This is a genomic window from Polynucleobacter sp. HIN8 (assembly GCF_030297615.1).
GTDB lineage: Bacteria > Pseudomonadota > Gammaproteobacteria > Burkholderiales > Burkholderiaceae > Polynucleobacter.
The window spans coordinates 1,029,263-1,490,635 of record NZ_AP028139.1; the positions used below are offsets into that span (position 1 = coordinate 1,029,263).

General features: G+C 47.7%; 445 protein-coding genes, 12 tRNA genes, 1 other RNA gene, 1 pseudogene and 3 riboswitches (2 of these 462 only partly in view). Of the genes and pseudogenes, 162 read left to right on the forward strand and 297 right to left on the reverse strand.

The window, feature by feature from the left end:
• Positions 1-361 carry the 3' portion of a hypothetical protein gene (locus QUE65_RS05500; protein WP_286279913.1) on the forward strand. Its footprint begins 20 nt before the window's first position, so only the last 361 of its 381 coding nucleotides appear in the window; its start codon lies off the left edge, out of view; its stop codon occupies positions 359-361.
• A 15-nt stretch (positions 362-376) separates the two neighbouring features.
• On the opposite strand, the gene QUE65_RS05505 is transcribed toward QUE65_RS05500, so the two are convergent.
• The 3 genes from QUE65_RS05505 to QUE65_RS05515 are packed head-to-tail and all read right to left on the reverse strand — an operon-like array spanning position 377 to position 3,734.
• Positions 377-1,588: a DUF2863 family protein gene (locus QUE65_RS05505; protein WP_215368519.1), complete on the reverse strand. Its 1,212-nt coding sequence runs from the start codon at positions 1,586-1,588 to the stop codon at positions 377-379.
• 40 nt (positions 1,589-1,628) lie between these two features.
• Positions 1,629-2,408: a peroxide stress protein YaaA gene (gene yaaA, locus QUE65_RS05510; RefSeq protein ID WP_286282450.1), complete on the reverse strand. Its 780-nt coding sequence runs from the start codon at positions 2,406-2,408 to the stop codon at positions 1,629-1,631.
• Positions 2,409-2,459: 51 nt separating this feature from the next.
• Positions 2,460-3,734 carry a SulP family inorganic anion transporter gene (locus QUE65_RS05515; RefSeq protein ID WP_286279915.1) on the reverse strand — a complete coding sequence of 425 codons (1,275 nt, stop codon included), beginning with the start codon at positions 3,732-3,734 and terminating at the stop codon, positions 2,460-2,462.
• A 48-nt stretch (positions 3,735-3,782) separates the two neighbouring features.
• On the opposite strand from QUE65_RS05515, the gene QUE65_RS05520 reads away from it, so the two are divergent.
• From QUE65_RS05520 to QUE65_RS05535, 4 genes are read left to right on the forward strand one after another with little or no spacing between them, the layout of a single operon-like run.
• Positions 3,783-5,021: a methionine aminotransferase gene (locus tag QUE65_RS05520; RefSeq protein WP_286279916.1), complete on the forward strand. Its 1,239-nt coding sequence runs from the start codon at positions 3,783-3,785 to the stop codon at positions 5,019-5,021.
• A gap of 35 nt (positions 5,022-5,056) precedes the next feature.
• Entirely contained in the window at positions 5,057-5,773 is a 717-nt protein-coding gene (locus tag QUE65_RS05525) for a glutathione binding-like protein (RefSeq protein WP_286282452.1), read from the forward strand.
• Positions 5,770-6,627: a 3-hydroxybutyryl-CoA dehydrogenase gene (locus QUE65_RS05530; RefSeq protein ID WP_286279918.1), complete on the forward strand. Its 858-nt coding sequence runs from the start codon at positions 5,770-5,772 to the stop codon at positions 6,625-6,627. Before QUE65_RS05525 ends, QUE65_RS05530 begins: the two co-directional genes overlap by 4 nt.
• Positions 6,608-7,102 carry a DUF3429 domain-containing protein gene (locus tag QUE65_RS05535; protein ID WP_286279920.1) on the forward strand — a complete coding sequence of 165 codons (495 nt, stop codon included), beginning with the start codon at positions 6,608-6,610 and terminating at the stop codon, positions 7,100-7,102. Before QUE65_RS05530 ends, QUE65_RS05535 begins: the two co-directional genes overlap by 20 nt.
• On the opposite strand, the gene QUE65_RS05540 is transcribed toward QUE65_RS05535, so the two are convergent.
• Positions 7,103-7,651: a TIGR00645 family protein gene (locus QUE65_RS05540; protein ID WP_286279922.1), complete on the reverse strand. Its 549-nt coding sequence runs from the start codon at positions 7,649-7,651 to the stop codon at positions 7,103-7,105.
• A 75-nt stretch (positions 7,652-7,726) separates the two neighbouring features.
• On the opposite strand from QUE65_RS05540, the gene QUE65_RS05545 reads away from it, so the two are divergent.
• The 10 genes from QUE65_RS05545 to QUE65_RS05590 all read left to right on the forward strand — a co-directional run bounded on the left by QUE65_RS05545 (position 7,727) and on the right by QUE65_RS05590 (position 17,259).
• Positions 7,727-9,034: a replication-associated recombination protein A gene (locus tag QUE65_RS05545; RefSeq protein ID WP_286282454.1), complete on the forward strand. Its 1,308-nt coding sequence runs from the start codon at positions 7,727-7,729 to the stop codon at positions 9,032-9,034.
• Positions 9,035-9,091: 57 nt separating this feature from the next.
• Entirely contained in the window at positions 9,092-9,538 is a 447-nt protein-coding gene (locus QUE65_RS05550; RefSeq protein ID WP_286279924.1) for a LexA family protein, read from the forward strand.
• A gap of 7 nt (positions 9,539-9,545) precedes the next feature.
• Positions 9,546-10,841 (forward strand): Y-family DNA polymerase, encoded by a 1,296-nt coding sequence (locus QUE65_RS05555; protein ID WP_286279926.1) that lies wholly within the window; start codon positions 9,546-9,548, stop codon positions 10,839-10,841.
• A gap of 42 nt (positions 10,842-10,883) precedes the next feature.
• Positions 10,884-11,459, forward strand: a complete 576-nt coding sequence (locus QUE65_RS05560; protein ID WP_286279927.1) for a peptidylprolyl isomerase — start codon at positions 10,884-10,886, stop codon at positions 11,457-11,459.
• Positions 11,460-11,463: 4 nt separating this feature from the next.
• Positions 11,464-13,278: a bifunctional chorismate-binding protein/class IV aminotransferase gene (locus QUE65_RS05565; protein WP_286279928.1), complete on the forward strand. Its 1,815-nt coding sequence runs from the start codon at positions 11,464-11,466 to the stop codon at positions 13,276-13,278.
• On the forward strand, positions 13,275-13,829 hold the full coding sequence (locus QUE65_RS05570; RefSeq protein ID WP_286279929.1) for an NUDIX hydrolase: 555 nt from the start codon (positions 13,275-13,277) through the stop codon (positions 13,827-13,829). Before QUE65_RS05565 ends, QUE65_RS05570 begins: the two co-directional genes overlap by 4 nt.
• A 15-nt stretch (positions 13,830-13,844) precedes the next feature.
• The gene (aat, locus tag QUE65_RS05575) at positions 13,845-14,582 is read left to right on the forward strand and encodes a leucyl/phenylalanyl-tRNA--protein transferase (RefSeq protein ID WP_286279931.1); all 738 of its coding nucleotides are present in this window, start codon (positions 13,845-13,847) and stop codon (positions 14,580-14,582) included.
• Positions 14,579-15,340: an arginyltransferase gene (locus QUE65_RS05580; protein WP_286279932.1), complete on the forward strand. Its 762-nt coding sequence runs from the start codon at positions 14,579-14,581 to the stop codon at positions 15,338-15,340. Before aat ends, QUE65_RS05580 begins: the two co-directional genes overlap by 4 nt.
• Positions 15,333-16,361, forward strand: a complete 1,029-nt coding sequence (locus QUE65_RS05585; protein ID WP_286279935.1) for a quinone-dependent dihydroorotate dehydrogenase — start codon at positions 15,333-15,335, stop codon at positions 16,359-16,361. The genes QUE65_RS05580 and QUE65_RS05585 overlap by 8 nt, the downstream gene beginning before the upstream one ends.
• A gap of 97 nt (positions 16,362-16,458) precedes the next feature.
• A complete protein-coding gene (locus QUE65_RS05590; RefSeq protein WP_286279937.1) occupies positions 16,459-17,259 on the forward strand; it encodes an IclR family transcriptional regulator in 801 nt (266 codons plus the stop codon).
• A 2-nt stretch (positions 17,260-17,261) separates the two neighbouring features.
• On the opposite strand, the gene QUE65_RS05595 is transcribed toward QUE65_RS05590, so the two are convergent.
• Genes QUE65_RS05595 through QUE65_RS05605 form a run of 3 tightly spaced genes read right to left on the reverse strand, consistent with a single transcriptional unit; the run spans position 17,262 to position 20,207 of the window.
• On the reverse strand, positions 17,262-18,359 hold the full coding sequence (locus QUE65_RS05595) for a serine hydrolase (RefSeq protein ID WP_286279950.1): 1,098 nt from the start codon (positions 18,357-18,359) through the stop codon (positions 17,262-17,264).
• 43 nt (positions 18,360-18,402) lie between these two features.
• Complete coding sequence (locus QUE65_RS05600) at positions 18,403-19,287, reverse strand: DMT family transporter (RefSeq protein WP_286279951.1); 885 nt, start codon at positions 19,285-19,287, stop codon at positions 18,403-18,405.
• Complete coding sequence (locus QUE65_RS05605) at positions 19,284-20,207, reverse strand: histone deacetylase family protein (protein WP_286279952.1); 924 nt, start codon at positions 20,205-20,207, stop codon at positions 19,284-19,286. Before QUE65_RS05605 ends, QUE65_RS05600 begins: the two co-directional genes overlap by 4 nt.
• A gap of 157 nt (positions 20,208-20,364) precedes the next feature.
• Between QUE65_RS05605 and QUE65_RS05610 the strand changes: the two genes are divergently transcribed.
• The gene (locus QUE65_RS05610) at positions 20,365-20,925 is read left to right on the forward strand and encodes a phasin family protein (RefSeq protein WP_286279953.1); all 561 of its coding nucleotides are present in this window, start codon (positions 20,365-20,367) and stop codon (positions 20,923-20,925) included.
• Positions 20,926-21,000: 75 nt separating this feature from the next.
• On the opposite strand, the gene lpdA is transcribed toward QUE65_RS05610, so the two are convergent.
• The 3 genes from lpdA to aceE are packed head-to-tail and all read right to left on the reverse strand — an operon-like array spanning position 21,001 to position 26,851.
• Positions 21,001-22,794: a dihydrolipoyl dehydrogenase gene (lpdA, locus tag QUE65_RS05615; RefSeq protein WP_286279954.1), complete on the reverse strand. Its 1,794-nt coding sequence runs from the start codon at positions 22,792-22,794 to the stop codon at positions 21,001-21,003.
• A gap of 9 nt (positions 22,795-22,803) precedes the next feature.
• Positions 22,804-24,147, reverse strand: coding sequence for a dihydrolipoyllysine-residue acetyltransferase (aceF, locus tag QUE65_RS05620; protein ID WP_286279957.1), 1,344 nt, complete (start codon positions 24,145-24,147; stop codon positions 22,804-22,806).
• Positions 24,148-24,154: 7 nt separating this feature from the next.
• Positions 24,155-26,851, reverse strand: coding sequence for a pyruvate dehydrogenase (acetyl-transferring), homodimeric type (gene aceE, locus QUE65_RS05625; RefSeq protein WP_286279958.1), 2,697 nt, complete (start codon positions 26,849-26,851; stop codon positions 24,155-24,157).
• A 234-nt stretch (positions 26,852-27,085) separates the two neighbouring features.
• Between aceE and QUE65_RS05630 the strand changes: the two genes are divergently transcribed.
• Genes QUE65_RS05630 through QUE65_RS05645 form a run of 4 tightly spaced genes read left to right on the forward strand, consistent with a single transcriptional unit; the run spans position 27,086 to position 33,271 of the window.
• Positions 27,086-29,611, forward strand: a complete 2,526-nt coding sequence (locus tag QUE65_RS05630) for a PAS domain-containing sensor histidine kinase (protein ID WP_286279959.1) — start codon at positions 27,086-27,088, stop codon at positions 29,609-29,611.
• Entirely contained in the window at positions 29,574-30,206 is a 633-nt protein-coding gene (locus QUE65_RS05635) for a response regulator transcription factor (protein ID WP_215368546.1), read from the forward strand. Before QUE65_RS05630 ends, QUE65_RS05635 begins: the two co-directional genes overlap by 38 nt.
• Positions 30,207-30,224: 18 nt before the next feature.
• Positions 30,225-31,094 (forward strand): bifunctional methylenetetrahydrofolate dehydrogenase/methenyltetrahydrofolate cyclohydrolase FolD, encoded by an 870-nt coding sequence (folD, locus tag QUE65_RS05640; protein ID WP_215368547.1) that lies wholly within the window; start codon positions 30,225-30,227, stop codon positions 31,092-31,094.
• A gap of 50 nt (positions 31,095-31,144) precedes the next feature.
• Positions 31,145-33,271, forward strand: coding sequence for a M3 family metallopeptidase (locus QUE65_RS05645; protein ID WP_286279961.1), 2,127 nt, complete (start codon positions 31,145-31,147; stop codon positions 33,269-33,271).
• Here QUE65_RS05645 and QUE65_RS05650 read toward each other — a convergent pair whose 3' ends face one another.
• The 11 genes from QUE65_RS05650 to hrpA form a co-directional block, all read right to left on the reverse strand.
• A complete protein-coding gene (locus QUE65_RS05650) occupies positions 33,272-33,982 on the reverse strand; it encodes a hypothetical protein (protein ID WP_286279962.1) in 711 nt (236 codons plus the stop codon). It lies immediately after the preceding gene.
• Between the two features lie 11 nt (positions 33,983-33,993).
• Complete coding sequence (gene xth, locus QUE65_RS05655; RefSeq protein ID WP_286279963.1) at positions 33,994-34,845, reverse strand: exodeoxyribonuclease III; 852 nt, start codon at positions 34,843-34,845, stop codon at positions 33,994-33,996.
• A 30-nt stretch (positions 34,846-34,875) separates the two neighbouring features.
• Positions 34,876-36,339, reverse strand: coding sequence for a nitrogen regulation protein NR(I) (gene ntrC / locus QUE65_RS05660; RefSeq protein WP_286279964.1), 1,464 nt, complete (start codon positions 36,337-36,339; stop codon positions 34,876-34,878).
• Complete coding sequence (gene glnL / locus QUE65_RS05665; RefSeq protein ID WP_286279966.1) at positions 36,336-37,472, reverse strand: nitrogen regulation protein NR(II); 1,137 nt, start codon at positions 37,470-37,472, stop codon at positions 36,336-36,338. The genes ntrC and glnL overlap by 4 nt, the downstream gene beginning before the upstream one ends.
• A gap of 23 nt (positions 37,473-37,495) precedes the next feature.
• Positions 37,496-38,911 (reverse strand): type I glutamate--ammonia ligase, encoded by a 1,416-nt coding sequence (glnA, locus tag QUE65_RS05670; RefSeq protein WP_215368559.1) that lies wholly within the window; start codon positions 38,909-38,911, stop codon positions 37,496-37,498.
• A 187-nt stretch (positions 38,912-39,098) separates the two neighbouring features.
• Positions 39,099-39,920, reverse strand: a complete 822-nt coding sequence (locus QUE65_RS05675; RefSeq protein ID WP_286279969.1) for a competence/damage-inducible protein A — start codon at positions 39,918-39,920, stop codon at positions 39,099-39,101.
• A complete protein-coding gene (locus tag QUE65_RS05680; protein ID WP_286279971.1) occupies positions 39,913-40,782 on the reverse strand; it encodes an EI24 domain-containing protein in 870 nt (289 codons plus the stop codon). Before QUE65_RS05680 ends, QUE65_RS05675 begins: the two co-directional genes overlap by 8 nt.
• Before the next feature lie 18 nt (positions 40,783-40,800).
• A complete protein-coding gene (locus QUE65_RS05685; protein WP_286279972.1) occupies positions 40,801-41,799 on the reverse strand; it encodes a sterol desaturase family protein in 999 nt (332 codons plus the stop codon).
• 13 nt (positions 41,800-41,812) lie between these two features.
• Positions 41,813-42,562, reverse strand: coding sequence for a polysaccharide deacetylase family protein (locus tag QUE65_RS05690; protein ID WP_286279974.1), 750 nt, complete (start codon positions 42,560-42,562; stop codon positions 41,813-41,815).
• A 10-nt stretch (positions 42,563-42,572) separates the two neighbouring features.
• Positions 42,573-43,559, reverse strand: coding sequence for a YVTN family beta-propeller repeat protein (locus QUE65_RS05695; RefSeq protein WP_286279976.1), 987 nt, complete (start codon positions 43,557-43,559; stop codon positions 42,573-42,575).
• Between the two features lie 54 nt (positions 43,560-43,613).
• The gene (gene hrpA / locus QUE65_RS05700; RefSeq protein ID WP_286279978.1) at positions 43,614-47,564 is read right to left on the reverse strand and encodes an ATP-dependent RNA helicase HrpA; all 3,951 of its coding nucleotides are present in this window, start codon (positions 47,562-47,564) and stop codon (positions 43,614-43,616) included.
• Positions 47,565-47,649: 85 nt separating this feature from the next.
• On the opposite strand from hrpA, the gene argA reads away from it, so the two are divergent.
• Both argA and QUE65_RS05710 read left to right on the forward strand, forming a co-directional pair.
• The gene (gene argA, locus QUE65_RS05705; RefSeq protein ID WP_286279980.1) at positions 47,650-48,999 is read left to right on the forward strand and encodes an amino-acid N-acetyltransferase; all 1,350 of its coding nucleotides are present in this window, start codon (positions 47,650-47,652) and stop codon (positions 48,997-48,999) included.
• Positions 49,000-49,076: 77 nt separating this feature from the next.
• A complete protein-coding gene (locus QUE65_RS05710; protein WP_108508503.1) occupies positions 49,077-49,349 on the forward strand; it encodes an oxidative damage protection protein in 273 nt (90 codons plus the stop codon).
• Positions 49,350-49,355: 6 nt separating this feature from the next.
• On the opposite strand, the gene rpiA is transcribed toward QUE65_RS05710, so the two are convergent.
• Positions 49,356-50,081, reverse strand: a complete 726-nt coding sequence (gene rpiA / locus QUE65_RS05715; RefSeq protein ID WP_286279983.1) for a ribose-5-phosphate isomerase RpiA — start codon at positions 50,079-50,081, stop codon at positions 49,356-49,358.
• Positions 50,082-50,128: 47 nt separating this feature from the next.
• Between rpiA and tal the strand changes: the two genes are divergently transcribed.
• Positions 50,129-51,073 (forward strand): transaldolase, encoded by a 945-nt coding sequence (tal, locus tag QUE65_RS05720; protein ID WP_286279984.1) that lies wholly within the window; start codon positions 50,129-50,131, stop codon positions 51,071-51,073.
• Here the strand turns inward: tal and rlmB are convergent, their stop codons facing one another.
• Together rlmB and rnr are read right to left on the reverse strand one after the other, a co-directional pair.
• Entirely contained in the window at positions 51,074-51,835 is a 762-nt protein-coding gene (gene rlmB, locus QUE65_RS05725; RefSeq protein WP_286279985.1) for a 23S rRNA (guanosine(2251)-2'-O)-methyltransferase RlmB, read from the reverse strand.
• Entirely contained in the window at positions 51,832-54,159 is a 2,328-nt protein-coding gene (gene rnr / locus QUE65_RS05730) for a ribonuclease R (protein WP_286279987.1), read from the reverse strand. The genes rlmB and rnr overlap by 4 nt, the downstream gene beginning before the upstream one ends.
• Positions 54,160-54,233: 74 nt before the next feature.
• On the opposite strand from rnr, the gene QUE65_RS05735 reads away from it, so the two are divergent.
• Positions 54,234-54,320, forward strand: a tRNA-Leu gene (locus QUE65_RS05735).
• Positions 54,321-54,351: 31 nt separating this feature from the next.
• Here the strand turns inward: QUE65_RS05735 and QUE65_RS05740 are convergent.
• From QUE65_RS05740 to ndk, 13 genes are all read right to left on the reverse strand, one after another.
• On the reverse strand, positions 54,352-55,683 hold the full coding sequence (locus QUE65_RS05740) for an adenylosuccinate synthase (RefSeq protein WP_286279989.1): 1,332 nt from the start codon (positions 55,681-55,683) through the stop codon (positions 54,352-54,354).
• 53 nt (positions 55,684-55,736) lie between these two features.
• Complete coding sequence (locus QUE65_RS05745; RefSeq protein WP_286279991.1) at positions 55,737-56,912, reverse strand: ATP phosphoribosyltransferase regulatory subunit; 1,176 nt, start codon at positions 56,910-56,912, stop codon at positions 55,737-55,739.
• Between the two features lie 11 nt (positions 56,913-56,923).
• Positions 56,924-57,793 carry a protease modulator HflC gene (hflC, locus tag QUE65_RS05750; protein WP_286279992.1) on the reverse strand — a complete coding sequence of 290 codons (870 nt, stop codon included), beginning with the start codon at positions 57,791-57,793 and terminating at the stop codon, positions 56,924-56,926.
• 20 nt (positions 57,794-57,813) lie between these two features.
• A complete protein-coding gene (hflK, locus tag QUE65_RS05755) occupies positions 57,814-59,220 on the reverse strand; it encodes an FtsH protease activity modulator HflK (protein WP_458574743.1) in 1,407 nt (468 codons plus the stop codon).
• A complete protein-coding gene (gene hflX / locus QUE65_RS05760; protein ID WP_286279993.1) occupies positions 59,177-60,433 on the reverse strand; it encodes a GTPase HflX in 1,257 nt (418 codons plus the stop codon). Before hflX ends, hflK begins: the two co-directional genes overlap by 44 nt.
• Positions 60,411-60,659: an RNA chaperone Hfq gene (gene hfq, locus QUE65_RS05765; protein ID WP_286279994.1), complete on the reverse strand. Its 249-nt coding sequence runs from the start codon at positions 60,657-60,659 to the stop codon at positions 60,411-60,413. The genes hflX and hfq overlap by 23 nt, the downstream gene beginning before the upstream one ends.
• Before the next feature lie 114 nt (positions 60,660-60,773).
• The gene (der, locus tag QUE65_RS05770; RefSeq protein ID WP_215368595.1) at positions 60,774-62,132 is read right to left on the reverse strand and encodes a ribosome biogenesis GTPase Der; all 1,359 of its coding nucleotides are present in this window, start codon (positions 62,130-62,132) and stop codon (positions 60,774-60,776) included.
• Between the two features lie 11 nt (positions 62,133-62,143).
• Positions 62,144-63,274, reverse strand: a complete 1,131-nt coding sequence (bamB, locus tag QUE65_RS05775; protein WP_286279996.1) for an outer membrane protein assembly factor BamB — start codon at positions 63,272-63,274, stop codon at positions 62,144-62,146.
• Complete coding sequence (locus tag QUE65_RS05780) at positions 63,274-63,927, reverse strand: YfgM family protein (protein WP_286279997.1); 654 nt, start codon at positions 63,925-63,927, stop codon at positions 63,274-63,276. Before QUE65_RS05780 ends, bamB begins: the two co-directional genes overlap by 1 nt.
• 51 nt (positions 63,928-63,978) lie before the next feature.
• Positions 63,979-65,265, reverse strand: coding sequence for a histidine--tRNA ligase (gene hisS / locus QUE65_RS05785; RefSeq protein ID WP_286279999.1), 1,287 nt, complete (start codon positions 65,263-65,265; stop codon positions 63,979-63,981).
• Entirely contained in the window at positions 65,252-66,529 is a 1,278-nt protein-coding gene (gene ispG / locus QUE65_RS05790; protein WP_458574744.1) for a flavodoxin-dependent (E)-4-hydroxy-3-methylbut-2-enyl-diphosphate synthase, read from the reverse strand. The genes hisS and ispG overlap by 14 nt, the downstream gene beginning before the upstream one ends.
• A gap of 18 nt (positions 66,530-66,547) precedes the next feature.
• Positions 66,548-67,702: a 23S rRNA (adenine(2503)-C(2))-methyltransferase RlmN gene (gene rlmN, locus QUE65_RS05795; protein ID WP_286280000.1), complete on the reverse strand. Its 1,155-nt coding sequence runs from the start codon at positions 67,700-67,702 to the stop codon at positions 66,548-66,550.
• A gap of 7 nt (positions 67,703-67,709) precedes the next feature.
• The gene (gene ndk, locus QUE65_RS05800; RefSeq protein ID WP_286280001.1) at positions 67,710-68,135 is read right to left on the reverse strand and encodes a nucleoside-diphosphate kinase; all 426 of its coding nucleotides are present in this window, start codon (positions 68,133-68,135) and stop codon (positions 67,710-67,712) included.
• A gap of 268 nt (positions 68,136-68,403) precedes the next feature.
• Between ndk and QUE65_RS05805 the strand changes: the two genes are divergently transcribed.
• On the forward strand, positions 68,404-69,105 hold the full coding sequence (locus QUE65_RS05805; protein WP_286280002.1) for a Bax inhibitor-1/YccA family protein: 702 nt from the start codon (positions 68,404-68,406) through the stop codon (positions 69,103-69,105).
• Between the two features lie 93 nt (positions 69,106-69,198).
• Here QUE65_RS05805 and QUE65_RS05810 read toward each other — a convergent pair whose 3' ends face one another.
• From QUE65_RS05810 to dnaX, 11 genes are read right to left on the reverse strand one after another with little or no spacing between them, the layout of a single operon-like run.
• Positions 69,199-69,528: a BrnA antitoxin family protein gene (locus QUE65_RS05810; RefSeq protein WP_286280003.1), complete on the reverse strand. Its 330-nt coding sequence runs from the start codon at positions 69,526-69,528 to the stop codon at positions 69,199-69,201.
• Positions 69,509-69,802 carry a BrnT family toxin gene (locus tag QUE65_RS05815; RefSeq protein ID WP_353506680.1) on the reverse strand — a complete coding sequence of 98 codons (294 nt, stop codon included), beginning with the start codon at positions 69,800-69,802 and terminating at the stop codon, positions 69,509-69,511. Before QUE65_RS05815 ends, QUE65_RS05810 begins: the two co-directional genes overlap by 20 nt.
• A gap of 33 nt (positions 69,803-69,835) precedes the next feature.
• The gene (locus QUE65_RS05820) at positions 69,836-70,396 is read right to left on the reverse strand and encodes a peroxiredoxin (RefSeq protein ID WP_286280004.1); all 561 of its coding nucleotides are present in this window, start codon (positions 70,394-70,396) and stop codon (positions 69,836-69,838) included.
• A gap of 39 nt (positions 70,397-70,435) precedes the next feature.
• Positions 70,436-71,812 (reverse strand): 23S rRNA (uracil(1939)-C(5))-methyltransferase RlmD, encoded by a 1,377-nt coding sequence (gene rlmD, locus QUE65_RS05825; protein WP_286280006.1) that lies wholly within the window; start codon positions 71,810-71,812, stop codon positions 70,436-70,438.
• Positions 71,813-71,829: 17 nt separating this feature from the next.
• A complete protein-coding gene (locus QUE65_RS05830; protein WP_286282462.1) occupies positions 71,830-72,642 on the reverse strand; it encodes a 3'-5' exonuclease in 813 nt (270 codons plus the stop codon).
• 17 nt (positions 72,643-72,659) lie between these two features.
• Positions 72,660-73,493: a peptidoglycan DD-metalloendopeptidase family protein gene (locus QUE65_RS05835; protein ID WP_286280007.1), complete on the reverse strand. Its 834-nt coding sequence runs from the start codon at positions 73,491-73,493 to the stop codon at positions 72,660-72,662.
• The gene (locus tag QUE65_RS05840; protein ID WP_458574745.1) at positions 73,490-74,143 is read right to left on the reverse strand and encodes a protein-L-isoaspartate(D-aspartate) O-methyltransferase; all 654 of its coding nucleotides are present in this window, start codon (positions 74,141-74,143) and stop codon (positions 73,490-73,492) included. Before QUE65_RS05840 ends, QUE65_RS05835 begins: the two co-directional genes overlap by 4 nt.
• Positions 74,140-74,925, reverse strand: coding sequence for a 5'/3'-nucleotidase SurE (surE, locus tag QUE65_RS05845; RefSeq protein ID WP_286280009.1), 786 nt, complete (start codon positions 74,923-74,925; stop codon positions 74,140-74,142). The genes QUE65_RS05840 and surE overlap by 4 nt, the downstream gene beginning before the upstream one ends.
• A 20-nt stretch (positions 74,926-74,945) precedes the next feature.
• Positions 74,946-75,578 carry a recombination mediator RecR gene (recR, locus tag QUE65_RS05850; RefSeq protein WP_286280011.1) on the reverse strand — a complete coding sequence of 211 codons (633 nt, stop codon included), beginning with the start codon at positions 75,576-75,578 and terminating at the stop codon, positions 74,946-74,948.
• A gap of 6 nt (positions 75,579-75,584) precedes the next feature.
• The gene (locus QUE65_RS05855) at positions 75,585-75,908 is read right to left on the reverse strand and encodes a YbaB/EbfC family nucleoid-associated protein (protein ID WP_215368625.1); all 324 of its coding nucleotides are present in this window, start codon (positions 75,906-75,908) and stop codon (positions 75,585-75,587) included.
• Between the two features lie 23 nt (positions 75,909-75,931).
• Entirely contained in the window at positions 75,932-77,572 is a 1,641-nt protein-coding gene (gene dnaX / locus QUE65_RS05860; RefSeq protein ID WP_286280013.1) for a DNA polymerase III subunit gamma/tau, read from the reverse strand.
• 33 nt (positions 77,573-77,605) lie between these two features.
• Here dnaX and ffs point away from each other — a divergent pair.
• Positions 77,606-77,703, forward strand: an RNA gene (gene ffs, locus QUE65_RS05865) — signal recognition particle sRNA small type.
• Between the two features lie 316 nt (positions 77,704-78,019).
• Here ffs and QUE65_RS05870 read toward each other — a convergent pair.
• Entirely contained in the window at positions 78,020-78,502 is a 483-nt protein-coding gene (locus QUE65_RS05870) for a TlpA family protein disulfide reductase (RefSeq protein ID WP_286280014.1), read from the reverse strand.
• 125 nt (positions 78,503-78,627) lie between these two features.
• Between QUE65_RS05870 and QUE65_RS05875 the strand changes: the two genes are divergently transcribed.
• From QUE65_RS05875 to QUE65_RS05895, 5 genes are read left to right on the forward strand one after another with little or no spacing between them, the layout of a single operon-like run.
• Positions 78,628-79,599 (forward strand): helix-turn-helix transcriptional regulator, encoded by a 972-nt coding sequence (locus tag QUE65_RS05875; protein ID WP_286280016.1) that lies wholly within the window; start codon positions 78,628-78,630, stop codon positions 79,597-79,599.
• Between the two features lie 32 nt (positions 79,600-79,631).
• The gene (locus tag QUE65_RS05880) at positions 79,632-79,982 is read left to right on the forward strand and encodes a hypothetical protein (protein WP_286280017.1); all 351 of its coding nucleotides are present in this window, start codon (positions 79,632-79,634) and stop codon (positions 79,980-79,982) included.
• Between the two features lie 20 nt (positions 79,983-80,002).
• Positions 80,003-80,356, forward strand: a complete 354-nt coding sequence (locus QUE65_RS05885; protein WP_286280018.1) for a DUF6152 family protein — start codon at positions 80,003-80,005, stop codon at positions 80,354-80,356.
• Entirely contained in the window at positions 80,356-80,802 is a 447-nt protein-coding gene (locus tag QUE65_RS05890) for a hypothetical protein (RefSeq protein ID WP_286280020.1), read from the forward strand. Before QUE65_RS05885 ends, QUE65_RS05890 begins: the two co-directional genes overlap by 1 nt.
• A 55-nt stretch (positions 80,803-80,857) precedes the next feature.
• Entirely contained in the window at positions 80,858-81,454 is a 597-nt protein-coding gene (locus QUE65_RS05895; protein ID WP_286280021.1) for a 3-keto-disaccharide hydrolase, read from the forward strand.
• Here the strand turns inward: QUE65_RS05895 and QUE65_RS05900 are convergent.
• From QUE65_RS05900 to QUE65_RS05915, 4 genes are all read right to left on the reverse strand, one after another.
• Positions 81,451-82,359, reverse strand: coding sequence for a DMT family transporter (locus QUE65_RS05900; protein WP_286280022.1), 909 nt, complete (start codon positions 82,357-82,359; stop codon positions 81,451-81,453). The two genes, QUE65_RS05895 and QUE65_RS05900, sit on opposite strands and share 4 nt — an antisense overlap.
• A gap of 42 nt (positions 82,360-82,401) precedes the next feature.
• Positions 82,402-83,364, reverse strand: a complete 963-nt coding sequence (locus tag QUE65_RS05905; RefSeq protein ID WP_286280023.1) for a Bug family tripartite tricarboxylate transporter substrate binding protein — start codon at positions 83,362-83,364, stop codon at positions 82,402-82,404.
• Between the two features lie 72 nt (positions 83,365-83,436).
• On the reverse strand, positions 83,437-84,858 hold the full coding sequence (locus QUE65_RS05910; RefSeq protein ID WP_286280024.1) for an amidase: 1,422 nt from the start codon (positions 84,856-84,858) through the stop codon (positions 83,437-83,439).
• A 20-nt stretch (positions 84,859-84,878) separates the two neighbouring features.
• The gene (locus tag QUE65_RS05915; RefSeq protein ID WP_286280025.1) at positions 84,879-85,928 is read right to left on the reverse strand and encodes a malate/lactate/ureidoglycolate dehydrogenase; all 1,050 of its coding nucleotides are present in this window, start codon (positions 85,926-85,928) and stop codon (positions 84,879-84,881) included.
• 84 nt (positions 85,929-86,012) lie between these two features.
• Between QUE65_RS05915 and araD the strand changes: the two genes are divergently transcribed.
• Complete coding sequence (gene araD / locus QUE65_RS05920) at positions 86,013-87,755, forward strand: L-arabinonate dehydratase (RefSeq protein WP_286280027.1); 1,743 nt, start codon at positions 86,013-86,015, stop codon at positions 87,753-87,755.
• 12 nt (positions 87,756-87,767) lie between these two features.
• Here the strand turns inward: araD and QUE65_RS05925 are convergent, their stop codons facing one another.
• From QUE65_RS05925 to QUE65_RS05935, 3 genes are read right to left on the reverse strand one after another with little or no spacing between them, the layout of a single operon-like run.
• On the reverse strand, positions 87,768-88,835 hold the full coding sequence (locus tag QUE65_RS05925) for a Rossmann-fold NAD(P)-binding domain-containing protein (RefSeq protein ID WP_286280029.1): 1,068 nt from the start codon (positions 88,833-88,835) through the stop codon (positions 87,768-87,770).
• A gap of 2 nt (positions 88,836-88,837) precedes the next feature.
• On the reverse strand, positions 88,838-91,219 hold the full coding sequence (gene parC / locus QUE65_RS05930) for a DNA topoisomerase IV subunit A (protein ID WP_286280031.1): 2,382 nt from the start codon (positions 91,217-91,219) through the stop codon (positions 88,838-88,840).
• 8 nt (positions 91,220-91,227) lie between these two features.
• Positions 91,228-93,216, reverse strand: a complete 1,989-nt coding sequence (locus QUE65_RS05935) for a DNA topoisomerase IV subunit B (RefSeq protein ID WP_286280032.1) — start codon at positions 93,214-93,216, stop codon at positions 91,228-91,230.
• Between the two features lie 59 nt (positions 93,217-93,275).
• Between QUE65_RS05935 and QUE65_RS05940 the strand changes: the two genes are divergently transcribed.
• From QUE65_RS05940 to QUE65_RS05985, 10 genes are all read left to right on the forward strand, one after another.
• Positions 93,276-94,496 carry a CaiB/BaiF CoA transferase family protein gene (locus QUE65_RS05940; protein ID WP_286282463.1) on the forward strand — a complete coding sequence of 407 codons (1,221 nt, stop codon included), beginning with the start codon at positions 93,276-93,278 and terminating at the stop codon, positions 94,494-94,496.
• Positions 94,493-95,716 (forward strand): MFS transporter, encoded by a 1,224-nt coding sequence (locus tag QUE65_RS05945; protein ID WP_286280033.1) that lies wholly within the window; start codon positions 94,493-94,495, stop codon positions 95,714-95,716. Before QUE65_RS05940 ends, QUE65_RS05945 begins: the two co-directional genes overlap by 4 nt.
• 51 nt (positions 95,717-95,767) lie before the next feature.
• Positions 95,768-95,926: a hypothetical protein gene (locus tag QUE65_RS05950; protein ID WP_286280034.1), complete on the forward strand. Its 159-nt coding sequence runs from the start codon at positions 95,768-95,770 to the stop codon at positions 95,924-95,926.
• A 6-nt stretch (positions 95,927-95,932) separates the two neighbouring features.
• Positions 95,933-96,007: transfer RNA gene (locus QUE65_RS05955), tRNA-Arg, on the forward strand.
• A gap of 253 nt (positions 96,008-96,260) precedes the next feature.
• Entirely contained in the window at positions 96,261-97,085 is an 825-nt protein-coding gene (locus QUE65_RS05960; RefSeq protein WP_286280035.1) for an NUDIX hydrolase, read from the forward strand.
• Positions 97,086-97,133: 48 nt separating this feature from the next.
• Positions 97,134-97,230, forward strand: a riboswitch (TPP riboswitch).
• 41 nt (positions 97,231-97,271) lie between these two features.
• Positions 97,272-99,173, forward strand: coding sequence for a phosphomethylpyrimidine synthase ThiC (gene thiC / locus QUE65_RS05965; protein ID WP_286280036.1), 1,902 nt, complete (start codon positions 97,272-97,274; stop codon positions 99,171-99,173).
• A gap of 8 nt (positions 99,174-99,181) precedes the next feature.
• On the forward strand, positions 99,182-100,297 hold the full coding sequence (locus tag QUE65_RS05970; RefSeq protein ID WP_286280037.1) for an FAD-dependent oxidoreductase: 1,116 nt from the start codon (positions 99,182-99,184) through the stop codon (positions 100,295-100,297).
• Positions 100,294-100,494: a sulfur carrier protein ThiS gene (gene thiS / locus QUE65_RS05975; RefSeq protein WP_353506658.1), complete on the forward strand. Its 201-nt coding sequence runs from the start codon at positions 100,294-100,296 to the stop codon at positions 100,492-100,494. Before QUE65_RS05970 ends, thiS begins: the two co-directional genes overlap by 4 nt.
• Before the next feature lie 18 nt (positions 100,495-100,512).
• Positions 100,513-101,325, forward strand: coding sequence for a thiazole synthase (locus QUE65_RS05980; protein ID WP_458574746.1), 813 nt, complete (start codon positions 100,513-100,515; stop codon positions 101,323-101,325).
• A gap of 9 nt (positions 101,326-101,334) precedes the next feature.
• Positions 101,335-102,264, forward strand: coding sequence for a thiamine phosphate synthase (locus tag QUE65_RS05985; protein WP_286280038.1), 930 nt, complete (start codon positions 101,335-101,337; stop codon positions 102,262-102,264).
• Positions 102,265-102,286: 22 nt separating this feature from the next.
• Here the strand turns inward: QUE65_RS05985 and thiD are convergent, their stop codons facing one another.
• Positions 102,287-103,156 carry a bifunctional hydroxymethylpyrimidine kinase/phosphomethylpyrimidine kinase gene (thiD, locus tag QUE65_RS05990; RefSeq protein ID WP_286280040.1) on the reverse strand — a complete coding sequence of 290 codons (870 nt, stop codon included), beginning with the start codon at positions 103,154-103,156 and terminating at the stop codon, positions 102,287-102,289.
• Positions 103,157-103,364: 208 nt separating this feature from the next.
• Between thiD and ltnD the strand changes: the two genes are divergently transcribed.
• From ltnD to QUE65_RS06020, 6 genes are all read left to right on the forward strand, one after another.
• Positions 103,365-104,273, forward strand: coding sequence for an L-threonate dehydrogenase (ltnD, locus tag QUE65_RS05995; RefSeq protein WP_286280041.1), 909 nt, complete (start codon positions 103,365-103,367; stop codon positions 104,271-104,273).
• 10 nt (positions 104,274-104,283) lie between these two features.
• The gene (locus tag QUE65_RS06000) at positions 104,284-105,297 is read left to right on the forward strand and encodes an NAD-dependent epimerase/dehydratase family protein (protein WP_286280042.1); all 1,014 of its coding nucleotides are present in this window, start codon (positions 104,284-104,286) and stop codon (positions 105,295-105,297) included.
• A gap of 2 nt (positions 105,298-105,299) precedes the next feature.
• Positions 105,300-106,619: a 3-oxo-tetronate kinase gene (gene otnK / locus QUE65_RS06005; RefSeq protein ID WP_286280044.1), complete on the forward strand. Its 1,320-nt coding sequence runs from the start codon at positions 105,300-105,302 to the stop codon at positions 106,617-106,619.
• Entirely contained in the window at positions 106,612-107,271 is a 660-nt protein-coding gene (locus tag QUE65_RS06010; RefSeq protein ID WP_286280046.1) for a class II aldolase/adducin family protein, read from the forward strand. Before otnK ends, QUE65_RS06010 begins: the two co-directional genes overlap by 8 nt.
• Positions 107,272-107,361: 90 nt before the next feature.
• Complete coding sequence (locus tag QUE65_RS06015; RefSeq protein WP_286280047.1) at positions 107,362-108,327, forward strand: Bug family tripartite tricarboxylate transporter substrate binding protein; 966 nt, start codon at positions 107,362-107,364, stop codon at positions 108,325-108,327.
• Between the two features lie 168 nt (positions 108,328-108,495).
• A tRNA-Asn gene (locus QUE65_RS06020) sits at positions 108,496-108,571 on the forward strand.
• A 238-nt stretch (positions 108,572-108,809) separates the two neighbouring features.
• Here the strand turns inward: QUE65_RS06020 and QUE65_RS06025 are convergent.
• The 7 genes from QUE65_RS06025 to QUE65_RS06055 form a co-directional block, all read right to left on the reverse strand.
• Entirely contained in the window at positions 108,810-109,658 is an 849-nt protein-coding gene (locus QUE65_RS06025; protein ID WP_286280048.1) for a class I SAM-dependent methyltransferase, read from the reverse strand.
• 160 nt (positions 109,659-109,818) lie between these two features.
• A complete protein-coding gene (locus QUE65_RS06030) occupies positions 109,819-110,220 on the reverse strand; it encodes a hypothetical protein (protein ID WP_286280049.1) in 402 nt (133 codons plus the stop codon).
• Positions 110,221-110,459: 239 nt separating this feature from the next.
• Positions 110,460-111,662 (reverse strand): hypothetical protein, encoded by a 1,203-nt coding sequence (locus QUE65_RS06035; protein WP_286280050.1) that lies wholly within the window; start codon positions 111,660-111,662, stop codon positions 110,460-110,462.
• 587 nt (positions 111,663-112,249) lie between these two features.
• Entirely contained in the window at positions 112,250-112,453 is a 204-nt protein-coding gene (locus QUE65_RS06040; RefSeq protein ID WP_286280051.1) for a hypothetical protein, read from the reverse strand.
• Positions 112,454-112,467: 14 nt separating this feature from the next.
• On the reverse strand, positions 112,468-113,715 hold the full coding sequence (locus QUE65_RS06045; protein WP_286280052.1) for a tyrosine-type recombinase/integrase: 1,248 nt from the start codon (positions 113,713-113,715) through the stop codon (positions 112,468-112,470).
• Positions 113,716-113,960: 245 nt separating this feature from the next.
• Positions 113,961-114,692: an SDR family NAD(P)-dependent oxidoreductase gene (locus tag QUE65_RS06050; RefSeq protein WP_286280054.1), complete on the reverse strand. Its 732-nt coding sequence runs from the start codon at positions 114,690-114,692 to the stop codon at positions 113,961-113,963.
• A 16-nt stretch (positions 114,693-114,708) separates the two neighbouring features.
• On the reverse strand, positions 114,709-114,984 hold the full coding sequence (locus QUE65_RS06055; protein ID WP_286280055.1) for a hypothetical protein: 276 nt from the start codon (positions 114,982-114,984) through the stop codon (positions 114,709-114,711).
• Positions 114,985-115,063: 79 nt separating this feature from the next.
• Between QUE65_RS06055 and QUE65_RS06060 the strand changes: the two genes are divergently transcribed.
• Entirely contained in the window at positions 115,064-115,336 is a 273-nt protein-coding gene (locus QUE65_RS06060) for a hypothetical protein (protein WP_286280056.1), read from the forward strand.
• Here QUE65_RS06060 and QUE65_RS06065 read toward each other — a convergent pair.
• Together QUE65_RS06065 and QUE65_RS06070 are read right to left on the reverse strand one after the other, a co-directional pair.
• Positions 115,333-117,027 carry a GMC family oxidoreductase gene (locus tag QUE65_RS06065; RefSeq protein WP_286280058.1) on the reverse strand — a complete coding sequence of 565 codons (1,695 nt, stop codon included), beginning with the start codon at positions 117,025-117,027 and terminating at the stop codon, positions 115,333-115,335. The two genes, QUE65_RS06060 and QUE65_RS06065, sit on opposite strands and share 4 nt — an antisense overlap.
• A gap of 14 nt (positions 117,028-117,041) precedes the next feature.
• Positions 117,042-117,686, reverse strand: a complete 645-nt coding sequence (locus QUE65_RS06070) for a lipid-binding SYLF domain-containing protein (RefSeq protein WP_286280060.1) — start codon at positions 117,684-117,686, stop codon at positions 117,042-117,044.
• Between the two features lie 121 nt (positions 117,687-117,807).
• On the opposite strand from QUE65_RS06070, the gene QUE65_RS06075 reads away from it, so the two are divergent.
• Genes QUE65_RS06075 through QUE65_RS06090 form a run of 4 tightly spaced genes read left to right on the forward strand, consistent with a single transcriptional unit; the run spans position 117,808 to position 120,784 of the window.
• A complete protein-coding gene (locus QUE65_RS06075; RefSeq protein WP_286280061.1) occupies positions 117,808-118,314 on the forward strand; it encodes a ZrgA family zinc uptake protein in 507 nt (168 codons plus the stop codon).
• Positions 118,315-119,016, forward strand: coding sequence for an ABC transporter ATP-binding protein (locus tag QUE65_RS06080; RefSeq protein WP_286280063.1), 702 nt, complete (start codon positions 118,315-118,317; stop codon positions 119,014-119,016). It begins immediately after the preceding gene.
• Positions 119,016-120,248: an ABC transporter permease gene (locus tag QUE65_RS06085; RefSeq protein ID WP_286280065.1), complete on the forward strand. Its 1,233-nt coding sequence runs from the start codon at positions 119,016-119,018 to the stop codon at positions 120,246-120,248. The genes QUE65_RS06080 and QUE65_RS06085 overlap by 1 nt, the downstream gene beginning before the upstream one ends.
• Complete coding sequence (locus QUE65_RS06090; protein ID WP_286280066.1) at positions 120,245-120,784, forward strand: DUF3299 domain-containing protein; 540 nt, start codon at positions 120,245-120,247, stop codon at positions 120,782-120,784. The genes QUE65_RS06085 and QUE65_RS06090 overlap by 4 nt, the downstream gene beginning before the upstream one ends.
• Here the strand turns inward: QUE65_RS06090 and QUE65_RS06095 are convergent.
• The 3 genes from QUE65_RS06095 to QUE65_RS06105 are packed head-to-tail and all read right to left on the reverse strand — an operon-like array spanning position 120,775 to position 122,236.
• Positions 120,775-121,431 carry an aquaporin gene (locus tag QUE65_RS06095; RefSeq protein WP_286280067.1) on the reverse strand — a complete coding sequence of 219 codons (657 nt, stop codon included), beginning with the start codon at positions 121,429-121,431 and terminating at the stop codon, positions 120,775-120,777. The genes QUE65_RS06090 and QUE65_RS06095 overlap by 10 nt on opposite strands.
• Positions 121,428-121,916 carry an arsenate reductase ArsC gene (locus tag QUE65_RS06100; RefSeq protein ID WP_286280069.1) on the reverse strand — a complete coding sequence of 163 codons (489 nt, stop codon included), beginning with the start codon at positions 121,914-121,916 and terminating at the stop codon, positions 121,428-121,430. The genes QUE65_RS06095 and QUE65_RS06100 overlap by 4 nt, the downstream gene beginning before the upstream one ends.
• Positions 121,907-122,236: an ArsR/SmtB family transcription factor gene (locus QUE65_RS06105; RefSeq protein WP_286280071.1), complete on the reverse strand. Its 330-nt coding sequence runs from the start codon at positions 122,234-122,236 to the stop codon at positions 121,907-121,909. The genes QUE65_RS06100 and QUE65_RS06105 overlap by 10 nt, the downstream gene beginning before the upstream one ends.
• A gap of 102 nt (positions 122,237-122,338) precedes the next feature.
• Here QUE65_RS06105 and QUE65_RS06110 point away from each other — a divergent pair, with 102 nt between their 5' ends.
• A complete protein-coding gene (locus tag QUE65_RS06110) occupies positions 122,339-122,500 on the forward strand; it encodes a hypothetical protein (protein ID WP_286280073.1) in 162 nt (53 codons plus the stop codon).
• Between the two features lie 49 nt (positions 122,501-122,549).
• On the opposite strand, the gene QUE65_RS06115 is transcribed toward QUE65_RS06110, so the two are convergent.
• The 8 genes from QUE65_RS06115 to QUE65_RS06150 all read right to left on the reverse strand — a co-directional run bounded on the left by QUE65_RS06115 (position 122,550) and on the right by QUE65_RS06150 (position 128,658).
• Entirely contained in the window at positions 122,550-123,206 is a 657-nt protein-coding gene (locus QUE65_RS06115; RefSeq protein ID WP_286280075.1) for a DUF502 domain-containing protein, read from the reverse strand.
• A gap of 40 nt (positions 123,207-123,246) precedes the next feature.
• Positions 123,247-123,699, reverse strand: a complete 453-nt coding sequence (locus QUE65_RS06120) for a hypothetical protein (RefSeq protein WP_286280076.1) — start codon at positions 123,697-123,699, stop codon at positions 123,247-123,249.
• Positions 123,700-123,702: 3 nt separating this feature from the next.
• Complete coding sequence (locus QUE65_RS06125) at positions 123,703-125,538, reverse strand: nitrilase-related carbon-nitrogen hydrolase (protein ID WP_286280078.1); 1,836 nt, start codon at positions 125,536-125,538, stop codon at positions 123,703-123,705.
• A 13-nt stretch (positions 125,539-125,551) separates the two neighbouring features.
• Positions 125,552-126,190: a TRIC cation channel family protein gene (locus QUE65_RS06130; protein WP_286280080.1), complete on the reverse strand. Its 639-nt coding sequence runs from the start codon at positions 126,188-126,190 to the stop codon at positions 125,552-125,554.
• A gap of 90 nt (positions 126,191-126,280) precedes the next feature.
• Positions 126,281-126,982 (reverse strand): pirin family protein, encoded by a 702-nt coding sequence (locus tag QUE65_RS06135; RefSeq protein ID WP_286280081.1) that lies wholly within the window; start codon positions 126,980-126,982, stop codon positions 126,281-126,283.
• 51 nt (positions 126,983-127,033) lie between these two features.
• Positions 127,034-127,921 (reverse strand): protease HtpX, encoded by an 888-nt coding sequence (gene htpX / locus QUE65_RS06140; RefSeq protein WP_286280082.1) that lies wholly within the window; start codon positions 127,919-127,921, stop codon positions 127,034-127,036.
• 100 nt (positions 127,922-128,021) lie between these two features.
• The gene (locus tag QUE65_RS06145) at positions 128,022-128,399 is read right to left on the reverse strand and encodes a DUF4149 domain-containing protein (protein WP_286280083.1); all 378 of its coding nucleotides are present in this window, start codon (positions 128,397-128,399) and stop codon (positions 128,022-128,024) included.
• A 4-nt stretch (positions 128,400-128,403) separates the two neighbouring features.
• A complete protein-coding gene (locus QUE65_RS06150) occupies positions 128,404-128,658 on the reverse strand; it encodes a TIGR03643 family protein (RefSeq protein WP_286280085.1) in 255 nt (84 codons plus the stop codon).
• Between the two features lie 47 nt (positions 128,659-128,705).
• On the opposite strand from QUE65_RS06150, the gene QUE65_RS06155 reads away from it, so the two are divergent.
• Positions 128,706-129,401: an SDR family NAD(P)-dependent oxidoreductase gene (locus tag QUE65_RS06155; protein ID WP_286280086.1), complete on the forward strand. Its 696-nt coding sequence runs from the start codon at positions 128,706-128,708 to the stop codon at positions 129,399-129,401.
• Here QUE65_RS06155 and QUE65_RS06160 read toward each other — a convergent pair whose 3' ends face one another.
• From QUE65_RS06160 to QUE65_RS06200, 9 genes are all read right to left on the reverse strand, one after another.
• A complete protein-coding gene (locus tag QUE65_RS06160; protein WP_286280087.1) occupies positions 129,402-130,388 on the reverse strand; it encodes an NAD(P)/FAD-dependent oxidoreductase in 987 nt (328 codons plus the stop codon). It abuts the gene before it with no gap.
• Entirely contained in the window at positions 130,389-131,627 is a 1,239-nt protein-coding gene (locus tag QUE65_RS06165) for a DASH family cryptochrome (protein WP_286280089.1), read from the reverse strand. It abuts the gene before it with no gap.
• A 9-nt stretch (positions 131,628-131,636) separates the two neighbouring features.
• Complete coding sequence (locus tag QUE65_RS06170) at positions 131,637-131,978, reverse strand: hypothetical protein (RefSeq protein ID WP_286280090.1); 342 nt, start codon at positions 131,976-131,978, stop codon at positions 131,637-131,639.
• Between the two features lie 100 nt (positions 131,979-132,078).
• On the reverse strand, positions 132,079-133,593 hold the full coding sequence (locus QUE65_RS06175) for a cryptochrome/deoxyribodipyrimidine photo-lyase family protein (RefSeq protein WP_286280092.1): 1,515 nt from the start codon (positions 133,591-133,593) through the stop codon (positions 132,079-132,081).
• A gap of 98 nt (positions 133,594-133,691) precedes the next feature.
• Positions 133,692-135,398 (reverse strand): amidohydrolase, encoded by a 1,707-nt coding sequence (locus tag QUE65_RS06180; protein ID WP_286280093.1) that lies wholly within the window; start codon positions 135,396-135,398, stop codon positions 133,692-133,694.
• A gap of 87 nt (positions 135,399-135,485) precedes the next feature.
• The gene (locus tag QUE65_RS06185; RefSeq protein ID WP_286280094.1) at positions 135,486-136,559 is read right to left on the reverse strand and encodes a patatin-like phospholipase family protein; all 1,074 of its coding nucleotides are present in this window, start codon (positions 136,557-136,559) and stop codon (positions 135,486-135,488) included.
• A gap of 83 nt (positions 136,560-136,642) precedes the next feature.
• On the reverse strand, positions 136,643-137,941 hold the full coding sequence (locus QUE65_RS06190; RefSeq protein WP_286280095.1) for a lipase family protein: 1,299 nt from the start codon (positions 137,939-137,941) through the stop codon (positions 136,643-136,645).
• Between the two features lie 43 nt (positions 137,942-137,984).
• Complete coding sequence (locus tag QUE65_RS06195) at positions 137,985-138,830, reverse strand: hypothetical protein (RefSeq protein WP_286280097.1); 846 nt, start codon at positions 138,828-138,830, stop codon at positions 137,985-137,987.
• Positions 138,831-138,846: 16 nt separating this feature from the next.
• The gene (locus QUE65_RS06200; protein ID WP_286280098.1) at positions 138,847-139,656 is read right to left on the reverse strand and encodes a hypothetical protein; all 810 of its coding nucleotides are present in this window, start codon (positions 139,654-139,656) and stop codon (positions 138,847-138,849) included.
• Positions 139,657-139,812: 156 nt separating this feature from the next.
• Here QUE65_RS06200 and QUE65_RS06205 point away from each other — a divergent pair, with 156 nt between their 5' ends.
• Positions 139,813-140,928: a DSD1 family PLP-dependent enzyme gene (locus QUE65_RS06205; RefSeq protein WP_286280099.1), complete on the forward strand. Its 1,116-nt coding sequence runs from the start codon at positions 139,813-139,815 to the stop codon at positions 140,926-140,928.
• 48 nt (positions 140,929-140,976) lie between these two features.
• On the opposite strand, the gene QUE65_RS06210 is transcribed toward QUE65_RS06205, so the two are convergent.
• The 3 genes from QUE65_RS06210 to QUE65_RS06220 all read right to left on the reverse strand — a co-directional run bounded on the left by QUE65_RS06210 (position 140,977) and on the right by QUE65_RS06220 (position 144,296).
• Positions 140,977-142,665 (reverse strand): amidohydrolase, encoded by a 1,689-nt coding sequence (locus QUE65_RS06210; RefSeq protein ID WP_286280100.1) that lies wholly within the window; start codon positions 142,663-142,665, stop codon positions 140,977-140,979.
• A 68-nt stretch (positions 142,666-142,733) separates the two neighbouring features.
• Positions 142,734-143,543, reverse strand: a complete 810-nt coding sequence (locus QUE65_RS06215; RefSeq protein ID WP_458574747.1) for a fumarylacetoacetate hydrolase family protein — start codon at positions 143,541-143,543, stop codon at positions 142,734-142,736.
• Positions 143,544-143,927: 384 nt separating this feature from the next.
• The gene (locus QUE65_RS06220; RefSeq protein WP_286280101.1) at positions 143,928-144,296 is read right to left on the reverse strand and encodes a helix-turn-helix domain-containing protein; all 369 of its coding nucleotides are present in this window, start codon (positions 144,294-144,296) and stop codon (positions 143,928-143,930) included.
• 75 nt (positions 144,297-144,371) lie between these two features.
• Between QUE65_RS06220 and QUE65_RS06225 the strand changes: the two genes are divergently transcribed.
• The 3 genes from QUE65_RS06225 (at position 144,372) to QUE65_RS06235 (ending at position 148,948) form a co-directional block, all read left to right on the forward strand.
• Positions 144,372-144,932 (forward strand): hypothetical protein, encoded by a 561-nt coding sequence (locus tag QUE65_RS06225; RefSeq protein ID WP_286280102.1) that lies wholly within the window; start codon positions 144,372-144,374, stop codon positions 144,930-144,932.
• Positions 144,933-145,163: 231 nt separating this feature from the next.
• On the forward strand, positions 145,164-146,882 hold the full coding sequence (locus tag QUE65_RS06230; protein ID WP_286280103.1) for an MFS transporter: 1,719 nt from the start codon (positions 145,164-145,166) through the stop codon (positions 146,880-146,882).
• Between the two features lie 398 nt (positions 146,883-147,280).
• Positions 147,281-148,948, forward strand: a complete 1,668-nt coding sequence (locus QUE65_RS06235; RefSeq protein WP_286280104.1) for a thiamine pyrophosphate-binding protein — start codon at positions 147,281-147,283, stop codon at positions 148,946-148,948.
• Here the strand turns inward: QUE65_RS06235 and QUE65_RS06240 are convergent.
• From QUE65_RS06240 to QUE65_RS06265, 6 genes are all read right to left on the reverse strand, one after another.
• Complete coding sequence (locus tag QUE65_RS06240) at positions 148,945-149,982, reverse strand: tripartite tricarboxylate transporter substrate binding protein (RefSeq protein WP_286280106.1); 1,038 nt, start codon at positions 149,980-149,982, stop codon at positions 148,945-148,947. The two genes, QUE65_RS06235 and QUE65_RS06240, sit on opposite strands and share 4 nt — an antisense overlap.
• Before the next feature lie 350 nt (positions 149,983-150,332).
• On the reverse strand, positions 150,333-151,208 hold the full coding sequence (locus QUE65_RS06245; RefSeq protein WP_286280108.1) for a fumarylacetoacetate hydrolase family protein: 876 nt from the start codon (positions 151,206-151,208) through the stop codon (positions 150,333-150,335).
• Positions 151,209-151,311: 103 nt separating this feature from the next.
• Positions 151,312-152,292: a Bug family tripartite tricarboxylate transporter substrate binding protein gene (locus QUE65_RS06250; RefSeq protein ID WP_286280110.1), complete on the reverse strand. Its 981-nt coding sequence runs from the start codon at positions 152,290-152,292 to the stop codon at positions 151,312-151,314.
• Positions 152,293-152,316: 24 nt separating this feature from the next.
• Complete coding sequence (locus tag QUE65_RS06255) at positions 152,317-153,453, reverse strand: Ldh family oxidoreductase (protein WP_286280111.1); 1,137 nt, start codon at positions 153,451-153,453, stop codon at positions 152,317-152,319.
• Positions 153,377-154,111, reverse strand: coding sequence for a GntR family transcriptional regulator (locus tag QUE65_RS06260; protein WP_286280112.1), 735 nt, complete (start codon positions 154,109-154,111; stop codon positions 153,377-153,379). The genes QUE65_RS06255 and QUE65_RS06260 overlap by 77 nt, the downstream gene beginning before the upstream one ends.
• Before the next feature lies 1 nt (position 154,112).
• A complete protein-coding gene (locus tag QUE65_RS06265) occupies positions 154,113-155,045 on the reverse strand; it encodes an SMP-30/gluconolactonase/LRE family protein (RefSeq protein ID WP_286280113.1) in 933 nt (310 codons plus the stop codon).
• 152 nt (positions 155,046-155,197) lie between these two features.
• Between QUE65_RS06265 and QUE65_RS06270 the strand changes: the two genes are divergently transcribed.
• Entirely contained in the window at positions 155,198-156,133 is a 936-nt protein-coding gene (locus QUE65_RS06270; RefSeq protein ID WP_286280114.1) for a 3-hydroxyacyl-CoA dehydrogenase NAD-binding domain-containing protein, read from the forward strand.
• On the opposite strand, the gene QUE65_RS06275 is transcribed toward QUE65_RS06270, so the two are convergent.
• Positions 156,120-157,265, reverse strand: coding sequence for a mandelate racemase/muconate lactonizing enzyme family protein (locus QUE65_RS06275; RefSeq protein ID WP_286280115.1), 1,146 nt, complete (start codon positions 157,263-157,265; stop codon positions 156,120-156,122). The two genes, QUE65_RS06270 and QUE65_RS06275, sit on opposite strands and share 14 nt — an antisense overlap.
• Before the next feature lie 61 nt (positions 157,266-157,326).
• Here QUE65_RS06275 and QUE65_RS06280 point away from each other — a divergent pair, with 61 nt between their 5' ends.
• Together QUE65_RS06280 and QUE65_RS06285 are read left to right on the forward strand one after the other, a co-directional pair.
• On the forward strand, positions 157,327-158,289 hold the full coding sequence (locus QUE65_RS06280) for a Bug family tripartite tricarboxylate transporter substrate binding protein (RefSeq protein WP_286280116.1): 963 nt from the start codon (positions 157,327-157,329) through the stop codon (positions 158,287-158,289).
• Between the two features lie 24 nt (positions 158,290-158,313).
• Positions 158,314-159,861, forward strand: coding sequence for a UxaA family hydrolase (locus QUE65_RS06285; protein ID WP_286280117.1), 1,548 nt, complete (start codon positions 158,314-158,316; stop codon positions 159,859-159,861).
• 113 nt (positions 159,862-159,974) lie between these two features.
• Here QUE65_RS06285 and QUE65_RS06290 read toward each other — a convergent pair whose 3' ends face one another.
• The 3 genes from QUE65_RS06290 to QUE65_RS06300 all read right to left on the reverse strand — a co-directional run bounded on the left by QUE65_RS06290 (position 159,975) and on the right by QUE65_RS06300 (position 163,570).
• Positions 159,975-160,961 (reverse strand): Bug family tripartite tricarboxylate transporter substrate binding protein, encoded by a 987-nt coding sequence (locus tag QUE65_RS06290; protein ID WP_286280118.1) that lies wholly within the window; start codon positions 160,959-160,961, stop codon positions 159,975-159,977.
• Positions 160,962-160,969: 8 nt separating this feature from the next.
• Positions 160,970-161,935 carry a Bug family tripartite tricarboxylate transporter substrate binding protein gene (locus tag QUE65_RS06295; RefSeq protein ID WP_286280119.1) on the reverse strand — a complete coding sequence of 322 codons (966 nt, stop codon included), beginning with the start codon at positions 161,933-161,935 and terminating at the stop codon, positions 160,970-160,972.
• A gap of 132 nt (positions 161,936-162,067) precedes the next feature.
• The gene (locus QUE65_RS06300) at positions 162,068-163,570 is read right to left on the reverse strand and encodes an amidohydrolase family protein (protein WP_286280120.1); all 1,503 of its coding nucleotides are present in this window, start codon (positions 163,568-163,570) and stop codon (positions 162,068-162,070) included.
• Positions 163,571-163,817: 247 nt separating this feature from the next.
• Between QUE65_RS06300 and QUE65_RS06305 the strand changes: the two genes are divergently transcribed.
• Positions 163,818-164,831 carry a catalase family peroxidase gene (locus QUE65_RS06305; protein ID WP_286280121.1) on the forward strand — a complete coding sequence of 338 codons (1,014 nt, stop codon included), beginning with the start codon at positions 163,818-163,820 and terminating at the stop codon, positions 164,829-164,831.
• Between the two features lie 91 nt (positions 164,832-164,922).
• Here QUE65_RS06305 and QUE65_RS06310 read toward each other — a convergent pair whose 3' ends face one another.
• Positions 164,923-166,548 carry an ion transporter gene (locus QUE65_RS06310; protein WP_286280122.1) on the reverse strand — a complete coding sequence of 542 codons (1,626 nt, stop codon included), beginning with the start codon at positions 166,546-166,548 and terminating at the stop codon, positions 164,923-164,925.
• Positions 166,545-167,108, reverse strand: coding sequence for a hypothetical protein (locus QUE65_RS06315; RefSeq protein WP_286280123.1), 564 nt, complete (start codon positions 167,106-167,108; stop codon positions 166,545-166,547). Before QUE65_RS06315 ends, QUE65_RS06310 begins: the two co-directional genes overlap by 4 nt.
• 75 nt (positions 167,109-167,183) lie before the next feature.
• Between QUE65_RS06315 and QUE65_RS06320 the strand changes: the two genes are divergently transcribed.
• From QUE65_RS06320 to QUE65_RS06330, 3 genes are all read left to right on the forward strand, one after another.
• Positions 167,184-167,375, forward strand: coding sequence for a hypothetical protein (locus tag QUE65_RS06320; protein ID WP_286280124.1), 192 nt, complete (start codon positions 167,184-167,186; stop codon positions 167,373-167,375).
• Between the two features lie 709 nt (positions 167,376-168,084).
• Complete coding sequence (locus QUE65_RS06325) at positions 168,085-168,825, forward strand: sulfite exporter TauE/SafE family protein (protein WP_286280125.1); 741 nt, start codon at positions 168,085-168,087, stop codon at positions 168,823-168,825.
• On the forward strand, positions 168,822-169,679 hold the full coding sequence (locus QUE65_RS06330; protein WP_286280126.1) for an EamA family transporter: 858 nt from the start codon (positions 168,822-168,824) through the stop codon (positions 169,677-169,679). Before QUE65_RS06325 ends, QUE65_RS06330 begins: the two co-directional genes overlap by 4 nt.
• 284 nt (positions 169,680-169,963) lie before the next feature.
• Here the strand turns inward: QUE65_RS06330 and panB are convergent, their stop codons facing one another.
• The 8 genes from panB to QUE65_RS06370 form a co-directional block, all read right to left on the reverse strand.
• The gene (gene panB / locus QUE65_RS06335; protein ID WP_286280127.1) at positions 169,964-170,851 is read right to left on the reverse strand and encodes a 3-methyl-2-oxobutanoate hydroxymethyltransferase; all 888 of its coding nucleotides are present in this window, start codon (positions 170,849-170,851) and stop codon (positions 169,964-169,966) included.
• Between the two features lie 20 nt (positions 170,852-170,871).
• Positions 170,872-171,777, reverse strand: a complete 906-nt coding sequence (locus QUE65_RS06340) for a phytanoyl-CoA dioxygenase family protein (protein ID WP_286280128.1) — start codon at positions 171,775-171,777, stop codon at positions 170,872-170,874.
• Positions 171,778-171,788: 11 nt separating this feature from the next.
• Positions 171,789-173,111 carry a TRAP transporter large permease gene (locus QUE65_RS06345; RefSeq protein WP_286280130.1) on the reverse strand — a complete coding sequence of 441 codons (1,323 nt, stop codon included), beginning with the start codon at positions 173,109-173,111 and terminating at the stop codon, positions 171,789-171,791.
• Positions 173,108-173,608 (reverse strand): TRAP transporter small permease subunit, encoded by a 501-nt coding sequence (locus QUE65_RS06350; RefSeq protein WP_286280131.1) that lies wholly within the window; start codon positions 173,606-173,608, stop codon positions 173,108-173,110. The genes QUE65_RS06345 and QUE65_RS06350 overlap by 4 nt, the downstream gene beginning before the upstream one ends.
• Before the next feature lie 62 nt (positions 173,609-173,670).
• Positions 173,671-174,768 carry a TRAP transporter substrate-binding protein DctP gene (dctP, locus tag QUE65_RS06355; RefSeq protein ID WP_286280132.1) on the reverse strand — a complete coding sequence of 366 codons (1,098 nt, stop codon included), beginning with the start codon at positions 174,766-174,768 and terminating at the stop codon, positions 173,671-173,673.
• Positions 174,769-174,841: 73 nt separating this feature from the next.
• A complete protein-coding gene (locus QUE65_RS06360; RefSeq protein ID WP_286280133.1) occupies positions 174,842-175,531 on the reverse strand; it encodes a GntR family transcriptional regulator in 690 nt (229 codons plus the stop codon).
• Positions 175,531-176,112: an antibiotic biosynthesis monooxygenase family protein gene (locus QUE65_RS06365; protein WP_286280134.1), complete on the reverse strand. Its 582-nt coding sequence runs from the start codon at positions 176,110-176,112 to the stop codon at positions 175,531-175,533. Before QUE65_RS06365 ends, QUE65_RS06360 begins: the two co-directional genes overlap by 1 nt.
• Positions 176,113-176,121: 9 nt before the next feature.
• Positions 176,122-176,937, reverse strand: a complete 816-nt coding sequence (locus QUE65_RS06370; RefSeq protein ID WP_286282468.1) for a sterol desaturase family protein — start codon at positions 176,935-176,937, stop codon at positions 176,122-176,124.
• A gap of 138 nt (positions 176,938-177,075) precedes the next feature.
• Here QUE65_RS06370 and QUE65_RS06375 point away from each other — a divergent pair, with 138 nt between their 5' ends.
• The gene (locus QUE65_RS06375) at positions 177,076-178,746 is read left to right on the forward strand and encodes a formate--tetrahydrofolate ligase (protein ID WP_286280135.1); all 1,671 of its coding nucleotides are present in this window, start codon (positions 177,076-177,078) and stop codon (positions 178,744-178,746) included.
• 28 nt (positions 178,747-178,774) lie between these two features.
• Entirely contained in the window at positions 178,775-179,374 is a 600-nt protein-coding gene (locus QUE65_RS06380; protein WP_286280136.1) for a GNAT family N-acetyltransferase, read from the forward strand.
• Between the two features lie 109 nt (positions 179,375-179,483).
• Here the strand turns inward: QUE65_RS06380 and QUE65_RS06385 are convergent, their stop codons facing one another.
• From QUE65_RS06385 to QUE65_RS06405, 5 genes are read right to left on the reverse strand one after another with little or no spacing between them, the layout of a single operon-like run.
• Complete coding sequence (locus QUE65_RS06385) at positions 179,484-179,876, reverse strand: hypothetical protein (RefSeq protein ID WP_286280137.1); 393 nt, start codon at positions 179,874-179,876, stop codon at positions 179,484-179,486.
• Entirely contained in the window at positions 179,873-180,199 is a 327-nt protein-coding gene (locus QUE65_RS06390) for a heavy-metal-associated domain-containing protein (protein ID WP_215368914.1), read from the reverse strand. The genes QUE65_RS06385 and QUE65_RS06390 overlap by 4 nt, the downstream gene beginning before the upstream one ends.
• A 10-nt stretch (positions 180,200-180,209) precedes the next feature.
• Positions 180,210-180,860, reverse strand: a complete 651-nt coding sequence (locus QUE65_RS06395) for a hypothetical protein (protein WP_286280138.1) — start codon at positions 180,858-180,860, stop codon at positions 180,210-180,212.
• A complete protein-coding gene (locus QUE65_RS06400) occupies positions 180,857-181,138 on the reverse strand; it encodes a copper-binding protein (protein ID WP_286280139.1) in 282 nt (93 codons plus the stop codon). The genes QUE65_RS06395 and QUE65_RS06400 overlap by 4 nt, the downstream gene beginning before the upstream one ends.
• A gap of 55 nt (positions 181,139-181,193) precedes the next feature.
• On the reverse strand, positions 181,194-181,520 hold the full coding sequence (locus QUE65_RS06405; protein ID WP_286280140.1) for a hypothetical protein: 327 nt from the start codon (positions 181,518-181,520) through the stop codon (positions 181,194-181,196).
• 546 nt (positions 181,521-182,066) lie between these two features.
• Here QUE65_RS06405 and QUE65_RS06410 point away from each other — a divergent pair.
• Positions 182,067-183,476 carry a TAXI family TRAP transporter solute-binding subunit gene (locus QUE65_RS06410; RefSeq protein ID WP_286280141.1) on the forward strand — a complete coding sequence of 470 codons (1,410 nt, stop codon included), beginning with the start codon at positions 182,067-182,069 and terminating at the stop codon, positions 183,474-183,476.
• Here the strand turns inward: QUE65_RS06410 and QUE65_RS06415 are convergent.
• The 3 genes from QUE65_RS06415 to QUE65_RS06425 all read right to left on the reverse strand — a co-directional run bounded on the left by QUE65_RS06415 (position 183,450) and on the right by QUE65_RS06425 (position 186,179).
• Entirely contained in the window at positions 183,450-184,349 is a 900-nt protein-coding gene (locus QUE65_RS06415; RefSeq protein ID WP_286280142.1) for a hypothetical protein, read from the reverse strand. The two genes, QUE65_RS06410 and QUE65_RS06415, sit on opposite strands and share 27 nt — an antisense overlap.
• Before the next feature lie 12 nt (positions 184,350-184,361).
• Positions 184,362-185,564, reverse strand: coding sequence for an outer membrane beta-barrel protein (locus tag QUE65_RS06420; protein WP_286280143.1), 1,203 nt, complete (start codon positions 185,562-185,564; stop codon positions 184,362-184,364).
• 456 nt (positions 185,565-186,020) lie between these two features.
• On the reverse strand, positions 186,021-186,179 hold the full coding sequence (locus tag QUE65_RS06425; protein WP_286280144.1) for a hypothetical protein: 159 nt from the start codon (positions 186,177-186,179) through the stop codon (positions 186,021-186,023).
• A gap of 193 nt (positions 186,180-186,372) precedes the next feature.
• Between QUE65_RS06425 and QUE65_RS06430 the strand changes: the two genes are divergently transcribed.
• Positions 186,373-186,837 carry an Hsp20 family protein gene (locus QUE65_RS06430; RefSeq protein ID WP_286280145.1) on the forward strand — a complete coding sequence of 155 codons (465 nt, stop codon included), beginning with the start codon at positions 186,373-186,375 and terminating at the stop codon, positions 186,835-186,837.
• A gap of 140 nt (positions 186,838-186,977) precedes the next feature.
• Here the strand turns inward: QUE65_RS06430 and QUE65_RS06435 are convergent, their stop codons facing one another.
• On the reverse strand, positions 186,978-187,811 hold the full coding sequence (locus QUE65_RS06435) for a class II aldolase/adducin family protein (protein WP_286280146.1): 834 nt from the start codon (positions 187,809-187,811) through the stop codon (positions 186,978-186,980).
• A gap of 78 nt (positions 187,812-187,889) precedes the next feature.
• On the opposite strand from QUE65_RS06435, the gene QUE65_RS06440 reads away from it, so the two are divergent.
• The gene (locus QUE65_RS06440) at positions 187,890-188,837 is read left to right on the forward strand and encodes a LysR substrate-binding domain-containing protein (protein ID WP_286280147.1); all 948 of its coding nucleotides are present in this window, start codon (positions 187,890-187,892) and stop codon (positions 188,835-188,837) included.
• Between the two features lie 10 nt (positions 188,838-188,847).
• Here the strand turns inward: QUE65_RS06440 and QUE65_RS06445 are convergent, their stop codons facing one another.
• Positions 188,848-189,051 (reverse strand): hypothetical protein, encoded by a 204-nt coding sequence (locus QUE65_RS06445; RefSeq protein WP_286280148.1) that lies wholly within the window; start codon positions 189,049-189,051, stop codon positions 188,848-188,850.
• Positions 189,052-189,383: 332 nt separating this feature from the next.
• On the opposite strand from QUE65_RS06445, the gene QUE65_RS06450 reads away from it, so the two are divergent.
• The gene (locus QUE65_RS06450; protein ID WP_286280149.1) at positions 189,384-190,787 is read left to right on the forward strand and encodes an MltF family protein; all 1,404 of its coding nucleotides are present in this window, start codon (positions 189,384-189,386) and stop codon (positions 190,785-190,787) included.
• An 18-nt stretch (positions 190,788-190,805) separates the two neighbouring features.
• Here QUE65_RS06450 and QUE65_RS06455 read toward each other — a convergent pair whose 3' ends face one another.
• From QUE65_RS06455 to QUE65_RS06465, 3 genes are all read right to left on the reverse strand, one after another.
• Positions 190,806-190,973, reverse strand: a complete 168-nt coding sequence (locus QUE65_RS06455; protein WP_286280150.1) for a hypothetical protein — start codon at positions 190,971-190,973, stop codon at positions 190,806-190,808.
• A gap of 276 nt (positions 190,974-191,249) precedes the next feature.
• Complete coding sequence (locus QUE65_RS06460) at positions 191,250-191,555, reverse strand: hypothetical protein (protein WP_286280151.1); 306 nt, start codon at positions 191,553-191,555, stop codon at positions 191,250-191,252.
• Between the two features lie 23 nt (positions 191,556-191,578).
• A complete protein-coding gene (locus tag QUE65_RS06465) occupies positions 191,579-191,866 on the reverse strand; it encodes a hypothetical protein (protein ID WP_286280152.1) in 288 nt (95 codons plus the stop codon).
• A gap of 515 nt (positions 191,867-192,381) precedes the next feature.
• Between QUE65_RS06465 and QUE65_RS06470 the strand changes: the two genes are divergently transcribed.
• The 5 genes from QUE65_RS06470 (at position 192,382) to QUE65_RS06490 (ending at position 197,402) form a co-directional block, all read left to right on the forward strand.
• Positions 192,382-193,794: a circularly permuted type 2 ATP-grasp protein gene (locus QUE65_RS06470; RefSeq protein WP_286280153.1), complete on the forward strand. Its 1,413-nt coding sequence runs from the start codon at positions 192,382-192,384 to the stop codon at positions 193,792-193,794.
• 12 nt (positions 193,795-193,806) lie between these two features.
• Positions 193,807-194,784 carry an alpha-E domain-containing protein gene (locus QUE65_RS06475; RefSeq protein WP_286280154.1) on the forward strand — a complete coding sequence of 326 codons (978 nt, stop codon included), beginning with the start codon at positions 193,807-193,809 and terminating at the stop codon, positions 194,782-194,784.
• Positions 194,753-195,598, forward strand: coding sequence for a transglutaminase family protein (locus QUE65_RS06480; protein WP_286280155.1), 846 nt, complete (start codon positions 194,753-194,755; stop codon positions 195,596-195,598). Before QUE65_RS06475 ends, QUE65_RS06480 begins: the two co-directional genes overlap by 32 nt.
• Position 195,599: 1 nt before the next feature.
• Positions 195,600-196,436: a peptidase gene (locus QUE65_RS06485; protein WP_286280156.1), complete on the forward strand. Its 837-nt coding sequence runs from the start codon at positions 195,600-195,602 to the stop codon at positions 196,434-196,436.
• Positions 196,437-196,769: 333 nt separating this feature from the next.
• Positions 196,770-197,402, forward strand: coding sequence for a response regulator transcription factor (locus QUE65_RS06490; protein ID WP_286280158.1), 633 nt, complete (start codon positions 196,770-196,772; stop codon positions 197,400-197,402).
• A gap of 396 nt (positions 197,403-197,798) precedes the next feature.
• On the opposite strand, the gene QUE65_RS06495 is transcribed toward QUE65_RS06490, so the two are convergent.
• On the reverse strand, positions 197,799-199,067 hold the full coding sequence (locus QUE65_RS06495) for a D-amino acid dehydrogenase (RefSeq protein WP_286280160.1): 1,269 nt from the start codon (positions 199,065-199,067) through the stop codon (positions 197,799-197,801).
• A 62-nt stretch (positions 199,068-199,129) separates the two neighbouring features.
• Positions 199,130-199,216, reverse strand: a riboswitch (glycine riboswitch).
• A gap of 3 nt (positions 199,217-199,219) precedes the next feature.
• A riboswitch (glycine riboswitch) is annotated at positions 199,220-199,305 on the reverse strand.
• Positions 199,306-199,395: 90 nt separating this feature from the next.
• Positions 199,396-200,229, reverse strand: a complete 834-nt coding sequence (locus tag QUE65_RS06500) for a DODA-type extradiol aromatic ring-opening family dioxygenase (RefSeq protein WP_286280162.1) — start codon at positions 200,227-200,229, stop codon at positions 199,396-199,398.
• A gap of 66 nt (positions 200,230-200,295) precedes the next feature.
• On the opposite strand from QUE65_RS06500, the gene QUE65_RS06505 reads away from it, so the two are divergent.
• A complete protein-coding gene (locus tag QUE65_RS06505; protein ID WP_286280163.1) occupies positions 200,296-200,724 on the forward strand; it encodes a MarR family winged helix-turn-helix transcriptional regulator in 429 nt (142 codons plus the stop codon).
• Entirely contained in the window at positions 200,721-200,957 is a 237-nt protein-coding gene (locus QUE65_RS06510) for a CDGSH iron-sulfur domain-containing protein (RefSeq protein WP_286280165.1), read from the forward strand. Before QUE65_RS06505 ends, QUE65_RS06510 begins: the two co-directional genes overlap by 4 nt.
• 301 nt (positions 200,958-201,258) lie before the next feature.
• Here the strand turns inward: QUE65_RS06510 and QUE65_RS06515 are convergent, their stop codons facing one another.
• Entirely contained in the window at positions 201,259-202,926 is a 1,668-nt protein-coding gene (locus QUE65_RS06515) for an alkaline phosphatase family protein (protein WP_286280166.1), read from the reverse strand.
• Positions 202,927-203,202: 276 nt separating this feature from the next.
• Here QUE65_RS06515 and QUE65_RS06520 point away from each other — a divergent pair, with 276 nt between their 5' ends.
• The 3 genes from QUE65_RS06520 (at position 203,203) to QUE65_RS06530 (ending at position 207,376) form a co-directional block, all read left to right on the forward strand.
• On the forward strand, positions 203,203-204,642 hold the full coding sequence (locus tag QUE65_RS06520) for a sensor histidine kinase (protein ID WP_286280168.1): 1,440 nt from the start codon (positions 203,203-203,205) through the stop codon (positions 204,640-204,642).
• On the forward strand, positions 204,639-205,292 hold the full coding sequence (locus QUE65_RS06525; protein ID WP_286280169.1) for a response regulator transcription factor: 654 nt from the start codon (positions 204,639-204,641) through the stop codon (positions 205,290-205,292). The genes QUE65_RS06520 and QUE65_RS06525 overlap by 4 nt, the downstream gene beginning before the upstream one ends.
• A 797-nt stretch (positions 205,293-206,089) precedes the next feature.
• On the forward strand, positions 206,090-207,376 hold the full coding sequence (locus QUE65_RS06530; protein WP_286280171.1) for a lipase family protein: 1,287 nt from the start codon (positions 206,090-206,092) through the stop codon (positions 207,374-207,376).
• A 155-nt stretch (positions 207,377-207,531) separates the two neighbouring features.
• Here QUE65_RS06530 and QUE65_RS06535 read toward each other — a convergent pair whose 3' ends face one another.
• The 4 genes from QUE65_RS06535 to QUE65_RS06550 all read right to left on the reverse strand — a co-directional run bounded on the left by QUE65_RS06535 (position 207,532) and on the right by QUE65_RS06550 (position 211,497).
• Positions 207,532-207,804: a hypothetical protein gene (locus QUE65_RS06535; RefSeq protein WP_286280173.1), complete on the reverse strand. Its 273-nt coding sequence runs from the start codon at positions 207,802-207,804 to the stop codon at positions 207,532-207,534.
• Between the two features lie 111 nt (positions 207,805-207,915).
• Positions 207,916-209,760 (reverse strand): AIPR family protein, encoded by a 1,845-nt coding sequence (locus QUE65_RS06540; RefSeq protein ID WP_286280175.1) that lies wholly within the window; start codon positions 209,758-209,760, stop codon positions 207,916-207,918.
• A 204-nt stretch (positions 209,761-209,964) separates the two neighbouring features.
• A complete protein-coding gene (locus tag QUE65_RS06545) occupies positions 209,965-211,209 on the reverse strand; it encodes a hypothetical protein (RefSeq protein ID WP_286280177.1) in 1,245 nt (414 codons plus the stop codon).
• 211 nt (positions 211,210-211,420) lie between these two features.
• Positions 211,421-211,497: transfer RNA gene (locus QUE65_RS06550), tRNA-Arg, on the reverse strand.
• Positions 211,498-211,577: 80 nt separating this feature from the next.
• Here QUE65_RS06550 and QUE65_RS06555 point away from each other — a divergent pair.
• The 5 genes from QUE65_RS06555 to QUE65_RS06575 all read left to right on the forward strand — a co-directional run bounded on the left by QUE65_RS06555 (position 211,578) and on the right by QUE65_RS06575 (position 215,135).
• Positions 211,578-212,606, forward strand: coding sequence for a tyrosine-type recombinase/integrase (locus QUE65_RS06555; RefSeq protein ID WP_286280179.1), 1,029 nt, complete (start codon positions 211,578-211,580; stop codon positions 212,604-212,606).
• Between the two features lie 135 nt (positions 212,607-212,741).
• On the forward strand, positions 212,742-212,987 hold the full coding sequence (locus tag QUE65_RS06560; protein ID WP_286280180.1) for a MerR family transcriptional regulator: 246 nt from the start codon (positions 212,742-212,744) through the stop codon (positions 212,985-212,987).
• Positions 212,988-212,995: 8 nt separating this feature from the next.
• Entirely contained in the window at positions 212,996-213,565 is a 570-nt protein-coding gene (locus tag QUE65_RS06565; RefSeq protein ID WP_286280181.1) for a helix-turn-helix domain-containing protein, read from the forward strand.
• A 26-nt stretch (positions 213,566-213,591) separates the two neighbouring features.
• Entirely contained in the window at positions 213,592-213,831 is a 240-nt protein-coding gene (locus QUE65_RS06570) for a hypothetical protein (protein WP_286280182.1), read from the forward strand.
• 380 nt (positions 213,832-214,211) lie between these two features.
• A complete protein-coding gene (locus QUE65_RS06575; RefSeq protein WP_286280183.1) occupies positions 214,212-215,135 on the forward strand; it encodes an FkbM family methyltransferase in 924 nt (307 codons plus the stop codon).
• Positions 215,136-215,469: 334 nt separating this feature from the next.
• Here the strand turns inward: QUE65_RS06575 and QUE65_RS06580 are convergent.
• Positions 215,470-215,546 (reverse strand) — tRNA-Arg (locus QUE65_RS06580).
• 111 nt (positions 215,547-215,657) lie between these two features.
• On the opposite strand from QUE65_RS06580, the gene QUE65_RS06585 reads away from it, so the two are divergent.
• From QUE65_RS06585 to QUE65_RS06595, 3 genes are read left to right on the forward strand one after another with little or no spacing between them, the layout of a single operon-like run.
• Positions 215,658-216,500 carry a methyltransferase domain-containing protein gene (locus tag QUE65_RS06585; protein WP_286280185.1) on the forward strand — a complete coding sequence of 281 codons (843 nt, stop codon included), beginning with the start codon at positions 215,658-215,660 and terminating at the stop codon, positions 216,498-216,500.
• 8 nt (positions 216,501-216,508) lie between these two features.
• Positions 216,509-217,864: an APC family permease gene (locus QUE65_RS06590; protein WP_286280187.1), complete on the forward strand. Its 1,356-nt coding sequence runs from the start codon at positions 216,509-216,511 to the stop codon at positions 217,862-217,864.
• A gap of 55 nt (positions 217,865-217,919) precedes the next feature.
• On the forward strand, positions 217,920-218,774 hold the full coding sequence (locus QUE65_RS06595; protein ID WP_286280188.1) for a hypothetical protein: 855 nt from the start codon (positions 217,920-217,922) through the stop codon (positions 218,772-218,774).
• 29 nt (positions 218,775-218,803) lie between these two features.
• Here the strand turns inward: QUE65_RS06595 and QUE65_RS06600 are convergent.
• A tRNA-Pro gene (locus QUE65_RS06600) sits at positions 218,804-218,880 on the reverse strand.
• A gap of 82 nt (positions 218,881-218,962) precedes the next feature.
• Between QUE65_RS06600 and QUE65_RS06605 the strand changes: the two genes are divergently transcribed.
• Together QUE65_RS06605 and QUE65_RS06610 are read left to right on the forward strand one after the other, a co-directional pair.
• Positions 218,963-219,376 (forward strand): hypothetical protein, encoded by a 414-nt coding sequence (locus tag QUE65_RS06605; protein WP_286280189.1) that lies wholly within the window; start codon positions 218,963-218,965, stop codon positions 219,374-219,376.
• 99 nt (positions 219,377-219,475) lie between these two features.
• On the forward strand, positions 219,476-221,575 hold the full coding sequence (locus QUE65_RS06610; protein ID WP_286280190.1) for a TonB-dependent receptor: 2,100 nt from the start codon (positions 219,476-219,478) through the stop codon (positions 221,573-221,575).
• Here QUE65_RS06610 and QUE65_RS06615 read toward each other — a convergent pair.
• On the reverse strand, positions 221,565-222,311 hold the full coding sequence (locus tag QUE65_RS06615) for a lysophospholipid acyltransferase family protein (RefSeq protein WP_286280191.1): 747 nt from the start codon (positions 222,309-222,311) through the stop codon (positions 221,565-221,567). The two genes, QUE65_RS06610 and QUE65_RS06615, sit on opposite strands and share 11 nt — an antisense overlap.
• A 95-nt stretch (positions 222,312-222,406) precedes the next feature.
• On the opposite strand from QUE65_RS06615, the gene QUE65_RS06620 reads away from it, so the two are divergent.
• The 4 genes from QUE65_RS06620 (at position 222,407) to QUE65_RS06635 (ending at position 225,732) form a co-directional block, all read left to right on the forward strand.
• Positions 222,407-223,273, forward strand: coding sequence for a UDP-2,3-diacylglucosamine diphosphatase (locus tag QUE65_RS06620; protein ID WP_215368957.1), 867 nt, complete (start codon positions 222,407-222,409; stop codon positions 223,271-223,273).
• Positions 223,270-224,301 (forward strand): glycosyltransferase family 4 protein, encoded by a 1,032-nt coding sequence (locus QUE65_RS06625; RefSeq protein ID WP_286280195.1) that lies wholly within the window; start codon positions 223,270-223,272, stop codon positions 224,299-224,301. Before QUE65_RS06620 ends, QUE65_RS06625 begins: the two co-directional genes overlap by 4 nt.
• The gene (locus QUE65_RS06630; protein WP_286280196.1) at positions 224,298-224,699 is read left to right on the forward strand and encodes a diacylglycerol kinase; all 402 of its coding nucleotides are present in this window, start codon (positions 224,298-224,300) and stop codon (positions 224,697-224,699) included. Before QUE65_RS06625 ends, QUE65_RS06630 begins: the two co-directional genes overlap by 4 nt.
• 85 nt (positions 224,700-224,784) lie before the next feature.
• Positions 224,785-225,732: a GNAT family N-acetyltransferase gene (locus QUE65_RS06635; RefSeq protein ID WP_286280197.1), complete on the forward strand. Its 948-nt coding sequence runs from the start codon at positions 224,785-224,787 to the stop codon at positions 225,730-225,732.
• Here QUE65_RS06635 and QUE65_RS06640 read toward each other — a convergent pair.
• Positions 225,729-227,297 carry a Ppx/GppA phosphatase family protein gene (locus QUE65_RS06640; protein WP_286280198.1) on the reverse strand — a complete coding sequence of 523 codons (1,569 nt, stop codon included), beginning with the start codon at positions 227,295-227,297 and terminating at the stop codon, positions 225,729-225,731. The two genes, QUE65_RS06635 and QUE65_RS06640, sit on opposite strands and share 4 nt — an antisense overlap.
• A gap of 77 nt (positions 227,298-227,374) precedes the next feature.
• On the opposite strand from QUE65_RS06640, the gene ppk1 reads away from it, so the two are divergent.
• A complete protein-coding gene (gene ppk1 / locus QUE65_RS06645; RefSeq protein WP_286280200.1) occupies positions 227,375-229,468 on the forward strand; it encodes a polyphosphate kinase 1 in 2,094 nt (697 codons plus the stop codon).
• Here ppk1 and phoR read toward each other — a convergent pair.
• The 12 genes from phoR to QUE65_RS06705 form a co-directional block, all read right to left on the reverse strand.
• Complete coding sequence (gene phoR, locus QUE65_RS06650; RefSeq protein WP_286280202.1) at positions 229,434-230,726, reverse strand: phosphate regulon sensor histidine kinase PhoR; 1,293 nt, start codon at positions 230,724-230,726, stop codon at positions 229,434-229,436. The two genes, ppk1 and phoR, sit on opposite strands and share 35 nt — an antisense overlap.
• A 51-nt stretch (positions 230,727-230,777) precedes the next feature.
• Positions 230,778-231,488 carry a phosphate regulon transcriptional regulator PhoB gene (gene phoB / locus QUE65_RS06655; protein ID WP_286280204.1) on the reverse strand — a complete coding sequence of 237 codons (711 nt, stop codon included), beginning with the start codon at positions 231,486-231,488 and terminating at the stop codon, positions 230,778-230,780.
• Positions 231,489-231,491: 3 nt separating this feature from the next.
• The gene (gene phoU / locus QUE65_RS06660) at positions 231,492-232,196 is read right to left on the reverse strand and encodes a phosphate signaling complex protein PhoU (protein ID WP_286280205.1); all 705 of its coding nucleotides are present in this window, start codon (positions 232,194-232,196) and stop codon (positions 231,492-231,494) included.
• Positions 232,197-232,208: 12 nt separating this feature from the next.
• A complete protein-coding gene (gene pstB, locus QUE65_RS06665) occupies positions 232,209-233,054 on the reverse strand; it encodes a phosphate ABC transporter ATP-binding protein PstB (protein WP_286280207.1) in 846 nt (281 codons plus the stop codon).
• Entirely contained in the window at positions 233,051-233,905 is an 855-nt protein-coding gene (gene pstA / locus QUE65_RS06670) for a phosphate ABC transporter permease PstA (protein WP_286280209.1), read from the reverse strand. Before pstA ends, pstB begins: the two co-directional genes overlap by 4 nt.
• Positions 233,905-234,891 carry a phosphate ABC transporter permease subunit PstC gene (gene pstC, locus QUE65_RS06675; RefSeq protein ID WP_286280211.1) on the reverse strand — a complete coding sequence of 329 codons (987 nt, stop codon included), beginning with the start codon at positions 234,889-234,891 and terminating at the stop codon, positions 233,905-233,907. Before pstC ends, pstA begins: the two co-directional genes overlap by 1 nt.
• A gap of 72 nt (positions 234,892-234,963) precedes the next feature.
• Positions 234,964-236,001, reverse strand: coding sequence for a phosphate ABC transporter substrate-binding protein PstS (gene pstS / locus QUE65_RS06680; RefSeq protein WP_286280213.1), 1,038 nt, complete (start codon positions 235,999-236,001; stop codon positions 234,964-234,966).
• Between the two features lie 153 nt (positions 236,002-236,154).
• A complete protein-coding gene (locus tag QUE65_RS06685; RefSeq protein WP_286280215.1) occupies positions 236,155-236,790 on the reverse strand; it encodes a hypothetical protein in 636 nt (211 codons plus the stop codon).
• 96 nt (positions 236,791-236,886) lie between these two features.
• Positions 236,887-238,230 carry a phosphoglucosamine mutase gene (gene glmM / locus QUE65_RS06690; protein WP_286280216.1) on the reverse strand — a complete coding sequence of 448 codons (1,344 nt, stop codon included), beginning with the start codon at positions 238,228-238,230 and terminating at the stop codon, positions 236,887-236,889.
• Between the two features lie 15 nt (positions 238,231-238,245).
• Positions 238,246-239,112 carry a dihydropteroate synthase gene (gene folP / locus QUE65_RS06695; RefSeq protein ID WP_286280218.1) on the reverse strand — a complete coding sequence of 289 codons (867 nt, stop codon included), beginning with the start codon at positions 239,110-239,112 and terminating at the stop codon, positions 238,246-238,248.
• Positions 239,113-239,114: 2 nt separating this feature from the next.
• On the reverse strand, positions 239,115-240,998 hold the full coding sequence (gene ftsH, locus QUE65_RS06700; protein WP_215369083.1) for an ATP-dependent zinc metalloprotease FtsH: 1,884 nt from the start codon (positions 240,996-240,998) through the stop codon (positions 239,115-239,117).
• 162 nt (positions 240,999-241,160) lie between these two features.
• Complete coding sequence (locus QUE65_RS06705) at positions 241,161-241,826, reverse strand: RlmE family RNA methyltransferase (RefSeq protein ID WP_286280221.1); 666 nt, start codon at positions 241,824-241,826, stop codon at positions 241,161-241,163.
• A gap of 55 nt (positions 241,827-241,881) precedes the next feature.
• Between QUE65_RS06705 and QUE65_RS06710 the strand changes: the two genes are divergently transcribed.
• The gene (locus tag QUE65_RS06710) at positions 241,882-242,337 is read left to right on the forward strand and encodes a YhbY family RNA-binding protein (protein WP_286280223.1); all 456 of its coding nucleotides are present in this window, start codon (positions 241,882-241,884) and stop codon (positions 242,335-242,337) included.
• Here QUE65_RS06710 and QUE65_RS06715 read toward each other — a convergent pair.
• From QUE65_RS06715 to gloB, 9 genes are all read right to left on the reverse strand, one after another.
• The gene (locus QUE65_RS06715) at positions 242,305-242,805 is read right to left on the reverse strand and encodes a DUF4149 domain-containing protein (RefSeq protein WP_286280225.1); all 501 of its coding nucleotides are present in this window, start codon (positions 242,803-242,805) and stop codon (positions 242,305-242,307) included. The genes QUE65_RS06710 and QUE65_RS06715 overlap by 33 nt on opposite strands.
• 8 nt (positions 242,806-242,813) lie before the next feature.
• Complete coding sequence (locus QUE65_RS06720) at positions 242,814-243,140, reverse strand: type II toxin-antitoxin system PemK/MazF family toxin (RefSeq protein ID WP_286280229.1); 327 nt, start codon at positions 243,138-243,140, stop codon at positions 242,814-242,816.
• Entirely contained in the window at positions 243,140-243,358 is a 219-nt protein-coding gene (locus QUE65_RS06725) for an AbrB/MazE/SpoVT family DNA-binding domain-containing protein (protein ID WP_286280230.1), read from the reverse strand. Before QUE65_RS06725 ends, QUE65_RS06720 begins: the two co-directional genes overlap by 1 nt.
• Positions 243,359-243,458: 100 nt before the next feature.
• The gene (gene greA / locus QUE65_RS06730; RefSeq protein WP_215369105.1) at positions 243,459-243,941 is read right to left on the reverse strand and encodes a transcription elongation factor GreA; all 483 of its coding nucleotides are present in this window, start codon (positions 243,939-243,941) and stop codon (positions 243,459-243,461) included.
• Between the two features lie 38 nt (positions 243,942-243,979).
• On the reverse strand, positions 243,980-247,228 hold the full coding sequence (carB, locus tag QUE65_RS06735) for a carbamoyl-phosphate synthase large subunit (RefSeq protein WP_286280233.1): 3,249 nt from the start codon (positions 247,226-247,228) through the stop codon (positions 243,980-243,982).
• Positions 247,228-248,406 carry a glutamine-hydrolyzing carbamoyl-phosphate synthase small subunit gene (gene carA / locus QUE65_RS06740; protein ID WP_286282470.1) on the reverse strand — a complete coding sequence of 393 codons (1,179 nt, stop codon included), beginning with the start codon at positions 248,404-248,406 and terminating at the stop codon, positions 247,228-247,230. The genes carB and carA overlap by 1 nt, the downstream gene beginning before the upstream one ends.
• A gap of 191 nt (positions 248,407-248,597) precedes the next feature.
• The gene (locus QUE65_RS06745) at positions 248,598-250,475 is read right to left on the reverse strand and encodes a propionate--CoA ligase (RefSeq protein WP_286280234.1); all 1,878 of its coding nucleotides are present in this window, start codon (positions 250,473-250,475) and stop codon (positions 248,598-248,600) included.
• Between the two features lie 40 nt (positions 250,476-250,515).
• Positions 250,516-251,913 carry a transglycosylase SLT domain-containing protein gene (locus QUE65_RS06750; protein WP_353506660.1) on the reverse strand — a complete coding sequence of 466 codons (1,398 nt, stop codon included), beginning with the start codon at positions 251,911-251,913 and terminating at the stop codon, positions 250,516-250,518.
• 1 nt (position 251,914) lies between these two features.
• A complete protein-coding gene (gene gloB / locus QUE65_RS06755; protein WP_286280235.1) occupies positions 251,915-252,733 on the reverse strand; it encodes a hydroxyacylglutathione hydrolase in 819 nt (272 codons plus the stop codon).
• Between the two features lie 32 nt (positions 252,734-252,765).
• Here gloB and QUE65_RS06760 point away from each other — a divergent pair, with 32 nt between their 5' ends.
• From QUE65_RS06760 to dnaQ, 5 genes are all read left to right on the forward strand, one after another.
• The gene (locus QUE65_RS06760; protein WP_286280237.1) at positions 252,766-253,566 is read left to right on the forward strand and encodes a class I SAM-dependent methyltransferase; all 801 of its coding nucleotides are present in this window, start codon (positions 252,766-252,768) and stop codon (positions 253,564-253,566) included.
• A 7-nt stretch (positions 253,567-253,573) separates the two neighbouring features.
• Positions 253,574-254,023, forward strand: a complete 450-nt coding sequence (rnhA, locus tag QUE65_RS06765) for a ribonuclease HI (RefSeq protein ID WP_215369163.1) — start codon at positions 253,574-253,576, stop codon at positions 254,021-254,023.
• Positions 254,024-254,094: 71 nt separating this feature from the next.
• Positions 254,095-255,363 carry an efflux RND transporter periplasmic adaptor subunit gene (locus QUE65_RS06770; RefSeq protein WP_286280242.1) on the forward strand — a complete coding sequence of 423 codons (1,269 nt, stop codon included), beginning with the start codon at positions 254,095-254,097 and terminating at the stop codon, positions 255,361-255,363.
• Positions 255,360-258,458, forward strand: a complete 3,099-nt coding sequence (locus QUE65_RS06775; RefSeq protein WP_286280243.1) for an efflux RND transporter permease subunit — start codon at positions 255,360-255,362, stop codon at positions 258,456-258,458. The genes QUE65_RS06770 and QUE65_RS06775 overlap by 4 nt, the downstream gene beginning before the upstream one ends.
• A gap of 17 nt (positions 258,459-258,475) precedes the next feature.
• Positions 258,476-259,171, forward strand: a complete 696-nt coding sequence (dnaQ, locus tag QUE65_RS06780) for a DNA polymerase III subunit epsilon (protein WP_286280244.1) — start codon at positions 258,476-258,478, stop codon at positions 259,169-259,171.
• A gap of 6 nt (positions 259,172-259,177) precedes the next feature.
• Here dnaQ and QUE65_RS06785 read toward each other — a convergent pair whose 3' ends face one another.
• Both QUE65_RS06785 and QUE65_RS06790 read right to left on the reverse strand, forming a co-directional pair.
• On the reverse strand, positions 259,178-260,251 hold the full coding sequence (locus QUE65_RS06785) for a tartrate dehydrogenase (RefSeq protein ID WP_286282474.1): 1,074 nt from the start codon (positions 260,249-260,251) through the stop codon (positions 259,178-259,180).
• 52 nt (positions 260,252-260,303) lie between these two features.
• Positions 260,304-260,969: a SprT-like domain-containing protein gene (locus QUE65_RS06790; RefSeq protein ID WP_286280245.1), complete on the reverse strand. Its 666-nt coding sequence runs from the start codon at positions 260,967-260,969 to the stop codon at positions 260,304-260,306.
• A gap of 89 nt (positions 260,970-261,058) precedes the next feature.
• On the opposite strand from QUE65_RS06790, the gene QUE65_RS06795 reads away from it, so the two are divergent.
• A complete protein-coding gene (locus tag QUE65_RS06795; protein ID WP_286280246.1) occupies positions 261,059-262,378 on the forward strand; it encodes an amidase in 1,320 nt (439 codons plus the stop codon).
• On the opposite strand, the gene QUE65_RS06800 is transcribed toward QUE65_RS06795, so the two are convergent.
• Positions 262,365-263,351, reverse strand: a complete 987-nt coding sequence (locus tag QUE65_RS06800; protein WP_286280247.1) for a Bug family tripartite tricarboxylate transporter substrate binding protein — start codon at positions 263,349-263,351, stop codon at positions 262,365-262,367. The two genes, QUE65_RS06795 and QUE65_RS06800, sit on opposite strands and share 14 nt — an antisense overlap.
• Before the next feature lie 34 nt (positions 263,352-263,385).
• Positions 263,386-264,507, reverse strand: coding sequence for an NADH:flavin oxidoreductase/NADH oxidase (locus QUE65_RS06805; RefSeq protein ID WP_286280248.1), 1,122 nt, complete (start codon positions 264,505-264,507; stop codon positions 263,386-263,388).
• 144 nt (positions 264,508-264,651) lie between these two features.
• Between QUE65_RS06805 and QUE65_RS06810 the strand changes: the two genes are divergently transcribed.
• Entirely contained in the window at positions 264,652-266,172 is a 1,521-nt protein-coding gene (locus QUE65_RS06810) for a CoA-acylating methylmalonate-semialdehyde dehydrogenase (protein ID WP_286280249.1), read from the forward strand.
• A 10-nt stretch (positions 266,173-266,182) separates the two neighbouring features.
• Here QUE65_RS06810 and QUE65_RS06815 read toward each other — a convergent pair whose 3' ends face one another.
• The 29 genes from QUE65_RS06815 to QUE65_RS06955 all read right to left on the reverse strand — a co-directional run bounded on the left by QUE65_RS06815 (position 266,183) and on the right by QUE65_RS06955 (position 294,335).
• A complete protein-coding gene (locus QUE65_RS06815; RefSeq protein WP_215369209.1) occupies positions 266,183-266,812 on the reverse strand; it encodes a trimeric intracellular cation channel family protein in 630 nt (209 codons plus the stop codon).
• A 36-nt stretch (positions 266,813-266,848) separates the two neighbouring features.
• Positions 266,849-267,319: a DUF1178 family protein gene (locus tag QUE65_RS06820; protein WP_286280250.1), complete on the reverse strand. Its 471-nt coding sequence runs from the start codon at positions 267,317-267,319 to the stop codon at positions 266,849-266,851.
• Between the two features lie 75 nt (positions 267,320-267,394).
• Positions 267,395-267,973 (reverse strand): NUDIX domain-containing protein, encoded by a 579-nt coding sequence (locus tag QUE65_RS06825; protein ID WP_286280251.1) that lies wholly within the window; start codon positions 267,971-267,973, stop codon positions 267,395-267,397.
• Positions 267,974-267,983: 10 nt separating this feature from the next.
• On the reverse strand, positions 267,984-269,474 hold the full coding sequence (gene nuoN, locus QUE65_RS06830; protein ID WP_286280252.1) for an NADH-quinone oxidoreductase subunit NuoN: 1,491 nt from the start codon (positions 269,472-269,474) through the stop codon (positions 267,984-267,986).
• Positions 269,475-269,487: 13 nt separating this feature from the next.
• Positions 269,488-270,954 carry an NADH-quinone oxidoreductase subunit M gene (locus tag QUE65_RS06835; RefSeq protein ID WP_215369227.1) on the reverse strand — a complete coding sequence of 489 codons (1,467 nt, stop codon included), beginning with the start codon at positions 270,952-270,954 and terminating at the stop codon, positions 269,488-269,490.
• A 12-nt stretch (positions 270,955-270,966) separates the two neighbouring features.
• Positions 270,967-273,009 (reverse strand): NADH-quinone oxidoreductase subunit L, encoded by a 2,043-nt coding sequence (nuoL, locus tag QUE65_RS06840; RefSeq protein ID WP_286280254.1) that lies wholly within the window; start codon positions 273,007-273,009, stop codon positions 270,967-270,969.
• 5 nt (positions 273,010-273,014) lie between these two features.
• Positions 273,015-273,323 (reverse strand): NADH-quinone oxidoreductase subunit NuoK, encoded by a 309-nt coding sequence (gene nuoK / locus QUE65_RS06845; RefSeq protein ID WP_108508726.1) that lies wholly within the window; start codon positions 273,321-273,323, stop codon positions 273,015-273,017.
• Positions 273,320-273,982 carry an NADH-quinone oxidoreductase subunit J gene (locus QUE65_RS06850; protein ID WP_215369232.1) on the reverse strand — a complete coding sequence of 221 codons (663 nt, stop codon included), beginning with the start codon at positions 273,980-273,982 and terminating at the stop codon, positions 273,320-273,322. The genes nuoK and QUE65_RS06850 overlap by 4 nt, the downstream gene beginning before the upstream one ends.
• Before the next feature lie 7 nt (positions 273,983-273,989).
• Entirely contained in the window at positions 273,990-274,481 is a 492-nt protein-coding gene (gene nuoI, locus QUE65_RS06855; protein WP_108508728.1) for an NADH-quinone oxidoreductase subunit NuoI, read from the reverse strand.
• 5 nt (positions 274,482-274,486) lie between these two features.
• Positions 274,487-275,560, reverse strand: a complete 1,074-nt coding sequence (gene nuoH, locus QUE65_RS06860; protein ID WP_286280256.1) for an NADH-quinone oxidoreductase subunit NuoH — start codon at positions 275,558-275,560, stop codon at positions 274,487-274,489.
• Between the two features lie 7 nt (positions 275,561-275,567).
• Entirely contained in the window at positions 275,568-277,925 is a 2,358-nt protein-coding gene (gene nuoG / locus QUE65_RS06865; RefSeq protein ID WP_286282477.1) for an NADH-quinone oxidoreductase subunit NuoG, read from the reverse strand.
• 17 nt (positions 277,926-277,942) lie between these two features.
• A complete protein-coding gene (nuoF, locus tag QUE65_RS06870; protein WP_286280257.1) occupies positions 277,943-279,247 on the reverse strand; it encodes an NADH-quinone oxidoreductase subunit NuoF in 1,305 nt (434 codons plus the stop codon).
• A complete protein-coding gene (nuoE, locus tag QUE65_RS06875; RefSeq protein WP_286282479.1) occupies positions 279,244-279,756 on the reverse strand; it encodes an NADH-quinone oxidoreductase subunit NuoE in 513 nt (170 codons plus the stop codon). The genes nuoF and nuoE overlap by 4 nt, the downstream gene beginning before the upstream one ends.
• A gap of 6 nt (positions 279,757-279,762) precedes the next feature.
• Positions 279,763-281,016 carry an NADH-quinone oxidoreductase subunit D gene (locus QUE65_RS06880; RefSeq protein WP_286282481.1) on the reverse strand — a complete coding sequence of 418 codons (1,254 nt, stop codon included), beginning with the start codon at positions 281,014-281,016 and terminating at the stop codon, positions 279,763-279,765.
• Positions 281,009-281,614, reverse strand: a complete 606-nt coding sequence (locus QUE65_RS06885) for an NADH-quinone oxidoreductase subunit C (RefSeq protein ID WP_215369255.1) — start codon at positions 281,612-281,614, stop codon at positions 281,009-281,011. Before QUE65_RS06885 ends, QUE65_RS06880 begins: the two co-directional genes overlap by 8 nt.
• 1 nt (position 281,615) lies before the next feature.
• Positions 281,616-282,098, reverse strand: coding sequence for a NuoB/complex I 20 kDa subunit family protein (locus QUE65_RS06890; RefSeq protein WP_108508733.1), 483 nt, complete (start codon positions 282,096-282,098; stop codon positions 281,616-281,618).
• Between the two features lie 6 nt (positions 282,099-282,104).
• Entirely contained in the window at positions 282,105-282,464 is a 360-nt protein-coding gene (locus QUE65_RS06895) for an NADH-quinone oxidoreductase subunit A (protein WP_215369258.1), read from the reverse strand.
• 112 nt (positions 282,465-282,576) lie between these two features.
• Positions 282,577-282,661: transfer RNA gene (locus tag QUE65_RS06900), tRNA-Leu, on the reverse strand.
• Positions 282,662-282,725: 64 nt separating this feature from the next.
• Complete coding sequence (secG, locus tag QUE65_RS06905) at positions 282,726-283,088, reverse strand: preprotein translocase subunit SecG (protein ID WP_286280259.1); 363 nt, start codon at positions 283,086-283,088, stop codon at positions 282,726-282,728.
• Between the two features lie 36 nt (positions 283,089-283,124).
• On the reverse strand, positions 283,125-283,874 hold the full coding sequence (gene tpiA / locus QUE65_RS06910) for a triose-phosphate isomerase (protein WP_286280260.1): 750 nt from the start codon (positions 283,872-283,874) through the stop codon (positions 283,125-283,127).
• Between the two features lie 10 nt (positions 283,875-283,884).
• Positions 283,885-284,883, reverse strand: coding sequence for an NAD(P)H-quinone oxidoreductase (locus QUE65_RS06915; RefSeq protein WP_286280262.1), 999 nt, complete (start codon positions 284,881-284,883; stop codon positions 283,885-283,887).
• Positions 284,884-284,897: 14 nt separating this feature from the next.
• The gene (gene pnp, locus QUE65_RS06920; RefSeq protein WP_286280263.1) at positions 284,898-287,039 is read right to left on the reverse strand and encodes a polyribonucleotide nucleotidyltransferase; all 2,142 of its coding nucleotides are present in this window, start codon (positions 287,037-287,039) and stop codon (positions 284,898-284,900) included.
• A gap of 224 nt (positions 287,040-287,263) precedes the next feature.
• The gene (gene rpsO / locus QUE65_RS06925) at positions 287,264-287,533 is read right to left on the reverse strand and encodes a 30S ribosomal protein S15 (RefSeq protein ID WP_108508739.1); all 270 of its coding nucleotides are present in this window, start codon (positions 287,531-287,533) and stop codon (positions 287,264-287,266) included.
• Between the two features lie 164 nt (positions 287,534-287,697).
• Positions 287,698-289,245 (reverse strand): 2-isopropylmalate synthase, encoded by a 1,548-nt coding sequence (locus tag QUE65_RS06930; protein WP_286282483.1) that lies wholly within the window; start codon positions 289,243-289,245, stop codon positions 287,698-287,700.
• 193 nt (positions 289,246-289,438) lie between these two features.
• On the reverse strand, positions 289,439-290,314 hold the full coding sequence (gene pssA, locus QUE65_RS06935; RefSeq protein WP_458574748.1) for a CDP-diacylglycerol--serine O-phosphatidyltransferase: 876 nt from the start codon (positions 290,312-290,314) through the stop codon (positions 289,439-289,441).
• 4 nt (positions 290,315-290,318) lie between these two features.
• Positions 290,319-290,966 (reverse strand): phosphatidylserine decarboxylase, encoded by a 648-nt coding sequence (locus QUE65_RS06940; RefSeq protein WP_286280264.1) that lies wholly within the window; start codon positions 290,964-290,966, stop codon positions 290,319-290,321.
• A gap of 20 nt (positions 290,967-290,986) precedes the next feature.
• Positions 290,987-292,003: a ketol-acid reductoisomerase gene (gene ilvC, locus QUE65_RS06945; RefSeq protein WP_215369283.1), complete on the reverse strand. Its 1,017-nt coding sequence runs from the start codon at positions 292,001-292,003 to the stop codon at positions 290,987-290,989.
• A 35-nt stretch (positions 292,004-292,038) separates the two neighbouring features.
• On the reverse strand, positions 292,039-292,530 hold the full coding sequence (gene ilvN / locus QUE65_RS06950; protein WP_108508744.1) for an acetolactate synthase small subunit: 492 nt from the start codon (positions 292,528-292,530) through the stop codon (positions 292,039-292,041).
• Entirely contained in the window at positions 292,530-294,335 is a 1,806-nt protein-coding gene (locus tag QUE65_RS06955) for an acetolactate synthase 3 catalytic subunit (protein ID WP_286280267.1), read from the reverse strand. Before QUE65_RS06955 ends, ilvN begins: the two co-directional genes overlap by 1 nt.
• A 242-nt stretch (positions 294,336-294,577) precedes the next feature.
• On the opposite strand from QUE65_RS06955, the gene QUE65_RS06960 reads away from it, so the two are divergent.
• From QUE65_RS06960 to QUE65_RS06975, 4 genes are read left to right on the forward strand one after another with little or no spacing between them, the layout of a single operon-like run.
• Positions 294,578-295,147, forward strand: a complete 570-nt coding sequence (locus QUE65_RS06960; protein WP_286280268.1) for an RNA polymerase sigma factor — start codon at positions 294,578-294,580, stop codon at positions 295,145-295,147.
• Positions 295,147-295,611: a DUF3619 family protein gene (locus QUE65_RS06965; protein ID WP_286280269.1), complete on the forward strand. Its 465-nt coding sequence runs from the start codon at positions 295,147-295,149 to the stop codon at positions 295,609-295,611. Before QUE65_RS06960 ends, QUE65_RS06965 begins: the two co-directional genes overlap by 1 nt.
• A complete protein-coding gene (locus QUE65_RS06970) occupies positions 295,611-296,162 on the forward strand; it encodes a DUF3106 domain-containing protein (RefSeq protein WP_286280270.1) in 552 nt (183 codons plus the stop codon). The genes QUE65_RS06965 and QUE65_RS06970 overlap by 1 nt, the downstream gene beginning before the upstream one ends.
• A 9-nt stretch (positions 296,163-296,171) precedes the next feature.
• The gene (locus tag QUE65_RS06975) at positions 296,172-296,720 is read left to right on the forward strand and encodes an RDD family protein (protein ID WP_286280271.1); all 549 of its coding nucleotides are present in this window, start codon (positions 296,172-296,174) and stop codon (positions 296,718-296,720) included.
• Here the strand turns inward: QUE65_RS06975 and QUE65_RS06980 are convergent.
• The 8 genes from QUE65_RS06980 to QUE65_RS07015 form a co-directional block, all read right to left on the reverse strand.
• The gene (locus QUE65_RS06980; RefSeq protein ID WP_286280273.1) at positions 296,717-299,224 is read right to left on the reverse strand and encodes an ABC transporter permease; all 2,508 of its coding nucleotides are present in this window, start codon (positions 299,222-299,224) and stop codon (positions 296,717-296,719) included. The genes QUE65_RS06975 and QUE65_RS06980 overlap by 4 nt on opposite strands.
• A gap of 5 nt (positions 299,225-299,229) precedes the next feature.
• A complete protein-coding gene (locus QUE65_RS06985) occupies positions 299,230-300,015 on the reverse strand; it encodes an SDR family oxidoreductase (protein WP_286280275.1) in 786 nt (261 codons plus the stop codon).
• Positions 300,016-300,038: 23 nt separating this feature from the next.
• On the reverse strand, positions 300,039-300,701 hold the full coding sequence (locus QUE65_RS06990) for an ABC-type transport auxiliary lipoprotein family protein (RefSeq protein WP_286280277.1): 663 nt from the start codon (positions 300,699-300,701) through the stop codon (positions 300,039-300,041).
• Entirely contained in the window at positions 300,698-301,609 is a 912-nt protein-coding gene (locus QUE65_RS06995; RefSeq protein WP_286280279.1) for an MlaD family protein, read from the reverse strand. Before QUE65_RS06995 ends, QUE65_RS06990 begins: the two co-directional genes overlap by 4 nt.
• Positions 301,606-302,361 (reverse strand): ABC transporter ATP-binding protein, encoded by a 756-nt coding sequence (locus QUE65_RS07000; RefSeq protein WP_286280281.1) that lies wholly within the window; start codon positions 302,359-302,361, stop codon positions 301,606-301,608. The genes QUE65_RS06995 and QUE65_RS07000 overlap by 4 nt, the downstream gene beginning before the upstream one ends.
• On the reverse strand, positions 302,361-303,521 hold the full coding sequence (locus QUE65_RS07005; RefSeq protein WP_286280283.1) for an ABC transporter permease: 1,161 nt from the start codon (positions 303,519-303,521) through the stop codon (positions 302,361-302,363). Before QUE65_RS07005 ends, QUE65_RS07000 begins: the two co-directional genes overlap by 1 nt.
• A 314-nt stretch (positions 303,522-303,835) precedes the next feature.
• Positions 303,836-304,744 (reverse strand): DMT family transporter, encoded by a 909-nt coding sequence (locus QUE65_RS07010; protein WP_286280284.1) that lies wholly within the window; start codon positions 304,742-304,744, stop codon positions 303,836-303,838.
• A gap of 335 nt (positions 304,745-305,079) precedes the next feature.
• A tRNA-Arg gene (locus tag QUE65_RS07015) sits at positions 305,080-305,156 on the reverse strand.
• Positions 305,157-305,174: 18 nt separating this feature from the next.
• Here QUE65_RS07015 and greB point away from each other — a divergent pair.
• Positions 305,175-305,669 (forward strand): transcription elongation factor GreB, encoded by a 495-nt coding sequence (gene greB / locus QUE65_RS07020; RefSeq protein WP_286280285.1) that lies wholly within the window; start codon positions 305,175-305,177, stop codon positions 305,667-305,669.
• Between the two features lie 3 nt (positions 305,670-305,672).
• Here the strand turns inward: greB and QUE65_RS07025 are convergent, their stop codons facing one another.
• The 4 genes from QUE65_RS07025 to QUE65_RS07040 form a co-directional block, all read right to left on the reverse strand.
• Positions 305,673-307,961 carry a RelA/SpoT family protein gene (locus QUE65_RS07025; RefSeq protein ID WP_286282487.1) on the reverse strand — a complete coding sequence of 763 codons (2,289 nt, stop codon included), beginning with the start codon at positions 307,959-307,961 and terminating at the stop codon, positions 305,673-305,675.
• Between the two features lie 69 nt (positions 307,962-308,030).
• Positions 308,031-308,234, reverse strand: a complete 204-nt coding sequence (rpoZ, locus tag QUE65_RS07030; protein WP_108508758.1) for a DNA-directed RNA polymerase subunit omega — start codon at positions 308,232-308,234, stop codon at positions 308,031-308,033.
• Positions 308,235-308,286: 52 nt separating this feature from the next.
• On the reverse strand, positions 308,287-308,916 hold the full coding sequence (gmk, locus tag QUE65_RS07035) for a guanylate kinase (RefSeq protein ID WP_353506661.1): 630 nt from the start codon (positions 308,914-308,916) through the stop codon (positions 308,287-308,289).
• 5 nt (positions 308,917-308,921) lie between these two features.
• Complete coding sequence (locus QUE65_RS07040; protein WP_286280287.1) at positions 308,922-309,848, reverse strand: YicC/YloC family endoribonuclease; 927 nt, start codon at positions 309,846-309,848, stop codon at positions 308,922-308,924.
• 35 nt (positions 309,849-309,883) lie between these two features.
• On the opposite strand from QUE65_RS07040, the gene rph reads away from it, so the two are divergent.
• The 3 genes from rph to hemW are packed head-to-tail and all read left to right on the forward strand — an operon-like array spanning position 309,884 to position 312,373.
• The gene (gene rph, locus QUE65_RS07045) at positions 309,884-310,603 is read left to right on the forward strand and encodes a ribonuclease PH (RefSeq protein ID WP_286280289.1); all 720 of its coding nucleotides are present in this window, start codon (positions 309,884-309,886) and stop codon (positions 310,601-310,603) included.
• Positions 310,600-311,214, forward strand: a complete 615-nt coding sequence (gene rdgB / locus QUE65_RS07050; RefSeq protein WP_286280290.1) for an RdgB/HAM1 family non-canonical purine NTP pyrophosphatase — start codon at positions 310,600-310,602, stop codon at positions 311,212-311,214. Before rph ends, rdgB begins: the two co-directional genes overlap by 4 nt.
• Positions 311,207-312,373: a radical SAM family heme chaperone HemW gene (gene hemW / locus QUE65_RS07055; protein ID WP_286280291.1), complete on the forward strand. Its 1,167-nt coding sequence runs from the start codon at positions 311,207-311,209 to the stop codon at positions 312,371-312,373. Before rdgB ends, hemW begins: the two co-directional genes overlap by 8 nt.
• 4 nt (positions 312,374-312,377) lie before the next feature.
• On the opposite strand, the gene QUE65_RS07060 is transcribed toward hemW, so the two are convergent.
• Positions 312,378-312,467 (reverse strand) — tRNA-Ser (locus QUE65_RS07060).
• Between the two features lie 158 nt (positions 312,468-312,625).
• Between QUE65_RS07060 and QUE65_RS07065 the strand changes: the two genes are divergently transcribed.
• Positions 312,626-312,880, forward strand: coding sequence for a type II toxin-antitoxin system Phd/YefM family antitoxin (locus tag QUE65_RS07065; protein WP_286280292.1), 255 nt, complete (start codon positions 312,626-312,628; stop codon positions 312,878-312,880).
• 5 nt (positions 312,881-312,885) lie between these two features.
• Positions 312,886-313,290, forward strand: a complete 405-nt coding sequence (locus QUE65_RS07070) for a type II toxin-antitoxin system VapC family toxin (protein ID WP_286280294.1) — start codon at positions 312,886-312,888, stop codon at positions 313,288-313,290.
• Positions 313,291-313,295: 5 nt separating this feature from the next.
• On the opposite strand, the gene QUE65_RS07075 is transcribed toward QUE65_RS07070, so the two are convergent.
• On the reverse strand, positions 313,296-314,411 hold the full coding sequence (locus QUE65_RS07075) for an NAD(P)/FAD-dependent oxidoreductase (RefSeq protein ID WP_286280295.1): 1,116 nt from the start codon (positions 314,409-314,411) through the stop codon (positions 313,296-313,298).
• A gap of 90 nt (positions 314,412-314,501) precedes the next feature.
• Between QUE65_RS07075 and pgi the strand changes: the two genes are divergently transcribed.
• Both pgi and QUE65_RS07085 read left to right on the forward strand, forming a co-directional pair.
• Positions 314,502-316,007 carry a glucose-6-phosphate isomerase gene (gene pgi / locus QUE65_RS07080; RefSeq protein WP_286280297.1) on the forward strand — a complete coding sequence of 502 codons (1,506 nt, stop codon included), beginning with the start codon at positions 314,502-314,504 and terminating at the stop codon, positions 316,005-316,007.
• Between the two features lie 4 nt (positions 316,008-316,011).
• Positions 316,012-317,397 (forward strand): phosphomannomutase/phosphoglucomutase, encoded by a 1,386-nt coding sequence (locus tag QUE65_RS07085; RefSeq protein WP_286280299.1) that lies wholly within the window; start codon positions 316,012-316,014, stop codon positions 317,395-317,397.
• An 11-nt stretch (positions 317,398-317,408) separates the two neighbouring features.
• Here QUE65_RS07085 and panD read toward each other — a convergent pair whose 3' ends face one another.
• On the reverse strand, positions 317,409-317,771 hold the full coding sequence (gene panD, locus QUE65_RS07090) for an aspartate 1-decarboxylase (protein WP_286280300.1): 363 nt from the start codon (positions 317,769-317,771) through the stop codon (positions 317,409-317,411).
• A gap of 69 nt (positions 317,772-317,840) precedes the next feature.
• On the opposite strand from panD, the gene nadA reads away from it, so the two are divergent.
• Both nadA and nadC read left to right on the forward strand, forming a co-directional pair.
• Positions 317,841-318,968: a quinolinate synthase NadA gene (gene nadA, locus QUE65_RS07095; protein WP_286280301.1), complete on the forward strand. Its 1,128-nt coding sequence runs from the start codon at positions 317,841-317,843 to the stop codon at positions 318,966-318,968.
• 11 nt (positions 318,969-318,979) lie between these two features.
• Positions 318,980-319,846, forward strand: coding sequence for a carboxylating nicotinate-nucleotide diphosphorylase (gene nadC, locus QUE65_RS07100; RefSeq protein WP_286280302.1), 867 nt, complete (start codon positions 318,980-318,982; stop codon positions 319,844-319,846).
• Here nadC and nadB read toward each other — a convergent pair.
• From nadB to QUE65_RS07160, 12 genes are all read right to left on the reverse strand, one after another.
• Entirely contained in the window at positions 319,839-321,455 is a 1,617-nt protein-coding gene (gene nadB, locus QUE65_RS07105) for an L-aspartate oxidase (protein WP_286280303.1), read from the reverse strand. The two genes, nadC and nadB, sit on opposite strands and share 8 nt — an antisense overlap.
• Complete coding sequence (gene fdhF, locus QUE65_RS07110; RefSeq protein WP_286280305.1) at positions 321,452-324,349, reverse strand: formate dehydrogenase subunit alpha; 2,898 nt, start codon at positions 324,347-324,349, stop codon at positions 321,452-321,454. Before fdhF ends, nadB begins: the two co-directional genes overlap by 4 nt.
• Positions 324,350-324,373: 24 nt before the next feature.
• Positions 324,374-326,176 carry an NAD(P)H-dependent oxidoreductase subunit E gene (locus QUE65_RS07115; protein ID WP_286280307.1) on the reverse strand — a complete coding sequence of 601 codons (1,803 nt, stop codon included), beginning with the start codon at positions 326,174-326,176 and terminating at the stop codon, positions 324,374-324,376.
• 181 nt (positions 326,177-326,357) lie between these two features.
• Positions 326,358-326,564, reverse strand: coding sequence for a hypothetical protein (locus QUE65_RS07120; protein WP_286280308.1), 207 nt, complete (start codon positions 326,562-326,564; stop codon positions 326,358-326,360).
• Positions 326,565-326,580: 16 nt separating this feature from the next.
• Positions 326,581-327,279, reverse strand: a complete 699-nt coding sequence (locus QUE65_RS07125; RefSeq protein WP_286280309.1) for a sulfite exporter TauE/SafE family protein — start codon at positions 327,277-327,279, stop codon at positions 326,581-326,583.
• A gap of 72 nt (positions 327,280-327,351) precedes the next feature.
• Positions 327,352-329,739: a DUF748 domain-containing protein gene (locus tag QUE65_RS07130; RefSeq protein ID WP_286280310.1), complete on the reverse strand. Its 2,388-nt coding sequence runs from the start codon at positions 329,737-329,739 to the stop codon at positions 327,352-327,354.
• A 16-nt stretch (positions 329,740-329,755) separates the two neighbouring features.
• Positions 329,756-330,250 carry a hypothetical protein gene (locus QUE65_RS07135; protein WP_286280311.1) on the reverse strand — a complete coding sequence of 165 codons (495 nt, stop codon included), beginning with the start codon at positions 330,248-330,250 and terminating at the stop codon, positions 329,756-329,758.
• Positions 330,251-330,298: 48 nt separating this feature from the next.
• Positions 330,299-331,237, reverse strand: coding sequence for a branched-chain amino acid ABC transporter permease (locus tag QUE65_RS07140; RefSeq protein ID WP_215369415.1), 939 nt, complete (start codon positions 331,235-331,237; stop codon positions 330,299-330,301).
• Positions 331,238-331,239: 2 nt separating this feature from the next.
• Complete coding sequence (locus tag QUE65_RS07145; RefSeq protein ID WP_215369418.1) at positions 331,240-332,154, reverse strand: branched-chain amino acid ABC transporter permease; 915 nt, start codon at positions 332,152-332,154, stop codon at positions 331,240-331,242.
• A gap of 18 nt (positions 332,155-332,172) precedes the next feature.
• Complete coding sequence (locus QUE65_RS07150) at positions 332,173-333,387, reverse strand: ABC transporter substrate-binding protein (RefSeq protein WP_215369420.1); 1,215 nt, start codon at positions 333,385-333,387, stop codon at positions 332,173-332,175.
• A gap of 39 nt (positions 333,388-333,426) precedes the next feature.
• Positions 333,427-334,131 carry an ABC transporter ATP-binding protein gene (locus QUE65_RS07155; RefSeq protein WP_286280313.1) on the reverse strand — a complete coding sequence of 235 codons (705 nt, stop codon included), beginning with the start codon at positions 334,129-334,131 and terminating at the stop codon, positions 333,427-333,429.
• A gap of 5 nt (positions 334,132-334,136) precedes the next feature.
• Positions 334,137-334,913 carry an ABC transporter ATP-binding protein gene (locus QUE65_RS07160; protein WP_215369430.1) on the reverse strand — a complete coding sequence of 259 codons (777 nt, stop codon included), beginning with the start codon at positions 334,911-334,913 and terminating at the stop codon, positions 334,137-334,139.
• 136 nt (positions 334,914-335,049) lie between these two features.
• On the opposite strand from QUE65_RS07160, the gene QUE65_RS07165 reads away from it, so the two are divergent.
• From QUE65_RS07165 to QUE65_RS07175, 3 genes are read left to right on the forward strand one after another with little or no spacing between them, the layout of a single operon-like run.
• Positions 335,050-336,213 carry an acyl-CoA dehydrogenase family protein gene (locus QUE65_RS07165; RefSeq protein ID WP_286280314.1) on the forward strand — a complete coding sequence of 388 codons (1,164 nt, stop codon included), beginning with the start codon at positions 335,050-335,052 and terminating at the stop codon, positions 336,211-336,213.
• Positions 336,210-336,986, forward strand: a complete 777-nt coding sequence (locus QUE65_RS07170) for an SDR family NAD(P)-dependent oxidoreductase (protein WP_286280315.1) — start codon at positions 336,210-336,212, stop codon at positions 336,984-336,986. Before QUE65_RS07165 ends, QUE65_RS07170 begins: the two co-directional genes overlap by 4 nt.
• A gap of 35 nt (positions 336,987-337,021) precedes the next feature.
• Positions 337,022-338,005 (forward strand): phosphotransferase family protein, encoded by a 984-nt coding sequence (locus QUE65_RS07175; protein WP_286280317.1) that lies wholly within the window; start codon positions 337,022-337,024, stop codon positions 338,003-338,005.
• Here QUE65_RS07175 and QUE65_RS07180 read toward each other — a convergent pair.
• The 4 genes from QUE65_RS07180 to acs form a co-directional block, all read right to left on the reverse strand.
• Positions 337,991-339,790: an acyl-CoA dehydrogenase gene (locus QUE65_RS07180; protein WP_286280319.1), complete on the reverse strand. Its 1,800-nt coding sequence runs from the start codon at positions 339,788-339,790 to the stop codon at positions 337,991-337,993. The genes QUE65_RS07175 and QUE65_RS07180 overlap by 15 nt on opposite strands.
• Before the next feature lie 2 nt (positions 339,791-339,792).
• Positions 339,793-341,448, reverse strand: a complete 1,656-nt coding sequence (locus QUE65_RS07185; RefSeq protein ID WP_286280322.1) for an acyl-CoA synthetase — start codon at positions 341,446-341,448, stop codon at positions 339,793-339,795.
• 47 nt (positions 341,449-341,495) lie between these two features.
• Positions 341,496-341,586, reverse strand: a tRNA-Ser gene (locus QUE65_RS07190).
• 58 nt (positions 341,587-341,644) lie between these two features.
• The gene (acs, locus tag QUE65_RS07195; RefSeq protein ID WP_286280323.1) at positions 341,645-343,618 is read right to left on the reverse strand and encodes an acetate--CoA ligase; all 1,974 of its coding nucleotides are present in this window, start codon (positions 343,616-343,618) and stop codon (positions 341,645-341,647) included.
• 149 nt (positions 343,619-343,767) lie between these two features.
• On the opposite strand from acs, the gene QUE65_RS07200 reads away from it, so the two are divergent.
• The 5 genes from QUE65_RS07200 to QUE65_RS07220 are packed head-to-tail and all read left to right on the forward strand — an operon-like array spanning position 343,768 to position 347,943.
• The gene (locus QUE65_RS07200) at positions 343,768-345,291 is read left to right on the forward strand and encodes a fumarate hydratase (RefSeq protein WP_286280324.1); all 1,524 of its coding nucleotides are present in this window, start codon (positions 343,768-343,770) and stop codon (positions 345,289-345,291) included.
• A 22-nt stretch (positions 345,292-345,313) separates the two neighbouring features.
• Positions 345,314-346,111: a glutamate racemase gene (gene murI, locus QUE65_RS07205; protein ID WP_286280326.1), complete on the forward strand. Its 798-nt coding sequence runs from the start codon at positions 345,314-345,316 to the stop codon at positions 346,109-346,111.
• Positions 346,112-346,113: 2 nt separating this feature from the next.
• Entirely contained in the window at positions 346,114-346,830 is a 717-nt protein-coding gene (locus QUE65_RS07210; RefSeq protein ID WP_286280328.1) for an energy transducer TonB, read from the forward strand.
• Between the two features lies 1 nt (position 346,831).
• Positions 346,832-347,524: a MotA/TolQ/ExbB proton channel family protein gene (locus QUE65_RS07215; protein ID WP_286280330.1), complete on the forward strand. Its 693-nt coding sequence runs from the start codon at positions 346,832-346,834 to the stop codon at positions 347,522-347,524.
• 2 nt (positions 347,525-347,526) lie between these two features.
• Positions 347,527-347,943: an ExbD/TolR family protein gene (locus QUE65_RS07220; RefSeq protein ID WP_286280331.1), complete on the forward strand. Its 417-nt coding sequence runs from the start codon at positions 347,527-347,529 to the stop codon at positions 347,941-347,943.
• Here the strand turns inward: QUE65_RS07220 and QUE65_RS07225 are convergent.
• Positions 347,940-348,536 carry a phospholipase D family nuclease gene (locus QUE65_RS07225; protein ID WP_286280332.1) on the reverse strand — a complete coding sequence of 199 codons (597 nt, stop codon included), beginning with the start codon at positions 348,534-348,536 and terminating at the stop codon, positions 347,940-347,942. The genes QUE65_RS07220 and QUE65_RS07225 overlap by 4 nt on opposite strands.
• 89 nt (positions 348,537-348,625) lie before the next feature.
• Here QUE65_RS07225 and QUE65_RS07230 point away from each other — a divergent pair, with 89 nt between their 5' ends.
• Positions 348,626-349,384 (forward strand): formylglycine-generating enzyme family protein, encoded by a 759-nt coding sequence (locus tag QUE65_RS07230; RefSeq protein ID WP_286280333.1) that lies wholly within the window; start codon positions 348,626-348,628, stop codon positions 349,382-349,384.
• Position 349,385: 1 nt separating this feature from the next.
• Here QUE65_RS07230 and QUE65_RS07235 read toward each other — a convergent pair.
• Positions 349,386-349,475 (reverse strand) — tRNA-Leu (locus QUE65_RS07235).
• Positions 349,476-349,709: 234 nt separating this feature from the next.
• Here QUE65_RS07235 and QUE65_RS07240 point away from each other — a divergent pair.
• The 6 genes from QUE65_RS07240 (at position 349,710) to QUE65_RS07265 (ending at position 356,857) form a co-directional block, all read left to right on the forward strand.
• The gene (locus QUE65_RS07240; RefSeq protein ID WP_286280334.1) at positions 349,710-350,855 is read left to right on the forward strand and encodes a TRAP transporter substrate-binding protein; all 1,146 of its coding nucleotides are present in this window, start codon (positions 349,710-349,712) and stop codon (positions 350,853-350,855) included.
• 109 nt (positions 350,856-350,964) lie between these two features.
• Positions 350,965-351,540, forward strand: coding sequence for a TRAP transporter small permease subunit (locus QUE65_RS07245; protein ID WP_215369470.1), 576 nt, complete (start codon positions 350,965-350,967; stop codon positions 351,538-351,540).
• A gap of 5 nt (positions 351,541-351,545) precedes the next feature.
• Positions 351,546-353,471, forward strand: a complete 1,926-nt coding sequence (locus QUE65_RS07250; protein ID WP_286280335.1) for a TRAP transporter large permease — start codon at positions 351,546-351,548, stop codon at positions 353,469-353,471.
• Positions 353,472-353,530: 59 nt separating this feature from the next.
• Complete coding sequence (locus QUE65_RS07255) at positions 353,531-356,005, forward strand: penicillin acylase family protein (protein ID WP_286280336.1); 2,475 nt, start codon at positions 353,531-353,533, stop codon at positions 356,003-356,005.
• Between the two features lie 44 nt (positions 356,006-356,049).
• The gene (locus tag QUE65_RS07260) at positions 356,050-356,457 is read left to right on the forward strand and encodes a surface-adhesin E family protein (RefSeq protein ID WP_286280338.1); all 408 of its coding nucleotides are present in this window, start codon (positions 356,050-356,052) and stop codon (positions 356,455-356,457) included.
• The gene (locus QUE65_RS07265; RefSeq protein ID WP_286280339.1) at positions 356,438-356,857 is read left to right on the forward strand and encodes a hypothetical protein; all 420 of its coding nucleotides are present in this window, start codon (positions 356,438-356,440) and stop codon (positions 356,855-356,857) included. Before QUE65_RS07260 ends, QUE65_RS07265 begins: the two co-directional genes overlap by 20 nt.
• A 5-nt stretch (positions 356,858-356,862) precedes the next feature.
• Here QUE65_RS07265 and QUE65_RS07270 read toward each other — a convergent pair.
• The 10 genes from QUE65_RS07270 to scpB all read right to left on the reverse strand — a co-directional run bounded on the left by QUE65_RS07270 (position 356,863) and on the right by scpB (position 368,320).
• Positions 356,863-356,938 (reverse strand) — tRNA-His (locus tag QUE65_RS07270).
• Positions 356,939-356,963: 25 nt separating this feature from the next.
• Positions 356,964-358,049, reverse strand: coding sequence for a tRNA dihydrouridine(20/20a) synthase DusA (gene dusA, locus QUE65_RS07275; protein WP_286280341.1), 1,086 nt, complete (start codon positions 358,047-358,049; stop codon positions 356,964-356,966).
• A 12-nt stretch (positions 358,050-358,061) separates the two neighbouring features.
• The gene (gene typA, locus QUE65_RS07280; protein WP_286280342.1) at positions 358,062-359,885 is read right to left on the reverse strand and encodes a translational GTPase TypA; all 1,824 of its coding nucleotides are present in this window, start codon (positions 359,883-359,885) and stop codon (positions 358,062-358,064) included.
• A 23-nt stretch (positions 359,886-359,908) separates the two neighbouring features.
• Positions 359,909-360,832, reverse strand: a complete 924-nt coding sequence (gene truB, locus QUE65_RS07285) for a tRNA pseudouridine(55) synthase TruB (protein WP_286280343.1) — start codon at positions 360,830-360,832, stop codon at positions 359,909-359,911.
• Positions 360,833-360,837: 5 nt separating this feature from the next.
• A complete protein-coding gene (gene rbfA / locus QUE65_RS07290; protein WP_108508795.1) occupies positions 360,838-361,194 on the reverse strand; it encodes a 30S ribosome-binding factor RbfA in 357 nt (118 codons plus the stop codon).
• 5 nt (positions 361,195-361,199) lie between these two features.
• The gene (gene infB / locus QUE65_RS07295; protein ID WP_286280345.1) at positions 361,200-363,896 is read right to left on the reverse strand and encodes a translation initiation factor IF-2; all 2,697 of its coding nucleotides are present in this window, start codon (positions 363,894-363,896) and stop codon (positions 361,200-361,202) included.
• A gap of 10 nt (positions 363,897-363,906) precedes the next feature.
• The gene (nusA, locus tag QUE65_RS07300; protein ID WP_286280346.1) at positions 363,907-365,385 is read right to left on the reverse strand and encodes a transcription termination factor NusA; all 1,479 of its coding nucleotides are present in this window, start codon (positions 365,383-365,385) and stop codon (positions 363,907-363,909) included.
• On the reverse strand, positions 365,382-365,873 hold the full coding sequence (gene rimP, locus QUE65_RS07305; protein ID WP_215369493.1) for a ribosome maturation factor RimP: 492 nt from the start codon (positions 365,871-365,873) through the stop codon (positions 365,382-365,384). The genes nusA and rimP overlap by 4 nt, the downstream gene beginning before the upstream one ends.
• A gap of 175 nt (positions 365,874-366,048) precedes the next feature.
• Positions 366,049-367,704, reverse strand: coding sequence for a pseudouridine synthase (locus QUE65_RS07310; protein WP_286280347.1), 1,656 nt, complete (start codon positions 367,702-367,704; stop codon positions 366,049-366,051).
• The gene (gene scpB / locus QUE65_RS07315) at positions 367,691-368,320 is read right to left on the reverse strand and encodes an SMC-Scp complex subunit ScpB (RefSeq protein ID WP_458574749.1); all 630 of its coding nucleotides are present in this window, start codon (positions 368,318-368,320) and stop codon (positions 367,691-367,693) included. Before scpB ends, QUE65_RS07310 begins: the two co-directional genes overlap by 14 nt.
• Positions 368,321-368,518: 198 nt before the next feature.
• Between scpB and QUE65_RS07320 the strand changes: the two genes are divergently transcribed.
• On the forward strand, positions 368,519-369,400 hold the full coding sequence (locus QUE65_RS07320) for a patatin-like phospholipase family protein (RefSeq protein ID WP_215369499.1): 882 nt from the start codon (positions 368,519-368,521) through the stop codon (positions 369,398-369,400).
• 5 nt (positions 369,401-369,405) lie between these two features.
• Here QUE65_RS07320 and QUE65_RS07325 read toward each other — a convergent pair whose 3' ends face one another.
• The 5 genes from QUE65_RS07325 to QUE65_RS07345 all read right to left on the reverse strand — a co-directional run bounded on the left by QUE65_RS07325 (position 369,406) and on the right by QUE65_RS07345 (position 375,786).
• Positions 369,406-370,059, reverse strand: a complete 654-nt coding sequence (locus QUE65_RS07325; RefSeq protein ID WP_286280349.1) for a C40 family peptidase — start codon at positions 370,057-370,059, stop codon at positions 369,406-369,408.
• 93 nt (positions 370,060-370,152) lie between these two features.
• Positions 370,153-371,808 carry an ABC transporter ATP-binding protein gene (locus QUE65_RS07330; RefSeq protein WP_286280350.1) on the reverse strand — a complete coding sequence of 552 codons (1,656 nt, stop codon included), beginning with the start codon at positions 371,806-371,808 and terminating at the stop codon, positions 370,153-370,155.
• A complete protein-coding gene (locus QUE65_RS07335) occupies positions 371,805-372,830 on the reverse strand; it encodes an ABC transporter permease (protein ID WP_215369502.1) in 1,026 nt (341 codons plus the stop codon). Before QUE65_RS07335 ends, QUE65_RS07330 begins: the two co-directional genes overlap by 4 nt.
• Positions 372,827-373,888 carry a microcin C ABC transporter permease YejB gene (locus QUE65_RS07340; protein WP_286282488.1) on the reverse strand — a complete coding sequence of 354 codons (1,062 nt, stop codon included), beginning with the start codon at positions 373,886-373,888 and terminating at the stop codon, positions 372,827-372,829. Before QUE65_RS07340 ends, QUE65_RS07335 begins: the two co-directional genes overlap by 4 nt.
• Before the next feature lie 8 nt (positions 373,889-373,896).
• On the reverse strand, positions 373,897-375,786 hold the full coding sequence (locus QUE65_RS07345; protein ID WP_286280351.1) for an extracellular solute-binding protein: 1,890 nt from the start codon (positions 375,784-375,786) through the stop codon (positions 373,897-373,899).
• Between the two features lie 48 nt (positions 375,787-375,834).
• Here QUE65_RS07345 and fabI point away from each other — a divergent pair, with 48 nt between their 5' ends.
• The 6 genes from fabI to QUE65_RS07375 all read left to right on the forward strand — a co-directional run bounded on the left by fabI (position 375,835) and on the right by QUE65_RS07375 (position 382,176).
• Positions 375,835-376,620 carry an enoyl-ACP reductase FabI gene (gene fabI / locus QUE65_RS07350; RefSeq protein WP_215369506.1) on the forward strand — a complete coding sequence of 262 codons (786 nt, stop codon included), beginning with the start codon at positions 375,835-375,837 and terminating at the stop codon, positions 376,618-376,620.
• A gap of 2 nt (positions 376,621-376,622) precedes the next feature.
• A complete protein-coding gene (gene chrA / locus QUE65_RS07355; RefSeq protein WP_286282491.1) occupies positions 376,623-377,975 on the forward strand; it encodes a chromate efflux transporter in 1,353 nt (450 codons plus the stop codon).
• A gap of 44 nt (positions 377,976-378,019) precedes the next feature.
• Positions 378,020-378,895, forward strand: coding sequence for an HTD2 family dehydratase (locus QUE65_RS07360; protein WP_286280353.1), 876 nt, complete (start codon positions 378,020-378,022; stop codon positions 378,893-378,895).
• Positions 378,892-380,271 (forward strand): MmgE/PrpD family protein, encoded by a 1,380-nt coding sequence (locus QUE65_RS07365; RefSeq protein ID WP_286280354.1) that lies wholly within the window; start codon positions 378,892-378,894, stop codon positions 380,269-380,271. The genes QUE65_RS07360 and QUE65_RS07365 overlap by 4 nt, the downstream gene beginning before the upstream one ends.
• 11 nt (positions 380,272-380,282) lie before the next feature.
• A complete protein-coding gene (locus QUE65_RS07370; protein WP_215369511.1) occupies positions 380,283-381,128 on the forward strand; it encodes an HpcH/HpaI aldolase/citrate lyase family protein in 846 nt (281 codons plus the stop codon).
• Between the two features lie 61 nt (positions 381,129-381,189).
• The gene (locus QUE65_RS07375; protein ID WP_458574750.1) at positions 381,190-382,176 is read left to right on the forward strand and encodes a Bug family tripartite tricarboxylate transporter substrate binding protein; all 987 of its coding nucleotides are present in this window, start codon (positions 381,190-381,192) and stop codon (positions 382,174-382,176) included.
• 57 nt (positions 382,177-382,233) lie between these two features.
• Here QUE65_RS07375 and QUE65_RS07380 read toward each other — a convergent pair whose 3' ends face one another.
• From QUE65_RS07380 to QUE65_RS07390, 3 genes are read right to left on the reverse strand one after another with little or no spacing between them, the layout of a single operon-like run.
• A complete protein-coding gene (locus tag QUE65_RS07380; RefSeq protein ID WP_286280358.1) occupies positions 382,234-382,911 on the reverse strand; it encodes a hypothetical protein in 678 nt (225 codons plus the stop codon).
• On the reverse strand, positions 382,908-384,182 hold the full coding sequence (locus tag QUE65_RS07385) for an exo-alpha-sialidase (protein ID WP_286280359.1): 1,275 nt from the start codon (positions 384,180-384,182) through the stop codon (positions 382,908-382,910). Before QUE65_RS07385 ends, QUE65_RS07380 begins: the two co-directional genes overlap by 4 nt.
• Positions 384,173-385,870, reverse strand: coding sequence for an ArnT family glycosyltransferase (locus QUE65_RS07390; RefSeq protein WP_286280361.1), 1,698 nt, complete (start codon positions 385,868-385,870; stop codon positions 384,173-384,175). Before QUE65_RS07390 ends, QUE65_RS07385 begins: the two co-directional genes overlap by 10 nt.
• 219 nt (positions 385,871-386,089) lie before the next feature.
• Here QUE65_RS07390 and QUE65_RS07395 point away from each other — a divergent pair, with 219 nt between their 5' ends.
• Both QUE65_RS07395 and QUE65_RS07400 read left to right on the forward strand, forming a co-directional pair.
• Positions 386,090-386,428 (forward strand): c-type cytochrome, encoded by a 339-nt coding sequence (locus tag QUE65_RS07395; RefSeq protein ID WP_251371827.1) that lies wholly within the window; start codon positions 386,090-386,092, stop codon positions 386,426-386,428.
• A gap of 15 nt (positions 386,429-386,443) precedes the next feature.
• Positions 386,444-387,718 carry an NAD(P)/FAD-dependent oxidoreductase gene (locus QUE65_RS07400; RefSeq protein ID WP_286280364.1) on the forward strand — a complete coding sequence of 425 codons (1,275 nt, stop codon included), beginning with the start codon at positions 386,444-386,446 and terminating at the stop codon, positions 387,716-387,718.
• A gap of 48 nt (positions 387,719-387,766) precedes the next feature.
• Here QUE65_RS07400 and QUE65_RS07405 read toward each other — a convergent pair whose 3' ends face one another.
• From QUE65_RS07405 to bchF, 15 genes are read right to left on the reverse strand one after another with little or no spacing between them, the layout of a single operon-like run.
• Positions 387,767-388,264, reverse strand: a complete 498-nt coding sequence (locus tag QUE65_RS07405) for a TspO/MBR family protein (RefSeq protein WP_286280366.1) — start codon at positions 388,262-388,264, stop codon at positions 387,767-387,769.
• The gene (locus QUE65_RS07410; RefSeq protein WP_215369521.1) at positions 388,261-389,466 is read right to left on the reverse strand and encodes a geranylgeranyl diphosphate reductase; all 1,206 of its coding nucleotides are present in this window, start codon (positions 389,464-389,466) and stop codon (positions 388,261-388,263) included. Before QUE65_RS07410 ends, QUE65_RS07405 begins: the two co-directional genes overlap by 4 nt.
• Positions 389,463-390,821 (reverse strand): BCD family MFS transporter, encoded by a 1,359-nt coding sequence (locus tag QUE65_RS07415; RefSeq protein WP_286280369.1) that lies wholly within the window; start codon positions 390,819-390,821, stop codon positions 389,463-389,465. Before QUE65_RS07415 ends, QUE65_RS07410 begins: the two co-directional genes overlap by 4 nt.
• A complete protein-coding gene (gene chlG / locus QUE65_RS07420; RefSeq protein ID WP_286280371.1) occupies positions 390,818-391,732 on the reverse strand; it encodes a chlorophyll synthase ChlG in 915 nt (304 codons plus the stop codon). The genes QUE65_RS07415 and chlG overlap by 4 nt, the downstream gene beginning before the upstream one ends.
• Complete coding sequence (gene puhE / locus QUE65_RS07425) at positions 391,708-392,469, reverse strand: putative photosynthetic complex assembly protein PuhE (RefSeq protein WP_286280372.1); 762 nt, start codon at positions 392,467-392,469, stop codon at positions 391,708-391,710. The genes chlG and puhE overlap by 25 nt, the downstream gene beginning before the upstream one ends.
• Before the next feature lie 6 nt (positions 392,470-392,475).
• Positions 392,476-393,564 (reverse strand): magnesium-protoporphyrin IX monomethyl ester (oxidative) cyclase, encoded by a 1,089-nt coding sequence (gene acsF, locus QUE65_RS07430; RefSeq protein WP_286280375.1) that lies wholly within the window; start codon positions 393,562-393,564, stop codon positions 392,476-392,478.
• Between the two features lie 14 nt (positions 393,565-393,578).
• Positions 393,579-394,034, reverse strand: a complete 456-nt coding sequence (puhC, locus tag QUE65_RS07435) for a photosynthetic complex assembly protein PuhC (protein ID WP_286280377.1) — start codon at positions 394,032-394,034, stop codon at positions 393,579-393,581.
• Positions 394,031-394,726 carry a photosynthetic complex putative assembly protein PuhB gene (gene puhB, locus QUE65_RS07440; RefSeq protein ID WP_286280378.1) on the reverse strand — a complete coding sequence of 232 codons (696 nt, stop codon included), beginning with the start codon at positions 394,724-394,726 and terminating at the stop codon, positions 394,031-394,033. The genes puhC and puhB overlap by 4 nt, the downstream gene beginning before the upstream one ends.
• Before the next feature lie 5 nt (positions 394,727-394,731).
• A complete protein-coding gene (gene puhA / locus QUE65_RS07445) occupies positions 394,732-395,502 on the reverse strand; it encodes a photosynthetic reaction center subunit H (RefSeq protein WP_215369529.1) in 771 nt (256 codons plus the stop codon).
• Positions 395,503-395,528: 26 nt separating this feature from the next.
• Positions 395,529-396,959 (reverse strand): BCD family MFS transporter, encoded by a 1,431-nt coding sequence (locus QUE65_RS07450; protein WP_286280380.1) that lies wholly within the window; start codon positions 396,957-396,959, stop codon positions 395,529-395,531.
• Positions 396,960-396,967: 8 nt separating this feature from the next.
• The gene (bchM, locus tag QUE65_RS07455) at positions 396,968-397,666 is read right to left on the reverse strand and encodes a magnesium protoporphyrin IX methyltransferase (RefSeq protein WP_286280381.1); all 699 of its coding nucleotides are present in this window, start codon (positions 397,664-397,666) and stop codon (positions 396,968-396,970) included.
• Positions 397,667-397,679: 13 nt separating this feature from the next.
• Complete coding sequence (gene bchL, locus QUE65_RS07460) at positions 397,680-398,585, reverse strand: ferredoxin:protochlorophyllide reductase (ATP-dependent) iron-sulfur ATP-binding protein (RefSeq protein ID WP_215369532.1); 906 nt, start codon at positions 398,583-398,585, stop codon at positions 397,680-397,682.
• An 18-nt stretch (positions 398,586-398,603) separates the two neighbouring features.
• Positions 398,604-400,202, reverse strand: a complete 1,599-nt coding sequence (gene bchB / locus QUE65_RS07465; protein WP_286280383.1) for a ferredoxin:protochlorophyllide reductase (ATP-dependent) subunit B — start codon at positions 400,200-400,202, stop codon at positions 398,604-398,606.
• 8 nt (positions 400,203-400,210) lie between these two features.
• Entirely contained in the window at positions 400,211-401,515 is a 1,305-nt protein-coding gene (locus tag QUE65_RS07470) for a ferredoxin:protochlorophyllide reductase (ATP-dependent) subunit N (protein ID WP_286280384.1), read from the reverse strand.
• The gene (bchF, locus tag QUE65_RS07475; RefSeq protein ID WP_286280385.1) at positions 401,512-402,000 is read right to left on the reverse strand and encodes a 2-vinyl bacteriochlorophyllide hydratase; all 489 of its coding nucleotides are present in this window, start codon (positions 401,998-402,000) and stop codon (positions 401,512-401,514) included. Before bchF ends, QUE65_RS07470 begins: the two co-directional genes overlap by 4 nt.
• Positions 402,001-402,284: 284 nt before the next feature.
• On the opposite strand from bchF, the gene QUE65_RS07480 reads away from it, so the two are divergent.
• From QUE65_RS07480 to QUE65_RS07500, 5 genes are read left to right on the forward strand one after another with little or no spacing between them, the layout of a single operon-like run.
• Positions 402,285-403,181, forward strand: a complete 897-nt coding sequence (locus QUE65_RS07480; RefSeq protein WP_286280386.1) for a cobalamin B12-binding domain-containing protein — start codon at positions 402,285-402,287, stop codon at positions 403,179-403,181.
• Positions 403,182-403,206: 25 nt separating this feature from the next.
• Positions 403,207-404,622, forward strand: coding sequence for a transcriptional regulator PpsR (gene ppsR, locus QUE65_RS07485; protein ID WP_286280388.1), 1,416 nt, complete (start codon positions 403,207-403,209; stop codon positions 404,620-404,622).
• A gap of 22 nt (positions 404,623-404,644) precedes the next feature.
• Positions 404,645-405,310 carry a spheroidene monooxygenase gene (locus tag QUE65_RS07490; protein ID WP_286280389.1) on the forward strand — a complete coding sequence of 222 codons (666 nt, stop codon included), beginning with the start codon at positions 404,645-404,647 and terminating at the stop codon, positions 405,308-405,310.
• A complete protein-coding gene (gene crtD / locus QUE65_RS07495) occupies positions 405,303-406,850 on the forward strand; it encodes a 1-hydroxycarotenoid 3,4-desaturase CrtD (RefSeq protein WP_286280392.1) in 1,548 nt (515 codons plus the stop codon). Before QUE65_RS07490 ends, crtD begins: the two co-directional genes overlap by 8 nt.
• A 26-nt stretch (positions 406,851-406,876) precedes the next feature.
• Complete coding sequence (locus QUE65_RS07500; RefSeq protein WP_286280394.1) at positions 406,877-407,719, forward strand: carotenoid 1,2-hydratase; 843 nt, start codon at positions 406,877-406,879, stop codon at positions 407,717-407,719.
• Positions 407,720-407,739: 20 nt separating this feature from the next.
• Here the strand turns inward: QUE65_RS07500 and QUE65_RS07505 are convergent, their stop codons facing one another.
• From QUE65_RS07505 to QUE65_RS07575, 15 genes are all read right to left on the reverse strand, one after another.
• Positions 407,740-407,967 (reverse strand): ribbon-helix-helix domain-containing protein, encoded by a 228-nt coding sequence (locus QUE65_RS07505; protein WP_286280396.1) that lies wholly within the window; start codon positions 407,965-407,967, stop codon positions 407,740-407,742.
• Positions 407,968-408,016: 49 nt separating this feature from the next.
• Positions 408,017-409,078 carry a phytoene/squalene synthase family protein gene (locus QUE65_RS07510; protein ID WP_286280397.1) on the reverse strand — a complete coding sequence of 354 codons (1,062 nt, stop codon included), beginning with the start codon at positions 409,076-409,078 and terminating at the stop codon, positions 408,017-408,019.
• Positions 409,075-410,604: a phytoene desaturase gene (locus QUE65_RS07515; protein WP_286280398.1), complete on the reverse strand. Its 1,530-nt coding sequence runs from the start codon at positions 410,602-410,604 to the stop codon at positions 409,075-409,077. The genes QUE65_RS07510 and QUE65_RS07515 overlap by 4 nt, the downstream gene beginning before the upstream one ends.
• A gap of 64 nt (positions 410,605-410,668) precedes the next feature.
• Entirely contained in the window at positions 410,669-411,730 is a 1,062-nt protein-coding gene (gene pufC / locus QUE65_RS07520) for a photosynthetic reaction center cytochrome PufC (protein ID WP_286280400.1), read from the reverse strand.
• 9 nt (positions 411,731-411,739) lie between these two features.
• Complete coding sequence (pufM, locus tag QUE65_RS07525) at positions 411,740-412,738, reverse strand: photosynthetic reaction center subunit M (RefSeq protein ID WP_215369550.1); 999 nt, start codon at positions 412,736-412,738, stop codon at positions 411,740-411,742.
• Between the two features lie 21 nt (positions 412,739-412,759).
• Entirely contained in the window at positions 412,760-413,584 is an 825-nt protein-coding gene (pufL, locus tag QUE65_RS07530) for a photosynthetic reaction center subunit L (RefSeq protein WP_215369552.1), read from the reverse strand.
• Between the two features lie 79 nt (positions 413,585-413,663).
• The gene (gene pufA, locus QUE65_RS07535; RefSeq protein ID WP_215369554.1) at positions 413,664-413,867 is read right to left on the reverse strand and encodes a light-harvesting antenna LH1, alpha subunit; all 204 of its coding nucleotides are present in this window, start codon (positions 413,865-413,867) and stop codon (positions 413,664-413,666) included.
• A gap of 10 nt (positions 413,868-413,877) precedes the next feature.
• The gene (locus tag QUE65_RS07540) at positions 413,878-414,102 is read right to left on the reverse strand and encodes a hypothetical protein (RefSeq protein ID WP_286280403.1); all 225 of its coding nucleotides are present in this window, start codon (positions 414,100-414,102) and stop codon (positions 413,878-413,880) included.
• A 30-nt stretch (positions 414,103-414,132) separates the two neighbouring features.
• A complete protein-coding gene (gene pufB / locus QUE65_RS07545) occupies positions 414,133-414,282 on the reverse strand; it encodes a light-harvesting antenna LH1, beta subunit (RefSeq protein ID WP_108508840.1) in 150 nt (49 codons plus the stop codon).
• A gap of 111 nt (positions 414,283-414,393) precedes the next feature.
• Positions 414,394-415,872, reverse strand: coding sequence for a chlorophyllide a reductase subunit Z (gene bchZ / locus QUE65_RS07550; protein WP_286280404.1), 1,479 nt, complete (start codon positions 415,870-415,872; stop codon positions 414,394-414,396).
• The gene (gene bchY / locus QUE65_RS07555) at positions 415,872-417,407 is read right to left on the reverse strand and encodes a chlorophyllide a reductase subunit Y (RefSeq protein ID WP_286280406.1); all 1,536 of its coding nucleotides are present in this window, start codon (positions 417,405-417,407) and stop codon (positions 415,872-415,874) included. The genes bchZ and bchY overlap by 1 nt, the downstream gene beginning before the upstream one ends.
• A 4-nt stretch (positions 417,408-417,411) precedes the next feature.
• On the reverse strand, positions 417,412-418,434 hold the full coding sequence (locus QUE65_RS07560) for a chlorophyllide a reductase iron protein subunit X (RefSeq protein ID WP_215369561.1): 1,023 nt from the start codon (positions 418,432-418,434) through the stop codon (positions 417,412-417,414).
• Positions 418,431-419,381, reverse strand: coding sequence for a chlorophyll synthesis pathway protein BchC (bchC, locus tag QUE65_RS07565; RefSeq protein WP_215369563.1), 951 nt, complete (start codon positions 419,379-419,381; stop codon positions 418,431-418,433). The genes QUE65_RS07560 and bchC overlap by 4 nt, the downstream gene beginning before the upstream one ends.
• A gap of 148 nt (positions 419,382-419,529) precedes the next feature.
• Positions 419,530-420,714, reverse strand: a complete 1,185-nt coding sequence (locus tag QUE65_RS07570) for a methyltransferase (protein ID WP_286280407.1) — start codon at positions 420,712-420,714, stop codon at positions 419,530-419,532.
• Positions 420,701-421,621, reverse strand: coding sequence for a polyprenyl synthetase family protein (locus QUE65_RS07575; protein ID WP_286280409.1), 921 nt, complete (start codon positions 421,619-421,621; stop codon positions 420,701-420,703). The genes QUE65_RS07570 and QUE65_RS07575 overlap by 14 nt, the downstream gene beginning before the upstream one ends.
• Before the next feature lie 132 nt (positions 421,622-421,753).
• Between QUE65_RS07575 and bchO the strand changes: the two genes are divergently transcribed.
• Positions 421,754-422,626 carry an alpha/beta fold hydrolase BchO gene (bchO, locus tag QUE65_RS07580; RefSeq protein ID WP_286280410.1) on the forward strand — a complete coding sequence of 291 codons (873 nt, stop codon included), beginning with the start codon at positions 421,754-421,756 and terminating at the stop codon, positions 422,624-422,626.
• Positions 422,627-422,631: 5 nt separating this feature from the next.
• On the opposite strand, the gene QUE65_RS07585 is transcribed toward bchO, so the two are convergent.
• Both QUE65_RS07585 and bchI read right to left on the reverse strand, forming a co-directional pair.
• Positions 422,632-424,419: a magnesium chelatase subunit D gene (locus tag QUE65_RS07585; protein WP_286280411.1), complete on the reverse strand. Its 1,788-nt coding sequence runs from the start codon at positions 424,417-424,419 to the stop codon at positions 422,632-422,634.
• A gap of 3 nt (positions 424,420-424,422) precedes the next feature.
• A complete protein-coding gene (gene bchI, locus QUE65_RS07590; RefSeq protein WP_286280413.1) occupies positions 424,423-425,442 on the reverse strand; it encodes a magnesium chelatase ATPase subunit I in 1,020 nt (339 codons plus the stop codon).
• Between the two features lie 95 nt (positions 425,443-425,537).
• On the opposite strand from bchI, the gene QUE65_RS07595 reads away from it, so the two are divergent.
• Genes QUE65_RS07595 through QUE65_RS07605 form a run of 3 tightly spaced genes read left to right on the forward strand, consistent with a single transcriptional unit; the run spans position 425,538 to position 426,944 of the window.
• A complete protein-coding gene (locus QUE65_RS07595; protein WP_286280415.1) occupies positions 425,538-425,996 on the forward strand; it encodes a phosphate-starvation-inducible protein PsiE in 459 nt (152 codons plus the stop codon).
• Positions 425,993-426,727: a class II aldolase/adducin family protein gene (locus QUE65_RS07600; protein ID WP_286282494.1), complete on the forward strand. Its 735-nt coding sequence runs from the start codon at positions 425,993-425,995 to the stop codon at positions 426,725-426,727. The genes QUE65_RS07595 and QUE65_RS07600 overlap by 4 nt, the downstream gene beginning before the upstream one ends.
• Positions 426,728-426,755: 28 nt before the next feature.
• The gene (locus tag QUE65_RS07605; RefSeq protein ID WP_215369588.1) at positions 426,756-426,944 is read left to right on the forward strand and encodes a 4-oxalocrotonate tautomerase; all 189 of its coding nucleotides are present in this window, start codon (positions 426,756-426,758) and stop codon (positions 426,942-426,944) included.
• A gap of 58 nt (positions 426,945-427,002) precedes the next feature.
• On the opposite strand, the gene QUE65_RS07610 is transcribed toward QUE65_RS07605, so the two are convergent.
• Both QUE65_RS07610 and QUE65_RS07615 read right to left on the reverse strand, forming a co-directional pair.
• Positions 427,003-427,179 (reverse strand): helix-turn-helix domain-containing protein, encoded by a 177-nt coding sequence (locus QUE65_RS07610; protein ID WP_286280419.1) that lies wholly within the window; start codon positions 427,177-427,179, stop codon positions 427,003-427,005.
• Positions 427,180-427,265: 86 nt separating this feature from the next.
• A complete protein-coding gene (locus tag QUE65_RS07615; protein ID WP_286280421.1) occupies positions 427,266-428,237 on the reverse strand; it encodes a cobalamin B12-binding domain-containing protein in 972 nt (323 codons plus the stop codon).
• A 243-nt stretch (positions 428,238-428,480) separates the two neighbouring features.
• On the opposite strand from QUE65_RS07615, the gene QUE65_RS07620 reads away from it, so the two are divergent.
• Complete coding sequence (locus tag QUE65_RS07620; protein WP_286280423.1) at positions 428,481-432,299, forward strand: magnesium chelatase subunit H; 3,819 nt, start codon at positions 428,481-428,483, stop codon at positions 432,297-432,299.
• Positions 432,300-432,321: 22 nt separating this feature from the next.
• Here QUE65_RS07620 and QUE65_RS10375 read toward each other — a convergent pair.
• From QUE65_RS10375 to QUE65_RS07630, 3 genes and pseudogenes are all read right to left on the reverse strand, one after another.
• Positions 432,322-432,444 (reverse strand): annotated as a pseudogene (locus tag QUE65_RS10375) (type II toxin-antitoxin system PemK/MazF family toxin); the annotation flags it as partial.
• 13 nt (positions 432,445-432,457) lie between these two features.
• Positions 432,458-433,300 carry an aldo/keto reductase gene (locus QUE65_RS07625; RefSeq protein WP_286280424.1) on the reverse strand — a complete coding sequence of 281 codons (843 nt, stop codon included), beginning with the start codon at positions 433,298-433,300 and terminating at the stop codon, positions 432,458-432,460.
• Positions 433,301-433,311: 11 nt separating this feature from the next.
• Complete coding sequence (locus QUE65_RS07630) at positions 433,312-435,210, reverse strand: ATP-binding cassette domain-containing protein (protein WP_286280426.1); 1,899 nt, start codon at positions 435,208-435,210, stop codon at positions 433,312-433,314.
• Between the two features lie 68 nt (positions 435,211-435,278).
• Between QUE65_RS07630 and QUE65_RS07635 the strand changes: the two genes are divergently transcribed.
• From QUE65_RS07635 to QUE65_RS07650, 4 genes are all read left to right on the forward strand, one after another.
• Positions 435,279-436,910, forward strand: coding sequence for a peptide chain release factor 3 (locus QUE65_RS07635; RefSeq protein ID WP_286282495.1), 1,632 nt, complete (start codon positions 435,279-435,281; stop codon positions 436,908-436,910).
• Positions 436,911-437,049: 139 nt separating this feature from the next.
• Positions 437,050-437,457, forward strand: a complete 408-nt coding sequence (locus QUE65_RS07640) for a mobile mystery protein A (protein WP_458574751.1) — start codon at positions 437,050-437,052, stop codon at positions 437,455-437,457.
• Between the two features lie 32 nt (positions 437,458-437,489).
• A complete protein-coding gene (locus QUE65_RS07645; protein WP_286280430.1) occupies positions 437,490-438,053 on the forward strand; it encodes a mobile mystery protein B in 564 nt (187 codons plus the stop codon).
• A gap of 1 nt (position 438,054) precedes the next feature.
• The gene (locus tag QUE65_RS07650; RefSeq protein WP_286280431.1) at positions 438,055-438,708 is read left to right on the forward strand and encodes a histidine phosphatase family protein; all 654 of its coding nucleotides are present in this window, start codon (positions 438,055-438,057) and stop codon (positions 438,706-438,708) included.
• On the opposite strand, the gene QUE65_RS07655 is transcribed toward QUE65_RS07650, so the two are convergent.
• Entirely contained in the window at positions 438,709-440,322 is a 1,614-nt protein-coding gene (locus tag QUE65_RS07655) for an NAD(P)/FAD-dependent oxidoreductase (protein WP_286280433.1), read from the reverse strand. It lies immediately after the preceding gene.
• A 32-nt stretch (positions 440,323-440,354) separates the two neighbouring features.
• On the opposite strand from QUE65_RS07655, the gene QUE65_RS07660 reads away from it, so the two are divergent.
• Entirely contained in the window at positions 440,355-440,774 is a 420-nt protein-coding gene (locus QUE65_RS07660; RefSeq protein ID WP_286280435.1) for a GNAT family N-acetyltransferase, read from the forward strand.
• Here QUE65_RS07660 and QUE65_RS07665 read toward each other — a convergent pair.
• Positions 440,771-440,935, reverse strand: a complete 165-nt coding sequence (locus QUE65_RS07665; protein WP_286280436.1) for a hypothetical protein — start codon at positions 440,933-440,935, stop codon at positions 440,771-440,773. The genes QUE65_RS07660 and QUE65_RS07665 overlap by 4 nt on opposite strands.
• A gap of 67 nt (positions 440,936-441,002) precedes the next feature.
• Here QUE65_RS07665 and QUE65_RS07670 point away from each other — a divergent pair, with 67 nt between their 5' ends.
• On the forward strand, positions 441,003-441,413 hold the full coding sequence (locus tag QUE65_RS07670) for a surface-adhesin E family protein (RefSeq protein ID WP_286280437.1): 411 nt from the start codon (positions 441,003-441,005) through the stop codon (positions 441,411-441,413).
• Here QUE65_RS07670 and QUE65_RS07675 read toward each other — a convergent pair.
• Positions 441,410-442,126 carry a helix-turn-helix domain-containing protein gene (locus QUE65_RS07675; protein ID WP_286280438.1) on the reverse strand — a complete coding sequence of 239 codons (717 nt, stop codon included), beginning with the start codon at positions 442,124-442,126 and terminating at the stop codon, positions 441,410-441,412. The genes QUE65_RS07670 and QUE65_RS07675 overlap by 4 nt on opposite strands.
• Positions 442,127-442,298: 172 nt before the next feature.
• On the opposite strand from QUE65_RS07675, the gene QUE65_RS07680 reads away from it, so the two are divergent.
• A complete protein-coding gene (locus QUE65_RS07680; RefSeq protein ID WP_286280440.1) occupies positions 442,299-443,279 on the forward strand; it encodes a M23 family metallopeptidase in 981 nt (326 codons plus the stop codon).
• Positions 443,280-443,303: 24 nt separating this feature from the next.
• On the opposite strand, the gene QUE65_RS07685 is transcribed toward QUE65_RS07680, so the two are convergent.
• The 3 genes from QUE65_RS07685 to QUE65_RS07695 are packed head-to-tail and all read right to left on the reverse strand — an operon-like array spanning position 443,304 to position 445,892.
• Complete coding sequence (locus tag QUE65_RS07685; RefSeq protein ID WP_215369613.1) at positions 443,304-443,756, reverse strand: bactofilin family protein; 453 nt, start codon at positions 443,754-443,756, stop codon at positions 443,304-443,306.
• Between the two features lie 44 nt (positions 443,757-443,800).
• Positions 443,801-445,414, reverse strand: coding sequence for an FMN-binding glutamate synthase family protein (locus QUE65_RS07690; protein WP_286280443.1), 1,614 nt, complete (start codon positions 445,412-445,414; stop codon positions 443,801-443,803).
• 43 nt (positions 445,415-445,457) lie between these two features.
• On the reverse strand, positions 445,458-445,892 hold the full coding sequence (locus QUE65_RS07695) for a bactofilin family protein (RefSeq protein WP_286280445.1): 435 nt from the start codon (positions 445,890-445,892) through the stop codon (positions 445,458-445,460).
• Positions 445,893-446,046: 154 nt separating this feature from the next.
• Here QUE65_RS07695 and QUE65_RS07700 point away from each other — a divergent pair, with 154 nt between their 5' ends.
• On the forward strand, positions 446,047-446,625 hold the full coding sequence (locus QUE65_RS07700) for a hypothetical protein (protein WP_286280446.1): 579 nt from the start codon (positions 446,047-446,049) through the stop codon (positions 446,623-446,625).
• On the opposite strand, the gene QUE65_RS07705 is transcribed toward QUE65_RS07700, so the two are convergent.
• Positions 446,622-447,752 (reverse strand): EscU/YscU/HrcU family type III secretion system export apparatus switch protein, encoded by a 1,131-nt coding sequence (locus QUE65_RS07705; RefSeq protein WP_215369618.1) that lies wholly within the window; start codon positions 447,750-447,752, stop codon positions 446,622-446,624. The two genes, QUE65_RS07700 and QUE65_RS07705, sit on opposite strands and share 4 nt — an antisense overlap.
• Positions 447,753-447,947: 195 nt before the next feature.
• Between QUE65_RS07705 and QUE65_RS07710 the strand changes: the two genes are divergently transcribed.
• Positions 447,948-448,829, forward strand: coding sequence for a ParA family protein (locus tag QUE65_RS07710; protein WP_286280448.1), 882 nt, complete (start codon positions 447,948-447,950; stop codon positions 448,827-448,829).
• 10 nt (positions 448,830-448,839) lie between these two features.
• On the opposite strand, the gene QUE65_RS07715 is transcribed toward QUE65_RS07710, so the two are convergent.
• The 15 genes from QUE65_RS07715 to QUE65_RS07785 form a co-directional block, all read right to left on the reverse strand.
• Entirely contained in the window at positions 448,840-449,733 is an 894-nt protein-coding gene (locus QUE65_RS07715) for a hypothetical protein (protein ID WP_286280450.1), read from the reverse strand.
• 35 nt (positions 449,734-449,768) lie between these two features.
• A complete protein-coding gene (locus tag QUE65_RS07720) occupies positions 449,769-450,068 on the reverse strand; it encodes a hypothetical protein (RefSeq protein ID WP_286280452.1) in 300 nt (99 codons plus the stop codon).
• 135 nt (positions 450,069-450,203) lie between these two features.
• Positions 450,204-450,776: a tetratricopeptide repeat protein gene (locus tag QUE65_RS07725; protein WP_286280454.1), complete on the reverse strand. Its 573-nt coding sequence runs from the start codon at positions 450,774-450,776 to the stop codon at positions 450,204-450,206.
• Positions 450,777-450,800: 24 nt separating this feature from the next.
• Positions 450,801-451,214: a hypothetical protein gene (locus QUE65_RS07730; protein ID WP_286280456.1), complete on the reverse strand. Its 414-nt coding sequence runs from the start codon at positions 451,212-451,214 to the stop codon at positions 450,801-450,803.
• Positions 451,215-451,228: 14 nt separating this feature from the next.
• Positions 451,229-452,017 (reverse strand): hypothetical protein, encoded by a 789-nt coding sequence (locus tag QUE65_RS07735; RefSeq protein WP_286280458.1) that lies wholly within the window; start codon positions 452,015-452,017, stop codon positions 451,229-451,231.
• Between the two features lie 5 nt (positions 452,018-452,022).
• Positions 452,023-453,063: a flagellar motor protein MotB gene (gene motB, locus QUE65_RS07740; RefSeq protein ID WP_215369629.1), complete on the reverse strand. Its 1,041-nt coding sequence runs from the start codon at positions 453,061-453,063 to the stop codon at positions 452,023-452,025.
• 2 nt (positions 453,064-453,065) lie between these two features.
• Complete coding sequence (gene motA, locus QUE65_RS07745) at positions 453,066-453,926, reverse strand: flagellar motor stator protein MotA (RefSeq protein ID WP_286280462.1); 861 nt, start codon at positions 453,924-453,926, stop codon at positions 453,066-453,068.
• Positions 453,927-453,944: 18 nt separating this feature from the next.
• On the reverse strand, positions 453,945-455,150 hold the full coding sequence (locus tag QUE65_RS07750; RefSeq protein WP_286280464.1) for a flagellin N-terminal helical domain-containing protein: 1,206 nt from the start codon (positions 455,148-455,150) through the stop codon (positions 453,945-453,947).
• A 13-nt stretch (positions 455,151-455,163) separates the two neighbouring features.
• The gene (locus tag QUE65_RS07755) at positions 455,164-457,020 is read right to left on the reverse strand and encodes a flagellar hook-associated protein FlgK (protein ID WP_286280465.1); all 1,857 of its coding nucleotides are present in this window, start codon (positions 457,018-457,020) and stop codon (positions 455,164-455,166) included.
• Positions 457,021-457,037: 17 nt separating this feature from the next.
• Positions 457,038-457,469 (reverse strand): hypothetical protein, encoded by a 432-nt coding sequence (locus QUE65_RS07760; RefSeq protein WP_215369636.1) that lies wholly within the window; start codon positions 457,467-457,469, stop codon positions 457,038-457,040.
• Positions 457,469-458,590, reverse strand: a complete 1,122-nt coding sequence (locus tag QUE65_RS07765) for a flagellar basal body P-ring protein FlgI (protein ID WP_286280468.1) — start codon at positions 458,588-458,590, stop codon at positions 457,469-457,471. Before QUE65_RS07765 ends, QUE65_RS07760 begins: the two co-directional genes overlap by 1 nt.
• A gap of 5 nt (positions 458,591-458,595) precedes the next feature.
• On the reverse strand, positions 458,596-459,321 hold the full coding sequence (locus QUE65_RS07770) for a flagellar basal body L-ring protein FlgH (protein ID WP_286280469.1): 726 nt from the start codon (positions 459,319-459,321) through the stop codon (positions 458,596-458,598).
• Between the two features lie 2 nt (positions 459,322-459,323).
• Entirely contained in the window at positions 459,324-460,112 is a 789-nt protein-coding gene (gene flgG / locus QUE65_RS07775; protein ID WP_286280471.1) for a flagellar basal-body rod protein FlgG, read from the reverse strand.
• Between the two features lie 19 nt (positions 460,113-460,131).
• Positions 460,132-460,893 carry a flagellar basal body rod protein FlgF gene (gene flgF, locus QUE65_RS07780; protein WP_286280473.1) on the reverse strand — a complete coding sequence of 254 codons (762 nt, stop codon included), beginning with the start codon at positions 460,891-460,893 and terminating at the stop codon, positions 460,132-460,134.
• Positions 460,894-460,920: 27 nt separating this feature from the next.
• Positions 460,921-461,373, reverse strand: the end of a protein-coding gene (locus tag QUE65_RS07785) for a flagellar hook-basal body complex protein (RefSeq protein WP_215369643.1). The gene runs 1,476 nt beyond the window's last position; the window shows 453 of its 1,929 coding nt (coding positions 1,477-1,929); its start codon lies off the right edge, out of view; its stop codon occupies positions 460,921-460,923.

Here is a 461,373-nt window from a genome sequence, read left to right on the forward strand (position 1 = left end):
ATTACTTCCAGCATTGCTCGTTGGTATGACGCTTGGTGTTGCGCATGATGTTAAGGCACAAGAGAGTGCCTTGACCATCCCCCATGTCTGGACTTGCAGTAACAATGAGCGTTTTGTTACGAGTGGCCCTGCTGAAAAACTGATCGTGCAGTGGCGTTCGAAATCTTACGCAATGCTAAAAGAGCAATCCCTACCCGGCAGTATGCGGTTTAAGAACTACGACAGCGGCCTCGATTTAGTGGTGATTGGACCCAAGGCAATGCTCTTTAATATCAAAACGGGTATTCGTTTAGCCGACGAATGCAAAACCGTAGCAATGAAAGAAGGCAACGAAGCCCATCTTCTCGCTTTCGAGAAATAATCAATCCAATACGAGTTAATGAAATAAAGGTTGTTGCGAAGGACTATCTTCGGGCATTTCGGCATGAACCACTTCACCCTGTCGATCCGGAAAGAGTGGCACGCCACAATCGTCGCATAGTTCTGGAGTAAACAAGACAGCGTGCCGGAACACATCGTCCACGCCTGCATCATGCAGCGCATCGCAAATCCGTTTAATCGGACTTTCTTCATCGGATACATCATTGAGCGCATCACTGGCCACGCTCTCCCGATCATAAAGAGGCCAGATCACACCGTAGATAATCTCCGACGAGCCTTTAAGGCTAAATGCGATGCGGTACTCATCGGCCTGTTCCTCACCAAACGCACCCACCACACAGGCCAAGCCGGCTGGCAATACGCCGAGAGTCGATTCTAAAAAGTTCACGGCTGCACGAATGCTCAAAGGCCGCACATGTTTATCGGCTAAGCGGCAGTTCGTGAAATACGCCTCTGGCAATAGGAGCTCAAACTCACAACCGGGTAACAGTTGGCACAGTGGTTCGTACATTGCACTTTGCCACTCTGCTAAAGCCACACCGCGTTCTTGCCGCTGAGGGCCATCCATTTGCCACCGAAAGATCGGTTGCTGGTGCGGCGCAATGATTACTGCCAGAATGAATCGCGGATCTGCGAGGACGGCAATCGTCTCCGACATATCACGCAACTCGAGTTTCATCTCACCACCAGATACTGCGGCATTTGCTAAGGTCTCAAGCAAGGTGCGGGTTTGGGTGTGTGAATGAGGCATTTGGTCAATGCTGTAGAGCCATGGCACGATCGCAAATTGCGTACCCTCCGCAGCAACAGCGCGTTGTAATGCGCTAGCCGATGCTTCAATTAAGGAAACGGGTAACGGCCCCGAAGGAATTTGATAACGGGTATGGGCCACAATGGGCATCGCAATCAGTAATGCATCCCAATGCGTACCCTCGCTCTCAAAACTCATGGACTCGGCCAAGGTCTCAGCAGTATCGGCCAATACTTCAAAAGCAACCGTATTAATCCGAAAGGTTTGATCAAGAGCTGCATCAATCACCGATTGATGATGACTCTTCAACAGTTTAAGGAGGCGCGTTTGCAAACGCTCTTCCCAAAACCGATCTTCCACCTGACTGCCAGATGCGGCCAGAGAAATGGAATCCGCCACTAAACGCTCGGTCTCAGGCGAGGTGCGTTGGGATGTTTTGGAACGATGAACCGCCATAATGGAATAGCACTCCTACTCAATCAATTTACTTCAGAACTTACTTCGTTTGCTCGGCACGACGAAATACAGGTTTATCCGGCTTCGATTCTGCGGCGCTATACCGATAGCCCTCCGATTTAAAGTTCTTAAGATCTGCAACATCGGTGATGCGATTGTCCACCACAAAGCGCGCCATGAGACCGCGTGCTCGCTTGGCATAAAAAGAAATAATTTTGTACTTGCCGTCTTTCTGATCCTGAAAAACCGGTGAGATAACCGGATATCCCAATGCATCAGCTTGCAATACCTTGAAATACTCCTCAGAGGCTAAGTTCAATAAAAATGGTTTTTTCTGTTGACTCAGTGTTTTCAGAAGGGCTTTAGTAATACGATCGCCCCAAAAAGCATACAAATCCTTGCCGCGTGCATTTTTCAGGGCGGTGCCCATTTCTAGGCGATAGGGTTGCATTAAGTCCAAGGGGCGTAAGACCCCATACAAACCCGACAGAATTCGCACATGCTCTTGCGCAAAGTCAAGGGCCTTCGCATCGAGTGAGCGTGCATCAAAGCCCTCATACACATCCCCATTAAAAGCGAGTAGCGCTGGACGACTGTTCTCCGTTGTAAATGTTTTTGACCAATCGCGATAACGCCCCACATTCAAAACCGCTAATGGGTCGGAGATTCCCATTAACTTACCAACCTGCTGTGGTGAGAGTTTTTTGAGATCCGCAATTAATTTAGCCGACTCCCCCACAAAATCTGGCAGGGTGTGCTTCTTGATTTTGAGTGGTGATTCGTAATCGAGGGATTTAGCAGGCGATAAAACAATTAACATAAATAGTGGCTCGTTCAATAGTGCTTAACACCCTATTCTAGTCACCTTGGATTATTTTGCAGACCCATGAATGCGCTTTGCTATCGCGGCGCTGCAAATACCAGCTAAAACGGCCCACTCCAAGGAGATGGTTACGGTGCCAACGCCAGTAATCACCATCGGTATCCATTCGTGAGCTCCTGAACGAAATTCGTGTCGAATCTGCCCAAGATCAATCAGGTTCCATGCGACCGCCAATAGTAAAGCAGCAATCACGGCGTAAGGCAGATACTCCGCTAAAGGCGAAACAAAGATCAAGATGACTAATAGAAAAACTGCTGCACAAATCGCTGCAAGTGGAGTTTGAGCGTTGGCTGCCAAATTAACACCCGAACGATTAAATGATCCACTCGATGGATACGCTGAAAAGAACGAGCCACCCACATTCGCAAGCCCTTGCCCAATGAACTCCTGATTTGCATCAAACGCGTCATTGCGTTTAAGCGCTAATGCGCGCGCGATTGCCATGGCTTCCGTGGAGGCCAGCAAGGTCATGACTAAAACGGGCCCAAACAAGAGCTGCAGATGCTCCAATGACAGGACCGGATAGGAAAGCGGAGGCAACGCGCCAGGTATTGCACTCACTTTACGGATCCCAGCAAATTCGGCGACGTAGCGCTCAAGAACCACTAAGGCGATGCTACCAACAATTACCGCAACGAGCATGGCTGGTATCCAACGATTGAGTGGTTTCCATAAACGCATGGTGACTAAGGTGATCAGCACCAAGGTCAATACTTGCGGTCGCCACTGGCCCTGATAAATCGCGGTACTCGTTTGCTTGATGGTCTCAAGCACATTCGTACCCCGTGCAATCTCGATACCCAATAAGGTTCCAACTTGACTATTAATAATGAGTACGGCAGCGCCTGCAGTAAATCCCACAATCACGGAGTGCGGCACCTTCTCAACCCACTTCCCTGCTCCACCCAAACCCAATGCAATCTGAATCACACCAATCAGAAAACTAAGCGTGAGTACCAACACCACATAATGCTCGCTCTCCGGAATCGCTAGCGGTGCAATCAAAGCCATGGTGGTGAGCGAGATCGCATTGGCCGGCCCGGTCACCATCAGGCGGCTTGACCCAAATAGTGCAGCAATGATGCATGGGACCATCGCAGCATACAAACCATAATGCGGGGGCATGCCGGCTAGCAGAGCAAATGCAATTCCTTGGGGCAAGACCACGATCGCGCCCGTTAATCCAGCGAGGAGATCCGCGCGCACCACGCCCGGCTGCTGATATTCGGGTAACCAACGGGCAAAAGGAAAAGAGAACCGCAATTTATAAATGATCCTAAGTACTTAGAGTCAGCGTGGCACAATTTAGTCATGCCATCACCGCTTCTCCAAACTCATCATTCTAGCGATAGTCTTGCATCCGAAGGCTGGTTTGCCTCTAAACTGCCACACGTTGGTACCACCATCTTCACCACCATGTCAGCATTGGCAGCTGAGCACCAAGCCATTAACCTCGGTCAAGGATTTCCGGATTTTCCGTGCGATCCAGCCCTACTCGATGCCGTCAATCACGCCATGAATTTGGGTCATAACCAATACGCACCAATGCCAGGCATTGCTGAACTTCGCCAAGCGCTTGCACAAAAGATTGCAACCCTTTATGGCCATCACTACGATCCGCATTCTGAAATTACAGTAACTGCGGGAGCAACCCAAGCAATCTTTACCGCAATTGCTGCTTGTGTCGGTCCCAATGAAGAAGTCATTGTGATTGAACCTGCCTTTGATAGTTACTTACCAGCCATTCAATTAGCGGGTGGCAAGGCCATACCGATTGCCATGGAGATTGTGCGCGATGGTGATGGGCTCGTCGATTCGTATGCCTTGCCATGGGCAGCGCTCGCAAATGCGATTACTCCAAAGACCCGATTAATCCTAACTAACACGCCACATAACCCCACGGCTAGTATTTGGAGTGCTGCCGATTTAGAGCGTTTGTATTCGTTGGTCAAAGATACCTCGATCTTGATACTCAGTGATGAGGTATATGAGCACATGGTTTTTGATGGCAAACCGCACGAGAGCATTGCGCGCCATGCAGCATTGGCAGAGCGTAGTTTCTTGGTCTCAAGTTTTGGGAAGACCTTTCATGTCACTGGATGGAAATTGGCATTTATTGCTGCACCGGCTGCACTGATGCATGGATACCGAAAGGTGCATCAATTTAATGTGTTTTCCGTCAACACACCGATGCAATATGGCATTGCCCACTACCTGCAAAACCCCAAGCATTACCTTGGTCTTCCCGAGTTTTACCAAACCAAGCGGGATTATTTCCGGGCGGGTCTCGCTAGCACCCCCTTTAAGTTACTACCCTGCGCAGGAAGTTACTTTCAATGCGTTGATTACACCGCCTTACCGCGTAAGGAAGCAAGCCTTTCAGAGGCCGAATTTTGCCGCTGGTTAACCACGGAGTTAGGGGTTGCAGCGATTCCAAACTCGGCTTTTTATGCCAATCAAACCGAATCGGGTGTCATCCGTTTCTGTTTTGCCAAGCAAGAGTCAACGCTCAAGACCGCGCTACATCGCTTGCAGGCCTTAGCGTCATAATCATTACAAACAAGAGAGCCATGATGAAAAAATCCATGATTGATGTATACAGTTGGGCCACTCCCAATGGCCATAAGATCCATATCATGCTGGAAGAATGCGGCTATCGCTTAGATCGCGATTGGCGCGCCATTCCAATTGATATTGGTAAGGGGGATCAGTTCAAGCCAGCCTTTCTGAAAATCAGTCCCAATAATAAGATTCCAGCTATCGTTGATCCGGATGGACCCGATGGCAAACCAATCCATCTATTTGAATCCGGCGCCATCTTGCTCTACCTGGCTAACAAAACAGGACGCTTTTTACCCAAATCGATTCGCGGTAAATATGAGACGATGGAATGGCTGATGTTCCAAATGGGTGGTCTGGGTCCGATGCTCGGTCAAAATCACCATTTCCGTTTGTATGCGCCTCAAAAAATTGATTACGCAATCGAGCGTTATACCAATGAGGCCAAGCGTTTGTATGGTGTTTTGGATGAGCGTTTAAAGAAATATCCGTTCATCGTTGGAAATGAATACACCATCGCCGATATTGCGATCTTTCCATGGACTCGTCGTTGGGACAAGCAAGGTATGGACCTTAACGACTACCCGAACTTCAAACGTTGGTTTGAGATGATTGGTGCGCGACCTGCCGTGCAGCGCGGAGTTGAGGTACTGACCACCTTACGTAAGCCCGAGATGGATTCGAAAGAAAAAGAGCAGTTATTTGGTGCAACTCAATATCAACGCAGGAAGGTATCAAAATGACCATCACCTCCATTGGAATTATTGGCGCTGGCACAATGGGTAATGGCATTGCACAAGTGGCTGCGAGCGCTGGATATGATGTCGTGTTACTTGATGTTAGCGATGCGGCACTCGAGAAAGGTTTGGCAGCACTAAGTAATAGCCTTGATCGCCTGATTAAAAAAGAAGTGATAAATGCGGAGCAAAAATCCCAAACATTGGCGCGGATTAAAACAACGACACATTACGCTGATCTGGCTCAAGTCTCTTTAGTCATTGAGGCCGCCACAGAGAATCAAGCCATCAAAGAATCGATCTTGCAGCAAGTCGATCAGGTGGTGAGTAACGATACGATCATTGCCAGCAATACTTCATCCATCTCGATTACGCATCTGGGTTCACGCAACTCACGACCAGAGCGTTTTATTGGGATTCATTTTTTTAATCCCCCACCCCTAATGGCCCTCATCGAGGTCATTATGGGTAAGCAAACCAGTCCCGAGACCCTCAAGGCCGTGCTGGCAATGGCCACGCGCATGGGCAAGGAACCCATTACGGTACAAAGCTCACCTGGCTTTGTGGTCAATCGCATCCTTCTACCGATGATTAATGAAGCTTTCTTTGTCTTGCACGAGGGGATTGCCAGCCCAGAAGATATTGATACCGGCATGAAACTTGGGTGCAATCACCCCATCGGTCCACTGGCATTGGCTGATCTAATTGGTTTAGATACTTGCCTAGCCATTATGGAGGTGTATCACAAAGAATTTAAGGACGATAAATATCGTCCATCGCCATACCTGATTGATTTGGTTGCCAAAGGACATCTAGGACGCAAGACTGGACGCGGAGTGTATGCCTACGACAAAAAGTGAGATGCCCTTGCCAACCATTGTGCGGATCCTCGGATACGCCGGCCTCATGCCGTTTATTGGTCTAGCCTTCATGGTTCAGCTCGCCGACAGTCCCAATGACCTCATTGCCCTCGAGTCACTCGTGGCATATGGTGCAGTGATCGTCTCGTTTTTGGGTGCCCTGCACTGGGGGGCTTGTTTTAAGACGCTTAGTGAGTCAACCCACAATCGCTGGCTTGATCATAGCGTTTGGATTTGGGGAGTCATGCCAGCACTGATTGCTTGGTTGGCGATTCATATCTTTATTCCACTTGCGCTTTTACTGCTCGCAGCAACCCTAGTCGTTCAGCGCGTGATTGATCAAAACACCTACCATTATTACTTTACAAGCCCAGACGCCGCGAGTGCCTTTCTAAGGATGCGCAGGCATTTAACAGTCGTGGCAGCACTTTGTTTGATATGGGCGGGCCTAACTAGCTTGGTCCGCAACGCCTAGTTACTCGTGCTTCTTGTGATAGGTGCTGGCAATAATCTTCTCGGTGTAGGCAATCGAAATAGCCGACAACACAAAGGTCACGTGGATCAAGGTTTGCCAGATCAGTGTTTTCTCATCGTAGGCAGAAGCATTGATAAAAGTCTTCAATAAATGAATCGAGGAAATGCCAATAATCGCGGTTGCTAATTTGACCTTCAAGACGCCCGCATTAACATGGGAGAGCCATTCAGGCTCATCGGGATGATTTTGTAAATCAAGGCGCGATACGAAGGTTTCCCAACCACCCACAATCACCATCACCAAAAGATTAGAGATCATGACCACATCGATTAATCCCAATACAACCAACATCAAGGCAGTCTCAGTGAGGTCTTTGTCCCTCATCATCGAGATTAAATGCGCGAGCTCCATCCAAAACTGCCAGACATAAACGCCTTGCGCAACAATGAGTCCGATATATAAGGGGGCTTGTAGCCAGCGGGACATAAATATCCAACGTGGCAAAGGACGTAACTTCTTTTCAAATGCGAATTCTTTATCTTCGTTCATAGCATCATTTTAGCGGACTTTATGTCATGGTCATGACCTTATAACAACCAACAAAAGTGCGAGAATAGGAAGATGATGCCCGGCCTCTTTGACACCAAACCCATTGCACCATTGGCCGAGGCCTTGCGTCCCAAACAAATCGATGAAGTGATTGGACAGGCGCATCTATTAGGGCCTGGTAAACCATTGCGCTTAGCCTTTGAAAGCGGTCAACCGCATTCGATGATTTTGTGGGGACCGCCTGGAGTTGGTAAAACTACCATCGCCAGATTATCCGCACAAGCCTTTCGTCACTCTTTCATCGCGATCTCAGCAGTCCTTGCCGGTGTTAAAGAAATCCGAGAGGCCATTGAACAGGCACACCACGACATGGCTCAATTTGGTCGGCAAACCATCCTATTTGTTGATGAGATTCATCGGTTTAATAAGAGTCAACAAGATGCGCTGCTGCCGCATATGGAATCTGGTCTTTTCACTGTGATTGGCGCAACCACCGAGAACCCCTCGTTCGAGGTTAATGCTGCCCTTCTCTCACGTGCTCAAGTTTATGTTCTCAAGTCACTCACCAACGATGAGTTAAAACAACTTGTAACGCGTGCGTGCGCGCATGCCTTGCCCACCATTGCATTGAGTGACGATGCCATCACTACCATCGTGACCTACGCCGATGGCGATGCACGGCGCTTAATCAACTTGGTCGAGCAATTGCAACAAACTGTACGTACCCAGGGAATCACTTCGGTGGATCGAGCTCGGATTGAGAACACCCTCAATCTCAATACGCGGCGCTTTGATAAGGGTGGTGATCAGTTTTATGACCAGATCTCGGCCTTACATAAATCAGTCCGTGGTTCGCATCCGGATGCCGCGCTCTATTGGTTGTGCCGAATGCTCGATGGCGGTGCCGATCCCCGCTATCTTGCACGTCGGATTATTCGGATGGCGTGGGAAGATATTGGTCTAGCAGATCCGCGCGCGATGCAACTTGCCAATGATGCCGCGCAAACCTATGAGCGCTTGGGATCCCCCGAGGGCGAACTGGCGCTAGGGCAAGCCGTGGTTTATCTAGCCGTTGCGCCCAAGAGCAATGCGAGCTACCAAGCATTTAATGCGGCTCGCGCTTTTGTTGCCACTGATCGCAGTCGTGAAGTGCCGGTGCACTTGCGTAATGCGCCAACCCAACTCATGAAAGACCTAGGGCATGGTCATGCCTATCGCTACGCGCATGATGAGCCCCACGCGTATGCTGCTGGAGAATCCTACCTACCTGAGGGTATGGTGGAGCCGCGCTGGTATGAGCCAGTTGAGCGTGGCCTAGAAAGTAAGATTGCGGAGCGCATGGCTTTCTTGCGTGGCTTGGATGATCAAGCCAATCAAAGCTGACGCATCAGCCGTTTCTGAACGAATAAAACTACGATATACTGTATAAATATACAGTATATGAAATCGATTCATTTACCCCCTCTGCCGTCCTCGTGCCTCACCCCCATCCGGCGCGAATCGTGTTATCGACCTCTGATTGCCGGACGTGCGCCTGCTGGATTTCCGTCACCAGCAGCCGATCATTACGACAAACGCCTTGATCTCAATGAACACCTGGTCTTGCATCCAGAGGCCACTTTTTTCTTACGAGTCAAGGGCGACTCAATGATTGGGGCGGGTATTCATGATGGTGACTTATTGGTGGTAGATCGCTCGCTTGAACCCAGTCATGGTCGGGTGGTCATTGCAGCGCTCGATGGAGAGCTCACTGTCAAACGCTTACATCAACAACGCGGCAAGATTTTGCTCTGCGCTGATAATCCCAACTACCCCGCCATCGAGATTCGTCAGGGACAAGAGTTGCAAATTTGGGGGGTTGTGGCCCACGTAATCCATAAGGTGTAGATTGCCTATGCGCCCTGTCTTTGCTCTAGTAGATGGCAATAATTTTTATGTCTCGTGCGAGCGCGTATTCAATCCTCGCTTCGAGGGCAAGCCCGTTGTAGTTTTATCAAACAATGATGGTTGCATCGTTGCCCGTAGCCAAGAAGCCCGCGCACTCGGAATTCGGATGGGAGCCCCCTTCTTTGAAGCCAAACATCTGATGCACTCGCACGGCTTAATTTGGCTAAGCTCCAACTACACCTTATATGGCGATATGAGCGCGCGCCTAATGGCCCTCTTAAGCGAATTTACCCCCCATCAAGAAATTTATTCGATTGATGAATGCTTTCTTGACCTAACAGGCATTCCAAATGATTTGGTAGCGCATGCCCACCGAATGCGTAAACGCATTAAGCAATATTTAGGATTGCCGACCTGCGTTGGGATTGGTCATAGCAAGACCTTGGCCAAATTAGCCAATCACATTGCTAAGAAACGTTTGCATTATCAAGGCGTATTTAGCTGGTCACATTGCAATCGCCTTGAGGCCGATGCTTTGATGGCCGATATCGATATTGGTGAAGTATGGGGGGTGGGTCGTCGCCTAAAAATCCAACTCGAGCAATTTGGTATGCGTAGCGTATGCGATCTGAAATATGCACAAACGAGTTTGATTCGTAAACGCTTTGGTGTTGTGCTTGAGCGTACCGTGCATGAGCTCAACGGGGTGAGTTGCCTTACTTTAGAAGACACCGAAGAGCACCAGGCGGTTCGTAAACACCAAATTATCTCGAGTAAAAGTTTTGGTAAGCCTGTTCATCAACTCGATGAGTTGCGCCAAGCGGTAGTAAGTTATGTCACACGTGCAGCTGAGAAATTACGCCAGCAAGGTTCGTGGTGCTCACACCTCCTCGTTTATCTACGCACCAATCCATTTGCGCCCCATCATCCCCAATATGCCAAAAGTATCACCATCCCCCTATTGATGAGTACGGATGACACCCGCGTATTGGCCAAACACGCCAGCGCAGGCATTGAACACATTTACCGTCCTGGCTTTGCATACAAGAAAGCGGGGGTAATGCTCTTCGATCTGCATCCAGCCGGGCATGATCAGGGTGATCTTTTTTGTCATGCACCACAACGCGAGCGTTCCTCCCAACTCATGCAGGTGATGGATCGGCTTAATCACGAATATGGTTCCAACACCCTGCGCCTCGCAGCCGCTGGCTTACGCCCACAGTGGACCATGCGCTCTTCACAACGTAGTCCTAACTACACCACAGCCTGGAATGAACTTGCCCAAGCATGCGCGAATCGCTAATACAATGAAGCATCCATAACCATTGCAATTAAAGGAAATACGATGCGCAAATTTTGGCTCTCGCTTGGTCTTGCAGTTAGTATCACTGCCCTCTCAGGCTTTTCGTACGCAGGACCTAAAGTGGAATTTAAGACCAACCTTGGTAACTTCGTCGTCGATCTTGACTCCGATAAGGCCCCCAAGACCGTCAATAATTTTTTGGGGTATGTAAAGAGTGGTTTTTATAACGGTACTGTATTCCATCGCGTTATTAATGGTTTTATGGTTCAAGGTGGCGGCTTTACTACTGATTTGGTACAAAAACCAACGCAGCCACCTGTGGTCTCCGAAGCGCAAAATGGTTTAAAGAATCAGATCTACACCATTGCTATGGCAAGAACCTCAGATCCCGATTCAGCAACTGCGCAGTTTTATATTAATGTCAAAGACAACCCCGGCTTAGACTTTCCAAATGCAATGGGTAATGGCTACACGGTCTTTGGAAAAGTAATTTCAGGAACACAAACCATCGATAAGATCAAACAAGTGCCAACCGGTGTTGCCTCAACCCCGCGCGGCCGGATGGCTGATGTACCTAACACCTCCGTTGTTATTGAGTCGGTCACCATCCTCAAATAAGTCAATGCTATTGTTAGACGATGTTGAGAGTAGTCGGGAGCAGCCGACTAGCCGACTCTATCAACACGTCCAAGAGCAATGGCATGCCAATCGATTTTGTGAGTTAGATGCCTGTTTTAATGGTATTGAAGCGGCCTTGCGCCAAGGCCATTATGTTGTTGCACTCTTTGCCTACGAACTCGGTTATTACTGGCAAGGAATAAGCTGCAAACACCCAGAGCCCCTGCCTTTATTGAGAGCATGGTCCTTTAATGAAGTCAGCAAATTATCCAAAGAGGCAGTTGATGCATTTTTGCATGAACGCTTAGCGATTGAGTCAGTACCCAGTGGCATCCTCGATCGGCACGACTCAATCAACCCAATGCGTTTTACTGAGGATATCGCGCGCATTCATGCATGGATTGAGGCGGGCGATACCTATCAAATTAATCACTCCTATCGAGTGTATGGAAAAGCCTATGGCTCACCCCTTGCACTGTATGCGCGCTTACGAGAGCGGCAGCCAGGTCGCTATGGCGCATTCATTGAAGATGGTCATCAGGCGGTCTTATCGCAATCCCCCGAACTCTTTATTCGACGCTCTGGCGATACCCTGATTGCAGAACCCATGAAAGGTACGGCCGACGCTACTCAAGCCCATGCGAAGGAGTTGGCCGACGATCCAAAAAACCGAGCCGAGAACGTCATGATTGTCGATCTTCTGCGTAACGATCTTGGGCGTATTGCGCAAACGGGATCGGTCCATGTTCCTGCACTTTTTGAGGTCAAGCAACATGGTCAGGTCCTGCAAATGACATCAACCGTAGAAGCAAGGTCGTTACCTGATCTTCGAATTGAAGATGTACTGCGGGCGGTGTTCCCATGTGGCTCGGTAACTGGGGCTCCTAAAAGACGGAGTATGGAGATTATTCAAGCCCTGGAAGATCAACCACGCGGTTGGTATTGCGGAGCCTTGGGTTGGTTTGATCCAAACGGCGACTTTGCCATGAGCGTGCCAATCCGTACGCTACAAATGGATCAGCACCCGCAAGCAGGTTCATCCGCTTTTATCTTGGGTGTTGGTGCAGGCATCACGATGGATTCGGATGCGAATACGGAATACCAAGAGTGCCAACTGAAGGCGGCGTTTTTAACAAACTTACCAAGTGGTGTGGGGATTTTTGAAACCATTCGTTTTAATCCGGGTAAGGACCTTAGTAGAGTTGCAAACTGGTCAAGGCACCTCGAGCGCCTATCAAGCTCTGCCCACGCTTTAGGAATTCAATTTGATTACGATGCATTGCTAGATCTGGTGCAGGCAGCCACAACGGATTTAGCGCAGGATTGCATCCATCGTGTCCGTGTTGATTTAAGTGCAACGGGTCAACTGTCGCTATCCCATTCACAAATCGAGATGCTTCATGGACCCGTCAAATTATTTTGGGCCCATGCAATTTTGCAAGACGATTACACACCGCAACAGCTCACCATGCAGTCGCATAACCCCTTATTGCGTCATAAGGTCACCGCGCGCACGATCTACGATGCCGCCTGGCATAAGGCAGTGGCGCTCGGTGGCTTTGATGCCCTCTTTATCAACGAGCATGAGCACGTCACTGAAGGTGGGCGCACCAGCGTATTTGTTCGCGAGGAGCCCAAAGGTCCTTGGCTCACACCGCCCCTTTCGGCTGGGGTGTTACCCGGTGTCATGCGTTCGGCGATCTTGGCGGATCCGACTATGAATGCCCGCGAGGCGAACCTGACTATTAACCAGGTTATGAGCGCTAATGAAATAATGCTGTGCAATGCTTTGCGTGGAATGATTCCGGCTCATTTATGAACTACTGCTCCTCATGCGGCTCCAATGTCCGCCTGCAAATACCGCCTGACGATACGCGCATGCGTCATGTCTGCGAGCAATGCGGTGAGATTCACTACCGCAATCCGCGCAATGTCGTTGGCACCATTCCCATTTGGGAGAACCAAATTCTTTTGTGTCGACGCGCCATTGCCCCACGGCATGGTTATTGGACTCTGCCAGCAGGCTTCTTAGAGGTCGGCGAGAGTACCGAACACGGCGCCGCGCGCGAGACCCTTGAGGAGGCTGGTGCTCTCGTGGATATTGGCCCCTTGTTTTCACTGCTCAATGTGGCGCATGTCGAGCAAGTCCACCTCTTCTATTTGGCACACATGCGCACACCCCACTTTGAAGCGGGTACAGAGAGCTTGGAAGTAGGTCTATTTACTGAGGCGCAGATCCCTTGGTCTGAGCTTGCCTTCCCGACAGTAAAGCAGACCTTGCAATGGTATTTTGAGGATCTGCATGCGGGCGGCTTTCATCACATCCGAACACGCTCTCGCGATATTTTGCCCAGTGAACGCATTGAGTAAATCAGATCGTCTAGTATGAGTACGATCCCGTGGCTTGGCCCAAACGATCCATTCCCCGATCCACGATCCCAATCGGATCCGGACCCAGAAGTGCCGGGTCTGTTGGCAGTCAGTGAACGGATTTATTCAGGGCAGCTAGAGCGCGCTTATCGAAGCGGAATTTTTCCCTGGTATTCCGATCATCAGCCAGTGTTGTGGTGGTCGCCTGATCCTCGCATGACGCTCAATCCCGCGAATCTCAAAATTAGTCAGTCATTGCGCAAAACAATTCGATCTACCCTCGATGACCCGAGCTTGACCTTGCGGGTTGACCATGATTTTTCAGGGGTGATGCGTGCCTGCGCTACCACTGAACGTCCGGGCCAAGACGGCACCTGGATTACCCATGAAATTATGGACGCCTACACGGCATTGCATGAGCAGGGTCATGCCCATTGCATCACTTTGGAACAAAACCAACAGGCTATTGGCGGGCTATATTGCGTCTCCTTTGGCGGGATGGTATTTGGTGAGTCCATGTTTTCAAAGGTACGTGACTCCTCGAAGCTGGCTTTGGCAGCTTTATGCGCATGGTGCTACGATCACAGGGTGACCTTAATTGATTGCCAACAAGAAACTGCCCACCTTCGCTCCTTGGGTGCGATGCCAATTGGCCGCTCTGAGTTTTTGCAGCATGTGGCATGCGCTATTCACGCTCCGATCCAAGGAAAATGGGTAATGGATAAGTTCATTCTTGAGAGATACCTGCAATGAGCCGTGTTCATGAGTTACCGATTACAGCAATTCAGTTTTATGCCACGGCGCCCTATCCGTGCAGCTACATTCCGAAGCAAATTGCACGCTCGCAAGTGGCTACACCCACCCACTCAATTGGCGCTGACGTCTATAGCAATTTAGTCAATGCAGGGTTTCGTCGCAGTGGCTCATACACCTATCGACCTTATTGCGATCATTGCAAAGCCTGCATCGCAACGCGCATTCCGGTCGCTTCCTTTACCCCCAATCGCAGTCAACGCCGCGCTTGGCAAAAACACGCTGGATTACAAACTCAGGTCTTGAGTCTTGCCTTCACCGACGAGCACTATCAACTCTATCAACAGTATCAATCAACCCGTCATCATTCAAGTTTGATGGAGCATGACAACCAAGAGCAATACACCCAGTTCTTATTGCAAAGCCGGGTTAACTCGCGCATGGTGGAGTTTCGGGATGGACCACACGATCCACATCCCGGTCGTTTGCGTATGGTGAGCATGATTGATGTATTGGAGCAAGGGATCTCATCGGTCTATACCTTTTACGATTCCACTCAAGTCAGCTCGAGCTATGGCACCTACAGTGTCCTCTGGCAGATTGATCAGGTTCAGCAATTGGGTCTGCCCTATTTATATTTGGGTTACTACATCGCACAAAGCCCTAAAATGTCGTACAAGATTAAATTTCAACCGCTCGAAGGATTGATCAACGATCAGTGGCAACGCTTGTTGCCGCATCAGCGTACTGATGATTAATACCTACCCGCTTGTTCGCCCCCTATTGTTTTCGCTTGACCCCGAGGAGGCGCATGATTTTTCATTTGCACAACTCGATCGCCTAGAGCGCTGCGGTCTTCTTAAAACCTTGGTGGGTAAACCGATCATCAAGCCCATTGAACTTTGTGGATTGCGATTTCGTAATCCAGTAGGTTTGGCTGCCGGCTTAGATAAAGATGGAAAACACATCGACGCACTCGCAAGCCTTGGCTTTGGATTTTTAGAAATCGGGACAGTTACGCCACTGCCACAACCAGGCAATCCCAAGCCGCGCATGTTTCGTCTACCCAGTGCACACGCCCTAATTAATCGGATGGGCTTTAATAACGATGGTGTTGATGCCTGTATTGAACGCGTTAAGCGTTCACGGTTTTATCAAGAAGGCGGTGTCATTGGTCTTAATATTGGGAAGAATGCAAGTACGCCGATCGAGAACGCTGCCAATGATTACGTCATCGGTATGCGTAAGGTTTATCCCATAGCGAGCTACATCACAGCCAATATCTCATCACCGAACACTAAAAACTTGCGCGACCTTCAAGGTGAAGTGATGCTGCGCCAATTGTTGCAAGCACTTTGTCAAACACGTGAGGACTTAAGTCAACAATTTAGCGTACGCAAGCCAATTTTTCTGAAAATTGCACCCGATCTTGAACCGGCAGATCTCAAGTTGATTGCCGATCTCTTAATTGAATTTGGTATCGATGCGGTGATCGCCACCAACACCACCATTGCTCGTGCGGGCGTTGAGGGGCTTGAACATGGTCACGAAGCTGGCGGCCTCTCGGGATCTCCCGTCTTAGCGCGCTCTAATCAAACCATTCATGATTTATTTCAAGCGCTCCATAATCGTATTCCCATCATTGGGGTTGGAGGCATTCTTTCAGGCGAGAACGTCAAACAAAAACTCGATGCCGGCGCCAGTTTGGTGCAAATCTACACGGGACTTATTTACCAAGGTCCTAAACTAATTGCGGATTGTGTTCGCGCCTTTCCCTAAGCAAATCATTAATACAGCAGTTGTTGAATTGCCCATGTTGATTTACCATTAGATTTCACAATACGCAATGCTGTAAAAACTGGCTACAATCATCGATATGGATAGCAAGGCAAACAAAAACTCAGGTGAAGTCGGCAAGACAGCGATTCAGGTCGTTGAGCGCATGATGAACCTGCTTGATTGTTTAGCCGATCAAGAAGAAGCCAGTAGTCTCAAATTGCTCTCTCAAAAAACAGAGTTGCACCCTTCTACGGCCCATCGCATTCTTAATGATATGGTTGCTTGCCGCCTGGTAGAGCGAGGTGATGGAGGGACGTATCGATTAGGCTTACGACTCTTGGAGCTTGGCAACTTGGTTAAAGAGCGATTGTCGGTTCGAGAAGCCGCCCAATTGCCAATGCGAGCGCTTCATAAGCTGACTGGAGAGACGGTTAACCTTTCAGTTCGCCAAGGCGATGAAATTGTGTATGTCGACCGCGCTTACAGTGAGCGCTCTGGAATGCAAGTGGTCCGAGCAATTGGTGGCCGTGCCCCCTTGCACCTCACCTCCGTGGGTAAATTATTCTTAGCCGTCGACGATCCCAATCAAGTTCGTGCTTATGCAACACGCACCGGTCTTGCTGGACACACGCGCAATAGCATTACCCAATTAGCCAAGCTTGAGAGCGAGCTTGGGAGTGTTCGACACGTAGGTCATTCGCGCGATAACGAAGAGCTTGAACTCGGAGTGAGTTGCCTCGCTGCCGGAATTTTGGATGACACTGGCAAATTGGTTGCGGGTTTATCGCTAAGCTCCCCAACCGATCGCATGCAACCCGATTGGCTTAAAGCTTTACAAGAAACAGCGCTGCAGATTTCCAAAGGTTTGGGCTATAAACCAAGCCCTAAAAAAGATTAACCTTACATGGTGAGCCGGCGAATCGGCTTGGGCTCACCAGGCTGATAGCTCTCAATCCAATCACGTACGCGCACCGCATCAGCAAATCGTGATTGGGTTCCAACGGAGTCCAAGAAAACCAGCAGCAATGGCAAGCCATTAACTTTCGCTTGCATCACCAAGCACTTACCTGCGGCACTGATGAATCCGGTTTTCTGTAAACCAATTTCCATATCACCAGCGCGCACAAGACGGTTGGTATTTAAGAACACCTGCGGGCGTTTATTAATCACCAAGGTGGTATCAGGCCAGACCGAGAACTCCCGAATCAATTTGTAGTTATAAGACGCAACCAGCATTCTGGCTAAGTCCTCAGCAGTCGATACATTGGTGGCCAATAGACCGGTTGGATCAGTAAAGCTGGAGTTTGTCATTCCCAACGAATACGCCTTATGGTTCATGGCCTCGACAAAAGCCTTTGCCCCACCAGGATAATTACGGGCTAATAAATAGGAGGCGCGATTCTCGGAGGACATGAGTGCTAATAGCAGCGCTTCTTCGCGCGTTAACTTGGCACCCAGACTTAAGCGGGACTTTGAATAAATCTTCACATCCTCTTGCGTAATAGTTAGCACCTCATCAAGCGGCGCATTGGAGTCAAGCACCACCATGGCAGTCATGAGCTTTGTAATGGACGCAATTGGCAAACTGACATCAGGGTTTTTCTCAAAAAGAATTTCTTTCGAATGCTGGTCCACCACCATGGCCACGCTCGACTTGAGATTGAGGTCATCGGGCTGGTTACGCAACCCCATCGCCGTCGCAAACGATGGACGAGCAGCGGCCTGCGCAGGATTCTTGGGACGATTAACCGTGGTGCGGACCTGTTTTGAATTCGAAGACTTTGGTTTTTGAGCTGCGGTGGATTTATTTCCTTGGGCGCTCTGTTTGGGTTTGTTCGTCTGCGTTCCAGTAGAGGACTGGGCAAGAGCCGGCTCGGCGATACCGAGAGTGAAGCTAAAAATGCCAAGGAGAAGAATCTGGAGGGGGTATCGAACCCTTGTCTGCAAGGCAGGCAAAGAATGAGTTACTGAATAAATGACCGCTTGAATCAATCTCAACGTAAATCCTAGAACACAGTTCAGTTGTGTAATGATAACTGGATTAGCGTTGAGCGCCCACTTTTCCTTGGTAGTTGACCAAAATCACCGCGGTCATGGTGAGCAATAGTCCAGCTAGCATCATGAGCGTCAAGGGCTCATCGAACAAAATCCAGGCCATCAGGGCTGTGGTTGGGGGCGTCAAATACAAAAGGCTGGTTACTTTGGTGGCGGCACCTTTGCGGATCAAGATAAACAACAAACTAATTGCACCAATCGAGGTTGGCAAAATACCCCACAGTAAGGCGCCAATCACTGGCGCATTCCAGACGATCTGGCGGGTCTCAAACAGCAAAGCAACGATTAAACACAAAACGGTCGAGATTGAAAACTGAATCATCGACCCTGCCCGAAGATCAAAATCAGGACAGAACTTTTTTTGATAAAGCGTGCCAAAGGTAATGGCAAATAGCGCGGCAATCGCAAAACCATAAGCACTCATTGGAATATCCAAAAAGCTGGTTTTCTCGGCAACCACTAACGCAACTCCACCAATGCCCAATATCAAGCCAAGCCATTGACGATAATTGACGCGCTCAGATACCCATGATGCGCTCCATGCGGTCAAGATAGGCTGCAAGCCCACAATCAATGCGATCAGTCCAGCGGTCATGCCCAAACGCACTGCACTCCACACTCCCATGACGTACCCGAATTGCAAGAGCGCCCCAGCCACTGCAATGTGACCGGTCTGGGAACGATTAGGCCAGATGGGTTTCCAAAACAAAATGATGACGCCCATCACCATCAGTACGCCAGTAAAGCGCAGAAATAAAAATGTGGCTGGCTCCATATACGGCATTCCAAAGCGCGCAATGATGAAGCCTGTACTCCAGATAAAGACAAATAAAGGTGCGGCAAATGCCTCAATCGAGGTGGCTGACTTCATGAAGTGGACAAAGGCTTGGAAACGCCTATTGTATGCTGATGCGCACACGCAATCTGTATGGTTTGATAATGGATCCGTACCGTATCCTCAATGGGATTGGCATACCCACCAGCCATCGCAATGGCAATCGGGATGCCCTTCTCTTTCACAAATGCCATGACGCGTTGATCGCGCAACGCTAATCCCTCGCTCGTTAGTGTTAGCCGACCTAAACGATCGCCTTCGAAGGGATCGGCACCTGCTAAGTAAATCAGAAACTGAATTCCTTGTTTGGATAGAAAACAGAGAGCCTCTTCAAGGGCCTCTAAATAGATGGTGTCACTACTACCATCGGCTAGAGCAATATCTAGATCGCTACTCGCCTTTGCAAAGGGGTAGTTTTTCTCCCCATGGATCGAGACCGTGCAAATTGCTGCATCGTTTTGCAAAATCGCAGCCGTGCCATCACCTTGGTGCACATCCAGATCCAAAATACCAATTTTTTGGAGACCAATCGGACTTTTCAGTAAAACACGCGCTGCAATCGCGGCATCATTAAAAACACAAAAGCCAGATCCCTTGTTTCGGTAGGCGTGATGGGTACCGCCTGCTAGATTAACGGCCACACCCTCTTTGAGGGCGGATTGGCATGCCGCAATCGTAGCGCCCACCGAACGACGAGAGCGCTCGACCATTTTCTCGGACCACGGAAAACCAATCGCTTTCTGCTCTGCCTCACTGAGAGTTCCACTAATCACCCGCTGGACGTATGAAGCGTCATGCGCCAGAAGGAGTTCCGTATCGCTAGCCCGAGGAGCCTCATGCAATTGGACATTTGGCAGTCCAAGGACTAAATCACGCAGCATCTTGTACTTGGCCATCGGAAACCGGTGTCCGGTGGGCAACGGCAGCACAAAGTGATCGCTATAGAAGGCTTTCAAGATTTCTCATGTTGATTGTTTAAGTTATTGATTATATTTGATTATTTATATCTTACATACCGGAAATATTCATTGTTGCAATGCAACATAATATCTTCTATAATTGAGCTTAAGATGACTAAAAATAGTCTCCCCTATATAACTAAAGGAGTCCACCATGAACTTAACCCCTGAACAAATTGCAGCGGCCCAGAAGGCCAACCTCGAGACCCTCGCCGGTCTTACCAACCAAGCCCTCAAAAGCGTTGAGAAGCTCGTTGAGCTCAACATGCAAATCGCTAAGAGTAGCTTGAGCGAGAGCATGAGCAACGCCAAGAAAGCACTAGAGGTTCGCGACGTACAACAACTCATTGCCCAGCAAGCTCAAATGATTCAGCCAATGGCTGAGCGCATGATGAGCTATGGTCGTGATCTGTACGAGATTGCACAAGATAGTTCGCAAGCGTTTACCAAGACTGCAGAAGCAGAGCTCGCGGCTAACCAGAAAAAACTGCAATCGATGGTCGATGAGTGGACCAAAAATGCACCTGCTGGCTCCGATGCTGCCGTGCAAATGATGAAGCAAGCGATTGCTGCAGCTAACAATAGCTATGAGACCAGCCAAAAGGCCATTAAGCACGCAATGGAAGTTGCCCAAGCCAATATGCAAAATGCGGCAGATACCGTTACCAAAGCCGCTACCAAAGCAGCGAAGGCTTCTAAGAAATCGTCTGAGTAATTTATAGAACGTCTGAGATTAAAACCCCGCTGCGGCGGGGTTTCTTATTGGCACTAAAGCTTCTAAACCACTTGACTACTTTTTCTTAACGGGCGGTAAATCGGTACACGATCCATGATGGGCCTCGGCGGCTAAGCCCACCGATTCACCAAGAGTTGGATGAGGATGAATGGTCTTACCAATGTCAACCGAGTCAGCTCCCATCTCGATGGCTAAACACACTTCACCAATCAGATCGCCTGCATTGGTACCCACAATTCCTCCGCCAATAATGCGATGGGTGTTGGCATCAAAGAGTAATTTGGTAAAGCCTTCATCGCGACCGTTCGCAATGGCTCGTCCGCTAGCCGCCCATGGAAATAAGCCTTTCTCATAGGCAATGCCTTGTGCCTTACATTGTTCTTCGGTAAGCCCTGCCCACGCGACTTCCGGATCGGTATAGGCCACCGACGGAATTTGCTTGGCATCAAAATAGGACTTCTGACCAGCCGCTGCTTCGGCTGCAACATGACCTTCATGCACGGCCTTATGCGCTAGCATCGGTTGACCAACGATGTCGCCAATCGCAAAGATATTGGCTACATTGGTTCGCATTTGGGCATCGACCGGAATAAATCCGCGTTCATCAACTTGCACTCCGGCAGCACTTGCATCAATCTTCTTACCATTTGGTGTGCGCCCTACTGCAACTAAGACGAGGTCGTATTGCTGCGGGCCATCGGGTGCTTTCTCACCTTCAAAAAACACTTCGATACCATCCGGCTTGGCTTCTGCACGAACCGCACGGGTTTTAAGCATAATGCGATCAAAGCGATGGGCGTTCATCTTTTCCCAAACGCGCTCAAGATCGCGATCGGCCCCGGCCATCAAGCCATCCATCATCTCCACAATATCGATGCGTGAACCGAGTGCGCTATAGACTGTAGCCATCTCTAAGCCAATGATGCCGCCACCAATCACGAGCATGCGCTTTGGAATACTCTGTAGTAATAATGCACCAGTACTATCGACCACGCGGGGGTCCTTGGGCATAAATGGCAAAGCAATCGGTTGGCTGCCAGCCGCAATAATGGCTCTCTGAAAACGAATGACTTCTTTCTGACCCGAGAGATCCTGTCCGCTACCTGTGCACAGATTAACTTCAAGATGATGCGCATCCAAAAAACGCCCCAAACCGCGCACCACATTAACCTTGCGCATCTTAGCCATACCCGCTAGGCCACCAGTTAACTTCGCAATGACGCCCTCTTTGTGTTGACGCAATTGATCAAGATTAATTTTCGGAGGAGCAAATTCAATACCGTGCTTGGCCATGTGTTTGACTTCATCCATCACGGCTGCAGTATGTAAAAGGGCTTTTGATGGAATGCAACCGACATTCAGACAAACACCGCCTAGGGTTGGATAACGCTCCACCAGAATAACGTTTGCACCAAGATCAGCGCTACGAAATGCCGCACTGTAGCCGCCGGGCCCTGCCCCCAAGACGAGTACCTCGCATTCATGCTGCACCTTGCCCTGATACGCACCTGCTGGAACCGGAATAGCTGCAGGTGCTACTGGCGGTGGTGTGGGTGATTTTGTAATCGCAGGACTGGAAGCTACGGCGGGAGTTAAGGCTGAAGCCGCAGCAGATACCTCGAGCTGCCCAATCACAGAACCCTTGCTTACTTTGTCGCCTACTTTAATCGTAAGACTAGTGACGATACCCGCTTGATCGGCAGGAACCTCCATCGTCGCTTTATCGGACTCGAGAACAATGAGCGGTTGCTCTTTTTCAATGGCATCACCAACCTTCACCAACACTTCAATAACTGGGACATCGGAGTAATCGCCGATATCAGGGACTACGATCGCATGCTGACTCATCACCCTCTCCTACAAAACAGCACGACGGAAGTCGGCGAGTAACTGCGAAATATAGACATTAAATCGCGTGGCCAATGCGCCATCAATCACCCGATGGTCTGCGGTGAGCGACAGAGGACAAATTAAGCGCGGGACAAATTCTTTGCCATCCCAAACCGGTTTCATGGCAGCTTTACTAACGCCCAAAATCGCTACCTCAGGAGCATTAATGATGGGAGCAAAGTACGTACCACCAATTCCACCCAATGATGAAATCGTAAAACTGGCTCCTTGCATTTGCTCAGGCTTTAATTTGCCCTCACGCGCAAGCGCTGCGAGTTCCGCAGTTTCTTTGGCGATTTCGAAAATCCCTTTTTGATCGGCATTACGAATCACCGGAACCACTAAACCGTTCGGGGTATCGGCTGCAAAGGCAATATGAAAATATTTCTTGAGGACCAGATCATCGCCATCGAGTGAGGCATTGAACTCGGGGTACTTCTTTAATGCGGCAACGGATGCTTTGATTAAAAAGGCAAGCATCGTAATCTTGCTGCCTTGCTTCTCATTTTCCTTATTGGTCTGAACTCTAAATGCTTCGAGGTCAGTAATATCGGCATCCTCGTGATACGTTACCGCCGGAATCATCACCCAGTTGCGTGCGAGATTGGCAGCAGAAAGTTTTTTGATGCGAGAGAGTGGTTGACGCTCAGTCTCGCCAAACTTACTGAAGTCGACCTTAGGCCATGGAAGAAGATTAAGTCCACCCAAACTACCGCCCGAGTTTTGATTAGCGGGTGCGCTCGCACCGCTCATGACGGATTTAACGAAGGCCTGTACATCCTCTTGAGAAATGCGCCCTTTGGGTCCTGTTCCTTTGACTTGCGCGATCGTGACACCCAACTCACGAGCGAATTTACGAACCGATGGACTCGCGTGGCTTGCACCATCAATCGAACTCGCCGGCTCAGCGCGCGCTGGGGCTGGAGTTGAGGTTGGGGCTGACACCACTGCTGGGGCCGGCATGGGTGCTGCAGGAGGAGCCACTGTTTTTTGTACTGGCGTAGCAGGTGCGGCCTGTGGGGCTGGAGTTGGAGGAACTGGTGCGCTTGATGCAGCGGATGCGCTCGCATCGCTTGGCTCCAGGAGAAGAACTAAGCCGCCCTCCGAGATGCTATCTCCGACCTTGACCTTAACCTCTTTCACGATCCCTGCATGCGAAGATGGCACATCCATGGTGGCCTTATCGGACTCCAGCGTAATGAGGGACTGCTCTTTCTCAACGCGATCACCTGGTTTGATATGCACCTCAATCACAGGCACATCTTGGTAGTCCCCGATGTCAGGAACCTTGATTTCAAGTAATTGACTCATGATGGCCTTACATCTTCATGGGGTTGGGTTTATTCGGATCAATTTGGTACTTACTAATCGCTTGCGCAACCTTGCTGCGATCAATCTTCCCATCATCGGCCAAGGCCTTTAGTGCAGTAACCGTGACCCAGCGACGATCCACCTCAAAAAAGTGCCGGAGTTGCTCGCGGGTATCGGAGCGACCAAAGCCATCGGTACCTAGCACTTCATAACGACGGCCGAGGTTCTGAATCGCCGGACGAATTTGCTCTGCAAACAAGCGCATGTAATCGGTTGCAGCAATGACTGGGCCCTGACTATCTTTTAGTAGACGCTCGACATGCGATAGCTTAGGAGAAGCTGTTGGGTTCAGTAAATTACTGCGATTGGTTTCATTCCAATCCCGTCCAAGCTCATTCATGCTAGGGCAGCCCCACAGATCGGAAGCGATGCCCCAATCTTGGTTTAGCAGCTCTGCGGCAGCAATCACTTCGCGGAAGATGGTGCCACTACCGAGTAGTTGAACGCGCAATGGATTTTTTGCATCGCCCATCGATTGCAACTTGTACATCCCCTTAATAATGTCTTGCTCCACACCCTTGGGCATCGCTGGATGGGCATAGTTCTCATTCATTAAGGTGATGTAGTAATAAACATCCTCTTGGTCGGTCAGCATGCGACGCATACCATCCTGAATCACAACCGCCAACTCAAAGGCAAAGGTTGGGTCATAGCTCACGCAGTTCGGAACGGCTGCCGCCCAGATCTGACTATGACCATCTTCGTGTTGCAAGCCCTCACCATTGAGTGTGGTGCGACCCGCAGTGCCGCCCAGGAGGAATCCGCGACTGCGCATATCGCCAGCAGCCCATGCCAAATCACCAATGCGTTGGAAGCCAAACATCGAATAGAAGATGTAAAACGGTAGCATCGGTACGCCATGCGTGGAATACGATGTTGCGGCTGCGATCCAGTCGCACATGCCACCCGCTTCGTTGATGCCTTCTTGCAGAATTTGTCCTGCCTTATCTTCTTTGTAGAACATCAACTGATCATGATCTTCTGGGGTGTAGAGCTGTCCCAGTTGATTCCAAATACCAAGTTGGCGGAACATGCCCTCCATACCAAAGGTCCGCGACTCGTCTGGCACGATCGGCACAACCCGGCGACCAATGGTCTTGTCGCGCACAACCGTATTGAGTAGACGCACAAAGGCCATCGTGGTTGAGATCTCACGCCCTTCAGCAGTTGCCTCTAATAGTGGGGTAAATGCATCTAACGCAGGAACTGGCAAACTCTCGGCTTTTGCTCGGCGTTGTGGCAAATAGCCACCAAGCTCCATACGCCGCGCCCGCATGTATTCCAGCTCAGGACTGCCCTCTGGAAACTTCACAAAGGGCATATCGGCCAATTGATCGTCACTCACTGGAATCTCAAAGCGATCCCTAAAACGTACGACGTCATCGTGACTCATTTTCTTGGCCTGGTGAGCAATGTTCATGCCCTCACCCGACCCGCCCATCCCATAGCCTTTAATTGTCTTTGCAAGGATTACGGTGGGTTGACCGCGATGGTTCACCGCCGATTGAAATGCGGCAAATACTTTATGGGGATCATGGCCTCCGCGATTAAGGTTCCAGATATCCTCATCGCTCCAATCAGCAACCAAGGCTTTAAGTTCTGGGGTGTTAAATACCTTCTCACGCACGTAGGCACCATTTTTAGCTTTCATGGTCTGGTACTCACCATCCACAATCTCACCCAAGCGCTGCATCAGGATGCCGTTCTTATCGCGCGCAAAGAGCGCGTCCCAATGACCGCCCCACACCACTTTGATGACATTCCAGCCAGCACCTCGGAACTCGCTTTCAAGCTCCTGAATAATCTTGCCATTACCACGAACGGGACCATCTAAGCGCTGCAGATTGCAGTTCACAACAAAGATGAGGTTATCGAGTTTCTCGCGACCCGCCATGCCGATCGCACCAAGCGACTCAGGCTCATCGGTTTCACCATCGCCTAAGAAGGCCCACACTTTGCGCCCTTCGGTCTTGGCAAAACCACGATCCTCGAGATACCGCATAAAGCGTGCTTGATAGATGGCCATAATGGGACCGAGACCCATCGATACCGTGGGGAACTGCCAAAAGTCTGGCATCAACCAAGGATGAGGGTAGCTTGAGATACCTTTGCCATCCACCTCTTGGCGGAAGTTATTGAGTTGCTCGTCACTTAAACGACCCAACATATAAGCACGGGCATATACGCCAGGTGCCGAGTGTCCTTGTACAAAAATAAGATCGCCGCCATGCTGTGCGGACGGTGCGTGCCAAAAATGGTTGTATCCAACATCGTACAAAGTGGCCGCAGATTGGAAGGAGGAGATGTGTCCTCCTACGTTGGTGTCTTTATTAGCCCGCAATACCATCGCCATGGCATTCCATCGTGTAAACGATCGAATCCGATGCTCGATATTTTGATCGCCTGGGATCCGCGCTTGGATCTCTACTGGAATCGTATTGATATAAGGCGTCTCGGCATGAAATGGTTGATCAACACCATTCACACGCGCATGCGCAATTTGTTGATCGATCAGATACGCGGCACGGTCGGTGCCTTCGTGTTTGATCACACCATCGAGTGCCTCTAACCACTCTTTGGTTTCCACTGGATCCGCATCCAATTGATTCATTTGACCTGCCACTTGCTCGGGTACAGCTGCCATGGTTTGCCTCCGTTTTATCGATAACAAGGGATTGTGTCCCCCTATGGCTAATATTTTAAGAATAGGTAACGATTGTGACAATTTATTTTCCACATTCCGGTAATCTTTATCACTATATGAAATTATGGTGCAATGCAAAGCCCTTTATATTAGGAACTTCCATGAACTAGAAAGACCCTTGGATTGGCTACCGGGAACTCCTTACAAGTAAAGCTCTACGAAGCATTTAAACGAATGCCTTCGATACGACGGTTTATTGGTTCGCGCCTCGTCTATACGCCACTAATGGCAATCGTCATTTTTCTGGTGGTGATGGCCATCATTCTCGGAACTCTGCAAGTTCAAGAACGGCAACAACAAGAAGGATCCCTCTTTCGCGAACTGAGTTTGGTGAAACAACGAATTCAGCTTCGGTTTGTCAACAACAGTGAAGCCTTGCAATCCTTTAGTCGCGATCTTGCACAAACCCAAAATGATCGCGTAGCACGCGACAAGGTCTTGGCTCAAATCGAATCGTTTGTTTTGGGTAACCCAGAAATCTTGCAGCTCATCTGGCTAAACGATAACGAGTGGCGCCAATGGATGGTGCCGCCCCCAGCGCGCAATAACGAATGGTTCGATGTGGTGCCTCAAGCAACGGATATTGATCGCGAACTCAAAAAAGCGGTGTTCTTAAGTCGCGAAACCAACCGACCCGCTTATAGTCAAGTCATTAGCCTCACCGTTCCCAAAGATGATCCGATGATGAGCGAGCGTCAATCGGTTTTTTGGGAGGTCATTTCAATCTTCAAAGATGGAGAAGCGACAGGTGCACTAGCAGTGATGTACTCCAGCCAAGGAATCTTGCAATACATTATCCCGCCTGAGTTAAAGAGCCAGCATCGCTACTCCTTAATTGGTAAGGACAACCGCGTACTCGCTATCTCATCGGATCGTGATACGCCCACGCGCTCACTAAGCAATGAAACCAGTTTGGATTTTGGCGCGCTTGGTCCCAACATCATGTTGCGTGTCGACACTTACCCACCACCAACCGATCTTACCTTTCGGATGCTCTTGGGGGTTGTGATTGGCTTGTCTGCCTTTGTGGTCTGGAGCCTGTGGTCGGTTCTTAAGCAAATGCAAGTACGTCAGCTCACCGAAGCCAACTTACGAACCGAAAGTAGTTTTCGTAAGGTGCTTGAGGACTCGATGCCGGTTGGGATTCGGGCGCACGATATGGAAAAACGCATTACCTACGTCAATCGCTCATTCTCGGAAATGACGGGCTGGGCTCAAGAAGAATTGCTCGGCTTAAAGCCACCCTTTCCATTTTGGCCAGCAGAGCTCCATGATGAGCTGATGCAGAAGATGGCGGGCGCACTTGAGGAGAATGTTAAAAGCGGGATCGAGGGCACGATTCAGCGTAAAGATGGAACCCGAATTGCAACGCGCACCTTTATCGCTCCATTAATTAATGATAAGGGCCAGCAAACCGGTTGGGTGACATCGGTAATTGATATCTCCGAACCAAAAAAGATCCGAGAAGAGTTAACCGCCACCCAAGAACGCTTTGTCACCGTACTTGAAGGTTTAGATGCTGCAGTATCGGTGGTCTCCATTGAAACGGGCGAACTCCTCTTTGCCAATCGCTACTACCGCGAGCGCTTTGGTGATACTGCGAGAGGGCATATTGATCTAACCGGTCATGAGATGGATCCATCCTCCATCTTTCATTTTGAGGGTGATAACGTGGATGCCCTAGCCGGCTTACCGGCCTCTGCTTTAAAACAATCCAATGAGATTGAGTCGGAGGAGATTCAGTTGCGGGGCGATACAACCCATTGGTATGAAGTGCGGCGTCGTTATATTTCATGGGTCGATGGCCACCTTGCACAGTTACTCATTGCGACCGATATTACGTTGCGCAAGAACACCGAAGAGCTTGCACGTCAGCAAGAGGAACGGATGCAATTCACAAGTCGTCTTACCACCATGGGTGAAATGGCTTCTTCGCTTGCACACGAGCTCAACCAACCGCTCTCGGCCATCTCGAACTATTGCATGGGAATTGCCAAACGCCTATCGAGCACCCAAAACCCGCTCTCCAATGAGCTAGTTCCTGCATTAGAGAAAGCTAGCGACCAAGCCCATCGGGCAGGCACCATCATTTCGCGCATTCGAAGCTTTGTAAAGCGCAGCGAGCCGCAAAGTAAGTTGTGCAACATTAGTGACATCGTTGCCGACTCCGTTGGTCTCGTCGAGTTTGAAGCCAATCGACACCGCCTCAAGATTGTTTCCGAGATTGCACCCGATATTCCTCAGGTTGAGCTAGATCCCGTTCTCATCCAGCAGGTTTTAGTGAACCTCCTGAAAAACTCCTTAGATAGCCTGCGTGAGGTTTACCCCCTCTCCTCGCGCTGGTCGGCCCCACCGGTGAAGATTAGTGCGGATCTCGAGACCAGCACCTTCCCCAGTATGCTCCGAATTCGGGTGACCGATGCCGGGGCTGGCATCGCCGAATCAGTGATCAGCCGCATGTTTGAGCCCTTCTTTAGTACCAAATCCGACGGAATGGGCATGGGTCTTAATATATGTCGCTCCATCATCGAGTCCCACCATGGTAGGCTGTGGGCCAAGAACCATATGGATACCGAGCACACCCGCTTGGTCGGCTGCACCTTTACAATTCTGTTACCGTTGGAATCCAATCAAATAACAAAGACGTCAATAGGAAATAGCAATGAACATGAGCAATCCACCGAAAACAACCCAGGCTGAAGTGGTTTATGTGGTTGATGATGATGAGGCAGTACGTGACTCGCTCACCTGGTTACTCGAGAGCAATGGCTATACCGTCCGTTGCCATGCCAGTGCGGAACGCTTCTTACAGTCCCTCCAAAATACGGATAAATCAACCATCTCATGCTTGATCTTGGATGTGCGTATGCCCGGTATGTCGGGTTTGGAACTTCAAGAGCGCCTCATCAGTGAGAACTTACCAATGCCCATCTCTTTCATTACTGGTCACGGGGATGTGTCAATGGCAGTGTCGACCATGAAGCGTGGTGCGGTTGACTTCATTGAGAAGCCCTTTAAAGAAAATGAGTTGTGCGCCCTTGTTGAGCGGATGCTGACCAAGGCTCGCGTTGATTTTGCGCAAGCCGATCAACGCAAGAACACCCAAAGCCTTTTGAGCAAACTGACTGGTCGTGAGCGTCAGGTATTAGAGCGCATTGTGGCAGGTCGTCTCAATAAGCAAATTGCTGACGATCTCAGCATCTCCATTAAAACCGTTGAAGCACACCGTGCCAACATCATGGAGAAGCTCAACGTCAATACCGTTGCTGATCTTTTGCGTCTTGCGCTCTCCTAATGATCTGATTACGAAGTCATGCCAGCCCAACTGATCGACGGTAATCTTCTCTCCAAAAAGCTTCGGGCTGAGATTGCAACTCGTTCAGCTATTCTGACCGCCAAAGGGGTGCGTCCAGGATTGGCAGTCATTGTTGTGGGAGATGACCCTGCGAGCCAAGTGTATGTTCGTAATAAAGTGAAAGCCTGTGAGGATGTGGGATTTCATTCGGTATTAGAGCGCTATCCTGCGGAACTCGACGAGGCTCAACTTCTCGCCCGAATTGCTACCCTCAATGCAGATCCCAGTATTCATGGAATCCTGGTGCAATTACCTTTACCGAAGCATATCGCTGCGGACCGCGTCTTAGAAGCCATTGCTTCTGAGAAAGATGTGGATGGCTTTCATGTCGCCAATGCCGGAGCGCTCATGGTTGGTGCCCCACTCTTTAAACCCTGCACACCCTATGGCTGCATGAAGATGCTTGAGAGCATTGAGTACCCCCTACGCGGCGCTCGTGCCGTTGTCATTGGGGCATCCAATATTGTGGGTAAGCCCATGGCGATGCTTCTGCTTCAAGCGGGTGCCACAGTTACGATTTGCAATAGCAAGACCAAAGATCTCAGCGTTCATACCAAAGAGGCCGATATCCTGGTCGTGGCAACCGGTAAGCCCAAAATGATTACGGGCAATATGATTAAGTCCGGCTCTGTGGTGATCGATGTCGGCATTAATCGCTTGCCCGATGGCAAACTCTGTGGCGATGTCGACTTTGATACAGCCAAGTATGTAGCAGGTTGGATTACTCCTGTTCCAGGTGGCGTGGGCCCCATGACCATCACCATGCTTCTCATGAACACCCTGGAGGCGGTTGAGCGCAGCATGAAGCCAGTGAGTAAGCTTAGCTAATTAGTATTGAGGGGAATACTAGTTTTTTTGCATTCGGGTAAGCTATCCCTATGAATGCTCCAATCAATCCCCCCTCCCTCGATTCCCAAAATCCCCTCTTATCCTTTGGTCGCGGTATTGCCCAATACGATGCCGTGCGCCCAGAGCAGATTGCTCCAGCCATTGACCACTTGCTAGGTGTTTGCGAGACCGCGGTCACTCAGGCGGTAGATGCTAAAACACCAGCAACCTGGCTAGATTTAGTAGAACCCCTTGAAGATGCTACTGAGCAATTAGGGCGGTCGTGGGGTGTGGTATCACACCTCAATGCAGTGGCTGATACCCCAGAACTTCGTGCAGCCTATGGTGCAATGTTACCCAAGGTTACCGCCTTCTTTGCCAGCCTTGGGCAAAACCTAGCCCTTTACCAGCGCTATAAGGAATTAAGAAATAGTTCTGCATTTGAAGCACTCAGCGTTGATCAAAAGAAAGTGATTGAGAACTCCCTGCGCGACTTTCGCTTGGGCGGTGCAGAGCTACCCGATGCTGATAAGCCTCGCTTTGCCCAGATCCAGGATGAACAAGCGATATTGGCTAAAGCGTTTTCAGATCACGTGCTTGATGCCACCGATGCCTTTGTGCATGTGGTGGCCTCGATCGATGATCTAGCTGGACTGCCTGAGGATGTCATTGCGGCAGCGGCTGATACTGCCAAACAAAAAGGCTTGGAGGGTTGGGCGTTTACTCTGCACTTTCCATCCTATTACCCAGTACAGCAATATGCTGAGAATCGCTCACTGCGGCGTCTCTTGTATGAGGCCTATGTAACCCGTGCCTCTGAGTTAGCTGTGCAATACGGTCGTGGTCAACTGGAATGGGATAACACCCAAAACATGATTGATCAATTGCGTCTGCGCGATGAAGAAGCTCGGATGCTGGGCTTTGCAAACTATGCAGCACTCAGCTTAGCTCCCAAGATGGCGCGAGATGTGGCCGAGGTCGATACCTTCTTAAGTGATTTTGCTCAACGAGCCAAACCATTTGCACAAAAGGACTGGCTAGAATTGCAAGAGTTTGGACATCAATCGCTAGGTCTTCAAACAATCGAGCCATGGGATATGGCATTTGTATCCGAGAGGCTCAAGCAAGCTCGGTACGCATTCTCTGAGAATGAACTCAAACAGTACTTTCCTCTGCCAAAGGTTTTGGAAGGATTATTTGAGGTAATCCAAACTCTATTCTCGGTCAGTATTCGCTCTGCATCATTACCAACATGGCATCCCAGCGTTCAGTCATTTGAGATCCAAAATAACCAGCAGCAAACCATTGCTTATTTTTATCTGGATCCTTATGCGCGTCCAGGTAAACGAGGTGGCGCATGGATGGATGATGCGCGCGGTCGTCGTGTGTTCAGTAATGGCGAAGTACAAGCCCCGGTCGCTTACCTAGTTTGTAACTTTGCTGCACCGGTTGAGGTCAATGGCCAGATGAAACCGCCCACCATTACCCATGATGATGTCATTACCCTCTTTCATGAGAGCGGTCATGGTCTTCACCACCTCCTCACGCAAGTTAATGCACTGGGAGTCTCTGGCATCAATGGTGTTGAATGGGATGCTGTTGAATTACCCAGCCAGTTTATGGAGAACTTCTGCTGGGAATGGGAAGTACTGCAAGGCATGACCGCTCATGTTGATACCGGTGAACCATTACCTCGATCCCTGTTTGACAAAATGCTAGAAGCCAAGAACTTCCAAAATGGTTTAACCACCATGCGTCAACTGGTGTTCTCGTTAACCGATTGGCGTTTGCATTCCCGCTTTGATGCCAACTCTGCGCAGGGCCAAGCTGTCTTAGACCTTGCTCGATCGATTAATAACGAATATCACGTGATCCCCCAAGCATCGATCTCGCGCTGGCCCAATACCTTTAGCCATATCTTTGCAGGTGGTTATGCCGCTGGCTATTACAGCTATAAATGGGCTGAGGTTTTATCTGCTGACGTCTATGCAGCATTTGAGGAGGCGGCCAAGGTTAAGGGTACGGTCTTGGATCCAGAGACTGGCATTCGTTATCGCCAAGAGATTTTAGAGGTAGGTGGTAGTCGCCCTGCTGCCGAGTCATTTGCGGCATTTCGGGGTCGTCCTCCACAAATTGATGCGCTATTGCGTCATGGCGGCTTGGTGGCGCAGGCCTAGCTACTGCTTAATCCAAGCCTTTATTTGATCAATGGTTTGCTGCTCAATGTCATGAAAGCCATGATAAGAAAATGCTTGGCACGCATCACCCGTTGAGCTCCCACCTTCCATGGTAATCAAAGGTGTTTTATACCGCTCATGATTAGATTGGGTACTGGCATAGGTGGTCAAATGGCATGGATCATTTTTATGATGAACCATTAGGTGTCTACTCTTGAACTTGCGAGTATCAAAGCGGGCAATTTGGTTCATGGATGCTGTATGAATGATGCAATTGATCTTACCGTCAAACTTTTCTGCCAATCCCATTGTGGAGTAGGTACTCCGACTGGTTCCCACCATACAGATTTTGGCATTTGGGAAGCGTGTCCCTAAATCATTAATTAAGGCACCCATCCTTTCTGGGCTCTCCGTTGAATTAGTTGAGGCTGTTGCAAATTGCGAATCACAAAAGCGGTTCCTAGAACGAATCAGGAAGTTGCCAGCGAAGTCAAATTGCAACTTACCCTCATTATTGATATGCGGATTGAGAGTACCAGCTCCTCCGGGCATTAAGATTAAAACGTACTGGGGTGATTGATTTTGACTAGTTAATATGTATGGAACTGTAAATTCATTTGAATACTTCACATTATCAATAAGCTGATCAGTACAGCTTGCATGTAGATGCAAACTTGTAAAAGACAAAATAGCAAAGACTATTAATCTCATGAGGCTACTGTTCAATAGGCAATCTGTGCGATTACCGGCGCATGATCCGATGGTTGCTCCCAGCCTCGGGGGGTCTTATCGATAGTGCTGGCTATACACTTCTCTTTGAGTTCTTTGCTGAGTAATACGTGATCTATACGAAGGCCCGCATTGCGCCTAAACCCCATCATGCGATAGTCCCACCAGCTATAGGTCTTGGGTGCTTGTTCAAAGAGTCTGAAAGAGTCATGCAGTCCCAATTGAATCAAATTCTGAAACTGCTCTCGCTCTTGGGGTGATACTAGATTTTGCCCTTCCCAGGCTTTGGGGTCATGCACATCCTGATCTTCGGGGGCGATATTAAAGTCTCCCAAGAGTGCTAGACGTGGATAGGTTTTCAGCTCGGTGGCGAGCCATGTTCTGAGAGCATGAAGCCAATTCAGTTTATAAACAAACTTATCACTAGCGGGATCTTGACCATTTGGAAAATAAGCCGAGATTAAGCGCATCGGTGGCATCTCTTTAAAACAAACGGTGGCAGCAAGGATGCGTTGTTGCTCATCGGCAAAGTTGGGGATGTTCTTATTGACTTGTAAGAATGCAGTTTCTGGGTCACATGCTAAAGAGGTCAAGGCACTCTTACGCAAAATGATGGATACCCCGTTATAGGTTTTTTGACCATTACTAATGCTAATGTACCCTGCCGCCTCAAGCTCACGATGGGGATACTTATCATCTGTCAGCTTGAGCTCTTGCAAGCACAGCGCATCAATCGGGTTTTGTGCTTTTTCTTGGCCCTGTAGCCAATCAATCACATGCGGCAAACGTACCTTAATAGAATTAACGTTCCAAGCAGCGATGCGAATACTCGAATTAGTAGACATCACTGGATTGTAAAGGCCAGCGATGTCGCTTTACACCTCGATCTGTAGCTCTTGCAGTTTACGCGTGATCGTATTGCGTCCGATTCCCAAGCGTGTTGCTGCCTCGACCTTGCGACCCCGCGTGACCTCAAGTGCCGCACTTAAGACCGAACGCTCAAACTTCGATAATAGAGAATCAAATACCTCGTCCTGGTTCTCTTGTAGCATCTTCACCGCCAAACGATGCAAGGTGTTTTCCCAATCACCGCCCCGCTGACCAATACTTGCTTCTAGACTCGGGGTTGAAGTGGCTACCGATGAACTTGCACTTGCAGCGGGTGGATTAGCCGATAGCAGCAAATCCTCTGGCAGATCATGAACCCCAACGATGGTTGAGGGTGACATCACGGTCATCCAATGGCACAGGTTCTCGAGTTGGCGCACGTTTCCTGGAAATGCCATTTGGCTAATCGCTTTAATGGCATCATCCGATAGACGCTTCGCTTCGACCCCCAAGGATTTTGCGCTGGAGATCATAAAGTGACGCGCTAATGCTGGTATATCCTCCGAGCGCTCGCGTAATGCTGGCAAACGGATCCGAATCACATTCAAACGATGCAATAGGTCTTCCCGGAATAATCCTTGTGCCACCCGTGCCTCTAGATTTTGATGCGTTGCTGCAATGATGCGCACGTTAGCCCGAATTGGATCATGACCGCCCACTCGGTAGTAGTGACCATCGGATAACACCCTTAAGAGCCGGGTTTGCAAATCAAATGGCATATCACCAATCTCATCTAAAAAGAGCGTGCCACCTTCGGCTTGCTCAAAGCGTCCTCGACGCAGGGCTTGCGCACCCGTAAACGCGCCCCGCTCATGACCAAACAACTCCGACTCAAGAAGGTCTTTCGGAATAGCGGCAGTGTTCAAAGCAATGAAGGGCCCCTTGGCTCGCGGGCTGTGTTTATGTAATGCATGCGCTACCAACTCTTTACCCGTTCCAGACTCACCCGTAATTAGGACCGTGACCTGAGACTGCGATAAGCGTCCAATAGCACGAAAGACCTCTTGCATAGCCGGCGCTTGACCAATAATCTCTGGAGCCTCTTGAAGCCAGGCATTGGATTCTTTATTGGAACCAGGTGAGCGCTTGCCCTCGCCCACTGCGCGATGGATCAACTCCACGGCCTTATCGATATCAAAGGGCTTGGTGAGGTACTCAAACGCACCACTCTGAAACGATGAAACCGCTGACTCTAAATCAGAATAGGCGGTCATGATAATGACGGGTAAGTCTGGATGACTGGCTTTGACATGCTGCAACAGATCAATCCCATTACCACGTGGCATACGAATATCGGAGATCAATACCTCAGGCGATTCTTTTTCCAGGGCATTGAGTACATCATTGGGATTACTGAAGCTGCGATGCGGAATTTTCTCGCGACTTAAGGCCTTTTCGAGAACCCAACGAATGGATTGATCGTCATCAACGATCCAGATTGGTTTGTTCATGCCGCTATCTCCTGCTTCCGATAAGGAATCTGTATATGAAAATCGGTATAGCCTGGACGACTCTCGCAGGCAATAAAGCCCTGATGCTGCTGTACAAAAGTTTGCGCAAGGGTTAAACCAAGACCACTACCACCCTCGCGTCCCGAGACCAAGGGAAAAAAGATCCGCTCCCGAATCTCATCGGGGATACCAGGGCCGTTATCAATCACATGCAGATCCAAAGCCAATCGATGGCGTTGCTTTGCAATCGTGACTGAGCGTGCTACCCGGGTACGCAGTTCAATTTGAGCAGTACCTCGCCGAATCTCATCGGACAAGGCTTGGGCAGCATTGTGAACAATGTTTAGAACCGCTTGAATCAATTGCTCTTGATCACCCAAAATATCCGGCAAGCTGGTGTCATAGTTCCGAATAATCTTTAAGCCCTGGGGAAACTCTGCTAACACCAGACTGCGAATGCGTTCCAAGACCTCATGAATATTCAGTGGCTCCATCGCATGCGCTTTACGATGTGGCGCAAGTAAGCGATCAACCAGTGTTTGCAGGCGATCGGATTCTTTAATAATGACCTGGGTGTACTCACGCAGGCCCTTCTCAGGTAACTCAAACTCGAGCAGTTGCGCCGCCCCCCGAATACCACCTAGGGGATTTTTAATCTCATGCGCTAAATTACGCATGAGTTGTTTGTTCGCTTCCACCTGATGCGAGACGCGTTCATCGCGCTCGCTACGCAGTTGTTGGTCAATCGGAAACCACTCCATCATCATGAGGGTTGGGTCTTCCAACATCGCAATCACGACATGCACCGCAAGAGGCTCACGATAGATTTTTCCGGGAACCGAGTACAGCACCAACTCTTGGCGCTGAGCTGCAGCACGACCGGCAAAGACCTCATCGATCATGTGATTTAGGGATTGGTTCTCACCAAAGAGGTCATACAAGGTTAAGCCTTGTAAGCTCTTTCGAGATAAATCGAGCGATGCTTCGGCAGCGGCATTGGCGTAGACTAAGTCTTTGGTAGCCCCCACAAAAACCAATACCGAGTTTGGCATCTGGTCGAGCATGCTAGAAACAAACGGGGCAGCCACTGGCGCACCAGCAACCGCCCCTTCAATGAATGGATTACGCAACATGGCGCGCGCAACCAATCAAATACTTACAGCGAGTAATACATATCAAACTCGATCGGATGCGTGGTCATTCTGAAGCGGGTTACCTCTTCCATCTTCAGATCAATATACGCATCGAGCATCGAATTTGTGAACACGCCACCGCGGGTCAAGAACTCACGATCCTTGTCCAAGCACTCCAAGGCTTGATCCAAGCTATGGCATACGGTTGGGATCTTTGCATCCTCTTCCGGTGGCAGATCATAGAGGTTCTTATCAGCAGCCTCACCCGGATGAATCTTGTTCTGCACGCCATCTAAGCCCGCCATCAACAAGGCCGAGAATGCCAAGTATGGATTCGCTAATGGATCAGGGAAGCGGGTCTCAATACGACGACCTTTGGGATTGGCAACATATGGAATACGAATCGATGCCGAGCGGTTGCGTGCTGAGTAGGCCAACTTCACGGGTGCCTCAAAGCCTGGCACTAAACGCTTATACGAGTTTGTACCTGGGTTGGTAATAGCATTGAGTGCGCGCGCATGTTTGATGATGCCGCCGATGTAATACAAGGCAAATTCCGATAATCCTGAGTAGCCATTACCTGCAAAAAGGTTCTCACCGTTTTTCCAGACTGACTGATGCACGTGCATGCCTGAGCCGTTATCACCAACGACTGGTTTTGGCATAAAGGTTGCGGTCTTGCCATAGGCATGCGCCACGTTCTGTACCACATACTTTTGCCAAATGGTCCAATCCGCGCGTTGCACGAGTGTGCTGAACTTAGTACCCAACTCATTTTGACCTTGACCAGCAACTTCATGATGATGCACTTCCACTGGAATACCCAAGGACTCCAGAATCAAGCACATCTCCGAGCGCATGTCTTGGAAGGTGTCAACGGGTGCGACGGGGAAGTAACCACCCTTCTTACCGGGACGATGGCCGGTGTTACCGCCTTCAATCTCTAATCCAGATGACCATGGTGCTTCTTCGGAATGAATCTTCACCGAGCAACCCTGCATGTCAACATTCCACTGCACACCATCAAATACGAAGAACTCAGGCTCTGGACCAAAGTAAGCCGCATCACCCAAACCAGAGCTCTTTAAATACGCTTCGGCGCGCTTCGCAATCGAGCGCGGATCGCGGTCATAGCCCTTACCATCGGATGGCTCAATCACATCGCAGGTAAGAACCAAGGTTGGCTCTTCATAGAATGGATCGACATAGGCTGCGGTTGGATCAGGCATCAACAACATGTCAGACGCCTCAATCCCTTTCCATCCAGCAATCGATGAACCATCGAACGCATGACCACTCTCAAATTTATCTTCGTTGAATGCTGAAATCGGAACTGATACGTGTTGCTCTTTTCCCTTGGTATCCACAAAGCGGAAATCCACAAATGTACATTCCTTTTCTTTGACTAATTTCATTACGTCTGCGACAGTTTTGGTCATGCAACTCTCCTCGATGAATAGATAAAGCGTTTTTCAACAACATGGCGCTAACCATGCCAATTCCGATTTAATACATGGATTGAACTGTACTCGTGCGCAATTGCACGAAATCACCATTTTGCACTATTTTGGTGAATAAATAATGATTTAGTCGATTTTTGCACAATAAAAGTGCAATAAAGATGATTTATTGGTGAATAAAGACCTCAAAGCCAAGATCAGCAGTGCCTAATTTGAGCTTTTCAAGGGCCATTGGGACGATATCCGCATCACCCTTCACGCCTAACTCGATATGGCGCTTGGCAAACACCCCACCCCGGATCGGATCGCCGACCGAGGGCAAGCTAAATACTTTGATGCCTTCAAACTCAGACTCAACCGATTCCATGAGTGGCGTTAAGGTGGATTCAATTCCACTAGGCACAATAAAACTCTGCTCAAGCCAATTGGTTTGATGAAAAAGCTCACGGTAGTGCTCATCCAAACACCAGGCCATCATCGGCGCAGCCATCACCGGAAATCCCGGGAAAAAATGATGCTCATGAATCCGAAACCCCGGAATCTGGTTGTAGGGATTAGGAATGATCTCGCTACCCACTGGAAACTCACCCATCTTGAAGCGATGCTGGTTCTCTGGACGATTGAGATCGGCTTTGATGGGATCACCCTCGGCACTGGCAATAATGCGCGCGGTGATTAACGCTTTAGCTTGCGGATGCAAATTAAGATCAACACCCAAAGCACGAGCAGTCGCCTGTCGTGTATGGTCATCGGGTGTTGCACCGATACCGCCAGTACTAAAGACCACATCACCGCTCGCAAACGTCTCTTTGAGGGTTTGCGTAATTTGATTGGGATCATCGGCCACATAACGAGCCCATGACAAGTGCAAGCCCCGCTCGCTCAATAACTCAATCATCTTGCTTAAGTGTTTATCACTGCGGCGACCTGACAAAATCTCATCACCAATGACGATTAATCCAAAGCGACGCTGCTCCTCCCTAGCCATCGATCACTCCTGGGTTGGATGGATTAGTAATCAGAGTTGCCGAGGTATCAATCGTGTTCATGTGTTCTTTCTGACGCAATTGCTTGAGTGCATGCAATAAGAAATGACTAAACCAAAGAGCGGAGAAGATAAAAATCAGTGAGTAGATCCACAGCGCTACAAAGGATACAAATGGAAATAGGACTAAGGCCAATACCGAGGTGGCCCAAAAGAAAGTTGGGACTGCACCAATCATGCCGGCGACCACACCCATCCCTAAAAGAGTCCAGCGATGCTCTTCAAGTAATTGGTTGCGCTCATCAGGGGTTGCGTGATCTAGCAAAACATCGTAGGCCATGAGGCGCATGGTTAACCAGCCCCACAAGAGTGGCGGCAAAATTGCAAAGAGTGGTGGGATCCACCATACCGGCAAAGTCAGCATCACTAAGGCCAAGCAAATGAGTGCGGACCACAGGGTGTAAAAGAAGCTACCAACAAAGCTGCCGCCTTTAATTCGCATGATTCCTTCGTAGGCTTTTTGTTTCGCGACCGAATCAACCACAGCAGGAACGGTTGAGAATGCAATAAAGACCAAGAGGCTAATGGCAATAATTGGTATTAATAGGATCACTAAGAACAAGGGTGCGATCCAAGCGCGTGCCTCATCAAAGCCAACGTACTCAAGGCCCGATTGAATCCAACTCGTGAAGATCGATGCGGTTAAAAAGGTGCGTAGCATCTCTAGTGCAGGCGACCAGATCAGCCAAATCACTACGCCCCAAAAGATCGACACAATTAGAAATGGACGAAAGCTCAGCCACAGCATTTTTGGGTGCATGGTACCAACCAATGCCAAACCCAAGGAACGAATTAAATCAGACAATCATGCTCCTTTATCCACTTAGCTGACCGATTTAGATTTGGTCTCTGTTGACCGAGGCAGAGCCAATAAATGCCGCAGGGAATGCGTGAGGCCCTGCCATTGCTGCACTAGAAGATTATTCGATACCTCGAGATTACGAACGCCTGTTGGAAAAACACGCTTCTCAAACACGGCTGTACCAAATGCCAGATCCCACCAAGGAAACAACACACCAAAATTACAACCACCTAATACTCCGGGCTTACCTGGCGCATCATGGCCATAGCCTACTGCGTGGTGATAGCGATGAAATAAAGGAGATACCAATAGATACTTTGCAGGGCCAAGATCAATCTTCAGATTGGCATGCTGCCAGCTCTGCACCAACTGCCCAACCACCACCAGAAAAATAAATTGTCCAGGCGGTACGCCAAAGATCAAAGCAAAGAAAGCAAAAACCATTGCCCGCATCACATCATCAACGATGTGATTACGATCATCCGACCAAGCGGTCATCCGCGTTTGGCTATGGTGCAAAGCATGCAACTGCCACCACCAATGAAAGCGATGCGACGCGCGGTGATACCAGTAGTCAATGAAATCCAGTATCACTAAATAGATCAGAAAACTAACAATGGGGATGGTAGTTACACCCGGGATCCAGCCTTCAACGTTAAAGCGCTCAAAGCGCCAATCGTGCAGGACACCAGAGAGGTAGAAAAATAAACTGGAGAACAGAATAAAGAACACACCATGGAATAAACCTAGGCGATGGATCATCGTATAGAGCATGTCCGTACGCACATACGATCTTGCATCGATTTGGGTCTCCGCTGGATTGATCCGCTCCCAGGTCCTAAACACAATCGCAATGATCAAAATCTGAATCAGACCCAACATGAACCATTCGGTGCCATCAAACAAATCTTCAGCCCATGCCATCGCTCCGGCATGGAACAACAGGGGTTCGACCATCTGCGTATACAACCAAGTGTGCAAATCCGCGTAGGTGTCTTGAATCGATTGAATCAGGCTCATGCCTCTATTATCGTCAATTCGGGATCAAGGCGAAGCAGAAGCCGCGTTTTTTCCAGTTCTCAATGAGGGGCTCGAGTACCGCGGGGGCCCACGGATCCTCGCGGGACCAAATACCTAAATGGGCAATGGCAATATCGCCATTCTTAAGACCTCGACTAGCCTGCTCTAGTAACTTTGCATTCGGAAAACGCTTTGAGTCCAACTCATCGCCCAAGAAGCCGCTCGGGGACCAACCGATATGGCGATAACCACACCGCTCACCCATGGCAATTAGTCGAGGGGAGGTCTTGCCACCTGGTGCACGCCAGATGGGATCAATTGGCTTACCCGTTAGCTCTTGAAAACGCGTGCTTACTTTGGATATCTCGGTGCACAGTTGAGCTTGATCAAAACGTATCGCTTTGCCGGCGTTCTTACCAAACTGAGGTCTTAAGAGCACATCACCCTCACCAGCATCTTGAACCCAATAGCTGTGATCGTAAGTATGACTACCAAAACGATGGCCCTCTTGAAGCCTTGCTTGCCAATACCCCTTCCATGAATCATCTAATGAATAACCGCCCTGTTTGGTTTTCTCATTCGCTAAAAAGAAGGTGGCTTTGATGTTCTGCTGCTTGAGCACCTGAGCAATGTACTCAGCAACCGCCATATTGCCGGTATCAAAGGTGAGGTACGCGATATTTTTGCAAGTATTGGTTTGAGCCAATCCAAGTTGGCTCCAGAGGATGCATGCGCCGATCAATCCATACCGAATCATTCGCATGCGAGACTCGCTATTCCCACTTAGCCCGGGGATAGAAAAAGACGCCGTGTGGAGAACGCCCTACCGGAATCACATCAATCAGTTTCATCGAGGGTACATCAATGACACCCACTCGTTTTGAGAACCGCAAGGTGACCCATAAAGTTTTACCGTCGGGCGTTAACTCCATATCGTCAGGCCCTGCTGGAAGTCCTGTGATGTCACCGATCTTCTCAAGCGTTTGCATATTCAATAGGCTAATCGAGTTCGCTACACGATTGGTGACAAACACATGCTTCTTATCACCCATCGGTCGAAAGTTATGCGCTCCGTTGCCCGTTTTGATTCGTTTGATCTCTTTTTGATTGCGCCAATCAATCACCTGCACATAATCAGCCCCAGTAATGCCAACCAATAAATACTGATCATTAGGGGTCATCCACAACCCAGCAGGCACAGGTCCAGTGCGCATGCGCCAAACGATCACTTGTTTATCCAGATCAATCGCCACCACTTCGGCAGAATCTTGCAATGTCACAAATGCCAGTTTGCTATCGGCTGTAAACGCAATATGACTCGGGGTCTTCGCAGCAGGAATGGATTTGGCTAACTTAAAGTCAGCGCCATTCGCTGCGTACACATCCACACGATCCAAGCGATTGGCTGCTGCCACAAACCATTTATTGTTTGGTGAATACCCAATTTGGTAGGGATCAATAATTTTGGGAATCCGCCCTGTAATCTCACCGGTCAATGGGTTGAGTAAGGCGATGTCATCGCCCACCGCATTGGCAACGAGAAGGGTTTTCTCATCCGGAGTCATCATTAAATGATGCGGCTCCTTGCCAACATAAAAGGTTTTAGTAACCTTACGCGTTTGCATGTCGATGAGACTTACCGTTGCTTCGCCAGAGTTCAGAACAACTGCGAGCTTAGGTTCGGCGGGTGCAGCAAACGCTGCTGAAATCCCCAGCAATGAGGCTAATAGAGTAAATACGAGTCGTTGAATGAATTGCATAGCGTGATTGTAAGGCCGAGCCTTGCAGGCATAGGTCTAATAACACTAGGCCTATTAACGCAAACTGGCCAAGACCTTCTCAAGGCGTTTGACCGACATTGGCATGGGGGTCTTGAGCTCTTGAGCAAATAAGGCAACCCGTAACTCTTCGAGTTGCCATCGGAACTCGCGTAAGCGCGTATTGTGCTCATCATTCATCCCAAGCATGCCTTTACTCTCTTGCACCATCCGCTGCCACGGTCTCGCAACCGATTCCCAATCGCGCTGGTTTTGGGCATCCCGGCTGGCATTGCTACGAAGTTTATCAATCCGAAGTGCAATTGCCTTGAGGTAACGTGGTAGATGCACCAAGTGCTCATAAGGAACCTGTTTAACAAACTGCGCATGAATCAATCCTTGCAGTTGCGAACGCATATCGTCATACGCACTACTCGATAGGGCCTTGGCTGCAATTAACTTCTGATGCAGTTCAGCATACTCTTGCAAACTGGCTAAGACATGTTTAGCGATCTCACCTGCAATCAGCATGAGTCGCGGTTTACCCTGTTTTAGCGTTTCCTCAAACTGCATTTTGTTGGTGGGCTCTTGGTTCTGTAGCATGGCACGTTCAATGGCCATCATTCCAATATGCTCAATCAACTCTTCAACCGACCCCAATTGAATAAAGAGTAAGCCGATTTCACGGGCATGGGGTAATTGTTTATGCAAAGCCTTCGTATGCTCTTTTAGAACCACGCTGTATAAGCGACATAAACCTTGTCGATGAACCCGTTTGGCTTCTGCTGGGTCATCAAATACTTCCAGCTCGACCGCTGTTTTGTGATCCACCAATGCCGGATAACCCTGAATCGTTTGGTTCCCACGGGTCATGGTGACGGTTTGTGGTAACTCACCAAAATCCCAAGCCTGATAACTGCCCTTCTGAATGGGCGATGCTTCTGCTTGATCGGTTTGTACAGTTTTTAAATTGGTATCAGCAAGACTTTGGAAAGCCTCTCGCGCCATTCCACCGTATTCGCTGCGCAAGCGATTTAAATTACGTTCTAACTCAAGTTGCCGGCCATGTTCATCAATTAAACGAAAGTTCATGTGGCAATGCGCTGGCAAGGCCTCAGGCCGAAAGTCAGATCGCTTAATTTCAATGGGATTTTGATTGCGGACAAAACGCATGAGGCAATCGGTGAGATCGCCCTTTCCGAAGGAGTTGCCATCTAGCCGTTCTTGAACAAACTGTTTGGCACTTTCTGGCAAAGGGATGCAATGGCGGCGGATCTTTTGCGGTAAGGATTTAAGAAGGAGTTGCACTTTCTCAACACAAAGGCCTGGTACGAGCCACTCTGCCTGAATGGCATCGACTTGATTGAGAACGGTGATTGGCACAATTAAGGTGATGCCATCCTTGGGGCTGCCTGGTTCAAAGTGGTAACTGGTTTGCAGGCTTACGCCATTCATCACAATTGTCTTGGGGTAACGGTCTGCACTAATGCCCGCTGCTTCATGGCGCATCAGGTCTGATTTCTGAAGTCGCAGACTCTGATCCTTTTGTTCCAAATTGGCACGATCTTCCTCAAGCCACGCTTGAAGACCGCTGCGACTATAGACCGTCTCTGGAATTCGTTCGCGATAGAACGTGCACAGTAGCTCATCATCGACCAATACATCAGGGCGGCGTGATCGATGTTCCAGTGCCTCAATCTCTCGGATCAGTTGACGGTTGTGCCAAAAGAAGGCAAATAATTTACCGTAGCGGCGTTTTGCTTCGGCTTGGGTCTCGCGCTCCAAAGCTGGTGTGTCGACCTTACCAAACATCTCACCATCGACTAACGCTTTCTGAATAAATAACTGATGCGCTTCACTTGCATCATGCGGGGCATAGGCTACCCGTCGACCGTGGTAAACCGGTAAACCATACAGCGTGGCGCGTTCAAACGCTAAGACCTCGCCGCGTTCTTTATCCCAAAACGGATCACTGAGCGACTTCACTAAGCGGTGTTTAGCAACCCGCTCAATCCACTGTGGTTCGATCTTAGCCAGGGTTCTGGCATACAAGCGGGTGGTCTCTTGAATCTCACCAGCCACAAACCACGCCCCCACCTTTTTACCCAGACTCGATCCTGGCCAAATAAAGAGACGAATCCCCCGGGCTCCAAGATAATCACCTGCTTTATTGCCACGTTGATCGCTTGCGTCTTCATCGCGCTTGCCAATATAGCCAAGCAGACCGGTGAGGAGTGCTGTATGAATTTGTTCATAGGTTGCTGGTGTTTGATTTTCTTTCCAGCCCTTCTCCGCCAGTAAGATATGCAATTGCCCATGCACATCGCGCCACTCACGAAGTCGCCTTGGTGAGAGAAAAAGACTGCGGCACTGATTCTCAAGCTGTCGATTACTTTGTTTATGTTTAAGAGCCTCTTGATACCAGTTCCACAACTTCACGAATGACAAAAACTCAGAGCGCTCATCCGCAAATTGCAAGTGAGCTTGATCGGCCGCACTGGCAAACTCCATGGGTCGATCACGTGGATCTTGGCAGGCTATGGCAGAAGCAATAATGGTGAGTTCTTTGAGTGCCTGCTGCTCACGCGCGGCCAATAGGATGCGCCCAATGCGAGGATCTAAGGGTAGCTCGGCTAGTGCCTTCCCTATTGCACTCAGTTGAACCCGATGTTGCCCTTGTAAATCGGGCTTGGTGGTGCTCTCAATCGCACCCAACTCCTCTAAAAGCTGCATGCCGTCGACAATTGCACGACCCAAGGGTTTATCAATAAAGGGAAATTGTGCGATGTTCGGTAGGCGCAAAGCAGCCATGCGCAGGATCACAGCAGCAAGTGAGCTGCGCAAGATCTCTGGATCGGTATATGCAGGACGTCCTTGATAATCCGCCTCACTGTAGAGACGAATACAAATACCGTCGGCTACACGGCCACATCGGCCAGCCCGCTGGTTAGCCGCCGCTTGAGAAATCGGCTCCACTTGGAGTTGCTCAACCTTGTTGCGATACGAGTAACGTTTGACCCGCGCCAATCCTGAATCAATCACATACCGAATGTTCGGCACGGTCAACGAGGTCTCAGCCACATTCGTTGCCAACACAATGCGGCGAGCACTTCCTGTCTGGAATACCCGCTCTTGCTCACTCACGGCTTGCCGTGCAAACAAACTCAAGATCTCCGGATGAAAACGCTGTTGCAACAATGGGTCTTTGCGCAATGCCTCAGCGCACTCCCGAATCTCCCGCTCGCCCGGTAAGAACACTAAGACATCGCCAGCCCCAGCAGCACCCTCTCGCCACACCTCACCAATTGCTTTGCAAACCGCCTCAGGAATTTCTAGTGCTTCTTTCTGACCATCAACTTGCAATGGCGCATAACGTTGCTCCACGGGGAAGAGTCGACCACTCACCTCAATCACTGGAGCAGCTTGACCATGGCTTGCAAAATGATTGGCAAAGCGTTGCGCATCGATTGTTGCTGAGGTAATGATGAGCTTAAGATCGGGTCGCTTAGCGATCAGCTGTTTGAGATACCCCAGTAAGAAATCAATATTCAGGCTGCGCTCATGGGCCTCATCAATGATGATAGTGTCGTATTTTTTGAGAAGTGGGTCAGCCTGGGTCTCGGCCAACAAAATCCCATCGGTCATCAATTTGATCGACGCTTGGTTACTGGTGTGATCAGCAAAACGGACTTGATAACCCACATCCTCGCCGATGGGAGTGCCCAGCTCTTGCGCAATTCGTTTAGCGGTACTTGTGGCGGCAATACGACGAGGCTGCGTATGGCCAATGAGTCCACCTTGGTTGATTTTGCCGCGACCCAAGGCTAAACAAATTTTGGGGAGCTGGGTCGTTTTACCCGAACCCGTTTCCCCACAAACAATGATCACAGGGCTTGCTAGCAAGGCTTTGGCGATCACTTCACGCTGGGAAGAGACTGGCAAACTCTCGGGGAATGCGATGGGCTTACCCCGCAACGCATGCCAAACGATTGCGCTTGACTCGCTCATACCAAACCCTTGACCTTGGTATTTAGGAATGGCTGTCTATCATTTATTTGGTATCTAAGCGCTTGCACCCTATAATTTTCGCATTATGTCTGCGCTTCCATCCTCATCCCACTCCAATCACTTTCCCTTTGTTGGCTGGCTACGCGAGGTAGCGCCCTATATCCACGCCTTCCGCGAGAAGACCTTTGTGATCGCCTTTGCGGGTGAGCTCGCCCAAGACTTTGATCAACTGGAGAACCTTATTGAGGATATTGCCATGTTGCACGCCATGGGCATGCGCATTGTCCTAGTTCATGGCATTCGCCCCCAAATTGATGAGCAGCTCTCCTTGCGCAAAATTAAGAGTAAGTTTGGTAAGGGCCATATGAGCAGTTACCGAATTACCGATTCTGCGGCTCTGGAGTGTGTAAAAGAAGCGGCTGGAGAACTGCGTCTTGATATTGAAGCCGCATTCAGTCGGGGCCTGCCCAATACCCCCATGGCGGGCTCACGCATCTCCGTGATCTCGGGTAACTTTATTACGGCGATGCCGATTGGTGTAGTTGATGGCATCGACTACCTTCTCACCGGACTCGTTCGCAAGGTGGACTCGGAGTCCATTCGAATGTCGCTCAATAGCGGCAAACTTGTTCTCCTCTCACCACTCGGGTTCTCACCGACCGGTCAGGCATTTAACTTGTCGTTTGAAGATGTGGCTGCCGCAACTGCTGCAGCACTGAAGGCCGATAAGCTGATGTTCTTAACCCCATTCCCAGGCTTGCAGGATGAGGAAGGCCATCTGGTTACTGAACTCTCGATTGCTCAGTTGCAGGACTACTTGCAGCTTTACCCCGACCTACCTAGCAATATGCGTAACTTCTTAAACACAGCCATGCGTGCAGTGCGCTCGGGTGTGAGCCGTGCGCACTTCTTACCTTGCGATCGGGATGGTGTTTTACTCGAAGAGTTGTTCACGCACGATGGCGTAGGCATGATGCTGGCCGCCTCCGACATTGAGAATCTCCGTGAGGCAACGCAAGACGATGTGGGTGGTATTTTGCAACTCACGCTGCCGCTCGAGGCCGAGGGTATTTTGGCTGCGCGTGGGCAAGAAGTACTCGAGCGTGATATCGCTCGGTTCTCGGTCATCGAGCACGATAAGGTCTTATTTGGTTGTGCAGCCCTCTTTCCGTTTCCCAATGGTGTCGGTGAACTGGCATGCCTAGTGGTTGATCCCAACTCCCAAGGCTCGGGCGATGGCGAACGGCTATTAAAGCGTGTTGAAGCCCGCGCCAAGCAAGAAGGCATTAATACCTTATTTGTTTTAACAACCCGGACTGAGCATTGGTTCCTCAAGCGCGGTTTTGTACGCGCCACTGTTGACGATCTCCCAGAAGAGCGCAAGCAGATCTACAACTGGGATCGTAAATCCATGGTGCTTACCAAAAGGATTTAATCCCCTTATTCTGGGATGCCATACCGACCTGGCCATGACTGCCTATAATCATGGCAATTAGTTCAATCGAGGTTGATATGGCACGAATGGTTCAATGCATTAAGCTCAATAAAGAAGCCGAGGGTTTAGATTTTGCTCCCCTGCCTGGCGATTTGGGTAAAAAGATCTGGAATCAGGTTTCCAAAGAGGCGTGGGCGGATTGGCTCAAGCACCAAACCATGCTCATTAATGAGAACCGCCTCAATATGGCCGACCCGCGAGCTCGCCAATACCTTCTCAAGCAAGTCGAGAAATATTTCTTTGAAGGTGGTGCCGATATGGCAAGTGGCTATGTGCCACCATCGCAGTAATTGCGTTTAGCTAAAACGTAGAGTTTCTACGGTTTCCTTTTTACCCAAAAGCAATACGTCCGCTTTGCGTTTGGCAAAGAGTCCGACGCTAATCACACCTGGGATCTGATTAATCGCTTCCTCAAGAGCGATCGGATCTTGAATCGATAAACCATGGATATCCAAGATCCAAGCCTTGTTATCAGTGAGGTAGGGTTGACCTTCGGCTTTACCGGATTTAATGAGTCTTAATTGAGCTTGCCCACCCAATAGTGCAAGCGCCTTAGTAACCGCCGTTTGTGCCAAAGGAATAATCTCCACTGGGAGAGGAAAGTGTCCCAGTTGCTGCACCAGTTTGCTCTCATCGCAAATGCAGATAAAGTCTTGGGCCATGCTCGCAATGATCTTCTCGCGGGTTAATGCACCACCGCCACCTTTGATCATATGACCATGAGGGTTAATCTCGTCGGCACCGTCCACATAGATTGGCATGGGGTGGGATTGCTTTGCAATGGCATCGGGCAATTGATTGGCGTCCACCACATGAAAGCCTAATTTGAGCAAACGCTCTGTGCTGGCAAGCGAACTTGAGATTACTCCCGCAAAATGATCGCGGTGCGGTGCAAGTAGATCAATAAACCAATTTGCGGTTGAGCCGGTCCCAATCCCTAAATACTGCCCTTTGGGCATCTTTTGGATTACGTACTCTTTAGCTGCCTGGGCAACGCGTTTTTTGAGATCGTCTTGGCTCATGAAAGCAATGATACAGAAGGATATTCGCTATCATATGCCTTTACTCTATGGATACACTGGCTCAACTCAAACGCTTTACCACGGTGGTTGCCGATACTGGCGACTTTGAGCGAATGCGTGCTTTTGCTCCCCAGGATGCAACAACAAACCCTTCACTCATTCTTAAGGCGGTATTGCAACCCGCTTACCAAGCTTTAGTTTCAGCGGTACAGCGTGACAATCCGAAAGCCTCCCCTACTCAATTAATTGATCGGATCTTAGTGGCGTTTGGGGCGGAGATCCTGCGCATTGTGCCGGGTCGGGTCTCCACCGAAGTTGATGCGCGTCTGTCATTTGATACCGCTACCACCATTGCGAAGGCCAAAGAGATCATGGCGCTGTACGGGGCACTTGGTATTGCCCGCGAGCGGGTCTTAATCAAACTTGCCAGCACTTGGGAAAGTATTGTGGCGGCTCGTGAGCTCGAGCAAGAAGGCATTCATTGCAATATGACCTTGCTTTTTTCTATGGTGCAAGCCGTTGCCTGTGCAGATGCCAAGGCCCGATTGATTTCACCATTTGTAGGACGCATTAGCGATTGGTATAAGAAGTCCTTGGGTGATCAATGGTCTCTCGAGCAATACGGGGGCGCCAATGACCCTGGGGTGCAATCGGTGCGCAGCATCTATACCTATTACAAACACTTTGAGATTGAAACCGAGATCATGGGGGCGAGTTTTCGTAATACCAGCCAGATCTTAGAACTGGCAGGTTGCGATCTACTCACCATTAGCCCTGAACTTTTGGCTGAGTTGCAGTCCAGCCATGAACCAGTCAGTCCTAAATTGCGAGTGGCAGATGCTAAATCGGCCGGTGTTGAGCGACTGAACTTGGATCAGGCAAGTTTTGGGAAGCTATTAGCAGAGAACACCATGGCTTCCGAGAAACTCCAAGAAGGCATTCACGCTTTTTGTACTGATATCGAGAAGCTTGAAGCCTTATTAATTCGCTGATCACTTCTTCAGTGATTTAGCGTGTGCTCGTTGACGACGTACCTCATAGAGGGTCACACCCGTGGCTACCGAGACGTTTAAGCTCTCGACTGCCCCTTGCATCGGAATATGCACCAACTGGTCACAGGTCTCACGGGTTAAACGCCGCATACCCTCACCTTCCGCACCCATCACAATCGCAGTGGGTCCTTTGAGGTCAACGTCGTAGATCGACTCATCGGCCTCATCATCAGTACCAATCAACCAAACTCCAAGCTCTTGCATCTCACGCATCGTTCTCGCAAGATTGGTCACCGTAATGATTGGGATCACCTCGGCAGCGCCACTGGCAACTTTACTCACGGTGGCATTGATGCTGGCCGAGCGATCTTTTGGCACGATCACGCCATGCACCCCGGCACCATCGGCTGCACGTAAGCAAGCGCCGAAGTTATGCGGATCAGTAATGCCATCAAGCACTAAGAGTAAGGGTGGATCACTTTTGACATCCAAACTGTCCAACAGTTCTGGCAAGGTTCTCGCTACAGAAATACCCTCAGCCATCGCCACAATCCCCTGATGGCGATCATGCCCCGCTAAGTTATGTAAGCGTTCCGCATTGGCTGAATAAAGTCGCTTTCCCAAAATGGGCTCGGCTTGCTTGATGAAGTCAGCCATGCGTCGATCGCGCCTAGCAGGATCATAGTAAACCGACTGAATGCTCTGGGGGTCGACCCGTAAGCGTGTCTGCACCGCATGAAATCCCAACAACAGTTGCTTCATTTGCGTTTGCCCTTATGGCTCTTGCGACCGGTACCCTGACCCATCGATGGCTGCCGCGCGGTCTTAGCGGATTTTGTCTTTGATTTCTTACTCGCGGTCGTAGCCTCGCGCTTAGGCGCTTTCTCAGCAGGACGGGTCTTCTTGTGTGCTGCTTTTTTACTGGGGCGCCCTGAATCATTTGCCAACACAGTTGATTTAAAGCGCATTCCATCGCGTTCGTGATTGGTATTCGCTTTGACGAGACTAAACTCGATCTTACGAGCATCAAGATCAACTCGGCTGACCAAGACGTGTAAGCGATCACCAATTCGATACCGTATTCCGGTGCGTTCACCCCGTAACTCCTGACGAGCCTCATCGTATTGGTAATAATCACCGCCCAACTCAGTGACGTGCACCATGCCCTCTACAAATAAACTCTCGAGTTGCACAAAGAGACCAAAATTAGCAACGCCCGTGATCGTGCCTGCGTATTCTTGACCTAAGTGGTCGCGCATGTAATAGCACTTGAGCCATGCCTCCACATCGCGTGATGCCTCATCGGCACGGCGTTCATTGGCAGAGCAATGCACCCCAAACTGAGCCCAGACGGCAAGCGCTGCGCCTTCTTTCGATCCTTTGGTATTGCCTGCTCGTTTGGCTCTGGCCTTCGCATCCTGCTGTGTCTGCTTCACAGCTGCAGCATTGGCCCGACCCTGTCCCTTACGAGGCATGGTGAGGTTCATCGGCACATCCTCTGGCAAGTGCGGATGATAGGCTTTCTTACTCAAGATCGCTTTAATGGAGCGATGCACCAAGAGGTCGGGGTAACGTCGGATGGGGCTCGTAAAGTGGGCGTATGCTGGGTAGGACAAACCAAAGTGGCCTTCATTCTCGGCCTGGTAAATCGCTTGTTGCATCGATCGCAGAATCAGCATCTGTAAGGTACTGGCATCGGGCCGACCTTTGATCTCTTTCATGAGCTTTGCAAAATCTTTGGGGTGTGGCTTCTCGTTTCCAGTGAGATGTAAGCCAGTGGTTCTTAAAACCTGTTTGAGGGTCTGTACTTTCTCGACCGAGGGCTCACCATGCACCCGAAAGAGGCTGAGATGGTGATGCTTTTGTAAGAAATTAGCAGCGCAGACGTTTGCGGTCAGCATGCATTCTTCAATTAAGCGATGGGCGTCATTACGTAACCTCGGCTCAATGCGCAAGATTTTGCCTAGCTCATTACTGATGATCTGGGTCTCAACGGTCTCGAAATCAATTGCCCCGCGTTTCTCACGGGCTGCAAATAATATTTTGTAGAGCTGGTAGAGGTGATTGAGTTGTTCATTGAACTGCGCAAAGCGCACTGCCTCGGGTCCACGGGTATTACTCAAGATCTCCCAAACGGTATCGTAGGTAAAGCGTTGCGCAGAATGCATTACCCCTTGGTAAAACTGATACGCCAGAATCTCCCCGCGTTGATCCACCACCGCATCGCAGACCATGCATAGACGATCCACTTCGGGATTGAGGGAGCAAAGGCCATTGGAGATTTTCTCCGGCAGCATCGGGATCACTCTGCGAGGGAAATACACCGAGGTGGCCCGCAGCAGCGCATCTTTATCGAGTGGATGACCAGGCTTCACATAATGTGCCACATCAGCAATTGCCACGATTAAACGCCAGGCTTTGATCTGACCATACTGCACGGGCTCGCAATACACCGCATCATCGAAGTCTCTAGCATCGGCACCATCGATCGTAATCAGTGGAATATCGCGCAGATCAACTCGGCCTTTGAGATCCTCTTGCGTTACTTCATTTGGTAATGCTTCAGCCTCTTTTAAGGCGGCTGGTGAGAACGTATGCGGCACACCATACTTACGAACCGCGATCTCGATCTCCATGCCAGGGTCATCGATCTCACCTAAAACCTCAACCACGCGACCCACCGCTTGTCGATAACTATCGGGGTAATCAATGATCTCGACACTCACCACCTGACCTAGTTTGGCCATGCCTTGGCCACGTGGTGGGATCAAAATGTCGTGACCAATGCGTTTGTCTTCAGGTGCCACAATCAGTACGCCGTTCTCATTAAGAAGACGTCCAATGACCAAGCGATTGGCATGCACCAGAACTTCCACAATCTGACCCTCGGGGCGTCCGCGGCGATCCGTACCCAATACTCGAATCGAGACCCGATCACCATGCATGACCCGAGCCATCTCGCGCTCGGTCAAAAAGATGTCTTCACCACCATCGTCTGGAACCACAAAGCCAAAGCCATCGCGGTGACCTTGTACCGTACCCATGCGATCGCTATCGCGGGTGATGGGTTGATCCGACTTACGCATGAACGGCTTTCGCAATTGAGGTCATGAGAGTGATTTGACCACAATGTGAAGGCAGCAACCTATAATGCACAAATGCCCAAATGGCGAAATTGGTAGACGCACCAGCTTCAGGTGCTGGCGATCGAAAGGTTGTGGAGGTTCGAGTCCTCTTTTGGGCACCAAAATGCAAGAGGATTAGCTACCAATCCTCATCTACGCTTCAAACGGATGGTGCAAGAGAATGGTCTCATCGCGCTCGGGGCCCGTAGAAACCATCGCAATCGGTTTACCGCAGATCGCTTCGACTCGTTTGAGATAGTCCTGAGCGGTCTTGGGTAATTTGTTCCAATCGGTAATCCCAACCGTACTCTCGGTCCAACCCTTAAAGTCTTCATAGATGGGTACGCAGCGTGCCACCGCTTCAGCACCGCGTGGCAATACATCCAAGGTCTTGCCATCGAGTTTATAGCCCACACAAAGACGAATGGTCTCAATGCCATCGAGCACGTCTAGCTTAGTCATGCATAAGCCAGAGAGTCCATTGATTTGGATCGAACGTTTTAATGCAGCAGCATCGAGCCAGCCAGTGCGCCGTGGTCGTCCAGTTACCGACCCAAACTCTTTACCAACCTCAGCGAGCCGTATACCCACTGGATCTTGTTTGTTGGGGTTCTCATGGTCATACAACTCACTGGGGAATGGCCCAGCACCCACTCGAGTGCAGTACGCTTTCGTAATGCCCAAGATGTAATGCAAAGATCCCGGACCCACACCAGATCCGGCAGCGGCATTACCAGCAACGCAATTACTCGAAGTTACAAAAGGATAAGTGCCGTGATCGATATCAAGTAAGGTTCCTTGAGCGCCCTCAAAGAGAAGGTTCTGACCTGCTTGTTCAGCGGCATAGAGTGCGCTGGAGACATCAACCACCATCGGCTTAATGCGCTCGGCATACGACATGGCTTCATCGAGTACGCGATTGAAGTCCAAGGCATCAACCTTGTAGTACTGGGTTAATGCAAAGTTGTGATAGTCGAGGTTCTCGCGCAATTTAGCTGCAAATTGTTCGGGGTAAAAAAAGTCTTGCACCCGCAATGCGCGCCTTGCTACTTTATCTTCATACGCGGGCCCAATTCCGCGACCGGTCGTACCAATCTTATCGCTACCGCGTTTTTTCTCCCGAGCATGATCAATCGCAACGTGGTACGGCAAAATCAGAGTGGCTGCCTCGGAGATCTTTAAGCGTCCCTGCACATCCAAGCCAGCGCTTTCGAGCTCACCAATCTCTTTGAAGAGGGCTTCGGGTGAAAGCACCACGCCATTGCCGATATAGCAAATGACTTGGGGGTGCATGATGCCTGAAGGAATCAGACGCAAGATGGTTTTCTTGCCACCAATAATGAGTGTGTGCCCAGCGTTATGTCCACCCTGAAAACGTACGACGGCTTGTGCATGATCGGTAAGCCAATCAACCACCTTACCCTTTCCTTCATCACCCCACTGCGTACCAATCACAACAACATTCCGACCCTGAGACTTACTCATATGCATTCCACTTCGTTTTTTATTAATTTCGCTTTATTGTAGTGATCAAGCGACTAGCCGCGCGATTTTAGTTCCCAACTGGCACCTTGTTTCACGAGTTCGCGTTGGCACTCAAACTCTTCCGAATTTGCATCATCGCCCTTGTGTGCCTGAATGACTACCTCGCCCGCAGCACGTAACTCATCAATACGACGATTTAGATCTGGATCGTTCGACCAGGGTGCAAAAATCGCCTGACGCTTAACTGAGATATTGGATAAGTCGGCAAGTGTGAGTAGATCGAGTGAAAAGCCCGTAGCGGGTCGTGAGCGACCAAAGGCCTGACCGACATGATCATAACGACCACCGCGCGCAATGGGTTGAGGCAAACCATCCACATAGGCAGCAAACATGACACCGCTGTGGTACTGGTATCCACGTAAATCCGCTAGATCCAGCGAGAGCTCCAATTGTTTGGATAAGCCACTAGTCGCCGCAATCAGACGCTCTAGGTCCTTAAGCGATTGTGCAATCAAGGGTTGATTGGGTAAGGCAAGCTGACCCGACTTAGCACTGGCTAAGACCTCCGCACAAGAGCCATTGAGTTGCAACAATGCCAATAATGGTTTGCTAATCGCAGGCGCAAACTGGCTCACCCATTGAGTGAGGCTTGGCTGGTCTTTGGTTTGTAATATGGTGTAGAGGGTCTCGGTATCGGCATGGCTTAATACCAAATCGCCTAAGATGCCTTTAAACACTCCTGCATGCGACAAATCTAAATAGATCTTGCCAAGCCCCGCTTGAGTTAGTGTCTTTAGGAGTAAATTGATCGCTTCAAGATCAGCCTCCCACCCCGCATGCCCATAAATCTCGGCACCGAGTTGCAATTCTTCACGCGAGGTTGAACCCGGCGGTGTACGTACACGCGCTACCGACCCTGCATAGCACAGACGGGTCACGCCTTCACGATTAAGAAGGTGTGCATCGATACGCGCCACCTGGGGCGTGATATCTGCACGTAAGCCTAAAGTCCGACCTGAGAGCTGATCAACGAGCTTAAAGGTTTGTAAATTAAGATCCGATCCCGTTCCAGTTAACAGTGAATCCAAGAACTCCAAGAGCGGCGGGCTAACGAGCTCATAGCCGTAGGATTGATATAGATCGAGGGAGCGACGGCGCAACTCCTCGATCTTGCGAGCCCGGGCTGGCAATACATCAGCAATATCCTCGGGCAGTAACCAACGGTTCATGATGCGATCGTTTAGTTCTTCTTTTGCATGAACCGGAAGAAATCATTGCTTGGCTCGATCACCATTAAGTCTTTCTTATCCTTAAAGGTGTTGCGATAGGCTTCAAGGCTGCGATAGAACTGAGCAAACTGGGGGTCACGGTTAAATGCTTCGGCATAGAGGGCTGTCGCTCGAGCATCGCCCGCTCCTTTGATCCGCTGTGCATCGCGATAAGCGTCTGCCAAAATTACATCGCGCTGACGCTCCGCACTTGCCCGAATCTTGTCTGATTCTGCCGCTCCCGTGGAGCGCAATTCATTAGCCACTCGCTTACGCTCTGCTTCCATTCGGCGATAGACCGAATCGCTAATTTCAGCGAGCAAGTCAATCCGCTTTAGGCGCACGTCGACGATTTCAACACCAATCGCTTTGGCATCGTCCTCCACTTTTTTCTGAATCCCTTGCATCACCTGATCACGCTGCTCTGAAATAATCTCGCGGATGGTACGTTTGGTGAACTCTTCGTTTAAGGCCGAACGAATCAGCTGGTTCATCCGATCGGTCGCTAGCCGCTCATCACCACGGAAGCTCACGAAGAACTTGAGGGGATCAATAATGCGCCACTTCACATACGAATCCACCAAGAGGTTTTTCTTCTCAGCAGTAATAAAGCGCTCTGCGTCGGGATTATCAATCGTCATGATGCGACGGTCAAAAAAGATGACGTTTTGAAATGGTGCAGGTAGCTTGAACTGCAAACCCGGTTGCTCAATCACTCGCACAATCTGACCGAAAGCAAAGACCACGGCAAACTTGCGTTGATCGACAACAAAAATACAGGAACTAATCAAATAGAAAGAAACGATTAGACCCAGAATAAGACCAAGGAGACGATTAGGCATGATAACTTTTTCCTCGATTCTTAACGATCACCGCGATCACGACTGCGCAAGCCATCCCGTTTCTCGGGAGTACGCTCCGCAGGGGATGGTGCTGTACTGGGAGCGGGACTAGAGATGGCATTGGGTGAGACGACACCCGGCAAAGCAGCGCCCTGCAGTTGCGCAGCTTGTTGCGCTTCGGTGGTCACTTGATTAATGATTTTATCGAGCGGTAAATACAACAAGCTATTGCTCTTGGCAGTGTCGACCAATACCTTGGTGACATTGTTGTAGATCTCTTTCATGGTGTCGATGTACATCCGATCGCGCGTTACCTGAGGTGCCTTGGCGTACTCGCTGTAAATTTGTTTGAAGCGCAAGGCATCGCCTTCGGCCATCGCAGAAACGCGTGCCCGATAACCTTCAGCTTCTTGGATTAGACGCGCTGCTGTACCTTTCGCACGAGGCAGGATGTCGTTGGCATACGCCTCACCCTCACTCTTTAGACGCTCGCGGTCTTGACCCGCTTTCACCGCATCATCAAACGCGGCCTGAACTTGCTCTGGCGGTTGCACGTTTTGCACGGTCACGCTAGTCACAAAGATACCGGTTTTATAACTATCCAAAATAGCTTGAATGGCCAAAGCCAGATCAATCGCAATCTTCTCACGACCTTCATACAACACCGTGTCCATCTTGCTGCGTCCCACAATCTCACGCACTGCGGTCTCAGCAGCCTGAACCACAGCCATATCTGGATCACGATTGTTAAAGAGATACTCCATCGGATCCTTTAAGCGGTACTGAACCGCAAAACGGACATCAATGATGTTCTCGTCTTCGGTCAACATCGACGAATCTTTTTGATTGGTACCCTTAATCATCACTGAGCGACCAACCTCAACCGAACGTACGGCCGACAAGTTCACGGTCTCCGTTGATTGAATCGGCCAAGGCATCCGCCAGTTAATACCGGGACGTGCTGTGTAGTCGTATTTACCAAAGGTGAGAACAACACCGGCCTGACCTTCCTGAATCATAAAAAAGCCACTAAATAGCCACACCAGGGTCACAATGACTAAGGCACCTAAGCTAGCCGCCTTGGGATTAAAGCCCTCAACATTAAATTGGGGTGGTTTACGTCCACCACCACTAGGTGGCTGTCCGCCACCCGATGGCCGCTTCTTGCCGCCAAAGAGATTATTTAACTTGTCGTTGAAATCGCGCCAGAGATCATCAAGATCGGGCGGTCCATTTTCAGGGCGGCGATTACCTTGGGGTTGCTGATTAGGTTGGGCCTGATCACCACCTTCTTTAGGATCTTTATCCCCTTTGGGTGCTTGATGGTTATTTCCCCAGCCAGGATCATTGACGGAGAAAAACCCTTTAAAGTAGTCACCTACTTTATGGAGTGTTTGGCGAATAGTTTCGGGTCGAATGGAAATCAAAATCGGCGGTTTCTGGTCTATCGGTTAATGGTTGGAGCAGATCGCCATGCGCCTTGTGATGTTGGACGTCAGCGTGCTCAACCTTTAGTTTATCAGTCCTGTGTGCAAACTCGCATAGACACTCGCGCAGCAGGTCTAAACCCATGCCTTTCTGGGCAGACAAAAAGACCTTGTAAGGCACCCCATGAATATCACGTTCAATATGAGGGCCTTTAGTAAAAGTCTGCGGCATCAAATCAATTTTGTTCATCACTTCTAAACGTGGAATGCCATCCGCCCCAATTTCCTTCAGGACCGCTTCAACTTGAGCCTGCTGCTCCTGGGCAACTGGGCTGCAGGCATCAATCACGTGCACAATCAAATCGGCATGCACCGTTTCATCAAGTGTGGCTCGAAAGGCCTCAACCAATTGATGCGGTAACTCCCGAATAAATCCCACAGTATCAGAAAGGACAATTTGCCGCCCCTCTTCCAAATGAACGCGTCGGGAGGTGGTGTCCAAGGTCGCAAAGAGTTGATCAGCGGCATAGGTGCCGGCTTTGGTCAGTGCATTAAATAAGGTGGACTTACCGGCATTGGTATATCCCACTAATGACACGGAGAACACTTCGTTGCGTGCCCTTGCTCGCCGTTGGGTGCGCTGCTGACGTTGCAACTTGGCAAGTTCTGTTTCCAAGCGTTTGGCTTTGGTTGCTAACATGCGGCGATCCAACTCCATCTGGGTCTCACCCGGTCCACCGCGTAGACCAATACCACCCTTCTGACGCTCTAAGTGACTCCAAGCGCGCACGAGTCTTGACATGCGGTAGCGCACATTGGCTAACTCCACTTGGGTCTTACCCAAATGGCTCTTCGCGCGTTGCGCAAAAATATCGAGGATCAACCCGGTGCGATCGATCACGTGTTTACCCAGATGACGCTCAAGATTGCGTTGTTGCGTTGGTGAAATCGCGTGATTGACGATCGCAAGTTCTGCATCATGCTCCTGCATCGCACGTAAGACCTCATTGGCCTTACCCGAACGAATAAATAAGGAAGGGTCAACGCTACCGCGACGCCCAATGACCGAAGCGCTTGGTATCGATCCTGCACTCTGCGCTAAGAGTGCAAGCTCCGCCATGCTCTCTGGGAAATCGTCTTTGCCGGTATCAATTCCTACCAATACCGCACGGACCTCCTCGACTCCGGTGTTATGCAGCTGGAGCTTCCTCATCGTCTGCCCTAAAGCTCACAGCTCGGGCGGGTACTACGGTGGAGATGGCGTGCTTATAGACCATTTGGGTTACGGTGTTGCGCAACAGAATCACGTATTGATCAAACGACTCAACATTGCCCTGTAACTTAATGCCATTGACCAAATAGATCGACACTGGAATGTGCTCTTTGCGCAAGGCATTCAGAAAAGGGTCCTGCAGCAACTGGACTTGTTTGGTATTCATACTGCTCCTTAATCGTTATTTAAGTTAGGGAGTCTTGCTTTTGTATACAACACGGATGGTTTCTGTAAGGATATTAACCGTATTCAACGGAATTCTCCACGGATAGAACATATCCTACTTACGGCGTGGTTTTTCATCCTTGACGTAGGGATTTGCCGCAGTCCGGAACTCAATCCGCAGAGGCGTACCGCGTAATTCAAAGATCTCCCGAAAGCGCCCTTCAAGATAGCGTTTGTAGCTATCGGTAATGCCATGCAAGGCGCTCCCATGAATAATCACAATCGGCGGGTTCATGCCGCCCTGATGGGCGTACCGGAGTTTGGGTCGGCCTTTGGCCACCCGTTTGGGCTGTTGATGTGCCACCGCATCAATCATGGCGCGGGTCAGTTTTGGTGTAGACAGTTTGGCCATCGCGGCCTGGTAAGCCTTATCCACATCCTTAAAGAGCTCTTTGATGCCAAAGCCTTTTTTGGCCGAGATGGGATGCACATTGGCAAAGTCTAGAAAGCGCAGCTTTTGGGCAATCTCCACGCGCGCACGCTCTTTCACATAGGCGTCTATCCCATCCCATTTATTAACCGCGACTACCAGAGCGCGCCCCGCTTCCACAATGTAGCCCGCAATATGCGCATCCTGCTCAGAGATATCCTGCTGAGCATCGAGCATCAAGATCACGACATTGGCATCGTTAATCGCTTGCAGAGTTTTGACCACCGAGAACTTTTCAATAGCTTCAAAGACCTTGCCACGACGACGAAGTCCTGCGGTATCAATCAAGACATAGGATTTGCCATTGCGCTCAAACTCAACCTCAATAGCATCCCGCGTCGTACCAGGTAGATCAAAGGCAATGACCCGATCTTCCCCAAGCAAGGTATTAATGAAGGTCGACTTGCCAACATTGGGTCGGCCCACCACCGCAATCTTCATCGGTCGCGTGCCATCAGCGACCGCTGCATCATCAGGCTCGGGTTCAGGGATCTGCAATTGATCGAGCGCTTCTTCGATGAGAGCGCGCACCCCATCGCCATGCGCAGACGAAATCGGCTCGGGTTGACCAAGACCCAACTCATAAAAATCGGCTGTGACCACACTAGCCGACATGCCCTCGGTCTTATTGACCGCAAGGATGACCGGGCGACCGGTCTTGCGTAAGAAATCGGCAATCACGCGATCCTGTGGGGCAAGCCCTAGTCGGCCATCGACCATAAAGATCACCAGATCCGATTCGGCGACGGCTTGCTTCGTTTGCTTAGCCATCTCAGCCATAATGCCGGTCTTCGCAACGGGTTCAAAGCCACCTGTATCAATGCAAATGAACTCCCGATCGCCAACGCGACCATTGCCATAGTGACGATCACGCGTGAGCCCCGGAAAATCAGCAACTAAGGCATCTCTCGATTTAGTGAGGCGATTAAATAAGGTGGATTTACCGACATTGGGTCGGCCCACGATGGCAATAACGGGTTTCATGGGGAATGGTCTTAACGCGGGCGATACGCCGCAATCTTGCCACCTTGAGAAGCAATGATGATCACGCCACCTGCTGCAATCGGAGCTGCGCTAACCGGTGAGCTATCGTGACGAATCCGCGAGACCAACTGTCCACTATTTTGATTGAGAAGATGAACATAACCTTGTTTATCACCCATCAGCACCACTTTGCCAACTGCAAGCGGTTCTCCCACATCACGCCAAGTGAGTTGCGTGTTCTCCCACACTTGCACACCATCGCTTGCACGATAGGCATAAACGTGGGACTTTTCATTAGCAGCAAAGACAAACTCCGTACTTTGAGTGGTGCCGGTATAGCTTGAGAAATCCTTCGACCACGCTAAATTACCAGTGCGTAGTTCAGCGCAACCAATTTTCCCTTGATAAGAAACCACACAAAGGCGCCCTTCCTCAAGACTCGGTCGACTGGTGACATCATTTAAACGTTCGATCTCAGAAAAGCCTTTGGGGAACGAGACCGCCGACTCCCAGATGAGTCCACCGTTGGAGAGCGCGAGTGCTCCAAAGCGGCCGCCGGCAAAACCAGTGACCACAGCATCATTGCCAACTAAGAGCATGCCGTAACCAACGCGCAGTGATAGTGGGGACTGTTGCCGTTGATAAATCCAACGCCGTTTACCCGTGCTTGCATCCAAACCAATAAAGCGATGATCTAAAGTACGGATCACCACGACACCGGCTGCTACGATCGGATCAGAAAGTACCTCACTTCCAATCAGGTGCTTCCAAATATTTTTACCCGACTCATCGTAGCCATAGGCATTGCCTTCGCTACTAACCACTACGGTAATCTTGCCATCCGATCCTGGACCAATGGAGAGTTTCTCGGGAACGCTAACCTCCCAAACGACACGCCCAGTCTCAATATTTAACTTACTAAGCGTTCCGCGTGCGGACGCTGCGAAGAGATGGTTATCAGCAACAACAGGACGAAAGTTAGCAGGAACGGAGCTACCGACACTGGTTGACCAGACCTCAGCAAGCTCGACTTGATTCGTTATATTGACGAGCTCAGCTGGTTTACGAACCTTGGACGAGCCCGAGCAGGCAATCAATGCGATGGAAAGAGATGCGATGGCACCCCAGCGCAACAGTCGCACTACATCCCCCCTACGGCATCAATCTTTACTTTCAATAAGCCGCGCGCGTCCTCTGGAAAGGCTCGATCACTTTGCATGGCTTTCATGGCCTTGAGGTATTCGATACGCGCTTCAGGGATTTTTGTTTGTACCAGATACCAATCCCCACGACGCTCAATCCAAAGGGGCTCAAATCCTTTCACAGCTTTTTCTTTGAGGAGTTGATCAGCCTCTTTCAGACTGGCTTCAGTCCCTTGATCAATAAGAATCCCAAGGAGCCGCAATTGCGCCAGAGCCCGAAACGAATCATCACTGGCTTGATTGGCGGTCCACTTCAAATAGCTTTGTGCTTTGCTTGCATCGTTACTGTCCATCGCAACCTTGGCAGCCACAAGGCTTCCCATCGCTGCATAACTCGTGCCACCGTATTTCTTTTGTAAATCTTCAGCCGCAAGATACGTTTTGTCTTTTTCATTCTTGCTAATCGAATTAATTAAGGTCTCGTATAACTTACCCGCATCGGCGGCTTGATCGCGTTGATACCACTTCCAAGCGCTCATGCCGCTATAAACGAGCAATGCTACGGTAATGACACCGATGATGTAATTGCCATAGCGGGCCCAAAACGATTTCAGGTTCGCTAGGTTTTCTTGTTCTTCGAGGTCAAGTGCCATGCCAATACTGCTTTCTTCAATGAATTAAACGCTTATTTTATGCTGTATCGCTTACGAATCGACTAAAGCGTCGACCACTGCTGCCAATAAACCCGATAGTGGCACGGCATGTTGCTCACCAGTGCCACGAAGGTCCTTCAATTGCGCCTCATCCCGAGCGAGCTCATCAGGGCCAATAATCAGTGCTAACTGCGCACCGCTTGCGTCGGCTTTTTTCATCTGGGATTTAAAGCTCGCACTCTGTCCATCGGGCGGGCAATGTAAGATCACGTCGACCCCGGCACTGCGCAGCGCTTCCGCTGCAATCATGGCCTGTACCAAGGTATCCCCACCTTGGTGTAACACATAGACATCGCAAACCGGATCGCTCTCTGGAACACTCTTCGAGATCGCCATGAGATCCAATACACGCTCCATGCCCATGGCCCATCCACAGGCTGGGGCACTCTTACCACCCATACGTTCCATCAAGGGATCGTAGCGACCACCGCCAGCGATCGTGCCTTGGGCACCTAATGCTTCGGTGGTCCACTCAAATACGGTCAGGTTGTAATAATCCAAACCGCGCACCAATCGTGGATTGATCTTAAATGGAATATTGTTGGCTTTCAAAAGGGTTTGTACTGCTTCAAAGTGAGCTAAGGACTCTGAACCCAAAAACTCCAGGAGCTTTGGTGCACCTTCAATCAAAGCCTGCATGCTTGGGTTCTTCGAATCCAGAATCCGCAGTGGATTAGTTTGCAAACGCCGTTGCGAGTCCTCATCCAATTGCGCATGGTGTTGGGTAAAGTACTCCACTAAGGCTTGACGATGCGCAGCGCGTTCTGCTGCCTCACCCAAAGAGTTGAGTTCCAAACGTACACCTTGCAAACCAAGCTCATCCCAAAGGCGTTGACCCATCAAGATGATCTCGGCATCGATGTCTGGGCCTGCAAATCCCAAGGCTTCAATCCCAAATTGATGAAACTGGCGATAGCGTCCACGCTGCGGGCGCTCGTGCCGAAACATGGGTCCCGTGTACCAAAGGCGTTTGGGGCCGTCATAGATCAGATTGTGCTCAATCGTGGCACGCACCACTGCTGCGGTTCCTTCAGGTCGCAATGTGAGCTGTTCTCCATTGAGTCGATCTTCAAAGGAGTACATCTCTTTCTCCACAATATCAGTCACCTCACCAATACCGCGTTGGAAGAGCGCTGTTGCCTCGACGATCGGCGTCCGTATCTGCTCGTAACCATATGCTCGAGTGAGATCGGCTAAGGTGCGTTCTAAATAAGACCAAGCCGCTGCATCTTTGGGCAGCAGATCGTTCATGCCGCGAATGGCATTAATTTTTTGCATGGTAATTGGCTTTAACGTACTCGTCGACAATCAGTTGAAACTCTTCAGCGATGCCCTCGCCGCGCAAGGTCTTTACTTTTACGCCATCCACAAATACGGGGGCTGCGGGGCTCTCACCAGTGCCTGGTAAAGAGATACCAATATTGGCGTGCTTACTCTCACCTGGGCCATTCACAATGCAACCCATCACTGCGACGTTCATGTTCTCAACACCGGGATGGGTTTTCTTCCACACTGGCATTTGTTGACGCAGGTAAGACTGGATCTTGGCAGCTAACTCTTGGAAGGTGGTGCTGGTGGTGCGACCACATCCAGGGCAAGCAATCACCATCGGCGTGAAATTGCGCAATCCCATGGTTTGCAAGATCTCCTGACCCACAATCACTTCGTTCTCACGCGGCGCGCCCGGATCGGGGGTTAAGGAGATGCGAATGGTATCGCCAATGCCTTCTTGCAATAAAACCGCAAGTGCAGCAGTCGATGCCACGATGCCTTTGCTACCCATGCCCGCTTCGGTGAGACCAAGATGCAAGGAGTAATCACAACGCCTTGCCAGATCGCGATACACCGCAATCAGATCTTGCACACCGCTCACTTTGCACGAGAGAGTAATTTGATCGGGGTTCATGCCGAGCTCAACGGCTTTACTCGCCGATTGCAAAGCCGACTGAATCAAGGCCTCAATCATCACCTCTTGCGAGGTTTTGGGCATTGCCAGCTTCGCGTTATCGTCCATGATCTGCGCTAACAAATCTTGATCGAGACTACCCCAGTTCACACCAATCCGAATCGGCTTATCGTAGTGACAAGCCGCCTCGATCATTTGCGCAAATTGTGGATCGCGCTTGGCGCCTTTGCCCACGTTACCAGGATTAATGCGGTACTTGGATAAGGTCTTAGCACAATCCGGATAGTCTTTGAGTAAGGTATGGCCGTTGTAATGAAAGTCACCAATCAATGGCACCTTCACATCCATCTTATCGAGCTGCTCGCGGATGTAAGGTACTTGGGCTGCGGCTTCTGGGGTATTGACGGTAATGCGCACCAGCTCTGAGCCTGCTCTTGCCAACTCCTTCACCTGAATCGCGGTTGCGATTGCGTCCTCGGTATCGGTATTGGTCATCGATTGCACACGCACCGGGGCGTCCCCACCAACGGTCACGCGGTGATCGCCCCACGCAACCACCGACTGGCGCGATAGCCGGCGTGGCAATGGTCCAAGGGGCAATGGGGGCAAACAACCCGGCTCAATCTTATTCATCATGGCATCCAATTGCGATCATTATCGTCCCTGAAATTGAATCACCTGCTCATCGAGTGCTTGCATGCGCTCGGCTCGGCGAGTTCGGTCTATCACATCGCCTGCCAACTGTCCGCAGGCAGCTGCAATGTCGTCACCGCGGGTCTTACGCACGGTGGTGACCAGATCGGCGTCTTGCAAAATTTGGGCAAACTGCTTGACCCGCTCGGCCGGTGAGCGCTTGAGGCCCGAGGCAGGGAATGGATTAAAAGGAATGAGATTTAATTTACAACGCAAGCCCTTTAAGAGTCTGATTAATTCTTTGGCATGCTGGTCTTGGTCGTTCACGCCATCGAGCATGCAGTACTCAAAGGTAATAAAGTCGCGCGGTGCAAATGGTAAGTAGCGATCACAAGCAGCAATCAGTTCTTTTAAGGGATACTTTTGATTGAGCGGCACGAGCTCATCGCGCAGCGCATCGTTGGGTGCATGCAAGGATACGGCGAGCGCCACTGGGCAATCCTGCGCCAAGCGATCCATCATGGGGACCACACCCGAGGTGGATACGGTCACGCGCCGGCGTGATAGACCATAGGCATGATCGTCAAGCATCAAGCGTAGCGCAATGAGAACCGCATCGTAGTTCAATAAGGGCTCGCCCATGCCCATCATCACCACATTCGTAATCACCCGACCCTGGGTTTGCTCGGCACAATCCTCATCGAGTCTGCGAATCGCAAGCGGATCCTCTCGCAGATGATGCTCAGCAAACCAGAGTTGTCCAATAATCTCTGCGGGTGTTAGGTTGCGGGCAAAGCCCTGATGACCGGTGGAACAAAAACGGCAGTTAACTGCACACCCTGCTTGGGAAGAGATACAAAGCGTACCGCGATCGTCTTCGGGGATGTAGACCATCTCAACGGCATTACCAGCGCCCACATCCAGTAACCACTTGCGGGTGCCATCACTGGCTTTCATGTCCCCAATAACAGGCAAGCTCGTGATCTCAGCGTGATCGGCAAGCTGCTGACGAAAGGATTTGGCTAGATCGGTCATCAGCGTAACATCACAAACGCCACGCTGATGCACCCACTGCAAGAGCTGCTTAGCCCGAAACGGCTTCTCGTTTAATCCCGCAACGTACTCTGCCATCTTGGCAGCATCAAAATTAAGTAAGTTCGTGCGGTTGGTATTCAATGGTGAATTAACGCGCGAAGATGTTCATGCCGGGGAAGAAAAAAGCGACTTCCACCGCAGCGGTCTCTGGCGCATCCGAGCCATGCACGGCATTGGCATCAATACTGTCTGCAAAATCAGCACGGATTGTGCCTTTGTCAGCCTTCTTTGGATCCGTAGCGCCCATCAACTCGCGATTTTTGGCAATTGCATTCTCACCCTCAAGCACCTGAATCATCACTGGACCTGAGATCATGAAGCTCACGAGATCCTTAAAGAAAGGACGCTCTTTATGAACTGCATAGAACTGCTCCGCTTCATTTTTTGAGAGGTGCGCCATTTTGGCGGCGACGATCTTCAAACCAGCTTGCTCAAAACGAGCATAGATTTGGCCAATCACGTTCTTCGCGACTGCGTCAGGTTTGATGATGGATAAGGTGCGCTGAATTGCCATGCAAAAACTCCAATGATGTTGTGTGAAACGGTTTTTCGGTTTTATTGATTCATTTGTCAGCAATACTCGGTATTGCGATGCGAAATTATACTTTGTTTTTAGGGTTTTATCCCCGATTCCCACTCCTAAGCCCTTGAATTTCTTAGGTATATCAAATTAGCGGCCAATCCAGAAGACCCGAATGACACAAAGGTCTTGATTTTTATATGTTTTGTCTATACTTAGTGACTATCAAGCCCATGTTGGGCTTATTTATAGGAGCTACTCAATGAGTGATCTTAATTCGGTTGGTTTCGGTCGTGACGTTTCGGTTGCAACTGCCCAATCCCGTAATCGTGTCCTAAGAAACACCTACGCCCTCTTGGCACTTTCCATGGTGCCTACAGTCATCGGCGCGTGGTTGGGTGTGGCCATGGGCTTTACCTTCTTCGAAGGTAGTCCATTTATGGGTGCGATTATCTTCTTGGCAGTTGCCTTTGGTTTCTTCTGGGCAATCGAGAAGAACAAAGATACCGGTATGGGTGTGGTGCTCTTGCTAGCGTTTACCTTCTTTATGGGTGTGATGCTCTCACGCCTAATTGGTATGACTCTGGGCAGCTATAGCAACGGTGCAACCCTGATTATGGGCGCCTTTGGTGGCACAGCCGCCATCTTCACCGTGATGGCTTCCATTGCAACGGTCTCCAAGAAAGACTTCTCGAGCATGGGCAAGTTCCTGTTCGTGGGTGTCATTTTGTTGATCGTGGCTTCCTTAGCCAACATCTGGTTGCAGATGCCTGCATTGATGCTAACCATCATGGTGGTTGCAATCGCTATCTTCTCTGCGTTCATCCTTGTGGATGTGCAACGCGTAGTTAATGGTGGCGAGACCAACTACATCATTGCGACCCTAGGTATCTACCTCAGTATCTACAACATCTTCTCCAACCTCTTGGCTCTTCTGGGCATCTTCGGTGGAGACCGCGACTGATAGCAACGTAGTCCTGCGGTAACTTCAGGGCGCTGCGGCGCCCTTTTTATTTGGATTTAGAGCATACGAAATTTGTACACATTTGTCAGAAAATCATGCGTACATTAATTTACCTTGATTTAGCCGTCTTTCGATTGTTTTGATAGATTTTGATTCACGCTTTAATTCACCGAGAACAAGGTTAATAAATGTTTGCCAACCCTCACCCTTAGATCGATAAAAATTTAAGGTCTCTTTATCGATCCTAAGAGTAATTTGCTCTTTGCTGCCACTGCCAGGAGGTCTTCCGCGACCCCGAACAAGTGTTGGCTTAATACGTTTCCACTCTTTCTCAGTTAACGGCCGACTATCTGGGTCTGACCTTGCAGCCTTCGTAATGGCAAGATCCTCTTTGACAGTTGGCTTAATTAGTTTCTTTTTCATAATGCATAAACTCCCGTCTATTTGCTTTGCGCAGACTAATGACTCTTCGTTGAGTTCCGATATTTACATAAACAATGAAATACAACCTATTTTTCATCGGTGCAAGACCAATACAGCGCACCTCGCCATAATCTTTTCTGTCATCAATCCAAAATAAGCCATCATCCCAATCAAGCTTGCTCGCATCCCGCAAGCTAACTCCATGTTTTTGTATATTTGTCTTGTCTTTTTGCTGATCATAAATAAATTTTATCCGATTTATTGTAACTACAATAAATCATGATTGCAATTATTATAACTACAAATATTAGGGTTTATTGATGCGCAAATAATTCAATACCCAAGCAGGATCACTATCGCTTGGGAAGATTGGGTAATGCACTGCCTCAATACGCCCTTGATGACTAATTAAGGTCACGCGTTTGAGTAAGGTCATCCCTGCTGCCACAAAGGTTGGTAAGTTGAGCGCCTTCTGGAACTGATATTGCTCATCACTCAGAACCTGAAACGGCAAATGCAAACGCGTAGCCATCTCGCGTTGATACTCCGTACTTTGTACACTGAGCCCAAACACATTGGCATGTAGGGCTTGGAGTTCTTGATAGTGATCCCGAAAGGCACAACTTTGCGGTGTGCAACCCCGCGCACCCGGGATTTGATCCCACCCCTCAGGTAATGGCACGTTAGGCTGACCGGTCATGGGATAGCAATAAATCACCAAACGCCCAGCTAGTTGGGAGAGGTTCACCATCGATCCATCCGTTGCCAACAAGGCTACATTCGGCAAAGGCATGCCAACCAAATGATTACAAGCCCCATCGTCTTGAGGAACAGGTAAATCAGTGGGTAGTTGGTTGAGATTGGTCATGGGATATCCCTATTGATGAACTCACACAATACCCGAATTTTATCTCGGTCGATCAAACACCGCAATTGACTCAATGTGCGAGGTGTGGGGGAACATATTGATGATCCCTGCTTTGCTCAGGGTGTAATTGAGTTCGTGCGTCAGAATCGCTGCGTCGCGTGCCAGTGTTTTGGGATTGCAGGACACATACACGATGCGCTTTGGTAGCGCTGTTGATGGTAGGTCTAGCATTGCCTTACAAATCTCCATCGCACCCTCTCGCGGTGGGTCAATCAGCCATTTGTCGGCCTTGCCCCAGCTATTGAGATCAGTGGCCGTGACCTCAAAGAGATTACTTTGGGTAAATTGGGTTTTGTGATCGAGTTGGTTATGGCGAGCGTTTTGTAAGGCACGCTGAGTTAGGGTCTTGCTACCCTCAATGCCAAGCACTTCCTTAGCCAGTGTTGCAATGGGGAGTGTGAAGTTGCCAATGCCACAAAAGAGATCAATCACACGGTCACTTCCTTGGATCTCCAGTAATGCTATGGCCTTACTGATGAGTACTTGATTGACTGCGTGATTGACTTGAGTGAAGTCCGTCGGCAGAAACGGTAAGCTGACCCCAAACTCAGGCAAGCTGTAACTCAGCGCTTGCGCAGCGGGGTAAAACGGTTTGGCACTCTCAGGGCCTTGGGCTTGTAACCAAATACCCACCTGATGGTGTTTAGCAAATGCTTCAAGATTCTTCAGATCTGTGGGGGTCAGTGGTAGCAAGTGCCGAATCACTAAGGCAATTTGGGGAGTACTTGGTTGGTTTACATCCTCTCCAACCGCAAACTCAATTTGCGGTACGCGATCTCGAATACTAAGTGAGCCCACCAGTTCTCGCATCGGCACTAATAGATCTGAGATCCGCTTAGGGATCACTTCGCAGGTCAGCATGTCCGCCACATAACTACTGTTGTGCTCATGAAAACCCACCAAGATCGTGCCCTTTTTAATCGAGCGATCAATCACACTCAAGCGCCCACGATGGCGATAGTGCCAAGCGGGTCCTGCAATTGGTCGCAGGATCTCGTCGGGCTTAATCCGTCCGATGTGCCACAAATCATCCTCTAAGACCCGCTGCTTCATCGCAATCTGCGCAGCAAAATCCAGATGCTGCATGCTGCACCCTCCGCAGACTCCAAAATAGGTGCAGCGGGGTGTGGTGCGATAGACCGCGGGTTTAATGAGTTCGTGGAGTTTGGCTTTGGCAAAACGCGCTTTCTCACGGGTAATGGTGTAGGTCACCTGCTCGGTCGGCAATGCTCCCCGAATAAAGAGCACTTTGCCGCCCTCCTCATTGGATTGCCGGGCAACGCCTTGGGCCTCTAAATCCAATGAATCAATCGTGACAATCGGCGATGCCTTAGGCATCCGCACCTCAGTGCTCATCGTTCATCTCGAATGCGTTAGTGAGTGAAGCCCGCGAGATACTCAGGCCAAGGTGCCTTACCTTGCTTGGCATCCTGTTCAAGTTGCTGCTTCACATACGCGAGTTCTTCCTCATACTCGTCGGCGGTAAAGCCACCACGCATTTGCTGAAAGCGGCAATACACTAAATATGTATTAACCACATCGGTCTCGCAATACTGTCGGATTTGCTCAATCTCACCGCGTTGATACGCAGGCCATACTTGTGAGCCATCCATACCCAGCTTCCCCGGAAATCCACACAGCTTGGCAAGTGCATCGAGCGGTGCATTGGCTCGAGCATTATGTTTGGCCAAGACATCCATCAGATCAATATGTCGCATGTGATAGCGATTAATGTAGTTGTTCCACTTAAAGTCTTTACTGTCGCTATCGGTACTCTCCCCCATCTCCCAATAGCGTGGCGCTGCCACTTGATTGAGTAGTGCTCGATAGTGCAAGACCGGTAGATCAAAGCCACTTCCATTCCATGACACCAATTGAGGGGTATATTTTTCGATGAGTTCGTAGAAGGCTTGCACCAGGGCTTTCTCATCATCATCTGGCGCTCCAAGAGTGCCAACCTTAAATTGCGGCAAGCCCTCTTTGGTCGTTCTGCGGATTACGCACGAGATCGCGATGATCTTTTGCAGATAGAGTGGCAAAAACGCTTGGCCAGTTTGAGTAGCTCGGTCGTCCATGGCGGCCTTTGCTACCTCAGCATCGCTCATCGAATCTGGATAAGCATTGAGCAATCGCAATCCGGCCACATCCGGAATGGTCTCTATATCAAATACCAATACGCTGGGAATCGATTTAGCCAAACTCGTTATTGCAAATACTGCATTGGATTAACGGGCTTACCATTCATGCGCACCTCAAAGTGCAACTTCACCATGTTGGCATCTGAATCGCCCATCTCCGCAATGCGTTGACCTTTGCGGACGTTCTCGCCCTCCTTCACCACCAGTGTGCGGTTATGGGCATAGGCTGTTAGATAGGTATTGTCGTGTTTGATGATGACGAGATTGCCATAGCCACGCAAACTATTACCGGCATAGACCACTTTGCCATCGGCTGCTGCTTGAATGGGCTCACCCATCTTGCCGGCAATATCGATGCCTTTGTTCTTGGCTTCATTAAACTCTTCAACCACTTTACCCTTCGCTGGCCACGAAAGCTTAATGGGTGGATCAACAGCATCGACCTTCGGCTCTGCAGCAGCAACTTCTTTCTCATCCACTTTCTTAGTGGCGACTTTCTTATCCGTCGATGCTTTGCTGTCGGCTGGTTTAATCGGTTCAATTGGCTTGGTTACAACCCGAGCCGTACTTGGTGGTGGCTTGACCCGTAAAACCTGATCAACCTCAATCAAATTGGGGTCGGTGATATTGTTCCATGTGGCGATATCGCGGTACGACTGACCGTTATCGAGTGCAATCCGGATTAAGGTGTCGCCCCGCTTCACTCGATAGAACCCGGGTGGCACCGGCTCTTGAGCGGGGACACTGGCTACCGGTGTACTGCGATCGGTAATGGTGGCTGGTTTGGTTCGTGGCGGGGTCGAACACGCGGTAAGCCCCAGAGCGACAAGCGCAATGAGTACGGTCTGACCAAAGCCAATGGGATATCGGATTTGTGAGCTGTTGTGCAATACGTTCATATCACCCCTGATTGTAAGGGGACAAAAAAGACCTCATCAAGTGCGGTCCTTTGGTAACGGTGGGAGCTGACCCGCTCGATGAGTAAGAGCTGCTGCTCGGTCTCACTTTTAGAAACTGGGGCAATGAGCCGTCCACCAATGGCGAGTTGATCCAATAAGGGATCTGGCACTCCCAGTCCAGCCGCGGCGAGGATGATGCCATCAAATGGTGCTGCTTGGGGTAGTCCTCGAATGCCATCGCCATAGATCAGGCGCAGATTAGAAATCCGAAACGGACGTAATTTGGTGCGGGCCAGATCATGCAAAGCACGGACTCGCTCAATAGAGTAGACCTCCTGCGCCAATAAACTCAGCACCGCGGCTTGGTAGCCGCAACCAGTCCCAATCTCGAGCACCTTACCCAAGGGTTGTTTGTTCTTGTGTAGCAACTCAATCATGCGTGCCACCACCGATGGTTTGGAGATGGTTTGCTGATGCCCAATCGGTAATGCAGAGTCCTCATACGCGCGGGCGTGCAGCCCAGCATCGACAAATGAATGGCGCGGTACTGTGGCTATGGCTTGCAAGACCTGCGGGTTCTTAATGCCCGCCTCATGCACCTTGCGTGCGAGGTCCTGGCGATGCCCAGCAAAGCGCTCGGCAGATTTCATCCGCGGTCCCAGCCCGATGCCCGCATACTGGCTTGTCGGGCATGGTGGGTTAAATCGAGTTGCATGGGCGTAATTGAGATGCATCCCTCATTAATCGCATGAAAATCCGTCCCCGGAGAAATGTCGCGCGCCTCCCCCGCAGGACCAATCCAATAAATGTTCTCACCGCGTGGGTTTTGTTGCACGATCACGGGTTGCGAGTGATGGCGGGTTCCTAAACGCGTCACACGCCACCGCTTGAGTTGCTCATAATGACCATTGGGAATATTGACGTTTAGCAAGGTAGCAATGCCATCAACCCGCTCCACGGGTTCTTGCAGGGCCTGGGTCACAATGTCGCGTGCTGCTTTAGCTGCATCGTCAATTTGCGCCCAGCCGCGATCAACTTGCGAGAACGCAATGCCCGGTACCCCAAACATCACGCCCTCAATTGCAGCCGCCACGGTGCCTGAGTACAGGACGTCTTCGCCCATGTTCTCGCCTTGATTAATTCCGGAGACCACGAGATCGGGTTTGCTCTCCAAAAATCCGGTCATGGCCATATGTACGCAATCGGTCGGTGTGCCGTTCACAAATAGAAATCCATCGCGCTCACCACCGGCTACCCGATGAATACTTAAGGGTCGTGAGAGCGTGAGCGAGTTCGATGCGCCACTGTGGTTTTGCTCCGGTGCCACAATCGTTAACTTGCCTAAGGGGCGTAAGGCATTGACTAAAGCAAGTAAGCCAGGGGCTAGGTAGCCGTCATCATTGCTCACTAAGATGTGTGGGACTTTACTCATAGATACTTTCGTTGATTGATTTAGCTGATGGAGCGGCGATCGAGTAAAGCACGCGCCAAGGTTCCCGCATCAACATACTCCAACTCGCCACCCACCGGAATCCCACGGGCGATGCGAGTCGCTTTAATGCCTTTGATCTTTAAGATCTCGCCAATGTAATGCGCAGTGGCCTCACCTTCACTTGTGAAGTTCGTGGCAAGCACCACCTCGCGCACGGGTCCTCCAAACTCAGGTTTCTCGATCCGATCAAGTAAGCGATCAAAATGAATCTCATTGGGTCCCATGCCATCAAGCGGTGAGATACGACCCATCAGCACAAAGTACTGACCCTTGAAACTCATGGTTTGCTCGACCATCACTTGATCGGCCGGGGTCTCCACCACGCATAGTAAGGCAGGGTCACGACGCGAATCGCTGCAGGTCGTACACAGTGCAAGTTCAGTAAAGGTATTGCAACGCTGGCAATGGCCAATCGACTCAACCGCTTCACCGAGTGCTTGCGCAAGCACCGCGGCGCCATTGCGATCATGTTGCAATAGGTAATACGCCATCCGCTGTGCTGATTTTGGGCCAACACCAGGCAAGACCCGCAGGGCTTCCACCAAACGACTGAGTGCGTCTTGAGGCTCGTTTGGTGATTTAGTACGACTCATCCGAATTTAGAACGGTAACTTAAATCCAGGGGGCATGGGCATCCCAGCAGTCGCTCCCGACATGAGTGCTTGGCTAGCGGCTTCAGCTTGTTTGAATGCATCGGTGTATGCGGTCACCACTAAATCTTCGAGCATCTCGCGATCATCCATCGCCGCCGGATCAATTTGCACCCGCTTCATCTCATACTTACCACTAATGGTGACCTTCACTAGGCCTCCTGCGGCTTGACCCGTGAGCTCCAAGGCATTGAGCTCTTCCTGAGCGCGCTTCATCTTCTCTTGCATTTGCTGCGCTTGTTTCATTAAGCCCGCAATTTGACCTTTCATCATGGTGTGCTTCTCCGCTATCGAAATTAATTAATGGGACGAACCGAGCCCGAGACCACTTTGGCGCCAAACTCGCGCTCAAGCTCTTTTAAGAATGGATCTTCAGCAATTTGCTCTTCGGCATTGAGTTTTTTCTCTTCATACACCTGCGCATCAACTTTAGCAATCGTGTGATTGGCCTTGCCCTCACCCAATTGCAACTTCACCGGTTTGCCGTACTGGGCCCGCAAGGTCTCCCCAAAACGGGCGAGCGCATCATCCGTTGCCAGTTGTGGCATCGCGGTCGTCAGAGTAATAAAGAGTGTCGTTGGGGTATCGCGCCACTCCACCAGTTCGGTTTGGTGAGCGAGTTGCTGCAAGAGTCCTCGCAGTGGCAAGTTACGGACCATCGCATGCCAATCGGGCTTGATCTCACTATTGAGGTTTGGGGTATGGGCAACTGTCTGTGAGGTAACACTCTTTGCAACCGGCTTTGTCTCCATGGACTTACTTGCAGGAGTTGCTGGTTTAGAGGTTTGCGCAGCAGCCTTCGGTGCACTGTTCGCTGTTACTGACGTGCTGCCACTGCCACCGGGTTTGAAGGCCAACATTCGTAAGAGCGCCATCGCAAATCCAGCTTGCTCATCGGGGGCTAATGACAAATCAGCCCGGCTGGTAATAGCGATTTGATAAAAGAGTTGGGTTTCTTCGGGAGTAAACGCTTTAGCAAGCCTACGAATCTCATTCGCCTCTGGCCAATCCTCTAATACGGAGTTTGGCACGATCTGGGCCGTAGCAATTTTGTGTAAGAGACTGGCGAGATCTTGCAGCGCTAGGGAGAAGGACATACTGCGTAGACCCATCTCTTCAGCAATCTCGTTTAAGGTCTTGCCATCTTTATTCTGTAGAGCATCCAAGATCTTGATGAGATAGGTCTCATCAATGGTGCCGAGCATGGTGCGGACCGCTGCTTCAGTCACGGGTCCGGCTGCATAGGCGATGGCTTGATCGGTGAGCGATAGCGCATCGCGCATGGATCCCTGGGCGGCTTTCGCAATCACCCGTAAGGCATTTGCTTCTGCAGTTACCGACTCCGACCCCAGAATCTGTTGCAGGTGTTCTACGATCAGAGGCACTGGCATTTGCTTGAGATTGAACTGCAAGCAGCGAGAGAGTACGGTGACCGGCACCTTTTGCGGATCGGTGGTTGCCAAGATGAACTTCACGTGCGGTGGCGGCTCTTCGAGAGTCTTGAGCATCGCATTAAAGGCATGCGTGGAGAGCATATGCACCTCGTCGATCATGTAGACCTTAAAGCGTGCACTGCTCGGTGCGTAAGCGGCTTTCTCTAATAGAGAGACCATCTCATCGACACCACGATTACTCGCCGCATCCATCTCGATGTAATCAACAAAGCGTCCCGCATCAATCTCGGTGCAGGCTTGGCATTGACCACATGGTTGTGAGGTCATTTGCCCTTTACCATCCACTCCCGTGCAATTGAGGGCTTTAGCCATAATGCGAGAGATGGTGGTCTTACCGACTCCACGGGTTCCGGTGAACAGCCATGCATGGTGTAAGCGGCCTTGATCTAAGGCGTGAGTTAAAGCTTTCACTACGTGATCCTGACCCACCAGTTCAGTGAACGTTTTAGGGCGCCATTTACGAGCCAGTGCAAGTGCAGTCATGGGCTCAATTCTAACAAGGCTACAATAAGAATGGACGGGCCTCCTCGCATGGTGGCTTGGCAACCTGGTCAGGTCGGGAACGAAGCAGCCATACCCAAATACTATCAGTGCCGAGGGTCCGGCTCGTCCTTATTTCTTCAGCATCTAAGTTACTTACTTATCGATTACTTATTTGCTCAATAGTCCTAGAAATGCCCCAAAAATACTCTTGAAGGTCCAATAGGCAACTCCCAGAATGGTGATAGCCATTAGCAAACGGGATCCGAATTCAATACGAAATATTTTGGCTCGATTGTGTGTGAGTTCAATTAAAAATACCATTTTGAGTGCCTAACTGTTTAGATATGAAAATCACAAGGTTATTGGCAAGAATGTGGTTTGTGAAGAGGACAAACCTTAAAGGTTTGTAATCACAATAGAGACTATTTGTAAAAAATAATTGCTTCTTTATGGAGCTTTTGCAAAGCGCTTGAGATCGGCATACTCCTCGGGAAAGATTTCCCCAATTTCTCGGTAAATAATTTTGTTGTTCTTATCAAGGATGATGAGGATTGGTATGCCTTTGACCTTCCCCATCGACTTTTGTAATTCTGGAGTCATCATGGCTGCCGGGAATGTGTACTGATTGTTTTCCATGTATTGCTTGGCAAGCAATGGATTCTTATCAATCGAGATCGTAATGACGTTGAGTGAATTCGGCGGTAGTTCTTTATGGAGTTTTTCGAGATAGGCGTTTTGCTTCTTACAAAATGGGCACCAGGTGGCCCAAACTTGAATCAGGGTGTTCTTGGTATTGTTAACCGGTATAGCATACGGTGTGCTGTTTAGCGTTTGCAATGGCCCCAACTCAATCGTTTGGCCAACTGTCAGCGCCATGGCCATGGTTGGCAAGAGCGCTAGGCATAAGATTAGATGTCTAAGAAGTTTCATAGATCAATCCTAACTGAATTGATTCGCAGCCCGTATTTTTTAGTCCATTACTTCCCCTATACTGGCTCATATTATGAGCCTTTTAAGGTTCATGCTGTTGCCTATTCTGTTTTGGGGGATCGCCGATGAGTGATTTAGAGCGCTTACACAAGATTAATTACATGATCCAGAATCAAGGCTGCGTGCCGATCGAGGAATTCTTGACGAAGTTGGAGATCTCGCGAGCGACCTTCAAGCGGGATCTTGACTACCTGCGAGATCGTATGAACGCGCCGATTGTGTATGACCGTGCAATAGGCGGTTATCGCTTTGATAAACCCAATGCGGGGGACAAATTTGAGTTACCTGGTCTGTGGTTCTCTGAAAAGGAGGCGACTGCCCTCGTTCTCATGCAGCATCTCTTATCCAATCTAGACACCAATGGTTTACTGAGTCCCCATATTGCACCCCTCATGAACATCATCGATGGCATCTTGGGTCAGTCTGAGATTTCTGCTAAGGAGTTACGCAAACGCATTAAGGTTTTTGGTATGTCGGCCCGCAAGAATATCCTCGAGAACTTTGAAGAAGTGAGCGTCTCACTTCTAAAGCGTCAACGTTTACATCTCTCCTACTATTCCAAAGGTAAAGATGAATTAACCGAGCGAACAGTTTCGCCACAGCGCCTGATTTTTTATCGAGATAACTGGTATCTCGATGCCCATTGCCACATGCGTAAGGGGCTGCGCAGTTTTGTCATGGATGGCATTCAAGCCGCACGCGTTCTCGAAGAGAAGGCCATCGAAGTCTCTGAAAAAGAATTGCATGAGAACTTTGCGGAGAGTTATGGCATCTTCTCGGGGAAAGCGACCCAACGTGCCAAGTTACGCTTTACCCCCCAGAAAGCAAGGTGGGTTGCTGCAGAGACATGGCATGGGCAACAGGTCAGCAGCTTTGATAAGGACGGAAATTATCTTCTTGAGTTTGATTACAACCAAGACCCCGAATTGGTGATGGAAATCATGAAACACGGGGATGGAGTTGAAGTTCTTGCGCCAGCCAGTTTGCGAAAAAAAGTAATGGACGAGCATCAAAAAGCGCTTAAACGCTACGCATAGTGCAAATCATCAATCTCCATTACCATGGGGGTATGGAAGATCCGGTCTATAAGAAACCTGTACCAAAACCTGTATCAAAGACACCGTTGCCTAGCCTTGAGGAGATTTTGGAGAAGCAATGTGCTGAACTCGTGGAATTAGCACAAGTTCGCTATGGAATTAAAGGGTCTAAAGTCGAGGTTCAACTGACACCCTTATTAATCCATGATCGAATGTCTGAGAAGCATATATTTTCTGAACTGAGTACCATACCGGATCATGAGCGCGCTGACTGTGTTTTGTATGCACTCGCCAAAGGCGAGATCAGTGCACCTTTAGCAAACCGTGTTCTATCCACCCTGCGAGTCATTCAAGGGGTTAAATCAAGAGGTCATTTGAGTTAACACTTTTTTATCCATTGCCTATGATCACAATCCTTAAACGAATTATTCTGAGTTGCCTCCTTTTAAATCTAGGAATCGCGCATGCCCATCATGGTTGGTCTGAATATGACCAGACCAAGACCGTGAAGCTCACTGGCACGATTACTCAGAGCGGCTATGAGCATCCGCATGGGGTAGTTAAGTTAAACGCGGATGGTAAGTCATGGACCATCGTACTTGCCCCACCCTTTCGGATGGAAAATCGTGGCTTGAGCAAAAGTGACATTGCCAACGGTGCACAAGTCACGGTTGAAGGCTATATCAATCGCAGCCAACCCGATGAGTTGCGCGCCGAGCGCATCATTGCTGGAAATAAAACGGTCGAACTGCGTTAATGAGTAGTCCCGTCATGGCCTTGGAGGGCTTGTGGCTAGCCCAGACCATGAAGCACTCGAGTTGGCTCTATCCCACGGTTGAGACCATGCATATTTGGGGTATTGGCATGCTCTTTGGTAGCGTGGTCATCATGGATTTAAGGATCTTGGGTGTTGCCAGCAAACTCAATCTATCCGACCTTTCTCGCTTGGGAGTCTTGGTTGCCCTCCTTGGCTTTGGTCTAGCAGTGCTCACTGGATCGCTCATGTTTATTACTCAAGCCTCTGAGTTGATTGGCTCACGTTTATTTATTCTGAAGATGTGCCTGATCTTCTTACTGTTAGCCAATGCAATCATTCTGCGCATGCGCACGGTCTCCAATGGGATCAGTAAAGCCCAAGCCCTGATCTCACTTGCTGGCTGGGCAAGCGTGATTGGGATGGGTCGTTGGTTGGCCTACTTATAGACTCCACTTTTGGTATTCGTTATGATGGTGTTACAACCAACCGGAGGGCCTCACCATGACGCGCGCTTGGATTCTTGGACTTGTTTTTTGTTTGACTGCCTGTTCCCACCTCTCAACCTCTTCCACTGATTTAATCCGCGATGGCAAAGGTCTTGAAAACTTTCACCAGGTTGGTGATGCAAACTGGCGAGTCGAAAATAATCTGATTGTGGCTGATCGTGGCAAGGCCGGATTTTTACTCACCAAAGAGTCTTACAAAGACGTTTACATACGTGCCGAGTTCTGGGCAGAGACCGATACCAATAGCGGCATCTTCATTCGGGTCACCAATCCAACCACGATTGCTGCCGCTAGTTCCTACGAAGTCAATATTTGGGATATCCGACCGGAGCCTAAATTTGGTACGGGGGCGATTGTGGATGTCGCTCCAGTGAAAACACCCATTACTAATTTAGCCGGTGGCAAGTGGAATGTCATGGAAATCCGCGCCGTTGGTCCAGAAATCATTGTCAAACTCAATGGGATTGAAACAACGCGCGTCAATGATGGTCGCTTTAAAGAAGGTCCGATTGCTTTGCAATTTGGTCCGGGGGTCAAGGGTGCAGTCGGCGGGCCAATTCGGTGGCGGTTAGTGCAAGTTCAACGACTCTAAGTAAGGCGTCGCGGAACACTTAGGGATAAAACGATGCCACACAAAATGAATGCAAATGCCACGCCGTGGTAGAGCTCGGGTGGTTTTTGCAGCAGCAGTGTTGAGAGAATCGCAGTGAACACTGGAATCAAGTTTGTAAAGAAGGTGGCTACCGTTGCGCCTGCTTGATTGACCCCAAGCCCCCAACACCGATACGCAATCAATGATGGTCCAATGATGACATAGCCAATCATGGCGAGTGTTTGCCAGTTCCAAGTAAAGTAATTTAATCCCAGCAAATACTCGGTCTGCGCAAACACCAAAGACCAACAAAACCCAAATCCCACTTGAGCAAATAAGAACTCTGCCCAAGGCCAACTGCGTTCTGTACTTTGCTTGGGATGGGCTAGCATCCAACTGTAAGCGCCCCACAAAATGGTTGCCAGCACCATCCATAAATCACCGGCTACAAATTCAATTTCGATGAGTCGCTCAAAATCCCCGCGCACAATCACAACGGCTACGCCCACCATGGAAATCAATGCGCCGGCAATTTGCCGAATCTGTGCCCTCTCGTGATAAACAACAGCCCCAATCACAATTGCCCAAATGGGCATGCTTGCCCCAATCAGGGTGACATTGATTGGCGTGGAACTTTGTAAGGCTAAATACAGCAAGACGTTATAACTACCAACGCCAAAGAGGCTTAAAAGTAAGAACCGTTTACGGTGGGTCCACAATGGGCTGCGGGGCATCAATATCCGCCAAGCAAATGGAAGTAGTAAGAGCGCGGTTACACCCCAGCGAATGGTATTGAGTAAGACGGGTGAGCTGCTTTGCACCAAGATCTTCCCCACAATGGCATTACCAGCCCACATCAGTGCTGCCGTGGTGAGGTAGAAAAAAGTAAGGGCCGATGCTCGCATCGACCCTACTCTACCAAGATTTAAGGTTGGACTAACGAATGACTATTCGGCAGTTGCTCCCGCAAATTTCACCACCTTGGCCCATTTATCAGTCTCGGCCTGAATGATCTTGCCAAAGTCATCGGGTGTTCCAGTAATTGGAACGCCACCCAATTCAGCTAAGCGCTCACGAACTTTAGGCTCACTCATGACTTTATTAATAGCCGCATTCATGCGATTAATAATGTCGCGAGGCGTACCCTTAGGCATCCCGACTCCAAACCACGCAGTCGCTTCATAGCCAGGCACGGTTTCACCAACGGTTGGCACATTGGGTAAAGATGGCTCACGATTAGCCGAGGTCACTGCAAGCGCCTTTAACTTTCCGGACTTGATGTGACCGGCTGAAGACGGCAAGTTATCAAAGAGCACTTGCACTTGATTACCCATCAAATCAACCAGCGCTGGGCCGGCACCCTTGTAAGGGACATGCAGCATATTGCAACTGGTCATGGATTTAAATAGCTCACCCGACATGTGTACTGAAGTACCGCTTCCCGAAGACGCCATATTGATTTTGCTCACATTGTTCTTGCAATACGCTAAGAACTCCGCCACATTGTTTGCAGGAAAACTGGGTGGCACCACCATGACGTTAGGGGTACGCACTAATCCAGCCACCGGGGCAATATCCCGAATGAAATTGAATGGCAGGTTTTTATACAAAGTCGCATTAATGCCATTGGCTGGATTGACCAAGAGCATCGTGTAGCCATCAGGCGCTGCCTTGATGACTGCTTCTGTTCCTATGTTGTTCCCACCACCCGGTCGGTTCTCCACAATGACTTGCTGACCAAGCACTTCACTTAACGGCTGCGCCACAATGCGTGCTAACACATCGGTAGTTCCAGCAGGTGGATAGGGCACGATCCACTTAATAGGTCGATCAGGGTATTTTTGTGCCCATGCCCCAGTTGTCATCCCGAGTAATACACACAATCCCAGTAATAGTTGCTTTAGTTGCATCGTTGTCTCCTTATGTTTTAGGATCATTTTGATTTTGTAATTGAAACATTACTACATAAATTTGGTATTAAATCAATTGAGGCAAATCGGGGGTCGGCGCTCCCCAAAACGGGTGGCTTGCTCAAAAGCGTACGCCATCTGCAATACCTCAAAGTCCTGACGGTGTCCTCCAACAATCTGTATGCCTACTGGTAAACCCGAATCGGTAAATCCTGCAGGCACTGAAATCGCTGGATTGCCCATCGCACTAATGAAGTAGGCGGTTTTCTGCCAATCAATATAGGTTTCCATCTTCACCCCCGCAATCTCGCGCGGGTAATCCAAATCGACCGAGAATGGCACGACTTGATTCACGGGCAGAATAAAAAATTGATAGCGCTGCATAAAGGCCCGCATGCGGTGATAAATCTCAGTGCGCTTGGCCTCGGCACGCGCCAGTTGGGGACCGGTTAAGTCAAGACCCTGCTCGGCATTCCAGATCACGGTGTCTTTGAGTTGATGCCGATGCTCTTTCATTAAGGGACTAATGCGTAACTCGGTGCGCCAAGCGCGCCAGAGCATAAAGATCTCACCGGCCTCTGCAAGATCAATGCTGTCGTCGATCACTTCGCAACCCAGTTGCTCAAAAACATTGCGCGCGGCTCGCATGACCTGCCGCACTTCGGGTTCAACCGGTAAGCCCCCAAGATCTTCGCTGTACGCCACTTTAGTACCCGTGAACTGACGACCCAAAGGAGCATTAAAGATAGAACCCGGTGTATCTAACGCAATCGGTGAACGATCATCGGGCCCTGACATCACCGACATGGCCAGTGCAAGATCTTGCACTGTGCGCGCCATGGGGCCTGCCACACTCATGGTGTACCAACCCAGCTGATCTGGCCAATTGGGCACGCGACCAACCGATGGACGAATGCCAACAAGATTGCAAAAATTAGCGGGGTTGCGTAGCGAGCCCCCGAGATCCGTGCCATCGGCCAAGGCGACCATCCCCGTTGCTAAAGCAACCGCCCCTCCACCAGATGAGCCACCGCAGGTCTTGGTTAGGTCATAGGGGTTAGGGGTGGTGCCAAAAAGACTGTTAAAGGTTTGACTGCCAGCCCCAAACTCGGGTGTATTGGTTTTGCCAAGACTAATCGCGCCTGCTTTTTTAAGTCGCTCAACGGGTAATGAATCGTGCTCGGGAATGAAATCCTGATAGATGGGTGATCCAAAGGTGGTGCGTACTCCCTTGGTTAAAAATAAATCCTTGTGTGCAACAGGTAAGCCATGCAAAGCACCAAGTGGGGCTTGCTTGGCGAGTGCCGCATCCGCCGCCTGTGCTTCTTCCAAAGCACTCTCGGCCGTTAATGTAACGATGGCATTGAGGGTGGGATTGAGGCGCTCGATTTGATCCAAGTGCGCAGTGATTAATTGCGTCACACTGATTTTTTTATTGCGAATGAGTTGTGCTTGCTCGCAGGCGGTTTTGAAACAAAGTTCTAGATTAACCATTCATTCCTCACGGTGGATGACTACAGTGATACTCCAAATCGCTTTGCAGCTTCCACAATATCACCCCAGGTCTGCTCATCAATCGTAATGCCCTGTTGCATTCTCATCTGCATCTTCTGTTGCTCAGGTTCACCTGCAATTTGTACTGGGTCCTCATTGGCCTTGGGACTTTCTTTAACCCACTGCATAAAGGATGCTACCTCTGCATCGAATTGCTCTTGGGTAGTGGTCTGCTGGGGATTAATCAAGATACTCAACATCCCATTCCAAATCGCCCGGCTCTTTATTGGCCTGGGTTTCCAAGTACCACTCCCGGTCAGTGCTCCACCAATGAGCTCGCAAGCAATGGCTAAGCCAGAACCTTTGTGTTCACCGAAAGGCATTAACGCACCCATCTTGCCGTCGGCATTTGGTTTAACAACCACACTGGGATCTTGCGTGGGTCGGCCTTGGGGGTCTAATAAAAATCCCTCTGGAATTTTTTTGCCTTGGTTATGCGCAACGCGCATTTTTCCTTGAGCAGCTCGACTGGTAGCAAAGTCCAAGATAAATGGTGTTTGCTGTTTGAGAGGCACACCTACGCAAAATGGATTGGTACCATGTCGTCCATCCGCACCACCCCACACTGCCACCACAGGCGAGGACAAGACGTTCACCAGATGAATCGAGACCAAACCATGAAGAGCGGCGATCTCAGCAAAATGACCAATCCGGCCAAGATGATGCGCATTCGCTAAAGATACGATGCAACTGCCATGCCGTTCTGCACGCTCGATCCCCATGCGCATGGCTTTTTCTCCTGCCACTTGCCCATATCCTTGTTGGGCATCCAATACCAGTAACGAGCCCAGGTCACTATTGACTTTGACACTTTGATTCAGTTTGAGAGATCCCTCGATAAAGGCTTCAACATAACGCGGGATCATCCCCACCCCATGCGAGTCATGTCCCTTTAAATTAGAGAGCACTAAGTTATGGGCAACGGTCTGCGCTTCGCTCGCACTGCTACCCATTGCCCGCACGATATTTGCAATCTGCTGTTCGATAACGTCGTGGGCTAGGGTGGGCATGAATAAGTGTCTCTTGGCTAAATAGTAGCTTAAGGTTCTCGTGTATATTAAATCAATCAATTCATCAATGAATGACAGGAACCCATGTCTGCTCGCAAGTTAAAAAAGCCAGAAGAATTACGCAGTCACCGTTGGTATGGTGTGAAGGACTTACGTAGCTTTGGTCATCGCTCACGGACAGCTCAAATGGGGTACACCCGCGCAGATTATGCAGGCAAGCCCGTCATTGCGATCATTAATACTTGGAGCGATATTAATCCCTGCCATGCGCATTTTCGACAACGTGCTGAAGAAGTAAAACGCGGCATTTGGCAAGCGGGTGGCTTTCCAGTTGAAATGCCAGCGATTACATTATCGGAGCCATTTCAAAAACCCACCACCATGCTCTACCGCAATCTGTTGGCGATGGAAACCGAAGAATTATTACGCTCCTACCCTGCCGATGCATGTGTGTTGATGGGCGGTTGCGATAAAACGACTCCTGCTTTACTGATGGGCGCCATTAGCATGAACTTGCCCACCATTTTTTTACCCGCAGGTCCGATGCTACGGGGTGACTATCAAGGTCAATATTTAGGAAGCGGTAGCGATGTCTGGAAATACTGGGCTGAGTTACGCGCCGGCAATATTACGGAAAGTGATTGGCAAAACATCGAGAATGGCATTGCACGCTCCCCAGGGCATTGCATGACCATGGGAACTGCCTCCACCATGACGAGCGCAGCTGAAGCGCTGGGTTTGTGCTTGTCCGGGTTTGCCTCGATTCCGGCGAGCGATGCACGCCATGCACAAATGGCAAGCCTCACAGGACGACGGATTGTGGAGATGGCCTGGGAAGATCTCAAGCCCTCGGATATTCTCACCAAAGCATCCTTTGATAACGCAATGACTACCGTCTTAGCCCTTGCTGGTTCCACGAATGCCGTAGTTCATATGATTGCCGTCTCACGACGTGCCGGATTTCCGCTCACGCTTGATCACATTGATGCACTGGCAAGACGTGTTCCTGTTCTGGCAAATTTACGGCCCGCAGGTCAGTATTTAATGGAAGATTTTTATTACGCCGGTGGCTTACGTGCCCTCCTCAAGCAACTCTCGCCCTTTTTAGATCTGCAGCAACACACCGTTGACGGTAAATCCCTGGGTGAGCTGATTGCCGATGCCAAGGTTTATCAACCTGAGGTGATTCGATCTCCCGATAATGCCCTTGTTCCTCGGGATAGTTTGGCAGTTCTCAAAGGTAACCTTGCACCCGATGGCGCTGTGATTAAACCACCTGCGGCCGAAGCGCATTTACTCAAACACACTGGCAAAGCCGTTGTTTTTAAGAACTACGATGATTTAGCCGCACGCATTGACGATCCACAGCTCGATATTGATAAAGACTCGGTCATTGTCTTGCAACATGCCGGCCCCTTAGGTGCGCCTGGGATGCCCGAGTGGGGGCAATTACCCATTCCCCAAAAGTTACTCAAGCAAGGAGTACGCGACATGGTCCGCATCTCTGATGCGCGCATGAGCGGGACTAGTTACGGCGCGTGCATCTTGCACGTTGCGCCAGAGTCTTACGTAGGTGGTCCACTCGCCTTTGTGCGCGATGGTGATTTGATCGAACTGGATGTGCCAGCTCGCAAACTCAATGTATTAATTTCGGATGCGGAAATGGCAAAACGCAAAAGTGCTTGGCAAGCGCCACCACAAAAGTTTGATCGAGGCTTTGGCAAGATGTATAGCGCCCACATCATGCAAGCCAATCATGGCTGTGATTTTGATTTCTTAGAAACCAAATCCGCTGCAGGATCTGGAGCAGATCCTGAGATTCATTAATGCATCAAGAATCTATTTAACCAAACGTTGTCGATTGGCCTCCAAGCGCCGATCCACCAACGCGACCTGCGCATCAATGGCTGGATGACTTAAGCCTTTAGATTTAGCAATTAATTGGACCAGTTTGTCAGCGCGCTCAATGTATGGCGCACCATTTTGCAGAGCACGAGCTGCTGATGCGGGTCGGGACAGCGACTTAGCCGCAGCAGCATATTTCTCAAAGGGCACAAGATCTGTAGGGGCTGCCCCTAAACGTAGGCACAGATCAAATACAAACTCATACACCGATCGCGACTGTTCAAGATCAGCATGAACAGCATCTTGGGTATTGCGCATTCCATCTTCCAAAACACACCGGTAATTGCCAGCTAATAGCATCGACCACTTAGCCAACGGCACAAATAATGACTCATGCACTTTCAGTTTTACGGGTAACTCAATTCTGCCATCAGCAGTATCAAAGCGTGCATTGGCTACATCCGTTTCTAACTGCCGCAAAATTCGATTATCTTGTGGATCTAAAAAAGTGGCGCACTTAAAATTTGTAGGAAGAGTAACTTGCAGAAAATTGATAGGTTCTCCAGGAGGTCGAATGGCTTGAGGATCGGGGCTATTTAAGGTTACCTTTTGGGGATCAAAGGTATCCCATACCCGCGCATCGGTATAGGCAGCTTCAAGTGCTGCATGATCTAAACCTGCAATCCGCTTCATATAGGGGAGCGGCGGCATATTCATAATTGACATGCATGGCAATCGAGACTGTCCAATGGCCATCATTAGCTCTCGCACTCCAGACAAACGGTATTGCGGCTCTTGCATACACAGTCCTACTAAATCATATTGACTGACATCAACTGTTTCTGCGGGTCCGGCACTCACTGAGCCTGGTAATTGTTGTGAGTTCAATAAAACCGGTTCAGCTCGCCCCCGAATGGGTAAACGAACCTTAAATCCTTCGGCATTAATGAGTTTTGCTTCTTCAGGCAAACACACTAAATGGATATGATGACCGCCGTAGAGTAATTTAGAGGCTAATAGGGATCCATAAGAGGCCCCAAGTAATAAAATTTTGTAAGGCATGGTTAGTTATTAATTGCTTTTAGTCTTGCTTCTTTAAGTCTAGGATCCACTAAATGACCTTTGCGAGCACGATTGCCTGCAAATCCCTTCAGCGTTTTAGCGTCAAGCAGTGTATCAGTGGGTTTACCAGCGCGTCCTAGCCCGCTATAACTTATCCCTGCTGCTCCAAAGGCAATTGCGCAGCGCAAATGCTCTTTGGCATCAAGTCCCATCAAGATCACCCCCTTACCACCAGTTGGTAGACGCTTGAGTTCATCGAGCGGGAACACTAAGAGTCGGCCATTCTCGGATAAGCAAGCAACTTGGCGCATGCCCTCGCTTACCTTTGCAGCACCCAGTGGTGCATCACCGACTGTTTTCTTATCCAGACCCACAAAGGATTTACCTGCTTTATTACGAGTGATCATGTCAGCAACATTGGCTAAGAAGCCATTACCGCCTTTGGTGGAGATTAGAACCAGATCATCGGCGTGACCCGCATAGTAGGCGACCATTTGCGAGCCTGCGGCAAGATTGACGTAACTCGTCAGTGGTGAGCCATCCCCTCGTGCACCAGGTAACTCACTCACGGCAACCGTATAGACCCGACCATCACTACCAAAGCCAAGCATTTGATCCACGGTGCGGCACTCAAAGGTGTCATAGAGCGCATCACCGGCTTTGAAGGTGAACTGCTGAGGATCATGCTCATGGCCCTGACGGACCCGCACCCATCCCTTTTGGGATACGATCACGGTCACTGGCTCATCAATCACCTTCACTTCGGCTACTGCGCGCTCGTCTTCTTTCATGAGGGTACGACGCTCATCACCAAACTCTTTGGCATCGCTCTCAATCTCTTTGATGATGTGCTTACGCAATGCTGACTCATTACTAAGCAACTCATCGAGTTCGGCCTTTTGCCCTTTGAGCTCTTTGAGCTCCTGTTCGATCTTGATCCCCTCAAGACGCGCAAGTTGGCGAAGACGAATCTCTAAGATGTCTTCCGCTTGGCGCTCAGTGAGCTTAAAGGCCTTCATTAAATCGGGCTTAGGCTCATCGCTATTCCGAATTAGCTTAATCACCTTATCAATGTTCAGAAAGACGATCTTGCGTCCTTCTAAGATATGCATCCGGTCCTTGACCTTACCCAAGCGGTGCTCAGTACGTCGGGTTACGGTCTCAACTCGGAACTCAATCCATTCGGTCAATATCTCTTTTAAGCCCTTTTGACGGGGGCGACCGTCATTGCCGATCATTACCAAGTTAATCGAGGCATTGGACTCGAGCGAGGTATGTGCCAAGAGTAAGGTGATAAACTCACTCGGTTCTACGTTCTTACTCTTCGGTTCAAACACTAAGCGGACTGGGGACTCGCGACTTGACTCATCACGTACGCTATCTAAGACGTTCAATATGGTTTGCTTAAGATTATTTTGCTCGGTGGTGAGTGACTTCTTACCCAACTTCACTTTCGGATTGGTGAGCTCTTCAATCTCTTGCAAGACACGTTGCGCAGAGGTGGCTGGTGGCAACTCGTTGACCACCACTTGCCATTGGCCACGAGCGAGCTCTTCAATACTCCAGCGCGCCCGTACTTTGACCGAGCCACGCCCACTCTCATAGATCTGAGCGATCTCACTGCTTGGGGAAATGATTTGCCCACCACCCGGAAAATCAGGTCCTGGGATGTGTTTAAGTAAGTCGCCCAAACTGGTTTTAGGTGACTTCATCAACGCCACGGCGGCGCTTGCAACCTCGCGCAAGTTATGCGATGGGATCTCGGTCGCCATACCCACAGCAATTCCGGAGGCACCGTTGAGCAACACGAATGGTAGGCGTGCAGGGAGCAGTTTGGGTTCTTTAAAGGAGCCGTCGTAGTTGGGCACAAAATCAATCGTGCCTTCATCAATCTCAGCAAGCAGCAGACTTGCAATCTTGGTCAAACGCGCCTCGGTGTAGCGCATGGCTGCAGCCCCATCGCCATCGCGTGAACCAAAGTTACCTTGGCCATCGATGAGTGGATAGCGTAAGGAGAAATCCTGGGCCAAGCGCACTAAGGCATCGTAGGCGGATTGATCGCCATGCGGATGAAATTTACCCAAGACATCACCAACCACACGCGCACTCTTGACGGGCTTAGCGTCAGCGCGCAAGCCCATCTCGTTCATGGCAAAGAGAATGCGACGTTGCACCGGCTTTTGGCCATCAGCAACTTCTGGGAGTGCGCGCCCTTTGACCACGCTGATGGCGTAATCGAGGTACGCGCGCTCAGCGTAGATGCCTAAGGATAAAAACTCCTCAGGGTTTGCGGTATTGGCTTTGGGTCGCTCTTGCGTAAAGAGATCCCCCTGCTCAGGAATTGCTTTCTTATTTTTAGTCGATGCGGATTTTTTAGTTACCATGCTCTGTCCTAAATATCGGCTTCGACTTCATTGCCGCGCTCTTCTAACCAATCGCGGCGCGCACCAGACTCCGCCTTGCCCATCAACATATCCATGGTCTTGATGGTTTCACTCTCACTCATCTCGCCCAAGGTCACTGGTAAGAGACGTCGGGTATCCGGATTAAGGGTGGTATCCCACAATTGCTCGGCGCTCATCTCACCCAAACCTTTAAAGCGCGAGATCTGCCACGCACCCTCGCGCACCCCATCTTTGCGTAGCTTGTCTTCAATCGCAATTAGCTCACTCTCATCGAGAGCGTAGATCTTCTGTGCCGGCTTCTTACCCCGCGCGGGAGCATCAACACGATACAGCGGTGGTCGGGCAATGTAAACATGACCGTTCTCTACTAAGCGTGGGAAGTGTTTATAAAAGAGGGTCAAGAGAAGCACCTGAATATGCGAGCCATCCACATCGGCATCGGACAGAATGCAAATCTTGCCGTAGCGCAGGTTGCCTAAATTAGGCTCATCATTGGGTCCGTGCGGATCGACGCCAATCGCCACTGCAATATCGTGCACCTCATTGTTCGCAAAGAGCCGATCCCGCTCGGTCTCCCACGTATTAAGCACCTTACCGCGCAAGGGTAGGATGGCTTGGTACTCTTTATTGCGACCCATCTTCGCTGAGCCGCCAGCGGAGTCACCCTCCACCAAAAAGATCTCGTTTAAGAGAATGTCTTCGCTCTCACAGTCAGTGAGCTTGCCAGGTAGAACCGCGACACCCGAAGATTTTTTCTTTTCCACCTTTTGCCCAGCGCGAGTGCGCGCTTGTGCTTGTTTAATCACGAGCTCTGCCAGTGCTTTGCCGTAATCAACGTGGTGGTTAAGCCATAACTCAAGCGCTGACTTTACAAAGCCAGAGACCAAGCGCACCGCATCGCGGGAGTTGAGGCGTTCTTTAATCTGCCCTTGAAACTGCGGATCCAATACTTTGGCAGACAATATGAATGAGGCCCTGGCAAAGACGTCCTCAGGCATGAGCTTCACGCCTTTGGGCTGCAGAGCATGAATCTCAACAAAACTTTTGACTGCATTAAATAGTCCTTCGCGCAAACCGCTCTCGTGGGTTCCACCCGCAGGAGTTGGAATGAGGTTCACATAACTCTCACGTACCGGTGCACCCTCTTCGGTCCAACTCACCACCCAAGCGGCGCCTTCACCTTCAGCAAAGGCTTCTTCATCGCCAGCACCACTAGCGTAATGCTCGCCCTCAAACGCAGGAATCACTGGGGCGCTATGGCCACTTTGTGCTAAGGCCTCATCGAGATAGCCTTTTAATCCTTGGGTATAGAGCCACGATTGGCTTTGACCGTTTTTCTCATGCACGAGTGTTACTTTGACGCCTGGCAAGAGGACTGCTTTAGAACGCAAGAGGCGCTCGAGATCAGCCATGGGAATAGTGGCGCTATCAAAGTATTTTGGATTGGGCCAAACGCGCACTTTGGTGCCATGCGCTTTGTCGCCTTTGGTGGCCGCTTTGGTTTTGAGCTTCTCAATCACATCGCCATCGGCAAAGGTGATGTTAGAGACCTGCTGCTCACGCCACACGGTCACCTCTAAACGTTTAGCCAATGCGTTGGTCACCGACACACCAACACCATGCAAGCCGCCTGAGAATGCATACGCACCGCCACTGCCCTTCTCAAACTTACCGCCGGCATGCAATTGCGTGAACACAATCTCCACCACGGGTTTTTTCTCTTGCGGGTGCATCCCCACTGGAATACCGCGGCCATCGTCTTCAACACTCACACTGCCATCGGTGTGCAAGGTCACCACCACTTCTTTACCGTAACCACCGAGCGCTTCGTCAGAGGCGTTATCCAAGACCTCTTGAATGATATGCAGTGGGTTATCGGTACGGGTGTACATACCCGGGCGCTGACGCACCGGCTCCAAGCCCTTTAAGACCTTGATGGAGGATTCGCTGTATTGGGATGGTTTACGTGTCGCCATGCGCAGAAATTGTAGTCATATCCATGAGGTGGGTAGCAAAAGCATGGGAAAATAAGCCGATGGGAGCGTTAAGTCATATTCGGGTATTGGATCTAAGCCGCGTTTTAGCGGGTCCATGGTGTGCTCAGAACCTAGCCGATTTAGGTGCGCAAGTGATCAAGGTGGAGCGCCCTGGTGGAGGTGACGATACCCGCCATTGGGGGCCACCGTTTGCCAAAGACCCAAATGGTCAGGACACCACCGAATCAGCGTATTACATTTCCATTAATCGCAATAAGAAATCCATCACTCTTGATATCAGCACTCCCGAAGGGCAAGCGATTGTGCGCGATCTGGTTAAGACCTCCGATGTGGTGATCGAAAACTACAAGGTTGGTCAGTTAGCAAAGTACGGTTTAGATTACTTGAGTTTGTGTGCAATTAAACCGAATCTCATTTATTGCTCGATCACCGGCTTTGGTCAAAGTGGTCCCTATCAGCAACGCCCTGGCTATGACTTCATCTTGCAAGGCATGGGTGGCTTTATGAGCATTACCGGTGAAGCCGATCATCTACCCGGTGGTGGTCCTCAAAAAGCAGGGGTTGCCATCGTCGATTTATTTACAGGCATGTATGCCAGTTCTGCCATCCTAGCCGCGGTGATCCATCGCGATCGTTGCGGTGAGGGTCAATATATTGATATGGCGCTTTTAGATACGCAGGTCGCCATGCTTGCCAATATCTCCAGCAATTATTTATGCAGCGGGGTCTCACCGCATCGCTGGGGTAATGCCCACCCCAATGTCGTGCCCTATCAAACCTTTCAGACCTCAGACAGTTGGATCATTGTGGCAGTGGGTAACGATAGTCAGTTCCGCAACTTTGTGAAGGCTGGTAACCGCGAGGCCTTAGCCGACGATCCGCGCTTTGCCACGAACCCCGCGCGCATTGAGTACCGCGCTGCACTAATCCCTCTGTTGGTTGAGATGGTGAAAGAAAAGACCAAGGCACAATGGATTACTCTTTTGGAAGCAGCGGGGGTACCTTGTGGGCCCATTAATAATTTACAAGAAGTGTTTGAGAACGAACAAGTGATTGCGCGTGGTATTGAAATGCATGTACCTCATCCAACGGCTGGCACCATGAAATTAGTCGCTAGCCCAATGCGTCTATCGAAGACACCGGTTGAAGTACGCATGCCACCCCCACTATTGGGGCAGCATACCGACGAAGTGTTGCGTGACGAACTTGGCATGAGTGCCTCACAAATTAATGAACTGCATCAGAGAGGCATCGTATGACCCAGCGTGCTCCAAGCTTATCGATGGTCCAAGTGCTGATCTTTGGCAGTTTGATGGTCACCCTTTCCATGGGGATCCGTCATGGTTTTGGTCTCTTTAATATGCCCATTACCTCCGCCAACGGCTGGGGCCGTGAGACCTTCGCATTAGCGATTGCGCTCCAGAACTTAATTTGGGGATTTGCGCAACCCGTCGCCGGTGCGCTTGCTGATCGCTATGGTCCATTTAAGATCATGATTCTGGGTGGATTCCTCTATGCCGTAGGTTTGATCGGTATGGCTCTCACCAATGATCCCTGGTTATTTCATTTAGCGGGTGGCCTATCAATTGGTATTGGTTTAGCAGCGACGACCTACAGCGTGGTCTACGGTATCTTAGGTCGTAATGTCAGCGCAGAGAAGCGCGTCTGGGCCATGGGTGTCACTGCAGCAGCAGGCTCTTTTGGGCAATTCTTGATGATGCCTCTGGAGCAAGGCTTGATTACGAGCTTTGGCGCCAACGAGGCACTCATCTATTTAGGACTAATGGCTTCACTCATGATCCCGATTGCATTTTGCTTGCGTGAAACCGGTTTTGCGCCCAATCAAGCGGGTGATCAAACGATTCGTCAGGCCCTGAATGAAGCGATTGGTAATCGTAACTTTCGCTTTTTAATGATGGGTTACTTTGTGTGTGGCTTTCAGGTGGTCTTCATTACGGTTCACCTTGCGCCTTACCTCAAAGATATGGCTTTGCAGTATCCAGACATTAATGGCGCCAGCGTCGCAACCACTGCCCTTGCTTTAATTGGTTTATTTAATGTCATTGGTACGTATTACGCGGGTGTCTTAGGTGCGCGCTATCCAAAACGCTTTTTACTCTCTGCGATCTATCTCTCACGCTCTTTTGCAATTGCCATCTTTTTATTATTGCCCCTGTCATCGATAAGCACCTATGTGTTCGCTGCGGTCATGGGTGTGCTCTGGCTCTCGACCATTCCCTTAACGAACGCGATCGTTGCTCAAATCTTTGGGGTTAAATACCTCACCATGCTCTCCGGAGTGGTGTTCTTCTCGCATCAATTGGGTAGTTTCTGTGGTGCGTATTTCGGTGGCTACTTATACGACCTCACGGGCTCCTATCAGATTGTGTGGGGCATTGCGATGGCCCTTGGGGTCTTTGCAGGCTTGATTAATTTACCAATCCGTGAAGAGCCCCTGCAGCGTCCGGCTAGCGCCTAAGGCCGTAGCAATTCAGTGGCGATGGCCACCTGCTTTCGGTAGAATGCATTCATGAGCCAATCCGCATCAATGACCTCATCTCCGACCTGGAAGAAGATTGCACTCTATGCCAGCAGTGCGATCCTTTTAGCGCTGGTCTTTGCGCTTTACTTCATCCCCGAGGTTGTCATTGGTTTAGCTGAGCAAGCATGGGCCCTGTGTGGCTGGTAGTCCACTCCCGCTGTAGCACAATGGATAGTGCAATCGCCTCCTAAGCGATAGATCCAGGTTCGACTCCTGGCAGGGGGACCAAATTCATATGAGTTTTTATTTTTGAATTAGGAAAATCACTAAATCGATTGAATAACAATGTGTCACACATTTGTTACGCTTTTTCATTCATGCACAGTCCATTGGTGATGAAGTTATCCACAGTGCGTGTGGACAAAACTGCAAAATGATTTGTAAGTGCTGATTTTTAAACGAGTGAGCTAGTATGCTCAATAATTGAGCATCAATCGTGTGGCTTGATTGCTTCGTCAATGAGTTGGCTTACACTTGACTCATGGCAATAATCCCTGTAAGCACTCTCGCCGCTCTCGAAGAAATGTTGCAAAACGCGAGTTGCCATTTGCCCCACGCGTGCTTGCCAGTTCTGTTGGGTGATCGCACCGTCGGTCACCTCGTCCCTGAATTTACCCCCTTTGTAATTGAATGTTTGCAACGCGAACCGATCGCGCATCTTCATGTCAGTGCACGCGGTCTTGCATTAGCAACGGTATCGCCTGCTCAGCTCAGTACGAGCTTGCGTATCTTGGCAATGCGCATGCGTAGCGCCGGATTGATTCCAGCGTGGCGTAATGAAGAGTTTGCATTCTATGGCGCTGATGGTCATGAGTATTTTCGGGTTGAGCGCGCGGCGTTTCGTAGTCTTGGGGTGCAAAGTCAGGCGGCGCATATCAATGGCGTTGCTGCCAATGGCCAACTTTGGGTGGGAAGACGCAGCGAGAGTAAGCAAATCGATCCTGGCAAGCTTGATAATCTGGCTGCCGGCGGTATTAGCGCCGCAGAGACCGTCGTGCATTGCGCGATTCGGGAACTGTGGGAAGAAGCTGGTATACCTGAGCCCATTGCCAGCGGCATCACCCCAGCGGGTAAGTTACTCATTAGTCGCCCTCATCCGCCGCACGGCATCCACCACGAGAGTCTGTTTATCTTTGATCTAGAGCTTCCTAATCACCTCATTCCTGTGAATCACGATGGCGAGGTCAGTGGCTTTATCCAGTTGGACCTTGCGGAAGCCGCCGCACGAATACTGGCTGATGAGTTCACCACCGATGCAGCCTTGGTCACAGCCGACTTCATATTGCGCCGCAATCGTATCGCTTGATCCGGCTCAAGGATGCACTTGGGGGATTCGTGGTTAAATAGGGTTACAAGGATGAAACAGGGGTGCCCCCATTGCGGTGGTGCTGAGAAAGACCCTCGAACCCGATCCAGGTAATGCTGGCGTGGGGAGTTCCATCAAACCGGTACCCGGTTTCGTCCACTCGATGAATATTGTGAGGAGATGGACATGAGCGTTAGCACCGAGAATCAAAAGAAGGTCAAACCAGAGATCCCAAGTCTGAAAAGCTTGGAGCGTGACTTTGGGCAAAAGTTTGCCTATCCGGCTTCCACCAAAACCTATTTGCAAGGATCGCGACCCGACGTGAAGGCGCCGATTCGGGTGATCGAACAGTTGCCGACTAAAACGGGTGAGACCGAATCGGCTAATCCGCCCATTCCGGTGTATGACACCTCAGGCCCCTACAGCGATCCCGACATCGTCATCAATTTAGAAAAGGGTCTGCCCAAATTACGTAGCCAATGGATTAGTGAGCGTGGTGATACCGAGCAACTCGCTGGCCCCTCTTCCGAATACGGTGAGGCCCGTGCTCATGATCCAGCCACCGCCCATTTACGCTTCTCACATATTGCCGCACCACGGGTTGCCAGGTCGGGTGCAAACGTGAGTCAAATGCATTACGCCCGCAAAGGCATCATTACCCCTGAAATGGAGTACGTGGCTCTGCGCGAGTCCATGGGTCTTGAGAAACTTCGTCAAGATCCTCGCTATCAACAGATCCTCAAGCAGCATCCTGGTAAATCCTTTGGTGCCAATATCCCCGATGTAATTACGCCGGAATTTGTGCGCTCGGAGATTGCCGCAGGTCGCGCCATTATTCCTGCCAACATCAATCACCCAGAGTTGGAGCCCATGATCATTGGCCGCAACTTTCGCGTCAAGATCAATGGCAATCTAGGTAATTCTGCGGTGACCTCCTCCATTAATGAAGAGGTCGAGAAAATGGTGTGGGCGATTCGGTGGGGTGCAGACACCATCATGGATCTCTCCACCGGTAAGCACATTCATGAGACCCGCGAGTGGATTATTCGGAACTCGCCAGTACCCATTGGTACGGTGCCTATTTATCAAGCCCTCGATAAGACCGGTGGTATTGCTGAAGACCTCACCTGGGAAATGTTCCGAGACACCCTGGTGGAGCAAGCCGAGCAAGGCGTGGATTACTTCACGATCCATGCTGGGGTATTGTTGCGTTATGTGCCACTCACTGCCGATCGCATTACCGGCATCGTCTCACGCGGGGGCTCCATCATGGCCAAGTGGTGCTTGGCGCATCACAAAGAGAACTTCCTCTACACCCACTTTGATGAGATCTGCGAGATCATGAAAGCCTACGATGTGTCCTTTAGCTTAGGCGATGGTTTGCGTCCTGGTTGCATCGCCGACTCCAATGATGCCGCGCAATTTGGTGAACTGCATACCTTGGGTGAACTGACAGCCAAAGCATGGCAGCACGATGTGCAGGTCATGATTGAAGGCCCGGGTCACGTTCCAATGCAACGCATTGAAGAGAACATGACCGAAGAGCTCAAGCATTGTTTAGAAGCACCCTTCTACACCTTAGGACCCTTGATTACTGATATCGCTCCTGGCTACGATCACATTACTAGTGGAGTTGGTGCGGCGCAGATTGGTTGGTACGGCACTGCCATGCTGTGCTATGTAACACCCAAAGAGCACTTGGGTCTACCCGATAAAGAAGATGTGCGCGAGGGCATCATCACCTACAAGATTGCTGCCCATGGTGCCGATCTTGCGAAGGGCTTTCCGGGTGCTCAGTTGCGCGATAACGCGCTCTCCAAAGCGCGCTTTGAGTTCCGCTGGGAAGATCAGTTCAATCTTGGTTTAGACCCCGAGCGGGCGCGCGAGTACCACGATGCCACACTCCCCGCCGAGGGTGCCAAGATTGCTCACTTCTGCTCGATGTGCGGTCCCAAGTTCTGTTCAATGAAGATCACACAAGATGTACGTGACTACGCCGCAAGTCTCAAAGAAGGCGTCGATCCCGCCAAGGGCATGGAAGAGAAATCGATCGAGTTCCGCAAACGCGGTAGCGAGATCTATCAGTAAGAACGAAGATGAGTATGTCCTACGCCATCATCGGTGCCGGCCTCATGGGTCGGATGATGGCGTATGCCCTCACCAAATCGGGTTCACGGGTTGAACTGTTTGAACGCAGCGGGCCCGAGGCAGAGCACTCCGCAGCGCGGGTTGCCGCTTCGATGCTAGCTCCTCTGGCTGAGTCAGCCATCACGGAAGCACCAGTAGTGCGGATGGGTCTCTATGGCCTTGATCGTTGGAAGCAACTCATTACGGAGTTGAACGCGCAGGTATCGCAACAGACTTACTTTCAGCAAGACGGTACCCTCGTTCTGTGGCATCGCCTCGATGCACCTGAGGCGCAACGTTTTGCTGAGCATCTTGAGCGCAATGTGCGCATGAACCCTGCACTAGCAACCCCATGGCATCTTGATGGCAAGGCGTTAACCGAACTTGAGCCTGCAGTAGCGGAGCGGTTTACTCAAGGCCTCTTTTTGCCACGCGAGGGCCAACTCGATAATCGTCAACTCTTGACTGGCTTACTTGAGTTCTTAACCAAAGCGCAGGTGCCCATGCATTGGCATCGTGCGATAGAGCCCAATGAGCTGCGTGGTCATGGCTTTGATTGGGTCATTGATTGCCGTGGTTTAGGAGCAAAAGCCAGTTGGGCCGATACTCGCAATCCATTGCGTGGGGTTCGGGGGGAAGTGATTCGGGTACATGCGCCGGAGGTTAAGCTCAAGCGTCCTACGCGTTTAATCCATCCCCGCTATCCCATCTACATTGCTCCCAAGGAGAATGATCTGTATGTGATTGGTGCTACGGAGATTGAATCCGATGATCTCTCGCCGGTGAGCGTGCGCTCCTCCATGGAGTTGCTCTCGGCGGCTTACTCGGTGCACTCCGGTTTTGCCGAAGCCCGAATTGTGGAGGCTGCCACACAATGCCGGCCTACGCTTAAAAATAATTTACCCGAGATTTGTATTCCGGAGCCTGGGCTCATGCAAATCAATGGGCTCTATCGCCATGGGTATTTAATTGCACCAGCGATGATGGATGCGGCATTGCAAGTGCTTCGTGGTGAATCTCAAACCCTTGCCAAGCGTTTTGATCTGCAAATCCAGCAAGCTACATTGAGTCAGTCTCTCGTATGATGCGCGTGATCGTCAACCAGCAGGTCCGTGAGCTTGCCCCTGCGAGTAAGGTCAGTGATCTCTTAACGGTGCTTGATGCCAAACCGCCATATGCCGTTGCAGTTAATTTGCAGTTCGTTCCAAAATCACAACATGCGGAGTATGTTTTGCAGGATAACGACTCCGTAGAAATTATTTCTCCGGTAACCGGTGGTTAAACTATCCATACTCGCCTCATGACCGCTCCTTTGCCTACCCATCTCAACGATCCATTGATTTTGTATGGCGAGTCGTTTGCCAGTCGCTTGCTACTTGGCACCTCGCGCTACCCCTCGCCCCAAGTGCTGGAGACCGCTGTGCAACGTGCACGACCAGCCATGATTACCGCAAGCTTGCGACGTCAGGGCTCTGCAGCAACCGAAGCGCACAGCGGCTTTTGGGAGCTTCTTAAGAAAATGGCAGTACCGGTACTACCAAACACTGCCGGTTGCCATAGTCCTCAAGAGGTAATCACCACTGCACAGATGGCGCGTGAGGTGTTTGAGACCAATTGGATTAAGTTAGAACTGATTGGGGATGATTACACCTTGCAACCCGATACCTTACGTTTGGTGCAGACTGCCGAGCATCTCATCAAAGATGGCTTTAAGGTCTTGCCCTATTGCACCGAGGATTTGATTGTGTGTCAGCGCTTGGTTGATGTTGGTTGCCAAGCGGTCATGCCGTGGGCTGCGCCGATTGGTACCGGTCAAGGACCACTCAATCCGTATGCAATGCGTTTATTGCGTGAGCGTCTGTCGGTTCCATTGCTGGTGGATGCGGGCTTAGGCTTACCATCGCATGCCTGCACGGTGATGGAATGGGGCTTTGATGGCGTACTACTTAACACTGCCGTGGCACTTGCCCAAGATCCCGTAGCGATGTCTTCGGCGTTCGCTGCTGCAGTTCATGCAGGTCGGCAGGCATTTTTATCAGGAGCGATGCAACCGCAAGATTCAGCGCAAGCGAGCACGCCATTGGTGGGCACCCCATTTTGGCATCACGAATAGGAATGTAGTGTGAGTCATATTCGGGAGATGGCTAAACAAATTATGGCGGCGCATGGCCAAGATGATTTGTGCTTACCTTTGCCAAGCTTTAGTCCTGATCAACCACCGCCCACTATTAAGACCGAGTCCAGCCAAGATCAATACGAACTCGCGGGTACGATTGCGGCGATTGAGATGGGCTTTATTGAAAGCGATGCACGCGTTTTAGGGAAAGCCTGGTCACGCATGATTAAAGAAGTGGGCGACTTTAATCCGAAGCTCTGGCCCTCACGCCCAGAGTATTTTGAGATGTTGCCCTATTCCCGAAATTCAAATCCAAAGGCTTTTAAAGAGTGTCCCAAGCGCTTAGGCCTCTACGGAGTGTTCCCCGATGCCGATTGGATTAAGCGCATGGTCGATGCCGAACTTCCCACCGCACAGTTGCGATTTAAATCGGATGATGCCAAGAGCATTCGTATGCAAATAAAGGAGGCAGTTGCAGCGGTTAAGGGAAGTAAGACCCTCTTATTTATTAATGATCATTGGGAAGAAGCGATTGCCGCAGGCGCCTATGGAGTTCACCTAGGCCAAGAGGATTTGGTCAGTGCCAATATAGATACCATTCGCGAGGCTGGACTACGGTTGGGAATTAGTACCCATGGCTATGCCGAGTTAGCCATTGCAGATCGGTATTGCCCAAGCTATATTGCAATGGGTGCGGTGTTCCCCACCAATCTCAAGAAGATGCCTACTGCTCCTCAAGGCTTAGGTCGTTTGTATGCCTATGCCAAACTTATGCAACACTACTCGCTGGTTGCCATTGGTGGAATCGATGAAGCTAGTGTTCATGCGGTGGCACAAAGCGGGGTCGGCTCTGTGGCGGTCGTTCGTGCAATTGTGGCTAGCGATGATCCCAAAGCAGCCGTCAAACGCTTGCAAGAGCTCATGAAAACTAACTAACTAACTAATTAAGCGTTTATTGTTAGTCTGGTAATTGAGTGGGATAGAAGTCGTGCATATGCCACAGCGGCCCGGGCCCTTGACCAATTTCTAGATGCTGCCCCGCTTCAATGGCTGCACTCACAAAGGTGATTGCCTTAGCCACCGAGTGGCTTAGATCATGTTTATCGGCCAAGTAGGTCGCAATAGCGCTTGAGAGTGAGCAGCCGGTACCATGGGTGTTCACCGTCGGAATGCGTCGATGCTTAAACTTCTTATGAAACACCACTGGCACATCGTCTTTGCGATCGTGCCAGATTAAATAGTCCACCAGCTCGTGCGGCTCACCTTCTAAATGACCCCCTTTGATCAGGACCGCACGTGGACCAAGGGCTAAGAGTTCTTCGGCAGCCGTCTTAAATTGGTCAACCGCCACAATGGGCCGTCCTAATAAGATCGAGGCCTCATGCAAGTTCGGTGTAATGATGGTCGCAAGGGGGAAGAGCTCGGTCACCATGGTGCGCGCCGTATCGTCACCACCCAAACTCGCACCTGAAGTAGCGCGCAAAACTGGATCTAATACGATTCTACGAATGCCATGTTTTTTTAGAGAAGCGGCTACCGTTTTTACAATAGCGGGACTCGCCAACATACCGATCTTGACCACATCTACACCAATATCAGTAACGACTGCATCAATTTGTGCCTCAATCACATCAAGATCAATGTCTTGGATTCTTGTTACACCCAAAGTATTTTGGGCGGTAATCGCTGTAATCGCGGTCATACCAAAACCACCTAAGGCAGTAATCACCTTCAGATCTGCCTGAATCCCTGCGCCACCACCGCTATCCGATCCCGCAATGCTTAATACCTTAGGGATGAAGATGGGGTTGGGTTTGGAGAGTTTCATGAAAAAGATGTCCTTGGAATCTATTCGCTATTATTACTTAGGAAAAATAAAATTAACCTTCGACCTACGGCCTAGGAAAAATCTTCGCTATTAAAAGTATATGTATTACCTAAATATACAGCCTCAAGAGCTGCTAACTTAATAAACTTTGTAACAGACATACAATGGGATCTATATTGCACTCAACCCTTTATATTAACTAGGATTCATGACAACTAACGCCAAAAACTCATCATCTATAGGTCTCATTGGTCTTGGCGCTATGGGATTAGGTATGGCTAGCTCTTTACGTCGTAGCGGCCATGCCCTTAATGTCTGCGATGTGCGATTCGAAGTAGCTGAAAGTTTTGCATTGGCTGGGGGAAAGGCTTATAAAACGCCTGCCGAACTAGCAAAAGTATCTGACATCATCATTAGTGTGGTTGTAAACGCGGAACAAACCGAAACCGTCCTATTTGGTGAGCATGGTGCAGCAAGTGAAATGAAGCAAAAGTCACTCTTTATCATGTGCTCAACGGTTGATCCTAATTGGTCTGCTTCGCTTGAGAAACGCCTAAATGACTTAGGATTTCTGTATTTAGATGCTCCTATCTCTGGCGGCGCTGCAAAAGCGGCTTCTGGTCAAATCACAATGATGACCTCTGGTCATATTGATGCATACCAAAAAGCAGAAAATGTCTTAGAGGCTATGGCATGCAATATTTACAAATTAGGTGATCGCGCAGGCTTTGGCAGTAAGGTAAAAATTATCAATCAGCTATTGGCTGGTGTTCATATTGCTGTAGCAGCCGAAGCAATGGCCTTAGGCATTCGTGAAGGGGTGGATCCCAATGCTCTTTATGAAGTTATTACGCATAGTGCTGGTAATAGCTGGATGTTTGAAAATCGAATGGCTCATGTCTTGCAAGCAGACTACACAGCTCTATCCGCAGTGGATATTTTTATAAAAGACCTGGGTCTTGTACTCGATACCGCTCGCGCAAGCAAATTTCCACTCCCCTTGGCGGCGACAGCCCATCAAATGTTTATGCAAGCCTCTGCGGCAGGGTATGGTCGCGAGGACGATGCGGCTGTCATTAAAATATTTCCGGGTATTAAATTACCAGATGCAAAATAGTTTATAGAAGATGCACATTTTAATTACTGGGGGCAGTGGTTTCTTGGGAGCGAGCCTAGCTCGTGAGCTTTTAAAAAAACCTCTGATCAGGATTGAGGGTAGATACCCAGCACCACTCTCCACTCTCTTTTTAACTGATTTACACAAAATTCCTGATGATCTTGCTGCAGAGAGCCGTGTTATCCCATTTATTGGCGACTTAAATGAGTTAATAACTTCTAAAACCCTTCCACTAAATAAGATTGATGCGGTTATTCATTTATCTGCTGCTGTCAGTGCAGAATGTGAGGCTAACCTAGACCTCGGTTTACAGAGTAATTTACTGGTCAGTTTAAATTTACTGCAAGCAATTCGTCATCAATCACAACGCCCTGTTTTTGTATTTCCAAGTTCTGTTGCAGTCTATGGGGCATCTCCTGGTCATTCTTTGCCAAGCAAAATCTCCGATATCGATCAGCCCACACCGCAAAGTAGCTATGGAATTCAGAAATTGATGGTTGAGCAGTTAGTTGCTGACTTCTCGCGGAAAGGCTTTATTCATGGCCGTAATATTCGCTTAATGACTGTTTCCATTCGTCCCGGAAAACCAAATGGTGCTGCATCAAGCTTTTTAAGCGGAATGCTGAGAGAACCTTTAGCAGGACAGAACAGCGTAGTTCCGGTCCCACCAGAAACGCGTGTTGCCCTTTCCTCCCTAGATAAAACGCTTGAGGGTTTATTTTGTGCGCTTGAATCTCCATCATTGATATGGGGTGCGCCCACAGCAGTTAATCTCCCCGCACTCAGCACCACCGTGGGTGAGATGGCAGAGGCATTACAAGAGTTGGCTGGTAAAGAAGTTGCAAATTTACTTCAATGGAAGGTAGACCCTCAAGTTCATGCAATTGTGAGTTCGTGGCCAAGTCAGTTTAGTCATCTTCGGGCTAGCCAACTTGGATTAAACCCAGATTCTTCGGTTGAGGACTTAATTCGAACGTATGTAATGAGACATCCGCAAGCTGTATCCTGCTCTATAAGAAAATAATAATGATCAAACCTAATCTACGGCCATTACTGGGTTGCATTGCAGATGATTTCACAGGAGCAAGTGATTTAGCAAATAACTTAGTTCGTGCAGGAATGCGAACCATTCAAACAATTGGTATACCAGCAGAATCACAAAAACTGAATGCAGATGCGATCGTCATTTCTCTCAAATCTCGAACCATTTCTAAACATGAGGCCATCAAACAGTCTTTACAGGCATATGAATGGTTAAAAGTACAAGGTGTTGAACAATTTTATTTTAAATATTGCTCAACCTTCGATTCAACACCACAGGGTAATATCGGCCCAGTTACAGAAGCCCTAATGGATGAAATTTTCGGAGAAGGTAAAGGCTTCACAATTGTCTGTCCTGCATTCCCAGAGGCCAAACGAACCATATTTAATGGTCATCTTTTTGTTGGAAATGAACTTCTTTCAGAAAGCGGAATGCGAAATCATCCACTTACTCCGATGACTGACGCAAATTTAGTTCGAGTCATGCAAGCACAAACACAACGTGTTGTAGGCCTAGTAAATTATGATTCTGTACGCGCTGGTCCTGATGAAATTCGGGCCCGTTTCCATGCGCTTCAAAATCAAGGTATTGGGATTGCTGTGGTTGACGTCACCTGTAATCAAGATTTGGAGTCTATTGCTCTTGCTACTGCGGATATGCCTCTTGTTACTGCAGGCTCAGGTCTTGCAATTGGTCTACCAAATAATTGGCGGATTCGAGGTTTATTCGATTTAAACGATAGCTCTGACATGCTTCCTCCAGCTTCTGGCTATCAAGCAGTGATTTCAGGTAGCTGTTCACAGGCCTCCAACGCGCAAGTCCGAGACTTTTGTCAAAGGGGATTACCTACTTTTGTGATCGATCCGCTTGCAGATGTATCTCATGTGAATATTGCACAACAAGCGATTGCGTTAGCAGAAAAACATCTGAAGAATGGTCCAATGCTTTTTTATACCACTTCACAGCCTGATATTGTGAAATCAATACAAGAAAAATTGGGAGTAATTAAGGCAAGTGAGCATATTGAAAAAATACTCGCAGAGATTGCTAAGGGCTTGGTTCAAAATGGCGTTCGCCAATTGGTGGTCGCCGGCGGGGAAACCTCAGGCGCTGTTGTACAAGCATTAGGAATTAAACAGATGACCATCGGCCCACAAATTGATTCGGGGGTGCCATGGATGTCAGCAAGCTCTCCTTGTTGTCATGATGAGACTATTCATTTAGCCCTAAAATCTGGAAACTTTGGTTCTATCGATTTTTTTACAAAATCATTTACACAGCTATCGAACTTACATCATGAATGAATCACAAGCCCGTGCAGAAATATGTAGGATAGGCACATCTCTTTATATGCGTGGCTACGTGCATGCTAGTGCAGGCAATATTAGTGTTCGACTAGATGATGGAAATATTTTAATTACCCCTACGGATGCCTGTCTTGGTAATTTAGTCCCCCAGGAGCTTGCACTGATTAATTCTGGTGGCGAGCAAATCAATGGATCCCCAGCCTCAAAAACGGTATTACTGCATCGTGGTATTTACTCAGCAAATAATCAAGTGTCTTGCGTCATTCATACTCATGCCAGCCATTTAGTCAGTTTGAGTATCAGAGGGATCTGGAATGAGGCGGATATATTGCCCCCCATTACTCCGTATTACGTCATGAAGGTTGGTCACATCCCTTTTATTAGCTATCGACGCCCTGGTGATCCCGAGGTAGCTACTATGGTGATTGAATGCATTAATAAAGCTATTAAGACAGGAAAACCGATCCGAGGTGTCTTGCTTGACCGACTTGGCCCTGTAGTGTGGCATCAATCACCCTCCATGGCTAGTGCTGTTCTTGAGGAGTTGGAGGAAACCGCTAAGCTTTGGTTGATGTCAAATTGCCAGGCAGCGCCACTTAATGATGAACAGATTGAAGTTTTACGAAGTACATTTGGTGCAATTTGGTAAACCGATTGCAATAAATTAAGGTAAACCACTAGCTAATGGACATTTATTTAATGATAAAAAGACATATCTCTCTAAATTAAGGAATCACTCATGCGCTCCTTGCTGATTAGTTTTTTTGTTTTCTTACTTAGTTTTGCTCCTTTTACTGCGAGCCATGCACAAAACTATCCCAATCGCGCTATTAAGTTAGTTGTACCCTTTCCGCCGGGCGGCTTAATTGATAATGCAGCACGTTTGATTGGCCCAGAACTCTCAAAAGAATTGGGTCAACCCGTGGTGATTGAAAACAAACCAGGAGCGGGTGGTAATTTAGGAGCAGCCGAGGTTGCTAAAGCAAGTCCGGATGGCTACACCCTTTTAATGGCCTCTGCTCCTCTGAGCATTAGCCCTGCTCTATACAAGACCCTGCCCTACAACCCAGCCAGTATTGAACCCATTGCGGTTCTGGGACAGCTTCCCAATGTCTTATTGGTCAACCCAGAGTCGGGTATTAATACTGTTGCAGATTTGGTCAAACGAGCAAGGGCAAACCCTGGAAAACTTAACTATGCCTCCAATGGTAACGGCACTTCACTGCATCTTAGTGCCGAGATGTTAAAGAACCAAGCGGGGATCTATGTGGTTCACATCCCGTATCGTGGCTCGGCATTTGCGAATGTTGGACTAGTATCAAAAGAGGTAGATTTTATGTTTGATAACTTACCACCTGCACTTGGTCTGATTAATGGTGGTAAGTTAAAGCCTCTGGCAGTCACTACTGCCGCCCGTAACCCCGCCCTTCCCAATGTGCCAACCATGATTGAAGCTGGATATCCTAATTTCGAGGTCTCAGCATGGTTTGGTATTGCTGCTCCTAAGGGTATCCCTGATAGCGCCAGTCAACGCCTGCAAGCCACTTTGGAGAAAATTGTGGCACGCAAGGAAACGATAGAGGCAATCTCCCGTTTAGGTGCTACTGTCACCTTCATGAATGCGCAGCGTGCTGCTCAATTTATGAAAACCGATACTGATCGCTGGCGAAAGGTAATTGACTACGCCAAGATCCAAATGGATTAGGCAAACCTTTAATGCACAAAGGGGGTCAGATGACCCCCTTTATTCTTTGATGGCAATCATTTATTACCCAATAAAGCCAAATGCAATCCCAGACCCTGGGTTACTGTCGAACCTACGTACCCTAAACAACTAATCTGCTAGAAAAAATGCTGTAAAATAATGGATTATTCCCTGATAGCTCAGTCGGTAGAGCGACGGACTGTTAATCCGCAGGTCCCTGGTTCGAGTCCAGGTCGGGGAGCCAAATTCAGTAAGGCTTACAGCTTAATTGGCTTGTAAGCCTTTTTTGTTCTCTATCTCTAGACTACGTATAGACTACATTTAGCAACTCTAAACCACGTCTAAATTTATTGTCTTAGCTAATTCAACATGGGGGGGGATGGGGATAAGGTCGCTAATCCTAAATTATGGAACTACTTACCCACATAAAAAAGTTCATAAAGATTTAATTAATTAAGAGCTTATTTGATTGGATCACCTTTTTAATAAAGGTTCAATTTACTATTTGGTTTCTCAAAAACTCCCAATATGGATGTCCCCCACGGAAACGATAAGTGATGACCCAATGGCGTTTCTGCATAGAACACAGCTTTGAGCACATTGTTGATGATTGGATGAGGCGTCTTGTACTCCTCTTTATAGAGTTTTGCCATTTGCTCCTCATTAAGCTCTTTAGGGCGGGTTTTACGGGATAGCCAGTACAGCGGACTGAGAAAGAACATGAAATAGCGCGCATCTTTGAGGATTAGTCCACTATTCTTTGCCAGTTCCTGATACTTTCGTTTGTCATAGCGACGCACGTGCTTTACAAACTCATCGTTGTACGACCAAAAGAAGTCAAGCGCTGGGGTCGCCACAAATAGCTTGCCACCAGGCTTTAGTGCTTTAGCCGCTTCCCGCATCACAGTGACATCATCTGGGCAATGCTCAATTACATCCAATAAGTAAGCCGTATTCCACTGCTCCTGCATTTGTAAATCCATCAGGTCAACGTGATACAGGTCCACATCCTCATCTAATACCCCTTTGGCATTGAGGAGCGCTACCCGGGAGGAATCCGCCAGCGCCAAATCGGTTAATCGATTAGGGATTGTTTGAGTAAGGTATTGCACCCAGCCGCCACATCCCCCACCCAAATCAATGGCTGAGAAGTTTTCTGATGCTTGATGACGCTTTAATGACTCTAATAAAAAACGATGGCGCCCTAGATACCAAAAATGCTTGGATTGCATTTCAAATAAATGAGCAAACTGATCTTCAACAAATTCATCATTTCGATGCGTGACTGGTTTTTGTGGCACATAAATACCATCGCTATCTTGGTAATACATAAACATCCCCATACCGATTTCGCACCCTATTCGGTGCAGAACTTGGTTTCTTGAGAAACCGCCCAGAATGGAGGTGAACAACCCGCTAAGGGTTTAATGCAATGAAATGTACTTTTTAGGGATTGCCACCATCCATTGGCTTACCTAACGCGGTAAGCGCTTAGATGAAGTGGCGATGGGGTGGCGCTAAGGCCGGGGGTGGGAACTTGGGGTTAAGAAATGAAAACGGGACCAATAAGGTCTTGGCAAACGAAACACGCCGAATAAAGGGTCGATCTTTTAAGACTAAAAGGACAACTGCAACAAAGGCAACAACAAAAGTAGTGTCGAGAAAATGCTTACGAGCATCGGGAACGGTCACTGCATACGAATCCGGGATTGGCTCAGGACTGCCATCATCTAAGAGTCGCGCACTATCAAATGCACTCAAACCAGACATATGAAATCCGGAATCGTTATCTCCAGCGATATGCGCATGTAAGAACGGAGAGATGCACTTGAGGAAAATTCCCAAGAACAAGAAAACTATTAGAGTCGATCGATTGAATTTAAATCGCATCATTGCATTTTAATTGATGTGAAAATCTCTAATAACCACTGAAAATAACAGGTTTTAGTCTTGGTATGGGATCGGCTGATTGAGAAATATACCTGCGAAATAGCAAGAAATCGCTGATTATCAAAGACCTCTAAAGAGAGGATAAGCATCAATTGCCCTTATGAACCCCACTAAAGGGAGACGATGAGGAACATTAGAGATATAACTATGATGTGCTACCGCATGCACAGATAAGGCTAATCTCATAGATTCTCTATAGAGACAGTAGCTACTAAGTTGGTATGCTTTTTAAATACTTTTAACATTACCTGCTTTGCTATGTCCTGCTGCGATGGCTTCACAAGCAATCCATCATGAATAGGTAAAGCTAGGATTCCTTGGCTATTTAGCTCCAACAGAACATCAATCAGGATCTCGCTTTCTAGGAACATAAACTTCATGCCATTGGGCTTTCCAAAGAGATGCTCAATTGGCTTATGAAAGCTCTTAATCTCCTCGATAAGCCTCTTTTGGACATCCTGATCTTTGTAGTAGTCACGGACTTTCTTGGGAACTGACCAATTCTTGGCATCGGGGCTGTTCAGCATGATATTAATGAGCTTTTTAGTCGCTTCTCTAGCCCATTCCCTGCGAGGTATGAGATACCCATCATCAAAGTGAATGGGGGCTTTGGCAAGGCTATAAGCAAGCCTGACAGCCATCTGACCATAGTCTAGAGTGACTACCCATTCATCATCGATCATTACATCTCTCAGGTCTTCCGATTTCATAGATATCCAGAATCCACCATACAGTCGACCGCCTTCCTCAAAACTACCGTTATTGAAGATTCGCTTTAGCTCGACTCGGGAGTCATCAATATCCTTATTACCGTGGTAGCAAATATCAGCCTCTCGTAAAAAGGCGTTGATCTGCTCCATCTCGTCACGGTATTGCCTTGTGAGAGGGGTTTCCTCATAGCGAATTAGCTTGCCCTTGGATTGACCTTCAGCTTTTTTATCCCTTAGTTCAATAACATTCTTAGAATGCTCAAGAGTCAGGTCGTTATAACCTAGCTGCCGCTCTTTTATTCGAGTTATGAGCCGTTTTCCAGCCCAAAAAGTAGTCACTTGACCCTCGTTTCTATCACCCGCCTGAAGCTCTAAAAATGCCATTACTGGGGATGATAGATTCTTGAGATTTTGAGAAATGGTGTTATTTAGGATGTTCGATTGAGCATCTTTTCTCCCCAAGTGGCGATTAGATAGGCTAATGGCAATGCGTTTATTCGCTCCTGTGAGGTAACGGTGAACCGCCTCACAAACGATAGTCTCAATTTGCCGCTGAAATATCTCGAAGTCCTTCTTTTTCCTTGCTCTTTTTCTTAACTGATCATGAGCCTCATGGCTCATCAATTGATGAATTACATCAGCAACCAAATCCTTCGCAGAGGCTGATTTAGCCATTCTTAGGGGATTGAAGAACCGGTCTCTTTTTGTCATAAGAAATAGCGGGAAATTCGCTTAATTCAGAGATAAATAAAAGCTGCTCGAGGGTGCTTTCTCATGCCACATTCATCTCTATTTTGCTGAGATGATTAACTCTCTCGCTTAATGGTTTTAACGCAGATGGTTGGGCGAAATCTATTCATAAAACAATGGCGTGAGTTGCTAAGACAGTCATTGTTGAAACCTTTAATCATGAATCCTCACGCCACAAAGAATCCTTCTCGTCTCGCTCATACACTAAATCAGCGTTAGGGGAAGATGGCTTTGGCTCTTTGGATTTAATTTGATTCAAAGGTTTCCGATCCTCCTTTAACCGATGTTTAACAGGACGATATAGCGACCTTCCGAGAACTTCGACATCACTCATGAGTCTTAATGATCCTTGTTGTTTGATCCACGGCTACCAAAGATAATGATCAGCAGCGTAGCTATTCCGACTCCAGAAAATATTAGCCCAAGTGTTACGCTTGTAATTTCCATATATTCATCTCCATTAAGTAGTGATTGATGATCTAGATTAGCACTTCTTTGACTTGTAAGCTAAGTTAGCGCCTTCTTCGCTTTTTCCATTTATAGGCTTCACCAGTAGGAAGTTTGCCGTCGATAATGCCATCCACTCCAAATTTGCCAGCCACCTCTGAACCATTGAATTTAATTACTACAAATTCGCCCAATTCCTTCGCCCAAGCCATCGCTTGATCAAGAGTTTCAAATTCATAGGTATCTAAGTTGTGATGTACGGTGATCATTATGGTTAAGAAGATCAATCGTAAGACTCTTCAAACAGTCCATTCTGTATATCCTCAAGGATTCCAAGATGCCTTTTCCATGTCTTTTGAATATATCCTGCAGTAACACCCTTCCTCTTATGATTTAAGACTGCGCCAATTGCATCTAGGTCATATCCAAGATCTGCGGCTACTGTTGCAACTGTCCTTCGCAAGTCATGAGCAGTAAATTCAAATCCAATCTCACTGGAAAGACGGTCAAATGTTCTACTCGCACTAGTTGGCTTCTTAGGATCAAGCGGACTGGGGAATATATATGGACTTTGCATGCTTTTGGGTTGAGAAGCCCTGTATTCAAGCCTTCTGCTAATCATTGAGTAAATGGCATTTGTCATCGGCAAGGTATGTTTTTGATGGTTCTTTGTATCCAAGACCGTAAAGAACCTATCAGTTATAGACACCTCAGACCATTTAAGGAGTCGAGCTTCATCCAACCTAAGTCCTGTATGAATTAATAGCCAAGCAAGATCAGCATCTTCCTGATTGATTGAGCCTGCATATTGATAATGCGAAGATTGGGTAAGCTGCTCAAGCAATGCCTGTCGTGCCTTGTTGTCTAAATACCTTTCTTTAGGTTGTAACGCACGCCTTAGTTTTTTATCTTTAAGAACAAGAACTGGATTTCCTTGTGGTATTAGCTTCTCGCCTGCAGCATCATCTGAAGCAAATGAATTAAATACTGCGGAAAGGTAACGAAATGCTCTTTGCGCCTCTCCTAAGCCTACTTCATTTGGAGTCTCATGGACATTCAATCCCTCCTTTCGTCGCCTGGCGGCAACCCTTTCCTTCTTTTGAGCAACCTCCTTCTTAATCGCTGTAAAACGTCTCAGGATATCGTCCCGAGTAATAGACGCCAAAGGCTTTCGATACCAATCTCCGAATCGCCTTTGGAGGGTTGATAAGGCATCTTTCCTGGTTTTTGGCTTCCAATGCGCTAGTTCAGAGTACTGCTCAATCGCCTGCCCGAGAGAAAAGCCTCTTGCCTCAGCAACCTTTTTAGCTTTTCTTTGCTCCTGATTTGGATTAATACCCTGAGATAGCTTTGCTAATACAGGTTTTGCCAACTTTCTAGCTTCGGCAGGAGTTATGTAGTTAGCATTTCCAAGCGTAACGGTGACAGGTCCTGCGCCTTTTACTCGTGCCTTGACTGCCCAAACATACTTACCACCCTCTCTTGCTCGGCGATAAAGACCTGGCAATGATTTGTCTTTAATCCAATCCAAAAGACCTCCGAATTCAGACCACAATTAGACTACAATTTGGTCTAGACTACATTCAGACTACATCAATGTCAATATTGAATATAGCCTTATAAGCCATTATTTATATGGTTTTATTAGAAACTCTATTATGGATATATGGCTGGTTTTAAGACTGTTAATCCGCAGGTCCCTGGTTCGAGTCCAGGTCGGGGAGCCAAATTCATAAAGGCTTACAGGTTAATTGGCTTGTAAGCCTTTTTTATTTTCTATTGGGCGTTACTAAGACCTACGGTCATTCCGCCGCAGACGTAATGGATTTGTCCAGTAATAAATCCAGCACGATCATCCAATAGTGAGGCTACTGCATGCGCTACATCTTCGGGTTGTCCCATCCGCTGAACCGGAATACTTTGCAAAATCTTAATTGTTTTTGGAGCATCTGGAGGATTGCCGGAAGTAAAGAGCTCTGTAGCAATAGGTCCCGGCCCAATCGCATTGACCGTAATGCCATATTGAGCCATCTCTAGTGCCCAGGTTTTGGTCATCCCAATCAGGCCAGCTTTACTGCCTGCATAAACGGTTCGTTCTTCTTTACCAAGGGCTGCTCGACTGGCAATGCTAACAATGCGTCCAAACTTGGCCTTTCGCATTCCAGGAAAAAGATGTTGAGTTAAAAGCATCGGAGCTCTTAAATTAATTGCCATCACCGCATCAAAGTCATCAACCGTAGTCTGCTCCAATGCTGCTGGACGAATAATTCCTGCATTGTTCACTAAGCGCACAATGGGTTGGCGTGCTAGAAGTTGAGGTATTAGATTATCAATTGCCTTCACATCGGTTAAATCAATTGGATGAAATACTTCATCCTTCAAAAGCGTCTTTGGCGCCTTTTGATCTAGGTTAATCACGCGATAGCCATCCTCGGTTGCCCGGGTTGCAATCGCTCGCCCTATTCCTTGACTTGCACCGGTGATTAAAACAAGATTATTGATGTTCATTGATTATCCTTCGGAATTAACGATTCGCCGTTAATGCACGACACATCGCACGTTGATCACTATTAGTAATGAAACCGCATTGACTTTTATCGTTCCCGGCAAGCGCTCGGCACATCGATCTCAAATCACTATCATTGATAAATCCACATTGGCTTGCATTCTTCTCTGCAAGGGCTCGGCAAAGGGATCGATAGTTCGCTTCTTGAATAAACCCGCACTGGCTGGCATCTTGTGCAAACACGGGGCCTGAAAATAATGCTAGCACGATGAATAGGCGTCTATATAGCGTCATTGATTTATGATCATTTTCACGATATCGTTGAATCATTCTAATTGAAGATTCATGCACCATTGACCATTTGGAGATAAATATGATTCGATCACAAATCATTCATGGAACAACAGCCATTAGCGCAGTGATGCTAATTTTGATTGCTCCAAGCTATGCGCAAGATACCAGCAATGAACAACGCATGATTGATCATTGCCGTCAACGCCATCCGGAGATGAGTGTTGATCAGTGTCGCTCCATGTACCAAAATATGAAGAACATGACCCCTGAGCAACGCGTTGAACGGTGCAAACGCAATCACCCTGAGTTATCAGCCGAGGCCTGCCAGAAAAAATACGGTGGCTCAACCTAGCGTTGCGCTAGGATTTGCCTGGCAATCGTCTCTGCAATCAGCATCACCGGTGCATTGGTATTGCCCGATGTAATGCAGGGCATCGCTGAAGCATCGATGACTCGCAAGCGTGCTACTCCGCGTACCCGACACTCGGAGTCCAAGACGGTATGGGGATTATCGACTTGTCCTTGAGCATCGACCTTCCCCATGGCGCAGGTACTGACCGGATGAAAGATTGTGGTTCCTAAATCGCGTGCCGCATGTTCTAGGTCTTGCTCACTTTGCAATTGAGTACCCGGCAATACCTCTTTGGGGGCATAGGGCTTTAGGGCATCACTGCCCATAATTTGACGGGTGATTCGGAGACTATCCACTGCAACCTTTAAATCCTCTAGGGTTGATAGATAGTTACACTGGATTTGTGGATCAATCTGGGCATCGGCCGATTTAGCCCTCACCCAACCGCGTGAGCTGGGTCGTAGGTTACACACACTTGGTGTAATCGCATTAAAGGGATGTAATGGTTCTCCAAATTTAGGCAATGAGAGTGGCTGCACATGCCATTCAATATTTGCCGTGGGTTGCGATGGGTCACTTTTGGTAAATGCGCCTAAAGTAGAAGGCGGCATCGTTAGTGGGCCCGTTCTCTTGAATGCATACTCCAAGCCCATACCGATTCGGGTAAACCAATTTTTATAGAGGGTATTGACGGTCTTACAGTTCTCCACCTGATACACGGTGCGGATCTGCAAATGATCTTGCAGGTTCTCACCCACTCCTGAGAGATCCACCTTCGTTTTAACTCCGATGGCGTCGAGGTGGTGGTGCGCCCCAATTCCAGAAACTTGTAGGAGTTGAGGTGAGCCGATCGAGCCAGCCGACAGAATGACTTGGTCCTTCGCATGGGCAGTAACTCGCGATCCTGCATGCAACAGATCGAGGCCACTTACTTCCCAGGCAGCGCTATACCAGGCGTTCTTTTGTTGCTGTGGATTGTTCTGAGTTTGGAGTTGAGTGGGAATGAGATTGAGTTGCAAGACCTGCGCTTTGGTCAGAATGGTGAGGTTCTGGCGGTGGCGAATCGGATGAAGATAGGCATCGGCCATTGACCAACGCACTCCCTTCTTTTGGGTCATCTGAAAATACGCACACCCTTCGTTATCGCCGCGGTTGAACTCCTCGATGGCAGGAATACCCTGCTCCTGTGCAGCTTTGCGCCAAGCATCGAGGATCTCCCACTGCACCCGCGGCTGCTCGACTCGCATCTCTCCTTGATCTCCGTGCCAGGTATTGGCTCCAGCGAAGTAGTTCTCCAGGGATTTATAGGTCTTTAGGGTGGCATCCCATGCCCATCTAGAATCCCCGGTTAACTCAGCCCAACGGGCATAATCACTCGCCTGACCGCGCATATAGATCATGGCATTGATCGATGAGGAACCACCAATTACACGCCCTCTCGCATAATGAATCGAGCGTTGATTTAAGCCAGGATCGGGTTCGGTTTTGAAGCACCAATCGGTTCTTGGATTAGCAATCGTGTAGAGATAACCGACAGGGATTTTGATCCAAAACCAATCGTCTTTACCACCTGCCTCGAGCAATAAGACCCGGTGCTTAGGGTCTGCTGAGAGGCGGTTTGCCAAGAGGCAGCCTGCGCTGCCAGCACCTACGATGATGGTGTCAAACTCGAGTGATGCTGGAATGCTCACGGTAGAAAGATGAATTACTTCTTTTGACGTCGTTCTTGAATGGCTTTTAATACAACTGGGGTATTGAGTTGCTGATCAACCATGTATAAAGCCCCGCCATAATTAGCTTGCAGATCATAGCCAGAAATACCAACGGTATAGAAAGTTACATTTGGATTAAACGAGCGGATCGTGCTGCTTGAGCCAGCAGAAAAATTGGCTTCGATATCAAGACCCATTTGCTGACCATCAACAGTAGTAAGAATAAATTGTTCGATGGCATCTTGGGTCTTAAAGATAATAATTTGGTATTGCTCTTGGTATCCAGCGCCGAGACCCTCACCGGTTTTCATATCGCGCATGAAGACGGGTTGGTCTTTATAGCGCTTGTCGTATAGAACCCCCTCGCCGCGCGCCACCACCACCAAGATGACGTTCACATTCGTGGTATTGAATACGGCATAACCTGCTGCGCTCTCAATATCTTTACGAACCTTGGGGTCTTGCTTCAATAGAAGATTTAAGCCCGTCTCTGCCATTTTGATGGTTGCTTGGCGCTTTTGATGAATTTCAGCCGGCGTCAAGGGTTTACCATCCTTGCCGGTCGATTGGCATGCAATCAAAAATAAGGGGCAAAGTACTAAGGCAAGGTAATGGATAAAGCGCTTGGATAGATTCATGGGTATTGAGCTAAATTCGTAATAATCCATTGATTTTATAGGTCAATCAATGCATGGGGCTATTTTCTAGGTACCATACTCGATAATTATTGCTAAATCTACATACTCTCGATTGCTCGCCATGACACTTCGCTACCTAAGCCTTAGTTTCCTGATCCTAGTGACATCGCATTCAGTTGCCCAACCCAAGCATGGCCATGCCCATGAGCATGGCAAGGGTCGGTTAGAGATCAGCGTGAATGCGAATCAGGCAATTGGCAAACTCAAGATTCCTCTTGAAGCACTCGTTGGTTTTGAGCGTGCACCTAAGACCGAAGCCGAGAGCAATGCCATCAACACCATGAACCAGAAACTGCAGAACCCAGGTTCATACTTTGTAGCAAATAAAGATGCAGAGTGTTCGCCTAAATTAATTAGTAGCACCATCGTGCGCGATCAAGCGGGTAAGCATGCAGATCTGGATTATCAGTTTGATCTGAACTGTGCCAAGCTTGCCTCACTCAAACAACTTAGCATTGATCTCTTCGCAGAATATAAGCGTCTGAAAGAGATTCGGGTGGAGTCGGTTGGACCTTGGGGTCAAAAATCGGTAACCGCTAAACACGATTCCAGCACTGTTCGCTTTTAAGTGACTAGCTCGCCCCACTCCCTCGCAATTGAGGTCAAGCATCTTGAGTTTGCTTGGCCTGGGCAGCCTCCACTTTTTACCAACCTATCGTTCTCGATTAGTCCCGGGAAGAGTCTCTTTATCTCGGGGCCATCGGGGTGTGGCAAAAGCACTCTATTAAATCTACTTGCTGGCGTCATGCCACCCAAGCGTGGTGAGATCTGGATTCATGGCGAACGCCTACAGGATTTAAGCCGTAGTGCGGTCGATCGCTTGCGTGGTGAGGAGATGGGTTTTATCTTTCAACAATTTAATTTAATTCCCTACCTGAGTGTGGCCGATAATATTTTGCTCCCAACGCATCTTTATCCCGAGCGTCGTCAGGCTGCGATTGCAGAGTTTGGTTCTTTGGATTTAGCCCTCACGCATTTATTGCAACGCTTGGGTCTTGCTGCAGAGCTCCTCACTCAAGCAGCGCATCAACTCTCAATCGGTCAACAGCAGCGCGTTGCTGCAGCACGAGCATTTATTGGACGTCCCTCGATTGTGATTGCGGATGAACCCACCTCTGCGTTGGATTGGAAGAACCAAACTCAACTCATGGATTTGTTTCTGAGTCTTGCCCATGAACAACGTACCGCTTTAGTCATGGTTAGTCACGATGAGCGCTTGAGTGAGCATTTTGATGAGCGCATGACCTTGGCCCAAAAGGTGGCCGTCTAATGGTTTGGTTACGGATCGCATTCTTCAGTGCGCTAGCTCGCAAAGGTGGCTTATTGATTATGGTGTTATCAACAGCCATCTCGGTAGCGATCCTACTTGGGGTCTTCAAGATCCGCGATGACACCAAGACCAGTTTCTCCAATGCCATCAGTGGTGTGGATTTAGTCGTGGGTGCCAAAGGAAGTCCCACCGAGCTTATTTTGTATAGCGTGTTTCATATTGGTCGAGCGACCAACACCATTGCCGCTTCCTATGAAAAGTCCCTCATGGCCATTAAGCCCGTTGCTTGGGTAGTTCCTGTGCAACTGGGGGATAGTTTTCGTGGATATCCTGTTGTAGGAACGAGTATTGAGTTCTTTACTCGGATTAAGGCTCAAGGTCGGCATCTCGAGTTATCCGAAGGTAAGGCGCTGACCGATCCCACACTCTTTGAAGTAGTTTTGGGCGCCAACGTGGCCAAGAACACCCAACTGAAGCGAGGTGAACAAATTGCCATTACTCATGGATCAGGTACTGGCCCCAAGCAAGATCACAGTAACTCGCCCTTTCGGGTTGCGGGGATCTTAAAACCCAATGGCACACCCATCGATAACGCGGTGTTCATTTCCACCAATGCCTTTGATGCTCTGCATGACATTGAGGAAGGCGGTATCCAGTTTGCCAAACTCAATCCCGATTCTCAGGTGAGCGCCTTCTATGTGGGACTCAAGGATCGCGGTGGCGTGTTCTCAGTTCGACGTCAGATCGATGCCTTACCCAACGCAGGTCTTATGGGGGTCATGCCAGGAGTTGCCCTAGATGATTTATGGTCGACCATGGAGGTGGCCGAGAACGCCCTCTTAATTATTTCTTTAGGGGTATTGATTACTACCATCTTAGGGATTACCGCCACCCTATTGGTCTCACTCGAGAACCGGCGTCGTGAGTTGGCAATCTTTCGGGCGATTGGAGCTAAGCCCTATCAACTATTACGCCTCGTGCTATTTGAGGCACTCTTGATTAGCCTAATTGGTATTGCATTAGGTTGGCTGCTATTACAGATCGCGATCCTTTTATCGGCCGACTACTTCCGCACCTCCTGGGGTGTGGTCACCAGTATCGGACTGCCAACCACCCATGATCTGATGTCGTTACTGGCTCTGGTGATTGTGGTGCTTCTGTGTGCCTGCATACCTGCCATCAAAGCCTATAGAATGGCACTCAACGAAGAGTTAAATCCGCCATCCACATGAGACGATCTTTCTTACGCATATCGAGTGCCGGTCTCCTTGGTCTCGTTCTCGGCACACACGCACTCAAGGGTGAGGCAAGCACCTATAAAGAGATTGAGTGGGACGATCTGATGCCCGAGGGTTGGCGCAAGAAAATGATCTTGGAGGTCACGCGCATGCGCCGCTACGGTAGCTTAATGGATGGTGATCCCAAAGCCGATGAGGCGTACGCACGCCTCAAGAAAGCCTGGGACACCGCACCACCTTCAAAGGTCTATATTGGTAAAGCCATTCGGATACCGGGATATGTGGTGCCACTCGATGCCGAGCGGATGCAAAGCAGTGAGTTTTTATTGGTCCCCTACTTTGGCGCCTGCATTCATTCGCCACCACCTCCAGCCAATCAAATTATTTTGGTTAAGCCTCCCAAAGGTTCAAAGGTACGCACCATGGATGCCATTTGGGTTGAAGGTGTTCTGAGCGAAGGCCGATCCTACTCGGAGATTGGCAGCAGCGCCTATGTACTCAATGCCGATAAGATTACGCCCTATCGTTGATTGATTACCTTACTTGCTTTACAAAATAGCAACACCATCACAATAGCAGCAACGAGCTCGGCGCTGACAAATCCGAAGACGTCAGCTGGGGCAATACCCACAAAGGTATTGGTAAAACTTCTGGCTACAGCAACTGCAGGATTAGCAAAGAAGGTTGATGACGTGAACCAGTAGCCCGCGGTGACAGTGAGCGCCACCAACATCGGCACCCTATCTTTCGCCCCTTGATCCCCAATCCGAATCACCGAGAGCAGGACAAGCGTTGAGATCAACTCACTTACCCAGATACCAACCCCAGTTCGCGCCTTGGTCGATTCTTGCAAAATCGACAGACCAAACATCAGGTGCGTTACCCAGATACCAGCAATCGCACCACTGAACTGACATACCCAATAGGTAAGTAACTTGTTGAGATTGAGATGCCCCAGCTTCCAAAACATCAGGCTCACCACAGGATTGAAATGCGCACCTGAGATGGGCCCTAAGAGGACGATTAAGACATAGAGCCCAGCTCCCGTTGCAATACTATTACCAAGTAAGGCCACGGCTGCATTGCCATTCGCGAGGGTCTCGCCCATGATGCCGCTACCCGCCACAATCGCGAGCAGTAATGCGGTGCCAACGAACTCGGCGACGTAGGAGTTCATGAGGCTTTGTGGTGGATGTCTTTCAGAACCATCGAGTCGAGTTTCTCAAGCGACATGCTGGCTAATAAATCAATGCGCTTTTTAAGTCCGTTCTTGACATCAATAAAGGCAAGGCGCTTCTCCACATCCGTACCGCTTACTTGCGATGGATCAGGGAAACCCCAATGTGCGGTAGCAGGATTACCTGGCCAGATCGGACATACCTCACCGGCCGCGTTATCGCAGACCGTGATAATGAAATCCATCTTAGGGGCATTGGGCAAACCAAACTCATCCCAGTTCTTACTGCGTAATTTAGATTGGTCATAGCCCATCTCTAAGGCCAACTCCTTAGCAAAGGGATTGACTTGCGTACCTGGGGTTGAGCCCGCAGAGTAACCAACAAAAAGTCCACTAGGATGAGTGGAAGCTAGCGCCTCACCAAGTACTGAACGAGCGGAGTTATGGGTGCACAAGAAGAGTACGTTGTATTTTTTCATGGGCATACGACCTTTTTCTTGAACTTGGAGTTGCTACACGATTGTCCCTGGCAGCAGTTATCCAATAAGAAACCACTTAAATCCTCAATCAAGTTGGGATTAGGGCGATAAATGAGGTTTCGGCTTTGACGTTCTACCAACAGCAATTTCGCATTGAAAAGTTCCTTGAGATGAAAGCTCAAGGTTGCATTAGGGATACCCAACTTCTCGATTAGCTGACTGGGAGTCAAGCCAATATCCCCACGTTGCACGATCAAACGAAAGATGTTGAGGCGAGTCTCCTGCCCAAGGGCTAGGAGGACTTGGATAGCATCATTATTTTTCATATTTCCAATTATATAGAAATATATGACAAGTTTGTGACAAAGGTAAAAATAAAGCGCTCAAATCAAACTTATAAAAGTAAAATTACAAATGAGGAGATATGTATGAAAATGACTTGTGAAGAATCCAGGATGTCGATTAATTATTTAATTCCCAATAAAGAGACTATTGAAGCAATCCGCCAAGCTAGAGAAGAGAACCTGGAGAAATTTAAGACTATCGAAGATTTAATGAATGATCTGAATTCTAATAATCAACAGGATTAATGATCCAGAAATTAGTTATCAACAAAATCCTTGATACCAACAAACGGTGCTATTTTGCCGCTGTTGCTGTCTTCATAAACTGCGGCGATGTAACGCCCATCGAAACATAAATACTGGTAAGTTCTTCCATACCAATCTCGGCAGGACTCACCCAATCAATCGGCACATAGAGTAAGCCGCCCCCGATTGGTACCGGCGCGGTTGGCACAATCACTGCATAGCAGGCTTGCTCTTTCACCATCACGGCTTGGGGGGATGAGAGCAAAGCCAGAGCGGATACACCACCTGAACCACCAAAATGAACCCATACTGGGCGCATCGTTTTGAGTTCTTCATCATCCCGCTTGGCAACCAAGCTTACAAAAGTGTGGATAGTGTCATAGACCGTTCGGACTATGGGTATCTTACGAACGATGCCATTAATGATGGCTGAAAATCCCTTTTGCAAGCCCTTCTCAACCAACAGACCCAAAAACAGCAAAGATAGGATCACTATTGCCAAACCAACCACATAACCGACCCACTCTAGGCCGGCAATGCCTAAGCCCATCTTCGCCATCACGCTGCCCACCGCACTCGAAGGTCCAAGCCAACGAATCACAATGCCCACCACAAAGACAATTAGCAGAGCGGTGGCAATCAGAGGAAAAGCCGCCAAGAGGCCGGTTAGGAATAGGCGAACGAATTTGGATGAGCCGGGTGACATAATCTAAGAAGTGTAATTCAGGAAAGTTCCAATACAGTCTTTACTTCTCAGCAGGAAATAATGCCTGTGACAAGATAAACATGACTGCGGTACTCCAACCAAAAGAGAGTAGCCCCGAGACTGCCATGATCACAGATAACAACTGCCATTGGGTTGGTAACGGGTCTGAAATAAATCCAACGGTGGTGTACGTACTGCCTGCATACACCATCGCTTGATGTGCCATCGGAATAATGTCGGAGTAATTAAGAGCAAGACCCCAGACATAAATCTGGCAAAGATGAGATAAAAGTAATGTAAGGATGCAAGCAACAAATACGAGTTGTGCCCTTACATTCTGGTGTTGGCTGGTAAAACTGATCAGGGCTTGCTTACCCTTGCTAGTTACCACCATCACAAAGAATGCTTGAATCAAGATGCATAGAATGAGAACAAAACTTCCTAGGACAAATGCCTGGAAATTAAATACATCCTGGCCTGCAGTAATTTCCATAAGCTACTGCTGATATGACGACCAGGCATTGATATCAAAGCCACTGGCTGCACGCCATTGCTGCAAAGCTTTGGAGCCCATCGGGAAGACCAAGGGCGAGGCTAAATCAGCACGGCGCCCGCCAACAAGTTTCGTTTGATTCATCCAATAATTATTCCCCAGCGTCGTGAATTTCAGGGATACAACCTCCTCCTGATCAATTGATGCTACTTGCGGAATCTCCAAGGAGTCAATTGGATTGATCGTAAAAATACCACTTGAGCCCAAGCAACCGTTATCCACCGCGTTCGCAACTACGGTATAGGCCTGCGAGGTCTTAGCGGCGGCGTACCAGAAAATCATGGTGTTACTTGCGCTAGGATGATCAAATAGTCCGGCAGCATCTTGTAATCGCGCACCATACTGTCCAGACCAAGAGACCGGTGCCGCAATTAAATCGGCACGACGCAATGATAAGACACCCGATGCTTCTGGGAAACGGAAATCATCATTGAGCAACATCCCAATCTTTCCGATCGAGGTTTGATAAACGGGCAAATCATCCCCTGCGGCAAGGAAGGCATTCTGTGACGGATCCAGATGGGTCTGTCGGTAATGGCCAATCAACTTGCCGTCTGGTCCCAACAATACTGCCGTATGAAAATATGCTCCGTTCTCACTCTCAATAAAGGAGGCTACCAGGTGGGACTTGAGTCGTACCGCAAAGTCACTCGCAGCTTGCGTTGATTTACCCAATCGCTTTTCAGCAATGGCCTGAACATTGTCTTTTGATACCGGACCACAAAATGAATATGCTGGTAAGACGACGAGATTGGAGGTTGCTGATAGAGCTTGTATCTTTTTAATCAATCCATCACAACGATTGAGATTGCCATCAAAATCATTGGCATCAATACGGTATTGCACTGCTCTGGCTGTTACCTCGCTTGGTGACTTAGTCGCGGCTCCATCGGTGGGCGCTCGATAGAAAGCAAGGTCTTTATAGAGCTCTGGGCGCCGATGCTCGAGTGTTTTTTTCTGATCATTATTAAACTTCGCAGGATCAATCGTGCCATAGATAATGCTGGCTTTATTGGTCATGGTTTTGGAGTAATCCGTTGCGGGTGCATGCGCAATGCGCTCGCCATCGGCTTGCCAAATTGAGGCTGAGCCTCCATAAGTGACTGTAATACCAGTTGTGGGGTTGCTTTCGGCATTATTACGATCCGCCGCCACCATGGCCAAGCCATTCCAAGCAGATTGATGCTGAACTGCCGCAATGGTGGAATGTTTACTTGCAGCCTCTGCACCTAGCTCTGGCAGTACACGATCGGATGAGCAAATGTAGGCGATGATGTCGCACCCCTTCAGAGCAGCCACTCGAGCGGGCTCCCAATAGGTATCGTCATAGCAAATAATCATGGTGATACGACCAAGCTCGGTCTCAAACACTGGGTAGCCCGTATTTCCAGGAACAAACCATAAGATATCAGAGGGATTTAAGCCATTCTTGCGGTATTTACCAATAAATCCTTTGGGACCAATCAGCGCACCAGTGTTGTAGGTCAAGCCAGTATCGCGATCAATCTCTGCAATCCCAATAGCGATATAGCACTGATAACGAGCGGTGATTTGAGATAGTGCATCGGTGGTCTTACCTGGCACCGAATCCATATAGGGCAAAAATTGCTCTAGATCTCGATAGATGTAACCCGAGATCGCAGCCTCTGGCATCACAATTAGACGTGCGCCATTTTTAGCAGCCTCCTCAGCAATGGCTGCTGCAGCCGTGATGTTTTTCTCAAACTCCATGAACTCTGGATTAAATTCAATGGCAGCGACCTTAAATGGCTCTTGCATGGTATGGATCCTATTAGGCAGACATATCGTTACCCTCATTGGGCCATTTGGGTGAAGGCCACTTGCGGATAACACTGGTTACATATAACGAGGCGGTGACAATAACTGCAATTGCTGTTGCAATATAAAACGAGGTGGTAATCGTTAAACCATAAAATACCAAACTTCCAATGATGAGTGCGGTTGCAAACCAATGGGCTTGACTAAACACTGCAGAGCGATGCCCAGTTAAAGCATCTAACGCCATCCCCCCTGCAGTTGCTGTCAGTACCCCACACAGAATAATGGACACAAAGGGAACCTCATGAATGAGTGCTTTTTGGCATCCAATTGCAATCAGTAGACCAATCGCAACTCCACGAAGCACTAAATATGGAAGCTCTTGAGAGATGAAGCGGTAAAAGAAAAATGCACCCAAGACAGAGGCAAATAAAATCCAAGGCAAATAATATGGGCCCGTGATTGCAACTGGCTCCAAGCCTAATAGTAAATCACGCACCATGCCTCCAGCAGCGCCACATAAAATTCCTGCAATTAATGTTCCAGAAATCGGAACATTCCGACTACGTGCAGTAGCAGCACCATAGAGCGCAGTAGTTGACATCGCTGTGACATCGACCCACAGAGGCAATACTGGCATCAAATCAGTCATAGGGAATGGTGGAAAAGGAGTTGATCAAAATTCTAACATTCAATCGAGGTACGCATTAAGCAACGGGTACCCTATTTCAACCCAATTACCCTAAGCTGCTAGATCAAAAACAAGCACCTCCGCATGCTCTCCTTGGTTGATCTCAATGCGTGACTCGTTAGTAATCATGGCAGCATCGCCACCACTTAAGTGCTGTCCGTTTACCGTTAGTGCACCTTTGATGAGGTGAACATAAGCCTTACGGTTTGGATCCATTGCCAGCGTTGTATGCTGATCACCATCAAAGGTTCCGGCATAGAGCTTCGCATCGGCATTGATGGTGATCGAATCCTCTGCTCCATCGATGGAAGCTAAGAGGCGTAATTTGCCATCTTTATCTTGGGCTAGAATCGTTTTTTGCTCATAGCCTGGTTTGACCCCCGTAAATTTGGGCTGAATCCAAATCTGCAGAAAGTGTGTTGTTTGATCTTTGGCATAGTTGAACTCGCTATGGGTAACACCAGTCCCTGCGCTCATGCGTTGGATATCGCCTGGCGGGATGGATTTGACATTACCCATGCTGTCTTTGTGTGCCAACTCGCCTGAAAGAACATAGCTAATGATTTCCATATCCCGATGACTGTGCTCACCAAATCCAGTTCCGGGATCAATTCGATCCTCATTGATCACACGCAAATTACCCCACCCCATAAATTTAGGGTCATAGTAATTAGCAAATGAGAAGGAGTGAAAGCTCTTTAACCAGCCATGATCGGCATAGCCCCGCTCCTGCGACCTACGAATCTGCATCATTTAAATCAGGGTGCAAATAATGAAATTAATCCGCACAAACTGAAGACAATTCTAATCAGGCATATTGCGCAAAGCGGCGATACGCTCGTCCAATGGTGGATGACTCATAAACAGGCGCTTGAGTCCAGTACCCATACCCCCTGAAATACCAAAGGCTTCTAACTGCTCAGGCAAATGCGGTTCATTGATCGACTTTTGTAAGCGCTCGAGCGCCCGAATCATCTTTTGTTTACCTTCAAGGTAAGCTGCGCCGGCATCGGCACGGTACTCCCTTTGACGACTAAACCACATCACGATGGCGCTTGCCAAGATACCTAGGACCAACTGCGCAACAACGGTGGTAATCCAATAGGCAGGACCATGACCACGCTCGGTCTTAAAGACAGCACGATCAATAATATGACCAATGACGCGTGAGAGGAAGAAGACGAAGGTATTAATGACGCCTTGAATCAGTGCCAAGGTCACCATATCGCCATTTGCGACGTGACTTACTTCATGAGCCAATACCGCCTCGGCCTCATCACGGGTCATGCCATGCAACAAGCCGGTGCTGACTGCCACCAAGGAACTGTCTCGCATCATCCCAGTTGCGAAGGCGTTGATGTCTGGCGAGTCATAGATTGCTACCTCGGGCATACCAATACCCGCTTCCTTGGCTTGCCGTGCCACCGTATTAATCAACCACTGCTCCTGTTCATTGCGGGGTTGCTCAATCACATACGCACCAGTTGAATGCTTAGCCATGGTTTTGGAGAGCGCCAGCGAGATAAAGGAGCCGGTCATACCGACAACCGCTGAGAGCATTAGTAAAGAGGTGAGATCAAGGCCAACACCCTGCTCGTCCAAAACCTGGCCTAGGCCAAAGATATTGATGATGATGGTGATCACCAACATGATGGCAATGTTGGTAATGAGGAAGAGAAAAATACGTTTCATACGCAGTACTCCTTATGACAATAGATCTACGCTATCAGGAATTTCTTAAATGTGCTGAAAACGAATTGGCTGACTATTTTTAGGGGAATTATCCGTCGTGTCACCAAACTAGATAAACAAAGATCCCGAGCTGGATGAAGTTCACTACGACACTCGCGCCGTGCAAAATCCCAAATTTTTTCTTATTCCCTTGATCCGATGCGCGGTTAATCGCTGGAGTTAGTACCCATAGAGAGATAAAAAATAAGGCAGCGCACCCCGCCAACAATCCCATGCTTAAAGTGTCCGTTGCTACGAGGGAGGCGATGATCGAGACCGCTCCTAAGAAGGCGTAGTACTTTGGGAAGAAATTACGCACGTATTTACTTGCCCACTCTTGAGGCAGCACCTTAAATACTGTGGGTGCTACGGCGATGGTAAAGAACACCATGATGCCGATCATGCCGCAGACCAGATAAAGACTGAGATTAGGGTTCATCGATTTATTTGTATTTGTATTGGGTTGGACAGTAAGCCCGCAGCACATCTGGGTCACGCAGTTGCCGATGCTTGGTTTGTCGTCCTGTAACTCGGGCGCGCCACAGACGATAGGAGCTCGGCTTTAGAACACTGCGCATTAGGGCTTTGACCTCGGGCTCACTTAACTGAAACTGAGCCTGGATTGCTTCAAAGGGCGTGCGGTCTTCCCACGCCATCTCAACAATGCGCGATAACTCAGATGGATCACGTGTGCTCATCCTTTGGATTAAACACGAATTTACAAAATCAGGTACAGTCAGCTCGCATGACCCTACTCCAGAAACCGTTTCGGGCGCTTGTCATTGGCTCATCGGGGACCATCGGCTCCGCCCTGGTTTCTACCCTCCAAATGCATTCCAACTGTGCTGAGGTGATGGGAATCCATCGTGGATCGATACCATCCATTGATTACGCTGACCCAAGCACAATCGCCACAGCAGCCGAAGCACTAGCAGCCCACCAGCCCTTTGATCTGATTATTAATACCATCGGGGTTTTGCACAATCAGAACGTGTCCCCCGAAAAGCGCTTAGCGGATCTGCGTGCGGCGCAACTCCAAGAACAGTTTTTAGTGAATGCAATTGGTCCCGCACTGACGATTAGTCAGTTTTCAAAGCTCTTAAATCCTGCGGGTGGTATTTATGCCACGCTGTCAGCCAAGGTAGGCAGCATTAGCGATAACCGTTTAGGGGGTTGGTATAGCTATCGATCTTCTAAAGCGGCACTTAATATGCTGATTAAAACCGCTGCGATCGAACTCAAACGCACCATGCCTAAAGTTGCTTTAATTGCCATCCATCCAGGTACTGTGAACTCCAATTTATCCAAACCGTTTCGGGGTGAAGAAATTGGTCGTGACCCTCAGCAAGCCGCCAATGAAATCTTAGCCGTTCTACTGAAAGTCAATACCGAGGACTCCGGAACGTTTCGGTCCTACAGTGGCGAAGTGATTCCCTGGTAATTAGAGAGTCTGCTTCAGTTGCTGTGCCAAGCGATAGCCACTCAGCCAAGCACCCTCAACGGTCGAGTTCTTCAACCAATCGCCACACATCCCTACCGCAATGGATGGATCAAGGGCAAACTCGCGCTCATTGGGCTGCTCGAGTTTGGCGTAACGCCACAAATGGCTTTGGTGTAAATCGGGCTCCACTCCAGTGAGCTCCTGAAATCCTTTAATCAAAATTGGTTCGATCTCAAACTGGGTGTGATCAACGTGCGCTGCAGACCATGCGTGACTGGCTTGCGCCACCCAGGTCTCATACACGGGGCGATTGGGTTTGGAGTTATCACGCGCCAACCAAGAGAACACACTGCCTTCCACAAACGCGCCATCGAATGCTAGATGAAGAGGCTCTTTCAGATAGGCAAGCAGTGTCCAACAGGGCAGCATCACCACTTCCTGGCAAATTGCTTTTAAGTTGGCAGAGTATTTGCCAATTAAGCGTTCAGCTTGCACCGACGGAATCGCGAGTACGAGGTATTCAAATGCCTCAGGGAGTTGGCCGTGTTCTTTGGTCGTGATTTTCCAGAGATCATTGATGCGATGCACATCCACTACCGTATGTTGCGTTAGTACCTGTAGGCGGTTTGCTAAATACTTCGCTGGCGAGGTCATTGCTGGAATGCCGACATAGCGCGTTGCATCCGATGGTTTATCAACGGTATTGCCATGATTGAAGGTCACGATCCGACCTGACCATGGTTTGGCAACTTCGGCTTCTACCCACTGAGCAACTTCTTCCTTGAATAGAGCATCGCGCGCCGTGAAGTATTGGGCACCATGATCGGCTTCCCAATCGCCAAAGTAGCGATGGCTCATGCGACCACCCACGCCTTTACTCTTATCAAAGAGCGTGACTGCAAAGCCATGGGCTTCTAGCTCCCCGGCGCAGGAGAGTCCAGCAATACCAGCACCGATGATGGCAACCCGTTTTTTAGTAAGAATCATTTAATCCAACCAGCGTTTTCGATAAGAACCGTCTGCATCATATTGCGCAATTTGTTTGGCGACATTAAAGGCTCTACCACCCCGTGGATCGGTGCCATGACCCGCCACATATAGCCAGTTGCCTTGATTGCTATACACATCATAGTCAATCAGGCAGGACTCAAACCAGGCTGCGCCCACCTGCCAGTTACCGTTCATCGCATAGACCCAGTGACTCGCCACAATTTGGCGCATGCGATTGGATAGAAAACCCGTGGCGGCTAACTCGCGCATCCCCGCATCGATCAAATCAACTCCTGTCATCCCAGTAGACCACTGTGTAAAGAGTTCGGGGTCAACAGTATTCGGTGTTCGCTGACTCAATCCCTTCGGACTAAATAAACGCTTGCCGTATTTGAGCATCAGAAAGCGAAAGTAATCACGCCACAAGAGCTCAAACCAAAGCCAATAGCTGCCATCATTGGCCCCATACCGATCCTCATACCGATGGATCCGTTTTGCAATCGTGCGTGCGGAGATTGATCCGACTGCTAACCAAGGTGAAAACTTACTGGACGCATCAAATTGACTTAAGGCATTACGGGTCTCTTTATAGGAGTCTGGCAAGCGTCGCTCACAGTATTGCTCAAGGCGGGTCAGCGCTTGGGACTCACCGCCGTTTACGAAGAGCGAGGTTCTAAGCTCTGAAATCGGGTCTTGCTTTGCTAGCTTGGCTGGTAAGGGCGGAATTGATTGGGGTCTAGCAACCGGCTCAGCGTATCGCAGTCGACGTTTTTCGACCACCTGTCGAAAGTTAGTAAAGACATCGGGTAGCTCTTGAACATCCATGCCCAGAGTTTTTGGATCAAGCATTGTTGATTGCCACTGGGTATTGATGGTTAGTCCTGCTCTTTGCAGCTCCAAAATATCGGATTGCTCTTCGGGAGCGGCGATTGCCTCACAATAAATGACATCGGCACCGACCTCTATGCAAAGTGCTGGCAAGACATTCTTTGGTTCACCCTCTAGAACGAGTAGTGTTGAGCCCTTCTCTTCTAGTGATTTTTGTAAATCATGAAGGTTCTGGTGCAGCCATAGAGCGCGTTGCTTACTTGCTCGCTCAAATCCCCAAGGCGTTTGCTCTGGTTGGGGAAACACAAAAACCGGTAAGAGACTTTGTGAGTGTTGGCAGGCGTTTACAAATTGGGGATTATCCAGAAGACGCAGGTCTGCTCTAAACCAATAGATCGAACAGCCCACGATAGTGCTTTAAGTCGATTGCAGCTTAGCGTTGGGATCGACCATGCATTGCTTTTGAGCATTACGCTCAATCGCTTTGAGCCACTCCGGCTTGGCTTGATTGGTTAGTGTATTGAGTTCGCTTAATTGTTGATCATTGGCCAAATTACGCACCACACGTGCCACACACGTGCAGTAATTATTAAAGTCACCAGCCTCAAGACTTTTGTTCTTCACGTTTTGATGATTGCGCAGTTGCTGGGCAATGCAATTTTTAGCGATTGGATCGCTGCTAACGGTAGCCAAAGCTGGGCTGGATGTTATAAGTAACAGGCTACTCAATAAGGCTGTTGGGATGGGGATAGGTTTCATGGGAAGCTTCCAAAATGATGAAACCAGCATACCAAAATCCATCTGTTCATGCAGAAGGTCGATCACCCTCACTGATCGTCATGCTATTTTGTGGCGCTCGTTAAAAGTCAAAGCCCAGTTGCGCCTTCTCTGGGGCAGTCTTTGCCCGAGTCCGATGCATGGTCTTGCGAGAGCCGTGCTTTTCTAAGACTGCCTGTTTAGCGATACGGACTTCAGCCTGCTGTCGGCGTCCATAGAGGCGTGACTTAGCCTCTTTGGTGGCAATCGCCAAATCCACAATCGGCAAGGGAATCTCAAAGCCCACCCGAATACCAAGTTGCTCTTGCAAAGCTTGGGGCATATTCCAGGGCTCAAAGAGATAGGTATCAGGCACTTTACGCATCGCTGGTAACCAGGTGCGCACAAACTCGCCAGTAGGATCATGATCCATGGCTTGTTTAATCGGGTTATAGACCCGGGTGGTGTTGATTCCGGTGGTACCCGATTGCATTTGCAGTTGGCTCCAATGAATCCCCGGTTCGTAATCCAAAAATTGGGTGGCCAACCATTCGCCCACGGGGCGCCAATGCAGCCATAAGGGGTAAGCAGCGACCGAAACCAGCATCGCGCGCATCCGAAAATTGAGCCAACCGGTCTCGCGCAACATCACCACACACGCATCAACCATTGGCCAACCAGTTCGCGCTGCTTTCAATGCCTCAAAGTGTTCATGATGAAAGTCATTCTCCCGCAGGCCATCGTAACCACGGTGCATATTGCGCCATTCAATCTCAGGCTCGCTCTCAAGCTTTTGAATGAAATGGCAGTGCCAATACAAACGGCTCAGAAACGCCCGTAAGCCTGCCTTTTGCCTTACTGAAATCCCCTCTTCAGTGATCATTGACCGTGTACGACTCACGACCTCGCGCATGCTTAGGCAACCATAGGCAAGATAGGTGGAGATACGCGAACATGCCTGTGGGGCAGTAACAGGCGATGAGATACCGCCCCGATAACGCTGACTGCGATGCGTCAAAAAGTTATCCAAGGTTTTGAGTGCAAGATTTCGTCCGCCTCGCTGACGCCGTGGTGGATCGTGTTGAAGATGCGCTGGAGGATTGATTACTGGCAAGGGCGGTATCGAGTGATTCCAGAATGCGAGTGGTGGAACTGTTTCTGGCGGACAAGCCATCTGGTGCTCCCACGCTGCTTGCCAAGCATTGCGGTTCTTTAGACCTCGCACCACACCAAACTGTGGGTATTCATGCCACGGAATGTGATGATCGCGGCACCAACGTCCTAGGCGTCGATCGCGATCATAGGTCCATTGATTACCGGTCTCTTCATGTGAATGCAGCCCAGTAAAAGGATGGTGCTGCCAGACTTTATCGAGGATCTCGATTACTTCGCCGGTGAACACCTCAAGACCACCGCCCTGCTTTCGGAGTTCTGCATCGAGGTCAATTAATGACTCGGTAATAAATCCAAAATGGCCCATAGCCATATCGGCTTGCTGCCAGAGGCCTGGCTCAACAATATAGATACAGCGAACCGGTCCACGACGTGCGGCATGAGCTAAGGCAGCATGATCCTCCCAACGCAGATCGCGCTTAAACCAAACAAGCTCATAACTCATGGCAAATCACTCTTTAAGACGGAGTGATAACGATAGCACCGAAGCAAAATTTGCGTTCGGTGCTAATCCATCAAAAGCTCAATTGATCTTTCTGGTACTTACTTTAGGCTAACCTGCTTACCATCGATCCAGGTCGAGATCACTTTGATGTTGCGGATCTCTTCGGGCTTGGTTTTACGTGGGTTCTTCTCCAGAATCACCAAATCAGCCTGCTTACCAAGCTCTAAGCTACCAACCAATTGATCGGCGAAGATCTGATAAGCCGCATCAATGGTAACTGCTCGAATCGCATCATCCACTGAAATGGCTTGATCAGGACCTAAAACCTTGGTGGGCGGCAATTGCCACATCCGAGTGACCGACTCGGTAATGTAGTTCAGCGGACCAACATTAGAAACTGGTGTATCGCTATGCAATGTGAACTTGCCGCCTGCGCGCTTGATCTCACCGGCAGGATCAATTCGCTTGGCGCGATCTGCGCCAATAATCTGATTGTAAAAAGCCGAACCCCAATAATCGACGTGACCAATCGTGAAACTTGGAATCACTCCGAGTTTCACGGTTTGCTTAACTTGTTCTGGATGGTTCACCGTGAAATGCTCAATGCGTAGACGGCGATCTTGCGGCTTCGGATTGTTCGCCAAGAGTTTGGTATAACTTTTGAGGGTTTGATCAATGGCCTTATCACCATTCGAGTGGGTTGAGATTTGCCAACCTTGATCAAAGTATGACTTCATTGAGTTGTAGATCTCATCGTCTTTGAAATTAAGTGCTCCGCTCCAAGAACTTCCTTTTGGATAGGTATAGGGCTCGCGCAGTGCTGCAGTTAAGCCTTGGGTTGAACCGTCTGAGATGTATTTGATTCCGATAAATCGCAAACGATCGTCGCCCTCGTTTGGTTTAATGGTTTTGTAGCCTGGCGGCATCGATTCGCTAAAGAGATAACCCCGAACCCGAATGGGTGACAGATTTTTAGCAAAGATCCCTTTGTAAATCGCGATTTCTTGATCGACTCCAAAATTACCTCCCACGCTCATCTCTGAAGCAGTGGTGACACCAACCGATGCCATTTTGCGCATCGTTCCCAACATGGCGCCAATTAATTCGGCTTCAGAGGGATTGGGCATTTTGGCCATGAATGGCAAGTACGATGGAGGCTCAACCAGCTTACCAGTCAGCTTACCGTTAGCATCTTTCACATAAATACCCCCACCTTTGGGATTTGGGGTTTTATCGGTCACACCAGCAAGCTCAAGGGCTTTGCGATTGACGTAGCCAATATGACCAGACTGGTTAACGATAAAGATTGGTACATCCTTCGACACTTTATCGAGGTCGTCGGCATTCAGCTCTGCCATAAAAGGTGAAGTGCGCGATGGATCAACTCCAAAGCCAAACAGCCAGCCGCCCTTCGGAATATTCTTCAGATGTGCCCTCATCTTGGCAATCAAGGTCTCTTTAGTGTCATACGGTAAGGTGAAATTACTGAGATTGAGTCCCAAGCCCTCAAAGACGGAAGTAATCATGATATGAACGTGAGGCTCAACAAAGCCTGGCATTAAGGTTTGACCCTTGAGATCGACCAACTGCGTCGTTTTGGATTGCCAGTCTTTCATGACCGTATCTTTATTACCCACCGCCACAATCTTGCCACCCTGAACTGCTAAGGCTTGGACCTCATCATTTTTCTGGTTGACGGTCACAATCGGGCCGCCATAAAAAATGGTATCGGCATTGCCTTTGGCAAAGGTGAAAGAGGCGGAGCCCATGAGAGCAATGGTGAGTATTTTTTTAAGCAAGGTCATTGGATCTTCCTAATTAAAGACATACAAAAACAAGCGGTTGAAATCAAATCATACAAAATACAAGTGGCACTTCGTTAACAAAACCGACTAAGCCCAAAAAGCTCTGATTTGAGCTGCTTCCTTCTTCGCACGCTCATACCCTGCTTTCAGAGCAGGTTGGATTTGACGAGGATCGGTTAGATTAATTCCGTCTGGCGCCCCCGCCACGATCCATTTCACTTTCGTGCCCACACTTTCAATATCCTTGATGTTTTGTGCCATTGGATGCGGAATCTTTGTCAAAATAGGACCGGTCACCCCATCGGTCAGAGTAATGACTAGAGCACGCTTTGATCCAGCCACTACATCGACATGGGCTGGGTTAGAGCACATCCCACCATCCATACCATAGCGCTGACCTAGCAAGGTAGGCCCCGCGATTCCAGGTAGCGAGCTGCTTGCTGCGACGGCGTGAGCCAAGGCAATCTTATTCTTACGCGCATTGGCTTGACCTACGATTAACCGTTCACCGGTATAGCAATCAATCGCTGTCGTGAACATTTTGGGTGTTGGCCAATCCGTTTTACTATCGCCGGTGAGCAATGCTGCGAGTGCTTCAACACGGGAGCCATTCAAGCGGTTATCCGCTGCTAGTGCGGCACGTCCAATTACCTGACGTGTCTCAATGCTGCCATCGGTCGCACTCATATTAATTTCCATGGCTCTGAGCTGACTTGTATTGGGATTCGTTGTCGGTGCGAGCTTGGCAAAGATCTTGGGGAACTCGCCAAAGAAATCCATCTCTGTGCGTAAGCGCTTAAAGTGTCCCGATAACAGCGATGAACCCATATAGGAACCCGCTGATGTTCCCACGACCATTTGAGGCAAGCCTGCCATGTCAAGACCAGCCTCCAATAAGCCATGAAAGAACCCACAGTACCAGGCAATGTAATACTCCCCACCGCCACCCAACACCAGCGTACGGTCGAGGCCTTTAGCGAGGGGAGAAACCGTTGGGGTCGTCGCAATGGGAATCGACAGGCCGTCATTTGCAAAGATCTTCTCTGAGATCTGCTGAGCTTTTTGAGTAAAACCCTGAGCCTGAGCAGTAGATCCATAGAAAGTACTTGCGACTGCGGGTGCTGCCAAGGCAGATGTTTTTAGAAAGATTCGACGTTGCATAGAAATAGAAATAAATAAGTAAGTTGAGAAACTAAACCCTCACCATGTTAAGCAAGGGTTTCGATGACATCATGAGCGATCCGTTAGCTTTTGGGGCAGGCATTGACCAAGGGCTTGCCCGCAACACGGTCTTTCACCCACTGCAAGTACATCGGAGCAGATACTCCAGGAGTTGAGAAATGGGTTTGCTCTCCTGGTAACTGGATACGCTCGATGTTGGCGCCCATGGCGCACATTTGTTTTTGATAAAGCTCATGCATGATCGGTGGCACCGCGGTATCTTTTGTTCCCCAGTAGATCACAACCGGTGCGATCGGCTTTACCGGGGGAACGCTGCCATCAATCAAGGCTTTTACCCAGACGATTGAATTAATAGGCTTATCGCGCAGCAGTGTTTTGAACTCAGCACCGTAGGCGTAATTAAAGGTATCCGCAATCACATGCATGCACTTATTTGACAGCACTTGATCAAGCACTTTTGCACCCGGATCGGTAAACAAGTCGGTCAGCTTAAGATTAGGGTAAGCCGCCTGGGTACCCCACATCGTCATCGCAAAATGCGAGAAATTAAATACGTTGTCAGAGAAGAGCTTAATAAGTCCATTTAGGGCTTTATCAGCAGTCGCTTGATCTTTGCTAGCATTTGGGATCATGACCGCAGCATCCTGAGGTGCCATGGCCACAAAGCCAAGCACCTGCAAATCGTCAGCCACACTTCCCTTTTGGTTTAAGTAAGCTCCCAAGCTTGCTGCTGCAATCGTGGCGCCTCCACCTTGAGACCAGCCATAGAAAATAGTGCGCTTACTGGCACCCGTGTCTCTCATGGAAATGGCAGCGCGTGCGGAGTTGATTAAATCACGCCCATTCGTGCCAGCTACTGAGTATTGGTGTTTGCCACCGCCACCCAAGCCCTGATAATCCGTTGCCACAATCACGTAGCCCTCTTTGATGAACTCCTCAAGATTGGGAATGCCGTAGTCCGTCCAAGAATTACCGCCCACTAAGAAATATTGATTGAGTGGGACCGCAGGGTTGGTGACCTGTGAGGGCCCACAATTTTGCGCAGTCCCGGTCGTACCATGTGCCCAAGCCAATACAGGGCGGCCCTCTTTGGGAGCAGCGGCAACCGGAGCGACCACCAAGCCGGTCGAGATGGTGGTTCGTCCACCCACATCCGATGAAATGTAGGCAATCTTCCAGGCCTGCGCACCTTTAATAGAGGTATCAATCTTCTCTTGTTTGATGACTTGCCCTAATTTGCCATCGGGTTTCATTTTTATGACATCAGCATAAAACGCGGGCATGGGTGGATTGGCATGCGCTACCGAAATTGGAGCGATGAATAGAACGCTGACTGCCAGAACAGAAAATAGTTTGATCATAAGAAACCTGAAGAAATAATTGCGCTAGTTGAATTTAGATAAATTACTTCAAGATGATGAGGGTCACAGTTGCTCTCGCACCCCATCCGGATGGGCCGCCGGGGGTATTACTGACGTAATACATTGGGCCAGCGCCAAATGAAAATGGCAAACCATCAATCACCACCACTTTTGAGACTCCTGCATAGAGCGGGTTGGAAGTGCGGCGCGTGTCGTAGTTATAAAGCGCTTCCATATTGCTCGTGAAGGTCCATGCCTGTTTATTGGTGTAGGCAACAAACGGCTGACCGTAGAGATTGTTTTGAGTGCCGAAGGCGGGATTACCACCCACTTCCCAGGATTGGTAAGCGAGTAAGCCATAGGTCCATGGACCATGACGATTGAGTACAACACCGGTCACACCAGCACCCGTTTGTTGCGAACCAAACTTACCACTATTACCTGATGGCGAGATGGCATAGGGACCAACACCCCAGATCCATGAGGAGTTGGTATTCGGGGCATAAAAGGATTCGACGGTAACGCTGGCAATACCAGAACCGGTAAATGGCGAGCCACTTGTCCCTTGCACATTGATTTCACGAACACCGGCCACAATGGGTCGCACAATAAAAGTATCACCACCACCCAAGTCAAATGGCAAAACCGGCTGGAATAACAAACTTTGCTCCGAGCCGGCTTGGTTCACACCCACTCCACGACTGTATTGATACTGAGTTTGCACCGAGATCATGTTTGCAATGGGGTTTGCTAATTTTTTAGCAATGGCCTCCTTATCAATTCCTCCTGCTGGAGAGGCCGATGGGCTAGGAGCGGCCTGTTGTGCAATTGCGGTACCTGACAATGCTCCCGACACAAGGAGAGCACAAATCATTTTTTTGGTATTCATAAATTGGTCTTAGAAATCAGAATTTGAAGGTAATCGCAAGTTGAGGGCCTTGCATGGTGGTCTTTTGCAATACACCGCCCGCTTTCATATCGTAGTACAAGGCACGATAGCTCAATGAGGCATCAATTAACTTACCAAAGGATTTGCCCACGCCAATCATGGCTTGCCATGTGACATTCGTGGTACCGCCACCGCTACCAATATCGCCATAGAACGGGACATACCAGCTCGAGTCAGCGATGCGGTAACGACCTTTGACGCCAATAATCGGATCAACGGTCGAGGTCGTCTTCGAAATCGTTTCTTTCTCTGAGGTGCCCACTAAATTACCATTTAAGGTTGCAGTCACGTCGATCGCACGAACACCGAGCAATCCATCCACATACGTATTCTTGGTGTTCACAAAGGTATATGTTGCTGCACCGGTCAAGATGGTTTGTTGCAGAGTAATTTTGTCAGCAACGGTGGCTGCTCCCCCTGCCACTGGAATCGAGCCAGAATGTTGGAGGGTGGCTGAAACCAGATCACCCATAATTCCCCACTTGCCATAGTGCGCTTCTGCAGCAATCATGCCACCTGATTTGAGATTACTAAGAACATTGCTCGAATTAAAGTCCGCAGATCGCGCCAAGCCATTATCAAAACCCATCGTGCCTTTGATGCCTGGGGCCCAGACATAAGGGCTTACTTCAACACGCCATTGGTCGGCTACGGTGGGAATCGGATTATCGGCATTGGCTGATGCCGTACCAATCACCATAAGGCTACAGGCGACCAAAATTACCTGTAAGCCGCGCTGAAGAAGAATAGAAGAGCTTGATTTCATGAGATTAAGTTTTTTAACAATAGATTAAGAATGTAAATTATATTAGACAAAATTACAGTATTTATTACTTTGATTGCACGGTTTTATCTGATCTAGAATGGGTTCATAACGCATCACGCGATTGTGTGAATGCGATTTGATATGAAATAGAGAGACATGGCACCCTGGAAAGCGGCAAGCGTAGGCGATCACATTGATCAAATTGATACTCCGGCTTTAGTTCTGGATCTTGATGCGTTTGAGCGCAATATGAAGCTGCTACAAAATGCGATCTCGAGCGCTGGTGTGCGCTTACGCCCTCATGCCAAGAGTCATAAGTGCCCTGAGATTGCCTTGCGTCAAATTGAGTTAGGCGCAGTGGGCATTTGTTGCCAGAAAGTCAGTGAGGCAGCAGTCTTTGTCGATGCGGGTATATCGGATATCTTCATTACCAATCAAGTAGTGGGTGAGAAAAAAGTAGCGCATGCCCTTGACTTAGCCGCACGTGCACGTGTTGGGGTGCTCGTGGATCACGAAGATCAAATTAGTGCTTTCGCACGTGCTAGCGCAGAGCGTCAAGTGTCGATTGATGTCTATCTTGAGATTGATGTGGGCATGGGACGCTGCGGCGTGGCATCGATTGAGCGCGCAGTGGCAATGGCTCAACAAATTGCTGCTGCGCCCTACTTAAACTTTATGGGTCTGCAGTGTTATCACGGTAGTGCCCAGCACTATCGATTGCCTGAAGAACGCCAACAAGCCATTGCAGCGGTGTGCGCCAAAGCGGCGGCGACTAAAGCGGCGATTGAGGGTGTGGGCATTCAGGTGGAGCGGATCTCGGGTGCGGGTACTGGCTCGGTCATGCTCGAGAGCCACTCCAAGCTATTTAATGAAGTGCAAGCGGGGTCTTATATTTTGATGGACCGTGATTACGCTACTAATCAACGCGATCCTAGCGACCTGCCCTTTGAGCATGCCTTATTTGTTAAAACTGCTGTTCTTAGTCACCCGAGTGCCAATCGTGCGGTGGTCGATGCTGGCTTGAAAGCATCGAGTGTTGACTCTGGGATGCCAGTGGTTTGGCAGCGCACCGATGCCAAATACCTGAAGGCCTCCGATGAGCATGGGGTTCTGGAGCTTACGCCCGATAGCACCCTTAAGCTTGGCGACTATGTGATGCTCGTGCCGGGGCATTGCGACCCGACCGTTAATCTTTACGATGAGTTAATTGCGATTCGTGGAGATCGGGTCGAGGCCATCTGGCCGATTGCAGCAAGAGGCGCATTACTATAAGTTAATCAAAAATGTGTTTTGTTAGTATAAGTGCCGAATCAGTTAAGACTAAGGGCGAACATACAAATCTTGACCATTCTTGATGGTCTTTACAACCTGGATATCTTTAATTTCCATTGGCTTCACTTTTAAGGGATTCCGTTCAAGAACAACAAAATCCGCTAGCTTCCCCGTTGTAATACTGCCCTTTGAGGCCTCTTCTTTGTACTGATACGCTGCAACCGATGTGAAACCACGAAGTGCAAAATAAGGATCAATGCCTTGCTCAGGCCCTAAGGTTGTCCCAGAGTAGGTAACTCGATTAACCGAGGTCCAAATGGTAAATAGAGCGCTCGGACCAGATGATGGGGTGTCATTATGAATACCAAACTGCATACCCTTTGCTCGGGCTGAGTTGAGGGGCACCATTGAGCGAGCCCTATCCTCCCCTAAAATTTTTCGGTACACATCGCCATACATCCAAATGTGGTTTGGCATAAATTGGGGAAGAATCTTATTGGTTTTGTACTGATCCAATTGATCATCACGAATAAAAAAGGAGTGGGCAATCGCGGTACGACGATCTTCTGTAATGCCTGTCTCTCGAATTGCTTTTGATATTGCCAAAAGGGTCATATCAATTCCAGCGTCGCCATTCGAATAGCCGTAATACTGAATATTCTTTTGATAAGCGAGCTTTGCATAGCGATCCACAACATCTTGCGACACAATCGCCATACCTCGCCATCCTTTTGGCACGCCAACGGTATCGGCATAAGGTTTTGAGAAATACGCAAGACGCAATTGAGGGGCGCCATCCGTGGATACTAAAATCCCAGCGACTTTGAAGCCCCCATCACCCTTGGTATAGATACCAAATGGGTAATTTTTATTGCTTGCCAGTAATTGATCAACTACATCATAGGTTGGTAAAGCAATCAAATCTAAGCGAATCAAATTACGCTCCACAGCGTGGCGCATGTTACGAATATCATCTAGGGTGGTTTCATAACTTTGCGCTGTGGTGAATCCATTTGAGGCATAAATCATTTCGGCCTTACGATAGGTCTCCAAAATTAAATCCTCAGAATACCTACCAAATACCCTAGCAGTAGCCTCTACATTGGGCATACCGATTAACTCCCCCGTGAGTTTTCCGGTCTTTGGATCAATGGGAATCATTCCTTGTGTAACCTTTGTGGCTTTGGTAATCCCTAACTTTTTTAGACCTGCCGAATTAACAATCCCCGTCAATGTGGAAATATTGTTAATAAATACCGGTTGATTTGGAAATGCTTTATCCAACTGCGCTATCGTTAAAGGGCCATCGGTTAGAAAAGCATCTGCATACTCGGCACCAATAATCCAACCATTAAATGGTCGAGCTTCCGCTTTTAAGCGGTCGATTAACTGCTTTGTAGTGCTGGGTGGATTTTTTGAAAAATAGCCCAAGTTAACGGCCAAAGTATTTTGAGCGATCAAGGTAAAGTGCCCCCAGGCATCGATAAAGCCCGGCATCAATGTTTGACCTTTTAAATCATGCAAGACTGGATTGGTACCCGCCGCATTTAGGGCATCTCGTAAGTTACCAACGTATGCGATTGTCTTACCCTTCACTACGACTGCCTCAACATACTGCGGTTGCTCACCCTCCATCGTCAGGATGTCGCCATTGAAATAGACGCTCGCGGTATTGGCAAATACGTGGGTCGTGATTAAAAGGATGCAAATACTAAAACATCGTTTGAAGATTTTCATTTGTTAACCGCTGTGATGGATTAAAGGCTTGCCAAGGATAAATGCCAAACAGTTATGAGACCAAACTTCTAAACGATTTTGATAACCAGATCAGGAAAGCCGTCGAGCATGCAACGCACAATATCGCCACGCACCACAGGGCCCACATTTTCTGGGGTTCCTGAGTAAATGATGTCACCAGGGAACAGTTCATTGGCTTCGGATAGCTTCACAATTTGCTCTGCGACCGACCAAATCATCTGGTTTAGGTTTGCCTTTTGACGAACTTCGCCATTAACCGATAAAGCAATGGAGCCACTCTTTTGATGACCAATTTTGCTGACTGGAAAAATGGGGCCGATGGGTGCCGAATGATCAAACGATTTACCGATTTCCCAGGGTTTCTTTTGATCGCCCATGAATCGCTGCAAATCACGCCGCGTCATATCTAAACCAAGGGCGTATCCATACACATGGTCTAAGGCTTTATCAATCGTAATATTTTTACCACCAGTTTTTAGGGCAGCTACTAACTCCACCTCGTAGTGATAATTCTTGGTTAGGGTTGGATACGGGTGATCCACAATTTTATTGGGGGCAACAAATTGAATCGCATCCGTGGGCTTTTGAAAAAAGAATGGCGGTTCACGTGTTGGGTCAGACCCCATCTCCCGCGCATGCGCTGCATAATTTCGTCCAATGCAATAAATACGACGAACGGGAAATTGCTCACTACTATTCGCTATCGGAATATAGGTTGGCTCTAATTGAAACGGCGTCTTTGGCTTTGCTGCTTCTGCCGAAGATGTGGCCCCTAAGGTCACGATGGAGGCAGCCCCCAGTCCAAGCTTCATCCATTGGCGGCGATTTTCGTAAGAGGTTTCTTTTTTAGTTGACATTATTCATCCCTAGTTGATTGATCGGCGATGCGACCATTGTGCGCCGCATCCTTTTGAATTTCAATGGATGGCCATTCCTGAATTTCCCTAATAGGTTGAATGTTGGTCGTTGTCAAAGTGCTGAAATCTGTATGGTTTCTATAACCATGTCTAATTCGGTAAATACGGTCGCTTAAGCTGCACTACACCCCCCCAGAACGTACTAATGACAATATTTGGATAAGAAATACCAAATAGGAGTTGCACTAGCAAATTAAGGTAGATCTAGGTTAATACGATGCCATAAAAAACTAGTCATTGAGCAAAGGCAGTTTGTACTAACGAACGAATCTTGATATCAAATGATGACCAGAAAAATAAGGTCTTTTCGGGGGACGCTACAACCTAGCTCTTGGAGCGCTTAGAACCCGCCATCAAAATGAGTTCCTCCAACTTTGCGAAGTATTTCTTCGACTTTGGAGTGAGTTCTAAGAATTTCTTACGACTGTCATTCCCAATCGCATACACAATCAGTTCTTTTTCAACCAAACTATTAAGGCGTCTGCTTAGTGTCGCTGGAGAGCCAATTTGGTTGGCAAAAATAACATCAGAGACTAAAAAAGGTTTACCTGCGTAGGAAGCTTGTGCAATGGAGTCGAGGAGTTTTTTCTCAATATCATCGAGTTTTGGAAACGCAGGGCCCTGCTCAAGGGTTTCCATGAGCTTATTAAAGCGAAAATATGCATTTTGTAAGGTCGTTCTTTTTGCGGCCATAAAAATTTAGAATGTCTCTTTAATTACTTATTCAACATTATCATATCATTGTAATAATTATTATGAATGATTTCAATGGGTAACGCCCTCAAAAATATATTGATCGTTTGCTTCATTGCGGCAATTTGGCTCGCTCTTGAAGCCCTCGATCATGGGCTATTGGGCCTTCCCCTAATTTCCGAGTCTTCCTATTTCATTTATTGGCTCTCTGGACTCAGACTGGTCGCGGTTATTCTATTTGGCTGGCTTGGATTTTTTGGGCTTTTTCTTGGCTATGCCGTAAGTAGCATTTATATTTGGGGTGGTTCAGATAGCGATGCTCTGATTCTTGGCTTCTTGCTCTCCATTGCACCAATGATTGCCTATCGCTATTGGCAAAGTGCGTTTGATAAAGATGATGATTTTGATGATGTTAATTTTGTCCAATTGTGCTACTTTGTATTCTTGCATTCATTCATTGCGGCTATTTTCAAGAATGTCTATTGGTACTTTGTGGGTCACAGCTATGGCATTGACCATGCGGCCATGATATTTACCGCCAATGTCTTAGGTTCTTTTGTCTTTCTCTACCTCCTGCTCTTTTGCAATCGCCTTTACAAAAGAATCAAAAAGCGACTCTCGACTAAAGCGGTGTAGCTCCTCCGTATCTATCCTTGGGATTAAAAAAATGGGCTACCGAATAGGTAGCCCATTCAACTAAGGACAAACTGTAATGCAATCAATTCACCACCATGTGCAATCATGGGGCATTTATAGTTTTCCACATAAAAAACTCCGTGAATAGAGGGAAAACCCCAACTTTATTAATAATATTTATTAATATTTTCTATTTACAATGAGGACTCCTTAACCTGATAGGAGAAGTGTATGTCCACAGCAACTGCGCCTGTTGAACGCAAGCGCCCGATGACCAAGGAGGAGCGCAAGGTTATTCTCGCCTCGTCTGCGGGTACCATTTTTGAATGGTATGACTTTTATCTGTATGGCTCATTAGCAGCCATCATCGGTGCTCAGTTCTTTTCCTCGTTTCCAGAAGCTACACGTAACGTTTTTGCTTTACTTGCGTTCGCCGCTGGATTCTTAGTACGTCCCTTTGGCGCACTGGTATTTGGTCGATTAGGCGATCTAGTCGGTCGTAAATACACTTTCTTGATTACGATCTTGATTATGGGTATTTCAACCTTTGTGGTTGGCCTCTTGCCCAGCTATGAAACCATTGGTTGGTTAGCACCCGTAACTCTAATTGCCCTACGGATGCTACAAGGTTTGGCACTGGGTGGTGAGTATGGTGGCGCTGTAGTTTATGTCGCTGAGCATGCCCCCAACGGTCGCCGTGGCTACTTCACATCCTGGATCCAGACAACTGCGACCCTTGGACTTCTTTTGTCCTTGATGGTGATTTTGAGTGTGCGCACCTATGTTGGTGAAGATGCCTTTAAATCTTGGGGATGGCGCATTCCTTTCTTGCTATCTATTTTCTTATTAGGTATATCTGTTTGGATTCGTTTGCAAATGGAAGAGTCACCTGCTTTCAAGAAGATGAAAGAGGAAGGAACTCAATCCAAAGCCCCGATCTCTGAAGCATTTGGTAACTGGAAGAACGGTAAGTTCGCAGTGATTGCCTTGCTTGGCTTAGTAGCTGGCCAGGCTGTGGTTTGGTATACCGGTCAGTTCTATGCCTTGTTTTATCTGCAGACCATTTTGCGCGTTGATATGTTCAGTGCCAACGTTTTGATTGCTTGGGCCTTGATACTAGGTACCGGAGGATTCGTGGTGTTTGGAACCCTCTCTGACCGCATTGGTCGTAAGAAAATCATTTTGGCTGGTTGCTTAATTGCTGCCGTGACTTATTTCCCAGTATTTAAGTCGCTCACACAATTAGCAAATCCTGCCCTCAACTCGGCTCAGCAAAATACGAAAGTTATAGTTATCGCCGATCAAAATGATTGCTCATTCCAGTTCAATCCAACCGGTACTGCAAAATTTGCGAATTCGTGCGACGTTACGAAGGCACTGTTAGCACGCAGCTCCGTAAATTACTCTGTGGAGTATTCCCCAGGCGCTATCCCCGCAAAGGTCAAGATTGGTGATGCGGAGATTGAGGGCTATGAAGCTAAAAAGTTAACGGGTGATGATGTCAAAGCAGTGCCTGCTGCATTTACAAAGAACGTCAATGAAGCATTGGCAGCTGCCGGATACCCCGTTCCCGGAAAACCAACACCAGGCATTATCAAATTAGATGGCTTTTTTGATATATTCACTGCCCAGGCTTTCCCCATCGTGCTAATCCTCACTTACCTTGTAATTTTAGTAACGATGGTTTACGGACCAATTGCAGCAGCGCTAGTGGAGCTGTTCCCAACTCGCATTCGCTATACCGGTATGTCATTGCCCTACCATATTGGTAACGGCTGGTTTGGCGGCCTGATGCCTGCTACGGCATTTGCGATGATTGCACAGACAGGAGACCCCTACTACGGACTCTGGTACCCAATCGTGATTGCAGTGGGAACCTTTGTCATTGGGCTGATCTTTGTTCCCGAAAACTACAAGAAAGATATTTTTGCGGAGCAAAATAGTAAATAAGCTTTACAAGAACTCTGGTAGTTTGTGATTTAAATGGCCCTTCGGGGCCATTTTTTTGGATTCTGATCTTTAATAGAAATTATTAATAATAAGTATTTACCCTCTATATAATTTAGGCTCGAGAGAATATACTTCGATTGTTTAGTCAATAGCAGGATGACTAAAGCAAGTGCATGTTGTATGTCTCCGTTTCACGCCACCCTTAGGGTGGCTTTTTTTTATTTGTCGTCATTTATTTAATTAAATGGGCTTTGAAGCTTACAGCTAGGTGCGATAACTTTTTCCCTTTAAGACTCAGAATATGTCAACTAGTTTTTTAAGGATGGCTAGTTTTTTATTGCTGAAGTGCTTATCAGTAAACTACTGCTTTCAATGTATTGATCTGTAAAGGAATGGGCATGAATCATTCATCAACCTTAATGCATGGTGGCAAGATCTTAGCTAACGCCTTGGTTCGTCAAGGCGTTGAATTCGCTTTTGGTGTTCCTGGCGAAAGCTTTTTGCCTCTTCTTGACGGTCTGGTTGATCACGATTCCAAACTACGCTTTATTACCTGCCGCCAAGAAGGTGGTGCCAGCTATATGGCTGAAGCCTACGCCAAACTAACTGGAAAGCCAGGTGTTTTGATGGTTACACGTGGCCCTGGAGCTGCAAATGCTTTGATTGGAGTGCATACAGCCTATCAAGATTCAACTCCCATGGTGTTACTGATCGGACAAGTGGGTACCGACATGGTAGGTCGGGAAGCCTTTCAAGAAATGGACTACCGCAAGGTGTACTCTGAGTGTGCCAAGTGGGTGGGCAGCATTGATCGTGCAGATCGTATCGATGAATACATCTCCCATGCATTTCATCTTGCCCAATCTGGACGCAAGGGACCCGTGGTGTTGGCTCTACCAGAGGATGTTTTGTTTGCCCAAGCCCATGAACACCCTAGCCCTAAAGCTCAAATTATTAGTCCCGGATTAGACCAAGCCTTATTTAGCGAAGCCATGCAGGCTCTAGCTAAGGCCAAACGAGGCATGATCCTTGCAGGCGGCGGCTCATGGACCAAAGATGCGTGCGATGCATTAAAACATTGGGCAAATCGGGAAGGAGTGCCCGTAGCGACAAGTTTTCGTTCTCAAGATCTGATTGATAATCACGATCCTTGCTTTGCAGGAGATCTGGGTATTGCAGCTAATCCAGCCCTAGTGAAACGAGTTCAAGAGGCGGATGTCCTACTTGTTATTGGTGAGCGTTTAGGCGAAATGACCACTGGTGGCTACACCATTCTTAGTGTTCCAAAACCGGCATTAACACTCATTCATGTTTTACCCAGTCCCGATGAACTGGGTCGGGTTTATGCAGCCGACTATGCCCTAGCATGTTCGCCAGAGGCATTTTGCTTCGCATTAGCAAACGTAACTATGGGTAAGCAGCATAATCCCGAACGCATGCATGCTGCACACAAGGACTACCTTGCTTTTAGTCAGCCTAACTCCATTCCAGGGGATGTCCAACTATCAGAGATCGTTGCTAAGCTAGCGAATGAATTACCCCGTAACGCGATACTGACGAATGGAGCGGGTAATTTTGCCGCCTGGCTCCATCGCTTCTACCCCTATGGTGGTTTTAAAACCCAATTAGCTCCAGCCAATGGCTCCATGGGTTATGGCTTGCCAGCAGCAATTGCCGCAAAATTGGTTGATCCTCAACGGGTGGTGGTGGCCTTTTGTGGTGACGGCGACTTTATGATGAATTGCCAAGAGTTGGCAACGGCGCTTCGGTATCAAGCCCAACCGATTGTCTTAATTATCAACAATGGGATGTACGGCACCATTCGAATGCACCAAGAGCGAGAGTTTAAGAGTCGAGTGTCCGGTACTGAATTAACAAATCCTGACTTTGTACGATTTGCAGAGAGTTTTTCAATGCCCGGTTATCGGGTTGAACGAACCGAGCAGTTTGCTTCTGCTCTACAGGCAGCTCTTAATAGTTCAAAAGGTGCCATGATTGAAATCGTCATCGACCCAGAAGCAATTAGTCCGAGTAAGCGCCTTTCTGAACTCGGGCGCTCTTCCTAATCGACTTTTGCTCCAGACTCTTTAACTACTCGGGTCCACTTTGCAATCTCACTCTTAATGAAATTAGCAAATTGCTCAGGAGTATTGCCCACGGGTTCAGCCCCCATGGCTGCGTATTTCTCCCGCACTGCCGGACTATTAATTGCACGCACCGCTTCGGTGTTGATTAAGCGCACTAAATCGGGAGGCGTATTTGCTGGCACCAAAATTCCAAACCATGAAGTAGCCTCATAACCGGGAAGGTTGGCAGCTTCAGCCACGGTGGGCAAATCGGGCAATGCTGGTGAGCGCTTAGCACTTGTGACAGCCAAAGCTTTTAAGCGTCCAGCTTTAATGAAATTGATAGCCGATGGAATGTTATCGAACATGATGTCCACATTGCCTGCAATCAAATCCGCAACTGCTGGAGGACTACCTCGATACGGTAAATGAACCATATAGGTTTTAGTCATTGACTTAAATAGCTCACCAGCCATATGAATCGAGGTGCCATTTCCGCTGGATGCCATATTCACCTTACCGGGATTGGCACGCGCGTAGCGAATCAAATCATTCACACTATTTATATTGTTACGCTTGGCCCAATCTGGATTGACCACCAAGACGTTCCCAAACTCTGCCACCAATGTAACCGGTGCAAAATCTTTAATTGGATCAAACGGTAATCTCCCACCGCCTTGGGTATACAAGGGCTGGTTAATTCCGTGGGTACCCACCGAGCCCATCAACCAGGTGTAGCCATCAGCTGGAGCTTTAGCAACCAATTCAGCGCCGATATTTGCTCCAGCGCCTGGTTTATTGTCAATCACAATATTCCATTTAACCAAAACCCCCAACTCCGCAGCTAAAGGTCGGGCAATATTATCCGTTGCCCCACCGGGAGGAAATGGGATTACATAACGAATCGGTTTATTTGGAAACTGACTTTGTGCATGAACACCACCAAGACCAAAGCTTGCAAGAAAAATTAATGGCAAGACTAGTCGTAATAATTGGCCAGGCGAACGAAAATTAGTAAGTGTTGCCCTTTGCATCGTATTCCCCTTTTAAAAACCGCGTTATCAATTGACGCATTATTTTTAGAGCCAGCAGCTAAAGCCACCTATATTGGCTTTAATACCTATATTAAAGACAAGCATCAAAATAATGCTCAGGATAAATCCTAATAGCCTCCAATAAAACAGCTAAATTCATGGTTTAGCAAAGCATAATTACCTACAATTACCGATTAACTAGACCAATTACCAACAATCATGACAAATCCCGTGATTATCTCCGTCGCAATTACCGGCTCAGTACCCAGAAAGAAAGATTAGCCGGCTGGCTAGTTGCCACAGCGCAAGAAGCCAGAGAGATATTGGGGTTGCATCAAGTTAAAGAATGATTACAGGGTCTGATCTTTGATCGAGTTTTGTAAAACCCCTATCCGTTCAATCTCGATTTCACAAACATCACCTGGCTTCATAAAAACAGGTGGTGTTCTGGCATATCCGACGCCGGCGGGAGTTCCTGTAATCACCACGTCCCCGGGCTCCAAGGTCATGCATTCCGTAATCAGTTGAATCGTCTCGGCAACACCCCATAAGAAATCTTTGGTATTGGCATTTTGCATAAGATTGCCATTTAAGCGTGACTGAATTTGCAAACCATGCGCCCCGCTAGGCAACTCATCTGGGGTCACAAGCCATGGACCAAAAGCCCCAGTCTGATCAAAGTTCTTGCCAATCGTCCATTGACTTGTTTTGCGTTGATAGTCTCTGAGACTGCCATCATTGAAAATACTATAGCCAGCGACGCAATCAAGGGCGTTTTCCTTGGTTAAGTTACGCGCTTTCTTTCCTACAATAAATGCAAGCTCTGCTTCGTAGTCTAATTTGTCAGAAACGCTAGGCCGAATAATCGGAGCCAAATGGGCAGTGAGTGAGGATGGGCCGCGCATAAAAAAACTGGGGTACTCAGGCCGAGCGTTACCGCCCTCCTTGGCATGATCCGCGTAATTCAGACCCAAACACACGATTTTTCCAGGCTGATCAATTAAAACATCGAACTTAACTTCAGAAAAATTATGAATGATTGCATTAGGATTAGATAAAGCTTGCTTGGCCATCGAAAAGTGAGGGTCGATTTCAATCAGCGCTCTCAACTTATTTGGAATGCTTGGGTCGGTGGCGCATAAATCAATAAATTCTTGTGATGACTTATCACGCAATAGCCCGATTTTGGGTTGCATGCTCTGGTCGCGGTAACTAAATAGTCTCATGCTGACTCTCTAAAATATTCTTTCTTTGATTAACTGATTGAGCGCACTGGGATTTATTAAACCCCAGTGCAGTTTTCATAGCGAATCAATAATATAAATATTTTCAGTCGAGCTTAATTTTTGCCTTATCAATTACGATTTTCCAGCGAGCAATATCAGAGTTATATAACTCAGTGAATTGTTGTGTATTCATTGGGGCAATTTGAACTCCAGCCTTAATAAACCGCTCTTTAAGCTCTGGGGTATCCAATATTTTCAGAATGACGTTATTTAAAGTAGCAATAATCTCTTTTGAGGTACCTGCTGGGACAAACATTCCCTGCCATAAAGCCATCTCATAGCCCTTAACGCCCGCTTCTTGCATTGTGACTAACTCTGGTGCCCCGCTAAAACGATTTTTGCTAGTTACCGCAAGAGCTCGAACTTTATCCCCTTTGTATAAAGGTAAGCCAACAGGCATTCCAGCAAAGTAAAAATCAATTTGCCCTCCTAAAACATCGGTTGCCGCTGGAGATCCACCCTTGTATGGAATATGAATTGCTTGCAGTCCAGTTGTGGCTAAAAATAACTCACCCGCCATATGGTCAGAATTACCAATGCCTGATGATGCAAAACTTAACTTACCAGGATTTGCCTTAAGCATTGCAATTAAATCCGAAACATTTCTAGCCTTAGAGTTGTTATTAACAATCAAAATATGTGGCGTAGCGGCGACACCAACAACTGGAATCAAATCTTTTTGTCCATTAAAAGGTAATTTCGGATTTGCAGCCACGTTGATCGCCAATCCATTTTGAGCAAATAAAACGGTGTAGCCGTCAGGTGAACTTTTAGCAACTGCATCCGCGGCAAGACTACCAGCAGCGCCACCACGATTCTCAACAACAACAGGTTGTTTTAGGGCGATACTAAGGTCATTTGCAATAATTCTTCCAACAATATCTGTAGAGCTTCCTGGAGCATAACCAATCATCATCTTAATTGGCTTATCAGGATAGGCAGCAAATACAGAAGAAATCATGAATGGCGCTAAGAATGCCGCCCAAGTTAATTGCTTAATAAAACTCATTTTTATTACTTGCATTACTGTCTCCTTGTTGATATTTATTTATAGATATAAGGGTACTACACCGCATTCGCGTGCGCAATTATTTAAGGTATCAAGCAATTCTTGCGACATAGGAATGCCGTTTTGCCTACGCTCTTTAGCTAATTGATCGGCACCTTCGCCAGGTATGTGAATATCTTGAACACCGGGCAATCTACTGGAATTTTTAATATCTTTTACAACTTTCTTAACTCGCATAATAAATTCCTTGGGATCCCCAAAAGCACTAGGGTCAACAGCAATGATTGCCTGGCCTGTATTGGTAATGAGGTCATGGTGCATATTGAAATCAATGGTTTCTTTACCTACAGCAGCATTATTTAAGCTACCTGCCAATAAACTGATCATCAAAGCCAATCCGTAACCCTTGTGCCCTCCAATTGGTAAAAGCGATCCTTCAGATGCTCTCGCTGGATCAATTAAGGGGCTTCCCTTTTTATCGATCATCCAACCCTCAGGAATCATTTCACCTTTTTGAGCAGCTAACTTCACTTTTCCATAAGCGGCTACCGTAGTTGCGATATCCAATAAGACAATTGGTTGATCACCCGCCGGAACCGCAATCGCTATTGGATTCGTTGAAAGTAATAAATCAATACCTCCCCATGGCGCCATATGATTGGCATTACCAACGGCCATGTAAATACCAATTAAACCTGACTCAGCAATTTTCCTAACATATACGGATGCTGCTCCAGAGTGATTTCCAAAATGACTTCCAACCCAACAAACACCAAATTGCTTAGATTTTATGATTGCTGTTTCTACTGCTTTAGCCATCACTAAATGCCCTAGGGCGTTATCTCCATGAATTAATGTAATTGCACCCTGTTCACGTTCATATCGAATGTTTGGGTGCAAATTAATACCGCCCGCTCGAATTCGTTTTATATACGCAGGAAGCCGAAAGATGCCGTGGCCATCAGCGCCAGCCAAATCGGATTGGATCATCAAATTAGCAACAATAACAGCGTCAGACTTAGGCACCCCCACTGCACTCAAGGTATTCGCAATAAAATCTTCTGCTACGCCAACTGATAAATAATATTTGCTCATAAATTTAATAATTAGATGCGCTTTTAAATTCCATGCTGTATGTATACCGATCCTCTGGATGATAGGTAATGGTAATTTCAAACAATTGATCTCTGCTATCGTAATAACGACGAATGATGACTAAACAAGGATCTCCAGACTTTACTTTTAAGTGCTTTGCAATGATGGGTCCTGCTTTTGAAGCATACACATCGACTTCTGCTCGATCAATTTTTGTACCAAATTTTTTTTCAATTTGTTCAAATACCATCGATTGAGAGTGATCTGGTTCGCCACTCAACTGAGAAAACTGAGGAAGAATATAAATATCCGTCCAGGCAATAATTTGCTCCGAACCTTCTTGCTTACGTATACCTCCGATGTGATACCAAGAAGATCCCGCTGGCGCACCCACAAGCCTACTGATTGAGTCGTTTATCTCCACATACTCCTCAATCAAATTCGTTCTATAGGTATCTCGGGGATAACGCAATATATCTGCAGGCGAATTAAAATTTTGCGAGAACTTTCTGGGTTTTTGACGGGATATGACTTGTGCCTGAGCGCCCTGTCGTCGCAGAATTAAGCCGGCTACCTCAAGAACTTGTAATGCATGGCGCAGAGTATGTCTGCTGGCTTTATAGGACCTACAAAGACTTGCCTCAGAAGGTAATAAAGACCCAACAGACCAAAAACCACTTTGAATACGCTCTTCAAGCTTGTTTGCTAAAGCCTGATACAGCGGCTCACGGTTTTTCAAATCAACTCAACCCAAACATTTTCTTACCAGCAACTGGAAGACGAGCTTTCAAAATATCACCCGATAAGGACTCTGTTATATAAAGATCTTTACCATCGGGCCCACCAAAACATAAGTTTGCAAGATGATGATGGTGTGGGTTCTCTGAGTAAATTAAATGGGTAGGCAACATATTGTTATCAAAACGCCAAATTCCAATACCCAGATGACAAACTAGCAGACCATTCTCAGAATCCATTTCAATACCATCTGGTCCAGCTACGCCACCTGTTAACTGAACAGCAACCCCCGTCTTAGAAACAGAGCCATCAGCCATCAGGGGTAAGCGCCATATTTGTTGCGAACGGGTTGCCGCAACAAAGACATGTTTTTCTTGAGTATTCAGGGTAATGCCATTAGGACTTGGAACATTCAGTGCCAAACGATCGAGTTGACCATTTGCACGGAGACGAAATACCCTACCAGTAGGATCAGCAATTCCTGTTTGGCCTTGGTCTGTAAAGTATAAATCTCCATTAGCAGCAAAATGAAGGTCATTTAAACCCTTAAATGCTTCGCTATACATTGAGCCTAAGATTGTTTCCAATTTGCCTGTCTTGGTATCCAAAGATAAGAGGCCCATTTTGTAATCACAAATGAAGGCACGTCCATCTTTGTGGAATTTCAAGCCATTTGGCCAGCCATCGTATTGAGTAATTAATTCCCAATCGCCTTTCGGAGAAATTCTAAAAATTCTTCCAAAAGGAATATCAACAAACCAAAGATTTCCTTCACGATCAAAGGATGGACCCTCTAAAAAACACTCCACCTCAGCATTTTGACGATTTGGATCAGACCAGCCGGTACGAGCTTTTTTTCTAAATTTATCCGGCATCGACATAAAGACTTCGGTCTTTATTTTCTCTACTGGCTGAAAGGGGTTATGCATCGTCATTATTGGGCTCCTAATTCAAGTTATACGGATAAGTATTTATATACGAGTTCCATGGAATTGCAAATTAAACCATATTTAATGTTAATCTTCTAAGAATTGATGTTTATTTTTTCTCTTTAAGTAATAACTTATCCGTATAAGTTTGGATCATTATGAAAAATGTTGTGATCATTGGTACCGGCACCATGGCCGCAGGAATTGCGGCAGGCTTTATTTCTCAAAGTGTTCCCATTGCAATATTGGGTCGGTGCAAAGAAAAATCGGCCGCCTGTCTAAAAAAAGCAATCCTACTTTCAAAAAAAATTGGTATCAACGGAGCAAATGCCAATAAAAATGATGCTGAATTAGAGATTAGTCAAAGCCATGGTGAGCTTAGCTCATGGCAAGAATGGGATCAATCCCAATGGGTCATTGAAACGGTTGCAGAAGATATGTCTCTTAAAAGGGAAATATTTAATGAACTTGATAAAAAAGTTCCACCCCATATCCCAATTGGTAGTAATAGCTCTGGTTTTCCCATCAGCAAGATTGCTGATGGTCTAAAAACCGCAAATCGTATGCTTGGAGCCCACTACTTTATGCCTGCAGAAGTTGTACCGTTGGTAGAAATTGTGCTCGGTGAAAAAACAGATATCCGTTTTGCCGAAGATATATGTAATCTCTATCGACAGATCCAAAAGAAACCGGTATTAGTTAAAAAAGATATTCCCGGTTTCCTTGCAAATCGTATTCAACACGCATTAATGCGTGAAGCCCTATCCTTAGTTGAGGCTGGCATTGCCACACCAGAAGATATCGATGATGCCGTTCGTTATAGCTTTGGTTTTCGATATGCAGCAGTTGGCCCAATGACTCAAAAAGAAATTTCTGGATGGGACGGAATGGCAAATGCGGCTAGAGAAATTTATCCTTCTCTATCAAATATCACCACGCTCCCTTCGCAATTAGAGAAACTCATGCAAAGTGGCAAAACTGGAATGAAAGCAGGTGAAGGATTTAGAAAATGGACGCCTGAAGAAATAGAAAAAACAACTGAGGCCTACTCTAAAAGGTTGAAGGCAGCATTTGATGTGCTTAGCATTCAATAGATGGAAGCGACCTTATCAGGCATTCTCTTAAAACAGCGATGTCAGGCTCTACACCCAACCCTACAGATTCAAGTTGCCTATATTCAAGATGACCATTTTTTGCGCGCAATGGTGAATCACATACGTCAAATTTTAAGTATTGATTTGACATGCTAAATCCCCAACACAACTCATTGATAGCAAATCCCAATGCTGCTGTAGCAGCTGCGCTGACAGATGTTTCGGCCACTTTACAGGCAAGGTTAATTTTCAAACCATGCTTTTCTAATAAATTAGAACAATCTAATGCGCCTAAAAGGCCTCCGGTTTTAATTAATTTCAGACTAGCTCCATCTAAAACGCCCGCAGCTATGAAACGATCTAACTCGTCAATTCCGTGGATTGATTCGTCAAGCCCAATTGGTATTGGGGACCGATTCTTCAGTTCAAGAAAGTTGCTGAGTGGTAAATTCGAAGGAATTAACTGTTCTGCAAATGAAAGCTGCCTTACCTTTGGGGATGTGCAAAAACGAATGGCGTCCTCCAATTCCATCGCTCCATTAGCGTCTACCGAAACAGTGTCTGACTTTAGAAGATTGCATAAAGTCTCAACTCGATTTAGATCATCATCAACCGGTAGTAAGCCGACTTTGACTTTCCAATACCGATATCCCTCGTCATGGAGTCTTTTCGCATCTGTGATTTCTTTATCCATTGACCCGCCAAGCATTCGAAGCAAAGGTAACGGTTTGGGAACTGATGCCTCAGCAAAACCCCGTTTCTTGCGCAAATACCGCCAAAGTGGCATCCCTTTTTCTTGGGCATACAAATCTAATAAGGCCATTTCGACACAAGATTTAGCAGAGCTATTTGCGTATAACAACTTTCCGAGTTGTTGGCCATACTTATCTGGGTTATCCCAAGTAAGGTCTTTAATATTACTGGCTAAATATTTAATGTTGGCCGATAAGCTTTCTATCGTTTCACCAGTCATCAACGGTGCAGCGGAAGCCTCTCCCCAACCGGTTTTCCCAAATTTATCTTTTAGCTCCAGAAGAACAGTATTTGCAAAACAAACTGTTTCACCAGACATTTTGATAGGCTCAATGAGTGGTATTGAGAGGGGGTAAATTTGGGCGTGAACTATTTTCATTGAAGTGGCACAATTAAATAACTATCTATTATGAATAACAATAATGATTAGGAGAATATAAATGCGTAAAGTAATACTAGCAATATCACTTATTGGCTTGATTATTTCTTTCAATGGTCAAGCACAATCCTATCCAAACCAACCGATTCGATTAGTTATTCCTTTTGCAGCTGGCGGACCATCGGATGTGCTGGCAAGAGGCTTTAGTCAAAAACTTGGGGAATCCCTAGGGCAACCTATTATTATCGATAACAAACCAGGCGCAGGCACTAATCTTGCGGCTGAGTTTGTAGCTAAATCAAAAGCGGATGGCTACACTATTTTTCTAATGATGGTCGGTACCCAGGCCATTAATGAAACGTTGTATAAAAAGTTATCCTACAACACGATTAAGGATTTTTCCCCAATATCGTTAGTCGCATCCTCTTCACTAATGTTAGTAGCAAATCCGTCTGTCCCTGTAAAAAATGTTGCTGATTTAATAGCATACTCAAAGGCCAATCCCGGAAAAATAAATTTTGGCTCATCTGGAACTGGCACCCCACTGCACTTAGGAGGGGAGCTATTTAATGTACAGGCTGGCACTACCCTGAATCATGTTCCCTACAAAGGTGCAGCACCAGCTTTGACAGATGTGTTGGGCGGACAAATTCAAACTGCAATGGTTGGCACCCCGGCAGCCCTACCCTTTGTAAAGACAGGCAAACTAACTGCAATTGGAGTAACCAGCCCTAAACGCTCAAGCAATGCTCCTGAAATCCCAGCAATTGCTGAAACACTACCTAAATTTGAAGTTGAGCTTGTTTATGCAATGGTTGCTCCTACAGGAACCCCAAAAGATATTATTAATAAGCTCAATTCCCAGTTGGTTAGTGTCTTAAATAACCCCGAAATTAAGTCGCAATTAAATTCAAAAGGCTTTGACGTAATTACAAGCTCACCTGAACAATTGGGTGAATACATTAAATCAGAAATAAGTAAATGGGCTCCCATTGTGAAAAAGTCTGGTGCAACTGCCGATTAGAGCTTACTTAATAATCCTAACAATATGATTGAAATCTCAGAAAAAAAAGTTATTGGTCCAATTATTCGTCTTCATCCAAACGATAATATTGTGGTGGCTCGGATGGATGTCGCTATCGGCACGCCCGTTCCGAGCGAGAACATCTCTATCCGTAGTCAAGTACCTGCAGGCTATAAGATTGCAGCGAAAAAGATTGCTGCAGGTGAGCCAATACTCAAGTACAACGTCATTGTTGGATTTGCTAATACAGATATTGAGCCTGGTGCAATGGTACACAGCCACAACACAGAGTTTCGTGAATTTGATCGTGACTATGCCTATGCAAGCGAATACAAGGCAACCCAATTTCTGCCCGAAAGCCAAAGAGCTACTTTTCAGGGAATAGTCCGCGAAGATGGTAAGGTAGGAACCCGAAATTACATTGGGATTCTCTCAACCGTTAACTGCTCTGCAACCGTAGTTAAAAAAATTGCTGAATATTTCACTCCTGAACGTCTTGCGCCCTATCCTAATGTTGACGGTGTAGTTGCCTTTGCGCATTCAATTGGGTGCGGTATGGAAATGACCGGTGAGCCAATGCAACTACTTCGCAGAACCATGGCGGGTTATGCAAAACATCCCAATTTAGCAGCTGCTCTGATCATCGGGCTTGGCTGTGAACGCAATCAACTCAAAGGCCTCCTTGAGCAAGAAGGGCTTCAGCCGAATTCCAGATTGCATACTTTTATTATGCAAGAAACGGGGGGCACTCGTAAGACTATCGAGGCCGGAATTGCTGCAGTTAAGGAATTACTTTCCGATGCAAATCGATTTAAACGAACTACTGTTTCTGCAAGCCATCTGATGGTTGGGCTCCAATGTGGGGGCTCTGATGGATTTTCTTCTATTACTGCAAATCCAGCTTTAGGAGCAGCGGTTGATATCCTTTCTCGACATGGTGGCACAGGAATTCTTTCTGAGACTCCTGAAATTTATGGTGTTGAACATACCCTCACCCGCCGAGCTGTTAGCAAAGATGTCGGGGAGAAACTAATTGAAAGGATCCGCTGGTGGAAAGATGAGTATTCCGTGAATCGCGATGTCCAAATTAATGGCAAAGTGAGTCCCGGTAATCAAATAGGTGGGCTTGCGAATATCTTTGAGAAATCGCTTGGCTCATCCATGAAGGGCGGTACCGGCCCACTAATGAATGTCTACCGCTATGCTGAGCCCGTTGAAAGCAAAGGTTTTGTTTTTATGGATACCCCTGGATTTGATCCCGTCTCTGCCACAGGGCAAATCGCTGGGGGAGCCAACCTAATTGCTTTTACAACAGGTCGCGGTTCGATGTTTGGTTCGAAACCAGCACCGTGTATCAAACTGGCCACCAATACACCAATGTTTCAACGTCTCACAGAAGACATGGATATTAATTGCGGTGAGATATTAGATGGCACAATTTCAGTTCAGGAAATGGGACAAAAAATCTTTGAGCTTTTTTTGCGAATCGCCTCTGGGGAAAAATCCAAGAGCGAAGAATTAGGGCTGGGTGATTACGAATTTGTCCCATGGCAAATCGGCATTATGAGCTGAGCTGCATACTCTTTATAGCCTGCCCAGCAGGAATAGCTTCACCGATACTTCGTGTTTAAAACTGGGATCTGCGACATAGAGAGGTTTGCTAAGGCGGATACTTGAACGCTATCTTATTCTGGTTTAATGTTCGCCATTTTCACTACAGCGCCCCACTTTGCCGACTCTGATTTAATTAGCGCTGCAAATTCTGCTGGAGTACCTCCGCCGATTTCATTACCTTGTGCGAGCATTTGCTCACGTATCTGCGGATCCTTTAAGGCTTGATTGGCTGCTGCATTTAAGGCTTGAATGATCTCTGTAGGGGTACCCTTTGGCGCTATGAGTCCTTGCCAATTTAAGACCTCCACTTTTGGATAGCCAAGCTCAAGGAATGTGGGTACATTGGGTAGTAATGGCGAGCGTACTTTACTGGTAATCGCTAAGGGTCGTAACTTGTTCCCTTTAATACCGGGCATGGCGGAATACATTTGGTCAAACATCATTGTCACATTGCTGGCCATGAGATCCATCAAAGCTGCTGAACCGCTTTTATAAGGCACATGAATCAAATCAATACCGGTATTGATCTTAAATAATTCTGCCGATAACTGATGGCTACCTCCAATTCCCCCCGACGAGAAGGTCAAGGATCCAGGCTTTGCCTTAGCGGTTTTAATAATATCTTGTACTGATTTGTATGGCGAGCTTGGATTTACAACCAATACCAAAGGACCCCTTTCGATTAATACGATGGGGACTAAATCGCTCTCTGGGTCGTAGCGTAAATTACCAAAGAGGGTTTTATTAACAGCTAATGGTGCAAAATTTCCCATCCCGATGGTGTATCCATCCGGGGCTGCACGCGCAATCATTTCAGTACCTATATTACCGCCTGCTCCAGGCTTGTTTTCAACAACGATGGGTTGTTTGAGTAATGCACTCATCTTTTGAGCAATTTGCCGACTACGGGCATCTGCGCCGCCCCCTGCTCCATAGGGGACAATAAACATAATCGGTTTATTGGGGTAATTGGTCTGAGCCAGCACCGTACTCGTGTGGAACAAAAATGCCCACAGACCAACACTGATAAGCAATAAGGTCGAAGCGAACTTTTTCATTCTTTAGATCAATCATCCCGCATGTTGGCCCGTTGGACAATTGGAGCAAGGCGATTTCTCTCGTCATTAAGAAAGTTTACAAAACTTGCTCGAGATCCTGGGGTTGGCTCGATACCTTGCGGCACCAAGCGTTTTTGCACCTCACTCGACTTCAGAGCTGCTTCGACTGCCTTATTCATTTTGTCGAGGATCTCGTTGGGAGTTCCCTTCGGGGCAAAAAGACCAGCCCAATGCCCAATCAAGATTTGAGGGTAACCCTCCTCTTTCGTAGTTGGCACATTTGGAAGTGCCTCAATGCGCTTATTCCAAGTCGAAGCAATTGCTCGCAGCTTTCCTCCCTGAATCTGTGGAATCGTGACTGCGCTTGATTCCGATGTTGCATCAACCTGATTAGAAAGTACTGCTACTTTGGCCTCTGAGCCACTCTTATACGGAATGATGTCGTATTTGCCACCCGCATTAACCTTGAGCATTTCAGCAACAAAATGCGGGGTGCTACCAGTGCCTGCTGTTGAAAACTGAATTCCCTTAGCATCTTTGGCTCGGGCAATTAAATCACGAAGATTTTTAATCGTTGAGTCTGGGGGTACCACGATGATCGATGGGCTCACAGCCAGAAGCGCCACGGGAACCAGATCCCCCTCCTTATAAGGCATCGATTTTTTAATCATGGGATTGGTAATGATTCCACCCGCACTCACAAAAAATGTGTAGCCATCAGAAGGGCTCTTTGCCACAAAATCTGCTCCTAGCACGGATCCAGCGCCAGGCTTATTTTCAACGATGACTGGTTGCCCAAGCTGCTTAGAAACGCCCTCAGCAACTATGCGAGCCACAATATCATTTGCGCCCCCGGGACCAAAACCAACTACAAACTTAATTGTGCGTTTAGGCCATTGGTCTGTTTGACCAAAGGCTGGATTTAATAGAAAAATACTAGAAATGATGATGCTGATAAGGTGAAGAAATTTCATTGTGGATAACGCTATTTATAGAAAATTAAGAATTGATTGATTCATTCTGGATCACTTAGTGGGAAGTTTTCTGCCAAATACTGTACCGATCACTGTTATTTAATTTACCGCACAAACGATTCAATCATCTGATTAAATACTCATATAGCCATATCGTAAGTTTGTCCTACCGTCACCAAACTGGTCGTAATGGGATTTAGCCATACTTACCGCATCACCAATTAATGATTTTTGTTTCTCGGATGAATAGTGGTAAATGCGCGCTGAGTTTTTGCCGAATATTGCTTGCTTAACCTCGCTATTCGGGCCACCAAGCGGCATAAATCCATATCTCTTTTGCATGTCCTCTGGAATTTCAAGTCTGCGCATTGCTTCGATTTGCCATTGGGGTGAGCCTGTCCAAATTGCGTCGGTACCCCAAACAACATGATCTGAGCCCAAGCCCTGGATTAATTGGCCAAGCATGGCGGCGCAAAGGCGAGGTTCAGCAATGGTACTTTGTGCAAAAATTTGTCCAAGATCGCCGTAGACATTCTTGACTCCATATTTTTTTGGAATTTCAGATAAATCAGTAACCCAATCAATGCGGCCGGTTCTTGTAAATTGCTCCCACCCTAAATTCCAAGTCCCGCCTGTGTATCGAAATGCAGAGTGATAAATCACAAAATTTAAGTTTGGCCAATCTTTAGCTGCTTTAGCAACATCACGAACATCTGCATACTCTAGAAGATGGGGATATTGTGCTGTGACGGATGGAGGATATAAGCCCTTGTGTACGCAAACATTCGCAAGGCTTGGGGTCGTCTTGCTCCATTTGGTCAGTTTTTCATAAAAAGGATAAAGTAATTTTTCATCGTCTAATCGCCACGGATGTTTAGATAGATGTTTATTAGTGTTATCTCCAATCGTGTAGCCTTTGAATGAATCAGGCTTTAAATTTTCATAATCACTTTCTACCTTATCAAGCCAGCCAGCTGTGCCTGGCATAAAAATAGCATGTGAGAACATGCGTTTTGAGCCACTCTCTCGGTTAATTGTTTGTCTTGCCTGAGCTTTCATTGCATTGGTAAGAAACCAATCGCGCGGATCCTCAGACCCCGATCCAGAAATAAGCGCAACTTTGGTATCGCTATCTAGATATATTTCTTTAAAGTAGTTGGCAAACTTTAAATCATCTAAAGATTGGGGCTTATCGATTAAGGCGGGATTCCATGAAGCCTTACCGACAGCCTCTCGTGATCGCACAAAACCTTCCAAACGAGTGTCATCCCGTAAAAAATGAGTGTGCATATCCATAATGAACTGGTCTTTTAGTTGACTAGCTCGCTCGTTTGCCATTTCCGGCGTTGAAGCCTCGGCCATACTGACTGCATACAAGGGCCCAAACGTCTCATTCATTGCCACAAAGGCAGCTGCCATACCTGCGGCACCCTGAAAGAAACGTCGTCTTGATTGGCCCTGTTTTTTTGCTAGCTCAAGTCCAAGTCGCTGTACACGTTTTTCAAATTCTTTTTGTTTCTCAGTTTGCCGACCAGGGAAAAACTCATCGCTCGATATCGCTCGAGTTGGAATTGGTGAGCGTACTTTTTCTTCTTCAGCAGGTACTAATCTTGCAATTTCATCAGGAGAGAGCATTTAAACCTCCACGAACTTATACCTCTTATTTGAATTATTCTCTCACATACCAAGGTCTACAATTGCTCCAGTTAATGTTTGGTCATTTACCCTGTAGATGGATCAAACTCTAGGGTTAGTGTATCGGCAGATGTTTGTCGGGAAAACCAACAATTTCAAGCATCCTTTATTGAAATGCTTATTGACCAACAGAAATAAAGGAGTAGTATTTCTAATACTAGGCAATACATCCACATGGAGGTGTTTGATGAACAAACATAATGCAACATCAATCGGTTCCTTAATTGCCCTTGCAGGTTTTATCTCCTGCATACCAGCGGTTACGCATGCAAACCCTGACCCCAATGCGATGGTTAATCAGTTTGAGGCAACCAATGGCAAGTTCGATGGATTTCGTCGCTCAGGTGCTAAAGGCATTTGTGCCACTGGGGAATTTATCGGTAGCGCGGAAGGCCGCAAAATCTCCACTGCCTCCGCCTTTAATGGCAAACCCATTCCAGTAATCGTGCGCTTTTCAGTGGGCGGCGCAAATCCCAAGGCAGCCGATAACACTAAAAGTCAGCGTAATTTAGCGTTGCAATTTAACCTTCCCAAAAACGAAGTGTGGCAGATGGGCAATATTTCTGCGCCAGTCTTCGGATCCGCCACACCAGAACAACTGATGGGTCGACTGCAGTCATTACAGCCCGACCCCACAACAAAGGCTGCTGATCCGGCAAAAGTGAAGGCCTTTGCCGATGCGAATCCGGAGGTCCTGATCCAAGGCAAATACTTTGCCTCTCAAGCTGTACCGGCAAGTTATGTTGCCACCAATTACTGGGGGGTGCATGGCTATGGATTCTCTAATGCAAAAAAAGAGAAGGTTTGGGGTAAGTATGTCTTTGAACCAGTTGGCGGTGTACAAACCTTGACCGACGAAGAGGCAAAAGCAAAAGGCCCTAACTTCTTATTTGATGATTTACGTCAGCGAGTAATGGCTGGAAATGCCGCATTTAACTTCAACCTTGAAATTGCGCAAGCAGGTGACATACTCACTAACGCGACAGTTCCTCTACCTGAGGGGCGCAAGAAGATTACCTTGGGTGTTCTAAAGATTGTGGCTGTAGCACCCGATGGCACTGGTCCATGTTTAAACATTACCTTTGATCCCAATATCATGCCAGCTGGTGTAGAGGGTGCGGCTGACCCCATGTTGCGAGCTCGAACAGCCCCTTATGCAGTCTCACTAGGTCGACGGATTGTCGAAGGTTCAAAACAATAATTTATTTTAGTTGGATCTGGCCTGCCCAGCAGGGGTCTAAACTGCAAGCTGCGGCGAAGACTCTTTAAGTTATTTTATTCAAACGGAATAATTAACTGTTCTTTTTGGAGTGGCGAACAATGTATTCCCAAGTTTCTTTCTGAAACTCGGTAGCATGCTTCGTATCGGAAAGATAGCGAGCCAAACGCTCCTGATCAACGCTGATTGCCAATTGCTGGAGTTGGGCTACCAGGATCTTAAATTGCTCACCAGCGGCCTCTGGATGCTTGGAAAGGTAGTTCAGATCCAAGTGATTGTGATGGCGGTGGCTATCGTGATGACTATGCGAACCATGCGAATCATGGTGCTCGGTATGGGGGGTAAGCCCCAGCTCAACCCTGGCCTTTTCCAATAGTCGATCGACCTCGGCTTTAGACAGATGTAAGCGCTTAGCCTCTGCATCAATTATTGACCGTTCCTCCGGCGATATCTTGCCATCCCCAAGCATTTCGTAGAGCTCTTGCTTCATGGTCTCCCGCTCAATGCGCAATTGATCACTAAATGCCGAAGATAAGATCGCTGCAGGAATGGCAAAGATTCCGATACCAAGTAGTGCCAAAACAATGGTAATCGCCCTGCCAGCAGGGGTTACTGGGGATATATCGCCATACCCAACACTGGCCAAGGTAATGACCGCCCAGTAAATAGATTGCGGAATATTTTCAAATTTGTCGGGCTGCGCCTCATGTTCAAATAGATAGCCTAAGCAAGCAGCGAGCATCACCAACATCAGCATGATAAAAATAGCAGCCTTCATGACTGGCCACTCGCGCTGAATCACTAAAAATAAAGATTTTGTAGCATCGGAGTAGCGGCCGAGTTTCATGAGACGTAGGAGTCGAAATACCCGCAAAAAGCGCAGATCAAAAAGATGATCGATTAAGCTTTCTAGGAAGAACGGAGCGATCGCCAAAATATCAATGACGCTCGATGGCTGTCTAGCAAATTTCAAGCGACCTGATAGCCAGTGCTGATAGGCCGGATTCTCAACGCAGCTGTATAGCCGCATGATGAGCTCCGTAGAAAAGATAGCAACCGCAATCGTATCGAGAATGATAAATTCGACATGCAGGTAATAGTTGATCGAATCAACCGACTCCAAAATAACCGCGGTCACTGAAATCAATACCCAACTGACAATAAAGAAATCAAATATTTCATGCAACTTGCCGCTATCCGGGGTTTCATTGCAAATGGCATAGATTTTCTGCCGTAGCGTCTTGTGACGATTAATGGCTAAAAATTCAAGTAAAGCAGGATAAAAGGCCCGGAGTAATTTAAATAAACGCAATAAGCGCAAAGCGCGAAGCGCACGTAGATCGATATTGAAAAAAGCCGCCAAATAAAAAGGCAAAATAGCTAAAAGATCGATAATTGCAAAAGGACTTCGAATAAAGCGAAGTCGTGAGAATCTGCCCTTAAACTCTGGATCCTCTGGTGCCACGTAAAGACGCAGTAAATACTCCAAGGTAAAAAATCCAACTGAAACAATATCAAACAGATGGAAATAGACTTCACGTGTTTGATAAATAATCGGGATCGTCTCAAAAAACAAAGCAATCAAATTAAGAATAATGACTGCGATAACAGCTCTCTCAAAAAGACGAGCGTAACCATCTGAGTTTTCTCGATTGATAAACAGCTCATAGAGAAGTTTTCGGACCGTGGCTTGGGTCATAGCTTCGCGTCTCCGAATTTGATTAATCGAAAACCACGGTCACAAACGTTGACTCTAAATTCAGTTCCACTGACCAGAGCATCCGATTCTTTAATTTCGGAGAGCACGGGTGCACCTGTTGGGCCTGAAGTCAAATGCAAAAATACTAGTGCTCCCTTGGATTGGACATGCTCGCGATCGCATTTTTTGGTCCAAATCAAACCATCTTTCATAAAATGATTGCGAAAATCTGAAAATTTTCCAGTGGGGCCAAATAATGCGCTAAGGCAATCCCCCCAGGTATTAGCAATGAAATTTGGTTTTTTTAAATCCGCCTCGCTCGCGGGGGTGCACGCTTTAGGGTCGATGCTTTCGCCAGACTCAATTTTTTCATCAATCTGATTGGCCCAGACCATCACCACTTCACCATTTTTTCGGGCTTGCTCAAGCTTATCACCCTGAATAAAAATGTCTCGTCCTAAATAACAGACAGTAATGAGATTAATAATCAATAGCGCAATAAATACATAGTCCGCACCTACCAGTGGGGGGCTATTAAGTTGAGCGCCATGAGAGTTCATGATCAATCTTTTGTATTAGTATTTATTATTATCTACTATACTAAAAATTGATCTTCATCTAGAACTATTTAATTCATGTTCATTCAAACAATCTTGCAAACGATTCTAAGGCGCAAGAAGAATGCTGCTTCGACGCAAAATGGGCCGTCGACCAAAAAACCATCTCCTTTGGTTCAGCGGGTCTTGTCTGAGATGAAGAAACACAGTCAAACCAAAGAAAAAATGCAGGCTACACCGCCGGGTTCAAATCCAAAAGATCCGCAGTAATTACCTTATGTCTGTCCGGCCCACCAGGGGTTGAAGCTACCACCTACGGCTTAAAAGAGCCGGTAAATCTGAAGACTTTGTTGCTCAACAATGACTTATACACCGCCTGATTTCTGCTCTTCAAAACATGGGTGGATATAGCGATGGGTGGGGTCCCCAGTTGAATTACTGGTATCTGCAAGTGTTTGCGGAGAACACTGACAATTCTTAGTCCTAATTTTTTGGGGAGACTAGTGACTGCCTCTTCTTTAAAGAGGCATTGATTTTGTTACCGCCTGACAGTAAGCCCTAAAAACTAGCGGCTAACTACTTCAAAAATCGCTACTGTAAAGCAACACAAAATTAGGAACAGTGTGGCAAAGTCCTTAGCAGTCATAAGCACCTTCTCAATAAAGATTACTTACTACTGCCACTAAATGTACGGTATTTTGCTTCCTTGGGGTCAATCTGTTGTATTTTTACCAAGAGCTTTTCAGAATTTAGACTTATCAACACTCTCGCAAACTTCTGCAAGTTCACCCCGGATATCTTAAAAGGCTGCCTGCCACCGCTTACAAGGGGCTGGCAAATCTGCGGAACACAATGCTCAACAATGACTTACAGTGGGCAGGTTTTGAGTGTTCGTCAAAACAATGGTCGTCGTGACATTGGGTAGCTTCCGCTTTCAGGTTTATGGTCTCTACAGGCACGCATCGACTAAGATCGTGAGATGGAACTTAGCGCAATCCATCTAATCCTTGGTCTTTTAGGAATTGGTGCTGGTTTGTTAGGGGGTGTGATTGGCTTTGGCACCACCATTATTCTCATGCCACCCTTAGTCTATTTGCATGGATCGCTGTTAACCATCCCCATCATTGCAATTACGGCGACCATTGCTAATCTGGCTAGGGTTTTCATTTGGTGGCGCAGTATTGATTGGAAAGTATGCGCCGTCTATGCTGCTAGCGCCATTCCTGCCGTTATTTTGGGCGCCAATACGTTGATCTTGCTCAATCCCCGGGCGATTGAGATTGTGCTGGGCCTATTTTTACTATTCCTTATTCCAATCCGTCGTTGGATGCGCCGCCAAGAGATCGTAGTTAGCCTGTGGCACATGGCCTTAGTTGGTGCTGGGATTGGCTATTTAACAGGCATCGTTGCAACAACAGGGGCGATTAATACCCCCTTCTTTTTGGCTTATGGATTAACCAAAGGCGCCTATCTGGGTAGCGAGGCAGCCAGCTCGCTTTCCATCTTCATTACCAAAGGCGTGGTGTTTCATGAACTGGGAGTAATTGATCGGGTGGCTATCCTGGAGGGACTCTTTCTTGGGGTCTGTGTCTTTATAGGGTCACTACTATCCAAACGAATTGTTCTAAAAATGCGTGAGGAGCAATTTATCCAGATGATGGAATGGGTGATTGCCATTTCGGGGATTGCAATTTTGATGATGAGTATGATTCACCAATGAGTGGTTTTGTCTTTTCCTGCATCTTAGGCGCTGCGCTCATGCACGCACTTTGGAATATATTACTCAAGTCGGCAGCGGATAAAAACCTAGAAACCGCGGTAGCAAACTTTGCCACTGCAATCCTAGCCCTTCCCTTGCTGGTGATATATGGACTTCCTGATCCCCAAACCTTTCCATACATCGCTTTATCAATCGCCCTTCATTTAATTTATTTCTACTTGGTCGCATCCGCATATCGGTTCGGGGACTTGAATCTCGCTTACCCCATCATGCGCGGTGCGGCCCCACTTCTGACTCTCTTATTTGGGTATGTGTTTTTACGTGAACAGGTATCCGATGGAGTAATTGCTGGTATTTTTCTGGTCTCAGCCGGAGTCATCCTCTTAGGTTTGCGCAAAACCACCTCCTCAGCCCATCATTTAAAAGCCCTGCTCTTTGCTCTTGGCAATGCCTTAGTCATTGCCCTCTACACCATTGTTGATGGGCATGGGGTGCGGCTTAGTAATAATGCGTGGTCTTATGTGAGCCTATTAATGTTTTCGCATGGCTGTGTTTTTCTGTCATTAGTCCTTTGGCAACGTCATCGTCAGCAATCGCTACCGGAGAGCTTTAGCTATATCAAATCCCGTCTCATGTACCCCTTAATCGGTGGGACTTGTATTATTGGTTCCTATTCGATTGCACTTTGGGCAATGACCCAAGCCCCCATCTCCTTAGTTGCAGCAGTTCGGGAAACATCCGTTTTATTTGCATTTCTATTTGGAACTCTCTATTTAAAAGAGTCGCCATACCCTCAGCGAATGATTGGTGCGCTGGGAATATGTCTAGGTTTAGTCTTGATACGAATTTACTAACTCTTAGTTCAGAGCATAAGAAAATCAACTATTACTGATTTTTTATTTGATTAGAAGTTGCCACCCACGGCCGAGAAGGGCAAACCAATCTACGAAACACAATATTCAACAATGGGTTATCTAGCCCTGATTCGGTGTCCGTCAAAACACCGGTGGTCGTGGTGCTGGGTGGGATCTGACGTTGGGTTCGTGGTGTCGGCAGGCGCTTGTCGGGAAAACCGACATTTGGGTATTTAAAAAAGGCCACACTAGGTGGCCAAAATTGGAGACACGTGCCTACTTAATTAAATATGTTTACGCCTTTCAACTAGTCCTAAAAACTTTTCATATTCTTTTTCGTCAACCGAATAACTGTGATCATCATCTGGAAACTTACTGGACTTAACCTCATCGATGTACTCTTTAATTCCCTTAACAGCAACCTCTGTTAAGTTAGCATACCGTTTTGTAAACTTTGGTTTAAAGTCAGAAAATACACCCAAAAGGTCATGACATAAGAGAATCTGACCATCCGTACCCACACCAGCACCTATTCCAATTGTTGGTATTTCCAATTGTTTAGAGATAACGGTTGCGATTTTTGCAGGGACAGCCTCAAATTCCAACATAAAGCATCCGGCATCTTGAATAGCAAATGCATCTTCAAGAATTTTCATAGCCGCTTCAGCGGTTCTCCCCTGAATTCGAAATCCCCCAAATACTGCAACTGTATGAGGAGTCATGCCAATATGGGATGCTGTTGGGATTCCGGCATCAACCAAAGCTTTCAAAATATGGGCTTGGGACTTTCCGCCCTGTGGCTTAACTGCATCGCACGCGGCATCTTGCATGAAACGCGTAGCATTTTGTAGGGCACGATCTACTGTGTTGTAGCTTTGATAAGGCATACATCCCAAAACAAATGTATTAGGTGCCCCCCTACGTATGGATGCTGCGTGCATCACCATCATATCCATGGTTGCAGGAATCGTATTAGGATGACCATGGGCAATCATTGCAAGACTATCGCCAACCACTGCAACATCTACACCAGCGGTTTCAGCCCATTTTGCTGAAGTGTAATCAGGAACTGACATATAGACCATTTTTTCGCCAGTCTTTTTTGACTCACGAATTTCTTGCAAATTACGCTTCTTCTTTTCAAGCGCTCCAGATCCTACAGGTACATTCAAAATATTCTCCTTTAACTTAATTACATCATTGCTTTTTCTGCATCTTCTTTTTGCTGCAACGAAAAAATCGATGAATAACCACCTGACCAATCGGGCGGTATGAGGCATGGCAATGGATCGTGATGAGCAAAATGAGCCCTCTTGCCTGACAAGATTGCCTGATCATGCTTTGGTTTTAACGGATTAACCGTATAAGGGAAGGCGTCCGCCGAAGTTAGCGTATAGAGCAATAATGGTCGACCTAAATTGGATTGATTTGCAGGTGATCCATGAATAGTCCGGCAATTGTGTAAAGTCAAAGAGCCAGCGGGTCCAGTCAGGTACACGGCTTTTTCGATGTGAATCTTTTTGACATCCTCATCCGATAAGCAACCAACCCATTTTCCTGATTCATCGTATTGGCTCATCATTGGTTCTAATAAATGACTTTTAGGAATAACACCCAATGGGCCCTGATCCATCCCGCAATCATATAAATAGGTGCCAATTGTTAATGGCGAGTAATTGGTATGAGGCCAAAATGAAATATCGTAGTGCCATTTCACCTCCTCGCCCCCCTTTTGCCACTTAAAGTTCAGCTTGGAATGGTGAAATTTCACATCGGGTCCAACCAAGTCAGCAACAGCGTCAAGCATTGGCGACTTACTAACGTATTCCCAAAAGACGGGATGATGCTCTGTAGGATTGGAAACTCGCCTTAAACGTGGCTCAGACGATGTATGGTCAGGCTCAAGATCGAAGATGGTGTCCGACTTGGAGACCCTCTTACTTCGCTCAACGAGTTCATTGGTAGCATCACGTAATTTGATTAACCAGTCATCACTAATAAATTTTTCTAGAAGGATATACCCGTTTGTAAAATATTCCTCGCGTTGTTTTTGACTCAAGACACGGGCTGGAATTTTCAGAATTTGCTCTGGGGTCAATTTATTACTCCTTATCGAAAGTTCAGCATTACGCTTGGCAAATAGGTTACAAGTGCTGGGAATATCATCACAATAATTAAAGTTAAGCATTGAAGAGCAATAAAAGGGATTACGCCTCGATACATATGCTTAATCGTTATTTCCTCAGGTGCCACTGCCCTTAGATAGAAAATTGCAGGAGCCATCGGCGGAGTTAAATACGATGTTTGAATCATGATCAAGAACAAAATACAGAACCAAACAGGATCAAATCCAGCCGCAGTAATCAATGGAGTAAATAGTGGTACAAAAATTAGAACGATTGAGATCCAATCTAAGAAAAATCCGGCAATAAAAATAATCAACATCATTAAACCCAAAAGAACCCAGGGGCTTAATTGCATCTGATTGATTAGAGTATTCGCAGTATTAATTCCACCACCACCAATAAAAACTCCAGTAAATAAAGAACCAGCCAAGAGAACTGCCATGATCATGGCGGTAATTAAGACAGTCTTAATGAGCGCTTCGTACAAACCTTTCCAGGAAAAGTTTTTGTAGAGAACGGTAAGTAACACTGAAGCAATAGCACCAATCGCCGCTGCTTCGGTGGGAGAGGCCAAGCCAAATAAGATAGAGCCCAAAACAGCCACAATCATTAGTAATGGCGGTACAAGGTTTTTAGTTGAAATCCACAGCTTTTCCGTGAAGCTCGGATCCCCTGGCTCCGGCGGAATTCGTGGGCCCATTTCTGGCTTTACCACACACAGAGTGAAGATGTAAATTAAATATAAGGAAGCCATAATCAGCCCTGGAAATACCATGCCATACAGCAGATCGCCCACCGAGACAGTTGCTAAGGGGCCCATCACTACAGCCACAACAGATGGCGGAATAATGGTGCCAAGTGAGCCACCTGCACAAATCGTGCCCGAGATCATGGCCTTGTTGTAACCATAGCGCAACATTATTGGGATTGTTAGCAATCCAACCACTGACTCTGTTGCACCTATTACCCCACTCGATGCTGCAAAGATAATGCACATAATGACAGTGGCTAAGGCTAGTCCACCTGGCAAGCGGCGTGTCCAAATATGAATTGCCTCAAACAATTTGTCAGCAATACCCGACTTTTCTAGTATGGCCCCCATAAAGACAAATAAGGGAATAGCTGCAAATACAAAATTGGATGAGATGTCCTCAATTTTTTCAATAAACTGAAAAATGACTCGATCACCAAAAATATAAAGTCCAAATAACACTGCAGTGATCATCATTGCGAAGGCAACTTGAACGCCCAAAAACATGAGCACAAAGGCTACGGGTAGCATGAAAAAAGGAATGATATCGATCATGCTTTGCTAGCCTTGTATTTTTGGATTGATTTCATGAGCTCGGCATAAACCTGTAAGGCAAGTAATGCAAAGGCGATTAAAAAGATGAGTCGAAATGGCCACACAACCATATTCATTGCAGATTGCCCACTACGCTCATTTTTGACAATCCCAGCAATCAAATAAGAAGTTAATCCATACGTTAACCAAATCATTAAAGGAAAAATAATTGAGTAGGCGCACAAATCAATGAGTGCCCTTGTTTTTGCACGCATGTCCTGACTAAAAATATCAATGCGAATGAATTGACCCTGTTGTAAGGTATAAGCCATTCCTAATAAGAAATGGGTTCCTGTGAGCATATAACCTACCTCATAGGCCCAAATTGTTGGCGCATCAAATAGGTAACGTGCCAACACTTCGTACGTAGTTGTAAGCACCAATGGAACTAGCGTCAATGAAGCAATGATTCCTATATTGGTGGTTAAGCGTTCAATCTGATTGACAAGTGAAGTCATGGTTGATTTTCTTATTTTTAAGTTAGAAGAAAGGGGTCTAAAAATTTAGACCCCCATCAAAACTACTTCTTAGCTGGTGGTGGCGCAGCACTGACTGTTCGTGTCTTCACAGTTCTCCACCCGGAGGCACCCTCCCATAACTTATCTAGCTGTTGTTGGCTTTCAAAGACAGGTGCGAAAAATGGGTACTTATTTTCCTTGGCGGTCTTAGCGGCCCATTCCAATCCCATTTTGCGAGCCGCATATTGAAGTTCAGGCGATAACTCAATGATTGTGTTGCCGGCCTTGCGATAGAACTCCAATGCCTTTGCATCCTCTTGACCCACCACAAGCCAACTCTCTAAGGTTGTTAGCTTGGCAACCATTTCGATTAATTTTTTATCGGCTTCCGATAGCTTCGACCAAACGCCTTTATTAATCACGAGTTCAAACGGTGCGCATGGCTGATGGATTCCTGGATAAATCACAAATTTTGCGACCTTATGGAATCCCATCGGGATATTTTCATAAAGGGTTCCCCACTCCACAGCATCAATAGCACCACGCTCTAACATGGGGTAAATATCTGCAGCCGGAGTGGTTACAGGAGCAGCGCCGAGATCCTTTGACATCTCTAGCCAAGCTCCAGCTGTACGTAGCTTTAAACCCTTTAAATCATTCAGAGTCCGAACTGGTTTCCTGGAATGCAAAAATGCCTCTGCAGTTCGAATGAATAATGGCATGGAAATAATTTCATCGGTTTGATCGCGATACTTTCGTTGCATATCGGTACCACCAGCTACATATAACCAGTGCAACATCCGCTCTGAATCAAACGAGCCCGCATAGCCTCCAAAGAGAACTGTGGTCGGATCTTTGCCCCAGTCCCACCCCATCCAAGTATGACCAAGATCAGCCACCCCATTTTTAACGGTTTCTGGAACCTTCAATGCATTACCCAGGGCACCGCCTGGGAAGATTTGGATTTTGAAACGACCGCCGCTATATTGCTCCAATTTATCAGCAAATGCTTTAGTTCCAAGATCGGTAAGCGGTCCACCGCCCCAACCAGTGGCCATCTTCCAGTTATAGCTAGCTCCCTGAGCTTGTACCGTCAGTGGAAACGACATCGCAGCTGCTGCGGCCGCACCACCGGTTTTTAGAAAATCACGTTTTTTCATCTTACGTCTCCTTTATCAACTTGCTCCACTTCATTAAATGATTACTTCATCAGCCTACTACCCAAACACTGTACTAATCAGGTGTACTAAACGTTTTACGAGTTAATTCTTCAACACAATCAATTAATTGATCTAATGCTTTACCAGCCTCTGATTCACTACCTTTTGCGATGGCAGCAGCTAGCACACCATGCAAATTTGCCATTTCAGTCACGCCAGCGAAATGGTGAAAATTTCCAAACCAAAAGCGTCTTGACATACCGTGAAGTGGTGACATCGCCGCTGCAGCAAATTCATTACGGGCCGCAATTACAGTTAAATCATTCAACTCCTTATCAATTTTTCTAAACAAGGCGTCATCTTTATCCTTTGCAGCCTTACGAAATTCTTTTGCTAAGCGCTCAAATTCTTTACGCTCAACTAGGGTTGCTCTTTTGGCTGCTTTTTTACAAATCAAACGCTCGAGCTCACGACGAGTCTCCAGAACACGTAATTGTTTCTGAGTATTAAGGTCTGAAATAAAAATTCCCCGTTTTGGCACGATGGTGACTAAGTGTTCACGACTTAGGCGTTGAATTGCCTCTCGAATTGGAGTTCGACCAATGCCTAAGAAATTCGATAGCTGAGCTTCCGAAACTGGAGTCTCAGGGGGTAATTGCATCGTCACAATCATCTCTTCAATTTGGCTATAGGCTTGATCAGACAAAGACGACTCGTCGGGTGACACAACAAGCGCAAGATTTGAGGATTTACGATTAGTCATTAGGCAAATTGTGTTGGAGCCTCAGCTCGATCAAACATTCCATAATCACGTAACACCCCAAACCAAAATAATTTGACTGAATCAGGTGCGGATAAATGCATCAGTTTGTTATCGACAAGTGTATTTGGAGAAAACTCAATGATTGAGATTCCTCTTTTGGGATCTAAAACACCCTGATACGATTGATTATTAAAATCTGAAAGAGGGGAATTAGTTAGGGTTACTTGAACCTCATCAAATTGACCAATTAACAATAAAATCCGCTCACGAATTATTTCAACATTAAGGGTTTTTTCTTCTTTTACTGTGGAAACACGCAGACGGTAATCATCGAATACCTTATTACGACCACAAACTTGTGCGCCGTTATGATCTGGCTGACAGCGCCATTGGGCTAATGACTGCTCATTTTTCCAACATGAGAATGACAAATACCAATCTTTCTTTTTAAGATTAGCAAACCGTTCTACAGATATAAAACCTGGATTTTGCTCAACGATCGGTTTTAAGTGGGCGGCCATTGAAAAATACTGTTCCACATGACCAGATTTTGGTAACACATCAAAGAGAACTGATTGCATGATGCGATCCTATGATTGCAGCGCTTTTTGTTCCTGCTGATCAAGGATTGGCCCCTCAAGCGTGACCCTCTCCTCCTGTACTCTGCCGTTTTGGAATTTCTCAATAATTGGCTTTAGCTTAGGGTCAATATGATCCTGATTGAATCCATTCAATAAGGTTCCAATTAAGCCTCGTTTGATATCGGATGTGCCCATAATCCAATCAGCAAATGGAAACGTAAGATTCATATTCTTATGCATCATGATGCCTAAATTATGATGTGCAGCATGGTGGCGGCGAATGGTATTAATAAACGGCATATTGCGCACAAACCAGTTTTCTTTAATGTGACAGCAATAGTGAAAGGTTTCGTAAAGCAAATAATGGCCAACCATCGTCATGTATAGGATATAGCCCACATTTGGATTGAAAATTTTGCTTGCGATATACCCTAAGATTGTTCCGGCAACACCAAGAACAATCAATACTCGCCATGGGAAAAAGACAATTCGATGTTCTTTTACCGTGTCAATTGTGTAATCTGTATCGGTGAAATACTGATGATGCTGTCTGGTATGACGATCGTATATTGCCCTTAGAGCAAATACATCAATTTGGCGATGCATCACATACTTGTGCATCGCCCACTCTACAAAGTTTCCGGCAATTGCTACTGGGATGATGGTGAGCCACGCCCAGGTTGGATTGCTGAGCTGGCTTGCGCAATAGTAAATTGCGGTGATTCCCGCAACGTACATCACGCCAATATGTAATAAACCGTTATAAAAGGGGCTGATTTGATTCACATAGGACTCACGAAACTTCTTCTGTCTTTCCGTCATCATCATCGGTCTAGAAAAAGTACTCATTGAAATCTCCTTGTCTAGTGAATAACACTTGATATATATTACTAACATATTAGTTGAATGTCACAAAATTGAAAGTGCTATTCATCAGGACTAACCCTAACCTTAGGAGAAACTATGCCCAGTGATATTGAGATTGCACAACAGGCAAAAATGATGCGGATTGCTGATGTTGCAAGAGATAAGCTGGGTATTTCCGATGAGCATCTCGAGCCCTATGGTCATTACAAGGCCAAAGTTTCCCTACCCTACTTGGAAACGCTAAAAAATCGCCCCAACGGAAAACTGATCTTAGTAACAGCCATTAATCCAACCCCCGCTGGTGAAGGAAAAACGACAACTACCGTTGGACTTGGTGATGCTCTTAATTACTTAGGTAAAAAAGCCATCATTTGCCTGCGTGAACCATCCCTTGGGCCAGTATTTGGAGTAAAAGGTGGTGCTGCGGGCGGCGGCTATGCCCAGATTGTGCCAATGGAGGATATCAATCTTCACTTTACTGGGGACTTTAATGCGATAGCCCTAGCCAATAATCTTTTAGCAGCTTTGATCGATAACCACATCTTCCATGGCAATACTCTCGGTATTGATAGCCGCCGGATTCAATGGAAACGTGTCGTTGATATGAACGACCGAGCCTTGCGCCACATTACCAATGGCTTGGGTGGCCCGGGTAATGGGTATCCTCGTGAGGATGGGTTTGATATCGTGGTCGCTTCTGAGGTAATGGCAATTTTCTGTTTAGCCACTTCGCTTGATGATCTCAAAGAGAGACTTTCCAATATCGTAGTTGCCTATACTCGTGATCTAAAACCTATTTTTGCCAAAGATCTCAACGCTCACGGAGCTATGACGGTCTTACTTAAAGATGCGTTGGCCCCAAATCTTGTTCAAACCCTTGAAAACAATCCAGCCTTTGTGCATGGTGGACCTTTTGCCAATATCGCACATGGCTGTAATTCGGTGATTGCCACACAAGCAGCCCTTAAATTAGCTGATTATGTAGTTACTGAGGCTGGCTTTGGTGCTGACTTAGGAGCTGAGAAATTTATTGATATCAAATGCCGTAAATCAGGTCTGCGCCCCTCTGCAGCCGTGATTGTGGTGACTGTTCGTGCTATGAAATACCATGGTAATGCTGAGCTATCTGAACTAACTAAAGAAAATTTAGTAGCGCTTGAAAAAGGCTTAGTTAATTTAGAGCGCCATGTTGAAAATATTACAAAGGTTTACCAAATCCCCTGCGTGGTTTCAATTAATCAATTCCTAAGCGACACACCAGCAGAGATTGATTTGATTAAAAAACGCATGGAATCTCTTGGGGTAAAAGTAGTTATTGCTTCCCATTGGACCCATGGCGGCAAAGGTGCCAAAGATCTTGCCGAAGAGGTAATCAAACTTTGTGATACGCCATCTCAAATGCAATTTGTGTATGACGAATCCGATAGTCTCTGGGACAAAATTAATCATATTGCTAAAAAGGTATATCGAGCCAGTGAAGTTACTGCGGACTCAAAGATTCGAGCCCAAATACAAGACCTGCAAGAAAAGGGTTATGGCAATTACCCTGTATGCGTAGCCAAAACACAAAGCTCGTTCTCAACGGATGCTAAATTACGCGGCGCTCCTAATAATCATGTCATCAATATTAGGGAAGTTCGTCTTGCTGCTGGCGCTCAATTTATAGTGATGGTCTGCGGTGACATTATGACTATGCCAGGATTACCAAAGATTCCATCGGCTGACAAAATTGACCTGATTGACGGAAAAGTGGTTGGCTTGTTTTAAACATCAAACCTAAATTGCATGGCTTGATATGAAAATCTCATCTCCCATAACCCTGAAAGGTAGTCATGCATCCTTAGTTCCGCTGGAGATGGCTCATCACGATGCTCTGTGTGATGCCGTCAGGGATGGTGAGCTTTGGAAACTTTGGTATACAACTGTTCCATCACCTGAGGGTATGGCAAAAGAAATAGAAAGACGCTTAGGATTACAAAATATGGGCTCAATGAATCCATTTTGCGTTTTAGATTCCAAAGGCAGGCCTATTGGTATGACAACCTACATGAATATTGACGAACATAATCGAAGATTGGAAATCGGCTCTACTTGGTACCGTAAATCCGCCCAAAGAACAGCAATTAATACTGAATGTAAATTGATGTTGCTGACGCACGCTTTTGAGACGTTGAACTGTATTGCCGTTGAATTTCGGACCCATTGGTTTAACCACCAAAGTCGCAGTGGTATTGAAAGACTGGGGGCTAAGTTAGATGGCGTACTCAGAAGTCATCAACTAAATCGCCATCCTGATGCCATGAACAGCCTCAGAGATACCTGTGTATACAGCATTATTGCCAGTGAATTCCCTGCAGTAAAAGCAAATCTTTCCTATAAGCTAGAAAATACATAAGAGATACCGTTATTTGTCGGGTTTCTCGATAAATCGTTATTCGATGGGAATTCAAAGCCACGATACATTAGCAATTAGTAGCACGACCTTATATCTTTTTAAACAATTCTCATACAAGCATGGGCTGAATAAACGCAAACCATCCACCAATCATTAATAAACCAAGGCTAATCCAATAAATTCGTTCTGAGAATTTCCGTGTTTTTAAGCAGGCATCGCGCATCTTAGGGTCAATCGGACATGGGGCATTTCGATTACGCCACTGCAATATGCCGCCAATGAGCATCAAACCACTACTTAATGCAAATATCGCCTCTTTATGCTCGCTAATCCACACAATCTTTGGAAATACAGATACTAAAGAGGCGAGCGTTGCCCCTGCACCCAAACTGACCAGGAGTGCGGGGATGGCACAGCAAATGAGGGTACTCGAACTCGCAAAGAGGCTAATTAAAGCACTGATATAGCTAGTCTTTGTTTCACTCAAGCCATCGTGACTCATTTTTTATCCTTTTGCTGAGCCTTAAATTGCGCAACCGTCTGTGGAATGGTTTCGATCTTGACTACGTCGTAGCCTGAGTCTTTGATCTCTTGGCTAATGAGCTTCTCATTGAGGGTTTTGCCCTCTTTAGCCTCAACGATCACGACTTTATTCTTGAGATCGACAAAGACTGCCTTGGTTTCGTCCATTTTGGAAATACTTTTCTCAATGCCCTGGGCACAAAATGAGCAAACCATACCATTGACGGTGACTTTCATACTAGCCAAGGCAGACTGGCTCAACGCCATAAATGCAATTGCAATGATTAAGTTCAATTGTTTCATTTTCATTCTCCTAATAGTTGTACATAAAGTTAAATCGCAGTTGTCCTGATAAATTAGCGCCCGCCTCCACAAAGTACCGTTTGTGAATCACCCTGACCATCGGCGTGAACTCATATTGCTTAGAAACAAAGGTCATGCGCCTTGCTTCAATCACCACCCAGGGTTGCGGTTCGTCGTAGTCCGCCTCATAAAAAGAGGCGCCCAAACGAGCGGTGGTGATATTGCTCGTTGCCCCCTGTGCGGCATAAACCCGAGCTGATGCCATTGAATAAAAGCGAGTGGTCTCGTAATCCACTTGAATACCAGGTGACGCCATGGCTTTTGAGCCGCCAAAGGTATTTCCAGTGGTAGAACCAAGACCGCCAATAAACCAGATATTGGCTTGTGCTTCTGGCAAATTCCAGCGTGCTACCTTGCGGGTGTAAACCGCTTCCAGATTTTGCTGTTTCGACACAGAGTTATCGGTTTGCATGGCACTTGCTGAAATTCCAAATGCATCATTTGCAGTGGTGGCGTAGTTCAAGCCTAACTCCTGATAGGTTTTACTAAAGTCCCCCATCAGCATCCAGCTGTTCTTAAATCCCATCGGCGCCGCCAATGAATTTTGGATACTTACCGCAAATAACAGGAAAAAGCTGGCTAAGGCAATTCCTTGCTTCATTTGAGTTTTTCCATGGTGGTGATATCGAGCGTTCCATCCACAACCTTGATTTGAAATCGGACTTTATCGCCCGGCCGATATTGATCCAGTGGAATCTCCTTAACCACTCCAAAGGGCATGGTCATCGGGGCCATCTTGATACTAGGGATGTACTCGTGCTTTAACACGATGCGGCTTCGTGATTGATCAATACGCACCACTTCACCATTTACCCACTCGGGGCTGGCATAGACGAAGGCTGAAAATACACCAAGAAATACAACTATCAATCGTTTCATTTAACTCTCCAAAAAAGATCAAGCCCAAAATTTGGGCGGAATTATCCTAGGGGAGTTAAAGAATGGGTGGCTTATTAGCGACCGAGAGGTCGATACCCGTTAGTGTTTTGGGGGAGGTAGAAAAAGTTTGTGTAAATCGATCTGTTATTAACGCAGGAACAGAATTTGGTAATAAACCAAAGGCCATGCATAAAGTACATGAGTAGCATCGATCCCCACTCACTTCAATGGCTTGGTGACTATCCAAGGACTGTTGAGTTGCATCACCATCTTGGTGACAAGGATGGGCTGCTACCGACTCCTGCATCTGGCTCACGGGGGTGACAAGCATTTTTTGCATGCCCATATCCAACACCGCCCAAGCTTGGACTGGAGTCAGCATTACCAGAAATACAAGGAAAATCTTTCTCAACATCGTTTTAATTTACCACTTTTCTTAAAAAAATGTTATTGCTTAAAAGTCGATATTTTAAATACTCAATCTATAAGATATAAGTCGGTTTAAGCCTCGCTCACAGGTTTATCTGATTTCTAGGTAAACCTAGGAAATACCAACAAATTGATAGTGTCCGCAGGCGTTTGTCGGGAAAACCAACATTTTGCTAGCGCTCTTATGGACGTAAGTAAAACAGCCACATCTAGTGGCTGTTTGCCCTCTCACAGAACTTCGTTAAGTTCTCAAGAAGTTCGCTAGGCTTTTCTTGCTAAGCCAGGAAACATTTCATTCGAGAACTCTTGTGCAATCTTCAAGGCTTGTTCTCCTGTAATCACCCCAATTTGGGTGTTCGTCGAAACCGGGGTCGTCGTGGCGCATGGTGGGATCTCGTATCAGGATCGTAGTGTCTGCAGGCCTTAGTCGACAAACGAACATTAGATATAAAAGAAGAGTTCGGTAAAATAAGGAAGAATATTAAATCACTAAAACAAAATGGAAATAAAAAAAGGTAACTATCTTAAGGACCTCATTTCTTATTTTCAGAAGGATTTTGCTCGTGAACTTAGCGGATGGCTTGAATTTACACGTTACCATTTTCTTTTAATCATAGGAGCAATTCTTCTACTATTTACACTCGTTGTCTATGTAAACCCAATACCTCCTAAACAAGCTTTTCTTGCTACGGGACAGATGGGGTCCTCTTATCAGTTAATAAGTGAACAAATTGACCAATTTTTTTCTGGAAAAGGTATTGATCTTGTTCTTGTGGATACAGCTGGATTACATGATGGTCTTCAAAAATTAAAAGATCAAAAATCTCCGGTTAACGCTGGTTTTGTTACTTCAGGCAGTGCAAATCAAAAAGACTTTCCAAATCTCGTATCAATGGGAAGCATCCAATATTCACCAATTTGGATTTTCTATCGCGGTAAAGAAATTAATACTAATAACCCAATTGATTATTTTGGTGACAAACGCATTAGTATTGGCCTGCCGAATACAACCACACAGAATATATTTCTTCGTCTAGCTCATGATAGTAAATATAAAAATAAAAAACCTTCAAATTTTTATGAATACTCAAATACTGAAGCAGCTGAAAAATTACTTTCAGGAGACCTAGATGCGGTTTTTATTGTTGATGGAATTAATTCACCAAGCGTTCAAAAACTAATAAAAGATAAGAATATTCATATCTACGACTTTGTAATCGCCGATGCCTACGAAAAACAGTTTCCCTTTCTTAATAAATTAGTTATTCCAAAAGGTTCACTAAATATTGAACAACTAATACCAAATAGGGATATCAATCTAATCGCTCCCACAGTAATGCTTTTGGTTGAGCGAGACATGCATCCAGTTATGCAATGGTCATTCTTATTAGCCATTAAGGAATATGGGCAATCCCGAACCAATTTCTTTTCAAAACCAGGATATTTCCCGCGCTATACCGATGAATCTTTTGAGCTAAGCCCTATTGCAAAGCGGTACTACGATTCTGGAATTCCTTTTTTATTTAAATATTTACCTTTATGGCTTGCAAGCCTAATTGATGAAATTTGGTTTTATGTTGTTTCTTTATTTGCTGTAATTTTTCCTTTTAGAAAGTCTCTGTCAAATTTAAGAGAAATGCCAAGTGATGATTTCGTTGGAAACTGTTACCAAGAGCTTCATGAACTAGAATACGCATTTCGAAACTCGAATAAAACTGAGGAGCTAGAAAAAATCGTACAAAAGCTCAACATCTTAGAAAATCAAATTTCATCATCTTGGATTGAAAGTTCAAAGCTTGGAAATAGTTATGCTTTACGTAATTCTTTAGCAAGAATTAAAAATGAAACCGCTAAAAAAATTGAACAACTTAATAAAAATAAACTAGTCCATCGTGATGGAATAAATTAATGAGTCAGATTTTCTCGATGCTCCCTTGAACTTATAAGTAGAACTTTTCGATTTTTTGAATTTTGGCATATCCTCTGAACTCAGAATTAGCTCATCTCCGAACACCCCTTCAAGATTGATTTGGCAGCCTTTCGAAATTTCAATGTATGATCCCCCTTCATCGGTTTCTAGATCAAACAAATCTCGATCTTTCCCTTTTATTCCCATTTGAATTGATAATTTTTTGACAATTTGAAGGCGACTACTGGTTATATTTAGACCATCCTCAACTGGTTCCTTAACATCAATGCGATTTAAGACAATATTTGAATTAGTCACATCAAAACCATCATCCCCAGAGTAAAAGCTTTTGATCGATCCAATGACCCATTCCTCACGACCAACTCCCATAACAGAAATCGCATCCAAGTCATCACCAAAATTATTTGGCTTTTGATGTTTACGTATAGTTTTTGTACTGTTAGGATCCAAACGACCTAAATAAAAAGATTTAATTTCTTTTGCAATAAACTGTGATTTGCGCTTACGTGGATTAGCTTTAATCGAAATATTATCTTTGCTAGCCGATTGATAATTTCCACAAAACCATAATCCACCGTTATCGGCGTGCTTTACAGCTCTACCATTAGGGTTAGCTGCTTTAAGGGTAAATTTTTCTGCTCTCAATTGTGAGCCCGACTCAAAAATTAATGCGGCACGTTTTAAGTGTGGACCTAACACTAGTCCATTCAAAATATAAATTTCAGTTCTATCTTGAATAGTTAATCGCACTCCGGGATGCACATGAATTTCTTTTGTAATGAGGTATTTATTCTTACTACTTAAAGTGGTATTTTTTGCAATATTTCGCGAGAGTATTTTAATTGGTTTCATATTGCAACCTATTTAGTACAAGATTCCTAATTCAAGTATGCCCCGGAATTGGCTTGCATTCTGTGAATTATTTCCAAACCCAAGTTGAGGTGAAAAATCATATAGTCTAATCATAGATACCTCTACCCTAGCAAAGTATTTTTTATATTGAATTGTCGGGCTTAGGGTCAAGGTAAGAGCGGAACTACCTGGTCCATACAATAAAGTTGGGGCATTACTTCCAGGAATTCCTGTGGATTGAATGTATTCGACTCTAAATGGAATACTTGCCTTTTGATAACCTGTACCAGAACCATCTAAATCTACAGTAAATTTATAGTTTGCCAAAATAGCTACGCCATACGTTTCAGCCGACTGTGGAATGCCTATTGATGAATTGGCTGGTACAAATGTATATTGTAAATAGGGATCAAAACTCCATCGCCCAACAGTCTGGCTATAAAGAAGATTAACTATTTGTGAATTATTCTTTAGCAAAGGAGTATTTTCGGTCGTGTAATTATTTGGACTTATCGCACCGGTCCATACCGCTCCAATCTTTTGTGATTCACTCAGCTTATACGATAAATCCACTCCAAGCCAATTAAATTTATTTGAATAGAATCCATCCGTGAACGCAATCGATGCTGAGAAGGCTTCATTATCATAATCAATTTGAACTCCTTCGCTAAATGAACTAGTTTGAGACCAGAGTACCCCCCGCACCACATTCAAATTTTGATAACTAAAGGACGATTCGTAGCCACCCAAAGCTGAAAGTTTTCCAATAGATACTGTTATATTTTTATCAATTGAATAATTAATTTGGGCTTGTGGCACCACACCAAATGAATTAATGGTTTGCTTTTGAATACGTTGATCCGGTTGACCAATATCTAAGATATCGTAATAACCAATTTGCGCAAAGAAGCCAAAAGATCCCTTTCTTTGCTCCAAAATAATTAAGGCATTCGATAAATCAGCGATCTCAGCTCTATTGCTAGGGCTTGGATTGCTTTGTGCTAGGCCAAAGCCAGATAAAACACTTTTTCCTTTCCATTCACCAAATATACCTAAATCTTTATCAAAAATAGGCTTAATATGCGTTAAAGAAGAACTGTTATCTTCAATATCAAAGGTATTTGCATAAGCAATATTGACTATTAAAAGACATTGAAGTATGCATATTTGTGATATTAAATTGAATTTAATCGAAGATGATGAGTACTGTTTCACTATGAGAAGGTAAGCTTAATAAGCCCTAGACTATTTAATATTTAAAGTTATAAATTATTTTGCTGCAGCCTTGATAATAGTTTTTAAATTTTATTAAATATTAGATTACTATTCTTAACTACAAATAAACTTTTGAGCACATCACTTAGCTAGCGCCTTAGAAATCCTTACTGTAGCCATATTCCATAAGAACCCTAGACTGTACGACTTGGCGGCCTGCCCAGCAGGAGTCGAACCTGCGACCTACGGCTTAGAAGGGCTGGCTAATCTGCGGAACACAATGTTCAACAATGACCTACAGTGGGTAGGTTCGAGGTGCAGGTCAAAACAGGGGTGGTCGTGGAGCAAAGTGGGGCCCCATGTCGGGTTCGTGGCGTCTGCAGAAATTGGTAAGGGAACCCGACAAGCTCGTATCATCAAATACTCAGTTCACTCACCCTCTAAGCGCAGGCTTTACTATTCCGTCCAGCTGGAAACCTCTTCGCTGGGAAGATCCTGAAACATTTTTTCTCGGCTGCGGGTTTGTAAGTACTCCAAAATCAAGCGCTTTAACTCTGCTCTAGTTATTGGCTCCGGATTAGTTTCCTGGAGCTCTAAATGGTCATTTTCTGACATTTAATTTCTCCAATGAATGATGTTTTTAAGAGTTGAGGGCTTATTTGCCCACTCCACCAATCCCTTTATATAGGGTCTTGACCGCCCTTTTTCAAGCCCCTTGAAATTGCTCACCACAGACCATAACTACAACTTATCTAGGTGCCTAACGGGCCTGGATATTGAAACTTGCTTACTGTTTAAGGAGAACACTATGTCGTATTCATTTGGAAGAAATGTCTTACTAAGCTCAGTAGGATTTGATCGTTTTATTGATGCCTTAGAAGAGATGAGCGTTGGGGAGTCAGTCAATCGGGCTCAGAGCTACCCGCCCTACAACATCCTCAAAATCAATGAGCGTGACTATGCCATTGAGATTGCGGTTGCTGGCTTTAAACGCGAGGAGCTGGATATTACCGCCACTGGCAATAAGCTAAGCGTCGTGGGTAAAACTCACGAAAAGGCGGCAGGCGAATACCTCCATAAAGGGATTGCCAACCGTGACTTTAGCCATGAATTTACCTTGGCTGAGACGGTTGCCGTACGTTCAGCCGATATTGAAAATGGCTTACTGATAATTAAGCTGGAAAACGTGATCCCCGAGGAAAAACAGCCTCGTAAGATTATGATTGGTAACAATGCCAATTTAATGATTGAGGAAGTTAAAGAAGCGGCTTAAGCCCAACGACTAGCTAGGTGCTTACCTAGCTAGTCTTTCTTTTTGTGTCCTAATAAAGTAGTTCTAACAAACCTCAGACTAGAACCAGATCTACAAATCTCACTTGATAAGAAAAATTAGATAAGTTTCCTAACAATTTTTTAATCAAACATATCGGGCTGATTTTCTTTTAGATAACCCCATATTGGTTGAAAATGAAGCCAGCCAATATACTCACTTCCTACATGCTCCCGACTATATCGAGCGACCTCAGGGGGTAACAGGTTTGGCTTAATGCCGGTTGACTCAACCAACATTTGCTGTTTACAGCATCGCTCAAGAGCAATAAACCAAAATGCTGCAGCCTCAATACTATGTCGACTAACTGTCATCAATCCATGATTTCGATGAATAATTCCTTTTACTTTATTAAGAGCACCAGCAAAGTTATAGCCTGCCCTTTCCTCAACCGCAACCTGCCCAGCTTGTTCGCACATCACCTGGTGATCTTCATAAAAGGCTGCAGCATCTTGTGAAATTGGTTCTAATTTCTTACCTAGAGCTGCAAAGGCAGTTCCATAGACAGTGTGCGCATGACACATCGCAATAATATCGGGATGCTTTTCATGAACTGCAGCATGCAAAACAAATCCGGCACGATTTAAGGCATGCTTGCCCTCTAATACATTTCCCTCGTGATCGGCCAATAATAAATTTGAAACTTTTACTTGATCAAAATGCACCGCCATAGGGTTAGTCCAATACAAATTAGGGTGTTCCGGATCACGAATTGTTAAATGCCCAGCAAACCCATAATCAAATTTCTCAATTGCAAAGGCTCGGCAAGCCGCCACCAATCGCTCTTTTCGATGCTGCCGCTCATCTTCAACCTTTGTGAAGGTGGGAATTTCAGGAAAAATAAGATCATTGTTTTCAGGCTGGTAAATGGACTCGCGTTTACCCAAATGGATGCCTGCTTCAGTAACGGCGTTCATGATGCCCCTTTCAAATAAATTAGCACCTACTACATATTTAGAACCTATTTTGAGTACTGCTGTTGTAATTGACAAACGATGAATGTTCATGAAAGAATGAATTCTATTCATGTATTGTTCATTCACTTGAATATGAGACGTATTCCTAATTTCGTGCTTCTTCGGGCTTTTGAGGCAGCAGCTCGCTTAGAAAGCTTTACTTTGGCCGCAAAAGAACTCAATCTCACGCAGTCAGCCATTAGTCACCAAGTTAAGGAACTAGAGGACTTTTTCGGCAAAAAACTATTTACCCGTCTTAATCGACGAGTTGAGCCTACCCTTGAAGGAAGGCGGTTAATGGAGAATCTTTCACGGGTTTTTGACGTGATTGAGGCCTCTTGCAACGAAGTTGCTTTGGGGCCTGAGGCACAGGTACTCGCCCTTCATTGTGCGCCTACGTTTGCCATTAATTGGCTTGGTCCTCGCTTGCCTGATTTTATTTCTCAGCACCCAAATATTACGATTCGCATGACAACAGATGCAGAATCCGCAGACCTACTTCAGGTTAAAGAAATTGATTTTGGAATATCGTATGGAACTCCCCCTAAGCGAACTGGGATTGTTTCAAAAGCCCTTGGAGAAGAACGTATTACACCAATGTGTTCACCAAAACTAATAAATAAACGTAAATCAATCCGTGACCAGCTTCCTAATCTGCCACTCATAGACTCAAAGCTGAGTCGAATTATGTGGCCTAATTGGTTTAACTTAAATGGCTTACGTTTACCCAATACCCCTCGTTCTTCCTTTGATCGTGCAGCACTTGTTATTGCAGCTGCAGTTGATGGCCTGGGTGTTGCATTAGAAAGCACGCGCCTTGCGGAGAAGGAACTGGCAAGCGGTAAATTAATTGATTTGGCAAAAAAAGATTTTTTACCAATTAAGCAGGAAACTCATTTTGCTTACTATCGTATAAATGAACAACAGCTTGAAAAAGTTAAAGCCTTCAAATCATGGCTTTATTACCAAGTGGGGATCACTGAATAGTCCATTGAAATTATAAAATTTTCATGTCAAATCTTATGAGGGCGATCATGGCAAAAGCAGGCAGTTGTAGGGTTTCCCGACTAATTCCACCAGGTGTAACTAGACGCCAATAGTCTCTCAGATCCCACCCGGTGTCACCGCCCCACCGCCACGGTCCACTAGGCCTACCAATCTCAACCACAATGGCCACATTCCACACAGTTGAAATCGCCATGATCTGGCCTGCCCAGCAGGAGTCGAACCTGCGACCTACGGCTTAGAAGGACTGGCTAATCTTCAGAACACAATGCTCGACAATGGCTTGCAGTGTCCTGATTTGGGTGTTCATCAAAACACCGATGGTCATGGCGTTAGATGGGGTCTAATACTGGAGGTCATTGCATCCACAGGTGTTTTTCGGGAAAACCGACAAATTTGAGCAACCATTGATCACTAATATACTCCTTATCAAGCAAGTAAAATCTTAGCTAAGATCGACCAATATGTCCTGTCAGCTTAAATAATCAACCCAATGCTTAAAATTTTCTTTAATACCTTGGGAAATTAATGAGACGCTCCTCAGCAGTTTTCATATTGGCGGTATTACTTGCCATTTCTGGTCTATTAAAAATGGCTCCGGCACTTGCCACTTCAGAGCAACGCTCCTTTACGCAAATGCTAAATTTGGGCGAGGTCCGAATGGCTATTCCATATGGCCAGATTTCATATGTGAACGCAAAAAACCAGATATATGGAATTGCCCCGGATCTTGCCAAAAGTGCTGGTGATTATTTATCAACTAAATATAAAAAGAAAATACAAATAAAGATTATCCCGTCTCCGCCAGGAAAATTACTTGAACTCCTCGATCGGGGAGATGCAGACTTTGCAATTGACTACTTTCAAGAACACAACTTACAAAAAAATTTGAGTAAATTTCTAGTTTATGAACACCCTCGTTCTGAGAAGTTTGTGGTTGTCTCAAGAAATACCCAAAATCCAATCAATAAAATTTCAGATTTATCTGGCCAAACATTGTGCGTAGGACACGCAACAAGAATTTCTTATTTAAACAAGACTAACGAAGAGTTACAAAAGTCTGGCAAAACTCCAATACATCTATATCAAGATCATCTTGTCTTAAATGATGAGGATCTCCTACAAATGGTTAATGATGGTTTACTTGATTTCGTATGGGTTGCTAATTGGCAAGCCCAACTTTGGAAGCCCCTGCTTCCAAATATCATGATTCACACAGATACTGCTTCAGAAGGCGGATCTTCTGGTGACGTGATTGTTAAAAAAATTAACGCAGACTTGGCAAAAGATATTTTGGAATTTGCAGCAAGCCCTCATTTAGACAAGGTTTTAGAAAACTATCGACAAAAGACTTTTATCCATGAAAAGAATGCCTTAAAAAACCCCCTATCTAAAAACGAATTAAATCGTTTTGAATCCATGAAGACATACTTTCATCGATATGGTCGTGAGAATCAATTAGATCCTTTATTCTTGGCGGGGCTTGGCTTTCAAGAATCATTGCTTAATCAAAATGCGGTGAGTCCCGTTGGGGCGATTGGCGTTATGCAATTGATGTTGGAAACGGGTAAGTCCATGAACACCGGCAATATCTATGAGCTAGAGCCTAATATTCATGCGGGTGCCAAGTACATTAATTCCTTACTGTATGCGATGTCCCTTCAAAATACGTTACCTGAAACTGAACGAGGATTTTTTGCTGTCGCAGCCTACAACTCTGGTGCAAATAATGTTCGCAAGGCAAGAGAGCTAGCAGTCAAAATGGGGCTTGATCCCAATCAATGGTTTTTCAATGTTGAAATGGCAAGCGCACGATTATTGGGATTAGAAACTTTTCTCTATGTTCGTAATGTATACAAATACTACGTAACCTATGACGTATGGGTCAGGAAAACAGCGCTTGACCAAGAGAAACTAAACCCGAAGAGATGAAACTAATTAGCTAGGCAACTACTGTCCATGGCAATTTTGTCGGGTTTCCCGACTAATTCCACCAGGTGCCACTAGATGCCAATAGCGTCTTGGATCCCACCCAGTGTCGCCGCCCCACCGCCACGGTCCACCAGATCTACCAATCTGGGTCACAATCGCCTCAATGGATCCAGTAAACATTTCCATTGGGTGGCCTGCCCAGCAGGAGTCGAACCTGCGACCTACGGCTTAGAAGGGCTGGCAAATCTGCAGAACACAATGTTCAACAATGACATACAGTGCCCTGTTTTGACTGTTCGGCAAAACACCGGTTTGGCTGGTGTTGATTGGGGTCTGGTGTAGGTGGTCATGGTATCTGCAGGTGTTTGTCGGGAAAACCGACATTTCAAGCGTCCTTTACAAGGACAATCACTAGCTTTTGACCTTAAGCCTTACCTGTCATTTAAGGATAGATTAGCAGGTCTATTTACAGTTTTTCTTATCCATTAAATCGGTTAGTCTCACCATTCTTGTATCAGCTGCCGCTATGGCCTCATTGGCATTGCTGTAGGTAGCAATAATCCCAGGGATCCAAAAAAGTGCCGCCAAGGTATTAGTACCAGTAACGCCTTTTACATCTTCTGCATCTTTTTTTGCCTTTTCGGCCTGCTTGTATTCATCTTTTAGAGACTCACAGGATAAATCTCGATCTGAGAGTTTGGTGGTCTCAACGACTTTAGGTGTGGAACAGCCACTAATGAAGGTCAGAAAAAAGCAATCAAAGCACAACGGCTAACGATATTCATAATGGGCTACTTAGTAAATTGAACAACAAACGTTACTGCAGATGGAAAAGTCTCGGTCTTGGTGGAAATAATCTTGTAAGATTTGTAGCCCTTTTCTGCCATAAATTTCTTACTCTCCTCATTGACTCGATCGGTCGCTTCTTTTTGAGAGGCAAACGCATTGGTATAAATTTTGGATGTATATTGACCTGGCGTTGAAGTTTGTTCAAAAGCTTTGCCATAGGTTGCAGTAGCACAGCCATGAATAAACGGTAACAGCCCCAGTAAAACAGCTATTAGTAGGATTTTTCTCATTTTCTTGCTCCTTAAATGCATTACTCTTGATACCACATTACTTTGAATAGTTAGAGGCGTATAGAGGGAATACCCTAGCCACTTAGCTAGCACCTAAGAAATTCCCGTTGCAGCCTTGTTCTATATGACACATGAACAACTTGGCCTGCCCAGCAGGAGTCGAACCTGCGACCTACGGCTTAGAAGGGCTTGCGAATATGTAGAACACAATGCTCGACAATGGCTTACAGTTGCCAGGTTCGAGCTGTTCATCAAAACAAGGGTTGGCATGGCATTCAGTGGGGTCTGATGTTTAGGGATTGGTGTCTGCAGGTGATTGTCGGGAAAACCGACAAATTCAAGCGTCCTTTATAGGGACGCTTGAATTATTTGATACTGATCTTTAACGACTCAATCAAGGCGATTGCACCTCAAGATAGAACTGTGTGGCTTATATGCACTAATAATGTGCATATATGCACCACCATTTATCAAACTAAGCCGATATTAGATCTCAATCGTAATAGTCTGATTGAATGAAAAGTCCGTATAACGAGATGTTTGATGAGTATGGTGCTCCACGTCCGCACTATGGGACTTTTCATACCTGGCTTGGTAACCAGAGCCAAGCACTCATGAGTCTTAAACGGGCAGAGGCCGATCTAATTTTTCGTCGTGTTGGCATTACCTTTGCTGTGTATGGTGATGATCTTGGTGCAGAGCGCACCATTCCCTTCGATGAGGTTCCGCGTATCTTTACCGCTAAAGAATGGTCCGACCTTGAGTCTGGATTGCGGCAACGGGTTACCGCACTTAATCACTTTATTCATGATGTCTATCATGATGAAGCAATCATTAAAGCTGGAATCATACCGGCCGAACAGATTTTTAACAATGCGCAATATCGACCGGAGATGCGTCATGTCGAAGTTCCACGCAATATTTATGCCCAAATTGCAGGGATTGATATTGTGCGAGCTGGTGAAGGTGAGTTTTATGTCTTAGAAGATAACCTGCGGGTGCCTTCGGGTGTTTCTTATATGGTTGAAGACCGCAAAATGATGATGCGGCTATTTCCTGATCTATTTCAGCGCTATCGGGTTGCACCCGTGGAGCACTATCCCGATCTTCTACTGGAATGCCTCAAGTCCGTCAAACCCGAAGGCATTAAAAAACCCAATGTAGTTGTGCTGACCCCGGGCATGTTTAACTCTGCCTACTTTGAACATACCTACCTAGCCCAACAAATGGGTGTTGAGTTGGTCGAAGGTAAGGATCTTTTTGTAAAAGATGAAGAGGTTTTTATGCGCACCACACGGGGCCCAGAGCGTGTGGATGTAATCTATCGTCGGATTGATGATGACTTTCTTGATCCTTTGGCATTTCGGTCTGACTCCGCATTAGGTGTTGCTGGTTTACTGAACGCTTACCGAGCTGGCAACATTACCTTGGCTAATGCCATTGGCACTGGGATTGCAGACGATAAGTCTATTTATCCCTACGTACCCGACATGATTGAATTTTATTTAGGTGAAAAGCCCATCCTAAACAATGTACCAACCTATCAGTGTCGTAAAGCCGAAGACCTCGCCTATACCCTCGCCAATATCGAGCAGCTTGTTGTGAAAGAAACCCATGGTGCCGGGGGCTATGGCATGCTCGTTGGCCCAGCTTCCACCAAAGATCAGATTGCACGTTTTAAGGAAAATCTCATCAAGCACCCCGAACAATATATTGCTCAACCGACTCTTTCATTATCAACCTGCCCTACTTTTGTGGAGTCTGGAATAGCCCCCCGTCATATTGATTTGCGCCCATTCGTACTGTCAGGCAAGACTATCAAAATGGTGCCGGGCGGACTCACGCGGGTAGCTCTCAAAGAAGGTTCTTTGGTGGTGAACTCTTCTCAGGGCGGCGGTACCAAGGACACTTGGGTGCTAGAGGATTAAAACGGAGACGCCATGCTAAGTCGAACCGCAGATTGTCTTTATTGGATGGCCCGCTATACCGAGCGTGCTGAGAATACTGCACGCATGCTGGATGTGAATTATCAAACATCCCTTTTGCCACAACCGTCCGAATACCGTGATCAAAGCTGGCGCAAGTTACTTACGATCTCAAAATTAGAGCCGATGTTCTTGGAACGTTCCTCCACGATGAATCGTGAAAATATATTACGGTTCATGATTGAGGATTTAAATAATCCATCGAGTATCGTATCGTGCTTGCGCGCTGCGAGAGAAAATGCCAGAGCTATTCGGGGCAGAATTACCTCTGAACTTTGGGAAACCCAAAACACCACATGGCTTGAGTTCCAGCAGCTCTTAGCAAAACAGGATTATGCCGACCCTAGTGGTCTATTGGACTGGGTCAAGTACCGCTGCCACTTATTTCGGGGGGTGATGCATGGCACGATGCTCAAGAATGAAGCGTACTACTTTATGCGCATTGGTACTTTATTAGAGCGCGCTGATAATACTGCTCGTATCTTGGAGACGAAATATCAAGACCCAGATAGTCTGATGCAGTTAAATCCCAAAAATAACATGGGCGAAGAATCTGATTCAGCCTTCTTTGACTTCTATCACTGGGCTGCGTTACTGCGTTCGGTCTCTGCGTTTGAGATCTATCGACAAATCTATTCAGATCAAATTGCCCCCCAACAGGCTGCTGAGCTTTTAATCTTTAATCGACAGATGCCGCGTTCTTTAACGTACTGTGTTAACGATTTAATTACCCTCTTGGGTGAAATCCGTAATCAGAATTCTAAGGAGATAGAACGCTTAATCGGTAAATTACAGGCAGACTTAGACTACTCTAATATTGATGAAGTATTTGCTATGGGGTTAGAAGAATTTACAAAACAGTTTCTGGAGCGCATCAATCATATTGGTGATGAATTAAGTAATGCCTATCTCATACCTCTCGCCGTTGCTTGATATGACAACCTTGCACCTAGAGATTGAACATCACACTCAGTATCACTATGAAACTGCTGTGCGTTACTCCATTCAGGAACTTCGACTCAAACCACCGAATTCCCATGGACAGTCAATAAAAAACTGGAAGATTCTGACGCCGATCAAGACAAAAACAAACCAGGATGCGTTTGGCAATGAATATCAAACATTTGTCCAAGATGCGCCCTATAAATCCATGAGTATTTCAGCAAAAGGAGAAGTCATTAGTACTGGCGGCTATGAATACACTGACCTCGAATCCGCTGTCTCACCCTATTACTTACTGCAACAAACTAGGCTTACCATTCCCTCGCCAGAAATGATGGCCTATTTTGAGAAAACCCTTCCCAAAAAGGCAGACCTGGATTCTGTTTTAGAGTTAGCCAGCGCAATCCGAAACACCATCACCTATCAATCTGGAATTACCAATTTTGCGACTACGGCGATGCAATCGTTTGCCATGAAAACCGGTGTTTGCCAAGACCATAGTCACATTATGCTCAGTCTTTGCCGAGCGGCAAATATCCCAGCGCGCTATGTCAGTGGTTATTTTTTTGCCGAGGACTCTCCTAATCTAGCTAGCCATGCCTGGGTTGATATCTGCACCGATATTGATAAATCCAAGTGGCTCAGTATTGATGTCACCCATGCTTGCATCACGGATAATCGGCATATTCGTCTTGCAATTGGAAGGGATTATTATTCAGCTGCGCCCATCAAAGGAATTCGTTCTGGCGGTGGTCAAGAGGAGCTTAGTGCCCGAATTTCAATTCATCAAATTAAGGTACTCTAATATGACTTATTGCATTGGCTTATGTCTTGACCAAGGTCTCGTGTTGCTAGCAGATACACGGACAAACGCAGGGGTTGACCAAATTGGCACTTTTCGGAAAATGACCATATTCCAAAAGGACAAAGAGCGCTTCTTTGCCCTGATGAGTTCTGGTAACTTAGCGATTACCCAAGCCGTTAAAGAAATATTGCTCCAGGGGGAGACTTTTGGTGGGATCAATCTCTGGACGGCTAAAAATAGTTACGAAGCTGCCACAGTTGTCGGGGCTGCTATCAAGAAAGTACGGGAGCGCGATTTTCAATCCTTGCAAAAATCGGGTATCGAATTTAACTGCAATCTAATTTTTGGAGGCCAGGTTAAGGGAGAGAAGCCGCGCCTATTTAATATCTACGCTGCTGGTAACTTCATCGAAACTACTCCGGAGACCCCCTACTTCCAAATTGGAGAATCTAAATACGGCAAACCAATCTTAGACCGAGTTATCCGCTTTAATACGCCTTTAAACCTAGCTACTAAATGCGTCTTGATATCCATGGACTCAACCATCAAAAGTAATATTTCGGTTGGTCTTCCTCTTGATCTTTTGGTTTATGAAAATAACTCCTTTGCGCTTGAGAAGCTAATCACTATTGATGAAGATAACCCTTACTTTGAAATGATGCGGGATATTTGGGGTGAAAAGCTTAAAGAGGTTGCCCTGAGTATTCCAGAGCCTAGTTGGAATGGATCGAAAAAAAATATTTCGATTGTGTCAACATCAAAAAAACTTGGTCCAGTGCCTATTCAAACACCCAAAACAAAGCGAATCAAGGCAAGCAAATCGATTAAGGCCAAATAATAAGATTTACCATCCAAAATTGGCCTGCCCAGCAGGAGTCGAACCTGCGACCTACGGCTTAGAAGGGCTGGCTAATCTGCTTTAGACAATACTCAACAATGACATACAGTGAGTAAATTTAGGTGTTTGCCAAAACAGGGGTCATCGTGGTGTTGGATGGGGTCTTGAATCAGGTTCTTGGTGTCGGCAGGTGTTTGTCGGGAAAACCGACAAATTCAAGTTTCTAGATTAAGAGATCAGAATTCTCAGGAATTCGGGCAACTATTAGCTAATAGCTATAGGTCAAAAGGCATCTATTAAAATAGGAGTTTCCGGCTAAATTATTCAATTTCCATGAAATCCGATGTAGTTTATATAGTCGACGACGATGACGCTGTCAGAGGATCTCTCGCATGGCTTTTGGAGGGTAATGGCTTTAAGGTAAGCGTCCACGAAAACGGTGAGCGTTTTCTCAAAGCCCTCGAAGGGGCTGACCGCTCCACCCCAATTTGTGCCCTCTTGGATCTCAATCTACCAGGGATGTCGGGACTGGAAGTACAAGCCAAATTGGCGCGCAAATATCCAGCGATTCCTGTGGCATTCATTACCGGTTTTGGTCAAATCGCAACGGCCGTGAAAGCCTTCCAGCAAGGCGCAGTCGATTTCATTGAAAAGCCCTTTGATGAAAAGAAACTGATTGAGCTTGTTAACAAAATGCTCAATCAAGCCTTTGCCAAGATCAAAGAAGTTGATGAATTAAAAGCAGTTGTTGATAATTTCAAAAAATTAACCCCACGCGAAAAACAAGTGCTCGATTGCATTGTGGGCGGAAAAATCAATAAAGCAATTGCAGAGTTTTTAGGAATCTCAATTAAAACTGTAGAAGCTCACCGAGCCAGCGTTATGGAAAAATTGGGAGTTAGCCGCCCAGCGGGACTCATCCAAGTTGCGCATTTGTTTGCCCAAGCCCAAAAGCATCCGTATTAGCCCTAGGTTCTCCCCTTTTGGGAGCTTTTCTTCGCTAAGATGAAATTGCTATGAAGATTCATGGCATAAAGCGGTCTCCTTTTAATTGCCGCCCTTCGGGGTGGCTTTTTTTTGGCCAAAGCCCAATACTTAAGTAATGCTGAAACTGAAAGCTGCGACCCACAGCTTAGAAGGGCTGGCTAATCTGCTTTAACAATATTCAACAATAGGTTATCTAGCCCTGATTTGGGTGTTCGTCGAAGCACCAGTTTGGCTGGGGTTGATTGGAAGCTAAAGATGGCTTAGAGCTGTCTGCAGATGGGTGTCGGGAAAACCGACATTGGGTATCTTTATAAGAGACATTTTGATCATAACCCCCACAATTCAATTTGCGGAGGTTGTAATTAAATTAATGTATCAAGCTACAGCGACTTTCCCAATTGATGGCTTGGGATAAAACCGGGTTTGATGTGTCGACCCATGAATGATGTCTGCAATCATCTCAGCAGTGCACGCCGATAGTGTCCATCCCAAATGGCCATGGCCGGTGTTGTAAAACACGTTCGCTAGCTTACCCTTGCCCACTCTTGGAAGCATATTAGGCATCATCGGACGCAAACCTGCCCATGGTACGACCGAGCGGGTATTGACCTTCGGAAAGCATTGCTCTACCCAACTAACCAGTGGCTTAATCCGATCCATCCGAATATCACGATTCTCGCCATTGAACTCTGCAGTACCGGCAACCCGGAAGCGCAGAAGCCCTAATCGACTCGTGACTAGTTTGGTCTCATCGTCTAAGAGGCTCACTGTAGGCGCACCTTGCTGACTTTCTTCATCATTGAGGTTCACCGTAATGGAATAGCCTTTGACAGGATACACATTCAAACGATCACCGAGTTGTGCAGCTAAATGACGACTAGCGATACCAGCACACACCACAATATTGTCAAAGCTAAATTGCTCCTGGTGTTCGTTGTTCTTTAGTTGAACCTGAACCTGCTCACCATTCGATTGCACCTGCACTACTTCGTGATCATGAATGAATTTAACGCCGAGTCGTTCGCAAGCCTTAGCAAGCCCCACGGTGAACTTATGAATATCACCCGTAGAATCACTCTCCGTGTAATATCCACCGTAATACTCTCCCGATAGCGTGGGCTCAATCAGTTTCATCTCAGACGGTGTAACAGCTTCGCGTTGCAATCCGCCCATTGCTAAGAGTTTGGATACTTCACCGGCGTGTTTAAATCCTGACTGATCCCTATAGATGTGCAAGATCCCTTCTTTTTTGAGATCAAAATCAACGCCCTCTTGCGCTGCCCAACTAAAGAGATACTTTCTGGCATCAATCGCCATCTTTGCCGTTTGAATCGTATTAGCTTTGTAGTTGGGGATCGCCGCCATAAATTCAGCAAACCAGGAGGCTTTATGCCAACTGGGTTTCATATTGATAAGGAGTGGCGCATCTTTTTTAAAGATCCATTTGAGGCCTTTAAATACCGTACCCCAATGGTTCCAAACCTCCGCATTGGAGGCAGAGAGTTGACCGCCGTTGGCAAAAGAAGTTTCCATGGCGGCATAGCGATGCCGCTCAATCAAAGTGACGCGATGACCGCGTTTAACGAGTGCGTAAGCCGTAGTGACGCCCGTGATGCCGCCACCAATAATGACATAGGATTTCATGGTTGGTCCAATCAATACGTCGGGGGTTATAGCTCATTGGCACCATGCGCAATGAACACCCCCTCTGTTTTGGACCTGAGAGATTCGCAAGTCAGAGACTTGCTTGCTCCTGCGGTGCTTTAGTTGACGTAACTAAAGGCTCTTCAGAGTTTGCAGTGATATCGGTTCTTTTGCCTGAGAGTTTCCGGGGTGGTTGCTCCTTCGGCGCTGTAAAAACAGTCTCTCCCGATATCAATCCTACAATTACAAGCTGGATTCTAGGTTGGCAGTAAGAAAGCTGTCAACTCCTTAGTTGCACCTTCATTTCACCCACTGAAATAGATCCATTTCAATCGCCCCCTCCGCCAAAGGTAAATCCAGAGATCCAGGTCTCTAACACGCAATCTGTAAAAACTCTCGCACCATGGTCATGCATTGCCGCTCCGGCAACCACCATGAGTGGCAATAAATGCTCTTCTTCATGCGAAGGATGGCACTGGTTTGCAAATGGGGCTGTCCCCCAGTTAATTAATTCCTTATTTCGAATATCTGGGTCACTTTCAATCGTTTGGGTGAGCCACTTATCAAACTCAAGGGATATTGGGGTAAAACTTGGCTTGCCATAGCCGCGCATATTATGAAAGCTCATGCCGCTACCAATCATTAAGATCCCCTCATCGCGTAGCGAAGCCAATGCTTTTCCTATTTCCAGATGCGTCTGTGGATCTAGGTTGTTATTTAAGGATAGCTGAACTACCGGTATATCGGCCTTAGGAAACATTAGCATCATCGGAATGAATATGCCGTGATCAAATCCGCGCTGAGGATCTTCCTCTGCGGCGATTCCCTGCTGGGCAAGTAAATCCACAATCTTTCTTGCGAGCGTGGGGTCACCGGGAGCCGGATATTGCAGATCGTAGGTATGTTTTGGAAACCCTGAATAGTCATAAATCAAATTCGGTCTTGGATGACTAGTAATCCGAATTACAGGTTCTAGCCAATGGGCAGATACCATCACAATCGCTTTTGGCATCCTTGACAAACCATTGGGGAGCTGTCTTAAGTATTGAGCCATGGCATCCCAGGTTTTGGGTGGGTTCCAGTCCATAAAAAAACATGGTCCAGCACCATGGGGAATAAACCAAGTAGGTAAGGTTGAAGAATTGAATATCAATCTATACATGACTATTTTATATTAATGAAATTCACTGATTGACATTATTCCATATATGGACTATATTGTCCATATATGAACTTTTTACCTGTCCTACGAGAATTGGTGCGAACCTACCAGGCGTTTGAAAGTTATTCTTCTACGCATATTCGTTCGTTAGGATTAAGCTCCGTTCAATTTGATGTCATTGCTACACTCGCCAACCAAGAACCCATGACCTATAAAGAGTTGAGTGAAAAAACTCTTATCTCCAAGACCTCGCTTACAGGAGTAATCGATCGAATGGTTCAAAAAGGGCTACTAGGACTAGAGGCGCACGAAAACGATGGTCGAAGCCAACGGATTCATTTAACCGCCAAAGGTCAAAAGGTCTTCTCTAAAGTTTTTCCAGCGCATATGGATTACTTGGAACAAGCCTTTAAACGGTTGAGCACTAAAGAACTCAAAGCGATTGAGACGAATTTACAGAACCTAAAATTAATCTTTATGAAGGAGAAATCATGAAACCAACCATTGCTCAAAAAGCACCCTACCCAATTAACGTCGAAGCTGGTAAAACTTATTATTGGTGTTCGTGTGGCAAAAGTAAAAGTCAACCTTTTTGCGATGGTAGTCACCAGGGCACTGAATTTACCCCCAAGCAATTAGTAGTAAATGAATCAAAGACGATTTACTTCTGTGGGTGTAAGCAGTCGAAGAATGGCATGTTCTGTGATGGTAGCCATAATGCCTTGTGAAGCTAGAGGGCGGCTTTAGGCTCTACTGACTCATTTGGCTGCTATCTACGGCTTAGAAGAGCTGAAAAATCTGCAAAACACAATGCTCGACAATGACATGCCGTGGGTAGGTTTTGAATGTCCGTTAAAACACCGGTTTGGCTGGGATTGATTGGGGTCTCGTGTAGGTGGTCATGGTGCCTGCAGGCGTTTGCCGGGAAAACCGACATTTTGCTAGCACTCTTAAGGACGTAAGTAAAACAGCCACATCTAGTGGCTGTTTGCTCTCTCACAGAACTTCGTTAAGTTCTCAAGAAGTTCGCTAGGCTTTTCTTGCTAAGCCAGGAAACATTTCATTCGAGAATTCTTGTGCAATCTTCAAGGCTTGTTCTCCCGTAATCGCACCATTTGGGGTCTTCGGCATGGTTGGGGTTGGATATCCTTGGGCGTGTGCAAATTTAATGATCGCTGGGACCATCGCTTTGGCAAGATTGGAATAAGACGGTGGTAGATTTTTTGGATCTGGAGCCGTATATGCTGGCGCGGGTCTTGCCACAGGACTTGGCCATGTACTTGGGTCACGCGGTGTATTTAATGTAAAGCACTTTTCCAGAGTTCTTGCATTTGCATCGCGCTGTGTAAACGGCTTACCTAAATTCCAGACCTTTCGCAATGTAGCAATCATCGAGGTATGGCGATACTCATCATTGAAGACTGTCTTTTCAGGAATCCATGGTGAGACCATGACGGCAGGGACGCGATACCCTGAGCGACGAAAATCAAAGTCTTGCTGACCTTTAGGAGCGCTTGCATTAGGGGCAGGTACAAGCGGTGGTGGCACATGGTCGTAGGTTCCACCCGGCTCATCCCAGCCAACAAAGAGAGTTGTATTGAGAACGTTGGAACCCTTTTGTGTCGCTCCCATTCCTTTATACGCATTGTAGATGCGTGACAAATAGGCTTCGCCACCCAGCACTGAAGAAGGTTCATCAAGTGGTAGGTTAACCCCTTGGATAATAGCCATTCCAGCGGCGGGATGATAGTCGTTATGTCCAGCAACTAAGTTGGGTTCAATAAATGCAAAATTAGGCAATGTACCGTTGGCACAGTCTTTTTCATACTCTGCAAATGGAACAATATGCGTAGCAAAGTATTTTTTTAGAACAGGCATACTAATGAGCCCAGTGAATGACAGTGGATCAGGCTCGCATACATAGATCTTCCAGGTCTTGCCATTGGCCTCCAATCGATTAAAAATCGTTTCCGCTTTGTTATTTAAGAGGAAGTTATCTGCTGGATCGTTCACTACATAACCGGATGAGGTACCTGCAACCCAGAATGATCGATTTGTAAAAGTTTGTGATGGCACTTCTGAGAACCAATGGTCAAAGCACGAGAATCCTCTCGCCAATCCAGTGATCACTGGAATTTGTTCAGGGGTAAAGCCCGTCATTAATTGTGCATACTCTTTATAGGTAGGCTGACGGCCCATCATGGAGGTATAAAAACTTATGTAGTCCGTTAAAAAACCTTCCATATTCGGTGTCGCCATAGAAGACGATGGCGCATTCCAAGGCGACGTCATCTGCTTACCCATTTTGAAGCGATTACGCTCGTCCAAAATGTTGTACATCTGCGTATTAGTATGTGGATGCTCTTCGCCTGGATCTGGATTGGGCGAGTCCATCGAGGTTGCAACCGTGAAGGGAACTCTGCCATTGGGAGCAGGATACTGTGCCCACGATGGCACAGGATTGCTAAGGTTCTTACCAACCACACCCTCAAACTTGGGTACTTCACCCGCTTGATAGAGATATCCCAAAATATTGTCAAAAGAGCGATTTTCAAAGAGCACCAAAATCACGTGATCCATAGCGTTAGCTTTGGTCAATTTAGTCTTGGGTGCGGCCATGACAGAATTACCAAGAGCTGCTGTTGCACCACCAATAGCTGTAGTTTTAAGAAACTTACGACGACTTGAGGTACTCATATCGACTTCCTTTCAAAAGATCAATTCATAAAAAATATGGGTGCGTTTACTAAAGTGGTTAGGTTATTTAGACAAGAATATTGCTTAGCTCAGAATTTAAAAGGAACTAAGAAACTGTAGTTGGTTTGTTCATTCAAAAACATGTACTTTGGTACAGTTTTTAAGCAATACCCCACCCTCGTTTACCCTGATAAATCTACCGCTTTTACCCAAAAAAAACATAAACTTAGATGATTCAATTCAATCAAAAATAATTAGCGTTTCTTTAAAACTAATATGAATTCATTTGCTGTACTCGGTCTTGCTTATTTTTTATTCACTCTGATTTCAAGTGGGTTTTTGATTGCTGCATTTAGAACTCAATTAGATTCATCCGCCCGTTACTTTTTATTTTCAGAACTCTGTATGGTTATTAGTTGTGCGGTGATTTTTTTAATAAATGTTAATGCTGTAGCCGTGAATGGGCTTACCATCGGAATCCCAAATTTTGCAGTCCTAGCATCTGAAGTAGCAATTTTGTACAGCACTCTTTGTATTGTTAAGAAAATGAACAAAAAGTGGTTTATGTTTGGGGTAATCGCCCTTGCAGCACTTACCGTCATTGCAGAAATCAATCGTAACGAATCCAACTATCGCTGGATCATCACCACTAATGCAATTATTGTGACAAGCCTATTCATAGCGAATTATTGGGCATACAAACACGTGTTACTTCCAAAATTTCCCAATAATCAGTTTGTTCAATTTTTGAAATGGCTCGCGTTTGGTTTGATTTGCTTTGGACTCATTCGGGTAATCGCCAACTTTACGAGCGCCCCTATTATTCCGAGAGGGGAGCCAACCACTGCTGCAATGATTGCCTTCACATTATTCATGGTATTAAGTAGCTTTCGCTATATGAGCTACATCGGTTTTCGGATTACTTGGGTCGATCAATTCAATCCGTCTGAAAACATTCTGAATCAACCTCTCGTTAAAGCTATTGAAGAAAAAAATCAGTTCTTGCGAGGCTTAATTGCCTCAAACCGATTCATTGGAATTAGCGCACTAGCTAGCTCCCTTGCCCATCAACTAAGTCAACCTTTAACCACGATTGCGATTCGAGCTGAAACAGCTCGCCGAGATTTATCACCAGCTAGTAATAGTGTTGGTACCATTTCCTCGTTAGATGAAATTTGTGCTCAATCGAGCCAATTATCAAGCCTGGTACAGAATTTAAGGCAGCTCTTTGGATCAAAGATTGAGAAATTTGAGTCAATTAATTTACAAAAAGTTTGTAATGAAGTCCTCGAGATTATTAAACCAACCCTTCAATCAAAGAGAATTACTCTTCTTAAACAATATCAATCCAATCCCATTATTTTTGGTGATGGGGTTCAATTACAACAAGTACTAATTAACTTGTTTAACAATGCGATCGATTCAATTAGTGAGAATAATTCTGGCGTTAGAGAAATTATTCTTAGCATTACAAATAATGAGTCCTACGCTACCCTATCCATAGCTGATAGTGGTTTGGGTATCAATCCAATGGCTTTTGAATCCCTCTTTGAGCTTTATAAAACAACAAAACCAAGTGGGCTTGGCGTTGGTTTGTGGTTAAGTAAAACCATTATTGAGCGGCATCAAGGCAAAATTACGGGATTCAATCATGCAAATGGCGGAGCATGCTTTGAAATTCAAATCCCTTTGAATGAGATGGGTGGAGTGAAATGAAGCAATTACGCGTCATTCTAGTGGAAGACGATACTGCTCTAAGGGATAGCCTAACAGACTGGCTCTCGAAAGAATATTTGGTGACCCAATTTGAATCTGCTGAGGCATTACTAAGTGCCTTGAATAACTTTGACCTTGAGGATAGGATTCCTACCTGTATTCTGCTAGATTTTCAAATGCCGGGCATGAATGGGGTTGAACTACAAACTAAGTTAAAGGAAATTAATATCGATTTCCCAATTATTTTTACTAGTGGTAATGCACAGCAGGCCGATATTATTGATGCATGGCATGGTGGAGCTGCTGATTTCTTACTCAAACCATTTACAGGAGAAAAAATTAGTCAAGCCATCGAGGCCCTATTTGAACAATCTAGTGCAATGAAATTAAATACAGTCTCTATACCGTTTGCCAATCACACAACATCAATTCCAATTAGTCAACGCGAGGCTGAAGTTTTAATACTTTTGGGCAAAGGTTATCGACAATATGAGATCGCTAATGCGTTAAATATAACTCTGCGTACGGTTAAATGGCATCGGGCTAGCATAAAAAATAAGCTTGGCTTAAATACCCTTGTTGAGATTGCGAGGTATTGTGATCAGAATAAATTATTAATAGAGAAAACTTTCAAAAGTCCTAGCAATTGAAATAATACATATTGGCTTTCCCAGCAGAAGTCTAGTCCTTAATTTATCCAACTGAATAAATTATTTCTCTTTTTAATCTGCGAATTTTCGTGTTAAACGGAGCGTCACGATCACTAAAATGTTTATGACCTTTTTTAGCCGAACTATCGTTTTATTTCTCTTAGCCAAGCCTCTTATGGGATTGGCAATTGATCTACAGCCAAACGATATTGTTGCGCCGCCGCCAGATAAGACGTATTAGATGCTTAGCTACTTTGCCACAGAAAACACTACTAACTATCGAAATGGCTCTGTAGTTTCATCTGCACCCTACGGTAGCCCAGTTATAAATAATCTAAACTTAGTATTAAGGGCGACAAGAAGTTATACGCATGGCGATCTTCCGGGCCTTACTTTCGCCCAACTTCCTTATGGAACTATTCAACCAGCAGTCTCACTTGCGAATTACCCTACCAGTACCGGGATTGGTGATTTCACATTAGCTTCTGCTATTTGGCCTTATGCAAATCGTGAAACCCGTACCCTCTTGATTGTTCTTAGCCAGCTTTTCAATTGACGGGCGATATTCATCGCAGTATCTTGCTAACTCGACGGAGGCTGAAAAATATGTATCGACAAATATTGCGCAAAACTTTTTGAAAAACTGTACCTTGGTACGGTCTTTTTTTAACAGTATTGAATTAGAGTTGCAAAAAATGAGGGTTTTTAATAGAGTACCTTTGCTTAATCAAGGTAAATAGGTTTTTGTGTAGACCCTTTTGGGCCAAGTAAGTAATATGCATAGGATTGACATTCAAATGAATAAAATTATTACTGGTTTTATATTTGCAGCGCTTTGTAATGTGGTCAATGCAGAGCCTCCTGTACAACCTTTTTACGCCTCGGTAATAAAAATGAAGCCAGAGGGAAAATTAGGACAAGTTATCAAGCAAGAGAAAATTGATACGTCAGTAAAAGGGGCGCAAGCGTGGAAAATTGCTTACATCTCCTCTGATGTATCTGGTCGAAAAACTATTTCAACTGGTTTAGTGGTTGCTCCAACTGGCAGCGTACCAGCTGGTGGCCGCCCAATAATGACCTGGGCTCATGGCACTACTGGAACCGCCCAAAACTGTGGGCCATCTCAGGTGATTAACCCTGCAGTACCTATGAATGAATATTTCTTGATGGGCGGAAATTCATGGACAGATTATGGAATACCAGCCCTTGAGGAATTTATTAAGGAGGGTTACGTTGTAGTAGCTACCGATTACCAGGGTTTAGGCGGTGGTGGTAAGCATCAGTATGCCGTTGCTGTGACAAACGGAATGGATGCCATTAATGCAGCTCGAGCTGCGGGCTCTATGAATGTAACAGGAGCAAATAAAAAAGCAGTATTTTATGGTTGGTCACAAGGGGGTGGGGCTGCGCTTGCTGCCTCGACTTTGCCTGACTATATCAATCAGCGAGGTACCGCCTTTGATAATATCAATTTTGTTGGATTCATTGCAATGGGGCCGCAATATGCCCTAGCGTCTGCACCTACTGGCAAATTAGATCAAGCGGGCGCTAGCAAGTTTCTTGCGGACTTACTAAAATCATATATTCATAACATTTTTGATTTCACCCATGCAACCATGTTTTTATGGGGAACGCAGGCTGCCTTCCCTGATCTGAAATTTTCCGATCTATTTACGGATGAAGGAGTAAAAGCAGTTAATCAGATCTACAGCAACAAATGTATGCATGCTGCCAGTGATACGATGAATTATTACTTTAAGGATGGTTACAATGCCCTTCTAAAGACTAATCAAGCGAATGCGCTTGCTTGGGCTGAAGCGGTATATAAGGGTAGTGCTCAACCTGTAAAGCCAGTTGCCCCAGTGCAGATTTATTATGGCTCTCTTGATAATGTAAACCCACCAGCAATGGGCGCCATGTTTCAAAAGCAAATGTGTGGTTTGGGCGGCAATGTCGGCAGAATGGAGTTGCCTGGAAAACAAACTCACTTTGATGAGCCCCGTGGCTCTCAACAATTCTTTTTACCTTGGATTAAAGATCGTGTTGCAGGTAAACCATTGGCAAATGGCTGCCCATCAAGCTAGGTAAAGTTTAATTTTCAAGATATTGGCGGCAACAGTTTAAACCACCTTCGGGTGGTTTTTCTTTGAGTGTCCGCTCTGGGTCGAATCGAGCCTGTGGTTTATTGCTAAGGCGAATGACTGCTCTACATAGTGGAACAGCCATTCGCAACTCTGCATTATTTCTTAAAGCCACTTCTTAGTTTGGCACTGGCTATCTCAATTTGGGCATCAAGCTCCCCTGCTTTTACTGCAATCTTGATACAACCAATCCCATCTTCGACGCCAAGGAATAGCTCGCCACCGGCACCAACTTTTCCTTCGGCGCCATTATTTCCAACCAGTCCCCGGGGAATGAAAATATTTGTCGGGTTTCCCGACATCTTCCACAAGATTCCAATAGCGTCTTGGATTCTATCTGATGCCACCGCGCCACCACCACGATCCTCCATATCAACCAATCTGGGTCACAATTCCGCCATTTAGATAGATAGAAATTTCCTTAAGTGGCCCGCCCAGCAGGATTCCTAGCAAATCATTTAATCAAAAAATCAAAGGGAGAATTATTTAAACTTTGAAGTTATTTGCATGGAATCGATTTGCGAAGCAAGTAACTTTACCCACGCAGATTTTGATAAGTTTGTTATTTTTTTATCAATTTCAGAAGAACCCCTTTGCCATTGCCTCTCAGTAATAGTTTCTGGATATAGATCACCAAGCATTTCTCTTGCAAATTGAAGAGATGTATCAAATAACTTTTCTAAAATTTCACCAACCGTATCTCCTTCACCAAAATCCCAACCGCCTTTGGTGATAACTAGCCCCTCTAAAAATTTTGACTTGTTAATTACCCCTAGTGAATCAAGCTCATCCAAAAATTTACCAGCCAAATATACTAGAACAGTTCCTCTCTCAAGCGATACCTTATCTACACCACCAACAGTATTTTTCTTAAGATCTTTTACCTTTTGTTGAAATTCTAATGCTAGTAAAAAAATCCCAATCCTTTCTCTAATAAAAGTATCGGAGACTGTATGAATATCACCAAAAACTATTTCATAACCAGTGGGCAAAGTGTTTCCAGAATCATCTTTTTCTTGAGCAAATAAAGCATTTACCCCTCTCGATTCAACCTTATACGGATTACCAACAAAAGCGTAAACTAATTTCATAAAAGTAAGTAGTTCAAGGGGGACGCCGTGCTTCTCAGATTTGGAAACCCTTTTTCTATAGTAATTAATTGGCTTCCCATTTCTTTTGCAATTTAAATTCTTAACTCTTTTTTCCCACTCAATTTGAATGGGTTCATTTGAGTAAAAGTCAGAGGGAAGAATTGCGTTTTGAGTATTGTTGTATTCAGTAATTTTCCTTAATATATCTTTTTTTGTTCCATGTGATGGCATCTCAGTAATTCGCATCAGAACCTTTAACTCTTTTGATTGGTCATGTCCCGCATATGAGAGACTTCTGACAGTCTGGGCTCCATTAACAATAGAAAGACCTTCTCCACTTACATAGTTATCTTCAATAAGGAGGGAGTTACAAATTGCTGAAATACCATTGTTGTAAAAGAAAAAGTTTTCTGGCTCTTCCTTAGCGGTTGCTCTTATCTTTTTATTTTTTCCTACATCACCAAGTGGATTTCTAATGTTGTAATTAAAAAGGTTAGTACCAGTTCGATTAAAAATATCAATGAGATCATTTGCTTTTACGGCAAGTACAGCACTCCTAAGAGCACTATTCTCAACTACAAATATACTAGATGCTCCATTTTCGCTTTTTGCAGGATAGAACTTAAATTCAATATTATCTTGAAGCATTGCCTCTGCCTCAACCTCAATTTGCTCTCTTATTGCCGGCTCGTCCATTAACTCAAAAAATATCTGATCCTCAGGATTAAAGCCTTTCCTCCTTAATTTCTCTGGAATATTAAATCCACGTTCATGTATTGCCCTTGCATTGTTATCGACTTTTGAGTTTGATAAAAACCACATATAAAACTTGTCCTTTGACCAATTGATCTCATTTATTATTTCTTTTAGCTTAGGTTTTAATTTGAATTCATCGGGGTCAGCCAAACGTAAAAATACATTTGACCATTTGTCAAAGTCCTCTGGAGCAAGCGTTTTACCGCCCCCAGTGTATTTTGATTGAATCACGTGAACTTGATCGCCTTTTTTGATCAATACATCACACCCACCATCACCTGCCCCGTCTACATAACCTGCCTCAAAGTCTTCAAATAAATCAATGAATTGTTTAATTGGCAATATTTGACTTACAAAAAATTCAGCTAGAACGCGAGATCTCTCGATTTCAGTTTTTAATCTATCAAAGGGAAGTTCTTTTTCTTGACTACAGTATTCCCAAAGTCTATTTTTGACTATTTCAGATTTTCTAAGGGCCACGGTAAATTACCTTATAAAAATGGTTAGTGCCACCGAATCTTTGTGTAGATTACCAAAAAATTATCGGTACTTAAAATTTTTATGAAATTTCATCATTAAGCACCAAAAGTCGGTCTCTCAATTGACAATCTCCCCTGGACTCGCTAAAAAGGCCAGCTGAAATCTCCCTAATCTTATAAGCCCATCAGGAGTCAAATCTATAACTTAAGCCAGCCTGAAACCATACCCTTTCGAGGACTTAGCTTTACCTTTAATTATGTTGCTTATCGAGGAGCGATGAATTCCAAGAGTTTTTTCTGCTTGTTTGGCACTTTCAAAAAAAATCTCTTTACCTGAATTGAGTTCAATGGCATAAACTGGTTTTGAGCGGGCCTCGGCAACAAGCGCTCCTTTAAATTTATTTGGCGGTCTTTCCGAGTTGTCTAAGGTAAACCACCATCCTGCTGCAGATTTTCTTTGCCCTGATGTAACTGATGCAGCTGCGCCTTTATAGAGACCTAGCTCCTTATCTGCAACCGTGCAATTTCGAAATTCCTTTTTTTCGCCGTTTGATAAATTAACTGCATAAACTTTCTGATCTCTTTTTTCTCTACGCAGTACCGATCCAAAAGTCTTGGGCATTTCTCGGTGATCCCCCTCAAACCTAATCCACCAGCCATTAGCGGAGGTGCTTTCGCCTCGTGCCACTGATGAAATAAGCCCCTTCGTCACTCCCAGGTCTTTTGCTGCCTCTTCTAATGTTTTGTAATTTCTTTGTTCTTTTGTTGCAAATGATGTGGCTATTAAATTCTTTGATTGTTTTTTTTGGACCCCTAGAATGCGTAGCTTGTTACCCCAGATTGTTGGGGGCTGTTTATGCTTATCTGCTTCATAGCGAAACCACCAGTTTGCTACTGAAGTTCTTTCGCCTCGTGCAACTGCCATAGGCATATCTGTACTTTTTAAACCAATTTGTCTTGCTGCATCTGAGCCAGATTTAAATTTTTGAGATTTACCTGTTTTTAAATTAATACCCACGATTGGAATATCGTTTTCAGCAACCATATCTCCGCCAGGAGATAGGTTATAGGTATGCTTTGATTTGTGTCCGCCAGCCGTTGCGATTGCACTTATTTCAGCTTGATTTAATGATTCTCTAGTTTCCCCAAAGGCTAGTATGTAAGAGTCAAACTGATGCCATTCATATTTTTTAATGGCAGCCCCAAATCGACGATTATTCTTGTAAGCCATTCCCGAAAACCATCTTTTCGATGCTTCTTGTTCAGTAATGCCTATATAGCATTGTTTATTTAAACGGTTTATGTGTATGTAAAGAATATTTGTTGATTTGCTAATTTCAACCTTTGAAAGCTTTAGAACCTGAAATTGGGCTCCATTGGCAACCTCGACTGTTTGAGAGGGGTATTTTTTATTCTTTTTTGAAAGATAGAAATAGCTAACGATATCCATAGCAATAAAGATACTAGCCTTTTTATATTCCAGAATCTTGTTTAGTCACTTTCTAACTTGTCGGGCTTCCCGACAAATTCCACATCATTCCACCGGATGCCATTAGTTACCGGGATCCCACCCGGCGTCACAGCCCCACCGCCACGGTCCTCCAGGTCTACCAATCTGGGTCACAATCGTCTCAATCCACACAGTTGAAATCGCCCGGAATTGGCCTGCCCAGCAGGAGTCGAACCTGCGACCTACGGCTTAGAAGGCCGTTGCTCTATCCAGCTGAGCTATGGGCAGATGTAGTAAATACAAAGCGTTAGAGGTAATTTGCATTTCCCCAATGTTGATTTGGTCAGGATTTGGTCAGGGGGAAGCAGATGGCATCAATTCAAAAGCGAGGTTCTTCATATCGGGCGAGGATTACCAGAGAGGGTAAAAGCACCCTATCGGCAACCTTCCCGACTAAAGCTGAAGCACTAGCATGGGCAAGCGAGATTCAAGCAAAAATTAGGCTTGGCATCTATCACGATGAGAGTGAATTAAGGCCCATCCAAGAATCGGACTTTGAAGAAGCGGCAAACCACTACATCCAAACCCATTCCATCTATAAGAAGAGTGGTCATTCCGAAATTGGCATCATTCGCATACTAATTAAGCGTTGGGCAACCCTAGATGTCGCAGAAATTAATAAATTCCATGTGCTAGCCTTGCGAGATGAGCTTTTATCGCTTGGGCGAGCGGGCAGTACCATTAATCACTACTTCAATGCCATCTCCAAGATTTACCAAATGCTCACTGAAGAATGGGGTATGCTGGTTACCAACCCAATTAAAGGAATAAAACGGATTCCCAATAGCAAAGGAAGAAGTGTTCGGGTCAATCGGGATATTGAATCGCAGCTTTTGGCGGGCTGCCAAGCTATTGATACGCCCCTACTTGCGTCCATCATTAAGTTTGCCATTCAAACCGGAATGCGAAGAGGTGAAGTCATGGGGCTTGATTGGGCTGATGTTGATATCGCCAATCGTAAGGCATATCTACATAAAACCAAAAATGGCGAAACCAGACAAGTGCCACTGACCTTGCGTGCCATCGAGGTTTTGAGGGCTTTACCAAAAACTGAGGAGAGAGTATTCCCGATGACATTTGATTGCCTTAGAAGTCAATTTAAACGCCTGAGAAGCTATTTAAAACAAGGTTGGGATGGCTATGGGGCAAACCCATTTAAAGACCTAAGATTTCATGATTTTTGGCATGAAGCACTCAGCCGATTATCCGATGCCGGTCTAAATGTAATTGAGCTGTCTCACATCAGTGGACACAAAACTTTGGCCATGCTAAAGCGTTATACCCACCCTTCTCATGAAGCTATTTTCTTAAAAATTGATAAAAATTTAAGCCTATAAATAACTCTTTGTTTTGACATTTATTACTATTTTCTCTAAAATAGAAAGTGCTAGGAAAACTAGCATTCGGACCACTTCGAATATTTGGAAAGTCTTGCGTTGCAAGATATGTGAAACCTATATTCGGAAAATAAGATGCGTCCTTCTACTCCCAGCATTCCTGATGGTTTAGCAAAATTAGCTGATGGCAGAGACCTTATTGGCACCTCTGAGATATCTAAGGTAGTTAATGTCTCACCAAAAACAATACTTAAACACCTTCATTTAAATGGGCATTTTTACGGAATTCAGCCCGTAAAAATTGGAAAAGGTTGGCAGTTTCCAATTCATGCAATTGCAAGGCTAATCCAGCATGGAAGCCCAAACAATAAATCCAAATAGGGGTTGCTATGGCTAATACCCTACTTAAACAATTCCGCTTCATGAATAAAGGTGATTTGCCCACAGGGTTGAAATTAGTTCTAATGTACCTGTGCGATTTAGCTAATAAGGAAACTCAAATAGCGTTTCCATCTATCGCAACTATGGCCAAAGAAATTGGAATGTCCGAAAAACAAGTCCGAAGATGGACGCATAAGTTAGAAAAAATTGGATTAATAAAAATTGTTGGAAATAGGTTTGGGGGCGATAAAGGAAAATCATGTCGATACAAGATTACATTACCAGCAATCGCAGATATAAAGAATAAATCCCAACAAACTTCCCCTCCCATGAGTGACCCTCACCCCTCCCCCCGGAGGGCTTTTACCCCTCCCACCGAAGGGAGCCAAACCGTAGTTGAACCTTTATTAACCAATAAAGACATTATTAAAAAATTTGGATTAGGTTGGGAGAAAAATCCTGATACTGCATACATTGTTGGTAGGGAGTTAGGTATTAATGCTTACCCCGGTGAAGAGACATATACGCTTGTTGGCCGCATCTATAGCAAGCTAAATGCAACCCAAAAATTTCATTAACATATTGCACAACAAAAAGACCCAAAATGCCCACGAATACTGAAATTCTTGAAGGCCTCACCCCCCGTATCAATCTGTCCACCTCAGACGATATTCGTAGGGAAATGGCTAGAGTCTATCTAGAAACTAGGTTCAACAAAATCTTGCCCAATAACGGGTCAAAGCTCGTTTACATGCTGATTAATATTCTAAAAGCATACGAGGTCACCGAGATAGAAAAACGCCTTGTAGAGCTTGAAAAAGCCCATTTAAAGGGGGATAAATGACTGCCCTCTCCCGCCTTGAAAAACTAGAGCAAAAGCTACTGCCCAAAGTCAAACAGGTACATTTTGTCGGGTGGGCGGATTGTGAGTGGAAGGCATGCGATGGCTTAATCAGACAGCCCAGTGAATCTAAAGAACAGTTCTTTAAGCGAATTAGGCTGAATAATCCTGACAAACTGATTTTTTGGTGTAAATAGCAAGTTAGGAAATTTTTGAACCTGCCTAAAACTCTAAAACTATATTAATAGTCAAATGCCGAACCAGCCATTAAAAGATTACGACAAAAACATATAAAAAGCTACCTTAGCTCATCAATCAAAGGAGTACTAAAGGTAACCTAGTAGGTATATTAGAGTACTTGGTCGGTTGTTTAAATTTTTTTCTTGTACTTTCCATCAGCATCTGCTGCAAGTAAAATTCGTATCCGTACATTAACGCAAATGAAATTGATAAGGCAAAAAATGGGGCTAATACAAATAATTAAACCTTTAGTCGAGCGATTCCCTAGTGTTGCTATGGCCTATCGACAAATACGAGACATAAGAGCTTTAAGTAATGAACCTCAATTGACTAGGCTAGGTTTTAAATTTAATGGAAATAAAAAAATGGAGAATGGGTTATTTGAACCCATTGAAACAAATTTAGTAAAAAAAATACTTCCAAAAGTTGATTTTGTTGTGAATATTGGCGCAAATATTGGCTATTATGTTTGCCATGCATTACAAAGTAATAAGAAAGTATTTGCGTTTGAGCCAATAGAAATAAATCTTAAGTATCTATTAAGAAATATAAAAGCTAATAATTGGCAAGAAAATTGCGAAATATTTCCAGTTGCATTAAGTAATAAAACCAGCATTATTGAAATCTATGGCGGCGGTACTGGTGCCTCACTCATCAAAGGATGGGCCGGTTCATCTGAAAAATACTCAACCTTTGTTCCCTGCTCAACTTTAAATAACTTATTAGGAGATAGGCTGGTTGGCAATTATGTTTTTGTAATCGTCGATATTGAGGGCGCTGAAAATATGATGTTAGAGGGGGCTACGAAATTACTTGATATGAATCCAAAACCAATATGGCTTGTTGAAATTAGTGGGGGAGAGCATCAGCCGAGAGGCACAAAGATAAATCCGCACATCATGGAAACATTTGAAAAATTTTGGCAAAGGGGATATGTAGCGATTACAGCAGACAACCAACTCCGAAAGATATCAAGAGAAGAGATTCTCAAAATTATTGAGTTGCAAGTTGATAGCTTTGAAACACATAACTTTCTGTTTTATGATGAGAATAGAAATTTATTCTAGTAAGTTAGTTTCCTGATACGCATTTGCCAACCCAAATACTCGCTATACGGGAACGGACGGTCAACATAAAGCTCTAATCGCAAGCATAGACCAATACAAGAAGGCTTACATAGTCTATTTTGGGCATGAACCATCGGATAAACATTTAGTTCCCGCTGAGTGGCTTACAAGTGGATATAAGGCGATAGATTTCAGCCTACTTTTAGAGCATTAAATTGCCCTAATTTGGTCAGGAAATGGTCAGGATTTGCGGTATAGTTAATCAAGTGCAAGTTGGGGGGATGTTAGAACTTGCCTACAACGCTTGATTTACAAAGGCCTATTTAGAACTACTTGGCCTGCCCAGCAGGAGTCGAACCTGCGACCTACGGCTTAGAAGGCCGTTGCTCTATCCAGCTGAGCTATGGGCAGTTGGGATGACTGATTTTAATGGACTATCCCCTGCCTTGGGCTCTTTTGGGCAATTTATTAAACTCCTGTTATAAATAGTGTTTTCATAACAAAAACTGCGTTGGAGATTTCATGAAATTCCTCAAATCTTGGCTTCTACTAATTGGTTTAAGCCTTTCTATTTCTTCGTTTGCTCAATTCCCTGCCGATGTGGGTGATGACAAGTATCAGCCTCGCTTGGGTCAGGAAGGCAAGGATGTGATTTGGATGCCGACTAGCAATGAGTTGATTGCCCAAATGCTCAAGACTGCCAAAGTGAGTCCCAATGATTTGGTATATGACCTTGGTGCTGGTGATGGCAGAATTGCGATCGCAGCAGCCAAAGATTTCGGTGCGCGTACTGTTGGTATTGAGTTCAATCCCGATATGGCAGCCTTTGCACAACGCAATGCGAATCGTGCGGGGGTGGGTGATCGTGTCCGAATCATTAATGGCGATATCTTTAAAGAAGACTTTAGCAAAGCAACTGTCGTGACCATGTATTTGTTACCCGATCTGAATTTACGTTTGCGACCCATCATTCTTGCCATGAAACCCGGTACTCGTGTGGTCTCGCATGCCTTCACAATGGGCGATTGGGAAGCCGATAAAGAAATTGATGCAGGCCAAAGAGGTTACTACTGGGTCGTTCCTGCCAATGTGGCTGGTGAATGGCAACTCGATGGTGTTGATGTAAACGGCAAAGGCACCCTCAGTTTGTCTCAACGTTACCAACGGGTTGGTGGCAATCTCACCATCAGTGGCAAATCACAACCAATCCTTAATCCAACCCTTGAGGGCGACAAACTGAGTTTTGGCTATCTTGATCGCAAGAACAATTTGCATTCAGTGAAAGTTACTGTCAATGGCTCTCAGTTAAAGGGTGAAGATAAAGGCGGCACAACCTTTACTGAAGTAACCGGTAAGCGCCGTTAAGTCTGTCAATGGGAAGTTCTGAAGGCGCTAGCTCTAGCGCCTCCCCTCTTCGTTTGCTCAGCCCCCTTGGCGCTGTTGCCATTATTGTGGGCATCGTCATTGGTGCCGGTATCTTCAAAACCCCATCGATGGTGGCTGGTATCACCGGTGACGTTGGCTGGGCTATTTCCATTTGGATCGCTGGCGCACTCATCTCATTGATGGGTGCACTTTGTTACGCTGAGCTTGCCACCCTCTATCCCCATGCAGGCGGGGATTACCATTTCTTGACCCGTGCGTATGGCAAGAATGTCTCATTCTTGTATGGTTGGGCTAAGGCGATGGTCATTAATACTGGCTCGATTGCTTTGTTGGCCTTTGTGTTTGGTGACTACATGACCAAGGTGTTACCTCTGGGGGCTCATTCTTCGCTTTATTGGGCATTCTTTATTGTGATTGCCCTCACACTGGTTAACTTGATTGGTATTCATGCGTCGGCCAATGTGCAAACAGTACTCACTGTTTTAGAGGTGACTGGTTTAGTTGCCATCGTAGTTGCTGGCTTTGGTTTGTTTGGAAATGCTCCACCTGCGGTTGATAACCCTCCCATGTTTAGCAGCACCCCACAACTGGGCATGCTTGGCCTGGGGATGGTCTTTGTCTTACTTACCTTTGGCGGTTGGAATGAATCCGCTTACATCTCAGCTGAACTCAAGGGCACTAGCAAAACAATTGTGAGCGTCATTGTGATCAGCTTGGTGGTCATTACCATCATCTATTTACTAGTCAATATTGCCCTCATTAATGGACTTGGTCTTAAAGCACTAGCCAGTAGTAAAGCCGCTCCTGCGGATCTATTGGGCTTAGTCTTTGGCCCTGTGGGTGAGAAATTACTAGGTTTATTTGTAGCGGTTGCTGCGCTCACCAGTATTAATGCCACCATGATTGTGGGGGCCCGCACCAACTACGCCATGGGTGAAGACTGGGACGGTCTTAGCAAAATGGGTCAATGGGAATCCTCCCGCGGCACGCCCACATTTGCGTATCTGGTTCAGGGTGTCATCAGTCTGGCCTTGGTTGGCTTTGGTGCCCTACAAAGCGATGGCTTTGAAGCCATGGTGGAATTTACTGCCCCGGTCTTTTGGACCTTCTTGTTATTGGTTGGTATTGGTTTATTTGTATTGCGGTTTAAAGATCGCTCAGCTCGTCCCTTTAGTGTTCCCCTCTACCCCATCACACCACTGATCTTCTGCGCCTCATGTGCTTACTTGGCTTACTCCAGCATCATGTATGCGCATAGCAAAGGAGCAGTGCAGATCTCTTTTTACGTGATGCTTGCCGGTATCGTGGCATTACTCATTCTGCGTTTACGTAAGACCTCCTAGGTCATTAAATTGACATCTGGCTCTGTAAACTGGAGCTTTTAGGGTATTGCTGTTCATGCGTTTGTTCTCGTTGATTCAATATGCTTTGCTGATTCTGGTCTTGACTGGATTGCCAAGACCAGTCTATGCATTTGAGCCATTAAATACCGATGATGCGGGCACGATTGGTAAAAGCGTTAACCAGATCGAGCAGTACTTTTATGTTTTACACAACAACACGCCAGGTAATCCTGGTAGCGTGGCTACCCCTGGTGAGGAGTTCCGAGGGCTTGGTAATGCCAAGGCTTTTCCATTTACCTACACCCATGGTCTCTCTGATACCACTGAGATTGCGTTTGCAACCACCTACTATGCAACTCCGCGTGGATCCTACTCGCCGTTCTCAAACAATATTATTTCCTTTAAATGGCGCTTCTGGGGTGATGGTCAGACCGGCCTTGGAATGGCGATTAAGCCAGCAATTACACTACCAGCAAGTACCTCGCAACAGGTGCAAGGCTTAGGTCTGGCAAAGACCAATTACGAGTTCAACTACATCCTCTCCTACTATTGGGAACGGATTCAGGTACATACCAATATTAGTTACGCCCGTAATCCCTACAACACCAACTATCCCATTAGCGGCACATACAGTCCGTATCAAATTAATTTGGTATCGGGTTCGATTGCCCCCGTTTGGATCGTCAACTCGTGGCTCAAACTTGCTTTGGATATTGGTAGCTCGATTGATACTTCCCCAAATGCAGCCGCCGTTAATGACTATGGGATGGTCGCAGCGATATTCTCAGTCGATAAAAATATTGATGTTGGGTTCTCGTATTTACAAAGTAGCACGACACCAAATAATGCATGGACTAGCAAAGGGATCGTATCCAACCGTACCGAGGTTGGCGTAACGTGGCGTTTTTGAGGAATTTCGGAGAATCAACAAGAGAAAAGTGGTCGGAGTACAAGGATTCGAACCTTGGACCCCCTGCTCCCAAAGCAGGTGCGCTACCAGGCTGCGCTACACTCCGACAGGCCTCTATTATAGCCTGACTGGGGCCTAAGCGCCCTCCTACATTAGGGGGGCTTGACAGCTCAGGTACTATCTAGGGTATGCATATCTCATTGCTCCATCGCCTCGCCAACCTTCAGACCACGCCCATCAAGCGCTGGGTCGTGCTTGGCTTCGTGCTATTGAGCCTCTTAAGCACTCAATGGCTTGGGTTGGTTCACCAGATAGAGCATCAAGAATTTAAACCCTCAGCAACCCTCCACGCCCATGAGTCCCATGCCAGCTGCGAGAGCCATGATCATTCACTCTTTGCGTTCCTAGGTCATGAAGAAAGTTCGGTTGAGTGCCAACTCTTTGATGCGATCACACTCGCGGGTCTCATTACCAGTAGCCCAATTCAGTTTGTTGCTCCAAACATATTTAGCCAATCCCTCTTTGGTTTTGTCACTCAAGTTAGTGCATCTCGCACTCACGAGCCCTATCAATCGCGGGCACCCCCACTCCCCATCCTCTAATCCCCTAAGTTAAATCGGTCTTCGCTTGAAGACGGATTTGGATGATTAATCGGCTTGACCTGGCTTAGCTGGGGCACGCCTCATTTGGATGAATCAATCATGAACCTGACATATTCAGCGATCGCAACACGGCGATCAGCCCTTTGGCTTGTGGCCACAGCTGCATTTAGTAGCGCAGCTATGGCACAACAAAATCCCATGCAAATTGATGTCACAGGCTCCCGTGAGTCTGCAAGCAGCATTTTGACCCCCACCAAGATCTTGCAAGGTAATGAGTTGCAAGACAAATTAGGTACCACCTTAGGCGCCACCATTGGAAATGAACTTGGTGTATCGCAAACGGGTTACGGTCTTGGTGCATCACGCCCTGTGATGCGCGGTCTTGAAGGAGCGCGTGTTCAGATCTTACAAAACGGTCTATCCGTTGGTGATGTCTCTGCAATCTCTGCGGATCATGCGGTAGCAAGCCCAGTGGCGAATGCGCGACAGATTGAGATTTTGAGAGGAGCTGCCGCTCTACTCTATGGCTCAGGATCGAGTGGTGGCTTAGTCAACGTGGTCAATGATCGGATTTTGACAACCTTGCCCGATAAGCCAACGGGTGCCGTGAATACCAGCTATGACACAGTGAGCAATGGTCGTGCTGCCTCTGGTGTTATTGAGAGTTCTGTGGGATCCGTGGCAGTTCATGTGGATACAGCGATTAACAATAATCAGAACTATCGGATTCCGGGGAACTCAGCTTTAAATGGCAATACCAATTGGAATATTCCTGGAATTGATGGGGTTAATTACACCGGCAAATTACCCAACTCGTTTAACAATCAAAACAACTTGGGCGTAGGTGCTTCGTATATTGGCAAATCGGGATACACAGGTATTTCGGTTGAGCGTTTGAACAATAACTACGGTATTCCGACGCCAGAGGGCGGAATGATTGCCCAATCGCAGAATCGCTATGACTTCCAGCACCAGACCCGTGATCCATTTGCAGGGTTCTCTTCGATTAAGTTCAGCGCAGCCAATAGTAATTACAACCATACGGAGTTTTCTATAACAAATGGAGCTTATACACCTGCCGCTCTTTGGAAAAATATTGCTAATGAGGCAAGGCTTGAATTGGCTCATAAAGCAATTATGGGTTGGAAAGGAACGTTTGGTGCACAAGTAACGAGATCCTCCGTTGAGGCTGTAGAGATTGGAAGTGGAAGTTATGCCATCTTGCCATCGACCAAGACCAACTCCAACGCACTCTTCTGGATTGAGGAAGGCCGATGGGGTGCCCTACAAGGTAATTTGGGCTTACGGTATGACAATGTCAAACAAAATCCAAATTCTTCAACGGTATTAAGTGCTGAAGGTCCATTCGCTAGCCCACCAACAGACCCTACAGCTCCCCAAGTCCAAAGTAAAAACTTTAATTTAATCTCCTATTCTGCTGGCGGCCTCTGGAACTTTGCGAATGGGTATGGCACTGGACTTTCCTATACAGTTTCTCAGAGAGCTCCAAGTGCCCAGGAGCTCTACTCCTACGGAATTCATGAGTCGACCGCCACCTTTGCAGTGGGTAATTCCAATTTAAGTAAAGAGACCTCACACAACCTAGAGTTCAATCTTCAAAAAACCATGGGGCAAGTTCGGGGCAAGGTGAATGTGTATCTCAACAAATTTAAGAACTATATTTATGGCTTCTATACTGGACAGTACATCACTGACGCTGCAGAGGAAGGTAAGGGATTCTCTGTAGTCCAAGCTCAACAAGCTGCTGCCACCATTAGGGGGGCTGAGGGTGAGTTGACTTACAACTGGGGTAATGTGGGTAATGGTGCACGCTTGTTTGCCGATGCTTCACAAGGCACCTTTGATGCGGGTGGTAACTTGCCATTGCAACCTGCTCCTCGGGTTGGATTGCAGGTAGCGCATCAGAAAAATGGGTGGTTGGCCAATGCGAGTTATATCTATAGCTTTCAACAAAATCGTTTAGCCACTTGGGAAGTTGGGCCCACGCCAAGCTATAACCTCTTAAATGCCGGTTTATCCTATACCGAGAAGATCAACAAGGTGAGCTGGACGGGCTACATGATGCTCAAGAATATTCTGAACGATGATATTCGGTATGCCACTACGCCAATGGCGGTTCGTTTATACGCACCCCAGCCCGGCCGCAGTTTGATGGTTGGCGTTCGAGCTAACTTCTAGTCTCAATCATGGATCGCACTTGGGTCTCGCAATACAGCGCGAGGTCCTTGCGATCCAAATCAGTTGCTGGGCTTGGAGCAAAGATCAGCTCGACGGTAATGGCTTTAGCTCCGAGCATCTTCGTAATTGAATCAATTAAGGTCATGTCGCCAATGAAGGCGGTGGCATCGCTATATTCCTGATTTGCATTGCGATACCGAATAGCCATCGGGAAAGTTTGCACCTGGGTTTGTGCGGCTGATTCAAAGAGATTCGTCTTGAATGGTAAGACCTGATCCCCTGCCGTTGAGGTCCCTTCTGGGAAGATGCATATTGGTTCTTTGGGGAGCAGATCTTCCAATCGCTTAGCAATCTCTTTGCCGTGCCGTTTATTGTCTCTGCGAATAAAGAGGGTTCCAGTTTGCCTAGCCATCCAACCAAATACGGGCCAGCCAGCGACTTCCGACTTAGCCACAAAGCGGCAAGGTAAGAAGGAATGAATACTCGCAATATCAATCCACGAAATATGGTTAGCAGCAATCAAATAGCCCCCGCTCTTGGGTAAATACTCGGTATTGATGGCCTTGAGTTTGAGACCAAAGATGCTAAGCAGTTGCTTCGACCAAGCTTGAATATGGCCTTTCTTGGTAGCTTCTTGCGCAAAGGGAAAGATCGTTATCAGGATCAACGCGCCTTTGATCACATGGAAAATGATGTGCAAGGCGGGCCAGAGTAAGAGTCGGGAGGAATCTGCCATAGTTCAGATGATAAAGGGGATGTATTGGCGCTTGTCATCAAACTGACACTAAAGTGTCATGATGATTTCATGATGCGGTGGCATCGTAGAGGTCCATGGAGCACTATCGAGCCATTTGGATCTCAGACGTGCATCTCGGGACACCTGGATGCCAGGCTAAATTCCTCCTCGATTTCTTAAAGCATAACGAATCCGACACCTTGTATCTAGTGGGCGACATCATTGATGGCTGGCGCTTAAAGAAAAGTATCTACTGGCCACAGTCCCATAACGATGTGGTCCAAAAGATCTTACGTAAAGCTCGCAAAGGAACTGAAGTTGTGTATGTTCCTGGCAATCATGATGAATCGATTCGTCAGTTCTTAGGTCTCTCCTTTGGTGAAATCAAAGTGGTTCCTGAAGCCATTCATACAACGGCTGATGGTCGCAAGCTCTGGATTACCCATGGCGATTTATTTGATGGCGTGATGCAATACGCCAAGTGGCTTGCCTATGTGGGTGACAACCTCTACTCCCTAATCCTGTACTTCAATCGCTACCTCAATCTGCTACGCGTTCGGATGGGCATGCAGTATTGGTCACTCTCGCAATACCTAAAGCACCAAGTGAAGAATGCAGTGAGTTACATCGCCGACTTTGAAATGATCATGGCGCGCGAGGCCCGCTTACGAGGTTGCCAAGGCGTGGTCTGTGGGCATATCCACAAAGCCGAGATCCGCATGATCGACAACCTCCTCTATTGCAATGATGGCGATTGGGTCGAAAGCTTGACCGCCTTAGTTGAAACCCACGAGGGTGAGCTCAAGATTGTGCATTGGCCTCGCATCTTGGACGACAAACCCGTCATCGAGGAAGTAACGGTTGAACAAATGAGCTTATCGATTTCTTTTCCAAGCCGCGTGTCATCACCTGGATTGATGGCGCAATCCACTATTACCCATTCAATGGAGACCATTACATGAGAATCATGATCGTGACTGACGCTTGGGAACCCCAAGTCAATGGCGTTGTAAGAACCCTCAAGCAAACTACGTATGAGCTACAGAAGATGGGTCATCAGGTCGAGATGATTACACCCACTGAATTCAAGACCATCCCCTGCCCCACTTATCCTGATATCTCCTTGTCGATCCTGCCTGGTAAAGGTGTCGCCAAGCGGATGAAGGCGTTCTCGCCCGATGCGATTCACATTGCGACCGAGGGGCCACTTGGGTTGGCGGCACGCTCGTATGCACTGCGCCATCACTTACCATTCTCAACCGCTTACCACACTCGTTTTCCGGAATACGTCTATGCACGCGCCCGTATTCCACTGGCATGGACCTATCGCTTCCTCAAATGGTTTCATGGTCCTTCGATGGCGGTAATGGCACCCACCCAAGTGGTGAAAGACGATCTTGAGAAATACGGTTTTGATAATGTTGTGATCTGGTCACGCGGCGTTGACCTTGAGATCTTTAAAGCCCAATCCTCCAAGGTATTGAACTCTGCTCATCCCATCTTTTTATACGTAGGTCGGGTTGCAGTTGAAAAGAATATCAATGCCTTTTTGGAGATTGATCTGCCTGGATCAAAGTGGGTGGTCGGTGACGGTCCAGCCTTAAAAGAAATTAAGGAGAAATACCCCCTCGTGAACTACCTTGGCGTTCTCAATCAATATCAATTGGCCGAGGTCTATGCTGCCGCTGATGTGTTTGTGTTCCCAAGCAAGACCGATACCTTTGGTCTCGTTTTGCTTGAAGCCATGGCGTGTGGTCTCCCTGTCGCCGCTTACCCTGTGACGGGTCCGATTGATGTACTAGGTGACTCCAAAGCTGGGGTCATGCATGAGGATTTAAAGACTGCATGCATGGAGGCGCTACGCATTCCGCGTGAGGTAGCGCGTGCTCATGCCGAGAAGTTCTCATGGAAAGCCGCAAGTGAGCAATTTGCCAATCATTTAAAGCCGGTTCGTGTGCATGTGAGCACGCAAACGGTTCCTGCTTTATGAGCCAGCCGTACGACATTAAACAAAATCCCCACAAGGGGAATCGTGGTCTCACCCGGGCAATCCATGCCGCCAAAAACTCGTGGCATGGCTTAATCTTTGCGTATCAAGAGGAAAGCGCCTTTCGGCAGGAGTTGGTCTTATTGCTTGTCTTAAGTCCAATTGCCATTCTCTTACCAGTGGGTCTATTCGAGAAGGCGCTCATGATCTGCTCCTTAATCATGGTGCTGGTCATTGAACTACTCAACTCGAGCGTAGAGGCGGCTATTGACCGGATCTCTTTTGAACACCACGACCTCTCTAAACGGGCCAAGGATTTTGGCTCGGCCGCCGTGATGTTAGCCCTATTAATCGCCTTTGTGATCTGGGCTACCGTCCTTTATCAAGAATTTATTCAATAAAATCAATTACTTATGATTATGTCGCCATTGCCTTATTCCTGTAATATATGCACTATAGGATCAGGCTATCAACTTAGGAACCGCTATGCCTGATATCCCAAATCCCTTTTCGCCCTTGGACAATCTATTCATTACATCGAAACGTCATGCGAACGCATCAATTCCTACAAAACCCTGGGCGGATAAATTGAATCCCCTCAAGAAGCTCTTTGGCAAAAAGCCCGAGGTCACCAAGGGTGAGCCCAAATCTGAGACATCTTCATCCAAGACTGGATTAGAAAATGTCCCCCAACTATTAGGTAAAGCCAAGCGCGCGCCGTTCAAGATTTCATGGGCTATTAATGACGAAGAGATCAAAGAAGCGCAGCGCCTGCGTTACAAGGTGTTTGCTGAAGAGATGGGTGCGCATCTGCCAGTCAATGAAGAAGGTCTTGATATCGATGAGTTTGATGCCTATTGCGATCACTTACTCATTCGTGACCCTGAGACCTTACGCGTGATTGGTACTTACCGGGTTCTGCCACCCCATAAAGCCAGTCAACTCGGTCGTCTTTACTCGGATTCCGAATTTGATCTCTCTCGCATTAATCACTTGCGCCCCAAAATGGTTGAAGTGGGTCGCTCCTGTGTACATGAGAACTATCGCTCGGGCGCAGTGATCATGGCGCTATGGAGTGGTCTTGGCCAGTACATGAAACAGCACCAATACGAGATCATGCTTGGTTGCGCTAGCATTCCAATGGCTGATGGTGGTCACTATGCGGCAAGCCTTTACAACTCACTCGGGCCAGAGCAAATGGCGCCAGTTGAGAATCATGCGTTCCCAAAGTTACCCCTCCCTTTAGATCGTCTCAATGGCGGTCTTGATGTTGAAGCACCACCACTCATCAAGGGCTACCTAAAACTTGGAGCAAAGATTTGCAGTGCTCCGGCTTGGGATCCAGACTTCAACACTGCTGACCTGCTCACGATGTTGCGTCTCTCCGATATGAATCCCCGCTACGCGAAGCATTTCCTAGAAAAAACCGACTAGTCGATTAGCTTTAGCGTATAGCGATACCCAATTCGTTCCCACTCCGCTGCTTCTTTACGCAGGCTGAACTCGGTTAAGGGGTGGGTACTTGCCCACTGTCGATCAAGCAAGACCTCAAAGGTCTCAGTGTTGGAACTCTTCACCTTCACCTTGGGTAAATGCTCATCCATGCGTGAGCGGCACAAAACATGCGCTAGACGGATGCAGAACAACATGCGCCAGTCGGTGAAGTTGGTATTGTTTGAGAGTTTGCCAAGTTTACCGGTGTGTCCCAGTAAGAGCGCCGCCAGTCGGGCTTGATCATTCTTGGAGAACCCTGGCATATCGGCATTTGCTGCGATATAAGCCGAGTGCTTGTGATAGCCGTTATGCGAGATCGATAATCCCACCTCATGCAAGTTTGCTGACCAGCCAAGTAAGGCAAGATTATCGGTGCGGCTCTCATGATTCGGCTTTGGTAATTGGGCCAAGAAATCCGCTGCCAGCATCCCTAAGCGATGCGCCTGCTCACGATCGACTGCATAGCGTTGCATAAACTGCTCGACGGTGACAAAGCGCATATCGTCATGTTGCGTGCGGCCTAATAGATCATAGAGCACACCCACGCGCAATGCTGCATCACTAACTTCCATGCGCTCGATTCCTAACTCATCAAAGATGGCGAGCATGATCGATAGCCCTCCGGGTAATACCGGACGACGATCATCTTTAAGGTTAATGAGATTGATGCGATCAATGTGATCAAAATCTAGAAGGCGCTTCTTCAGCCCCTTGAGGCCTTGCAAAGTAATCACTCCCGCACCACTATTGTCTAAGGGATCAAGGGTCGATTTCTCCCCAGAGCCATTGAGTTTATTGTCTGCAATCAAATCCGATAAAGCGCGTGCCGTTCCAGATGAACCAATCACTTGATTCCATCCCGACTTGCTAAATCGCCCTTTAATTACTTGTACCTCGCGGCGCGCTGCAAGCTCTGCCTCTTTAAATGCATGGGGATCGATCGCGCCGTTCGGGAAAAAGCGGATGCTATGCGATACGCAGCCGATATAAAGACTCTCTAAGAGCTTAGGATCATAGCCCTTGCCAATGATGAACTCGCTTGAGCCGCCACCCACATCAATCACCAAGCGATTACCAGAGACGGCTGGTGCCTCATGGGAAGTGCCGATGTAAATCAGGCGGGCTTCTTCAACTCCGGCGATCACCTCAATCGGAAATCCCAGAGCAACCTGAGCTTCTTGCACAAACTTTTGCGCATTGCGAGCTACCCGCAAGGTATTGGTGGCGACGGCTCTCACTTGCTCCGGCCGAAAGCCCCGCAGGCGCTCCCCAAAGCGTCGGATTGCGCCCAAACCCCGCTCCATCGCCTCATCATCCAACACCTTGCCAGGGGTTAAGCCTGCTGCCAAGCGGACCGGCTCACGCAAGGTATCGATGGTACGTAGCTGCATCCCGGAGGGAGTAATGTAGGCCTGGCAGATGAGTAGTCGGAAGCTGTTGGAGCCGAGGTCCACAGCGGCTACTAGGTCTAGTCCGGGCTTATCGGGGGTGCTGGTCTTAGACACGGTATTTAGAATTTATTAAGGTCAAAGACTATTATCGTATGAAATAAAAGTGACACATTTGTGAAATATAAAGAGATATGTCACTTTTATTACTCAACCGTGAAATCGGTATTCTGGAGTTTAATTCAAGGGTTCTAGCGCAAGCCGAGGATCCAAAGATCCCCCTCCTCGAGCGCATTCGCTTTCTGAGTATTGTCTCAAGTAATCTTGATGAGTTTTTTGAGATACGAATGGCGGGTATCAAAGAACAACTCAGCGATAACCCATCAAAAAAGGGTTCCGATGGTCGTACTATTGCACAGAGCTATGACTTGGTATCGCATCACGCACATGCCCTAGTCGATCGCCAATACCAACTGTATCAACAGGTACTGATCCCGCAATTGCGCAAAGCAGGTATCCAGTTTTTACTGCCGGATTATTGGGATAACGAGCAACGCATTTGGGCCGAGGACTTCTTCAAAGAAGAACTCTTTCCCCTTCTTACCCCCATCGCCCTCGATCCCGTTCATCCTTTTCCACGCGTCATCAATAAGAGTCTGAACTTTATTGTTCAACTCGAAGGTAAGGATGCATTTGGCCGCAAGGCCAATCTCGCTGTCGTGCAAGCACCGCGCTCATTACCCCGCTTGGTGAAGATACCCAAACGCCTAGCAGATGATCAAGATACGTTTGTATTTTTATCGTCGTTTATTCAGGCCTTTGTCGGTCAACTGTTCCCAGGAATGGAAGTCGTTGGTTGCTATCCATTTCGGGTCACGCGCAACTCTGATCTTTTTGTATCCGATGATGAGATCACCGACTTACGCCAAGCCTTACAAGGTGAGCTACCCACTCGCCATTTAGGCGATGCCGTGCGACTTGAAGCGAACATCAATATTCCGGAAGCGTTGTTACAACGCCTGTGTAAAGAGAATAATCTGGACATGCGCGATTGCTATCGCGTCAATGGCCCCGTCAATTTAGTCCGCCTCGCGCAACTCCCTGACTTAGTCGATCTACCGAAGTTGGTCTTTAAACCCCATGCGCCTGCCATGCCATTCAAACGCGGTGCAGGCACTGGGGCAGTCTCATTCTTTGAGCGCATGAAGCATTCCGACCTCCTCTTGCACCACCCTTATGAAAGCTTTGAGCCTGTCTTAGATCTCTTACGGGAGGCCAGTCGAGATCCCCAGGTATTGGCGATTAAACAAACCGTGTATCGAACTGGGGATAAATCACCAGTGATGGAAGCGCTGATTGAGGCAGCCCAAAATGGTAAAGAAGTGACGGTGGTCCTTGAACTCCTTGCCCGTTTTGATGAGCAAACCAATATCAATTGGGCAGCCCGCTTAGAGGAAGTAGGCGCGCATGTGGTGTATGGTGTGGTCGGTCATAAATGCCATGCCAAGCTCTTACTCATCGTTCGTAAAGAGAAAATCCATAAGTCGGGTAAGACTGCACTGGTACGCTACGCACATCTTGGAACTGGTAACTACCACCCACGCACCGCCAAGCTCTACACCGATTTTGGTTTGATGACCTGCGATCCGCTCATCACTAAGGATGTACATCAAGTTTTTCAGCAACTCACGGGAACTGGCATGCAACTCGAGACCCGGGAGCTTTGGGAAGCGCCGTTCACCATGCTCGAGCAACTCGTACATCACATCCGTGCCGAGACCAAGGCTGCGAAGCAAGGCAAGAAGGCGCGCATCATTGGCAAGATGAATGCGCTTTTGGAAAAGACCATCATCGAGGAGCTCTACAAAGCCTCTCAGGCTGGGGTCAAGATCGATCTCATTGTGCGCGGAGTCTGTGCGCTGCAACCTGGGGTGAAAGGCCTCTCCGAGAACATTAAGGTGCGCTCGATCGTGGGCCGTTTCTTAGAGCATCACCGGATTTATTACTTCTACCATGGTGGCTCTGAGCAGGTCTATCTGTCCAGTGCAGACTGGATGGAACGTAATCTGCTACGCCGTGTAGAAATTGCCTTCCCCATCAAAGATCCCAAACTCAAGCAACGGGTGATTAACGAGGGTTTAGTGGTTTTGCTTAAAGATAATGCCTCAGCATGGCTCATGAAGGCCGATGGCAGCTATGTCAAGAGTAAGCCGCGCATCAGTCAGGCTCCAATCGTGGGTCAACTCGAACTGCTTAAGAAATTCGCTCGGGGGGAAAACGCAGGGTAAAGGTACTACCCTTACCAAGCGTACTCTCAATAACTAGCTGAGCCTGATGACGGCTCGCCACATGCTTCACAATCGCCAAGCCTAAACCGGTACCACCGGTCTCGCGCGAGCGACTTCGATCGACGCGATAGAAGCGCTCCGTTAAGCGCGGAATATGTTCTGATGAAATACCTGGGCCAGTATCGGTGACCGAGAACTCACCCTCACCTGCGGCATTAATACCCCATGAGACCGTCACCGATCCAACCTCGGGGGTATACCGGATCGCATTGGACACCAAATTACTAAAGGCTGATAAAACTTCACGTTCCTCACCCAATAAATTACAAGATGTATTGAGATTCATATTGAGCGCGTGTTTACCTTGCGATAAGGCATAAGCATCATTTTTGATGAGTGACATCAAATAGCTCATTGAAATGCTATGTAATGGAGCTGGTTGTGAATTAGCCTCAAGATTTGCCAGAGTTAAGAGATCCTCAACCAGATTTTTCATACGCTTACCCTGATCCATCATCATCTCAAGGTATTGGGCTTTTTGCTCTGGGGGAAGATCCAAGGTCTGAACTGTTTCCAAAAATCCCATCATGACGGTCAATGGTGTGCGCATCTCGTGCGAAACGTTCGCCACGAAGTCTCGACGCATGGCCTCAGCCTTGCTCAAATCGGTAATATCCTGAATCAAGACCAAGCGCCGGTTCTCAGAGAATGGGAAGGCCTGTAGACGCAAAATGAGGTTTGAGCTACTCATTTTTTCCAGAACAATTGGCTCATCATAATGGCGCTCAGTGATGTATTGCACAAACTCTGGCTTACGGACGATGTAATGAATCCGTTGCAATACATCTCGCTTAAGCTCGATTCCCAAAAAGTGTTCCGCAATCGCATTGCACCACTCGATTTGATCCTGATCATCGAGCATCACAATACCATTAGGGGACGCCTGAAAGGCCTCAATAAAGCGTTTATGTTGGCGCTCTGCCTGCTCGATGTCTTTACGCAAGCCGGTAATAATGCGTTGGAGTTTGAAGAAGATCTCAGTCCAAGCACCACCAAATCCAGACAATTGAGAGATCCCCGCACCTTTCACAAAAACATCTAAGCGGGATTGATTGACGTAAGCAATGAAAAGGCTAAATACAATAATAAATACCGCAAAAAGCCAACCAAGCTCATCGCCCACAAATGACTCACCAATCAAGCCAGCAATGCCGGCAAGCAATAGGATTGGGATAAGTCGCAGAAATCCAGAAAGCATGGCGACATCTTAGAGCATCTTGAAGCGATGCTCAAAATTTAAGCAAGCCGCTTAACCTGGGGTTTTGGTGATTCGGTAGCCGCTACCGCGCACGGTCTCAATGTATTGATCGCAATTGGCCTCAGACAGGGCTGCGCGCAAGCGCTTAATGTGAACATCAACGGTTCGCTCCTCAATATAAACCTGATCGCCCCAAACTCGATCTAGGAGCTGAGAACGGGTATGGACTCGCTCTGGATTACCCATAAAGAACTGAAGTAGACGAAATTCCGTTGGTCCCAAGTTAAGCGATTTCTCTTTTTCTCCAGGGTGGGTAACAATAATGCGATGCGTTATAGGATCCAACTGAATGGGGCCAAGTCTTAGTACATCATCGCCCATTCCCAAAACAGTATTACGTCGTAATAGCGCCCTTACTCGAGCAATTAACTCTTTAGGGGAAAATGGTTTAGTAACGTAATCGTCCGCCCCAGAATCTAGCCCTTGGATCTTATCGGCTTCGGCACCTTTCGCAGTGAGCATCAAAATTGGAATATTTTGTAACTCTGGGCTAGCGCGCAACTCCTTGGTAAATTGCACCCCGGACTTGCCTGGCATCATCCAATCCAGGATCAACAAATCAGGCTTTTGAGATTTAATTTTTTGAAGCCCCTCCTCTGTTTGCAGGGCGCGCTCCACAATAAATCCGGAATGGGTTAAATTAATCGCAATGAGTTCTGCAATTGAAGGTTCGTCCTCAATAACCAGAATGCGATGCGGCATGGGCTATTTAGTAGCTTCGCGAACAAGATCGTCATGAGGGACATGCCGAACATCGGCGCCCTTCACAATATAGATCACAAACTCTGCGATATTTTTGGAGTGATCCCCGATCCGCTCAATCGCCTTTGCAATAGACAAAAGATCTAAACCAGTCGAAATCATCTTAGGATCTTCGGCCATATACGTAATTAGCTTACGAACAAAACCTCTAAATTCCTCGTCAATTTGTCGATCGTCTTCAACAACTTTCGCCGCAGATGCTGCATCAAGACGGGCAAAACAATCTAGTGAGCGGCGCAAAAGATCAATGGCCATTTGACCGGAAAGCTTAATTTCAGCAGCATTAATTTTGTAATTAGGCGCCTGCTCAATTACACGCCTGGCCCGCTTTGCAACAATTTCCGCCTCGTCACCAGCACGCTCAAGATTGGTGATTGCTTTAGAAATCGCCATGACTAATCGTAAGTCACGTGCCGTCGGTTGACGACGAGCAATTAGTTCAGTGCACGCGGAATCAATTTCAACCTCTAAGGTATTGATTGATTTCTCCCGCTCAATGACCTGATTACATAAATCAATGTTGGTCTCAGAGAAACCACGCATGGCAACTTCGACCTGCGACTCTACTAAGCCGCCCATTTTTAGCAGCTTGCTGCATAAAGAATTTAAATCTTCATCAAATTGCGATGAGAGATGGCGGTCGTTCATAATGTCTCCTAATTAACCAAAGCGTCCAGTAATGTAATCTTCGGTTTCTTTCTTAGCGGGTTTAATAAAGATTTGGTCGGTCTTACCGTATTCAATGAGCTCACCAAGGTACATATAGGCAGTGAAGTCAGAAACACGGGCAGCCTGCTGCATATTATGGGTCACGATCGCAATCGTGTAATCTTTTTTGAGCTCATTAATCAATTCTTCGATTTTAGCGGTAGAGATTGGGTCCAAGGCAGATGTCGGCTCATCCAATAACAAAACAGATGGTTTCACTGCCACACCACGCGCGATGCATAAGCGCTGTTGCTGACCACCAGAGAGTGATAAGCCGCTTTGATTTAGCTTATCCTTCGCTTCATTCCACAGAGCCGCTTTATTCAAAGCCCACTCAACGCGCTCATCCATTTCTGCCTTCGATAAACGCTCATAGAGTCGAACACCAAAGGCAATATTCTCATAAATTGACATTGGAAATGGCGTAGGCTTCTGGAATACCATACCAATTCGGGAACGCAGCAGATTAACGTCCTTACCCTTCTCCAGAATGTTCTCACCATAAAAGGTGATCTCACCCTCGGCACGTTGACCTGGATAAAGATCATACATACGATTTAGGGTACGCAAAAGGGTTGATTTACCACACCCAGAAGGACCAATAAATGCTGTGACTTTACGCTCCAAAATATCAAGGTTGATATTCTTGAGGCCCTGAAAGCTTCCATAGAAAAAGTTCAGATTCTTGATTTCAAGAGCGTTCACAACCGCTTCATCAGTCGCCTGAGCCGATAAACCAACATCGGATCCTGATTTATTGATATCCGAATGAAACATTGTTTTCATAGTAGTTGTCATACGCTTACCTTTTCACGTAATACTACGCGAGCTAGGATGTTTAATCCTAAAACTGCGAATGTTATCAAGAGAGCACCGCCCCATGCCAAATTAATCCAGTTGTCATAGGGGCTCATGGCAAATTGGAAGATCACGACTGGTAAATTGGCCATTGGAGCATTCATATTGGTTGAGAAGAACTGATTGTTTAAAGCAGTAAATAACAATGGAGCTGTCTCGCCACTTACCCGCGCAAGTGCCAAAAGAACGCCAGTAATAACCCCGCTCTTTGCCGCACGGAGCACCACCGTTAAGGAGACTTTCCATTTTGGAGCACCTAGAGCAAAAGCTGCTTCCCGTAACGGTGTAGGAACAAGTTTCAGCATGTTCTCAGTGGTTCGCACAACCACTGGAATCGCGATTAATGCCAGTGCAACAGTTCCCGCCCAGCCCGAAAAATGCTTGACTTGATATACGATAATTGCATAAACGAACAAGCCAATCACAATCGATGGGGCCGACAACATAATATCGGTCACAAAACGTGTAACTTCAGCTAGCTTGCTGTTCTGACCATACTCTGAAAGATAGATACCAGCCAAGATGCCAATAGGGGTACTAATCAGGGTACAGAAAAACACAATCATCAAGCTACCAACGATTGGGTTTGCCAAACCGCCACCATCCGTTCCAGGGGCTGGTGTACTGGCTAAGAAGAGCGATGGACTAATGGCTGAAAAGCCTTTGTAGAGCAAAATCGATAAGATCCACAGAAGAAACAGCATGCCAATTGACATGGCTACTGTGGATAAGGTTAAACCAATACGATTTGCTCGATTTCGCTTTACAAATAGGGATTGATCACGTGCCATTAAGTTTTAACTCCTTGATTAGCTTCCATGCGCATCAACATGAGTTTTGCTAGCGCTAGAACAACAAAGGTAATCACAAATAATGCAAGGCCTAGCGCAAATAATGAGGAATAATGAGCCCCGATTTCTGCTTCACCAAATTCGTTTGCCAAAGTTGATGCAATAGAATTACCGGGAGCAAATAAAGATGCCGAGATCTTATGAGCATTACCAATGACAAAGGTCACCGCCATTGTCTCACCTAGAGCACGGCCAAGACCTAACATAATGCCGCCGATTACACCAGTCTTGGTGTATGGTAATACTACGTTCTTAACCACCTCCCAGGTGGTACAGCCAATCCCGTAAGCAGACTCTTTTAGAACCGGGGGAACAATTTCAAATACGTCACGCATCACCGAAGCAATAAATGGCAGAACCATCATTGCCAGGATTAATCCTGCGCACAAAATACCAATTCCGTTAAACGCTCCAGAGAACAAAATACCAAGTCCTGGAATCTGACCTAAGGTCGCAGCCAAAGCGGGCTGAATGTAATCAGCAAATAAGGGAGCAAAAATGAATAAACCAAACATTCCGTAAATAATGGATGGTACGGCCGCTAGAATTTCAATCGCCGTACCCAAGGGACGTCTTAGAACTGTTGGGCAAATCTCAGTTAAGAAAACAGCAATCCCAAAACTAAGGGGTACCGCTATTAATAGAGCAATTACCGAGGTGATGATCGTGCCATAGATCGCGATTAGTCCACCAAACTCACCATTAATGATGTCCCACTCAACGGTTGTAAAAAAACCGAAGCCAAATTTATTCAGAGCGGGTGCTGCATTAAAAATAAGGGAGGCAATAATGCCTAAAAGGGCAAATAAAACGCTCAATGCAAAAAATTGTGTCAGGTACTTAAATCCAACATCAATAAAGCGCTGATTTTTTGCAATACTGACAGCTTGGGCTCTTAGTACTGCATTATTTGCTGTTACATCCATCCTTTACCCCTTTGAATAAAATCAGCTCTATTTACATAGAGCTGATTTATACACAACGTAGTGTGAGCAACATTATTTGGTATTAATCTGCGACCAAACGCTCTTACGAATAAAGTCAGTGGTTGCGTCAGGCATTGGTACATAGTCCAATTCAGCAGCCATCTTCTTACCCTCTTTAAATGCGAAGTCAAAAAACTTTAACACTTCAGCAGAGCGCGCTTTATTACCTGGCTCCTTATACATCAGAATGAATGACGCACCAGAAATTGGCCATGAAGTTGCACCTGGAGCATTGGTGATGTAAGCACCCATACCAGGAATCTTTGCCCAATCGGTACCAGCAGCTGCGGCAGCAAACGTTAGGTCATCGGCAGCAACAAACTGACCAGCAGGATTTCGCATCAAGATCGTTGGCATGTTGTTCTTTTTGGTGTATGCATATTCAACGTAACCAATCGAATTTTTTATACGATTCACGTTGGCAGCAACCCCTTCGTTACCTTTACCGCCAACCGATGAAGCAGCAGGCCACTTCACAGCAGCACCTGCACCAACAGCTGATTTCCAGTCTGCGCTTACTTTAGCCAAGTAGTCAGTGAAAATAGCGGTCGTACCTGAACCGTCAGCGCGGTGAACTACCGTGATATCAGCTGAAGGTAATTTAACGCCGGGATTCAAATCAGCAATCCGCTTGTCGTTCCAGTTCGAAATCTTTCCCTGAAAAATATCGGCCAAGGTTTGGCCGTCTAAACGGAGTTGGTTTGGCTTGATTCCATCAATGTTAACTACTGGAACTACTCCGCCGATAATTGCTGGGAACTGAACCAATCCATCGGCCTGTAGATCTTCAAACTTCACTGGGGCATCGGATGCACCAAAGTCTACAGTCTTGGCTTTAATTTGTTTGATACCGCCTGAAGAGCCGATTGATTGATAGTTCAAACCATTGCCAGTGCGTGCTTTATAAGCTTCTGCCCACTTGGCATAAATTGGATATGGGAATGTTGCACCCGCTCCAGTGATGTCTGCAGCAAAGGCGGCAGGAGCAAAACTAGCGGTGGTGAAAGAAAGAGCCGCTACAGCTAGGGCTTTTTTCAAAGTAATCGTCATTTATGTTCCTTTAAATGGTTCTCGCACAACGCGATACTTAACAATAATTAGGAAATATGACGCTTTCGTGACAATAAACTAAAAAAGGTTTCTGGAAAAAATCAAATAAATCAAGGGGCTAGCAAAATTTTCTAGCCTAACTCTCTGAAGTAATTAAAGAGACTGTTTTTCTGAACCATTTCCAACTGGACCTGCATCGACCTTTTTTGTAGGTTTAGAGGATTTCCTCGGAACTAATTTTTTGACGGTAGTCGTTCTTTTTATTGGTGCTTTTGATCGTATCGTTTTACTTGTTTTTTTAGCAATTGTATGCAGGTTCTTTTCGGCTGAATCAATTGCATCCTCTACTGCTTTGCGCCCCTCTTTAAATACTTTAGCGCCCGCATCAGATACCTCACGAACGACCTTCGCAAGCTTTTCACCGCCCATTGGAATTTTTTTATCAGCCTCTTTGATCCAGTCACTAATGGCATCACGAGCACGATCAAAATGCTTTTCAGCACCATCGGCTGCTTCGTTGCCAATATCTTTCAGGATTGCCTTAACCTTCTTCTGATAGACACTCATTCGCTTAGCTGCATCGGCTGCTGCTTTCTTCTGCATTGCCTGCAATTTAGTCATATCCTTTTGAGCAGCAGTCTTGGCAGCCTCCATCGCTTGCTGCATGTTATAGCGAAGCTCTGCTGCATGATGCTCACTTAGTTGTTTGGCAGCATCTAATAATTTGTGAGAAAGGGTAAATAACTCCTGTGCTTTTGCTTTCTTAGCGGCTGCTGACGGCTTTTTCATGTGACACCTCGCGTTAAATGAAGATAGTTCAGTCTAACAAACGAATATGACAATAGCTTGATGCGCCGCACAAGTTATCAATCAATTAATTTAACTTCAGGAAACCTTTACTTCGTTTGCGATTGCCTCGGCACTTGCCTGTGCCAAGCTTTGCTGATTGGCTTCGACCATGATGCGCAGGACCGGCTCGGTACCTGAGGGTCGGATTAGAACCCTGCCCTTACCAATTAAGCTTTCCTCGACCTTACTGACCATCGCATTGAGCTTGTGATCGGCTTGCCATTCGTAGTTTGCATTGGTCTTCACATTGATGAGCACTTGTGGATAGATGGTGATGCCATCTAGCAATTCGTTGAGGGATTGTTGCTTTTGTTGCATCGCTGCGAGTACTTGCAGAGCTGCAATCGTGCCATCGCCGGTGCTGTGTTGATCAAGGCATAAGAGATGCCCTGAGCCCTCTCCACCAATGACCCACTGCTTGGCTTGCAAGAGTTCAAGTACGTAGCGGTCTCCGACCTTCGCTCGCTCAAATCCAAGACCTAGGTTCTTAATAGCAACTTCAATCGCCAAGTTCGTCATTAGGGTGCCAACCACTCCACCCATCGCCTTGCCTTGCTCTAAGCGATCTTTAGCCAAGATGTAGAGGAGCTCATCACCATTAAATAGGCGCCCGCTTTGATCAACCATTTGTAGGCGATCGGCATCACCATCGAGCGCTATACCAATATTGGCATTGACTTCCTTCACTTTGGCAATCAGCGCAGCGGGTGCGGTTGCACCACAATGATCATTAATGTTTTTGCCATTCGGCTCCACCCCAATCGTAATCACCTCAGCACCGAGCTCATGAAATACTGGCGGTGCAGTGTGATAGGCAGCACCATTGGCGCAATCGACCACAATCTTCAATCCTTTGAGATTAAGGTCTTGTGGAAAAGTGGATTTGCAAAACTCAATATAGCGCCCTGCGGCGTCATCCAAACGAAATGCCTTGCCAATTTTGTCGGAGCTGACACAGCCCATCGGTTTCTCGAGCTCCGCCTCAATCTCAAGCTCCGTCGCATCGGCGAACTTGTCGCCCTTGCCATTAAAAAACTTGATGCCGTTATCGTGATAGGGGTTATGCGACGCAGAGATCACCACTCCAGCAGATAGGCGCAGTGCTTTGGTGAGATAAGCGACCCCAGGTGTTGGCATCGGTCCACAGAGGGTCACATCAACCCCGGCAGCCGAGAACCCAGACTCTAAGGCGGCTTCGAGAAGATAACCTGAGACCCGTGTGTCTTTACCAATTAGGATGCGTTGACGCTCATTCGCTTTGCCATGGCGCTTAAGTACCATGCCAGTGGCGTAACCGAGGCGCAACATAAACTCCGGGACAATCGGTGGCACACCAACTTCCCCTCGAATGCCATCGGTCCCAAAATATTTTTTAGTCATAATTCATTATAAAACTTAGGTACTTTGCTCTCGCGTGGCCTGCCAAACCTGCAGTGCACTTACGGTCTCGGGGACATCATGGGTGCGCACAATCATGGCGCCGCGCTCCACGGCTAAGATGGCTGCAGCAATACTCGGGAGCAGACGCTCGCCGACCTCAAGATTGGTGACCTTGCCCAGCATGGACTTGCGTGATAGACCTGCTAGGACCGGGTAGCCATGTTCAACAAACGCGTCCATATGCGCCAATAACTGATAGTTGTGCTCGAGGCTCTTACCAAACCCAAAACCCGGATCGATGGCAATACGTTGTGGATCAATGCCCGCCTCTTCAATGATCGCGGCGCGCTCCAATAAAAATGCTTGCACTTCTTGAACAACGTGTTCGTAATTGGGATCAAATTGCATGGTTTGTGGATCACGTTGCATATGCATCAATACGATGCCACATTGGGTTGACTTCACAACATCCACTGCACCTGCTTGTCGTAAGGCCCAAATGTCATTGACGCAATCAACGCCCATGGCAAGGGCTGCTTGCATGGTTTGTGGCTTGTAGGTATCAATCGATAACGCAACCCCGCAATCTTTAAGGGCTTCGATAACAGGTAGAACTCGATCGAGCTCCTCTTGCAAGCCAACGGGTTGCGCTCCTGGTCGAGTTGACTCACCACCAATATCAATGATGTCAACACCGGCGGCAAGCATTTTCTCGGCCTGCGCAAGCCCTGCGTCCCGTTGATAAAAACGCCCGCCATCCGAGAATGAATCCGGCGTGGCATTGAGGATGCCCATCACCAATGGACGTTTGTGTTGATCGGAGGGGAACTCAAAAAGAAAACGCCCGCAGCGCCATGCCACGGGCGAGGATGAATACAGCATACTTACGCGGTTGCGGGTGCGCTACCTGCTGCAGGACCCTGGGTACCGCCGCCCGCGGAATTACCAAACGCAGTCGCGGTGACTGGCTTTGGAGGTTTGGGTGGGCGCCCAGCCATGATGTCATTGATCTGCTCAGAATCAATCGTCTCCCACTCTAAGAGTGCGGTGACCATGGCTTCTACCTTGTCACGGTTCTGCTCAAGGATCTTCTTTGCGAGCGCGTATTGACTATCAATTAAGGTCCGGATCTCAGCATCCACCTTTTGTTGGGTGAGCTCGGATACGGTCTTACTGTTCATGCGACCAAACATGCTGTCTTGTTCGGTATCCACATACACCATCGTGCCTAAGCTATCGCTCATGCCATAACGGGTCACCATATCACGGGCCATTTTGGTAGCGCGCTCAAAGTCATTCGATGCACCGGTGCTCATCGAACCCAAGAACACCTCTTCAGCCGCACGGCCACCAAACAAGATGGCCAACTCCTCAAGCATACGATCTTTATACAAGTTCACCCGATCAAACTCCGGCAACTGCCAGGTTACACCGAGGGCCATACCGCGCGGCATGATCGTGACCTTATGCACCGGGTCAGCCTTGGGTAGCATCTTTGCCACCACCGCATGACCCGACTCGTGATAAGCCGTGTTGCGACGCTCTTCCTCGCGCATCACCGCCGACTTGCGCTCAGGACCCATGTAGATCTTGTCTTTAGCATCTTCAAAGTCTTGCATATCGACTGCACGCTTACTGCGACGCGCTGCAAACAGAGCAGCTTCATTAACCAAGTTAGCCAAGTCCGCGCCCGAGAACCCTGGGGTTCCACGTGCTAAGACTGCTGGATCCACATCAGAGTTGATGGGGACCTTGCGCATATGCACGCGCAGGATTTGTTCACGACCCCGAATGTCAGGTAAGCCCACATGCACTTGGCGATCAAAACGGCCAGGACGCAGTAAAGCGCGATCCAGCACATCCGAACGGTTGGTCGCAGCAATGACGATCACACCGCTATTGGTCTCAAAGCCATCCATCTCGACGAGCATTTGGTTTAAGGTTTGCTCGCGCTCATCGTTACCGCCACCCATGCCGGCACCGCGATGACGACCGACCGCATCAATCTCATCAATGAAGATGATGCAAGGTGCATGCTTTTTAGCGTTCTCGAACATATCGCGCACGCGTGCAGCACCAACGCCTACAAACATCTCGACGAAGTCAGAGCCTGAGATGGAGAAAAATGGCACTTTGGCTTCGCCTGCAATTGCACGGGCCAATAAAGTCTTACCGGTTCCAGGGGGGCCGACTAAGAGCACACCGTGTGGGATACGGCCACCAAGCTTCTGAAACTTTTGCGGATCTTTAAGGAAGTCAACAATCTCAAATACTTCCTCTTTGGCTTCATCGCAACCCGCAACGTCCGCAAAGGTCACTGAATTGCTGTTCTCATCGATGAGACGTGCCTTGGATTTACCAAAGGAGAACGCGCCACCCTTACCGCCACCTTGCATCTGGCGCATCATGAAGAACCAAAAGCCGATGATTAATAAAGTCGGACCTAAGTAATACAGTGCAGAGACCAACAGGTTCGGTTCATCTTCGGTCTTACCGGTAACCTGAACACCGTATTTCATGAGATCGCCTACCATCCAGATATCGCCTGGGGAGATGATCGAGTATTTATTGCCATCGACTGGGGTAATCTGCAAGGTACGGCCTTGCACATCGACGCGCTTAATCTTGCCAGCCTTGGCGTCATCCATAAATTGGGAATACGTGACCTGATCTTGCGTGCGAGGTTTATCAAACTGCTTAAATACAGTGAATAGAACCAGGCCAACGATGAGCCATACACCCACTTTTTGGAACATATTGTTATTCAAAATATACCTTTGCCGGATCAATCCGGGAGTTATCGGGGCCAAGAACCAAACCTCACCCTATGTATTTGATTCTACTCCCGTTGAAATTCAAGGGTTGGAGGTCTAATTTATCCTAAAAAAGCTGGGTTTTCTATGTTTTGGGGCCAATCTGTGCGATTTGACCTACTTTAAATAGCGGCCTAGCAGAAAGGTTTCAGAGGATTTATCCCGAGAGGCCTTGGGTTTACGGGGAGAAACGGTCTTAAATACCCCCTTAAAGGCCTCAACTATTTGGCTATAGCCACTGCCATGAAAGCACTTAATCAACAACGCTCCATCGGGTTTCAGATGCTCTTTGGCAAACTCCAAGGCAAGCTCTGCGAGATTTGCCATCCGCGCTGCATCGGCCACACCGACACCAGAGAGGTTGGGTGCCATATCGGAAAGCACTAAATCGACTTTGCCGTTTGCTTCTGGTGGCAATGCCGCTTCGAGTGCTCGCAAGCCCTCCTCCTCTCGAAAGTCACCCAAAATGAAGGTGACATCGGCTACGGGTTCCATCGGCAAGAGATCAATGGCGATGATGCAACCATCGGGCTTACCAGCGGTCTCGGGTGTGGGGTTTTTGCGAAGCTGCACTAAACGATTACGAATGTATTGACTCCAGCTACCTGGGGTGCTGCCTAAATCGACCACGGTCATACCCGCCCGAATCAAATGATCCTGCTCATCGATCTCGGAGAGTTTGTAGGCCGCACGCGCACGATAGCCCTCTTTCTGCGCGAGCTTAACGTACGGATCATTGACATGATCGTGCAACCAATTTTTATTGAACTTGTTCTTTGCCACAAACAGCATTGTCCTTGTTTTCGATCACAACCCAGAAATCCTCTATGATGCAGGCATGACTGCTCTCTCACTAACTCCAACGCAACGTAAGGCCCAGCGCGCTAAAGCCCATGCCCTTAATCCCGTTGTCATGATTGGGAACGATGGTCTCACCGTAGCAGTTCGTAAAGAAATTGATCGCGCCCTATCGAGCCATGGTCTCATTAAGATCCGCGTACTCGGTGATGATCGCGATGCCCGCATTGCGATGTACGAATCCATTTGCGATGACCTGAGCGCTGCTCCGATTCAGCACATTGGCAAACTCCTCGTGGTGTGGCGACCGATGGAATCAAAACCTGAGAAATCTGTTCCCTCCAAGAAGGTGGCGCGCGCCTATCAAACTGCACGCACTAATCAACGCAGCAATGGTTCGCGAGTTGGCTTTAAAAAAGCAGCCGTGGCCAGCAGCAGCAAACCAAAGCGCCGCAAGACTCGCTTAGCGAGCCCCAAAAAAGCGGCTTTGGGTTAATCGCCAAACCAAATAAAGACCCAAGAGACTTTGCACTAAGAAAACACTGCTTGAGATACCGTGCAAGGTAGCAAACAAACTCGCAGAAGCGGAATACATCACTGGCATGCCTTGCAACAAGGCATTCTCGCGTAAGTTCTCCATCCAGGGCATCAGTACGAAGCTACCAAGCGCAGCACACACAAGCATCGCAAGTAGAATCCAACGAATCGCACGATAGGCTTGTAATCCACGACTTACCAAGAGGTTTGCTAAGACCAGCAGCGCCACACAGAGCACCAGACTTACATACGCTTCCACCTGAAAGATCGCGCCAGCCACCATACCGGCCACTTGACGATCGGTGAGGGTCGCAAACAAAGTAGGTGCAACCAAATAGCCGACGGTAATTAGACTACCAACCCAAAGGCTACTGACAAAGAAGAACAGGCGTTGCGCAATTTGGTGCGAAGTGGAATCGTGTTGCATCGTGCAAACTAAGTGACTAAGGTTGCCAGTTTAGCCAAAACATCATCGATAACTGCCGAAGACACGGTCTCAACGCGTTTTGCTTTACGCGCCACGAGGTCTAGGGTGCGAGGTTGATCGCAGCGAGCAATCCCTGTGGTTTTAGTTCCAACCAGCTCGACTGCAAACCCTGCAACCCGGGCAAACTGTCCGCCAGTTGAAATCGGCACAACAATTGGGGTCTTGGTTAGTTGATTAAACGGTGCTGGTGACACGACCAATACAGGTCGATACCCTTTTTGCTCATGACCAGCCGTTGGATCAAGAGATACCAAATAAATATCACCTCGCTTCATTACAGAATCTCATTACCTACAGGGGAGCTATCCAGCCACTGCCGATCCTCGCTTGGCATTTTTGCTTTTGGATCGCACTGCGCTAATAAATCAGCGAGTGCATATTGAGGCTTAGTAACAGGTCGTACGACCAATTGCCCTTCCACCAGAGCGACATCAACGGTTGATCCACACGCAATCTGAAGTTCTTTAAGGAAAACCGGGGACACTGTCAGCATCACTGAACCTCCAACCCTTCTTAAATTAGTATGCATACGCCCTCCGAATAAGTTATACCAAAGTATAACAAATTCGGGGAGAGATTATATTTTTATATAACTAGATGTAACGAACCGAGAGAATCTCGACTTCTCGGGCGCCCGCAGGGGCTTGAACGGTGACCACATCGCCCTCTTCTTTACCAATTAAGGCGCGGGCAATGGGGGAGCTGATCGAGATCTTATTAGCAGCAATGTCGGCCTCATCATCACCCACAATTTGATAGCTCATTTTTTTGCCGTCATCAAGGTCTTCGAGTTCAACGGTGGCCCCAAAAACGACACGACCTTCTGCCTCAAGTAATGCAGGGTCAATAATTTGTGCGGCAGATAATTTGGTCTCGAGCTCTTTAATGCGACCTTCAATAAACGCCTGCTTCTCTTTGGCGGCATCGTACTCTGCGTTCTCCGAGAGATCGCCCTGGGCGCGCGCTTCAGCAATCGCATTGATTACTGCTGGGCGTTCCACATGCTTTAAGCGCGTGAGCTCTTCCTTCAAGAGCTCAGCACCATGCTTGGTAATCGGAATCGTGTTTGTACTCATACTGCTCAACCTTAAAATCGATCAGGCTCGATTTTAGACTAGCTAAGCGAAATATGTAAATTCTGTAAGGAATAAACCTCGAGCAAGTCCTTCGCACGCATCCCTTCCATCACCGCACGAGCTGCACTAATCGTGGTGTAGTAGGTCACACCGTTAGCCTGTGCCGTGGTTCGAATCGAGCGAGAGTCCGCAATCGCATTACGGGTTTCATCAACGGTTGTAAAGACCAAGGTGATCTCACCGTTTTTAATCATATCGACAATATGCGGACGGCCCTCTTTGACTTTATTCACCACCGATACCGGAATATTCGCTGCAGCAATGGCCGCAGCAGTACCTTTGGTAGCAACCATCGGAAAGCCCATCTCGTGCAAGAGCTTGGCCACCATAACGGCAAGTGGCTTATCACTATCTTTCACTGTTAGCACCACATTACCGCTCTTGGGCAATTTAATCCCCGCTGCTAATTGTGATTTGAATAAGGCTTCACCAAAGGTTTTACCAACACCCATCACCTCACCGGTGGAGCGCATCTCCGGACCTAAGATTGGATCAATGCCTGGGAACTTATTAAATGGGAACACCGCCTCTTTAACCGAGTAGTACGGAGGAATCACCTCCTCCATAATGCCCTGCTGATCAAGACTTTGACCGACCATGCAGCGCGCGGCAATCTTCGCTAACTGTAAGCCAGTTGCTTTTGATACATAGGGCACGGTGCGTGATGCACGAGGATTGACCTCGAGAACAAAGATGGTGTCTTTACCGTCGTTTTGCTGAATGGCAAATTGCACGTTCATTAGACCAACCACATTCAGACCCTTCGCCATCGCAGCGGTTTGACGCTTGAGCTCGGCAACGGTCTCTTTCGATAAGGAGTATGGCGGTAATGAGCACGCAGAGTCGCCTGAATGCACACCTGCTTGTTCAATATGTTCCATCACGCCACCAATAAACACGCGCTTTCCATCAGAAATGCAATCCACATCGCACTCAATCGCATCGTTTAAGAAACGATCCAACAAAACGGGTGAGTCATTGGAAACCTTCACGGCCTCGCGCATATATCGCTCGAGGTCACGGCCATCGTGCACGATCTCCATCGCCCGACCACCTAATACATAGGAAGGACGAACCACTAAGGGATAGCCAATTTCTTGCGCAAGCTTAAGAGCTTCATCCTCAGCACGCGCGGTGCGATTGGGCGGTTGACGCAATTGAAGGTCATGCAAGAGCTTCTGGAAGCGCTCCCGATCCTCAGCAGCATCAATCATGTCGGGCGAGGTGCCAATAATCGGGACACCATTGGCCTCAAGATCCAAAGCAAGCTTCAGTGGGGTCTGGCCGCCGTATTGCACAATCACGCCCTTGGGTTTCTCCTTAGCCACAATCTCGAGCACATCCTCTAAGGTGAGGGGCTCAAAATACAAGCGATCGGATGTGTCGTAGTCGGTCGACACGGTTTCTGGATTGCAGTTCACCATGATGGTCTCGTAACCATCATCGCGCATCGCAAGCGCTGCATGCACGCAGCAATAATCAAACTCAATGCCCTGGCCAATCCGGTTGGGCCCACCACCGAGCACCATGATCTTCTCGCGCTGCGTGGGCTGTGACTCGCACTCACCATGCTCGGCTTCGTAGGTGGAGTACATGTAAGCCGTATTGGTCGCAAACTCGGCTGCGCAGGTATCGACTCGCTTATACACGGGGAATACGCCATGACGATGCCGAGTTTGACGCACTGCCGTCGCATCGGTCTTTAATAATTTTGCTAAGCGTCGATCCGCAAATCCTTTTTGCTTTAAGAACCGGATCTCTGCCGCACTGAGGCTTGTCAAGGAATGCTCTTTCACCGCATTCTCAATTTCCACCAGTTCTTCAATTTGCTCCAAGAACCATGGATCAATTTTGGTCTCTTCGTAAACCTCATCAATTCCCATGCCCATACGGAAGGCATCAGCCACATACCAAATCCGATCTGGACCTGGCTCACCGATCTCAGCAATGATGTCTTCGAGGTCGGTCGATTTCTCATCGAGACCATCGACACCCACCTCAAGACCGCGCAAAGCTTTTTGGAATGACTCTTGGAAGGTCCGGCCAATCGCCATGACCTCACCAACCGATTTCATTTGGGTGGTTAAGCGTGGATCGGCTTCACGGAACTTCTCAAAGGCAAAGCGTGGGATCTTAGTCACCACATAATCGATACTGGGCTCAAACGATGCCGGCGTGGCACCACCCGTAATATCGTTTTGCAACTCATCTAAGGTATAGCCCACGGCTAATTTGGCAGCAACCTTGGCAATTGGAAAGCCTGTGGCCTTCGATGCAAGCGCGGATGAACGCGACACCCGTGGGTTCATCTCAATCACAATCATGCGCCCATCAACCGGATTAATTGAGAACTGCACGTTCGATCCACCGGTATCCACCCCAATCTCGCGCAAGACTGCGATTGAGGCATTACGCATGATTTGATACTCTTTATCGGTCAGCGTTTGTGCGGGCGCCACCGTGATCGAATCCCCGGTATGTACACCCATCGGGTCTAAGTTCTCAATCGAGCAAACAATGATGCAGTTATCGGCACGATCACGCACCACTTCCATCTCAAACTCTTTCCAGCCCAAGAGGGACTCTTCAATCAAAAGCTCTCGAGTCGGCGACAGATCCAGACCGCGTTTGCAAATCTCTTCAAACTCTTCACGGTTGTACGCAATGCCACCGCCCGATCCACCCATCGTGAAGGAAGGTCTAATCACTACCGGGAATCCTGAGCTATCCGTTTCTGCCTGAATGCGTTGCTGCACGGTAATCGCCTCTTCCATCGAGTGCGCAATCCCCGACTTGGCCGATCCCAAACCAATTTTGGTCATTGCATCTTTGAACTTCTGACGATCCTCCGCTTTATCAATCGCTTCGGGAGAGGCACCGATGAGTTCACAGTTGTATTTTTTAAGAACGCCATGGCGATGTAAATCGAGGGCGCAGTTCAGTGCGGTCTGGCCGCCCATGGTGGGCAATATGGCATCGGGCTTCTCGGTGGCAATAATGCGCTCAACGACTTCCCAAGTAATCGGCTCGATATAGGTCACATCCGCCATCTCCGGATCGGTCATGATGGTCGCAGGATTACTGTTTACCAGAATGACGCGATAGCCCTCTTCGCGTAAGGCTTTACACGCTTGTGCACCCGAATAATCAAACTCGCAAGCTTGCCCAATCACAATCGGACCGGCGCCGATGATCAAAATGCTCTGAATGTCAGTCCGCTTTGGCATCAACGCGCTCCTTGACCAGCAGCATTCATGAGGTGCATGAAGCGATCAAACAAATAGGCAATGTCATGAGGACCTGGCGAGGCTTCTGGATGCCCCTGAAAACAAAACGCTGGTTTATCTTTCCAAGCTAAGCCTTGCAAGGATCCATCAAACAAGGAGATGTGTGTGACCCGTAAATCAGCCGGTAAGGTCTTTGCGTCGACTGCAAAGCCATGGTTTTGTGACGTGATCGCGACACGACCGCTATCTAAGTCTTTCACAGGATGATTGGCGCCGTGGTGCCCAAACTTCATCTTCAAGGTCTTCGCACCGGCAGCTAAGCCCATGATCTGATGACCTAAACAAATACCAAAGGTTGGGATGTTTTTGCTAATGACGGTTTGTGCAGCACTGATCGCGTAATCACACGGCTCGGGGTCACCAGGGCCATTGGATAAAAATACGCCATCGGGTTTTAAAGCCAAGACTTCAGCCACGGGGGTCTTGGCAGGCACGACCGTGAGTGCACATCCACGCTCAGCCAACATGCGCAGAATATTACGCTTGACACCAAAGTCATAAGCGACAACTCGCTTACTTAGGTTCTTCATCACTCTAAATGCCGGTTTGCCATGCTCACCGTGCAACTGCCACTCCCCTTCTTGCCACTCATAGGGTTTTGGGGTGGTAACCACTTGCGCAAGATCAAGGCCTGCCATTCCTGAGAATGCTTTGGCTAAAGTTAAAGCGCGCTGTGCGAGGGCATCCACATCATCACCGATCTTGCCAGCCACGATTGCGCCCGATTGCGCTCCTCGATCACGCAACAGACGGGTTAGCTTACGGGTATCAATGCCAGCAATACCAGGAACTTTGGCAGCACGTAAATAATGATCAAGACTATCTTCAGCTCGGAAATTTGAAACACGTGCCGATAGGTCTTTAATGATGAGGCCCGCTGCATAGATTTTTGCTGACTCCGCATCTTGGGCATTGACACCTACATTACCGATATGCGGATAGGTTAAGGTCACTAACTGACGCGCATAACTCGGATCGGTGATGATTTCTTGATAACCGGTTAGCGCAGTATTAAATACCACCTCACCACTCGTTTCGCCAGGGGCGCCAATACTTTGACCAGAAAAAATGGAGCCATCAGCAAGTGCTAAAACGGCGGGGGGAAAGGAAGGAAGCAAGGGCGACAAACAATCTCCAATACCCTGTTGCCGTCCAACACTTTTTGCCCCAAAAGACAAACCCGAGGCGAAATTGCGGGGAGGTAAGTGTCTTTAAGCGCTAGGGCAAATTATTAGTTACTGATAGTCGTAATGATACCAGTTCTCTGCCCCTCACCCTGCCTTCACGCAAAACCGTTTACTTTGCCCGGCTACTTTCCAATCACCTGTTTGATCTGCGCTAGAACCGATTGATCTTCCATCGTGCTGATATCACCAGGATCACGTCCTTCCGCAACTGCTTGCAATGCGCGTCGCACAATTTTGCCCGAACGCGTCTTTGGTAATGCACTCACCAAATACACCCGCGCGGGTCTTGCAACCGCACCCAATTGCGAATCAACGGTCTTCATGACCTCCGCTTCCATATTAGTGGTTTTGCTTGGATCTTTTGCAATCACAAAACCAATGGCTACTTGTCCCTTAAGTTGATCTTCCACGCCAACGACTGCGACTTCAGCCACATTCGAATGACTTGAAATACTCTCTTCAATCTCACGAGTACCCAATCGGTGTCCAGCAACGTTAATCACATCATCCGTTCGACCCAAGATAAAGAAGTAACCATCCTTGTCTTTAATTGCCCAATCAAAGGTGGAATACACCATCTTGCCAGGCACGGTCTCCCAGTAGGTTTTGATAAAGCGCTGATCATCACCCCATACGGTTTGCATGCATCCGGGTGGTAATGGTCCCTCGATGGCAACCACGCCCTTTTGATCTGGACCCAACTCGGCACCCGTTGCTTCATCGAGGAGCTTCATGTTGTAACCATAGACCGGCACGCCTGGTGAGCCAAATTTATGCGGCATGACCTCAACGCCTCGTTGAATGGCTAAGATCGGCCATCCGGTCTCGGTCTGCCAATAGTTATCTACAACGGGTTTCTTCAGCGCATCATGAATCCATGAAGCCGTTGGTTCATCAAGTGGTTCGCCAGCCAAGAACAGGGTACGGAGAGTCGATAGGTTGTATTTGCTCAGAAACGCTGGGTCTTGTTTCTTGAGAACCCGGACCGCCGTAGGGGCTGAGAACATCACCGATACCTTGTACTTCTCAACCAAGCTCCACCAAATACCCGCATCGGGTCGCAGCGGCGTGCCCTCGTACATGATGGTCGCCATGCCATTAATGAGTGGCCCATAAATAATGTAGCTATGCCCTACCACCCAGCCAATATCCGAGGTGGTAAACATGGTCTCTCCCGGATTACCGCCAAAGATGAGGCGCATCGAGCTTGCCAGTGCCACCGCATAACCTCCCGTATCGCGTTGCACACCTTTGGGTTTACCAGTGGTACCCGAGGTATACAAAATATAGGATGGATGCGTTGCATCAACCCACTCGACAGGGACCTTGGTATTGAGATGTTTCTCACGCTCAGTGGCGTAATCCAAATCGCGATTGGCCACAGTGGTGAACTCAGAGAGGCCTCGGTTCACAATCAACACTTTTTCAGGTTTGGCAGTTGATAGCGTGATCGCTTCATCGAGGAGCGGCTTATAAGGGACTGCCTTACCACCGCGCATACCAGCTTCTGCAGTAATGATCATCTTCGGCTTCGCATCATCAATGCGTGAGGCCAAACTATGCGATGCAAATCCACCAAATACTACTGAATGAATGGCACCGATGCGGGTGCATGCGAGCATCGCAAAACAGGCTTGCGCAATCATCGGCATGTAAATCAGGACACGATCCCCTTTTTTTACGCCGTTGGCTTGCAAGATCGCAGCCATCCGATTGACTTCATCATGCAACTCAAGAAATGTATAGGCATGCTCTTGATTGGTTTCAGTGGAGACCGCAACCAATGCGATTTGCGATGCACGATCCTTTAAATGCCGATCAACTGCGTTATGGCAAAGATTGGTTTGTCCACCAACAAACCACTTGGCAAAAGGTGGTTTAGAGTAATCGAGGACTTGTGAAAACGGCTGATGCCAATCAACTAATTTAGCCTGCTCGGACCAAAATGCTTTTGGATCCCGAATTGAGTTCTCATGAAATGATTTGTAGCCAATACTCATCCTGCATTCCCTTCACAACAAAATAATCAATGGCTTCGAATTAAGGAGCCGTTTTTACACTGGCGTTCACTCCAGAGCCAGAATTACTTCCTGTTTTCGCTGATTTTGTGGTGTTTGTCGATGGGGATTTTTGCTGAGTGCTGGCAGTCTTGGAATTGGTGGCCTTCTTCGGGGTGGTTTTAGCATTGGCGCTCGCCTGAGATGGCTTACTGGCCTTCGGTTTGGCGGGAGCTGTTCGATCAAGCTTTAACTGACCATGGTCAGCTAGATATTGCGGAATATCCGACTCTTTTCCTGGGGGTTTCGGGATTAAAACGGTTGATCCTGCCCGAATCCGCATACCACGAGGAATATTATTCACGTCGCGAATGGTCTCAGGATTTAAAGCCAGTCGGGTTGCCAATTGTTCAGGGGTCTCGCTTTTGGTGACCTTCAATGCAGTCCACGATGACAAGGGCTTCGTATAGCTTGCTAAGTTCATCTGAAAAAGTTCAGCACGTGCAAATGGCAAAAGCATTTGCTGATCGGCAGCCGCCAAGATCACAGGTTTATTAAATGCGGGGTTGAGATTACGAAAGTCCTCTAGGGACATCTCGGCCAATTGGGCAGCAACATCCACATCAATATCACGAGTCACATCAATCGCCACAAAATACGGATGGTTCTCAAGCTCGGGCAATACGATGTTGTACACCCCCGGATTTTGCACAATATTTTTGTATGCCATTAACTTCGGCACATACTCACGGGTCTCGCGAGGCATGGTGAGGCTTTCGTAATCAGTGGGCTTGCGCAGCGCTTGATTGCGTTTAATCGCCCGAGCAACATTCCCCTCGCCCCAGTTGTATGCAGCCAGAGCCAATTGCCAATCCCCAAATTGTTTATAGAGTCGCTGTAGATAATCCAGTGCTGCATTCGTTGATTGCAATACATCGCGGCGCTCATCCCGAAATACATTCTGCGTTAACTTAAAGTCTTGACCGGTTCTCGGCATGAACTGCCAAATTCCCATCGCCTTGGCTGTTGACTTAGCCTCTGGATTGAAAGCGCTCTCAACAAACGGCAAGAGCGCGATCTCAGTGGGCATGTTGCGGCGGTTGACCTCTTCAACAATATAAAAGAGGTAGCGTGAAGAACGCGCCATTGAGCGATTCACATAGTCTGGACGATTGACAAGCCATTGGGTTTGTTTCTCAACCAAAGGGCTATCGAGCTCAGGCAACTGAAAGCCCTGACGAATCTGGGCCCACAGATCATTTGAGGGGGCCATGAGATTGCTCACCGATTGTTTACTGAGGTCTACACGTGGGGCTTTAGCAGCACGTGGATCACGCCGAGTATCAGCACTCGAGGAGGACCACTCGGGTGAGGTACTAGCACAACCACTCAAGACCAGAATGGCTGCACTTCCGATGAGAAGAAGCAAACGACGCATCATCTTAGAACCGATCCTTCCATGCCCGCACGACTGCCAAAACCTCAGCGGGGCTTTTAAGATCTTGACCAATTTGAGCGCGTGCGGCGGCAATCACCGGAGTTTGATCACATCGCATAAATGGATTGACCCGCTTCTCATGCGCAATCGTGGTGGGGAGCGTGGGTTGATTGCGTTTGCGCATGGCATCGGCCGCTTGGGACCACTCAATTAAAGCTGAATTATCTGGCTCGACCGCAAGTGCGAAACGAATATTCGATAAGGTGTACTCGTGGGTGCAGTACACCAAGGTATCGGGAGGCAAGGCCAAGAATTTTGCCAACGAACTCGACATCTGGGTAGGCGTTCCTTCAAAGAGGCGTCCACATCCTGAGGCAAAGAGCGTATCGCCACAAAATAACTTTGGGGTTTGTCCAGCGTTCGCTTCGCTACGCGCTACATAGGCAATATGGCCTAAGGTATGGCCTGGAACCTCAAGAACCTGGAGCTGGATCTTCGGCGCATCAAATGCCACGGCATCCCCCTCAAAGAGCGCGTGACTGCGTAAGGCAATATCCTCGCCAGCGGGGCCATACACCGGTACCAAGAATCCATGTTGAGTTGCCCACGCGAGGATCTCTGGTAATCCGCCGATATGGTCAGCATGGTAATGAGTGATTAGAATTCCGGTAAGGCGCAGATTCTGTTGAGTAAGGTAGTCAATTGCCGGCTTTGCTTCACCAGGGTCAACCAAAATAGCCGACTGTTGATCGTGAATGCACCAAATGTAGTTGTCGGTAAACGCAGGTATGGGCCACACTTGCAATAAGGAATTTGAAACCATGGCAACACCTTAGGACACAAGATAATCTGTCTATGATACCAACGACCCCACCGAACGTGCAGACCGATACTCCGCCTGAGAGTTCGTGGGAGACGTGGCTGCAATCGCCTCCGGGACAATACATTCTCCAATCGGAGCAAGAGCTCTTCAATCAAGCGGTTGTCGATGTATTTGGCTATTACGCCTTGCAAATTGGGTTACCGCAAATCAACACCCTCGCAGAAAATCGGATTTCTTTGAAACTGATGCTACTTCCCCATAGGATTGCGAAAGCCGATGGCGATCTGCCCTATCAACCGATTGAAGGGATTCCGGAAGAATTACCATTTGCCGATCAATCCATTGATTTAGTGGTTCTGCCCCATGTCTTGGAATTTGCCCAAGACCCGCACCAGATTCTGCGCGAGGTCGATCGCGTCTTAATGCCCGAGGGCCGTGTTGTGATCTCGGGCTTTAATCCAGCGAGCCTTTGGGGCTTGCGGCAATATGCCGGTCGCTTGATTGGTAAAAATTATTTGCCGCGTGAGGGTCAGTTCCTAAGTTTGTTGCGTGTAAAGGATTGGTTGAAGTTGCTCGACTACTCCCTCGACCGTGGTCACTTTGCGTGCTATCGCCTACCGTTGCGCAAAGAGAAAAATATGACCCGCATGGCATTCCTCGAAAAAATGGGGAATCGCTGGTGGCCAATCTTTGGCTCCGTATTTTTAATCTCGGCCATTAAGCGCCACCCGGGCACCCGTTTGGTGGGGCGAGTTCCTAAACAAGCTTTGGCGCTTCCACAACTCAACCCGGCTGCTCAGCAAACTTCCCACAAAGTTACCGAGGAGGTATAAAGAGCGTATGAGTAAACCCCACATCACGATCTATACCGATGGTGCCTGCAAAGGCAATCCTGGTCCAGGTGGCTGGGGGGTGGTATTGCGATCTGGTGAACACGAAAAACACTTGCATGGCGGCGCACCCGATACCACCAACAATCGAATGGAAATCAGTGCGGTAATCCATGCCCTCAAGGCGCTCAAGCAGCCGAGCGTCGTTGATCTCTATACCGACTCCCAATACGTCCAAAAAGGGGTCAGCGAGTGGCTCTCTGGCTGGAAAGCGCGTGGCTGGAAGACTGCTGATAAATCCCCGGTCAAGAATGTCGATCTTTGGCAAGAGCTCGATGCCCTATTACCCCAGCATGAGATTGCGTGGCATTGGGTCCGCGGCCACAATGGCCACCCCGGAAATGAACTAGCAGATCAACTCGCCAATCAAGGTGTGGAGGCCTTTTTATCCAATAACTGATGGGCGCCCCGCTTGGGCATATGAGAGAATGCTTTAACTCGATCAATCGCAAAGCAATTTAGACTAGTGCCGTGACCAAACCTCCATCCTTTATTGCCCGCATCAAGCAGACCATTACGGCGTGGGGTCGCCAATTGGTCAACCGGCTCCAAAAAATCGATCTCAAGCAATTTGTGGCGTTTCTAATTAAGCGCAAATGGTGGGTTGTTGCAATTGTGGTCTTAATTTATGCAGGCAATAAAGCTTACGATCATTTTTTCCCACCCGAAAGTAAACGTGGTGGAATCCAAACAGTTACCACTGCCCTTCTCGAGAAACAAGACATCCCCATCATTATTGAATCGACCGGCACGATTGTGGCTAATAACATCGTGGATGTCCGACCTCAGGTCACCAATGTGGTCAAAGAGATTCATATTAAAGAAGGTCAAGAGGTGAAGAAGGGGCAACTGCTCTTCACCTTAGACGATCGCAATGACCGCGCCAATTACGATAAAGCCAAAGCCGTAGCCGACGATGCACAACGACAGTTGCAACGTGCTAAAGAATTAGTGGCTCAAAACTTTATTTCTAAAGCGGGCTTAGATACGGCTGAAGCCAATGCTAAATCCGCTGCAGCGTCTGCGCGCGCGGCCGAGGTGCAACTCTCCTTTGATTACATTCGCGCACCGATTGATGGGCGTGCGGGCATCATTAATGTATTCCCTGGCTCCTTGGTAGCGCCGGGTAATATTGTGACCACAGCCTCCAGCTCCACCGCGACCACTGCTTTGGGTGCGATGGTCACCATTACGCAATTAGATCCGATCAATGTGCAATTTATTGTGGGCGAAGACAATATACCGCTGTTGATGCAAACCGATTCTGCCAACTTAAAGGTATCGGTGACGGTGGGTGACAACCGCACTCAGGTTTTTGAAGGTAAGGTCTTAGTGATTGATAACCAGGTGGATCCAGCGATTGGGGCGGTTCGTGTCAAGGCTCAGATTGCCAATGACAAGCGCCTCTTATTACCAGGGCAGTTTGCCCGGGTTAAGCTAGAAGCCAACACCTTAAAGGATGCCATTCTGGTTCCGTCCCAAGCGGTGGTGATTAATCCCCGCGGTCGATTTATTTATGTGGTGGGTGCAGAGGATAAGGTGAGCCTCAAACCCATCAAGGTCAGCTATGAGTATCAGGGCAAGGCTGCGATCACCGGCGTTGAGGTTGGTGAACGCGTGGTGATTGAGGGTAAACAAAATCTACGCCCTGGCACCAAAATACGAGAGAGTAAGTCCGCTGCTGCTCAAAAGCCTGCTGAAGCCCCCAAGCCTGAATCTAAACCCGCTGATAAAAAATGACGCTCTCTGAGCTTTGTATCCGACGGCCTGTCATGACCGTTTTGCTCTCGGTGGTGACGGTCTTTGCCGGCGCTATCGCATACACCCGCATTCCCGTTGCAGCATTACCCAGCTTTAATACACCGGTAATTTCCGTATCGGCATCCTTACCAGGAGCCTCTCCCGAAAATATGGCGTCCTCGGTTGCTCTGCCGCTTGAGAAAGAGTTCTCCACCATTGATGGCATTACGGTGATTAGCTCAACCAATTTTTTAGGTACAACCAATATCACCCTCGAATTTAATAACGATCGCGATATTGATAAAGCCGCGGTCGATGTTCAGGCTGCACTATTGCGCGCTCAGCGCCGTCTGCCAATCGAGATGACCGTACCGCCCTCCTATCGCAAGGTCAACCCTGCCGATGCACCGGTTCTTATCATCGGTATGACCTCGCCATCAATGGATTTATCCGAGCTCAATGATTACGCTGAAAACTTAATCTCTCCAACGCTCTCCACGATTGATGGAGTGGCTCAAATTATTGTGTATGGCATTAAACGTTATGCCATCCGCGTGCAAGCCAGACCAGACTCTTTGGCTACACATAACCTCACGATGGAAGATCTCTCGATCGCCATCAATAAAGCGAACTCCAATACCCCCGTGGGTGTTTTAGAGGGCCCACGGCAACTACTCACCATCTATGCCAATAAACAATTAGTGAGTGCTGCGGATTTTGCCAACCTCGTGGTTGCTCAAAAGAATGGTTTACCCATCTATCTGCGCGATGTGGCCGAGGTGGTTGAGAGTTATGAGAACGTTCGCACTCTATCTACGACCAACGGTGAACGATCGATTGCACTTGCGATTCAGCGCCAGCCCAATGCCAATACGGTCAAAGTAGTGGATGCCGTCAAGGCGATGATTCCGGAATTTGAGAAGCAATTACCCGCCTCGATTAAGCTCACACTGATCAATGATCGCTCCTTATCCATTCGTGAGGCGATTCATGATGTCAATTTGACGTTAGGACTTACCGTTGCCTTAGTGGTCTTAGTGATCTTTCTGTTTCTGAAGCATATTTCTGCAACGGTAATCCCCTCGCTGAGTTTGCCAATTTCTCTGATTGGCGCCTTCTTCTTGCTCTATTTCATGGGCTACAGCTTAGATAACGTATCGCTCTTGGGGATTACCTTGGCGGTGGGCTTAGTGGTTGATGATTCTATTGTGGTCTTAGAGAATATCGTACGCTATGTCGATCAGGGCATGAGTCCGTTAAAAGCTGCCCTCAAAGGCAGTCGCGAGGTTGGGTTCACCATTCTCTCCATTTCACTTTCCTTGGTAGCTGTTTTTATTCCCATCTTCTTCATGGAAGGTCCAATCGGTCTTTTATTCCGTGAGTTTGCGGTGGTCGTCTCCTTGGCGATCGTAGTGTCGGCGGTGGTCTCACTCACCTTGGTGCCTATGCTCTGCAGCCGCTACCTGCCCAAACCTGGACAGCATGCTCGCGAGTTTGCAATCAATCGTCACTTTGATCGTTGGTTTGAGTGGACGCAAAAGACCTATGTGCATTATTTGGATATTGCCTTACAAAAGCGTAAACAAGTCTTGTGGCTAGCAGTGGCTACCTTCGTTATCACAATTGCCATGTTTGTCTATACGCCAAAGGGATTCTTTCCCGAGGAAGATATTGGCCAGATCACTGCAACGACCGAGGCGGATCAAGATATTTCTTTCAAGGCCATGCTGGAGTTACAAGACCGTGCTGCACAGATCGTGGCAAACGATCCGAATGTCGCAAATTTTGTTTCCATATTAGGTGGTGGGCTTAGTGCAGGTAGTAATACGGGTCGCTTTTTTATTGTTCTCAAGCCACGCGATGAACGCGAATCCATGACCAAAGTTCTTGAGGGTCTGCGTGCAAAGTTCAGGGACGTTCCAGGTTTGCAAGTGTTTATGCGCCCCATCCAAAATTTACAACTCGGTGGACGATCCAGTAAAAGTCGCTATCAATTTACTCTGCAAAGCGTTGGTTTTGAGGGGGTGAATGAGTGGTCAGAGAAATTGCTCGAGAAATTACGAGTTGATCCAATCTTTAGGGACGTCACCTCTGACTCGCAAATGAAAGGTCTAAACGTACAAATTGATATTAATCGTGATAAAGCGGCACAAGCAGGGGTTACGATCGCGGATATTCGTCAAGCTTTGTATAACGCCTTTGGGCAGCGCCAGGTCTCCACCATTTATACAAGCGTCAATACCTATTACGTTATTTTAGAGACAGCAGAGGATCAACGCCAGTTTGAGACCGATCTCAACAAAGTGTTCTTGCGGGGCCGCGCGACCAATCAGTTAATTCCGTTATCGAGTCTCGCAAGTTTCAAGCGCACCATTGGCCCGACTGCGGTTAACCATCAGGGCCAAATCCCAGCCGTGACTCTGTCATTTAACTTGGCGCCTGATGTGGCTTTAGGTGAAGCGACTGACAAGATTGAAAAGTATGTAAAAGAAATTAACTTACCGCCCTCCATCATTACTAGCTACGGAGGCGACGCCAAAGTCTTTAAAGGCAATCAAACTGGGCAATTTGTCCTGATTATTGCTGCGCTAGCAGTAATTTATATTCTGCTTGGGGTGCTCTATGAGAGCTACATTCACCCCATTACCATTTTGGCTGGCTTACCGTCCGCGGCCATTGGTGCCCTCCTCTCTTTATGGATGTTTGGGATGGAACTCACCATCATTGCCACGATTGGTATTTTGATGCTGATTGGCATTGTCAAGAAAAATGCCATCTTGATGATTGACTTCGCCCTTGACGCGCAACGTAAACAAAAAATGAGCCCAACGGAGGCTATTCGGACCGCATGCATCTTGCGCTTTCGCCCCATCATGATGACCACCCTCGCTGCAATTATGGGCGCCTTGCCGATTGCGCTCGGCCTTGGTGCTGGCGCTGAACTACGCCAACCCCTTGGTATTAGCGTCGTCGGCGGTTTGATCTTGTCACAATTTGTGACCTTGTTCATCACCCCTGTCATATATCTGTATCTCGATCGCTATGCTGGGCGCGGACCCCTTGAGATACCCCCAGAAGATCTCCAAGATACCTAAGCGTTTTACAATTAGGTATGCGTCAAATCATCTTAGATACCGAAACCACTGGACTAAATCCAGCCACCGGTGATCGCATCATCGAGATTGGCTGTATTGAGCTCATCAATCGCCGCCAAACCGGTAAGACCCTCCATCACTACATTAATCCCGAACGCGATATTGCCGAGGGTGCATTTGCAGTGCATGGTCTATCGCGAGAGTTTTTAACCGATAAACCCGTCTTCGGAGTGATTGTTGATGAGCTCACTGAGTTCATTGCTGGGGCTGAGGTGATTATTCATAATGCGCCCTTTGATTTATCGTTTCTCAACAATGAGTACGCCTTACTCAAGCGCCCTAATTTCTCAGAGCTTGCCGCAAAAATTACCGATACCCTAGTGGATGCGCGCCGTATGTTTCCAGGTAAACGCAATTCGCTTGATGCCTTATGTGAACGTTTTGCAGTCAGCAACGAACACCGCACCCTCCACGGCGCCTTACTTGATGCTCAGCTCTTAGCAGAGGTGTACTTAGCCATGACCCGAGGTCAGGATGACCTCACCATTGATTTAATTGATTACAGCACAACTGGCAAAGATGGCCTAGCAAAAGCGCCGCTGCCAACTGACTTGATCTACTTCAAAGCAAGTGAGCTCGATTGCGCCGAGCATGAAAAGGTTTTACAAGCAATTGAGAAAGCCAGTAAAAAGACCCCGATTTGGGGTCTCTAATCTTATCTAGATCGCAGCTGCGATTGCCTTACCTAAATCCTGAGTACTCGCTTTGCCACCAATGTCTGGTGTGAGGGGAGCATGCGCAGGACCAGCGGATAGCACAGACTCAATGGCTTCAAATACGCGTGTACCGGCTTCTGGATAACCTAAGTGATCGAGCATGAGTGCACCACTCCAGATTTGACCGATTGGATTAGCAATGTTCTTACCATAAATATCTGGGGCTGAACCATGCACAGGCTCAAAGAGCGACGGGAACTTCCCTTCCGGATTAATACTGGCTGACGGTGCGACGGCAATCGTGCCAGTGCATGCGGGACCCAAATCAGACAGAATGTCACCAAACAAATTAGATGCCACCACCACGTCGAAGCGATCGGGGTTCATCACAAACTGAGCGGTCAAGATATCGATATGGTATTTATCTGTCCTGACATCGGCATAGTTCTTCGCCATTGCCTCGACCCGCTCATCCCAATACGGCATCGTGATCGCAATGCCATTGGATTTGGTTGCGGAAGTTAGATGCTTCTTAGGACGACTCTGCGCCAACTCATAGGCAAATTTCAGAATGCGATCGACGCCATGGCGTGAGAAGACTGATTCCTGAACCACAATCTCGCGATCGGTATCCGCAAACATCTTGCCACCAACGGCTGAGTACTCCCCTTCCGTGTTCTCACGCACTACAAAGAAATCGATATCCCCAGGTTTACGGTTCGCTAGTGGGCACGGTACACCTGGCAATAAACGGACTGGGCGCAGATTGACGTACTGATCAAAGCCACGACGGAACTGAATCAAGCTGCCCCACAACGATAAATGATCAGGCAAGATGTTGGGCATTCCAACAGCCCCAAAGAAGATGGCATCGTACTTCATGAGGGTATCAAACCAGTTATCCGGCATCATCTTGCCATGCTGTTGGTAGTAATCGCAGCTAGCGAAATCAAAATGATCAAACTGAAATTGAATACCAAACTTTTTGGCAGCCGCTTCTAATGCACGTACACCCTCCGGCATCACCTCTTTACCGATTCCGTCACCTGGAATCACAGCAATTTTAGGATTCGTTATTTTCTTTCTTGTGTTCATGAATCATGTCTCATTGATTAAAAAATCGATTTTACTAGCTGATGGCTCGGCGGATTTCACGCTCTGCCTGGCGCTCCTTTTCTTTGGCCTCCTCGTCGGTATCGGCCCCCGGAACTGATAATGCGAGCTCTTCCATGCGCAGGTTATCTTTGGGGCAAATGGGTGCGCCATAACTTGCCCAGCGCTTTAAGAGCGTCACCTCATAGCCGCATTGTGGGCACTTAGCCTTATTGCGACTGAGATTACTGGCTCGCGGTGGAGGAAACACAATCGCTTGATGAGGATAAGGGCCTAACTTTTGACCAATGGTCATGAGGCGCACTTGCAAGGCCTCCGATGCATGCGCCATGCGTGCAGGCCCTTCAAGACCAACCGCTTGGCAAATTCCCTTGAAATCCTCACCATGACCGCTATGGCAATCATCCACTGCATGGCACAGCTCATGCACAAGCGTATCGAGAAGCGTAACGGGATCATCTAACTTCGGAGAGATAAAGATCTCATTAACACCACCACCCGAGCGCTCCCGCGGCCAGCATTGGCCTAAGGTCGTTCGTGGGCTACTCGATGCCGGAAAACCACACGAGACCCTGACCGGCGGAATAACATAACCCGCCTTTGCAAAAATAGGCTCCAAATGGCGAACACCATCTTGTAACCAAGCTTCGCGAGTGGTGTGAGAGGAATTACTTTGACTCATACAATAAGTGGGGGATAAAAAGGTAAATGGAGTATTCTAAAAGGATCAAGCAACAAAACCACGAGCATAAACGCATTTGAGTCTAAGCGATGACCTCCTTAAAAAACCTAGCTAATCTGAGCGCAACACAAGCCGCAAAAGCACTCGCCCAACGCGAAATCAAGGCTGAGGATTTACTCAATGATTGCTTAAATCAAATTGGGATACGTGAGCCTGAGGTGCATGCCTGGGTAAGCTTTGCCAAGATACATGCCCAAACCCAAGCCCGTGAACTCGATCGTGGACCGATTCAGGGGATATTGCATGGCTTACCGATTGGGGTGAAGGATCTTTTTGATACGCACGACCTGCCCACCAATTACGGCTCCCCCATCTATGGCAATAATCATCCGATCTGCGATGCGGTTTCGGTATCTCTAATGCGCGAGGCAGGCGCCATCATATTGGGCAAAACAGTCACCACTGAATTTGCAAGCTTCACTCCGGGACCCACGCGCAATCCCCGCAATCTGGATCACACGCCCGGTGGCTCCTCGAGCGGCTCTGCTGCGGCGGTTGCTGATTACATGGTTCCTCTTGCTACAGGAAGCCAAACGGCTGCTTCGATTATTCGACCAGCAAGTTATTGCGGTGTGGTTGGTTATAAACCCAGTTACGGAAAGATCAGTATTGGTGGAGTTAAAAGCCTCTCGGTAACGCTAGATACCCTAGGTGTTTTTGGTCGCACCGTATCGGATGTGGCTTTAGGCGTTGCCGCAATGTCGGCTGATCATGATCTGATGAACATTGCTCCTTTAGAGTCAAAGATCCGTATTGGGATTTGCAAGACCGATGATTTTGCTCATGCTCAGGCTGAAACTGCTGCCGCCCTCTCACTCGCCGGCTTTGCGGCAAAAGCATTTGCAAACGGTGGTGTTGGTGAAATTGCCCTGCCGATGGATTGCGCTAAGCTAAGTGAAACCCAAACCACCATCATGCTCTTTGAGATGGCCAAAAGTTTTACCTTTGAAAAGCTCAATCACTTTGATCAAATTAGCCCAACCCTCAAAGCGATTATTGAGCGTGGTGATGCGATTACGTATGATCACTATCATGCTGCGCTCCTCAAGGCCAAACTAGCCCGCGCTGCCATCAAGGAACTCTTTGCGGATCAGGTCGATATTTTGATAGCGCCAAGCGCAACCGGAGAGGCTCCAAAGACCTTAGAGCAAACCGGCGACCCCATTTTTAGTCGCGGCTGGACCTTGCTTGGTTTACCCTGCATCAATTTGACTGTTACTACTGGGCCCAATGGTCTACCAGTTGGGGTCACGCTGGTTGCAGGACCCGGACAAGATCGCTTGTTACTGAGCGCTGCAAGCGCTCTTGCCCAACAACTCTCGGATCCGATTTCAATTAATCAATTTTAATGTTTGCTGCTTTAATCGCTTTTTGAGTTAACGCAATTTCTCTTTTTAGCAAGGCATCGGTTGCCTGCGGATTTAGATAACGTAGCTCAATTCCTGCGGCATCTGCCCGCTGTTTAGCTTCTGGTTGTTCTAAGGCTTTTTTTACATCCTGCGTTAATTTGTTCACAATCGGCGCTGGAGTTCCTCCGGGAGCATATAGCGCAACCCATGACTCCAGCTCAAATTCTGGCAAACCCGCCTCAGCAACCGTTGGCACATTGGGCATCATTGGATGTCGAGCTTTACCAGTCACTGCTAGCGCCTTCAATCTACCGCCTTGAATGTGGCCCATGACCGAGGGCGGGGTTGTAATAAAGACCTGCACTTGTCCAGCCAATACATCCTGAATTGCTTGCCCAGACCCCTTATAGGGAACGTGAGTTAATTTGATGTCGGTCGCTTGCTCAAAAATCTCGGTTCCAATGTGCGAGACCGAGCCATTTCCTTGAGAGGCGTAGTTCAACTTCCCTGGGTTTGCTTTGGCATACGCAATAAATTCTTTTAGGTTGTTCACAGGAACCGAGGGATGAATCGCAATGACGTTCATAGCGACCGTTAATAAAGCAATTGGCGTAAAGTCTTTAAAGGGATCCCAATTTAACTTATCCATGAGAAGAGGATTGGCTGCGTGGTACCCGGAGTAAGAGGCTAGCAAGGTGTAGCCGTCCGGTTTGCTGCGGGCAACGTATTGATAGGCAATATTGCCACTCGCTCCCTGACGATTATCAATCACAATCGATTGGCCAATCACACGTGCTAATGGCTCGCTCAATAAACGCGCTGATGCATCAACTAAACCACCCGGAGGGACTGGGACGACGATCGTGATCGGTCGATCCGGAAAATTTTGAGCAATCGCTTTAGGACCAATAAAACCCAGAACAATACCGAATGTGGTAACGACGAGCGTCTTAAGAACTCTTTTTGTGGTCATCGTAGTCTCCTCTTGTAGTTATGCTGATTTCATTCTAACGCTGCCCCATCTTTGCTTCCACGAAAACGCTTTGCGCTTCCCTCGGTAAGCAACGCCAGTATTGCGGACTGGCACTCACTTGCCCTCCTAAGGCTGCTGCTGCCTCCCACGCCCAACGGGGCTTGTATAAGAATGCACGCGCCAGTGCAATCAAATCAGCCTCTTGGTTTTCAAGGATGGCCTCTGCTTGCTTTGGATCAGTGATAAGACCAACGGTCATGGTTGGCATCCCAGTTGCTGCTTTAATCGCTTTCGCAAATGGTACTTGGTAGTTTGGTACTAACTTGATTTGCTGCTTTGGAGAGATTCCTCCCGAAGATACATGGATGTAATCGCATCCCAATGCTTGGAGTTGTTTGGTCAGTTCAATCGATTGATCAAGCGACCAGCCGTCGTCAATCCAATCACTGGCCGAGAGGCGCACTCCCAACACGCCCTGCCACTCAGCACGGACTGCCGCAAATAATTCCAAGACAAAACGCATCCGGTTCTCAAGTGATCCACCGTATTGGTCTTGGCGCTGATTGGCAATCGGCGATAGAAATTGATGAAGTAGATATCCGTGGGCAGCATGAAGTTCGATCCCATCGATACCAATTTCTTTTGAACGCTTGGCTGCAATCACAAAGTCATCGATGATCTTGTGTATCTCCTCCACCTTCAAGGCATGCGGTGGTCGCTCACCCTCCAATTGCGGAATATCGGAAGGCCCTTGTGTTTCCCAGCCACCTTGAGTCATTGGTAATAACTGACCGCCTTGCCATGGGGCTGCACTCGATGCTTTACGACCAGCATGCGCCAGTTGGATGAATACTGGGGTCTTGGGTGCCAATTGTTTGGCTCGCTCTAAGGTGGTATGTAATGCATTTTGGGTCGCTTGATCCCATAGCCCCAAGCAATATGGAGTGATTCTGCCCTCGGGGCTTACTGCGGTGGCCTCGATGATAAAAAGTCCGGCGCCACTATTGAGCAAATTACCCCAATGCATCAAATGCCAGTCGGTCGCCTGACCATGATTTGCAGAGTATTGGCACATCGGCGCCACCACCACCCGATTAGCTAATATGAGAGATCCTTTGGGGGCTGAAAGTGGGTAGGAAGAAAAGAGGAGGGTCATGGGCGGTGTGTTGGATTAGGATGAGGGAGTGACCCGCTTACGGGTTTATCTGAAACGATTAGAATGATACCAATAGCTTTGATAACCAATGCGTTGGTAAGCCACTGAATTGCCAACCGCCTATTTTCACGAGACACCCAGACCATGAATGCTCCTCAAGCCTTTGAAATTAAAGAAGATATTGCTCATTACATCGGCGGCCAAATTGTCCTGCCCCAAAGCAGTCGCTTTGCCGATGTCTACAACCCTGCCAAAGGGAGCATCTCGCGCCGCGTGGCGCTAGCTAGCAAGGCTGATGTCAATCAGGCAGTGGCAACTGCACACGCTGCGTTCCTAGCCTGGGCAAATACCTCCCCACTGCGTCGTGCTCGCATTCTATTCAAATACTTAGAGCTCTTAAATCGTCACCGCGATGAACTGGCCGCTATCATCACCGCTGAGCACGGCAAGGTATTTACCGACGCACAAGGCGAGGTCACTCGTGGAATTGAGATTCTGGAATTTGCTACTGCCATTCCTGAGCTACTCAAAGGCGATTACACCGAACAGGTCTCAACCGACATTGACAACTGGGTGATGCGCCAACCTCTCGGTGTGGTTGCTGGCATTACGCCCTTTAATTTTCCGGTCATGGTGCCGATGTGGATGTTCCCCGTCGCAATTGCTTGCGGTAACACCTTCATCCTCAAGCCCAGCCCAACCGATCCATCAGCTTCTTTACTATTAGCACGCCTCCTAAAAGAAGCGGGTCTTCCCGATGGTGTATTTAATGTGGTGCAAGGCGATAAAGAGGCGGTTGATGCACTCCTAGAAAATCCCGAGGTCCGCGCAGTGAGTTTTGTGGGCTCGACACCAATCGCCAATTACATTTACGAACGTGGTGCCCATTATGGCAAACGCGTTCAAGCCCTAGGTGGTGCCAAAAATCATATGGTGGTGATGCCCGATGCCGATATTGATAAGGCGGTAGATGCTTTAGTTGGCGCCGCATACGGATCCGCAGGCGAGCGTTGTATGGCCATCTCGGTTGCCGTACTCGTTGGCGATGCTGCTGAGAAAGTGATGCCTAAACTCATTGAACGCACCAAGACCCTTAAAGTCAAAAATGGCCTTGAGCTTGATGCTGAAATGGGTCCGATTGTGACCAAGGCGGCGCTCGAGCGCATTACTGGCTATATCGATCAAGGTGTGAGTGGTGGTGCCAAGTTATTAGTCGATGGCCGTGGGCTCAAGGTTCCAGGTTTTGAGAATGGATTCTGGCTCGGGGGCACCCTCTTTGATCAAGTGACCCCAGAGATGACGATCTACAAAGAAGAAATCTTTGGTCCTGTTCTGTCATGCGTACGCGTAGCCAACTTCAGTGAAGCACTCGATATAGTTAATGCGCATGAGTATGGCAATGGCGTAGCCTGCTTTACTAGTGATGGCAATATCGCCCGAGAATTTGCACGGCGTGTTCAGGTTGGCATGGTGGGTATTAATGTGCCCATTCCAGTGCCAATGGCTTGGCATGGTTTTGGCGGTTGGAAGCGTTCTCTATTCGGCGACACCCATGCGTACGGCAAAGAAGGTGTGCGTTTTTATACCAAGCAAAAGAGTGTCATGCAACGCTGGCCGGAGAGTATCTCCAAAGGGGCAGAGTTTGTCATGCCCACCTCCAAATAAAGCGAGTCGTTTACTTTTTACGTGAGATGAACATTACTGGAACCTTGAGGTTCCAGTAAATCGCGGCTGACCGAAAGGCAAAGATCAGCACGATGCATGCAATCGATCCGACGATCGCATGCTCTGGAAAGTAGTTGAGAAGTAAGACATAGAGCATGCAACCGAGTGATACCGGAATTGCATAGAGCTCATAGGACATCAATAAGGTTTTACGTCCTGCCAACACATCCCGAATCAATCCCCCACCAATTGCGGTGACCACACCCAAGATGATGGCTGCGGCCGAGCCACCAAAGTCGTAATGCCAGGCTTTATCGGCGCCCTGGATCCCAAATAGAGCTGCACCTAAGCCATCGATGTAAAGAATGGCCTTGTATAACTGAGGCTGAGATAAAGTGGATTCGGCATAGAATGTAATGATGCTGGCAATCGCTGCCACCAGAATATAAATGGGCGCATCGGCCCAAAACACAGGCACCCCCAAAATCACATCCCGAATCGTACCGCCACCGATCGCCGTGATGATACCGAGAACTAGAACGCCAAAGAGATCAACGCCTCGATCGGAGATCGCAAGTACCCCGGTAATCGCAAACGCTGCAGAAGCAATAATGCCAACCCAAAAACTCAGCTCTTCCATGGAGCCCTTTACAAAACAATCGTCAAGAAGCTGACATTATTGCAAAGTATTTTTGAGGACCGGCATTTCTGGAAGTGCAAGGACATCAATCCCCTCTTCGCGTAATGCCATCACCTCATCAGCACTGGTCTGCCCCCGAATACTGCGCTCGGGCGACTCTTTGTAATGAATCTTTCGGGCCTCCTCGGCAAATGAAGCACCAACATCCTCTGATTTACCTACCAAGTCCCGCATGGCTTTCATGAACGTTGCTTGGATTTGGCGCTCGAGCTGACCATGATCCGCATTGGATAAGGCAATGCTTTGACTTGGTTCAACAGACACTGGCTCATCACCGCTTACTTTGCCACCAATATGAGGGGCGGATGGTAGGCGGCTGACATGGGCGCTATCGCAGACCGGGCAGCATAAAGTACCACCAGCTTGTTGCGACAAAAAGTCATTCTCAGAGGCAAACCACCCCTCAAAATGATGTTCGAGATCGCACGCTAGGTTATAGACTTTCATGGAATGCAGATGGGGATGAAGGTTGGATATTCAATAGCAACATGACATATTTGTCGATATTGCTATTTTAAGCCCTTAACGCAGTCGCCGTTGCCGATCCAGCCAGTACAGCGAAATGATGGTCTTGACATCCGTAATCGTGCCGTTTTCAACCCACTCGATGAGTTCCTCAAGGGGTGCAGCAAAGACATCCAAAAACTCCTCCGCATCCAGTCGTGCCGGGCCAGCGGTTAAGCCTTCTGCCAGATAAATATCGATAAACTCGGTGGAGTAGGAAATCACCGGATGAATCCGCCGAATCTTGCTCCATCGTTTTGCGATGTAACCAGTTTCTTCTTGCAACTCCCGTTGTGCACAGAGTAAGGGGTCCTCCCCCACGTTAAGCTTCCCCGCCGGAATCTCAATCACAGCTTGCTCGATGGGATAGCGGTATTGACGCTCCACTAAAATGCGCCCGTCCTCCAGAATCGGCAAAATGGCGACTGCGCCCGGATGCTCAAGATACTCACGCAGTGCTTGTTGCCCATCGGGCAACAATACGGTGTCACGCTTCATCTTTAAAAAGATGCCAGAGTAGACATCCTCACCCGATACACGCTTCTCAACTAGATGATCATCGGTATGCGCGAGGTCCTGAAACGATTTCTCGCTCATACCCAAACCTTTATGAACCGATGAGGGTATTGCGCATGATATTGAGGCACAAGGCCATGAGGCCCGCTGGGAATATACCCAAGAGTAGAACCATTAAACCGTTTAAACCCAACACCCCTTTTGTAATTCCTGAGCCAGTTACTGAATGCTCGTGGCTTGGCTCATCAAAGTACATCACCTTCACTACGCGCAAGTAGTAGAAAGCGCCAATCAACGATGCAATCACTGCAATGACTGCCAAGGCAATGTAATCGGCATCAACCAAAGCTTCCAAAACAGAGAGCTTTGCAGCAAAGCCTAAGGTCGGAGGTACCCCAGCCAAGGAGAACATCATGATGAGGCCAATGAAGGCATACCATGGGTGCTTACGATTTAAACCTTTTAAACCTTCTAGAGTGTCGCAATCGTAGCCCTTACGTGATAAGACCATCAACAAACCGAAGGTACCCAAGGTAGTGATCACGTAGGCAATCACGTAGAACATCGAGGCACTAAAGGCGTGATCATCAAAAATCGAGAGCATGCCAAGCAGCACAAAGCCCATCTGTGCAATGGCTGAGTACGCCAACATCCGCTTAATATTCGTTTGGGCGATCGCCGTAATATTACCGATCACCAACGACAGAACCGCAAGAATCATCAACATTGGCTGCCAATCGGAAATTAAAGGCAATAAAGTATTAATTAGTAGGCGGAATAACAGAGCGAAGGCAGCAAGTTTTGGAGCTGCTGCAATCAACAAGGTGACCGCGGTCGGAGCGCCTTGGTAGACATCAGGTACCCACATATGAAATGGCACCACACCAAACTTAAAGGCAACACCAGCCACAATAAAGACGAGACCAAAGGCCATAATGAGGTGATTAATCCGGGGATCGAGGAGCGAACGCAAGATCTCCAAGAGATCCAATGATCCGGTCACGCCGTAGATCATTGACATGCCATAGAGTAAGAATCCCGATGCCAAGGCACCCAATACAAAGTACTTAATCGCGGCTTCCGAGGATAAGCCGCTAGAGTGACGCATTGCCACCAAACCATAGGTTGAAAGAGCCATCAACTCGAGACCCAGATACAAGGTAATGAGGTTCGATGCGGAGATCAAAACCAATTGGCCTAATAAAGCAAATAAAGTGAGGACCAAGAAATCAGGTCGGAAGAGCCCTCGATCAATTAAATACTGCTTGGAGTAAATCAGGCTAATTAGTAGCGCAAAGCAGCACCCTGCTTTGAGCAGATTGGCAATCGGATCGGACTGGAACAGACCGGCCATGGCAAAGTACGGCAGATCAATCATTCTGCTTAAAAATGCAATGCCCAAGCCAATTAAGAGTAAGCAGGAACAGAAATACACAAAGGATGCAGCGCGTGGCGCATGAAATACATCATTCGCTTCATGACCGCTCTTTTCTTTAATGAAGGCGCTGGTCAATAACAAATCACTGGCAACAAAAGCCAGGATCAGTTCAGGTGCAATGGCAATCAGGTCAAAAGTATCCATGCAATAACCTTACTCAGAGTTTGCTAATCGCGACATGTTCGAGCAACTGCATCACAGCAGGATGAATAATGTCGGTAAAGGGTTTGGGATACACGCCCATGCCAATCACGCAGAGCGACAGAACAATAAACATAAAAAACTCGCGGCCGTTGAGGTCTTCAAGCTTGGCAACCTCTGGATTGGTGATTGCACCAAAAATGACGCGCTTGACCATCCATAAGGAATACGCAGCGCCGAGGATTAAGGCGGTTGCCGATAGCAGACCAATCATGAAGTCGTAATCAACAGCCGCCAAGATCACCATAAACTCACCGACAAAGCCTGAGGTCGCTGGTAAACCGCAATTGGCCATCGCCATGAGCACCATGAATGCCGAGAACTTTGGCATGCGATGCACCACACCACCGTAATCGGCGATCTTACGGGTGTGCATACGGTCGTATAAAACGCCAATGGCCAAGAACATCGCACCCGATACAAATCCGTGCGAGATCATTTGAATAATGCCGCCCTCAATACCAAGAGGACTAAAAATAAAGAAGCCGAGAGTAACAAAACCCATATGCGCAATCGACGAGTACGCCACCAACTTTTTCATATCCTGCTGAACCAGTGCCACCAAACCAACGTAGATCACCGCCACTAGCGATAAGAAAATAATGATTGGTCCTAAAAGGATGCTGGCATCCGGAGCAATCGGCAACGAGAAGCGCAAGAATCCATAAGCACCAAGCTTTAACATAATGGCTGCCAGCACCACTGAGCCACCGGTTGGCGCCTCAACGTGAACATCGGGCAACCAAGTATGCAATGGCCACATTGGCACCTTCACGGCAAAGGCCATGAAGAAGGCAATAAAAATCAGAACCTGTTCCACAATATCCAACTTCGCCCGATGCCAGGTGAGTAAGTCAAAGGTATTGGTCAGGTTATAGAGATACAAAATGGCAACTAGCGCCAGGAGCGATCCCAACAAGGTGTAGAGGAAGAACTTAAATGCCGCATAGATGCGATTTTGTCCACCCCATACCCCGATGATGATGTACATCGGAATGAGGGTCGCCTCAAAAAAGATATAAAACAGCAAACCATCAAGCGCTGAAAACACGCCAATCATAAGACCCGACAAAATCATGAATGCGGCATAGTATTGCGAGGCCTTCTCAGTAATGACCTCCCAAGCAGCAATCACCACAAAGATATTGATAAACGCGGTCAACACCACAAACCATACCGAGATACCATCAACACCAAGGTAATAGTTAATGTCGTAGCGTGGAATCCAACTGTGCTTCTCCACAAACTGCATCCCGGCGTTGGCTACATCAAAATTAGCGATCAAGGGCAAGGTGGCAATAAAGCCCAAAATGGCACCAACCAATGCCAAATACTTCACGCCAGTGGACGGACGCTCAGAGCCATAGATCAAAATCAGCAGGCCAAAAACAATCGGAATCCAAATCGCGTAAGAAAGAATCATGACCAGGTGTACTTAGTAAGCAATATAAATATGGGTATACAAAATCCAGGCCATTAAGCCAATCAGGCCGACGATCATGGCAAAGGCATAGTGATAGAGGTAGCCTGACTGCAAATGACGAACCACCCCAGAGAACTTACCAACCAAGTGGGCACTACCATTGACCATCAAGCCATCAATGACCCGTTGATCGCCTTGCTTCCATAAACCACCGCCAAGGAGTAGCGCGCCTTTAGCAAAAATCCATTGATTTAGATCATCGAGGTAGTACTTGTTATCTAAGAGTGTCTTAATTGGCGCAAAGATCTTGGCAATTCTCTCGGGCAAGGATGTAGCCCATAGATAACAAATGGCAGCAACGAGTACGCCAAGGGCCAACAAAATAAACACAGGGGTCGTAAAGCCATGCAAGGCCATGGCCACTGGCCCATGGAAGTGGGATGCCAAAGTTGCCATTGCAGGATGCTTAGTATCGTCCACAAAAATAGCGTCCCCAAAGAAACTGCCAAAGAGCATCGGGTCAATGGTGTAGTAACCAATAATCACTGAGGGGATTGCCAAGGCAATTAAAGGCAAGGTGATCACCCAGGGTGACTCGTGAGGCTTCTCGCCTGGTGCAAGACCATGATGATGCTCATCGTGCGCATCATGCGAATGATGATGGCCATGATCATGACCAAAGCGCTCTTTGCCATGGAAGACATAAAAATAGAGGCGGAATGAATACAACGCGGTCACAAAGACGCTCGCCATCACCGCAAAGTATGCAAATCCCGATCCAGGAATCGTGCTTGCAGCTACCGCTTCAATAATCGAGTCCTTGGAATAGAAGCCCGAGAAAAATGGTGTGCCGATCAATGCTAAGGAACCAATCAATATCATCAGACATGTAATGGGCATGTATTTCCAGAGGCCGCCCATCTTGCGCATGTCTTGCTCGTGATGCATTCCAATAATTACACTGCCCGCACCCAAGAACAACAAAGCCTTAAAGAAAGCGTGGGTCATTAAATGAAAGATCGCGATCGGATAGGCCGAGACCCCAAGTGCAACGGTCATATAACCTAACTGTGAGAGGGTTGAATACGCCACCACGCGCTTGATATCCGTTTGTACGATTCCCAAAAATCCCATGAACAGCGCGGTGATTGAGCCCATGACCAAAATAAAGCTCAAAGCAACATCCGAGAGCTCAAACAATGGAGACATACGGGTCACCATAAAAATACCCGCGGTCACCATGGTGGCCGCATGAATCAACGCAGATATTGGGGTTGGGCCTTCCATCGAATCCGGCAACCAAACATGCAATGGGAACTGCGCTGACTTACCCATTGCCCCAATAAATAGACAGATACATGCAGCGGTGATCAGATTCCAGTTTGTTCCTGGGACAGTCTGAGCGGCTAAGACAGTGTTTTGAGCAAAGATGTCTGAGTAGTTCATCGAGCCAGTGGCAGCAAGTAACAAGCCAATGCCCAAGATAAAACCGAAGTCACCCACCCGATTGACTAAGAAGGCCTTCATATTGGCAAAAATCGCGGTGGGACGATCGTAATAAAAACCGATCAGCAAATACGACACGACACCAACTGCTTCCCAACCAAAGAAGAGTTGCAGCATGTTGTTGCTCATCACCAGCATCAACATCGCAAAGGTAAAGAGAGAAATATATGCAAAGAAGCGGTTATAGCCTTCTTCACCTGCCATATATCCAATGGTGTAGATATGGACCATCAACGAGACAAAGGTCACCACCACCATCATCACTGCGGTCAATGGATCAATCAGAAAGCCAATGTCTAGACTCAACTCCCCAATCTTCATCCAGGTATAGACACTGCCATCAAAGTAATAGCCGTTCATCACCTCATACAAAACCCAGGAAGACAGTATGAGGGAGATTGCGACCCCTAGAATCGTGATCGATTGCGATGCCACTTGACCAATTCGATTACCAAAGAACTTGGTACCCAATAGACCTGCGAAGGCCGCACCCACCAAGGGGGCTAGTGGAATCGCACAGAGATGGGCAGTTGTTAAAGCAGTGGTCATGTCAACTAGCCTTTGAGATGATCGAGATCTTCAGTATTAATCGTGTCAACCTTGCGAAATAGAACCACCAAGATTGCCAAACCAATTGCAGCCTCAGCAGCGGCCACCGTCAGAATGAAGAACACAAATACCTGACCGGCCATATCGCCTAAGTAATGAGAGAACGCGACAAAGTTCATATTGACAGCGAGCAACATCAGTTCGATCGCCATCAAGAGAATGATCACGTTACGCCGATTTAGGAAGATGCCGACGACGCTAATTGCAAACAAAATAGCGCCGAGAACTAAATAATGAGCAAGTGTGATGGTCATGCTTGATCACCTGGGTTAGATCGGGACTTGAGATCTTGTTTAGCCTCACGCTCAGCATCCATCGAGACAATTCGCATCCGATCTTTAGCGGAAACTGCAACCTGCTCTGCAATATTTTGACCCTTAACATCCTTGCGTTTGCGCAAGGTAAGGGCAACGGCTGCGATGATGGCAACTAATAAGACAATACCGGCAACCTCAAAGGCGTAGATGTACTCAGTAAACATTAAGTAGCCCAGCGCTTGCGTATTATTTGCGGCCACCACATCTGGCAAGGTATTGACTGGTGCAGTAGTACCAATGAAGCCACGGATCAAGACAATGGAAAGTTGCAAAATAATCACAACCCCTATCAACATGGCGAGGGGCAGATATTTCTTAAAGTCACGTCGCAAGTGCGCCAAATCAAGATCCAACATCATCACCACAAACAGGAACAGCACCATCACGGCACCGACATAGACCAAGATCAGAATCAAACTTAAGAACTCAGCCTTAAGGAGCATCCAAATTCCCGAGGCACTAAAGAAAGCCAAAACTAAGAACAGGGCTGCGTGCACAGGATTAGGAACTGTGATGACCCGCAACGCAGAAATCACCAAGAGCGCAGCGAAGGCAAAGAAAAAGAGGGAGAAAATGAAATCAGGATCGAGGGTCATAAATCAATTAGCGGTATGGGGCATCTGCCTCTCGGTTGGCTGCAATTTGTTTTTCGTATTCATCACCGACTGCTAATAACATCTCTTTCGTAAAGTAGAGATCGCCGCGCTTATCGCCGAAGTACTCAAAAATATTGGTTTCAACAATCGCATCGACTGGGCAGGCTTCCTCGCAATAGCCACAGAAAATGCATTTGGTGAGGTCAATGTCATAGCGCGTTGTTCGACGAGTGCCATCTTCGCGTTGATCAGACTCAATCGAGATCGCAAGCGCCGGGCAAACCGCTTCACATAATTTGCACGCAATGCAACGCTCTTCCCCATTTGGATAACGACGCAAGGCATGCAAGCCCCGAAAACGTGGTGACAATGGGGTCTTCTCTTCCGGATACTGAATCGTAATCTTGGGTTTAAATAAATAACGCCCCGTAATCGACATTCCTTTCAGAACGTCTTTGAGCATTAAGCTATTTAGAAACTGGGAGGCGCGCTTGAACATGGTGATTAGCTCCAAATGTTCCAGGGGGACAAAATCCAAGCCCCAATCAACAATACCCAAACCACGGTCAGCGGAATAAAGACCTTCCAGCCCAAACGCATAATTTGGTCATAGCGGTAGCGAGGTAATGAAGCCCGCAACCAAATAAAGCATGAGAGGACAAAGAAGATCTTGGCAAATAGCCAGAAAAATCCTGGAATATCGCGCAAGATGGGTAAATCGAGGATTGGCAACCAGCCGCCCAAGAACATGATCGAGGTTAAGGCAGCAATCAGAATCATATTGGCGTATTCGGCCAAGAAAAATAAGGCAAAGGCCATCCCGGAGTACTCGACCATATGGCCCGCAACAATCTCGGACTCCCCTTCGACAACGTCAAATGGGTGACGATTGGTCTCTGCAACCCCAGAGATGAAATAGATCACAAACATTGGCAACAAAGGCAGCCAGTTCCACGACAAGAAATTCAAGCCCATGTCGGCGAAGATGCCAACTTCTTGGGAGCGCACAATGTTACTTAGATTTAATGAGCCGGCCACCATTAATACGGTGACCAAAGCTAAACCCATGGCAATTTCATAAGAAATCATTTGAGCAGAAGCACGCATGGCACCTAAGAATGGGTACTTCGAGTTTGAAGCCCACCCTGCCAAGATCACGCCATACACACCCACCGAGGTAATAGCCATGACGTATAAAAGACCAGCATTTACATCCGCTAGTACCAAGTCTGCTTGGAATGGCACAACTGCCCATGCAGCTAACGCAGGGGTCAGCACCATCAATGGAGCAATAATGTAAAGCGTATGACTAGCTCGCGTTGGAGAAATGATCTCCTTCATGAGCAGCTTTAATGCATCAGCAATGGGTTGAAATAATCCAAGGGGGCCAACTCGATTGGGGCCTAAACGGATATGCATCCAACCAATCAGCTTACGCTCCCACAGCGTGAGGTAAGCAACTGCGCCAAAGATCGGCAGAACGATGATTAAGATCTTCGCTAAGCTCCAAACCAAGGGCCAGAAGGAGCCAAACAGGTCTTCACCGTGACTGGTCATGAGATCGATCCAATTACCCATACAAACCTTAAGCGCTCACCGTTGATTTAGAAAGGCTCACTTCACCAAACATCGATGCCAACTGCCCACTTAACTCTGTGGCAGTTGCGATGCGAACCACACCGTCTGCTAAGTCCGGTTGCAATAAAACGCTTGCCTCCACCGTATGGCCATTTTGGGCTAGTACCACGCGATCGCCGGCTTGCAAACTAAGTTGAGCCCAAAGGGTCTGCCCCACCCCAACCATGGTCGCATCTTTTGCATCACGGGTGCGTTGCAACGCAGGCGCCCGACGTACAATCGCGTCACTTGAGTAAATGGGTTGATCAGCAAGACGCTCGAGCGCTGCGGCAAGCGGAACACGCTGCTGGACTTCAGGGGTGGCTGTAAAACCATTGTTTAGCAGGTCCTGCACAGGCTTAGCGAAGGCATCGGCATAGACCTCCTCGGGCAGGTTATATAAAAAACCTTCGAGGTTTAGAAGACTTCCAAGTGCTCGGAGTACCTTCCATGCTGGTCTTGCATCGGCCAGTGGACGGACTGAAGGCTGGATCGTTTGCACCTGCCCTGCCATATTCACATAACTTCCAATGGTCTCGGTATAAGGTGTGATCGGCAAAATCACATCGGCTAACTCAAGTAAATCGGGGCTCGTATAGGCGCTCATCGCAATCACGGTGTCCGCAGCTTGCAAAGCAGAGCGTGTGTACTGTGGGTTGGGAAGGTCATTAAGCGGCTCGACATGCAACATTACGTAGGCGCGCGCCTTACTTTGTAATACGGTCTCGATGCTACCTTGATTTCCCTGTGTTGCACCAACCATCTGCGCAGCAACCGCATTGCCCCCTTCACACAAGAATCCAAAGGCGCATCCCGTATGCTTAGCAATAAACTCGGCGAGAACATGTAAATCAGAGGCGTTGGGATGAGCAATCGCTGATGATCCCAATAAGATGGCCTGCGGTTCCGGGCTCTCGAGTTTGATATTGCTGAGTAACTGATCTGCAATCGTTTGCGCTTCACGAGATATGCTCTTCATAGCAAGGCCGGATGGCGATGAAATGGATTTTGCTTGCGCAATCGCTTGGGCAATTTGACCCAATTGATCCACCCACTGACTGGGCTTCGATTTCAGATGGGCAGCAATCGGCATGAGCCAATCGTTTCCACCTGCATCAAGTCGATAAACCTTGAGACCCTGCTTGGTTGCCGTTCGTACCCGAGCGGCGATCAACGGTAGATCTTTACGTAAATGGCTACCGATCACTAGAACACGTTTGAGTTCACCGAGCTTGGCAATTGGCATGCCTAACCAAGGAAGTGCTGCAGATCCACGGGTATCGGTTTGGCGAAGGCGACTTTCAATCTGTTGACTTCCCAATCCGCGCATCACTTTTTGTAAGAGGTAAAGCTCTTCGGCACTTGCGATGGGATGAGCCAGTGCGGCTAATGCTTGGCTGCCGTGCTGCTTCTGAATATCACCTAAAGAGTGAACTACATAATCCAGAGCGGATTGCCAATCGGTCTCTAACCACTGCCCATTTTGTTTCACCATTGGCGTGGTTAAACGATCAGGGCTATTTAAACCTTCGTATGCAAAGCGGTCGCGGTCACTGATCCAGCACTCATTAATGGCCTCGTTCTCAAGTGCCACTACCCGCATCACGTGATTAGCCTTGGTTTGAACCGTGGTATTGGTACCCACGGCATCATGCGGGCTAATTGAGCGCTTGCGGACTAACTCCCAAGTGCGTGCGGCATACCGAAATGGCTTACTAGTCAAGGCGCCAACAGGACAGATATCAATCATGTTGCCTGAGAGCTCAGAGTCAACCGTTTGCCCTACAAAGGTCGTGATCTCTGAATGCTCACCGCGGTTAATCATGCCAAGCTCCATCACACCGGCAACCTCTTGCCCAAAGCGAACGCAGCGGGTGCAGTGAATGCAACGCGACATCTCTTCCATGGAAATGAGTGGTCCGACATTTTTATGAAAGACCACGCGTTTCTCTTCTTTGTAACGAGAGCTGGATTTGCCATAGCCAACGGCTAAATCTTGCAATTGGCATTCGCCACCTTGGTCGCAGATCGGGCAATCCAGTGGATGATTAATTAACAAAAACTCCATCACGGATTTTTGAGCCTCAACTGCCTTGGCCGAATGGGTAAACACCTTCATACCGGCCATCACGGGGGTAGCGCATGCCGGTAATGGCTTAGGCGCCTTCTCCACTTCAACTAAACACATCCGGCAGTTCGCTGCGATGCTCAGTTTCTTGTGATAACAAAAATGAGGAACATAGGTCCCCAACTTATTGGTGGCATGCATCACCATCGAGCCTTGCGGCACCTCAACGGGCTTACCGTCGACATGGATCTCGATCATGTTCACCGTACTCATGATTAGGCGGCCTTGGCAAATGAAGAGACCATGCAATGCTTATGCTCGACGTGGTAAGCAAACTCATCCATATAGTGTTTAAGCATTCCTTGAACCGGCATCGCAGCGGCATCACCTAAAGCACAGATCGTCCGCCCCTGAATATTTCCGGCAACGTCTTTGAGGAGATCCAAATCCTCTGGACGACCTTGGCCATGTTCAATGCGGTTAACGATGCGCCAGAGCCAACCCGTGCCTTCGCGGCAAGGCGTACATTGACCACACGACTCTTCGTGATAGAAATACGAGAGGCGCAACAAAGAGCGCACCATGCAACGGGTCTCATCCATGACGATCACCGCTCCAGAGCCAAGCATAGAGCCAGCCTTGGAGATCGCGTCGTAGTCCATTGTGATATCCATCATGATCTTGCCAGGCAAAACCGGAGCAGATGATCCTCCAGGAATCACGGCTTTGAGCTGCTTGCCATTGCGCATTCCACCGGCAAGCTTTAGCATCTCTGCAAAGGGTGTGCCCAGTGGAACTTCATAATTGCCTGGGTAAGTGACGTCTCCCGATACGGAGAATATTTTGGTACCGCCATTATTGGGTTTGCCCAATTTAAGGTAGGCCTCAGCGCCAATCGCAAGAATAAATGGTACGGCCGCAAAGGTCTCGGTGTTGTTAATGGTGGTTGGCTTACCATAAAGACCAAAGTTGGCTGGGAATGGTGGCTTAAAACGGGGCTGCCCTTTTTTGCCCTCAAGCGACTCCAAGAGCGCAGTTTCTTCACCACAAATATAGGCACCAAAACCAGGGGCAGCATGCAACTGGAAGTTAAACTCGGTTCCTAAAATCTTCTCGCCAAGATAGCCCGCAGCACGCGCTTGCTCAAGCGCTTCTTCAAAGCGATCGTAAACCTCCCAGATCTCACCGTGAATGTAGTTGTATCCAGTTGAGATTCCCATCGCGTAGGCACCAATGATCATGCCTTCAATCAGTGCATGGGGGTTGTAACGCATAATGTCGCGATCTTTAAATGTGCCAGGCTCACCCTCGTCGCTATTGCACACCAGATATTTATTGCCAGTGTAGTTTTTAGGCATGAAGCTCCACTTCAAGCCAGTTGGAAATCCAGCGCCACCGCGACCACGCAGTGATGATGCTTTGACTTCAGCAATCACAGCGTCCGGGGTGATCTTCTCAGTCAGAATCCGTCGTAACTGCTGATAACCACCGCGCGCCTCGTAATCCTTTAGGTGCCAGTTCTTACCATCGAGGCCAGCCAAAATTAAGGGCTTAATGTGACGACTATGCAAACTGGTCATACGCTCCCTCGCTTTGCTTGTGCACTCAATTCATCCAATAAGGTATCAATCTTTTCTTGGCTCATAAAACTACACATGCGGTGGTTGTTCACCAACATCACAGGTGAGTCGCCACAAGCGCCCATGCACTCACCCTCTTTTAGGGTGAAGGTTCCACATGGCGTGGTCTCATTGAAATTAATTCCAAGTTTTTTCTTAAGATAGTCGGCAGCCTCTTCACCGTGCGTAAGTTGACAAGGTAAATTGGTGCAGATCACAAGTTTGAACTTACCAATCGGCTTGGTCTCATACATGTTGTAGAAGGTCGCAACCTCCTCAACCGCAATCGTAGGCATCTCAAGAATCTGAGCAACTTCCGCAATAATCTCCGGCGATACCCAGCCATGCTCCGATTGCGCTGCAATCAAGCATGCCATCACCGCCGATTGTTTTTGCTCTGGCGGATACTTCGCAATATTGCGATCCATCTCAGCGCGGGTCTTAGCAGAAAAAAGTGATTGGGCTGTCATCATGATTTATCGATCGATCTCACCAAACACAATATCTTGCGTACCAATGATGGTGACCGCATCGGCAATCATATGCCCTCGTGACATCTCATCCATCGCGGCTAGATGCGCAAAGCCAGGTGCACGGATCTTTAAACGATAGGGTTTGTTGGCTCCATCTGAAATGGCGTAGATACCAAACTCACCCTTGGGATGCTCAACCGCTGCATAGGCTTCACCCGCAGGTACATGAATGCCCTCTGTAAAGAGCTTGAAATGATGGATCAATTCTTCCATATTGGTTTTCATATCAACACGCTTTGGTGGGGCTACTTTGTGGTTATCACTCATCACTGGGCCTGGATTGGCACGTAACCACTTCACGCATTGCTGGATGATGCGATTGGATTGGCGCATCTCTTCCATGCGCACTAGATAGCGGTCGTAGCTATCGCCATTGACTCCCACTGGAATATCAAAATCCAATTGGTCATAGACTTCATACGGTTGTTTCTTACGTAAGTCCCAAGCAAAACCGGAACCACGCAACATTGGTCCAGTAAAGCCCATCTGCAGTGCACGCTCGGGTGAGACCACACCAATACCAACCAAGCGTTGCTTCCAGATACGGTTATCGGTCAATAAATTGTTGTACTCATCCACATTCGCAGGGAAGCGATTACTAAAGTCTTCAATGAAATCCAATAACGATCCGCTGCGCGTCTCATTTAGGCGCTTTACAGCCTGATCACTCCGAATCGCTGACTTGGCGTATTGCGGCATCTTCTCAGGCAAATCGCGATAGACGCCGCCGGGACGATAGTAGGCTGCATGCATACGCGCACCGGATACTGCCTCATACATATCAAAAATATCTTCGCGATCACGGAAGGCATATAAGAAGATTGCCATCGCACCAACGTCAAGACCATGGCAGCCAACCCAGAGCAAGTGATTAAGTAGACGGGTGAGCTCATCAAACATCACGCGGATGTACTGAGCGCGCACTGGCACTTCTACATCTAAGAGTTTCTCAATGGCCATGACATAGGCATGCTCGTTGACCATCATCGATACGTAATCCAGACGATCCATATACGGTACGCTCTGAATCCAAGTGCGGGTCTCAGCAAGTTTTTCGGTCGCACGATGCAATAAGCCAATATGCGGATCAGCGCGTTGGATCACCTCGCCATCAAGCTCCAGCACTAAACGTAATACACCGTGAGCCGCAGGATGCTGAGGACCAAAGTTCAGGGTGTAGTTCTTAATCTCAGCCATTTGCCAAGCCACCATACTGTTCTTCACGAATCACGCGTGGGGTTACCTCACGCGGATCAATCGTGACTGGCTGATACACCACCCGCTTTAACTCTGGGTCATAGCGCATCTCAACATGGCCCGAGATTGGGAAATCTTTACGGAATGGATGACCAATAAAGCCATAATCGGTCAGGATGCGGCGCAGGTCCTCATGACCATCAAACAAGATACCAAAGAGATCAAAAGCCTCGCGTTCAAACCAATTGGCCGAGTTCCAAATCGGAACCATGGATGCCACCAATGGGTAATCGTCGTCTGGAGCAAATACCCGAATCCGTAGACGCAAATTATGTTTAATCGACAGCAAGTGACTAACGACTGCAAAACGTGGTCCACTCCAAGTGCCATCGGCATAGTCTTTGTAATCAACCCCGCATAAGTCAATGAGCTGCTCAAAGGCTAAACTCGGATCGTCTCGCAAAAGTTTTGCTGACTCGGCATAGCTTGCGTGATGCAAAACAATCGTTAACTCACGATGATCGATTGTGGCACTCTGGATACGGTTTCCTAAAACACGATCGAGTTGCTGACGGAGTTGCAAAAGACGCTCACTCATCTCAGCCCTTCCTTGCAATCGTACTCGTGCGGCCAATCTTAGCCTGCAGCTGAATAATGCCGTAGATCAGAGCTTCTGCGGTTGGCGGACAGCCGGGCACGTACACATCCACTGGGACGATGCGATCGCAACCACGCACCACCGAGTAAGAGTAGTGATAGTAACCGCCGCCATTAGCGCATGAACCCATCGATATCACCCAGCGCGGTTCTGGCATCTGGTCATAGACTTTGCGTAGGGCTGGAGCCATCTTGTTACATAAAGTACCCGCCACAATCATCAGATCGGATTGACGTGGCGATGGACGAAACACGACCCCGAATCGATCAAGGTCGTAGCGCGATGCGCCAGCATGCATCATCTCGACCGCGCAACAGGCTAAGCCAAAGGTCATCGGCCAAAGCGAACCGGTCCTGGTCCAATTAATTAACTGGTCAGCCGAGGTAGTAACAAAACCTTGTTTTAGAACACCTTCAAGAGCCATCGACGTTCACTCCCAATCCAGGGCGCCCTTTTTCCAGATATATGCAAAACCAACAATAAATTCGAGCAGGAAAATTGCCATGGCAATATATCCCTCCCAACCAATATCCCTCAAGGCAATGCCCCAAGGAAATAAAAATGCAGTTTCTAAATCAAATAGGATAAAGAGGATGGCGATCAAGTAATAACGCACATCGAATTTCATACGAGCGTCTTCGAAGGCTTCAAAGCCGCACTCGTAGGGAGAATCTTTTTCTGAATAGGATTTGGAGGGGGCTAAAACTTTACCTAACACAATAGGGGCAAGACCGACGCCGAGACCAACGAGAATAAACAACAGTACTGGGAAGTAATTTGAAAGGTTCAACTTCTTCTATCCTGTGTCAGATTTCCAAACGTTCGAATTATCAACGACTTTCATTTTGGGACTCTTGATTTACAACAATAAGACAAGAATTCCCGACCAAACTAATCCACTTTGGTGCCGACGGCGAGACTCGAACTCGCACAGCCTAAGCCACTACCCCCTCAAGATAGCGTGTCTACCAATTTCACCACGTCGGCATCTTGGAAAAGCCCTACAACAACCCTCAATTCTACCGCATTGCACCTTCCAAAAAGGTGCAAATTAGCGAGGTACAACCGGTTTACTCGGTTCTGAACTTGCCCCATTTGCTGGCGCAGCACCACCTTGCTGGGAAGGGGCGACCGTCGGTAAGGTTGAATTAGACATAACCCCTGACTCAACAGGCTTTTTAGTGCCCAACCACGTAATCCCTAGGGTGCTCACGAAAAAGATCACCGCAAAAATAGCGGTAGTACGCGATAGGAAGTTTGAAGATCCAGTTGCGCCAAAGAGGCTTCCTGAGGAACCAGAGCCAAATGCGGCACCCATATCGGCACCCTTACCTTGCTGAATCAAGACCAAGCCAATAATGGCTAATGCAGAAATTACTTGCAGGACCACGAATAAAGTTTTAAGCCATTCCATATCTGTTCTCCATATCACCGTTCATCATGCAATCCGTCAAGCCCGACAAATTGCTAAAAACTCCTTGGCATCTAACGATGCGCCGCCTACCAACGCCCCATCGATATCGGGCATCGCAAAAAGCTCCGTAGCGTTATCGGCCCGGACACTGCCTCCGTAAACAATCCCAATATGAGACGCTACGTCATCATCAAACTCGGCTAACTGCAAACGAATCGCTCGGTGCATGTCTTGGGCCATTTGCGCACTCGCAACCTTACCGGTACCAATCGCCCAAATTGGTTCGTATGCAATCAAGCAATCCACCAAGCGGTCCTGCAAGGTGCTGACTTGACTAGCAACTTGTCGCCTAACCACCTCCACTGCGCGCCCTGAATTTCGTTCATCGGCGGTCTCACCAACGCAAATAATCGGGGTCAACTCATGGTCTAAAGCCTGCTCTGCTTTGAGGGCAATGCTCTCATTAGCCTCGCCGTATTGCATGCGACGCTCCGAGTGACCGACGATCACAAAGCGAACGCCCATCTCCTGCAACATACTTGCACTCACCTCGCCCGTGTATGGCCCCGATGCATAAGCAGACACGTCCTGCGCCCCTAGCTGAAGCTGCGAACTTCCTAAATAATGACTGCATTCTTGCAAATACGGAAAAGGCACGCACACACCAAAACGCCGTCCAGCCGGCATACCCTGTTGCATTTCCTCAATAACCGTTTGCATCCAATTCCGATTACTGCGAACACTGCCATTCATCTTCCAATTACCGATGACCGTCAATGCGCGCATACTAAACCTCTTACACCGTTAAAACAATTTTTCCAACATGCTCGCTCGATTCCATCAGTCGATGTGCATCGGCGGCTTGCTCTAAGGAAAATGTTTTATAAATCACTGGTTTTAATTGGCCAGAATTGAGTAGAGGCCAAACCGATTGATATAACTCTTTCGCAATTTGATGCTTAAAGGCAACGGGTCTCGGACGCAAGGTGGATCCCGTAATTGATAAGCGGCGACGTAATATCTGTGCAGTATTCACTTCGGCCTTTGAACCGCCCATAATAGCGATCACCACAATGCGACCATCATCGGCCAAGCAATCAATCTCGCGCTGCAAATACGTGCCAGTAACCATGTCCAAAATCACATCGACGCCCTTACCATTCGTGGCTTTCTTAACCTCCTCCACAAAATCTTGGGTTTTGTAGTTGATCGCTAGATCGGCACCTAATTGTGTACACGCTGCGCACTTTTCATCGCTTCCAGCAGTAACAAACACCCGGTGACCGAATGCTTTGGCAATGAGAATCGCAGTCACTCCAATGCCACTTGAGCCTCCTTGCACCAACAAGGTCTCGCCTTTACTCAAATGGCCCCGTTGAAAGACGTTGCTCCATACAGTAAAGAAGGTTTCAGGTAAGGAAGCTGCCTCGATATCAGTAAAGCCATTTGGATAGGGCAAGCATTGCGCAATTGGGGCGGTACATAAATCGGCATACCCACCGCCTTGCACCAAAGCACAAACTTTATCGCCCAGCTTTAAACCGAAGGTGTTATCGGGATGAGCTAGATCACCCCCAATAATCTCTCCAGCCACTTCAAGGCCAGGGATATCCGATGCGCCTGGAGGAACGGGGTAATGACCTTTTCGCTGCAAGACATCTGGACGATTAATACCAGCCGCCTTCACCCGAATTAAGACCTCACCGGAGCCCGAACCAGGCACAGATGGATCTGGACGCTCAGCTTTGACCAACATTTCTGGAGCGCCATACTCCCGAATCTCCATCACACGCATCGCAATACTCCCGCTTAAACAGTCTCGTTTGGACTATCGCTTGCCTGAGCATCCGCTGCACCAGACTCTGGGGACAGCAGGGCTTTCATGGACAAACGTAAGCGGCCGCGCTCATCGGCTGCGAGTAATTTCACACGCACAACCTGACCCTCTTGCAAGAAGTCTTTGACATCTTTCACGCGCTCAGTCGAGATCTCGGAGATATGTAAGAGTCCATCTTTGCCGGGCAGGATGTTCACAAGGGCTCCGAACTCAAGTAACTTCACTACAGGGCCCTCATAGACCTTCCCAACTTCGGCTTCAGCGGTAATGCCTTCAATCTTGGCTTTTGCTTGCGCCATACCTTCCGCGCTTGTCGAAGCAATAGTAACCGTACCATCATCTTTGATATCGATGCTGCAACCGGTCTCTTTGGTCAGCGCCTGAATCGTTGCACCGCCCTTACCAATGACTTCACGAATCTTGTCTGGATGAATCTTAAAAGTTACCATGCGTGGTGCGTGCTCAGAAAGTTCGGTGCGCACAGAGCTCATGGCTTCTTGCATCTTGCTCAGAATATGCAAGCGACCCTCTTGGGCCTGAGCCAAAGCAACTTGCATAATTTCTTTGGTAATTCCCTGAACTTTAATGTCCATCTGCAAAGCCGTAATCCCGTTGGCGGTACCGGCTACCTTGAAGTCCATATCACCCAAGTGATCTTCATCACCCAAGATATCGGTTAATACCGCAAAGCGATTACCATCCAAAATCAGTCCCATAGCCACTCCGGCCACATGCGCTTTCACCGGAACGCCAGCATCCATCAGAGCCAAGCAACCACCGCATACCGAGGCCATTGATGACGAACCATTGGATTCCGTAATCTCAGAAACCAAACGAATGCTGTAGGCAAACTCTTCCATACTTGGCAATACCGGCACTAAGGCGCGCTTTGCTAAACGGCCGTGACCAATCTCGCGACGCTTAGGGGTACCAACGCGACCAGTCTCACCGGTTGCAAATGGAGGCATGTTGTAGTGGAACATAAAGCGATCGCGGTACTCACCTTCGAGCGCATCAATGATTTGCTCATCGCGCGCAGTTCCAAGAGTTGCAACCACTAAGGCTTGAGTCTCACCACGGGTAAAGAGTGCGGAGCCGTGGGTACGAGGCAATACGCCATTACGAATTTCAATGGGGCGTACGGTTCGGGTATCGCGACCATCAATACGTGGCTCGCCATTAAGAATTTGGCTACGCACGATCTTTGCTTCAATCTCAAACAAGAGATTACCAACTTCGACTTCATTCACCTCACCCTCAGCAGCTAACTGAGTCATGACATTGGCAACCACTTCTTTAATCTTGGTAGAGCGGGCTTGCTTTTGACGAATTTGATACGCATCGCGCAATGGGCCTTCGGCCAAGCTTTGTAACTTCGCAATCAAGGCATCATTCTTTGCGGCAGGCTTCCAATCCCACTCGGGCTTGCCCGCATCGCGCACGAGTTCCTGGATTGCATTAATTGCAATTTGCGACTGCTCGTGACCATAAACTACAGCACCCAACATTACGGACTCAGATAACTGCTGTGCTTCAGACTCCACCATCAGCACTGCTGCCTGAGTACCCGCCACGATCAAATCGAGTTCACTCGTTGTTTGCTCGCTGCGATTCGGATTAAGCAAATACTGACCATCACGATAACCAACGCGCGCTGCGCCCATCGGACCATTAAATGGAATACCCGAAATCGCCAAGGCTGCAGACGATGCGATCAAAGCAGGAATATCGGCAGGCACATCAGGATTAATTGACATCACATGCACGACTACCTGAACTTCGTTATAGAACCCCTCAGGAAATAATGGGCGAATCGGACGATCAATTAAACGTGAGATTAAAGTCTCGCCTTCCGACGGACGTCCCTCACGACGAAAGAATCCACCAGGGATCTTGCCAGCTGAATAGGTCTTCTCGATATAGTCAACCGTTAAGGGGAAAAAGTCTTGACCCTCTTTGGCGGTTTTAGCACCGACTACCGTAGCAAGCACCACGGTGTCGTCCATATTAAGAAGTACCGCGCCACTCGATTGGCGAGCAATCTCACCGGTTTCCATCGTGACCGTGTGTTGGCCCCATTGAAACGTTTTTACAACTTTATGAAACATTGACATCTTTTTTTCTCCAAACATACACACCGCGGATCCACAGCGCCGCGGTATCACTGGAGTGATTGGTTGATGAACCCAATTGGGATGCCATTCCAGTGCACCTCTTTAAAAAGAAGTGCATTGGAATGACACGATCCCTAGAAGCCGGTCATCTTGAACCACTCAAAGTAGAGCCTTGCCCGTTTGGCAACACCCTACTTCATTGCAATGCTGACAAAAACAAGAAATTACTTACGTAAACCTAGTTTGTCGATCAGCGCGCGATAACGGTCCAGATCCTTGCTCTTGAGGTAATCCAAGAGACGGCGACGGCGCGAGACCATTTTCAACAAGCCACGACGGCTGTGATGATCTTTTGCATTTGCCTTGAAATGGGGGGTAAGTTCATTGATACGAGCAGTTAATAACGCCACCTGAACTTCGGGGCTACCCGTATCGTTTGCGCCACGCGCGTTTTGTTTGACGATTTCCGCCTTATTAATGTCTGCAACTGCCATTTTCATACTCCATACGTGCGGTCACTCAAGCTTGCACCTGATATGCCGTGTTAATAAAAAGCTTTATAAATCAAAGCTTCAGCATTCTAACAGACCGCGGTCTGCCAATGCATACCAAGCGGCCTACTAGTAAATAAGTTTATATAAATCAATAACTTATGATTTTAAGGTGCCATTTGGGCATTCAGTTTCATGGCACTTGGATCGTGTAATTTATTTAATGCCGCCAAATAAGCCTTGGCGGAGGCAGCAATAATGTCTGGATCCATTCCCACGCCGTTCACAATCCGCCCTCCCTTAGAGAGACGGACCGTGACCTCCCCCTGCGACTCAGTGCCGGACGTAATGGCATTGACCGAGTAGAGCAATAGCTCAGCACCACTTTGCACCTTACTCTCAATGGCGTGCAAAGTAGCATCAACCGGACCATTGCCTTGGGCTTCAGAGTGCACGTCGTGACCACCCATCTTAAATACCACCTTAGCAGATGGCTTTTCACCGGTCTCGGAGTGCTGGTTCAATGAAATAAAGCTAAAGTGCTCACTTTGATCAGCTACCGAAGAATCCGACATCAAGGAAATAATATCTTCATCAAAAATCTCGGCTTTTTGATCGGCTAAAGCCTTAAAGCGAGCAAATGCATCATTGAGTTCACTCTCCGACTCCAGCACCACACCTAACTCAGAAATACGTTGTTTGAAGGCATTCCGACCGGATAACTTACCAAGCACGATGCGATTGGTTGCCCAGCCCACATCTTCAGCACGCATAATCTCGTAAGTATCACGAGCCTTCAATACACCATCTTGATGGATACCCGATGCATGAGCAAAGGCATTGGCGCCAACCACGGCTTTATTCGGCTGCACCACAAAGCCGGTGATTTGCGAAACTAATTTAGAAGCCGGTACGATTTGTTTGGTATCGATCCCCACTTCCAACCTAAAGAAATCCTTGCGAGTACGAACTGCCATCACAATTTCTTCTAAGGAAGTATTACCTGCCCGCTCGCCCAGACCATTAATCGTGCACTCTACCTGACGGGCACCACCAATGTGGACGCCGGCTAACGAGTTGGCCACACCCATCCCTAAATCGTTATGGCAATGCACGGACCAAATCGCTTTATCCGAGTTCGGAATCCGAGTACGCAAAGTTTTAATGAACTCGCCATAGAGTTCGGGGACAGCATATCCAACCGTATCAGGAACGTTTATCGTAGTTGCGCCTTCAGCTATGACTGCCTCTAGGACTCGGCACAAGAAGTCCATATCCGAACGGTAACCATCCTCTGGAGAGAACTCAATATCCCCCGCCAAATTTCTGGCAAAGCGGATGGACTTTTTTGCTTGCTCATACACCTGCTCCGGGGTCATGCGCAATTTCTTTTCCATATGCAAAGCGCTAGTGGCCAAGAACACATGAATGCGTTTTGCGTTAGCTGCCTTTAGGGCATCAGAGGCCCGAGTAATATCAGTCTCATTGGCACGTGCGAGGGAACACACCACTGAATCCTTCACCGCTGCAGCAACCGCAGAGATTGCTGCAAAGTCACCCTCTGAGCTAGCCGCAAAGCCGGCCTCGATCACATCAACTCGTAAGCGTTCAAGTTGACGTGCAATCCGCACCTTCTCATCTCGAGTCATGGATGCACCAGGCGACTGCTCACCGTCACGTAAGGTGGTATCAAAAATAATTAATCGATCACTCATCATTGATTCCTTCTTTAATAATCCAATGCTCCGTTTTCTAAAACAAAAACCCCAGCAATTTAGCTGGGGCTGGTTTGCGAACTTAGTGCCTTACTTCATGTGTCTAAGCGCGACCCGCCCCGAGCCGAAGGCCCAGTGCTAGAAGAAGTAGCAGTGCACTTAATTGGTTCATCATGGAAATAATATACCGCATTTACTCGGACTTAGCTGAATCTGTGGTTTCTCCACCAATCCGACGGCCCATCGCCCGCTCCCACATCCACAATACATAGCCAGACAGGGAATACACCACAAAGAGGCCAAACAGAGTTAGGGGTGGGTTTGAAGAAATCAAGACAAAACCCAAGATCAAAAGAACCATAACCCAGAAAGGCACACGGTAACGAATATCCAAGGCCTTACCGCTGTAGAAACGAGCATTCGAAACCATGGTTAGTCCTGCATAAATCGTAATGAAAAAGGTGACTAATGGAATTGCTGAATCCTTCACGGGTATCTTGTTATCGTCTGCCAACCAAATGAAACCAGCCAAGAGCGCTGCGGCCGCAGGGCTTGGCAAACCCTGGAAAAACTTTTTATCAACCACACCAATATTGGCATTAAAGCGGGCTAGACGAAGTGCGGCGCCAGCACAGTAGGTAAATGCTGCTAACCAGCCCCACTTGCCCAGATCTTTTAAAACCCACTCATAGGCCACCAACGCTGGGGCCACCCCAAATGAGACCATGTCTGCCAAAGAATCGTATTGCTCACCAAACGCACTTTGCGTATTGGTCATTCGCGCAATTCGGCCATCCATGCCATCAAGAACCAGTGAAGAAAAGACCGCAATCGCTGCGATCTCAAAACGATGGTTCATGGCGTTCACAATGGCAAAGAACCCACAAAATAATGCCGCCGTGGTGAATAAATTCGGTAATAAGTAAATCCCTTTGTTCCGAGGCCTTGGTGGATCTTCGATCAGATCATCCTCGTGCGACTCATCGGCCGAGCTCCAGTCATCACGCCGTGTATTTTTACTCCGCAGAAAACGGGGGCGGCCCATTCGGAACTTACGACGCGAAGTCATGTTGCTAATCTAATCCTGGTAAGCGAGCTAGCGCAGTATTGGTAGCAAAAACTTTTTCACCGACGCTAACCAAGGGCTCAGCATCTAAAGGCAAATACACATCAACCCGGGAACCAAAGCGAATAAAGCCATAACGTTCCCCGCGCTTCACACGATCATTAATGTGGATGTAGCACAAAATCCGACGAGCAATTAAACCGGCGATTTGCACTAGGGTGATGGTCTTGCCATTGGCATCGATCACGACCGCATTGCGCTCATTCTCCGTTGAAGCCTTGTCAATACTGGCGTTAAAGAACTTGCCTGGAAAATAGGTAACCTGCTTAATCAGTCCATTCACCGCAGACCGATTGGAGTGCACATTAAAGACATTCATGAACACACTAATCTTTAGGGCTTCCCGATTGGCATAGGGATCATGGGCTTTCTCAACCACCACAATGCGCCCATCCGCTGGCGATAAAACAAGATCCTTACCAAGAGGCGCGATTCGTTGTGGATCACGAAAGAACTGCAGCGTGAAGATGAAGAATAGCCATAACGGCCAAGACCAGAAAAAACCGGCATAGCGATGGACCACAAAAGCCAAAACCCCAATCACAACTAAATAGAGCCAGCCCTCTTTGGCAATGATGGGGTGTGGATACATCATCGGATGATTACCTTCTGAACTTAGTTCTTCGATTGGTCAACGAGTTTGTTTTTCGCAATCCAAGGCATCATGGCGCGCAATTTCGCACCCACAACTTCAATCTCATGATCAGCGGTCAAACGGCGACGTGAAATCAGGGTGGGTGCACCAGCACGATTTTCAAGGATGAAGCTCTTGGCATACTCACCCGTCTGAATATCATGCAAGGCTTTACGCATCGCATTCTTGGTGTCCTCAGTCACAATCCTTGGACCGGTGACGTACTCACCATACTCGGCATTGTTTGAAATCGAGTAGTTCATGTTGGCGATACCGCCTTCATAAATGAGGTCCACAATTAACTTCAACTCATGCAGGCACTCAAAATAGGCCATCTCCGGGGCATAACCGGCCTCAACCAAGGTTTCATATCCAGCTTTAATTAACTCCACAGTACCGCCGCATAAGACAGCTTGCTCACCAAACAAATCGGTTTCGGTCTCTTCACGGAAATTGGTCTCAATCACGCCAGCACGGCCACCGCCATTAGCAGTTGCATAAGACAGTGCTAAATCACGTGCTGAGCCCGACTTGTCTTGATAGACCGCGATCAAATGGGGTACGCCACCGCCTTGGGTGTATGTGCTACGAACGGTATGGCCTGGTGCCTTCGGAGCAATCATGATGACATCCAAATCGGCGCGAGGAATCACTTGACCGTAATGGACATTAAAACCGTGGGCGAACGCTAAGGCGGCGCCTTGTTTGATGTTGGCATGTACTTCGTTCTTGTAGACTTCGGCAATTTGCTCATCGGGCAACAGCATCATCACAACGTCTGCGTCTTTCACTGCCTCAGCAACTTCTTTGACTTGTAAACCGGCATTGGCCGCTTTTTTCCACGATGCGCCATCTTTACGCAAACCCACGGTGACCTTCACGCCAGAGTCATTCAAGTTTTGCGCATGGGCATGACCCTGTGAGCCATAACCAATAATGGTGACTTTTTTACCTTTGATCAGGGACAGATCGGCGTCCTTGTCATAAAAAACTTTCATACGATTTCCTTAAATTAAATAAAGAGTGATTAAAACTAAACTTTCAGAATACGTTCACCGCGCCCAATTCCTGAACCACCAGAACGGACAGTTTCAAGAATGGATGCGCGATCAATTGCACTAATGAATGCATCTAACTTACTACTCACACCAGTGAGCTCAATCGTGTAACTTTTATCAGTCACATCGATAATGCGTCCGCGGAATATATCCGTGGTGCGCTTTAATTCCTCGCGCTCCTTACCAACAGCCCGCACTTTGATCATCATCAGTTCGCGCTCGATGTGTGGGCCTTCCGTTAAATCAAACACTTTCACCACCTCAACCAAGCGATTGAGGTGCTTGGTAATTTGTTCAATCACATCATCTGAGCCAATCGTGACCAAGGTCATGCGGGATAGGGATGGATCTTCAGTCGGTGCGACGCTAAGAGTCTCAATGTTGTAACCGCGAGCCGAGAATAAGCCAACGACTCGCGAGAGCGCTCCTGGCTCGTTCTCGAGCAAAACAGAAATAATGTGACGCATTAGAGATCCTCACTTCCAAGCAGCATCTCACTAATGCCCTTACCTGCTTGTACCATGGGCCAGACGTTTTCCTGCGGATCAATCTGGAAATCCATAAACACTGTGCGATCCTTTAATTTGAGAGCTTCTTTGAGCGCGGGCTCAACATCTGCTTTGGTCTCAATGCGCATCCCCACATGGCCATACGCTTCAGCCAACTTCACAAAATCGGGCAATGAGTCCATGTAGGAACTGGAATAGCGTTTACTGTAGGTTAATTCTTGCCATTGACGCACCATGCCTAAATATCGATTGTTTAAGGAAACAATCTTGATCGGCGTGTTGTACTGAGTCAGCGTTGAAAGTTCTTGAATACACATTTGGATCGAACCCTCTCCGGTGATGGTAACGACCTCCTGATCTGGGAATGCTTTTTTAATGCCCATGGCATAAGGCAAACCAACGCCCATGGTGCCTAAGCCACCCGAGTTAATCCAGCGCCGTGGTTCATTGAACTTGTAGAACTGGGCTGCCCACATCTGATGTTGGCCAACGTCTGAGCACACAAAGGCATCGCCCTTGGTCAGCTCCCACAGTTTTTCAACGACGTATTGAGGCTTGACGATTTGGGAATCACGATCGTACTTCAAGCAATCGCGCTTCTTCCATTCATTAATCTGATCCCACCAGGCTTTCACCTTCGCTTGATTCTTGCGCGCCGGTGCCGCTCTTAATTGAGCACTCATATCAACCAAAATCTCTTTGAGATCACCCACAATCGGAACGTCTACCTTGACGCGCTTTGAAATCACCGATGGGTCAATATCAATATGAATAATTTTGCGAGGATGACTTGCGAAGTGCGCAGGGTTACCGATCACACGATCATCAAAACGGGCACCAATTGCAATCAATACATCGCAGTGCTGCATCGCCATATTAGCTTCATAGGTGCCGTGCATTCCAAGCATGCCCACAAACTGCTGATGCGTCCCCGGGAATCCACCCAAGCCCATCAGAGTATTGGTCACTGGATAACCTAAAAGCTCAGCAAACTCTTTGAGTTCCTTGGCGGCTTCGGCCATGATGATGCCGCCACCGGTATAAATGTAAGGGCGCTCAGCCTCTTGCAATAGGGATACTGCTTTACGAATCTGCCCGCTATGCCCCTTGATCACCGGGTTGTATGAACGCATGCTCAAACTATCGGGATAGACAAAGGGCCCTTTAGTCGCCGAAACATCCTTTGGAATATCGACCAATACAGGTCCAGGACGGCCGGTGCGAGCAATATGAAAGGCTTTTTTAAGGGTCACCGCAAGATCGTTCACATCCTTGACCAAGAAATTATGTTTTACGATCGGACGGGTGATGCCTACCGTATCAGCCTCTTGGAAGGCATCCTCACCAATAGCATAGGTCGGCACGTTACCGGTAATGATGACCATCGGAATGGAGTCTGTGTAGGCGGTTGCAATACCAGTTACGGCATTTGTGACCCCAGGACCAGAAGTAACAAGAGCAACACCGACTTTGCCAGTGGCGCGCGCGTAACCATCGGCCGCATGAACCGCAGCTTGTTCATGGCGAACTAAAATATGTTCAAACTTATCTTGCTTGAAGATCTCGTCATAAATAAAGAGAACCGCACCACCGGGATAGCCCCAGACATATTCGACTCCCTCAGCATGCAAGGCATGCACCAACATCTCAGCACCAATCATTTCTGGGGCAGGTTGTTTTGCAGGGCTTGTGGAATCGGATTGAGGACCGGTAGCGGTCTGACCACCTTTGGTGGCTAAAAACTCAGCATTACTCGTATTCATTGTCATTTTCCTTTGCAATTTTCGGCAAAAAATTGTTTAGGCTGTTCTGTCCCTTACTTATGGTCCGGGTTCGAACGGCACAGCCGCAAAGAAAAAAGACTGCCACTTCTTGGATGGTTTCTTTGCGGTAAGCCTGCCATTGTAAAGCAATAGCCTAGAATGAGTGGGTTTAGGCTGTATTTTGGGTCCATTCATCGCAAGCAAACCACAAAAACAACGATCATTTATTCGTAGTAATCCACATGGCATCCGCCCAAGAACTCGATCAATTTCTAGCTGGCGTTGAGAAAAAAGCCTTCAAACAGGCCGTCTATGCGGTTCGGGATGAGGCGGCCGCTCTCGATGTTGTACAGGATGCGATGATTAGCTTGGCCCAAAAATATGGTGATCGGCCCGCCGCAGAGTTCCCGTTAATTTTCACCCGAATTCTGCAAAATCGGATTCATGACTGGTTTCGACGTCAAAAGGTCCGTTCGACCTATGAGACCCCCTTCTCCGCTCTGGGGGCTGGCATGGATGGGGAGGAGGATTTTGACCCCCTTGAACTGATTGAGATTCGGGAAGAAGGCCAAATGCCTTCGGATGCCTCTACAGCGCTGGCCAAGCGTCAGCTTTTGGCCACTCTGGAACAAGAAATATCAAAATTGCCACATCGTCAACGGGAAGCCTTCCTCATGCGTTATTGGGATGAGCTTAGTACGTCCGAAACGGCCCTCGCCATGGGATGCAGCGAGGGAAGTGTTAAAACCCATTGCTCCCGAGCCGCCCACACTTTGGCAGCTGCTTTAAAGGCCAAGGGGATTGTGTTGTGATGAAAGATACGAATCAGAAACAATTTGCGAGTTCAGTGGAGGAGCGTTTTGCAAAACGCGTCACCAGCCTACTCAATACCAGTAGCCACGAACTCAGTGGCGATACCCAAGATCGCCTGCGCGAAGCACGCTTGCTTGCCGTCAATCGGGCAAAGCCTGAGCTGGTCTTTGTTCATAGCTTACAAACCGCACATCCTGGTAATAAAAACTTTTCTTGGGAGAAGCCACTTTGGTCGCTAAGCAGCTGGCTAATTCCAATTGCCATCGTGGTATTTGGTCTGATTGCGATTGCAGAATGGCAAGAAGATCAGCGCATTAAAGACATCGCCAATGTGGATATTGCCCTGTTGACGGATGACGTGCCACCCGATGCATTTGTCGATAACGGTTTCATGGCGTATCTAAAACTTAAAACCAGTGCCAAGCCTCAAGAAGCCACTCCGTCAGAGGATGAAAAAATCTAGTGAGAACCGCTCGCATCACGTTTCGTGTTGCCTCCCCGCTTATTAGCTTGGTGCTAATTTATCCGGCATATGCTCAGAATTCCACCGCGGTTAATCCTGCGGAAGCTAAAACCGAAATCAAGAAAGCAACAAATCTTGACTGGCAATACCTGAGCCCTCTTCAGCAAGCAGTGCTTACTTCTCTCGAGTCCGACTGGAGCAGTTTTACAAACGCAAGTAAGACTAAATGGCTGAAAGTGGCCAATCGCTACCCGACCATGTCGAGTGCTGAACAGGAACGCTTACAGTCACGAATGGCTGCATGGGCCAAACTTCCACAAAAAGATCGGCGTCTAGCCCGTGATAACTATCTTTCTAGTTTGCAATTCCCTCCGGAGCAAAAAGCAGCTGCTTGGCAAGCCTATCAACAGCTTTCGGAGGAAGAAAAACAGAAACTAGCTCAACAGGAGCAAAGTCGTAAAAAGACGGGCGCCGTAACATCACCTGCCATACAAACACGGCAACCCCTCAATTCATCGAACGCCTCATCGTCTAGCGCCACAATCAAATAAACTGTGGGGATGAACCCCGCCGAGATAAATGCTTTGCCAACCCCTCGATTTTGGCGACGGGTATTTTGTAACCTCTACGAACAACTGCTCCTCGTTGGAGTTCTAGCGCTTACCTTTATGGTTCCCAATTTATTAATTGGGGTTCTATTTGGTATTGCCATTCCCAGTTGGCTCAGTTTTTTCTACTTGTATGGTGTGTTGGGGTTTTACTTTGTCTGGTACTGGCGACGTAATGGACAAACTTTGGCCATGCAAACCTGGCGTATGCAAATTCTGACTGAGGATGGTGGGCTGCTAGCCAAAAATCAGGCACTTTGGCGTTACGTCTACGGCTCGCTATGGATCGTGCCCTGCCTCATTGTTCACGCAATCCATCCACTACGAGGATGGCAAATCATTGGTTTATTGTTTTTAGTTTCTCTTTTCCTTTGGCCGCTTAGCACCTATTTGGATCGCAAGCATCGCCAGGGCATACCAGATCGGATGGCACAAACTAAATTGGTTCAGTTACCACCAAAATCGAAGGTCACAGCAACTTCGGTTTCTACGACTGACTAGACTTCGCGCAAGCACTCCATCGTGCTTGCCGTCTGAATCTTTTGCTGCAAGCGAAATCCGGCAAGCAAACTCACGCATACCCCTAGAACAATACCAAGTCCAATCGCGGTACCAAAGGAGTAGAACTCAATTTCCAATACGTATCGACCCAAAGCCCACGTGGTCGCACTGGCAGCCAAACCGCCCAATAGGCCTGACAAAAATCCAATGGTGGTGAGTTCAATGACAACGAGTTGCGCCAGGGTTCGCTTCGAAGCACCCACCGCCTTGAGCAGAGCCGCATCCCGGAAACGATCGTCTTGCGTGGAGCCAATGGCGGCAAACAGTACCAAAATCGCGGCACACAAAGTAAAGACCAATAACAGACCCAAGGCACTCGCCAGACGATTTAACACCTCCTGAATTTGGCGTATTGAATTCTCAATATCAACAATGGTTAAATTCGGATAGGTTTGTGCCAACTTGAGATCCAAATTTTCGCGTTCTTTGGGCTGGTGGTACGAAGTAATCCAAGATTTTGGGAAATCATCCAAGGCCTTCGGCGGAAAGATCACAAAAAAATTAACCTGCATGGATCCCCAATCGAGTTTGCGCATCGAGGTAATGGGTGCAGTAATTTTTTGACCGGCAATATCAAAACTCATTTGATCGCCCATGCGAAGATTGAGGGTCTTCGCAATACCACTCTCAATCGAGATTTGTGGAGTGACCGAATTACCAAACCATTGACCGGCAACTAACTGATTGTCGCTTGGTAATTGATTGGTGTACGAGAGATTGAATTCACGATCGACTAGGCGGCGGGCATTATCGGTTTGGTAATTGTCAGGCATCACCTCTTGCTCATTAATATGCGTGAGTCGCCCCCGAACCATTGGATATAGCTGAGCCTCAGTAATGCCTCCGGCAATTAACATACGCTGCACTTTTGCTTTCTGATCATTTTGGATATTGATCAAAAACCGATTCGGGGCGTTATCAGGCACATTGGCTTGCCAACTTTGCAATAAGTCTTGGCGCAACAAAAAAATCAGTAGGAGCGCCATGATGGCTAACGCCAAAGAGCTCACCTGAATCATGGCAAAAGCAGCGCGGCGTGATTGTGTGCTGATCGCAAAGCGGGTCACAAAGCCGATCCTCGCAAGGTAACTTGATTGACTAAAGCGCTCAAGACCCCACAAGCCAAGCCAAGCGAGCCCCGCAAAGAGGAATGCGCCAAGCCCAAATGAACCAGTTGCCCAAACCAGCAACTTCAGATCACGGGTTGCCCAAAATACCAATGCCAAACAACTAATGAATCCAAATAATGCAATCGATTTAGCAGCCAGTGGTACCTTGCCAAACTCTCGGCGCACTAAACGCAATGGGGAGATCTGACTTAATGTCAGGATTGGTGGTCCTGCAAAACCAAAAAGAAGTAAGAGTGCAAACACCACGCTCCAAACCACGGGCCATACCGAGGGCAATGGCAGACGAGTCTGAATAAGCCCACCCAAGAGTTGCATCAACAGCTCTTGAGCAAACCAGCCAATGAATCCCCCAAGAATAGTTGCTACGACACCAATCATCGTGAGGATATACAGTTGTTTGCGAAGAATTTGCGCCTGACTCGCACCAAAGCATTTCCAAACTGCGCAGCTATCGGCTTGCTTGAGAACATAGCGCCTGGCAGCAAGGGCAATTGCTAAGGCGCAGATTAAGGCAGTCATTAAAGCCACAAGCGATAAGAAGCGTTCTGCACGCTCTAAGGTTTTGCGCATGACCGGCTGAGCATTCTCTAGGGACTCAATGCGAATACCGCGTAATTTTTGTTGCTCAATATGATTGAGAGCCCAATCTTGGTAGCCCCGAATTTGAGGATCGGTTCCAGATAGCAGTAGGCGATAGGTCACTCGACTACCAAAGCCAATCAACCCTGTACTTGCTAAATCATCAATACCAATCATGGCTCGGGGTGCAAAGTTCATAAAGGCTGCACCGCGATCGAGTTCCCGCACAATGACTGCATCAATCCGAAATTGACGATCGCCAATGCTCAGTGAATCGCCTAACTTTGCACGCAAGGAAATTAATACGGCGGGGTCGACCCAAACCGTATTTTTGGGAGGCATTCCGGTGACCTCTTCAATCGATCGTTCATCGACCCTACCGTCATGTACTTGACGACTAATTTGCAATTGCCCCCTGAGGGGATAGAGGGCACTTACGGCCTTTAGTGAACTTAATTTACTTTCGCCACCATGGCTTACCATGCTGGGGAACACCACTGTTTGGGCAATGTTTAGTTTCTGAGACTTTGCCGCCTCAATCAATGCGGGTGGGATGGGCTGATCTGCAGCAATCAATAAATCGGCAGCCAGCAGCGTACGGCCATCGATTTCAAAGCTGCGTTGAAGACGATCGGCTAAAAAGCTGACGCTGGAGAGCGCAGCTACCGAAAGCACAAGGGCAATAAAGAGCCAAAAGAGCTCCTTAGCGCGAAGCTCTTTTAGGAGCATCTGCATATTAATTAAATACTGGGAACCTGACCACCATCCACCCGAATTACAGAGCCAGTGATGTAGGAAGCATTTTGACTTGCTAGGAATGCCGCGGTATCGCCATACTCCTTTGGATCACCATAACGACCCGCAGGAATAGTTTTCAAACTTGCGCTCACAACGGCGTCGTAGGTGATGTTCTCCCGCTTCGCACGCGCCTCATCGAGTTGGCGTAAGCGATCGGTTGCCACTCGACCCGGCATGATGACATTTACGGTTACCCCATCGGCGGCCACCTCCGCGGCCAAGGTTTTGGACCAACCGAGTAATGCAGCTCTTAACGTGTTTGAAATCGCTAGATTACGAATCGGTACGATTGCTCCGGAAGTGGTACTAGTAATAATGCGGCCCCAACGACGCTCACGCATCCCTGGCAAGACCCGATCGGTAATTTTCATAAGGGAGAGCACCATTTCCTGAAAGCTTTTTTGCCACAACTGCGGATCTTGACCGCTCGCTGGTGTTGGTGGTGGTCCACCAGTGTTATTAATCAAGATATCGACTGGTCCCAACTGGTTTTCAATCGTCTGTACATGACCATCAATTGCATTGAGATCCGCGAGATCCCAATTTAAGGCGAGCGCCTTGCCGCCAACCGACTCAATCATTTTGACGGTCTGTGCGAGACCTTCGGCATTTCGACCGGTCACCGCAACCTGGACGCCCTCCCGCGCCAAAGAATGTGCCATCGCCTGACCTAAGCCTCGGCTTGATGCCAGCACTAATGCAGTCTTTCCCTTAATTCCTAAATCCATCGTGCACTCCCTTATTCGTTGTTTTACTTATTAGTTGACTTCGGCTGAGACAATGACTTTGGCAGTTTCTTTGTGCCAGCATCCAAATCCACTTCATAACGCTGCAAGATGGTGGCGAACGCTTGCTGCAAGCCATTGGCTAACGTACCTGGACGATTATCCTTTAAAGGCACGCGCTGTGTGTAACGGTTACTCATTAAGATCGGATTTTGAGTACCGGTTGATAAAACGGTTAGATAAAAATGGATGCTAACCACGGCTTCAGGCTGGCCTCGATAATCCCCATACAGTTCAGTAACATTCACTTGAAGTGCGTAATACGGAAAGAAGGTATTGCTTTGGTTCACTGCCGCCTTAAAGATATTGGCTTCGCTAATCCATTGGCGCGTCGCATTACTCACCATCTCAGCAGGAGTGGAAATATACCCGTTATAGAAATCCTTCTCATAGCGCTGATCGCCTAAGCGATAAACCATGGATTTACTATCGAATGGTCCGTCAACGGATACGGGACCAACCTTCAACCAAAAATCGGTGTTTGGCTTACGAGGCTCTCCAGTTCGTTTTGGATCAATCAACCAAGTGCTTGTGTCCAGATTGGGTCGGGTAGGCGCACAGCCAACCAATGGAGCAATGGCTGCAAACAGGACCAATACCCGGGTAACGTGACGCAGTGAAAAGCTCATGGTTGGGCTCCAGTTTGTGGCAAGGTAATGCGTGGTGGGGGCTCTCCCCAAACCATGCTACTCGGATATCGACTAGCCACTTTTGCAAAATCATTTAACTGATCGGTAATTTGCTTGAGATTATCGATTGAGCTAATGGTATCGCCTTGCATACTTGAGAGGGTTTGGCGCAGGATAACGGTAGTTGCAATCACTTCACGCATCAAGAGCTCAAGCTCTGTCTTATTAGCTACCTCATCGATCCTGCCAAGCAATACATTGAGTCGTTCAACCGATTTAGCAATGCCAGTATTGTTGTTACCATCACCACCAATAATAGTGTTGAGATTGGTTAGTAGCACATCAAATTTCTTCTGGGTTTCTGCTAAATTCATTTCACCCAAGTTATCCAATACTTTACGGACTCCCGAAAAAAAGATGTCGGTTTGACTGGGCAAGGCATCAATCACCAAATACTGTGGCTTCCAGTTATATGGAAGAGTTTTGTAATTACCCATATCGCGCACATAATCGAGTTCAACATAATTCACGCCCGTAATGCCTTGGCTTTTGACGCGAGCACGCAAGTCCTTGGGTAATTTTTTAGTTGGGCCTAATAATTTTTCCTCATCGCCATCAATCAACATCCGCACCACCACATACTCTTTGCGCTCGGGGAAGGGTTCATTTGACTCATACAAACTTCCCGATAAACCAATAAAAGTAACTTGCCCTACTTTCACTCCCCGAAAACGCACTGGCGCCCCCACATCCAATCCCGTAATTGATTGCTCAATATAGGTTTCTACCATGATTGTTTTCTTGAAGAGTTGACCCGTTCCAAATATCAAAATCAACGCAAGAATGGCAGCAAAGCCGGCAAATACGAATAATCCCAAGCGAAAGTAATTTGGATTCGATTGACTCATGCTGCTTCCTTCGACATAACGCGATTAAAAAATTGATGCACTTTGGGATCCGTACTCGTATCTCGCAAGACCCTCGGGTCTCCTTGCGCAATAATACGTTTAGTATCTTTATCCAACATAATTACCCGATCCGCAATCGCATAAATACTAGCCAACTCGTGTGACACGATTACAAAGGTAATGCCTAAGTTCTTGGCCAAATCAAGAATGGTCTGATCTAAATCGGCTGATGTAATCGGATCAAGTCCAGCAGAGGGCTCATCCAGAAACAGAATCTTTGGGTCTAGGGCCATGGCGCGCGCAATGGCTGCGCGCTTTTGCATCCCCCCGCTAATCTCATTGGGCATGTAGTTGGCGAAAGGCAATAATCCCACCAGATCCAATTTGCAACGCGCTAATAGATCCATCTCATCATCATCTAGCTCGGTGTACTCCTCCATAAATAGTCGCACATTTTCAAGGAGCGTCATTGAACCAAATAATGCGCCCTGCTGATACATCACCCCAAAATGCGTCATGATGTCTTGGCGTTGTTGGCCGATTGACCGGGTAATATTCATGCCCTCAATCCACACATCACCTGCTAGAGGTTGGTAAAGCCCAAATAGGTTTTTAAGCAAACTTGATTTACCACAACCCGAGCCACCGAGAATAATAAATACCTCACCATCAGCGACTGAGAAATTGAGATTTTGCAACAGCACTTTGTTGCCATAACCCACAGTCAGATTTTTGACCTCAATTGGATTCATTAGAAACCTGTCCGATACGAGACGTAAGCAAAAATTCCATCGACTACCGTAATCATCACAATACTACTCACCACTGCTCGCGTTGTAGAGATCCCGACCGCTGCGGCACCAGTGCCCGTTTGCATCCCTCGCAAACAACCCACACTAGCAACCACCACGCCAAATAAGGTAGCCTTAGTTAATCCCGAAAAAATATCTTCCAGTACCACAGTATTGAGAACACCTTCATAAAAATTAACTAAGGGTACACCGTAGATCAGCATCGTGAGCGAAGATGAAAAAACACTTACTAGATCGGCATAAATGGTTAAGATCGGCGCCACCACCAAACCTGCTAAGACTCGGGGCAGAACCAAAAAGCGAATGGGGTTTAATCCAGCCGTCACCAAAGCATCGACTTCGCTATTAACAGTCATAGTGCCGATCTCAGCAGCAAATGCAGCGGAGGATCGACCCGCTAAAAGGATGGCAGTAATTAAAGGCCCCAACTCTCGAAAGATCCCCAAGGAAACGAGTGGCCCAACAAAAGTGATCGCTCCAAACTTTTCCATGCCAATGGCTGATTGAAACGACAAGATCACACCAATTAGAAAAGCAACTAATCCGACGATTGGCATCGCAGCAAGACCTGCTTGCACAGCAACGCTTGCAAAATCTTGCCAACGGACCTTCAGGGGGTTACGTGCGGCCCAAATCAGTTCGCTTGCGACCTGGCCAGTGAAAAAGATAATGCCCCGAATATCATTCCAAAGTAAGCTCGCTGCCTTGCCAGCCTTAACGAATATTCCGTCGTCTAAACCCTTTTCCTCTTTTGGGAATAATTTTTCAAAGGGCGTAAACCGCTTTAATTGATTTTGATGGGTGGCACTAAATCCTCGTAACTCAATCGTTCCCCCATGCAGTGTTTGGGCATGCTGCAGATCGATTAAAAATGCCAGTCCGGCACCATCAATGTACTGAATTCCTGCCCCATCAATTTGCAAGGTTTTACTCGCAGAATCTTGTGTCAACCAGGCAATTTGACGATCGCGAACTTCTTGCCATGTATGACCCAAGGTATTGGCACTAATTTGTCCCGATAGAGTCACGCAAGCAGTCGCTCCCGATGCGCGCCAGTTTGCAACTGGGGCCGTTGAGGTTGTGCGTTTGGGAGAAGCCATATTCTGACTATTAAAGCAAAGAATCGTGACTTATAAAAACTTGCCACTGGGGCAAATCAAGGAATATGGCGCGGCTGGCAGGATTCGAACCCACGACCCCTTGGTTCGTAGACAGCGTAGCTAAGTGACGATTTATTTAATCTAATCAATGAGTTACGCAAAAACATTTTTACTACATTTCTGCCTAAAACTCGCTGTAACTCTTTGAAACTCGCTAAAACTCGCCAGAATGTAGTAAAAGTTTTGGCGAAAAACATTGATCCGCCATGATTATCACTGGCAGCAAAATTAGTCATAAATGAGTATTTCTGAAATTATTTTTTATTAACCAATGAAACACCAAGAACTGCGATAACACCGCCAACTATCATTGAAATCAATATAGGCTCACCAAGCAATATCGCCGAGAATAAAACCCCGAATGCTGGCACTAGATTAGTAAAAATTGCTGTTCGTGATGGTCCTACTGTTTGAATGCCTTGGTAATACCAAATAAATGCGAGAACAGTACCAAAAGCGCCTAAGTAGAAAACTGAAGTCCATACGCGCCAATCAAGGAGAATCCAATCAATAGTCTTGAACTCTCCAATAGCGCCAATGCTTAAAAAAATAAAGCCCCATAAAGTGCCGTAAGTGGTTGCAATAATGGGTGAAAGGGTCTCCAAGACCTTGCGTGAAATTAATGTGTAAGAGGCCCAACTAAAAACAGCACCAAGCATCATTAATTCACCAAGCCCAAGTGATTGACTGATGTCAGTAATCCCTCCTACTAAATCACCTCGTGTAATCACAACTATTGCGCCAAGTAGGGCAATCACAATGCCAACCCAACGTCGCATACCAAGCCTCTCGCTAAAAATGAGGCCTGCCAAAATGGCAGTTACTATTGGAGTAAGACTAACAAATAATGAAGTACGTCCGGCCGGTATTCTTGCCAATGCACCAAAAAAACAGATGTTATAAAGAAAAATGCCTGTAAAACCTAAAACAGCCGTGAGTAATATTTGGTCCCGATTTAATCGCGGCAACTTTCCTTCCATCTTCACTGCAACAATTACCAGCAATATCGAGGCAATAAAAAATCTGCCAAATGCCGCTGTCATTAGTGGCAATGCCTGAGCCAAAGTTTTTCCTGCAATAAAAGTGCCGCCCCATAGCGCGGCAACCATAACCAGCTTTACTGCCAGTAATGGGGTCATCGCCGAGAGATTGGCTGTTTTCATTGCCGAAGAATACATTAGGAAAAAACCTATACCGGTCAGAATGAAAAACTGCCAGACGATGTTTTTGAGATTTAATGGTATCCAGGGTGGTACAAAACTGCGGATAGAGTACTTGTACACCTACCAAGTACTCTATCCATTTGGGATCTACTGGCAATTGAGAAAATTGCTTATAAACCTTATCCCATATGGGATTAATCAAAAGAAAACGCCACCCTGAGGTGGCGTTTTGAGCTACTTTTTAAGAAAAATGTAGTAAGAGCCCCCAAAAAAGGCGGAATGTAGTAATTTGTAGTAAAAACCAAAATACCCATCGCCCGGAAACCCCCGTCAAATGGCGCGGCTGGCAGGATTCGAACCCACGACCCCTTGGTTCGTAGCCAAGTACTCTATCCAACTGAGCTACAGCCGCATCAGGCAGAATTATGCCATGGATACGAAGAACTACATCACGCCGGCTGGGCATGAGGCACTAAAAACTGAGCTTTTGCATCTTTTGGACCACGAGCGTCCTGAAATTGTGCAAGTAGTCCATTGGGCCGCATCCAATGGAGATCGCTCAGAAAACGGCGATTACATTTACGGTAAGAAGCGTTTGCGCGAGATTGATCGACGCATTCGCTTCCTCAATCAGCGTTTAGAGAATGCGGTCGTTGTCAATAATCAAGAACGGATTACAAAAGGTGGTGATCCTGAGCAAATTTTTTTTGGGGCAACTGTTATCTATAGCGATACCGAGGGAACGGATACCCAAATCCGGATTGTTGGGGTCGATGAGGTCGATCTCGAAAAAGGCTATGTGAGTTGGATTTCACCAATTGCGAAAGCCCTAATCAAAGCCAAAGTGGGTGACACCGTTCGCATCCAAACGCCTGCGGGTGTTAAGGAAATTGATATTTTGGATGTACGCTACGAGGACTGCTAAGAACTAGACGCTTTTATTGCGGATTACCCGGAACACGTCGGTGTTGGCGCGCAAACCGCGTAACACTCGAGAGAGATGCAAACGATTTAATACTTGAATCGTAAAGCGCATCGTCACAGAGTCTTCTTTGTATTTATCATCCATCGAAACATTTAAGATGTTCGAATCAGCCGATGTAATCGAACTCGCAACGCGGGCGAGCACACCCTTTCCTTGCTTAGTATCTACCGTAATAGCCACATCAAACTCTCGCTTAGTATCTTTACTCCATTGCACACCAACCCATTTATCACTGTCTTTTGACAGCATGCGATGCGCCACCTTGCAATCCTGGGTGTGGATTTGTAATCCCTCCCCCTTACCCAGATAAGCCATGATGTCATCGCCAGGAATCGGATGGCAACAGGTTTGAAAACTGACCGACATACCCTCACGACCATCCACGACCAGAGATTGCGTTTGCGTCTCATGATCCGAACCACCCCAATCGTTCGAGCCGAGACGCATTTGCTCAGACCCACCCTCTTCACCAACTAGGATTTTTAAACGAGTCGCTAACTCAGCAGCGGTCCGTCGTCCCAAGACAATATTGACGCAAACCTCCTCGCGGGATTTATCGCCGGTCCAATGCAATAACTTTTCCCAAATCTCCGGGGTTAAGAGTCCTGCATCGACACCCTGATGTCGCAGCGCGCTCGCTAATAAACGTTCTCCCAATTGCAATGCTTCGGCATAGTGCTTGGTTTTCAATGAATGACGAATGGCAGCGCGAGCTTTACCGGTGCGTACAAACTCCAACCACCCTGGGTTTGGCTGTGAAGATGTGGAGTTGATCACTTCCACAATGTCCCCATTCTTGAGTTCGGTACGCAGCGGCAATTGCAAATTATTAATCTTGACCGCAACGCAGGTGTTCCCGAGATCACTATGGATGGAGTAGGCAAAGTCGAGGGCCGTTGCGCCCCGTGGCAACGCACGGATTTGGCCTTTAGGAGTAAATACATAGACCGCATCGGGGAACAAATCGATCTTGACGTGCTCTAAAAATTCTTGTGAGTCACCGCTGTTATCTTGAATATCAACGAGCGACTGCAACCATTGGTGCGCGCGGTTTTGCACTTCACTGAGTTCCGGTGAGCCATCCTTATAAGCCCAATGGGCCGCTACCCCAGACTCAGCCACGGCGTGCATGTCCGCGGTGCGTACCTGAAACTCGACCGGCACCCCAGACGGACCCACTAAGGTGGTGTGTAAGGATTGATAGCCATTCAACTTAGGAATCGAGATGTAATCCTTAAACTTACCAGGCATAGGTTTATAGATGGAATGCAAAATTCCAAGGGCGCGGTAGCACTCATCGATCGTACGGACGGTAACTCGGAAAGCGTAAACATCCAAGACTTGCGAGAAGCTCAAATGCTTACTGCGCATTTTGTGATAAATGCTAAAGAGGGTTTTTTCACGACCCTGCAAATCGACCTCAATCCCAGCCTTGGCAAATTGCATCCGCACCGCATCCAGAATCTTGTCAACCATCTCACGACGATTACCGCGCGCCTTCTTAACCGCTTTCTCAATCGCCCGAAAACGCATCGGCATGGAATGCTTAAAGCTGATGTCTTGTAAATCACGGTAGATTAAGTTGAGCCCCAGACGGTGTGCAATCGGGGCGTAGATTTCCATCGTCTCTAATGCAACCCTGCGTCGTTTTTCAATGGGGACCGCATCAAGAGTGTGCATATTATGGGTTCGGTCAGCCAACTTGACCAAGATGACGCGCACATCACGGGCCATTGCCATAAACATTTTCCGAAAACTCTCAGCTTGAGCCTCGGCATGACTCTGAAACTCCAATTTATCGAGTTTGGTTAAGCCCTCAACCAGCTCAGCCACTTTCGTACCAAATTGATTGATGAGGTCGGTCTGAGTGCAGCCAGAATCCTCAATCACGTCGTGGAGCAAAGCGGCCATGATGCTCTGGGCATCTAAACGCCAAGTTGCGCACAGCTCGGCAACCGAGACCGGATGACTAATATAGGGTTCGCCGCTTTGGCGGTACTGACCCAAGTGCGCGGCGTCTGCGAACTGAAACGCTTTCTTAATCTGGTTTATTTCCTCAGGCTTTAAATAATGAAGCTTGTCGGTTAAACCGGTAATTGATACAACTTGCTGCTTGGGGGGTAATGTGGGTTGTGAGGTGGGACCAAAAAGATGGCGGCTCGACTGCTCCAACAAAGAAGCAATTACACTTCGGGCGGGGTTGGCGCTTGGTAAAGAAGCGCTTGTGCGCATCTGACTAGACGAGACTTCGTCTAGCGAACCCGTTGTGGTGACAGTTGACGCCACAGCGGGACCTCCGGCTTAGAGAGGTACTTTGGTCAACATATCCCGATCGGTTACCCCAACAGCAATCTCACGCAAAGCAACAACCGTTGCTTTATCTTTTGCGTCGACTCGGGCTGCGTGTCCCTGAACTAATTGCCGGGCGCGGTAGGTGCCAGCTAGGACCAACTCAAAACGATTGGGAATGGTTTTTAGACAATCTTCTACAGTAATACGGGCCATTCTGAACTCACTTATTTAGATTAACCCCTATAGGATACCCGATGACTGGCTATCACGCCCCAAGTCGCTTGACCAAGGCTGGGTAACGCGCCATCATGGGCCCTGTCCGCAGGCGGCTAGCAGCCACAATCGCCTGCAAGTCGCGTAGGGCGTCTGCAAAGACCTCGTTAATGACAATGAAATCAGCTTCCTGGGCGTGTTGTAACTCGATGTGGGCAGCTGCAACACGCTTTGCAATCGTAACCTCGTCATCCTGGCCACGCTTATGCAAACGTTCCTCAAGAGCCTCAATTGAGGGAGGAAAGATAAAAACCCAAATCGCCTGAGGAATTAATTTGCGAATTTGCTGAGCACCTTGCCAATCAATTTCTAAGATGACGTCATGGCCTTGTTGCATTTGGCCCTCAATCCAAGAGCGCGAAGTGCCATAGAGATTGCCATGCACTTGCGCAGACTCTAAAAAATCTCCGGCAGCCTGCTTAGCCAAAAAAGCGTCCTGAGTAATAAACGAGTAATCGCGCCCATCCAGCTCACCGGCACGCGGTGCGCGCGTGGTGCACGATAGCGAGAGCTGCAAACGATGGTCAGACTCCAGGAGTGCATTCACCAAAGACGATTTACCAGCCCCTGAAGGGGCCACAATCATCAACATGCTACCTTGGTAAGATTTTGGAGTGCTCATGGTCATCACTCCAAATTTTGCACTTGCTCGCGCATTTGCTCAATCAATAATTTGAGTTCCAAGGCAGTGTTTGTGCAGTCCTCATGAACTGATTTGGATCCAAGGGTATTAGCTTCACGATTTAGCTCTTGAATCAAAAAATCTAAGCGCTTACCCACGGCCCCACCCTCTGCAATCGCGGTCCTTGCGACCTGAATATGCGTTTTAAGACGAGCTAACTCTTCGGCAACATCAATACGAACCGCATACAAAACCACCTCCTGCCGAATACGCTCTAGCAACTCGGTATTAAAGGGGATATTGGCTTGCGTCGCATGAACACCCAAGGCTTCCTCGATCCGAGCCACTAATTTGTTTTGATAAAGGGTCACAATCTCAGGAATACGAGGTTCAAGTTTGGTCACCATGCCTTGCATCGCATCAAGAGCATTCGTTAAAACCTTGGCGAGCGCCTGGCCCTCAGCCTGCCGTGATTGAAGCAACTGCTGCAAGGCCTCCTCGCCGGCCTTCAGAATTGCGCCATGCCACTGGTCCTCAGCGGTATCTGAATCCGCAACCACACCCGGATAGCGCAGAATATCGGCAATGCGAAGCTCCTCTGCGGAAGGAAACTGTTCCCGAATCGCATTTTGTGCATCTTTCAAGGCCCTCAGCTTGGCGAGGTCTATTGCAATTGCACTTTGGGAGTGCCCATGCTCGCTTGAGCTTTGACGCCAAGCAGCCCGAACCTCAACCTTGCCGCGCTTTAGATGTTTATTGAGGAGCTCACGCAAAGCACCCTCAGCGCTTTTGCACTCATCGGGTATCCGAAAGCTCAGATCCAAAAAGCGGCTATTAACTGCCCGAATCTCCACCTGAAGATTGGCAAAGCTCCCCTGACCAATCGTAATCGGGTGGGAAGCGCTGCCATAACCAGTCATGCTCGATATCATGTAGGCATTGTAAATTGCAAAAAAGGAAGTCTTCCATGAATCGTCCCAGCCAACGCCAAGCACGTGATCTGCGGCCCATCACCATCACCCGCTCCTTTACAAAACACGCCGAGGGCTCGGTCTTAATCGAATTTGGGGACACCAAGGTTCTTTGCACCGCAAGCGTTCTCGAGAAGGTACCCCCCCATCAAAAAGGCTCGGGTGAAGGCTGGGTAACCGCCGAATATGGCATGCTGCCCCGCTCCACCCACACCCGATCGGATCGCGAAGCTGCCCGGGGCAAGCAAAGCGGACGTACTCAAGAGATTCAGCGACTGATTGGTCGAGCCTTGCGCAGCGTCTTCGATCTCAAACGACTTGGCGAGCGCACTATTCATCTTGATTGCGATGTGCTTCAAGCCGACGGGGGAACGCGTACCGCAGCGATTACCGGTGCCTATGTTGCTGCCCGCGATGCAGTCAATCGTTTGCTTCACCAGAAGCTGATTACCTCCGATCCAATCATCGATAGTGTGGCGGCGATCTCGGTGGGTATTTATCAGGGCGTTCCTGTTCTCGATCTTGATTACGCTGAAGACTCCGACTGCGATACGGATATGAATGTGGTGATGACCGGTCGTGGTGGCATGATTGAGGTTCAAGGAACGGCCGAAGGGGCTCCGTTCTCACGCTCTGAACTCGACACACTATTAAATCTTGCTCAAGTTGGCATTGAGGAGCTAACGCGTATCCAGAAAAATGCCCTGGCCGCATGAACCAACGCTTGGTATTGGCTTCGAATAACGCAGGCAAGCTTCGCGAGTTTGCGCAATTGTTTGAGCCCTTTGCAATTGAACTCATTCCTCAGGGACAACTTGGGATTAGCGCAGCAGAGGAACCCTTTGATCGCTTTATCGATAATGCCCTAGCGAAGGCGCGGCATGCCAGCAAGCTCAGCGGTTTACCTGCCATTGCAGATGACTCAGGCATTTGTGTGGATGCCTTAGGTGGTGCACCCGGTGTGCGATCAGCCCGCTTTGCCGGTGAGCATTGCTCAGATACCGATAACAACCAAAAGCTCTTGTCCTTACTGGTGGGTCATGCAAACCGTCAAGCTCACTATGTATGCGCCTTGGTAGTGGTTCGGGACGCTGATGATCCCAATCCGATCATCGTTGAAACGCGTTGGGACGGTGAGATTGTCGATGAGCCACGCGGTCAAGAGGGCTTTGGCTATGACCCCTACTTTTATTTACCGCAATTGCAAATGACCGCTGCAGAGTTAAGTCCAGAGCGCAAGAATACGATTAGCCATCGAGGCCAAGCGCTGGTTCAGTTAATGAGGCAATTACAGAGCGATTCGTTTTTTTATCGACCCCATGCTTAAGGCTGCAATCGCGCTCACCGCGCTCCCTCCTCTCTCGCTATATATCCATTTCCCCTGGTGTGAGCGCAAGTGTCCCTATTGTGACTTTAATTCGCATCAGGTCAAAGATGGCGGATTTAACGAAAGTCGCTATATCGAGGCGCTCGTTACCGATCTTCAAACCGAGCTTCCCAATGTATGGGGTCGTCGAGTCCATACCATTTTTATTGGGGGCGGCACTCCTAGCCTGTTATCTCCCAAAGGCCTCGATGATCTTTTATCGCATGTACGGGCTCTCATCCCCATCGAGCCCCATGCTGAAATTACTCTTGAAGCCAATCCAGGATCGGTCGAATCGGGTAAGTTTGCTGAATTTGCCAGTATTGGCATTAACCGTGTGTCCTTAGGGATACAGAGCTTTAACTCAGATCATCTCAAGGCATTGGGACGGATTCATAATCAGCACGATGCGCGCCGCGCCATTGAAATCGCACACGATCATTTTGAACGCATCAATATCGATCTGATGTACGCCCTTTCCAAGCAGACCCTTTGCGAAGCCCAGGCTGATCTCAAAGCAGCCTTAGCATTTGATGTATCCCATCTATCGCTCTACCACTTAACACTCGAACCAAATACCTATTTTGCGAGTCATCCGCCACCACTTCCGCACGAAGATGAGAGTGATGCCATGTTTGAATCGGCATTAGAGACACTGGCGGCGCATGGCTTTGGTCGGTATGAAGTCTCGGCATACAGCAAGCCAAAGCAACAGTGCAAACATAATCTGAATTATTGGGAGTTTGGTGACTACATTGGCATTGGTGCTGGTGCGCATGGCAAGATCTCGTTTCCGGATCGAATAACACGGCAGATCCGTGAACGCCACCCTGAGACCTATATGAGCAAGATGACCGAACAGGGTCACGCCGTCATTGAAAACCGAGTGCTCACGCAAGACGATTTACCCTTTGAGTTCATGTTGGGCGCCCTTCGACTCATTGATGGGGTGCCAACAGCAATGTTCTCGGAGCGAACGGGTCTCGGGCTCACCGCGATTAGCAAACCGATTGCAGTGGCTCTTCGTAAAGGATTATTGGACGAAGATCCAACTCGACTCAAAGCCAGTCCACTGGGCATGCGCTATCTCAATGACTTGCAGGAATTGTTCTTGAAATAAGTGGTGGCGGAAGCGGTGAGATTCGAACTCACGGAGGACTTTCATCCTCGCCAGTTTTCAAGACTGGTGCATTCAACCACTCTGCCACGCTTCCTCTGAAGCCACGATTATAAGTATGTAATCAAAAACCTCACTTTTTTTCAGCCAAACCTGACAGACAGCCGATTAATGAACTGGTTCAATCTTCCTTTTGCAAATGGTTCGGTATCTCGATAAAATAGTCATAATTCTAGTCAGAATTAGGAGATCGAGATGCAATGGCCCATTCAAGACGCAAAAGCTCGCTTTAGTGAACTTCTTAAGGAATGTATGAACCAAGGTCCACAAATTATTACGAAGCACGGCACCCAAATGGCGGTATTGATACCAATAGACCAGTGGTTAGCAATGACCAAATCTAGCCAGCCCAATATCAAAGATTTGTTAATCAGTCGACAAGCTCTCAGTGATGACTTAAAAATTCCGCAACGAGGAAAAGAGCGTCACCGAAAACCAAGTGAGATTTAATTCATATGTACCTACTCGATACGAACGTCATCTCCGAATTACGCAAACCAAAACCACATGCAGCAGTTTTGGAGTGGCTGCAAAACGTACCTGCATCCAGCATTTTTATATCTGCTGTAACGATTGGTGAAATTCAAACGGGTATTGAGATCACTCGTGAGCAAGATTTAAGCAAGGCGAATGAGCTTGAGTCCTGGCTCAATCAAATCATTGCAATGGGTCAAATTATTTCACTCGATGCTGAGTGCTTCAAACTATGGGCAAAGCTCAAACATCGTCAATCCAACACGATATATGAGGATGCAATGATTGCGGCTACAGCAATCCTCTTGAAATTAACCGTTGTAACCCGCAATACCAAAGATTTCAAACGCTTTAAGGTGCAACTGCTCAATCCTTTTGAAACCTAATCCTCTTATCTAAGGAGGCTTTTTAAATACTTCGCGATTGCCAAACTAGAGGTTAATGCGGGTGACTCAAAGCCAAAGAAGTTGTAGAGGCCTTCAATTCCATGCGCATTGGGGCCATCGATCCGAAAGTCCCCAGCGGGTTGATCTTTCGATACGATCTTGGCACGCACACCAGAGTAGTCGGCCTGCAAACTGCCATCCTTGAGTTCTGGCCAGTATTGTCGGATGGCTGCATAGAATCGCTCGCCCCGCATCGGATCGACCGCATAATTGATTTGATCCTCCGACTCAATCTCGAGCCACTCCACATCGGGACCAAACTTAGCCTGACCCGCCATATCAAGGGTTAAATGCACACCCAAGCCACCCGGTTCGGGTACGGGGTAAATCAAATGGCGAAATGGTGACTTGCCAGCCAAGGAAAAGTAATTGCCTTTAGCAAAATAGGCTTTAGGAATGTGTTCCGTTGGTATTCCCTCTATGCGTTGTGCAACTGCTGGGGCACTCATACCCGCACAATTAATAAGATACTTCGTTTGCAGTTGCATCGCATCAGCACCGCCCACCTCCAGCTCAAATCCTCCAGGGATCGCGCGCGCATGATTTAAAGGTGAGAGATAAGCAACCATCCCGCCCGCATCCTCAAAACCACCAAGCAGTGACAGCATATAAGCATGGCTATCCACAATGCCGGTAGTTTTTGACCAAATTGCTGCGGCAACACGAAGATCCGGCTCTAGAGTATTGGCTTCTTTGGCTGTGATGAGGCTGATTTCACGTGCACCATTTTGCTGAGCGCGATAGAAAATCCCATGCAGATCGTCAACCTGCTGTGGATCGCTTGCCACAATTAATTTACCGTAGCGCTGGGTCCCAACTTGATGGTCGCGGCAATACTCATAGAGCATGCGATTACCCTCAACGCATAATTTTGCTTTTAATGAATCCTTTGGGTAATAAATGCCCGCATGAATAACTTCACTATTTCGGGAGCTGCTAATGGTTCCAAACGATGCTTCCCGCTCGAGTAATACAGTTTCATGACCTTGCAATGCCATTTCTCGGGCGACTGCCAAACCAACAACTCCAGCTCCCACCACCACACAATCCAGTTTTTCCATATTAATTTGTTATTTTTTGATGCCAAATCGTACCATTTCATTGAAATTTAATCTTGATGCTTTTGATGCCCTTATTGATAAAATCACTGCATGACCGCACTCTCTAACGCAGAATCATCGAGTAACCCCTCAAGCGCAATTTTTGGCTCCCTTCAAGCGGCTGGTATCGTTTTGGATCTCGCCTACCAGGGTATTGACGCTAAGGATTGGAAACGATTATTTGCGAACGCTCAGGAAGCAAAGGTCAGTGATCACTTAAATGCTGTTTTTAATGGTGAGCGTGTAAATACAAGTGAGCATCGCCCTGCACTGCATACGGCACTGCGTAATCTCGATAAGAGTCCGATTTTGGTCGATGGTAAAGATGTCATGCCAGAGATCGCTGAAGTCTGGCAACGAATCGAGGGCTTATGCAATAAATGGGTAGGTGTGACCGATTTAATTCATATTGGTATTGGGGGCTCAGACTTTGGCCCACGACTTGCTGTGCAAGCCCTCGCTCACTCAGCGAATAAATCCAATCGCGGGCTGCGAGTTCATTTTGTAGCCAATGTCGACAGTGCTGAACTAAGTCATGCTTTAGAGCGTGCTCAAGCCAACAGTACCAAGGTATTGATTGTGACCAAGTCCTTTGGTACAGCCGAGACTTTGATGAATGCACGAGCTGTTCTTAATTGGTTTAAAACCAAGAACCTCACCAGCTCACAAATCCAAAACTCCTTGTTTGCAATTACAAGCAATGTCCAAGCAGCCAAAGAGTTCGGCATTCAGGCAGAGCATATCTTTCCCTTTTGGGATTGGGTTGGCGGACGATTTTCGGTATGGTCTGCAGTCGGTCTACCCATCGCACTGCAATACGGCTTTGATACCTTCAAACAATTTTTGCAAGGCGCTAATCACATGGATCGCCATGCGATTAGCGCTCGCGCCGATCAAAATCTTCCAATTCTGATGGCCTTGGCTTTGTACCATCAACAAACTAAACATCATTCCAAGGCATACGCCGTGATTCCATATGCACATGCCCTTGAACTATTTCCATACTGGTTGCAGCAATTAGATATGGAGAGTCATGGCAAGCAAGTGGATCGCTTTGGTAAGCCCGTATCACTTAGCTCTCCCGTTGTCTTTGGTAGTGCTGGCACCAATGCGCAGCACTCGTATTTTCAGTTACTGCATCAAGGTCCAGAGTGCATTCCGGTTGATCTAATTGCTGTTAAAGAACCTATGAGCGCTCTTCCAGAAGCCAAGGATCATCACTACGCTCTCTTAGCCAATTGTTTGGCACAAGCCCAAGCCTTAGCCTTAGGTCGTGATGCGAGCGACCCCAATCTTAGCTACCCTGGAAAGCGTCCCAGTAATTTAATAGTGCTGCCCAAACTAGATGCCTATCATTTGGGCGCCTTACTTGCTCTTTATGAGCATCGTGCTGTTTGCTTGGGATCGCTGTGGGGCCTAAATAGCTTTGATCAGCCCGGAGTTGAACTTGGCAAAGTACTAGCAAAACCCATTGAACGCGCCCTCCAAGAAAAAGAGGGTTCGGGTGATACCTTGGACTCCATCACTACTGCCAGAATCCATTACTTCCAGAAATAATTCCATGAATGTTCCTGCCTCGATTTTTAAAGCCTACGATATCCGCGGCATTATTGATGAAACTCTTAATCCACAGATTGCTCGAGCAATTGGCCAAGCCTTTGGTAGTCAAATGCGCGATTTGGGAGAGACAGATGTTGTCATCGGTCGAGATGGTCGACTCTCGGGCCCAGTTCTGATTGAGGCCCTAACCGAGGGTTTGCTATCGACCGGTATTAATGTGATTGACCTAGGGATGGTCGCCACGCCAATGGTCTACTTTGCTACCCATCAAACCATTGGAAATTGCCAACCCAAATCTGGGATCATGATTACCGGCAGCCATAATCCACCCAATTACAACGGCTTTAAGATGGTACTCGGTGGATCAGCGATTTATGGCGATCAGATTCAGGGGCTGCGCCAGCAAATTGAAGCGGATGATTTTCGGCAAGGCAGTGGAAAACGTTCCAGCTTCAATATCTTCCCTCAGTACTTACAAACCATTGTTCGCGATGTTCGCCTAGCCAGACCCATGAAAATCGCCGTCGATTGCGGCAATGGCGTGGGTGGCGCGTTTGCTGGAGAATTATTTCGGGCTCTGGGTTGTGAGGTGCAAGAACTCTTTTGTGAGGTTGATGGGCATTTTCCCAATCACCATCCGGACCCTGCCCACCTTGAGAATCTTCAAGACCTAGTTCGCAATCTAGCAAGCACCAATAATGAACTGGGTCTTGCCTTTGATGGCGACGCCGATCGACTTGGTGTTGTAACCAAAGATGGCGAGGTGATTTTTCCGGATCGGCAAATGATGCTGTTTGCGAAGGATGTACTCAGTCGCAATCCAAAGGGCCAAATCATTTATGACGTCAAATGTACGCGTAACCTTGCCCCATGGATCCGTGAACATGGGGGCGAGCCTCTCATGTGGAAGACTGGCCACTCCTTGGTCAAGGCCAAGCTGAAAGAGACTGGTGCTCCGCTAGCTGGTGAGATGAGCGGTCACATCTTTTTTAAGGATCGCTGGTTTGGATTTGATGATGGTCTCTATACTGGCGCCCGCCTACTAGAAATCCTTAGTCATTTTGATAATCCAAGTACAGTGTTAAATGCCCTACCGAATGCCATTTGCACCCCTGAATTACAACTTCCATGTGCCGAAGGTGAATCTTTTGTCTTGCTTGAGAAAATCAAGGCTAACCCCAAGTTCCCAAGTTCTCAATCAATTAATACGATTGATGGTGTGCGGGTTGAGTATGCCGATGGCTTTGGTTTGGCTCGCCCCTCGAATACAACACCGATTGTAGTACTCCGATTTGAGGCTGATTCGAAAGAAGCGATTCAACGAATCCAGCAAGAATTCAAAGCGGCTCTTTTGGCTGTGAAGCCGGATGCAAGATTACCGTTTTAGTAGAAACCCACTTAAATCTTTTTAATTTCTTTAATCCGATTTTGCTCGTCGACTAGAACAATTTTGGGATTATGGGTTTTGGACTCGGCGTTATCAATGGGTCCGTAAGTACAAATAATGAGATGGTCACCCACGTGGGCCTTACGAGCAGCGGCACCATTTAAAGAGATCGCACCTGAACCTCTGGGTGCCTTGATAATATATGTGGAGAATCGCTCGCCATTATTAATGTTGTAGAGCTCTATCTTTTCATATTCACGCATATCGGCTGCATCCATGAGATTCTCATCGATCCCACAGGAACCTTCGTAATGCAAATCGGCCTCGGTGACGACCACCCGATGTAACTTAGCCAATAACATGATCCGCTTCATAGAAATCCCCTTTAAGCATGGGATTCTATCGCGAAAGTGATTGCGAGTTAAGATTGATGGATGAGCACAATGAATGAATCACTCTCGACCGGTAATTTTTATGATTACCCCCAGCAAGATGCATCGGGGGCTACTTGTATTGCACAGGCGTGGGCCAAAACGCCTGCACCGCTTGGTTTAGAAGAGAAACGGGATGTGATTGAGCGCATTAAGGCCTTATTGAAGGCAAGGGATGCGGTCATTGTGGCGCACTATTACGTCGATGGCGATATTCAAGATCTTGCAATGCAAACTGGGGGTTTTGTCTCCGACTCCTTAGAGATGGCTCGGTTTGGTAAAAATCACGCTGCCCAAAATTTAATCGTTGCTGGTGTGCGATTCATGGGTGAGACTGCGAAGATTTTGAGTCCCCAAAAGCACGTGTTCATGCCAGACCTTGAGGCAACCTGCTCGCTTGATTTAGGGTGTCCCGCGGAAGACTTTCGTAAATTCAAGTCCGCCCATCCAGATCGAGTCAGCGTGGTGTACGCCAACACGAGTGCCGCTGTGAAAGCCCAGGCGGATTGGATGGTGACCAGTTCTTGCGCACTAGCCATCGTGCACCATTTGGATCAGCAAGGTAAGAAAATATTGTGGGCCCCCGATCGGCATTTAGGGCGTTACATTCAAGAACAAACTGGTGCCGATATGATTCTGTGGAATGGCGCTTGCATTGTGCATGATGAATTCAAAGCAACTGAACTAGCAGCAATGCGCCAGAAGCATCCCAATGCCATGGTTCTTGTTCATCCAGAGTCACCGCAACACGTTGTCGATCAAGCAGATGTGGTTGGCTCAACCTCAGCGATGATTAAAGCGGTACTTGAGGGTAGTGCTCCTGAATACATAGTGGCCACTGATCAGGGCATCTTGCACCGCATGCGTCAACTCGCGCCTCAGAAAAAGTTGATTGCAGCACCAACCGCTGGTGAGAGTGCTACCTGCAAAAGCTGTGCCAATTGCCCTTGGATGGCCATGAATGGCTTACACGGCATCTTGCAATGCTTAGAGCATGGCATTGGCGAGATTGAAGTGAACGAGCCTATTCGTTCCGAAGCGCTTGCATGCATTCTTCGCATGCTGGACTTTACTTCAACCAACCCAGAGTTATTAGCCAAAGCGCAACATGGCTTTATTAAAAATATTGGCGCTGCATAACTCGTTTTTATATGTTTTCTGATAATGAATCCTTAGATCAAGCCATTGCTCGCAATGTGCGCGATGCCCTCTATGAGGATATTGGTCGTGGAGATTGGACAGCAAATCTTGTGCCTGCCAATCAAACTGCGCATGCTAGGTTAATTGTGCGCGAGCCAGCGGTGCTATGTGGAACCGCATGGTTTGATGCGGTGGTTCAGGCACTTGACCCACAGGCAACTGTTCATTGGCTCTCTGCTGAAGGTGACTGGCTGGCACCCGATCGCTTGGTCTGCGAAATGACTGCCAATGCACGAGCACTTCTGAGCGCTGAGCGCCCTGCTATGAACTTTCTTCAGACCCTTTCTGCAACGGCGACCACCACCCGCCGCTACGTTGAAGCAATTGCAGATGCTAGCCCCAATCCCAAAGGATGTGCCATTTTGGACACCCGCAAAACCATTCCGGGACTACGCCAAGCCCAGAAATATGCGGTTCGAGTGGGTCATGGTCAAAACCAACGGATGGCCCTATGGGATGGCATCTTGATTAAAGAAAATCACATTGCTGCGGCAGGGAGTATTACTGCGGTATTGGCTGCTGCCAATCAACTCAATGCAGGAGTGGATGTACAAATTGAAGTGGAAAGCCTTGCAGAACTCCAAGAGGCGCTCGGCCAAGGCGCCAAGAGTATTTTGCTCGATAACTTTAACCTCGATCAAATGCGCGAAGCTGTGCGTCTTACGAATGGTCGAGCTTTATTAGAAGCATCTGGCGGTATTACCCAAGATCAACTCCGTGCCATTGCAGCAACGGGTGTCGACCGAATCTCGATTGGTAAATTAACTAAGGATATTCAGGCAATCGATTACTCGATGCGCATCGATCGCATCAGCTAGATTGTTGGGTTTGAATCGGGGTCAGAATGGTTGGGTATGAGACAGGCCATGTTTTGGGGTAATCGCGACTAAAGTGCAATCCTCGACTCTCTTTGCGTAACAAAGCAGAACGCACAATCAATTCAGCGCATTCGAGAAGGTTGCGTAACTCAATCAAATCTCGGCTTACTCGAAAGTTCGCATAGTAATCTTGAACCTCAGTACGCAAGAGCTCAATACGATGTAAGGCGCGTTCAAGTCTTCGCGTGGTTCGCACAATACCAACGTAGTTCCACATCAAGGAGCGTAGCTCATCCCAGTTATGTGCAATCACCACTTGCTCATCAGCATCTTCAACTTTACTTTCATCCCACAGTCGTACCGGGGCTTGCTCAACATCGCCCTGTTCTGCAATATCAGCTGCAGCAGCTTTACCAATGACCACGCATTCCAGTAATGAATTCGAGGCCAAGCGATTGGCGCCATGTAATCCAGTATAGGTTGCTTCACCAACGGCATATAAGCCGGTCAAATCGGTACGTCCCTTAAGATCGGTGACAACACCCCCGCAGGTGTAATGTGCAGCAGGTACCACCGGAATTGGTTCTTTAGTAATGTCGATACCCAGAGCAAGGCAGCGGGAGTAGATCATCGGGAAGTGTTCGCGAATGAAGAATTCTCCTAGATGTGTTGCATCGAGATGAACATAATCCAAGCCATGTTTTTTCATCTCAAAGTCGATCGCACGCGCCACAATATCGCGTGGAGCCAGTTCCTTGCGTTCATCATGCTCTGGCATGAAGCGATGACCATTTGGTAGCTTCAAGATTCCACCCTCGCCACGCATCGCCTCAGTAATCAGAAATGTACGATCGCTTGGGTGATACAAACAGGTTGGATGAAATTGCACAAACTCCATATTGCCAATCCGGCAGCCTGCCCGCCATGCCATGGCAATTCCGTCACCCGTTGCGGTGTCTGGGTTGCTGGTGTAGCGATACACCTTACCCAAACCACCCGTCGCCAGGACAACCGCTTTAGCTAAGATCGTTTCAACTCGGCCTTTTTCAATATCAAGTGCATATGCCCCGAAGCAACGATTCGATTTGTACTTCGCAGGAACTTGTAAATGTTTGTTGGTGATCAAATCAAGAGCAATCCAATTCTCAAGAATCCGAATATTAGGATGCGCTTTGGCTTTATCAAGCAATACCTCATGAATTGCCTTACCAGTTGCATCCGCGGCATGAGCAATTCGTCGATGACTATGCCCGCCCTCACGAGTTAAGTGCAATCCTTCTGGTCCGGCCTGATCGGGGGTAAATGGTACGCCTTGCTCAACTAACCAATGAATCGCTTGTGCACTTTGTTCAGCAACATAGCGCGCCACAGATTCAACGACCAGACCTGCTCCAGCATTGACCGTATCGACCACATGCGATTCAATGCTGTCCTCTTGATCGAGAACCCCAACAATTCCGCCTTGCGCCCATGCGGTCGCCGCTTCACTCAGACGGCGTTTAGCCATCAAAATAACCGGCTGATGGTCGGCGAGGTGAAGCGCAGTTGTAAGGCCGGCTAAGCCGGCCCCAATGATTAGTACAGGATGATGGTCATGCGCTACGCTCATTGAATGAGCATAGCATCGTTTACTGTTAGGTCATAACCGATGTGCTGTGCTGGCTTACCGCCTTTTTGAACGGCAACTGCACAATACTTAAACTCCGGGATCTTGCCAAAGGGATCCAATGCGGGGTTAGTCATTAGATTGGCAGCCGCTTCGTAGTAAGCAAACGGCATAAACACAGCTCCACTTGGCGTGCCATCATCCCGGCGCACATGAATCCCAACCTCGCCCCTGCGCGACTTCACGGTAATCACATCACCGGGGTTCAGGCCCATCTTCGCCATATCTTCACCACACATCGAGGCGGTTGCCATTGGCTCAATGGCATCCAAAACACCTGCGCGTCGGGTCATACTTCCAGTATGCCAATGCTCGAGCTGACGGCCCGTGATTAATACAAAAGGATATTCGGTATCGGGTCGCTCGTTAGCTGGAATAAGATCAGCAGGAACCAGTTTTACTTTGCCATCGGGAGTTGGGAAACTCTCATCAAATACGATGGGTTGGCCAGGATCATCTTCGCTTAAGCATGGATAGGTCACGCATGACTCACGCTGCAAACGATCCCAGGTAATTCCGTTGATCACAGCATGCATGGCACGGCGCATCTCATCATAGACCTCGGCAACGCCACACTCCTCGCCTTGATAGCCCCACTGCAAACCAATCCGCTTAGCAAGCTCCTGAATAATCCATAAATCAGGCTTCGCGTCACCAGGTGGGTTTAAGGCACGCTTACCCAACTGCACCATACGGTCGGTGTTGGTCACCGTACCGGTTTTCTCGGGCCAAGCACTTGCTGGCAGAATGACGTCCGCTAACCACGCAGTCTCGGTCATAAAAATATCTTGCACCACAAGGTGATCAAGAGAAGCCAAGGCATGACGCGCATGATTAAGATCCGGGTCGCTCATGGCGGGGTTCTCACCCATGATGTACATCCCCCGAATCTTATCGGGATCAGAATCCGGCGCTGTGATCTTATGCATGATCTCAACCACGGTATAACCGGGCTTTTTATCAAGCGGTGTATTCCAAAACTTCTCAAACCACTCATGCGCCTGGGCATTATCAACGCGCTGATAGTTCGGGAACATCATCGGTATTAGTCCCGCATCACTGGCGCCTTGTACATTGTTCTGTCCGCGCAATGGATGCAGACCAGAGCCAGGCTTACCGATTTGACCGGTAATGCTGACTAAAGCAATCAAGCAACGGGCGTTATCGGTACCATGCACATGTTGGCTAACACCCATCCCCCACAAGATCATTGAGGCTTTAGATTTGGCAAACTCGCGCGCTACCTCACGAAGTGTCGCAGCAGGTACGCCACAAATCGGGGCCATCGCTTCAGGGCTGTAACCTTTTACATTCTCTTTGAGGGCCTCGAAATTGGAAGCGCGTTCTTTAATAAAGTGCTGATCGCACAGCCCCTCTTCAATCACGGTGTAGATCATGGCATTGAGCATGGCGACATCGGTATCGGGCTTAAATTGCAAGTTCCGCCATGCATGCTTACCAATATCGGTCACGCGTGGATCAGCCAACACAATCTTGGTGCCATTCTTAGCAGCATTTTTCATCCAAGTTGCAGCCACCGGATGATTGGCGGTTGGATTAGAGCCAATTACAAGGATCAGGCCAGAGTGTTCGATATCGTTCACCTGATTACTCACCGCTCCAGAGCCAACGCCCTCAAGCAATGCAGCCACACTCGATGCATGACATAAACGCGTGCAATGGTCGACGTTATTGCTACCAAAACCAGTACGTACCAACTTCTGAAATAAGTAAGCCTCCTCGTTACTGCCCTTGGCTGAACCAAATCCTGCCAAAGATTTCTTGCCATGCTGATCGCGTATCGCTTTTAACTTACCGGCTGCCAGATCAAGCGCCTCTTCCCAACTGGCTTCACGAAAGACTTCGCTCCAATCTTCAGGCTTTTTACCCGCAGACTCAATCGAGTGCTCATCCTTTGGTACACCAGGCTTACGAATCAATGGCTTGGTTAAACGTTGAGGGTTATGTACATAATCGAATCCAAATCGGCCTTTAACGCATAGGCGGCTGTGATTTGCAGGGCCATTGCGACCATCTACGCTCACAATTTTTTCGTCCTTTACGTTGTACGTAATTTGGCAGCCTACTCCACAGAATGGACATACCGAATCGACCTGGCGATCAACTGCTTGGGAACCAATGTGGGTCTTTGGCATTAATGCACCCGTTGGACAAGCTTGTACGCATTCACCACACGCAACGCACGTGCTGGTACCCATCGGATCGCTCAAATCAAATACAATTTCGCTATGCGCACCCCGCATGGCGTAACCAATCACATCATTGACTTGCTCTTCACGGCAAGCACGCACACATCGGTTGCACTGAATGCAGGCATCCAAATTAACTGCCATCGCAGGGTGTGACAAATCAGCAGAGGGTTGATGACGACGCAAGGCCTTGAGTTCAGGACGAACTGCTACATCGAGGCGATTGGCCCACTCACTTAACTCTCCATGCTGTTGGCGTTCACGCTCGGCATCACTATCACCAACCCATTTATAACCTTCATCGGGCATATCGGAGAGCAACATCTCAAGCACTAATTTTTGACTCTTTAACGCACGCTCACTATTGGCTTTTACCTCCATCCCAGCCGTTGCAGAGCGACAGCAACTAGGGGCCAAGGTACGCTCGCCATTAATTTCAACAACGCATGCACGGCAATTGCCATCGGGCCGATAGCCATCCTTAAAACAGAGATGGGGAATATCAATGCCATGGCGTTTTGCTGCTTTTAAGATGGTTTCACCCTCATAGGCAACGATCGTCTTACCATCGAGCTTGAACTCAACGGTTTGCAGTGCTAGTTCTTGCGGATTGACTGGTGCGTTCACGCCTTAAGCTCCCTATCTAAGCGGTTATGCAATTTCATGGGGGAAATATTGATGGATGCAACGAATGGGGTTTGGTGCGGCTTGCCCAAGACCGCAAATCGAGGCATCAACCATGACGGTAGACAGATCCTCCAGAGTTACTTGATCCCATGTGCTTGCTTGCATTAATTGTGCGGCTTTACTTGTACCAACCCGACATGGGGTGCACTGACCACAACTCTCATGCTCAAAGAAACGCATGACATTGAGCGCTGCATCGCGCGCCTTGTCTTGATGACTAAAGATCATTACGGCTGCAGAACCGATAAAGCATCCATAAGGCTGCAGGGTATCAAAATCCAATGGAATGGTATTCATGGTGGCTGGCAAGATGCCGCCTGAGGCACCGCCAGGCAGGTAGCCATAAAAGGTATGGCCCTCTTGCATGCCGCCGCAATACTCGTCAATCAATTCCTGAATGGTGATGCCAGCTGGTGCCAGTTTGACACCGGGGTATTTCACCCGACCGCTCACGCTAAAGCTACGCAAGCCTTTGCGATCATGGCGACCGTAGGTGCTAAACCACTGCGGTCCTCGCGTAATAATGTCGCGCACCCAATACAAGGTTTCAAAGTTATGCTCAAGCGTGGGTCGACCAAATAAGCCGACTTGCGCAATGTAAGGAGGACGCATTCTGGGCTCGCCCCGCTTACCCTCAATACTCTCAATCATGGCGGACTCTTCACCGCAGATATAGGCACCAGCACCCCGACGCAACTCAATGAGCGGTAACTTAAAGGATGCATTTGCCTGAAGTTTTTTAATTTCAGCAGCAAGCAACTCGCGGCAACCATGGTACTCATCGCGCAGGTAAATGTAACAAGCATCAATCCCAACCACTCGCGCAGCAATCAACATTCCCTCAAGGAAACGATGGGGATCACGCTCTAGATAGGTTCGATCTTTGAATGTTCCTGGCTCACCCTCGTCAATATTGATTGCCATGAGTTTGGGTGCCGGTTGATCCTTCACAATCCGCCATTTACGCCCAGCTGGAAATCCTGCTCCACCAAGACCGCGTAAGCCAGAATCTTCCATTACCTTAATGATGGCTTCAATCTCGCGTTTACCGCTATCAAACTCTTTCACCAAAGCGTAACCACCCTTTGCGCAGTACGCTTCATAACCCACATATGCGGGCGACACCTCATTGGCTTTTTGTTCTGGGCTTACGGCGTGCTCTGCAAAATCTGCGGGTTCAAATTGGGCATCATCCTTTGCCTTAGGGTGCATGAGCTGACGATTTTTAACCGCTTTCGATACCTTTTCCGCATCAGCAAACAATACAGGGTATTGATGCACCACAGCGACCGGGGCTTGCTCGCACCGACCCACGCATGGAGCAGCAATGACCTTGGTCTTGGGATTGCCTAATATCGTTGGTAGGCGCTCCAATAACTGTTTGGCCCCAGCTAACTCGCATGACAATCCATCGCATACGCGCACTGTAATATCGGCAACCGGATCGTTACCGCGCACCACTTCAAAATGATGATAGAAGGTCGCTACTTCATACACCTCAGCCATTGGCAAGTTCATCAGCTTTGCAAGTGCAACCAAATGGCGATCATGCAAAGCACGGTATGCATCATTGAGTAGATGCAAGTTCTCAATCAGTAGGTCGCGACGATACGGACCATCACCGATGAGTTTTTTTACTTCAGCCAATGATGCATCGTCCGCCTGTCGCCCTTTTAATTTACTTTTTTGCCGAATTCGCTCACGAAGGTCATCCGCGCTTGCGATGGCAACCGCCTTGATTTCGTTGGAAGGCTTAGGGTGATTCATGCTGTTTTAGTCTCTCAGTCAGAATATAAATAGTTATTTAAAAGGTCGTACTGCATGGCCATTTAGTGGTTGAAATCAATGTAATTGATCTACCCCTGTAAGTAATTGATATGGCTCAAGATCTCTCGAATCAGGGTTAACCCTGAAGTTCGGCATACAGGCCAGTTTCTACCAAGCTAGGTTAATTGGAACTGGGCAAAAAGGTATTGCTGTAATCCATTTCCCTCTCGCGGACACGGGCTTTAAAACAGGCCTCATAGTCGGGGGTTCCAACCCGCAACCCCACTGCCGTGCAATCCGCTTGTGCAGCGGACTGCACCGTGCCACAAGCTGATAAGCCAAAAGTACTGGCAAAGGCCAATCCAGCAATTATCATTTTTGTTGTCATCGTTTGAGTCTATCACCTAAACCAGTTGCTTAATTAACAAGACCGATCCTGCAAATAGCAAAATACTGCCATACGCCAATTGCATATGATGAATACTCAAGAGCCGATGGGTTTTTGATCCGATCCATAGGCCAATTACCATGCAGGGTACCAAAAACAATGCGAGACCCAAGACCTCCCAGTTCAATATCAAGCCCGTTACCAACATGAAGACTAAACGCAAGAACACGAAGATCAGAATGGCAAATGCCATGGTTGCGCGTAATGTATTGGGCTCGTTAAAGCGCATTGCTAAGTAGGATGCATAAATCGGTCCACCTGTAGCAAACAATGCCGTAAAAATCCCCCCAGCTACACCAAAAGGAATGGACCAATACTGTGAAATGGTTTGGATGGGGGCGGATTTTTTCTTAGACAAAACGCGAATTCCATTAAATGCTGCAAAGGCACCCAAGGTAATTAGTAAAGGCTCGGGCGGTGCCTTCAGGAGCAAGGTGATACCAATGACCATGCCAATGAAACTAAATGGCAGCAACCAAGAGAGCTCCCTCTTATCCGCCGCATCAAAAGACTTTGTACCCAAATAGAATGCCGCACACAGATCCAGTATCACCATTATCGGTACTACAACCTGCAGGGGGAAAAATAACACCAGCACTGGTACTGAAATAATCGATGATCCAAATCCGGTCACCCCAAAAATGAAATACGCCACCAACACAATCGTGCAGGCGGCAATAAATGAGGTGGGGCTAATTAACTCAAAAATAAATATTCTTTGTTCGTGTTATTTTTTGCTACCCAAGGAAACACCCAACGGTATGCCGTCTTGATCGGCACCGCCCGCCTTGGATGTTCCTATGGTAATTCGTTCTGCTAAATTAGGCTGCTGGGCAACCATCAACTCTTTTGCGCGATTGGCTCGTGCGCTTGCCAACTGCATTAGCTCCGCTTCGCTAATGGCATAACTTTGAATGAGCTCATTGCGAAGTTGCTGATAGCGAGCCTCGTTGTCTGGCAGGGAAATCAAACGCTGTGCCAACTGAATTCGGCCGACTTGTTGCCCATAGGCTGACCTTACTCCGGCTTGCACCCGAGGGTCGGAAAGACTCGGTATAGGAAGGGGTTCCTGAGGGCTTAATTTAAATCCAGCAGCATTCAAAATAGCACGATCGGCACGCGCCCTTGCTAAGGCTGCCTTATCGGCGCTCGGGTCATAAACCCCAACAAACTCAATCGTGGCATTGGGGCGTTTTACCAAAACACCCGCCAATTTATCAAGCTTCTCTTGATCAACCGGCAGATAAGAGCTCTCACCCAAGACCGCATGAATCGGCGCATCGCTTTGAAGCCCCAATAACGATGCCAATGCGCGAAACGGTGCGGTAACAATATTCGTTAGAACCGTTCGAATCGCTTGCCAAACGAGGCCAGTCGCCGAGAACTCTGGAGAATCTACGTTTCCCTTAATCCCCAAGGAAATATCAATTACGTTATCGGAGTCTTCTAATAAGGCAATGGCTAAGCGCAATGGTAAGCGCCGACCCTGAAAATTAGGCACCTCTTCCCCAAGTTCGATATCTTTGATCACAAATCGATTCTGACCAACCAGTTCAGCGTCTTTTGCCTTGTAGTTCAACATGAGATCTAAACGCCCATCTTGAATCGGATACCCAGCGTATTTCATGAAATAGGCATTAGCAGTTTTCAAAGGAACATTCTTAAACTCAAACAACACGTCATGGTTACGTCGGGGGTCGTCAAACGCTGCCTGACCTTTTGCCCGAAAACTGCCGCGATCGGCAATCAAGCCATCAAGAGCAATCGCAGCGTAACGGCCTGGAACGTTACTCACGCCAAGTAAAGAACCATTTAGCTTACGAATATCCGTTTGTAACTGCGGCACCACCCCCAAATCAGCAAAATGCACGATGCCGTTTCGTAATTTAAGTGCCTTAATATCAAGTTCAAAATTGGCTGATTTCTCCTCTGCCGGACCCGCAGATGGTGTTGTGGTTGAAACTGGTTTAGCAAACATTCGACGAATGTTAGAAAACCCTTGCTCATCAAGGTCATACTTAAAGTCCGGCTGATCAAACAGAATCTCATCAATCGTGAGTGATGTTTTACCACTCGCCAACCGACGAAGATCAATTTGCTTGAAATCGGCTTGGTGCCACTTCATAAAGGCTTGCCTGGGCTTACCTTCCGTAATTTCAAAATTCTTGAGACTTAAATCACCGCTGGTTGACCATAAGCCTTGGCGAGTTTGATATTGCAATTTTCCAGCCATCACGCCCGAGTTCGTCTGCAATGGATTATTGGCTGGTAACAAAGTAATCATCGGGGCAACAGACAGGTTATCGATGGCCACATCGATCTTGATTAAATTTTGTTTAGGCTCTAGATGAAAGAAAAAATCCAGTACGCCAGCGTCTAGTTTGAGATTTAACTTTGCCTCAAGCTGATCGGGTTCTGGACTGTTAACTCCTCCTGATGCTTGAACCTTTTCAAAAATCACCATCTTATTGAGCGACGGAATCAGTAAATCGACTTTACCGAGATCGAGCTCATACAACCCTTCAACCCCAGGCTCATCCGATGCTTGTCGATAATTACTGAGTTGCCGAAGATTTAGGGAAAATGGCCCCAAGTCATCCGCAAACTTAGTTTGCCCATCGCGAAATTGAAGGCGCGCCCCTTGAATTGCTAGACGATCGACCGATACTTCAATTGCCTTCGGTTTAGCCTCAGTCGATGGTGGCTTTTGTGCATTGATTGTCTCAATCAGTTGCATCCAGTTCCACTTCGATCCAGCGCCTGCTGCACGCTCAAGCAAAATCGATGGATTCGTTAGCTGGAGATCCTGGACCCCCAACTCTCCAGTAATTAATTTGCTCCAGCGCAAGCGAATTAAGCCAGCATCTAAGCCAAATAGTTGCTTGCCTTGAATCTGGTCAAGGCGTAAGCCTTGTACCTGAACCACCAATTGAAAGGGTTTGACATCAATCGATTGAATCTGAATTGAATAGCCCAGTTGCTGGCTGTATCCCTCAATTTGCTTTTTGATCCACGTGGGCGCCCAAGTGACACCAATCAACCAAAAAAAACCGGCCAAGATCGCCAGTACCACGCCCGACATGAGTGTGATGCGAAGGGGTCGATTACTGGGCAATCGCATCAATTTGTAATTAGCCCCAAAAAATCTTTTTCATCTCCGGCGACCCAATGACCGATTGCAAGCTCATAAATGTGAGATAAGGTAATACGATTAACCAATAAATCAAACTGAGTGCCAGTATATGAATCGGGTCACCATTTCCAAAATTAGCTAATGAGCTAATAAATCCTCGGTGGTGGATCCAACCATCCAAACCGGATTCGAGAGAACTCAACAAAATAACGACACCTAGGTAGACAATCGAGCGAAGTAGGATTTGTCCAATCAGTGGCTTATCGCGCCTACTCTCGATCGGATAAAGTGCCTGACCCATGAGCATAAACTTGGCGCACAAAAAAGCTTTGATCAAGGCAAAACTAAGGGGTGCATAAGGAATTCCATCGTGCCGCAAGATGGAGTAACTTAAAAACGAGAGTGCAGAAAACCAGATTGCAAAATAAATAAAAAGAATGAAAATTTTCTTAAGTTCAGCACCAAACTTGGAATGCATGTCAAGGTTATTCATAGAACAATAATGACCGAAACCATTGAATGTAATCTGTCAAAAAAATGACTACAGCTTAATCTTAAGACGATACGCAATTTCTCCAATAATTCCTCGTCTGAATGCAAGAACGCAGACCACAAAAATTGCTCCGGTAGTGATTGTGCTCCACCCGCCTAAGTTGGCTAAGTAATTTTGCAGATTGATGATGACAGCAGCGCCTGCAACAGGTCCCCACAATGTTCCAATGCCGCCCAAAATGGTCATCAACACTGCCTCACCAGACGTGTGCCAAAAGACATCGGATAAGGATGCTAATTGCAGTACTAAGCTTTTTAATCCACCGCCTAGTCCTGCTAAACCGGCCGATAAGGTAAATGCAATTAATTTATACCGATTTACATCGTATCCGAGGGAAATGGCTCGCGGTTCATTCTCACGAATGGATTTCAAGACCTGGCCAAACGGGGAACTAACAATACGCTTAATCAGAAAGAATGCGATAACAAACACTACCAAGGCAAAGTAATACATCGGGGTGGAGGTTGAAAGATCAATCAAACCCAAGAACTTTCCTCTGGGTACCCCTTGGATGCCATCTTCACCATTGGTAAAGGGTACTTGAGTTGCCAAGAAATAGATTACTTGTGCCAACGCTAAAGTAATCATTGCAAAGTAAATTCCTTGGCGACGAATTGCCAAGGCCCCAAAGATGTATCCCAAAGCAGTTGAGCAAAGCACTCCCATGATGAGACCTAATTCAGGTGTAAAGCCCCACTCCTTCATCACGTACGCTGTAATGTAAGCACCCGTTCCAAAGAATGCCGCATGACCAAACGACAGGAGGCCCGCGTAACCCAGTAACAAATTAAGAGAAGCGGCAAAGATAGCAAAACAAAAGACTTTCATCATGAACAGATCGTAGACAATGCCCTGGAACGGTACGATTGCCAAGAAAGCAATGATGACGATTGAGATCTTGTCGAGTGGGGATAGCGTTGGCTTCATGATTAATTCGACTTACCAAATAAGCCTGCGGGTTTTATTAGGAGCACAATGATCATGATGATGAAGATTGATACGGATGAAGCTTGGGGGTAGAAAACCTTTGTTAGTCCCTCCACAATCCCCAGACCAAGACCAGTCACAATGGCACCCGCAATCGAGCCCATACCGCCAATCACCACTACGGCAAAGACGACAATGATCAGATTCGATCCCATCACTGCGGTAACTTGATAAACCGGGGCTGCCATCACACCCGCAAATGCCGCTAAAGCGCAACCTGCCCCGTAGGTAAGCGTCACGATCAGCGGTACGTTCACACCAAGCGCTTGCAAAAGACGTGGGTTTTCTGTGCCTGCTCGCAATAGGCTACCCAAGCTTGTGCGTTCAATGAAATACCAAGTTGCAAAGCAAACGATTAAAGCTAAGAACACCACCCACAGTCGGTAATACGGCAAGAACAGTTCAGCCACCCGGATACCGCCTTTTAGGACATCAGGCACCGGATAACTATTTCCTAATACGCCGTACCAATGACGAAATAAACCCTCAATGACCAAAGCCAAACCAAAGGTCAGTAAGAGCCCATACAAATGATCAAGGTGATAAAGACGCTTTAGCATCGTTTTTTCAATCACGATGCTAAAAAGTCCTACGATCAGTGGCGCCAGAATCAAAGCCACAAAATAATTAACCTCAAACTCTGGCATTCCAATCCACTGACCCACTTGAGTTAAGCCGATCCAAGTCAGCATGGCGCCCAACATATATTGAGCGCCATGGGTGAAATTAATCACATTGAGAAGTCCAAAGATGACTGCAAGACCTAGACTCAGTAATGCATAAAACGAACCATTGATTAAACCAATCAATAGTTGCGAGACTAAGGCTTGCGGTGTAATCCCAAGAAGCTCAAACATGAATCAATTCACCTTTGATTACTTAGTAACGTATTTGCACTTCGATTGAGCCAAGGGCAAAGTTGCATCTTTTGCAGCAATTACCTTAACAACTTTTGCTACATCATTGGGTCCCTTCGACTCATTTGGCTTCTTCACTTCAAGCAAGTACATATCGTGTTCAAACTTACCATCAGCACGAATCCTGCCCTTGAATAAACCGTCGTTAATCTCAACCGACTTCATCTGCTTCATGACCGCATCCGAATTGTCGGTTTTAGTGACTTCAATGGCTTTCAGATATTGCATCGTGGCTGAATAAACACCCGCTTGAACCGAGGTTGGCGCTTTGCCTTTGAACTCTTTCATGAAGCGCTCAGCAAACTTGCGATTGGAGTCATTAAAATCCCAGTACCAGCCTACAGTAAAGTTCATGCCTTGGGTTGTTTTTAATCCCAACGCTTGAATATCACTGATAAACATCAGTAAAGGCACAACGGTTTGCTTCGAACCCATAATGCCTAGCTCAGCAGCTTGTTTAATCGATCCGATCGTGTCACCACCGGCATTGGCTAAACCAATCACTTCAGCCTTCGAGGATTGTGCCTGAGCCATGAATGATGAAAAGTCTTGGGTATTAATTGGGTGCTTCACACTACCCAATACTTTTCCACCGTTGGCTAGTACCACCTCAGTTGTGTCACGCTCTAATGTATGTCCAAAGGCATAGTCGGCAGTAACAAAGAACCATGTCTTCTTTCCAGAGTCCACCACTGCCTTACCAGTACCACGTGAGAGCGCATAGGTGTCATACACGTAGTGAATACTGTATGGCGTACATTTCTCATTGGTAATAGGCAATGAAGCTGCGCCAGTCACAATCGATACGCGTTTAAATTGCTCGGCCACCTCCATCGCAGCTAAGGCTGAAGCGGTCGAAACGTTACCGACGATCATGTCAACTTTATCTTTCTCAAACATCTCGCGGGCTTTTGAACCAGATAAATCAGCTTTGGACTGAGTATCTGCAGAGGTAATCACGATTTTGCGGCCTAATACTTGACCACCAAAGTCACGAGCAGCCATTTGAGCGGCAAGTACGGCGCCAGGTCCCTCAATCGCAGAATAGATACCAGAAAGATCTGTTAATACCCCGATACGAATCTCATTATCCGAGACGGTTTGTGCTTTTGCAGGAATAGCCGCTGTCAAAAAGGCAGCGGATACGAGCGCAGCGATTGCAGTTTTTTTCATTTGAACTTCTCCTTTTAAACTTTTACCACCTTTTCACAACTAAACACCCAACAAAATCTTGAGCTCCTCTTGACTAGCTTCGAGTTGATGTCTCTCCACCATTTTTACAACTTGCCCATGCTCAATCACATAGTTTCTATCTGCGAGCTTTGAGGCAAATCGAAAATTTTGTTCAACCAACACAATCGTAAATCCACGTTCTTTTAATGCTTTTACAACCTCGCTCAGTTTCTGAATAATGACTGGCGCAAGACCTTCGGTAATCTCATCGAGAAGCAGTAAGTTAGCGCCCGTTCGCAAAATACGGGCAATCGCCAGCATCTGTTGCTCGCCACCGGAGAGTTTGCCGCCAGGACTTGAGCGCCGCTCATAGAGGTTCGGAAACATCGCATAAATATCATCAACGCTCATCGCCATACCCTCGCCAACTTTGGGCGGCAGCATTAAATTTTGCTCACAGGTCAAGCTAGTAAAAATACCGCGCTCTTCAGGGCAATAACCGATACCGAGCTTTGCCACGCGATAGGTTGGCATCCCGATCACCTCTTGCCCATTGACCTGGATCGAACCAGTGCGTTGACCAACAAGGCCCAAGATCGCCCTTAAAGTCGTTGTACGGCCAGCGCCGTTGCGACCTAATAAACAAACCACCTCACCAGGATGAACCGTTAGATTGATGCCATGCAAGACGTGGGACTCGCCATACCAAGCATTGAGATCATGAATTTCAAGTGCGGCGCTCATGGTATTTAGTGACCTTGCAACTCAGTATCGGCAGTACCCATGTATGCCTCCATGACCTGTGGATTTCTAGATACTTGCTCATAGGGGCCCTCCGCAATTACCTCACCACGTTGCAGTACGGAAATCGTATGTGCGATGTTCGCAACCACTTTCATGTTGTGCTCTACCATTAACACCGTCCGGCCTTTTGCAACCTGCTTAATTAACTCGGTGACCAAATTAACATCTTCATGACCCATTCCTTGAGTTGGCTCATCGAGCAACATGAGTTCGGGGTTCATGGCAACGGTTGCGGCAATTTCTAAAGCGCGCTTGCGGCCATACGGAAGATTGACCGCCAACTCATCAGCAAAGCGGTCGAGGCCCACTTGGCGTAATGCATCCATCGCACGATCATTTAGAACATCCAATGAGCGTTCGCTTTTCCAGAAATAAAAAGAGGTGCCAAGCTGTTGCTGCAAACCAATGCGCACATTTTCTAAGGCAGTCATATGGGGAAAGACTGCAGAGATTTGAAAGGAACGAATAATGCCGCGCTTCGCAATTTGCGCAGGTTTCTCTTTGGTAATGTCTTGACCATTAAACGTAATGCTGCCCTTAGTGGGTTCTAGGAATTTTGTTAGCAAATTAAAGCAGGTGGTCTTCCCCGCTCCATTCGGACCGATTAATGCATGAATGCTGCCGCGTTTCACATTCAAATTGACATCATGAACCGCAGTAAATCCAAAAAATGATTTGGTTAAATGCGCTGTGGTCAAAATGAAACCATCTACATCCTGCATAAACGATCCTAGAAGCCTGAATTGACTAAGAATAGTGGATCAACGCATTGCCCTGTATAGCGAAAACCCTAATCGGGGCTGCCTTGTTTGGCAAAAATCAATGAGTTAGGCCAAATCGCTCGGATTACAATGAGTCATGGACTTTAACCTCACCCCTGAGTTCATTGCTCTTCGGGATAAAACCCGAGACTTTATTACTCAAAAAGTGATCCCTTTTGAGGGCGATGCCCGAGAAACGGCGCATGGCCCTACCCCCGAGTTACGACAAGAATTAATCGCATTAGCTAAAGCGGCTGGTCTACTAACTCCCCATGCGTCCATTAAGCATGGCGGCTTGGGTTTAAGTCATGTCGCTAAAGCCATTGTTTTTGAAGAGGCTGGCTACTCGCGCCTCGGACCCATTGCAATGAACATTCATGCACCCGACGAAGGCAACATTCATTTGATGGAACAGGTGGCCAGTCCCGCTCAACAAGTGCGGTGGTTAATTCCTCAAGTGCAAGGAAAACTGCGCTCCTGCTTTGCCATGACCGAGCCTGCACCCGGAGCTGGCTCGGACCCATCCATGTTATTAACCACAGCGACTCGAGACGGCAATGACTATGTGATTAACGGACGTAAATGGTTTATTACCGGTGCTGATGGCTCGGATTACGTCATCATCATGGCGCGTACTGAAGATAATCAGGCAACCATGTTTTTATCCGATTTGAATGCGCCCGGTATTGAGATTGAGCGCAATATGGAATCCATGGATCAATGCTTTGCTGGCGGTCATAGTGTTTTGCGCTTTACTAATTTGCGTATCCCCGCTGATCAGATCTTAGGTGAACTCGGTAAGGGATTTCGGTATGCCCAAGTTCGCTTAGCGCCCGCAAGACTCACGCATTGCATGCGCTGGTTAGGTCAAGCCCGTCGCGCTCATGATATTGCTCTTGCCTATGCCCAAAAACGCCAAGCCTTTGGACAACGTTTAGGAGATCACGAGGGGGTTGGATTCATGTTGGCGGATAACGATATGGATTTACATACTGCGCGCTTACATATTTTGCATACTGCTTGGCTATTGGATCAGGGACAAAAATGCAATTACGAATCCAGTCGGGCAAAAGTTGTTTGCTCTGAAGCGCAGTGGCGCGTAGTTGATCGTTGTGTACAAATAATGGGCGGTCAAGGTGTAACTGGCGAGTCGGCCGTGATGCGAATCTTTACCGATATGCGTGCTTTTCGGATCTACGATGGTCCCAGTGAAGTTCACCGTTGGAGCATGGCTCGTAAATTACTTGATCAAACACGATGAACTCATCGCCCACTGAACGTTTTCGTCTCGACGGACAAGTGGCCGTGGTGACGGGTGCATCAAGTGGCATTGGCCGACACTGCAGTCTTTTATTAGCAAACGCTGGTGCTAAAGTCGCTCTCGCCTCTCGCAATATAAAAGAACTTGAATTATTGGCAAAGGAGATTGTCAGCGCTGGAGGTCATGCCAAAGCTTTTCACTTGGATGTGACCCAGCAGTCCAGTGTGACGCAATGCTTCACGCAAATCACTTCGTGGGCACAGCCAACCATCGTGATTAATAATGCCGGCGTTTCTGTCACCAAGAGTTTGTTAGAGCAAACTGAAGCGGATTGGGATAGGGTTGTGGATACCAACCTAAAAGGGGTCTGGCTAGTAGCTACTGAAGCGGCACGCACGATGGTAGCTACAAAAACTGCGGGCTCCATTATTAATATGGCATCCATTCTTGGGGAACGCCAAATTAATGGGGTTGCCCCATATGCCATCTCAAAAGCGGGGGTTATCCAAGTGACCAAAACGATGGCGCTTGAGCTCGCCCGTTATCAAATTCGGGTAAATGCCATCCTGCCAGGTTACGTGATCACCGATCTCAACCGAGAATTTTTGCAAAGTGAGTTGGGCGAGAAGCTGCGCATGCGTATTCCTAGTCGACGCTTTAACGAACCACACGATTTGGATGGCCCTATTTTGCTTCTTGCCTCAGCAGCTGGTCAGGGGATGTCAGGCAGCACCCTGGTTGTCGATGGAGCCCATTTAGTTAGCTCCTTGTAAGGTAGATTGTGGATCAGTCGATCAATCATCCTCGGTTGCATACTTATCTTGATCAACTTGGTTTAGATACCCGTTCGATCGAAATTGAGTCACTTGTTGGCGGTCAATCCAACCCAACCTACAAAATTAGGTGTGGCGCCGACTGCGTGGTGCTGCGTAAGAAACCCTCTGGCAAGCTATTGCCCTCCGCCCACGCGATTGAACGGGAATACCGCGTCATGAGTGCCCTAGCATCAACCGCTGTACCAGTTCCCAAAATGCTGGCGCTGTGTGAGGATGAGTCACTGATTGGCACCCCTTTCTATTTAATGTCTTATCTAGCTGGGCAGGTGTTTCATGATCAATCGCTTCCGCAAATGAGTTCTACCGAGCGGGGAGCGATCTACGACGAAATGAATCGAGTGCTGGCTGCGATTCATCAATTGGATTACCGTCAAATTGGTTTGGAGAGTTTTGGCAAACCCGGTAATTATTTTGCGAGGCAGGTAAGTCGTTGGTCAAAGCAAGTACAGGAAACCACCATTCCGATACCAAGCGCCCTGGCTCAACTCATTGAATGGCTTCCTCATCACATTCCGAGCGATGATGAAACCACCCTCGTACACGGCGACTTTCGTCTAGATAACCTCGTGTTCCATCCTAAGGATCACACGATCATGGGTGTGCTCGATTGGGAGCTCTCAACCTTGGGTCATCCCCTGGCAGACCTTTCCTATCAATGCATGGCCTGGAGAATCCCGCCCGCTTTATGGCGCGGCATTGGTGGCCTTGACCTGCAGTATCTTGGGATTCCGTCTGAAGAGGATTACATCAAAGCGTATGAAGCGCGCACCGGACGCAATGCCAATGCGGATTGGAACTTTTATATGGCATATAACTTTTTTCGGATTGCAGCCATTTTGCATGGCGTTGCGCAACGCGCCGTGGACGGCAATGCCAGCGCCCAAGATGCCGCTGAGAATGGTAAAAAAGCGGGGCTTTTAGCTGAAATTGGTTTACAGGGCTTAGGGATTCATTAAATCGGCCAAGCCATCGTTCATGGCTTTTGCAACATCAGCGCCAGCACAAATTGTTTGCACAAGCCCTACGACGTGTGGCAACACTTCATGGGTATAAAAAATAGCACTCGCTTTTTTCTGGGATGCAAATCCATTTTGACCAGAATAACTTGGGCTATTCACGATTAAGGCTGATTTTGCTAAGAGCCAGCCACCACAAAGAATGCCAAACGAACGCAATAATGGGTACGCGCCTGCCAAGGTGGCTTGCGGTTGGTCATTGTGCGCAGTGAGTAGCCAATTTAGAGCCTTAGCGAGCGCTTGAGTCGCCTTATGCAATTCGTGGCCGATTAACTGGAGATCAGGGTCGGTATGGTTTTGACACGCTTGTGCTTCAGCCTCAATCTCTGCAATCAGTTTTCGTGCCTCGACACCATCATCTCGAATAATTTTTCGTCCGAGTAAATCGCCAGCTTGAATCCCAGTTGTTCCTTCATAAATAGTAGTGATACGTGCATCGCGTAAATGTTGAGCAGCACCCGTCTCTTCGATATAACCCATCCCACCGTGCACTTGCACTCCCAAGGACGCAATTTCAATCGCTTGCTCCGTGGACCAGGCTTTAACGATGGGGGTTAAAAAATCAACACGACGTTGGCTACTCTGGCGAATCGCCTCATCAGGATGCTTTTGAGCAAAATCCACTCCAGCCGCCGCAATGTAGGCCAAGGCTCGCATGGCCTCGGTTTGGGTTTTCATCAGCATGAGCATCCGCTGGACGTCAGCATGATGCAAGATCGGTAATTTGCCGCTCTTTTGAGGGACCTTACCCTGTACGCGCTCTTTGGCATATTCAGCAGCCTGCTGATACGCACGCTCGGCAACTGCAACACCTTCAAGACCAACCGCTAGACGCGCGTTGTTCATCATCGTGAACATATATTCCAAGCCACGGTTTTCCTCACCAACCAAATAACCGATTGCTCCGCCAGCTTCCCCAAAAGACATCACTGCGGTGGGGCTTGCATGTATCCCAAGCTTATGTTCAATCGAAGCACACTGCACATCATTGCGTGGACCCAAGCTACCATCGGCATTCACTAAGAACTTAGGTACGATAAATAGAGAAATTCCTTTTACGCCAGCCGGCGCATTTGGCAAACGTGCCAATACCAAATGCACGATATTTTCAGTAAGGTCATGCTCACCATAGGTAATAAAGATTTTGGTACCGGTAATTAAATAGTGATCGCCATTAGGGATCGCTTTGGTACTAACGGCTGATAAATCCGATCCGGCTGCTGGCTCAGTTAAGTTCATCGTACCCGCCCACTCACCCGAAATCAATTTCGGCAAATAAATTGATTGCTGATTTGCAGTTGCATGGTGCTCAATCGCTTCAATAGCGCCCGCGGTCAGCATGGGGCATAGCATGAATGCCATATTGGCAGAGTGCCACATCTCATTGACGGGGGTAGCGAGCGATGCAGGCAAACCCTGCCCTCCAAAATTAGGATTTGCTGCTAAAGAAATCCATCCCGCTTCGATATATTGCTGATAGGCATCCTTAAACCCACTTGGAGTTTTCACAACGGCATGCTCCAAGATACAGCCCTCTTGATCGCCCGTCCAATTGATGGGGCTTAAGACCTGATTCGCAAACTTAGAGGCTTCCTCCAAAATCGTATTGACTAAATCATCATCCACTTCTTCATAGCCTGGTAAGGTTTGAATTCTGGAGAGCGGAATGAGCTGATGCACAATAAAGTGCATATCAGCCAGCGGGGCGCGATAGTCAACCGGCATGATTAAACATCAATGGCTGTGGCTGAACCGGCGCGCTTACGCAATTCAAATTTCTGAATCTTTCCAGTTGCTGTTTTAGGTATCTCACCAAAGACCACTGCACGAGGCACCTTAAAACCAGCAAGGTGTTTTTTACAATGCTCCAGAATTTCCTCTGGGGTGGGATTCGCACCGGCCTTCAGTTCAATGAATGCGCATGGAGTCTCGCCCCACTTTGAATCCGGTTTTGCAACGACCGCTGCAGCTAAAACTGCAGGGTGCCGGTACAACACATCTTCAACCTCAATACTGGAGATATTTTCTCCACCAGAAATGATGATGTCTTTACTACGGTCCTTAATTTTGATGTACCCATCGGGATACATGACGGCTAGGTCGCCCGAATGAAACCACCCTCCTGCGAACGCTTCTTGCGTTGCTTTTTCATTCTTCAGATAGCCTTTCATCGCAATATTGCCCCGAAACATAATTTCGCCCATTGTCTCGCCATCGGCTGGGACGGGTTGCATCGTTTCGGGATCCATCACTAAAGCGGCATGTTGCAAGTGATACCGAACACCTTGTCGCGCATTTAATCGAGCGCGCTCTCCCACATCCACCGAGGTCCAATCATCATGCTTGACACACACTGAAGCGGGACCATAAGTCTCAGTTAAACCATATACATGGGTAATATCAAACCCCATCTTTTCCATGCCCTCAATCATGGCTGCTGGCGGTGCTGCACCCGCGACCATAGCGCTCACACGATGGGTAATACCCTCTTTTAAATCATCGGGGGCATTAATGAGCATGTTATGAACAATCGGCGCACCACAATAATGGGTCACTTGGTGTTCGCGAATCGCATCAAATATCTGCTTCGCGTCGACTTTACGTAAGCAGACATTAATGCCTGCTCGTGCGGCAACAGTCCATGGAAAACACCAACCATTGCAATGAAATAATGGCAATACCCATAAATACACGGGATGGCGTGGCATGTCCCACTCCAAAATATTTGAGATCGCATTGGTATAGGCGCCTCGATGCGAATACACCACACCTTTTGGGTTGCCCGTTGTGCCAGAGGTGTAGTTCAGGCAGATGGAGTCCCATTCATCGCTTGGGAGTTGATATGAAAACTCTGGATCTCCCTTGGCAATAAATTGCTCATATTCAATCGAACCAATTGCTTTACCGGAACCCGAATACATAGCATCACTAACATCGATGACATACGGTAATGGAAGCTTTTTCTCGTGAAGAATTGCTAATGCGGCTTGCATTACTCCAGAGAATTCAGGGTCAATCAATACGACCTTGGCTTCGCCATGCTCAAGCATAAATGCAATGGCAGACGCATCCAAACGAGTATTGAGTGCGCATAGAACTGCGCCGGTCATCGGAATTGCAAAGTGCGCCTCAACCATCGCTGGAATATTTGGCAACATCACGGCGACGGTATCAAAACGTTGAATTCCGTGCTGAGTAAGCGCAGAAGCAAACTGACGGCAGCGCGCGTAGGTTTCTGACCAGGTGCGCGTCACACTCCCATGAATCACTGCTGGCCTTTGTGGGTAGACCAATGCAGCACGTTCAATAAAAGTCAGCGGAGACTGAGCAACGTAATTCGCAGGGTTTTTATCAAGCCCTTGGGTGAAGATGGAAGATTTCATTTCGGAATCCTCTTTCTGGGATTATCGAATGCAAACAAAGAACTCATTGGCGGAGAGGGCGGGATTCGAACCCGCGGTAGGCTATTAACCTACACACGCTTTCCAGGCGTGCGACTTAAACCGCTCATCCACCTCTCCGAAACCGTTCATTATACGGTTCGAAGAGTGTTGAATGATTTCTGTTGATTTTGCAAGCTTACAGTGACTTCTTTAATTGCTCTAAGATTGCCGGGTTCTCAAGCGTCGAGGTGTCCTGCGTAATATCCTCGCCCTTCGCAATCACGCGCAAGAGTCTGCGCATAATCTTTCCAGAGCGGGTCTTTGGCAAGTTATCACCAAAGCGCACATCCTTCGGTTTCGCAATCGGACCAATTTCTTTGCCCACCCAATTGCGTAATTCAGTCGCAATCTTCTTGGCCTCTTCCCCTTCGGGACGTTTACCCTTAAGAACCACAAAAGCGCAAATTGCTTCGCCAGTCATATCATCTGGGCGCCCTACAACAGCAGCTTCGGCGACTAGCGGATTGGCAACCAGGGTCGATTCAATCTCCATGGTGCCCATACGATGGCCTGACACGTTCAGAACGTCATCGATACGGCCAGTAATGGTGAAGTAGCCAGTATCTTTGTTCCGAATCGCACCATCACCTGCCAAGTAAAGTTTGCGACCAAACTCATCTGGGAAATACGCTTTCACAAAGCGATCGGGATCACCCCAAATTGTCCGAATCATCGATGGCCAAGGACGCTTCACCACCAAGATGCCACCCTGACCATTAGGCATATCGTTACCAGTCTCATCCACAATCGCGGCCATAATGCCTGGCAATGGCAAGGTGCAAGAACCGGGAACCATGGGGGTTGCGCCAGGCAATGGGCTAATCATATGACCACCGGTCTCGGTTTGCCAGAAGGTATCGGCAATCGGACAACGCGAGCCGCCGATGTTCTCGTAGTACCACATCCATGCCTCGGGATTAATTGGCTCACCCACCGATCCCAAGAGACGCAATGAACTGAGATCGTAATTTTTAGGATGAACGCTAGGATCCGTATTCGATGCCTTAATCAAAGAACGAATTGCAGTCGGTGCCGTGTAGAAAATCGTGGCATTGTGTTTTTGAATCATCTCCCAAAAACGACCAGCATTCGGGAAAGTGGGCACACCTTCAAACACGATTTGTGTACCACCCACTGCCAATGGTCCATAGGCAATATAGGAGTGTCCAGTGACCCAACCAATATCCGCCGTACACCAGAAGATATCGCTTGGCTTGATATCAAAGGTCCACTTCATCGTGAGGATGGCCCACAACAGATAACCACCAGTGGAATGCTGCACACCTTTTGGCTTACCGGTTGATCCTGAGGTGTACAAAATAAATAAAGGATGCTCAGCGCTCACCCATTCTGGATCACAGGTTTTTGCTTCGCTCGCAGTCACTTCGTGCATCCATGAATCAAGGCCAGCCTTAAAGGGAATATTGCCGCCTGTGCGCTTGTAGATAATCACGTTTTTAATGTTCTCGCAGCCGCCAAGCGCTAAGGCCTCATCGACAATCGTCTTCAGAGGTAATGCTTTACCTCCGCGCATTTGCTCATCGGCGGTGATTACTGCAACCGCACCCGCATCAATAATGCGCTCTTGCAAGGATTTTGCGGAGAAGCCTCCAAACACCACGGAGTGTGTGGCGCCAATGCGAGCACAGGCTTGCATGGCAATCACGCCCTCGACTGACATCGGCATATAAATGATGACGCGATCACCCTTTTTAATACCGCGTTTACGCAACGCGTTCGCTAATTGACAAACGCGATCGTGTAACTCTTGATACGTAACCTTTGTTACCTTACCGTCATCCGACTCAAAAATGATGGCGGTTTTATTGGCATTGCCATTTTGCAAATTACGATCAAGGCAGTTGTAGGAGGCATTCGTTGTGCCATCTTCAAACCATTTATAAAAAGGTGCCTTGGACTCATCAAGTACTTTCGTAAAAACTTGCTTCCAATGGAGATTCTCTTTAGCTAGACGCCCCCAAAATCCCTCGTAATCTTTTTCTGCTTCTGCGCATAACTTTTTGTAAGCATCCATTCCTGAAATGGCGGCGTTTTTTACAAAATCAGCGGGCGGATTAAAAATCCGGTTTTCTTGCATTAATGGTTCCATACGAATAACACCCTCTCTTCAAACTTATAGTGACAACACAACAAACAATCGGTCTATCGTTTCATATGACGATAAGTGAATTAAGTCCTGATTTGCCCTATGGCAAACCCTTAAAATGCTTATTTCATTCCACTTATTGAAATATTCCTATGCCTACGATACGCCAAGACGACCTGATTCAAAGCATTGCGGACGCTTTTCAGTTTATTTCCTACTACCATCCTCGGGATTTCATCCAAGCCATGGGACGTGCCTATGAGCTCGAACAAGGCCCAGCAGCAAAGGATGCGATTGCCCAAATTCTGACCAACAGCAAAATGTGTGCGGAGGGTAAACGACCGATCTGCCAGGACACCGGGATTGCGGTGGTCTTTCTCAAAGTGGGCATGAACATCAATTGGAGTGGTGCCACCATGAGTGTTGCGGATATGGTGAATGAGGGTGTGCGGCGTGCGTACATGAATCCCGACAATCCCCTGCGAGGTTCTGTATTACTAGACCCAGCAGGTAAACGTAAAAACTCGGGCGATAACACGCCTGCAGTCATTCATTATGAAATCGTTCCAGGCAATGATCTTGAAGTGATCTGTGCTGCCAAAGGTGGTGGCTCTGAAAATAAAGCAAAGATGGTGATGCTCAATCCATCGGACTCCATTGTGGATTGGGTCATGAAAACCGTTCCAACCATGGGTGCTGGGTGGTGCCCTCCCGGTATTCTTGGAATCGGAATCGGTGGCACGCCGGAGAAAGCGGCTCTTCTTGCGAAGGAGTCGCTCATGGCACCTGTTGATATTCAAGAGCTAATTGCGCGTGGCCCCAAGAATCGTATTGACGAGTTACGTCTTGAGATTTATGAAAAGGTCAACCAATTAGGGATCGGCGCTCAAGGTCTTGGTGGTCTTGCAACCGTACTTGATGTCAAGATCATGGACTACCCCACGCATGCCGCCTCATTACCAGTAGCGATGATTCCGAACTGTGCAGCCACACGACACCTCCACTTTCACCTTGATGGTAGCGGCCCGGCTCATTTTGATATTCCGTCGCTGAACGATTGGCCTGCCGTCGCATGGCAACCGGACACCAAACAATCCAAACGCATTAATGTCAATGCGTTAACACCCGAGGAAGTAGCTAGTTGGAAACCCGGTCAGACCTTATTACTCAATGGCAAGATCCTCACGGGTCGCGATGCAGCTCACAAGCGCATTGCCGACATGCTGGCTAAAGGCGAGTCATTACCTGTGAGTTTTAAAAATCGCGTGATCTATTATGTTGGGCCCGTTGATCCAGTGCGTGGTGAAGCAGTTGGTCCAGCGGGTCCAACCACTGCGACCCGGATGGATAAATTTACTGAGACGATGTTGGGTCAAACTGGCTTAATTGCAATGATTGGTAAGGCCGAACGCGGCCCTGTGGCGATTGAGTCAATCAAGAAACATCGCTCCGCGTATCTCATGGCAGTCGGCGGTGCAGCCTATCTCGTATCCAAAGCAATTGCTCATGCCAAGGTGGTTGCATTCCAAGATTTAGGCATGGAAGCGATTTACGAGTTTGATGTGGTCGACATGCCAGTCACTGTAGCGGTTGACTCGCAAGGGATCTCCATGCATGAAACGGGGCCCAGAGAGTGGCAAATGAAGATTGGCAAGATTCCAGTGAGCGTCGCTTAACGGATCAAACTGGTAAGCAACGTTGGCAACGATCGGTGTATTTGATTCTGGGGTTGGCGGTCTATCCATTTTGGATGAGGCGCTCAAGCAATTGCCTTTGCATCACTACATTTATTTAGCCGATTCTGCCAACGCGCCCTACGGAGAAAAATCAGCCTCTTGGATTGCTAATCGTAGCTTGCACATGTGCCGCTACCTAGTCGAGCATGGTTGCGATGCGATTGTGGTGGCATGCAATACCGCAACTGCAGAAGCGATTGCCCAAATCCGCGCGGAGCTGCAGATACCCGTCATTGGCGTAGAGCCTGGCATCAAACCAGCGGCGATGCAATCCCAGAATGGCGTTGTGGGTGTGCTCGCTACTGAAGCAACCCTCAATAGCGATAAGTTCAATTCGCTCTTGGCGACATTACCAAGTCAATGCCGTTTTATTAAGCAAGCCGGCGCCGGCCTAGTACCACTTATTGAAAATGGAGAAATCGAATCTCCAGCGATGCGCACTTTATTGCAAACGCATCTGCAAGGTATCGTGCAGGCGCAGGCAGATACCTTGGTTCTGGGTTGCACGCATTACCCTTTTCTGAAAAATCATATTAGGGAGCTCATTGGTGCATCAATCACCATCGTGGATACAAGCGATGCCGTGGTTCGTCAACTGGGTCGACAACTTGAGCAGCATGGCCTAGCCAATGAGGCAGGGATCATGTCATTAAACTTGCTGAGCACTGCGAATGGGGATACATTACAGGCGATGGCAGAGCGCTTATTGCAAACTCCCCTGTCACACCGCAGCATCAACAACCAATCATTGATGATTTGAGCATGGTCCTTGCTAGTTCCAGACAATGGCGCCTCCCCTTCTCCCGGGATGAGCGCATCATCATCGCGCTGGTGGTTCTTGCGCATTTATCCTTAATTATTCCCTTTCAATTTGGTTTAAGCCCAAAGCCACCGGATTATCAAAATGATGAACGGGTGATGGCAAATCTCGTGGCCCCAGAGGCTCCGCAGGCGCCAGCGAAGGCGGCGACGCCCCCCGCCCCAAAGCCGGCAGTTGAAGCACCCAAACCAACACCTAAACCTGAACCTAAAAAACCAGAAAAATCCGTTGCTCCCGCACCAAATCCAACGCCAGCACAAAAGACTGCAGCCCCGACAGAAACTGCGGCCGCCAAACCCAGCGAAAGTACGCAAAATGCAAGTGTTGCCCCGCCTACCGGTGGAGGTGGAATTAGTGGCACCCCCATCCAAACGGATATTGGGAAATTAGTGGTGGTCTACCAGCCTGATGCAGATCCGTATTACCCTTCATTCTCAAAGCGCGCGGGCGAACAAGGTGAAGTGGTGGTCAGGCTCATCATTAGCGAGTCTGGTGAAGTGGAGGAAGCGCGATTATTACAGTCGAGTTCCTACCCAAGGCTTGATCGGGCCGCGATGGAAATTGGGAAGCGGTATCGATTTAAACCCTACACCATCAACGGTAGTCCCACTAAAATCTCAACTAATCTATTAATTAAATTCAACCTAAAGAGTCCCTAATATGAACAATGCATTTGGCCTTCACCACCTTTGGACCCAGGGGGACTTCGTCACTCACTTTGTTGCTCTTTTACTTTTGTTGATGTCAATTGTGACCTGGGTGATTTTGATCAGTCGCTTGTGGGGCTTACGCAATATCAAACGCCTTAAAAGTGAACTGGATTCTTTTTGGCGAGCCCGCTCTTTTGATGAGGGACTCAGTCACTTAAGCAATCAAGCAATGAATCCCTTTTTTATGGTTGCAAGGACTGGTCATGAAGCTTCGGCTCATCATCAGAACCAAAGTGCTAGTCATCGTGAACTCTTTCAAACGCTCAACTACTCCGAATGGATGGCGCGTAGTTTAAAAAATGGGGTCGACTCCTCAACCGCTCAATTGCAAAAAGGATTAACGTTTTTAGCATCGACTGGTGCAACTGCACCATTTATCGGTTTATTCGGTACGGTCTGGGGGATCTATCACGCCCTGATTGCAATTAGTAGCTCAGGCAGTGCACAGATTGATCAAGTCGCTGGTCCCATTGGTGAGGCACTAATTATGACCGCGTTTGGTCTCGCGGTTGCCATTCCAGCCGTACTTGGCTATAACACCATTAATCGCTCAAATCGCTTAGTGGTTGCAGACCTCAATCGCTTTGCCAATGATCTCTTGGCCTACTTTGTGACTGGCGCACGCGTTGCCCAGAAAGATTAATCATGTCCTTTAGTAATCCCTCAAACGATCAACACGAAGATGGCCTAATGGCTGAGATCAACATGACCCCAATGGTGGATGTCATGTTAGTTTTGCTGATTATTTTTATGATCACCCTGCCCGTGGTCCAGCAAGCAGTGAAGGTCGAACTGCCCAAAGCCAATAGCGTTCGCAATGAGATAAAACCTGAATCGGTTCAATTAACGATTGATGGCAAGGGCCAAATCTTTTGGAATAGCACACCGATCGATTTAGCTACCTTCTCGGCATATGCAGATAAAGCGGCCAAGAAAGATCCACAGCCTGAGATTAATTTGCGGGCTGATAAATCCGTGCGCTACGATGCCGTAGCTCAAGTACTAGCCGCATCACGGCGCGCGGGCTTAACGAAATTGGGATTTGTGACCGAGCCCGATTAATTAGGTTTGGCTGTCTTTCGCTCTGGTGGCGTAGTAATTGGGTAACTGCGCTCCCAATGCGAGATGAAGTTTTTGTAATACTGCTGCGCTAATGGTGTTGAGCGCAAAATAATCATATTCTCCGCATTGCTTTTCTCAGCACTATTGGTGAAGTTATAACTTCCAGTCACCACAATCTCGCCATCAATGATCATCACCTTATGATGAAAAATACGATGCGCTTTATTGCCCCGGACCGAGACGCCACCTTTTAGCAATACCGGGATCACATCAAAGTTATTTGCAGCCGTTGGCCCATCCTGAATCACCTGCACATCCACGCCCCGTTTGGCCGCCCTAGCAAGCGCATCAGCGATCTCAAGATACGTAAAACTATAGGCCATCACCTGAATACTTTTCTTGGCGCCATCTAGATAACGAATTAACCCGCGCGCTGCCCCGGTCGGAGGCGTAAAAAAGACCGCAAGCACCTCCGCAGTCATAGGCGCATCGCCTTTTGCTATCTCTCGGGTAGTTTTAGATGGCTCAGGGTTAGCCAAAACGCTTTGCGCTAGGAAGAACGTGCTAACAAGAAAAAGAATGGATTTATTCATGGGCCGGGTTGCACGTTAATTTCACTGTGCAAAAGAATTGAAATTCAGCAAAAATGATTGTTAATCAAAATCTAGGTTAACAAATTTATATGAATATTCTCACAATTAGCAAAATTTGCATATTTTCATTCCTGACCTTTAGTTTTCATCTACAAGCTCAGTCAGTGAAATCAACCATTCCCAGCCTTGAGGTGCACGGTGTTCTTTGGGATCAATATGAGATGACGATTGGCGAAGTCAAACGGTATGCCGCTGCGACTGGATTTCAAAGTGTGGCGGAGAAGGCTGGGGGTGGCACTTCCTATGAATTAGGTTTTGTGAAAAAACCTGGGTGGACCTGGCGAACGCCATACGGGGTAGCAGCTGGAGATAATGAACCAGCCGTTCACCTCAATGCCTTTGAGGCTCAATCGATCTGCGAATTCTTTGGAAAACGCTTGCCCACCGATAAAGAGTGGGTCGAGGCAGCATTCGTAGAGCAACGCAAATCCCCGCCGGCAGGTTTTCAGCGGGGGCAACGCTATCCCTACCCAAACGGTAGTACCCCCAAAGCTTCCCATTGTTTAAGTTCAGCATGCGGAAACTACAAAGGCTTGGCTCCGGTAGGAAGTTTGCTGCGTGGCGATGGCCATGTGGCCGCCGGCACTACCCAGCCAGGGGTCAATGGGCTCTTTGATATGGGTGGCAATGTATGGGAATGGACGTCAACTAAAGTTAACAGTGAGCGCATTACCCGAGGGGCATCGTGGTGGTATGGTCCTGAGCAACAAATCGAGGGTAATGTGGCCACCAAGCCAGAAAATACTGTGGTGGTCTACATCGGATTTCGCTGCGTACGCAATCCATAACTGGTGCCCGAGGCCGGAATCGAACCGGCACGCCCTTTTTATGAGCGGCAGATTTTAAATCTGCTGTGTCTACCGATTTCACCACTCGGGCAAACGCAATCCAACATTGTAATAAAAATGTTACGCACGCTGATGCGTTGCAACAATGATAGCTAGATGAAATCGTATCACGAGCGGGTTGAAGACCCTTTCCGAACACCCTTTTTAAATAACCATGAAGCCATGCAAACAAAGGGTTTACCCGATATCTCATTCCCGCCAATAATCCTACAATTTCCTTCTGCTTTACACGCAGTATTAAATTGATATTAACCAGGAGATATGAATGTCCGAAACCAAAAAACAAGCACCACGTCGTAAATTTTTGAAAGGTGCAGCAGTCGGTAGTGCCGGAGCAGCTGCTCTTAGCTTCCCAATGATTTCTCAAGGTCAGGCAGCGCCACAAACATTGCGCTTCCAGTCCACATGGCCAGCGAAGGATATCTTCCACGAGTACGCACTCGACTTCGCAAAGAAAGTGAACGACATGACTGGTGGCGAACTCCGAATTGAAGTTCTGCCTGCTGGTGCAGTGGTTCCTGCTTTTGGTCTCTTAGATGCTGTTTCTAAAGGCACTTTGGACGGCGGTCATGGTGTGGTTGTTTATCACTACGGAAAAAATGCTGCGCTTGCCCTATGGGGATCAGGCCCATCCTTCGGTATGGATGCTAACATGCTCCTTTCATGGCACAAATACGGCGGCGGCAAAGAGCTACTCGATGAGCTCTACAAAGTAGTTGGCGCCAACGTCAAATCCTATGTATATGGCCCAATGCCTACCCAGCCTCTAGGCTGGTTCAAGAAGCCTGTTACCAAGATTGAGGACATGAAAGGTCTCAAGTACCGTACCGTTGGTATTTCGATTGACATGTTCACAGCCATGGGTGTGTCAGTCAACGCGCTTCCTGGTGGGGAAATTATTCCTGCGATGGATCGTGGTCTTCTTGATGCAGCGGAGTTCAACAATGCATCTTCCGATCGTCAGTTGGGCTTCCCAGACGTTTCTAAGGTCTGCATGTTGCAAAGCTATCACCAAAATGCGGAGCAGTTTGAGATCCTCTTTAACGGCACCAAGTACAACGCGATGCCTGCGAAGCTCCGTAACATCCTTGACTATGCCGTAGAAGCTTCTTCTGCTGATATGTCATGGAAAGCGGTGGATCGCTACTCCTCGGCCTACGAAGAAATGCAAGCCAAGCAAGGTGTCAAGTTCTTCAAGACTCCTGACTCGGTGTTGCGTGCTCAGTTGAAGGTGTTTGACGAGGTGGTAGCCAAGAAAGCTGCAGAGAACCCACTCTTTAAGAAGATTGTTGACTCACAGCGTGCATTTGCTAAGCGTGCTGTGAAGTGGGATCTGGACACCAACGTCCAGCGTCGCATGGCGTATGACCACTACTTTGGCCAGCCTGCAGCTCCTGCAAAGAAGGCCTAAGCTAGCAACAACTTAGCCGGTTTTTGTTAGAATACCGGTTTGCTGTAACCCAATGGGATGGTTAGCAAATAACCATCCCATTTCTTATATCTAAATCGTAGGTGTAGCCATGCAAAACCTTTTTTTAACCGTTGATAAAGTTTCGACATTTATCGGCCATTGTTTCTCTTGGTTGGTGGTTGGGCTTACTGCTCTCATCGGCTTTGAGGTATTTTCACGATATGTGCTCAATAGTCCTCATGCCTGGGCTTTTGATGCTCAAATCATGATGTACGGCACCATGTTCATGATGGCAGGTGCATACACCCTGGCAAAAAATGGTCATGTACGTGGTGACATCTTGTATGGCTTTTTAAAGCCCCGTACCCAAGCAATTTTTGATCTCATTCTTTATATCGTTTTCTTCATTCCCGGAGTGATTGCGCTTGCCTACGCTGGCTATGGGTATGCCGCTGACTCTTGGCGAATTTTGGAGCACTCTTCGATCACGGCCGACGGCCCTCCGCTTTACCCCTTTAAAACGATTATTCCGATTGCCGGAGTGGTTCTTTTAATGCAAGGCATCGTTGAGATTTTGCGTTGCGTGGTTTGCATCCGCGAGGGTGAATGGCCCTCCCGCGAACAAGACGTTGAGGAAGTTGACGTCGACGCCCTTAAGGCGATGGTTGGCAAGGATAAGGAATAATCATCATGCGTAAAGAACTCTTATTTGGTTTTTCCATCATGGCATTGGTGGTCTTATTGACCATCGTTTTAATGCCGTGGGGCAATATTCAGAGTGGGCATATTGGCCTGCTAATGCTCTCCCTGGTCGTGGTTGCCATCATGCTTGGCTTCCCCACCGCCTTTACCTTAATGGGTATGGGTATGATCTTCACGTTTTTTGCTTACAGCTTTCAAAATCCTGATTTAGCACTGCAAAACACTTTATCCCTCATGGTGCAGCGTGCCTACGCGGTCATGACCAATGACGTGTTGATCTCAATTCCCCTATTCGTGTTCATGGGCTATTTAGTTGAGCGCGCCAATCTCATTGAAAAGCTGTTTAGATCACTTCACTTGGCTTTGGTTCGCGTACCAGGCTCCTTAGCAGTTGCAACCATTTTTACCTGCGCTGTATTTGCAACAGCAACCGGGATTGTGGGTGCCGTGGTGACCTTAATGGGTCTCTTAGCATTCCCTGCCATGTTAAAAGCCGGGTATGATACCCGCGTCTCAGCAGGATGTATTACCGCTGGGGGCTGCCTCGGTATTTTGATTCCGCCATCGGTTCTATTAATTGTCTATGGCGCTACCGCTGGTGTATCGGTGGTGCAATTGTACGCAGGAGCGTTTTTTCCAGGGATCATGCTCGCTGGTCTATACATTGGTTATGTGATTATTTTGGCTAAGCTCAAGCCAAACCTGATGCCGCCTTTAGCTGAGTCTGAGCGCAAGGTACCACTGCCAATGAGCTACACCGAGCTTGGCGAGAAGATTAGTCAAAAAGTGATTCCTGCTTTATTGGTTGGGCTTAAAGGGAAGCGCAATGTCAATGTCAGCGGTAAAGAGATGCTGAAATCGCTGTTCATTGCTCTGATCCCTCTGATCGTATTTGTTGCTTTTACCGCCTCCATTTATCAAGTAGCCACCAAGCCAGTCGAAGTAATTAGCATGGATGTGGTTCCGATGGGCGAAGCGGGTAGTGGTAGTGATTACTCAAGTAGCTCAAGTTCAACCGGCCTTAGCGAACCTCCTGGCGCTGAAAAAGATAGTGGCGGAACTGGTCTGGCTCTGCCACCAGGCGCTGAAGATGAAAAGCCAGTAGCAAAGACCTCGGGCCCTGCAGAACCAGCAGCGGCTGCTGAGCCACCAAAACCCGTCGATGCGCCGCTGTGGTTCTGGATCATGACCGGTATTTTGGGTGCTATTTTGGTGATTTACTACGCCCTGTTGACTTGGGTTCGTCTTGAAATCTTCAAGATGCTCTTGAGCTCTTTCTTCCCGCTCGCGGTTTTAATCTTATTTGTATTGGGCTCCATCGTCTTTGGTTTGGCAACACCTACCGAAGCAGCGGCAGTCGGCGCAATTGGCGGATTTATATTAGCGGCTGCCTACAAGCAGCTCAATATGACGGTGATTAAAGAGTCGGTCTTCCTAACGGCGAAGACGGGTGCGATGGTCTGTTGGCTCTTTGTGGGTTCGTCCATTTTCTCGGCAGCCTTTGCATTATTGGGCGGTCAAGACTTAGTTGAAAAATGGGTTCTATCTTTAGGACTTAGTCCATTGCAATTCTTGATTCTGTCGCAAGTCATTATTTTCTTATTGGGTTGGCCTTTGGAATGGACTGAGATTATTGTGATCTTTATGCCAATCTTTGTACCCTTACTCGATGACTTTGGAATCAATCCGTTGTTCTTTGGTCTCTTGGTTGCCCTGAACCTACAAACTGCATTCCTATCGCCCCCCGTAGCGATGTCTGCATTTTATTTAAAGGGTGTTGCACCTCCCCACGTCACCTTAAATCAGATCTTCATGGGGATGATGCCGTTTATGGGCATTCAGGTCATTGCGCTTGTTTTGCTGTATGTATTCCCAGAAATTGGCTTGTGGTTACCGCAAGTTCTCTACAAGTGAGGTTTAAAACCAACCAACCCCGCTACGGCGGGGTTTTTTTGTAATCGTTTGCAGTTGATATGAGAACCCTAAAGCGCAAATCCAGTCTCACGAAGTTCCTGCGTTACTTGATCGTTGCACTAATCCTTTTATTCATCTGCCTAGTCATCCTTGCTGTAAGTTATTGGGTAAGTGCTAAATCAAATCTTTCTGGAACAATCATTAGTGCCGGTCTAGGTCAAACAGTTCAGATTCAATTTGATGAGAACGATGTGCCGCACGTTAAGGCAAAATCCCAGCGTGATGCGTATTACACCTTAGGATTTTTGCATGCGACTGAACGCTCTTGGCAACTGGAGATTAGTCGTCGCCTAGCTTCAGGGCGACTCTCTGAGATTTTGGGCGAGCGCACCGTCTCACTTGATCGATTTATTCGTACCCTAGGGATCAAACAAGCGGCTGAGAAACAGTTTGAGCGCTATCCAGCAGAAATCAAGCAATTGGTTCAAGCCTATGCCGATGGCGTCAATGCTGGTAATCGAGCACTCGGTTGGGCCTTACCGATCGAGTATTTTTTGACGGGTTCCAAGCCCGGTTATTGGTCTGCCGCAGATAGTGTTGCATGGTCTTTAATGATGGCGTTAGATTTGGGCGATAACTGGCAAAAAGAATTGTTTCGCTTAGAGCTTTCTCAATATCTCAGCACGACTGATATATGGCAGGTGATGCCACCCTATCCCGGTACCAATCCAGTTACCAACATTGATTTTGCCAAGCTATATCGCGAACACCAGGTGTTTAGGCCCACTCAATCCAAGGTTCAAGCATCTCGTGATGGAGAGCCTTACTTACTAAAGCATGTCGATACGGTGGGATGGCTAAGTGACCAACAAGAAGGCTTGGGCTCTAACAATTGGGTGCTTACGGGTAAAAAAACGATTTCAGGCAAACCCTTGCTCGCCAACGATCCGCATTTGGGATTAAGTGCTCCATCGACATGGTACTTTGCACACCTCGAAGCTCCAGGACTCAATGTTATTGGGGCCACCCTGCCAGGCATACCAGCCGTTGTTTTGGGCAGGACCGACAAAATTGCCTGGGGATTTACCAATACCGGACCAGATGTACAAGATCTCTATCTGGAAAAAATTGATCCTGATAATCCGAATCAGTACATCGGTCCTGACGGTCCGCTCTCCTTTTTAGCTCGCGAGGAGATTATTCAGATCAAAGATAAACCGCCCTTGCGGTTTGTCGTCAAACAAACTCGCCATGGTCCTATTATTTCCGATAGCCATGCCCGTGCCAAAAAGGTAATTGATACCGATCGGTATGCGCTCGCCTTACGCTGGACCGCTTTGGATGTTGAGAATCAAACCTTGCTTGGTGGCATCCTCATGAATCGCGCCGATTCAATTGACTCTTTCAAAAATGCTTTGCGTCATCATTACGCTCCGATGCAAACCGTTGCGATTGCAGATGTTCAAGGTAATATTGCCTTGCAAGTTGCTGGGGTTGCGCCACGCCGGCAATTGCATCATGGCTTATATGGCGTCGCTCCTGCTCTCGGATGGGAGCGCCAATTTGATTGGACAGCCTACCTACCATTTGAGCAACTTCCCAGCTTTTTTAATCCAACAGCGGAGTGGCTAGCGAGCGCCAATCAGGAAATTATTTCTGCAAGCAATCCCAACCCACTAACCGGAGACTGGGACTTGCCCTTTCGTTATGACCGTATTGCAGCCATGATTGGAGAGAAAGATCAGCATGATCGCACTTCGATGCAGGCTATGCAAGGCGATGTTCTCTCCCTTGGAGCGCAAGCACTCTTACCTCTGTTTAAAAATGCGCAATCAGGCCATACTTTGCAGCCAGGGATTCAGTCGGTGATCGATCGCTTTGATGGAAGCATGAGTATTGATTCCACCGCTGCCCTTATCTTTAATACCTGGGTCGATCAATTAACGCGGATCCTGTTCTCGCGTTTGGGTGATTCGTTTACTGAGGAATATGGCAGACGCTCGTTTCGGGGGGCGGTCAATCATCAAATCAGTAATCCCGACAGCCCCTGGTGCGATGTGCACACTACCGCAGAACGAGAAAATTGCCAAGGCGCCGCTAATCTCGCTCTGCAACGAGCGCTCAATGATTTGAGCCAACGCTACGGAAAATCGAGTACTGATTGGCGTTGGGGAACAGCGCATCATGCTTTGTCTGAACATCGCCCCTTCAAAAACATTCCCCTCTTAGCGGAGTTCTTCAATGTCAGCATTCCATTTCCAGGAGATGCCTTTACGGTCAATGTGGGTCGCCCAGTTCTGAACAATCCAAAAGCGCCATTCCAGGCTAATCATGCGCCAAGTCTGAGGGCGATCTATGACCTCAATGATCCAGAACAATCGGCTTTTATGCTTCCTACCGGTCAGTCGGGTTGGGTTCAAAGTCATCGCTATCGCAATTTAAGCGCCTCATGGGCAACGAATCAATTAATTCCATTGGCGATGAAGCCTAAGCAGGTTCAGCGTGAATTGGTCTTAAAAGCTAAGTCGTTTTGAGTTGTCGCATTGACCCATTACAATCGGTAGAACTGTATAGGATCATGATGAAAACACGTCTTAAACTTCTAATTACTTGCCTCTTCACCCTAAGCTCCAGTTTTGCCTTCGGCGCTTGGGATGAACTGGGAAGCAATGAGTTCATAACCGTCTTGATTGATAAATCCAGCATCAAGAAGTCAGGCGATAAGGTCCAAGTTCTTTCGATGCTCGATCTTAAGAAACCGGGAGTTGAACCAAAAACTAAATCACCAGTAAACTCCATCATCGGTCTAAATGAATACCACTGCGGACAGGTTCAATACCGACCACTAGAGGTTAAATTTATGTCAGGTAAACGGGGTACTGGCAAGGTGGTTGATGAGATCAAGACACCCGATAGCAGCTTTGAGGCAATCACGAGTGGTGATTGGCCAGCTGGAGTCTATAACCTTGCGTGTCGACCTAACTAGTTCAATCAAGCGTTCAGCTACCCATCAAGGGTCGGTCTCCCTTCTCTACATTTTCATCGTACTTCTTAGTATTCTTAGCATCAGCGGTTTACAAGGCTGCGCCGCGCCCATCATGGCAGCAGCAAGTAGCGCGGGTACTGCTGCAGGATCGGCGGCAGCTACAAGCCCCATGACCGCGGTAAGTGTTACATCAACAGTCACCACAGGGCGCTCTCCCCTCGAACACGCCACATCTGCAGCAACCAAAAAAGATTGCAGTTTCTTTAACGTCTTTAGTTCTAAACCAATTTGTGAAGAAATTGTGATACCGACCGTTCAAGACCGCAGTGAACGAATAATCGGGGAGGCAGATCGCAATACAGCGATTATCGAAGTGATTGACGTAAGGCCTAGTCAGTAGCTAAATGGGGTGAACGACGGGACTCGAACCCGCGACAACCAGAATCACAATCTGGGACTCTACCAACTGAGCTACGTCCACCATTGCTACGTAAGTATTATAACGACTATGCCCTCGAACCGATTGATGGGGGCTCAAATAGCGCCCAATCACCTAACTCCATACTGGCCTCCAAAAAGAAGGTTTCGATGGCATCCTGTGTTTTAACCCGTGCCAAAGCATGATGATCCGATAGATGTTGACGCCAACGGCGCGACCCCGCACGACCGTGAGCAAGACCCATGATGTGCCGAGTAATCGCTCCCAAATAGAAGTCTTTGCGATGCGCATTGCACTGGGCTAACCATGCTTGACTGTACTCAACCAAACCGATTTGAATACGGTGCCAGTCTGCCTCACTAAAGAGATAACCTACTGCATTGCCATCACTTTCAACGAGATCATCCCAGCCCAATAGCATCGCCGGAAAATGATAAGCAGCACGGCCGATCATAAAACCATCAAAATCATTCCAATATTGTGCAACCTGCTCATTGGATTCTAGGCCGCCGTTAAGTAGTACACGAAGATTTGGATACTGCTTTTGAGCATCGCGACGCAGTTGCTTAGCGACGTCGTAGTGCAGAGGTGGTTTGCTCCGATTCTCTTTCGGAGATAAGCCTTTTAAGACCGCATTACGCGCATGAATCGTTACCTGAATTGCTCCTGCGGCCGCGACTGCCAGTACAAAATCCAATACAAATTGATAGTCACGCGGCGACTGGGCCGCATCCATTTGATCAAGACCCAAGCGATGCTTCACCGAAATTGGTAGATCGCAGGTGGCACGCATCGCACTCACACACTGGGCAACGAGCTCAGGCTCGGCCATCAAGCACGCCCCAAATGCACCCTTTTGCACGCGCTCTGAGGGGCAACCACAGTTGAGATCGATCTCGTCATAGCCCCATTGTTGGGCAAGCGCTGCACATTGAGCGAGCTCAGCCGGATCGCTGCCGCCAAGTTGTAAAACGATCGGGTGCTCTTCCTGACTGAAATCCAAATGGCGCGCCTGATCTCCGTGTAAAAGGGCCCCCGTGGTGACCATCTCGGTATACAGTACGGCGCGATTAGTTAGCATTCGATGAAATGACCGGCAATGACGATCGGTCCACTCCATCATGGGAGCAACGGCTATACGTTTATCAGGCATCGCCGCTGATAATTAGACCTCTTCGCGTGAGGCCTTCTTACGCTCATGCTCTTTCAGAAAGCGCTTGCGTAAGCGGATACTCTTGGGGGTCACCTCAACCAACTCGTCATCGGCAATAAATTCCACGGCGTATTCCAAGGTGAGTTGTACCGGTGGTACGAGGCGTACCGCTTCATCCGTACCAGAGGCCCGCACGTTGGTAAGTTGCTTTCCTTTGATAGGATTCACCACCAAATCATTGTCTCGACTATGAATCCCAATAATCATGCCCTCATAGAGAGGATCGCCAGGCGATACAAACATGCGGCCACGATCTTGCAGTTTCCATAGTGCATAAGCAACCGCGTCACCATCATCTTGGCTAATCAATACACCATTGTGGCGCTCACCCAAGATACCCTCTTTCACAGGACCATAGGAATCAAAGTTATGGCTCATGAGTCCATTACCACGGGTGAGGGTCATAAACTCACCCTGAAATCCAATTAAACCTCGAGCTGGAACCCGATACTCAAGACGGGTACGGCCCTTACCATCGCTCACCATATCCAGCAGTTCAGCTTTACGCTTACCCAACTCTTCCATGACCCCACCCTGCGTCGCATCCTCCACATCCACCGTGAGGTTCTCGTAGGGCTCTAACTTCACCCCATCCTCTTCATGAAACACCACACGGGGTCGTGATACAGCTAACTCATAACCCTCGCGTCGCATGTTCTCAACCAAAATGGTGAGGTGGAGCTCGCCCCGACCTGATACCTCAAAGATGGTGTCGTCATCGGTATCTCGGACCCGCAATGCCATATTGGATTTGAGCTCACGATCTAAACGCTCCCGAATTTGTCGGCTAGTAACAAACTTACCCTCGCGCCCAGCAAGAGGACTCGTGTTCACCATGAAGTTCATGGTGAGGGTTGGCTCATCGATCTTAAGCATCGGTAAGGCATCAACCTGATCGGGTGCACAGATCGTGGTCCCAATTGCTAAATCTTCAATGCCATTTACTAAGACAATATCGCCGGCAATAGCTTCATCAACCACTTCGCGCTCGAGCCCTTTGAACTTCAGTACTTGATTGATGCGCCCCTTAAAGGGGGTTCCATCCGGTCCATTAACACACACCACATCAGTACCGGGTTTAATTTTGCCGCGCCGAATCCGGCCCACACCAATTTTGCCGACATAGTTGCTGTAATCAATTGATGAAATCTGCAACTGCAACGGGGCATCGATTTCATCATCGCGTACTGGCACATGCGTGAGAACCGCGTTAAATAGCGGGCGCATATCGCCAGAACGCACATTCTCCTCAGTACCTGCATAGCCATTTAAGCCCGAGGCATAAATCACAGGAAAATCCAACTGCTCCTCGGTTGCGCCCAATTTATCAAAGAGCTCAAAGGTTGCATTAATCACGTAATCACAACGGGCTCCAGGGCGGTCTACCTTATTAATGACAACAATGGGCTTCAAACCCAAGGCAAGCGCTTTCTTGGTCACAAATCGGGTTTGGGGCATCGGGCCCTCAACCGCATCCACTAGCAGTAATACCCCATCCACCATGGAGAGAACGCGCTCTACCTCGCCACCAAAGTCTGCGTGACCCGGGGTATCGACAATATTAATGTGCGTACCCTCATACTCCACCGCGCAGTTTTTAGCCAAGATGGTGATACCACGCTCTTTCTCGAGATCATTGGAATCCATAATGCGCTCAGAGATTTTTTCGTTAGAGCGAAAAGTTCCGGACTGCCGTAAAAGTTGATCAACAAGAGTCGTTTTGCCATGGTCAACGTGGGCGATGATGGCAATATTACGAAGTGCGCGTTTGGTCATGAGTTGCTTTACAAAAAGATAAATTAGTTTTGATTCAAAAGTCGTTGGGCAATAAAGCGTCTGGGGTGTAAAACACCACTACGCCAATCCGCAGTACCAATAAAGTTTTGCGGCAAGGCTTGACTGCGATAAATCCGAAATAAAGAATTAGCCCACTGGCTCGCGCGATTGAGTGCGCAAGGCACGCGCTGACCCATTTCTAAACGCTTGGCCTGTTGGTCATCGACTGTTAACTCTGGCAGGGTTTGCAATAAGGCGTCCACTGGAAGTAATACCTTGGGGGTATTTTCAAGGGTCTCCAGAGTACAGCCCTGCTCCAGACTGAGGTGGCCAACCTTGGTACGTCGCAATGCGCTCAAATGCGCACCACAGCCTAGTGAATTGCCAATATCTTGCGCCAAGACTCGGATATACGTTCCCTTACTGCAATGGACTTCGATCTCTACGTGGGGCCAATGGATAGCGACTAGACGAATCGAGTAAATGGTTATTTTTCGGGGTTCACGCTCAATCTCCACACCCGAGCGTGCATATTCATAGAGCGGTTTACCATCGCGTTTTAATGCGGAGAACATCGGTGGAATTTGCTCAATTTCACCAATGAACTTAGGCAAAATCGCTTCCAATAATGTCTTAGCCATCAAATTGTCAACTACTTCAGTAGTCGATCGCTCGCTTAACACTTGACCTTCGGCATCACCGGTATCGGTTTCGATACCAAACCGCACAGTTGCAATATAAGTCTTATCCGCATCCAAAAGATCTTGTGAGTATTTGGTAGCCTCACCCAAACAGATGGGCAATAAACCGGTCGCCATAGGGTCCAAAGTGCCAGTGTGCCCAGCTTTTTCTGCCTGAAAATGGCGCTTGACGGCAGTCACCGCACTTTGCGAGCTCATTCCATTAGGCTTATCAAGCAAAACTACCCCATCAATTCGTTGCGCCATCACAATTAATTAGGCTTTGAGCCCAATGCCTGATCAATTAATCGTGACATCTCTGCGCCCCGCTCAATCGAGGTATCAAATACAAAATGCAAGGTGGGGACTGTATGAGTGTGCATCCGTTTAAAGAGTAAGGAATGCAAATAACCTGCTTTTTCTTGTAACGATCCCAACGCATACTGTGGGTCGCCACCCAAAACTGTGAAGTAGACCTTTGCATGCGCGAGATCAGGCGAGAGCTCTACCGCCTGAATCGTAATCAAACCATTTAAAGGGTCACGTAACTCTCGAGGAATCAATTCGGCTAAGTCGCGCTGAATTTGATCCGCAAGACGCTGGTGACGATGAGGGCTTGTTTTATGCATGATGATTAAAGGGTTCGAGCCACTTCAGTCACTTCAAAGATCTCGAGTTGGTCACCCTCTTGAATGTCGTTGTTATTCTTTAAAGAGAGACCGCACTCAAAGCCACCTTTCACTTCTTTCACATCGTCTTTAAAGCGCTTTAAGGAATCGAGCTCACCAGTCCATACCACGACGTTGTCACGCAATAAGCGAACCCGTGAGTTACGCCGCACAACTCCATCGAGCACCATACAACCTGCGATCGCACCAACCTTAGAGACAAGGAAGACCTGACGAATTTCAACCAAGCCAGTAATTTCTTCTTTCTTATCTGGGGTCAACATGCCGCTAAGAGCCGCTTTTACTTCATCGACCGCGTCATAAATAATGTTGTGATACCGAATATCAACGCCGTTACTCTCGGCGAGCTTACGAGCCACTGCATCGGCTCTCGCGTTAAAGCCAATAATGACACCCTTGGAAGCAATCGCGAGATTGACATCGGTTTCGGTAATCCCACCAACGGCAGCATGCACAATCTGAACCTTGACCTCATCAGTCGAAAGTTTTTGCAGCGATTGAGCCAGCGCCTCTTGAGAACCTTGTACATCAGCTTTAATGATGATTGGCAAGACCTTCGCTTCAATAGCGCCTTCGCCCATGTTTTCCATCATGTTCTCTAACTTGACCGCCTGTTGTTTAGCCAACTTGACGTCTCGGAACTTACCTTGACGGAACAGTGCAATCTCACGAGCCTTACGCTCATCAGCCACCACCTGGAACGACTCCCCAGCATCAGGTACCTCAGACAAACCTTGAATCTCGACCGGTATGGATGGTCCTGCTTCATTGCTAGATTTGCCGTTCTCATCCAACATCGCCCGGATACGCCCGTAGGACTGACCCGCTAACAACATATCGCCGCGCTTTAAGGTGCCCGATTGAACCAAGACCGTAGCGACCGGTCCACGGCCTTTATCCAAACGAGCTTCAATCACGATGCCCTGCGCAGGCGCGTCTTTAGGGGCTTTCAGCTCCAATACCTCCGCTTGCAGCAAGACGTTTTCCAATAGGGTATCAATGCCTTCGCCAGTCTTTGCGGATACTCCAATAAATGGTGAATCACCGCCATATTCCTCAGGCACTACTTCTTCGCTCACCAGCTCAGTTTTAACGCGATCGGGGTTTGCTTCAGGCTTATCGATCTTATTGATTGCAACCACTAAGGGGACATTTGCTGCTTTTGCATGATGAATGGCTTCACGCGTTTGCGGCATCACGCCGTCATCGGCAGCGACCACTAAAATCACGATGTCCGTTGCCTTTGCACCGCGAGCACGCATCGCAGTAAATGCTTCGTGACCAGGCGTATCAAGGAAAGTAATAACGCCGCGTGGAGTATCAACGTGATAAGCACCAATGTGCTGGGTAATACCCCCCGCCTCACCAGCCGCCACTTTTGCAACCCGGATCTTATCGAGGAGCGAGGTTTTGCCATGATCAACGTGGCCCATCACAGTCACAACAGGAGGTCTTGGCATCAGTGGCGCATCTTCTGCGGCTGCTCCAAGATCAATCTCCGGATCGTCCAATTTAGCAGCATGGGCCTTGTGACCCATTTCTTCAACAATGATCATTGCGGTGTCTTGATCCAAGACTTGGTTAATGGTCACCATCTGACCCATGCCCATCAGTAACTTAATAACCTCGGCACCTTTAACTGACATCTTATGAGCGAGATCTGCAACCGTGATGGTCTCAGGAATGTGCACATCGCGCACAATCGGCTCAGTAGGAACCTGGAAATTACTGGCTGGGCTGTCTTCTTGATGCTGTTGCTTCTTACGACCGCCGCCTGTTCGCCATCCACCACCTAAACCACCGGTCAGATCACCGCGTGTTTTTAAACCAACCTTCCGCTTGGCACCTTCTTCTTGCCATGTGGAGGATGTCTCCGATGATTTAATCAGTTTGCCACCAACCTTGGTGGGCTTTTTCTTATCCTCGCCACCATCGGCTTTGACGGGCTTATGTAAGGTACCTTTTTTGGCTTCCTCACTGGCGATCTCACTTGGAGCTTTAAGCACGCGTGCTGGGGTGCTCATCATGTCACGAATTGCTGACACCTCACGTTCAGCTGCTGCACGGCGTGTTTGTAGCTCGGCTAGCTCTTTTTTGGCCTGCTCCTTACTAGCGGCCTCTTTCTCAGAGTCGACTTTGCTTGGTTTTTCCTCGGTCTCAGCTTTTTTATGCTTGGCCTCACTCGCCGCTTTCATCTCCGCTTCTTGCCGTGCTAAGAGTTCAGCTTGACGCGCAGCCTCGGCGGCACGCTTTTCTAACTCCTCATCCGACAAAATAGGCTTGGTCTCAACTGCTACCACTGGTTTTGCCTCAGTTGACTCATCAACGTTTGCAGCTTCATCACGCTTTACCAAGACACGCTTTTTGCGCACCTCAACTTGGACGGTACGGGTTCTTCCTGCTGAATCGGCTTGACGGATTTCACTGGTCTCACGCTTGGTCAGTGTGATCTTTTTCCGAGTGCCAGTCTCGGCACTACCATGTGCTTTTTGAAGATAAGCAAGTAACGCGGTCTTGTCTTTATCAGTGATCTTGTCAGCCTCCGACTCTTTGTCGATTCCAGCGGCTTTCAGTTGCACCAATAAATCAGCAGAACTTCGTTTAAGCTCCTCGGCTAATGCTTTTACAGTTGTTGTCGCCATGCGCTTCCCCTCATGCATTAAACCAATGTTCGCGCGCCTTCATAATGAGCGTTTTGGCTGCTGTTTCATCCATACCCGTCATCTCAACGAGCTCATCTACAGCTAATCCAGCTAGATCATCGCGTGTGTGCACTTGGTTCTCAGCCAAAGTTGCAATATATTCTGTGGAAAGACCTTCAAGCGATCGCAAATCTTGAGAAACCTCTTCAAGACGCTCCTCTTTCGCTAATTCCATAGTTAGCAAGGAGTCGCGTGCACGTGTGCGCAGTTCATTAACCGTATCTTCGTCAAATGCTTCAATCTCGAGCATCTCAGAAAGCGGTACATAGGCAACTTCCTCGAGCGAATTAAAGCCCTCATCGATCAAAATATCAGCGACCTCTTGATCGACATCCAACTTATCCATAAAGAGTTGGCGAACGGCGACGGATTCTTTCTCAGACTTCTCAGCAGACTCTTCTGGGGTCATGATGTTAATTTGCCAGCCAGTTAACTCACTGGCTAAACGAACGTTCTGGCCACTGCGACCAATCGCAATCGCCAAGTTTTCTTCATCAACCACCACATCCATGGCATGACGCTCTTCGTCCACCACAATCGATGACACTTGTGCCGGTGCTAATGCGCCAATCACAAATTGCGCAGGATCTTCGGACCATAAAACGATATCAACCGCTTCGCCAGCGACTTCGTTACGCACTGCAGTCACACGAGTACCCCGTACACCAACGCAGGTACCGATCGGATCAATGCGCTTGTCATGGGTCACGACCGCAATCTTGGCTCGGATTCCAGGATCACGAGCAGCACCCTTAATTTCCAGCAAACGCTGCTCGATCTCAGGCACTTCATTCTCAAACAACTTAATCAAGAAGTCAGGGCATGTTCTCGACAGTTCAATTTGAGGTCCACGTGCTTCACGATCCACTTTCAGAATATAGGCACGCACACGATCACCAGAGCGCAAGTTCTCCTTAGGGATCATTTGATCGCGACGCAGCAACGCCTCGACTCGACCTGATTCGACGATTAGTCCATTTTTATCAGCCCGTTTGACGGTGCCGGTCATAATCTTTTCACCGCGCTCAAGATAATCGTTCAAGATTTGCTCACGCTCGGCATCGCGAATGCGTTGCAAAATCACTTGCTTCGCGGCTTGTGCGCCAATGCGACCAAAAGCTAGGGATTCAATTTGTTCTTCGATGTAATCGCCTGTCTCGATATCCGAAATTTGCTCTTTAGCCTCAAATTGCAAAATTTCCTTATCGGGCTCTTGCAAACCAGCCTCATCAGGCACCACTAACCAACGACGGAAAGTTTCATACTCACCACTAGTGCGGTCAATCGAAACCCGAATATCAACGTCTTCGGTATACCGTTTCTTCGTTGCCGAGGCAAGTGCCATTTCAAGTGCTTCAAACACGATCTCACGATCAACATTTTTTTCACGGGCCAGGGCTTCTGCCAACATGAGAACTTCACGACTCATGATTTTCTTCCTTTGAAATCAATAACAGGGACCAAACGAGCTTTTTCCACTTCAGACAAACTAAATTCCAGTTCGGCTGGAGATCCATCACTCGCCTCAAATAACAAACTAAACTTTGCATCCGGTGTGTTGACAATTCCAGATCTCAGGCCTTGCAACACCCCTTTAAAATTCTTTCGATTACCCACTGCAATTCGCAACTTCAGCTCAATCTCTAATCCGGCGAACCGAACAAAATCATCACCCGACTTAATCGGTCGATCCAACCCTGGTGAAGACACCTCGAGTCGCTCGTATGGCACGTTTTCAACCGCAAAGGTGTAAGTCAACTGATGACTCACCTTCTCGCAATCCTCAACGGTAATCATGCGTTCATAATCGGGGTTCTCAATCGTGACTCGCAATAAACCACGACCTTCCCGCTCAATATCCACGAGCGAGTACCCCAAATTGCGCACCTCGGCAGAAATAATCTGCTGTTCTTTCACATCTTCCCCACAAATCAACCGCTGTTACAAAGCCGCTTTTACAAAGCGTTTGGCAAAAAAAAATGGGCTTACAAGCCCATATTCCTCAATACCAGAACAGGCCAGCTTACGTTGATGTCAACATCAGCCGGTGTATGAAATGAATTATACCTGAATCAGAAAAATGACTGAGAAATCAGAAACTTTCACCCGGGTTGCGTGGCTTACGAGGACCCTTGAACGGCTTACCCTTATTGGGCCGCCGTTGACCCCCTGGATTGTTGCCCGATGGGGCACTAAAGCCACTAGCATGATGGACCTTTTGGCCCTTAGAGCGGGGTGAGCCCGATTTACCACCCTTTGAGTGAGACGGTTTTTGCCCAAAGCCGCCACGCCCTCCGCCACCATTGGTTCGCCCCTGGCCGGGTAAATGCGATACCCCGTGTCCGTGGTGAGTTGCGAGCGTGAGCGCCTCCTTCGACCCCCAGTACGACACCGAGGTTTGCATGGGATCAGGCTGAAAGTTTGGATCACTGGCTGGATCCAGCCGCGATGATCGGCCTTGAGTCTGACCTTTTTCTTTTGCCATATTTTGGGGCAACTTCAGACCCGCCATGCGCATGAGTTGTGCCACGCTGTCCATCGGCACCTCTTCCCACTTACCACGACGCAAACGCGGTGGCAGCATGAAGATGCCATAACGGGTTCGAATCAAACGCGACACCACATGCCCGGTCGCCTCAAACATGCGACGCACTTCACGATTCCGCCCTTCGGTCAACGCAACCGAGTACCAGCGATTCGCACCATCACCACCGCCTTGGCTCAAACGCAAGAAACGCGCCTGTCCATCATCAAGCGTAATACCTGTTTTTAATTGCTCTGCAGACTCAGCCGATAACTCACCCAAAATACGCACCGCGTATTCACGCTCAACGCCGTAGCGTGGGTGCATCAATCGATTTGCCAACTCACCCGATGTCGTGAAAAGCAACAAACCTTCGGTATTGAAATCCAAACGACCCACAGCAATCCAGCGGCCCTGACGAGGTTTTGGAAGACGATCAAACACGCTGGGACGTCCTTCGGGGTCAGCCTGACTCACAATTTCTCCAGCAGGTTTGTGATACAGAATCACACGAGGTGGTTTTGTTGGGATCTTGCGATGCACGACCTTACCGTTGATGCGAACAATATCGCTCGGGCCAACGCGCTGACCAATGTGGGCAGGCATGCTGTTGACGGAAACACGTCCTTGAATAATGAGATCTTCCATCTCCCGACGTGATCCCATTCCAGCATCGGCCAAGACCTTATGGAGCTTAACCGTATCCTCATCATCTGCGTCATCATCTAAACCATCCAAATCAGACCAAACTTCATCGCGCAAACTCAGTGGTAGCTCATCGACGCTTGCAAATTGCAAACGCTCCAGATCACTTAAAGACTCCGGCTCTTCGGAATCTTCCTCGCCCGCCTTGCTCGCACGACGCTCGACGCCAGCCTCATGAGAGATCTGTGCTGGATCATCACTAACTGCCTGCGAGACAGGCTCAGGCGCTTCAAGAGCAGCGTCAAACTCACCGGAAACCACCGATGCAAATAATGCTTCGGTCTCAGCAATTAGTTCAGGAGAAACTGGAGCAGGTGCCGTTGGATTTTCATTCGAGGATCCTCCTGAATGACGCTTGTTTTTATTGAACTTGCCTGGACGGGATTTGTTATTGAACTTATTAAAACGCCTTGGGCCCCGGTCTTTACGCTGTTCGCCACCCTCTTCGCAAGAAGTGGCGCCATCAACTAAATCTGGGCTCGTATTAACGATAGACGAATCGTTTTCAGGATTTGTCATTCTCAGCACTCTCAGGGGACGACTCCAGCGGAATCACGGTTTCCACCGTTGCATCGGCATCAAACTCAATCACAGCCTGCCCCAAGGCTTCCGCAGAGATAGAGCCATCTTCAAGCATCGGCAAACTTTGTAAATCTTTTAAACCCAAATCATCTAAAAATTGTTTGGTGGTGGCATAAAGGCCCGGGCGACCAATGGTCTCCTTATGACCAACCACTTCCACCCAGCCACGATCTTCCAACTGACGCATCACATTACTGCTAACTACCACGCCACGAACCTCTTCAATCTCACCACGAGTAACCGGCTGACGATAAGCAATGATTGCCAGGGTCTCTAAAACTGCTCGTGAATACTTTGGAGGCTTTTCTGGAGTGAGGCGATCCAAATACTCGCGCATCTGAAGACGGCTTTGAAAACGCCAGCCCGTTGCGATGCTGACAAGTTCCATTCCTTTGTCTTGCCACTCTTTCTGAATCTCGAGCAGAATAGTTTGCAATTCCGCAGACGCTAAGGGTGGGTCCACGAAGAGTCGGCCCAATTCATGAACTGTTAATGGCTCTTGGGCGCAAATTAAGGCGGTCTCAATGACCCGCTTGTAGTGATCGGTATCCATATGTTGTATCAAACAGCGGGGCTGTTTAGAGGCTTATTCACAATCGTCAAAAAAGGTTGGGGTGTTATCTGGACTGCGCGGGCAACTCACATCAATTCTTATTCGGGGGAGAGGCCAGCCATCCAAGGAGGTCAAGTCGCTTACGAGGCAATTTACACCTATCCTCCCATTATAGGGGAGGCTCAATACAATAGCCAAATGTCGCTATTTTCTCCAAATCGTCGCGGATTTTTGCAAGGCTTGGGTCTTGCAGGAATTAGCACCCTCCCCGCATGTGGCTTATTTCGTGAAAGTCCTAAGCCACCGGTCATTGCACTGGTTCTTGGCTCCGGAGCTGCACGTGGCTTTGCGCATATTGGGGTGATTAAGGCTCTCGAAGCTCAAGGAATTCGTCCCAATCTCGTGGTGGGATCAAGCGCAGGGAGTGTCATTGCAGCACTCTATGCCTCTGGTTATAGCGGCCTTGAACTCAATCGGATTGGACTTAATCTGGATGAGGCAGCTCTTGCAGACTGGGCCTATCCGTTTGCTGGACGCTTTGGCGGATTGATTAAAGGTGATGCCTTACAAAGCATGGTTAACCGCGAGGTCCAGAATAAGACGATCGAGCAAATGGCCATGCCCCTCGGAATTGTTGCCACTGAATTGCAAACGGGTAAAGGCGTTCTTTTTCGTCGAGGCGATACTGGTTTAGCAGTTCGTGCATCCTGCGCCGTTCCCGGTGTCTTTCAGCCAGCAGTCATTCAAGGACGTGAATACGTCGATGGCGGATTGGTCGCCCCTGTTCCAGTCCGTTACGCATACGAGATGGGTGCCACTTTTGTAATTGCCGTCAATATCTCTTCCGATGCTAGCGCATTTAATGCGACGGGCACACTGGGTTTGTTACAACAAACGATTAGCATCATGCAACAGAGTATTAATCAATATGAGTTAGCAAAAGCAGATGTCGTTATTACACCCCAACTCAAGCAAATGGGTAGCGCCGACTTCAGGGCGCGTAACGCCGCAATCCTTGCTGGCGAGCTTGCCACTCAAGAAAAAGTAGTGGAGATCAAAGAAAGACTAAAGAAGGTGTAATGCGATTAAAGATTACGTGCTTGAGTCCGTAATTTTTTTGCTTCTTGAATTAAGGCATTGCGCTCCGCATTGCTTAACTCATCGGTCCCATCTAAACGTCTAGCGCCATCAAAGCGCTTATCCCAATAGGTGCTCGCCAAATCATCGACGCGCACTGCTGAACCTTTGGATGGGGAGTGAATAAATTTGTTATCGCCCACGTAAATACCAACATGCGAGAAGGTGAGGCGCATGGTGTTGAAGAACACCAAATCACCCGGCTCCAACTCATCACGAGAAATAGGCTTACCCACTTTACTCATTTGCGAGGACTTTGGTGGGAGTAAAAATCCTAACTTGTCTCTAAACACAAATCGCACAAAACCACTGGCATCCAATCCCGATTGCGGCAGATCGCCATTCCAGCGATACCGTACCCCAATCAGTTGCATCGCTTCATTAATCAAAGCTTCTGTTTTTGTTGAAACAGAATCCACCACTTGATAAGTAAAACGTGCAAAGTAAGACGGGTTGTTCTCAATTCGAACTTCCGGCTTTGGGGCCTCTTTTGCTACTGCGTCAGCACCGGTGTTAGCACTCGCAGTCAACACAAAACCACCCAAAACCATGGCGGTCAGGAACTGAAAAGGCAAAAGGATCATGTGCTTACGAATAGGCATGGGTTGGATTCTAGCAAAGCCTTGGTAAAAGTGAAAGCGGGTTAACCCTTCACTCTAATCAGTAACCAACTGTTTTATATCGATTTTTTATTGCTAGGTTAGCTCAGCAGCACTAAACAAGGTCTTGGTATATCCCTCTTTAGGGTCACGAACCATGGCCTCGGTCTCACCATACTCCACCACCTCCCCGGCTCGCAGAACCATGAGTTCGTGAGACATTGCCCGAATGACAGCCAGATCATGACTAATGATGAGATAGGCCAGGTTGTACTTTTTTTGAAGCTCGCTGAGCAACTTTAAAACCTGTTTTTGGATCGAAACATCCAAGGCCGAGGTGGGCTCGTCCAATACCAATATTTGTGGTTTGAGGATTAATGCACGAGCGATAGCGATACGTTGACGTTGGCCACCAGAGAACTCATGCGGATAGCGTTGCAGCGCAGAGCGGTCTAAACCCACTTCACGCAAGATCTCTACCACTCGACTCTCACGTTCATCATGTGACAAATGCGGTTGATGAACATCCAAACCCTCCGACACAATTTGAAAGATAGTCATGCGTGGCGACAAGGAACCAAAGGGATCCTGAAAAATCACCTGCAAATGGGCGCGCATCGCACGACGCTCGATCGGTCTCAACGATAGCCACGGTTGATCCAAGACCGAGACATCACCTTCCACTTTGGCCGTTGTCTCACCGAGCAACCCCAAGATGGCCATCGCTAATGTTGTTTTTCCTGAACCAGACTCACCAATTACACCAATCGTTTGCCCTTGTTTCAGTTCAAGACTCAAGGGCTTGAGAACTTGATGGCGCTTCGCCTTTGAAAACCAATTTCGCCATCGCATAGAGCCGTTAGCAAAATTAGATTGTGGATAGGACACACTTAATTGGTTGACGGTCAACAAAACAGGGGCTAATGGCACTAGAGGAAGCAGTTCACGCACAGGCTGGCTGTTCACCAATTGCTCAGTGTATGGATTGGTGGGGTGCGAGAAAACTTCATGGGTTGGCCCACACTCCACCAAGCACCCCTGATTTAGAACCCCTACCCGACTTGCAAAATGCTTCACCAAGTTGAGGTCATGGGTGATTAATAAAATCGCCATACCGCCACGCTCTTTCGCTTCCTCTTGCAGGTCCTTTAATAAATCCAATATTTGCAGACGCAAACTCACGTCTAAGGCAGTGGTGGGCTCATCGGCAATCAGTAGGCGTGGTTTGCATGCTAGCGCCATCGCAATCATGGCGCGTTGACGTTGCCCACCCGATAGTTGATGGGGATAGGCATAAAAACGTTCTTCTGGTTGCGGGATCCCCGTTTTCTTGAGGAGTGCAATCGCAGTATGGCGGCACTCCTCCATCGGCATCAAAGGTTCATGGACTTGCACCGCTTCAACAATTTGATTACCAATCGTGAATAAAGGGTTAAGTGCGGTCATCGGTTCTTGAAAGATCATCGCGATCTCACGCCCCCGAATCTCCCGAATCCGTTCAATCGATAAGTCCAAGAGATTTTCTTCTTTGCCATCCTCACGCTGCCAAAGAATACGGCCCTGTAAACGCGCGCCCTCTGGAGTAAGGCGCAATGGTGCAAGCGCAGAGAGTGTTTTGCCTGAGCCAGATTCACCAACTAGGGCAATCCGCTCACCTGGCTGAATACTGAGATCCAAATCGCGGACGGCAAACTTTTCGCGTCGGCCTGCGCCAAACGAGATAGAGAGTTGCTCATAGCGAAGCAAACTCATGCTCGCGCTCCGGTTAGCGGATTACTCTTGCGTGCATCAAACGCATCTCGCAATGCTTCACCCATAAACGTTAATAAAAGTAAGGTACCCCCGAGCACAAAGAAGGTTGATAGCGAAATCCACCACGCATCGAGGTTTGCCTTCCCCTGCGATAGCAACTCGCCTAAGCTAGGCGTTCCGGGTGGCACTCCTAAACCCAAGAAGTCCAAACTGGTGAGCGACAAAATCGCTGCACTCATCCGAAATGGCAAAAAGGTAATGACGGGGGTTAAGCTGTTTGGCAAGATATGACGCCGCATAATTTGGGCATTCGTAAGCCCTAAGGCTTTAGCTGCTCGCACATACTCGAGGGCCCGATTGCGAAAGAACTCGGCGCGCACATAATCAGATAAACCCATCCACCCAAATGCAGCCAACAAAATAATTAACAAAAGAACGCTGGGATTAAAGATCGAAGCAAAAATAATCAGTAGATACAACTCAGGCATCGCTGACCAAATCTCAATGATGCGCTGGGTGATGAGGTCAAAGCGTCCTCCAAAAAATCCCATGAGCGCACCGGTGATCACTCCAATCACCACACCCACCACAGTCAACGCAATACCAAACAGTATCGATAAACGAAATCCATAAATGAGACGCGCCAATACATCACGACCACGATCGTCCGTACCCAACCAGTTCTCTGCGGATGGTGCCGCGGGATTTGGCTCTTTAGCAAAGTAATTGAGAGTCTCATAGCTGTACGGAATGATGGGGTATATCGCCCAGTTCGCGCCATCGGTAATGTTCTTCTTGATATCCGGATCCAAATAATCAGTGCGCGTCGCAAAGTCGCCACCAAACACTGTCTCTGGATAATTTTTTACCAATGGGAAATAGAATTTGCCCTCGTAGCGCACTACCAAGGGCTTGTCGTTCGCAATCAACTCCGCGCATAGACTCAAGCCGAAGAGGATCGAAAAAATCCACAAGCTGATATAGCCTAAGCGATTGGCTTTGAAGCGCAGCCATTTGCTCACGATCCACCCCCAGAGCCAAATTGGATGCGGGGGTCCACCAGCACATAGCAAAGATCTGAGATTAATTTGGTAACAAGACCAATCAAGGTAAATAAATAAAGTGTGCCAAAGACTACGGGGTAATCCCTACGCATCACCGCTTCATACGAAAGCAAACCTAAGCCATCTAAAGAAAATAAGGTTTCAATCAAGAGTGAGCCTGCAAAGAAGGCCCCAATAAATGCCGCGGGGAATCCAGTAATTAGCGGGATTAGGGCATTCCGAAAGACATGTTTCCACAAAACCTTGTTTTCACTCACGCCTTTTGCCCGTGCAGTGAGTACATACTGCTTTCGAATCTCTTCTAAAAAAGAATTTTTTGTGAGCATCGTGATCACTGCAAAGCTACCGAGTACGGATGCTGTAATCGGCAAGACCAAATGCCAGAGATAATCCAATACTTTGCCAATCAGACTGAGCTCGCCCCAGTTGTCGGAGGTTAGGCCTCGCAGAGGAAAAATTTGCAGAAAACTGCCACCACCAAAAAGTACCAATAGCAATACACCCAAAACAAACCCTGGGATCGCATAGCCCACCAAAATCATTGTGCTGGTGACGCGATCAAAGCGCGTGCCATCTCGAACTGCCTTAGCAATTCCCAAGGGAATGGACGCTAAATAACTAATAAAGAATGTCCATAGACCAATGCTGATGGAGACAGGAAGCTTCGAGATCACCAAATCCCAAACACTTTTGTGTTGGTAATAACTCTGTCCTAGATCAAATTGCGCAAAGCGTTTGAGCATCATGAAATACCGCTCAAGCGGGGGTTTATCAAAGCCATACAAGGCTTTAACTTGCTCAAGCCGCTCTGCATCCACCCCTTGACGACCTCGGTAAGTAACCCCTCCTCCCGAGGACTCACCACCCACCGCTGCATCGCCCTTACCTTTCAGTTCGAGCATCAGCTGCTCTACTGGCCCACCAGGAACAAACTGCACCACCGCGAAGGTCAAGGTCAAAACCCCGAGTAAAGTGGGGATCATCAGTAGGATCCGTTTGATGATGTAGATTAGGATTTCGGAGTTCATTGACGTACCCCTTGCTGCCACCATAAGGACAAGATCCAAGACTCGGCAGAAAAATACAGTGGAGGATTGGGGTAACCCATTTCTTTACGGTACGCAATCCGATGAGTCGGACTATACCAATGGGGTACCACATAGTAACTATTCCAAAGGACGCGATCGAGCGAGCGCGTTGCTGCTTGCAACTGTTCTCTGGTTTCTGCTCGAACAATCGCATCAATGAGCGCATCCACAACGGGAGATTGCACACCAATCACATTGTCGGAGCCCTTCTCTTTTGCTGCTGCACTTCCATAGCGGTCGTAGAGCTCATTGCCAGGGCTTTGGGTGTCAGGGAAGCGAATGGTGGTCATATCAAAATCATAGTCATCCATCCGTTTTTGATGTAGTGCAAAGTCGCTGGTACGAATATCAACTTTGATCCCTAACTTTTCAAGATTTCGTACATAGGCGGTCAGAATCCGCAAAAAGAATGGGCCATCCTCCACAATCTCAAATCGGAACACTTCGCCCTTCGCATTACGTAATGCGCCATCGCGGTACGTCCACCCAGCTTCGGCCAGTAACTCTTTTGCTTTACGAAGGTTGGTGCGCAAACTACTTGGTGGCGCAGTGCTCGGCGCTGACGGCATCGCCCCAAAGACTGCCTCGGGTACAAATTGGGGATACTTCTCTTGCAAGGGTTTTAAGAGTTTGAGTTCTGCAGCAGTAGGAACGGTCTCGCCGTTGTAATTTGCACTCAGATCGCTATTTTGAAAGTAGCTGTTAATGCGGCTGTATTGATCATAAAAAAGTTGGCGATTTAGCCATTCGAAATCCAGTGCATACCCGAGTGCCTTACGAACTCGTGCATCTTGAAAAATGGGTCGCCGCAAGTTCATCGCAAAACCTTGCATTCCCGCGCCATTGTGATTGGGGAAAGCTTTCTTAATTAAAGTGCCATTATTAAATTTGGGGCCCACATAACTCTTTGCCCAATTTTTGGCACGGTACTCCACGAGTGCATCAAATTCTCCTGCTTTAAACGCCTCTAAGCGTACCGCATCGTCGCTATAGAGTTTGTAGACAATTCGATCAAAATTAAAGAAACCCACTCGTACATTAACTTTATTTCCCCAATAGTTTGGGTTGCGTTTGTAGATCATCGATTTACCAGCGCGGTACGACTCAATCACATAAGGACCGCTGCCAATCGGATGTTCAAAAGTAATCTTGTCAAAAGGGGTGTGGCTGCCATCGGCTTTTCTGCCCCAGTGTTTAGAAAAAATCGGTAAGCCGCCAACCATGAGGGGTAGCTCGCTATTGCGAACCTTAAAGTCAAAACGAATCACCCGCTCCGATACGACGACGGCTTGCTTCACATCTGCGTAGATGGTGCGGTACTGTGGATTGGCAAGCTTACTGATGAGCGTATCAAAACTATGTTTGACATCGTCTGCCAAAATTGGACTGCCATCCGAGAACTGTGCCTCGGGTCGAAGCCGAAAGGTTACCGACATCTGGTCTGCGGCCACCTTAATGTCTTCAGCAATCAAACCGTACACACTAGACACCTCATCCGCACTTCCCACCGCCAATGACTCAAACATCAAAGCGCCAATCCCCGGGGCGGTCACACCCCGCAAGGTAAAGGGGTTGAACTTATCAAAACTCGTACGACGATCCGGATTAGGGAGCGTGAGTGTTCCACCCCGAGGCGCATTTGGATTGACATAGTCAAAATGGGCAAAACCATCGGCATATTTGGGCTTGCCATATTGCGCAATACCCTGTGCGGCCCCAGCGCTCGAGGGGCAAATCAGTATCCAACACAGGATTGCAATGCCCAAAGGACGCCAATGAGCCCAAAACTGGCAAGGCAGTAATCGTAGGGGTAATTGGCTTAGCATATGCAACAATTGTAGATAGCAAATCAATTTTGAAGTAAAGGACTCATCATGGCTTATTTAAGCGGTAAACGCATCCTAATTACCGGGCTTCTCTCCAACCGCTCAATTGCCTATGGAATTGCCAAGGCCTGCCACCGCGAGGGTGCCGAACTTGCATTTACCTATGTGGGTGAACGCTTTAAAGACCGGATCACTGAATTTGCAAAGGAATTCAATAGCTCACTCATTTTTGATTGCGATGTGGGTAGTGATGAACAAATCCATGCACTGTTTGAGGAGCTTGGCAAATCGTGGCCCCAATTTGATGGCTTTGTCCATTCCATTGGGTTTGCACCCCGTGAGGCAATTGCCGGTGATTTTCTGGAGGGCTTAAGTCGCGAGGCATTCAAGATTGCCCACGATATCTCAGCATACAGCTTTCCGGCAATGGCCAAAGAGGCCCTGCCCATGCTAAGTCCCAATGCGGCCCTTCTTACCCTGACCTATTTGGGGTCATTGCGTAATGTTCCCAATTACAACACCATGGGATTAGCCAAAGCCTCTCTTGAAGCATCTGTCCGTTATTTGGCAGGCTCACTTGGACCTAAGGGAATTCGGGTCAATGGTATTTCAGCAGGTCCGATCAAAACCCTAGCCGCCTCCGGAATTAAAGGGTTTGGGAAAATTCTGGATGCCGTTGAAAAAACAGCCCCGCTACGACGCAATGTGACCGTCGATGATGTTGGTAATGCTGCCTCATTCTTACTATCCGATTTAGCAAGCGGTATCACCGCTGAAATCATCTATGTGGATAACGGCTTTAGCCAAGTGGTCGGTGGGATGGACGAGGTTTAAAAATCGATTCTTCGAATCAAACCCAAGTACAAATACCGCTTCGAGAGGCGCTAGCCTACTGGCTCAAACTCGGATTTATTAGTTTTGGCGGACCGACCGCTCAGATTGCCATGATGCATGATGAGTTGGTTGAGAAAAAACGCTGGATCTCCGAGCGTCGTTTTTTACACGCTCTCAATTACTGCATGCTGCTTCCCGGTCCAGAGGCACAGCAATTAGCCACCTACTTAGGTTGGCTCATGCATCGAACTTGGGGTGGCATCTTGGCTGGCACCTTGTTTATTCTCCCCTCATTGATTATTTTGATCGCGTTGTCCTGGATTTACATTGCGTATGGACAAACCCCTGTCATATCCGCTCTTTTTTTTGGAATTAAGTCAGCCGTTACGGCCGTTGTGATCATGGCTGTTATTCGTATTGCTAAGAAAAGTGTGTACAACAGGCAACTTATCTTGGTAGCGATCACCTCTTTTGTTGCCATCTTTGCCTTCAACCTTCCTTTTCCATTAATTATTTTAAGTGCTGGTCTCTATGGCTACTATCTAGGTAAACATCAGCCCATCCTGTTTTCAAAATCTAGCAACGACCATAAAACTACCGCTTCAAATGCCGGTTCGGCAATCATTGGTGACCATACCCCTTTGCCAGCGCATGCGGGCTTTTCGAAGATAAAACTCATACGCCAACTGGGCGCTGCCAGTCTTTTATGGCTCATCCCAATCTTTATTCTGCATGCGCTTTTCGGCTGGGGCGGTCTATATACTCAATTGGCTTGGTTTTTTACCAAAGCTGCTCTACTAACCTTTGGCGGAGCATACGCTGTCTTGCCATACGTGTATCAAAGTACTGTGGAGCACTATCAATGGCTGAGCGCCGCACAAATGATGGATGGTTTGGCGCTTGGCGAAACGACGCCCGGTCCACTCATCATGATCGTTGCCTTTGTCGGTTTTGTAGCCGCTTACTCGCAAGAGCTATGGATTGGGGGCTCATTGTTCTTGATGGGCGCATTAGGGGCGGTGGTGGCGACATGGTTTACCTTCCTACCGTCTTTTTTATTCATTTTGATAGGTGCTCCATTCATTGAATCAACCCATGGAAATTTACGCTTTACCGCACCCCTAACGGCAATTAGTGCAGCAGTCGTAGGTGTGATTACAAATCTCGGTGTGTTCTTTGCCTATCACCTATTTTTTCCACAAGGTCCATCTAATAGTCCATCGCTGATATCAATTGCCATCTGTGCCATTGCTTTATTTCTCCTGATTCGTTTGAAGTGGGGAGTGATTTCGATTATTGGGCTCTCAGGCGGATTAGGCCTTTTACTGGCTCCCAATGGTCTTTTGTTTTCATAGGTATTGATCGATGAGCCTGATGCCAAACTTGGCATAATGGCGTCATGAGAATCGACGAAGCCACACTATCCCATCTTCAAGAGTGGATTGGTAAATCCGAGCGATACCCAGATCAAGTGACTGCCGCTCCTTACCGTGCTCTTTCTGCAACCCTTGATCGCAATGACCCTGAGCCCAATCCGGGAGTCTTTCTTCCTGAGTTATGGCACTGGTTATATTTCTTACCACATCCCCAGCAGTCAGAAATCGGTCCTGATGGTCATGCAAAACGAGGTGGCTTCTTGCCGCCCGTCCCACTTCCGCGCCGCATGTGGGCTGGTGGCCGACTGCGTTGGGTGGGTGAGTTGCAAATTGGCGATACGATCGAACGCGTATCAACAATCAAGTCCGTCACACACAAATCAGGCCGCACGGGTGATTTGCTATTTGTCTTAGTTGAGCATCAAATCTCCAATCAAAAAGGTCTTGTTCTAACTGAAGAACATGACATTGTCTATCGCGCAGCCCCAAGTCCTGATGAGAAACCCCCTGCCCCAACGCCCGCCCCACAGGATGCGCAGTGGACTAAGGTCATCAATCCCGATCCAGTTCTTCTGTTTCGCTACTCCGCGCTCACCTTTAATGGACACCGGATTCATTACGACCGCAGTTACGTTACACAAGAGGAAGGGTATCCTGGTCTCATCGTGCATGGCCCCTTGATCGCCACACTTCTTGTGGATTTAGTCAGAGAACATCATCCTGGCAGAAAACTGCAGTCCTTTGAGTTCAGAGCAATTCGTCCAACCTTTGATATCCATCGCATGAAAGTCAACGCCGCCTTAGATGGTGATGATCCGAGCGGTCAAACCTTGCGGGTTTGGTCAGAAGATCATGAGGACTGGCTCACCATGCAAGCCAAAGCAGTCTTGAGTCCATGACGATGGGTCCTCATTACTCCGCAGAGCTTGCGCGCTTTGCAAGCCAATTGCAATTTGAGGATATTCCGAAAGATGTTATTTCACGGGCCGAAGATTTATTAGTGGATTGGTTTGCCTCGACCGTTGGTGGCAAAGGATCGAAACCGGTTGAGATCATCACGCAATTTGCCCAATCGATGGGACCGGTATCGCAACCTGCAATTGCCGGATCTGCTGAAATCATTGTGTCGCGCTCCTTGTCGAGCCCATTTCTTGCTTGCTTAGCCAATGCAGCCGCATCGCACGTGGTTGAACAAGATGATGTTCATAATGGTTCGGTATTTCACCCAGGAACGATCGTATTTCCTGCGGCATTAGCCCTTGCTCAGGCCAAACAACTCAGTGGTCGCGAGTTCTTAACGGCGGCGGTGGTTGGCTATGAAGTCGGCATTCGTGTTGGTGAATTCTTAGGTCGCTCCCACTACAAAATTTTTCATACCACCGGTACCGCGGGTACATTAGCTGCCGCCGCAACCGTCGGTCGCTTACTCAAACTCAATCCCCAGCAGATGCTTCATGCCTTCGGCTCTGCGGGTACCCAATCTGCGGGTCTATGGGAATTTCTTCGCGACGCTGCCGATTCCAAACAACTGCATACTGCGCATGCCAGCGCCACTGGCCTAATGTCCGCCTACTTGGCACAGGCCGGATTTACTGGCGCTCAGAAAATACTGGAGGGTGTGCAAGGTCTTGCGGCAGGAACATCGACTGACGCCAACCCAGAAAAATTGATTGATCGCTTGGGCTCACGCTGGTGTTTGGCGGAGACCTCCTTTAAGTATCACGCCTCGTGTCGCCACACCCATCCAGCAGCCGATGCGCTATTGCAGGTCATCCAAAAACACGCAGTCAGTATGGCTGACATTGACCGCATTGAGACCTTGGTGCACCAAGGAGCCATCGATGTTCTTGGTCCCGCTAGTGATGCGACGACCCTGCATCAATCCAAGTTTTCCATGGGCACGGTTCTTGCGCTCATCTGCAAGTTTCAGTTTGCAGGCCTTGATGAGTTTGCTACACACTTTAACGATCCTGAGATTTGCGCGCTACGCAATCGAGTCAGTATGATTTTAGATCCCGAAGTTGATAAGGCTTACCCGCAGAGGTGGATTGGTAAGGTGAAGGTATACCTAAAGAATGGTCAGGTTTATGAAGGCCGCGTCGATGAGCCTAAAGGTGATCCAGGCAATACACTGACCCGAGCGGAAATTAAAGACAAGGCTTTGCGTCTAGCTGCATTCAGTGGCGGTGCCACTGAATCCGAGATGCACGATGCGATTGCATTGCTATTTGATATTCGCCGGGTAAATACTGTTCCTTTTATTTTTTCCAAATAAGGATTGCTGCTATGAACCTTCCCCACTTACTGCTAAGTGATGCGTGTTGCTTCTTGTTTGTTCCAGCGAATCAACCGGAGCGTTACAGCAAAGCACTAGCAAGCGGAGCGCAAGGTGTCATTATTGATTTAGAAGATGCGGTTGGTCTAGACGACAAGCCCAAAGCACGTGATCTACTCAAACAACATTGGTCAGCGATTTCAGAGACGGATAAAGAGCGGATTGTGGTTCGCTGCAACGCTCCAGGCTCACCCTTTTATGCAGCCGATTTAGTATTGCTTAAAGAATTGCAAGTGCCATGCCTCATGATCCCAAAAACAGAAACGCGCGATCACATCAATGGCGCTGCAAGAGAACTACCGAACACTGCATTCATCCCAATGATCGAAACCCCACTTGGTTTGCACCATTTAAATGAGATTGCGAGCTCGTCACAGGTTTTGCGACTTGCGCTAGGTAACTTTGATATGCAAGTGGAACTGGGTATTAGCTGCGATGAGAATGAAACCGAACTGGATACCGCCAGATTCATGATGACCCTGGCATCAAAATTGGTCAGTATTGCCCCGCCAATTGATGGGGTTACTCAGTCCACAAGCGATGTCGACCTCATTTTTGCACATGCACATAAAGCCAGACGTTTTGGCTTTGGTGCCAAGTTGTGCATACATCCAAAGCAAATACCCGTTGTGAAACAAGCTTTTACCCCTACTCCTCAAGAGGTCGACTGGGCTCAACGGGTGATTGCAGCAGATAAGGCCTCTGGGGGACAAGCCGCCAAAGTGGATGGGAAGATGATCGATCGGCCGGTCGTCATGCTTGCGCGCCGCATCTTAAGCTTGGCTGGTAATCCCTAGGTTTTTCGCTAAAAATCCATGGCAAAATGGCGTTTGCTTTATCCCTTACGGAGACTTTTGAATGAAATTAAATAAACCTTTAAATGCATTACTTGCTGCGGTGATGGGTGCTGGTCTGTTATTGACCGGAACAGCAAACGCGCAAAAATACCCTGATAAGCCAATTAGCTTAGTGGTACCGTTTGCAGCTGGTGGTCCAACCGATACGATTGCCCGCTTACTCGCAACCAATATGAGTAAAACACTTGGTCAAACCGTTGTGGTTGAAAACGTCGCTGGTGCCGGTGGTACCGTTGCTTCTGCCAAGGTTGCCAAATCCAAACCCGATGGTTACACCATTTATATCCACCACATGGGTATGGCCACTGCTCAAGCGCTGTATGACAAGTTGCCCTACGATCCCCTCAAAGATTTTGAGTACATCGGTCAAGTTGCAGATGTACCAATGGTGCTTTTGGGCAGCAAAAACTTCCCACCGAATAACTTCAAAGAGCTTGAGGCATACATCCGCGCCAATAAAGACAAGGTAACAATGGCCAATGCAGGTCCAGGTGCCGTGTCCCAACTGTGCGGATTGATTTTCCAGAGCCGTTTGGGTGTGCGTGTAACCACTGTTCCCTACAAAGGAACTGGCCCAGCCTTGACCGACTTAGTTGGTGGTCAAGTAAATATTTTGTGCGACCAAACTACCCAAACCATTCCGTTCATCAAAGACGGCAAGGTTAAGGTCTATGGCGTAACTACTCCCAAGCGTCTTTCTGCCCTCCCCAATGTTCCAACCTTGGATGAGCAAGGCATGAAAGGCTTTGATGTGAAGGTATGGCACGGTATTTATGCTCCGCTTGGCACACCAAAACCAATTTTGGATCGTTTAAATGCTGCCCTCAAGAAGGCATTGACCGATCCTGATCTAAAGGCTCGCTTAGATTCCTCAAACATTGATATCGTTCCTGTTTCGAAGCAAAACGGTGAGTCACTCAAAGCTCACTTAGATGCCGAGATCAACCGTTGGGGTCCAATCATTCGCAAAGCCAACATTCCTGATTAATCCGTTGCGCTTTCAATGATTCCGAGGCCGGTGCAAACCGGCCTTTTTATTTGGGTGTTAGCCAAACATCCGACCGCGCTTAGGACGCGACATCAGACTTGCATCCATGCTCCATTCATTGGCATCATCGGCCTGAGGTCTTCCCCAAATTACCCATCGGATACTAAGCCCAATTGCCCAGACTGCGAGAAATGGATCTAATAAGTAATCCCATAAATTAATTGACTCATGCCAATGAATCGACCAGGCAATCACGGTAATGGAGATCATGAACGCTTCCCAAGAGTGCTTGGCAAAGAAATAAATTGCAGCAACTAACAAAACGGTTCCCACGAAAACACTGGAATGATAGCCCCACGCATAGGGATCAAACATGGTGAATCCCAAAGCAAAGGGATAAAACAAAATAGCCACTACTGCAATTAGGATTGGAGTAATGCTTGCAATACGAAACGCATTCAGTCCACTCCATGTACAAATGATTAGCATTAGACTCAAAATACTCAAATCACCAGTTACTCCCCGAATATAGGCAGCAAACGGCAAACTCCATGGTGCGCCAATGGCTCCGAACGGGGCAAGTAAAACAAGTGATCCAATGCTCACCAAGAGAAGTCCTGGAATAAGCCCATAGCCGATATTCAGAGTGGCTCGAATCAGATGTAAAAAAATAATGCTGGTAATGAGACTAATCTCAATTAGCGGTAGTTGATGAATCAAGGTGGAAAGCGTCATTGCGACCTATCCGTTTCTGATTTGATATGTTGTAAATACGACTGTAGATAACCAGCGTCCCAAAGGATTGACTTCATTCGTTTGCGATTCCAGGTATAGACCAATAAGACTTGACCTTGTTGGTTCAGGCTCATATAGGGATAAGAGAACTCTTCTTTTGGATTCGTTGTTGAGGCGGTCTCATCCTCAAGAACCGCAATTGTCTTCCAGGGCGAATAGTTGCTCTTTGCCGACTGACTACTATCTGCTTTGGCTGGATTAGGCCACGCTGCTGCAAGTACGAGGCGATGACGCCCGTGTTCTAAATCATTAAAGACCATCAAACGGGTTCGATCCGATAACTCCACTCCAGTGATGGCTGCATTGGGATTGGCTAGCCCTAAATCGGGCGCTAACTCCCAACGCTCACCAGCACTTGCTGTATGGCTTACAGGAATTTGCTTGGGGCCCGTGCGACGGGCTTGACGAAAATACGCACTTGCATGCTTAGCATCATCGATAAAGACGATGGGTTGCAAGGTACCACGGCCCGAGGACATCCGTCGTTTATCCAGTATTTGACCAGTCGGATCGAGTCGTATGAGCTCACCATATTTACCAATCCACTCGTGATAAACCGGGATTCCCATCGTGCCGTCTGCAAACAAAAACCCCGAACCCTTCACTAGGGTGCTGAGATTGAGTAAAGGCGTGGTGATTAGGCGTTTTGGTCCAGACCAAGTGACTCCATCATCATCGGAGTGCATCACACTGATTGAGCTACCTGCCCAACCACCAATCGAGACTGCCACCACATAAAGTTGTAATTGCCCATTGATATTGCGCATCGGTACAGGGTTACCCAGCTTGGCAATGTAGCGTCCAAGACCTGCTTGCGCACCCTCTCGATCCAAAACCACACTCGCGGGTCCCCATTGCTTAATCACTGAATCCCAGGTTGCACTCAAAATGACTACATCGGCCGCACCTTCTCGTGAACCGGCAAACCAAAAAGCCCGCCAGTTTCCATCCTTTAGGGGAATAACGCTCGCCGCGTGCACCGACGGTCTTGTCGTGTCAGGCAACCACTCCGTTAATCCTTGCAATGTCGGTGGATTAACGATGGGCTTCGTTTTAGAATAAGTAGGAGCACTTGAGGGGGTTAGTTCGGTAGTGGATTGCTCAACCGGAACCTGAAAATCAGCCCAGGTCGGATGATCATGCAACTGAAAATACGCCATTGCGATTGCCACGATTAGGAATACAAATGCCAGTACCCGCATCATCGGCATGCGTCTTTCTCGGGGGCTGCATCCTTACCGATATTAAATGGGGCAAATACGATGTACTCTTTCACGAAGAGATTGTCGCTTACTTGGCCCAGTAGCATCGCCTTAATCTCGTCAGATGAATGCCGAGCACGCATCTCTAGGCGCTCACCGATCACCTCACAATCGGGGCATGGAGTAAATTTCGTATTGACGGGAGCCTGAACTGCGAATAAGGAGTATTGATTCGCTAACTGCGTAAGATTTTTAGCTTCGCTCGCTGGGTAACCTTTGATATTCGCGCCCGGGATCAAAAACCGATACTCCTCATCCTTGGCCCGAAAGTCACAAGGGAACCACACCGTCTTACCTTGAAGTGCGGCAATGGTTTTCGCATCAAAGCGCCCTGCAGCTCCATCGAGCGGCATGATGCTGCTGCTTAAAGATAGAACAGTGAGAAAACAAGCAAGCAGCGTTGCTGTTTTGGTAAAGCGAGCCTGAAATAGCCCAATCAAAACAATGGCAATTGCACCGATGAGTAAAAACCAATGCCATATTGGATACGACCAAAGATTGATATTCCAAGAGAGCCATGCCAAGGCTATTAAAACAATACCCTGCAATACCAAGCCAAGCCAAAAGGTCCAGCGACTAAGTTGCTGCCAATGCATGGCCAATAAGATGGCAATCGCTGGCATGATGGGCAATAAATATCGACCCGAACGCTGGCTAGGTAGGGAAAAGATGATAAAAAATACCGCAATCCAAATCCACAGTAATTTCTCTTCCGTGCTCATCGATTTGCGATCACGAATCGCCAGATAAAAGAGGTTAAATACTGCGAATGCTAAAAATCCGGCATTTGCTACCCCAGTCACTAAAAGCATGCCCACACTATCTCCACCCCAGACAAAGTCTTTCAGATAGCTCGTATTCCTGGCAGCAAACTTACCCGCATTCTCACCAATCACGAATTCATTCCAGATCGCCATGGGATCGGGATCGAAGACAAACCACAGCGCGAATAAACCTAATGCAATCAGGCCAATCGAGATTACTTTGAAAAGATCGCGTTGAATGCATTCCATCACCCGACAATCGCGCCATTGCCAATACCAAAGAGTTAATACTAGGCAAGCAGGCACGATGTAGGCTACCGACTTGTACAGCAATGCAAAGCCAAAGGCGCTACCCGTGATCAGAGGAAATACCAATTTAGACTCGATGAGCCGTTTACCAACAATCAGCAACAGAAAAAATGGGAGAGAAAGCCAAAAGATCTCTGGGGGTTCGGCTAGATACGGACGCCCATAGCGATAGGTATTAAAGAAGGCAAGCCAAATAACCCCTGCCAATACGCCAGCCGAGAGATTTTTACTGATTGCGATTGCACTCAACACAATCAGAAGAGTAGTGAGCGCGGTGTACACCAAACTTGGCCAGCGTAGATTAAAGAGTGACCATCCCGCACCATGATTGGTTGAGAGCATGCCCTGCCAAAACAACAATGGTGGTTTGGTATTTTTGATACCAACCATTTCTGACTGCAACGGTAACCATGCATCCGCGGCATTGGTCATACGGACAATATGGGTATATGGGTATTCATCGCCATTCTTCGGAGCAAAGCGACTATCGACGCCATAAAAATAGGTAACGCATGCCAAAACGAGCCCAAACAGAATCGAAGGAATGGAGATGGGCGCTTGCATAATCAATAGTTTATTAGCCTAGCGTTTAAGGCTCTTTATTTACTGGAAGTATTTCCATAAAACCTAGGGAAAACCTTAATCCTAAGGAATCGTTCGGGTTATATGATTATGACTATTAAGTATTGAAACCATGGGATATTTCTTTCGATATTGCCCATCAATCAATTAATATCACGGATGCTTTTGTTGTTTGAATGAAAACCAATGGAGATTATCAAAATGCACTTTCCATCTGTCCATCAGCTCAAGGTCATGGGGCTTAGTATCGGCACTGTAGGTCTACTATCCTTTAGTGGCCTTGCGGTTGCACAAACCAGTCCTGCCAATATCAATCAAATGTCCTTGGCAGCTACTTGTGCGAATTGCCATGGCACGAATGGTGTTGGTGTTCCAAATGCGGGCATGCCTCAAATTAATCATTTATCGCCCGATGCCATGTTGACTCAACTCAAAGCGTTTAAGAGCGGTGCGCGCACTGGAACCATCATGCATCAATTAGCTAAAGGCTATACCGATGAGCAACTCCAAACCATTGCCAATGTGCTTGGCAAAAAATAATTGAGGATAAAAAAAATGGATCGTCGTCACTTTTTAGGTGTTAGTTCCGCAGCATCGTTAGGTGTATTGGCTGGTTGTGCTAGCCCTCCCGTCAATATTAGTAAAGCTAATGTAGTCGTCGTCGGGGGTGGGTACGGTGGTGCTACCGCCGCGAAGTATGTGCGGATGTTTTCGAACAACACTGCTCAAGTTACTTTAATTGAACCGAATGCAGAATTTATCTCCTGCCCAATGTCGAACCTAGTTGTTGGTGGTCACACCACCATCGCCAATATCTCGACTCCCTATGACAACTTGACCAAGCGCCATGGCATTAAGGTTGTCAAAGACATGGTGGCTTCCATTGACGCGAAGCAAAAGACCATTCGTTTAGCCTCGGGTGGCTCAATGAAATACGACAAGCTAATCCTGTCGCCTGGCATTGGTCTGATGACAGAAACCATCAAAGGTTTGGACAAAGCAAATCAAGAGGGTGTGACGGTCCAAGCATGGAAAGCTGGCCCTGAAACTGTCCTCTTGCGCAAGCAACTCGAGTCCATGAAAGATGGTGGCGTATTCGCTATTTCAATCCCGATGGCACCCTACCGCTGCCCTCCCGGACCTTATGAGCGCGCCTGCCAAGTCGCCAGTTACTTTAAGCAATTTAAGCCCAAGTCGAAGGTATTAATCCTTGATGCCAATGACGATGTGGTTTCGAAAGGTGGTCTCTTCAAAAAGGCTTGGGCCTCCATGTATGCCGGCATGATTGAATACCGTCCGAAACACAATGTAGTTGAGGTTGATAGCAAAACCAAGACGCTCAAATTTGACGTACAAAATGACGTCAAAGCTGATGTATTGAATGTTTTGCCCCTCATGCGCGCTGGCGATATCGCAGTACGTACCGGTATTGCGAATTCGAATGCCCGGTGGGTGAATGTCAACTACATCAATTTTGAATCGACTGCCGCCAAAGACATCCACGTTCTTGGTGATTCGATTCAGATTGCACCACTAATGCCCAAATCAGGCCATATGGCCAACTCGCATGCCAAAGTTGCGGCAGCAGCGATCGTTGCTGAACTTGGTGGTTTTGAAGTCAATCAAAATCCAGTTCTCACCAATACCTGCTACAGCTTTGTGAGTGCCGATGAAGTGGTTCACGTTGCCAGCGTCCATCAGTACGATGCCAAAGATAAGACCTTCAAGACCGTTCCAGGCTCAGGTGGCCTATCCGCCGAAGCCAGTAAGTTGGAAGGGGTTTACGCTTGGGGTTGGGCTCGTAACATTTGGGCAGACAGCCTGGGTTAATCAACTACTTGCCTTAGGAAAAGCCAAGCGCTCTGCTTGGCTTTTTTATTAGCCCCGACCAAATGGACCGTTTAATTGAATCGTGGTCCAGTTAAGCAGCATGGCCACCGATACCCAAGCGAGGTATGGCAGCATCAAGAGGCTTGAGATGGGTGAATACGAACGCGTAGCGAGTACGATCGCCAATACAGAAAACCATAATCCAACCGCCTCAATCAGCGCCCAATCAGGTCGTTGCATCCGGAAATACAAAACGCTCCAGATGAAATTGAATAAGCCATTCACAATGAAGAGAATGACCAACATCCGGATAGTTTCTTGATTGGGGGCGCGATGATACCCCATCACAAAAGCGGCACCTGCAAGAATAAAGATGATGGTCCACATTGGCCCAAACACCCAATCGGGTGGTTTCCAGGGGGGTTGTTGCAGACTCTTGTACCACTCACCAATATCGGTGGCCCATGCTCCAGCCAGTGCGAGCACTAAACCCCAAACAACAGCAAAAATAATCGGCTTATAGTGCGCAAACCACTCCGCACTCATACCTTGGCCATGCCCAAAAGGTGAGCCATATCTTTAAAGAAAATCTTAATATGAGCCATCGGATCTTTACGAACTAATTTCTTGTGCATGTACGATTCAAAGGTTAAACGTTGTACATCTTTATCTTCGCACATTTTGACAAAACGCTCGCGACGCTTATCGTTTCCATACCAAAAGCGTTGCATGATCCCCAGAACCAGAAATACTGTACCGTGCTCTTTCATGAAGCGCTTACGTGCTTGGGCTAAGGCTTTGACATTCCCGGTCACCAATAACTCATGCACCGACTCAGCCGCTAATCGACCCCCCACCATGGCGTAATAAATCCCCTCGCCCGAAGCGGGAGCAACGACTCCTGCAGCATCGCCAGCCAAAATGACATCCCGATTGTTATCCCATTTTTTAAGTGGCTTCATTGGTAATGGTGCGCCTTCGTGGCGTAGCAACTCGGTATTTTCTAAATTAGTTAGTTTTTTAAGTTGACCAACAGCGCTACGCAATGAAAATCCTTTATCTGCACTACCCGTTCCAATACTCATGGTATTGCCATGCGGAAAGATCCAACCGTAGAAATCGGGCGATAGTGTGCCTTGATAAAACACATCACAACGCGAGCCATCATAACCTTGTGGCGGTGCCTCGGGAACCCGAACAATCTCGTGATAAGCAAATACGTAATCGACATCTTTGGCCCCAGGAATGGCCTGGCGCCCAACACCCGATTTGGCGCCATCAGCACCAATAATGGTCTTCGCACGAACCGCCCCAGTCTTCTCTGGCTCTGATCGATTGGCGGAGTGAACTCGATAGTGAACAATGGCCGTGCCATCGGTGTCGCGTGTGATCTTCTCAAAAATACCGGTGCGACGTGTGGCGCCATCATTGGCTGCACGAACACGAAGCCATTCATCAAACTGATCACGATCGACCATTCCCACAAATCCACCATCAATTGGGATGTCGACTTGATTATTTTTAGGTGAGATCATACGGGCTGAACGGGCTTTAGCGACCAGTAGTTCGTCGGGGATCCCAAAGTCTTTAATCAGACGAGGTGGAATTGCACCGCCACAGGGCTTAATACGGCCCGCGCGATCGAGCAATAAAACGGTATGTCCCATTTTGGCAAGATCACCAGCTGCGGTTGCCCCTGCGGGCCCGCCGCCAACGACCACTGCATCAAAGGTTTCTAGGGTACTCATGATGATCCTCCATGGGAAATAAACGGACGAGGGATTGATGACTCAACCGGTTGGGTTTTGGTAATGCGTTCATTGGGTCGGATATAAAACGACAGAATGGCAGCGGCCATAAATAAAATGGCCTCAACAAAGAAGACGCTTGCGTAAGCGGTTACTGGGTCACCTAATACATAACGCGCGAGATCGCTCGCCCCCGTTCCTAAAATACCACCCAGTCCAAAAGCAATTGCTTGGGCTGCTCCCCAAACGCCCATACGGACACCCTCGCGACGCTCCTTGCCCATACCAGCAAATTGCATCATCGAGCCAATCGCTGCGATCGAAAACGCGCCGTTCGATACTCCCAATATAAATACGGTGCTAAAGAATGGCCAGCCAGGACCCACCAATCCAGACATCACCAAACTCAGCATGGCGAGCGATGAGGCAATACAGCCTCCAACCGTCCATATCCGCAGTGACGATAAATTTGGATTCTTACTTCTGCTCGTGATAAACCCACACAGCAGCATGCCGCAAAGTACTCCAGCATGTTGAAGGCCAGATAGGCTCGTTGTCTCTCCAGGGGTTAAACCAAACGCAGTACCTGCAAAAGGTTCCAAGATTAGATCTTGTGAGCTATACGCCAACATCGAGATAAAGACGAACACGGTAAAACGCCGTACGCGTGACTCTTGCCATACTTCGGCTAAGGCTTCTTTAAATCGCAATTTGGGTTCATTGGCGTTCTGTGCGGTTTGCGCAAGGGATTTAGGTTCAAGTCCATGCAGTGCAATAAAGCTAATCGCAAGTGCGATGCACGATACACCTAGTGAGACCATGATGAGGCGCTCAAAGGAAAATGGGTCGAGTAGTTTTCCGCTAATGCCTGCTGTCATCGCAAAGCCGAAGATCATCATGAGCCAAACGCAACTTGCAGCAGCAGCCTTGCGCTTTTCATCCACGCGTTTTGCTAGGAGCACTAGTAAAGCCGTACCACTTGCGCTCACTCCTAAACCAATCATCATGAAAGCAATAAAAGCGAGGCCGATGCCCGAGCTTACATCGCGACTCATCAAAGCCACCGCACCCGCTGCCAACACGCCACCACTGGCCAGAACCAACATTCCACCCTGAATCCAGGGCGTTGAACGGCCACTGCGATCCGATCCAAAACCCATCCGGGGTCGAATAAATTGCACTAAATAATGCATCGCTACTAACAAACCGGGTAGTAATGCAGGAAGTGCAAGCTCAATCACCATCACGCGATTCAAAACCGATGTGGTCAGTACCACGACTGCACCTAAGGAGGCTTGTACAAGTCCTAAACGAGCAATCCCAAACCAATTGAGGGTAGTGAAATGTTGAGTCATGCTAATCGACCCACAGCAAAGGCACTAATCATCATGCCACTTACAAATAATGGGACACCAAAACCGCTTAGGAATAATGCGCGCTTTACCGGGTCTTCTAGGAAGTACTTCATCATCAATAATTGCGCAATGATTAAGACCAGAATCGCTAATGCATGAAATGAGGTGCCATGCCAGTACAAGAATCCAACAACAAGATATTGTGGAACAATCATCATCAAGCAGGCATTCCAAGCCGCTCCGTTAATACCCAATTGCACGGGTAATGAACGCACGCCCATTTGGCGATCGCCCTCAATCGCTTTAAAGTCGTTCAAGGTCATAATGCCGTGCGCGCCAATGCTATAGAGCAAAGCCAAAATGATGGATGCCACCGACGGAAATGCATCCCCTAGCATCACAGCGGAACCAGTAAACCAAGCAAGACCTTCATACGATAATCCGCACGCCGCATTGCCCCACCAACCATTTTGTTTGAGTCGGAGCGGTGGTGCGCTATATGCCCAAGCTAAGAGGAGGCCAATCAAGGTAGCAACGAATGCCCAGGGGCTAATCCACCAACCCACGAGCAGCGATAAGCCGGTCCAAATAATCGCAATGTATAAACCCCAACGTCCCGGCATACGTCCTGACGGAATCGGGCGATTGGGCTCATTAATCGCATCGACATGCCGATCAAACCAGTCATTAATTGCCTGACTAGTGGCGCACACCATCGGGCCAGCTAACAGCACGCCCGCCAATAAAACTTGCCAACGCTCGGTGATCGCAATACCAGTTGCAATGACACCACAAGCAAATGCCCACATGGGAGGAAACCATGTGATGGGCTTGAGCAACTCCAGGATTGCCAATGGAGTTGGCCAGGACCGTTGAGAAGATTGGTTTAAGACCGAAGTCCCCATTTCCATAATCCGTCCGTTGAAAATGGTAAGACCATCATGATGTGCTCGAGAATTGCAAGCGATAGTAGAGTTGCCAAAATGGTCGAGGATGCAATTTGATACGCACTGGCATTCGCAGCAAATGCATGCTGCCAAAGAGGCAATGCCACCAAACACGCCAAGAGAATCGAAATGGGTAATAAGGGGTTCATCGCTCGCTTGGTGAAGTAACTATGCATGTATTGAAGATGCACGGGTAAGAACTTCTCATTGAGATTTAAAACTCCCAAGAACACATTGAGTTTGGCGCTTTGACGCATCGCCCACAGAATGAGAAAGGTCCATAACCCAACTAAATTACTACCACCCCAGGTTGCAATTGCTACAGCAATTCCGAGAACGATTAGGGCTAATTCGTGATGAAAAATCGTTTGAAAGGCATAAAACGCTTTACGCACACCCCTGCAATCCGGCGGGCATGGAGTGCGGCGCGAACCGGTTACATACCCCAATAGAAATCCAATTTCTTGCCAAGCCCAGACTAATAAAGCACAAGTAAATCCGCAATATGCTCCAGCGACCGTATTTAAATTAGCGCTGGTTTTTAACCCAACCAAGGCAAACAGCAAGACCATACCGCTCATCCAAAAAGTTGCCTGATGGGTCGAGCGTGGGCGTTGGTTGAGTAACAAAATAATGCCAGTCCCAAACCACCATAAAAAGATGGTGTACAGCATGGGAAAGAGAAAGCTACTTACGCTCATCGTTCATTACCAGCTGGGAACCAAGCGAACATTACGGGGTAACTCATGGTTGTGCACAGGTAAGAAATAAGCGCGCGCAAAGACCAAACCAGCACGAACGCCTAACAGTGGCACCATGACTTTTGCTAAAAGCCCTCCACGTGCCTTATAAACATCCATTTTTTGGAATAAGGCCAACATTTGGTTCATGCACTCGTAAAACCGAGGGTCATCCAAGTTCAAGGTGATGGGGAATACCTGTTTGGTAATCTCATTAGTAATTCGCAAGACTTTTTTGTCATAGTCGGTCGGTGAGATCTGCATGGCTTTATACAACTGTGGTCTTGAATGATCACGAACATACATCGTGCTATAGACCGCTAAACAGAAGAACCGAATCCAGTATTTATTAAGCCCCGTTAATAAATGGGGATTAGCACGCATGATTAATGCAAAAGCTTCGCCGTGACGAAACTCATCATTGCACCACCTCTCAAACCACAAGAAGATCGGATGAAAACGGAGCTCTGGTTTTTTCTCAAGCTCACGAAAAATCGTGATGTACCTAGCGTATCCAATCTTCTCGGAGAGATAGGTCGCATAGTAAATAAATTTTGGCTTGAAATAAGTATATTTTTTTGCCTTTGCCAAAAATCCGAGATCAATCCCAATATCAAAATCCTTGAGCCACTGATTAATAAAGCCTGCATGGCGCGACTCGTCACGAGCCATGTAGCCATAAAGCAACTTCATATCCTCATTTTTGACCTTGCGCTTGATTTCAGCATACAAAATACATCCTGAAAACTCCGATGTAATTGAGCTAATCAAGAAATCAACAAACTCGTCATAAAGTTCAGGATCCACATTGGAATAGTTCTTATTCATATCGGCGGGTCGCTGAAAATGATCCGAATTAATATCGGCTGCAAACTCAGCCATCAAAACATTCCATTCCGAGCGCAATGCATCAATGTTGGTGCGATCCACTTCGGTAAAGTCAGTGGTGTAAAACCGCGGACTCAACATCGCATCTTGCAATGCCTTCTTGGTTGAATCATTAATTTGCGGGGCCACCGGGATTTGATCTCGTAATAGGCTTTCTGCGGACTCCATGTATTTCTCCAATATCAACGTTGTTGGATTTGATTTGCATCCGTCCGAAGAAGGCGTGCAAAATGCTGCGAATTAATAACCCCAAAGGACTCCAAATCAATCATGCGTCCTGTACTGGGATCGGAAAGGGTCAAGCGCCCATCTTGACGGGCAATTAGCTCAAAAGGAGGCTCGCTTCCGATCTCGCGACGCTTACGCTCTTGCGCTAGGGTTCTTAAAGCCCCGCGCACAAAGCCTGCCTCTCCAGTAATCACATCGACTTGCTGCTTCGTTTGATAATCAACGACCGCAATCGACCCATCAGCACGATCCTCAAACCGCAATTGTTTGATGAGTGCTGCGGGCGCATCGGGATACCGCACCATCTGTTGGGACTGCTGCGTTACCCAAGTAGCGAATACAACAAATGCTCCAAGTGCGAGTGCAAGAACACTTGTTTTAGTCATTAAGGGCGATGATGAATGGCTCATGAGCGTGATTGAGAAACCTTTGCAATAGCCATCCCCTGCCCATAGGCGCTAATTGGTGACTCGGACTGACCGATGGGCTGAGAGCGAAGTTCAACCTGATTCATCGTCGCCCAAGTATCTGCAAATAACTTAGCTACCTTAGCGCCGTCTGGCACGCATCGCAACATTGGCTCGGGGTGGGCTAACTTCCAAGCGCGGGCATGTGGCCACAGATGCATGAACGGGATTTTGTCATCGGCATTGAGCTTGATGGGGATATCCGCACTACCGTCAGGATAAATATGAACACCCGCTTGTGCTAAACGTTTGAGGGGTAAATTAAATGTAATCGTCAGCACAATGCCAATGCGCATGACCAAGCGCCGATTAGTTAGGGTATACATTGTTGCATTCACGGACCAATAGGTCAGTAAGGCCAACATCATCAACGCGCAAAGCGATAATCCCAAAGCCCAAGCAAAGCCTGGCCATTCCTCAACCCAGCCGCCTGCAGATCGGCTAATGGCAATTGCCTTTAGAACAACCATGGCAGAAAAGTACAGTGCGAACCATTGCAAATGCGCTGCATGAAGTGCAAACGATTTGAGGTCTGGCTTTCCTTGCCACAGAATGCGCTCGTTCTGAGGCAAAGGCTCAGGCAATCCGGGCTGTGCCTCGAACTCGTGCTCTGGGGATTGGTAGATCGTACTCATTGCATTTACACCAATGGCTCACTGCGCTCAGGGGTGGCATATAAAGTACCCGCCCCAAAGTACGCCATGATTTTTTCCTCTTCGAGCAAGGTAATCTGCTCCATGCTCTTCGTCGCCGGAACTTTTGCAAAATGTTTGCCCAATACCGCTTTCACAGAAACCTGATTACGACCTACACGGGCAAAGTTCATGGGCAACAGCACGCGACGAGCGCCTGCTTCTGGCGTGGTCTCGAGTTCCAGATACCGAATCATCATCTCGAGGCGATCGACCCAAATCTCTTTAATGGTTCCACCGCGCACACCATCGGCACCCACCACATTAAGGCCACGAGGATCAATGTCTTGTCTGGCGACACTAAAGTCACTCAATAAGCGCATTGGGACAATACGAGGGCCACCCTCTGGCATGTGATCAGGCACATCGGCACGATTAGCATACGCACCTGGGCCAATACCATCGAGCATTGGGTTGCCCGTTGGCTCAATCGGTGCGCCATTCATCCCATTCGCTGGTCGTGCAGCCAAACGCTCTAAGGGTTCATCACGGGGTACCGTGACATCGCCACCGAATTGGGTTTTAAAGGTTTTTGGCTTGGGCATCGCCGCAATGCCCTCGGCACGACGCACCTTACCGGCTTGATCGTACTCAAGCGGAAATCCCTCGCGTTTACTCTCAATGGTGAGGTAATAAATGAGGATGGCAAAGAAAACCCAAAATGCATACAAGGCTAATTGCGCGACATCCACGTATTGTGTAATTGCTCCAGTTCCCATAACGTACTCCCCTCTTTAACAATGAATTAGCTTGGAAACTCCGCTAATCCAAACTTCGAATCCGACTGCGTTGGCTTTGGATGCTTCATCATGACCAAAGGACCAATCGCAACCAAGGTTGCAAACAACAAAAACAATTCAATGTGATACACAAAGCTATATCCGGTTCCTGGTGAAACCAAAACAGATCCGAGCGATCCCGATACAGCTAGGCTAGAAACCACATCCCGAATCACTCCACCAAGTCCAATAGCCAATCCAGCTGCGCTCGCACTCACTGCACCCCAGGCGCCGATCACGAGACCATTCATTCCTAAGGAATCAAAACTCATCGCGGTTGCTAAGGTGCTCACAGCAAACAATCCGCCACCAAAACCAATCAAGAATGCGCCGACTCGGAATAAATTAGGTGCGAGCAATGGCTCTGAAAAGATCACACAGGTAAAGGCGAAGATTCCGCAAAGGGCCCCGACCGCAGCTAAGCGATGCGAATCAATTTGTCGATTTAGGACCTTAGCTGCCAACATAAATGCCAATAAGGCTCCGATTGAGGTCAAGCCGGTTAACAAGGTAGTAGCACTGACCGATAAATGAAGCACCTCAGCCCCATAAGGCTCTAAGATGATGTCTTGCATGCTAAAGGCTGCAGTTCCCATCCCTAAAGCAATCAAGAAACGAATAACCTTGTCTTGCTTGGCAAATTGATTCCAAGATTCTTTAAAGCGAGTGATTGGCTCTTGACAGAGTTGCTCCTTCGTCTTCGGTTGGCGCGCCTCTTGTTTCCAGAGTGCCATCAGATTTAGAACCATCGTCAGTGCAGCAGCGCCCTGCACCACCTGAATCAAACGCAGTGGTGAGAAGTTACTAAGCAATAGTCCAAATAAAACGCTACTGAAGACCATACCGATCAGGAACATCACATACATAAGAGCCACAACCCGTGGGCGGGATGCTGGGGTTGCCAAATCCGATGCGAGAGCCAAGCCCGCAGTTTGGGTAATTTGCATACCCGCACCAACCAATAGGAATGCCAGTGCTGCAGCAATATAACTAAACCAGTGGGGCCAATTGGAATCACCAGACAATAAAATTAGAGAGAATGGCATGATGGCAAGACCACCAAACTGTAACCAACTCCCCAACCAAATATATGGAACACGCTTCCAACCCAAAAACGAGCGGTGGTGATCACTTTTAAATCCCACCAGTGCACGAAATGGTGAAAACAATAAAGGGAGTGCTACCATCAGCGCGACGAGACTTGCGGGCACTCCCATCTCGACGATCATGACGCGATTGAGAGTGCCAATCAGCATTACCGTCGCCATCCCTACGGATACTTGGAACAATGCCAAACGTAACCATTTACTTAAAGGCAGGTCTTTCGTTGCCACATCAGAAAATGGCATGAACCGTGGCGAGATCCGACGCCAGGCTGAGAAAAGATTAAGGTTCATCGTGCGCATCATCGGGTTAGCACCATCGCTTGCGAAATATAAAAACCGCGCGCAATTTTTTGGGTCGCATCAATTTTCCAAGCACTTAAACCGGGTTCTTGGGTGATCATCTTTGCCAGAGTTTGTTCAGCAACCGGTTCAATAAAGGGTGCCCGATCACCGCGAGGAAATAAACGTCCTACGGTAATCATGGTGGATAAAAATGGGTTCTTCGGTGCAAAGGTAAAAGCGATTCGTTGGCTAGTTCGCTGTGCTAGACCAGCAAGCGCCTTCGTAATATCGCGGCGGTGGTAATGAATCATCGAATCCATACAAACCACGTGATCAAAATTACCCAAAGAGGGGTCTAACATGTCCCCAGCAAAGAACTCAATTGACCCCCGGCCCAAGTCGGTCGGTAAGCGCTCGCGCGCCAAGTCAATCAAGGTTGGCGAGATATCGGTGGCCATCACCTGTGCACCGCGCTTGGCTAACTCGACAGCGAGTGCACCGGTCCCGCAACCTGCATCTAGAACCCGCTGTCCATGAAGGTCAGCAGGCAAATAACTTAGAAGAACATTGCGCATCTCATCACGCCCCGCCCGCACCGTTTTACGAATACCACTGACTGGTGCAGTGGACGTTAATTTTGCCCAGGCATCAAACGCAGTCCGATCAAAGTACTGCTGCAACTGACTGCGTTTTTCGAGATACGAATGCTCTTGCATGCCAATACCCTAATTAATCAAATCCCAAGAGATCAAAAATGTCACGGTCTTTCATGGGAACTGCTGGCAGAGGGTCTGCTCCAGCCCAGAGGGCTGCTGCTAGACGCAGATACTCTTGCTGCACTTTGTCGAGTTCTGGCGATTGCTCCATCTCAAAGAGCGTTGATTTCTTTAAGCGGCTGCGACGAATCACATCCAAGTCTGGAAAATGCGCCATCGTTTTGAGGCCTACTTTTTCATTGAACTTGTCAATTTGATCCGTAGCAGCACTGCGATTGGCAATCACGCCGCCTAAGCGCACGTTATAGTTTTTAGCTTTGGCACCAATCGCTTGCACAATGCGATTCATCGCAAAGATCGAATCAAAATCATTAGCCGTAACGATGAGTGCGCGATCCGCATGCTGTAAGGGTGCTGCAAAGCCACCACACACCACATCGCCCAAGACATCAAAAATCACGACATCAGTATCGTCAAGCAAGTGATGTTCTTTAAGTAATTTCACAGTTTGACCAACAACATAGCCGCCACAACCTGTTCCTGCAGGAGGGCCGCCGGCTTCGACACACATGACCCCGTTATAGCCTTCGTAGACAAAGTCCTCGACGCGCAACTCTTCTGAATGAAAATCAACCTTCTCCAAAACATCAATCACGGTGGGCATCAATTTTTTGGTGAGCGTGAAGGTGGAATCATGCTTTGGATCGCAGCCAATCTGAATCACGCGCTTTCCTAACTTAGAGAACGCCACCGAGAGATTTGAGGAGGTGGTGCTCTTACCAATTCCGCCCTTGCCATAAACCGCAAAGACTTTTGCCTTCCCAATCTTTAAATTAGGGTCAAGTTGGACTTGAACACTGCCCTCTCCGTCCGCTCGCCGTGGTTTCATCTCACTTACGGGAATATTGACTACGTTCATAACATGGCTCCAGTGCGCTTAGCGTCCAAAATGGGCTTTTGCGTCGTACAAAGTTTCTAAAGAAATCGTTGGTAAACCGCGCTCAATCGCAAAGCGCTCGGTATTGCGTTTTGCCTTACCGCGAACAAAAAATGGGATCTTATTCAGCTCTTTTTGTGCCTCTGGCTCCCACACACTCTCTGTTACTGGGGCGCCGTTAGCGACTGCAATCTCAGCAATCGGTGTTGGCTCAGCGGCGACACTAGCCTCATTGGCTGAAGTGCGTTGATGCCCATGACCTAAGTGTGAGGGCGCTGCACCATCATGAAACTCAAAGTCTTCACGGAACATACCAATCAAGTGCTCTTCTAAGCCCATCATCAATGGATGAACCCAGGTATCAAAGAGAACGTTTGCGCCCTCAAACCCCATTTGTGGCGAGTAACGCGCAGGGAAGTCTTGCACATGGATTGGTGCTGAGATCACAGCACATGGAATCTTGAGACGTTTGGCAATATGGCGCTCCATCTGACTACCCAAGATCAACTCAGGCTGTAGTTCCGTAATACGCTGCTCAACCTCGAGGTAATCATCCGTGATTAAAGCCTCTACACCATACTGAGTGGCTGCTTCTCTCACTTCCCTAGCCAACTCTCGGCTATAAGTACCAAGGCCGACTACCTGAAAACCCATTTCTTGCGATGCAACTTTTGCAGCTGCAATTGCATGGGTTGCATCACCAAAGATAAAGACACGTTTGTTGGTTAAATAGGTTGAATCGACCGATAAGGCATACCAGCGAGCACGCGAACGTTTAGTCAGCTCTTCGATATCACAATGGATTTGTGCAAGCGTACATACTTCCTCAATGAAAGCTCGTGTCGCATTAAATCCGATTGGGATAGTTTTAGTACTGGGTTGCCCAAAGTTTTTACTCAGCCACTGGGCAGCACTATTGGCCACTTCGGGATAGAGCACCACATTGAAGTCTGCTTCATGTAAACGAGCTATATCTTCAGGTTTAGCGCCCAAGGGTGCGACAACATTGACTCGCACACCAATCTGTCGCAGTAACTTCCGAATTTCTACCAAATCATCGCGATGCCGAAATCCCAAGGCGGTTGGGCCTAAGATATTGCAACTTGGTGGCAATCCAGCGGGTCGTGGTTTGCGTTTTTCTCCTGGAGGTAAAACATAATCTTTACCCAGTAAGCGCACCATTTGATAGAAAGTTTCTGCTGCTCCCCAATTCTCTTTCTTTTGATAGGCGGGCAATTCCAAAGGCAATACCGGAACCGATAACTGCAACGCTGCTGCTAATCCACCTGGATCATCCTGAATCAATTCAGCGGTACACGATGCACCAACCATGAGTAGGTCTGGCTTAAAGCGTGCATAAGCAGAACGCGCCGCATCCTTAAATAACTCTGCTGTATCGCCACCAAGATCGCGTGCCTGAAATGTCGTGTAGGTCACAGGTGGGCGTTTGTTCATGCGCTCAATCATGGTAAAGAGCAAGTCCGCATAGGTATCACCTTGCGGTGCATGCAAGACGTAATGCACTCCCTCCATCGCAGTAGCAATGCGCATCGCACCAATGTGCGGAGGTCCTTCGTAAGTCCACAGTGTTAATTTCATGACCTCTCCTAAGCCGCCAATTTGGTTCTGCGCACCAATGGCCGCGCAAAGAGTTCGGCCAAATCAGCCGCTTGATCAAACCCTTGAATCGGTGTGAATACCAATTCAATTGACCATTTCGTTGTCATTCCCTCAGCTTCAAGGGGATTTGCTAAACCCAAGCCACAAACCACCATATCGGGGCGGTAACTGCGACAGCGATCCAATTGCTTCTCCACATCCTGCCCTTCGGATAAGCTCACTTCGGTCGGTAATAAGGCCAGTTCCTCTGCTAGATGTTGCCGATGGATATAAGGCATCCCGATTTCAGTCAACTGCATCCCCAGTTCGCGGTGCAAGAATCGAGCTAGCGGGATTTCTAATTGCGAGTCTGGAAAGAAAAAGATTGAACGTCCGTTGAGCACTTGGCGTTGGCGCTCGAGCGCCAGGTTTGCACGCTGACGCTTCGGTGCAATGACCGTCTCAACACGAATTGGATCAATTCCGAATACTTTGGCTGCAGCAGCAAACCACGCCTCTGTCCCTTCAACACCGAGTGGGAATGGCGCTGGAATTCGTTTGGCGCCCATATCATCAAGAACACGAGCGGTATCCGTTAAAAAGGGTTGCACCAGCAAGTACCGGGTATTCGGGCCAAGGCGCGGAATATCACCCGATCGTCTTGGTGGAAAGAATGCATACGACTCAATCCCCAGCTCATTAAAGATTCGGGAGAACTGATCCTCAACAATATCGGCCAAGCAACCAACGATCAAGAGGTCTACTTCCCTCTCTGTCGGATGCAGCTTTGCATGTTGCGGAATCTCTTTGGCAAGCGCCGCAAGGCAAGCATCCTCACCTTGAGTGAAGGTGGTTTCAATTCCACTACCGGAGTAGTTGAGAATGCGCACGCGTGGCGTATAGGTTTTACTTAAACGCTCGGCAGCACGTGAGAGATCCAGTTTGATGACTTCGGATGGACACGAACCTACCAAGAAAAGCATTTTGATATCGGGTCTGCGAGTGAGGAGCTGATCGACCACCCGATCGAGTTCCTCATTGGCATCAGCTAAGCCTGCCAAATCATGATCATCAATAATGGCCGTAGCAAAACGAGGCTCAGCAAAAATCATCACACCTGCCGCAGATTGCACCAAGTGTGCGCAGGTGCGCGAACCAACTACCAAGAAAAAAGCATCCTGGATTTTGCGATGCAACCAAATGATGCCAGTCAGACCACAAAATACTTCGCGTTGACCACGCTCTTTCAGAATTGCTCGGTCTGCCGAATCGCAACCATCACTAGTGGGTTGCAAAGGAATGACGCGATTCATGCCATCACCTGTTCTGTTCGTTGGCTTGACTCTTGCAAGCGGGCCTGACGTAACTTCCATAGAAACTGAGCGGCATTAATCACGTAGGCCAAATAGGCCGATAACGCCAATGCCATCAGTGCGCGAGGCTCTAAAAACCCAAACGTTAATGCGATTAAGTAAGCGGTGTGCAATGCTAAAACCAGCATGCTAAATACGTCTTCCCAGTAAAAAGCGGGGGCAAAAAGGTACTTGCCGAACACCTCTTTTTCCCAAATGCTACCCGTGATCATGATTGTGTAAAGAATCAAGGTCTTGATCACAATCGAGACATTGGCGGCAAACTCGCCCTGACCCGTGATTAAAAATCGAATCACGAAATACAGACTCACTAAGAAAATGACAAATTGCACTGGCGCCAAGATTCCCTGAACCATTGTCCATTTCGAGCGATCACGTCGGATTCGTTCTTCGGGTGTATAAAGGGGGTGAATTTGACTTGCCATGTGCTTTTTTCCTTACGCAGCCTGGCTCCTATATAAATATGTAAACTCAAGTTTACGCTTTTTTATGTAGACAAATCTAGGAATAAACCCTTATAAGTGTCAAATTATTTTGACAGTTTAGCCTCCTAGTGGTAAACCTTATGGAAACGGGTCAAAAAAGGAAGGTTTTTGGCCCAAATTAGCCTTTGTTTTAAGTACTTTCTGAAGAGAAATGACTGAAAAAAGGTGCATTGAGTGCAATAAATATTGCATCGCAACATTAGCAAATGGCTTAGGGGTAAACAGTGGATCAACTTAATCTACCGAGAGACGGTAATCAATCACAAGAAGGCAAGGAACGCCGATCATGGCCCAAGAATTCATACTCCAGCACCCCAATTTCCAAAAAAGTTCATGCGCCGACGTCCCATGAACTCTCCAATTTGCTTCATAAAACCATAGAGGCACAAATTATTCCCCGCCTCCTCATGCAACATGGTCAAAATCGTCCCGAGATCGATTCGGGCCATCGGGGAACGACAATCTCTAGCGATGAGGTAAAACACTTCGCTGAACTACTCATCCATAGCACCAACGATATTTGCCTTGGTTATATTCAAGCTTTGCGCCTCGAGGGGCGAAATTTAAATGAAATTTATCTCGACTTAATTGCCCCTGCCGCTAGACGCTTAGGCTGTTATTGGGAACTGGATGAGCAAAGCTTTACAACAGTGACCCTTGCCCTTGGTCGAGTTCAGCGACTCATGCAAGAACTCAGTCCCGATTTTCGTAATATCGAAAATCAGCACAAAACCCTCTCAGGAAAAGCGTTGTTGTTTGCAATGCCCCACTCCCAACACACCATGGGGGTGTTGATGCTAAGCGAATTCTTTATTCAAGCAGGCTGGAATGTCACAACGGTAGCCAACCCCTCCAGCGAAGAAGTTCTCTCGCTATGTCGTGAGCAAGCATTTGATATTGTCGGAATCTCGATTTCATATGAGCTGCAATGGGATGCTATGCAGGAATTAGTCAAAGCAATCCGTCAATGTTCGGCTAACTCGCAAATCGGGATTATGGCCGGAGGTGCACTCTTTAATGCCAAGCCGGATTTAATGAATCAGTGCAACGCTGATATCTGCACCTTGAGCGCCCCAGATGCCGTGATTGCCGCAGAGAATATCTTAAAATCGCGTGTTTAAGAAAAATCAATAAAAGATTAAGCCCGTGACTAATATTGCCAGCACCGCCCACACTTTTGGGCAGTTAAACCCCGAGGAGATTGCTAATCTCGTCGAGGCCTCGGCAGACATCTCACTAACGCTCAATTCAGCGGGTGTGATTCAGAGTATTGCCTTTGGTAACCCGGATCTACGAAGTCCCAATTTAGAAAACTGGGTTGGTAAATCCTGGATTGATATGGTCACGGTAGAGAGCCGTCCGAAGATTCAGGCGCTTTTAACAGATGCCAATGAATCCTCACTCTCACGCTTTCGGCAAATTAATGTTCCAATGCCGGGGGCGAGTGATTTACCCCTACTCTGCGCAACACTAAAAATCGGCAGTTCGGGTCAAATCATTGCGCTCGCTAGGGATTTGCGCGAGATCTCTCTTTTACAACAACGCTTAGTCGATGCTCAGCAAGCGATTGAGCGGGATTACACCCGCTTACGCCAACTCGAAACCCGTTATCGGGTTTTATTTGAAATGGCCTCGGAGGCCGTACTTGTTCTTGATGCGAACACCTTCAAAATCGTTGAGGCCAATCCACGTGCTGCTGATTTATTAAGTGAGTCGATCAAGAAACTAAATGGCCGCTCCCTGATTGATTATTTAGCCAAGGGCGATCGGATTCAGGCGCAATCTTTATTGAGTAAGGTTGCCTATACCAGCACCGCCGCTGATTTAAATACCAAATTACTGAATGGTCAAGAAGCATTTTTATCTGCTGCGCCATTTCGTAATGAAAATCAATCCTTACTATTAATCACAATTAAGCGCTCTGGTGAATTTGTTGATCGTCAAGATGCTGGAGCCCAGTCGCTAGTTATCCAAGCCCTCGAGAATGCACCCGATGGATTTATTGTGACGAATTCGGCAGGAAAAATATTAACGGCCAATCAAGCGTTCTTACGCTTGGTCATGGCGGATAAGCTCGATCAAATCTTAAATGAGCCCCTCGAGCGCTGGCTCGAACGCTCGAGTGTTGATTTGCGTGTCATGCTCTCTAATCTTCAAGAAAAAGGGTCGATTAAATTATTTGCGACATCGATTCGCGATTCCTTTGGTACCCTGCATCCAGTTGAGATCTCCGCTGTATCAGTCTCTTACCCGCATTCCTGTTTAGGATTTACGATTCGCGAGGTAGGTTCACGCATTCGCTCGAAAATTCAACCTGATGAATCAATTACCCGTTCGAGCGAGGAACTCACGCAACTGGTTGGGCGTTTACCCCTAAAAGAAATTATTAATGAGACCACTGATTTGATTGAGCAGCTTTGCATTAAAGCTGCGCTCGATCTGACGCGTGGTAATCGTGTCTCAGCCTCTGAGATGTTGGGCTTGTCACGGCAAAGTCTCTACATTAAATTACGCAAATACAATCTGAGCGATCAAAGCAAAGATAGCGACATCGAGGAATAAGATGTCATCACAGGTGGCGGTCATGAGCTTGGTTAGCATCCAACCGCAAGCCAAACTCGCTGGTATTACCCGGCTCATGTTTAATCGATTTAGTACTTATCGACCCAAAGGCTTAGTCTTACAAAAACACATGGGGTCTGGCAAAAATGCGGGGTTCTCTGTGAGCCCGAGTGGGACTCATCAAGGTCTATTTAGTCTCTTTGATTCTTTAGAGCATGCAAATGCATTTATTTGCGAGTCCCCTTTACTCAAGTGGTATCAAAGACATGCTCTTGAACTATTTACTGTCAAACTTCGTGCCTACTCCGTCAAAGGTCGATGGTCTGGACATCAATTAAGTGAATCCATTGCGCCACCAAGCTCGGGACCCATTGCTTCGCTCACACGCGCATCGATTAAACCCTCAAAAGCGGTCTCGTTTTGGACCAAGGCGCCCCCTGCCGAAGTCGATTTATTGCATACCGATGGCTGCTTGATTTCTGCAGGTGTGGGTGAGGCGCCAATCCTTCGACAGGCCACATTTACGATCTGGGAATCGCAAGCCGCCATGGATGCGTATGCTCGCTCTGGTGCTCATTTAGCAGCGATCAAATCAGCAATGCAAGGGCAATACTTTTCCGAATCGATGTTTGTCCGTTTTCAACCATTTGATGCAACCGGGACGTGGAAAGGAAGAGCACTTGCCTAAATCCCTTGGCAATCAACCAGTTGTAGTGATCGGTGGGGGCATCGGTGGCCTAGTAAGCGCTCTTGAGCTTGCTTGTGCGGGTCTTGAAGTCATCGTGGTTGAGAAAGAACAAAACCTTGGGGGCAAGATCCGGCAAATCAACTGCGCTGGTCATGGGGTTGATTCTGGACCAACAGTATTTACCATGCGTTGGGTCTTTGATGGCATTTTTGCCAACGCAGGCTCACAACTTGAAGATATGTTGAAGATTGAACCTTTAAAAATATTGGCTCGTCATGCATGGAGTAAATCCGAGCGCTTGGATCTTTTTGCCAATCGCGATGAATCTGCCAAAGCGATTGAGGATTTTGCCGGTGCTGCGGAAGCTAGACGCTTTATTGAATTTTGCGAACAAACGCGCAAACTCTATCGCGCCTTAGAGAAGCCATACATGTTGTCGCAACGCCCCTTCATGATGGGCATGATGAGCGATTTGGGACCGACTGGCTCAAAAGCGCTTTATGAGATTGGTTTATTCAATGATCTTTGGAAGAGTTTAGGTCGTTACTTTAAAGACCCTCGCTTGCATCAGCTCTTTGGTCGCTATGCCACCTACTGTGGCTCCTCACCTTTTCAAGCGCCTGCAACCTTGATGCTGATCGCCGATGTGGAAATGCAAGGGGTGTGGGCTGTGCAAGGCGGCATGATTGCCATTACGCAAGCACTTACCGATTTGGCACGTGCTAAAGGAGTACGCTTTATTTGTGGAGTGAACTGCGATGAGATCACACAACATAATCGCAAGGTCTCGGGAGTGCGCTTGAGTAATGGTGAGACCATTCAAACGCAAGCGGTCATCTTTAATGGTGATGCGATGGCTCTGCAAACTGGTTTGTTGGGTGAGGCCAATCGTCACGCTTCCCCAATTACCCAAACTACTCGGTCGCTCTCTGCGATTACCTGGTCAATGTACGCAAAGCCACACGGTTTTCCTCTAATTCGGCACAACGTATTCTTTGACTCAGACTACGATAGTGAGTTCACGGATATTTTCTACCGCAAGCGTTTGCCACAGAAACCCACCGTCTATATTTGCGCCCAAGATCAAACCGATACCCACATTTCGCATCTAGCTGGAGAGCGACTCTTGTGTTTAGTCAACGCGCCAGCCACTGGTGATCATCAACAACCTACTTTATCTGAGATTGAATCATGTCAAGAAAAATCCCTTTCCCTGCTCGAACATTGTGGCCTCAATCTCTCTTTAGCGGATGCAACGGTGACACGCACTTCGCCTCAGGATTTTCATCGCCTCTTTCCAGCAACGGGTGGGGCTCTTTATGGCCAAGCCAATCACGGCTGGATGGATACCTTTCGTCGGCCAGCAGCCCAAACAGCAATACCGGGTCTTTATCTAGCGGGGGGCAGCGCGCATCCGGGAGCGGGAGTACCCATGGCAGCTCTATCGGGTCGTATGGCGGCCGCAACCCTGATGGGTCACCTCGGTTTGACCAAGCGGTCGGGTCGGGTGCTTATCTCTGGTGGTACGTCGATGCCTTAAGTGATGATGGCCAGCATGGTCTCGTCATGATTGCATTTGTAGGGAGCGTGTTCTCTCCCTACTACGCTTTAGCGCGCCGTCGCCATGCCCATGTCAACCCAGAGAACCACTGTGCGATTAATTTAGCAATCTATAGTCCTGGTAATAAACGTTGGACCATGACCGAGCGAAGTGCAGCGAGTATTTCTCGTAATCAAACTGAGTTTGTAATTGGGCCTAGTAGCTTGCATTGGAATGGTGATCATCTACGGGTTGATTTTGTGGAGCGGGCCGTTCCCTTTGGTCAGCGTGTCGTTGGCCACTTTAAGTTATACCCAAAGCAATTATTTAATTTCTCGACCCATCTGGATGATCAACACAAGCATCGTTGGGGACCCTTAGCTCCTGCTGCGCGCATCGAAGTTGAGCTAGAGTCTCCCAAAATCAAGTGGCAGGGGAATGCGTATTTTGACTCCAATGAGGGGGATGAGCCGATTGCGATTCCCTTTAAAGATTGGGATTGGTCGCGCGCGCAATTAAGTGGTGAACGTACCGCTGTCATTTACGATGTGCGCCAAAAGAATGGAGTAGAACGAGTCTTGGGGCTGATTTTTACTCCCGATGGTCGCATTGAGCACTTTGATCCTCCTCCTCGCCAAGCTCTCCCTAAAACAGGTTGGCGAATTCAGAGACAAATGCGCAACCCCAAGGATGCTCAACTAAAAATACTGGAAACACTGGAAGACACTCCATTTTATGCACGCTCGGTTCTTAGCAGCGAACTACTCGGTGAGCGCGTGACCTCATTTCATGAGACGCTAGACGTTCCAAGACTCTCATCCTGGGCCGTGCAGTTTATGTTGCCGTGGCGGATGCCGAGGGTGATGTAAATAGCGTTTATTAGGTTACCTTAAGTTAATTTTTTGTACAAATCATCAAACTCTTTGATGCTGGCTGCAAAATGAACTATTGGATCCTGTTTTGATATTGTTGGTATTTTTTGATCCAAATAGGCGCTTAAGGCCTCATTCACAATGACTGACAAATCAACCCTATTCTGCTTGGAAAGCGTATTGAGCTTGAATAGATTTTCGGGACTTAATTGAATAGAAATTTTTTTGCTTTGCTCATTATTCATGAGCAAAATTTTCTATAGTTATCGAGAAATGTCAATAAAGGTATTAGAACTAATTTGCCTGAAAGCGTTCGTGCGTACTCATTTCTGCCTCTCGCTTTCGCTCCTCAACGCGCTCGAGCAGGTCAACAACCCATGTAAGTCTCTCGTGGATCGTTCCACCGTAATGACGGATGTGCGGAGTTTTATTCACTGCCTCAATTAAGAACTGAACCGATGGATGCGCTTGTGGGTTAAAGCGTCGGATCGAGAACTTCGCAATGATGGCCGATGTTGCATGGGTTAATAAGACGAGTTTGCGCTGCTTCGAAACTACAGCCCGAACTGACACGGAATCGAGATTTAGACGCTCGACCTCACGACCAATCTCCGCATAAATGAGACGTGCTGCAGCAATCGCTGGGCGGCAGTCCCACGGCAAGTCACTGATTCCAATCTCTGCTTGGGTATAGAGTTTGTCAGCTGCTTTGAGTAGCCTCGCCACGACGCGAGAAATTGCTTCACTAAATTGTGGGTTTGCTAACCACTCATCGGGATCGAGCCCCTCTTCCCGCATCCACTCAATCGGTAAATAGATCCGGCCGTTCATCGCATCTTCACCGACATCACGAGCAATGTTGGTTAATTGCATAGCGAGTCCCAGCTCACAGGCGCGCGCGACAGTCTCTGGCTCACGTTTTCCCATGATCAAACACATCATGGCGCCAACCGTGCCTGCAACTCGTGAGCAGTAATCGAGTAACTCATCAAAGGTCTCGTAAGTTCGGTATTGCGTATCCCAGGCATACCCCTCAATCAGTGCGAGTGGTAACTCTTTTGGAATATCAAAGGCACGCACGACTTCTGCCAAAGCCCGATCTGCCGCTTCATCAATAGGTTGACCTAGATAGATGGCATCCAATCGCTCTTGAAGCGTGATGATGGATTGCTCAGTTGCGTCTGCGGCATCAGCAATATCATCGGTGATCCGGCAAAACGCGTAGAGAGCTGTAGCGGGATCCCTCACTCGACTCGGTAATACGCGTGATGCAGCAAAGAAGGATTTTGAGCCATCGCGCATGGTTTCTAGGCATTCATTGAGATCCTCATCAAAGCGCTTGGAGCTACGATTCATTGTGCATACCCTTTAGCCACATTAATCGGATGCGGAACCACTGACATTAATGCCTTGGCTGATGAGAGAACCCCAGGTATTCCGGCGCCGGGATGGGTACCTGCGCCCACCATATAAAGTCCTTTGACATCTTCGCTACGGTTATGGGGTCTAAACCAAGCGCTTTGTAATAAGAGTGGTTCAAAACCAAAGGCTGCACCCTTGACCGACAACAGTCGATCCTGAAAATCCTGCGGGGTTGTGCAAAACGAGGTAGTGACGTACTTTTCAAGACCGGGCAATACCGATTGATCCAAATACTCTGCAATGGCTTGTCGATAAGTCTCGGCAGTTTCTTGCCAGTTAGTACCACTATCTAAATTCGGTACAGGTGAGAGCACATAAAATGTATCGTGACCAACTGGCGCAAGACTCGGATCGGTCGCGGTTGGTCGGTGCAGATATAGACTGAAATCCTTTGCCAGCACCTTACGCTTGAAGATATCTTCCAGCAACTCGCGGTAGCGCTTGCCTAATAAGATCATGTGATGAGGCACATCCGGGTATTGCTGCTTGGTCCCAAAGTACCAAACAAATAAACTCATCGAATATTTACTCCGCGCCACCTTTTGATCGGTCCAGACTTTACGATGCTGGGGTTCAATTAATTTCTGATAGGTCCAGGCGGCATCTGCATTGGAGACCACGATATCGGCGGGTACAAAATTACCATCAGCCAGTGTGATTCCAACGGCTTTGCCATCACGCACCTCGATGCGCTTCACTTCCTGATTGCATTGCACATCCACGCCCACATCAGCCAATAAGCGAACCAATCCCTTAATTAAGGATCCCGTGCCTCCCATGGCCGAGAACACGCCATGTTTACGCTCCAAGGAGTTAATAAGCGAGTACACCGCAGTTACCGAGAATGGGTTTCCCCCAATTAATAATGGATGAAAACTCATCACCTGACGTAACTTGTCATTCTTTAAATGCCTTGCAACCAGTGTGTAGATACTCTCCCAGGCTTTCATCTTCACCATGGATGGAAATGCCTCGAATAAATCGCTTAGAGAGTCAAAGGCAACATTACTAAGTTCCTTAAAACCCAATTGGTAGCATTTCTCAGCCTCTGCTAGAAATCGATCGTAACCAGGTAAATCTGCCGGACTAAATTTAGCAACTTCATCACGCATGCGTTTAAGATCACCGGTGTAATCAAAATGACTGCCATCGTCAAACCGAATTCGATAAAACGGATCCATAAGTCGCAGATCCACATCGGTTTCGAGTTTCTCACCACACAACTCCCACAACTCTTCCAGTAAAAAAGGGGCGGTAATGATGGTCGGTCCAGCATCAAAGGTGTAGCCATCGCGCTCATGCACATAAGCGCGACCACCCGGCTTATCGAGCCTCTCGAATACTTTGACGCGATACCCTTTGTGCGAAAGCCGAATAGCTGCAGCTAGGCCACCAAAACCACTCCCAATGACTACCGCGATCGGGCGATCATCACTAGGTAGATAGGTTCGTTTAAGCATCGCGACCCAATTTAGAAAAAAATGGCGCCACGAAGGACGCCATAAGTACCGGTTGCATCATTCTTTACTTCATCGCTACAGTATTACTCTTCTCACCAGGCTTTGGAGCGACGCGTGGTGCTGGCGTGCCTGTTAAGAATGGATAATCTTTGAGCATTGAAACTCCGTATAGGGGTTTGTAGGCTCCTTGGTGACAGGTGGTGCAATTATTTTTTAATACATCCCCTTCAGGTCCCAATCGATGTGCTGGGAATACGCCAGTTAGCGGCACCATATAGTTATTATTGAGATCCCGGACCATGCGAATGCCATACCAAGCAGTCATTCGCTGCGGAGGACTTTGTGACCACTCGGGCATTGAGCGGGTGTTGTGGCAATAGGCACAGTTCACACCCAACGAGGTCGACATATGTACCATTAAGCCAAATACCTTTTCAGTATCCTGAATACTGTTCTTATTTCCGGTTGGCAATGCGGTGGGTCCATTCATGCGAATGTTTTCCGCTTTTAGCAAGTATGGGGTAAATGGGTCATACGGTAAATCACTCCCGCCAACCGATGGTGATGGCGTGTTTTGACCGTTCTTACCAGTTAAAAATCCACTGCCCTGCTGTTTAGTTGAATCAATCGACCAAACATTTTGTGGAATATTATTTCCGCGGTGGCAGGTATAACAGGTAACACCAGTTTCAGCGACGTGCGATTTCCATTCAACGTTAATACGTTGAGTCATCTGGATCATCTTACGGGAAACAGTCTTGGTATACATTCCGTCTTCGGCAAAGTTTGCGACGTTATGGCAATACGCACAACCCTGTTCAGGAGCAACCCAGCTGGTCATTGCCACCATAAAGTTCGTAAACTGCGCAACGCTCAGGTTTCCTAAAACCTTGACGTTCTTATAAACAGCTCCTGCTTTGGGGCCATTAGGGTCAGCAGGAATTCCTGCAGGGACCGCATTCTTTTCGGCCTGCGCATCTAAGGTGCGAGGGTTGTAAACCATCGCCATACCGGTTCCCCGAAATCCATTCTGTACCGATTCGATGGGTGGGCGCTCACACGCCGTCAGAACGAATGTACTGCCGATGAGAGCAGCGATGCTCAATATGCGTTGAATTGAGTTCATGATTGCTCCTTATTTGGCGACGGGTGGAGGTGGCACGAATGTCGCTGCTGGATCAACTGTGGGGATGCTATACACATCAGGGTATGCTGGTGCAACCCCATGCTTGACTGCCCACAAGTACCAGTTATCAACCACAGTACCCGTTAATAAAATTCCGATTCCACCTGTCAGTGGTACCAATACGGCAAACCACCAGGCCCAACGGTGAATGGACTCCATCGTGGCATTAAAGCCCATGGTCCATCTCCAAAATAGTCCGGCACGCTCCGATGCAGTTCCGCGATCGACAATTTGTTCAATCTCGCGCTCACCACCATATCGACCAACCGCTAAGATGGTTGCGCCATGCATTGCAAATAACAGCGCTGATCCATAAAGGAAGGCAATCGAGAGCATATGGAATGGGTTGTAAAACAAATTACCGTAACGCAAAGAGAATGCAGCGGTCCAATCGAGGTGCGAGAAGATACCAAACGGTACGCCCTCACTCCAACTTCCAACTAATAATGGTCGAAAGAATCCCAAGACCAGGAATAACCAGATTGCAGAGAGGAAAGCCCATGCGATATGCGTACCCATGCCAAGCGCAACTGCACGTCGGTAGGTGCGCCACCACCATAACAAGACCGATGCGGTTAAGAATGCACCGGCCATCATCCACCAACCACCCTCAGCGAGTGGCATATTTAAACTCAAGCCATGCTTGGGTAACGGTGGATCGAGCGATAACCAAAACAGTTGACGCACAAACTGGATGGGATCCCAATTGACCGAGGCCAACATATTCCAGCCAATAATCTGAAAGCCAATCATGCCAAAGAATAAGGATGCAATCCCAATCGTTCCTAAATAAATAGGACCAATCTGCGCATTGCCTAAACGCCCAAATAAATGGACTAAAAATGGTTTGCCAATACGCTCACGCTCATCCTTTCTGGGATTAAGTGGTGAGCCATGATGCGGTTCAGCGACAACCTGAACCTGAGTGAATAAATTTTGATAGTCCATATCGTTATCCCTCGATTTTTCTTATGACCAAATGGGGAGGTTTAACCACCAACCCCACCACTCTGGCCAACCACGAGTCCAAAATGGTCCACTAATGACAATGCAAACTGCGCTCCAAAATACTGCAGCTAAAGCTAAGAACAAGCCGAGTCGGTGAATACCCAAAGTGCCGACGGAGTAGCCAATCAAATCCCGAAAGAAGGTGTCTTCATGTTCGGGGGTTTTAACAAACTCGCCCTTTTGCGGATTCGTTGACGACAACACAAGGGCGCCATGCATGGCAAGCGCGAGGGTTGTCGTGAAAAATAAGGTGATCGCAATCATGTGCGCGGGGTTGTAATGAAAATGTAGGTATTGATAGCCAACGTTTGAGACCCAATCAAGGTGACTCAAGATGCCGTATGGGAACCCATGGCCCCAGGCGCCCATCAATACAGGGCGAATCACAACCAATGTGAAATAACCAAAGATCGCAACGGAGAAGGCAAACGGTACATGAAAGCCCATACCTAATTTGCGACAGATCTCCACTTCACGCAGTGCCCAAGATCCAAATGCGCCTAAGGCGCAAATTGTGATCAACTGCCATAGCCCACCTTCCATCAGTGGTGCAGGTGCCAAGCCATACTTTAAATCGGGTGGGGCAATATTAATTTGCCACAAGTTCCATGTGGGTCCTTGCGATGCGCCCCACAAAATGAGTGCAGTGCCTAAAAAGGCAAAGAAGATCGTGGTGATACCAAAAAATCCGACATAAAAAGGGCCTACCCAAAAGTCGAATAAATCTCCGCCAACCAGGGTTCCCCCTCGCACTCGGTACTTTCGTTCAAAGCTGAGCATGGCCATTTTTTAGTCCTTCCTTAAATTGGTAGATAAGACTCGATGCGTGGTCAAGTCTTATCCACCACGGTTTTCATGATGCGTACTACTTTGCTGCTGGTGCTGCTGGTGGGGTTGCAGAACCTGTACCTGTTTTTGCTTTGTACTGGGTTTGACTTAAACCATCTAACCAGTTAAAGCGCACGGTGCTTAGCAGAATCAAGTGAATCATTGCCGCTAAACCGAACAGGAAGATTCCTTGAATGGCCATAGCCCGTAATGGGTCATATAGTTTCCAAATTCTCCACATGGTATTTCTCCTAAGTTAAATACGACATAAAGCTATAAACCGCAGACCTTACGCCGTCGATCATTGACTTCTCTTCGGACCCTGGTAACCAGGATCTCCACTGACCTGGTAGGAACACAGTAAAGAGCGCGAGTACAAAACACACCACAAAACACAAGACAAAAATCATCTTGAACGTGATTGAATCGTTCTTCACGATCTCTTGTACCGAGTGGTTTAAATGGATATCTTTCATATCGTTACCTTTACGTTGTTACTTCCGATTTCAGTAGAACCAAGGACGCCAAGCCCACACGAGAATGTGAGCAATGACCGCTATTGCAGTAAACCCGACCAAACCTTGGACATAAAACTGGTGAAATTCTTTCGCCTCGTCGTCGGTAAGACCAGAAATAGAGCCTCTGTGATCACTCATTCGAGATCCCTCCTTCAAAATTAGCCTTTCGGCTAGCACCGCGCAAAGCCCGCGCGACAAGGGCATATGGCAGTGAACTGCCACATTGGGGATGGATGAAAGTAGTCATGCTCATACTTTCTCCAATATCGGGTTAGGTACTTTCTCTTGCACAATCTCTGGACAAGAAAGACGAACGCGCTCTGCGGTTACGCGCGCCTCTCCAGAGGATTCGGTATCGCGCTCGACGCGATCACGCAATTGCTTAGCAGCGGAGATTTGTACCAGCACAGGTTGCTTCTGAACGTAATTGGCGACCATGGTTTGGGCATCGCTATCCCACAAGAAAGCATTGGCCGCTTGACCTCTTGCTAAGGTCGAATCGACCTTATCCATTTCAGTACCCAGAGGCAAGATATGGAATAAAGCATCAAAGAGTCCATTACAAAACTCTTGGATTAAATAGGTTGCGCCGGCGTATCCCATAAATGGAGTACCGGTATGGCGTCGAATGATTGCCCCGGGAAACGATGCCGGGATATACATTCCCTTGCCACCCGCTTCGGCTAAATACATGCGTTCGTTGTAACTTCCAAAAAGGACTAAGGGAGCTTTCTCTTTGACTAACTTTCGAATTTCCTCGCTATCGGTTTTCTGACCAGGCTTGCGAGAAATGGCAAAGCTGCAGGGCAATCCCATCTCCTCACTCAAGAAGTGGGAGATCCCGCGCGTGTAGGTCTCGTTTGCAACGATCGCAAAGTTTGCTGTACCAAAAAAGTCTTGGGTCACCGAGCGCCATAGATCCCAAATCGGTTTAATCGTGGTGTGCTTCTCGCGCTCAATAAATGGCTCGGGATCAAGATCCAATAACTCGCCCAATTTACGCAAAAACTTAGTCGTGCTATGCAGACCAATGGGCGCCTGTAAATAGGGGCGATCTAGGGCTTCGCAGAGCATACGACCAAACTCACGGTACATGCAAATGTTGACATCGGCTTCGACTAAGCGGGATACATCGGCTAAATGGCTACCCAGTGGGAACACCATATTGATCTCGGCACCTATTCCTTGAACTAGGCGACGGATCTCCGCCAAATCGCTTGGCATATTAAACGTGCCATATGCAGGGCCAATAATATTGACGCGGGGCTTCTCCCCTTCTTTACGGGGTTTGCGTTGGGGTACATTCTTAATGCCATACTCCGACCACAACCAATACATGGCGCGGTTAGCGCACTGCCATTGGTCTTCATCAATCGTGCGCGGTAAGAAGCGAGCAATCGCAGTCCCTTCTGGAGTAACTCCGCCGCCAATCATCTCAGCAATTGATCCGGTCACAACCACCGCTGGCAAATCAGGATCCAAAGTAGCGTGCGCGCGTTTCATCGAACCTTCGGTGCCCTCACGACCTAATTGCTCTTCAGCCAATCCAGTAACCACGATCGGTAACTCATGCGGTGGCAGAGCATCGGTGTAATGCAATACCGATGTGACGGGTAAATTCTCACAGCCCACCGGACCATCGATCACCACTTGCAATCCTTTGATGGCCGTAAATACATATACGGCTCCCCAATAGCCGCCAGCACGATCGTGATCAATGACGTACATCAGATCATCTCCTCGGCTTTGCGTTTCTTAATGGCTTTTTCTAGCTTGCGACGCGTCTCAGCCTTAAACTCAGGACGATCTTTAGGTACCGCTTCCCAAACGCCCGCATTATGATTCGCACCCACTTCACCAAAGAAGGCCTTCATTTCATCAAAGCGCGCTTGATTGCCAATTGCGGCATTAATCACCTGCGCGAGCGATCCAGCTCCAGCCGGCCCCATCAAGGGACGTGCTGAAATTAAATTAGTGAAATAGAGACTGGGAATCGATGCCTGCTTCGCAGCTTGTACCACTGGCGTTGTGCCAATCGCCAAATCGGGTTGGTACTCGGCCATCGCCGCCAAATCCTGCTCAAGCGATGCACGAAACTGCACTTGTACGCCTTTGGCTTCCAACCACTCGCGATCGGCATCGCTCCAGGTGGTGCGTGGGCATGCGGATCCAACATAACGGACATCTGCACCGCTCTCAATCAGTAAGCGCGCTACTAAAAGTTCGGACCCCTCGTAACCGCTCAAGGTAATGCGACCTTTAATCGGGGTTGCGCCAAGAACAGCTTTAATTGCTGGCAAGATTTTATGTTTGGCGGCATTGATTCGGTCTTGCGGAGTATTGGTTGCTTTGCCAATTGCTTCTAACCATGCCGCAGTGCCTTCATATCCAACGGGGGCAGATCCAACGATAGGCCGACCTGCGGCTTCAAACTCCCGAATACTCGCTGTGTAAAACGGATGAATCGCTGCCACTGCTTTGCAATCGAGCGCTTGATACAGCTCGCGCCATTCACGGGTTGGTACTGTGGCGCCTACCGCAAGATCCATTGGCTCCAACATCGCACCAATCACTGCAGGATCGGCTGGGAATATCTCACCCAAAAGTGTGATGGTGGGCTTAGTTTGCACACCAGTACGCGGTGCTTGTACGGGACCCGCCATGATTTCGTGGCGAGCGTATTGCAACATGGCTCCAGCTAATACATCTTTAGCCTCAGCATGGGTTGGCACACCAAATCCAGGTACATCGATACCGATAATGCGTACGCCATTAATTTCTTTAGGAAGTAATTGCAGTGGCACACCACTGGCAGTCGGCACGCATAAATTAATGATGACAATCGCATCGTACTTATTGGGGTCGGCTTGTTCGTGCACCGAGTCCCGAATATCTTCAAATAATTTTCCAGTAACCAAGGTCTCGGAATTAAATGGCACATAACCCACGCTGCGTCGTGCACCATAAAAATGCGATGTGAACGTAAGACCGTATACGCAGCAGGCAGAGCCTGACAAAATCGTAGCGGTGCGGCGCATGCGCAAACCAACACGCAATGAACCAAAGGCTGGGCACATACTCTGTGGTTGATCGTGCGGACCCTTGGGATAGTCTTGCGCGTAGCGTTGTAACACCTCGCCCTTGCCCGATGATTTCGCCGCATCCATCATTTGCTTTTCACCCGCATGGCATCCCAATCCATCGCCTTTGGACGGATCGTTCACCAACTGCTCAGGCACGATCGGAATGATGGGCTTACTCATGAACTTAAACCTTGTCGTACACCACTTCAAGGGTTTTCTTCACAACCGCGTCTTTACCCATCATGTCAACATCGGTAGCAGGCTCAAGAACATAGTCGCGACCGGTAATGTCTGATGAGAAGAGTCCTAAGAGATCATCTTGGCTCAGTGGCTTTGGTCGCACCGGTGGCGCGCTCGCGACATTGGTCGCCAACTCTTCAAAGAGTGGGCCCCATTGCGTGCCTGGACGACCGATGATTTCATAGCTAGCACTTTTACGACGAATATCTTCGTGTGCAGGAATCGCAGCCAAGACTGGAATACCAACTTTTTCTGCAAATGCTTGGGCTTCGCCGGTGCTGTCATCTTTATTGATGACCATCCCTGCGACACCGACATTACCGCCCAACTTACGGAAATATTCCACAGCGGAGCAAACATTGTTCGCTACATAGAGGGATTGCAAATCATTGCTACCCACCACAATCACTTTTTGGCACATGTCGCGGGCAATGGGCAAACCAAAACCACCACACACCACATCGCCTAAGAAATCCAACAAGACGTAATCGAAACCCCAATCATGAAAACCCAACTTCTCCAGGGTCTCAAAGCCGTGGATGATGCCGCGCCCACCGCAACCGCGTCCTACTTCGGGGCCACCAAGCTCCATCGCAAATACGCCATCGCGTTTAAAGCACACATCACCAATCGAAACCGCATCCCCCGATAACTTTTTCTTCGAGGAGGTTTCAATAATGGTGGGGCATGCTTTTCCACCAAATAATAAGGAGGTGGTATCGCTCTTTGGATCGCAACCAATCAGCAATACCTTCTTACCTTGTTGCGCCATCATGTATGAAAGATTAGCGAGAGTAAAACTTTTCCCAATTCCGCCCTTGCCATAAATGGCAATAATTTGTGTTTCTTTGGTGACGGGTCCTTTGTGGACTGGATCCGGTTCCATGTCAGCCTCTTTTTTGAGATTGACAAATTGCACCGTTGCTTCGGCTGGCACACCTTCTAATTTTGCGGTTGCTGGACTCATTGCAAGGTTCTCCAATCAAGGACCATCTTTAAACAATCTTTATCGCTAAACGCTTGGCGATAGGCTTTATCCGCATGTGCTGGTGAGGCATGATGCGTAATCAATCCATCTAACGAGAGTCGTCCCGACTCAGCTAAATGTTTCACCGCTAATAAATCTTTAGGCTGCCACTGCGCCGCCACCCGAATGCGAGCCTCGCGCATAAATGCCTGAGGGAATGAGAAGGTCATTGGGGCATCATAAAAACCAGCCAGAACGATTTCACCGCCGGGCGCTAAACATGAAATCAAGGTATCGAGTAGCGCTGCGTCACCACTCACATCGACAATCGTTTTGTAATAGCGCTTTTGATCTGCTTTTGGGTCAATCACTTCGTATCCAATCGCACCTTTGCGACGATCGGTATCGGTTTCCCAAACCACTGGTGATTTGCCAGCAAGTACCGCTATGCGCGCAATGAGACGACCTAAAACACCGTGACCAATAATCAAATCAGGCTGTTGACTCCCTTCAGCGGATGTGACGTGATGCGCTGTCGCTGCTAAGGCAAACAAAACGGCTTCTGCGCCTAACTTGTTATCTACACCAATTACTCGACTCGCAGGCACAACTACGCGTGATGCCGCGCCACCAAAGAGGCCTTTCACATCACCGAAGCACCGCGCCCCAGGGACAAATACACGCTGACCGGGCTGATACCCAGACCGAATTCCTGCTTGATAAATTTTGCCAACCGACTCATAGCCCGGTACCAGCGGATAACCCATGCCCGGGAAGTGAGGCATGCGCCCACTCCAGAGAAGTTTTTCGGTGCCCGTACTAATTCCGCTCCATTCAATATCAACCACCACATCGGTTTCGGTAACGGGTGATAACTTCAACTCACTCAAGACAACGCTCTCGGGCTTCTCGAGCACGATGGCCTTTGCTTGATAGATTGTGTTCATAGTGTCATTTCTTATTTACATATTTTATGTGTAAATATTTATTTACATTACTCATTCTTAACCACTTTGGGGATAATTTATCTAGGGGTTTTTACTGATGACCCCCAGTATTTACAAGGCTTTTTGGGTGAAAAATAGCTTTTAGACTCTAAGCTACTGAAATCATTGGTTTTTTACAATGCAAGATCTGCGCATTCAAAGGGATAGCCGATGGTAGGAGCCGAACGGCCTCAAAACCGGCCTCCACCAGCATTTGGGTAATTTCTGCCTTGGAACGCGGTCTTCCCCGCCCCATTGCCAGTAAATAGAAGCCAAAATACGCATCGCCCATTGCCTCTTGACCCGGGGTATCTGCCATGGGCTCCGCCAAAATTAAGCTTGCACCCGGCTCTAAGGCATTGAAAACATTACGTAATAGGGTGTTGACCCGAGAGTCATCGTGATCAAAAATAACTCGGATGAGCGTAGCCACATCCGCACCCTTGGGTAACACCCCATCGAAAAAATTCCCCCCAATCGCCTCGATCTGATTGGATAAATGGGCTTGACTAATGTGAGTAGTTGCTAACTCAGCCACGCCCGGGAGATCAAAAATCGTGCACTTTAGATCTGGATAACGCTTTGCAAGTTGAGTGACAAATGCCCCCTGCCCGCCACCAATATCCAGTAAATGGCGATGCTTGGCAAACGAATAGGCATCGATCACTTCAGCAGTAACCAAAGGTTGGGTGTGCGCCATGAGCTTTGAATAGTTCGCAACGCGCTCAGCCGATAGGGATTCTGGTTTGGGATCGTGGGCGTGATTAATATAGGGCCAATACTCGGCCATCGCCGCTTTCCCAGAAATATCGCCACGTAACAGTGCCAACGGATCATGTAAATCGCGATAGAAATCGCCGTGGTGCACGATCATGTCAATGAGTGCTCGGTTACCAACTAATGGTGCACCCAGCATGCCAAGTGCATAGTGTTCATTCTCTCGTTTGGTAAGCAGACGAATCGCAACTGCGGCATCGAGCAAACGATTTACCCCAGCAGGCGGTAGTGCAATGCGCTCTTGCAATTGTGTTTTCGATAAAGCTCCGTTTGCGAGCAACTCAAAGAGATTGACTTTCACACACGCCAATAAGATTTGGGAATATACAAAACCTGCCATCACATCAAAAAGTGCAGAAGCCTGACGCCGCACAATCCAACGTGTCAATGGAAAGCGTGCAGCCCATCGTTGAAATCGTGCTGACGCAATAACGCTATTTCGCCAGTCGGCGAATACTTCACTTAGAGTTCGTTGACGGGTCTGCGTGTCGTTGGACACATGCTCAGATAGTGGCATGGTGATGCAGTGGTCGACTCGTATTCATAAACCATGCTTCCGGAATCAAGCGCTCGGCTTCTTTCGCTACTAAGGCGCGTAGCATCTTCTCGCCTTTGCAGCTTGGAATTGAATGAATTGCTTTGTAAACCAACTCATCAAAATGCTGAACCGCACCCACCAATCCCAAGTCTCGCGCAGAACTGGGTCGATCATGGGCTAGGTCTTGACCTTGTGGTTTACCCATCATCGATTGGTCAGCCAATACATCCCGAATATCATCGGCCACTTGATAGGCCTCGCCCAACCACTCCCCTAATGGTTTCCAAGTATCGGCATCCGCTCCTGCGGCTTGTGCGCCCGCTGCGGTTGCGGCTTCAAAGAGTGAGCCTGTTTTTTCTTTTTGGTATTGCGACAGTTGTACTTTTGATTCGCATTCCCAGGCTTGACCGGATACGATGCCATGCGGTGCCCCCACTGAAGCAGCGATCGTTTTTAGAAGTGGTGCGAGACGCAATGGTGAGCGCATACTGCACGAGGCAATGTACTGAAATGCCAACACAATCAGTGCATCGCCAGCAAGTACGGCAACGCGTTCACCAAATGCCGCATGCACTGATGGCTGGCCACGACGCACCATGGCATTATCAAAACAGGGTAAGTCATCGTGCACTAGTGATGCGCAATGCAAAAGTTCAATCGCGCCTGCCGCCGCAATCGATAAATCTGGGTCATCATCCCCGCAAGCTGCAGCAACCGCTAAACACAGTTGTGGCCGAATGCGCGCACCACCTGGGAAAACCGCATGGTGCAAGGCCCTTTGTAAATTTTGCGGGGCTGTCTTAGACTCTGCGATGGCAAGAGCTTGATGCAAGCCCGTTTCAATGCGCTGTTGCATTACGTGACTGGGGCTAATTTTTGAACTCATGACCGGCTTTCAGAGTTAATCGGGTCGTAATACGGGTGTAAAAAGTGTAAATATTTTTTTACACTTATTATGATGATGAATATAGACAGCTAATGCAACAGGGTCAATCAAACAAATCTAGGGAAAACCCTAATGAGCGCCATTAATCGCATTCCCTACGACTGGCCCAATCGCCAGATTAGCCGTTCAATCACTGTGGGTGATCTCACCTGGCATGTGCAAATCTCCGGTAAAGGGCCGGTGATTTTGTTATTGCACGGCACCGGCTCCTCGACACACTCCTGGGGGGAGCTCATGCCCTTACTCAATCAAGAAGCGCAGGTACTGAGCGTCGATTTACCCGGGCACGCCTTTACATTGGGGGCTTCGGTAGACTCTTTGCGACTTGAGCAGATAGCAAGCAATTTAATTGCGCTCATTAGCGAACTCAAAATGCCATGGCCAACTATGGTCGTTGGCCATTCCGCTGGCGCTCCCTTGGCGCTGGCCTTTGCCAACCAAGCACCCACCAAACCTCAGATCATCATTGGTCTTAATCCCTCGTTGATCCCGCCGCCGCCAAGCTATACCCAATTTTTTGGACCAATGCTTGGGCCAGTTACCAAATCGGCAACCCTCGCATCGATCCTGGCTAAGATTGCGCCGCTCTCAGGCATGACCGATCGTTTATTAGATTCCACCAACACCAATTTGCCAGAGACCAATCGCAACTACTATCGTCGCTTATTTCAATCACCTGAGCATGTCCGCGGCGCGATGAACTTTATGGCCTCGGCCAATATCGATCAAGTACTCAAAGCAGGTTCTGCCTTACCAAGTCAATTAATTTGGGTGATTGGTGAGAGCGACCAATGGGTGCCAGAAATCGGTCTCAAGAAAATCATCAGTCAATACTTTCCTAAATCAACGGTGATCTATTGGCCAGGCGGCCATATCATGCACGAGATCGAAACCGCAAAGACCGCTGATTTAATCTTAAGCGAACTGCGAACCATCAAGAAGTAATTGGTTTAGGTGTGTAGGACACCTAAGACCGCTTGCGAAAGCTCTTGAGCACGCGCATGCGGTAGCGGCAAATAGTAAGAGCCAATGAGTTGTGCAATCTGTTGTCCCTCCTCACGCGCTTGCGGGGAAGTGTCAATCCATAAACTTCGCACCTTCACTTGAGATGCTAGTTTTGCAGATTGCTCCGCATCGGCTTGCGCTTGGGTGCGCCCTGGCGTGCCATCACGCGCGATATTAGCTCGGCCATCGGTCAAAAACACTAAAGTGGGAGTCATCCCTTTTTTGAGCGACCCTTTTGCCAGTGCAAAGGCAGTATCAATCGCTTTGGCTAGTGGGGTCCCACCACCACCGGGCAGCGATGCTAAAGAACGTTTCGCTCTCACCAAGGAACGTGTTGGGCTTAACAAAAGTTCTGCTTCGCTTCCCCGAAAACTAACGAGTGCCACCTGATCGCGTCGTACATAGCACTCGGCAAGCAGTAACTCTACTGCGCCTTTTGCTTCAGCTAAGCGATTGATCGCTGCAGAGCCGGAGGCATCAACCACAAAGGTTGTGAGCGTTTGATTGCGTTGTCGATAGCGTTTAACCCGAAGATCATCCTTGCGAATGAGGATTTTTGTCTGAGACTGATTTTTACTACTCTTGAATTGAAGTTGCCGAATCCGTTGCCATGGCACGGCGGCGCGCAGGGTATCCATCAAACTTAGTCGTTGGCTGCCGGAGGGCATTCCAGGCTTTGAGCCCATGGGGCCACCGCGTTGACTACTGAATTGGCTAGCGCCTGCCTTGCCAGCAGAATGATTTTTTTGTCGTACCAACGCGAGTTGAGTGAGTCGATCAAGTAACTCGCGCGGGATCGCTGCTTGCGCCGCTTCCAATACCTGATCTTCTAAAACATCAGTCTCGTGATTCGGGGATTGGGTCTCCTCTGAATTAGCTTCCTCGTTTTGTTCAGGAGTTGGTTCATCCTCAACTTGAGTCTCATCGGCCATATCAGGTATTTGTGTTGCTCTGGGTAGCAATACCAAGGTCACCGCGCGCTCAAGATGCTCTTGACTGGGCTCATCCTGCTGCCAATCAAAATCAATTGCAGCCAAGTGCCGTGCAGTGCGCACCGTAAATTGCACAGCGCGTAAGGACTCAATGCCCAACTGCGCTGCTATTCCAATCAGTGCCGCATATTGCTCATCACGGAGGGTAATTTGCTCAACCCGATCTTTAATTCCGACCGGATCCAAATCCAAAAACTCTGCATCGAGTTTGGTGTCGGGTAGGTCATGCCAAGCCAGCGAGTCTAAATCAAGATAAAAGGCGCAGCGCTCCATTAATTTTGGATTGACAACTTCATCGTCTTCAATGCTTTCGTCAAGCGCGATCACCCCCATCGCGCATGCAATCCGCTCTCCATGACCATCACGCTCAACCTGAATGCTGCCATGATCTAAAGCGGCAGCAATCCGTGCTACCGTCCCCGCTTCCAAACGTTCGGCCATCGGCAGAATCACAAGATTGTGATCGCAATGACTTAAGAGTCCTGGTCGAAAGACCGGCTTACCCGAGATGATGGTGGCCTCAATATCCAAACCACCAAGTAGGTTCTCATCAGAAATGCCACTGGGAATCTTACGCAATGGTGTTACTAAACCATGATGACGCGCAAGCTGTTCGAGCGCTTGCATCCAACGTTCACGGACAGGTCCAGACCGTGCATGAACAATTACTCCACCAAACTCATGGGGAGCGAGTGCAATAAGCTGTGCAACGTGGAGACACGTTAACCAGTAAGGGTTCATGCCTTAGGCAAACAACTCATCGAGTGCCCGTTGCACGCGGGTCGCTGAACTCGATTCATCCAGTGGGTTACGACGCAAACGATGCTGTAGGGCTGGCACCGCGATCCGTCTGAGATGATCGCGCGTTACTTTATTTTTTCCATCAAGCGCGGCAACTGCCCGCGAGGCTCGTAAAAGTGTAAGTTCACCACGCAGACCGTCGGTACCAAGGTGAGCACAAAGCGTACTCGCATCACGAAGTAATTTGTCATCAACTTTGACGCTTGCGAGTTTCTTACGAGCACTTGCCATCGTCTCCCGAATCTTTGCGTCCTCCTTGTCCCAAATCTTCATGAATGCATCGGGATTACGCTCAAATGCGTCACGGCGTTTGATGATTTCAATGCGACTAGTCATATCGGTCGGCGTTTTCACTTCAACGGCAAGACCAAAACGATCCAAAAGTTGTGGGCGTAACTCACCCTCCTCGGGGTTACCGCTACCTACCAATACAAAACGGGCTGGATGGCGCACACTCAACCCCTCACGTTCGACCACATTCTGTCCCGATGCAGCGACATCAATTAATAAATCAACAAGATGATCATCCAAAAGATTAACCTCATCGATATACAAAAACCCGCGGTTGGCTTTGGCCAATAAACCAGGTTCAAAGGCCTTCTCGCCAAGCGTTAAGGCTTTTTCAATATCCAAGGCCCCTAGCACTCGATCCTCGGTTGCCCCCAAGGGTAGATCAACCACGGGCACGGGGCGAAGCTCAGTCTTGACTTTAGTTTTAGCTCCTGAACTGCAAATGGCACACAAGCTCGCCATAGCTTTGGGATCACATCCATACGCACAGTCTTTTACAACGGTCATGCTTGGCAAGAGCGCTGCTAAACCACGAACTGCGGTTGACTTACCCGTACCACGATCCCCCATCACCAAGACCCCACCGATGCTGGGCTCTAATGCGGCCGCCAAAATAGCCAGTTTCATATCATCTTGGCCAACTATGGCTGAAAAGGGGTAATTACGGGTCATGCAACCGCTCCTTGAATGAACTTTATCGGTTTGTCGCTAATTTAAGGTTAAATATAAGGCATCTAACGGGCAATTAGCCCAATTGAGGAAAAACGATGAACGACAACAACCCAAAAGAGATAAAAAACATTGAGCATCGGATTGAGTCCTGGCTCATTCCGACTGGTAATCTCTTTGTTTCCTTATTTCATCGAATTGCCCTGTTTGCAATCGGAGCGGCTACGGTTTGGGCAGCCGGGATGAGTTTCTTTGAAATGATGCAAAAGCCCTATGCTTCGGTCCAAGATTTACTTCTTCTCTTTATTTATTTAGAAATTGGTGCGATGGTCGGAATTTACTTTAAGACCAATCACATGCCTGTACGTTTCTTAATCTACATTGCCATCACCGCGGTGACCCGTCTCATCATTGATCTGGTCGGCACGAAGCATGAAGCGGATATGGGGATCTTGCTCATGGGCCTAACCATTTTGGTCTTAGCGCTCGCCAATGCACTGGTTCGCTATGCGTCCAATAAGTTTCCGAGTAAGCCCGATCAACACGGCGGAGAATAAATGTGAGTCCTGCTGAGCGGCAAACGCGAGTTGATTTAGCGGCCTGCTACCGCTTATGTGCGTTTGAAGCTTGGGATGATCTCATTTATACGCACATCTCAGCGACCGTTCCGGGGGAACCCAATCATTACCTCATCAATCCTTTTGGCTATCAGTTTGATGAAATCACCGCATCCAATTTAGTGAAGGTCAATACCAAGGGTGAAATTGTGGATTCCAACTCACGCTACCGCGTCAATCCCACCGGCTTTGCGATTCATGGGGCAGTGCATCGCGCCCGCCCTGATGCGAACTGCGTCATGCATCTGCATAACACTGCTGGGATTGCGGTATCCGCTCAAGAAAATGGATTATTGCCGCTCTCGCAACATGCCATGCGCTTTATGGGGCATTTGGCGTATCACGATTATGAAGGTGTTGCATTGACCGAGTCCGAAGGAAAACGTTTGACCGAATCCCTTGGTAAGCACCCTGCCATGCTTTTACGCAATCACGGCACACTCACTGTGGGTCGCACCATCGGTGAAGCGTATGTGGTCATGGCCACTCTGATCAAAGCCTGCGAAATCCAAATTGCGGCGCTCTCAAGCGATCAACTGCATCTACCCAAGCAGAGTGTGATCCAGAAAGCAGCAGATGAATTGCATGATCAAGGCGCAGAAGAAGGATTATTGGAGTGGCCAGCTCTGCTGCGTATGCTAGACCGCTTTGATGAGAGCTATAAAGATTAACGACTTAATAACCAATCAAGGAGCATCGATGCCAACATTCAATGTACAACTATTTGAGGGACGAACCGTTGAACAAAAACGAAAATTTGTTGCCGAGGTAACCCGGGTCACCTGCGAAACCTTGGGATGCAGCCCCGGATCGGTGGACATCATCATCACCGATGTCAAAAAAGAAGATTGGGCTACCGGTGGGAAGCTATGGTGTGATGCAGATTAAGCATGAACCGCAATACGTAAACCAAGCGTTTCGCGCGTGAGACCGCTAGACTGCGAAATTACCGCATACCCTTTGCGCGAGCAATATGTCCAAGGGCAGCAGCTAACTCCGCATCATCGCCCTCATTAATTACTTGATTTAAATACTCTGTGATTGCACTTTTACTTTTTAGTAATCGGGCAATATCGAATTCACGAATATCTTGCTGTTTGTTCTTAGAATTTTTCTTCATCATATTTGCAATCGCCCACTATAGTAATCGAGTAAATCTGAGGAAGCTACTCCATAAGATGCTTAGGGGATTACTTTTAGAACTTTTACCTAGTGGTGTTGATTTTTGTCTAGGAAGAACTCCGCTTGCGCAAGCGCTTCTTCCGCATCGAGTCCTACAATGTCGGCTGCAATCCCTTCTCTTAGTTCAGGGCGGGCGATGAATATTGGACCGCCAACCATTACACCAATCTTTGGATTTAATGATTCTTCTTTCAGCAATTGAATGAATCGTTTAAGGGCAGGTATCTGATCTTCGGTGCTTACCGATAAACCAACCAGGTCAAAGAATTGGGTTTTGATCGCCACAATAATTTCACCTTCACTCGCAGCTAATTCGCCCCACACCTTCCAGCCGCCTCGCCTGAAAAACTCAGAAACAATAAATAATCCAAGCGTGTGCTGCGATCCGGGTAACGGTACCAGCATTGCATGCGGCGCCTTTTCATCGGTTCTGGCAAATTCCTGAAATAGTGGGCTGAAGTCATAAATTAATTGTTTGATGCGCCACATTGCGGTTGTGACTTGTGTAAATGTAGCGCGATCCTCTTCCCACATCACGCCTAAACGTCTTGCGACTGGTGCGAGTAAGCGAAGATAGATTTCATCAAGTGGCACGCCCTGCTCGTAGAGATCCTGCACGAACTTGGCTGCTTTACTAGCATCATCACGCAATACCAGTTGTGTTAGCTCATGAACGCGGCTCTCGTCATTGAGCCGAATGCTCATCACCGGGGAACGATTGGCTTCTGGCGAGTGCGAGTGGCTAACGAGTAGGCGGGGAATGACATTGGTCTCAATCGTTTGCATGAGCCAATCCAAATGCTCATCTGGACCCGCATTGATACGCAGTGGTCGGTTACCAATATCATTGGCGATTTTAGAAATGCGCAAGGAGTTCTCGTCGTGATCCTCTTGGACACAACTCTCCCACTCGGAACCCTTAGGTCTCTTTCTTTGATTGCCCTCATCACCTGAAAATAACTTTTCTTTGATGAGACTGGCATAACGCCATAAAGCCATGCACACTCCGATTTTCTTCTGTGGCGCTTCAGGCTTGCCCTGCTGTACTAAAAATCAGGCCTACTTTTGCGTCGATTGGTTGTGTGTCATTTATAGATCGTTCGGCCATTTATCTCCATGAATGATTACTTTTAAGGGTTAACCCTAGTTTTAATCACTAATACAGGTATAAGTGTCAATAAAAGTTGACACATTTGGCACAATTCAATATAAAAAGAGGAGTCCCACCCGAGTTAGGCAGCTATGGCCGTTCAATCCAAGTCCAAGAAGGAAGCCGTTCCCATTCGTTTGGTATTGGTGACCATGGACACGCACTTAAATAGTGCGGCAAGACGCGCCCAATTTCAGTTGCAACGGGTCATCCCCGGTTTGTCATTGCAAATCCATGCCGCGAGTGAATTTACTGGCAATCCAGAACTCATTGAGAAGGCGGTGCAGGATATTGCCCGGGGCGACATTGTGCTGGCGACGATGTTGTTTATGGAGGACCATTACCTTCCAGTGTTTGAAGCCTTAAAAGCCAAGCGTGATCATTGCGATGCGATGGTGTGCGCAATGTCAGCCGGTGACGTGGTTAAGCTCACCAAAATTGGTAAGCTCGATATGAGTAAGCCAGCCAGCGGGCCAATGGCGATCCTCAAAAAACTACGTCCCAAACCCAAGACCGAGGGCGAGAAACAAACCAGTTCGGGCGCAAAACAAATGAAAGTGTTGCGACTCATTCCACAAATCTTGCGATGGATTCCGGGAACGGCGCAGGATGTGCGGGTGTACTTCTTAACTTTGCAATATTGGTTAGGCGGTTCCGAAGAAAATTTATTTAATCTATTTAGCTATCTCATTAATCGTTATGCAGCGGGTCCGCGCGAAGCCTTACAGGGTTTAGCGAAACCAACCGATCCAGTGGAGTATCCCGATCTCGGTGTCTACCACCCGCGCATGAAAAATCGCTTGAGTGAAAAGCTCTCGGATCTACCAAAGGTAATTCCGGATAGTAAGCGCCGTGGTCGCGTTGGTCTCTTATTGTTGCGCTCCTACTTAGTCTCAGGCAATAGCGGTCACTATGATCCCGTCATTGCCGCACTCGAGGCCCATGGTTTGCAAGTGGTGCCAGCCTTTGCAGCAGGACTTGATGCGCGGCCCGCGATTGATACTTACTTCATTAAAAATAATGAGGTAACCGTGGATGCAGTGATTTCACTGACCGGCTTCTCATTGGTTGGCGGCCCTGCATATAACGATGCCAAAGCAGCTGAAGAGGTACTCGCCAAGCTTGATGTGCCTTATATTGCTGCACACCCAGTTGAGTTTCAGACACTGACGCAGTGGGGTGGTTCCGATCGTGGTTTGATGCCGGTGGAGAGCACCATCATGGTGGCGATCCCTGAGCTAGATGGTGCGACCCAACCCATGGTGTATGGCGGTCGGCCTGGAGCTGCAGGTACGACGTGCACGGGTTGCCATCAACGTTGCACCTTTACCGAAGACCACAACCCGCAAGACATGTTCACGTGCGTCGAGCGCACTGCAATGCTAGCTTCGCGCACTGCTAAGTTGGTGGATCTACGGAACTCCGATAAAGCCAATCGCAAAGTGGGTCTGGTGATTTTTAATTTCCCACCCAATGCCGGCCACACCGGCACTGCCGCCTACCTTAACGTCTTTGAGTCGTTGCACCAAACCATGTTAGGACTCAAGGCCGATGGTTACACTCTAACCGTACCAGACACTCCTGAGGCCTTACGTAAAGAAATTATCGAAGGCAATGCCCAACAATATGGAGCGGAAGCCAATGTGCACGCCATCATTAGTGCTGACGAACATGTAAAGCGTGAGCGTTGGTTAAGTGAGATCGAAGCGCAATGGGGCCCAGCTCCAGGAAAGCAATGGAGCAATGGCTCGGGTATTTTTATATTGGGCAAGCAATACGGCAACGTCTTGGTGACCGTGCAACCCGGATTTGGATTTGAGGGAGATCCGATGCGTCTCCTCTTTGAAAAAGGCTTTGCTCCTACACACGCGTTCTCAGCGTTTTATCGCTACTTGCGTGAAGATTTTTCCGCCAATGCGGTGTTGCATTTTGGTACCCACGGCGCCCTTGAGTTTATGCCCGGTAAGCAAGCGGGCATGAGCGGCTCATGCTGGCCTGATCGCTTAATTAGCGATCTACCCAACTTTTATCTCTATGCATCCAATAATCCTTCAGAAGGTGCGCTTGCTAAACGACGCGCGGGTGCAACGCTGATCAGTTACCTTACGCCACCCGTCACGCAAGCGGGGATTTATGCGGGACTGGCCGATCTTAAAACCTCGATTGAGCGCTGGCGTGGTCTCTCGCCCGAGCAACGTGGCGAAGAGGAAGATCATGATTTAGCGGCTTTGATTCAAGCGCAAGCCGCACAAATGGATTTATGTAAGGCAGAACCCTTGTGGGATGTGCACGATGCAGACGATATCCAACAGCGCGTTACCAAACTGTATGAGCAGATTTTAGAATTAGAGTACACCTTAATTCCGCATGGGATGCATGTCGTTGGCTCTACACCCAGTGAGTCCGAGCGGGTGGATTTACTCAGTGCAATGGCGATTGGTTCCTTTAGTCAAACCTTACCCAATTCAGCCATTACGCAATTAGTGCAAGGTAAATCGATCCAAACAATCGTTAATAAAAATGTGGATTTGCAAGAATTTGCTCGAGAAGAAGCGATTGCGATTTTAGAAAAACTTCAACACTGGGATCAGCAAATTCAAGAAGAAACGGAGATACCCAGTATTTTGAAGGCGCTTGATGGTCGCTTTATTCGCCCTGCACCCGGTGGCGATGTCATGCGTAACCCGGAGGTCTTGCCCTCTGGTCGCAATCTACATGGCTTTGATCCCTTCCGAATTCCGAGTGCGTTTGCAGTAAAGGATGGGGCTAAGCAAGCACAGAAGATTTTGCAGCGGCACATCGACGATGCCAAAGCCCTTCCCGAGTCGATTGCTCTCGTTTTATGGGGGAGCGATAACCTCAAATCCGAAGGTGGGCAAATTGGCCAAGCGCTTGCGCTTTTAGGCGCACTACCGCGCTTTGATGGCTACGGACGACTTGCGGGCGCCACTCTGATTCCACTTGCAGAACTCGGGCGCCCACGCATTGATGTAGTAATCACGCTTTCCGGGATCTTTCGTGATTTGATGCCCCTGCAAATCAAACTTCTTGCTGAAGCGGCGTACCTTGCTGCTGCTGCCGATGAGCCCATCGAGCAAAACTTTGTTCGCAAACACGCACTCGCTTATATGAATGAGCATGGTTGTGATCTCGAGACGGCGGCATTACGAGTCTATGGCAATGCCGATGGCACCTACGGTGCTAACGTCAATCATTTGGTCGAGCACAGCGTGTGGGATGAGGACGATGAACTTGCGGAGACCTATATGCGCCGTAAGGGTTTTGCGTATGGCAAATCGGGTAAACCGGTTTGCAATAACGCGCTCTTAAAGAGCGTCTTGGCTGACGTCAGTATGAGTTATCAGAACTTAGAGTCGATGGAACTCGGGGTGACTACTATCGATAACTACTTTGATACCTTAGGCGGTATTACCAAGGCTGTGAAACGTGCCAAGGGTGGTGAAGAAATTCCGGTGTACATCGGCGATCAAACTCAAGGCGAAGGTGTGGTGCGCACCCTCTCAGAACAAGTGTCACTCGAGACTCGGACGCGCATGCTCAATCCCAAGTGGTTTGAGGGAATGTTAAAACACGGTTACGAGGGTGTAAGACAGATTGAGGTTCATATCACCAACACCATGGGCTGGTCAGCAACAACCGGGCAAGTGCAGCCCTGGGTCTATAAACAACTCACGCAGACCTTTATTCTGGATCCAAAGATGCGGGAGCGCTTAGCGCAATTGAATCCCACCGCTTCTGCACGTATGGCGAACCGTCTCATGGAAGCCTCAAATCGGAACTATTGGCAACCCGATGATGAAATGCGCGCCGCCATGAAACAAGCCAGTGAAGAACTCGAAGATCGTCTTGAGGGGGTCTTTGAAAACCCTGCCATGCAGCGCGCTGGTTAGGCAAACCCCAAAATATTGCTAGTGCACGATTAATCGCTAGCATTTCTTCATCAGAAGCACGCCCAATTTCTCCGCCAATCTTATCAACTGGAATGGTCTGAATTTTATCGATCATCACCTCTGAACGTTTCTCTAAACCATTCATTCAGGTAATCATATTAAATGATATGTAATGGGGTCTTTTTAAGTGGGGGAGGGAAAGCCCGATCAAGCTCCTCCAAAATGCGAGCATCCAAAAGGATTTCACTCGCTTCTAAGTTTTCCTCCAAACGATCTGCATGGATCGTCTTCGGAATAGCGACAGCAATAGGTTGACGCAAGACCCAAGCGAGCGCAACTTGCGCTGGCGTCAAACCAGCCTGTTTGGCAAGCGCGATAAGCTGGGAGTTGCGTATCAAGCTCCCAGCACCCAAAGGCGAATAGGCCATCAATGCCATACCCTTTTCCTTCATAAGCGGGAGTAAATCGTACTCAATCCCGCGCGCATTAAGAGCGTAATAAACCTGATTACACTTGGTTGCATAGGGACTACCCACATTCCTCTCGGCAGCGAGCCAAGCGTTTACATCCGAAGCGTCAAAATTACTAATGCCATAACTACGAATCAGTCCTCGCTCTTGAAGCGTGATCATTCCCTCTAGGGTAGATTCATAAGAATGAGAGCCTTGCCAATGCAAGAGGTAGCAATCGAGATAATCACAGCCCATCCGTTTGATTGAGCGCTCGCAAGCAGCGATCGTGCCTTTAGTACTAGCATTACTGGGCAAGACCTTGCTCACAATTTGTAGATGGTCACGCGCACTTTTACCCGCATGTTTTAGCGCCTTACCAATGAGCGTTTCAGCCTGGCCGGATCCATACATCTCGGCGGTATCAATCAGCCGATAGCCCATGGCGATGGCTGATGCAATTGCAGTAAGCTCCTCGACTTCAGAGCGCATGCTCTCACCCATTTGCCAGGTTCCTAGGCCAAGACGTGATTGAAAAGAGAGAGTCGTCATTAATCCATCCCTTAGGAATCTGAACGCTGCAATAAAAACTCCCAACGACGCATTGATAGCTCAAGTTGATTCGTCGTCACGATTAATTTTTCTTTTAGGGAAATCATCAATTTCGGATCGTTTTTATAAATTTCTGGATCAGATAGTCGCTGATTAATCAGTAGTTGTTCTTGCTCTAATTCATCAATTTTTACTGGTAATTGTTCAAGTTCAATTTTTTCTTTACTACTCAGTTTTGATTTGGTTGCACTACGATTAGAAACAGGCTTCGCAGGGGTTTTGGCCTCAGCTGGTTTTGGATCATGATCAGAAATGATGACAGCCGATCGTTGTTTCTGTACTTTGTAATCCTCATAACCACCCTCGTACTCACGCCACAATCCGTCGCCTTCATAGGCAATCATGCTAGTGACTACATTATCTAAGAAAGTGCGGTCGTGACTCACCAGAAAAACAGTACCCTGATAGTCTTGTAAGAGTTGTTCAAGAAGATCTAAGGTATCAATATCCAGATCATTGGTGGGCTCATCAAGCACAAGAACATTTGCTGGTCGTGCAAAGAGTCTAGCGAGTAACAAGCGATTGCGTTCACCCCCTGAGAGGGTCAGCACTGGTGAGTTGGTGCGCTCGGGTGCAAACAGAAAATCACCCAAATAACTCTTGACGTGCTTACGTTGATTACCAATTTCCACCCACTCGCTACCAGGACTGATAAAGTCCTCGAGAGTGGCCTCTAAATTTAAACTCTCACGCATTTGGTCAAAGTATGCGACCTCGATGCGAGTTCCGAGTTTGACAATCCCACTATCGGGTACAAGCTCGCCCAGAATTAATTTCAGCAGTGTAGTTTTACCAACCCCGTTGGGGCCCAAAATACCAACCTTATCACCACGCAAGATCGTTGCCGTGAAATTTTTGACAATCGGCTTTTGGTAAGACTTAGAGATATTGTCCAAGTCAGCAACGATCTTACCGCTACGCTCACCGGCAGCAATCGAGAGCTTTACTTGACCCATGGCATTGCGTCGCTCAGCACGCATGGCTCGGAGCTTTTCTAGACGCGCCACACGTCCAACACTGCGGGTTCGTCGGGCTTCAACACCCTTGCGCACCCATACTTCCTCTTGGGCTAACAATTTATCGGCTCGCGCATTTGCTAAGGCTTCGGCATTGAGCTCTTCCTCTTTCACAAACTCGTAGCGGCTGTAATTTCCAGGATAACTGCGCAATAGCCCGCGATCGAGCTCCACAATTCGTGTAGCGACTTGATCTAGAAAGCTACGGTCATGGGTTATAAAAACAATCGATCCTAAATACTCATTGAGAAGACCCTCTAACCAAGTAATGGAATCCAAGTCCAAGTGATTGGTTGGCTCATCGAGCAATAGCACATCAGGTTGAGTGACGAGAGCTTGCGCGAGCGCTACTCGTTTTTTGGTGCCGCCCGAAAGCATTCCGATGATTTGATCGCTGTGTAAATGCAAGCGATTTAGGATTTCGGATACGCGCTGTTCCCAGTTCCAACCATGACTCGCATCAAGTTGCGATTGCAATTGATCCAAACGCTCCTGATTGGCCTCATTCCAGTCTGCTTGCGCGAGTGTCTCGTATTCCGTTCGGAGGTACTTGATATTTGCTATCCCCTCCGAGGCTGCTTCAAAAATGGTATTTTTTGAATCCAAGATTGGTTCTTGAGCGACATATGCAATGCGTAGTCCTTGTTGGATCTGCAAAAGACCATCATCGAGTTTTTCAATTCCTGCCAAGATCTTAAGGAGCGATGATTTCCCAGTACCATTTCGACCGATGAGACCTACACGCTCACCTTCCTCGAGGGCAAGGTTGGTTTGATCTAATAATGGGTGATGACCAAACGCGAGTTTGGCATTAGTGAGTGCAATAAGCGCCATAACCCATCATTATCAACGGTTTAATGAGTCTGGGCACCTTATAATGGTGGTTTTCCTGAGGTATATCTATTAACTCCCCCGATACATCATCCGCACTTTCTACTCAGGATGAGGTTGCTCGTCGTAGAAGCTTTGCCATCATCTCGCACCCGGATGCGGGCAAGACTACGCTTACTGAAAAACTACTCCTTTACGCTGGTGCCATTCAAATTGCAGGAAGTGTAAAAGCCCGCAAAGCAAGCCGCCATGCCACTTCGGATTGGATGGAGATTGAGAAGCAACGCGGTATCTCGGTCGCCAGTTCGGTGATGCAAATGGAATACCGTCATGCGATCATTAACCTTCTCGACACACCTGGACACCAAGACTTTTCGGAAGATACCTATCGGGTTTTAACCGCAGTGGATTCAGCTCTGATGGTCATCGATGCGGCTAATGGTGTGGAGCCCCAAACCAGACGCTTGATTGACGTGTGTCGTGCACGGCATACGCCCTTGGTCACTTTTATTAATAAGCTTGATCGCGAGGTGAAGAAACCTCTCGATCTGATGGATGAGATTGAAGCGGCCTTAGGTATGGCGGTAGTACCGTTTACATGGCCAGTAGGGATGGGCAAATCCTTTGCTGGCGTGATTGACATCATCAATCACCAAATGCGCTTATTTAAAGCCGGTGAAGATCGCGTTACTGACGACTCTAATGTAGTTATGTCTTTGGATGATCCAATGCTAACTGAGCGTTTTGGTAGCGAATTAGAGGAGGCCTTAGCCGAAGTTGATCTTGTCAAAAATGCGATGCCAGCTTTTGATCGTGAGGCTTTCTTAGCAGGTGAGCAATCCCCAGTCTTCTTTGGCTCTGCGATTAATAATTTTGGCGTACGCGAGATTTTGAACACCTTGGTTGATCTCGCTCCAGGGCCTGGATCACGCAAGGCTGTACAACGCCAGGTCGAGCCTCAGGAGAAAAAATTTACTGCGGTGGTATTTAAGATCCAAGCCAATATGGACCCAGCGCACCGCGATCGGGTGGCATTTTTACGAATTTGCTCAGGCCACTTTGAGCGGGGCATGAAACTCAAGATCGTGCGTAATGGTAAAGAGATCAGGACAAATAATGCGCTTTCTTTTTTATCGCAACGGCGTGACATCTTAGATGAGGCTTTTCCTGGGGACATTATTGGCTTACCTAATCACGGCCTCTTACACTTAGGTGACACCCTCACCGAAGGTGAAGAGTTGCAATTTACTGGTCTGCCTTTTTTCGCGCCCGAGATCTTTCGGATGGTTGAGGCAGCCGATCCAATTCGTAATAAGCAACTTCGCACCGGTCTCATGCAACTTGGTGAGGAAGGAGCAATTCAAGTCTTTCGACCCATGAGTGGCGGCACGATGCTATTGGGTGCGTTTGGGCAGCTGCAGTTTGAAGTCGTTGCCCACCGTCTGCAATCCGAGTACGGCGCAGAAGTACGCCTCTTACCAGCACGCTACACCATGGCACGATGGGTTACTTCTGAAGATCCAGTTGCTCTCAAAAAGTTCATGACAGAAAACAATCACCGCATGGCCGAAGATGTCGTTGGCGCATCGGTCTTTTTAGCAGCACATAAATCGGAGCTCGATGTCGCACAACAACGATGGGAGCAAATCGAGTTTCATGCACTACGTGAGCACGCGGGTCTTATTTATCAAACCGAGATGTAATCAAGCGCTCAAGAAGCTTAATTTTCACTGATTATTTAATACTTATAGGTTATAATTAAATTATTATAATTAACTTATAGGTTAATAAATGACCAGTCGATTTGAAAAAATTCAAATATATCAATTAGATAGTAGCTTAATGCCTTGGCAATCAATTCGGGGTTTGGCAAGGCCTCACCTTGGCTGGGCAAAGGCAATTCGCCAAGGCCTTGGCATGACCGCGGCCGCTCTGGCTAAGCGACTGGGGATTAGCCAAGCGGGCGTGGCCAAACTGGAGAAAGCAGAAATAGAGGATCGCATTACCTTGGCAAGCCTTCGAAAACTAGCCGATGCACTCAATTGCGAAGTGCATTACGCCTTGGTACCTCGTGAACCAATTGAGGCGATGATTAAACATCGAGCATACGATTTAGCCAGAGAAAAGCTCGCAACAGTTTCTCACTCGATGGCGCTAGAAGGACAACAGGTTGATCAACCAAACCAGGAAAAGCAACTGGAATTTCTTGCTCAAGAACTTTTGGCTGGACCACGACGGGATCTTTGGTGATTCAGTTTGAGTATCCGTTTGGGTCTACCCCCTTGGACCCTGATGAGGTTATTGATTTGTTTCCGAGCCACATTAGGAATCAGGCAGATCTCAATCTATGGGAAGAGGCAAATATTACGCAGGCTGAGCTCTGGGTGAATAAACGTCAACGTCAATTCCATATGAGTACCGTACTGACTGAAGGTTTTGTTCGTGAACTTCATCGCCGGATGTTTAATAGAACCTGGCGCTGGTCTGGAACCTTTAGGAAAAGTAACAAAAATATCGGGGTGGACTGGACTCAGATATCAGTAAAGCTCAATGATTTATTACTTAATACCATATATCAACTTGACCACTCCGCTGATGCAATTGATGAAATAGCTACTCGCTTTCATCATCAATTGGTCTGGATTCATGCATTCCCAAATGGAAATGGACGCCATGCACGATTGATGACTGATTGTCTATTAATGACAAAGGATATGAAACGCTTTAGCTGGGGAGCAAATTACGCCTCAATTAGTACGGATTTACTTCGTACAAAATATATTGACGCTCTGCGCAAGGCTGACCGATCCGATTACTCTGAATTACTTTCTTTTGTAAGAGCCTAATATGCAAGCCCAACATCAAACTCGTATTTGCTTTGTGCGCCATGGGGAAACGGATTGGAATGTCGAGAAGCGGATGCAAGGGCATACTGATATCCCGCTCAATGCCAATGGCATCATGCAAGCCGATCGCTTAGCGAAAGCATTACTAAAAACCGGACAACACTTTGATTGCATCTACTCCAGTGATTTAGAGCGAGCTTTTCATACTGCAAAGACCATTGCGATTCCCCAGTCTTTGGATGTCCTTATCCATCCTGATTTGCGTGAGCGCCATGTGGGTAAATTGCAAGGATTGCTTTTAGCGGATGCACCGCGGGTAGAGCCGGAACTATGGCAGCGTCACCTCACTCGAGAGTTAGACTTTGACCTCGGTGGTGGCGAAAGTATTGTGCAGTTTCATGCACGAATGCAACGCATGCTCAATCATTTTTTTGTGAAGCATGCTGGCAAACAGATCCTAGCGGTAAGCCACGGTGGGGCACTAGATATGATCTACCGCATCGTCACACAGCAAGCTTTAAATGCCGAGCGCGTTGCGGTTGTACCGAATACATCATTAAATTGGATTACTCATGATGGGAATACTTGGGCAATTGAGCGCTGGGGTGATACAAGTCACCTTACGGATTCTGTGCTCGACAATATTGAGATCTAATTAGGTGCTCGTAAGATCTAGTGCAATCGCTTCAGCCACTTTGATGCCGTCAATCCCTGCCGACATAATCCCGCCGGCATACCCTGCTCCCTCACCGGCTGGATAAAGTCCTTTGGTGTTAATACTTTGATAGTCTGGTCCTCGTTTAATTTGCAGAGGAGACGAGGTTCGGGTCTCAACGCCGGTCAGAACTGCATCGGGCATCGCAAAGCCTTTAATCTTTTTCTCAAAAGCAGGAATGGCCTCTCGAATCGCCTCAATCGCATAGCCTGGCAGACTCGTTGCAAGATCGGTGGGATGCACGCCGGGCTTATAGGACGGCACAACCCCACCAAATTCAGTAGACGGCTTACCTTGTAAAAAATCACCGACCAGCTGTCCGGGTGCCTGGTAATTCGAGCCACCCAAGATAAATGCCCTTGATTCCAATTCGCGTTGAAAGGCAATGCCTGCCAATGGTCCGCCTGGGTAGTCGCTCGGATCAATCCCCACCACAATCCCCGCATTAGCATTGCGCTCATTACGCGAATACTGGCTCATGCCGTTCGTAACCACTCGATTCGGCTCTGACGTGGCGGCTACCACGGTGCCCCCTGGGCACATGCAAAAGCTGTAGACCGAACGACCATTCTTAGCATGGTGCACTAACTTATAGTCGGCCGCCCCAATCAATGGGTGACCCGCATGCGGTCCCAAGCGTGCACGGTCAATTAGTGACTGAGGATGCTCGATCCGAAAGCCAACGGAAAATGGTTTGGCTTCCATATACACGCCCGCATCAAGAAGCTTTTCAAAGGTATCGCGCGCACTATGGCCCAGCGCTAACACCACATGATCGGCACGCAGATACTCGCCACTTTCCATGTGCAAACCCTGTAGCACGTGATTGTCAATATCAAAGCCAATGACCTTTTGACCAAAGCGTACCTCACCACCCAGATTAATAATTTCTTGGCGGATCTTTTCCACCATTCCCACCAACCGAAAGGTACCAATATGCGGTTTAGAAACGTACAGAATTTCCTCAGGCGCACCTGCTTTGACAAACTCATGCAAAACTTTGCGACCATAAAACTTGGGGTCTTTCACTTGACTCCATAACTTGCCATCCGAAAATGTGCCGGCCCCGCCCTCACCAAACTGGACATTTGATTCTGGGTTCAAAATCTTTTTTCGCCATAAGGCCCATGTATCTTGGGTACGCTCGCGTACCGCCTTACCGCGCTCGAGAACAATGGGCTTCAATCCCATTTGCGCCAAGAGCAGTGCAGCAAAAATTCCGCAAGGGCCAAAACCAATCACCACTGGTCGTAAATCGGATTTTGCCAACCGGTGATCGCCGGACATGGCAACGAAGTGATATGACGTATCAGGGCTCGGTCGGACATGGGGATCATGCATGTGTTTTTTGAGAACATTTACTTCATCTCGGACCGACACATCGAGGGTATAAATAAAGGTAAGGGTACTATTCTTACGAGCGTCGTAACTGCGCTTAAAGACTTCAAATCGAACAAGATCCTTTGAGGCAATACCAAGCCGAGTCAGAATCGCTGCTTCCAATGCTTGTGAGGCATGATCAATGGGTAAGCGAAGCTCAGTAATCCGAATCATAGGCCATAACAATAGCAGTATATGATTTATTCATGCAAGAAATCCGAATCATGAACTGGGAGGAGGCAAAGCCCCTAGCCTACCCGATTCGACTTACCGTATTTGTAGAGGAACAAAAGGTGCCCAAAGCGCTCGAACTCGATGCCGATGATCTGCTGGCTTGGCATGCCATTGTTTTTGAAAATGGGAAGGCAATCGCTACAGGCCGACTAATTAGGGACGGCAAGATTGGTCGTCTTGCAGTTCTCAAGCAGTATCGAGGCCAAGGATTTGGAAGTAAATTGTTGAAAGCCCTTATGGACCACGGCAAGAATCTGGACATCCTTGATTTTTACTTACACGCCCAAACTTCAGCCATCGGCTTTTATGAGCGACTTGGGTTTAAGCCGATTGATTCTGAATTTAATGAGGCTGGGATTGCGCACATCAAGATGGTGCTAGAACACCGTTAAAAGTATTTCTTCACCTCATCGTCATCTTTGGAACGAAACCATGCTTGACAAAATAGAATCAGAAAACCAATTGCAAAATAAATCACATTACCTGTATTAATAAAGGCAATTATTCCGCCAATGGTTGAGAAAATTCCCAATAAACTCCAAAAAATGCTCATTTGTACTCCAAATAATGTTTTAAGATTTAGATCTAATTACTTTATGCCATTTTACAATTTTTGAATCATGAAAAAATTTTTTCTACTTTCAATCCTTTTACTTTTAGCGGCGCAACCTGCTTTTGCTAAGTGGGTTTTTATTTCAAAAGATGGTCAAGGTAATTCTTATTTTTATGAAGATACCAAAGTGGTGAAGGACCCCGCTTCAGACCTGGTGAGTTCATGGCAAATGATTAGCTATGTTGAGCAAATGACTGCACCGAATGGTCAGGCAGTCTATTCAGTGCTTCAGGACATTTCGTATTTTTGTCGGCCAGGCTTTGAAAGCTACAAGCAGTTTTATATTGGCTACTATTCAGGAATTGATGGCGGTGGAGTTCCCGTTGAAAGTGAAGATACCCGAAACTCCAACTGGGAACGAGTCATTCCCGATACCATGAGTGAATTGTTATTCGACTTTTTCTGTAAAAAGATTTAGTTTTTGGGTGGCTCGGGATTATTCGCTGGTTTTGTAAAGTAATCAGCCGGGAATACCATTTCAACCCCAGAAGACTTTCGCAACCAAATCTGGTTGTTGTAGCGAACATAACACGCGCGGGTAACATTTCCAAACGAGCTCTCAAAATAGGCAAATAACCAATTTGGCTCCTCCCTACCGTTTTCCCATTTGCATGTCTCTGAAGTAATGACCAAGCGCTCTCCGTAAGCCGGCATAAACCCAACAATATCGGCACGGGCATAGAAAGAAAAAAACCCTCCAACACCTAAAATCACCAGAATTAGATAGAGGCTTATTTTTTGATAGGACTTTAATTTTTTCTGTCCACCAGTCTCTTGGGTGGCAAGCAGTATCTGATCAAAATTTTCTTTAGCGATTGTTTGGTGCAACTGACTTATCGACTGTGCGGAATCTTTTTTATGATCTGGCCGTTGCTTAGGCACGTCATCAGCATCGGCATAAATCAAACACTCTTCTTCGGATAGACCTAATATTTTTGCAATCTTTTTTGCAGCAATCAACTTAATCGCTGGTGAGTAGAAAGCGCTCGTCTCGCCGTTTTCGATTTGTTTAACCTGACTCTCCGTCAATGAAGCCATCTTGGCAAGATCCAAATATGACAGCTGAACATGCTCCCTCGCTCGGGTAAACACGTCCCCCTGAATTTTAGGAAGATTGGCTTGATTGGTCATAAAACAGCATTAATCTCTATTTTTGATGAATGATAACAATATGTGGAGCAGACGAGAAGGCATTAATTTTCCATAATAATCAATATCTTATCTATTTATTTGCATTAAAAAAGGGTAAAGAATCACAGTTTTTCATTTAAAATGATGCACATTCTGACAAAAGGTCAATTCCATGCAGCTAATTTGGATTTCCGGAGCCACCTCAAAGGTTCAAAAATTCAATATCACCCCCAAAGGTTTGATGAAAATTGGGTCAGTGATTGGCGTTTTTTTCCTATTGTGCGGCATGGGAGTTCACTTCATCGGCTTTAAGGTGGCCTTACAGGTTCGCCCTGATTTTGCCCGCTCACTCAGCGGTGTCGTAACGTTTGAAGAACTCGATGCACTCGATGCGTCCTACAAAGAACAGTTGGTTCAATTGCAAGAGCAGCTTTCAAAATCCCTTGAAAAAATTACTGAACTCAAAACACTCAAAGACCGGTTTGCAGATCTTGCCACTCCAGCGCCGGTGAAAAGTAAATTCAATGAGCCGAGTTCTGGTGCCCGTGGCGGCCCATTAAAACCATTTACCTTTAAAGTGGATGCCAATAAATCAATCGATAAAAATTTTTCCGAGACAGTACAAAGCTCAAAAGACTTAAATCAAATTCTGACTAAGTTTAAAAATGACTGGTCTCAACAATATGATTGGTTAAACCAATTACCGATTGGTATCCCTGTGGCGTCCCAGTTTGGCTCCATGAGTAGTAATTACGGAATGCGAGTTGATCCATTTACGAAGAACTTGGCATTTCATTCCGGTATTGATTTCCAGGCAAGTCCAGGCACCGGAATTGTTGCTAGTGGCTACGGCACGATCAGTAAAGTCGGTACTGATGCGGTGTATGGCCGTTACGTTGAAATTAGTCACTCGGACGGATTTGTCAGTAAGTATGCGCATGCTCAAAAGGTATTTGTTAAACAAGGCGAACAAGTATCCAAGGGTCAATTGATTGCTGAAGTGGGTTCGACAGGGCGTTCGACAGGACCCCATTTGCACTATGAAATTACCCGCAATGGTAGCAATCTCAATCCAGCTCAAGTTTTGCTAATGCCTAGACAAAATAGCCTTGCCACTAGCCCCAAATCTGGAACTGCAGTTGCCAGTCAGTGATATTTCACTGTTGTATTGATTGAATTAACTGTTGTCGTCTTCGCGATTAAATTGCTCAAAGATTTCCATTGCCTCTGCGGAGATCTCTTGAGGCTCGTCAGGGTCAATACGAGACATCGTGCCGGTTAATTTGGCACCCTGCTCAACCCCAATTTGGCCATAAATGACCTCCCCATGAATATCAGCTCCATCATGAAGCTCGGCGCGCTCTGAGGCGTAGATATTACCTTCGACCCGACCTGCAATGAGTGCTCGATAAGTATTAATGTTGCCCTCCACCATGGCAGTTTTACCAAGCGCCACCGTGATATTACTCCCCGGGGGTGATTCGATATTACCGATGACCTTGCCATCGATACGAATACTTTCAAAAGCAGCAATGTTGCCCCGAAAGACTGTTCTGGGGCCAACAATTGTCTCAAAGGATTCGACGGTTGGATCCAAAAAGCGGATTGCAGGATTTTTTTTCTTAGCCATGGGTATCGTGATACTAATTCAATTAGAAAAACTACGCTAGATGTTTACCAAGCCGATGCTTGGGCCAAGCTCCATTGTTTTCCTAATCCATGCATTTGACTGTCTAGAATTTGCTCAGCTTGCGCAGTGAGTAAAGCGCCTGCCGGAATTTTCATCAACTGGTCCCCTAACGGAGTCAGCTTAGTTTGCGTATCCCGCCGCAAAATTAAATCTTCAGTAATCGCTTCATGATCACGTATTCCCGCTGCTGCGCACATCTCTGCAAAGGCTAATAAGGTTTCATGATGAAAACGGTAGACGCGTTCACTTTTATCCATGGGATTTAAGGCACCCTGACGCAAACGATCTTGGGTAGCAACCCCGGTAGGGCAATGATCGGTATGGCATGAGCGCGATTGAATACAGCCAATCGCAAACATAAAGCCGCGTGCTGAATTACACCAATCAGCACCAATGGCTAAGGCACGCATCATGTCAAACGCACTCACAATTTTTCCAGCTACCCCAATTCGAATTTGATCGCGCAACCCAACGCCTATTAACGAGCTATGAACCAATCGAAGCCCATCTCGCATGGGTATCCCAATGTTGTCTACAAACTCGACGGGCGCTGCACCAGTACCCCCTTCACTGCCATCAACCACAATAAAATCCGGGTAAATTTTGGTTTCAAGCATTGCCTTAACAATCGCAAACCAATCTGCAATATTTCCGATGCAAAGCTTAAATCCAACGGGCTTACCATTTGACAATTGGCGTAGTTCTTGAATAAACAAACACAATTCTTTAGGTGTATGAAAAGCAGAATGGTTCGCTGGGGAAACGCAGTCTTCACCCATGGGAACGCCGCGCGCCTGTGCAATTTCGGGGGTAATCTTAGAAGCCGGTAATACCCCGCCGTGTCCAGGTTTGGCTCCCTGCGAGAGCTTAATCTCAATCATTTTGATTTGCGGATCTAATGCGGTAGCCTTAAAGCGTTCTGGATCAAATTGACCACTGCTGTTGCGGCAACCAAAATAACCCGATCCGATTTCCCAAATCAAATCACCGCCATATTTTCGGTGGTAGACGGAAACGGACCCCTCACCCGTATCATGCGCAAAGCCACCCTTTTGAGCGCCACGATTTAAGGCCATGATGGCGTTGGCCGATAAAGCCCCAAAACTCATGGCAGAAATATTAAATAAAGAAATGAAATAGGGTTGTGTGCACTGTGCGCCACCGACTCGCACCCGTAAAGACTCCACACTGGGGGGATTAATTGGGTTGCCTCTTTGCAACAAAATTTCTGCGCTCGGCTTATACACATCTACAAGCGTTCCAAATGGTCTTTTGTCTGAAGCGCCCTTAGCACGCTGATACACCAGCGCACGCTGAGCTCTCGAAAAAGGGATTTCCTCGTTATCCGACTCTAAAAAGTATTGCCGAATCTCGGGGCGAATGAATTCGAAGAAAAAACGTAGATGCCCGATTAGGGGATAGTTACGCAAAATCGCATGATGACTTTGCATGAGATCCATGAAACCAACGATAGAAAAACCAACAAAGATCGCGCACAAGAGCCAAACATGATGGCCACCTGGGCCAACAATGCAATACAAACCGCTCAGAATTGCTATGAGAATACTAAGTATCCAGGGAATAAATCGGGCGGGCACCTAATCCCTTTCGCTTGAGAATAGTCGATCAGCTCAGCAACAATTAAACTGCCTTTAGTTTGGCTACGGACTCAGATTTGGGGGTAGCTTGCAAAGACTCAGCGTCATCCAATAAGCAGTGCAATTGGCCGTTGACACGAGCATCCGCATGAATAAATATTTGACCGTAATCAATATCACCGTTCACGATAGCGCTTGGATAAATTTCGAGCCGATTTTCAACCCGCAAATTTCCCTCAACACGACCAATCACAATTGCGTTTTTACACGTAATATCACCACGCATTACGCCATTCAGGTCGACTACGGCAGTATCTTCGGTTGCTAGATCAAATTTTAGGTTGCCAATGCATTCGCCCGAAATGAGCAAGTGCCCTTTAATAATCTGATCACCTTGAATAAATGATCCTGCGCCAATGATGTTGTTAAACACCAAATTCGTAGGCGTCGCAGGATGTTTTGGCTGAACATTAAACATGGTTGTCTCCATAACTGCTATTTCAGATCATTCTAAGCTGAAATAAACCAATTTTTGTTACGGCCCAAGCAAAATGATTAGGGTTAATACTAATCATTAATTTAGTCAATTTCAAAACCCCTTGAATTATTTGGAGATATCCTAAAATCAGATCATGATTCAGAAAATTCATTTTTTTCGCCTGCAGTGCTTATTCATCCCTATTTTTTCAGCCCTGATTATTTCTGGCTGCGGTAAGGGCGAAGTTGATAAAAGCAAACCAACCGTATGGCTACCAGATACCAAAGCTGAACAGCTGCCCATTTTGGGCTATCAGGGGATCAATTTTTCAGGCTCCAAAGAGCAGATTAAGAATCAATTTAATTGCACCGAATACGAACTAACCTTAAGTTGCAAAATTAAGGTGGATGGCAATGAAGACCACGTCTGGGCAATCTATAACGAATCAGGACGAATGATCTTGATTAAAAAAGAGCTTGGCTACTTCAATAAGGAGCAAGCTCAACAAATCATCGAACGGTTCACTCTGAAGTATGGCTTGGACCACGAGCCTACCGAGGGTCAATTAAGCGCTTTTAATGCAGGCCTTCGCAAAACCAAGACCTATTTATTTGGTAAAGGACAAGTCGCCTTTCAGGTGGGCAGAAGCCTAAACAATCGGAACGAACTGATGCTGGTCTACTATTTTCCAGAGGACGTCGGCGCCGCCTTTGCCAACAGCATTCAAAACTAAATTAGTGCTCTGCCAGGTTTTAGTACATCGGGTTTGAAACTAATTTCAGGTAAATCTTTATTCATGCCGGTATCTTTAACCTCATAAGCCCATGCTAAGACCATGGCAATTGCTTCAAATAATGGGGCGGGTATCGACTCGCCAATATCCAATTGATTAAATAAGTAACGTGCGAGAGCGGGTATTTGTGCAATTGGAACTTCGTGCTCCTTGGCAACTTCACGAATTCGTAAGGCAACTTCGTCTGCACCCTTGGCCAAAATAATCGGGGCAGACATTCTTTGGGGATCATAGCGAATCGCTACGGAGTAGTGCTCAGGGTTTGCCAAGACCACATCGGCTCGTTCAATTGCCGCCATCATTCGGGAAGAGGCAATCTGACGCTGCCTTTGTCGCTGTCGTGCGCGCAGTTCCGGAGAGCCTTCGGTCTCTTTCAGTTCCTGTTTCATTTCTTCCGGACTCATCTTGATTTGTTTGCGAAAGTTAAACCATTGCAATACCGCATCACCAATGGCAATCGCTAATAAGGGAATCATCAATAAGATAAATCCGTTAAAGATGAATACAGTGGTATTTTCAAGCGCAAGATCAAAATCAAGATCAACAATCGAGCGAATAAAAGCAAACAATCCGTATAAATACGCAAAACTAATTCCTAAAATCAAAATGGTCTTAAAGATATTCTTAACAACCTCCAGTAAAACCATTACCGAGAACATTCTGGCAAATCCAGCAAAGACATCGAGTCGCTCCAAATTGAACTGCAGAGCAAAGTAAGCTTTGAAATTAACCAGAAACAAAGGTGCGAAGATGGAGATGATCCAAATCACCAACAGCACAACCGCACAGATAAATAAAACAATCAAAAAGGCTCCGGATGCCCATTCTGAAATTCGATCGATCAAACTAATTGGTTTAGAAAATTGCAGTCCGGATTGCATCATGATGACAAGCTGACGCATCAACATAGGGCCAGCCGTGATCAGAAAAATAATGAAGCCCAGTAACAAAGCAAAAGTCGTAATGTCTCGCGATTGGGGAAGTTGCCCCTGCTCCCGCGCCCGCTGAATTCGTCGCTCGGTCGGTTCTAGTTCGCGGTCTTGCGAGTCGTTTTGATTTTCGGCCAAATGAGCTCCAGGCAATCAATTTAGGAACTGCTGATCTATTTCTATTATCCCCAATGCCTTCTGATTTAGGGCAAAACCCTGATATTGGTCCTTTTGTGCGGTAAAAAAGCCAATAAATCAAAAAATACTTGTTTCAAATCAATAATTTATATAGTATTTACCTTCAGTTCTTCAATGGCGTGAAGGTGTCTGCTTATGGAAACCATCAAAATTCTTGTAACCAACCAAAAAGGTGGGGTTGGTAAAAGTACCATTTCGGCGAATTTAGCTGCTTACTTAGCAATTCAGGCGGGGAAGAAGGTTTCTTTAATCGACTTTGATAAGCAATCGTCCGCTTCGCGCTGGGCAAGCAAAGCGCCGGATATTGGTATCGATATTCATCAAGCCAAGCTGGACTATAAAAATAGTGGTTTGACACTCCTCGATGCCCGAGCGATGTTGCGTAACTATTCAATTAATTCAGATATTTGCATTTCTGATCTAACCTGGACCCATGCAATTCCCCACGAATTCTTGCTTGATTTTGATATTTTGTTAGTGCCAAGCTCCACGTCGAAGTTTGAAATGGCAAGTACCGAGATCTTTATTCTTGAGTACGCGCAACTGTATCTTTCGCGCTTTTCAAATAACAAACAACTGATTTTGATTGCGCCTAGCAAAGTCAATCATGACTTCTCGCCTGCAACAGCATTCACAAATCTTGAGTTTCTGAATAATTGCCTCATCGCGCCACCAATCTATTCGGCGCCTGATATTGATCAATATGTCTATCACGACTTCCTATTTTTATCACAGGATCAGGCGGTCGCCGATAACTTTCTACGCTTTGGTGAATACGTCCACGAAAAGATTATCGCTTGCTCGGTTGAAAAATCACGCTCTTCGAATACGAATAAATACATGGGCCTCACTGGTAAAAAATTGAGCATCTTGGATGATTACCGCTTAGGTCGACTGCGCGCCCGCAATGGTGAGGCAGGTGATCAAGAGACGAAAGAGGTGATTTCTAAAAAGGTGGGTGAAATGACCAGCAATTTCATTCCCCAATTCCTAAGAAAAGATAAGGGTAGTAGCTAGTTTGCTACAGTCAGTTTTGCTGCGGATGAATCGTATTTAAGATAGCAATCATTTGTAAATACTTAGGGGGCATTCCAAAGGATGCGGCATTTTCTACCCCCATTGTCTTGGTTTTTGATATTGCCTTAAGAATCTCCCCATCGAGCTCAATCTTTTTTGGAATCTCATCAAGCTCATAGCCGCCATCGGCTTTCGCAACCACGATTTTTTGGACACTGGGGAGATCATTTTTGATCAACACAATCCATGTATCCGTTAACAATGTGCTATTTCGATACAGACCCCACCGCCCCCAGTAGGTATCTTTATCAATAAAGTACGAATCTTCCTCATACACCTTTAAATCACTCCCGCTGTATTGATAATGCGAGACCGCATTCTCATAGAGATCGGCTACAAAGAAATGAATGCGCTCATCCTGAGAGATCTCAATTTGCATCAAATTAGGTAGCATTGCCTCATAAGCCTTCAGATCCAACATGCACTGCGCAACGCGTGTTTCTGGGTTGGGGTGGGTCGCACCGTGCATAAAATCAGACTCTTTGGCTTTTGTTCCATCGGGTAGGTATTCATCGGCAAGCCGCTTAATCGCTGCAAAAAGAGCGATTGAACGGTTCGATAATCCGTATTTACTAATCCAATACTTCTCAATTTCGAGAGTGGTCTGAGATAACTGCTTAAGTAGCGACTCGTCTTTTTTGAAGTGCGCGCTGTAGTTATAAAAAACTTGATTGAGACGCTCCTCCGCACCACTCTCCGTGGGAACTTTTGCGTGCCAAAAGTCATTGAAATCTTGGTAGTTTGCTCGGGAACAATACGGTAAAAATGCAACCACATTGAAAAGTGCCTGACACATATGGTCAGCACCCGTTTTACCGCCTAGAACGGCATCAAAGAGACCCACGTCTATTCCTTATCGCCCGTTAGCCCAAGAATGGGCTAGGGTGTAACAGCGTCTTTCTTAAGACGCATGAGTTGTTCAGCTTGCTCTTTTCGACGCTGTATCTTGCGATTGCGCTCATCAATTTCATAGTTGTAGAGGAGGCGCTCGTACAAGCGCTTACGCAACAACTCGGAGAGCAAGGCAATCAAAAATAAGTTAAAAAACATCCACCACCGATCCGCCACGAGGAGGATGTCGGCAATTCCAAGGCAAAGTACGCTCGTTAAGCGCAGCCAATTGGTTTCAGCAAACTCGACAACATTCATAATTAACAGCTGGATTTTTAGCAGGAACATCTTTATATCAAAAAATGGCGGGATTTGCCATTTTGATCATCCCCAAGTTTGTGCAAAGTTGGGGGGTGCTACTCAGAATTTTAGCAGTTTTAAAACACCGTTATTTTTATAACTATTTGATTTATATATATATTTTTAAGAATTTGGATCGGCATTGAGTTGCTTGAGCATCGCCTCACACTCGGCTTGAACCTGCGGATTAAATTTAGCTTTATAAGCCTCTGCTTCAGCCTTGGCAATTGGATTTCCAGTTTGGGCGGAGAGCATTAACCAAGAATATGCCCTTGGTGGATCCTGGGGCACTCCACGGCCATCCATATACATTTTGGCTAAGTTATAGCGCCCCACCGAGTTACCGGCAAGGGCCGCCTTCTTAAACCAGTACACGGCTTTGGTTTCATCTTTATCGAGATCAACCCCATACTCATGGCGACCTCCTAATTCCACCATGGCCAACTGGTTGCCATGGTCAGCGGCCTTACGCATCCAATACCATGCTTGGTTCAGATCCTGCTTTGTACCGATGCCTTGCAAGTACATTAAGGACAAATCGTATTCAGCCCGAATATCGCCTGCTTCAGACATCTTCTTAAATAGCTCAAATGCTTTTGGATAATTCCCGCCCTCATAGGCCGAGCGTGCCCGTTGATAGTCCGAGCAAGCCAAGAGACTTAGGCTTGCAAGCACGATGATCAATAGGCGGGTCATGCGGATTAAAAAATGCCTAAATGATTAAATCTTAGCCGGAGCCTTGGTAGGAGGTGGGGCTGGGGCTTTCGGTTTTTCGGGAGGAAGATCCTTGAGATCATCATCCTCTTCTGGGCTGTCAGCGGGTTTTGGGGCAAGCGCAGGTAATTTAGGTTCAACGCGGTAACTCGCGCCGAGATCACCACCTACCAACCGAGCAAAGCCGCCAATATAACGACGCCCTAAATCAGGGTAATACGGCTCACTGGCTAAATACCCTTTACTCCGAATACAGGCGGGCGTATTAACACTACCCTCACAGCTTGCAACCGCTGATAAACGCCCTACTTCGTATTGCTCACCCAAGAAGAATAGGAACACCACAAATGCCAATGGCGCCACTAACCAAATCAGTAACTTCTTTAATAACTTAAACACTAAATCGACTTTTGGATTCATGATGAACGCTCTCCCTATTGCCGATTGATTTTACTTTGTTCTAGGTCGACCTGAGTCGTTTGGCTGGATGATTTACGCCAATTTATTGCCACTGGATCGTTGTGCAAACGTGCGTAGATTTCAATGGTTCGCGGATCGTTATGAAGGGCAGTATTTTTCATGGCGTTATACATATCGGCCGCCGCATTTTTCTTACCCTGATCTAAATAGGCCATCGCGGCGCAATAGTAAAAATCGGTGGCTCTGTCTTTATTTTTAAGACCAAGATAACCGTTATCCGCAATATCGCCTAAATACTTGCAGGCATCTGGGTTCTTAAGCGCCGCATTAATCGTTAGATTCTTCTCAGCAATCCGAAATTGATCAAGCGAATGTCTTCGAAACACCGTTGCCGACAGAATAAAATCCGGATCAGTAATTAGCATGGCTCGACCCACATAATATCGGCCGCGCTCATAAGCGATCAATCCTCGATAGTAGGATGCATCTAAATCTTTTTGCTTGACCAAATCATCGAGTCGATCCGTAATGCGAACTAGGGCTGAGCTGTATTTATATACCTCGTCTTCTGGCTCAATGCATTTTGGGTTCTGAACACAGGCAATCGCAAGCACCATTTTTCCGTGCAATCGTACATAGCGTTGGTATAGCTTCTCCGCTTCACTCGCAGGTGCTGCGCTCGCTTTTTTGGTGGGAGTCGCGGCGCTCGGATCAGTAGCGGTCTGAGGCGATTTCTCTTTAGCAGACCAAGCCAATCCGCTCAATGCCAAAGTAAGCAGCGTGATGATGATCCGAAGGGTCATGGTAGCTACCTATTCTCGGACTTTTGGTTTGGTTTAGCCGGCAACTCGAGTTGCGGATTTCGAGGGGATTTTTTCTCATCCTCTTTTGGCATAAATTGAGCGGGCGCCCGTAAATTCGGAGGAATCTCTTGGGTGCCAGGTTTTACGTTATCCGGTAATTTTTCAGCCTTCGCTTTCTCATACGACACTTTGTCCGCATTATTAATTGGCTTTTTGTTGAGGATCGTAATTGAGATTCGACGATTGAGTGGATCCTTCGGATCTTGCGTATTCAATGGAATGGTGTCGGCAAAGCCAATCACCTGAGAAACCTTTGCTTCATTCAAACCGCCCGCAACCATTTCCCGGCGTGCAGATAGTGCGCGCTCGGTTGAGAGTTCCCAATTACTGTATGCCGCATTAGCGCTATAGCGCGTGTTATCCGTGTGGCCCTCGATGCGGATCGGTTTGGGTTCATTCTTAAGGGCGCTGCCAATAATGCGTAATAGGCGTTTAGCCGTGGGTGTCGGTGTAGCGCTGCCAGTCGCAAACAGAGGTCTATTTTTCTCATCCACCACCTGAATTCGTAAGCCCTCGGCCGAGATATCCATAAAGATTTGACCTTTGGCATTGCGCAACTCGGGGTCAATATCGATCTTGCTATTGATTTCGTCGCGCACCATCTCATTGCGAGTCCGATCCTTGCGGGCATTTTCCACATCCGTCACTGAAGAATCACTCATGCGACGCTGTTCGGTATCCGCATCGGCACGATTTTCTTCGCCAACGACCTTGGAAATATTGTCACCACCGCCCTTGATAATTCGGGTGGCATCCCCTGAGCCTTGGCCACCGGATAGGGAAACCCGCAGAGGATTTTGGAAGTACGCTGAAATACCTGCTAGGTCACCTGCGGTTGTGGATCCCAATACCCACATCAGCAGGAAGAAGGCCATCATGGCCGTTACGAAGTCTGCGTAAGCAATCTTCCAAGCGCCGCCGTGATGTCCATGTCCGCCTTTTTTAACGCGCTTGATGACAATTGGCGGCGCGTCATTTTTGGCCATGGTTATTTACCTTTAACGGCTTTAGTGCCCTCATCCAACTCTGTAAAGGTTGGACGCTGGTATGTGAACAGTACTTTGCGACCAAACTCAACGGCTGCAGCAGGTGGAAAATTATTAAGACTTGCTATCAAAATGGCTTTGACTGCCATGTAGGAACGGGTTTCAGCTTCCAAGTTTTGCTCCATGACCTTAGCTACGGGCGAAACGAACGCATAGGCTAGCAAAATACCTAGGAAGGTTCCAACCAGTGCGGCACCAATCAGCTTACCGAGTTCGGCAGGTGGCAAGCCAATCGATCCCATGGTGTGAACCACCCCCATCACCGCAGCCACAATACCGAAGGCGGGCAAACCGTCGGCAACGTTGGTGACCGAGGCCACTGGGATATGAGCCTCCTGGTGGTGAACCTCGAGCTCCTGTTCCATTAAGCTTTCAACTTGGATTACATCCAATGATCCGCCCAGCATCATCCGCAAATAGTCGGTAATGAAATCAACCAAATGATGATCTTTGGTCACTGAAGGATATTTTTCAAATAATGGACTTGATTCGGGTTCCTCGATATCGCCTTCGAGAGACATCAAGCCATCGCGCTTAATCTTTTGCAAAATCTCGAACATGAGGCAAAGCAAATCCAAGTGCATTTGCTTCACAGCACTTTTTGTCTTAAAAGCACCACCCAAAGCTGCAAAGGTCTTTTTAAGATTGGTGATGTTGTTGGAGGCAATCATCGTGCCAACCGCTGCACCCACAATGGTGAGAACCTCGGTAGGTTGCCACAAAACGGCGATATTTCCGCCATGGAGTGCGTAGCCTCCAAGGGCACATGCCATTGCGATGATCCAACCGATTGGAATATTCATGCGTTTATATCGTTAACACTACAGTTTTGAGAACAGGGAACTTTGTTGCAGCCGGGCAAACATCGCTTGCGCAGCATTTAACAAGGTTTGAGACCGTGTATAGGCAGCGGTAGCCGCAGCTAAATCCGTATCGAGCAAGGCTGATGCCGTTGCTGCCATTTCAGTACCAATTGTCCCCATAGCCTCTTTCGAAATATCGACTTGCGCAGCAATCCCGCCACTTCGTTGCTGGGCTGTAGTGATTCTATCAAAAATAGCATCTAGGCCGCTTTCAATCGCACCTGCCGTCTTGGTAAGGCTTGAGCCTGATGCTCGTTCGTCCAAATAGGTGACAAAATCGTTGATTTTTTGATACAGGTCAGAACTTGTCTCATTAACCCCACCGTCGGTAAATGTTGACTTCACACTGCCAGAGACCGCTGAAATAGTAGTTGCGGCATCTCCTGGGCTAACTTTTCCAGACCCAGCAGTAGTGGCCGCTAAAGTAAGAACGCCCGAACTAGCGCTGGCTGTACCCGTCCAATTTGCAATTGAGTTTCCTGCGCCAGTATTAGCAAAAGCACCAGTTGTACCTGCAGTATTTGAATTGAGATAAGCAACAAATTGGCTGGCAAGCGAACTGCCGGTAGTAGCAGCATTTGCCGTAAAGGTGACTGTGCCAATTCTGACCGTATCACCGCTCGCTAAGGTAAGCGCTGAGAAGTCAAACTGATCGGTTGCCGATGAATTTAGATAGTTTCCACTCAGATCAGAGAACTGAACGCCCGACTTAACGGTTAAATTAGGTTCAATCTGAACGTTGTAGATCGTTTCTGGAAAAATCGCATTACCCGTGGCATCCTTGGCAACCGACTGAGCTTTGATCGTATCTCGAATTTGCTCTGCTTGGATTTTGAGTGCTCTGAAATTATTACTATTTAGCGCACCGTTTTGTGACTGCACAAAGGCTTGTTTGAGCACGGTAATCTCATCAATGATTGTGCTCATTTGCGTTTGTGCAATGGCATGCGAACTCGCCACATAGTTTTGATTGGTTTTGTACATTTCCAATCGAGCAACATCAAACTCTAAACGTACCCCACGGGATACTGCATATGGGTTATCCGATGCTTTACTGTAATTCTTACCCGTACTGATTTTCTTTTGCCAAGCCATTGCATCGGCGAGACTACTCTCCATCGACTTAACGCCGGCTTCAAGAATTTGATTGGAGGAAACTCGCATGATTATTCCGTTTCTAGTTCATGATCGCTAAAAGCGTATTGAACATTTGATTTCCGGTTTGTAGGATTTTGGTGGATGCGCTATAGAGCTGTTGATACTTCAATAGGTTTGCAGCCTCTTCATCCAAATTCACACCAGATAATTGATCCCGTTGATCTTTCAAATTAGCCAATATGGTGTCATTGGCTTTTTGTGTATTTTTCCAGGTTGCAACTTGAACGCCGACATCGGTAACCAAATCAGCGACCACGTTTCCAAATAAGGAACTTTTTAATTGGGCTGTATTTGCATTCGCAGAGCTAATTTTGGGATTGAGTATATTTCCACCGTTGTAGTACATCAAGGGGTCGGTAGGTGCAATCGAGAGGAAATTTTCAGCAATCAATTGGTTTGATATAAAGACTGAATTACCGGTGTATCCCTCTTTCCACGTTGATATCGTTGGAGTGACACCGGTGCCACTCGCACTTAAGTTGGTGACATTTTGATTAGACGATGTGCTTGTAAATGCGACGTACTCACTTGAAGGTCCACCAGTTGACCAGCCAGCTAGAGTTCCGCTCGTAAATGTACCTCCGGCCGAGGCACCTAAACTCTTTCGAGTATTGATTGTGCCAGCAGCATCCCCAACTGCTAGGCTAGCAAATGCGTTAGCCACCTGCACCGCTGATGCTCCATTACTTCCAGCTGTAAATTCAAGACCGCCAATAATGACCGTTTGTCCAGCTGTCAATGCTTTAAAAGTTACGGTGGCCGTCTCAGTTTGCGCAGCAGAGCCTAAACTATCGTATAGATTTTTGACATCCACTTCGGAACTAACATTAAACGATGGGACACTGACCGTTAAGCGGCTGTCATTGAAATCCGAATACGTATTTGATCCGACCTTAAATCCAAAGATTCGGATTGGTGCAGACGTGCTATCGGTATCAACAATTGTTTCATTCGCAACTTTTACCAGTCCAATCGCTGCAGTATTTAAGCGCTGTTCCAGTTTAGGGATAAACTCATTTTTAAGAGTTAATAGCGCACCAGCCTGTCCACCATCAACCCCCTGAATGGTTTGCGTAGCAGTGATATTGCCATTCGATTGCTTAAAACTAACGGATAAACTTTTGCCATCGCCATTGATGCCGATCGTATTAGCCAATCCTCGCTCCACCAAAGGAAGTCCACCAACCAATTGTGTAGCTGTACCATCACTATTAATAAGCGACTGGCCACCGATTAATTTTTGTAAGTTGGCCAAGATTCGATCACGTTCATCGAGCAAATCAGCCGATGGTGCGCTATTACCTGGGCTATTGGCTTCAACGATTTGTTGATTGACCGCGGCCAAGGCGGGTAAGTAAGTATTAATTTGCCGAACGGTGTCGGTTAAGCCAGTACTACTATCACTTTTTAATTGGCTTACCAAGGTTGTAATGCCGGTCATTCGCTGCGCTACCACATTGGCTGATCCGGTAATCGCGGTTGCCAAAGCCTTGTTAGTTGGGTCTGCAGCGTACTTACCCATGGTATTGAAAAATTCTGTGATGGCGGAACTCAATCCGGCTGACTTATCCGCAATGACGCTGTCGATGGTTGAGACATACTGCACTAATGTCTCGGAGTTTGATGACTTCGCTTGTTGATTCAGTAATTGGGCGCCAATTAATGAGGAGTACTCACGGGTGAAACCCTCGACGGCAAAACTACTGCCATTGAGCATTAATGAATTGGGTGCTAAGGCGTCCATAATGGTCGACGCACTACGTCTGGAGTACCCCTCAACCGAGGTTCCAGCAACGTTTTGCGAGGTCACCAAGATGCCCGCTTGGGCAATCTTTAGCGCCGCACTTGCCGATTCATTAATCGAATAAATACCCATGATTTCGTTCTAAAGCCTTAATTTTTAAATGGAAGTGGGTTAGGCCGCATATACTTATTGAGCACGGGCGAAGCCACTTCATCCTTACTGTTTACGGCCTTTTTCTCATTAGCGATTAATTGCTTAATATTGGATTGCTCAAGAAGCTGTTCGGCCATCTTGTCGCCAAATCCAATCTTTTTAGACTTTGATAACAGATCGGCTAAACGATCATCCATCATTTGCAGGTAAGCCATCGAGGTTGAACTTTTTGGTTCAGGGCTATTGATATTGGTACTTCTGGCAACGCTTAGCAATTGACGCAGCAAGGTGCGTTCAAAGCCTTCGGCTGCTTCCCGAATCTTCTTCTCCGACTTGGTAATTTCGTCAGGCTTTTTGGCTTTATCCGACTTATTCACCAATCGCGCAGAAGATGAATCGATTGTGGTTAAAGAAAATAAGGGGCTCATTAGATAACCTCCAACTCCGCACGCAATGCGCCTGCTGCACGCAGAGCTTGCAATATTGAAATCAGGTCTTGCGGGGTTGCGCCCAACATATTGAGGGCTTTCACAACCTGATCTAAATTTGCACCACTATCCACCCTGATTAAGCTGTTTTCTTTACCATTGTCAGTAATCGATGCGGTATCTTGCGTCGTTACGGTAGTTTGTCCACGACTAAACGGTAATGGTTGGCTCGTGGTTGGTGTTTGTTCAATGCGAACGGTCAAGCTGCCATGGGCTACAGCAGCGGGCGATAACTGCACCGCTTGATTAATCACCACCGATCCTGTTCTCGAGTTGAGTACCACTTTAGCGGGTCCACTCACTGCAGGAACATCAAGATCTTGCAAGGCTGCCATAAAGGCCGTGCGACGCAACGGATCCGTCGGTACGCGTACATTGAGAGCCCGCGCATCAATGGGGATTGCGGTTCCCAAACCAAAACGTCGTCCAATCGCTTCTGCGGTTCGTTGCATTAAGCTAAAGTCAGCGCGACGCAGATCCAACTGCACGAACTCATCGACTAGGAGTGCTGGGACTGCGCGTTCAATAATGGCACCCGATGGGATGCGTCCAGCCGATAAATGATTTACCGATGTTTGGGCACCACCCGCTGCGGCTCTGGCGCCACCAATCACCAAGTTTCCTTGTGCTTGCGCATAGACTTGACCATCGGCCGCTTTAAGCGGGGTCATCACCAAGGTTCCACCTTTTAAACTCGTTGCGTTACCAAGCGATGAGACCGTGACGTCAATTTGCTGTCCTGGCTTTGATAATGGTGGAAACTCAGCAGTAACCATCACTGCGGCAGTATTACGTAGCTGCGCTTGAGTACCAGTTAATGGTAGCGTCACGCCCAAGACCCCGATCATTTGCAATACGCTTTGTAGGGTAAATGGTGTTTGGGTGGTTTGGTCACCGGTTCCATCTAAACCCACTACTAATCCATAACCAACGAGTTGATTAGGACGCTGTCCAGCTATATCTGCAAAATCTTTAATCCGATCTGCAAAAGCAGTATTCGAGATCACGCTAATGCACAGTACGAGCGTGATGGTTCTAATTTTTTGGATAGAGAGGCGCATGATGATTAGAATGGGGCTATCTTCAATAGTAGGCGTGTAAACCAACCAACGCCCTGGGTATCATCGGTTGCTCCACGTCCACGATATTCAATACGGGCATCGGCAACCTCTTGCGAGTTCACACGATTAAATACCAATGTATTGGGATTGACTACACCACCAAACCGAATAATCTCTTCTTCATTACTAATGGCGACTTGTTTTTCGCCAGCAACAACTAGATTGCCGTTAGATAACACTTCAATCACAGTAACCGTAATCGTTCCAGCGAATGTGTTGTTTGCAGCACTCGCTCCAGAGCCCTCACTCTTAATCTCGCCAGTCCCATCAAAATTCGCAATCTGATTAATGCCTGTGTACCATCCTTTTGGTAATGTCGCCGCTCCAGGCGTAAATTCACTATTGATCGTAGCTTTACGTTGTGCTGCCATATTTGAATTCTTCGCCGCACTCGTGGTCTCATTCAAAACCACGGTTAGGGTATCGCCTACATTTCTGGCACGCCGATCTTCAAACAAAGGGCGATGGCTTACCATTGAAACATAGGGCCCACCAGCATTGGCTGGGTATAGGCTGCCCATATTGGCAGATGTTTCTTGTATGGGTTTTGGTCGGGCGCTTGTCGGTGTTTGCAATAGAGTCGGACGATCAGCACTCGCGCAAGCGCCAAGTATTCCGACACAAACTGAACCGAGTGTGAGGTATGCGATCGTACGCTTATAGAGTTTCATACTTATTGCCCTAAGTTACTAACGCGTTGCAAGATTTGATCGGATGCGGTCACAGCGCGGGTGTTAATTTCATATGCCCTTTGCGCTGCAATCAGATTCACTAATTCTTCAGCCACGTTTACGTTCGATTGTTCGACGTAATATTGCTGTATGGTTCCCATACCATTGGTTCCGGCAATTTGATTTTGTGCCGTACCAGATGCTGGTGAAGGAATAAAATTATTTCCACCAATGGCGACTAATCCCGCAGGATTAGCAAAATTAGCCATCGTAATTTGACCCGCTTGGGTTAAGGTGGCCGATCCTTGGGTGGAGTATTGCACGAGGCCAGCTTGGCTAATCGTGATACTCGTTGCAGTACTCGGAATCACACCCGCACCCGCAACCACATTACCCGCTTGGGTCACAATTTGTCCCGTCGCACTCAAACTAAATTGCCCTTGGCGGGTGTAAGCCAAGGTACCATCAGCTAGCTGAATCTGGAAAAAGCCATTGCCATTAATCGCAACGTCGAGTTGATTGCCGGTTTGTAACATCGATCCTTGAATCATGATGCGCTCAGTCGATGTCACTGCCGATCCAGCGCCCACTTGCAATCCAGTAGGCAGTAAGTTTTGGGCATTACTCGATGATCCTGCCGCACGTAGTGTTGTGTACAACAGATCCTGGAACATCGGCTGAACACGTTTAAATGCAGTGGTTGATGAATTGGCGAGATTATTGGTAATCACGTCCAGATTCATCTGCTGGGCATCCATCCCCGTTTTCGATATCCATAGTGAGCGTAGCATCGATTTCTCTTTCTTTTAATTAACCACGTGATAAGGAAACTAGGCCTATCGCTGCCCTAGCATTTTGGTCAGCGGTTTGAACAGCACGAAAGTTCAGATCAAATAGACGGCTTTGGTCAATCATCTGCACCATCGCCAAAGTTGGATTGACGTTACTACCCTCAAATGCGCCTTGGGCTACCCGGACTGAACCATCGGGAGGTGCTTGCGTTCCAGGAAGGTCAAAAAATCCGTCTTCAGCACGTTGCAAACTATTTGGATTGGGGTTAACCAGCTTTAATTTACCTGCTTGGTTCAGAAACTGTGTTCCTGGTAACTGAGTAAATACGCCACCATCTTCAGCAATCTGAATCGTGGCGTTCGGTGGAATCGTAATTAAGCCCCCGGTACCAATCACTGGAATGTCACGCCCTACTTTGAGCGTGCCATTTTCATCCACCATGAACTTACCATTGCGCGTGTAGGTTTCTTGACCATCTGGGCGACGCACAGCAAAAAATCCATCGCCTTTGATGACAACATCTAGTGGATTGCCGGTAGTTTGCACCGATCCTGCTGTGAAATTACTTCCTGGTGTCGTGTCGATTGCAAAGACTCGGGTATCGGCGCCATTCCCCTGAAATGGCTCGCCATCACCGCGCAGAGGTACCGCCCGAAACGCACTAATGACTTCCTTAAAGCCTGGAGTTAAACCATTGGCCAAGTTATTACTGGTCACCGCCAACTGCTCGGTTGAGGCTTTTGCCCCAGTCATCGAGACGTATGCGAAGCGGTTAATCATGGTCTAGTTCCTGGCTTCCTAATTGGTTTATTGGCCAATCCGCAAGGTGTCATCAACCAGCGTTGCTACTTGCACTTTGGTTGCCTGTGATGCAGCTGAGTAAGCGCGTTGCAACACCATGAGTTTTACCAATTGCTGAGTTAAATCAACGTTAGACTCTTCAACTGCCTGTGCACGAATTGCTCCCATTTGAGAGCCGTTTGGAGTGTCTTCGAGTGGATCACCAGATACGGCAGAGGCTTGGAATCCGTTACCGCCAACTGGTACTAATCCCTCAAAGTTATTGAAGGTTGCTAGGATCAACTGGCCCTTAACAATCGATTTACCATTGTCATACTGAGCAACCAGCTTTCCATAAGAATCAAATGAGTAAGCGGTTAATTGAGCGGTTGGCGAACCGTCCTGAGTATTAGTATAGGTTTGAGCAAATGATGAGTAACCGGTAGTATCTGTGCTACTTAAAGTGAAGCCAATCGTACC

Bases quoted from the DNA above. Each gene is read 5' to 3' on its own strand.
- QUE65_RS05505 (WP_215368519.1), bottom strand. From the start codon at position 1,588: ATGGCGGTTCATCGTTCCAAAACATCCCAACGCACCTCGCCTGAGACC.
- yaaA (WP_286282450.1), bottom strand. From the start codon at position 2,408: ATGTTAATTGTTTTATCGCCTGCTAAATCCCTCGATTACGAATCACCA.
- QUE65_RS05520 (WP_286279916.1), top strand. From the start codon at position 3,783: ATGCCATCACCGCTTCTCCAAACTCATCATTCTAGCGATAGTCTTGCA.
- QUE65_RS05525 (WP_286282452.1), top strand. From the start codon at position 5,057: ATGATTGATGTATACAGTTGGGCCACTCCCAATGGCCATAAGATCCAT.
- QUE65_RS05530 (WP_286279918.1), top strand. From the start codon at position 5,770: ATGACCATCACCTCCATTGGAATTATTGGCGCTGGCACAATGGGTAAT.
- QUE65_RS05535 (WP_286279920.1), top strand. From the start codon at position 6,608: ATGCCTACGACAAAAAGTGAGATGCCCTTGCCAACCATTGTGCGGATC.
- QUE65_RS05540 (WP_286279922.1), bottom strand. From the start codon at position 7,651: ATGAACGAAGATAAAGAATTCGCATTTGAAAAGAAGTTACGTCCTTTG.
- QUE65_RS05545 (WP_286282454.1), top strand. From the start codon at position 7,727: ATGCCCGGCCTCTTTGACACCAAACCCATTGCACCATTGGCCGAGGCC.
- QUE65_RS05550 (WP_286279924.1), top strand. From the start codon at position 9,092: ATGAAATCGATTCATTTACCCCCTCTGCCGTCCTCGTGCCTCACCCCC.
- QUE65_RS05555 (WP_286279926.1), top strand. From the start codon at position 9,546: ATGCGCCCTGTCTTTGCTCTAGTAGATGGCAATAATTTTTATGTCTCG.
- QUE65_RS05560 (WP_286279927.1), top strand. From the start codon at position 10,884: ATGCGCAAATTTTGGCTCTCGCTTGGTCTTGCAGTTAGTATCACTGCC.
- QUE65_RS05565 (WP_286279928.1), top strand. From the start codon at position 11,464: ATGCTATTGTTAGACGATGTTGAGAGTAGTCGGGAGCAGCCGACTAGC.
- QUE65_RS05570 (WP_286279929.1), top strand. From the start codon at position 13,275: ATGAACTACTGCTCCTCATGCGGCTCCAATGTCCGCCTGCAAATACCG.
- aat (WP_286279931.1), top strand. From the start codon at position 13,845: ATGAGTACGATCCCGTGGCTTGGCCCAAACGATCCATTCCCCGATCCA.
- QUE65_RS05580 (WP_286279932.1), top strand. From the start codon at position 14,579: ATGAGCCGTGTTCATGAGTTACCGATTACAGCAATTCAGTTTTATGCC.
- QUE65_RS05585 (WP_286279935.1), top strand. From the start codon at position 15,333: ATGATTAATACCTACCCGCTTGTTCGCCCCCTATTGTTTTCGCTTGAC.
- QUE65_RS05590 (WP_286279937.1), top strand. From the start codon at position 16,459: ATGGATAGCAAGGCAAACAAAAACTCAGGTGAAGTCGGCAAGACAGCG.
- QUE65_RS05600 (WP_286279951.1), bottom strand. From the start codon at position 19,287: ATGAAGTCAGCCACCTCGATTGAGGCATTTGCCGCACCTTTATTTGTC.
- QUE65_RS05610 (WP_286279953.1), top strand. From the start codon at position 20,365: ATGAACTTAACCCCTGAACAAATTGCAGCGGCCCAGAAGGCCAACCTC.
- lpdA (WP_286279954.1), bottom strand. From the start codon at position 22,794: ATGAGTCAGCATGCGATCGTAGTCCCTGATATCGGCGATTACTCCGAT.
- aceF (WP_286279957.1), bottom strand. From the start codon at position 24,147: ATGAGTCAATTACTTGAAATCAAGGTTCCTGACATCGGGGACTACCAA.
- aceE (WP_286279958.1), bottom strand. From the start codon at position 26,851: ATGGCAGCTGTACCCGAGCAAGTGGCAGGTCAAATGAATCAATTGGAT.
- QUE65_RS05630 (WP_286279959.1), top strand. From the start codon at position 27,086: ATGCCTTCGATACGACGGTTTATTGGTTCGCGCCTCGTCTATACGCCA.
- QUE65_RS05635 (WP_215368546.1), top strand. From the start codon at position 29,574: ATGAACATGAGCAATCCACCGAAAACAACCCAGGCTGAAGTGGTTTAT.
- folD (WP_215368547.1), top strand. From the start codon at position 30,225: ATGCCAGCCCAACTGATCGACGGTAATCTTCTCTCCAAAAAGCTTCGG.
- QUE65_RS05645 (WP_286279961.1), top strand. From the start codon at position 31,145: ATGAATGCTCCAATCAATCCCCCCTCCCTCGATTCCCAAAATCCCCTC.
- QUE65_RS05650 (WP_286279962.1), bottom strand. From the start codon at position 33,982: ATGAGATTAATAGTCTTTGCTATTTTGTCTTTTACAAGTTTGCATCTA.
- xth (WP_286279963.1), bottom strand. From the start codon at position 34,845: ATGTCTACTAATTCGAGTATTCGCATCGCTGCTTGGAACGTTAATTCT.
- ntrC (WP_286279964.1), bottom strand. From the start codon at position 36,339: ATGAACAAACCAATCTGGATCGTTGATGACGATCAATCCATTCGTTGG.
- glnL (WP_286279966.1), bottom strand. From the start codon at position 37,472: ATGTTGCGTAATCCATTCATTGAAGGGGCGGTTGCTGGTGCGCCAGTG.
- glnA (WP_215368559.1), bottom strand. From the start codon at position 38,911: ATGACCAAAACTGTCGCAGACGTAATGAAATTAGTCAAAGAAAAGGAA.
- QUE65_RS05675 (WP_286279969.1), bottom strand. From the start codon at position 39,920: ATGGCTAGGGAGGAGCAGCGTCGCTTTGGATTAATCGTCATTGGTGAT.
- QUE65_RS05685 (WP_286279972.1), bottom strand. From the start codon at position 41,799: ATGAGCCTGATTCAATCGATTCAAGACACCTACGCGGATTTGCACACT.
- QUE65_RS05690 (WP_286279974.1), bottom strand. From the start codon at position 42,562: ATGCGAATGATTCGGTATGGATTGATCGGCGCATGCATCCTCTGGAGC.
- QUE65_RS05695 (WP_286279976.1), bottom strand. From the start codon at position 43,559: ATGCAATTCATTCAACGACTCGTATTTACTCTATTAGCCTCATTGCTG.
- hrpA (WP_286279978.1), bottom strand. From the start codon at position 47,564: ATGAGCGAGTCAAGCGCAATCGTTTGGCATGCGTTGCGGGGTAAGCCC.
- argA (WP_286279980.1), top strand. From the start codon at position 47,650: ATGTCTGCGCTTCCATCCTCATCCCACTCCAATCACTTTCCCTTTGTT.
- QUE65_RS05710 (WP_108508503.1), top strand. From the start codon at position 49,077: ATGGCACGAATGGTTCAATGCATTAAGCTCAATAAAGAAGCCGAGGGT.
- rpiA (WP_286279983.1), bottom strand. From the start codon at position 50,081: ATGAGCCAAGACGATCTCAAAAAACGCGTTGCCCAGGCAGCTAAAGAG.
- tal (WP_286279984.1), top strand. From the start codon at position 50,129: ATGGATACACTGGCTCAACTCAAACGCTTTACCACGGTGGTTGCCGAT.
- rlmB (WP_286279985.1), bottom strand. From the start codon at position 51,835: ATGAAGCAACTGTTGTTGGGATTTCATGCGGTGCAGACACGCTTACGG.
- rnr (WP_286279987.1), bottom strand. From the start codon at position 54,159: ATGCGTAAGTCGGATCAACCCATCACCCGCGATAGCGATCGCATGGGT.
- QUE65_RS05740 (WP_286279989.1), bottom strand. From the start codon at position 55,683: ATGAGTAAGTCTCAGGGTCGGAATGTTGTTGTGATTGGTACGCAGTGG.
- QUE65_RS05745 (WP_286279991.1), bottom strand. From the start codon at position 56,912: ATGAACCGTTGGTTACTGCCCGAGGATATTGCTGATGTATTGCCAGCC.
- hflC (WP_286279992.1), bottom strand. From the start codon at position 57,793: ATGCCTAATCGTCTCCTTGGTCTTATTCTGGGTCTAATCGTTTCTTTC.
- hflX (WP_286279993.1), bottom strand. From the start codon at position 60,433: ATGAGGAAGCTCCAGCTGCATAACACCGGAGTCGAGGAGGTCCGTGCG.
- hfq (WP_286279994.1), bottom strand. From the start codon at position 60,659: ATGAATACCAAACAAGTCCAGTTGCTGCAGGACCCTTTTCTGAATGCC.
- der (WP_215368595.1), bottom strand. From the start codon at position 62,132: ATGAAACCCGTTATTGCCATCGTGGGCCGACCCAATGTCGGTAAATCC.
- QUE65_RS05780 (WP_286279997.1), bottom strand. From the start codon at position 63,927: ATGGCACTTGACCTCGAAGAACAAGAAAACCTAGCGAACCTGAAATCG.
- hisS (WP_286279999.1), bottom strand. From the start codon at position 65,265: ATGCAAAAAATTAATGCCATTCGCGGCATGAACGATCTGCTGCCCAAA.
- ispG (WP_458574744.1), bottom strand. From the start codon at position 66,529: ATGATGAATAAGATTGAGCCGGGTTGTTTGCCCCCATTGCCCCTTGGA.
- ndk (WP_286280001.1), bottom strand. From the start codon at position 68,135: ATGGCAATTCAGCGCACCTTATCCATCATCAAACCTGACGCAGTCGCG.
- QUE65_RS05805 (WP_286280002.1), top strand. From the start codon at position 68,404: ATGAGTGATCTTAATTCGGTTGGTTTCGGTCGTGACGTTTCGGTTGCA.
- QUE65_RS05810 (WP_286280003.1), bottom strand. From the start codon at position 69,528: ATGAAAAAGAAACTAATTAAGCCAACTGTCAAAGAGGATCTTGCCATT.
- QUE65_RS05820 (WP_286280004.1), bottom strand. From the start codon at position 70,396: ATGACCAATCTCAACCAACTACCCACTGATTTACCTGTTCCTCAAGAC.
- rlmD (WP_286280006.1), bottom strand. From the start codon at position 71,812: ATGAGCACTGAGGTGCGGATGCCTAAGGCATCGCCGATTGTCACGATT.
- QUE65_RS05835 (WP_286280007.1), bottom strand. From the start codon at position 73,493: ATGAACGTATTGCACAACAGCTCACAAATCCGATATCCCATTGGCTTT.
- QUE65_RS05840 (WP_458574745.1), bottom strand. From the start codon at position 74,143: ATGAAATCTGCCGAGCGCTTTGCTGGGCATCGCCAGGACCTCGCACGC.
- surE (WP_286280009.1), bottom strand. From the start codon at position 74,925: ATGAGTAAAGTCCCACACATCTTAGTGAGCAATGATGACGGCTACCTA.
- recR (WP_286280011.1), bottom strand. From the start codon at position 75,578: ATGAGTCGTACTAAATCACCAAACGAGCCTCAAGACGCACTCAGTCGT.
- QUE65_RS05855 (WP_215368625.1), bottom strand. From the start codon at position 75,908: ATGATGAAAGGTCAAATTGCGGGCTTAATGAAACAAGCGCAGCAAATG.
- dnaX (WP_286280013.1), bottom strand. From the start codon at position 77,572: ATGACTGCACTTGCACTGGCTCGTAAATGGCGCCCTAAAACGTTCACT.
- QUE65_RS05870 (WP_286280014.1), bottom strand. From the start codon at position 78,502: ATGAAACTTCTTAGACATCTAATCTTATGCCTAGCGCTCTTGCCAACC.
- QUE65_RS05875 (WP_286280016.1), top strand. From the start codon at position 78,628: ATGAGTGATTTAGAGCGCTTACACAAGATTAATTACATGATCCAGAAT.
- QUE65_RS05880 (WP_286280017.1), top strand. From the start codon at position 79,632: ATGGAAGATCCGGTCTATAAGAAACCTGTACCAAAACCTGTATCAAAG.
- QUE65_RS05885 (WP_286280018.1), top strand. From the start codon at position 80,003: ATGATCACAATCCTTAAACGAATTATTCTGAGTTGCCTCCTTTTAAAT.
- QUE65_RS05890 (WP_286280020.1), top strand. From the start codon at position 80,356: ATGAGTAGTCCCGTCATGGCCTTGGAGGGCTTGTGGCTAGCCCAGACC.
- QUE65_RS05895 (WP_286280021.1), top strand. From the start codon at position 80,858: ATGACGCGCGCTTGGATTCTTGGACTTGTTTTTTGTTTGACTGCCTGT.
- QUE65_RS05900 (WP_286280022.1), bottom strand. From the start codon at position 82,359: ATGCGAGCATCGGCCCTTACTTTTTTCTACCTCACCACGGCAGCACTG.
- QUE65_RS05905 (WP_286280023.1), bottom strand. From the start codon at position 83,364: ATGCAACTAAAGCAACTATTACTGGGATTGTGTGTATTACTCGGGATG.
- QUE65_RS05910 (WP_286280024.1), bottom strand. From the start codon at position 84,858: ATGGTTAATCTAGAACTTTGTTTCAAAACCGCCTGCGAGCAAGCACAA.
- QUE65_RS05915 (WP_286280025.1), bottom strand. From the start codon at position 85,928: ATGCCCACCCTAGCCCACGACGTTATCGAACAGCAGATTGCAAATATC.
- araD (WP_286280027.1), top strand. From the start codon at position 86,013: ATGTCTGCTCGCAAGTTAAAAAAGCCAGAAGAATTACGCAGTCACCGT.
- QUE65_RS05925 (WP_286280029.1), bottom strand. From the start codon at position 88,835: ATGCCTTACAAAATTTTATTACTTGGGGCCTCTTATGGATCCCTATTA.
- parC (WP_286280031.1), bottom strand. From the start codon at position 91,219: ATGGTAACTAAAAAATCCGCATCGACTAAAAATAAGAAAGCAATTCCT.
- QUE65_RS05935 (WP_286280032.1), bottom strand. From the start codon at position 93,216: ATGGCGACACGTAAACCATCCCAATACAGCGAATCCTCCATCAAGGTC.
- QUE65_RS05940 (WP_286282463.1), top strand. From the start codon at position 93,276: ATGGGAGCGTTAAGTCATATTCGGGTATTGGATCTAAGCCGCGTTTTA.
- QUE65_RS05945 (WP_286280033.1), top strand. From the start codon at position 94,493: ATGACCCAGCGTGCTCCAAGCTTATCGATGGTCCAAGTGCTGATCTTT.
- QUE65_RS05950 (WP_286280034.1), top strand. From the start codon at position 95,768: ATGAGCCAATCCGCATCAATGACCTCATCTCCGACCTGGAAGAAGATT.
- QUE65_RS05960 (WP_286280035.1), top strand. From the start codon at position 96,261: ATGGCAATAATCCCTGTAAGCACTCTCGCCGCTCTCGAAGAAATGTTG.
- thiC (WP_286280036.1), top strand. From the start codon at position 97,272: ATGAGCGTTAGCACCGAGAATCAAAAGAAGGTCAAACCAGAGATCCCA.
- QUE65_RS05970 (WP_286280037.1), top strand. From the start codon at position 99,182: ATGAGTATGTCCTACGCCATCATCGGTGCCGGCCTCATGGGTCGGATG.
- thiS (WP_353506658.1), top strand. From the start codon at position 100,294: ATGATGCGCGTGATCGTCAACCAGCAGGTCCGTGAGCTTGCCCCTGCG.
- QUE65_RS05980 (WP_458574746.1), top strand. From the start codon at position 100,513: ATGACCGCTCCTTTGCCTACCCATCTCAACGATCCATTGATTTTGTAT.
- thiD (WP_286280040.1), bottom strand. From the start codon at position 103,156: ATGAAACTCTCCAAACCCAACCCCATCTTCATCCCTAAGGTATTAAGC.
- ltnD (WP_286280041.1), top strand. From the start codon at position 103,365: ATGACAACTAACGCCAAAAACTCATCATCTATAGGTCTCATTGGTCTT.
- QUE65_RS06000 (WP_286280042.1), top strand. From the start codon at position 104,284: ATGCACATTTTAATTACTGGGGGCAGTGGTTTCTTGGGAGCGAGCCTA.
- otnK (WP_286280044.1), top strand. From the start codon at position 105,300: ATGATCAAACCTAATCTACGGCCATTACTGGGTTGCATTGCAGATGAT.
- QUE65_RS06010 (WP_286280046.1), top strand. From the start codon at position 106,612: ATGAATGAATCACAAGCCCGTGCAGAAATATGTAGGATAGGCACATCT.
- QUE65_RS06015 (WP_286280047.1), top strand. From the start codon at position 107,362: ATGCGCTCCTTGCTGATTAGTTTTTTTGTTTTCTTACTTAGTTTTGCT.
- QUE65_RS06025 (WP_286280048.1), bottom strand. From the start codon at position 109,658: ATGTATTACCAAGATAGCGATGGTATTTATGTGCCACAAAAACCAGTC.
- QUE65_RS06030 (WP_286280049.1), bottom strand. From the start codon at position 110,220: ATGATGCGATTTAAATTCAATCGATCGACTCTAATAGTTTTCTTGTTC.
- QUE65_RS06035 (WP_286280050.1), bottom strand. From the start codon at position 111,662: ATGGCTAAATCAGCCTCTGCGAAGGATTTGGTTGCTGATGTAATTCAT.
- QUE65_RS06040 (WP_286280051.1), bottom strand. From the start codon at position 112,453: ATGATCACCGTACATCACAACTTAGATACCTATGAATTTGAAACTCTT.
- QUE65_RS06050 (WP_286280054.1), bottom strand. From the start codon at position 114,692: ATGAACATCAATAATCTTGTTTTAATCACCGGTGCAAGTCAAGGAATA.
- QUE65_RS06055 (WP_286280055.1), bottom strand. From the start codon at position 114,984: ATGACGCTATATAGACGCCTATTCATCGTGCTAGCATTATTTTCAGGC.
- QUE65_RS06060 (WP_286280056.1), top strand. From the start codon at position 115,064: ATGATTCGATCACAAATCATTCATGGAACAACAGCCATTAGCGCAGTG.
- QUE65_RS06070 (WP_286280060.1), bottom strand. From the start codon at position 117,686: ATGAATCTATCCAAGCGCTTTATCCATTACCTTGCCTTAGTACTTTGC.
- QUE65_RS06075 (WP_286280061.1), top strand. From the start codon at position 117,808: ATGACACTTCGCTACCTAAGCCTTAGTTTCCTGATCCTAGTGACATCG.
- QUE65_RS06085 (WP_286280065.1), top strand. From the start codon at position 119,016: ATGGTTTGGTTACGGATCGCATTCTTCAGTGCGCTAGCTCGCAAAGGT.
- QUE65_RS06090 (WP_286280066.1), top strand. From the start codon at position 120,245: ATGAGACGATCTTTCTTACGCATATCGAGTGCCGGTCTCCTTGGTCTC.
- QUE65_RS06095 (WP_286280067.1), bottom strand. From the start codon at position 121,431: ATGAACTCCTACGTCGCCGAGTTCGTTGGCACCGCATTACTGCTCGCG.
- QUE65_RS06100 (WP_286280069.1), bottom strand. From the start codon at position 121,916: ATGCCCATGAAAAAATACAACGTACTCTTCTTGTGCACCCATAACTCC.
- QUE65_RS06105 (WP_286280071.1), bottom strand. From the start codon at position 122,236: ATGAAAAATAATGATGCTATCCAAGTCCTCCTAGCCCTTGGGCAGGAG.
- QUE65_RS06110 (WP_286280073.1), top strand. From the start codon at position 122,339: ATGAAAATGACTTGTGAAGAATCCAGGATGTCGATTAATTATTTAATT.
- QUE65_RS06115 (WP_286280075.1), bottom strand. From the start codon at position 123,206: ATGTCACCCGGCTCATCCAAATTCGTTCGCCTATTCCTAACCGGCCTC.
- QUE65_RS06120 (WP_286280076.1), bottom strand. From the start codon at position 123,699: ATGGAAATTACTGCAGGCCAGGATGTATTTAATTTCCAGGCATTTGTC.
- QUE65_RS06125 (WP_286280078.1), bottom strand. From the start codon at position 125,538: ATGCAAGAGCCATTTAAGGTCGCTGCCATTGAATTTAATCCAGAGTTC.
- QUE65_RS06130 (WP_286280080.1), bottom strand. From the start codon at position 126,190: ATGACTGATTTGATGCCAGTATTGCCTCTGTGGGTCGATGTCACAGCG.
- QUE65_RS06135 (WP_286280081.1), bottom strand. From the start codon at position 126,982: ATGATGCAGATTCGTAGGTCGCAGGAGCGGGGCTATGCCGATCATGGC.
- htpX (WP_286280082.1), bottom strand. From the start codon at position 127,921: ATGAAACGTATTTTTCTCTTCCTCATTACCAACATTGCCATCATGTTG.
- QUE65_RS06145 (WP_286280083.1), bottom strand. From the start codon at position 128,399: ATGAACCCTAATCTCAGTCTTTATCTGGTCTGCGGCATGATCGGCATC.
- QUE65_RS06150 (WP_286280085.1), bottom strand. From the start codon at position 128,658: ATGAGCACACGTGATCCATCTGAGTTATCGCGCATTGTTGAGATGGCG.
- QUE65_RS06155 (WP_286280086.1), top strand. From the start codon at position 128,706: ATGACCCTACTCCAGAAACCGTTTCGGGCGCTTGTCATTGGCTCATCG.
- QUE65_RS06160 (WP_286280087.1), bottom strand. From the start codon at position 130,388: ATGATTCTTACTAAAAAACGGGTTGCCATCATCGGTGCTGGTATTGCT.
- QUE65_RS06170 (WP_286280090.1), bottom strand. From the start codon at position 131,978: ATGAAACCTATCCCCATCCCAACAGCCTTATTGAGTAGCCTGTTACTT.
- QUE65_RS06175 (WP_286280092.1), bottom strand. From the start codon at position 133,593: ATGAGTTATGAGCTTGTTTGGTTTAAGCGCGATCTGCGTTGGGAGGAT.
- QUE65_RS06180 (WP_286280093.1), bottom strand. From the start codon at position 135,398: ATGACCTTGCTTAAAAAAATACTCACCATTGCTCTCATGGGCTCCGCC.
- QUE65_RS06185 (WP_286280094.1), bottom strand. From the start codon at position 136,559: ATGCAACGTCGAATCTTTCTAAAAACATCTGCCTTGGCAGCACCCGCA.
- QUE65_RS06190 (WP_286280095.1), bottom strand. From the start codon at position 137,941: ATGATCAAACTATTTTCTGTTCTGGCAGTCAGCGTTCTATTCATCGCT.
- QUE65_RS06195 (WP_286280097.1), bottom strand. From the start codon at position 138,830: ATGAATACCAAAAAAATGATTTGTGCTCTCCTTGTGTCGGGAGCATTG.
- QUE65_RS06200 (WP_286280098.1), bottom strand. From the start codon at position 139,656: ATGAAATCAAGCTCTTCTATTCTTCTTCAGCGCGGCTTACAGGTAATT.
- QUE65_RS06205 (WP_286280099.1), top strand. From the start codon at position 139,813: ATGGCACCCTGGAAAGCGGCAAGCGTAGGCGATCACATTGATCAAATT.
- QUE65_RS06210 (WP_286280100.1), bottom strand. From the start codon at position 142,665: ATGAAAATCTTCAAACGATGTTTTAGTATTTGCATCCTTTTAATCACG.
- QUE65_RS06215 (WP_458574747.1), bottom strand. From the start codon at position 143,543: ATGTCAACTAAAAAAGAAACCTCTTACGAAAATCGCCGCCAATGGATG.
- QUE65_RS06220 (WP_286280101.1), bottom strand. From the start codon at position 144,296: ATGGCCGCAAAAAGAACGACCTTACAAAATGCATATTTTCGCTTTAAT.
- QUE65_RS06225 (WP_286280102.1), top strand. From the start codon at position 144,372: ATGGGTAACGCCCTCAAAAATATATTGATCGTTTGCTTCATTGCGGCA.
- QUE65_RS06230 (WP_286280103.1), top strand. From the start codon at position 145,164: ATGTCCACAGCAACTGCGCCTGTTGAACGCAAGCGCCCGATGACCAAG.
- QUE65_RS06235 (WP_286280104.1), top strand. From the start codon at position 147,281: ATGAATCATTCATCAACCTTAATGCATGGTGGCAAGATCTTAGCTAAC.
- QUE65_RS06240 (WP_286280106.1), bottom strand. From the start codon at position 149,982: ATGCAAAGGGCAACACTTACTAATTTTCGTTCGCCTGGCCAATTATTA.
- QUE65_RS06245 (WP_286280108.1), bottom strand. From the start codon at position 151,208: ATGAGACTATTTAGTTACCGCGACCAGAGCATGCAACCCAAAATCGGG.
- QUE65_RS06250 (WP_286280110.1), bottom strand. From the start codon at position 152,292: ATGCAAGTAATAAAAATGAGTTTTATTAAGCAATTAACTTGGGCGGCA.
- QUE65_RS06265 (WP_286280113.1), bottom strand. From the start codon at position 155,045: ATGACGATGCATAACCCCTTTCAGCCAGTAGAGAAAATAAAGACCGAA.
- QUE65_RS06270 (WP_286280114.1), top strand. From the start codon at position 155,198: ATGAAAAATGTTGTGATCATTGGTACCGGCACCATGGCCGCAGGAATT.
- QUE65_RS06275 (WP_286280115.1), bottom strand. From the start codon at position 157,265: ATGAAAATAGTTCACGCCCAAATTTACCCCCTCTCAATACCACTCATT.
- QUE65_RS06280 (WP_286280116.1), top strand. From the start codon at position 157,327: ATGCGTAAAGTAATACTAGCAATATCACTTATTGGCTTGATTATTTCT.
- QUE65_RS06285 (WP_286280117.1), top strand. From the start codon at position 158,314: ATGATTGAAATCTCAGAAAAAAAAGTTATTGGTCCAATTATTCGTCTT.
- QUE65_RS06290 (WP_286280118.1), bottom strand. From the start codon at position 160,961: ATGAAAAAGTTCGCTTCGACCTTATTGCTTATCAGTGTTGGTCTGTGG.
- QUE65_RS06295 (WP_286280119.1), bottom strand. From the start codon at position 161,935: ATGAAATTTCTTCACCTTATCAGCATCATCATTTCTAGTATTTTTCTA.
- QUE65_RS06300 (WP_286280120.1), bottom strand. From the start codon at position 163,570: ATGCTCTCTCCTGATGAAATTGCAAGATTAGTACCTGCTGAAGAAGAA.
- QUE65_RS06305 (WP_286280121.1), top strand. From the start codon at position 163,818: ATGAACAAACATAATGCAACATCAATCGGTTCCTTAATTGCCCTTGCA.
- QUE65_RS06310 (WP_286280122.1), bottom strand. From the start codon at position 166,548: ATGACCCAAGCCACGGTCCGAAAACTTCTCTATGAGCTGTTTATCAAT.
- QUE65_RS06315 (WP_286280123.1), bottom strand. From the start codon at position 167,108: ATGAACTCTCATGGCGCTCAACTTAATAGCCCCCCACTGGTAGGTGCG.
- QUE65_RS06320 (WP_286280124.1), top strand. From the start codon at position 167,184: ATGTTCATTCAAACAATCTTGCAAACGATTCTAAGGCGCAAGAAGAAT.
- QUE65_RS06325 (WP_286280125.1), top strand. From the start codon at position 168,085: ATGGAACTTAGCGCAATCCATCTAATCCTTGGTCTTTTAGGAATTGGT.
- QUE65_RS06330 (WP_286280126.1), top strand. From the start codon at position 168,822: ATGAGTGGTTTTGTCTTTTCCTGCATCTTAGGCGCTGCGCTCATGCAC.
- QUE65_RS06345 (WP_286280130.1), bottom strand. From the start codon at position 173,111: ATGATCGATATCATTCCTTTTTTCATGCTACCCGTAGCCTTTGTGCTC.
- QUE65_RS06350 (WP_286280131.1), bottom strand. From the start codon at position 173,608: ATGACTTCACTTGTCAATCAGATTGAACGCTTAACCACCAATATAGGA.
- dctP (WP_286280132.1), bottom strand. From the start codon at position 174,768: ATGAAAAAACGTGATTTTCTAAAAACCGGTGGTGCGGCCGCAGCAGCT.
- QUE65_RS06360 (WP_286280133.1), bottom strand. From the start codon at position 175,531: ATGACTAATCGTAAATCCTCAAATCTTGCGCTTGTTGTGTCACCCGAC.
- QUE65_RS06365 (WP_286280134.1), bottom strand. From the start codon at position 176,112: ATGCAATCAGTTCTCTTTGATGTGTTACCAAAATCTGGTCATGTGGAA.
- QUE65_RS06370 (WP_286282468.1), bottom strand. From the start codon at position 176,937: ATGATGACGGAAAGACAGAAGAAGTTTCGTGAGTCCTATGTGAATCAA.
- QUE65_RS06375 (WP_286280135.1), top strand. From the start codon at position 177,076: ATGCCCAGTGATATTGAGATTGCACAACAGGCAAAAATGATGCGGATT.
- QUE65_RS06380 (WP_286280136.1), top strand. From the start codon at position 178,775: ATGAAAATCTCATCTCCCATAACCCTGAAAGGTAGTCATGCATCCTTA.
- QUE65_RS06385 (WP_286280137.1), bottom strand. From the start codon at position 179,876: ATGAGTCACGATGGCTTGAGTGAAACAAAGACTAGCTATATCAGTGCT.
- QUE65_RS06390 (WP_215368914.1), bottom strand. From the start codon at position 180,199: ATGAAACAATTGAACTTAATCATTGCAATTGCATTTATGGCGTTGAGC.
- QUE65_RS06395 (WP_286280138.1), bottom strand. From the start codon at position 180,860: ATGAAGCAAGGAATTGCCTTAGCCAGCTTTTTCCTGTTATTTGCGGTA.
- QUE65_RS06400 (WP_286280139.1), bottom strand. From the start codon at position 181,138: ATGAAACGATTGATAGTTGTATTTCTTGGTGTATTTTCAGCCTTCGTC.
- QUE65_RS06405 (WP_286280140.1), bottom strand. From the start codon at position 181,520: ATGCTGACTCCAGTCCAAGCTTGGGCGGTGTTGGATATGGGCATGCAA.
- QUE65_RS06410 (WP_286280141.1), top strand. From the start codon at position 182,067: ATGGAAATAAAAAAAGGTAACTATCTTAAGGACCTCATTTCTTATTTT.
- QUE65_RS06415 (WP_286280142.1), bottom strand. From the start codon at position 184,349: ATGAAACCAATTAAAATACTCTCGCGAAATATTGCAAAAAATACCACT.
- QUE65_RS06425 (WP_286280144.1), bottom strand. From the start codon at position 186,179: ATGTCAGAAAATGACCATTTAGAGCTCCAGGAAACTAATCCGGAGCCA.
- QUE65_RS06430 (WP_286280145.1), top strand. From the start codon at position 186,373: ATGTCGTATTCATTTGGAAGAAATGTCTTACTAAGCTCAGTAGGATTT.
- QUE65_RS06435 (WP_286280146.1), bottom strand. From the start codon at position 187,811: ATGAACGCCGTTACTGAAGCAGGCATCCATTTGGGTAAACGCGAGTCC.
- QUE65_RS06440 (WP_286280147.1), top strand. From the start codon at position 187,890: ATGAATGTTCATGAAAGAATGAATTCTATTCATGTATTGTTCATTCAC.
- QUE65_RS06445 (WP_286280148.1), bottom strand. From the start codon at position 189,051: ATGGCGATTTCAACTGTGTGGAATGTGGCCATTGTGGTTGAGATTGGT.
- QUE65_RS06450 (WP_286280149.1), top strand. From the start codon at position 189,384: ATGAGACGCTCCTCAGCAGTTTTCATATTGGCGGTATTACTTGCCATT.
- QUE65_RS06455 (WP_286280150.1), bottom strand. From the start codon at position 190,973: ATGGAAATGTTTACTGGATCCATTGAGGCGATTGTGACCCAGATTGGT.
- QUE65_RS06465 (WP_286280152.1), bottom strand. From the start codon at position 191,866: ATGAGAAAAATCCTACTAATAGCTGTTTTACTGGGGCTGTTACCGTTT.
- QUE65_RS06470 (WP_286280153.1), top strand. From the start codon at position 192,382: ATGAAAAGTCCGTATAACGAGATGTTTGATGAGTATGGTGCTCCACGT.
- QUE65_RS06475 (WP_286280154.1), top strand. From the start codon at position 193,807: ATGCTAAGTCGAACCGCAGATTGTCTTTATTGGATGGCCCGCTATACC.
- QUE65_RS06480 (WP_286280155.1), top strand. From the start codon at position 194,753: ATGCCTATCTCATACCTCTCGCCGTTGCTTGATATGACAACCTTGCAC.
- QUE65_RS06485 (WP_286280156.1), top strand. From the start codon at position 195,600: ATGACTTATTGCATTGGCTTATGTCTTGACCAAGGTCTCGTGTTGCTA.
- QUE65_RS06490 (WP_286280158.1), top strand. From the start codon at position 196,770: ATGAAATCCGATGTAGTTTATATAGTCGACGACGATGACGCTGTCAGA.
- QUE65_RS06495 (WP_286280160.1), bottom strand. From the start codon at position 199,067: ATGAAATCCTATGTCATTATTGGTGGCGGCATCACGGGCGTCACTACG.
- QUE65_RS06500 (WP_286280162.1), bottom strand. From the start codon at position 200,229: ATGTATAGATTGATATTCAATTCTTCAACCTTACCTACTTGGTTTATT.
- QUE65_RS06505 (WP_286280163.1), top strand. From the start codon at position 200,296: ATGAACTTTTTACCTGTCCTACGAGAATTGGTGCGAACCTACCAGGCG.
- QUE65_RS06510 (WP_286280165.1), top strand. From the start codon at position 200,721: ATGAAACCAACCATTGCTCAAAAAGCACCCTACCCAATTAACGTCGAA.
- QUE65_RS06515 (WP_286280166.1), bottom strand. From the start codon at position 202,926: ATGAGTACCTCAAGTCGTCGTAAGTTTCTTAAAACTACAGCTATTGGT.
- QUE65_RS06520 (WP_286280168.1), top strand. From the start codon at position 203,203: ATGAATTCATTTGCTGTACTCGGTCTTGCTTATTTTTTATTCACTCTG.
- QUE65_RS06525 (WP_286280169.1), top strand. From the start codon at position 204,639: ATGAAGCAATTACGCGTCATTCTAGTGGAAGACGATACTGCTCTAAGG.
- QUE65_RS06530 (WP_286280171.1), top strand. From the start codon at position 206,090: ATGAATAAAATTATTACTGGTTTTATATTTGCAGCGCTTTGTAATGTG.
- QUE65_RS06535 (WP_286280173.1), bottom strand. From the start codon at position 207,804: ATGGAGGATCGTGGTGGTGGCGCGGTGGCATCAGATAGAATCCAAGAC.
- QUE65_RS06545 (WP_286280177.1), bottom strand. From the start codon at position 211,209: ATGGATATCGTTAGCTATTTCTATCTTTCAAAAAAGAATAAAAAATAC.
- QUE65_RS06555 (WP_286280179.1), top strand. From the start codon at position 211,578: ATGGCATCAATTCAAAAGCGAGGTTCTTCATATCGGGCGAGGATTACC.
- QUE65_RS06560 (WP_286280180.1), top strand. From the start codon at position 212,742: ATGCGTCCTTCTACTCCCAGCATTCCTGATGGTTTAGCAAAATTAGCT.
- QUE65_RS06565 (WP_286280181.1), top strand. From the start codon at position 212,996: ATGGCTAATACCCTACTTAAACAATTCCGCTTCATGAATAAAGGTGAT.
- QUE65_RS06570 (WP_286280182.1), top strand. From the start codon at position 213,592: ATGCCCACGAATACTGAAATTCTTGAAGGCCTCACCCCCCGTATCAAT.
- QUE65_RS06585 (WP_286280185.1), top strand. From the start codon at position 215,658: ATGAAATTCCTCAAATCTTGGCTTCTACTAATTGGTTTAAGCCTTTCT.
- QUE65_RS06590 (WP_286280187.1), top strand. From the start codon at position 216,509: ATGGGAAGTTCTGAAGGCGCTAGCTCTAGCGCCTCCCCTCTTCGTTTG.
- QUE65_RS06595 (WP_286280188.1), top strand. From the start codon at position 217,920: ATGCGTTTGTTCTCGTTGATTCAATATGCTTTGCTGATTCTGGTCTTG.
- QUE65_RS06605 (WP_286280189.1), top strand. From the start codon at position 218,963: ATGCATATCTCATTGCTCCATCGCCTCGCCAACCTTCAGACCACGCCC.
- QUE65_RS06610 (WP_286280190.1), top strand. From the start codon at position 219,476: ATGAACCTGACATATTCAGCGATCGCAACACGGCGATCAGCCCTTTGG.
- QUE65_RS06615 (WP_286280191.1), bottom strand. From the start codon at position 222,311: ATGGCAGATTCCTCCCGACTCTTACTCTGGCCCGCCTTGCACATCATT.
- QUE65_RS06620 (WP_215368957.1), top strand. From the start codon at position 222,407: ATGGAGCACTATCGAGCCATTTGGATCTCAGACGTGCATCTCGGGACA.
- QUE65_RS06625 (WP_286280195.1), top strand. From the start codon at position 223,270: ATGAGAATCATGATCGTGACTGACGCTTGGGAACCCCAAGTCAATGGC.
- QUE65_RS06630 (WP_286280196.1), top strand. From the start codon at position 224,298: ATGAGCCAGCCGTACGACATTAAACAAAATCCCCACAAGGGGAATCGT.
- QUE65_RS06635 (WP_286280197.1), top strand. From the start codon at position 224,785: ATGCCTGATATCCCAAATCCCTTTTCGCCCTTGGACAATCTATTCATT.
- ppk1 (WP_286280200.1), top strand. From the start codon at position 227,375: ATGTCACTTTTATTACTCAACCGTGAAATCGGTATTCTGGAGTTTAAT.
- phoR (WP_286280202.1), bottom strand. From the start codon at position 230,726: ATGCTTTCTGGATTTCTGCGACTTATCCCAATCCTATTGCTTGCCGGC.
- phoB (WP_286280204.1), bottom strand. From the start codon at position 231,488: ATGCCGCATCGCATTCTGGTTATTGAGGACGAACCTTCAATTGCAGAA.
- phoU (WP_286280205.1), bottom strand. From the start codon at position 232,196: ATGAACGACCGCCATCTCTCATCGCAATTTGATGAAGATTTAAATTCT.
- pstB (WP_286280207.1), bottom strand. From the start codon at position 233,054: ATGACAACTACTATGAAAACAATGTTTCATTCGGATATCAATAAATCA.
- pstA (WP_286280209.1), bottom strand. From the start codon at position 233,905: ATGGCACGTGATCAATCCCTATTTGTAAAGCGAAATCGAGCAAATCGT.
- pstC (WP_286280211.1), bottom strand. From the start codon at position 234,891: ATGGATGTAACAGCAAATAATGCAGTACTAAGAGCCCAAGCTGTCAGT.
- pstS (WP_286280213.1), bottom strand. From the start codon at position 236,001: ATGACGATTACTTTGAAAAAAGCCCTAGCTGTAGCGGCTCTTTCTTTC.
- QUE65_RS06685 (WP_286280215.1), bottom strand. From the start codon at position 236,790: ATGAAAAAGCCGTCAGCAGCCGCTAAGAAAGCAAAAGCACAGGAGTTA.
- glmM (WP_286280216.1), bottom strand. From the start codon at position 238,230: ATGACTAAAAAATATTTTGGGACCGATGGCATTCGAGGGGAAGTTGGT.
- folP (WP_286280218.1), bottom strand. From the start codon at position 239,112: ATGCTGTATTCATCCTCGCCCGTGGCATGGCGCTGCGGGCGTTTTCTT.
- QUE65_RS06710 (WP_286280223.1), top strand. From the start codon at position 241,882: ATGACTGCTCTCTCACTAACTCCAACGCAACGTAAGGCCCAGCGCGCT.
- QUE65_RS06715 (WP_286280225.1), bottom strand. From the start codon at position 242,805: ATGCAACACGATTCCACTTCGCACCAAATTGCGCAACGCCTGTTCTTC.
- QUE65_RS06720 (WP_286280229.1), bottom strand. From the start codon at position 243,140: ATGAAGCGAGGTGATATTTATTTGGTATCTCTTGATCCAACGGCTGGT.
- QUE65_RS06725 (WP_286280230.1), bottom strand. From the start codon at position 243,358: ATGCTGACAGTGTCCCCGGTTTTCCTTAAAGAACTTCAGATTGCGTGT.
- greA (WP_215369105.1), bottom strand. From the start codon at position 243,941: ATGAGTACAAACACGATTCCGATTACCAAGCATGGTGCTGAGCTCTTG.
- carB (WP_286280233.1), bottom strand. From the start codon at position 247,228: ATGCCAAAGCGGACTGACATTCAGAGCATTTTGATCATCGGCGCCGGT.
- QUE65_RS06745 (WP_286280234.1), bottom strand. From the start codon at position 250,475: ATGAGTATTGGCTACAAATCATTTCATGAGAACTCAATTCGGGATCCA.
- QUE65_RS06750 (WP_353506660.1), bottom strand. From the start codon at position 251,913: ATGATGCGTCGTTTGCTTCTTCTCATCGGAAGTGCAGCCATTCTGGTC.
- gloB (WP_286280235.1), bottom strand. From the start codon at position 252,733: ATGGTTTCAAATTCCTTATTGCAAGTGTGGCCCATACCTGCGTTTACC.
- QUE65_RS06760 (WP_286280237.1), top strand. From the start codon at position 252,766: ATGATACCAACGACCCCACCGAACGTGCAGACCGATACTCCGCCTGAG.
- rnhA (WP_215369163.1), top strand. From the start codon at position 253,574: ATGAGTAAACCCCACATCACGATCTATACCGATGGTGCCTGCAAAGGC.
- QUE65_RS06775 (WP_286280243.1), top strand. From the start codon at position 255,360: ATGACGCTCTCTGAGCTTTGTATCCGACGGCCTGTCATGACCGTTTTG.
- dnaQ (WP_286280244.1), top strand. From the start codon at position 258,476: ATGCGTCAAATCATCTTAGATACCGAAACCACTGGACTAAATCCAGCC.
- QUE65_RS06790 (WP_286280245.1), bottom strand. From the start codon at position 260,969: ATGAGTCAAAGTAATTCCTCTCACACCACTCGCGAAGCTTGGTTACAA.
- QUE65_RS06795 (WP_286280246.1), top strand. From the start codon at position 261,059: ATGACCTCCTTAAAAAACCTAGCTAATCTGAGCGCAACACAAGCCGCA.
- QUE65_RS06800 (WP_286280247.1), bottom strand. From the start codon at position 263,351: ATGACCACAAAAAGAGTTCTTAAGACGCTCGTCGTTACCACATTCGGT.
- QUE65_RS06805 (WP_286280248.1), bottom strand. From the start codon at position 264,507: ATGACCCTCCTCTTTTCTTCCTACCCACTTTCAGCCCCCAAAGGATCT.
- QUE65_RS06810 (WP_286280249.1), top strand. From the start codon at position 264,652: ATGAATGCTCCTCAAGCCTTTGAAATTAAAGAAGATATTGCTCATTAC.
- QUE65_RS06815 (WP_215369209.1), bottom strand. From the start codon at position 266,812: ATGGAAGAGCTGAGTTTTTGGGTTGGCATTATTGCTTCTGCAGCGTTT.
- QUE65_RS06820 (WP_286280250.1), bottom strand. From the start codon at position 267,319: ATGAAAGTCTATAACCTAGCGTGCGATCTCGAACATCATTTTGAGGGG.
- QUE65_RS06825 (WP_286280251.1), bottom strand. From the start codon at position 267,973: ATGAGCGAGAAATCGTTTCAGGACCTCGCGCATACCGATGATCATCTA.
- nuoN (WP_286280252.1), bottom strand. From the start codon at position 269,474: ATGGATACTTTTGACCTGATTGCCATTGCACCTGAACTGATCCTGGCT.
- QUE65_RS06835 (WP_215369227.1), bottom strand. From the start codon at position 270,954: ATGATTCTTTCTTACGCGATTTGGATTCCGATTGTTTTTGGCCTGCTG.
- nuoL (WP_286280254.1), bottom strand. From the start codon at position 273,009: ATGACCACTGCTTTAACAACTGCCCATCTCTGTGCGATTCCACTAGCC.
- nuoK (WP_108508726.1), bottom strand. From the start codon at position 273,323: ATGACCATCACACTTGCTCATTATTTAGTTCTCGGCGCTATTTTGTTT.
- QUE65_RS06850 (WP_215369232.1), bottom strand. From the start codon at position 273,982: ATGACCCTCGATCCTGATTTCATTTTCTCCCTCTTTTTCTTTGCCTTC.
- nuoI (WP_108508728.1), bottom strand. From the start codon at position 274,481: ATGTTCAAGCGCGCCTCCCAGTTTCTAAATAGCTTAATGCTCAAAGAC.
- nuoH (WP_286280256.1), bottom strand. From the start codon at position 275,560: ATGGGTAATTGGATCGATCTCATGACCAGTCACGGTGAAGACCTGTTT.
- nuoG (WP_286282477.1), bottom strand. From the start codon at position 277,925: ATGATCGAGATCCATGTCGACGGTAAGCCCGTTGAGGTGCCGCAAGGC.
- nuoF (WP_286280257.1), bottom strand. From the start codon at position 279,247: ATGACCAGTTTGCATAGTCGTCACATTAAGCCCTTAATTTTGGCTGGC.
- nuoE (WP_286282479.1), bottom strand. From the start codon at position 279,756: ATGACAGCCCAATCACTTTTTTCTGCTAAGACCCGCGCTGAGATGGAT.
- QUE65_RS06880 (WP_286282481.1), bottom strand. From the start codon at position 281,016: ATGGCTGAGATTAAGAACTACACCCTGAACTTTGGTCCTCAGCATCCT.
- QUE65_RS06885 (WP_215369255.1), bottom strand. From the start codon at position 281,614: ATGAGTGAGCGTCTTTTGCAACTCCGTCAGCAACTCGATCGTGTTTTA.
- QUE65_RS06890 (WP_108508733.1), bottom strand. From the start codon at position 282,098: ATGGCTCTTGAAGGTGTTCTAAAACAAGGTTTTGTTACTACCTCGGCT.
- secG (WP_286280259.1), bottom strand. From the start codon at position 283,088: ATGGAATGGCTTAAAACTTTATTCGTGGTCCTGCAAGTAATTTCTGCA.
- tpiA (WP_286280260.1), bottom strand. From the start codon at position 283,874: ATGCGCGCATTGACGGTCATCGGTAATTGGAAGATGAATGGCAGTGTT.
- QUE65_RS06915 (WP_286280262.1), bottom strand. From the start codon at position 284,883: ATGCGTGTGATGGAGATTCGGGAGTATGGCGCTCCAGAAATGTTGGTC.
- pnp (WP_286280263.1), bottom strand. From the start codon at position 287,039: ATGTCAATGTTTCATAAAGTTGTAAAAACGTTTCAATGGGGCCAACAC.
- rpsO (WP_108508739.1), bottom strand. From the start codon at position 287,533: ATGGCAGTTGCAGACATTAATAAGGCGGAAATCGTCAAACAAAACGCG.
- QUE65_RS06930 (WP_286282483.1), bottom strand. From the start codon at position 289,245: ATGAGTGATCGATTAATTATTTTTGATACCACCTTACGTGACGGTGAG.
- pssA (WP_458574748.1), bottom strand. From the start codon at position 290,314: ATGACTTCGCGTCGTAAGTTCCGAATGGGCCGCCCCCGTTTTCTGCGG.
- QUE65_RS06940 (WP_286280264.1), bottom strand. From the start codon at position 290,966: ATGATGTATCCACACCCCATCATTGCCAAAGAGGGCTGGCTCTATTTA.
- ilvC (WP_215369283.1), bottom strand. From the start codon at position 292,003: ATGAAAGTTTTTTATGACAAGGACGCCGATCTGTCCCTGATCAAAGGT.
- ilvN (WP_108508744.1), bottom strand. From the start codon at position 292,530: ATGCGTCACATTATTTCTGTTTTGCTCGAGAACGAGCCAGGAGCGCTC.
- QUE65_RS06955 (WP_286280267.1), bottom strand. From the start codon at position 294,335: ATGAATACGAGTAATGCTGAGTTTTTAGCCACCAAAGGTGGTCAGACC.
- QUE65_RS06960 (WP_286280268.1), top strand. From the start codon at position 294,578: ATGGCATCCGCCCAAGAACTCGATCAATTTCTAGCTGGCGTTGAGAAA.
- QUE65_RS06965 (WP_286280269.1), top strand. From the start codon at position 295,147: ATGAAAGATACGAATCAGAAACAATTTGCGAGTTCAGTGGAGGAGCGT.
- QUE65_RS06975 (WP_286280271.1), top strand. From the start codon at position 296,172: ATGAACCCCGCCGAGATAAATGCTTTGCCAACCCCTCGATTTTGGCGA.
- QUE65_RS06980 (WP_286280273.1), bottom strand. From the start codon at position 299,224: ATGCAGATGCTCCTAAAAGAGCTTCGCGCTAAGGAGCTCTTTTGGCTC.
- QUE65_RS06985 (WP_286280275.1), bottom strand. From the start codon at position 300,015: ATGGATTTAGGAATTAAGGGAAAGACTGCATTAGTGCTGGCATCAAGC.
- QUE65_RS06990 (WP_286280277.1), bottom strand. From the start codon at position 300,701: ATGAGCTTTTCACTGCGTCACGTTACCCGGGTATTGGTCCTGTTTGCA.
- QUE65_RS06995 (WP_286280279.1), bottom strand. From the start codon at position 301,609: ATGAGTCAATCGAATCCAAATTACTTTCGCTTGGGATTATTCGTATTT.
- QUE65_RS07000 (WP_286280281.1), bottom strand. From the start codon at position 302,361: ATGAATCCAATTGAGGTCAAAAATCTGACTGTGGGTTATGGCAACAAA.
- QUE65_RS07005 (WP_286280283.1), bottom strand. From the start codon at position 303,521: ATGGCTTCTCCCAAACGCACAACCTCAACGGCCCCAGTTGCAAACTGG.
- QUE65_RS07010 (WP_286280284.1), bottom strand. From the start codon at position 304,744: ATGAAAACAGCCAATCTCTCGGCGATGACCCCATTACTGGCAGTAAAG.
- greB (WP_286280285.1), top strand. From the start codon at position 305,175: ATGGATACGAAGAACTACATCACGCCGGCTGGGCATGAGGCACTAAAA.
- QUE65_RS07025 (WP_286282487.1), bottom strand. From the start codon at position 307,961: ATGCGCACAAGCGCTTCTTTACCAAGCGCCAACCCCGCCCGAAGTGTA.
- rpoZ (WP_108508758.1), bottom strand. From the start codon at position 308,234: ATGGCCCGTATTACTGTAGAAGATTGTCTAAAAACCATTCCCAATCGT.
- gmk (WP_353506661.1), bottom strand. From the start codon at position 308,916: ATGAGCACTCCAAAATCTTACCAAGGTAGCATGTTGATGATTGTGGCC.
- QUE65_RS07040 (WP_286280287.1), bottom strand. From the start codon at position 309,848: ATGATATCGAGCATGACTGGTTATGGCAGCGCTTCCCACCCGATTACG.
- rph (WP_286280289.1), top strand. From the start codon at position 309,884: ATGAATCGTCCCAGCCAACGCCAAGCACGTGATCTGCGGCCCATCACC.
- rdgB (WP_286280290.1), top strand. From the start codon at position 310,600: ATGAACCAACGCTTGGTATTGGCTTCGAATAACGCAGGCAAGCTTCGC.
- hemW (WP_286280291.1), top strand. From the start codon at position 311,207: ATGCTTAAGGCTGCAATCGCGCTCACCGCGCTCCCTCCTCTCTCGCTA.
- QUE65_RS07065 (WP_286280292.1), top strand. From the start codon at position 312,626: ATGCAATGGCCCATTCAAGACGCAAAAGCTCGCTTTAGTGAACTTCTT.
- QUE65_RS07070 (WP_286280294.1), top strand. From the start codon at position 312,886: ATGTACCTACTCGATACGAACGTCATCTCCGAATTACGCAAACCAAAA.
- QUE65_RS07075 (WP_286280295.1), bottom strand. From the start codon at position 314,411: ATGGAAAAACTGGATTGTGTGGTGGTGGGAGCTGGAGTTGTTGGTTTG.
- pgi (WP_286280297.1), top strand. From the start codon at position 314,502: ATGACCGCACTCTCTAACGCAGAATCATCGAGTAACCCCTCAAGCGCA.
- QUE65_RS07085 (WP_286280299.1), top strand. From the start codon at position 316,012: ATGAATGTTCCTGCCTCGATTTTTAAAGCCTACGATATCCGCGGCATT.
- panD (WP_286280300.1), bottom strand. From the start codon at position 317,771: ATGAAGCGGATCATGTTATTGGCTAAGTTACATCGGGTGGTCGTCACC.
- nadA (WP_286280301.1), top strand. From the start codon at position 317,841: ATGAATGAATCACTCTCGACCGGTAATTTTTATGATTACCCCCAGCAA.
- nadC (WP_286280302.1), top strand. From the start codon at position 318,980: ATGTTTTCTGATAATGAATCCTTAGATCAAGCCATTGCTCGCAATGTG.
- nadB (WP_286280303.1), bottom strand. From the start codon at position 321,455: ATGAGCGTAGCGCATGACCATCATCCTGTACTAATCATTGGGGCCGGC.
- QUE65_RS07115 (WP_286280307.1), bottom strand. From the start codon at position 326,176: ATGAATCACCCTAAGCCTTCCAACGAAATCAAGGCGGTTGCCATCGCA.
- QUE65_RS07120 (WP_286280308.1), bottom strand. From the start codon at position 326,564: ATGACAACAAAAATGATAATTGCTGGATTGGCCTTTGCCAGTACTTTT.
- QUE65_RS07135 (WP_286280311.1), bottom strand. From the start codon at position 330,250: ATGAATAACCTTGACATGCATTCCAAGTTTGGTGCTGAACTTAAGAAA.
- QUE65_RS07140 (WP_215369415.1), bottom strand. From the start codon at position 331,237: ATGAAGCCAACGCTATCCCCACTCGACAAGATCTCAATCGTCATCATT.
- QUE65_RS07145 (WP_215369418.1), bottom strand. From the start codon at position 332,154: ATGTTTGAGCTTCTTGGGATTACACCGCAAGCCTTAGTCTCGCAACTA.
- QUE65_RS07150 (WP_215369420.1), bottom strand. From the start codon at position 333,387: ATGAAAAAAACTGCAATCGCTGCGCTCGTATCCGCTGCCTTTTTGACA.
- QUE65_RS07155 (WP_286280313.1), bottom strand. From the start codon at position 334,131: ATGAGCGCCGCACTTGAAATTCATGATCTCAATGCTTGGTATGGCGAG.
- QUE65_RS07160 (WP_215369430.1), bottom strand. From the start codon at position 334,913: ATGCAGGATGTAGATGGTTTCATTTTGACCACAGCGCATTTAACCAAA.
- QUE65_RS07165 (WP_286280314.1), top strand. From the start codon at position 335,050: ATGGACTTTAACCTCACCCCTGAGTTCATTGCTCTTCGGGATAAAACC.
- QUE65_RS07170 (WP_286280315.1), top strand. From the start codon at position 336,210: ATGAACTCATCGCCCACTGAACGTTTTCGTCTCGACGGACAAGTGGCC.
- QUE65_RS07180 (WP_286280319.1), bottom strand. From the start codon at position 339,790: ATGCCGGTTGACTATCGCGCCCCGCTGGCTGATATGCACTTTATTGTG.
- QUE65_RS07185 (WP_286280322.1), bottom strand. From the start codon at position 341,448: ATGAAATCTTCCATCTTCACCCAAGGGCTTGATAAAAACCCTGCGAAT.
- acs (WP_286280323.1), bottom strand. From the start codon at position 343,618: ATGGAACCATTAATGCAAGAAAACCGGATTTTTAATCCGCCCGCTGAT.
- QUE65_RS07200 (WP_286280324.1), top strand. From the start codon at position 343,768: ATGCCTACGATACGCCAAGACGACCTGATTCAAAGCATTGCGGACGCT.
- QUE65_RS07210 (WP_286280328.1), top strand. From the start codon at position 346,114: ATGGTCCTTGCTAGTTCCAGACAATGGCGCCTCCCCTTCTCCCGGGAT.
- QUE65_RS07215 (WP_286280330.1), top strand. From the start codon at position 346,832: ATGAACAATGCATTTGGCCTTCACCACCTTTGGACCCAGGGGGACTTC.
- QUE65_RS07220 (WP_286280331.1), top strand. From the start codon at position 347,527: ATGTCCTTTAGTAATCCCTCAAACGATCAACACGAAGATGGCCTAATG.
- QUE65_RS07225 (WP_286280332.1), bottom strand. From the start codon at position 348,536: ATGAATAAATCCATTCTTTTTCTTGTTAGCACGTTCTTCCTAGCGCAA.
- QUE65_RS07230 (WP_286280333.1), top strand. From the start codon at position 348,626: ATGAATATTCTCACAATTAGCAAAATTTGCATATTTTCATTCCTGACC.
- QUE65_RS07240 (WP_286280334.1), top strand. From the start codon at position 349,710: ATGTCCGAAACCAAAAAACAAGCACCACGTCGTAAATTTTTGAAAGGT.
- QUE65_RS07245 (WP_215369470.1), top strand. From the start codon at position 350,965: ATGCAAAACCTTTTTTTAACCGTTGATAAAGTTTCGACATTTATCGGC.
- QUE65_RS07250 (WP_286280335.1), top strand. From the start codon at position 351,546: ATGCGTAAAGAACTCTTATTTGGTTTTTCCATCATGGCATTGGTGGTC.
- QUE65_RS07255 (WP_286280336.1), top strand. From the start codon at position 353,531: ATGAGAACCCTAAAGCGCAAATCCAGTCTCACGAAGTTCCTGCGTTAC.
- QUE65_RS07260 (WP_286280338.1), top strand. From the start codon at position 356,050: ATGATGAAAACACGTCTTAAACTTCTAATTACTTGCCTCTTCACCCTA.
- dusA (WP_286280341.1), bottom strand. From the start codon at position 358,049: ATGCCTGATAAACGTATAGCCGTTGCTCCCATGATGGAGTGGACCGAT.
- typA (WP_286280342.1), bottom strand. From the start codon at position 359,885: ATGACCAAACGCGCACTTCGTAATATTGCCATCATCGCCCACGTTGAC.
- truB (WP_286280343.1), bottom strand. From the start codon at position 360,832: ATGGCGCAACGAATTGATGGGGTAGTTTTGCTTGATAAGCCTAATGGA.
- rbfA (WP_108508795.1), bottom strand. From the start codon at position 361,194: ATGCATAAAACAAGCCCTCATCGTCACCAGCGTCTTGCGGATCAAATT.
- infB (WP_286280345.1), bottom strand. From the start codon at position 363,896: ATGGCGACAACAACTGTAAAAGCATTAGCCGAGGAGCTTAAACGAAGT.
- nusA (WP_286280346.1), bottom strand. From the start codon at position 365,385: ATGAGTCGTGAAGTTCTCATGTTGGCAGAAGCCCTGGCCCGTGAAAAA.
- QUE65_RS07310 (WP_286280347.1), bottom strand. From the start codon at position 367,704: ATGACAAATCCTGAAAACGATTCGTCTATCGTTAATACGAGCCCAGAT.
- scpB (WP_458574749.1), bottom strand. From the start codon at position 368,320: ATGGATACCGATCACTACAAGCGGGTCATTGAGACCGCCTTAATTTGC.
- QUE65_RS07320 (WP_215369499.1), top strand. From the start codon at position 368,519: ATGTCGCTATTTTCTCCAAATCGTCGCGGATTTTTGCAAGGCTTGGGT.
- QUE65_RS07325 (WP_286280349.1), bottom strand. From the start codon at position 370,059: ATGCCTATTCGTAAGCACATGATCCTTTTGCCTTTTCAGTTCCTGACC.
- QUE65_RS07330 (WP_286280350.1), bottom strand. From the start codon at position 371,808: ATGAGTTTGCTTCGCTATGAGCAACTCTCTATCTCGTTTGGCGCAGGC.
- QUE65_RS07345 (WP_286280351.1), bottom strand. From the start codon at position 375,786: ATGCTAAGCCAATTACCCCTACGATTACTGCCTTGCCAGTTTTGGGCT.
- fabI (WP_215369506.1), top strand. From the start codon at position 375,835: ATGGCTTATTTAAGCGGTAAACGCATCCTAATTACCGGGCTTCTCTCC.
- QUE65_RS07360 (WP_286280353.1), top strand. From the start codon at position 378,020: ATGAGAATCGACGAAGCCACACTATCCCATCTTCAAGAGTGGATTGGT.
- QUE65_RS07365 (WP_286280354.1), top strand. From the start codon at position 378,892: ATGACGATGGGTCCTCATTACTCCGCAGAGCTTGCGCGCTTTGCAAGC.
- QUE65_RS07370 (WP_215369511.1), top strand. From the start codon at position 380,283: ATGAACCTTCCCCACTTACTGCTAAGTGATGCGTGTTGCTTCTTGTTT.
- QUE65_RS07375 (WP_458574750.1), top strand. From the start codon at position 381,190: ATGAAATTAAATAAACCTTTAAATGCATTACTTGCTGCGGTGATGGGT.
- QUE65_RS07380 (WP_286280358.1), bottom strand. From the start codon at position 382,911: ATGACGCTTTCCACCTTGATTCATCAACTACCGCTAATTGAGATTAGT.
- QUE65_RS07385 (WP_286280359.1), bottom strand. From the start codon at position 384,182: ATGCCGATGATGCGGGTACTGGCATTTGTATTCCTAATCGTGGCAATC.
- QUE65_RS07390 (WP_286280361.1), bottom strand. From the start codon at position 385,870: ATGCAAGCGCCCATCTCCATTCCTTCGATTCTGTTTGGGCTCGTTTTG.
- QUE65_RS07395 (WP_251371827.1), top strand. From the start codon at position 386,090: ATGCACTTTCCATCTGTCCATCAGCTCAAGGTCATGGGGCTTAGTATC.
- QUE65_RS07400 (WP_286280364.1), top strand. From the start codon at position 386,444: ATGGATCGTCGTCACTTTTTAGGTGTTAGTTCCGCAGCATCGTTAGGT.
- QUE65_RS07405 (WP_286280366.1), bottom strand. From the start codon at position 388,264: ATGAGTGCGGAGTGGTTTGCGCACTATAAGCCGATTATTTTTGCTGTT.
- QUE65_RS07410 (WP_215369521.1), bottom strand. From the start codon at position 389,466: ATGAGTACCCTAGAAACCTTTGATGCAGTGGTCGTTGGCGGCGGGCCC.
- QUE65_RS07415 (WP_286280369.1), bottom strand. From the start codon at position 390,821: ATGACTCAACATTTCACTACCCTCAATTGGTTTGGGATTGCTCGTTTA.
- chlG (WP_286280371.1), bottom strand. From the start codon at position 391,732: ATGGAAATGGGGACTTCGGTCTTAAACCAATCTTCTCAACGGTCCTGG.
- puhE (WP_286280372.1), bottom strand. From the start codon at position 392,469: ATGAGCGTAAGTAGCTTTCTCTTTCCCATGCTGTACACCATCTTTTTA.
- acsF (WP_286280375.1), bottom strand. From the start codon at position 393,564: ATGGAGTCCGCAGAAAGCCTATTACGAGATCAAATCCCGGTGGCCCCG.
- puhC (WP_286280377.1), bottom strand. From the start codon at position 394,034: ATGAGCCATTCATCATCGCCCTTAATGACTAAAACAAGTGTTCTTGCA.
- puhB (WP_286280378.1), bottom strand. From the start codon at position 394,726: ATGAGTACGATCTACCAATCCCCAGAGCACGAGTTCGAGGCACAGCCC.
- puhA (WP_215369529.1), bottom strand. From the start codon at position 395,502: ATGGGAACTGGAGCAATTACACAATACGTGGATGTCGCGCAATTAGCC.
- QUE65_RS07450 (WP_286280380.1), bottom strand. From the start codon at position 396,959: ATGAACCTTAATCTTTTCTCAGCCTGGCGTCGGATCTCGCCACGGTTC.
- bchM (WP_286280381.1), bottom strand. From the start codon at position 397,666: ATGCAAGAGCATTCGTATCTCGAAAAACGCAGTCAGTTGCAGCAGTAC.
- bchL (WP_215369532.1), bottom strand. From the start codon at position 398,585: ATGAACGTAGTCAATATTCCCGTAAGTGAGATGAAACCACGGCGAGCG.
- bchB (WP_286280383.1), bottom strand. From the start codon at position 400,202: ATGAAATTAACACTGTGGACTTACGAAGGACCTCCGCACATTGGTGCG.
- QUE65_RS07470 (WP_286280384.1), bottom strand. From the start codon at position 401,515: ATGAATCGCGTCATTCCTTTGCAACCCACTAGTGATGGTTGCGATTCG.
- bchF (WP_286280385.1), bottom strand. From the start codon at position 402,000: ATGGCAAGTCAAATTCACCCCCTTTATACACCCGAAGAACGAATCCGA.
- QUE65_RS07490 (WP_286280389.1), top strand. From the start codon at position 404,645: ATGAGCTTGGTTAGCATCCAACCGCAAGCCAAACTCGCTGGTATTACC.
- QUE65_RS07500 (WP_286280394.1), top strand. From the start codon at position 406,877: ATGATTGCATTTGTAGGGAGCGTGTTCTCTCCCTACTACGCTTTAGCG.
- QUE65_RS07505 (WP_286280396.1), bottom strand. From the start codon at position 407,967: ATGAATAATGAGCAAAGCAAAAAAATTTCTATTCAATTAAGTCCCGAA.
- QUE65_RS07510 (WP_286280397.1), bottom strand. From the start codon at position 409,078: ATGAATCGTAGCTCCAAGCGCTTTGATGAGGATCTCAATGAATGCCTA.
- QUE65_RS07515 (WP_286280398.1), bottom strand. From the start codon at position 410,604: ATGCTTAAACGAACCTATCTACCTAGTGATGATCGCCCGATCGCGGTA.
- pufC (WP_286280400.1), bottom strand. From the start codon at position 411,730: ATGAACTCAATTCAACGCATATTGAGCATCGCTGCTCTCATCGGCAGT.
- pufM (WP_215369550.1), bottom strand. From the start codon at position 412,738: ATGGACTATCAAAATTTATTCACTCAGGTTCAGGTTGTCGCTGAACCG.
- pufL (WP_215369552.1), bottom strand. From the start codon at position 413,584: ATGGCCATGCTCAGCTTTGAACGAAAGTACCGAGTGCGAGGGGGAACC.
- pufA (WP_215369554.1), bottom strand. From the start codon at position 413,867: ATGTGGAGAATTTGGAAACTATATGACCCATTACGGGCTATGGCCATT.
- QUE65_RS07540 (WP_286280403.1), bottom strand. From the start codon at position 414,102: ATGAAAGATATCCATTTAAACCACTCGGTACAAGAGATCGTGAAGAAC.
- pufB (WP_108508840.1), bottom strand. From the start codon at position 414,282: ATGAGTGATCACAGAGGCTCTATTTCTGGTCTTACCGACGACGAGGCG.
- bchZ (WP_286280404.1), bottom strand. From the start codon at position 415,872: ATGTACGTCATTGATCACGATCGTGCTGGCGGCTATTGGGGAGCCGTA.
- bchY (WP_286280406.1), bottom strand. From the start codon at position 417,407: ATGAGTAAGCCCATCATTCCGATCGTGCCTGAGCAGTTGGTGAACGAT.
- QUE65_RS07560 (WP_215369561.1), bottom strand. From the start codon at position 418,434: ATGAGTCCAGCAACCGCAAAATTAGAAGGTGTGCCAGCCGAAGCAACG.
- bchC (WP_215369563.1), bottom strand. From the start codon at position 419,381: ATGAACACAATCTATCAAGCAAAGGCCATCGTGCTCGAGAAGCCCGAG.
- QUE65_RS07570 (WP_286280407.1), bottom strand. From the start codon at position 420,714: ATGCCACTATCTGAGCATGTGTCCAACGACACGCAGACCCGTCAACGA.
- QUE65_RS07575 (WP_286280409.1), bottom strand. From the start codon at position 421,621: ATGAGTTCAAAAATTAGCCCCAGTCACGTAATGCAACAGCGCATTGAA.
- bchO (WP_286280410.1), top strand. From the start codon at position 421,754: ATGAGCGCCATTAATCGCATTCCCTACGACTGGCCCAATCGCCAGATT.
- QUE65_RS07585 (WP_286280411.1), bottom strand. From the start codon at position 424,419: ATGAACCCTTACTGGTTAACGTGTCTCCACGTTGCACAGCTTATTGCA.
- bchI (WP_286280413.1), bottom strand. From the start codon at position 425,442: ATGACCCGTAATTACCCCTTTTCAGCCATAGTTGGCCAAGATGATATG.
- QUE65_RS07595 (WP_286280415.1), top strand. From the start codon at position 425,538: ATGAACGACAACAACCCAAAAGAGATAAAAAACATTGAGCATCGGATT.
- QUE65_RS07605 (WP_215369588.1), top strand. From the start codon at position 426,756: ATGCCAACATTCAATGTACAACTATTTGAGGGACGAACCGTTGAACAA.
- QUE65_RS07610 (WP_286280419.1), bottom strand. From the start codon at position 427,179: ATGATGAAGAAAAATTCTAAGAACAAACAGCAAGATATTCGTGAATTC.
- QUE65_RS07615 (WP_286280421.1), bottom strand. From the start codon at position 428,237: ATGGCTTTATGGCGTTATGCCAGTCTCATCAAAGAAAAGTTATTTTCA.
- QUE65_RS07620 (WP_286280423.1), top strand. From the start codon at position 428,481: ATGGCCGTTCAATCCAAGTCCAAGAAGGAAGCCGTTCCCATTCGTTTG.
- QUE65_RS07625 (WP_286280424.1), bottom strand. From the start codon at position 433,300: ATGACGACTCTCTCTTTTCAATCACGTCTTGGCCTAGGAACCTGGCAA.
- QUE65_RS07630 (WP_286280426.1), bottom strand. From the start codon at position 435,210: ATGGCGCTTATTGCACTCACTAATGCCAAACTCGCGTTTGGTCATCAC.
- QUE65_RS07640 (WP_458574751.1), top strand. From the start codon at position 437,050: ATGCCTTGGCAATCAATTCGGGGTTTGGCAAGGCCTCACCTTGGCTGG.
- QUE65_RS07650 (WP_286280431.1), top strand. From the start codon at position 438,055: ATGCAAGCCCAACATCAAACTCGTATTTGCTTTGTGCGCCATGGGGAA.
- QUE65_RS07655 (WP_286280433.1), bottom strand. From the start codon at position 440,322: ATGATTCGGATTACTGAGCTTCGCTTACCCATTGATCATGCCTCACAA.
- QUE65_RS07660 (WP_286280435.1), top strand. From the start codon at position 440,355: ATGCAAGAAATCCGAATCATGAACTGGGAGGAGGCAAAGCCCCTAGCC.
- QUE65_RS07665 (WP_286280436.1), bottom strand. From the start codon at position 440,935: ATGAGCATTTTTTGGAGTTTATTGGGAATTTTCTCAACCATTGGCGGA.
- QUE65_RS07670 (WP_286280437.1), top strand. From the start codon at position 441,003: ATGAAAAAATTTTTTCTACTTTCAATCCTTTTACTTTTAGCGGCGCAA.
- QUE65_RS07675 (WP_286280438.1), bottom strand. From the start codon at position 442,126: ATGACCAATCAAGCCAATCTTCCTAAAATTCAGGGGGACGTGTTTACC.
- QUE65_RS07680 (WP_286280440.1), top strand. From the start codon at position 442,299: ATGCAGCTAATTTGGATTTCCGGAGCCACCTCAAAGGTTCAAAAATTC.
- QUE65_RS07685 (WP_215369613.1), bottom strand. From the start codon at position 443,756: ATGGCTAAGAAAAAAAATCCTGCAATCCGCTTTTTGGATCCAACCGTC.
- QUE65_RS07695 (WP_286280445.1), bottom strand. From the start codon at position 445,892: ATGTTTAATGTTCAGCCAAAACATCCTGCGACGCCTACGAATTTGGTG.
- QUE65_RS07700 (WP_286280446.1), top strand. From the start codon at position 446,047: ATGATTCAGAAAATTCATTTTTTTCGCCTGCAGTGCTTATTCATCCCT.
- QUE65_RS07710 (WP_286280448.1), top strand. From the start codon at position 447,948: ATGGAAACCATCAAAATTCTTGTAACCAACCAAAAAGGTGGGGTTGGT.
- QUE65_RS07720 (WP_286280452.1), bottom strand. From the start codon at position 450,068: ATGTTCCTGCTAAAAATCCAGCTGTTAATTATGAATGTTGTCGAGTTT.
- QUE65_RS07725 (WP_286280454.1), bottom strand. From the start codon at position 450,776: ATGACCCGCCTATTGATCATCGTGCTTGCAAGCCTAAGTCTCTTGGCT.
- QUE65_RS07730 (WP_286280456.1), bottom strand. From the start codon at position 451,214: ATGAATCCAAAAGTCGATTTAGTGTTTAAGTTATTAAAGAAGTTACTG.
- QUE65_RS07735 (WP_286280458.1), bottom strand. From the start codon at position 452,017: ATGACCCTTCGGATCATCATCACGCTGCTTACTTTGGCATTGAGCGGA.
- motB (WP_215369629.1), bottom strand. From the start codon at position 453,063: ATGGCCAAAAATGACGCGCCGCCAATTGTCATCAAGCGCGTTAAAAAA.
- motA (WP_286280462.1), bottom strand. From the start codon at position 453,926: ATGAATATTCCAATCGGTTGGATCATCGCAATGGCATGTGCCCTTGGA.
- QUE65_RS07750 (WP_286280464.1), bottom strand. From the start codon at position 455,150: ATGCGAGTTTCCTCCAATCAAATTCTTGAAGCCGGCGTTAAGTCGATG.
- QUE65_RS07755 (WP_286280465.1), bottom strand. From the start codon at position 457,020: ATGGGTATTTATTCGATTAATGAATCGGCAAGTGCGGCGCTAAAGATT.
- QUE65_RS07760 (WP_215369636.1), bottom strand. From the start codon at position 457,469: ATGAGCCCCTTATTTTCTTTAACCACAATCGATTCATCTTCTGCGCGA.
- QUE65_RS07765 (WP_286280468.1), bottom strand. From the start codon at position 458,590: ATGCGCCTCTCTATCCAAAAAATTAGAACCATCACGCTCGTACTGTGC.
- QUE65_RS07770 (WP_286280469.1), bottom strand. From the start codon at position 459,321: ATGAAACTCTATAAGCGTACGATCGCATACCTCACACTCGGTTCAGTT.
- flgG (WP_286280471.1), bottom strand. From the start codon at position 460,112: ATGCTACGCTCACTATGGATATCGAAAACGGGGATGGATGCCCAGCAG.
- flgF (WP_286280473.1), bottom strand. From the start codon at position 460,893: ATGATTAACCGCTTCGCATACGTCTCGATGACTGGGGCAAAAGCCTCA.